The sequence below is a fragment of the Lewinella sp. IMCC34191 genome, from assembly GCF_003390935.1.
In the GTDB taxonomy this organism is placed as follows: domain Bacteria; phylum Bacteroidota; class Bacteroidia; order Chitinophagales; family Saprospiraceae; genus Neolewinella.
In genome coordinates this window covers 749,727-1,142,102 of sequence record NZ_QNQZ01000001.1, presented here as the reverse complement: position 1 = coordinate 1,142,102, position 392,376 = coordinate 749,727, and the positions used below count along the sequence as shown (strand labels likewise).

The window sequence follows — 392,376 nt, the reverse complement described above, 5'->3', positions numbered from 1 at the left end:
CTCACGGCCGGACGAGGTTACTATGCCATGAAGATACGCGTTGGACGACCTAGCTGTCGAACGTGCGAAAACTAACGGCCAGCATGACATCCAAGGGCCAGCCGGTAGGCTTAACTTAATGGCGTTGGCGCGTTGTTCGCTGCATTTTATTTGAATTTATCGAGTAACCTTAAGAATCTTCGCATGTGATATGAAGAAATAGAATTTCCGGGTGCCGATTGAACTATTTTTTCAAATTCTATACGCAAGGACTTTAAAAATTCGAAAGCCTGCGGTTGTTCATCTAGTAAAATTCTTGGTTGAAAGCTATAAACCCTCGATAAATGCTCTATAAACTCATGCTTAAATAAATTTGAGGTATCAACAAATGAATTAGCAAATTCCTCTGCATTCCAATGGTTTAGGTAAAGAGGAAATGATTCTGAGGTGATTTTCATTTTAACCTCATCGATTTTGTTGGCTTTTATTTCGATTAGAGTCTGATTTGAAAGCTCCTTTAGGAGAATATCTCTTTTATATTGAAATGCGTTTATAACAGATTCGTATATAGATTTCACTGCTTCATGCGATGCGGACTGCGATGCTGCACTTAAATCAAACAATATCTGTCTGTCGTAATCTATGCTTTCGGCCAGTTTAATTTGTAACCCAATATGAAAGGATTGATCAACATCAACTTCATCACTTTTACTAACTCCAATTTCCTCAAAGTAAAGATAAAGCTGTCGCAAACTTGGATATCTTTGAATTTCATATTCTCCTTTAACTACAGCACCCAGGACATTTCTATATGCAGTATCAAAGTCATTATCTGACGTAGTTCTAAAGTTAATTAAATTGTTATAGTGCTTCTCTGCGTTGGATAGCAGCTCATTGCCTAAGCGGTTTCTCATCTTTGAATGATCATCTTCCAAGAGCTGCTCAGAAACCACCCCATTTATAATTAGGTAATAAACGTACTTTAAAAACACGTAGTCTTTTCTATCATCTAGCTCGTATTTTTTGTAATATTTGTGAACAAAACTATGTTGATTTGCTCCTTCTGTCACAGAAGTCTCTTCATTCACCGATTCAATTGGAGGAAGTCTTTGAAAAAATATGACTGTTTCGTTATCCAAGCCCCCATAGTTAACAAAATCTTCGGGCAATTCACCTCGTTTGTATTCTATACTTAAAGAAATTGTGTTATTTACGATACACCGTTTGTAGGAATCAAATTCATTTTGAAAATGAATTTTGAACGCTCTAAGTGCGACTGAAAGAAGGTGCAATGAAAATTTAATAGTACGTAAATTATCTTCCTTTGCTAGACCGATTATTTCAATAATCAAGTCATTTAAATCACTAGAGAATATCTCATCGGATTCAATGATACTTGCGATAACTTTTCCTTTTATAGAATTATCTAACGATTCTAACTTAAAAGTCTGATATATTATTTTTTCCTTTATGATTCCATAGTCTGAAGTATCATATTGGCCTTTATTCTTACCTATACGAGATTCGTCACAAACAATGAGGCACTTTACATAATTGTGTTCGACAAATTCTGAATTAATGTATCCTAAAACATCGGCTACCAAGACCGATGAAGATACTCGTTCCAAATCATCAAATACGATGAATGCGTTAGAAAACTCCATCAGGCTTGATAGATCAATTTTTTCCAAATTGACATTAAAAAGTCCGCTAGCAGCATTTAAAATTCCACCTATGGCCTTGAAGCCTCTACTGTGTTGAAGTTGGTAGAACGATAGTGCCAATCGCGTACTTATTTCATTAATTGATCTCACCCCGTGGAGGGAAACGTATATGACTTTATATTTTAAATCACTTTGTCCAGGTAGCGAAGTTGACTCAATAAGTTGCTTCAGGCCATTCTTTACAAAATATGTTTTTCCATTCCCCCACTCTCCATTGAGCATCAAAGCATAATCCGTATCACGTGTATTTAGAAACTCTTTAAGTAATTCCATGAATGTTTGTTAGTAGTTATGATTGCAGCGAACATACAGCTAAACGCATGTCGCATACCAACACCATAGGTACGACTATATGAACGTGTACAGAGCCACAGGTGCTGAATATACGACGCCAGCAAGTGTCGGGATACATACATAGACGTGTAGTCGGCATTGTACGTGTATACAACAACATGTGCATGTAAAGCGAATTCCATAACAAGGTTACCGAGAGCCGAACGCACCATATAACGGCTTCGCCCCCCATCCGTCGAAACAAAAGGGTAGGGGGCCTGGCGATCTGAACGCAGGGCGAACCCACCCGCCTAAAATAGCATACCGCAGGGAATATTGAGGCCACCTACTTCTTAAACATGAAGTACACGGCCAGCACCAGGCACCCGAAGGAGATCAGGTGGTTGAGCCGGAAGGTTTCCGTCTTGAAGACCAGCAAGGTGAAGATGGCAAACACCACCAGCGTAATCACCTCCTGCAATACCTTTAACTGGATCAGGGAAAAGGGACCGCCGTTGCCGCTGAACCCGATTTTATTGGCCGGTACCTGGAAGGCATATTCGAAGAGGGCAATGCCCCAGCTGAGCAGGACTACCGAGACCAGGCCCAGTTTACTGAACCACTTCCACTCGGCGAATTTCAGATGACCGTACCAGGCCACTACCATAAAGACGTTGCTGATCAGCAGCAAACCGATGGTCAAAAGGGATTTCATGAAGGCCTAAACAACATGATTTGCATTTTACCTGCGCTCCGCCGCGAAAAATTTGTGTACCTTTGCGGCTTCTTAAATCACGCGGGTGGTTGGGAGTCTACGCCGGGTGCTTGAAATCAGCAATATGTAGTAGGCCGTTTCGCCCGTTCAAATACCGGTGAAATGGAAAATTTCAATGAGACCTCGCTCAGCGCAGAGGTCAAACAGGCCGTAGCACAACTCGGCTTCACTACCCCCACTCCCGTTCAGGCGCAGACCATCCCCGCCATTCTCGATTCCGATCGCGACCTCATCGCCCTGGCGCGCACGGGTACGGGCAAGACCGCCGGCTTCGGCCTACCGGTCGTTCACGGGATCGATGAGGACCTGGATGCCGTGCAGGCTTTAATTCTTTGTCCTACCCGCGAGCTCTGTCTGCAGATCTCCCGCGACCTCACCGAGTTTGCCCGCTTCCGCAAGGGAGTGGACGTCGTCGCGGTGTACGGTGGCGCGAGTGCTGGCGACCAGATCCGGGCTATTCGGAATGGTGCCAAGATCGTTGTCGGCACCCCCGGTCGGACGCTGGATCTGATCAACCGCAAAAAGCTGGTTGTGGACCAACTGAAGCGCGTCGTGCTCGACGAGGCCGACGAGATGCTCAACATGGGCTTCCAGGAGGAGCTCAACGGCATCCTCGATGCTACCCCCAAGGAGAAGCAGACCTTGCTCTTCTCGGCCACCATGCCGAAGGAGGCCCGCAAGATCTCGACCGACTATATGAACGACCCGTACGAGATCAGCATCGATCACACGGACGCGGGTAACTCCAACATCAGCCACCTTTATTATAAGGTAAAGTCTTCCCACCGCTTTGGCCTGCTGAAGCTGCTCGTGGAACTACACCCCGACATGTATGCCGTCATCTTCTGCCGGACCCGCCGCGAGGTCGATGGGGTAGCCGAGGACCTTCGCTTCGCCGGACACGCCGCCGATGCCCTGCACGGGGATATGAGCCAGGCGCAACGCGACGACGTGATGAAGCGCTTCCGGAAGGGGCGCATCAAACTCCTCGTGGCCACCGATGTCGCCGCCCGCGGTCTGGACGTTTCCGACCTGACCCACGTCATCAATTATAACCTGCCCGATGCCCCCGAGGTCTACGTCCACCGCAGTGGCCGTACCGGACGCGCCGGAAAGGAAGGCATTGCTATCTCCATCGTCAGCGGCCGCGACCAGCGGAAACTGCGCGACATCGAACGCTACGGGAAGATCGAGTTCGAGGAAGCGCCCATCCCCACCCAGGAGGAAGTGTACCGCCAGCGGGCGCTCCGCTTCGTCGATTCGGTCAAGACGGCCGAGATGCAGGACAAGCAACTCTTCGCGCTCATGCCCGATATCGTGAAAGGCCTGAAGGACCTCGAACGCGACGATCTCATCCAGCAGTTTGTCGCCTTCAGCCTGGCCGACTTCAGCAAGCAGGTCGGTGCCAGCCGCAGCATTGAAGCGCCCAAAGACAATGACCGCGGGGAGAAACGCGAACGCAAGCGTCGCTCCAACGTCAGCTACACCCGCCTCTGCATGGCCGCCGGCCGCAAACAGGGCTATACCGTTCCCCAGGTCATCGGTATGATCAACCGCAACATCCCCGGTCGCAAGATCGACCTCGGCAAGATCGACCTCCAGAACAACCTCACCTTCATCGACGTCGACGAAACCGAAGCCAAGCGCGTCGTCGCCGCCATGGACGGTAAGAAGGACAAGGGCAACGACCTCCGCCTCAGCATCTACGACGGTGACGTTCCCGCAAGCGATTCCGGCCCCCGCAACAAGTACAAGGACTTCTCCAAGAGCGGCCCCGCCAACTTCAAAAAGGGCAAGAAGAAGCACCGCAAGGGACAGGGGAAATAAGGAGTCGTTGGCTTCGCCAACGGGGTAGTCGGGAGTCGATGACTGCGTCATCGGAGTAGTACGGTAGGCTGGCGCTGTATGCGTAGCTCAAGCCACCGCTGTGCAGTCGCCGAACGGCCCAAGCCACCGAAGGCAGGAGAACATCGTATCAGGAAAACCAGCTCACCCCCAAGGACCGGCCCTGGAAGGGACGCTACCCCAAGCGAGGTCTGCAGCGAGCCCGGCGAGCGAATGGCCTCGCGCAAACTTCAAAAAGGGCAAGAAGAAGCACCGCAAAGGGCAGGGGAAGTAAGGAGTCGTTGGCTTCGCCAACGGGGTAGTCGGGAGTCGGTGACCGCGTCATCGGAGTAGGACGGGAGGCTGGCGTGGGAGGCGTTGCCCAGGCTTCGGCCGTGCAAGCACCTTACGACCCAAGCCACCGAAGGCAGGAGAACATCGTATTAGGAAAAGGCAGCTCACCCCCAAAGGACCGGCCCTGGAAGGGACGCTACCCCAAGCGAGGTCTGCAGCGAGCCCGGCGAGCGAATGGCCTCGCGCCAACTTCAAAAAGGGCAAGAAGAAGCACCGCAAAGGACTGGGGAAGTAAGGAGTCGTTGGCTTCGCCAACGGGGTAGTCGGGAGTCGGTGACTGCGTCATCGGAGTTGTACGGTAGGCTGGGCTTATAGGCGTTGCCACAGCTGCGGCTGTGCAATCGCCGAACGGCACAAGCCCCCGAACGGAGGAGCAGATCGTATTAGGAAAAGGAAGCTCACCCCCAAGGCCCGGCCCTGGAAGGGACGCTACTCCCAGCGAGGTCTGCAGTTCGCCCGCGAACGGAGGGCCTCGCGCAAACCCAATCCAGCCAACAACCTATCCCTTCACCAAATCTCCCAAAACCAGATCCCCATCCAGCTTAACCGCCAGCCGCCGCAGCAACTTCAGCCACAGCACCGCCGTAATGTAGCAGTCCCCAAGTGCCGTATGCCGGTCGGATAAGGGGATACTGTAGCGTTTGGCCAGGGCGTCCAGACTGTAATCGTGGGGCGGCGTCCAGTAGCCGGCGGGGCGCAGGCGACGGGCCAGGTCGGCGGTGTCGATGACGGTGTTCCAGAGCGGTTCGGCGTCGTGGCGCTGCAGGCTCCGGTTGATCATCTCTACGTCGAAGTTGATGTGGTGACCGACGATCACATTACTGCCTACGTACTGGAGAAAGGACGCGAGCAGCGTGGGCTCGTCCATGTGGTGGTACCGGGTGGAGTTGGGGATGATACCGTGGATGCTGACCGAACCCGACGCATCGAAACCGGCGGGAACGGGTAAGTAGGCCTCGAATTTATCCGCCAGGGAGATGCTGTTGCCGGTTACCCGCAGCGCACCCAGACTGAGGATGCGGTCGCGGCGAACGTCCAGGCCGGTGGTTTCCGCATCGAGTACCACGATCGAGATTTCGTCCAGCGGCGTCGCCGGAGGGGGTAGGGGAGCGTAGCCTTCCCGGTAGGTCCGGTACCAGTCCGGCCAGGTATCCCGGGGAGCCGGGGACTTGCCGCCCGTAAGCTTTTGCCGGACGCGTGCTAACCAACCGTCTTCCATCAGCGGATATAATTGAGCTGGAACCGGATTTCCAAGAGTTGCTGGATCTCCTTGACGGGCGTAAAGCTGTTGCGTAGCAGCAGGCGGTGGATCTGGGAGAGCTCCGAGGGTTTGACAAAGCGGCCGTTGTCACCCCGCTTCAGGCCCAGTTCGGCCCGCAGCCGGGTGAGCACTTCGTGGGCCTTGGCGGCCTCGCGGTACAGTTCCGCGTTCTGCGGTTCCAGCTTGGCCAGGGCTTCGTAGCGCCGCAGTGTATTGTTGATGTTGCCCTGCTTGGCCTGGAGAATGAGCACCCGGGCCGCGTCGGTGAGGGGGCGCATGGCGCGGGACTTGAGATCGAAGAAGTCTTTATGCTCGCCGGAGCGTTCGACCACGAAGTTGCGGAAGAAGGTGAGCGGACTTGGATTCTGCAGTGCCGCACTGGCCAGGCTAGCCAGGAAGCGGGTATTCTTGAATTCCATCTCTCCGAAGATGTGCTGGGATAGCTTATCGGGCAGACTGCCGTCGCCCCAGACTCCGCGGTAATCGAAGAAAATGGAGGTATTGAGCATGTTTTCCGGAGTGGTTTCTATCATCCAGGTGGTGAACTGCTCTTTCCATTTGCTTACGCTGAGGCACCACTTGGGGTTACTGGCCATCATGTCGCCGTCGCAGTAGTCGAATCCGACCTCGTTGAGGTATTCGGTGACGTAATCCGACAGCTTAAGAAAATACCCCTTGACCGTATTATAGCGGTTGGCGGCTACATCCTCGAAGATGAGGGCGTTGTCCTGATCCGTGCGCAGTAGTTGCTCGCCACGCCCCTGGCTTCCGAGCGCCAGCCAGTCGAAGAGCGCCGGCGGATTACCGTGGCCCTCCGCCTGCATACTGGCCAGACCGAGTTTGATGCACTTGCGGATGATCTCGTCGTTGATCTGCGTCATCACGGCCGTGATGTACCCGATGGCCACCTCCTTTTCGATGTAGCTGGCGAGGAGCCGCTCGGCGCGATCCCGCAGTTCCCGTAGGTAGCCCGTCGTCCGAGCCCGGCTGATCTCCTGGATGATCACGGCCGGGCTGTTGCCCTGCAGCAGGAGCAGGTCGTGCTCGCTGACTACGCCGGTCACCGCGCTTTTATCGCTGCCATCTTCCGTCTGCACCAGGTGGTGGTAGCCGGAGCGGATCATTTCGATCTGTATTTCCGTGACCGTAGCCTTTCGCTCGATGCAGAGCACCGGACTGGACATGATAGTGAAAACCGGCGCTTTCCGGCTTACCATGCCCGTGGCCACGCTGCGCCGCAAGTCGCGGTCTGTTACGATGCCGATGGGCCAGCGCTCATCATTGACCACCACCACCGAACCGACATTCATTTCCGTCATCTGCTTAGCGGCGTCGATGATCGTCTCGTTGGCCCGGCAAACGACCGGCTCACGGGACTGATGGATCGACTGCAGCGCCGGCAGGTCGGGCGGCTCTTCCGGGGGTATGCGCTCCTGTCGGTGGGCCGCTCGGTACTCCAGCGCGTACCGGCTGCTTCCGGCCATACTGGTCGCCAGGTACTCCAGCACCCGAGGATACTCCTTAATCAGTTCCCGAAAGCCCTCGCTGTTGACCGCATAAAGCAAACTCTCTTCGGCCGCACGCGCCAGAAATATGTAGTTGTCATTGGCGAGCAGCGGACGGATACCGAAGATGTCCCGTTCCCCGCAGCGTTCGACCAGCAACTCGTTCCCCTCGGCGTCCTCGCTGAACAGTTCGATAGCCCCCTCCTTGACCACGAAAAAGCGATCCCGCGGTGGCTCTCCCGGCCGGAAAACTACCGTCCCCGGCGGCTGGTACCGTACTTCTACCCGTCCGGCAACCTGCAGCAGGGCCTCCTGCTCCAAATAACTGAAGGGCGCAATCTCCTTCAGGAAATCATACACGCGATAGCTCACCTGATTCGGCATGGCCGGAAGATAAGCGGTTTTACCGCTCTTACATCTTCCCCTTGGTCTAACCAACAAGCGACTGTTACCCCGTCTCATGGATAGGCTACCGGCCCTAATCCCCCCTCTCCCCCGGAGAGGGGTCGGGGGAGAGGCCGGAAACGCATCCCCTCCGATAAAAAGAACACCGCTCTCAGAACGACTATCGCCTAAGCGTTCCCGCCGCCAAAAAACATAGACAGATCCTATAAGTCACACCTAGCGTAATCCCCCCTCTCCCCCGGAGAGGGGTCGGGGGAGAGGGCGGAGAAGCATCACCTCCGATAAAAAGCCCCCCCTCTCAGAACGACTACCGCATAAGCGTTCCCGCCGCCAAAAAACAACGGCAGATCCTAAAAGCCACACCTAGTGTAATCCCCCCTCTCCCCCGGAGAGGAGTCGGGGGAGAGGCCGGAAACGCATCCCCTCCGATAAAAAGAACACCGCTCTCAGAACGACTATCGCATAAGCGTTCCCGCCGCCAAAAAACAACGGCAGATCCTAAAAGCCATACCGAGTTTAATCCCCCCTCTCCCCCGGAGAGGGGTCGGGGGAGAGGGCAACCCCCTTACTCATACCGCAGCGACTCGATCGGATCCAACGCCGCCGCCCGGAGCGCCGGATAAAGGCCCGAAAGCAGCCCTACGAATGTACAGATCACCAGGGCCAGCCCGATCCAGAGCCAGGGTACGATGAAGGCACCTCCCGCTAACAGGGCCACGACGTTGCCGGCGGCCACACCCAACAGAATGCCGAGAAAACCACCCAGCTGGCAGATCACCACCGCCTCGATCAGGAATTGAAGGAGGATATTACGCTTGGTTGCGCCCAGTGCTTTACGGACACCAATCTCGCGGGTGCGCTCCGTCACCGAAACAAGCATGATGTTCATCAAACCGATGGCGGCCCCCAGTAGCGTCATCAGGCCGATGCTCACCGCGGCCAGGCGAAGCGTAACCGTGTTCTCCTTGATGATGCTCACCAGATCGGAACTGTTTTCTACCTCAAAGTCGTTCTCCTGCCCGGCCCGTAATCCGCGTACCCGGCGTAGGGTAAGGGTGGCCTCGGCCATGGCGGCGTCGATGGCCGTTGGGTCACGAACGGCTACCAGGATATCGTAATTGGTCTGATTGGAAGCATAAAAGCGCTTGGCCGTTTGCAGGGGGATCAGGACGCGCTTGTCGTTACTCGTCATACTGGCCCCCTTACTCTTCAGCGTGCCAACCACGGTGTAGCGGGTACCGGCGGCGGTAATTTCCTGGCCGACGGCAAATGCGTCGTTCCCGTTAAAGAGATCCTCAACGAGGTCGTAGGCCAGGATAATAATGTTCCCGCCCTCGCGGGCCTCCCGGTCGGTGAAGTTGCGGCCGGCCTCGATTTCAAATCCCTTGCTGGTCAGGTAGTTAGGCGTAATTCCGTACATGCTGACGTTGGGATTGGTTTCCCGGTCCTCGAAAGTCACGGTGGTCGCGCCCCGGGCGGCGAAGCTGACGCTCACGTCGGCGGGGAAAGCGTAGCTCTCCGCGAAGTCCGTAGCCTGGGCGAAGGAAAAGGGTTCCGCGCGCTTGTCGGTCCGCCCGCCGCCGCTGGTCCGGGTGGTTTCCCGTTTGCGCTCGACTTCGAAGGTGTTGGCGCCGAGGCTCGACAGGTTGGACGAGAGAGAGTAGATCGCCGCGTCGATCGCCGTCAGAATGCCGACGAGCGCCATAATACCCACCGCGATGATGAGCGTAGTCAGCAGGGCGCGTAGCCAGTTGGCGGTAACGCTGCCCAGCGCCACGCGAATATTTTCCATAAAATCCATAGTGCCCAAATGTAACGGTCCGACCAGGAAGGGCGAATGTTTTTCGACGAACAACCAATTTGGGCTAGCTTTGTAATTAGAATATGATCGATCTACCCGTAGCACCCGCTCGTCCCGAACGTCAACGCAAGCCCGACTGGCTGCGCGTCAAGCTGCCCATCGGTCCCGATTACAAGCGGGTCCGTAAGCTGGTCGACGAATACCAACTGCACACCATCTGCCAGAGCGGCAACTGCCCCAATATGGGCGAGTGCTGGGGTGCCGGTACCGCCACCTTCATGATCCTCGGCAACGTCTGCACCCGCTCCTGCAGCTTCTGCGCCGTCAAGACCGGTCGGCCCACCGAGTACGACGAAGACGAACCCCGCCGCGTAGCCGAAGCCATCGATCTGATGCAGGTGAAGCACGCCGTGCTCACCTCCGTCAACCGCGACGAACTCAAAGACCGCGGCGCCGAAATCTGGTACCAGACCGTTCGCCAGATCAAGGAGCGCACCCCCCAGGTCACCATCGAAACCCTCATCCCCGACGTCCGCGGCAACTGGGATGCCCTCGACCGCATGATCGACGGCGGCCAGGAGGTGGTCAGCCACAATATGGAAACCGTCGAGGAACTCTACCGCAAGGTTCGCCCCCAGGGTCGCTATAAGCGCAGCCTCGAAGAACTCAAGCGCATCAAAGACGCCGGCAAGCGCACCAAAACCGGCTTTATGGTCGGTCTCGGCGAAACCGAAGACCAGGTGGAACGCATCCTGGACGACCTCGCCGAGTGCGGTGTCGACGTCGTCACCATCGGCCAGTACCTCCAGCCCACCGCCATGCACCTGGCCGTCGACAGCTTCGTAACCCCGGATACCTTCGCCCACTACAAAGCACTGGGCATGTCGAAGGGATTCGACTTTGTGGAAAGCGGTCCCCTGGTTCGCAGCAGCTACCACGCGGAGCGGCACCTGTAGCAATTAACTCTTTTTTATTTCGGGAAATCTGTAGTGATGAGCCCATTAATCGGTCCAGCACTCTCTGGCCGTAGGCCCATTCCCTAAAGGGGCTAAATCGTCCGCGTTCGCGGGCAATTAACGGCTTACGCATCAGCAGCACCAAGTACCAGCGGAGAGGTGCGCAGCTCCGCCAAAAATCCTTGTCAAATTCGTGCCCTAGCGCAGCGATCTGTGCAATCTGTGTTTCAAAAAAACCGAGCCGCCGGCGAGCCAAACCACCACCAACCGGCCGCCAGGCCATGCGTGCTAATTACTCATCCAAAATTTCCTCAATAATCCCATAGAGCCACTCCCAACCAAACCACCGTAAATTCGCCGCCCATGCGCCTACCCAGTCTCCGCAGCGACTTCACCACCCGCACCACCGTGCCCATCTACACCCTCGTGTGGCTGCGCATCGCGCTCGGTTTGCTGGGCGCCGGCGACATCCTGGGCAACGGCATCTACTACCACTGGATCCACGATAGCTTCTCCGGCTTCACCTTCCGCTACTATGGCTTCGAGTGGGTGCACCCGTTACCGGAACCGTTCCTGAGCATCTTCTTCATCGTGGGTTTCATGGCGGGCATAGCCGTGGCGGTGGGGTGGCGGTTCCGGATTACGGCCCCCTTTTTCGCTTTATGCTTTACCTATCTCTTCCTCCTCGAAAAGGCGCATTACCTGAATCATGCCTACCTCTTCACCTGGTTGGTATGGCTGCTGGTATTTACGCCGGCCTGGCGGGAATGGTCGCTGGACGTGCGGCGCGATCCGACGCAGTGGTCGCCCGTAGCGCCCCGGTGGAGCGTGTACATTTTCCCCCTGCTGATGGGGCTGGTTTACTTCTTCGGTGGCATCAATAAGATCAATTATGACTGGCTTGTCCGGGCTTCGCCGCTTCATTTGTGGTTGCAGGGCCGCAGCAATATGCCGATCCTCGGTCCGCTATTCGCCGAAAAAGCGACGGCCTACGTCATGGCCTGGGGCGGTATGCTTTTAGATCTGCTTTCTCCCTTCCTGTTGCTGCACCGACGGTGGCGTTGGGTAGCGTTGGGGCTTTTGCTCTTCTTCCACGCGACGAACCACCTGATTTTCAACATCGGCATTTTTCCGTACCTCTCCCTGGTGCTGACGAGCCTGTTCTTCGAGCCGGACTGGCCGCGCCAATTCGTCGTGTGGCTAGCTCGGCGGTCAAGTATGGTCGCCCGTTGGCGGGGGAAATGGCAGTCGCTTCTGGATCGGCCCGTCTCGCCCGATAAGCTTTATTACCCGCGCCCCGCCGCCCTCCTTTTATTGGTCGCGCTCCACGTCTTCCTGCCGCTCCGGAATTACCTCTTCCAGGGGGATGTGAACTGGACCGAAGAGGGACACCGCTACAGTTGGCGGATGATGCTGCGTTCCAAGCAGGGAACCGGGTACTACACGGTGGTCACGCCCGGCGGCGAACGGTACAACGTTACGCCAAGAGACATTCTCGATGCCCGGCAGTACCGTAAGATGGTGACCCACCCCGACATGATCCTGCAGTATGCCCACCACATCCGCGACCAGTACGCCGAGCCCGTAGCTGTGTACGGTCACTTTCGCGTGCGGCTGAACGGCCGGCAGCGTGGCCCCTTTATCGATCCGGAAGTCGATCTGTCCACCATCGAGTGGCGCTGGCTCTCCCGAAAGCCGTGGGTGCTCGACGAAGCGCTTACAGAGTAGACAGGTAGCGGTCTCCGCGGTCGCAGATGATGCACACGATGAGTCCTTCCTCCAGTTCCGCGGCGAGCTTAAGGGATGCCGCCGTTGCCCCGCCGCTGCTTACCCCGGCGAAGACACCGCACTCCCTGGCCAGGCGGTGCATCATAGCTACCGATTCTTCTTCGCTGACGTCGATCTTCTGGTCTACCTGGCTGGCGTCGTAGATGGCCGGCACGAACTCGGGCGACCAGCGCCGGATACCCGGGATGCTGCTGCCGTCCGTCGGTTGCACGCCGACGATCTGGATGCTTCCCGACTGCTCGTGGAGGTATTTACCGGTTCCGGTAATGGTTCCGGTGGTGCCCATACTACTCACGAAATGAGTGACTTGTCCGTCGGTGTCTCGCCATATTTCCGGGCCGGTGGTGCGGTAGTGGGCCTTCCAGTTGTCTTTGTTAGAGAACTGATTTAGCTGCACGTACTGGCCGCTGTCTTCCATCTCCTGCGCCAATTCACGGCTGTACTCGATGGTTCGGTCGGCGGGGGTCAGGATGACTTCCGCGCCGTAGGCCTTCATGGTTTTCACCCGTTCCTCGGTGCTGTTTTCCGGCATGATGAGGGTAACGGGCACGTGCAGCGCGGCGGCGATCATGGCGATAGCGATACCGGTGTTGCCGCTGGTGGCTTCCACGATGCGCTTACCGCCTTCGAGCCGACCGGCGGCCAGCGCGCCCTGCACCATACTAAAGGCGGCTCGATCCTTCACCGAGCCCCCCGGATTTTGCCCCTCCAGCTTGCCGTAGAGCTTGATACCGGGCCGGTCCACGAGCGGACTGAGGTCGACGAGTGGGGTGTTGCCGATGAGGTCGAAAAGGTGGTTCATAATGCGAAGTTGAGGTAGGGCAACAGCTTGTCCAGCGTTTCGGTGGAGACCGCCCGCACTTTTTTCAGGTCCTCGGCCGATCGGTAGGGCCCGTGGTTCTCTCGGTAGCGGACGATAATCGTAGCCGTCCGCCGCGGCAAATAAGGATGGGCAGCCAGGGTAGAGGCATCGGCTTGGTTGATGAACAGCGGACGGGTCACCGGACTAACTTCGAGGTAGGGGAGCATCGCCCGAAACGTGCTGTCCGGTAATCCGTACGTTTCACCCACCTGTTCGGTGGCCGCAAAGCCGCCCAGTCGCTCGCGGTAAGCCACGATACTTTTGGCCCGGTAGGCACCGATGCCGGGGAGTTGCTGCCAGTCCGTGGCCGATGCCCGATTGATGTCCACGCGGGACGGACTTTCCGCAGATTCCGGGCGGCGGGGCGCAGGTAAAGCGCTTTCTTCCGGCACGGGAAGGTTGATTAAATCCATCAGCCCTTGCACCTTACTACTGTCGAGAGCGCTCACCCGACGCAGGTCTTCCGGCTTACGAAAGGTTACCGGGCGATAGCTGCGGTATTTCACCAATGCGCGGGCTTCCCGTTCCGTGAGGCCGAGCAGCAGCAGGCTATCGTAGGGTAGGGTATTCGGATCGAAGGAGAATCGCTGGCTGGTTACTTCCGGGGCTTTCGCGTAGGTCTCCGGTACGGCTCGTGGTTGGGGAGCGATACGTGCCCATGAAATCAGCTTACGCGCTTGCTCGGGTCGCAAAACGCGGAGGCGGTTCAAATCCCGGGGCTGCCGAAACTTCACCTTTTCCCGGTACCGAACGAAGGCCGTCGCCTGTTTGGCGCTCAGGCCCAGTCGTTGGAGGTCGGCCTCGGTGACCGTATTCGGGTCGAAGGGGAAAGCTTCCTCCTTGGATATGTCGCTCACTTCATCCGTCGCCATGGCGGACCGCATCTTATCCGCGGCGGCAAACAGCTCGCTGTCGTCGGATAAGTAGGCGGGACGTGGCGGCCTGCTCAACCACTTCGACAGTCCGTAAGCACCGGCTATGAAGAGTAAAAGGGTCAGTAACCCCAATCGCTGCGAGCGGGTATAATGCCATGGAGTATTTTGCCGTGAATCCAAGGACTACCCTTAAAACACTTTCAGGTACTGGCAAAGAACACCACCCATCAGCGCGAGGGTGATCGTCCAGTAGCCAACGTGGATCAGGACGTAATTCCAGCGCCGCCTTTCAAACAGCGCATTAATGGCGAGGATCGGAGAGACAAATACTAATGCCGTCAGGCCGCCATGAAGTGCACCGTGCCCGAACGTCCGGTGCTTGGTGAGCAATCCGTATTGTTGGTCGAGCTCGGCCAGTTGCTGCATCAGGGCACTGTTTCCGTCGCCCCAGCCCGGTGCCTCCGATAACAGTCCGCCAATGGCCATTTGGTGAATGACGAAGGAGGATAACAGGACCGATAGCAGCACGCTGAACAGGTAGGCCATTCCATAGATGACCAGCATATTGCCGCGTTGCAATCGTTCGGCGTCCAGGCCGGTGGCGCGCATCCATAGTCCGCCGACCACGCGCTCATTGTAGTAGATTGCCCCGACGAAAAGGGGAATAAGCCCGACTACCGGGAACAACCACCAGTTCATATGTTACGCTTAAGGTGAATGAATGCACCGTGAATTTAAGGAAAACATCATTTCGAAGGGCACTAAAAGAGTTGTAAATTTGTGCTTTTCCAACAAATACGTCTATGATCAAACGGCTGCACATCAGTAATTACGCCATCATCGAGGAGCTGACCCTTGATTTCGCGGACGGGCTGAGCATCATCACCGGTGAAACTGGTGCCGGTAAGTCCATCGTGCTGGGTGCGTTGAACCTGATCCTCGGCGGTCGAGCGGACACTAAGACCCTCTTCGACGATAGCCAGAAGTGCATCATCGAAGGCCGGTTCGACATCGCGGCCTACAGTCTGCAATCGTGGTTCGAGCAAAACGACCTGGACTACGAGTCGGAACTTATCATTCGCCGGGAGATCACCCCGTCCGGTAAAAGCCGGGCCTTCGTCAACGATACGCCCGCCAACCTGAAACTTCTCCAACAACTGGGAGCCACGCTGATCGATCTCCACCAGCAGTTTGATACGCTCTACATCAACAACAGCGACTTCCAACTGGAACTGCTCGACGCGCTGGCCTCTCAGCAGAAAGCGGTAAGCAGCTACCGCAAGGATTTCAGTACACTGCTCGATACCCGCAAGCAGCTGCGCAAACTCCGGGAAGAGCAGGCCCAGGCCACGCGCGAGCAGGAGTTTCTCGAGTTTCAGGTAAATGAACTGGAAGCCGCCGAACTGCGGGAGAACGAACAGGAAGACCTGGAAGCCGAACAGCACCGGTTGAGCAATGCCGACGAGATTAAGCAGATCACGTCGGGCGCTTTCCACTTTCTGAGCGAGGGCGATGACGCCGTGACCGATCGCCTGTTGGCCATCACCGTCAAGCTCCAACCGCTTGCCGCCGGGGATCCGCAGCTCCGGGCCATCAGCGAGCGTTTCGAAAGTCTCCGCCTTGAACTCGATGAGGTCGCCGGCGATCTGGAAGCCTTCGGAGAGGAAACCGAGGTCAATCCCGAGCGGCTCAACGAGATCGAGGAGCGACTGAATCTGTTATACCGTCTTCATACGAAACACGCCGTAAAGGATAACACGGAGCTGCTCGCGATCTACCAGGACCTCTCCGACCGGCTCGGCCATTTCTCCGACCTGGGCGGCAAGATCAGTAAGCTCGAACGGACCGAAAAAGAGTTACTAAAGTCCCTGCAGGAACAGGGCGCGCAACTCCGCAAGGGTAGGGAGAAAGTCGCTCCCCAGTTCGCCACGAATGTGCAGAAGCAACTGGCCGATCTGAGTATGCAAAACGCTCGGCTGCGCGTGGATTTCGTGCCTCTGGAGCAACCCGGGCCACATGGCCTGGACGAAGTGCAGTTCCTGTTTTCGGCTAACAAAGGCGGTAAGCTCCAGTCCATCAAGGATGCTGCATCCGGTGGGGAGATGTCACGCTTGGCGTTGGTCACGAAAAGTTTGGTGGCATCGGCCATGGAACTGCCCACGCTCATTTTCGATGAGATCGACTCCGGGGTAAGTGGCGACGTGGCGCAGAAGATGGGGCGTATCCTCACCGATCTGAGCCGCCACCATCAGGTCGTGGTCATCACCCACTCCCCGCAGGTGGCCAGCCGGGCACACCGGCACTATTTTGTGTACAAAACGGACAAACAGGACGCGGATCGCACGATTACCCGGGTGCGCGAGCTGGACGGTGACGAACGGGTGCGGGCCATTGCCACGATGCTCAGCCAGAACCCGCCGAGCGAATCCGCATTGAAGAACGCCCGCGAATTGATCGAGGCGGTGTAGTCTAGTCTACTTTCCGGCGCTCAGTACGGCGTATCGCACGGTGCCGGAGGAGTAGCCCCGACGCATGTACCGCATGGCCCACGCCCCCTTGATCGTGCCTATGCCGGCCTTGACGAGCCCGGGCCAGTTACGTGGATCGAGGCCGCTGCGGATCACTGCCCCCCAGAAGGGTTCTACTGCGGGCGACCAGTCGTCCGTCCGGACCTTCTGCAGTCCCGCGCGGTTGGCGGCCGCTTCCAGTTCCGGTATGCTCACCATGGGCGGCAGGTGGTAGAGATCGCAGATCTTTTTGAGGGTATACTGTTCGGAGGGCAGCAGATCGGGCGGCTCCGGGCGGTGACACCACGTTGCCATCAGGAGGCGTCCGCCGGGACGCAGAAGATGGTGGAAGAGACGAAAGAGCCCTTCCTTATCGGCCATGTGTTCCGCGGATTCCATGCTCCAGATCAGGTCGAACTGGCCGGCGTTTTCCGGCGTCAGTTCGTAGACGTCTTTGGCGATGATGTTCAGGCGGTCGGAAAGGCCGGCCTGCCGATTATATCCGTTACCGCGGTGGGCCTGGATAGGGCTCAGGGTGACCCCGATCCCTTCGGCACCGGCGTACTTTTCGGCCAGATAACGGCTGCTACCCCCTACTCCGCATCCGGCATCGAGAAAGCGGTCAACGCCTTTATCGGGGGCCATCCCCCATTCCAGCAGGGCCTCGATCATATCGATCTGGGCCTGTCGGTGGTCTACCTTTCGTCGACCGTCGGGACCGTAGTAGCCGTGGTGCATTTGTTCGCCCCAGGTATCCAGCCAGAGGGGGGTGGACCGGTCGTAAAAGTCCCGGATCCGATGATTCAGTATACTCATGCTTACCGTTTCCGGAATAGGGCCCGCAGTACGAAGAAGGTGGCGACGGCACCCAGGCCGTACAGCACGGCCTTCTGCTCGCGATTCAGGGGCTGATGGTGTTCCGCTTCCACCCCGCGCAGGGGGGCGGTGGCGTGGGCGAGCAGCGCCATGGGAATGAAGAGAAAGCCGGCGACCGATCCGGCCAGCAAGCGGCCGGTGAGTAAGAGATTGCGACCCAACCATCCGCCTTCCGGGTCGGCCTCGACCAGCGAGCGGCTCACGCGACCAGGGGCGCCGGGGCTACGGCCGGGACTGGGCTTCGTACCCACGATGGCGATACCGTAGCGTTCGTTGTCCTGCCAGTGCGGACGCACGTAGGTATACCGGATCTCGGTAAAGCCGGCCTGCTCGTAGTAGTGATGGTAGTCACTCTCCGGTGGGAAGAGCATCCAGGCGTTAGCGATAAACTTGCTGATGGGGTTCACCGGCTCGATGGGGCCGATCAGCAGGGCCTGGCCGCCTTCCTTGATGACGCGGTAGGATTCGTACACGCCCTGCTGCGGATCGGGCCAGTACTCGATGGAGCCGGCCGAGACATAGCGGTCGAAGGTATCGTCCGGGAAGGGGAGGTGCTCGGCATCCCCCAGGCGGAAGCGACAGTCGTTCAGGGCTGGCTTAACCATGGCCCGTTCCATTTGCTCTGGGCTCTGGTCGACGCAGATAATGTTCTTTGCCGGAACGCGGTGCGTGATGCCTTCGGTCGTAAAGCCGGTACCCGAACCTACATCGATGACTTTCAGGTTATCCGCTCCGGACCAGTCAATCATGTCGAGAGATTTTTCCCGCATGGGCTCCGTCCAGAAGAGGGGATTGACCAGCTTGTCGTAGAAGTTGGATAAATAGCGGTAGAACCAGTAGGCCTCCCGCTTGTGTTGCATCAGTCGCATACGTCCGTTTTATACTGGGATGTAAGTTAGCCCGTCCGACTTTGTTCAGACCTCCGTAAGCCGCGCTCGCTATTGCCTGTCTATTAACTAATCTTTAATATGACCCGTGTAGCAAACCCCTGCCTAACCCGCGGCGTTCCGGCCGTGTAACCCACGCTATCTTGCCCACCGAATTAGTCAAACGCGACACCTCCTGGTTAGACTTCAACGCCCGCGTCCTCCAGGAGGCCGCCGATCCGAGGGTCCCCCTTTACGAGCGGATCCGGTTCCTGGCGATTTACAGTTCCAATCTGGACGAATTCTACCGGGTTCGGGTCTCCTCGCTGCGCCAGTTTAAAAAACTTCCGAAGACGGAGCGGCGGCAGCTTTTCGACTTTCGCCCCAAGAAGGAACTGAAGGCCATTCGCCGCATTGTCTACCAACAGCAGCAGGAATTCGGGCGCATCTTTCGCGACGAAATTCTGCCCCAACTCGCAGAGGAGAACATCCACCTGATCCATTCCGACGAGATGAGTGACGATCAGCGGGAGTTTGCTGCCAAACACTTTGACGAAAAGATTCGCTCCCATCTCACGCTGCACTGGTTACCCAACGACGATGTAGACCACGGGGAACGGGAGTTGCCCTGGTTAGAGGACGGGCAATTGTGCCTCGCCGTTTGCCTGCGGGAAAAGGACGGTATTGCGAAGGAAGAAATTGCCCTGGTGCCCGTGCCGGTCGAGGAGTGCGGCCGCTTCCTGGTTTTACCGAGCCCCGAAAGCGATCCGGATGGCTACTACGTGATCTTCCTGGATAGCGTCATCCGGGCCAATCTCAGCCGCTACGTGGAACGGGACGTTGATTTCGGTTACTGCTTCAAGCTGAGCCGAGACGCCGAGTTGTACATCGATAACGAGTTCGACGGCGACCTGCTGCGGAAGATCGAGCACAGTCTGGCGAGTCGCGACGTCGGACTGCCCACGCGCTTTCTCTACGATGGGGATATGCCCAACTGGATGCGGAAGCGACTGAAGAAGGTGCTTCATTTGTCCAAGTACGACATGATTCCCGGGGCGCGCTACCACAATTTCAACGACTTTTTCACCTTTCCGCAGCCACCGGACCACGAGCATCTGGCCTACGCGCCCATGCCGCCACTCCCTCACCCGAAATTGGAGACCGCGGACAGTTTGCTGGAAACCATCCAGGCAACGGACGTTCTGCTAAGTTTCCCCTACCAGAAGTATGACTACGTGCCCGACCTGATCCGGGAAGCCGCAGACCACCCCGAGGTGGACAAGATCCGCATCACGCTGTACCGGGTGGCGAAGCAGTCCAAGGTGGTCACGAACCTGCTGTACGCCCTGGAAAAGGGAAAGGAGGTGGAGGCCTTCGTAGAGGCTAAGGCGCGCTTCGACGAGGCCAGTAACCTCTACTGGGGCAACCAAATGAAGGAGGCGGGCGCATACGTCCGCTACAGTTATCCGGCGGTAAAGGTGCACACCAAGCTCCTGCATATCCGTCGCAGATCGGCTTCCGGGGAAGAATCCCACTACAGCTACATTGGTACCGGCAACTTCAACGAGAAGACCGCCAAACTGTACACCGACCATGCTTTGCTCACGAGCCGGCCGGGCATCGGCCAGGATGTAGAGCGTGTATTCGATCTGCTGCGCGGTAAGTTAATTCTGCCGCGCTGCAACCATCTGTTGGTCGCTCCCTTCAATATGGAGGAAGAGTTCCTCAAACTGATCGACCGCGAGATCGCCATCGCCAAGTCAGGCGGGCACGCTTACATCTTTCTGAAGATGAACAGCCTGGAGGAAGAGACGATGATCCGCAAGATCAGGGAGGCCGCCCGCGCCGGCGTGGAGGTGCGCATGATCGTCCGCGGCATTTGCCGGTTACGCCCATCGCGGCGGGAAAATATTCAGATCATCAGCATCATCGACCGCTTCCTGGAGCATGCCCGCATTTTCATCTTCGGAAACAACGGATCAGAGAAGGTATACATGGGTTCCGCCGACTGGATGAACCGGAACCTGTACCGGCGCGTCGAGGTCGTCACCCCGATCTATGATAATCTCATCCGGCTGGAGCTGCGGCGCATTATGGATATGCAGTGGCGGGATAACGAACGAGCCCGTTTGGTCGGCACGGAACGGCTCAACGAATACCGCAAAACGCTACCGGGGGAGGGCCATTTCCGTGCCCAGATGGATACTTACTCCTACTTCAAACGCCAACTGGAGGAAAATTGAATTTCCTGGCCCACCTCACGCTGTCGCACTTCGACGCCGACTTGCAAGTGGGCAATTTTGTGGGAGACTTCATCCGTGGACGCGAACTGGCGGCGCTTCCCATGGGCATTCAGCGGGGCGTCCTGTTTCACCGGGCTATCGATGCACGCACGGATCGTGACCCGGACGTGCGCCTTCTCAACGCAAGGCTCAAGGTCCGCCATGGCCGCTATGCTCCGGTCGTTTCCGATATCGCCTTCGATTACTTTTTATACCAGAACTGGGATAGCCTGGGTCCCGTGCCATTTGAGGATTTGAAGGCACAAGCTTACCGCCGGCTTCTGGTAGCTCGCCCCCACGTAAATGACCGGGTGGGCGGTTATATTGAGGCGATGACCCGGGGAGACTGGCTGGAGATGTACACCAGCCAGGAAGGCATGGCGCGGGTCTTCGAGCGACTGGAGCGACGGTTGAGCCATCCACAATTATTGTCGGGGGTCAACACAACGTTGCGCGAGGAGGCCGATTCGTTCAACTACACCCTGGACCGACTGTTCCCGAGGCTACAACAACTAGCCCGCACGTACCGTGAGTAAACCCCAACCGCTGGACCTCCGTCTGGAACGATTTTCATCCCGCCTCAATCTACGGATGGAAGGCAACCGAAGAATGGTGATGGGCGAAATTCGGCGCAAGTGGTTGGTCCTGCAGCCCGAGGAATTCGTCCGTCAGTTGCTCATCCACTTCCTGATCCAGGATATGCGGTACAATCGTAACCGAATTACTGTCGAAAGGGGGGTAACTATTGGGGGGGAGCCACGTCGTACGGATATCCTGGTCTTCGACCAACACATGCGTCCTTTTCTGCTGATCGAGTGTAAAGCACCGCAGGTTCCTCTGAGTACCGATGTATTTCGTCAGGCGACTCACTATAACGGGCCGCTGCGCGTTCCTTACCTGATGGTATCCAACGGACGCGAATCCTACGTTGCCGCAATCGATTACGAAGCAGAAGCGTACAAATTCCTCCCGATGGTACCGGAGTGGTAAGACTATCCGATTTTGATCGAACTCCTTAATGTAAACGGACTCAGCGTTTCCTACGGACAACCTACGGCCGCGGTCAGCGACGTAAACCTCGCGGTGCTCCCCGGCGAATCGGTTGCGCTGGTAGGACCCTCCGGTAGTGGTAAGAGTAGTTGCGCGGCAGCCTTATTAGGGTTATTGCCAAAACGGGGTGTTCAGGTTCGCGGTGAAGCCCGCTATCAACTGAAGGATGGTCGGTTAATCGAGTTAATCAACGCTCCGGCGGTCGATTTACAACGGATACGTGGAAGGGAAATCGGCATGATTTTTCAGGAACCTGCCGCGGCCCTCAATCCCGTCCTCACCTGCGGATATCAATTGCGAGAGGCCATCGACCGCCTCAAACCCAATGGGGTAGAGTCTGAAGCTTATCTGGAAAGGTTGCTGGCCCAGGTGGAACTCGATACCATCCGCGACCGACTGATGACCGCCATGCCCGGTCAGCTGAGCGGCGGCCAGCTGCAACGGCTTATGATCGCCATGGCCCTGGCGGGTCAGCCGCGGCTATTAATTGCCGACGAACCGACCACGGCGCTGGATTCGATAACCGAACTGGAAATCGTTCGCCTGCTCGACGCGCTTCGCCGGGATCATCACATGGGTTTGTTATTTATTACCCACGATCAGCGGCTGATCCGCCGGGTGACCGACCGCTCGGTTACGCTTTCCGGTCGGAGTGCCGAAAGGCAGTCTGCGGGGGAAGGCCGTACCGAAACAAAAGACGTCCCGGAGGTCGTAGGCAAAGTGAAAACCCTGGTGGAAGTCCGCTCCCTCTCGGTAAGGTTCGCGGATGCCGTGGGGGAGGAATCGGCGGTAAACGACTGTTCCTTTACGCTCGCCGCGGGTGAATGGGTGGGCTTAATCGGACCGAGTGGTTGCGGCAAAAGCACCGTGGCGAACTGGTTGACCGGCCTACGCACGGCTACGGCTGGCGAAATCATCTTTAAGGGCAAGAGCCATCCGGCCGGCTCCCACCCGGCGAAGGTGAGGCAATTGATCGGGGGCCAACTGATCTTTCAGAATGTTTCTGCTTCGCTAAACCCCCGGATGTCGGTCCGGGATGCCGTTCGGGAAGCCGTACCGGGTCGAATCAAGGGGGTCGCGGAGGAACTGCTCTCCGGCGTAGGACTGCCTCCGGAACGATTCGCCGCCCTGCGACCCCATCAGCTAAGCGGGGGAGAGCGGCAGCGGCTGGCCATCGCCCGGGCACTGGCCGCCCAGCCCAGGGTATTGGTCTGCGATGAGGCACTCAGTGGACTGGACATACCGCTGCGAAAAGAAGTCGTGGGGGTATTGAAAAAAGTCTGCTCTGAGCGGGGAATCGGGGTGCTGTTAATAACCCACGATCTGGAGCTCGCCAGAACGGTGACCGACCGATTGCTGTTGATGGAGAACGGGCGGATCGTGGAACGTGGCCCCGTTGAAAAGATCCTGAATCATCCGGATTCCGAACTGGGGCACCGCCTGCTGGCTACCCTCAAACTGCGACAACCATAAGATCGTCTATTACGTAACCGTTATGATGCGCATGAAGCTGTCAGTCATTTTTTTGTCGTTCCTATTTCCGGCATTCGTGGTTGCCCAGTCCTACGATGCGGCCTTCGGCATTCGCGTGGGTACGGAGTGGGGGGCAACGGTTCAACTGCGCGTACCGCAAATTCACAAGAATTTCGTTCTGGAAGGCATCGTTCACCAGGCTATCGGTAAAGACGAAGGCAGCGTTACCCTGCTCGGCAAACAGCACCAACCGTTGCTGAGCCGCCGGATTAATCTCTTTTACGGGGCCGGTGTACACGCCGGCTGGAACAATGAGATCGATACGGAAACCGGTAATTCCTTTAATGGCCCGGCGGGCCTGACGGGTATCGTCGGTCTGGAGGCCACCGTCAAGCGCATAAATATCTCCTACGATTTTAAACCGGCCGTGAATGTCACCGGCGGAGAATCGGTGCTGTACACCCAAACGGCCGTCAGCGTCCGCTACGTGATCAGCAAACGCAACGACATCTGGAATAAAGACCAGGAAAGGAAAATGAATAAACGCCGCAAAGCCCGCCGCCGCGAGAAACGCCGGGAAGAGCGCCAGTCATCCGGAAAGCGGTGGTACGAAGTGTGGAAGTCGGGCGACGAAGGCTAGTCACCTTCCGCCGGGTTGAACACACTACCGGGGCAGTGGTTTGGCAGTAGACAATCGCACTGCATGCCCCAATTAGATTACGACGTCCTTATTGTTGGTTCCGGACCGGCAGGGTCAACGACCGCCCGATTTGCCGCCAACGCGGGCTTGCGGGTTCTCATGGTCGATAAACGTCAGGAACTAGGCGCGCCGATCCAGTGCTCCGGAGCCATTAGCCGCCATGCCCTAGAGGCGGCGGATATCGTTCCCGACGACGAGTTCATCCACGAGGCCATCTATGGCTTTGCCATATACGACGAGCGCGGGGAACGCACCGTCCACGATTACCGCCGGCTCAAACCCGACGAATACGGATCGGGAGGTGGAAAAAAGCCCCTGGGCTACGTTGTTGATCGGCGACGGTTTGACCGTCACCTCATGACCCAGGCCGAACGAGCCGGAGTAGACGTATGGCTGAAGACCGAAGGGTTAGGGTATACCCCCACTCCGGATGGCCGTTGTACCGTCCACCTGCGACGCTACAATCAGGAAATCGACGTGTCGGCCAGGATCGTGGTCGGGGCTGATGGCCTGCAGTCACAGGTCGGGAAGTGGGCCGGCCTACAGACACACATCAAAATCACCGAGTTGGCCGGCTGTCTCCAGTTCATTGTGGACGGCGTCGAAACGGAGGGTTTGCTCGAGATTGTCACGGGACACCGTTGGGCACCGGGAGGATACGCCTGGGTGTTTCCCAAAGGGAACGGCTATGCGGAAATCGGCCTGGGTGTGATAGCCACCATGACTAAGGAGCCGGCAAAGGACCACCTTCACCGTTTCATGTCCGATAGTTTCTTTGCCGATCGCTTTGCCAACTCCCGCATCCTCGAAGTGCAGGGTGGGGGCGTACCGCTAGCCTCGCCGCTGCGGACGCAGTACGCCGATAATATGATTCTGGTAGGTGATGCGGCCCGGCACGTGAATCCGATAACCGGGGGCGGTCTGCATACCGCTGTTGCCGGGGGGAAAATCGCCGGGACCTTTCTCTCCGGCCACCTGGCGGACAATTTACCCCTGCGCTCCGACGCCCTAAGTGCTTACCAGGACCTCTGGCTGTCCGCGGTCGGGGAGAAGATGTGGAAGTTGTACGATATCAAGACGGACATTTTCCACAATATGAACATCGCCGAAAGGGATAGCCAGCTTTACGCCACGATGTCCGATTACTTCAGCCCGACCTCCGAATTCAAAAAAATATGAGCAAGCAGCAACCCGTAATCTTCGACATAGGGTGGAACGCCTGCATTAACTGTGGGGCCTGCATTGCCATTTGCCCGCAGGAGGCCGGCTTCGTGAGTCCGTTCGACACGATTGCGGTTGACCGTCCCTGCGATATCGCTTGCTTGCTATGCGAACAGATCTGCCCGGTGGACACCATCCGTCACCGGCCGGCGGTGGCTGAAGTCACGCCAGCTGGGGCAGTTGGGCGATAACGTAGTCGATCTGCCGGTCGTCGACACCCAGGTGGGTCGTAAATCGTACGGTCTTGGGTCCGAAGGGAGTGGCCGCTATGCCGCGATCGCTCAATTGCTCGAGGTAGTCTTGGGCGGTACGATCCGCGAGGTGGAAGATGCAAATATTACTTTCCGTCTGTTCCACGCTTTCCACGTAGGGCTGTTGCACGACGGCTTCCGCTAGCCGGCGGGCGCGCTCGTTGTCCATGCGTAAGCGTTCCCGGTGGTGCTTCAGCGCGTACAGGCCGGCGGCGGCCAGGTAACCCGATTGCCGCATCCCTCCGCCGAGTACCTTGCGGTACCGACGCGCTTCCTTAATCAGGTCGGCGGGGCCCACTAGCAGACTGCCCACCGGTGCACCCAGTCCCTTGCTCAGACAAATGGAAACGGTATCGAAAAGCCGGCCCCATTCGTCGGGAGATTCACCCGTTTCGGCCAGGGCGTTGAAGAGACGGGCACCGTCCAGGTGGACCGCCAATTTGTGTTTCCGGGCTTCCTCGACCAGCGCGGTCGCTTCACTTATGGTGTAGATGCTTCCCCCGCCCTTATTACAGGTATTCTCCAAGACGACCAGGCGCGTGCGGGGCAGCCAGTCGTATTCCAGCTTGACGGCGGCGGCAATCTGACCCGGCAGGATCTTTCCGCGCTCCCCGTGCAGGGTGTTGAGACTAACGTTGGATATCAGGCTGTAGACACCTCCCTCGTACTGGTAGATGTGGCTCTTTTCCTCGCAGATTACCTCGTCGAGGGGGCGGGTATGAACCTTGATGGCCAGCTGATTGGTCATGGTCCCGGAGGGACAAAACAGCGCCGCTTCCATACCCATCAGTTCGGCACCGTATTCCTCCAGTTCATTGACTGTAGGATCCTGCCGGAAAACGTCATCGCCCACGGCGGCGGCAAACATGGCTTCCAGCATCGCGGGGGTAGGCTGCGTAGCCGTATCGGAAATGAGATTGACCTTCATCCTATGCCAAGCTACTAAGACGGGGAAAGTCCGGCGAATTCGGTCAGGTACTGAAAGTCCGGACCTAATTCGCCCGCGTCGGTTATGGTTGCCCGCCGTAGGATTTCGCTCTCCGGCTTATCGAACTCCGGCAAGATCTTCTCAATCAGCGTTTGACCGAATGCTTTACTCGCATCCCGCGGCAGTTCACTGGGCAGGTTATCGATGGACATGACATCGACTACGCCGTCGCGGTAGGGCGGGGTTTCCTCACCACTGGCAGGGTCGTAACCGAATACCGGGTCGGCGATGGTACTCGCCCGCAGGGTGGAAGGGACGCTGGCCGCCGGGGCGATATCGCAGGTCACATCGGCGATGGTGTTGATGCGGAAGTCGGCAGACCCCATGTCCTCCCGTGTAAAGAAGGCCGGAGCCTTGCCGTCCCAGAAGATGCCGTTGATGAAGATATCGGCCCGGGCAGCGTAGCGATCGAAGGTGCTTACGTACTCGTCCGCGTGCTTGTAGAAGTGCTTGCGTTTGACGGGGCGTCCGTCGGGGTGCGCGGCGTAATCTTCTACCGCTAGCTGAGTGAAAACGGGACCTTCCGTTTCGCCGAGAAAATCCTCGGGCGATACTTTTTTAAAGCCCATGTCCTTGAGGACACGTGCGGCACCGCTGCCGACCCGTCCCGTACCCGTTAGCACCACACGGATCGCGGGAAGCTTTGTGGCGCGATATACTTTTTTAGCGGCAGCATAGTCGTACACGTCCTTGAGCCGGGGTAGCTCCAGTTTGCCGCTACGTTTAGCGTACGCCCATACTCCGTTGTGTGCGCCTACCATTCCGGCCCAGTAACCGAAAGCAATGAGGCGGCGACCCCGGTCATCAGTCAGGTACTCGTAGTCAATGTGGGTAATATTGCGGTCCAGCAGCGCCCGTAACAGGGGCTGGTTGTACGGCTGGAACTTCGCTACGTGCGCGAAATTACAGTACGTCTTTCCGGGTAATAACCGGTCGATGGGAACCTCCTTGATGCCGAGCAGCAGCCGCCGGTCGGAGAGGTCTTCCTGCAGGGGAATGCCCAGTTTGGTGTACTCCTCGTCGGAAAAGCAGCGGTTGGTGGAGGGCTGAACGACGATGTCGAGGCCCTCTGCGCGTAGGCCGGCGACCTGTTTAGGGGTCAGGGGGACGCGGGCGTCGGGGGGCTGTTTATCCTCCCGGATAACGGCGATGGGAATTTGGCGAAGGCGGTCGGGCATGGTTACTCTTGGTCGGTTGGGCTATTCTTTGATTGGGGTAGGGTACGTGCGGACGTCCACCAGATACCATCGTTGAGAACGCGGTTATCGGGGGCTAGTTTCCACTGTAGGAAAAACATGACCACCGCAATGAGAAGCCCCAGAAATGCACCGGCGGTCACGTCTCGTAAAAAATGATACAGCAGGTACATCCGGCTGAATGCCACCTCGGTGGCCAGTAGAAAACACAGCACACTGACCAGGATTTTCGGGCGCCGCACGTTCAGCGAAACGAAACTGAATAAGGCGAAGGCCGAGGCCGAGTGTCCGCTGGGGAAGCTGGTGTCCCCCCAGTTGCGCATCGATTCGTCGAAGAGGTTCAGATTGTGCCAGGTGGCCTCGAAGTTGTCGAAAAACCAGCGCATCGGGCGCGCTTCGGCGAAATAGAGCTTTAGCAGTCCGGTAATGACGCCTACGGCCGCGCCCGTCAGCGCCACGAAGATGGCCGTCCGGATGCGATACATCAGAAAGCCGATAATGACCACGATGTAGGCGATCGGCTCACCCAGCATGGTGCCGGCAATGAAGAGCCGGTCCAACCGGTCGGTGCGCAGTTGATTGATGGCAATCAGTTCGTCACCCTGCTGGTTGGTCAGTACCAGGTAGAAGTTAAACAGGATCAGCAACAGCACGCCGATCAGGAAAAAGCGGTTGGCCCGCAGGAAAGTGCGGAAGCGTAGACTGGGCGGCGTAAAGTGACGTCGGATGAACGGCATACCGCGAAGGTAGAGATTTAGGACTTGGCCAGCATCCGGCGCATCGCCGTGACCTGTTTGCTATCGCGGGCGCGGCGGAAAGCATCCTTGGCCAGATCGGTATTCACCAGTTTGGCGTCATTCATGGCACTGAAGGTGATCCACAGACTCACCGGAAACAGGATGATACAGGGAAGCCAGCCGGCAAAGGCTCCGTTAACTACAAAACTCTCCGCCAGTTTCCGGCAGAAGATGGTCAGAATAATAAAGATGACGAAGAAAATGATGCTGACCAGAATGGGATACCCGAATCCTCCCTTCCGCACGATCGCGCCCATGGGAGCACCGATGAAGACGAAGATGATGCAAACCAGCGCCATGCTGTACTTCATGTGCATGTCGTAAATATGCTTGACCCGGCTTTCCTGAATTCCCGGGAGCAGGCGGATCGTGGATTGCGCCTGCCCCGTTACCGAGCGTATACTCGACCGGGCCCGGTTGTAGACCCGCCCGCGGTCGTCCAGGGGAAGGGAGTCCAAGGCACTTTGCAGGCCATTCCAGGGCGAGGCGGCCATCACCAGCGGGTGTTCTTCCGCGCTGCGGATGCGCTTCATCTGCTGCTTCGACCGGACAACGGTACCGTCGGCCGTTCGCTTGGAACGGGCCTGGTAGGGAGGCGGATTGGAAAGGTCGATGTCCGTGTCCGTGGCAGAGGAGTCTTCGACTTCGGCCTCCAAGCTATCTGTAGGGTAAACTCCTTCCATGGGGCGATCGGGAGCAACCGTACGGTACTTGATGGTATCGCGCCTAAGTTCGGGCAAGTAAGCAATCAGGTGATTGCTGAGCCCCTGTTTTCTGACCGCAATATCGATGTCGATGCTATCCACCCCTTCCTGTAACTGCCAGGTGGAGAGCATGCTGCGGTTGGTACTGAAGAGCGAGGCCGCATGTCGCTCCAGCAGAAATTCACTCAGGTCAAATACCTTGGTGTAGGTATCGAAACTGGTTCGCATGAAGGGCAGGCTCTTGCCGTTGCGTCCGCCGGGCCGCTGTTCCACGTACTGGTGGCCGTCGAAGAGTTGCATGACGAAGGCCGATCCCCCTTCAGCCGTGTACATCTCGCCGTTGGTGGCCGTGATCTGGCTGAGTTCACCAACGTTGGCCTTGGTATGATCGTAGATCAATACGTCGGAAATACCACGACCGTCATCGTCGCGATTCCCAAGCCGGATGGTGAACTGATTAAAATCTTCGTTGAAGACCCCGGGTTCCATATTGAGGGTCGGCTTCTTCTGCTGGATGTCGTACATCCGGGCACCGAATTGCAGGTTGGCGGCCGGTATGACGTAATCACTGCATAAATAGGAAACCAGGGCGCCGGCCATCCCGAAAATGATCATGATGCGGATGACCCGGAGTAAGCTGACGCCCGCGGATTTGAAACTGGATAATTCGTAGTGCTCCGCCAGGTTGCCGAGCACCATAACGGAGGAGATCAGGAGGGCGAGGGGCAGCGCGAGCGGAACCAGGCCTACGCACTTATAGGCCAGCAGCTCCATGATCAGGAAAAAACTAAGGCCCTTGCCGGCGATATCGTCCAGGTAAAGCCACAGGATTTGCATCAGCAGCACGAACAGCGCGATCGCGAAGGTGACGATGAACGGCCCGACGAAGGATTTGGCCAGCAGTTTATCCAGTTGCTTCATCGGGTAAAAGACGCCCGGCCCCCTCCGAATGTTGCTTCTAGTCCTTCTTCATGTCGTCCCGCAGATCGTGAAACTCCTCGTCACTGGGGATGTGTCCGTTTTCTTCCATGTCATCCACCGTGCGTTCGGCCTGTTCCGCGGTGAATCCTTCCGACCGGTGACCGTCGATCCCGTCCTGCTTATCGTTGTAACTGCTGTCGTTGACGACGTTTTGCCGGGGGTCGGCATTCTTGACCGTCTCGGCCCGCTGGGTGTATTGCGCGCGCCGGGTCATGTAAAATACGACGACCAGGACGATGAGCGCTCCGATGATCCACCAGAGGTCATCCATGTAGCCGTTACTTTGTAGGAATATAGACATTTAGCTTTTTCAATTGAACCTGTTTTGTACGGGTTATTGTTCATAGCTTTTCTACCTTCGGGCAATACCCCATCAAAAGACTTTACGCATGCAATTTGCCGACGGACGCTACTCCATAGCCGGCCTTGACGTACTCTCCCTCGTGGAAAAATACGGCGCCCCCGTTTACGTATACGACGCCGATCGGATGAAACGGCAGTACGACCGCATCAACCGGGCCTTCTCGGGTGTCAATCGGCTGCGTATTAACTACGCCTGCAAGGCCTTGACTAACCTTAATATCCTGCGTCTCTTCCGCCAGTGGGGCAGTGGCCTCGATACGGTATCCATGCAGGAGGTCGATCTGGGGCTGATGGCCGGTTTCGATCCACACGACATTCTCTTTACCCCGAACTGCGTCGGGCTCGACGAGGTCAACGAAGCCGTAGGAAAGGGCGTGCGGATGAACATCGATAATATTTCCATTCTGGAGCAGTTCGGCGACCAGCACCGGGGCGTACCGGTTTGTATACGCCTCAACCCCCACATCATGGCGGGCGGAAATAGCAAGATCAGCGTCGGTCATATCGACTCCAAATTCGGTATCTCGATTCACCAGGTCCCGCACGTGCTCAAAATCGTCAACGCGCTCGATCTTAAGGTGGAAGGCCTGCATATGCATACCGGCTCGGATATTCTGGACGCCCAGGTATTTCTTCAGGGCGTAGAGATTCTCTTGCGCGCCGCCACCGACTTCCCGGATCTGGACTACATTGATTTTGGTTCCGGTTTCAAAGTACCCTATAAGGAAGGGGGCATTGCTACGGACATCGAAGACCTCGGCCAGCGACTGAGTACCCGCTTCAACGAATTCTGCACGGATTACGGCCGCGAGTTGGAGTTGATGTTTGAACCCGGCAAGTTCCTCGTCAGCGAGGCGGGAACTTTCCTGGTGCGCACGAACGTCGTAAAGACCACCCCCGCCACCGTCTTCGCCGGGGTGGATAGTGGGCTCAATCACTTCATTCGGCCGATGTTCTACGATGCGTACCACCACATCACCAACATCAGTAATCCGAAAGGAAAGCCCCGGATCTATACGGTCGTAGGATACATCTGCGAGACGGACACCTTCGGCATCAACCGCCAGCTCAGTGAGGTTCGGGAAGGCGACATCCTTGCCATGGCCAACGCCGGAGCGTACTGCTACATGATGTCTTCGAATTACAACAGCCGCTATCGTCCGGCGGAGGTCATGATTCTCGATGGAGAGCATCATCTGATCCGTCGCCGGGAAACCATGGAGGACCTTCTGGGCACGCAGGTCGAACTGCCCCAATTGGTGGAGGCAAGCGTAGCCGATGCACGTTAGCGCACTCTATCGCTACCCGGTGAAGAGCCTGGGCGGCGAGCGGCTGACGGAAATAATGGCGGCGGAGCGCGGGTTTAAAGATGATCGTCGTTGGATGTTGGTTGACACCATCGGCCAATTCATTAGCCAACGGAAACATCCCCATCTGACGAAGTTGTCGGCCTCATTAGCTGGGGAACGCGGCCTGCGGATACACCACTCGGATGACCCTTCCACCGGTCTTACCTTGTCCGATGCCCGACCCGCCGGTGCGGGCGACGTGACCGTAACGGTTTGGGACGATACCTTTTCCGCTTGCTTGGTTTCTGCTCCCGGCCTGTCCGATCTCGTTGGTATTCCGGACGTACGGCTCGTCTATATGAACGATCGGGTAAGCCGGCCGGTCGATCCGCGTTACGCGGCAGGGGAGGAGGTCAGTTTTGCTGACGGATACCCGTACCTCATTACTACGACCGCAAGTTTTCGTTCCCTATCGGAGCGACTGGGACAGGAGGTGGACGTGCTGCGCTTTCGCCCGAATATCGTGATCGATACCTCCGAAGCCTTTGCGGAAGACCGGTGGTCTCGCATACGTATCGGTCAGCTAAGATTTCGATTGCCCAAGCCCTGTGCCAGATGCATTATGGTTACCGTCAACCCCGGTGAGGGGGGTAAGGATCTTACCGTGCTAAGTACCCTGGCTGCCTACCGGAAGCAGGGAAATAAAACCTACTTCGGAATGAATGCCATACTGGAGGACGGGCCTGGCTTTTTACGGGTTAATGACCCGGTAGAAGTACTACTTGCTGGCCAGCCCGAGTGATTGGCGTAATTCCGACACCTCCGGGTGCTTGCTTTCGGTAGCCGTGGCTTTAATGAAGTGTTCCTGCGCCTTAGCCGTATCGCCCATGTCGAGGTAGATATTCGCCAGCATGCGGTTCACGTCAATGTTGGCCGGGCGGGCGGCGTACTCCGATTCCATGTAGCGAAGGGCTTCGCTAGGATCTTCAAAATGGTCCAGGTAAAGGGCGGCGTATTCCATATCCATGCGGTGGCCGCTATCGACGTCGTCCTGTAGCATAGCCATAATCTCCCTTTCCGTGGCCTTCATTTCCTCATTGCGGCCCTGCAGTTTGTACAGGTCGGCTAATTGGATATAGTAGCCTACTTCAGGGATGATGGAGGTAGCCTCATCAAGTAATTGCTCCGCGCGTTCCAGGTCGCCTGCATCCATTGCCAGTTTAGCCTTGGCGGCAATGGCAAAGGGGTAGTTGGGCCGTTCCTTCAGGATTCGGTCGTAGGTTTCGAAGGCCTGTTCCGTTGTCCCGTACCGCTCGTATAGACCGGCCAGGGTAAGCTGGGCCCAGGCCGTGGACTCGTATCCCGGTGCCCCGGCTCGCACGGCCCGCTCCATCGCCTCGATCGCGCCCTCGGTGTCGCCATGGATTTCGCGCAGGTAGGAAACCCGGCTATACGACCGGAGGTCGGGACGAATCTCATTCATTTTGTCGGCGGCGGCGATGGCTTCCGCATAGTTGCCGAGTTCTACGTTGGCATCGACGATAGCACCATAAACCTGCGCAATGTAGGGGTTGATCGCGGCAGCTTCCTTCGCGGTACGCAGGGCGGCAGCAAATTCGTGCTGGGACAACAAAACGCCGGCCTTGGTGGCCATGGCATCGAACTCAAGGTTCGGATTCCGTGGCCCGGCGTGATTCAGTTCCAGGGCCTCGTTCAACATGGCAAGAGCCGCCGGGTAGTAGTGACCGTGCTCTCCGGTTACCCTGGCCTCATTAACGAAAATCTTGGCGAGGGTTATTCTCGGCTCGATGGCCTGCTCATCTTCGAGACGGAGCTCGGCTGCCATCTTGCTATAGCCGTTCTGGGTGTTTTCCCACTCCGCCGCTGACTGCAGTGCTTTGGGACGCGGTAACAATTCGGGAATATTGAGTGCGGAGGCCTTATCGTTGTTCGTACTCTCGCCACACGCGCAGAGCAGGGCCAGGGCTAGAAAAAGTAAGGGGGTATAATTAATGGACATAGTAGTGTGCTGATGACTGAAAAATCCGCGGTACCCGGCCGGAACCGGATACCGCGGCGACAAACTGGGGTTTACCGGGGTCAATTCGTTTTGACCATACGGAGGGTCTGGATGATTTCTCCCCGACCGCCGGAGATCACGGCGAAGTAGATGCCTTCGGGTAGGTTACCTACCTGAACCGGTATCTGGTGGTCCCCGCTATCGAACGTACGACGAACCAGGTTACTTAGGTTTCGTCCGTTGACATCAAAGAGGTCGATATTCACCGCGGTCCGTTCCCTTACCCGCAGCATCAGGTTTGTATTCGTTTGGAATGGGTTGGGGAAGCTTTTGCCGATCACGTTCGGCGCTTCCAATCCAAGACCATCGTTATTCCACAGATCCTGGGTTGAGGTCGTGGCGATCATTCCGCTACACTCGCTGACGCCGCTGTGGGGCAGGGCGACGAAGGGGAAGGAATCCCGGAAGGGTACGTCGTTGGCTTCTACCCCGGTGGTGTATCCCAGTACCGATGTCAGACCATCCGTAACGGGGCTTTCGTCGCTGTTGGGGTCGTAGTCGTCATACCATAGACCAATGGCGGCCAGTACGACACCGGAAACGGCCTGCAGCTCGATACGGGTAACGTCGTCTTCTAGTCGGCGACCATTCGGGAACCCGTCCATGTTGGGAATGAATTGCAGCGTGTCGCTACCGTTATAGCGTGGATCGGTGAGGCCGAGTACGGCAGCCTGTACCAGGCCCAGCGAGCTGAAATCGGCACTATTCCGATCGGTAGCCGGTACGGCCATATTCAGGCGCAGCATGTCACCCCCGTTCGGGAGGAAGTTGTTGATGAAGGGTTTGCCGGCGGCGAGGGGGTTGCCGTCTTTACCCGTAGCCAGCTGATAGGGTGGGAGGTTAGGTACACCGGTGTGAAAGATCGGCCAGAGATCGACCGAGCGGGGCATACCCGGGCCGGGCAGCAGCAGGCCACCGAATTGGTTCTCGGCCAGGGCCGTACCGTCGAGTGCTTCGTTCCCTTTCAGGCCGTACAGGCCGTCAGCGCCATTCGTGAAGTCGTACGTGCCCAGGCTTTTTTCCTGAATCCGCAGGGGAGCGAAAGCGGGAACCGCGGCAGCGAAGTTGGCAGTGTCCATGTAGAGTGCCAGTTCCGGATTGTAGAAGTACTGATCCAGAATGGTGTCCGCGATCTCTTCGTGCGGCGTCAGGGCGTTCCAGTAGTCTTTCATGCCAACGGGGATGACCGCCTCGTTGGTGAGGGGCATGCCTAGTCGGCTAACCTGTACGTAGTCGTCATCGAGTATTTCGGGGCGGCTACCGTCATCCTGCAGCACCCGCATTTTGGGCCGGGAGGTCGAGGCCCAGACACCGATGATGTAGTCCGGATCCAGAATGCTGCTCGGCATCATCTCATTCGCGCTGGGCTTGAGCAGATCCCGGATCGGGACGTGCATCACGATCGCGCTGGTGTTGAAGCAAGCCAGGCCGTCGATCGGGTCGCCGTCCTGGCGGGGCGCGTCACCCAGGTCGAAGATGCCACCGAGATCCACGAAGAAGGGATCGTCGATTGGCCCGACAAAAACCTCGAAATCGTTGTCGTAGCTATTGATCTTGCTGTCGGCGTAGCCCTGATAGCTATCCTGGCCGAGGCCAACCGCGCTCGTGATCGAACGGGGACCGATATTCGGCGCGGGTACTTCTCCTTCGGCTACGAAGAGCTTTACGTTACCCTCTCCGTCGATCATTTCCAGCCGGTAGGTCGTCTTTAGGTTCTCCTTGCCAAGGCGAACGTTGAAGAAGGTCGACGGATCCTGATTCGTACGGGTGAAAGTAAAGCGGTAGGTGATCTCGTCACCGGGCGTCCGGCTGTTATTATCTACGTGAATTTCGTACCGGATATCCTCCCCGAAGTGGTAGTAATTCGGGCCTCCGTGAGGAAGCTGCATGGGGATAAACGTGGCAACCAGCGTAATCAGGCTGGAATCCTGTGGCGACCGGAAAGCATAGACATCTACGTTGTCGGCAAGGGGATCGTCAGCGATTAAGGGCGCTTCCCGGTGACTGGAAGCGAGTACGGAGCCGCTTACCGCCAGGGCAAGCAGTAACAGGGCGCCGTATAGGGGGCGAAATGAATTCATGAATATGTATGATGAGCCATGACCGGCGGGCCACGGCGGTTTTTAATGGATACCGGCCGAGACTACTCGGTGAAGTTGGTGTGGTTGACCTCCGTACCGCGCCAGGGCATGGCTACGTAGGGGAAAGCGTCACGGAAGGGGACATCGTTTGCCTCGACCTCGGTGGTGTAACCGAGTACGCTTAGCAAGCCGTCCGTGACCGGACTGTCGTCCATGGCGGGATCGTAATCGTCGTACCACAGCCCGATGGCGGCCAGGACGACACCGGATACGGCCTGCAATTCAATGCGGGTAACATCGTCTTCTAGTCGGCGCCCGTTGGGGAAGCCATCCATGTTAGGAATAAATTCCAGATCAGCATTGCCGGCGAAAGCCGGGTCGGTAAGGCCCAGGACGGCTGCCTGGACAAGACCCAGCGAGCTGAAGCTCTCACTGTTTCGGGGCGTCGGGGGCACGGCCATATTCAGGCGCAGCATATCACCACCGTTCGGCAGGAAGTTATTGATGAAGGGCTTACCCGTGGCTAAAGGATTACCCCCTTTGCCGGTGGCAAGCTGGTAGGGGGCCAGATTGGGTACGCCGGTGTGAAAGATCGGCCACAGGTCGACCGAGCGCGGCATGCCGGCTCCGGGCAGCAGCAGTGCGCCGAACTGATTTTCGGCCAGCGCCGTACCGTCAAGCGCCTCGTTTCCTTTAAGTCCGAATAGTCCGTCGGCTCCGTTGGTAAAGTCGTAGGCACCCAGGCTGTTTTCCTGGATCCGCAGCGGGGCGAAGGCCGGAACGGCGGAGGCGAAGTTGGCCGTATCCATATACAATGCCAGCTCGGGGTTGAAGAAGTACTTATCCAGAACCGTATCGGCAAGTTCCATGTAGGGCGTGGTGGCATTCCAATAGTCCTTCATGCCAATGGGAATGACCGCTTCGTTGGTTAGCGGCATACCCAGACGGCTAACCTGGACGTAGTCACCGCTATCCACGATCGTGTCTCCAGCAACCAGCGTACGCATGGCCGGGCGGCTGGCCGAGGCCCAAACGCCGATGACGTAATCAGGATCGAGAATGGTGCTCGGAGCGGAAGCCGCGCCGGACTTCTTCAGCGTGTTGACCGGAATCTTCAGGGCCAGCGTGTGTACGTTGAACTGGGCCAGACCGTCGCGGCTCTGCATATCCTCGCCTTGGCGTGGGCTGTCTCCAAGGTCGAAGATGCCACCGAGATCGACGAAGAAAGGATCGTCTGCCGGACCGGCAAATGCTGTCTCACCCGTGGAAGTCTGGGCAATGGCGTTTTCCCATACCTCCAGGTAGGTGCTGTCCAGGCCAACTACACTCGAAATGGAGCGTGGCCCGATATTGTAGGCCGGACAGATTCCATTGCGGAGAATGGTGTCGAAGTTCATACCACCGTCCATACTCCGTTCGAGGGTATAGGTAGCTTTGATGTTTTCCGCGCCTAAGCGAATATTGAAGAAGGTAGTCGGATCCTCGTTCATCCGGTCGAAGGTGAAACGGTAGGTGATCTCGTCTCCCGGTACCGCGGCATCGTTGTCGATGTGAATCTCGTAGCGGATGTCTTCCCCAAAGGTGTAGTAGTTAGGTCCTCCCTGCGGAAGCTGCATCGGGATGTAATTGGCGATAACGGTCACCGTTGATGGGTCATCGGGGCTTACGAAGGCGTAAACGTCCGTATTATCGGCGAGCGGATCGTCCGCGATCAGGGGAGCTTCCCGGTGGGAGGAGGCCGCCAGGGGCGGCAGGCAGGCCAGTAAAAGGACGATCGTCCCCAAGCCTCTAAGTAAAAGTTGTAGCATGAGCCAGTATTGCGTTTGTGGGTAACTGAAGAGTGAACTATGTTCACAGCTACGCAGTACTGAACCGTTCTGGATTGCTGATCCGGTAATTTATTTGATAGACAGCCGGATAAGCCAAATGATACCCCATTAAAGAGAGACCGTACCCTACAATTTATAACTAAGCCCTACTGATGCTCGATTGATCGGGTACGCGGTGGGCCAATGCCATAAATTGCTTGACCAGTGAGACGCTGGTTCGGTCCCGCTCGTATTCGGGCAAACCGGGTACGCCCATATAGACGCGCTCGTTCCGGTACTCCATCGGGCTTTCAACGCGTTCGAAGGCGGTTGCGTGAAATTCGGTGGCCCCGGTTTTGCGGATCACCTCTACCAGGTTGTCGGGGGTGATGCCGCAACCAGGCATAATCGTCATTCCCGACGGTGCCTGTGCGATAAGCTCGGTGATCAGGTTGATCCCCTGGGGCACGGTAGCTTCTTGTCCGGAGGTCAGGATTCGGGACACACCCAAATCAGCGAGCCGGTGCATCGTCCGTATTGGATCGCGGCACACGTCAAAGGCGCGGTGAAAGGTGACTTCGAGCTCGCCTGCTGCTTTAATCAGTCCCTTAAGTTTTTCCTCGGGAAGCTCCCCGTTGCGATCGAGGACGCCAATGACGACTCCGTGGACGCCCAGCTCGCGGCACGCCTGAATATCCGTTTCCATAACGGCTAACTCACAGTCAGAATAATGAAAATCCCCACTCCGGGGCCGGATCATGACCATGGCATCGATGGCAAGCCTGGCCGTGGCGGCAATGGTGCCGTAACTCGGTGTGAGGCCGCCTTGGTACAGGGCGGCGCAGAGCTCGACGCGATCGGCGCCGCCCTTTAAGGCTGCTTCTACATCGTCAACTCCTTCCAGGCAAACTTCAAAGAGGGGTCTATTCATTCCGAGGCACTTTGCTGTCGGGAAGCACCATCCGGTTGCCCTCCCCGTCATAAACGGCATAATCAAAATCCGGGTGAATGCAGTATCCACCGGTGCGCCCGTCTTTGTGTAGCGCGATAAACCCGACCTGAATGTCTTTCCAATCGGGATTTTTGGCGATGACCCGCTCGACCGCAAGTTTGCACGCCTCCGTCGGGTCATGCCCCTGCCGCATCAATTCTACGACCAGGAAGCTGCCACAGGCACGAATGACCGCTTCTCCCCAACCCGTTGCGGTGGCCGCTCCAACCTCGTTGTCAGCGTAGAGTCCGGCCCCGATAATGGGCGAATCCCCCACGCGACCGTGGTATTTATAAGCCGCCCCACTCGTAGTGCAGGCCGCGGCGATATTGCCATCCTTATCCAGCGTAAGTAATCCGATGGTGTCGTGGTTCTCTACATTGATAGGGGGGCGGTAGGAGCCATCCTCTTCCAGCCACTTTTCATAATCGCGCCGGCTGGCTTCCGTGAGGAGTTCGGTGGGAGCAAAACCCTGCGCTACAGCAAACTGCCGTGCCCCGGCGCCGACTAACATGACGTGCGGCGTTTCCGTCATGACGCGGCGGGCGACTGAAATGGGATGCATGATATCTTCCAGGGCGGCTACGCTGCCACAGTCGCCACTACCGTCCATGATGGCCGCATCGAGCGTCACGATGCCATCCCGGTCGGGAAATCCTCCCAGTCCGACGGTCCGCACCTCGGGGTCACTCTCCGTGATACGCACGCCGGCCTCGGCGGCGTCCAGGGCGTTTCCGCCGTCGGCGAGAACTTTCCAGGCTTCCTCGTTTGCGGATAGTCCGTGACGCCAGGTGGAAATGACGACCGGTCCTCCCGACCTGGCGGCGGGGATGGCCGTGGAGTCCAGCTTAGCATTGAGTAGGGGAGTGGCCGCCAACAGGGGGACCTGCTGGAGAAAACGTCTTCGGGTACCTCTCGGATGATTCATAGGGGATGGGTTATGACCAGGCGGGTATCTGCATAGTGAGACAGTGTAGCGCCCCGTGTTGTTCCACGAACGGACGCGACTGCACCGCTACAACCCGGTAATCGGTCTCCTGAGTGAGTAAGCGTAGGGCAAGCTCGTCACTATCTGTCCCGTATACGGGAAGAAAGAGCGAGCCGTTACTAATGAGAAAATTGGCGTACGATACAGGCAGTCGATGACCGTCAACTTCAGAGGTTACGGCGGTTGCCCAAGGAAGTTCGACCAGGTTATAGCCCGTAGCACGAGTTTGTAGTTCTTCCCGCATAGCGACAAAATCAGCGTAGTGTGGATCATCCGGAGCCGGAGGGCCCACGTAGGCTATGGTCTGCTCATCCAGGAACCGGGCCACCGTATCGATGTGGGCATCGGTATCGTCGCCGATAAGCTCACCGTGATCGAGCCAGATGATTCGGGTCGCTCCCAACTTTTCTCGCAAGATATTCTCGGCCTCCTCCTTGGTTTGAAAGTCGTTTCGCCCTTCGGACAGCAGACAGCGGCTGGTGGTTAGAAAAGTTCCGCGACCGTCCGTTTCAATGGCGCCGCCTTCTAATACGATGTCTTCCTTGGCGTAGTCGGCTTCCGGGTACAGGGCGCGGTGAATTGCGGCTGGAAGTTGATCATCTTGTTCGGCTGAGAATTTCCCACCCCATCCATTGAAGGTGAAGTCCAGCAGGGTAGGGGTAGGCGTCATCACGGTTATGGGGCCGGAATCCCGGATCCAGCTGTCATCGGTCGGTTCATATAATACCTGGCCCGCGAAATCGCCCGCGTAGTGTTGGTAGTGATCGCGGTCACCGACCACCATAATCACCGGACACACTTGGGATACCTGCCGGGCGGCCCCCATCATGGCTTCTGATGCGGCGTTCAGTACAGTTCCCCAGTCCCCGTCCCGCCGGGGGAATGAAAATAGAACGGCCTGCTGGTTTTCCCATTCCGCGGGTAACCTTATCATACGTCTTATAACTTTAGCGGCGAATATCGCTTATTCTGAACATGTCGATCCTTAAAATTCCTTTACTGGCGCTCGTTGGTCTTCTTTTACTGCACTGCGGTGACGACACGAGCGAGTCCAGGGCGGCCGGCTCCGAGCCCGTTGCGGCCATATCCAATCAGCCTACCGCACCACGGGCAGGTATGGTGTGGATTAATCATCCGCAAGGCGGCTACTGGATGGACCAGACCGAGGTGACCACCGCACAATTCAGGGAATTTATCGAGGCTACCGGCTACCAAACGGAAGCCGACAGCTTTGGCTGGTCGGGGGTTTTTTCTATGACCCAATTAGACTGGATACCCGTCAATGGAGCCAACTGGCAATACCCGCAAGGACCGGAAGGAATTGAGGCTTCACCCGAGGAGCCCGTTACCCAGGTAAGCCTGCGCGATGCCGAGGCGTACGCTAATTGGGCGGGAAAACGTTTGCCCACGGAAGCGGAATGGATGTACGCCGCCGGCCAGGGAGATCCACAACGGGAATATCCCTGGGGTGGCGAAATTATTCCCGACGGGGAGTATCTCGGCAATTGGTGGCAGGGGCCTTTCCCGTTCAAAAATGAAGTTTTGGACGGTTTTGCGGGAGTCGCCCCGGTGAAGAGCTATCCCCCGACGGCCAACCAACTGTACGACATCAGCGGGAATGTATGGGAATGGACAGTATCGGTGCGCCCATCGACGAATGAACAAATTATAAAAGGCGGATCTTTTCTGTGCAGTACCAGTTACTGCACGGGCTTCAATCTGCAACAGCGTCAGTTTACCGCCCCCGACAGTGGGCTAAATCATTTAGGCTTTCGGTGCGTGGCCAGCTAAAAAAAGAAGCGGTTCCCTATTCGGAGAACCGCTTCATATAAAGCTTAAAGTCGATCATGCCACATTAGAGAACCGGAGGCCGGGGTAAGAACGATGGTCACTTGGTTACCGAATCGTTCCGTGTACACCCTATTTCCGGTTGACAGTACAATTATAGGGCGGGCACCCTATGCCAGACCAGTCGACTTATCGTGGCTATGTTATTGTCACTTTGACACTTAGTCCCAGGGGGGTGTGGGGGTGGTCAGAATAAAATTCAGTTTAAGGACCCAAATCAATATTTAAACCGATTGTATTAAATAATATGGTTTATTGTTCTGTAAGTCATTGAACCGTAGTGGCCGAAAATGTCACTTTCACCGCCTTCTCAAATCAATTGTCTCTACAAGAAATAGCCCAATCCGTCAAGGTTTTCAACTGGGAAGCCCAAAAGATGGAGAAATAACAACAATTGTTGTTGGATGGCATTTTAATGATGCACAAAGTTGTATTTTGTGTATTCACTCCTGCCCTATGAATGAGCGCACCGCCGAAAAGCTGTCCATACTCGCCGATGCCGCGAAGTATGATGTATCCTGCAGTAGCAGTGGAAGCAAACGCAAAAACACCGTGGACGGCCTCGGTAATGCGACGGGCATGGGGATCTGTCATACCTATACCCAGGACGGTCGCTGTGTTTCCCTGCTTAAAATCCTGCTGACCAATCACTGCATATTTGACTGCGCCTACTGTGTCAGTCGGCGGAGCAACGACGTCAAGCGGGCCGCTTTCACCGTGGAGGAGGTCGTTGACCTGACCCTGAATTTTTATCGCCGCAACTACATCGAAGGTCTTTTCCTATCGTCGGGCATCTTCAAAAGTGCCGACTACACGATGGAGCGACTCGTTCGCATCGCCAAGACGTTGCGAACCGAGCACAAATTCAATGGCTACATCCATCTAAAGGCTATTCCTGGAGCCAGTGATGAACTCATTCACGAGGCGGGACTGTACGCGGATCGGCTAAGCGTCAATCTGGAAATGCCAAGTGAGGTAAGCCTTAAGAAAGTTGCGCCGGAGAAGAATTATGCCGAGGTGTACCAACCGATGAATCACCTGAAAGAGTCGATCACCGGATACCGGGAAGAAAAGCGCTCGTTGATGAAGACGCCGAACTTCGCCCCGGCCGGTCAATCCACGCAAATGGTGATTGGTGCCAGCCCGGAGTCGGATAAGGATATCCTTACCCTGGCCGCTACGCTTTATCGCGATCAGGAACTCAAACGTGTATACTATAGCGGTTACGTACCCATCAGTAACGATGCCCGCCTCCCCACGCTGGCCGCTCCGCCGCTGAGGCGGGAAAATCGACTCTATCAGGCCGATTGGCTGATGCGCTTCTACGGCTTTCGGGCGGATGAGATTGTTGACGATCAGCAACCCAATCTCGATCCTGATCTTGATCCAAAGCTTGCCTACGCGCTGCGGAACCCGGCTATGTTTCCGGTGGACGTAAATAAAGCTCCGTACGAGATGATTCTACGCATTCCCGGGGTGGGTGTCAAGTCGGCTCGCAAAATCGTAGCCTCGCGCCGCTTCCGTCCGCTGCGCCGGGAGCACCTGCAAAAGATCGGCGTCGTCTGGAAGCGAGCGCAATACTTTGTTCTCTGCGCGGATAAGGATTTCCGCACGCTTAATTTCGATCCCCAAACGATTCGCCAACAGGTCATTTTTGGTGCCGCGAAATCGGGGCGCCACGCGGTCGATTCAGGTCAGCTCGCCCTATTTGGCTGATCAGGTATCCCTCGAATAGGAAAGGCCCCACCGAAACTCGGTGGGGCCTTTCCATTTATCGGCAATCCGTTCGGGATTTACTGTCCTTCGAAGTAGGACGTTTCGATGGTTTCGCCATTTTCCAGCCGGTCTAAGCGGGCTTTCATTTCAGAAGAAGCCTCGAAATCATCGCGACGGGCAAAAATCTCTTTAAGCGCGATCAGGGTGTTACGATTGCTCGGATCGGTTTGTTCGGCTTTCTGGAAGTAAGGGAAAGCCTGGTCAAACTCACTGTTGATCTCCGCTTCCAGCGCTTCGTACTTGGCCTGACCTTCCTTGCTGAGGTCGTTGCTCAGTTCGACCAGTTGCTCGGTCATCTTAGCGGCTCGGTTAAAGTAAAGAGCACCGAGGCTGTAGATCAGCGAAGCTTCTTCGGGGGCAACTTCCAGCCCTTTTTCGTAATTCGTCTTGGCTTTCTCGAAGTATTCCGTTGCGGATTCGGGATTGGTTTCGCGCTGCTTGTTGTAAAGCTGCTCGTACACCTGACCCAGCGTTGCGTAGAGGCTAACGTTCTCGGGCTCGGCATCGATGGCTTGCTGCAGTTTATCGGTCAGTTCGTCAAGACGACCCTCAGCAAGGTAGTAGTTGATCTCGGAGAAAAGCAGCTGGGTATTGTCCGGGTACTTTTCGCGACCTTCCTGCAGGTACTTACCGGCGGTTTCCATGTCGTCTTTACCGCTGTAGACCTTGAAAAGGCCGTCGTAGATACTCGCGTCGTCGTAGTTCGACTCGTAAAGCGAGATGAATAGCGGCTCGGCGGCAGCAAAGTCTTCGGCCAGAACGGCGGACAGGGCGGCGTAGTAGCGCTCTTCGTTCAGCTTTTCATCGTTGCCTTCCATCGCACTGTCGCCATCGTTTTCCGTAAGGAAATCGTGGACACTGACGCTGGTATTAAAGGCTTTGTAGCTGTCGGCGTACTTCTGATCCTGAATGGCGTAGATGCCCTCGTTGGAGATATTGGCCTGCAGATTTTCCAATCCCTCGAGCGCATCTTTCTGACCGCGACGCTTTTCAGAAAGGTTATAAGCCTTCATGTAAGCTTCGGCGGCTTTGGAAGCGGCACCTGCGACCATCGGTTCGACGGTTTCACCCGCGCTGATGGAGCGTTGTTTGACGTATTCGTTTACGGCAGCCGCATAGATATTACCGGCTTCGAGGTAAGCCTCGTAGTCGCTTTGTACCTGGCTGTCTTCCAGGGCCACGGAGATATTGTCGACGGCGGACTGAAGTTCCATAACGTCGTTGGAGGAACTGTACTTGCTGTATGATTTGGAGGCATTCTTTAGCGCATCCTCGCCGGACTGCGCGAAGGCAGCCGAAACGGCAAAAATGGCAACGAGTGCACTAAGCATAAAATTTCGCATAATAAGTGTTGTTGGTTTCGTAGTTGTTTGGATTGGTGTCCCAAAGGCGGAATGCGAATGCCTCAGGATAAAACTAAAACAGGGCAGGTCGGACAAGTATCGTTAATACCGTCCTAAAAAATACAACAGTTAAGAAAAAGGGGTGTTCATGCCCCTCTTTTCTGCAACGATCGACCCTATTCTTCTTCGGTGACCAGGTCATCTTCGTCAACGCTGACCACTGCCACATCCGCAATAGCATCGTCACCGTCCAATTTGATCAGGCGTACACCCTGCGTGGAGCGTCCCATGACGCGCAGATCATTCATGGAGGTACGGATCAGAATACCCGAGCGATTGGTGATCATCAGATCGTCTTCGTCGCTAACGGCCTTGATCGTAACCAGCTCACCGGTTTTCTTGGTGATCTTCATGGTGCTGACTCCCTTACCTCCTCGGTTCGTGATGCGGTATTCCGACCAGTCGGAACGTTTGCCCATGCCTTTTTCGCTGACGACCAGGATCGACTTGTCGGTGTCCGTTTCGTGGTCGATGGTGACCATACCTACCACGGCGTCGTTCTCGCCGTTCAGCGAAATACCCCGAACGCCGGCGGCATTGCGACCCATGTTCCGGACCTTTTCTTCCTCGAAGTGAATCGCCTGCCCCTTGCGCGTAGCCAGGATAATGTGACTGTTACCCGTGGTAAGGCGGGCTTCCAGAAGTTCGTCGCCGTCGTTAATGGTAATGGCATTCACGCCATTCGTACGCGGCCGGCTGTACTCCTCCAGACTGGTTTTCTTGACCTGCCCACGTTTGGTGGCGAAGATCACCGAATGGCTGTTCAGGAATTCCTCGTCCGTCAGATCGGCCACGCTGATGTAGGCGCGAACGTTATCTTCCTTCGGCATCGCCAGGATGTTTTGAATGACCCGGCCACCGCTGTTCTTTCCGGCTTCGGGTATTTCGTAGATACGCAGCCAAAAGCAGCGCCCCTGCTCGGTGAAGAGTAAGAGGTAGTTGTGGTTGCTGGCGATAAACAGGTGCTCGACGAAGTCCGCGTCACGTGTTTTGCTGCCTCGGCTACCACGCCCGCCACGCCCCTGCGCGCGATACTCGGCGACGGGGGTCCGTTTGATGTAGCCTAAGTGAGAAATGGTAACGACCACGTCCTCATCGGCGATCATATCGGTAATGGAGATGTCCGCCGTATCCAGGCTGATCTCCGAACGACGCTCATCGCCGAAGCGGGCCTTGATGTCCTGCAGCTCTTCCTTGATAATGTCCCGCTGCAGTTCCTCGCTCTCGAGAATGGCGCGCAGGCGATCGATCAATTCGCGTATCTCGGCGTACTCGTCCCGGATCTTGGTGATCTCGAGGCCGGTAAGCTTCTGGAGACGCATGTCGAGGATAGCTTTGGCCTGCTCCTCGCTCATGACGTTATTTTCCAGAACGATCAGTTCTTCGGTCTGTACTTCCTGGACCAGATCGCCGAATTTTTTCCAGAAGGCGTCTTTGTCCTCTACGAAGTCACCGGCCATCAAACCGGCTTTGGCATCTTCGGGACTGTCGCTGGCCCGGATCAGTTTGATAACTTCATCCAGGTAATCCAGGGCGATCAGCAGACCGATGAGGATGTGCGCCCGTGCCAGGGCTTTGTTTAGTTCGAATTGTGTCCTGCGCTGAATGACTTCCAGGCGGAAGGCGACGAACTCCTCGATCAGATCCTTCAGGTTAAGGGTCATCGGGCGACCGTTCACCAGGGCCACGTTGTTCACTCCGTAGCTGCTCTGCAGCGGAGTGTACTTGTATAGGTAGCTGAGGACGATGGTAGCCATCGAGTCCCGCTTCACTTCGATTACGACCCGGACACCGTCGCGGTCGGATTCATCGCGCACGGCACTGATGCCGGCAATCTTACCGTCGTTGACGAGCTCGGCGATCTTGGCCACGAGCGTCGCCTTGTTGACCTGATAGGGGATCTCGCTGATGATGATGGTCTCGCGGTCGTTGTCGTCGACCTTGATGTCCGCGCGGCCACGCACGACGACCCGGCCACGGCCGGTACGGAAAGCTTCGCGTACGCCATCCATGCCGTAAATGATGCCGCCGGTGGGAAAGTCGGGAGCCTTGACGTACTCCATGAGTTCGTCAACGGTGATCTCCGGCTTATCAACGGTAGCCATAACGCCGTCCACCACCTCATTCAGGTTGTGGGGGAGCATGTTGGTTGCCATACCTACGGCGATACCGCTGGCTCCGTTCACCAGAAGGTTGGGGATGCGGGTAGGCATCACGGTAGGCTCCTTCAGCGTATCGTCGAAGTTGAGCTGGTAATCAACGGTATCCTTGTCGAGATCGCCGAGAATGCTGTCGGAGATGCGTTGCAGGCGGGCCTCGGTGTACCGCATGGCCGCCGGGCTGTCGCCGTCCATGGAACCGAAGTTGCCCTGTCCGTCCACGAGGGGGTAGCGCAGGGACCAGTCCTGGGCCATACGAACCATGGTGTCGTATACGGAAGAGTCACCGTGCGGGTGATACTTACCGAGTACTTCACCGACAATACGCGCGCTCTTCTTGTGGGAGCCGCGGTAGCTGAGTCCGAGTTCGGACATTCCAAAGAGGACCCGCCGGTGGACGGGCTTAAGACCGTCCCGTACGTCGGGTAGGGCCCGGCTCACGATCACCGACATGGAGTAGTCGATGTAGGCCGATTTCATCTGGTCTTCAATGTTGACCGGGATGATTCTTGAATTTGGCATAAATGGCAAGGAGTTAAAAAATTCCGGCGCTTTCGCCTGCCCGCGAAGGTACAAAAATCGTGCCTGAAATCATAGCTCAACCAAAGCTTATAAGGGCGGGTTAAGTAAGCCATATGTCAAGTACCGAAAGAGTCGTCAAGCCCTACGACGAAGGGGCCTCCAAAAAGTCGGAAGTCGGACGCATGTTCGACTCCATCGCCCCCACTTATGACCTCCTCAACCGGGGCACTTCCCTGGGCGTGGATACCCTCTGGCGCAAGCGACTGATCGCCGAGCTCGACGCGAAGCATGAATTGGTTTTGGACGTGGCCACCGGTACGGCTGACGTAGCAATTCAAACTATCCTGCGCTCCGACGCAAAACACGTAACGGGCGTCGACCTCAGCGAAGGGATGCTGGCCTACGGGCGAAAAAAGGTAGCCGCGGCGGGGCTCGACGAACGGATCAAGCTGGAGCAGGGCGACAGCGAGAACCTGCCGTATGCCGACGAATCCTTCGATGCGGTAACCGTCGCTTTCGGAGTGCGTAATTTCGAGAACCTGGAGAAAGGGCTGGCGGAAATGCGCCGCGTGCTGAAGCCGGGTGGCAAATTGGTCATACTAGAATTTAGTCGGATACGTTACGCACCCGTTCGTTGGGGCTTCAATCTGTACTTTGGTAAAATTATGCCGCTCATCGGCCGTTTACAGAGTAAGGACCCGCGCGCCTACGCTTACCTCTTCGAGAGCGTACAGGCGTTTCCCAGCGGCAAAGCGTTTTTAAAGATCCTGGATCGGGTCGGCTATAACAACACGGAATGGCAAGCACTAACTTTTGGCATCGCAAGCATCTATACCGCCACCCGCTAGCGCTGACGTTTTTTCTGGTTCTCCTGTCGTGTTCTTTCGTTCGGGCTCAGTTTACGGGCGGGAACAACTACAACTTCTACGACTTCCAGGCCAAGCCGTACTACTTCGGCATCACGCTGGGATTCAATTCCAGCCGCTACACCCCCTTCCGGAGCAACGAGTTCATCTATACGGACTCGATCATCGGCGTGGAAAGCCTCAACGGTCCCGGATTTAACCTCAACCTAATTGGGAATTTGAAGCTGGGCAAGTATTTCGACTTCCGCTTTACCCCGGGATTCAGCTTTGCCGAGCGCACGCTTAATTACACCCAGAGCACCGTCAACCAGCGGGAACTGCAGGAGAAGATCGAATCGGTCTTCATCGAAATTCCGTTTTCCTTTCGCTACAAGAGTGCTCCGTACCGCGATAAGCGACTCTTTCTCATTGCCGGCATGAAGTACAGCTACGACGTAGCCACCGAAAGCCGGACCCGGCAGGCCGAAGAATTGGTTCGGATCAGCCCGCATGACTATTCCATTGAATACGGTGCCGGTATCCAGATCTTCTTCCCCTACTTTATTCTATCCCCGGAATTCAAGATCAGCCACGGTATCGGCAACAGTCTGCTGTTTAATCCGACCTTGCCGCAGAGCCGCGTCCTTTCGAAGGTGACCAGCCGGACCTTTACGCTATCCTTTCACATTGAAGGGTAGGGGACTATCCGCCGATCGCGTTGACAATCGCGGCGAAATTTTCCGCATCGAGGCTGGCTCCGCCAACCAGTCCGCCATCCACGTCGGGCTGGGAGAATAGCTCGACCGCGTTATTCGGCTTTACCGAACCACCGTAGAGGATCGTCAGGTTCTGCGCGACATCCGCGCCGAATTGGTTGGCAATCATGCGGCGGATATAGGCGTGCATGTCCTGCGCCTGCTCCTTGGAAGCGGTGCGGCCCGTACCGATCGCCCAGACCGGCTCGTAGGCGATGACGATCTTTTCGATCTGTTCGGGGTCGAGGGAATACAGCGCCTGCTCTACTTGCTTGCCGACCACGAGTTCCTGATTGCCCGCCTCACGGATGTCTAGCTTCTCGCCGCAGCAGTAGATGGGGCGTAGACCGGCCTCCAGGGCGCGCTGGATTTTCAGGTTGATCAGGTCGTCGTCCTCCCCGGCGTAATCACGGCGTTCGCTGTGCCCGAGGATAACGTATTCGATACCGACCTCACTCAGCATACCGGCACTGATCTCGCCCGTATAGGCTCCGCTGGTTTCCTGGTGCATATTCTGAGCGGCGATCGCGTAGTTGGTGTGTCCGGCCACCAATTCCTGCGCTTGCATCAGCTGCAGGGCGGGAACGCCGAATACCACGCGGGTAGCGGGTGTTCCTACTTTTTCCATTACCTCCTGAATCAGGCGGGCTCCTTCGGCGGGCGAAGTATTCATTTTCCAGTTTCCTGCGACCATCGTGCGGCTCATAGGGTGCTATTTTATGCTTGATAAATTATCTTAATACGATTGGACGGGAAGCTTGACGGACTACCGTTCTACACCGGCACCGAAGTCATTGATTCCCGACTGCCTCACTTCCGCTTCGCTTCGTTGCGTTCGATGCGGTGACCGGGGCGGCTCCACTTGATGCGCTGCTTTTCGGTCGGCCGGCCGGGGTCGTTACCCGGGGTGGGGCGCTCGCCCTTGGCATAGGCCTGAGTGGGTTTGAGCCCCAGGGCGGAAAAGAGTTCCATATCCGCGAAGGCTTCGGGATTGGGCGTGGTGAGCAGTTTGTCACCGGCAAAGATGGAGCCGGCACCTGCAAAAAAGCACAGGGCCTGACCTTCGGGGCTCATGTCCTTCCGCCCGGCGCTCAGCCGAACGGTGGTGGATGGAATAAGGATGCGCGTGACGGCGATCATCCGTACCATTTCGAAGATATCCACGGGCTTTTGCTCCTCCAGCGGTGTTCCTTCCACGGCTACCAGGGCATTGATGGGAACGGACTCGGGGACCGGATCAAGGGAGGCCAGCGTAAGCAACATCTTCAGGCGATCGACGACCGTCTCGCCCATGCCGATGATGCCGCCGGAGCAGACGGTCAGGCCGGCCCGGCGGGCGTTGCCGATGGTTTCCAGGCGGTCTTCGTAGCCCCGGGTGGAGATCACTTCTTTGTAGTATTCCTCGCTGCTGTCGAGGTTATGGTTGTAGGCGTAGAGGCCTGCGGCCGCCAGGCGCTCGGCCTGGTTGGGGGTCAGCATCCCGAGGGTGGCGCAGACTTCCATGTCCAGACCGTTGACGGTCCGTACCAGATCCAGTACCTGATCGAATTCATCGTCGTCACGCACGTTGCGCCAGGCCGCGCCCATGCAAAGGCGACTGCTGCCCAGTCCTTTAGCCCGCTCGGCGGCGGTGCGTACCTGCTCGACCGTCATCAGGGCATTCTCCTCGATGTCGGTGTGGTAGCGGGCGGCCTGGGGGCAGTAGCCGCAATCCTCGGGGCATCCGCCGGTTTTGATGCTCAACAGGCTCGATACCTGTACCTCGTTGGGGTCGTGGTACTGCCGGTGGACCGTAGCAGCACGGAACAGCAGTTCCATCAGGGGCAGATCGTGCAATTGCTGAAGCTCTTCCAGGGTCCAGCGGCTGGTGGGGTTGTGGGGGTGGGCGGTCATGGGGGGCAAATATAGTAAGGCGATGTCGGTTCGGTCCCTCCCGCGGCCAGCTTTACGGAAGGGAATAGATATACCACCATTTCTCCCGCGATAGCAGCCCGAAGGGTAAGTGGCTCACCAGCCAGTCGGGCCGGTCGCTGTACACGAGTTGGGAGCCGGCCGGTGGCCGCGGTTCATCCCGCGTCCGGATAAGGTATAAGCAGGGCGACGGAGCGCAGGTAGAAACCGAATCCCCAACCGGAACGATGCGGTGGCCCGGACGGTGGTAAAAATATCCGGTAGCGCCCTCCGCTTTGATGATGCGGGCATCCGGTCCGGTTAGCGTAGCGGGTCCCGGATAGGCCACGTAAAGAAACCGTAGCGGTGGCATCTCCGAAGCGGCTGGGCGAACCACCACCGCCGCCAGCAGTAGCGCGTTCAGCACCAGGCACAGCCATCCGAAGCCGCGGAGCGGACGTTTGCCGATGGTCTGCAACAGCCAGGAACGGGTTCCCTGCCAGGCCCCGGCCATCAGGACCGGTAGCAGCGGAATCAGCGGATACAAAAACCGAATGTCCTTCCTGCCAATTACCGAATGCACGATAAGAAAGACTCCGACCGCCCAGCTAAGCGGGTCCCGTCCATATTTATAGAGGTAATACCCGGTGGCCAAAACGTAGAGCAAACCGAGGGGCGGTATACCCCGGAGAAAAACCAGTTCTATGTATCCCCACCACGGCAAGGTGCCATAGGCCGCGGCCTTACCGGCTACCAAGTTGGCGGCGAAGTAGTTCCAGGCCGGTAGCGTCCACTCCCCATAGAGCCAGTAGGTCAGGGGGTAACAAAGGAGGAGAATGAGCCATCCGCCAGTCATTGACATCCATACGGCCGACCATTGGCGCCGGTAAAAGAGCAACCACCAGAGGTAAAAGCCCCCGACAAAGAGCGCCATCTGGTACCGGAATAGAAAGGCCAGCCCGAAGCATACGCCCGCCAAGATCGCTGAACGCCCCCCAGACGGTGTGTAGGCGTTCCGGTCGCTTACACCAAGCGGGAAAAGGAGCAGACCGGTGATGGCCGCCAGTCCCCCCCAGTTCTCACTGCTAAAGCGTACTCCGTTGTAGTATAGGCACCAGTGAAAGAGGAGGAGGAACGGCCACCACGCATAGGGATTTACCTTATGATAGCGGAAATAAAGTAGGGTAGTGACCAGCAGCGTCAGCAGTCCAGAAAGCAATCGCAGTACGAAACTTACCCCGAACGGGTCCACCGGACCGAAAACCTCGAATAGGCGGTATATCCCGTATGCCATGGCGGGCTGCAGCGCCGGTCGCATTCGCTCGTGGAATTCCCAGGTTAGGTCGTCCGCGGATGCGATTCCCAGCTTATAGGCAGCAAACTCGAGGATCTGAAAGTGCTCGTCGCCCTGATGGTGCCCCACGCTGAAGGTCGCCGCCAGGAAAAAAAGCAGTGCAGCCAATGCCCAGTATTTCTTACTCATGGGGCCGTAGTGCGTGCACCTCCGTTCTCGTCGTCAACGTATCTGCGAGCGGTGCTTCCGTTCTACCCAGCATGGACAAATCAGGCTGGCCCGCGTCGACCCAACAGCTGTACCAAACCGATCCGACACTATGGATGGCGGCGCGAAACCGATCTTCCACCATCCCGGCCATAGCCTCGGACCACGCCCGGGCGTATTCCGTACACTGCATCTGGACCTGACGACCTAACCGCTCCTCAAAGCACAATTGTTGGTCGGCGGCAAATTGCTCACTTAGTCGCCTTTCCGTACGGAGTACACTATCCACCAGGCTATGACTTTCTAACACGATCTCCCAATAATAGGTCTGGGGATCGTCGATGTACTCGGCCGGCCCCACGAAGTAATCGTACTCCTCATCGGCGAACAGTTCCGGCAAGCGGCTCTCCCAGAAGGCGTGAATGCCCGTCTGACCGGTCAACTGACCGTTATAGTTTTCGGTGGTGTGCAGCGGGACGTGAGCGTCGCCGACGTAGTGGCCCATTTCGGCCGCCAACTGTAAAATACGGTTGGCGTCTTCCCGCACGAAGGCGTTCGTAAGCTGCCGGTGGTAAGATATGAGGTGGTAGGGAAGGATACCGTGATCGCTGAAGGCTTCGTAGAATTCGAATCGGTCACCCCGCAGCGGAACCCCGAGTTGCCGTAGGGAGTCCGTCCGGTCTTCCTCGATATTTCCGTACCAGAGGCTTTGGTAGGGACGCAGTGGCAAGTCGATCGTATGGTCCGCGGAGCGAATCAGCACGATATCATCTTCCACGAGAACCGTATCCAGCACCCAAGCGATGGTGTCTCCGCCTGCCGTGATGTCTAGCACGCTGCCGTACTGCATGCGCGCGGCAGCGTAGTTACGCGGAAGATCGTCGAAGGGTGAAGCACCGTAGTGGTCCAGGTCCATGTAATGCCGGATGGCTTCGCCGTTCGCGGCGTACCGTCGCTTGTCCGGATCCACGGCGTGCTCGCTGAGGTAATCGATCTGCCCCCGGAAGAAGGGCATCATTTCCGTAGGAAGGGTAAAGGTCGCCAGGCGATTGATGCGCCGGTGACCGAAGAAACCCCATTCCGGTTGGTAAGCGGAAGCCAACACCGCGCCGGCGATCAGGAGCGCGATGGTAAAACAGATCCGGCCGCCACTAGAACGAATCATAGCCGACTAGTAAGGGTTGGGTGGTTTCTACGGCAAGTAGGGCCCAGTCCCGCCCGTCGTTGATGTATGCGTGATAGGCCATCAATTCCTGGTCCGGCGAATCCGGAAAGCGGTACTGCGGATAAATTTCCGCCACTTGCTCTTCCTTTCCAGCTTCCTTGATACGGATGGTCGCGAATGGCAGCCTCCCTTCCACGGCTTGCTTGCCGGCCACGTCCTGGTTTTGGTACCGACTGATGAAGTACCGTTCGTACCGGCTCAGGACTCCTTCCGCCAGGCCGAAGGGCACTTCCTTAACGGGCCCGGCCGAAGCAACTAGCGGACTGACCCGAAAACTTCCCTCTTCCGCCTTTTCCATCCGGAATCCCTTGCTTCCCTGCCGCGGATAATCGATGCTTAGATATTCCACTTCCCGGGGGTCAACGTCAAAAAGCACTTTGGAGCGCCACTCGTCCCCCTGCAGGTTGAACCGGTGGCGTACGTTGCCGCTCCACATCGGTAGATGCACGATGTAGGGGTTATCGCTGCCCTCTACGATCGCGGCGGTCCCGAGCTCTCCGCTGGCCCCGCCACCGATATAGTAGCCGCGCAGTTTCGTGCCTTCCCGGTCGAACAACTGCACGAGGATACCCCCACCGGCGAGGTTGCGGACCAGATTCGGTACGGCGGTAGAGGCGGGCAGGCTGCGCACCTCCAATTGTTCTACGGCCTGCAGCAGGTTCTTCATCGCGTTGGCGTTGGCCGGATAGTCGTAGTAGCGCCAGCCCGTCGGACCACCCCGGGTCAGTTCCGCCCGGTTGCCCGCTCGGTCTGCAATGAAGATGCGGGCGATGTCATCCGTGTTCGGGTAGGCGAAGGTCCGATCGTCGACCGGCTCGGTCCGGGTTGGGTCTAAGGTGGCGAAGTAGGCTACGCCTCCGAGGACGACCACGGCGATAAGCAGTAGAAGCGTTCGCTGCATGAGGATCAGTTTCGGGCGTACCGACGCCGGCGTAGATAATTAAACAGCCAACCGAAGATGCCCAGTGCGACCAGCGGGACGGCCAGGTTCAGGGCACGCCAGTAGCCGGCTTCGGCCAGCGCGCGGTTCTGATCCAGTAGCCGCAGCTTTACCTGCTTGCTCCGGCTGGTTATCACCCCATCCGGATTCAGGAGGTACTCGATGGCGTTGAGCATAAATGCCTTGTTGGCGTAGGGAATCTTCGAATAAGGATTGACCCCCAGGAACCCGATCTCTCCGCGGTTATTGACGCTGTTGGCCATCACGTCGCCGTCGCTGACTACGATCATCGAAGTGGGAACCGATTCGGAGCGATAGGTCATGCCGCTCTGCCGGAGCACGGCCTCGTTCTCGCGGCTCAGTCGATTCGCGTAGGGGCTTTCGAATTTGCCCTCCAACAGGATCGCAAGGGGAAGATTTTCTTCGTTGAAGCGGTCCAAATCGACGCTGAACTTTTGGGCGTCGAGATCGATCGGGGACGGAAGACGCTGGCGGCGGCTGTTGCTGCTGCTGGATAGTAACACGGTTTCCCGGACGCCCGGGCCGGCCTCCAGCTGCTCGATGAGGGTTGGGTAGCGCATGTCTACGCCATCGATGTTCTGAACGATCGGGTGGTCGGAATCCGGTAGGGCCAGTACGTGGTATGGGAAGGGCACCAGGGTGGGCTTCGGACCCGACTGCCCCTGAGTCGTCACGATGGGGATAGGCGTATTCACCAGGTCGAGCACCAGTTGATTACCAAGCCTGAAGCCATATTTGAAGAAAAGATCCTCCAATCCCAATTCCCGCGTTTGCGGATAGGCCTCCCCGGTCGCACGGAGACTGTCGAAATCCATGGCGACCGCATCCATCGCCCACAGGACTTTGCCGCCGTTCATGACGTATTGGTCCAGTTTGAAGGCCTGAAAGTCGGTGAACGGAATGGTCGGTTTGGCTACGATGAGCACCTGAATTTGCTGGGGGATCGTGGCGAAACTGTCGAGGTACACCGGACCGACGTCGTAATCCTTGCGAAGTTCCGATACCAGGTCCGCCGTGGCCCGCGCACCGAGTTCGCCGTTGCCGAGCGTGAATCCGACGATCGGTTTCCGGTTATTGGTCAGACTGGTGATCGCCTGCATGAATTTATACTCGATCAGGTTTTCCGCCTGATTCAACTGGTTGGCCAGCGGTACGTCGGGTCGGGTCGTCTCGAGCATGGGCACTACCCGGTAGCGATTACCGTAGTAAAACAGGGCGTAGGGATAAATAGCCTTGGTGGTGCGCTCGCCGGCCGTCTGCTGGTAATCGGTCAGCGGGACGATGCCATCCTCGAGCATGGCTTCCTGCCGCTCCCGGATATCTTCCGGATCGCCGGCAAGGGGGTCTACGAATTCATACTCGATCGCATCGGTATAGCCCGCGAAATCTTCGAGGGTTTCCGCTACGCGCGTGCGGAGTCGATCGTAGCTGGCGGGTAAGTCGCCATCCAAAAGGATGCGGACGTAGATCGGTTCCCGCAGCGAGTCCAGGCTTCGAATGGTATTGTCGGTAAGCGTGTACCGGCCGTCCTCCGTGAGGTCCAGCGCGGAATACAGGCGGGTGCCGCCGAGGCGGGCATTGGCCAATACGTTGATGACGATGAGCAGGCCCACCGCCAGCACGAACTGCAGCAGCGACTGGAAGCGATGTTTTTTCTCGAGTGACGCCATGATAACCGGGCGTGAAGATAGGAATTGGACAGGGTAACGCGGTCGATTGTAAATTCGGTGCGTCAATGAAGAATCTACTTGTCGCCCTGGGGGCTATCCTGCTGATTTATCTCGTGATCACTTTCTTCGTCAGCGGGATGGTACTCGACACACCCCACCGTAGCCTGGAGGAGTCCTATCGGATTGGCAGGGAGCGATGGCACCTCAATCTGGATAGTATCGAGGCAAGCCTTCCACCACGCGAAAGGGTCAGCTTCAGAAGCCCGGTGGATGACCTTATTCTTCGGGGATGGTGGTACCGCCGGGATACCGCAACCTGTGGCATCTTACTGGCCCACGGTTACCACGATACCCGGGTCGCGATGCTAAAGTATACACCGCTATTTGACCACTGTGGCTGTGACCTGCTCCTGTATGATCATCGCGGTTTCGGCGAAAGTGACGAGGCGTACGCAACCGGTGGGGTCAACGAAGCATCCGATCTTATTGCCGCGCACCAATACCTGAAGGAGTTGACGGGTTTATCGGACGACCGGATCGGCTGGGTGGGCGAAAGCTGGGGTGCGGCTGCGGCCCTGATAGCCGCCGGTTCGGGAAGTATACGTCCGGCATTCCTCGTGGCCGAAAGCCCGTATGCTGACTGGGAAACCGCCATCACCGAACGCGGAGTGCGGGATTTCGGCCCCGTATTGTCGCTACTCACCCCCGGAACCTTTGCCTGGGTCGGGGTGCGTAACGGAACGGACTTCGCGGCGGCCAGCCCGGTAGCGTATGCCGATCAAATCGCTTCGCCCGTACTACTCGTCCATTCGCGCCAAGATACCCTGACCGCTCCCCGGCAGTCGGATTTGATTGCCGAACGAGTCCAGGCGGACTTGCTCACCTACCGTCCCCTCGACTGGGGAGCATGGCACGCCCACAATATTGTCTGGCGACCGGGGGCGTATGCCCGAATGGTCGACTCCTTCCTACTGGTCCAAAGCGCTGAATTTTGCCGTTAAGGCAGGCAAATCGGGACATTGTCGGCGACTCGCCGCTCAAGAATTGCGAGCGATTCGTACCTTTGAAGACCCCACGAAGACGTGCTGTCAGATACGTTGCCTTAAATCAGCACTTACTATGAAGCGAATAAGTCGATTACTCTGTTTCTTTCTGTTGCTCGGTGTACTCTCCGCCTGTGAGGAAGACATCAACCCGGATTACGCCCGCGAGGTCGCCGATCCGGAGTTGTATCACCGTTCGGTTAAGCAGTTGACGGACGTCATCGTTCACGATATATTCTCGCCGCCGGTAGCCAGCCGCATCTACTCCTATTCCAGCATTGCCGGATACGAGGCCATGGCCGCTGGTGACCCCAATCTGGTCAGCCTGTCCGGTCAGATCGCCCACCTCGAACCGGTACCGGCTCCCCCCGCCAACGTGGAAATTGCCTATCCGGTCGCCGCCATGGTTGCCCAGTGGAAGGTCGGCAAGAGCCTGATTTTTAGCGAGGACAAAATGGACGCCTACCGGGAGCAGTTGTTCGCCGAGCTGCAACAGATCCGTATGCCCATTGAGGTCTTCGATGCCTCCGTCACTTACGGAGAAGCCGTAGCCGATCACGTGATCGCGTGGTACGACGGCGATATGTACAAGCAAACCCGCACTTTCCCCAAGTACTCTATCACCAACGATGAATCGAAGTGGCAGCCCACGCCGCCGGATTATATGGATGGGATCGAGCCGAGCTGGATGAAGATCCGCCCCTTCACGCTCGATAGCGCCAACCAGTTTATCCCGCCGCCGCCCACCGAGTACAGCCTCGACCCCGATAGTAAGTGGATGGCCGAGGTCAACGAAGTGTACTCCGTATTCACCGGCGTTGATGAGCAAGAGTCCGTTCAGCGGCAGGCCATCGCGCAGTTCTGGGACTGCAATCCTTACGTCAGTCATACGGTCGGTCACCTGATGTTCGCCACGAAGAAGATCACCCCGGGGGGGCACTGGATCAACATCGCGTCCATCGCGGCCCGTCAGGCCGATGCCGATTTTGCCCGTACGGTAGAAACCTACGCGGCAACCAGTATCGCGATGTTCGACGCCTTTATCAGCTGTTGGGATGAGAAGTACCGCAGCAAGCTGGTACGGCCCGAAACCTTCATCAATCGTCATATCGATCAGGAGTGGCGGCCCCTGCTGCAGACGCCTCCCTTCCCCGAGCACACCAGCGGTCACTCGGTGGTTAGTCGGGCGTGTGCCATCGTCCTGACGGACATTTACGGCGACAACTTTGCCTTCGACGACGATAGCGAGGAAGAATACGACCTGCCTACGCGTAGCTTTCCCAGCTTTCTGGCCGCCAGCGAGGAAGCGGCCGTTAGCCGGCTATACGGGGGCATCCATTACCGGCCCGCTATCGACTACGGAATCGCCCAGGGGGAATCCGTGGGGAAGCACGTACTGGAAACCCTCCGTACCCGCGTAATGATCACCGAGGATCGCCCGCGGTGAACCTGCTCCTCGCGGTAATCGGCCAACTTATCATTTATCTGCTGCTATTTGTTGCCGATCCTTATTTCGGTACCCTCATCTCGGCGGTGCTCGGAACCATTGCCCTGGCGATCTGGCTGCTGAGCTTCCTGGTGGAGATGATCGAGCCCAGTCGGGTCAGCAGCCGATACTACCAATTCGTGTTTACGGCCTGGGTATCCCCCCTGGCAGCACTCGTCGGATACATTGTACTGAACGGGGAAATAGGCTGGCTATAGGCCCGAACATGTGGCCTAAACCGCTGCTTGAATAAACCATGAAGCGTTTAATCATCTATTCGCGGGGTCGACTTTCCGCATTCGGCTATGCCTTCCAGGGGGCGTACGACCTGCTTCGGAATCACGCTCCATCCAAGATCCACATGCTCGCTTTCGCGGGGATCATGATCGTCTCCTGGTGGCTGGAATTTCCCCTGTGGAAATGGGTGGCCGTACTCCTCTGTTCCGGCATGGTGCTCGCCGCAGAAGCTTTGAATACAGCGGTTGAGTACGTCGTCGATCTCGTAAGCCCGGATTATCACGTCCTGGCCGGCAAAGCAAAGGACGTAGCCGCGGCGGCCGTACTCTTTACCGCCGTTTTCTCCGGAATCGTGGCCCTCTTGCTGATCGCCGATGCGATCTGGTGGCACGAACCGTACCTGCGGCCTCAGTAGGTTTTAGTCATGTTTTCCGGAACGAGCAGGATAAAGTCTGCCGTGCCCTCCGATTCGGGTCGCAGCCTGCGCATATCTTTCTGTTCGAGCGTACTGATCGTAACCACTTTAAGCTGTGGACGGTACTGCCGGAGGTACCATACGATCCCTTCGTAATGGTCGCTGTGGTAGCTGCCGTTGATGTGCAGGAAGGGTCGGCCAGGGCGCGCGTGGTTCACGATCTGCCAGGCCATGGTGGCATCCTTGATAGCCTGCGCCTTCGGGAAATTTTCTCCGCCGTGCGGGCTGGACTGATTAGGCATTTGCATTGCCTTATAACTGGAAAGCTCGGGGTCGAAGGGTGGGGGAATGGGCGGCAATTGCTGAAGCTCCGAACCCTTTAGCGTTTTGAGGTAGATGAACCCCCGCTGAAAAACCATTTGCGCGTATTGGCGCGGGATGTTGGTGGCTATGACGGCTACGCTGTCTTGCCGGGCCCGATTGAGGATAGGCAGGTAGTCGGTGTGAAAGTTCGGCCAGACGCCTCCGGTATAGTGATCCAGTTCTTCAACGGTGAGGCTGTCGGCCATAAATTTGGACAGGGCATCCTGCTCGTCGGTTTCAAACATCTCCATGCCGAGATCGTAAGTTCCCAGCGCCTTGATGATCTCCAGCTGCATCCAGTGAGAGATGGGATTGTCGTGATATTCACCGAACAGGATGACATCCGCTTCCCGCAGGTTGCGGGCCATATAGGAGAAGGGAACTTCGCGTCCTCTCTTATCATATAGTGCAAAAGCACGTGGATTAGTCTGTGCCTGGAGCATGACACTCACGAGCAACAAACTAATCCACGTTAACAGTAATCTCATAGCCTCAGACGTTTATCGTCCAGCCAAAGATACTAACTATGCTTTATGCCTTAGTACGGCATCTCTCCGCCGGTCGCGCCCATTACCTCACCGGTAATGTAGCTGGCTTCCTGGGAGGCGAGCAGTACGTATACCGGAGCAAGCTCCACGGGCTGGCCGGGACGCTTCAGCAAGGTTGAACTGCCGAACTTCTCGATCTTGTCCTGGGGCTGTCCACCCGAAGACTGGAGCGGTGTCCAGAACGGTCCGGGAGCCACGGCGTTTACCCGGATCCCTTTCTCGGCAACCTGGGCGGCGAGCGCCTTCGTGAAGGCCACGTTCGACGCCTTGGTCTGGGCGTAATCGATCAGGCTGGCTGATGGGTCGAAGGACTGTACGGAGGCGGTATTAATGATGGATGCACCGGCTGACATATGCTTAAGAGCGGCCTTGGTGATCCAGAACGGCGCATATACATTGACCTTAAACGTATTGTCGAACTGTTCGGTGGTCAGGTCATCGATGTGGGCCTGCGCGGTCTGGCGACCGGCGTTATTGACCAAAATATCCAGTCCGCCGAGTTCGCTCACGGCCTTTTCCACCAGTTCCTGGCAGAACTTTTCAGAGACGATGTCACCGGGGATCGCAACGGCTTTGCGGCCTTCTGCTTTGATCAGGCTGACAACCTCCTGCGCATTCGACTCTTCGCTTGGCAGGTAGCAAATGGCCACGTCGGCACCCTCACGGGCAAACGCGATCGCCGCGGCGCGGCCTATACCGGAGTCACCACCGGTGATCAGCGCCTTGCGGTCTTCCAGTCGGCCAAATCCTACGTAGCTTTCTTCCCCGTGATCGGGTTCGGGGTCCATTTTATTCACGGAACCCGGACGATCCTGTGGCTGGCGGGGAAAGGGCGGCGCCGGATATTGCTTCAGGGGATCTTGCTTTCGGTAGCGGTCGGTTAATTTATTAGTAGAAATCATAATTGAATAGTTTAATTAATTCAGTTACCCGGGAAACGGGTCGTCCAATGAGATGTTTGGCTAATCATTCCCTCATCAATTCCTAACAATTTGTTTACGACTTCAACCGCCTATTTTCCCCCTACCGCCTGGTTTCTGGCAGCCATGGAGGAGGAAATATGGCAATGGGAGGCCCACGAAAATTACCAGAAAGGGGGCTGGCGAAATCGCTGCCGCATCGCTACGGCCAACGGACCGCTGCTGCTGAGTGTCCCGCTGCAGGGAGGGAAACACAGTCAGACCCCGGTACGGGAGGTCACCATCAGCGACACCACCGACTGGGCCCGACAGCACGAGCAGGCCATCCGCAGCGCTTACGGCCGCGCGCCGTATTTCGAGTTTTATGCGGATCAGTTGTTTGCCGTGACCCGATCTTCACCGGAGAACCTATGGGCATACAATTGGAGGATCACGACTACGATCCTCGAAATGCTTCAGCTACCCATTGACTTGGAGCACACAACCGAATTTTGCGGCGGAGGCGCAGGTAAAGTGCCGGTCGCTACCGGAGTGCCTCCGTATCCGCAGCCTTTTTCCGATCGGCACGGCTTTATCGACGACCTCAGCATTCTGGATGCGCTCTTTTGTTTGGGTCCGGAACTTAGCACGCTGCTTCACCAACGGTAAATCATCCGCACATCAAATGGTATACTGAAGGCCGTTTCCCGGGCCGGTTGGTTGAAATCAATGAAATCCTCGGCGTATCCCTCGTAGTCGTAGCGGTCTCCCGGACGAATACGGTCCAGGTGATTGACCCGCCGCCAGCGAATACCGAGTCCGATAAGCAGGTCGGCGGAGATCCGACCGTTCCGGCTATCCATGCCCGCTACTACATTAAGGGTAGTGATGCGGCTCTCTACCCGGACCGAATCCAGGTAGGTGGCCTCGACCACCTGCGCATTATTCCGGCCGTCAATGGGTACGACCGCGCGGTGATTTCGGCGTAGGTGATCCAGGCGAAGGCCTACGTAGGGGGAAAGTCGTTCCGCCTGGCGCACGAGATATTTTCTGATGCCAAGGTGCAGGCGGTCGCCCAGGAGGTCGCTGATCGGTTCGCGCTGTTCCGGGGTGGAGATAAGGTAAAGGTGTCCGATCTCCGCTCCGAAACCGGATGGCCAGATTTTGCCCGCCCCGTAGAGGATGCCGGGATTGGACCCATCGAGCACTTTTAGCGGGGAAAGGAAGATGTAATTGCCTGCCAGGTTCGATGGCGTGGAGTCCCGAACTACCTGACCGTAAACTACCTCCAGTGGGAAACAGAAAAGGAGGAGCCAAAGGACCGTAAAAAGCATTTTCGGCATGGGTTTGTATTAGGCTTTGTCAAAACGTTCCGGGACTAAGCCTTGCTGCTTTACCTTCGTCACCATGTCCAATTTAATTGACGCCGGCCTCCAGGCCGACCGCGCGCGCCTGGAAGAAATCATCAAGCGACTCCACGAGCTGACCATACGCATCGGGCACGAGGATATGGCCAACACCGTGAGTGATTTGCGGAATCGCATCTTCGAACCCTTTATGTTCGTGATCGTCGGAGAGGTGAAGGCCGGCAAATCCAGCTTCGTGAACGCGCTGCTGGATACCGGTCAGGAAATCGCCAAGGCCGCCCCGCAGCCGATGACGGATACGATCCAGCAGATCATCTACGGGGAAGAACACCGGGAGGTAACCGTCAATCCCTACCTCAAAAAGATATTTCTTCCCGTTGAAATTCTGCGGGAAATCGCCATCGTCGATACGCCCGGCACGAATACCATTGTGGAGCACCACCAGGAGATCACCGAGCAGTTCATTCCCGCCAGCGACCTTATCGTATTCGTCTTCGAGGCAAAGAATCCCTACCGGCAGTCCGCCTGGGACTTCTTTAAATACATCCACGGCGACTGGCGCAAGAAGACCGTCTTCGTCCTGCAACAGAAGGACCTGGCTACCGCGAACGAGCTGGAGGTCAACACCGCCGGGGTCGCCGAAAAGGCCCGTAAGGAAGGCATCGAAGAACCGAATGTTTTCGTGGTGTCCGCCCGCGAGGAGCAATTGGGTGTCGCAAACAGCGGATTCGATGCGTTGCGGGAATACATCGCCGCCAATATCACCGGCGGGCGGGCCCCGCGCCTGAAGTTGAACAACAGCATCCTTACCGCGCAGACCATCAACGGCCGGATCGCCGAGGGACTGGAGGTGCGGCGATTACAATTCGAGGCGGACAATCGCTTCCGGGCCGACATCGGAGAAACGCTCGACACCGAGGTGGCCCAGAGCAACAAGCAGGTCGATCTCATGGTCGAGAATTTGCTGCTGACCTACGATAACATCACCCGCGAAAAGGAGGAAGAATTACGCAAGGGACTCAGTATGTTCGGCCTGATCAAGCGCAGCGTAGTCTCCAAATTCGGCAGCACCCCGAACGCTAAAGTCTGGCTCGAGGGCATCGCTAAGGATTTGGAAGCCGACCTGAATAACAAACTACGCGGTCGGCTTAACGAACAGGTTGTAGACCTGGCCGAACGTATCCAGAACATGGTCAAGACCATCGACCTGAAGATCCGTAACAGTGAAACCATCCTGCGCAACGACCACGAACTCTTCAGCAGCATCGCCGAGCGACGGGAAAATATCCTGCGCGATCTGCAGGATGCCTTCAACCGCTTCGTCGGCAAAACGGAAAACTTCACCGACGAAAGCCTGCTGGGCGACCGCCAGAACCTGGCTCCTAACCTGGCTGCCGGGGGCGGGGTTGCCGCGCTGGGGGTAATCCTGATGGCGTTGAGCAGTTTGCCGCTGCTCGACGTGACGGGTGGTATCCTGACGACCCTCGGTGTCGTCTTCACCGGCTTCAGCACGCGCGGGATGCGGCGGCGTGTCATTGAAACCTTCGAAAAGGAGGTCGCTTCCGGCCGGGAACAGCTGGCCCAGGATCTGGAAGACCGGCTAAAGTCTTACATCCGTACGCTGCGCACGCGAATCGAGGCGAACTTCAGCCGCTTCGACGAAATGCTCGAACGGGAAGAAAAGAATTTGCTCATTCTGGAGGGCACCCACCGGGAGGTCGACGAGCAGCTCGGCGAGCTTTCGCAGAAACAGCAACTTTAGTCGGGCGTGGCGTACCGATACTACCTGTTGAATAAGCCGTACGGGGTGCTCAGTCAGTTTACCCGGGAGGTGCCGACGCACCGTACGCTCGCGGATCTGCACGATTTTCCGAAGGATGTATACTCGGTCGGCCGACTGGACTGTGACAGTGAAGGGCTCCTGATCCTGACCAATGACCGGCGGCTGACCGATCGGCTGCTGCACCCCCGCCACGGTCATCAGCGAACGTACTGGGTGCAGGTGGAAGGTGACCCGGTGTCAGCAGACCTCGAACGATTGGCTGCCGGACCCGAGATTCGAATTAAGGGAAAGGTACATCAGAGTCTTCCTGTCTCCGTGGAAAGGATCTTACCTGCGGTCCCACGCAGAGATCCACCAATTCGCGTGCGGCAGCAGATACCGGACACCTGGTTGAGCCTGACGATGACGGAGGGCAAAAACCGTCAGGTGCGGAGAATGTGTGCGGCGGTGGGCTTTCCGGTACTGCGATTGATGCGGTATGCTATCGCGGGGGTGACCCTGGACGCGGTCGGCGAGGCGGCGGTAAAGGAGGTCGCCGGTGGTTGGCTCTACGACACGCTTGAACTTCCGCGCGGATAATCTGCTTGAATGGAGTAAATTGGTGTACAATTTCTCCGTCTATGGAAGAATTTCGTCGGAAACTAGAGCACTCGGCCTTTGGCGTTTGCGCCTGGCTGGGTGATAAGATGGGCATCCAGCGCAGCCGAGTTCGTATCTACTTTATCTACTTATCCTGCCTGTCCCTGGGCTCCTCGCTGCTTTTTTACTTCTTCATCGCCTTTTGGCTGAACATCCGGGAGTACCTGCGGGAAGGGCGACGACAGATTGGCCTGTAGCACGGGCCGCCCGCTTAAGCGCGTAAGAATTATTGCCCGTAGCCGTTTTATAGCTACCTGTTTTTCCGGTCTTTACCAGATCGCCGTGTAGCCTACTTAATCACTCCCCGTTTTGAAGACACTATTCCTAGCCGCTCTCGTCTGCTGTTCCCTCACCCTTATCGCTCAGAATACGTATCACGAACCCCTGGAGATCAAGGCGGGCTTTATCCGACTGCCGGCTATGGGTGAAGTCGCAGTCGGGGATGCTCTGTTCGTATATCAGTACGGTGGAGCCACTACGGAGAATAGCGGGTCGCAAGCCGGCCGGATACTGGACATGAACGGAGCGGGGCACTACGATCTTACCCGCGTAAGCCGGATTGCGGGCGACACGGTGTTTATCTCCCCCGGTCTGCTACATGCATACGATATCGCCTTCACCCAGGTGGTGGCGGATGCCGGCCTGGCCGAGCGTACGGTGGGCAATCTCTCGGCATCCGCCTACGACGGAAGCGTGGGCGGCGTCCTTTTTGTTTCCGCAACGGGTCAATTGACGCTGAACGGTACGCTCGATGCCTCGGGAAGCGGCTTTCGCGGAGGGGCGGGCATTCAGAAGCCCGGCGACTGTAATTTCCTTTCTCCATCCGATGGCTATACTTATGCCGAAGGAAGCTTCGAAGGTACCCGGCGCGGGGAAGGGGTTACGAGCATTCCTAGCGGGCGGGAACTCGGCCGTGCCCCTTCGGCGAACGGAGGTGGTGGAGGAAACGACCACAACTCAGGTGGCGGGGGCGGTGCCAATGCGGCCCTTGGTGGTCCGGGTGGCGAAAACATAACCAATTCACCCTTTCGTTGCTCCGGCCAGTATCCCGGGCTTGGCGGTTACGCTCTGCCCGATGATACCGAACGCCTCTATTTCGGCGGGGGTGGGGGAGCGGGGCACGCCAACAACACCAGCAACGCCGGGGGTGGCAACGGAGGTGGGATTGTCGTGCTTTGGGCGCCGACCATCAAGGTAGGAGCGAATGCCCGGATCCTGGCGGCCGGCAGCGCCGGTCGTTCCGTGGATGGCGACGGCGCGGGAGGGGGCGGTGCGGCCGGCTCCGTCCTGCTCATAGCCGATCAGCTTAACGGTTCCCCTATAATCGACCTTCGCGGCGGATCCGGAGGCGATACCAATAATCAATCCGACCGGTGCTTCGGACCGGGCGGCGGTGGAGCAGGCGGTAGACTGCTGGTACCTGCTGGACTCAACCTGGATGTATCTGCAATCGATGCTTCGGGTGGCCCGGCCGGAGTGCGCACCGGGAGTGCCATCTGCGATGCCACCGACGGGCCGGCCGGGGCCGGCATGGACGGCGGGATGCAAGAACGCAAATTGAAGCGGCCGGTAGGTGGATTCGCACTGGATAAGCAGACGGTCTGCCCGGGACAGACGCTTGTGGTGACAGACCAGAGCAACGGGGCCGACAGGGTAGCATGGACGATTATGCCGGATGTGACCGGACTGGGCCTGACCGAAACCACGAACGGGCTAAGTATTGCGGTAAACGGCGCCGCTCCCGGAGCGTATACCCTGACCCAGCTGCTCTACCTCGATGGGGAAGAGTACGTTGGGCAAACCGGATCTTTCACCATCGCTGCTGCGGCGATGGCTGATTCCGTTTCGCTTGTAATGGTCGGCGACTCGGTTGGTGTAACCCTTGTCAATCCACGGGCCTATGACGCTATCCGCTACGATTTCGGGGATGGAACTATTCTGACGACCGACGAGGCCAAAGCCGGGCATCGCTACGCAACCGTCGATGACTACACCGTCGAGGTTACGTTGGTTAATGGCGCCTGCGGAGATGTGGTGATACCGGCCGGTGTTGTCCGGCCCGGAGAGACAACCCGCGCCTTCATCCTCGAAAAAGATCCGACGGGATGCCCGCCCCTGGTCATTACGCCCTTTGATCTCAGTCAGGGAAGCTACAGTGCCCGGCGCTGGGATTTTCCCGGCGGCACGCCCGAATCTTCCACCGAGGAAAAACCTGTTGTTACCTACGACCGGCCGGGCGTATACACGGCGACCCTCACGTTGCTGGGGAATACGGTAGGAGACGACACGTCCACCACCATTCAGGTAGTCGTATTCGATGCGCCGGTGGCGGCCTTCGACTATTCCATCGCGGATGGTAGGCTCACCCTGACCAACCAAAGTGTGGACGCGATCTCCAGCTACTGGACATTTGGCGATGGCAACAGCAGCACGGAAAGCGATCCGGTCCACCGGTACGCCAAGGATAGTAACTACACGGTCATGCTTGTTGCGACGGGGCCATCGTGCACGGACACCCTCCGTCAGGAAATCAATATGACGGGAACTACCTCCGTCGGGGAACTGGCAGCAATTGGGGTAACGGTCTACCCTAATCCAACTACCGGATGGGTGACCGTAAGCGGGCCGGCTACCATTGCGGCCGTGTATGACGGTCGCGGCCGCCGGGTATTCGATAGTACCGACCATGTCGACCTGTCCCCGTTCCCAGCTGGCGTATATTTTCTTCAGCTGCTGACCGAAAAAGGTCCGAAACGATTGCGCATTTTGAAACAGTAAGGCACGCTTGGGATGGCTGGCTGACCGAGGGAGGAAAATATCTTTTTGGCTTATTTTCCTGTTGTTATTAGGCTCCATTGATGACTTGCCGACCATAACAATTAACACGCGTCGGCGCGGCCGATCGGTGGTCTGGTTTTTGTGAACCAAGATGACCAAGCGGCTATTAGGTGCCTGCAAATCACATATCATGTCCATCGGCGTAGCGCCGGCGGTAAATACCATTACACTTTGACAAAAAATCAAACCACTCCGTCTCCCGAACGCCTCGGAATCGCCATCGTCGGACTAGGCGGTGCGGTCGCTACGACGGCCGTAGCCGGTACGGAGCTCATCCGCATGGGCGATCAGGATACTACCGGTCTGCCGCTTGCTGAGTTCGATCATCTCGACCTCGTGGATTACGAACAGATTTACTTCCGTGGTTGGGACCTTTTCGAGGACGACCTGTACGCCGCGGCCGCGAACCACCGGGTGCTTCGGGCGGACCAATTGGAATCCATCAAACCCGCGCTGACGGGTATGCGCCCCTGGAAAGCCATCAGTAACCGGAACTATTGCGAGGGGGTGGTCTGCGAGGAGGACAGCAAAGGCACCCACCGCGAACTGATTCAAACAATTGTCGATCAAATTCACGAATTCGCCGGCGAGATCGGCGGCCGGGTAGTGGTCATCAACCTGGCGAGCACGGAGCACGCCATCGATATATCGGACGACATCTACCAATCCGTAACCGCCTTTGAGCGCGCCCTGGACGAAAACAACACCGGAATTAGCCCGGCCATGCTATATGCCTACGCCTGTATTCAGGAAGGCATTCCCTATGGGAATTTCACCCCCAGCCGGGCGGCGGACATTCCGGCCCTGCGCAAGCTGGCCGCCGAAAAGAATGTGCCCGTAGCCGGTAAGGACGGTAAGACCGGGCAAACCTATATCAAAACCGTACTGGCACCAGCCCTGCGTGCCCGCGCGCTAAAGGTTCGGGGATGGTTCAGTACGAATATCCTCGGCAACCGGGACGGTGAAGCCCTGCGGAAGCCTGGATCCCTGCAGAATAAGATCGGGACGAAGGGAGACGTGCTGGCCAACTGCCTGGGCTATCCCGTAGAGGACCACGTGGTTAAAATAAACTACTACCGCCCCCGGGGCGACGACAAAGAGGCATGGGACAATATCGACGTGGACGGCTTCCTCGGACAACCCATGCAGATCAAAGTCAATTTCCTGTGTAAGGACAGCATTCTGGCTGCCCCGCTGGCCATCGAAATCGCCCGCTGCCTGGACCTGGCCGGACGGACCGGCCGCGGCGGTGTCGTGGAAGAACTCGGCGTGTTTTTCAAAGCGCCCATGACCTCCGACGGACGCGAACCCAATCACAATTTCACCGAGCAGCATATCGCCCTGATGCAGTGGCTGGAAGACGATCGGCAGGCTGCCCCGGCTACCGCCGGACCCCAGGCCTCGCAATCCGTAGCCTAGTTCATTATGGTTGTTGCTAAGCCCACCCTCCAGCGGACGGCCACCCTATTCGCTGAACTGCAGGACTTGAAGCGGTTACAGCCGGCCCACTACCCATTCTCCATCAGTACCCACCTTTTCCGGCTTTCCTGGCACCGGTGGATAAACGGAGAGGATGTAGTCGTTATCGCGCGCGACGTTCTGCTTAAAGCTTTACTGTCGGTACGCTTTCCTGGGCTGGATGGTCGCTTCTATGCCGTTGCCCGACTGACCGGGGAACGGACCGAAGAAATCCTGCGCGAGGCGTTACGGATGACGGTCGAGGATGCCATCTCGGAAGAGCTGTACACCGAACTGTCGGAACACCTCAGCGGCATGCTTCCTGCGCTTACCGCTCCACGTTACCCGAGCGAGGGGGAATTACCCGCGCCGCTGGAAGCCCTGTGTCGGCAGCCGCGGGCGGGCGCTACCCATCCCGACCGGCCACGGTTGGTCCTGTTGCCGCCCGAGATGCACTCCGATCACTGTCTGCTTACGGCCGTATACGCCGCGATTATGGCCGATCAGTACGGTGGCAACCGGGGAACGGTCTTCCTGGCCGGCCTGGCGCACCACCTGCACAATGCCTACCTGCCGGATTGTGGATTTGCCGGGGAAATTTGTCTTGGTCCGGACCTGGATGACATCGTCAATCGTTGCCGCGGAGAAGCATTACAGCACTTTGATGCCGAGCAGCGCGAAGCGATACGGCACGCTCTGACCTTCCATGAATCCATTGCTCGGCCCGAAGGAAAAGCGATCAGTGCCGGAGATGTAATGGATCGGGTCCTGGATGTCAAGTGGCGTACCCGGGCAGCCGCGGTCACTGACGCTACCGTGCTTGGCGAACTCGACCTGGTGCATCCTGGGCCTCTAAAGGACTTTCAGTCGGAACTGTTACAAGCTTCCGGCTTATGGATGGATTGAAACTGTACAGCCCGTTGAACGGGGAACGGCTGCATCCAAACGCCGATGGTCTCCTTGACGATGGAGAGCGTCTTTGGCCGGTAGTCGACGGCATTCCCTGGTTGCGGCCGAAAGAGGAACTTCGGCAGCGGGTGATTGAAGTGCTACAGCATGGCCGTCGGGACGAAGCGCTGAAGCTCTTGCTTGCCGACCAGGACGACTTCAGTCCTACACCACCACCGAATGAGGATGCGCTTACGGAACTGCTCCGCAATTCCAACTTGAATTTGCGGAAGGCCATGACGGCGCTGAATTACGGACCGGTCGGGAAATACTTCGCGTACCGCTGGTGCTCCCCGACTTTCCGTTCGGGCCTATACTTACTGGAGCACAGCGTGCCGAAGGGCGGCGTGGTCGTCGAAGTAGCCTGCGGAATCGGTCATTTTCTGCGGGAGCTGGAGAGTAATGGGGTGACCACGGTCGGGATGGATATCGTATTCTCGAAACTATGGCTTGCCCGGCGCTACATGGGTGTCCGCGGGCCCTTGGTGTGCGGTGATGTGTCCCAGGGTCCGCTCTCCGTTGCGAAGGGTGGGTGTACGGTATTCTGCCACGATGCCTTTTACTTTTTCCCGGAAAAAGAGCAAGCGCTTCGCCGTATGCGGACACTTGCCGGCCCGGGCGGTCGATTGGCCGTCGGTCACGTCCACACGACTGCCGAACGACATGCTGCCGGGTACCGGCTCGACACACCGTTGTACGCCACCATGGCCGCCGGTCCGGTCTACGATGATGCCTCCGTAGCAGCGGCTTGGTATGCGGGCTCCGACTTACTACCTGCCGGTGACGATTCCCCGGCGGTAAGCTGGATCGAGGGACACGCGGTGAAGGATCCGATACGCTTTTCGGCACCGGATACTTACACCCGCAGCCCGGTTCTCGCCGACTCAAACCTTCCGGCTCCCCCGGCGGAGTGGTGGGCTGAATATGAAATGGACGCTAAAGCCATTCCCGTTCCGGTGCCCGGTCGGGCAACCGTTACTTCCGCCGGTCGGATTGTCGCGGCGGGGGCGCAGGTAGAAGAGCTTAGTCGCGAACAGGATTATCGACAAGGTTATTCCATCAATCTACCGGACAAATGGTGACCCGCATCGGCATCGTGGGCTTTGGCTGGGTGGCGCGCGACTACATGCTGCCCGCCATACAGGCTTCTCCCGGAGCGGAACTGCGTGCGGTGGTGAGTGTTCGCCCGGCGGATTTTGAGGGCCTGCCATCCTACGTCGGGACCTTTGTGGACGTCGAGTCCATGCTACGGGAAACGGACCTGGACGCCGTTTACATCGCGTCGCCCAATCACCTGCACCGGCCGCACGCGGTTGCTTGTCTGGAGGCGGGACTGCACGTGCTTTGCGAAAAGCCCCTGGCACACACCTGCGCGGAAGCCATGCAAATCGTGGCCGCCGCGGAACGAAGTAAGTCCTGTTTCCTTACGGCCTTTGACCAGCGGTACCATCCGGCCCACGAACGCATCGCCCGGGAGATTGCGGCGGGTACGCTTGGTAAACTTACCCAGATCCGCATAGACTACGCTTGTTGGTTGCCAGCGGACTGGTGTGCTGACAACTGGCGCATCGATCCCGATCGCGCCGGGGGCGGAGCGGTAATTGACCTGGCGCCCCACGGCCTGGACCTGGTGGAGCACTTGAGCGGTCAGCGAATTACGGAATTGCACACCCTGTACCAGCGTGTCGCCCACGATTACGGCGTCGACGACGGGGGCATGCTGATGGCGCGTCTTAGTAGCGGAGCGTTGGCCAGTCTCAGCGTAGGTTATAACCGACCCGAAACGCTTCCCCGCCGGCGACTGGAAATTTTCGGTACCAAGGGCATGTTCCTGGCTACCAATACCATGGGGCAGGAGGCGGGGGGCGAGCTACGGTTTATATCGGCCGAGACGGGTTCCGTGGAAACCGAGGTCACCTTCGACAACACTCGGTCTCCCTTTGCCGCCCAGCTCGACTACTTTCTTACCCTGTGCAGCGACACCCGGCACGAAGGCCGCTCCCCGGCGGATGATCTACGACTGGCGGAATTGCTGGAATCCTGCCAACTAAACGAAACGCTATGGCACTGACACACTATGCCTGTGAACACTGTGGAGGCTGGATCCTCTGGTTTGACACGCGGGAACCCGTGGCCTGTCCGAACTGCACGGACGTGCGTAATGCGCTGCCTGAAGAAGACTTCACTTACCTCCGCATTCAGGATGCACCCGCCCGTTACAGCACGCAATGGCGGGAAGTGCTTCCCGGGCTGTGGGATTTCTGGACGGAGCCGCAACTCGGCCTGGGCTCGCACGGATGGCTGATCCAGCGGGAAAAAGGCAATATCGCCTTCGAGGCCGCGCCCTTTTACAGTGAAGATGCCCGCAAGCAATTGGAGCGATTGGGTGGGGTCAAGATCTTAGGTGCCAGCCACCCGCACGGGTACGGAGCACTGTGGCAGCTGCAGGAGTTCTTTGATCCCGAATTGATTATTCACCGGGAGGATCTGCAGCACACGAAGGCTTTTCGGGTCAACCACGTCATCGACGACCACTACGTAATCGATGGGGATTACGAGATGCTGCGGCTTGGGGGCCACTACGAAGGGCAGACGGCACTCTACGCCGCGAAGCACCGGATCCTCTTCCTGGGTGATGCCCTGAAGATTGACTTTGACGGGCAGGGCAACACGGTAGCCCTGAGCTGTCATAAGGGCTACCATTACTCCATACCCCTTTCCCGCGGGGAGTTGGAGCACTACCGGGAGGTTTTTCGGCGATTTGATTTTCAGCATGTGTGTACGCCCTTCGAGCTTGGCCGGGGGGTCGATCAACAGCTTGCACTGGCTTTGGTCAATTACCTGATGGAGAATGGAATACATACCCGCGCCGTACCAATGAAAGAACTACAAGCTTATGTCTGAGACGAACTATGCTTCCCTAATCGATATGTACCGGAGCTCCTTGCCGCCCGGTCGAATCACGGACTACCGTATCGACGGCCTCGACCATCTGGGTATTCCGGTGGTCAGTGTCGACCACTTTCGCGACGGAGGGGGCGCGGCCAACGGTATCGGCTACGGAGCTACTGAAAATGCCGCACGCCTGGGTGCATACGGGGAACTCTGCGAAGAACTACACCTGGACCTGTCTTTCCACGAACTGGAGCAGCGGCACGGCAGCTACCGGGAGCTGGTGACTCACTTCGGTGTGGATCGGGTGATTGATCCCCTTACACTTGTGTTGCCCGCGGGTAGCGACTACGATAACGACACCCCCCTGGTATGGGTTCCCGTAACGGCGATCGATGACGGAAGCAAGCACTGGTGCCCGGCCGAATTCGTGGCGACTAGCGATAGCCAAATCGACTACCCCCATAAGATGACTACCTGTATTCGCAATGGAAGCGGAGCGGGCGATACCCTGGAACGCGCGCTCCTGCACGGCGCGTTGGAACTCCTGCAGCGGGACGGGAATGCGGATTGTTTCCGCGCACTGGACCGCGGACGGGTGATCGAAACAGAGCATCTTCCGGAAGACATTAAGCAGTTACTGCGTACGCTCGCCGACCGTGGGCTCAACGTCATACCTAAGGTGGCCCGCACCACCTGTGGATGTGTTAGTCTGTACGCCGTTGGTGACGATACCACGGACGACCCTTTTCCGTTCAGCGTTACGGGCTGTGGAGAGGCGGCCGATCCCGATACCTCCACCGCGCTGCGAAAGGCGATTCTTGAATGCGCCAGCAGCCACAGCCGCAAGCGTTTTGACAACCTGCCGTTCCGCGATAAGCGCGATTTGCTTCCGGAAGGTGCAGAAGCCAGGTTGAGAGATATCCATTTGGGGGAAGAAGAGCAGCGCGCCCTGCGTGCCATGTATGAGTGGACCCAACTAAATTCCGGTCAACTTAGGCAGCGGCTGGCAGATTCCGTTTTTCGCCGGGAGACTTTGGTCCCTTTTGGTTCCCTGCCGACCTTCGCCGCCGCGGATGTAAAGACTCGCTGGGAATACGTGCTGAAGCAGCTACAGGACCGCGGCCTGCGTCCCTACTACTTCCGAGCCGTCACGACCCGGGGAGCCTGCGAAGTCGTCAAACTGATCGTGCCGGGTATAGAGATGGAGTTCGCCAGCTACCACCGCATCGGGAGGCGTGGCGTGCAGCGATTGCTGGCCGAAGACCCCTTCCATCTGCTCCACCGGAAGGCCGGCCGTGGTCGCAAGGAGGTCAGGTTGCCGGACAAGATAAATCACGAAATGGGTGGCCCCTTTTACCTGGATACCGACCACCTCGACGAGATCATCGATCCCCTCTACGCCCTCTACCGGGAGCCAACCGCCCATGCCGCGGTGCTGGCTGAAGAAACGGGCTATTTCAACACTTCAGTCGAGTCCTGATGAGTAAAGCCTTGCGCTACGCCTACAATACCAACGGTTGCACCAACCACCGGCTCGACGATGCCCTCGACCTGATGGCCGCGGCGGGGTACGATGGGGTAGCCCTCACGCTGGACTGGCATCACCTGGATCCATTTGCCCGCGACTGGAAAGATCGGACGGAACGATTACGCCAAAAGCTCGATGCTTACGGTATGGGATGCGTGATCGAAACGGGGGCTCGCTTTCTGCTGGACCCGATTAGCAAACACGATCCCACGCTCCTCCATCCCGAACCGGCGGGACGGGCCCGTCGTGTTGCCTTTCTGAAGCGAGCGGTTGAGATAGCCGCTATCCTCAACGCCGAAACCGTATCCTGCTGGGCGGGGATCAAACCGGCGAGCCTTACTACCGCGGATGCGCACGATTACTTGCTTGCTGGCCTGCGCGAGGTGCTTCAATTCGCACGGTCAATGAAGGTCGTACTCAGTCTGGAACCCGAACCCGGCATGCTTATTGAAACGAACGCTGACTATGACGCCGTCAGCGAGCAACTCGGCGAGTATCAACAAGAGCTAAGGCTGGCACTGGATCTCGGCCACGTCTGGGTGACCGGCGAAAGCGAGCCGGCGGAAGCCGTAGAGCGCTATGCCGATCGGCTGGGTACGGTATCGATCGAGGGGATGAACCGCGGCGTCCATTTCCACCTGCCGCTGCACGAAGGGGATATGGACATTCCGCCGCTTGTCCGGGCACTGCAACGCGTGCAGTTTGGGGGACTGGTTTGCGTGGAGTTAAGTCGGGAATCCCCACGTGCGCACCAGGCAATCCCCGAGAGCATCGTTTTTCTCCGTCAGGTCGAGCAATCGCTCGCTAAGCAAACTACTTGATCATGCGCATCTGTTTCATTTCCCGCCGCTACTTCCCTGCCGTTTCCGGCATGAGCGTCTACGCCCGCAATTTGACAAAGGCCCTCAGTGAACGAGGCCACGAGGTGGTGATGATCTCGCAATACCGGGAGGACCCGGTCGGCGTCCGGATATATGGGGGAGGCCCCCCGCCGGAAGAACCATGGATGCAGGTACGGGGTCTGCGCTCCGTTGGCGAAGAACTGGGTGCCTGCGCTCCGCCGGCAGATTTTGAATCCGACATGCGAAAAATGGTGGCTACCGCCGTATCGCTGCACCAAGAACGACCCTTTGACGCGGTTCACGCTCAGTACGCTTACCCTACCGGGCTGGCCGCCCTGGAGGTAAGCAGGTTACTCAATATTCCCAACGTCGTTTCTATCCAGGGGGGCGACGGCCATTGGGTAGGACTTTGCTGTGAGACCCATAATCGGGCCATGCAGGCGGTGCTGAAGCATAGTATGGGACTGGTAATCGGGTGTGAAAGTTTCCGGGCCGAAGTGGTGGAGAACCATGGGGTAAGTCCTAACCGGTTCACCATCATTCCCGGGGCAACGAATACGGACCTCTTCACTCCCCGCGGCGGCGAATTAGGCCGACTGCGGTCGCCAGCACGGCTCTTGTACCACGGACGAGTGGATAGCCGGAAGGGAAGTCTGGACTTTATTCGCGCGGGGAAGGCGCTGATCGATGAAGGATTCGATCTGCGGTTGATCGTCTCGGGGATCGGACCGGACTTCGAGGCTACACGGCAGTTAGGAGAGGATTTGGGATTGGATAACAGGATGGAATTTCCGGGGGAAGCCGACTACGTGAATGCCCCCGCTCGCTACCACGCCGGGGATATATTCCTGAGTCCTACCTACGCCGAAGGCTTTTCGAATACCATACTGGAAGCTATGGCAAGCGGCCTGCCGGTTGTGTCCACCCGAACCGTAGGGGTGGTGGATTGCGTGCGTTCCGGCGAGAACGGATTGCTGGTCGGGGCGGGCGATGTCGAAGCACTTGTCGATGCCACCCGCTCCCTGCTCACGAATGACGATTTACGTTACCGGCTGGCCGCAACGGCCCTGCGTGAGGTAGAGCAAAAGTATAGCTGGCCGGTGGTCGCAGCTAGTATGGAGCAGCTTTACCGCCAATTGATCGGCCAGGAGGTGGATCGTGACTGGCAGTCGATCATCACGATGGATGAGGGGGTAGAGTCGCAGGATCTGACCTGTCGTTTCCGAACCGAACCCCATCTACTGTGATCCTGGTGCTAAGTCCTCATCTGGACGATGCCGCATTCAGCTGCGGCGGATGGATAGCTAGCCAGCGGGCGGGTTCTGTGACGGTCGTCACCTGCTTTACGCGTTCGGTGGCGGAACCGGAGGGTTTTGCTTTAGCCTGCCAGTTGGACAAAGGGCTGTCTCCGGCAGTAGACTACATGGCCATCCGCCGGCAGGAGGATGCCGAAGCGATGGATCTGCTTGGCGCGAAGCACGAATGGTGGGATCTGCCCGAGGCTCCGCACCGGGGTTACGAATCAGCCGCCGATCTGTTTGCCGGTATTCATGAAACGGACCTTGGGGTGAAAGATGATCTGATTGCCAGGTTGATAGAAGTATTGCAAACGGCAAAACCGGAAACCATTGTGTATCCCTACGGTGCCGGGAACCATGCGGATCATGTACAGGTCGTACTGGCGGTAGCAGCGATACGCGATCAATTTCCGGCTACTCAATACCTCCAGTACTACGACCAACCTTACACGCGCCGGCATCTGGGGCAGTATGCGTCAAAGTTAAAAGACGCATATTGCTTTTATCCGGGTTGGGCGTCCATTACGGCCAAGTTTGCTGCCTGTCGGGCGTACCGGACGCAAGTTGGTTTTCAATTTGGTGATGACAAGACTATGGAGGAATTATTGGGCGATACGGAATACTTTGCGAAACCTCCGGTCTCCTAACCATTTCAACGGTCAGGCGTATAAATTGCCGTGAATGACTATCCCTCCTCTTCCCTGCCGCCGTGGGCAGCTGAGTTAAACCGGATCGGTCAGGCCGGTCAGGCCTGCTTCTTTCTGCTTGACTTCGAGCTTCAGAAGCCGCTCCTCTTTCAGGGTAATGCCGCGGAGCAGCACGGTATTCGGTTCAATTTTCCGGAGCGTTCGGATGGTACACGATCACCCGTCATTTTGCGGCCGGAGATGAAGGTGCGGCGTGTGTCCAAGACAATCTTTAAACAGTCCTTCGAGATCATTCAGTCGGGGCTACAGCGAGGGGATAGCTATCTGGCCAACCTGACCTTCGCCACCCCGGTGGATTTGGGAGACTCGACCCTGGAGGATGTCTACAATGCTACGCAGGCGAAGTATCGGATTCTGGTCCCCGATAATTTTGTCTGTTTTAGTCCGGAAACATTTATCACAGTAGATGAATATAATTACCTGGAAACCAGGCCGATGAAGGGCACGGCCGTGAATACGCCGGAAGGTATATCGGCGCTCTTGAATGATCCCAAGGAAATTGCCGAGCACGCCACCATCGTTGATCTTATGCGTAACGATATTAGTCGCGTGGCGAGGAATGTACGGGTCACCAATTATCGGTACCTGAGGCCGCTGGAGCGCCAGGGTGGGGGACTGGTGCAGACGAGCACCAAAATCGGGGGTAACCTTTCTTCGAACTGGCGCGACCGCCTGGGTAGTATCCTGTATGACTTGCTGCCGGCGGGCTCCGTCAGCGGAGCACCGAAGCCCGCGACCCTCGAGCTGATCCGACGGGCGGAAGCCAGGGACCGTGGATATTACTGCGGGATCGGCGGTTACTTCGACGGAAGTCGACTCGACACCTGCGTGCTGATTCGGTATCTCGAAAAAGATGGAGATGACTATTGGTTTCGGTCCGGGGGAGGAATCACGGCCCTGAGCCGGATGGAAGATGAATACGCGGAGATGCAAGCGAAAATACGCTTCCCCCCGGCCAACTAGCCTTTGGATTTTATCTTCGTCCGCTTATGCCTAACCCGACTTCACCTTTGTTGCTGGAAACCATCCGTCTGGTGGACGGTCAGGCTCCGCTGCTGCACCGGCATCAGACCCGGGTGGATCGCTCGCGGCAGCGTTATTACGGTAAGTCACCGGCCTTCAAGCTGTCGCAAGTGTTAGCCGAGATGGATCTACCCACCCACGGGGTGCACAAACTTCGTCTGCTCTACCGGGTAGGACTGGAAAGCTACGAGGTGCAGCCCTACAGCATCCGACCGGTAGGATCCTTGCGGGTGGTCGAGGCGAATGATCTCCAGTACTCCCGCAAATACGCCGATCGAAGTTCCATCGAGGCCGCCTTCGCACGCCGGAAAGACTGCGACGATATCATTATGGTGCAGCATCAACACGTAACCGACAGCAGCTACGCCAATCTTGCCCTCTACGACGGTGACCGGTGGTATACGCCCGCCTGGCCGCTGCTGCGGGGAACGCGCCGGGAAGAACTCATTACATCCGGCATTCTGCATCCGACCGTCATACGCCTAAAAGATTTACCGCATTTCGAGCACATCCGACTGGTCAATTCGATGATGGAATGGGAGGAAGGTCCGACGGTGCGCATCACGGCCGTTCTCGGCTTATAGCGTCCTACTCTTTATTTGGCAGCTTCCAGGCGGCGGCGGAGATTCGCTACGGTTTCTGCCGGTCCGCCCGTCAGAATCTCGCGGCGTAGCCAACCGGGAAGTCCGGAACCGGCGTCGGTGCGTACGGTGCACTGCAACCGGATCGTGCCGTTTTTCAAGGGTGTAACGACCCACTCACCGAAGTAGGTGGTCAGGCGATCTCGATTGGAGGCCGGAATGGCTTCCGGTGTAGCCGTGATGGTACGGGTTAGTACGCCGGCCTCATCGACCCACTGATTGATACGGGCGACGACCTCCTTGTCGCGGAAGGGGAAGGGCATATCGATACCGGATACGTAGATGTAATTGTCGGGTAAGCCACCTTCCACCACGTAAGCCCCATCACAGCGGTGGACCCACTCATCGTAGCTTTCCGCATCGTCCAGGGTTGCCTTCACCCGGGCTACGTTAGTGGTGGCGATGGTGACGACCCGAACGGACATATCGTCATTGGCCTCTTCGCGGACAAAAACCTGTACGTCGTCTTCCTCGGTTTGCATGTGAAATCCGTCTGTCGTCTGGGCGTTGGTGACCGTCGAGAGGAGAAAAGCAAGCAGGATAGGAAGGTAGGCGGTCATTCAAAAAAATTTAGAGGGCAAGTAAACGGATAACCCGCTTGAATTGGAAGGAAAGGTATGCGTCCGCCCCGGGGTTCAACGAGTTTAAGTTCACTTGAAACCTGAAAAGCCGTACATTCCCGGGCACATCGATCATACACAAGCTTTATATATGCGCTTAAAGTCGTTTTTTAGTTTGGCCATCATGGCCATATTCTCGCCCCTGGTGGCCCAAGATGGATTCACATCGCTGACCAACGGAAGCGATCTCAGCAACTGGGAAAGTTACGGGGGCGAGGCTCCATACGAACTAATCGGGGACACCATCAAGGGTGTTGCTATAACGAATACCCCGAATACCTTTCTGTGTACGGACAAACCTTATGACGACTTCATCCTGGAGTTGGAATTCTTCGATGAGGCACCGCTCAACAGCGGGGTCATGGTCCGCGGGCAGTGGCGACAGCAGGATGACATCCGACGCGTGTACGGCTACCAGGTGGAGATCGATCCAAGCCCGCGCGGATATACCGCGGGCATATACGATGAGGCCCGGCGGGGTTGGATCTATCCGGTCCACTACAACGACCCGGCCCGTACGGCCTACCGCCACGGGGAGTGGAACAAATTACGGGTCGAATTTATCGGCGATGAATTGCGGACCTTCCTAAACGATCAATCGGTGGCTAATCTGATCGACAGTGTCGATGCCTCCGGAATGATCTGCCTGCAGGTTCATTCCGTGTACATGCCGGACATGGCCGGTAAGACCGTCATGTGGCGCAACATCCGCATCAAGGACAAGGCCACCGAGGCCGACCGCATGCAGGCCGTGCTTGCCCCGGAGGAGAACTTACTGGTCAATCAGTTAACCGATCGGGAAAAGCGACAGGGATGGCGCTTGCTCTTTGACGGGAAGTCGACCGACGGATGGCGCGGTGCCAAGCTGGATGCCTTTCCGCAGTCGGGCTGGGAAGTCGTAGACGGCGAGCTCCGGGTGCTGGCTGGAAACGGTGGGGAGTCGAACAACGGGGGAGATATCGTGACCACCGATCAGTTCAGTGACTTCGAACTCGTCTTCGAGTTCAAGCCTAGCGAGGGCGCCAACTCCGGCGTGAAGTATTTCGTGGACCCGGACTTGAATAAGGGACAGGGATCCGCAATCGGGTTAGAGTATCAGATCCTGGATGACGAGCGTCATCCCGACGCCAAGGCCGGCGTGATGGGCAACCGCACGATGGCATCCCTGTACGATCTTATACCGGCTAATCCGGTAGATGTCGAGCGCCGCAAGGATTATTCCATTGGCGACTGGAACCGCGGGCGCATCAAAGTGAAGGACGGAAAGGTGGAGCACTGGCTCAACGGATACAAAGTCGTCGAATACGATCGCTTCAGCCAGATGTTCAAAGCACTCGTCAATTACAGTAAGTACCAAGACTGGGAGAACTTCGGTCGCTGGCCGCAGGGCCCCATCCTGCTACAGGATCATGGCAATGCCGTGGCCTTCCGTACGATTAAAATCCGTGAACTTTAAAGCAAGCCGATCATGACAAACCGCAGATCCTTTATTAAAAAATCCGCGCTGGCGGGCGCAGGTCTAACCATGGGTATGCCGGCTTTCGGCAACGTGCTCGGGGCGAACGACCAGGTTAACGTCGCGGTATTCGGTACCAATAGCCGAGGCAATTACCTGGCACACACCTTTGCCGGGGCAAAAAATTGCAAGGTTGTCGGAATCGGCGACACCGATACCCGGGCCATGGAGAAAGGCCAGAAGTCCGTAATGGACGTCACGGGTGAGAAGCCGACCGGTGGGCAAGACTTCCGCCGGTTCCTTGACGACCCCGACATTCAAGCCGTAGTGATCGCCACACCGGATCACTGGCACGCCCCCATGGCCATTATGGCGCTCGAAGCGGGCAAGCACGTCTACGTGGAAAAGCCCTGCAGCCAGAACCCCGCCGAGGGAGAAATGCTGCTGGCCAAACAGGCCAAGACCGGATTAAAAGTGCAAATGGGTAACCAGACCCGGAGCAGCGTCTCCTTAAACCGGATCATCAATGAGATCCACGACGGCCTGATCGGCAAGGCATACGCCGCCAAGGCCTGGTATGCGAACCAGCGGGGACCGATCGGGGAACACGAGTTCACCGCCGTGCCCGAATGGCTGGACTGGGAATTGTGGCAGGGGCCGGCTCCCCGCCAGGAATTCGATAACCTGCTCGTGCACTACAACTGGCATTGGTTCTGGAAGTACGGCACCGGCGAACTGCTGAACAACGGCACTCACGAAGTTGATATGTGCCGCTGGGCGCTGCAGGTGGAATACCCCAGCCAGGTGACCAGCAGCGGCGGTCGGTACCACTTCGACGATGCATGGGAGGCCTACGATACCCAACTCGCGAGTTTTGAGTTTGCCGATAACAAGCAGATTCACTGGGACGGTCGCAGCTGCAATGGCATGCCTCTATACGACCGTGGCCGCGGGGCCATCGTATACGGTACGGAGGGATCGGTAATCATGGATCGCGGCGGTTACGTGGTTTATGACATCAGGGGGAATGAGATCCGCCACGAACAGGAAACCGGGGATACCATCAGCATGGATACGCGGGGTGGAGGTAATCTGGACGTGATGCATATCGCCAACTTTATCCGTGGGGTGAACAGCGGCGAAGAGCTGAATTCCGATATCACCAACGCCCGGCCGAGCGTGCTGATGTGCCACCTGGGCAACATGGCGCAGCGCACCGGGGAGGTTTTGCATATCGATCAGGAAACGGGCAAGCCGCAGGACAGTCAGGCCGCCATGGAGCTTTGGGAACGCGAATACGCTGACGGCTGGAAGCCCCAGGTATAAGTTCTTAATGCCGGTCGTGCTACCTTTGGGGCAATGGAAGTCCATTACCACCTTGCCGACCTGCCCCGATTCCGTAGAGCCGTCATCACCATCGGAAGTTTCGATGGCGTACACCGTGGTCACCAGCAGCTTCTGAAGCGTATTCGTCGCATGGCGGAACGCCGGCAGGGGGAAAGTGTCGTGATTACCTTTTATCCGCACCCGCGTACCGTGTTGCGGCCCGAAGATGACAGCCTGCGTTTACTGTCGACCACGGAGGAAAAAGAACGATTCTGCGCCGAGCAGGGAATCGATCACCTGGTTGTGGTACCGTTCGATCGGGAATTCAGTCAGCAATCGCCTTCGGAATACATCGAAAACTTCCTGGTCCGCTATTTCCGTCCGGAGCGAATCGTAATCGGTTATGATCACCAGTTCGGAAAGGACCGGTCGGGAGATGTGGAATATTTGCGGTACTTCGGCAACCAGTACGGGTACGAGGTCGTGGAGATCGCCGCCCAGGAAGTAAACGCGATTACGGTAAGCTCGACCAAGATCCGCGAGTCGCTGTTGGAAGGGCGGGTCGGCGACGCCGCGGAACTGATGGGCCGCCCCTACGAGATTACGGGTACGGTAATCCACGGCAATCAGTTGGGAAGGACGATTGACTATCCCACCGCGAATCTGCAACCCGACGAAGCCCTCAAGCTTATTCCCGCGCATGGTATATACGCCGTGACGGCGCGGGTCGGGGGAAGCATGCGACGGGGGATGTTGTACATAGGCGACCGCCCGGTAGTTGAAGACGGCCGGGGCACGATCATCGAACTTCATCTGTTCGACTTTGATGGGGACCTTTACGATCAGTCGATCACCGTTTATTTCCATGAATTCCTGCGGGGCGATCGTAAACTGGAGGATCTACGTTCGCTGCAGGAACAATTACGGAAGGACGAAGAGACGGCCCGGCAGGTCCTGGATACGCATGCCGATGTCGGGTCAACCGGAGATAACTACCACCCGAAAACGGCGGTCGTCATCCTGAATTATAACGGAGTGGATTACCTCCGGAAATACCTCGGTCGCGTAGAGGAGTGTCTGGCACCGAACGCGCACGTCGTCGTTGCCGACAATAAAAGTTCGGATGATTCCGTCACCTACCTGCGGCAGCACCATCCGGACGTCGAAGTCATCGAGTTGGCCGAGAATTACGGCTACGCCGATGGCTATAACCGTGCCCTACAGCGAGTCAAGGCGGAAGTGTACGTGCTCCTGAACTCCGACGTTCGCGTCACCCCGCAATGGATGGAAAGCATCCTGGCCCACTTTGAGGATCCCCTGGTGGGTGCCGTTCAGCCGAAGGTACTGTCCGAACACCAACCCGAGTGTTTCGAATACGCGGGGGCCAGCGGGGGCTATCTCGATTTTTTGGGATACCCCTTCTGTAGAGGACGCGTTTTCGCCCATACGGAGCGTGACGAGGGGCAGTACGATTGCTGCAAGGAAATTTTCTGGGCGACCGGAGCTGCCTTCTTCGTCCGGGCCAGTACCTTTCATACGATGGAGGGTTTTGAGCCGGAGTATTTCGCGCACGCGGAGGAAATTGACCTTTGCTGGCGGATGAAACGGGCAGGGTATAAGATACTTGCCGAGCCGGAGTCGACCGTCTACCACGTCGGCGGAGGCACGCTGGCCTATGATACTCCCCGGAAGGCCTTTCTCAATTTTCGCAATACCCTGATTACCAGCTTCAAGAACGAGGAAGCTACCCGCCTGATCTGGTGGTTACCCGTTCGGCTGCTACTGGATGGCGCTGCGGCGCTGCTGTTCCTGGTGCAGGGGAAGCTGGGACACATCCTTTCCATTTTACGGGCCCACTGGTCTTTCTATTTACAGTTGCCATTGTGGGTATACCGCCGGGAGCGAAGAAATAAAGAGATTGAGTTCGGGAGGGTGGGGCCACCGCGTACCGACGCCGGAAGGGTATCTGATAGCATAGCCCTACAGTACTACCTGCTAGGGAATAAGCGATTCTCGGACGTGGTCATCCGGCAGGTTTGCGTAGAGGCGAAGCCGGAGACTGCCACTACTTAAAGCATTGGGGGCTTCCCGATTAGCCGTCGTAAAAGATGGGTAGTTTAATTGAGCCCTTCCCCGTGGCTTTTGTTTCTTTGCCCGAACACAAATATCCAGTTTATGGCAATGCTGAACTTTGGCGGCACGGAAGAAAAGGTCGTCACCCGAGAAGAATTTCCCCTAGAAAAAGCCCGTGAGGTACTGAAAGACGAAACCATCGCCGTGATCGGCTACGGTGTTCAGGGCCCCGGCCAGAGTCTGAACCTACGCGATAATGGTTTTAATGTTATCGTCGGTCAGCGCAAGGGAGGTGCTTCCTGGGACAAAGCCGTCAAGGACGGTTGGGTACCCGGCGAGACCCTGTTTCCGATCGAGGAGGCAGCCGAGCGCGGCACCATCATTCAGTATCTGCTGTCGGATGCCGCCCAGATTGAAGTCTGGCCCCGGATCAAGCCGTACTTAACCGAGGGAAAGGCATTGTACTTCAGCCACGGTTTCGGCATCACCTACAATGACCGGACCAAGATCATCGCGCCGGAAGGTATTGACGTGATCCTGGTAGCCCCGAAGGGATCGGGGACCAGCCTGCGTCGGCTATTCCTGGAAGGCCGTGGCCTGAATTCCAGCTTCGCCATCGACCAGGATGCCACCGGTCGCGCCTTCGAACGGGTCGTCGCCCTGGGTATTGGCGTGGGTAGCGGATACCTCTTCGAAACCGATTTCAAGCGGGAAGTATACAGTGACCTCACCGGTGAGCGGGGTACCCTGATGGGGGCCATTCAGGGTATCTTCGAAGCTCAGTACGACGTGCTGCGCGCTAACGGCCACAGCCCCTCGGAAGCCTTCAACGAAACAGTTGAAGAACTGACCCAGAGTTTGATGCCCCTAGTTGCCGAGAACGGTATGGACTGGATGTACGCGAACTGCTCCACTACGGCCCAGCGCGGTGCCCTCGACTGGAAAGACAAATTCCGCGATGCGGTCAAGCCCGTCTTCGAAGATCTCTACCAGAGCGTTGCCAGTGGCGAGGAAGCCCAGCGCAGTATTGACTCGAACAGTCAGTCCGACTACCGCGAAAAGCTGGAAGTCGAGCTCAAGGAGCTAAGCGAAAGTGAGATGTGGCAGGCCGGCCGTACCGTGCGGAAGCTGCGCCCTGAAAATGCCTGAGGGTAACCTATCCCGCCTACCTGCGTTGTAAGTTGCATTATACCTGCGCTCCGGCGCCATCAACTCTTACGCATGCAGGCAAGTCAGGACAGAATAAATAGGATTCAGCGGCTCGATAATGAGCCGTTCGACCTGGTCGTCATCGGCGGCGGTATTACGGGAGCCGGAGTGGCCCTGGATGCCGCCAGCCGGGGCCTCAAAGTGGCGCTCATCGAGCGAAACGATTTCGCCAGCGGTACGAGTAGTAAGTCAACCAAGCTAATCCACGGTGGCTTGCGCTACCTGAAGAACCTGGAAATCGGACTGGTACGGGAAGTCGGGCAGGAACGCGCGGTCGTCCACAAGATCGCGCCGCATTTGGTCCGGCCGGAGAAGATGCTTTTACCACTGGTCGAAGGTGGATCCCTCGGTAAACTGTCGACAAGTATGGCCCTCTGGGTCTACGACTTCCTGGCCGACGTGGAGGGTGACGATAAACGCGTCATGCTCTCTAAAGAGGAGACGCTGGAAATCGAACCACTGCTGCGGGATGACATTTTGAAGGGCGGTGGCTTCTACGCTGAATACCGTACCGACGATGCCCGGCTTACCGTGGAAAATATCAAGACGGCGGTAGCGAAGGGCGCCCTGGCGCTTAATTACGTCGAGGCTACCGGCTTTCAGTACGGGGAAGATGGCCAAATCGAGGGGGTCCAGTGCCGCGATCGCTACGAAGGACGTGATTTTGAGATTACGTGTGAGCACGTGATCAGCAGTGCCGGGCCCTGGGTCGATGACCTGCGCAAGATCGATAAGAGCATGAATAATAAGCGCCTCTTTCTGAGTAAAGGGGTGCACATCGTGGTTTCGCGCGAACGGCTACCGCTTGCCCACGCGTGTTACTTCGACGTGGCGGACGGTAGGATGCTCTTCGCTATTCCCAGGCTACGCTGTACCTATATCGGTACGACCGATACACCCTATAAAGGTGACCCGAATGCTATCCCCGTCTACCGGGAAGATGTCGACTACCTCCTGGAAGCGACGAATGCGCTATTCCCCACGGTCAAGTTGACCGTCGAGGACGTGGAGAGCAGTTGGGCCGGGGTACGACCTTTGATTTTCGAGGAGGGGAAGTCGGCCGGAGAAATGTCGCGCAAGGACGAAATATTCGAAAGCGAATCCGGACTGCTGAGTATCGCGGGGGGCAAGCTAACCGGCTACCGGAAGATGGCCGAGCGCGTAGTCGACCGACTTGGTAAACAGCTGCACGAGGAAGGAGAAGAGATCGGAGACAATACGACGCGCAAGATCGTGCTGAGCGGAGGACCGTTCAAGAGCTTTGAGGAAGTGCTCCGCTACGAAGAAGATATCGCGAAGCAACTTGCGGAGGCCAGCCTGGCTCCCGACCGGGCGGCCTACCTCGTATCGAACTACGGGAGGCAAAGCCCACAAATCATCGAATTGGCCCGGGCGAGAAGCGAAAACACCGACGTAGCCCGTCTGGCCGCCGCCGAGGCCTACTGGTGCATCCGGAATGAAATGGCACTCTATCCCATCGACTGGGTCGAGCGGCGGTCGGGTAGATTGTACTTTGACATGCCCAGTATCGAGCCGGTACTGGAAGACGTGTTGCAGGTCTTTGCCGAAGCATTTTCCTATTCGGAAGAGGATATCGACCGGGAGCGCGAGCGCGTTCGGGAAGCTATTCGATGGGTAAGCACCTTCGAGCCGGAAAAGACCGAAGACGGCGTCCAGGTTAGCTGAGCGGTAACAATTAATCCCGGGGGCTGTTAGGCGATAAACTACCGCACTATGGCGTCAGAGTTGTCCATCTTCGAAAAACGAATCGATCCCGTCCTCCAGGCGGGCGTCATTCTGGTCATGGTCCTGGTGATCGACCTTTTCGGTTTGATCATCTCCGGCACCAATACCGTAGGCGTTAGCAACCGGTTTCCGTGGTTGTGCGCGGCCAGCTTTATGCTCTTCTTCGCGCTGTTCAACGCGGTTCTCAGCGCCTCGGCGGACAATACGGCCAAGTACTGGGGTCGAAGTATTTACAGCTTTGTGGGTTTGGCACTCGGTGCCGGTCTGCTGGCCTGGGCGTTCAGCGGGCTTACCATCGGTGAAGCGGGGTCTTACCGCTGGATCTATCTGGTGGTGACCGTGGGTTATCTCGTGTTCCTGGGAATGATCGCGGTCATAAAAAACGTCGTGACATTTGCGCAGCGGGAAGAATGGAATCGCCCCAGAACGAAAAATCGGGAGCGGGATAAATAGGGACCAACCATCCGACGGGGCAGCCGTTAGTCTGTTTTACCCTTCGTGACGATTTATGCAGCTACTACCCGCTGATACGCTAGAAAAGCTTGAATTCGACAAAGTCCTCGCCCTCCTGGAGCGCCACTGCAACGGCGACCTCGGCCGGGAGGCGGCCCTCGGTCTGCAGCCCTCCGTCAAGGTGCGCGAGATCAATACCTGGCTGGATGAGGTAACGGAATTTCGCCAGGGCACGGAGGAGAAGAATATGTTTGCCATCACCGCCTACGATGACATCAGTGAAGAACTGAAGGCGCTGCGGGTGGAAGGATACGCGCTGGTCGAATCGGGGCTGGCGAAGATCAACGTCCTGTTGCTGCAGGCCAAGCAACTGTTCACGTTCTTTCAATCCACTGCGCGGCAAAATGCTTTTCCGACCCTGTTCCAGGTAGTCAGCCAGGTGGACTACGTTGCCGAACTGAGCGCTGCTATCGAGGCCGTGATCGACGCGGAGGGAAACATCCGCACCGATGCCTCGGATGAGCTGAGCCGCATCCGCCGGTTGCTGGGTAGTAAGCAACGGGAAGTCGAGAAGGCCTTTCGCGCGGTCATCGAGAAGTACCGGCGCGCAGGCTACCTGAGCGATACGGTGGAAAGCTTTCGGAATGGCCGGCGGGTGTTGGCCGTTCCCAGCGAACACAAACGACAGATTCGGGGGATTATCCACGACGAGTCCGCCACGGGTAAAACGGCCTACATCGAGCCGGACGAAGTAATTAGCATCAACAACGATATCTTCGATCTACAGCAGGAAGAACGGCGGGAGATTTACCGCATTCTGCGCGAGCTGTCCTCGACGCTGCGACCGTACGTCGACCATATGGTCAGTTACCGGGATCTCATCGTCTACATGGACCTGGTACAGGCCAAAGCCCGACTGGCCTCCCAGATGAAGGCGGAACGTCCCAAGGTCGACCACCGCCCTACGCTAAACATTAAGGAGGGTAGGCACCCGCTTCTTTACCTGAAGAACCGTCCGTACGGGAAAAAGACCGTGCCGCTGGATCTCGTACTGAAGGGTAAGAACCGTATCCTGATGCTCTCGGGACCTAATGCCGGTGGAAAATCCATTACCATGAAATCCGTCGGCCTGCTCCAGCTGATGGTGCAGAGCGGTCTGCTCGTTCCCGTCGATAAAGAGTCGGAGATGGGCATTTTCCAGCGCATCTTTACGGATATCGGCGACCAGCAAAGCATCGAGGATGACCTGTCCACCTACAGTAGCCGGCTGAAGAACGCGCGGGAGTTTACCGAGCAGGCGGACGATCGGACGCTGGTGCTGATTGACGAATTCGGATCCGGAACCGACCCGATGCTGGGTGGGGCGATTGCGGAGGCGGTCCTCGAGCGGCTAAACAAAGCAAAGGTTTACGGCGTGATCACCACGCACTACAGCAACCTGAAGATTTATGCCTACAAAACGCCCGGTATCGTAAACGGCGGCATGAACTTCGACAAGGATAACCTCAATCCGACCTATGAGCTCAAGGTGGGCCGACCTGGATCCAGTTATGCCTTCGAGATCGCGCAAAAGAGTGGCTTACCCGATGACGTATTGGCCCACGCCCGCAAACGCGCTGGAAAAAACGAGCGTGCCGTAGACCAATTGCTGGTCGATCTGCAAAGGGAGAAACAGGAGGTGGAGGAGCAGCTTGCTAAGATGGAGCAAAAGCAAAAGACGCTCGATGCCCTGACCCGCACCTACGAAGAACTGCACCGGGATATCGAAGTGCGCCGGAAGCGACTCAAACTCGAAGCCAAGGAACAATCCCTCGCCGAAACCGCCAAGTACAACAAGGAGATGGAAAACCTGATCCGGACGCTGCGGGAAGAGAAGAAGATCGACGAGGCCAAAGAGAAAGCCAAGGAACTGCGCGACGAACGCGAGAAAATCAGCGGTCAAGTCACCGATTTGCGTGAATCCATTTACTATCAGCCGAAATCCGGGAAAAATGGTAAACGGCAGTTCAATGAAGGCGACTACGTGAAGCTTCGTACGGGCGGTGCCTCCGGAACCATCGAAAGCATCGACAAAAAGCGGGCTATCGTCATCGTTGGCGATCTACGGCTCACCGCTAACCTCCGTGACCTCGAGCACGCGGAAAGTCCCATGACGCTCCGCCGGGAACGAAGTGTGTCGAGCGACATACGCGGCGTGGCCACCTTTAGCAATAAGCTGGACGTTCGGGGCATGCGCTTTGAGGAGGTCCTCAATACCACGCAGGCTTTCGTTGACCAGGCGCTCATGGCCAATGCCTCCCAGCTGCGTATCGTGCACGGCAAAGGAAGCGGCGCCCTTAAACGAGCCGTCAGACAAAAGCTCAGCGAGTACAATCATCCCTTCAACCTCAGCACCCCGCCCCGCGAACAGGGTGGGGATGGCGTCACGATAGTCGACCTATAGACCCCGAACCCCGACCACACCCAACAAATGGAAATTAGCAAAATAGCAGAAGCGCTAGCCACCGTTACCGATCCGAAGACCGGACAGGACATTATTACCGCGAACATGGTGCTCCACCTCAAAGTGGAAGAGCCGAACGTATCCTTTACGCTGCAGCTACCAAAACTGGAGGACAATTACAAGCAGCAGCTCAATTTTGCCTGCCAGGAAGCCATTCTCAATGTCTATCCACAGGCGCAGGTGCACGTCCACATGCAGCAGCCCGGAATTGATCCGGCCGCCGGGCAGGGTGGGGGACCGCAGAAGAGCAATCCCCTTCCGCAGGTCAAGAATATTATCGCCGTAGCCAGCGGGAAAGGAGGTGTGGGAAAGAGCACGGTAGCCGTGAATCTCGCGCTCGGTCTACAGGAACTGGGCGGGGCGGTCGGATTACTGGACGCGGATGTTTACGGACCCTCCGCTCCCACCATGCTGGGACTGGCCGGAGAGAAGCCGCAGGTAGAAAAGATCTACGGGAAGCCCAAAATTAAACCCCTCTACGCCTACGGCTTACCGGTGATGAGTACCGGGTTCGTCGTCGACCCCGAGCAGGCGGTCGTACTCCGCGGGCCCCGGCTGGCGGGTATCGTACGCCAGTTTATCGAAGAGACGATCTGGCCGCCCCTGGATTACCTCATTGTCGATTTGCCCCCGGGGACCGGTGATGTACAGCTCTCGCTCGTTCAGTCGGTGAGCGTCACGGGTGCCGTGATGGTGACTACCCCGCAGAATGTAGCCCTGGCGGATGCGATCAAGGCCATGAATATGTTCTTTCTGCCGGACGTACAGGTTCCCGTCCTGGGCGTGGTGGAGAATATGGCCTACTTCACGCCGGCCGAATTGCCGGATAACAAATACTACATCTTTGGTGAGGGCGGCGGTAAGACCCTGGCTAAAAAGAGCAACAGTATGCTGTTAGGGCAAATCCCCCTTGTACAATCCATCCGGGAAGGTGGGGACAGTGGAAAACCCGCCGTACTGAACCGCGAGGATGAGATCACCCGGGAAGCTTGGCTCAAGGTGGCCCGTAACGTGGCTCGCCAGACGGCGCTTCGCAACGAAATGATGGGACCAACGCGAAAGGTGGAAGTGAACAGCTAGGCCTGTGCGGTAAAGGCAGTCAGGAGGTTTTCCAAAGCCTCGTTTAGAGTCTTGATCGCCAAACCGATGTTCCAGCTTTCCCGATCGCGCTCCGTAACGTAATTACTGATGGATCGCAGCTGCAGGCAGGGTACACCAGACGATTGGGCGGCGTAAAAGAAGGCGGCCCCCTCCATGGTTTCGATCTGAACCTCCGGAAAGCGCTCCCGGATCCGATCGATCGTTACCGTACTCCCCGAAGCCCGGGCGGTCGTGCCTCCGCGGACGCTTCGGTAGGGCAAATACTGGGCGGCCGTATCCACCGGGCGCAAACTTCCGTCGGCTTGGTAAGGCGACGCGTATGCAAAACCCATATCCGGGAGGCTCAACCAGCGCTGATCTTTATCCTCCGCGCCAAAATCCACGAGCGTGTCCTGCTGGACCCGCACGACTTCGCCTATCTCCAGCGTCGTATCCAGGGCACCCGCTATTCCCGCTTGGATGGCCAGATCGACGGATTGCCGAGCGAAGTAAGACCCCAGCGCGTAAGCAGTGGCCATCGGGCCCATGCCGGTAAACAGCAGGTGTACATCCAGGCTTCCGAACCGCAGTACGTTCCGTTCGGAGGACATGGCCCGGTCGCGAAGCCAGTGCAGCACCGGCCCGAGTTCGGGTGGGGTAGCGGCGCTTAACAGGATCTTCAAAGGTGAACTTCCATTAGCTGCCCGAGGGCGGGCATATGTAGGTAGGCCCGACTGATTGGGCTATTGTGTTCACCGAGTATATCGGCTTGCAGACGCAGTTCTGCCATGCGGGCACCGATCTGCGTCGGCAACTGTTTGGCGGACTGACAGACGTCCATAATCAGCACGCTCTCGCCCCGTTCCGTCACGGTAAGCCAGTCAAGCTGCCTTTGGTAGCCCCGGCCGGCGCAATGACCGCGCAGGGGGAGCTGACGGTGAAGTCGACCGCCCGGAAGAAGCCGCCCTACCGTAGCGTAAAATGCAGAGGAAAGATCGAGGAAGAGTTGCGCATCAATTTCCCCACCGGGCATCCACTCCTCCAAAAGATCTTCCACCAGCTCGGTGCGGTAGGCCAGCGATTCCTTGTCACCCGGATCGCCGGCCATGAAGAGACTCAGGCAGCGCGCGATCGTGCGTACGTCGGTTGCCGGATCGTACTCCGGGACGGTAAAGTAAGGCTCGGTTTTACCGGGCCGGCTATCCGGATAGCGATCGACTAAAAACATATCGTCGACGATGCGTGGTTCATAAGGTGCTCGGCCTGGCCGTTCCTGGGCGATGAATTGCATCGGATCGTATGACATCTCCGCGGCCGGTTGTGCGGATGGCTCGGTCCATTGCTGAAAGGTCTTATCCACGTCGGTGTCATTCCACGTGAACGGGGTTTCCGTGGTATCCGGGGAAAGCACCGGTGTCGGCTTCCCACCGCGGGCATATACGCGGTCTATCCACGGAGCCCCGTTCTTGTGGCTGGTCGGTAAGATCAGGTAATCGCGGGCACGCGTCATACCTACGTAGAGCAGGCGGGCCTCTTCGGCGAGCGCGGCTTCGTTTGCGTTGTCCTGGTGGCGGCTCGCCTGCAGTGCTTCCACCCACTCGATGCCCGAGCTGAGGCGACCGTACGGATTGACCCAATACCGCAGCCAGCGGTCGGCCAGCGGTCGGCGCAGGTCGACCGGTGCTTCGGGGGCAGTTGGTAGAACGGCCCGCCCCCACACGTCCGCGCGTAAGGACTGATCGAGGTCGAAGCAGATGACCGCGGGCCACTCCAGGCCTTTACTGCGGTGGTACGTTAGCACGTTTACGGCATCCGGCCGCTCGCTGGCGCCTTGCATATCCGCATCCTCCCGAATCAATTGATTGAGGTAGAGCAAGTAGCCGCCCAGGGAGGCCGCGCGGTGTTGCTGGTGGCAATTATCCTCGTAAGCGACGGCCAGCCGTCGCATCTCATCGATATTGGCCAGTCGCTGTTCCCCGTCCCCCCAGGCGGCCGCTATCCGCCGCAGATCGATTCGTTCCAGCACCAGGTTGATCATCTCGCTCGTCGAGTGCTCCGCGGTAGCCCCGCGCAGGCCCTCCAATCGGTGCAGGATGGCTTCTTCCTTTCCCCAGGGTGTTTGGGTTCCCTGCTCCAGGTACTCCAACCGGTGCGTGATGATGTCGGGAAGTTCGCGCCGGCTACCGAAGAGCATGATCTCCGCGATAGAAAGACTGTCCGTTCCGTCCAGCATGTACTTCAGACACGCCAGCAGCAGGGTGGCTTCGGCGGTTTGCAGCAAACCTTTGCGGGCAATGGCGGCGGATAGTCCCTGCTTAGACAATTCGGCGGCGACGTCCGCACACCGGTAATTGGAACGGCAGAGGATCGCCACGTCACCCGCACGGAGGGGGCGTTCTTCGCTAGCCCCTTTCGGTAGCACGAGCGGTGGGTTGTCCAGCATCTCCCGGATTGCCTTTACCAGGGTGGCGATCATGAAGGGATTGCTGTGTCGGGTTCTGCCCTCCGGTGTAAAGTGCCAGTGGATCAGTCCGCTCTTCGCTGACAGCGAATCGCTTTCCGGCGGGCTAAAGCGGCTTCCCGCCCGTTTTCTCACCGGCTCGAGCGCGACCTCTTCGGGCGAAAACTCCGGAAAGGCCGATACGAACAGGCTGTTACAGGTATACACCACATCCTCCCGGCTCCGCCAGCTGTTGCGCTGAATATTGGCCGGGTCGATGGGCCCGTTGGCGTGCATGACCGCCGCCATCAGCCTCGGCTCGGCACCCCGGAAGCCGTAGATACTTTGCTTGGGGTCCCCCACCCAAACGCTTTGTTTAGCGAGCTGGCTGAGGCGTAGGAAAATGGCGAGCTGGATGGGGGAGGTGTCCTGAAATTCATCCACCATCAACAGGTCCAGTTCCCGCGAAAGGGTTTCGCGGACCTGCTTGTTATCGAGGAGGTGCAGCACCAGGACCTCCATATCAGTATAGTCGATCCGGCCGCGGCTCTTCTTATAGTTGTCGTACTCCGCGATGGAAGCTTGCGCGCAATCGAACAGTAAATCCTGGTAGCGTTTCAGGTCGTCCTGGAAGGCGGCGAGGCCGGCGTGTTGCTCTCCCAGCGATACTAGATCTTCCACCAGATCCTTGCTCTTCGCGCCGACTTCCCGGTCATACCGACCCAATTTGGCATAATTGGCCCAGGGCAGGTAGCCGCGTTGTTTCAGGTCGCGGAGCATGGACCGCAGGCTATTGGCCGCCGTAGTGGTTTTCTTGGTCCCGTCCGCCTCGTTTGCGAGCAGGTTTTCGAAAGTATCCTTTAGTACCCGCTCCATACGCGTCCGGTATTGACTGATGGATACATCCCTATTGACGGGGGGCAGAAATTCTTGCAGGCTCTGCCAGCTGTTCCGTTTACTGATCTCGACATCCGCTTCGGTGAAGGCGTTCCCGCGAATGACCTCAACCAGACTGAGCACGTCCTGGCGCCAGTTGTATTTGTCTCCGAAGTTACTCAGACTCAGCCGGTCGACCAGCCCCTCGATCTCCCGGATCTGCTCCAGGCTGATGACGGCCGCCATGCTTAAGTTAAACAGGCGTTGGTGGTCGCCGTCGGCTATGATGTCGACTTGCGGACTCACCCCGGCCTCGAAGGCGAAGCGGCGCAGCAATTTTACCCCCAGACCGTGGACGGTTCCGATGAGCGCGTTGCTCAGTTCCGAGGCCTCGCGCGTCATCCCTTCCCGGAGTAACTTGACACGTACGCGCTCCTTCAATTCGGCGGCGGCACGTTTAGTAAAGGTAGTGGCAATAATGCCTTCCGGGCGGACTTCGCCTTCGGTAAGCAGGGCAGCCATTTCCTGGGTGAGGCGGTAGGTCTTACCGCTCCCGGCACCGGCCGAGATCAGCTTGAGATTGTTCAGCAATCCGGGCATCTTCGTCATGCCGGTAAAGTAAACAAAATGTTAGTCAATCCTCAACGGACACGGCCGTCCGCTCCAGGATCTTTTCCAACTGCGCACGCAGCCAGGCATCCAGGTTCCGGTACCAGTCCAGGTGCGGACTATATTCGTGGCACGAGATACACTGCGTGTCCTTGAATTGCTTTTTACAATTCGGGCAAATGGCAGTCGTTATAAAGGTGTCGAAGGTCGTGAAGCAATGATCACACATCCAGTAGGGGCGGCCATCGGGTTCCCAATCACACTTGGGGCAGGCTATTTTTATATCCATGGCTTCAGATCAGCATTTCAAAAAGGATGGGCTGGTCGTTCAGGTGTTCGTACCGCAGTTTACGGGCTTCCATCCGGTCCAGTAGCTCGTCAAAGTCGCTGCGCTTCCCCAATTGAATACCTACCAGCGCCGGACCCATCGCCCGGTTGTGCTTCTTGGTGTATTCGAAGTGAGTGATATCGTCTTCGGGGCCCAGTACGTCGAGAAAGTCCCGCAGGGCTCCCGAACGCTGGGGAAACTCCACGATGAAGTAATGTTTCAGGCCCGCGTACATCAGGGCCCGTTCCTGTATTTCGGGGGTGCGCGTGATGTCGTTGTTGCCGCCGCTGACGACACAGACAATGTGCTTACCCCGCAGGTCGCCCAGTTGATCCAAAACGGCGATCGAGAGGGCGCCCGCGGGTTCTACCACCAGGCCGTCTTCATTGTAGAGGTCCAGCATCACCCCGCACACTTTGCCTTCGTCAACCAGTTCGATGTGATCGATGGTGTCGCGCACGATGGGAAAATTATTTTTTCCCACCCGCCGTACGGCTGCTCCGTCGACGAAACTATCGATCGTGTCGAGGGTAAGGACCTCTCCCGCCTTCAGGCTATTGTACATTGCCGGTGCACCCGACGGTTCCACCCCGATCAGCTTCGTCTGCGGGCTCAATTGACTGAAAACGCTTCCTATCCCCGCGCTTAACCCACCACCGCCGACGGCCATGATCAGCATATCGATCGGCTTGGTGGCCGCATCCAGAATCTCCAGACCGACCGTGCCCTGACCGGCAATCGTCTTGGGGTCGTCGAAGGGGTGCACGTACGTTAAACCCCGCTCTTCGGCTACCCGCATACTCTCACTGTAGGCATCGTCGTAGGTGTCCCCGATCAGCACCACCTCCACGTATTCGCCGCCGAACATGCGCACTTTGCGGACCTTTTGGGCGGGCGTCACCACCGGCATGAAGATCACCCCCGTAACTTTCATCGCATTACAGGCGTAAGCCAGGCCCTGCGCGTGATTGCCGGCACTGGCACACACCACCCCCCGGTCTCTTTCCTCCTGGCTCAGGGAAGCCATTTTATTGTAACTGCCGCGGATCTTATAGCTCCGGACTTCCTGCAGATCTTCGCGCTTTAGATATATATCGGCATCGTACATCCGGCTGAGCCGGGTACTGCGCATCAAGGGGGTTTCCAGGGCGATACCGCGCAGCCGGTGCCGCGCTTTGATTACTTCTTCTACTGAAATTGGGCTGACCGTTTGCTGTGTCATTTCGTAAAGGTAGCGCGTCATAATTTGTGCGGCGCAGCGCAGGTAAAGCAAATTTTGGGTGACCGGTGTAACTTGTTCCCATGTCCCATCCCGAAATCATCTGTACCGGTGAGCTGCTTATTGAACTGATTACTCTTGAGTACGCCGACACCTTTCGCGCGGCCGATACGTACCGTCGCTACCCCGGTGGCAGCCCGGCTAACTTGGCTGCCAACCTGGCCCTTCTCGGTCAACGGGTCGGCTTGGTTGCCACGGTCGGGGAGGATGACACCGGTACCTATCTGCTGAATGAGCTGCGTGATCGGGGGGTACACACGCAGTTCTGTCGCCGCGTTCCGCTTCCCACCACGGCCGTTTTGGTGACTAAGTCTACCGAAGTCAGCAGTTTCGAGGTGTACCGGTCGGCGGATGCCGCAATCGGTAACGAGCAAATTCCGGCCGAGTACCTGAGCGACTGTCAGGTCTTTCATACCACGGCGTTTGCGCTGAGCCGCGAACCTGCCCGGTCGACCATTCTGGAATGCGCTGCCAGAGTCGTTGCGACGGGCGGCCGTTTAAGTATCGATGCCAATTACGCGACTAAAGTCTGGCCAGACCGGCGGGAAGCCCTCCGGGTGATCGATAGTTACCTGGCATTGGGGGTCACCGGCAAGCACGGCACACTGGCCAAATTCAGCGACGTCGACTACCAGTGCTTATTTCAGGAAGCCATTCAAAAACCAGAGGCGGCAGTTGCCAAGCTTTTGGACCGGGGCGCCGGTGTGGTTTGCCTAACGCTTGGAGAGCGGGGTTGCTACGTGAGTAGCGGAGGACCGCCTTTCCATGTGCCTGCCCGCTCCGTAGCCGTGCAAGACAAAACGGGAGCGGGTGATGCCTTTTGGTCCGGATTTCTGGCAGGTTACGTCGCCGGTAAGGATTGGGAATACTGCGCGCTCGCCGGTCGGGCTGTCGCAGAGCGCAAGTTAGTGACGGTCGGACCCATGCGGGAAGCCCTGAGTTTAGAAGACTTGGTCTAGTTTGTAGAAGGCACGACCATCCTTCCAATATCTTTGCACCATGGAACTTGTAGAGATCGGACGCACCGGCCGGCCCCACGGTATTCGCGGTGACTTGGCCCTCCACGTGGTGGAAGCCTACGAAGAGGACTTGCTTAAATCCAACGCAATTTTGATTGGCAATCCGCCGATACCCTATTTCGTGCGGAGCTTCCGTAGCGGGGGGAAACTGACGGTAAGCCTCGAGACATTTAACACGCGCGAAGCTGTCGCCCTACTGACTGCCAAACCATTGTTCCTTCCGGCCGATCAAGTCAGTGTGGATGCGGAAGAAGAGGGCACCCCATGGGATTATATCATTGGATACACCATCATGGCGGAGGGTTACCCGCCTCTGGGTCCCATAGAAGACGTGATGGACCTTCCGGAGCATTACCTGGCGGAACTGACCTATAAAGAAAAGACCGTATTCGTTCCCCTGCACGAAGATCTGGTGTTGAAGGTGCGCGAAACGGATACGGTCTTGGAAATGCAATTGCCCGAAGGCTTACTTGAGCTGGGCGCTTAGTGGACCATCAGTTTACCCGACTGCCTACCTACGGGGCCATCGATATGGTAGAGGTATAGTCCGGCTGACAGGCTACTCGTCTCCCAATCAAATTCCTGCTGACCGGGGCCGGTATGCAGGACCGAATGGCGTACACTACGTCCGTTCAAATCCGTCAACGTACCGGCGTAGCGCCCGGTCTGGTTAGCCTGAAAGCGGATCGTTACCATGTCTTGAGCCGGGTTCGGTGAAATACTGGCTTTGTAATTGGCGACTGGTTGATATGACCCTGATGTCACGTCCGTATTGACCGCGGCGGCCAGTGCTATTTCGACGTTCAGCGGCCCATCTGGTGTGTTCCAAACATTAGCAATAGAATCGAAAGCTATCCCACCGGTGTTGGTCCTGAAGAACTCTAGCGAGTTATTACCACTTCCGCAACCATCCAGGGTATGAAAGATACCTAAATAGCCGTCTTCCTCCGCCGTATAGGTGCCATCCAGGTTTACGGCCACCAGGAATGTATCTTGATTGAGAATGGCCGTTTGCGAAAACTTGAAAGAGGAGAACTGAACGTTCGTAGCGGTCGGTAGGGCGAGGTCACCGACGCGGACCGAGTCACTATTGGCAATAAAATTGCCGAAGCTGCCGTCCGCATTAGTGTTTTCGAAAATAGACACGCTGACGTAAGTGTCTGCGATGGTCTCGTCAAAAGCGGCAAACGCCACGAATACCTCGGTTACCATATATGGTTCATCACTTTCGTAGACGAGCCGCTGCAACTTCGCCAAATCGCCAAAACCATTTGAACCGATGACGTACCCGGGTACTTCATCACTTATTTGGGCACTTCCCAGCTGTAGTGAGCACTCATCCCCAAAGATGGCCGGGAATACCGTGTCGACTACCATTTTAGATGGGGAGGCGAGTGGTTTGGTCAGCTTGATTATGCTGGTAGTTTCCATGCTGGTTTTGTGCTGCGCGAACGCCAGGACGGGCATGCAGCATAGAAAAGCGAAGAGTAAAGTTTTCATCATCGAGTCGGGGTTTGCGATTTTTGGTACTAGTTAATGAATGTTGCACCATTCTTCACCATTTAGCGGGAAAGAAATGTACCTGGAAATTACACAAGGGTTAGCTCGGTCGGGCAGAGGACCGAACCCTTCCAACCAATGGAACTAGCGATTATTTAAAGAATCTATCTCCCCCAAAGCATTTCGCCCACGTGTGGCTCGCCACTCCTTAGTTGTCCTTGATCAGTGTAGGGAGATGATGCCGAGAACCTTAAGCCTACTAAACCCGCATACGACCTACAGCATCTCCATCAATGGACCATCAGTTTGCCAGTTTGCCGGCCATCAGGCCCATCGATGTGGTAAAAATACAGGCCATCGGGAAGATCGCCGACCTGCCATTCGATCTGGTTTCTTCCGGAGATACGCTGGGGGACGGTTCGTCGAACGACGCTACCATTGGTGTTACTTAGCGTTCCGATATAGTTGCCCCCTCCATCGGACATAAAGGATACTTGAACAATTTGTCCGGCCGGGTTGGGAGCTACTACAGCGCCATAATCAGCTTTAATCCCGCGCGTTGCGGTAATCTCCGTATCGACTACCGCAGCTATATACAGCTCAATAGGTGTATTCCAATACTCATTGAACAGGTCGTAACCGAATTGGGTACCGTCGGTAAATTTCTCGTACACATTGTTGACGTTTCCGCAGTTGAGAAAGGTCGACGCCACGCCGATGTAGCCGGTCGTATCCGCGCTTTCTTCGTAGACCCCCGAGAAATTGATGCCCACCAAAAACGAGTCATTTGTAGCTACGACTGGAGTTGAGAAAGGGAATTCTATTATATTGGAGAAGTCGATATCATCTACGAATAGCGTATCGCTTACGCCGATCGGATCGCCGAATTCGCCGGGTGCTTCCGGCTCTTCATAAACCACCGCGTACAGGAAGCCGTCATTGATGGTTTCCGGTTGCTCGACGAGTAAATAGGTGAGAACGCTGTTTATTTGAAAAGTAGATCCGCCCGTATAAACCAGGCGCTGAATTTTTTCCTGGTCGGACAAGGTGTTGGACCCGGTGATGAATCCTTCAAACAGTTCATAGTCATCGTAGTATGCCGTCAGACCTTGCTCCCGGTTAGTAAAGCAAGTATCATTAACAAAGTTGGGCTCTACGATTTCCGGAACCGATTTCGGGAGGACAAGCTTTGTCTGTGGTCCCGTCCTTGGCGTGAGCGATAGCTCGGGCAAAGGACGCTGGGCGAATATTACGGCGGGTAATGCCAGAAGTATAAAGATTCGTATTGCTGTGTTCATCATGGTGTGGTTTTGGGATTTGGTCCGGATCAGGCAGTAGCGGTACATTTTTAATTACGTCGATGTCCTCCGCTATGTTTCACTTGCTACGACCCGCTGCCGGTATGCGGCCATGTGGCGGGCGATGTACTTTCCGAGAATGTCGAACTCGAGATTTACTTTATCCCCGGGGCGTAGATGCTTGAAGTTGGTATGTTCGTAGGTGTAGGGTATAATAGCCACCCGGAAACTGGTGTCGTCGGGATCGACCACGGTGAGACTCACGCCATTTATGCAAACGCTGCCTTTATCCACCAGTAAGTCATCACTCGTGTAACCAATGGTATAGTACCAGCTGCCCCCGGCTTCCGTAACCTCCAGACAGGTTCCTACGGTGTCGACGTGGCCCTGTACGATATGACCGTCCAGCCTGCCGCCTGCCTGCATGGCCCGTTCGAGGTTTACCCGGGTCCCCTCCTGCCACTCGCCCAAACGCGTCCGATTCAGGGTTTCCCGGATGGCGGTCACCGTATGGGTGTCCTCGTCTTGGGCCACTACCGTTAGGCAAACACCATCGTGGGACAGACTTTGGTCGATCTTCAACGCTGTGCTAATGGGGCTACGGACGGTGACGTGTACGTTGTCGCCCTCGCGCTCTATTCGGGTGACCTCGCCGGCCGCCTCAATGATTCCGGTAAACATGTAAATCCATTTTGTTTGCGCCGACGGCGCTATGCGATGACTACCTTCTGGAAGTCAAAGGGTACAACAACGGAAGCACTACGCCGGTCGAATTTCAGGGAATGGGGAAGTAGTTCGCCGTTTACTTCTACCCGGCCGGGCGCGTGGGTAAGTCCGATCAACCGGATCTCCGCGTGCCGGAAACTGGTGTTGTACTGTCCTTCAATGCGCTGTTCCAGGGTAATCCGGTGGCCTTCCTGGTGCAGGATATACTGACGGTTCGTAAATTGATCGACTTGATATCCATAGCCTTCACCCGCGTCCCAGTAGAACGTTCCCTCGCCTCGATCGGCAAGGTACACCGTCAGGTCAGCCGATGCTACGCTACTCAGATCACGCGTACTCTGCACTACTTCGACCGTAGGGACGATGGATCCGGCGCGAGCGAAAATCGGGAGGCGGTCCGGTTTGAGCCCTATGCGGACTTTCTGTTTTCCGGCGTATTTCTTACCCGTCACAAAATCGTACCATTCTCCTTTAGGAAGATAGACTTGCATCGTTTTCTTTTCCGGCTCGACCACCGGACATACCAGCAGGTCGTTCCCCGCCAGAAACTGGTCGCCAAACTCCCGACACAACGCATCCGTCTGGTCGTAAAAGAAAAGGTTCCGTAGAACGGGGATGCCCGTCTGGACGTGCCGTTGGAAGGCAGTATACAGGTAGGGTAGGAGCCGGTAACGGAGTTCAATCGCCTGCCGGTTGTACTCCGTGTGTTTCCCACCGTGTACCCAAGGTTCTTGGTCCTGACGGTGGTTCGCTTCGGCCTCCTTAATGTCCTCGGCCTCCACCTCCGCCGCGCCGTCGGTATTGTTACCCATACTGTGTACACGCATCAGGGGGTGGAATACGGCCAGTTGTAACCAACGAGTAAGCAACTCCGGCGAAGGATCATCTACGAAGCCGCCGATGTCCGTCCCGCAGAAGCTATATCCACTGATAGCCAAGCGCAGGCACTGGCGGTTGGCAAGAGCAAGATGCTCCCAACTGGCGATATTGTCGCCCGTCCAGAGCGAAGCGAAACGCTGGCCCCCGCTGAAGCTGGCGCGCCCTAACAGGAAGGGCCGTTTTGCCGGTAGCAGCGATTTCAACCCTTCGAAGGTCGCCCGGGTCATTTGCATGCCGTAGATATTGTGGGCCTTCTTATGATCGCCCGTATATCCGTCGTAGTCGTGTCTTACATCCAGGGGGAAAGTCAGCGCGGTAACCTTGAACATGGCTGGCTCATTCATGTCATTCCAGAATCCGCTGACTCCTTGCTCTACGTACAATTCCCGGTATAATTTGCCCCACCATTCCCGCACTTGGGGATTGGTGTAATCCGGCCAGACGCATTCCTGAGGCCACACCGGACCGATCATCATTTCGCCCGTACTGCGCCTGCAAAATGCATCTCTTTTGACACCTTCTTGGTACACGTCGTAGTCCGGATCGACCCGAATTCCCGGATCGATCATGACCACCGTATGGAAGCCGTCCTTACGCAAATCGGCAATCATACGCTTCGGATCGGGGAAATATTCGGCGTTCCAGGTGAAACACCGGTAGCCATCCATATAATCGATGTCCAGATAGATGGCGTCACAGGGTATTTCCTTCTCCCGAAAGGTGGCGGCCAGTTCCTTTACTCTTTTTTCCGGGTAGTAGCTCCAGCGGCACTGGTGGTAGCCGAGCGCCCATAATGGAGGCATTTCCGGTGTCCCGGTCAATAGGGCATACCGCATGGCCACCTCATCCAGCCCCGGTCCGTTGATGAAATAGTAGTCAAACTCTCCCCCGTCGGTCCAGACCGTAGTCAGACCGTCGCCATGGCTGTTGAAATCAAAGCAGCTCCGGTAGCTATTGTCCAGAAAGATGCCGTAAGCCTGTTCCTGGCGCAAACCATAGAAGAAGGGAATGGTCCGGTAGAGCGCGTCCCGCTCCTTACCGTAGGCAAAGGAGTCGCTGTTCCAATTTTCAAACCAGCGCCCCTGGAGATCCGTATTCCATGCCTTATCGCCGAGCCCGTAAAAGCTTTCGTGGGTATCCGTGGTAAACTGTAGGCGCATCTGATCCAGGCCATGCATCAGCGTAAAGCGGGTGTAGAAGGGAGCGGCATAGTCGTGTAATACGAGCCCGGTTGCACAGTCGGTGATCCGTATGCTGGCGTCCGCCTTGGCTATGCTGACCTTCAGCTTAGCCGTAGTAAACTGATAACCCTCCCCGGATTCGAGGACGTCAATTTCGGTGGACGCTGGTTTAGCATTCGGAGACCTGGCGTAGCTAAAATCATTAGCTTCCCGGCCGTAGGAATAAAAGAAACGTACGATGTCGTCACTCCAAATTTGGATTCCCAGATAAACTTCCCCGTCGCTCTGCAACAGATAGGTCTGCGGACTGGGGCTTTCCAGTGACAACAGTTTGCCTACATGATGATCGTAAAACACATCGTCGTAGCGTAGGGTGCTGACGGTGTCTTTCTCATTAATGGTATCCGGGGTGGTTTCGAAGGGGCGTCGAGCGGTCTTCTGAATCTTGGCCATGGCCGCAAGGTACTACGATCAATCGTTGAGGGACCAGTCGTAGTCTAGAAAGTATAGCTGTTTAGCGGGGGGGATGTCAGTACGTAGGTAACGGTTTAGAAAGGCTGTTACATCGTCGAAGTCTTCTCCGTACCAATCGAACAGGGGGCTTACCCGGACTACCTCCTCCTGCGTAACGTTAAATTCTTCGTTGTTGATGAAGTTTCGGGTCTGGCGGTCCAGCATGCTGTCGAGATTTTCCGCGGTGTAAGCGGTAGTCGCCAACGGTGGGCAACTAGCGGCGGCACAGACTAAAGCAAAGTGAATGCGGGGTTCGGCAAAGTTGGGGCGAATGATCTCGTGCTCGATTTGGTTGAGGCTATAGGAAGCACCATCCAGGACGATAAATTTTGTATCCCAGGGTTCATCGATTTCCCGTATGCTCTTGACGGGCCAGTTATCGATGATGAGTTTTATGGTAAAGGCGTTGTAGGTATTGATCCAGTAAGCAAGGGCCTCTTCACTGCTCCACGTCGCGTCTGGAACATCGTCGGCCAGCGTCTCCAGGTAGTTATTCAGCTTCTCTATGTTTTCGCGAATTTTACCATAGTCTACTTCTCCACTTTTACTTACACTCGAGGCCAGCAGTTCGGACCAGGCGGCGTGACTGGGTCCTTTGTTCTGATAACTATCGTCTGTTTCGTCACTGGACCGGATGGGCGCGGGGGCGGGGTTGGTTGGCGGCGGCGGAGCTACGGCGGCGGCGGTTTTTGCTGGAACGATAACGGATTCCGGCGCATCCTCGACGGGAGCGGATGGGGTCTGTTCCTGCGTGTATTCAATTTGATCCTGCACCACGGTATCCTCTATAACCAGCTCACTTACGGAGGAAGCTTTCGAAGTGTCGGCAGGTGGACCGTCAGCACAAGCAAAACAAAGAAACAGCGAAAGAATTGGCACGCACACCCTGGACATGAATTTCAATTGTGTATTTCATAAGGTAACGCCCCGCACCCGCCAGTGGGTTCGAGCAAATCTGTTCGATCCCGCTTTAAACGGGCGAGCAATCTTTCGATGGTAGAAGCGGAGGAAATCTCTCCGTGGCGGTACCGATGAGTAAGCGGTCGCATAAGGCCGGTATGCGGTCGATTCTAATTAGAATAAATAGAAAAATTATTGCATATTAACTAAATAAATTCAATATGGTGTATATTGCGACGGTTAGTATGAAAACTAAAAAGACCCGCGCGTAAGCGCGGGCCCGAAAAAGCTTTCTAACTACCATAATAACAAAAGTCACGGCGCATAAAGCCGTTAAAAAACTGGTCTTGTTCCTGTCCGGAATTAGCCGGATAGGATGAATCTCTAAAGGGAGATCCGGGGCAGGATGAAGATTATTTAACTGTATCCTGATGTGGTTGCAGTTATAACGCTGCGGCGTATCCGAGCTCACCCCATGTACGTGGGGCTGTGGATAATTCGGGCATTATTCGTTGACATTTAATCGCGCTGGCTGGATCTTTCATTTGACAGATTTGGCCGACCTTCAGCTTACCGGGCTGGTATAAACGGAACTGGCCCCCACGCGATGCGTAGAGGCCAGTTTTAAAAGGTAAAATCTACCGTTATACAAAGCAATTTAAATGTGAAATAAAATCGCAGTAAGTTGGCCAAGCACCATGTACAATAGTAGATGATTGCTAGAGTAATAAACAGGTTTTAATGAGAGACACTATGAACATGGGAAAATATTCCCTTAAATCGTTACACCAAAAGTAGGTGCTAATTGTTCGCTATCCACCCCACATCCGTGGGGGGGGTTAATTTTCTGGATAACCTGAAAAAAAATAGGTTCGTACGTTGCACCGTACGAACCCTTAATCTTAATTTGTCTACTTAGTTAACCGTCAACAGGGCAAATGGCCCGGAAAGAAAACACTTCGAAAAAAAGGGAGAGAGCGTAGAGAATGCTTCTAATCCCGTGAGTTAATAGGTTTATGAATGAGAGAGAATTTAAGAGCGAAGAATATCTCCGTTCTTGTTGATTCAAAGATAGGGGGCCGTTAAAGAGTGCATACCCCACAATGATGGGGTCTTTCAATTTTCTCCCCCCACCCCCCGCTCCGAACATTGCGTCTAAACCCAGTAATAACTGAGCTTCCGCCCTCATCTCGCCAGGTATTCGGCCGGTGAACTTTTTTACGCGAAGGTGGGGTTAAGGAATCGTTAAGAACCTTCCTACCATGCAAATCTCCCTTAGGCAGGGCGACATCACTCGTCAGTCCGTCGACATCATCGTTAATGCAGCTAACTCCTCGCTCCTCGGCGGAGGCGGTGTAGACGGGGCGATTCACCGAGCCGGGGGGAAGGAAATTTTGGAGGCTTGCCGGGAAATCCGTAGCCGGCAGGGTAACTGCAAAACGGGTGAAGCCGTTATCACGACTGCCGGTCGATTACCGGCCAGGTGGGTTATCCACACCGTAGGGCCGGTGTGGCAGGGTGGGGCATCAGAAGAAAGCCGCCTGCTGGCGAACTGTTATCGCAATAGCCTCAAACTAGCGGAAGAAAAGGAAGCCCGTACGATCGCTTTCCCTAACATCAGTACCGGCATCTATGGCTATCCCAAAGAGCGGGCTGCCGAAGTTGCACTGGATGCTGTCCGGGCTTTTAAAAGCTCCTCCTTGGAGGAGGTGATCTTCGTTTGTTATGACGAAGATAATTTTGCGATCTACCACGAAATGCTGGCCTCTGATTGAGCTTTGGCTGACCCGCTCGCCTTACTTGCTGGCTGCTTCCAGGTACTCCTCAAAGGTGCTGCTCGTGTAGTGGCCGCCTCCGATGTACTGGATTTCTTTGAGCAAATTTTCGGCGGGCTTAAAACCCGGGCTGATCGAGATTCGCTTCTGCTCCGCATCCAGATAGACCAAACTGGGGTAGCTCATACGCCCGTCCAGAAGGGCGACGGCAAGTTGGTGTACTCCGCGGCGACCGACGGTTTCATCGTAGGCAAATTCATGTCCGTCATAATTGATGGACTCGCGCTGTTCGGCGTCGAGTTTGACCGCGTAAAAGTTTTCGTTGATGTAGCGGACGACGGCTTTGTCACGAAAGGATGTTTTATCCATCCGTTTGCACCATCCGCACCAGTCGGTATACACATCAACAATCAACCGGCGAGGCTCCGATTTACTCCGCTCGATAGCTTCTTCCCAGCTCATCCATTCGATTTGGGCCGAGGCGCTTACGGAAATCAGTAGCAAGAAAAGGGAGAGTATGAGCTTCATAAAGCGAAAGTTGACACCCTTATAAATGCGTGTCGGGTACAGATATTTCATTCTCCGCTAAAATTTAGGGCAGGGAACTGCCGCATCGTCGTCTGACAAACCAATGAATGAAGCGCTCAATTCAAATGTCGATCGATTGCGATCACCGGCTCTACCGGAGTCAAAAACACCGGCGTCATAACTAAAACCGAATAGAAAATCGCCGGCTTCCAATCCGGCAAACCCAATCACACTCGTGGCTTGATACGTTGACTGCGATTGAGCGACGCGCATCAGTGCTCCTACCTGAAAAGCGGTTTGATCGTTCTGCGCGGCCGCAAAACGAAAATGGCTCCCGACGACGGCCATGGCGTGCGGGCCCTGTGTAAGGTAGTAAACCCGGGGAAGAATTTCTACGGCCGATCCAAGGTCCCATCGCGCGCTGACGTAGGCACTGTAGCGAGCGTGTAGCGTATTCGTTACCTCGACATCTTCGCCTGCCGTTTCCTCCGCGTAAAAGGATTGCTCGGGCTGGCTAATATGGTGCATGGCAAGGCCAGCCACTATGCCCAGGCCACGTACGGGGTTGCGGCTGTAGTTCAGTCCGAAATGATAGTCTCCGTAAGAAACGCTGCTCTCCGGAAGAACTTCCCCCCCGGCGCCGCTCAGGTAAGAGGAGGTACCGTCGAATTCGTCTTCAAAGGTCAGTTCACCGTAACCCAGGCTTCGTTGCGCGATGCCAAGCTGAAAGCCAGCACTAAGCTGTTCGATCCCCCGACCGTCTAAGTTTTTGTGGTACGCCCCGCCAATGACCATTTGATTACTAGCCAGACTAACGGATGCAATCCGGTCATTGAGGAATAGTATGCCTCCACCAAATGCATCACTGGTTCGTCGCTTCTCGTCAAAACGGTACCGAAAATCAGCGGCAAAGGCCGTCGTGCTGAAGGGCGTCGGCATGACCTGACCCCACTGGCTCCGATGGCTCACCACCGCGCGGTACCGCCCGGCGAACAGGCCCGTCAGCGCCGGGTTAAGCATGGTGGGTGAAGCAAAAACCTGCGAAAAGGTTGGATCCTGGGCCGACACCTCCCGGCTACCGAGGCCGAAGAGAAGCGCGACCGCAAGAATAGCGCGCCAGTTAATCATGCGGTAAAGGTAAGCTGTCATATACGATAGCCATACCGGCTGCCTATCTTGGCCCCATGCCATCCGTTCCCGCCATCGGTCGATACACCGTTGCCCCCATTTGGGCCCGTTCGCGCCCTCAATCGGTCATGCTGAGCCAGTTGCTACTGGGTGAAGCGGTAGAGATACTCGATCGCGCTGATGGGATGGCGCGCGTATGCTTTGATCGGGGGCGCCAGGAAGGTTTCGTCAACGAGGACCAGCTCCTACCCGTCGCCGATACCGTATACCATAAACAGCTTCACGAGCCCGCTTACGCCCTGGACCTGTTCGGAATGCTCATGGGCGATTCGTTTGCCATGCCCGTGACTTTTGCTGCCCGACTACCAGCCTACGATGGGCTGCAGCTAAACCACGACGGGCAAAGATTGCTGTATTCGGGTCAGGCCGTACTTGCCGCTGATCTGGCGCAGGACGCTGCACTCATGCTTCGTTTCGGAAGGAAATGGCTCTACGTATCCGAGTTGCCAGGCGGTAGAACCCCAACCGGTGTCGGGAACGTAGAGCTGGTTCAACTCCTGCTAGACCTGCTAGGTGTAAATTTCCCGCGGTCCCTGGCTTCCATCACCACGGAGGGTGTCAATGTCGATTTTGTAGAGCAATGCCAGACCGGTGATGTTGCTTTCTTCGACGCGGGCAAAGGCGCGGTAAACCACGTCGGCCTGTTACTTCCCGGCAGTGAAGTACTTCACGTTAGTGGGCGGGTACGTATCGACGCGGTGGACCATTTAGGTATTTTCAATCGGGAAAAAGGGCGCTACACACATCGTTTGCGCGTCGTAAAGCGCTTCCTTCCGGATGCCGCTCTCACGCAGCCCATTAGTTTGGATGATCGCTTCGTGGAGCAACCGGAAAACAGCCGGCAGATACTTATTTTTTGATTACTTTTCGTCCTGCACCTACTTCACCGAACAACATTCCGGAATTAGCGTAGAAACTTCGCTACTGAACCTATGACAACCAAAATCTTGCATGTCTAGACTCGTAATTATATCGAATCGCCTGCCCATCACAGTCAACCGCTCCGACGGTGAGCTGCACTATCATCCCAGCGCCGGTGGTCTGGCCACGGGATTGAACTCTCTGGATGACTCCTACAACAAAATCTGGATAGGATGGCCGGGGCAAGACATTGCCAACGAGTGGGAGCGGGAAGCGATTCGCAGCGATCTGACGAAGCGAAATTTGGTTCCGGTCTTTTTGACGGAAAGGGAAATCGACCTGTATTACGAGGGCTACAGCAATAAGACAGTCTGGCCGCACTTCCACTATTTCACGGAGTACACCGTCTACGATGATGAAATGTGGCAGGCCTATCAGGAAGTAAACTTCAAGTTTTTCCAGGCCGTAGAGAACGTGCTGCGGGAGGACGATATGGTCTGGGTCCATGATTATCAGCTCATGCTGCTGCCCAATATGATCCGGGAGAAATTTCCCAAGATCAGCATTGGCTTCTTCCTCCATATCCCCTTCCCGAGCTACGAGGTTTTCCGCATTCTACCCTGGCGCAAAGAAATCTTGGATGGTATTCTGGGTTCCGACCAGGTGGGTTTTCACACCTTCGGTTACATGCGGCACTTCTTGTCGGCGGCCTACCGCATCACGGGTTACGAGCACGAGTTCGGTCGCCTGTCGATCGGTGAGCGCCAGGTCAACGTGGACGTCTTCCCGATGGGGATCGATTATGAAAAGTACGCCCACCCCGACGTTGATGCACAAAGCGATCAAAGCAGCGGAGAGATACGCAAACTCCACGCCAGTCGCAAGATCGTACTTAGCGTCGATCGCCTGGACTACACCAAGGGCATTCCTCACCGGATCCGTGCCTTCGGGCAATTCATTCGCAATAATCCGGAGTACATCGGTAAGGTTAACCTGATCATGATCGTCGTCCCGAGTCGGGCGAACGTGCCGCAGTACCAAAGCTTGAAGACGGAGGTTGATATTCTAGTCAGCCAGGTCAATAGCGAATACAGCACGTTCGATTGGATGCCGATTCATTACTATTACCGTTCCTTGAATTTCGCGGCACTGACAACCTTATATAAGGAAGCCGACATCGCCCTCATCACGCCCCTGCGGGACGGTATGAATCTCGTAGCCAAGGAATATGTAGCCGCTAAGGAGGAATCCAAGCGGGGCGTACTAATCCTCAGTGAGATGGCGGGTGCGGTCTACGAACTTAATGACGGTGCCCTCACGGTCAACCCCCAAAGCAGCCAGGAAATTGAAAACGCTCTCGTTCAGGCGCTCGAAATGGATATCGACGAACAACGGGTGCGCATGGAAGAGATGCAGGAAAAGCTGCGGCAGTATGACGTAAAGCATTGGGCGGCAACCTTTATCAAAGAGCAGAAAAAACTAAAAGAAAAGAATAAAATGCATCACACTACTCACCTTAGCGAAAAAGCACTGGACGTCGTTGCCGAGAGTTATGAGCAGGCCGCTCAACGCCTGTTGTTCATCGATTATGATGGAACGCTCATGGCCTTCGATCCGGACCCCCAGGCGGTTCGTCCGGACGAGGAGGTGCTCAACGTCCTCAAAACGCTGGCCGCAGATCCCAAGAACACGGTAGTGATCAACAGTGGTCGGGATAAGGCGACGCTTCAGAAGTGGCTGGGTGACCTGGATGTCGAAATGGCCGCCGAACACGGTGTCTGGATGAAGGAGCACGGCCGGTGGCAGCTCAACCCTAATGTCGTAGACGGCTGGAAACCCAAGGTTCGCGAATTACTCGAGAACCTGGTATCCCGCACACCGGGATCGTTCATTGAGGAAAAGGACTACAGCCTGGCTTGGCACTACCGTAACATCGATCGTGACCTGGGCAATAAGCGCGTCCGGGAATTTCGGGACATGCTAACCTACCTCATTCAGAACCAGGACCTACAGGTCCTGGAGGGAAACAAAGTCGTCGAAATCAAGAACGCCGGCGTTAACAAGGGTAAGGCTACCCAACACTGGGTCAATAAAGAGGAATGGGACTTCATCCTCGGTATCGGTGACGATAGCACGGATGAGGACATCTTCCGCGCTCTTCCCGACTGGGGAGTAAGCATCAAGGTCGGACCTGGTCGGACTGCCGCCCGTTACTCGCTCACCGGCGTGACCGAAGTACGGAAATTCTTCTCCAAACTCGGCCAGATTGCGGAGCAAGCTTAAACCTAAGCCCTCCGATCAGTAACCCAATATCTGCAACATGCTTTCTGCCGATTGCTTCCCCGCCAGGACGCGATCGGTCAGATTGCCTTCATTGTCGATGTCGATGATGATGTGTTGCGGGCTGGGGATCATGCAATGCTTAATGCCGCCGTACCCACTGATGCTGTCCTGGTACGCTCCCGTATGGAAGAAGCCTAGGTATAATGGCTCTTCATCGCCTTCCTTGTCAACCGGTAGGTAGACCTGGCTTTCGTGGATCTCCGAATTGTAGTAGTCTGAGTTGTCGCAGCTCAGTCCGCCTATGTTGACCCGACGATAATCTCGGTCCCACTTATTAATCGGCAGCAGGATAAAGCGCTCACCGATGCCCCAGGCATCGGGCAGGGTGGTCATGAGCGAATTATCGATCATGTACCACATCTCGCTGTCGTTCTGTTGCTTTCTCGCCAGCACGGAAAAGATCGTTGCTCCACTTTCACCCACCGTGTACTTACCGAACTCGGTGAAAATATCAGGTTCCGGCACCCCGTCTTCCTCGCATGCGTCAAGTATGTTCTTGACGATTTCCCGAACCATATATTTGTAGTCGAACTCAAAGCCCAAGCTGTTGCGGATGGGCATTCCCCCCCCGATGTTCAATGCGTGTAGGTTCTGGCTTTCCTTCTTGAGCTCCCCGTAAAGCCGGACTGCCTTCTTCAGTTCGCCCCAGTAGTACAGCGTATCCTTGATGCCCGTATCCACGAAGAAGTGAAGCATAGTAAGCTGTAACTTCTCACTGTTCTTAATGCGGTCGTTGAAGAGGGGAAGGACGTCACCGTACCGCAGGCCTAAGCGACTCGTGTAGAATTCAAAATTAGGCTCCTCTTCCGTAGCCATACGGATACCGATCTTTGCCACCCCTTCGACGTGCTCCTCGTAGTAGTCGAGTTCGTGGCTATTGTCCACCACCGCGATGACGTTTTCAAAACCGTCGTTCATGAGGCCGACGATTCCGGCCAGGTAGTTCTCGGGCTTGAAGCCGTTGCATACGATCTGAATTTTTTTGTCCAGTTTCTTCCGTGCGTAAAGCCGCCGGATCAGGTCTACATCGTATGCGGAACTGATTTCGAGCTGGACGTCATGGTCAAGCGCCTCTTCAACTACGTGTGCGAAATGGCTGCTTTTCGTGCAGTAGCAGTACTGATACTGCCCCGCGTAGCCCTGGGCGCGCATTGCCCGGCGAAACAGATTTCGGGCCTCCTTGATCTTACGTCCGATGCTGGGTAAGTAGGTGAGCTTCAGCGGCGTGCCGTATTTCCTGATCAGGTGGATGAGGGGGATGCGATTGAAGGTCAGGTACCCGTTGTCCATGTCAAAACCTTCCTGCGGAAAGTAAAAGGTTTGGTCAATCAGGTCGAAATATTTGTTGGCCACGCGAGCTGGTTTTGGGGGCGCAAAGATAGCATTTGGCGGCGGAGCGCAGGTAAGGTATTCGTCCCCGGATTTGCGGGCTCGTAACTATATATTTACCGAATGCAATACATCTCCCTCCGCAACCTCAATTTCATTCTGCATGAAGTGCTTGACCTCGCAGAGTTGAAGGCCAGCGAACGCTTCGGTGCTTTTGACGATGAAGCCATTGACTTCAGCCTCGACGCCGCCCAACAGCTCGCCGACCAGTACCTGTGGCCGGCCTACCGGGAGATGGATAAGACCAAAGCCTACTTCAAGGATGGGCAGGTACACGTACTGCCGGCGGTAAGCGAAGGGATGCAAGCCCTCGGAGAGAGTGGCTGGCTGAGCGCGACCTGGGGCTTCGAAGAAGAAGGCCAGCAGATGCCTCTGACCGTACAGAATGCCGGAAGCCTCATTTTCCAGGCGGCCAATAGCAACCTGGCTGCCTATGGTTTTCTCACGACGGGAGCGGCTAATCTTATCCGCGAGTTTGGTTCCCAGGCACTAAAGGAGACCTACCTACCTAATATGGCCGCCGGGAAGTGGCAGGGTACCATGGCCCTCACCGAACCGCAGGCGGGCAGTTCGCTGAGTGATATCACTACCTATTACGAGCAACAATCGGATGGGACCTACCTGATATACGGTCAGAAGATTTACATCAGTGGTGGTGACCATACCGGAGTCGAGAATGTGGTTCACCTCCTATTAGCCCGGCAAAAAGACGGACCCAAGGGGGGCAAGGGGGTAAGCCTCTTCGTGGTGCCGAAATATCTACCGACGGAATCCGGCCTGGAGGACAATAACGTCACCACCGCCGGCATCTACGGTAAAATGGGACAGAAGGGCTACGTGGCGGCCCACCTTATGTATGGCGAGCAGGGACCAACGCGAGGTTTCTTGGTGGGCAATGAGTTCCGGGGACTGAACAACATGTTCCTGATGATGAACGAAGCCCGGATCGGGACCGGCATGATGGCTGCCGGAGCCGCGTCCGCCGCCTACTATGCCAGTCTGAAGTACGCACGGGAACGGCCGCAGGGCCGTCACCCCGGCAATAAAGACGTCAACGCCCCTCAGGTACTCATCATCGAGCACGCCGACGTACGCCGTATGTTGCTATTCCAGAAGGCGGTGGTTGAGGGTAGTATCGCCCTTTTACTAAAGTGTAGTTTATACGAAGACACCTATCGCATTAAGCAGGACGGTCGCAGTCGTTTGCTCCTGGAACTGTTGACGCCCATTGCCAAAAGCTTTCCGAGCGAGTATGGCATTGAATCCGTAAGCATGGGCATGCAGGTGCTGGGGGGCGCTGGTTACACCGACGACTTTCCCCTGGAACAGATCTACCGAGACATCCGCGTGAATTCAATTTATGAGGGAACAACCACGATTCACGGACTCGATCTACTAGGTCGGAAAGTTATGCTGGAAGGGGGCAAAGCCATTCAATTACTGGCTGAGGAACTTCAGACGAGCCTACGCCAGGCTGGTGAATACGAGCGTCCGGCTGCGTTAGCTCGGGTATTTGGGGGAAGCCTTGGCGAACTGCAAGAAGTGCTTCAGCATCTCCTTGGTTTGGCTAAAAGCGAAGATGACCCCCGCGTCTTCCTTGCGGATGCCACCATATTTCTGGACTATTTCGGACTGCACGTCATCGGCTGGATGTGGATCGAGCAGGCCACCGCAGCCGCGCGCGCTTTCGACACGGCAAATACCGTAGGCGGAAACAGTCTGGGCACCGGCGACCTCGATTTTTACGAATCTAAACTGGTCACCGCTGAATTCTTCTTCGATTATATATTTCCCCGCACCAGAGGCTTGCTGCGTACGCTCCGTTCTAAAAATCGGGTTACCCTACAGGCCGAGGCGCGCCACCTGGTGTAGGCAGTGCTTGGAGACTTCGGTGTATATTTCCGGCTAATAAAGTCCCATGCGCTACATCTTATTATTACTTACGGTCACCACCCTGACTGCTTGCGCTCCCCGTCCGGATGCGTTTGGAACCGAGAACGGTCCGTTTCGGGCCTCCTTCGATCATTATGCAATCAATGTCACTGATCTGGCCCGAAGTGCTGATTTTTATCGGCGTGTCTTCTCGTTGGATAATGTCTACAACGGAACGGAAAACGACCGCCGGATCTGGTTCTCACTGGGGGAGGGGATGGCGCTCCACATCATTGAGACCGACGAGGTGGATGTTAAAACGCCTAAGGGTGTACACCTCTGCATCGCCATGGCAGACTTCGACACCTTTGTGGAGCACCTGCGCGAGGAAAACGTAGCTTTCGAAACCTGGACCGGTGAGGCCATGCAGAGCAACGTTCGGCCGGATGGCGTTCGTCAGGTTTACATCCAGGATCCGGATGGCTACTGGGTGGAAATCAATGATAACCGGCTCATGTGGGAGAAAAACCGGAGCAAATAATGAAAGTCGAACTAACACGCCTCGATGAGGACTTCAATTTTTCCATAGCCAACGAAGACGGGCTGACGGTAACCACCGACGGCAGCCCCGACATCGGAGGCCACAACAAAGGGGTACGGCCCATGCAGATGGTCCTGGCTGCCGTGGCCAGTTGCTCCAGTATCGACATCGTGCTGCTCCTCAGAAAACAGCGGCAGGACCTGCGAGACATCAAAGTGACCGTGGAGGCGCAACGGGTCGACACCGAACCCCGGGTCTTTACGGACATCCACCTACACTACCGTTTGTATGGTGACCTCAACGACAAAAAGGTAGAGCGTGCGTGCCGGCTTAGTATGGAAAAACTCTGTAGCGTTTCGATGATGCTGAAGGCGGGCGGTGTCAACATTACCTGGTCGTACGAAGTCATTAATTGATGCTCCCATGGAGCTCAATGGTGCGCTTCACGGCAAATCTTAATTCGCAATAGGGACAATAAGGTCGCGTTCGATTGGTGTGATCACCGATCAACGTCCGCCTATGAAGACTATATCTACCCGTTTAGTTACTTGTGCCCTCATACTGGTTTTCCTGCCGCTGTCCGTACTTCGGGCTACAGGTGGTGAACCTCCGGTTGTTGTTACTGCTCTTTACGGAGAGTATCTGGAAGGTAGCGGTATCGTGCTCTATTGGCGTACGCCCGCAGAGAACGCCGAAGGGCAGTTCGAAATTTTACGATCCACCGATGGAGATAGTTTCGACCTGATTGGACGGGTCGAAGACCCTGCGGCGGTGGCGACCGAAGCGGGCTACCGGTTTCGGGACAGCGATGTCGAACCCGGCACTTACCACTATCGCCTTCGGCAGGTAGACGACTTTGGTCGTACCAGTATTTCTCGTCCAATAACTCTTGACGTGGCTCCCACGGTAGCGACCAATATTTATGCCTACCCGGACGCGCAATCCAATATTGCCACGATCGGATTGAATTCCAGCTGGGCCGGCGAGACGGTAGCCGTGGAGGTCACCAGTAGAAACGGTCAGCCAATCAGTCTATTCGATTACGCGGTCAACGACCGAATTCGCGTGCCCCTGGAAAACTTACCTGTCGGAACCTACACCGTCCGCATCAGCGCAAAGCAGCGAACCATCACTCGCCACGTAATCATACGATAACCCAGACTAGCTCACTTCACTCACTACTAGGTTTCAAAGCTAACCAAAAGGGTTAGCGGACGGAGGGTTGCCCATGGGCGACCCTCCGTTATTTTTTGCCGGCCGGCAAATAAAAGCTCGACACCCCATGACCATGTGGTACCAATGGCTTTAACAGTTCGTTTTCCTCCCGTCGCTTTCTATCTCTCATTGAAAAATACAACCACCGCTATGTCGGACCTTTACCACGACAGGATGCTCTGTTCCTTAACCCGCTTACTTCCACTGTTTGCCTTCCTTTGCCTACCGCTAATTGTTCAGGGTCAGGTTATAGGCCCTGTCAGGATTGGCTCACAAACTGATGTCGATTTTTACGAATCGCTTATCAGTTCTAAATCTGAAACGTCAATAGATGGAGATCTAATTATCAGCCCGGATGATCCAGCTGACCGCATTACAGACTTTGAAGGGTTAGACCAAATCATTTCAATAACAGGAGATTTGGTCATCGTCAATTACTCCGCTGATGACCTGTACGATCCTCTATCACTTCTAACGAGTTTGAGTACCGTAAATAATCTAATAATTGGAGAACCTGATAGTTCTAACGTCTTTCCTGGTACATTCGAGGGAGGGGAACTTTCCTCGACTATTTCAACAATAAGTGGCGACTTAATTGTTGAAAACAATCCAAATTTAGTATCGCTTGCGTTTCTAAGTCCAGTCAGTATCATTGGGTCGGCCAGGGCAGAAAATAACTCCACATTTGGTCTGTTTGGGTCATCTCTACCCGAAAATACTATTTCCATTGGAGAAAGTCTAGAGCTCATAAATAATGGATTTCAAAACCTGACCGGTTTGGCTTACCTGCAATCGGTAGGCCAAAATATTACGCTGCGCGGCAATCCGGCCCTTGTGAGTTTGGGCGATTTTGCGTCCCCATCGGTTTTATCCGGAACCTTTACCATTGAAGACAACGATGACCTCACCGATCTCGGAGCACTTTCTGTCTTAACTCAGGCCGCCGCGCTAATTATTACCGGTAACGACGAACTGGCCACCCTCAACGACTTCACGGGCTTGAGTACATTGACCAATTCCCTGACTATTACGAATAATGTTTTACTGGCAGACTGTAGTCAACTACCCTGTCAAACCACCGTGAACGGCCAGGATTTCGACACGACCAATCCGAACGTCACGGTGAGTGGAAATACAGGCGATTGTGCCGATAAAGCTGCCATACGTGCTGCTACCAATAATGATAGTTACCCCTGTGTCCAGGCAGCAGTCCTGCCCGTAGAACTAATGACCTTCACCGGTGCCTTCCGCCGCGACCGTGTAGCCCTGAGTTGGGAGACCGCGACCGAGACTGACAACAGCCACTTCATCGTTGAGCGCTCAACTAACGGATTTACCTTCTCCGCCATCGGTGAGGTTGAGGGGCAGGGTAGCAGCTCGGTAAACGTGCTGTACAGCTATGAGGATGCAAAGTATACGCAGGGCCAGAACTACTATCGTCTGCGCCAGGTCGACTACGACGGTAGCGAATCCGTCAGCAACGTAATTACCGTACAGGTCGAAGGGGCGGCTACCGCACTAAAAATTGCACCCAACCCCGTCGCGGCGGGCCAAGCGAGCCAGATAGTCCTTCCCGATAATTTCTCGAATATGGTGGCCGTAGAAGTATTTACCGCGGACGGCCAGCGTGTTGTCAACCGTAGCTATGAAGCGACGGCAAAAGTTGAATTGCCAACGCAAGACCTGCCTACGGGTATGTACTTCGTACGGCTCAGCGATGGCGCAACCTCGGTTACGGATCGCCTGATTGTCCGGTAAACCATTCCTATCCAATTTAACAAAGGCCCCGCGGATCGTATCCACGGGGCCTTTGTAGTTTATCTTATGCTGCCAGCGGTTACGAATCGCGGCGGTTTCCGAGGACTTTATCCACGGAGGCACCCAAGCGATTGATCAGCTTTCCCTGCTGGGCGATCGTAGCCTTCAATTCCTTCATTTCGTCGTGGACGTACCGCTGGATATTCTGCGGGGAGGGGAGGAAGGGGGTGATCCGGGCACGGACGTACCAGATCTCACGCAGGTCGGATAATGGAATCCGGTAACTGTCGTAAAAGCTATTATCACTGACGACCTCCAGTTCCTTACTCTCGTCCAGAAAGTTGCGCACGCGCTTCACGACCACGTCGCTTCGGGTCACGATGACGTAAGCGTAATTGTCCTTGATGCCGCTTTCCCAGAGGGTGGGTTCCAGAAAGGCGCAGACGATCTTGTCTCCCTCGAAAAGTGTGGGTTCCATACTGTCTCCAGGAACGTCGAAACTGCGGTGAGTGCCTACTTTATATTTGTAGTCCGGCAGGCTGAAGGTAGGCAGACTCTCAACGAATGACGGGTCGCCCAGTTCGCCGGCGTAAACGGACTGCGCGGGTAGGGGAACGTGAACGATCATTTCCTCGCTCTCCGGCGTGGTAATGGTAGTGAGTACCCGAAAATTTTGGTTACTCTCTTCCGTCATAAACATGGGGCCGTCGCCCGTGAAGAGGTATACCGGATTGAGTTTGTATTTATTGATGGCCTGACGCAGCAGCTCGATGGTAACGTCTCGTCGGCCTTTTAGAATTTCACTGAGTGACTGCGGTAAATAGTCAAGCGACATGGCAAAAGCCCGGCTACTACGGATCCGTTTCTCTGCTTTGAGCTTATCATGGCATTTGATAAAGCGTTGAGAAACGACATTTTTCATAAAAGTAACGGCTTAAGACCGGCAAAGATAGCCAGGGGCGATGTAAGTTCATGGGTGATTGGGCAATGAATTATCCTTCTTTTGCTAATCATTGTCCTTTATCACGGCATCGTCCTCACTGCGTTCGCCCATCTCGATGGTCTCCCGGGCTTCTTCCAGATCGTCTCCCTCGGCTTGTTCCCCCTGATTTTCATCCTGTTGCGGTTCGTAGCTTAATTTGATAAGTACGGGGAAGTGATCGCTACCGACGTAAGGCAACCGTTCCAGATCAATAATGGCGAAATCGGAGGAGTGGAACACGTGGTCCAGCGGCCAGCGTAGCAAGCTGTATTCGGCGTGAAAAGTGGAAAAAAGCCCGCGACCTCGTCGGGGATCCAGAAGTCCGCTGATCCGTTGAAAAAGGCGGGAAGAGTGTGACCACGCAACGTCGTTCATGTCGCCGGCTACAATTGTCGACCGATTCGGTCTATCTCTTACCTCCAGACCAACCAGGGAAAGTTCTGCGTCGCGACCCGTACTGGCGTAGGCTTCGGAAGGGCTGGGCGGCATCGGGTGCACGAAATACAGGTCAACCTCGCGGCCGTTCGGTAATTTAATACGGGTATCGATCCCCGGGATGTCGTCCTTGATGCGGTACTTGATCTGCGGGTCGATCAGTTCAATTTTACTCCACAAGTGCATCCCGTACAGATTCTCCAGTGGAATATTGACCCGGTAGGGGAAGTCCTCGTCGAGCCCTTCGGCCAGTTTTTCTTCCCACCATTTGTTGGTCTCTACCGTTAGAAGGATGTCAGGATTGACGTTCTTAACCAAATCGATCACCAGATCCGTGCGGCGGTTCGTTTGCAGCACATTACTCATCATGATCGTTAGGTGACCCTCATCGTTGTCGAGGATCTCTGCTTCCCTGGCGTCTTTGCTGTGTAATTTCGTGTAGGGATAAATTCGGTAAGCCTGATACAGAGCCGCCAGCGTTAATACGACGCCAATCGTAATATTCAGCGCTCCATTCGAGGAGTTGGACAGGAACCAGCAGGTAGCCGATAAGAACAGGATGACGACAAGTTGTTGGCGCGGATAGTCAAATCCACGAATCCACCAATCGTCATACTTCAAGAAAGGAAGAACCGTGCCAATAACCCCGATGATACCGAGGACGTAAGCAACAATGCGGAGTGCGATCACGTGTACGTACAAGTTTGGTTTATAAGGGGGTAATTTGCGGTGATGTTCACCACCTACCTAACAAAGGGCCTAGACTAGCGAACGGCACCTACCCACACGCTGTATATACCATATTGCCTTATTAACCAATTACCGATGACAGCCACCCGCAGCCGGCCCTATTGGGTCGATTATCGGATTCCCATCCTCCTGTTCCTCATAAGCTTTTCACCTGCGCTCGCCGCCCAAATGGATGACGGCCGCATCGCGGAACTGATCGAACAATACAGGTCCGACCGGCGGGGCCCCTACCGGGGCATTTTCTGGTTTTGCTCCGACGGAAGTCAACGGCCCGCACGCGACCCGTGTCCGGAAGATGAGGATGCCCAGCAGCACGCCGATTATACCCCCGACATCAAACGGTTAATGCGGGAGCAGGATCTATACTTCGGTCAGATCCTCGCGGGAACGGAGTACGATGAATTCTGGAATGCCGGAGACGACCACAGTCGGCTTAAGCAGTTTCAGCTCAACAACTACCTCGTTGCCGCCGATAACGGTTGGATTTTGGAACAAGCGCGCTTCTACCGGGGAGCCTTCCAAATTGAGGATGAGGAAGAATGGGGACTTGATTTCTTCCGCTGGCTACTCGATCGACCAGATGTGCTGGAGGAGAATTATTACCTGATCGTCCAGGCAGCCCGGGATATTCCACACCGTGGCGATACCGACCTGAACCAGCGTATTCGGGCGGTTAGCAAGGAAATTGCGGACGAATACGAGGCATTCATGGAACTGCGAATAAAAATTCACGGCCGCCCCGGAGCCGGGGACGCCGAAGCGGTTCGTGAGTTCATGCAAGACAACGAAGATGAATTGAGGGAGCGGCAGTTGTATGCTGCCGCGGGTAGCTTGGCCAAAGATATAGATGCCGCCTATGGAGGCAGCGGACTGCTCAACATAGGTGGCTTAGCCGATGAGCTCCCAACTGGTGACCCCATGAAGGATCGCATTCAGACCTTTGTACGCGAACAAGAAAATGCTGACATAATCTCCCGGCTTACGGCAGCATCCGATCTGATCCTTGCCCTGCGCCAAGATTTAGTATCCTATGATCGCTTGCCCCTGGATCGCCTCCGCCTGGTCGATGTGGTGAACGAGCTTAGCGATCTGATTTTCCGGGCTTCGGCCGATTACAACACCGAAACCGCCCGCGATCAGATGGAAAAAATCTGTTATCTCGGACAGGCGGCAACCGGAACCGGATTCGTCGAACTGTGGGAATACGAATCCGCGGCCGGGTCGATCGCCGATCCGGGGTACCAGTACGTCTGGCCGGAAATGCTCGACGATTACCTCGACAACGCCCGTCGCTTTGTTGAGTGGGGAACGGCTACCAACCGCGCCACCTACGGCGAGGTGGTTGAGCGTTACGCCCGCTTCGAACCAAAAGCCCTGGGATTTTTAGATGACCAGATCCGCGGATCGGTTTTGCTGCCGCTCGGCTCGGCTGTCGGCGAATTAGGCGACTGGCTTGCCCGCAACAGCGATACCGGTAATGCATTACTCGATATTCAAACCCAGGCGCAGGCGCGGGGGCTTAACCCGGGATATGCCCGCGGCGTTCTGCATCTCATCGAGGGTGCCCCCGATGGCGTGGAGGTCAACAATCACGATATTTTCGTATTCAGTCGCCCCCCGGCGGACCTAAAGCCCGTCGGCGGTATTCTTACCGTCAGTGAAGGCAATCCGGTCAGCCACGTGCAGCTTCTGGCCCGAAATCTAGGCATCCCAAACGCCGTGATTACGGAACAGCAGTTCCAGGAGCTGCTTCCTTACGACGGCGACGAAGTCTTTCTGGCGGTATCCGCCGGCGGCAGCGTGGTTTTGAAACCGGTAGACGAGATGTCGGATCGGGAGCAAGCGCTTTTCAGCGTAGAGGAGCGTAACCAGAATAAAATCAGCGTACCAATAGACAGACTCGATTTGAGTACCCGGGACGTGCTGAACCTGGCGAACGTGAATAGTGAAGACAGTGGCGTGCGCAGCGGACCCAAGGCAGCCAACCTCGGCCAGCTGAAGCAACTGTTTCCCGATAACGTCGTGAACGGGCTGGTCATTCCCTTCGGCGTATTTCGGGAGCACCTTGACCAGCAGATGCCCGGTCAGCCGAATGGGGTTTCCTACTGGGCCTTCCTGAATGACCGCTTTGCCGAAGCCGCTCGCATGGAAGAAGCCGGAGAAACCGCATCGGATGTCGAGTCCTTCACCCTTGAACAGCTGGCCACCTTACGCACGGCCATCGACAAAATTGAATTATCCCCCAAACTCATCTCGCAGTTGGAAAACGGTTTTGCGGATAATCTTGGAGGTGGTTTCGGGGAGGTGCCTGTGTTTCTCCGCTCGGATACGAATATGGAAGATCTAGCCGAGTTTACGGGAGCCGGTCTAAACAAGACCGTCTTCAACGTGGTCAAGCGCCAAGCCATCATTGATGGTATAAAGGAAGTCTGGGCCAGTCCCTATACGGAGCGCAGCTACCGTTGGCGGCAACGCTATTTGCTGAATCCGGAGAACGTATTCCCGAGTATCCTCATCATTCCGAGTGTGGATGTAGCATATTCCGGGGTAATGATCACGAAGGGAGTCAGTAGCGGCCGAGATGAAGACATTACCGTGGCCTTTAGCAGAGGAGCCGGAGGAGCGGTTGACGGACAAGCCGCCGAGAGTTACCTGATTGACCGCTATGGAAGAACCACACTGCAGGCTCCCGCACGTGAACGCCTGCACCGCCGACTACCAGCGACCGGCGGTAGTGTTATGGTGCCCGCCGCCTTCAACGAACGCGTGCTGAGCGAGCGAAATCTCCGCGACTTGTACGACCTGGGCCAACGCGTTGAACAGATCATGCCCAAGGCCGAAGGGATGACGGCACAGGGACCATTTGACGTGGAACTGGGATTCCAGGAAGATAAGATTTGGCTCTTTCAGATCCGTCCGTTCGTGGAGAACTCCCAGGCGCAATCTTCCGACTATCTACAAAGTATCGCCCCGCCAAAGCGGGAGGGCGTGTACATCGACCTGGCCAGCCGCTTAGATGTCGGGCCGGAGAGCTAGCTAGGCCGGTTCGCCGGCTTTATATCTCCTTGAACAGGCCGTGGAGTTTTCCTCCGACCATCTCGATCACGCGACCGAGGTCCTCCTTCTTATTGACGAAGTCCACCTCGTCAACATTGATGATCAAAATATTACCGTCGTGGTAACTACGGATCCAGTCCTCGTAGCGCCGGTTTAGCTGTTTCAAGTAGTCCAGGCTCATACTCCCCTCGTAATCGCGGCCACGGTTCTCGATGTGTGCAACTAGGGTGCCGATGCCGGCCCGCAGGTAAATCAGGAGATCCGGAGCTTTAATCCGGCTGGTCATCGTGTGAAACAATTGACTGTAACTGTCGAAGTCGCGTTCCGTCATCAGCCCCATCCCGTAGAGGTTCGGTGCGAAAATGTGGGCGTCTTCGTAGATGGTTCGGTCCTGGATGACGGTATGGTTGCCTTCCTGGATGTCAATGATCTGCTTGTAGCGGTTATGCAGAAAGTAGACCTGCAGATTGAAACTCCAGCGCTTCATATCATCGTAGAAATCGCTGAGGTATGGGTTGTTCTCCGCACTTTCGTAATGAACTTCCCAGCCGAAATGCTGACCGAGTTGCCGACAGAGCGTGGTTTTACCCGCTCCAATGTTCCCCGCGATCGCGACGTGCTTGATAAGCTTATTTTCCATAGGCCCGCAAAGGTAAAGCGAAGCCCCCGGATGACCGACTACCCACTCCAACCAAAACGTGCCTCGATCTGGATGACCGCGCCACCGACGTCAGATGCCGTGACCAATTCACTGTCTACGCCACTGGCGAAACGGTAGCCACCTTCGATACCAAGACGGAACCACTGGAAGAGATTGAGCTCCGCTCCGGCCATGAGTTGGCCTACGAGCATGCGATCTCGTCCTTCCCCGGCGACGTCAATGCGTCCGGGACCGACGATCGCGGTGAAGCGGGGATGTATGACATTATCCGCACCGGGCGCTACGGCGATGATAAAACCACCGTGCTTAAATTCATAGCGCGGGGAATCTTCCACGGGGTCATTGACCGTAAAGCTTTCGCGAGACCCCCAGCCGCCGTAGCCGAGGGAAACGGTTTCGCTGAATTCCAGGACGCCAAATCCACCCCGAACCAAGGCCCAGTCGTCACCCGTAGCACTGTATTTATAGGTCGGTCCGCCCCATATTCCGGACAGGTCTAGGTCACCAAGTAGCGTTCGTTCCTTCCTGGCCGAAAAACGGCTCGTTACTTCGTCAGAAGCCTGATGGTTGGTGTATGCAGGGATAGCCGTCTGCGCGTGATAGGCCAGGATTGAAGTGCCGCTCTGGGCACTCAGCATCACCGAGATGAAGAGCAGACAAAGGGTAAAAGTCGATTTCATGGTAGTACGTTTTACTGGATTTACATTGGTTTCGAGCCCCGCCCAATGTCGGGGTGATTCATCGGTAAGGGCTGATCCCGTACCTAAAGGTTGCACCTTTGAATCTTAAAATGTGTGACTATTCTATTAAGGCCTTCCTAAAGTCGATGAGGGGTTGCTTACATTGGCGCAAAACGAAAAGCTGTGGCCAAAGGAAGCATATTGATCAAGGGGGGCACCATAATTAACCGGGGAGTGAGGAAGGAGGGGGACCTACTTATCCGCAATGGCATCATTGAACAAGTAGGTGGTACGATTGACGCCACCGTCGACCGGGAGATCAATGCTGAAGGTTGTTACGTCCTTCCCGGTATTATCGACGACCAGGTCCATTTTCGCGAACCGGGTCTCACGCACAAAGCGACCATTGGGAGTGAGGCTCGCGCGGCCGTAGCGGGCGGAACGACCAGCTTCATGGAAATGCCGAATACCAAACCGGCAACCCTGACGCAGTTGCTGCTGGAAGAGAAGTATCGCATCGGAGCCAATACGAGCGTAGCCAACTACAGTTTCTATATGGGGGCGGCCAACGACAACCTGGACGAGGCCCTCCGCACCGATCCCCGTAAGGTTTGCGGATTGAAAATATTTATGGGCAGCAGTACCGGTAATATGCTGGTGGATGACGAGCAAACCCTGGATGCGCTATTTACCCAGAGCCCCTTGTTGATTGCTACCCACTGTGAGGACGAGGCCACGATCCGCCATAATGCCGCCAAGGCCCGCGAGCGCTACGGAACGGAGATCCCCGTACAGGAACATCCGCATATCCGATCCGCGGAAGGGTGCCTGAAGAGTAGTAGCCTCGCCATCGAACTGGCAAAGCGGCACAACACCCGGCTTCATATTTTGCATATTAGTACGGCGGATGAGGTGTCCCTGTTCCGTAATGACATACCCCTGCGGGAAAAGCGAATCACGGCAGAGGTATGCGTTCACCACCTTACCTTCAATGCAAAGGATTACGACCGCCTGGGCAACGGGATAAAGTGTAATCCAGCCATTAAGTCAGAACATCACCGGTCGGCACTGCTACCGGCACTACTTGACGATCGCTTCGATGTCATCGCCACGGATCATGCCCCCCATACCGCCGAGGAAAAAAGTCAGTCGGATTACTTCAAGGCACCGGGTGGCTTGCCGCTGGTACAGCATAGCCTCGACATGATGATGCGCCTCGAGCAAGCCGGTCAGATCACGCTTGAAAAGATTGTTGAGAAGATGTGTCATGCTCCGGCGATCTGTTACCAGGTGGCCGGTCGCGGCTACCTGGACGAGGGCATGCACGCCGACGTAGTGGTGTACGATCCCCAGGAAACCTGGACGGTTGCTCCGGAAAACATCCTTTACCACGTAGGCTGGTCTCCTCTGGAGGGAATGATGTTGCGCGGCAGGGTCCGCGAAACGATTGTGAGCGGGCAGATCGCCTACGCCGCCGGAAAAGTGATCGATACGGTTCGGGGAGAGCGACTGGCTTTCGATCGGTAAGCAAACAAAGAACCCCGGTCACCGCTAGGCGCCGGGGCTCGTTCCAACTTACTGATACCAAATAAAAAAATCGGGTCCGGCGCGGGGCCGGCAGGTCTTTTGCTTCCCAACAGTCGATACACGATCTTGTTGAAGCTGGGAACTCTCAAAAATACACATCTCCCGTGGCAGGAGCAAATTCTAACCAAAGTTTTGCCACTTACGGTTGTTGGACTTGATCGAGTAGGTAACGGTAGGCAGCGGCAAAATCGGGTTTGCCGTAGCCGACGGCATCATCCGGTGCGTCAGCAAGCGATGCAGTCGAGCGGATCGCGTCCAGAATTTGCTGGTTGGTCGCTTCCGGCACGGCCTGCAGCAGGCAAGCTATAAGGCCGGTGACCAGGGGAGCACTAAGGCTCGTGCCGTTAGCTCCGGTCATCCCCTGACCGTTGGCCGCCACGGCTGCCACCATAACGCCGGGTCCGCTGACATCCGGCTTTGGCAAACCGTCCGCGGTCGATCCGAAACTGCTAAAGTAAGCGCGTTCGTCGTCCGCGTCTAGCGCGCCAATACTAAATGCCTTTGGCGCATCCGCGGGTATTCCGATGTACTTCCATTCATCGGCCCCGTTGTTCCCTGCACTGGTTACCACGATCATTCCCCGGTCGAAGGCGCGGCCGATAGCAATCGAAGCAGGAGAAGTCCGTCCGTTGAGGTCCTTAAATCCATAATCCATCGAGGTATCGGTGAAGGTGGTATAACCGAGACTGCTATTGACAAGGTCGACGCCTACGCTATCGGCCATCTCCAGGGCAATCGCGTAGTTTACTTCTTCCATGCGATGCTCGCCGCGGCTGTTTTCCGTCTTGAAAAGAATGTATTTCGCTTCGGGGGCCGTACCGATAAAGAAGAATGGATGATGAGCTGCCATGGTGCTGAGTACCGTAGCGCCGTGGGTCGAACCATCCAGTGCAGTGCTGTCTTGCTCCACGAGGTCATAATTGCCGGGCACGGCCTCCACCTGATCGTAGCCGAGAAAATCCTTGTACTGCACGCCTGGGAAGCCGCCGTCGAACACGGCGACCCATACTCCGCTGCCCCGGAAACCCAGTCGGTGTAAACTGTCCCCATTCATGCGGCTGAGATCTTTGTATCCAAAGCCGTAAAACGTCTGGCTTACCGGTACGGACTCGACATCGGGAGCGGGCTGGCTGAAATTCGTTGGCCGGGGGGCGGAGACGGTCCGTTCGTACTGCAACGGCGCCGCGTAAAAGGTGGTGTCAACGAACTCTAGGCGCCGAATCTTCTCCATCTGGGCCTTTGTTGCCGGGACGACGACCCCATTCATCCACTTACTGCGGAGCCAGATGTCTAGACCCTGCTCGGCGATTCGTTTCTCATAGTCGGGGCTAATCGGTAGATCCAGGTCCGTAATTTCCATGTCGACCTTCTTCCTGCGTTCGAGTGCCCGTTCACTCAAAAAGGCTTCTGGTTCCTCTACCCGGTAGGGGGTGCCGGCTTTGTCGGAGAAGCCCACGAAGTAGAGGCCCTGCTGTGAATTTGATTGAGCAGAAAGGGCCGTTAGCGAAATAAAGCAGAGAAGGACGAGGGACAGTTTAGTCATGGCTTACGGAGGCGTCTAAAAGTTGAAGATGGGTGCTAATCGAACGCACTACGTCCTGTCTGGGATTCGTCTGCCGAACGTGATAAGCTGCCTTTTCGTAGCAAGGTCTACGTTCGTCGAGTTTGGACTTGATAAGCCCGGCAAGTTCCGCATCACCGTGAAGCAGGGGACGCTTAGCCCGTTCGCTACGAAGTCTGCGCTCGATGATTTCCTCGTCGGGATCCAGGAAAACGGTTACCCCGTGCTGGTTCATCCAGTCCATATTAGCGTGAAAACAAGGGGTGCCTCCCCCCGTGGCCATCACGAACATCGGCAGGCGGTCGAATTTTTGCAGCAAGTCGGTTTCCAACTGGCGAAAATGGGCTTCACCATGCTTTTCAAAGATCTCGGCTATCGTAATACCGGTGCGCTGCTCCAGGTAGTCGTCCAGATCGATGAAGGGCAGGCCCCGCAGCGACGCCAAGCGCCGTCCGACAAAACTCTTCCCGGAACCCATAAAGCCTGTTAGGAATACGCGCATTACAAGCATTGATTAGCCGATGGGCGAATATAAGGGTAGTGGGCAGACCCGATGTCAGTGACCCGACCGGGAAAGCCGCAACTTTGCGGTAGGGTGGGGGATGAGCATCCGTGTTTATCTTTGCGGCGGCATAAGCCCGATCTAAATGCGTAAACGAATACTATGTCTGCTCCCACTTCTATGGTGGGCTTGTGCGGAGGACCCCAAATCCTTTCCCGATGCGCCATCCGACACCGAGGGAGCTAATGCGGCTATCATCAGAAGTCCGTTGGCCGAGCCCGTACCGGACAGTGCGGCCGCCGCGGTGATGGAATTCGCGGAGACGGAGTATCGCTTTGGCGAAGTGGAGGAGGGCGCCATCATTCGCCATACCTTCGAGTTTACGAATACGGGAAGTGCGCCACTGCTCATTACTGACGCCCGATCGACCTGTGGTTGCACGGTGCCCAGTTACCCGGACAAGCCCGTGGCGCCGGGGGAGACCGGGAGCGTGGAGGTGGTTTTTAATACCACCCACAAGTACGGCCGGCAACGGAAGCCAGTTACGCTTACCGCCAATACCTATCCATCGATGACCACCATCTACGTGGATGGCACGGTCCTTAACGACTAAATGTTTTTATATATGCTATATCTACAAGCCGGCGGCGACATCTTTACCAGCGGCTTTTTTATGCTGGCCATGCTTGCCGTCATCGTGTTTACCATGATTATTCCTCAACGTCGACGCAGCAAGCAGCAAAAGACCTTCATGGAGGACCTGTCGAAGGGACAACGGGTGGTCACGGCCAGCGGTATTTTGGGTACGATCGACAAGGTAGAGGATAAGGTAGTCTCCCTCAACGTAGGGAATAAGACCTACATTCAGGTCACCAAGAACGCGATCTCTCAGGAACTGACGCATGCCATCTACCCTCCAAAGACTGAAGGATAGTATTCCCCTGCGGAATATGGCCACTACGGACCGGCAGGTGCTGCTGGTGTGTATCGGCCTAGCCTTCGTGTTTTGGCTGATTCTTAATCTCTCGCAGACCTACGAGATCAACAAAACGGTCAATCTCGAATACAACGTGAGTCCCGATCGGGCCATTGCCGGTCAGCCTCCTCGGACCATCCCGATACAAATACGGGGCAGAGGATGGAACCTGATCGTAGAGAGCTTGCGCGGGAGAACACTCGATGTTTTACTCGACGTCAACGAAGAAGAGCGTTTTTTGCTATCCGGCAATGTCCTCGAGCAGGCTATCCGTCGTCAGCTCAGCAGCGGCGATTTGGAGGTCGATAACATGGTCTACGAGTCGCAGCAAATTTTGACGACCCCCCGTGATGGGAAGAGGGTGCGCGTGGTTAGCCAGGTTGACATCGGATTTGAAGCCGGCTATGCCGCCGTCGGGCCGGTGGTGTTCCAACCCGATAGCATAACCGTCAGCGGCGCCATCGATGCACTGGAAGACATCGAAGTCTGGCCGACGGCACCGCTCGTGTTGGACAACTTGAAGACGAACTTAGCAACCTCCGTTCCACTTGAGCGTGCACCGGAAGGACTCACCCTTAACTATAGCAGTGTAGAGCTTTCCGTGGAAGTCGAGCCCTTCATTGAGCAGCAGTTCAGAATCCCCATTGAGCTGTACAATGCCCCATCGGTAGACTCCTCCCGGGTTTTTCCGGCTTTTGCTACGATCACCGTCACGGTGCCGCAACGCGACTTTGGCCAGATCCGGCGCTCGGACTTCAGGGTAGAGGCTGACGTCAGCCGACTACAAACCACCGATGGTATGAACACCGTTCCCGTGATGCTGACGCGCGTTCCGGAGTCCATTCGGGATGTTGAATTCACGCCTAAAGCCGTGGAGTACTATATCTACACCCGACCCGATTGACCGGCAATTTGGCTAAGCCGAAACGGCTTACCGAGCACGAATGACCGAGATAGGCATCTGCTCGTCGTAGCTACCCGTTAGGGTAGGGGTTTGGATGTTGCCGGTGTATCCCCGGACTTCGCGGTGAACGTAGGCAAACAGTTCCTGGATGGACACGATACGGTCGTGATTGGCGTCAGCTTCGCCTTTCATACCCCGGATCAGGTAGTGACTGAAAACCCCGGACCGCAAGCCACCGTCCTCCATGCTAATTTCTTCTCCCTTGCTGGACATCATCAGCGCGGTAGACGAGCTAGCGTTATGCAAGGCGGAATAGTAATCGGTCAGTAGCTGCTCGTTGCTTCCTCCACTTCGGGCGGCCAGACTTCCACTGTGGCAGGCGTCAGCGATGACCAACTTGTGTCGCGACCGGCTTAGCTGTAGCGCTTCGTGTACTTCATCGTGCTTGAGGGCCTGCTCCGATCCATCGTAATCGACGGGCAGGAAAGCGCCGGGCAAACCGTGTCCGCTGAAGTAAAAAAGGATCACGTCATTCTCATCGGCCTGGGCGTAGGTATCGCGCATAGCGGCCAGGATATTGTCGTGGGTGGCATTCTCGTCGATGAGAACCTTGACCTGATCGTCGCTCAGGGCACCCCCTTCAATGCTCTTCAAAAAAGCGTAGAACTGGTAGGCGTCGTCATCCGTGTACCGCAGTGTTTTCATGTGCTGGTAATAGGCGCAGCCGACAACTACCGCCCACACTTTTACCTCATCATCGTAGGCCGTAGCCAATTCCGGGGCCGGACTTCCTTTTGCGGAGTATAGACGGCGGAAAAGCTGGCCGTTGTCCCAGATGCCGCCCTCGATTTCACCGCTGCGGTACTGCATCACGCCAAGTCCTTCCGGGCGGTGGTCGAGGAAGCTACCGTGGTAGGTGTTGCCATTGGGGAAAAGAACGGTCCCCCGGCCGTGCGGGATACCTCCCTGGATATTACCGAAGAAAGTCGTTCCATCGGCGTAGGTGTACCGTCCGGTACCGTCCGGACAGCCTTCTTCGCAGTCAGCCAGCTGAGCCGTATTGCCCAGGAAGCCTAATGCCGACCAGTCGGTCTCGAATTCCCCCTGGTTCCAGGTCCCCGTGACTTCCGTGCCGTTTTCGTAGACCAGGTGGCCCTCCCCGTGTTTGACATTCTGCAGCCAGTGCCCGGCATACATATCGCCATTGGCATATTCCATTTGGCCGTAGCCACTCATCATGTTTTCCTGCATCCTGCCCTTGTAGAAGTCACGGTTGGCAAAGGTGAAGGAGACTTCCCCGTTCAGTTTGTCGCTGTCCCAGGTGCCGATGATCTCACCGCCATCGGTGAAATTGGCGCGGCCTTCCCCGTGCCGCTGACCAGCCCGCCACATGCCCTCGTAGCTGTTTCCGTTGGCGTCGACTAACCGTCCCAGGCCGTGCTGAAGCTGGTTGCGAAAATTCCCTCGATAGACGGAACCGTCCGGATAGGTCAGGGTGCCCTGGCCGTTAAATTTACCCAGCTTGAAGTAGCCGGTATAGAGTGCGCCGTCCGCGAAGCGCAGGGCGCCGGTGCCGTCGTAGCAGTTGCCGCGCTGGCAATGCCCCTGGCCGCTGATTGCCGCTGTGCTCATAATGAGCAGCAAAGGCAAGATTAAAAATTTAAACATGTGTTTGACGTGTAAAAGAGTGTGCAGGGTATCAGTTTCTTCTCAAACGACAGGTTCAACAGAATTCTGTCGGGTCTCACCGGCTCCTCCGTATCGCGGCGGTAGCGGTCAGATCACCAAGATCTAAGGCAAGAATTTTTAGGCTTGTTTCGAGAGAGACACTGTAAACCGAATAATCGGGCGATTATCTGGGGGTATAGCTTATTTCACTAGCTTAAAATTGCACTTATATCCCGATATATTTTCGATAATGACGAAACGGTTGACTGGGGACGTTAAACGGTCCGGTTTGGCGGGGGAATCGCCATAATGTGGCAGTTTGTCGCCTTAGTCGCATCATCAGCACATGGTATCTTCGCCCGACAACTCACGCCAGCCCTGTATGAAATTTTACTCATCCATAATTTTCTTCTTTTGGGTTTTCTGCCTAAAAGCTCAAACCGATGTTTACGAACGCCTGGACTTCCCGGAGAACCTGTCAGCTTCGCAAGTGCTCAGTCCACGCCAATTTTTGGGGTACCGGTTGGGGGAGCGGTTTACCGAATACGCCAAGTCCGTAGCCTACTTCGATTATTTGGCGGACCAAAGTCCCCGGGTGCGCGTCGAGCGATACGGGACCACCTACGAGGGTAGGCCGCTCCTCTTAGTCATAGTTACGGGGGAAGAAAATATGGATCAGCTGGAGGCTATACGCACCAAGCAACTGGACTTAGTGAACAGTTGGCGGGGCGGCGGAGCGCAGGTAGAAAGCTTATTGGAGAACCACCCGGTCGTCAACAGCTTCAGCTATAACATTCACGGTAACGAAGCCAGCAGTACGGAGGCCGCCATGCAGGTGGCCTACGAGCTGGCGACTACCGAGAATCAGGAACTCGCCGACGCGCTCGAAGAAACGGTAAACGTCATGTTCGTGTGTATCAATCCGGATGGCAGGGACCGGTACGTATACTGGTACAACGGCATGGCCCGTGCCACCGGCGGGGAGGAACCCCGGGATCTCGAACACTACGCACCCTTTCCGAATGGTCGTACGAACCACTACTGGTTTGACCTTAACCGCGACTGGGTCTGGGGAGTACACCCCGAAAGCAGGGGGCACACCCGGGCCTACCAGCGTTGGATGCCCAGCGTCCATACCGATTATCACGAGCAGGGGTACGACGCGAACTACTTCACGGTACCCGGTACGACTCCCCGAAATCTACTGTTGCCCGATGCCTACGAAAGCTGGGCCGACACCTTCGGACGCGCCAATATTGCTGCCTTTGATCAGCAGGGCATCAGCTACTTTACCCGGGATCGCTTTGACTTCTTCTATCCGAGCTACGGAAGCAGCTACCCCTCCGTAATGGGCGCCATCGGTATGCTGACGGAACAGGGCGGCATCGCCGGCGGCCGGGCCGTAGAAACCGAGGATGGGTTTGTCCTGACACTCCGTCAGCGCATATGGGACCACTTTACGACCAGTCTGGCTCAGGTGCGAACGGCTTCCGACAACCGGGAAGCCCTGCAACGCTACAGTCTGGAGGCCTGGAATCCCTTAAACAGTAAGCAGGAAACGACGGCTTACCTAATTGAAAATGACGGCAGCCCCTACTTCAACGATTTTCTGCAGATGCTGCTGCTTAACGGGATCGAGGTGGAACGCACCACCGAGGAACTGACTGCCAACGGTCGGTCGTTTCGTTCGGGACCCGTTGAGGAAGAACGGACGCATCCGGCCGGAAGCCTGATCATCGGTACCGAACAGGCGCGTCACTTACTGATCAACAGCATCCTGGCGAATGATATCGCCATCGAAGACAGCGTGATGTACGATATGTCTACCTGGTCGGCCCCCCTGGCCTACAACCTGAATGCTTACACCTTCGGTTCACCCATCCAGGTGGGTACGGAGCCGGTACGGGTTATCGAGCGTTCCGGAGGCGTATACGGACCGGAGGACGGACCGGTGTACGCCTACGTGATTGATTGGTCACAACGTAACGCCCCCCAGGCATTGGCTGCGATGTGGACGAAAGGACTGCGGGTACGATCCGCTCTGGAACCATTCACTACGGATGGCGGGCAGACATTTTCCGCTGGCAGCTTGATTGTACTGCGGGGGCGCAACCTGGAACACGAAGAAGAGATCCCGGTACTCATGCAGCAGATGGCTGAAGATTTCGGCCTACGCGTAGACCGGTTCACCACCGGGCGCATGCGTGACGGTAACGATCTGGCCAGTACCCGCAACTTCCCCCTGCGGAAGCCCCAAGTGGCCATGCTGGTTGATGAACCCTTTGATACCTACACCAGCGGGCAAATCTATTACCTGTTCGACTGGGAAACCCAGCTGCCAGTTACACGGATCCGCACCTCCGTTTTACGGCAAACCGCCGTGCCGAAATTCGGTCAGCGGTACGGCTACGCCGACCTCTTTGATTACGACGTCCTGATCTTGCCGGACGCCGGCAATTTGGGTGAGGTCTTCGACGAGGAGCAACGGGAGGTGCTTACAGGCTGGATTCGGGCCGGTGGCACGCTCGTTACGGTTGGCGAATCGGCGGAATTCTTTACCGCCGAGAATGGCTTCACCGACCAAAAGGTCAACCAACCCGGACGCGATACGTCGGAGCTCGCCAGCCAACTGACTTTCGCCGAGCGAACGGATTACTACGGCAAGAAAAATATCCCGGGAAGCGCGCTACGCGCCACCCTGGATAACACCCATCCGCTGGCTTTTGGAATGGGGACGGAAGTTTATACGCTCAAATTTGGTAGCAACTCGCTCCAGGCTTCCGCCGGCTTGGAAAGTGTAGGGCGCTATGTATCCGATTCTACGCAACTGCTGGCCGCCGGGTACGCGCCTTCGGATGCTATTGACCGCCTGGCCGGCAATACCTGGGCGGGTGTACGTCAGATCGGACAGGGTCAGGTAGTATATCTCCTCGACAATCCACACTATCGGATGTTCTGGCGGGGCCCGAGCCGTCTTATGCAAAACGCGGTGATGATCGTACCGGGCATGTAGTCAGGGTCAGTACTTTACCACAGCAGGCTCCTCCCGAACGGACGGCGATATACCCAGTCGCGGTGGCGGCGGTCGGGAAGCACGGATTCACAAGTATTCCGGCTACCACAAATTCGTCCTTCGGTCTTTGGACGAAGGGCCATCTCAGCACTGCTGGTCTGGTCCGTAATCGCGAATTTATACAGTGAACGCAAGCGACCCTCCAGGGCAAAAGGACCGTCGTAAGGGCTTATGGAGAAATAAAGGTCGGTAAAAAGGCGAACCTCCGTGGTCCCTCGCCGTAATGTGGCGTGACGCGCAAACCCGGGGCAACACTAAAATGCTCTGCCACTAAGCGGTTTATCGCGCCAGTAAAAAGCACTCGATCGTCCGGTCCGGTCTTTAAAGTCTGTCGATGTTCGGCTTCCAATTCGTATCCCCACCCGGGAGTGACTTCGTGCTCGAAGGCAACCCCATTGAACAAGTGGAGCTGTGCGGACACCGAGGACTGGATGCCGTAGAGCGCACAGCATAGCATAGCCGCAGCGGGATACCTCATATATAGAAAACGTAGAAGCACCTGTATCAAAATCAACTACAACCCACATCCTCGGTTGTACCTGAAACATACGATAACAACCGATGAAGCACTTTTTCCTATACACGCTCACCTTAATGTGTTTAACCGCCTGTGGCGACGGCGCAACCACCGCTTCGGACGAGCCAGCGGAAGCAGCACTCGAAACCACTTCGGAAGAACAAAATGCAGACGTAGAGGCTCATCCCATCTACCACGGCTCCATCGTACTTACACAAGGAGAGCGCACCATTTTTGTCGACCCCCACGGCGGTGCCGAGCGCTACACGTCCTACGGGGCACCAGATTTGGTCCTCATCACCCACACCCACGGTGACCACCTCGATCCGGAAACCCTCAGCGGTATCGATCTTACCCAGGCTACCCTGGTTGCCCCACAGGCCGTCATGGACGCCCTACAGGATACTTCCTTCGCCGAGATGCACACCCTGGCGAATGGAGAAAACTGGACGTGGGACGACATCGACATCGAGGCTGTTCCTGCCTATAATCCCCCACCCAAAGAGAATTTTCACCCGGAGGGTGATTTCAACGGCTATGTGCTCGATTTCGGTTCGGAACGCTACTACATCAGCGGAGATACCGAAGGCGTGCCCGCCATGCGTAACCTCGAAGACATTAGCGTTGCCTTCGTATGCATGAACCTGCCCTACACAATGGACATCAACCAGGCCGCGGAGTCGGTTCTCGCCTTTGCCCCGGAAGTTGTCTATCCCTACCATTACCGCAACCAGGACGAAACGAAGAGCGACGTGGAAGAATTTCGCCGTCTGGTTAACGCGGAGAACGACGACATTGAAGTCAGACTTGAGGACTGGTACGGGGAATAATTTACCGATCACAATCGTAAGCCGTCTCCTCGGCAACGTTGAATAAAGCGTCGCTGCCGAGAATCTCGTCGACGGTATCCCCAGACTGCTCGTAGGCGAACTCTACCTCGGTAGGCTCTCTACCCTCCGGCAAGGGAGGGTAACTGCGGAACTCTCGGTCAAGTAAGTTGCCGGATTCGAAATAGCGACGTTCTTGCCGGACCAGTCCGGGCCCCGGAGATTCGGCTGTCTGAACTTGCGAGAAGGCGCTCGTTTCGGCTACGTATACGGCAGATCCGTCGTAGTAGTAGGTTTCAGCTGCGATAGTTCCGGGTCCGGCATCAATTTCATGCTGGACCCGGACTAGATCGCCGTCTGCCCTGCAGATAATGATTTTTCCCGCTCTGTCGGAAGACTGGCAATCGTAAGACAAAGTATCGCAATCAAGAACACCGGAGTTTTCCATTTGCAGGACGCGTTCATATCGCTTGCTTGCCCATGCCAGCCCACCCGAAGAGTTGCGCTGTCCCACCGCCTTGCTGTCGTCAGATGGCTGATTATCCGCAGAAGGGGCCGCGTCTGCTTGCGATGATGAATCCGTACAGGCGACGAGGGACATCAGTAGAAGTCCCATTACAATCCGTACTAAAATCCACAATTGCATAGCAGACTTGCTTAAATGGTCACGTCGACACGGCGGTAGGCGTCCAGTACGGCCTCTTCTCCTTCCACTCCATCCATACTCTTACCGTGCTCCATGCCGTACACCCCGGTAAAGCCCTTCGAGTGGATGTGTGATAATACCTTTTCGTAGTTGATCTCGCCGGTCGTAGGCTCCTTGCGGCCGGGATTGTCCCCGATCTGGAAATAGGCGATCTCCTCCCAGGCGGCATCTATGTTGGGGATCAGGTTGCCCTCCTGAATCTGTTGGTGGTAAATATCGAAGAGAATTTTGCAGGAAGGACTTCCCACTGCCTGACAGATGGCATAACCCTGGGCGGCCTTGGTAAGGAATAGTCCGGGGTGGTCGCGGTAATTCAGGGGTTCGAGTACCATCACTAGTCCGTGGGGCTCCAATAGCGCGGCGCCCTGTTTGAGGGTTTCTACGACGTTGGCCATTTGGTAATAGGGCTCCAACCGCATCTGGACGAATCCCGGAACGACGGTCATCCACTTCGCGTTGCAGCGCTTGGCTACCTCGATGGCGTTCTTGATGTCGGCCAGGAAGGCATCCCGGTGCTCACCGGCCCCGTTGGTGAGGGTAGGTTCCCGCCAGTTGATTTTGTTGGCGACGAATACCCCCATCTGCATATCCAGTTGGTTAAGGAGTTCGCCAATCTTGGTCTGTTCCGTCACGTCCCGGTTGGGCATCCCGTTGTCTTCCCAGGCGTGGAATCCCTGGTCCGCCGCCCAGCGGATCTGATCCAGGATGTCGTCGCCGGCCAGATTGGAGAACATGCCCCCGTGGGGAGCAAATGCCAGATTGAAGGCGGCTGCGGCCGGGGGGTGTTGCTCCTGCCGGGTAGAGGCAGAGGCAATTGGGCTTAATCCCAAGGCTGCGGTAGTTAATTTAATGGCTTGTCGGCGGTGCATGATCGAGTAGTTATGGTCGGTAAATTACAAATGCCCCCGCATAATGACCTAAAAGGCCATTATTCAATTCCCTGCTAATCGGTTACCTTGCCGCCATGCTACGATGTATCATTCTGCTAACCTTAGCGCTCACCGCGGCCTGTAACCGCGATCCGTTGGAAGTACAACAAGTCGACACCGACGAACGCTACGAGTCGTCCGGTCTGGACAAACTCCAGCCATCCGCTTCCGAGGGATGGACCGACTCTGGTGGGACCCTTACGGCTTCCGCCCCCGCCAGTCTCGAATTACTGCCGAATCACGAAGAATTGACCTTCTCTTTCAATTTCCGCCTATCCGATGGGGGCAAGGGCAAGCTTTCTCTCGGTGGACAGCACGCCCTTTATCTGCCTTCCCTGGAGCTTGATTCGGCTGCGGTAATGCGCTCGCCCGTGGACATCCGACCCAACGTGTGGCAAAACCTCGAACTGGCCTATTTACCGGCTACCGAGGCAACTCCGGCGCTTCTGGTAGCCGCTTACCTGAATGGTAATCTGGTTTATTATCAGCAACCGCTCTCCAAGGGGTCCGCTACGCCCGGCCCGCTCCAGCTGGAGGTTACCGATGGAGAAATGTCCGTAACGGGCCTCAGCAGTGCCGGACAAGCCGGAAAGGCTTCCATGCTGACCAGCGACGGAGAGGTGGACCTGAATCTACCCCTGATCCACTATGCCTACTACGATGTAGACGGAAGTCCCGAAACCTTTGATGACTACGACGAAGAAGAACCCGTTAAAGAAGGCTATATATCGCGCTTCGACCTGGGTGCCATCCGGGAACAAGGCCGCGATTACGCGATCCGATTCACGGGGGATCTCAACGTCCCGAAGGCTGGAGATTACGCCTTCTTCCTGCGGTCTTCCACGCATTCCGCGCTTTACATCGACGGTAAGGAGGTCGTGGCGTTAGGCCCGGACACGGAAGGCATTGAAAACGAAGGCACGGTGAACCTTTCGGAGGGAACCCACGAGGTGCGTCTGGATCATTACCAGGAAACCAATTGGACCCATCTTCTGCTGAAATACGCCTTCGGCGAGCAGAAAAGACGTTCCTTCAATGATATGCCGGAGGGGCAGGCGATAGCTACCCCACGCAGCGCCGAGACCACGCCGGTCGAAACTGACGATCGCCCCTACCTGCTGCGGAGTTTCCTGAATTTTCCCATGGCGCGCGTCTACGACTATACCCAAAAGCGTACCCACGTGATCAACGTGGGCGAATTGGACGGCCCACACTACAGCTACGACCTGCAGAACGGCGCGTTGCTACAGATTTGGCGCGGCCCCTTTGTCGATGTAAGCGAGATGTGGGAGGATCGGGGCGAACCTCAGGTCGTTCGCGCACTCGGACCGGCGATTTCCTTTGACGGACGGCCTCAGTGGACCACCGAGGGTCGGAATTGGCCGACGGAAGCAACCAATCTGCAGCACCGGCGCTACGAACTGGACGAAAACGGCAGACCCACCTTCTATTTTGATATGGATGAAGCCGGAGAGGTCTCCGACCGTTTTATTCCTACCGATCGGGGCCTGGAGCGTACGCTTACCAATAGCGCGGAAGGAGAAACTTTGACAACGAATATCGCAGCCGCATCGGAGATTCGCGAGACCGCACCCGGCGTCTTTGAAACGGTGAATCCGGGACTTAACATTCAGGTTCTGGAACTGGCTTCCGGAGGCTTGCGCCTGTTACAAGGCGAGGGTACGATGCGCCTCGTCGCCGAACTGCCACCCGGCGAGCATCTCACCTTTTCCTTAGACTGGTAAACGGAGAATAACTCCGCTTCTTTCCATAAAATCTCGATCATGTTGCGATCCTATATTTCATTACTAGCCCTGATCATTACCTCTTCGCTGGTAGCACAGGAAGAGCGTGATTATTACCAGATCACTAAAGTCAATATTCCCGAGGATATCAAACTCGAAGTCGGGGGGATGGATTTCATGGACGACGGCGCGCTGGCCGTCACCACCCGCCGCGGTGAAGTATGGATTATCGATAACCCCGCAGACGAAAATCCCGATTACCGTTTATTCGCTCGCGGTCTCCATGAGCCCCTCGGATTGACCATTCACGACGGCGCGATATACGTCGCCCAGCGCGGGGAGGTCACCAAACTCGGCGATCGTGACGGAGACGGTACCGCTGACGTCTACGAAACGGTTTTCGATATGCCCCTGACCGGGAATTACCACGAATACCACTACGGACCCATGTTTCTGCCGGACGGCAGCTTCGTCACCACCCGTAACGTCGGATGGGAGGGCCGCGGGGTAAGCAATTCGCCCTTCCGCGGATGGATGATGCGTTATCTGCCGGGCGAAGGCCGGCAAATTCCTTACGCCGCCGGCATGCGCAGTCCGGCCGGCTTTGGTACGAACGCCGAAGGCGACATCTTCGTAGCGGAAAACCAGGGCGACTGGATCGGATCGGGAAGAATCACCCATCTTGAGCAAGGTGACTTCGCCGGGCATCCCGCCAGTTTGGCCTGGGCAGGTGAGGAAGGCTCCACCATCGAACTGAAAGAGGATCAACTGAACGATGAGTTTCAAACCATGTACCGCGCCAAGCAGGAGTTAGGTAACGTCAAGTTGCCGGCGGTATGGTTTCCACACGGCATCCTGGGCATATCCACGGCCGCCATTATCACGGACCGCACGGGTGGAGCTTTCGGTCCCTTCACCGATCAAATGCTGGTCAGCGATCAGGGGCAGAGCAAAATCATGCGGGTGGCAATGGAGAAAGTCGAGGGAGAATACCAGGGGGTTGTATTTCCCTTCCGGAAAGGGTTCAGTTCCGGTCTGTTGCGCCTGGAATTCGGTCCAAACAACACCCTCTACGCCGGGCAGACTGCCCGCGGATGGGCGGCAACCGGTGGGGAAGAATTTGCCCTGGAACGGTTAGCGTGGACGGGAAAAACACCCTTCGAAATGTACAGCGTCCGGGCCACGGAATCGGGCTTTGACATTGAGTTCACCAAAGCCGTCGCTCCGGCGAGCGTAAGTCCGGAACGGTTTTCCTTCCAGAACTTTACGTACATCTACCACCACAACTACGGCAGCCCGGTAGTCGACATTCAGGAAAATTCGGTGGTCTCCGCTGAATTACAACCCGACGGGAAGACTGTACGCGTCACGCTGAACGAACTACGTCCGGGCTACATCTACGAGATCAAGCTCGGGGCGATCAAAGGGTTCAGCGGTGAATCGCTGCTCCATGACTTCGGTTACTACACCCTTAATGCCATCCCCGGCGGCGGGCAGGGCAGCGGAACGGCGGGTGAGATAACCGCCGAGGCAGGTTCGGAAAAACGGCCGACGGATATGCCCGACGATTGGAATGGTAAATTCGACCAGGAAATCCTGCTGGAGTCAGCACTCGGCATGAAGTACAAGCAGCAGGTCCTGAACACCACCGCGGGCGCCCGCATCAAGTTCACCTTTCAAAACCCCGATGACATGGAGCACAACTTCGTACTCACCAGCGGAAAGATGGGTGATCGGGTAGGGGAGGCCGCACTCGATCTCGGGCTGAGTGGTGCTGCCAAGGATTATATTCCGAATATCGACGAAGTGCTGGTGCATACCGAACTGGTAGCCCCCGAAACGGAAGACACCATCTATTTCACCGCACCAACCCGCCCTGGTGTATACGAGTACGTTTGTACCGTTCCTGGTCACTACAAGGTCATGCGCGGAGTGCTGATCGTTAAAGCGGAGCCCTCTCGGTAAGCTTATCCTACGTGCGAAATAACCGCGCTGAGTGCGTTCCCACCGAATCCCGTCGCATTCACCATTATTTGATTAAGCGGGGCGACACGCGAGTTTGAGGCAAGATAGGGGGGGAGCCAACACTCCCCGGCTTCCAGCATTTGCAGACCGGCGATGAGCGCCAGTGGTCCGCTGGCACCGAACGTATGGCCGGTTGCCCACTTCGTGGAGGTCAGCACCGGCTTCTGATCGCCAAAAATTGCTTGGATGGCCGCATGCTCCGCGGCGTCGCCCTTTCTGGTCCCCGGAGCGTGGGGCATAAGGAGATCCGGTATACGTGACTGACCGAGCATCGCCTGGCGCATGGCGGCCTGCAACGCTTTTCCGTCCGGCGTTATCCCGGTCGAGCTCCGCGATTGCTCACGGGCGAACCCGACTCCATCAATCCGTAGTGAAAAATTTGGGCTAATTCGTTCCAGGGCCAGAAAGCCGGCACCTTCTCCCAGCACCATGCCCGTAGGTTCGGACGTCAGCGGCCGGCAAGGATATGTGGTATGATCGGCAGGCTCGGCGTATACCCGCAAGGCCTGCATCTGGCGGATGGTGAATGGCGTAAGGGGGGCTTCCGTACCCCCCACCAATACGCGGTCGGTCAATCCCGCGGCAAGCAGGGCCATACCGTGGAGAATGGCGTGGCTGCCACTGGAGCAAGTGACACTCAGACCGGTAGTGAGTTCACCGGTTTGAAAGTAGTCGCCCAGCAAAAAGGCAAGACTCCCCAGGGTAGTACGGGGAGAGGTGCGTACCGGCGGGAAGCCGCTGTCCCGAAACTGATCGAAGGTAGCCTCCCAGGTAGTGGTCGGACCGCGACTGCAACCAACGAGGATGCTAAAATCTTCAGCCTTCCATCCGGCTGCGTCTACCGCCTGGACCGCCGCGGCGAGCGCCAGTTGACCCGCCCTGTCGGTTTCGCGCTCCTTGAAGTATTCGGTAAGTGCTTCGGGAAGGTTGTCCGTGTTGACCGGAAATACGGGCAGTCCGGTAGCGTCGTCCATTCGCCAGGTCCGTGTACCGTTTCGGTAGGTGTTTGCCGCGGAGGCTGAATCCGTTCCGGCTGCAGAAACGGCCCCGTATCCGGCTATGCTGCAGGTCATGACCATCTCTTTCGTCCTTCGGCTAGTGAGCGGATCAGGCCCGTGACTTCGGCCGGTGTATTGAAGGCGTGCAGGCAGATGCGTAGCCGTTCCGTTCCCCGCGGAACGGAAGGGGAGCGAATCGCCTTAACCAAAAAACCCTGATCGTGGAGCCACTCCTCCATTTGCATGACGGCCTGGTTGCCCGCAAAGGGGACCAACTGTATAGGTCCGGTAGTCACGTCAATCCAACCGGGTAGCAATTCCGCGGCGGTCCGGCTAAAGTGCTCGATGATGCGCAGCAGACGTCGATAGGCCTCTTCCTGCCGATGCTCAAGCAGAGAATAGGCGTGTCGGATGCCGACAATTTGACCGGGCCTGGGCCCGGTTGAAAAGATGAAGGGGCGAGAAAAATTGATAAGGTAATCGCGTAATTCCGTGCTCCCCAGTATGGCCGCGCCGTGGAAGCCGGGTGCTTTCCCGTAGGTTACTACATCAGCGAAGACCCGATCTTGAATTTGATGAGCGGCGACGAGTCCGGCGCCCCGGGGGCCGTCCAATCCGACGGAGTGGGCCTCGTCGACAATCAGCAGCGCGCCGTGTTTCGTGCAGATATCCGCCAGGGCGGATAGGGGAGCGGTATCCCCGTCCATACTAAATCTGCCCTCCGTTACGAGAAAGGTCTGTCCGTCTGACCGGGATTGACCGAGGAGGCGTTCAGCCTCCTCCACGCGATTATGTTTATACCTGCGCGCCGCCGCCCCACTGAGGCGAATGCCGTCACGCAAACTTGCGTGGATGAGCTCGTCGTAGACGATCGTGTCCGTACGGCCCGCTATACAGCTCAGCAGGCCCAGGTTAGCGGTGTAGCCGCTGCCGAAGAGTAGCGCGGCGGGGAAGCCGTGAAAGTTAGCGATCTGGTCCTCCAGCGCGATAATGCCCGGGTGATTGCCGGAAATCAGCCGGCTTCCCGGGGCAATGTGTTCGTATTTTGACTTCACCCCATGGAGGCGACTAAATCCCAGGTAATCGTTGGACCAGAAATCCACTCCGGAACGTTCGGACGGGAGTTCGCGGAACTGCCCCGCCTCGCGGAGTTCCTGGAGCCGTGCGTGTAGAAAGTCCGTATGGGCCAAAGTCTAGTCTCCCTGTTTGGTCGCCGAACGGAAGATGCGATCCCAGTTGACACCGTTAAAGAGGCTGCCTTCCTTGACCGAAAACCAGATGAATAAAGGTTTACCGAGGATGTGGGTCTCGGGGACGAAGCCCCATACGCGGCTGTCCTCCGAATTGTGGCGGTTGTCGCCCATCATCCAGTAGTAGTCCTGTTGGAAAGTATACTCGGTGATTTCCTTACCACCGAGGTAGAACTTTCCGTTGCGCATCGCGAAATCCTCATTGCCTTCGTAGACCTTGATGGGGCGCCAGTACAACTGGTAATTGCGTTCATCCAGGGTGATGGTCATGCCCCGCTGGGGAATGACGATCGGACCGTAGTCGTCCACCGTCCAGTTACCGAAGTACTTTTCGCTGTGGGGGTAGAGGCGTACGCCGTTGGGCTGGGTCTGGTCGAAAAATTCGACGGTGGCTTTCGGATAGGATCGGCGGAGTTCCGCGGCCTGCTCCTCGTTCAGGTCCAACAGGAAGCGGGTGGCGCTGACCGGTTGGATATCCATCTGTGCGATCCCCATATCCGACCACCTGGACTGGTTCGGTGGTCCGCTGAAGTTGACGTCGTAGCGGAACTGAACGTTTTTCGGTGGGGCGATCGCCTCCCCATCGATGAAGACCTGCCGGTTACGGATTTCCAGCCGGTCGCCGGGCAGGCCAACGGCACGTTTAACGTAGTGGTCCTTTTTGTCCCGGGGACGGGTTACGAGCTCGGCGCGTCCACTGCGTATAGCGGCGGCTGCATTCGGATCGATGTTCCCCATTTCGTAGTCGTTGGCCGAATACGTGCGGTACGGGAAGATATAGACGCTGTCGCCGGAGGGAACATTGAATACGACGGGGTCATAGCGGTCGATGTTCTCCAGGGCCGGCAGGCGGCGGTACGGTAGGGAAGCCCCGTCGACGTAGCTCTCCCCGCCGACCACCGGCGCCCGGTTGTGGACCAGCGGCAGCATCAGGATGGTTTCCGGTAACCGCAGGCCGTAGTTGACCTTCGATACGAATAGAAAGTCGCCCACGTTTAGGTTGCCTTCCATGGAAGGCGTAGGGATGATGTAGCTTTCGATAAGCAGCAGCCGGATCAGGGCAGCGGCGAAAATGGCGAAGATGGCCGCCTCGGCCCAGTCGCGGAGCACGGGCTTGTGAAAGACCGAATTGTTACGAAGCTTCCGTACTTCCCGATCGTCTTTCGCCTTTTCGGCCACGGCGATCTGACGTTGCCATTCCCGCTCCTCCTCCAGGATGGGGCCGCGGTAAACCGGATCCTGGGTGCCCAGCCAGCCGAAGTAGCCCCAGCTGGCCACGACGGCGAGTACGTGTTCGAAGAACCCGAAGCGGTTGAAGCTACGGGCCAGGTCGACCATCAGACCGGCAAACCAGATCATGTTGAAGTAAGGGATCAGCAGCAACAGGCTGTAGCTGCCTTTGCGCCCGACGAGTTCGGACACCACCCACATATTGTAGCCCGGAATCAGGGCATGCACGGCCGGACGACCGGCGCGGGGAAATAATCGGTATAGGGCCAGGCTAAGGCCGATGTAGCCCAGGAGGAGGACCCAGGTCAACCAAGTCATAGCATTCGTTTAATGTGGCCGCGAAGGTAAGCCTTCGCGCACGGTTCATTCCGCCGATTCGACGAAACCTTCCATCCAGAGTTTGTGGCCGCCCCGGTGGTCACGGAAAAAAACCTTCACGTATTTCCGGTAGTAGCCCGGGCTATCCGCATCGTAGGTCACCGTGATGGTGCCGATTTCGCCCGGGGGCACGGGGATATCCGAGTACTCCGACGCCGTACAGCCGCAACCGACGCGGACATTATCCACGACCAGCGGTTCGTCGGTCAGGTTCTGAAACTCGAAGGTGTAGGTCACCGGCTCGTCCTGGAAGGTATCCTCCAGGGTGACGGTGAGTGGTTGCAACCATTCTACCGGACTTTCCGGCGGCGCTAGCAGGGAGAGGGACAGGATCAGGTACAGCATTGGGTAGTAAACGTCGTGGCGGCGTGACTATTTCGTTAAGGAAAAGCTATACTTGGGCCGGCCCGCATGCGAACAGACCAACAGGCCGGTTATATCGATAAATGAATACATACATGAAAAAGCTACTTCTTGCCGCCGTGTTGATGATCACCGCCAGCACCGCGTCCTTTGCTCAGGTTGTCGTCGATGGCGTCAATATCAACAATCTTCAGGAGGTACAAATGATCCGGATGATCGCCCAGGAACGGTTCCTTTCCAGCAAGGTGACCATCTTCATTGACTACGGTCAGAGTATCGGGGGAGCTTCCCGCCAGCGCATGGAGGTGAACGATCCGGGGACGAACGACCGCATCAAGTTCAACAGCGTGATGCACGCCGTGAACTACCTCATCGCCAACGGTTGGCGCTACGTGGAGGCGATGGTGCTGCCGAGCGAAGGCAATGCCAGTACGACCGGTGGTAGTACGCAATACCTCTTTGTGCGCGAGCAATTATAGGTCCACCCGCAGCACGTGCGCCGGCCAGTAGCCAGGGTCCAGACGAACGTAATTGGCTTCGGTATTCCACCAGAACGTATCGCCGGTGAGCAGGTCCGTCACCTGGAAGTTGTTCTTCCCGATAATGTCCTGCGGAACTCCGCAATACCCGACCTGGGGATTATGCTGGTCGAAGTTGACGATGGTCCAGATGATGCTGCTGCGGTCGTCGCTGTATTTGACGTAGCTCAGCAGGTTCGGATTGCTGGAGTCGGTGAAGACGATGTTGTTCGTCTGCTGAAGAGCGGCGTGATCTTTCCGGATCTGGTTGATCCGCTTGTAGGTTTCTGTAATCCGGTTGCGGTATGACCAGTCGTAATGACGGGCCATGTACTTCTCACTGTCGTAGTACTCTTCCTTGCCGTTGGTGTTGCCGCGATTTTCCATCAGCTCGTAACTCGGGCCGTAGAGTCCGTAGCTACTCGATAAGGTGGCGGCTAGCAACAAGCGCTTGACAAACTGATTTTCGTTCGCGCCCATCATCTCGTAGGCGAGGATGTCGGGCGTATTCGGCCAGAAGTTGGGCTGCATGTAGTGGGCCAGTTCGGTGGTCGTCAGCTCTTCGACGTACTCGCGCATTTCGGCGGCACTATTCCGCCACGAGAAGTAGGTGTAACTCTGCTGGAAACCGCGTTTGGCCAATTCCGCCATGATTGCCGGGCGGGTGAATGCCTCCGCGAGGAAAATCACGTCCGGGTACAGCGCATTGGTTTCCTTAATGATGAATTCCCAGAAGCGGTAGGGCTTGGTGTGGGGGTTGTCCACCCGGAAGATCCGGATGCCGGCTTCGCACCAGTACAGGGTCACCTCCAGAAGTTCTTTCCACAGCGCCTGCCAATCGTCGCTCTCGAAGTTGATCGGAACGATATCCTGGTACTTCTTCGGTGGGTTTTCCGCGTAGGCGATGGTTCCGTCCGGACGCCAGATGAACCATTCCGGGTGCTCCTTGATGTAGGGGTGGTCCGGCGCGCACTGAAAGGCGAGGTCGAGTGCGACCTCCATGCCAAACTCCTTGGACCGGCTGATAAGATGCTTGTAATCGTCGATGTTGCCCAGCTCCGGCAGTATAGCCTTGTGACCGCCCTCGTGGGAACCGATGGCCCAGGGGCTACCGGGCTCGCCCTCCATGGCGTTGGTGGCATTGTTACGGCCCTTGCGGTTGCGGTAACCGACGGGATGCACGGGGGGCATATACAATACGTCAAAGCCGAATTCCTGAATGCGTGGCAGCAGGGCCTCGACGTCCTTGAAGGTACCCGTGCGGTTGATGTCCGGTGAGGTGGAGCGGGGAAACAGCTCGTACCAGCTGCTGAAGCGCTCCTTCTTGCGTCCTACCTTAACCTGCAGGCCCGGATCGTATACGGTGTTCAGCTGGCGGAGGGGATAATCGTGCAGGAGGGAAGCAAACTCGTCGCCGAGAACGTACTTAACGGCTTCTCCCTGATTATCACCACCCAGGCGCTGAATGGCCTCGGTGATGCGGTGCTTATCGTTACCGTCGACCTTGTCGGCTTTCTCACTTAAAAAATTTGCCCCGATCTGTAATTCCACGCCCATGTCCTGGCCGTCCGCTTCCTTTTTCTTAAAGCCTTTGTACCAGGTTTTGAGGTGATCGATCCAGGCCACGAGGCGGTAATCATAGAAGCCTTGCTCCGTCACTTCGAAACTTGCCTCCCAGAGGTCGTTGACATCTTCCTCCATCTCGACTACCTGCCAGTTATCCGTTCCTTGTTTCCGGTATTCAACCAGGGCGCGGATATAGTCGTGACTATCGCCAAAGATCTTCGCGGATACCTTCACCTTTTCGCCGACAACTTTCTTAATGGGAAATCTTCCGTTGTTTACCTGGGGGGTGACGTGGTCGATTACGGTGCGGTTCTGCATAGTCTCTTGGGAGGTTTATTGTTTTGAAGTGTTAGATGCTCGTAAAGGGATAGAAAGGATTCGCGGGGTGTACGTTCAATAGGCTTCCCCCTTTTTCTATCGTAGGGGGCTGTTGAAGGGGATAAATTCTCCAGAACCCTATCTTCGCCGCCCGAAACCACACCTGTCGGCTTCACTCCGGTGCAGCCCGGTATAAAATATAATAGCATTATGGCTTACGATCTCATCGTTGTTGGAAGCGGACCCGGCGGATACGTCGCCGCAATCAGAGCCGCCCAACTGGGCATGAAAGTAGCGGTCGTCGAGCGCGAAAGCCTGGGCGGTATCTGTCTGAACTGGGGCTGTATTCCTACCAAGGCACTCCTGAAGAGCGCTCAGGTCTTCGAGTACATCAACCACGCTTCCGATTACGGAATTGAAGTAGCGGACGCCAAAGCCGATTTCGAGAAGATGATCGGCCGTAGCCGCGGCGTTGCCGACGGCATGAGCAAGGGCATCAATTTCCTCTTCCGCAAGAATAAGATCGAGGTGCTGTCCGGAAACGGCAAACTGGTCCGGGGCAAGAAGGTCGAGGTGACCGACGAAAATGGAAAAGCCACCACTTACGATGCGGAGCACATCATCGTAGCTACCGGTGCCCGCGCCCGCGCGCTCCCGAATTTGCCCATTGACGGTGAAAAGGTCATCGGCTACCGCAAAGCCATGTCGCTGGAGAAGCAGCCCAAGCGGATGGTGGTTGTCGGTGCCGGCGCTATCGGCGTCGAGTTCGCCTATTTCTACAACAGCATCGGCACCGAAGTGACGATCGTGGAATTCATGGAGCAGGGCCTCGTCCCCCGCGAGGATCCCGAGATCTCGAAGGAACTGACTAAGATCTACAAGAAAAAAGGCATTAAAACGCTGGCTAACACGAGCGTGGAGAAGGTCGATACCAGTGGAGACACCCTCAAGGTCACCGCCAAGAACCGGAAGACGGGTAAGGAGGAAGTGATCGAATGCGACATCGTGCTGTCCGCCGCAGGCATTGCGCCCAATACCGAGAATATCGGACTGGAAGATCTCGGCATCGAAACCGAACGGGGTGTCATCCAGGTCAACGATATGTACAAAACGAACGTCCCGGGCATCTACGCCATCGGTGACGTTGTTCCCGGACCCGCTCTGGCCCACGTAGCCAGCGCGGAGGGCATCATCTGTGTCGAAAACATCGCCGGTCTCAAGCCGAAGCCGCTTGACTACGGTAACATTCCCGGCTGTACGTATTGCTCGCCGGAAATCGCGAGCGTTGGCATGACCGAGGCCGAAGCCCGGGAAGAAGGCTACGAAATCCGAGTAGGTAAATTCCCCTTCTCCGCCTCCGGAAAGGCCAGTGCCGCCGGTGCCAAGGAAGGGTTCGTCAAGGTTATCTACGACGCGAAGTACGGGGAGTGGCTAGGTGCCCACATGATCGGCTCCAATGTAACGGAAATGATCGCCGAAGTCGTTGCCGCACGCAACCTGGAGACCACGGGGCACGAGATCATCAAAAGTGTCCACCCGCACCCGACCATGAGCGAAGCCGTGATGGAAGCCACCGCCGCGGCCTACGATGAAGTGATCCATTTGTAGCCTGAACCCTCGTCCGCCCAGCGCTAGCTGGTCTGGCGACGGTCTGGGACGACATGTCTCTTCTACTTTCATGCCCCCTGGGCACACGAGCTACCGCTCGAGGAACCAGGGGGCACTACACCCGCACGCAAAAAGCCCCGTAGCACCAATCGGCACTACGGGGCTTTCTAATTTTTGAAGGACAGGCTGCCTTACTTGGTGCTGGCCTCTTCGACGGGCTTGTCTTCCTCGTCCACCTTTTTGGCGAAGCGGCTCTTACCGAATTTCTTGTTGAACTTGTCGATCCGTCCGGCGGTGTCGACGAATTGCATCTTACCGGTGAAGAACGGGTGGCTCTCGCTGGAGATCTCCAGTTTGACCAGGGGGTATTCCTTACCGTCTTCGAAGGTATCGGTGTCGCGGGTCTTGGCGCAGGATTTGCCCAGCCAGCTCACGTTAGCGTTGATATCACGGAAGATAACCTTACGGTAGGATTCGGGGTGCAGTTCCTTTTGCATCGCTTTCTAATTTTAGGAGCGCAAAGGTAAGATTTTTTTATTACATACCCTAATAACCAGCCACCTGCGGCGTAAATTCTATCTTCGCCGGGTGGCTCGCCTGCTTTTTACGCACTTTTCTCTCCTCTTCCTGCCGGTTTTACTCTCCGGGCAGGACCTGCTGATCAGTGAATTCATGGCCGACCCGACGCCCTCGCGCGGGCTCCCCCGGACCGAGTACATCGAGCTCTTCAACCCGGGCCCCATCCCCATCGCCCTGGAATCCATCGCCATCGCCAGCGGAGGTAGGGCGGCGAGCGCAGGTAAAAACGATGTTCTCCAACCGGATAGTTTCCTGGTCCTCGTACCATCAGACTCGCTAGCAGCCTGGCGCCAGCTTGGCATCCCGGTAGCCGGTATGGACCTCCCCGGCCTGACCAATTCGGGAGACGTGATCACGCTGATGGTAGAGGGCGACACGCTTGCGGAGATCCGCTACACCGAAAAATGGTATCGGGATGATAATCGGGACAATGGTGGTTATAGTCTGGAATACAATGGTTTGGACGATCCGCTTTGTCCCGGTTCCTGGACGGCTACCCGGTCCGATTCGGGCGGTACCCCGGGGAAGACCAACAGTGTTAATGGACTGGTGTTGGATGCGGATCCGCCGAAGATTGTCCGCGTGGATATTGCCGAGGATGGTTTTACACTCGTATTTGACGACGCGCTTCATGATTTCTCCCGCCTGCTGGTGGAGATTAACGGAGAATCGGTGCAGGCCGAACGATCGGCGGAGGGCTATCAGTTTGCTATACGACTGGAAGAGGGTCGGGTGTACGAGCTGGCAGTCCTTCCGGGCTATCGGGATTGTTCGGGTAATATGGCCATGGATACCTTCACGACCCAGCTATTGCGACCCGGTACACCGCGTCCACGGGATTTGCTGATCAACGAAGTGCTTTTCGACCCCGTACCGGGGGGAGGAGACTACGTGGAAATACTGAACAACTCCCTCTTGGCCATCCAACTGCAGGGTATATCGGTAGACAACACATTCGCCGTCGGTGCCCCTAAGCCAGTGGTCGCCTCCTATATTCTTCGGCCTGGACAACTCGCCGTCTTAACCGCCGACACCAACCACGTTCGGCAATTCTTCCCCCGAGCCAGTGTGTCGGCCATAATAGAAACCAATCTGCCTAGCCTTCCCAATGAACGGGGAAACATCACCCTGTTAGCGGAGGACGGGACCGTACTCGATGCCTTCGACTACACCGGCGATCTTCACGATGAGCTCCTCAATCCCACCGAAGGGGTAAGTCTGGAGCGGCTTGCCGCGGACCGGCCTACCCAGGAACGGGACAACTGGTACTCGGCGGCGTCAACCGTCGGTTATGGAACACCTACGCTGCCCAACTCGCAGCAGGTTGGGGAAGATGGAAAGGGTTCCGCGTCGTTCTACCTGGTGAGTGATTCCTTCGACCCGCGGGGCGGAATACTCCCGGATCGTCTGGAACTGGGTTACCGAGCCGGCCGGCCCGGGCTTCAGGCTACTGTGCGGGTGTTTGACGCGGCCGGCCACCTGATTCGTACGATGACCCGCGTTGCCTTGCTAGCCCGGTCCGGCAGCCTCTTCTGGGATGGCAAGGATGAGGCCGGCCGCCTGCAACCGGTAGGGGCATACGTACTTTTGATCGAAACCTTCTCGCCCGACGGTGATCGTTTCCAAAACAAACTCGTGGGCATATTGGCCGGCTGATCACCTATGGAAGCAAGCATCTTCGAATTTTTGAACCAGGATATAGCTAATCCTATTTTCGACGCCGTCCTGCCGGTTTACCGCGATAAGCTGACTTGGTTGCCCCTTTATATGTTGGTGACCTACTTACTTTGGAACCGATATGGTTACCGTAAGACACTGTACCTGTTGCTGTGCATCGGGGCCGTCATTGCCGTAGCCGATCAGCTGGCCGCTTCGGTGATCAAACCGTGGGTAGGTCGGATTCGCCCCTGCGCGACCGAGTCACTAGCGGGTGAAGTGAGGGTACTGGTGGGTTGCGGGGGAAAACTGAGCTTTCCCTCTAATCACGCTACCAATCATTTCGCGGTGGCAACCTTGCTTATGCTCACCTTTGTACGGAAATGGTACTGGCGACTAGCCTGGTTTGCCTGGGCCTTATCGATCTCCCTGGCGCAGGTGTACGTTGGAAAACATTTCCCGGGTGACATTCTGGCCGGTGCCCTGCTGGGTACGGGTATTGCTATCCTCGGGTTCCTCCTTTACCGACGTTTGGCGGGCAGGTGGGCGATAACCTAATCCGGTATTCGGACGTTTGCAGTCACTCCTGGTTTTACTACCCACCTATGGTTCTTTGGCAATATGCTCTCCTACTATTCAGCGCGCTGCTCGGCGGAGCGCTGGCAATTGTGGGAAGCGAGCGCTACCGGACGCTCTTGCCCAGTCTGCTTTCGTTCAGCGGGGCATACTTACTCGGAATCGCCGCGCTGGAACTCATCCCGGAAGTATTTGGAACGCCGGTGTCCGGCGTTGGGCTGTGGCTACTGATGGGTTTCTTCATCCAACTGTTGCTGGAAGGATTCAGCCAGGGGGTGGAGCACGGGCACGTTCACGCCCACAAAGGAGTAGGTCTGGGATTCGCGCTCCGTGTAATGATCGGCCTGGGCTTACACGCGCTGCTGGAAGGCTTACCCCTGGGGACGGGCGTGGAAGTTGCCGGCAAAGCTTACCATCACAGCGAGCATCTACTGTTCGGGATCGTCCTGCATAAGCTACCGGCGGCCTTTGCGCTGGCCCTGTTGCTACGCGGTTCCGGGTACGGGCGGCCCGTTATTTGGGTCTGCCTGGCCGTTTTCGGTCTGCTGACGCCGGCGGGCGCGGTGCTGGGGGAGTTACTCAGCATAGACCCGGTCTGGCGGGCCCGCATCCTCGCCTTGGTGGTCGGTAGTTTTCTGCACATCTCCACGACCATTCTCTTCGAGGCGGACGGCTCCCACAGCCACGGCATATCCATTCGAAAGTTTCTAATTATCGTGGCCGGTATGGGGGTGGCCTACCTGACGGCCCACTAACTCACGGGTTGTAATTCACTGCATATCACGCTTTATTCGCTTTATTCGGCGTGCGACCTTTGCAGGCATGCGTAATTCTCCCCCGCTTAGTGCCCGCACCATCGGTCTCCTGTGCTTGTTGCTGGGCGCGGTGCTATTTAGCTGCAAGGGCGTAATCATTAAGCTTGCCTACCAGTATGAGGTCAGCAGCATCAGCCTGCTCGGTTTGCGCATGATCTTTTCCCTCCCCATATTCCTCCTCATCGGCTACTTCAAAAGCGGGAAGCGGGGGGAGCGGGCGGAAATGACGGTTCGCGACTGGGTCACCATCGTCATTCTCGGCGTAGTGGGGTATTATTTGGCCAGCTACACGGACTTTCTCGGCTTGCAGTACTTATCAGCGGGCATGGAACGCGTCATTCTGTTTACGTATCCGACCCTGGTGCTTATCCTGCAGCGAGTCGTGTTCGGAACCCAAATCCGCCCGGTGCAGTGGGCGGCTACGGGCCTTTGTTATTTAGGAATCATGGTGGCGTTTAGCGGTTCGGATCTTGGGAATAATGCCAATTTCCTGCGCGGCGCCGCCCTGGTTTTCCTAAGTGGCTTTCTGTATTCAACCTACGTGATTGGCAGTGGACGTCTGGCGCCCCGGCTGGGGAACGTGCGGTTTACCAGCCTGGCGCTTACCACGTCGGCGATCGCGGTTATTTGTCACGTGTCCATCAGCAGCGAGCCGCTACTGGGGCTTCCGAATATGGTGTACGTTTACGGGGCGGTCATGGCTATCTTCTGCACGGTTATCCCGAGCTATTTGGTCACCGAAGGAATTAAACGACTCGGGGCCGGCGATGCCGCTATCGTAGGTGCCGTCGGTCCGGTGGCCACCATTGTCCTGGAGTACTACTTCCTGGGCGAAGTGATGACCTACCTACAGGCTGCGGGGGCGGGTTGCATCATAGCGGGAGTGGTGATTATCGGCCGCAGCAAGGCCTGATAAAACAAAATGTTTTATATTCGCGGACTCGATTCACAGCTATCTATAACACCTTATGGCCAAAGTCAAAGTTGCCTTCTTCTGTACAAATTGTGGAGCCGAAAGTCCGAAGTGGATGGGGCAGTGTCCGTCCTGTAAAGCCTGGAATACGCTTGTAGAAGAAAAGGTGGTCAAGACCAAAAACGACCGACTGGAGCATAAGCCCGACTGGCGCACCGTCGGCAACGGTACATCGGCCGTCAGCGCCGGCCCGATTGGTCGGGGACCGAAACCCGTACCCCTCAATGAAGTCACCGCCGGAGAAGTCGAACGGATGGTCGCCCCGGACAAGGAGCTCAACCGCGTTCTCGGGGGAGGCATCGTACCCGGCAGCATCGTTCTCTTCGGCGGACAGCCCGGTATCGGTAAGTCGACCTTGCTCCTGCAATTGGCTCTCCGGCTGGGCAAAAGGGTGCTGTATATCAGCGGAGAGGAAAGCGAGGAGCAAATCAAGATGCGGGCGGACCGGCTAGGCGGGTCAACCGAAAACTGCTACCTCCTGACCGAAACGAATACCGATAAGCTGCTTAAACACGCCGCGACGCTTAAGCCAGATCTGCTAATCGCCGATTCCATTCAGACGCTGGCAAGCCCGCACGTGGAAAGCATGGCCGGTACGGTCAGCCAGGTAAGGGAGTGCGCGGCGGAACTGCAGCGTTTCGCCAAGGAAAGCGGCATCCCCGTTTTCCTAATCGGCCACATCACCAAAGAAGGTAGCATCGCGGGACCTAAGCTCCTGGAACACATTGTAGACGCGGTGCTCCAGTTCGAGGGCGATCGCAATTACACCTACCGCATCCTGCGTACCCTGAAGAACCGCTTTGGCTCGACCGACGAGCTGGGAATTTACCAAATGGATGCCAGCGGCTTACGGGAAGTGAGCAATCCCAGCGAATTGCTCCTCAGCGAGCGCGACGAAAACCTATCCGGATCGGCGATCTGTGCGACACTGGAAGGGATGCGGCCCATGTTGATCGAGGTGCAGGCATTGGTCAGCGCGGCGGTCTACGGTAACCCGCAGCGGTCAGCGACCGGATTCGATTTACGCCGGCTTTCGATGTTACTTGCCGTACTCGAGAAACGGGCCGGCCTGTCACTGGGTAACCAGGACGTATTCCTGAATATCGCGGGCGGCCTTCGGGTCGACGATCCCGCCATCGATCTGTCCATCATCGCGGCGCTGCTTTCGTCGGCGCAGGATGTCAGTATTTCCCCGGAGCTGTGTTTTGCCGGTGAGGTAGGGTTGAGCGGGGAAATCCGGGCGGTGACCCGCATCGAGCAGCGGATCCAGGAGGCCGACCGGCTCGGTTTCCGGGGAATCTATGTCAGTAAATATAACGTGAAGGGCCTCGATCCTGACCGCTACAGCATCCGTATACATACCGTTTCCACCGTGCGGGAACTGTACGACGACCTGATTGCTTGACAATTAAAAACCCAGCAACCGTCGGATCAGGGGGCGCTTGTCGATAATTATGCTCGCTTCGCCCCGCAGAAAGGGTTCGGGAGATATCGTAAAACCGGTGCTGGTCACCAGTCCCTGCGGGAAAGAAACGAGCACGGGTACCTTACCGTCCACTGGCACTAGGCCGATCTCATCTATCCGGCCCGCTACCGTTCCGTAGGATAGGGCCGGCCACTTGGGGAATTCAATGACGACGCGCTGGCCGATTTCCAGCCGTCCGCTACCTAACACATCGACTTCCACGCGTCCGAGTGTACTTCCCGCGTTTAGTGGAAAAACGGTCGCCAGCAATTCCCCTTCCGGAACGTGGCTGTCTTCCGTGATGGCCGGATTGAGGACCACCGTTCCGGACACTGGGCTAGTGGTCGTGAAATTGCGATTCCAGGTGGCTACGGCTGCCGCGAGGTCCTCATAGGCCTGGAGGAGCTGTTTACCTGCCTCCTCGGAGCTTCCCTGTTTACCCGAACGGTATGCGTCGATTTGGTTCCGCATCATTTCGATCTCGAAACGGGCGGCCCGCAAATTCGCGTAGTGACTTTGCAAAGCTTCCTCCGCCCTTTCCGCACGGCGGCGGGCGGCGTTGATCCGCTCGGTATAGCGGGTGCCATTGGTGGCAAGTCCTTCCTCCTGCTCGAGCTGGGCACGCGCCAATTCCAGGCTGCGTTGCAGTTCTTCCCCTTCGGCTTGCATGCTCTCCACGCTGCGATCGGCCGTGGTAATTTTTTCCTGTAACTCCCGCGTCGTGTACTGCTCGAGGCGCCGACCCCGGAGGCTGCGGTACAGCTCCTGGCGGTCTAAGAAGGTGTAAACGGCATCTTGTAAACTTCCTAATGTCAAGGTAGTAGGTATCTTGAGGTCGACCAAGTTATCGGCTCTAGCGCTGTCGATGGCAATCAGCTGTTCGTCCACGTACTGCACATGTTCCCACTTCACGGATCCCTGCTTGGCGACTAATATAAATTGTCCGGCCTCTACTTCTTCGCCGTCGGCAACGAGTACCCGCTGGATTTCAATGTCTTGTCGGGCCGCGAGTTGGCGGGGTGGATCCACCGTGGTTAGAAGAAGATCACCGGACACGGTGGTGGGGTAGCTGTAGAAGGAAGCGAGCAGCGTCAGCGACAGGGTCACTGCCGCCAGTACCCAGGTGCCGTTGCGCGTCAGCCAACTTGCCGGGGTGCCGATGATTTCCTCCACCTCCTGTGACCGTTGTACACGCATGGCTAGCTACCGAGCAGGGTTTGATTCTTGACGAGGCGGAAATAGTTGTCCCGCTTTTCCATCAGTTTCTTGTGGCTGCCGTGCTCTACTATCTTACCCTCCTCGACCACGATGATGTGGTCGGCTTGCTCGAAGGTGGAATATCGGTGGGCAACGATCACGATAGTGGATCCGCTGAGGTGCTCGAAGAGATTGTCCATAATGGTTACCTCGGTGAAGGCATCCAGCCCGCTGGTCGGCTCGTCCAGGAAGACGTAACGCGGCTGATGGTAGATCGCCCGCGCCAGCAGGATGCGCTGTTGCTCTCCCTTACTCAGGCTCAGTCCACTCGAGCCTATACGGGTCTGATAACCCTCCGGCAGCCGTTCGATGATCCGCGCGATCTGCGCGACCTGTACCGCGCGAAGGAGCCGGTGCTCATCAACGGCCTCGTCACCGAGAACGATGTTACGGGCCACGGTGTCGCTAAAAATGAAGCCGTCCTGACTCACCACGCCAATGTTGCGGCGCCAGAAGGTCGCATCGATGCGTTGCAGATTGGTTTCGCCCACGAGCACCTCACCACTTTCCGGCTGGTAGAAGCCCAGCAACAGTTTGAGTAGGGTAGACTTACCGCTACCCGATGCCCCTACGATAGCCGTCACCTTGCCGGCGGGGAAGGTGGCGTTCACGCCATCAAGTACCGGTACCGCCGCCGGGGCGCTGTACCGGAAATTAAGATTGCGTACCCGTAGTGTGCCATCGTCCGGTATGACGTGCAGTCGCTTTTCGGTGCCGGCGTACTCGTCCTCTTTGCGGTAGATTTCGTTCATGCGTTCCAGACTGATGGAACTGTCCTGGTAGCCGCGGAAGAACTCGCTGAGGTCTTCAATTGGGCTATTCAGCTGTGCCAGGATGTAGTGGATGGCCACCAAGGCTCCGATGCTGAGCGTGCCGTCCACTACGGCAAGCGCGGCAATGAGGGTGATGCTCAGGTTCTTCAGGGTGTCGAATACGGTTCCGCCCGTCCGCTGCAGTTGTTCCAGTTTGGATAGCCGCAGTTGGGTGCGGTACAGGGAGGCGCGTTTGCGCTCCCAGGCCCAGCGCTTTTGGCGAGCGGCATCGTTCTGCTTGATCTCTTCGATGCCGTCGATGATCTCCATCAACTGCTCTTTGTTTCTCGCGGATTCCTCAAAAAACCGAAAGTCCAGGTCGCGGCGGTATCGCTGCAGATAGGCAACCCATCCGAAGCTCAAAAGGGTACCCAATAGAAAAACCAGGAAGATGGTCAGGTTCCAGAAGGCCAGGATCGTCGCGAAAGCCACGAAATTGAGGAGGTTGAATACCCGCAATACATTCGTACCGGTCATGAAATCACGCAGTCGCTCGTGATCCGTCAGTCGCTGAAAGATGTCCCCTCGGCTGCGGCTATCGAAGAACTCGAGCGGTAGCCGCGTCAGTTTACTAATGTAATCACTCACCAGGCTGACATCCACCCGAGCTCCCACGTGAGTGGTTGCGTACTGTCGGAAGGCGGCGAGTAATACCATCGTGAGCATCAGAACGCCTTGGGCGATTACGACCAACCAGACGAAGTTTGGGTCGTTCAACACGATGCCGAAGTCGACCATGCTCTTGAGCAGGAAGGGCATCGCCAACTGCAGTAACAAGCCCAACACCAGTCCGATCCCTACATTGGTTAGCAGCCTGCCGTAATTCAGCACGTACTGCATAATGTACCGCAGCGTACTCTCGCCGTTGCCGACCCGCTCCCGCTGCCGGAAGGCCGGGGTAGGTTCCAGGACGAGCACATTTCCCTGGTACTGCCCATCCTCCGTTAAGGCCGTCGACCAGCCTTCCACGAAGTGCATCCTATCGTATTCTACCTTTTCAACGGTTGGATCCGGATCGGCCACGTGGAAGATGCCGTCCGTAACCCGATACAGCACGACAAAGTGATCGCCATTCCAGGGAAGGATGCAGGGGAGGGGGATTTCTTCCTCCATCTGCTGCAGGCTGACCGGAAGGGCCAGGGATTGGAGACCAATGCTCTCGGCCCCTTCACTGATACCCAGCAGACTCACGCCCTGGCGACTTAGGCCGGTCCGCTCCCGCATCTGTTCCAGATCGTAATCCTCACCGTGCGCCCGGGCGATCATGCGCAGACAAGCCGCCCCGCAATCCATCTCCTCAAACTGTCGGTAATACGTAAATCCGAGCATCGCGGTAAATATAGCAACTTCGCCGCGCCGTAAACCGTTACCTTTGCTCTGATTTTGGCCGGGCCCTTGAACCCGTGCGAAAAGCGATAATTATGAGCAAATTAGGACGGGTGCTCGTCGCCATGAGCGGCGGTATCGACAGCACCGTAACGGCCATGATCCTGCACGAGCAGGGCTACGAAGTGGTCGGCATCACGATGAAAACCTGGGACTACGCCAACAGCGGCGGTAGCAAGAAGGAAACCGGCTGTTGCAGCCTGGATTCCATCAACGACGCGCGCTCGGTCGCGGTCGAGATGGGTTTCCCCCACTTCATCATCGATATCCGTGACGAGTTCGGCGATCACGTTATCGACAACTTCGTAGACGAGTACATGGCCGGTCGGACGCCCAATCCGTGCGTACTCTGCAACACCCACATCAAGTGGAGTGCCCTGCTGAAGCGTGCCGATGCCATAGACTGCGAGTTCATCGCCACGGGCCACTACGCCCAGCTGCGGCAGACCGATGCCGGCCGCTGGCACGTGCGCAAGAGTGCCGATGACAAAAAAGATCAGAGTTACGTACTCTGGGGACTCAGCCAGGAGTGCATGGCACGCAGCCGCTTCCCTCTCGGTCACATGACCAAGCCGGAAGTACGCCAGCTGGCTTATGACTTCGGTTACGAGGAACTCAGCAAAAAGTCCGAAAGCTTTGAGATCTGCTTCGTCCCGGACAACGACTACCGCGGTTTCCTCAAGCGGCGGCTACCGGAGCTGGAACGGCAGGTGGCCGGTGGACAGTTTGTCGACACTTCGGGAGAGGTGATCGGTACCCACGACGGCTATCCCTTCTATACGATCGGGCAGCGCAAGGGCCTCGGGCAGGCCTTCGGGCAACCCATGTACGTCACCAAAATCGATGCCGACACCAATACCGTCACTCTCGGACCCGTCGATGCCCTGGTCAAGAACGGCATGATGGTCGGTGGCGCCACGCTGCAGAAATACGCCGAGTTGCCCGCCGATGGTATGGAGTTGGTCACCAAGGTCCGCTACAAGGATCGCGGTACGCTCAGTCACGTATCCCAATTCGCTCCGGATCGGATGGAGGTCGAATTTTTCGCCGACGTCCGCGGAGTAGCCCCCGGTCAGAGCGCCGTCTTCTACGAAGGCGACGACGTGGTCGGCGGCGGTTTGATTCACGCGTCCCGTTAAGTCGGGACATCAGGATGAGGCGCCGGGGACCAGCTATCCGACTGATTTCCCCCCCGCAACCCTTACATAAATTTAGGCGGCGGGGCGCAGGTAAAGACCTGATCCGAAAATCGGGAAGCTGTTTAATCCTTCGATCCCCGGTAAAGCTGGTACTTCACGAAGCGGGCTTCCACCGGTCCGTTCATCACGGGTATTTTCCGGCTGCTGCGCAAGCCCACCGATTTGATGGCATCCGGGTTGGCGGAAATGATCCAGGCGGTATATCCCGGCCAGTTGGTCTTGAGGGTATCACCGATTTCCTGGTATAATCCCTCGATGTCGCCCGTTTCCATGCGCATCTCGTAGGGCGGGTTGGTCACGAGGATCTTCTCGGCCTCTGCTATGTGCTGCCCCATAGGGGGAGACAGCTGGCCGAAGGGTGACTCCCGCAACTCCACGGCCCCATCGATCTTCGCCCGCTCGACGGTGGCGCGCGCAACGGCCACGGCGACGCCGTCGATATCGGCGCCCAGGATAGGGTAGGGGGCGGGGCGGATTTGATCGAGGGCGTGCTGTCTGACTTCACTGTAGGCGGCGAGGTCGAAATTCGGCCAGCGCTGGAATCCGAACTCCCGCAATAATCCGGGGGGGCGGCGGGTGGCCAGGGTGGCGGCTTCTACCAGGAAAGTGCCGCTGCCGCACATGGGATCGACAAAAACCTGGTCACCGGTGTATCCGGCCATTTGCAGCAAGCCAGCTGCCAGTACTTCGTTGATCGGTGCCTCTCCGGTACGGCGCCGGTATCCGCGTCGGTGCAGTCCGTCTCCCGAGGTATCGACACTGAGATGGACCTGGCCGCGTCCCGAAATGCGGAGGTGGATACGCAGATCGGGGTTGTTCTTATCGACTCCGGGTCGGGTACCGTACTTGTCCCGAAACTGATCGACGATGGCGTCCTTCGTGAGTTGGGCGATGTAGTGCGTGTTGCGGAACCAGCGTCCGGGATCGACGACGTCCACGATGAGTGTCCCCTCCGGCATCAGGTACTGGCGCCAATTGTTGGCCCGCAGCCGGTCGTACAGCTCCTGTTCATTCCGCACACTAAACTCGTCCATATTAATGAGGACGCGCAGCGCGGTTCGTAATTCGAGATTGGCCCGCATTACGGTCGCCATATCACCGGTCGCCGTTACCACGCGACGTCCGGATTCTACATCCGTCGCCCCGAGTGCGCTTATTTCCCGGGCTAATACATCCTCCAGGCCCGCGAGGGTAGGAAAGGCGAGCTTCATCGAATCAGTCATAACTTCTTTTACGAGGTGGTCAGTCCGTCCCTTCGGTTGTCAGGTCTTCTCCCCAGCGGTACGTATCGTCGAGATCGAAACCCGCCAGATCGAGCACGCGGTCCACAATGGTGCGGACGATGTCTTCCGGTGTCTGCACGTTACTATAAAAGGAGGGAACGGCGGGACAGATTACACCACCGGCCTCGGTGATCGCCGTCATATTTTTCAGGTGGATGAGGCTGTAAGGGGCTTCCCGCGGCACCACGATCAGCCGTCTTCTTTCCTTTAGAATGACATCGGCGGCGCGGGTAATCAGATCATTCGATATTCCGGCTGAAATTCTGGCCATCAAGCCCATACTACAGGGGCAAACAATCATGGTGTCGTACCGCGCACTTCCGGATGCGAAGGGTGCCATGAAATCCCGCTGCCCATAGTAATCGAATGGATAATGCTGCCAATCATCGTTTCCCAGCTCAAATTTCCAATTGTACTTACCGTTTTCAGTAAGTACTACTCCAACATTTTCCCATTTTGATTCTATTTCCTTAAGCCGATCAAATAGAACCTTGGCATACAAAGATCCACTGCTTCCTCCTACGGCAACGACGATGCTTCTTCCTGACATAAAACTTAGCTTGGCTCTTGTTGGTGGCTTACCTTCAATCATATTATCGGCCCGATCAAATATCTCTATGGCCGATAACAGCTACAAAAGTAGTCTCGTGGCCGGTCGGTCGGTTACAAATAGCCCGCCTCCCGACCAATCGGGTGTATTGAATTAAACTCTTAGACCGCTAACGTCGCTTTAGGGTGGAGGTTGCGCAAGCGCTGATCCATTTACCATACTCTTTCGCATTCGTGAGACTATTAGGACTCATTTTGTGGTGTACATCCTTTCTATTCCTGCTAAGCCGGTGCACAGATTCCTCCGGTGAGATGGTAACCGCCGAACTTATCGTGGCCGAAAGATGGTCCGTCGATTCCACTTACTACGCTCTAAATGACAAGCCCACCTTACTCCTGGGCTTTGATCTGCACGGACAACCGATCGATAGCGTGGCCGTCAGGGAACTCATCAAGCAAATGGCCGCCAGCGGTGGGAATTACCTGGGGCTCCCAACCAGGGATTTATCTACCACCCGGGTCAAGGATTACCTGGCCTTAAGCAATGAGTTGGGAATCCTAGTGGATACGGTAGGGGGGAAGTACGACTTCCGTAGCATGGGGAGCATTGCTTCCTTTAACGCGGCGGTGTTAGCGGGTCAGCCGGCTGTGGGTTACCGTCAGCCGGTACAATCCGCACTGAATAGCTTCCGGGCCATCCGCACGGTAGAGCGGCACCTCAATTTTTGGGATCTCCGGACGGACGACCGTATTCTGGGCACTTCCCGTCCGGTGGGCTCGCTCGCGGCGGTAGACTCCCTGCAAAATTACCTTGTCTATGTGGCTGGTAACGGAGCGGTACAACTGAACCTGCTGGACAGTAGCCAGATCGCCCGTCGCGTCACGGTGGTTGGATACCTGGGTACGCAGCGTTCGGAAATTCTTTATCCCCCTTACGACCGAAGCTTTACGCTGCAGTCCAATGAGGAGCGTGGTGGATGGATGATAATCGAACCGCTTGCAGAGTAAGCGGAGCCGCGATTACTTGATCATCGTCAGAAAGGTGGAGAAAAACCAGTTGCTGTCCACCTTAACCAGGGCTGCCAGGGCCGAATCAGCCTTATGACTGTATAGCTTCAGGTCCTTGACCACGGTGCGGAATTCTTCCGCCTCCTCCGATTTGCCCTCGACCCCGGTGAGATCGTCGAGCAGATGGAGCATAGGTTCTAACTCCCGCTTTTTGCGGGCAATGATGATGTTTTTCACCACCTTGGACATATCCTTTTCACCGATAAAGAATTCCTTGCGTTCGCCGGGGATAAGCTTTTTGTGGGCAAGCCCCCATTCCAGCAGCATACGGGTATTCGTATTCACGTTCCCCCGGCTGATTTGGAGTTGCTCCATAATATCGTCCGTGCTAAGGGGTTCGTTGGCGACGAGCAAAAGGGCGTGTATCTGCGCCATCGTACGGGTGACCCCCCACGAACTACCAAGCGTTCCCCACGCCTCTATAAATTTCTCTTTTCCCTCTTGTAGTTCCATTGATATTCAAAGAAGTATTGCCGTGAATAGGTTTACGTTCCAGCGCTTTGGCTGTTAACGAAAAACCCCGGCGGCGCGTGCCAACCGGGGTTTTCCATAACAGTTGCGGATGGTCTACATCATACCGCCCATGCCGCCGGGCATGCCGCCTCCACCGTGGGAGTGGCCGCCCATAGCACCTTCGGGCTCGGGCATGTCGTTGATGACACACTCGGTCGTCAGGACCATTCCGGCAATCGAGCTAGCGTTCTCGAGAGCGATACGTGTCACCTTGGTGGGGTCGATCACACCGGCCGCTTTCAGGTCTTCGTACTCACCGGTGCGGGCGTTGTAGCCGTAGCTGCCGGTGTTGGTACGTACGCTCTGCAGCACTACGCTACCTTCCACGCCTGCGTTGTCGACGATGGTACGGAGGGGAGCTTCCAGCGCCTTGCGGACGATCGCGATACCGATCTTCTGGTCTTCGTTCTCGCCTTCCAGACCGTCCAGACTATCGATGGCACGGACAAGGGCGACGCCACCACCGGCCACGATGCCTTCCTCGACGGCGGCACGGGTAGCGTGAAGGGCGTCATCGACGCGGTCTTTCTTCTCCTTCATTTCCACTTCGGTAGCGGCACCGACGTAGAGTACGGCTACACCACCGGCCAACTTTGCCAGACGCTCCTGGAGCTTCTCACGATCGTAGTCGGAAGTAGTAGTTTCGATCTGCTGCTTGATCTGATTAACACGGTTGTTGATCTGATCGTCAGAACCGGCACCGTTTACGATGGTGGTGTTGTCCTTGTCGACGGTGATCTTCTCCGCGGAACCGAGCAGGTCGAGCGAGGTTTGGTCGAGCTTGTAGCCCTTCTCTTCGCTGATGACGGTACCACCGGTCAGAACGGCGATATCTTCCAACATGGCTTTGCGACGGTCACCGAAACCGGGAGCCTTAACGGCAACGACCTTTAGCTGGGCGCGGAGACGGTTGACAACCAAGACACCAAGTGCCTGGCTTTCAATGTCCTCGGCGATGATCAGCAGCGGGCGACCGCTTTGGATTACCTGCTCGAGGATGGGTACGATATCCTGCATGTTGCTGATCTTCTTGTCGTGGATCAGCACGTAGGGATTTTCATACTCGGTGGTCATGTTCTCCGTATCGGTGACGAAGTAGGGGCTCAGGTATCCGCGGTCAAACTGCATACCCATTACCTCATCGACGTAGGTATCGGTACCCTTAGCCTCTTCTACGGTAATGACACCGTCTTTGCTGACGCGCTTCATGGCGTCGGCGATCAGGCTACCGATCTCGTTGTCGTTGTTGGCCGAGATAGCAGCTACCTGCTGGATCTTGCCGAAGTCATCCCCGACAACTTCACTCTGGGTCTTCAGGTGCTCGATGACCTTCTTGGTAGCGAGGTCGATACCACGCTTGAGGTCCATCGGGTTGGCACCGGCGGTTACGTTTTTCAGTCCGGCTTGGATCATGGCCTGGGCCAGTACCGTAGCGGTGGTCGTACCGTCACCGGCGATATCGGCGGTCTTGCTGGCAACTTCTTTGACCATCTGGGCGCCCATATTGGCGACCGGGTCTTCCAGTTCGACTTCCTTAGCGACGGTTACACCGTCTTTGGTGACCTGCGGGGCACCGAATGATTTTTGAATAACGACGTTGCGTCCCTTCGGTCCGAGGGTCACTTTTACGGCGTTCGCGAGGGCGTCAACGCCACTCCGCAATTTTTCGCGGGCTACGCGATCAAAGCTAATATCCTTAGCCATAGTTGTTTAATATTTTATGGTGGTTAAATGCAATTGCTGGTGGCTACCCTAAAGGATAACCAGGATGTCGTCCTCCCGCATGATGAGCAGGTCCTGACCGTCGTGCTTGAGCTCCTGGCCGGCGTACTTGCCATAAAGGACAATGTCGCCTACGCTTACGGTCATGGCGTTACCCTCTTTTCCCGGTCCGACGGCGATAACTTCGCCGCGCTGGGGCTTCTCCTTGGCGGTATCGGGGACGATGATGCCCCCGCTGGTTTTTTCTTCTGCGGGAGCGGGCTTGACCACTACTCGATCGTTGATCGGCTTCATGTATGGTATGTTTTGATTGAAATAATTGGTTTGTTCTCTGTGGCCGTACTGACGACCACACCCAAGTCGCTACGAACTCCATGCCAGCCCGCGCCGGGCGTCAAAATGTCAGAAGGTGGACAGATACGCCGCCGGCAGGTGACAATGCGGCGAGTATACACATCGAAGCAGCCGGCTGCCAGCTTACCGATTTTGCCTACTTTTGGGCCCTTAATCAACCCCCCCGTATGGCCACCGAGAACGCAATCACCGTTGATGTCGACGTTGCAAAGAATTTAGGACTTACCGCCGAAGAGTATGACCGGATCGTGGAGATCATGGGACGTACTCCGAATTTTAATGAGTTGAGCATCTTTTCGGTGATGTGGTCCGAGCACTGCTCCTACAAAAACTCCATCATGTGGCTGAAGACGCTGCCCCGGGATGGCGAGCGGCTGTTAGTCGGTGCCGGTGAGGAAAATGCCGGGCTGGTGGATATCGGAGCCGGTTTGGCCTGCGCCTTTAAGATCGAGAGTCATAACCACCCGTCCGCCATCGAACCCTATCAGGGCGCGGCTACCGGGGTGGGGGGCATCCACCGGGATATCTTTACCATGGGTGCACGCCCGATTGCCTCCCTCAATAGTCTGCGCTTCGGTGATCCTTCCCTGGCACACACCAAGCACCTGGTCGCCGGAGTGGTCAAGGGTATCGGTGATTACGGCAATTGCTTCGGCGTCCCCGTCGTGGGCGGCGAGGTGTATTTCCACCCCAGTTACAACCAAAACATCCTCGTTAACGCCATGTCGGTCGGCGTAGTGAAAGTAGGCGAGACGGTTTCCGCGTCCGCCGACGGGCCGGGCAATCCGGTTTTTATCGTAGGGTCCGCTACCGGTAAGGACGGCATCCACGGAGCCACCTTCGCATCTGCCGACCTGACCGAAGACAGTGCCGATGACCTGCCGGCCGTCCAGGTAGGGGATCCCTTCCAGGAAAAGTTATTGCTGGAAGCCAGTCTCGAAGTCATCGCCACGGGGGCCGTGGTCGGAATGCAGGATATGGGCGCGGCGGGTATTACGTGCTCCACATCGGAGATGAGCGCCAAGTCCGGGACGGGCATGCGCATCGACCTGGATAAGGTGCCCACGCGACAGGCTGACATGAAACCCTGGGAAATCCTCCTCAGCGAGAGCCAGGAACGGATGCTGATCGTCTGTGAAAAGGGGCGGGAGTCCGAGCTACTGGCCGTATTCGACAAATGGGACCTGGAGTGCGAGCAAATCGGGGAGGTAACCGACACCGGCCGACTGGAATTCTACGCCGACGGTGAACTGGTTGCCGACGTTCCGAGCGAGCCCCTCGTCCTTGGCGGGGGCGCACCCGTTTACGAGCGGGAGACGCGCCGTCCGGCTTACCTTGACCGAGTCGAAGCATTCAACATAGATGACGTTGAAGTTCCTTCTGACCTGCGCTCCGTCGCCGAAAAATTGTTTAAAGCGCCGAGCCTGGTGAGCAAGCACTGGATCACGGATCAGTACGACGGTACGGTACGTACCAACAGCGTCACGGAGGTCAACCCCTCCGACGCCGGACTGGTGCGCCTGAAGGGGACCGACAAGGCCCTGGCCGTGACGACGGACTGCAACAGCGCTTACGTCTACGCCGACCCCTACGTGGGTACCATGATCGCGGTAGCCGAGGCTGCCCGTAATATCGTCTGCTCGGGCGGCGAGCCGGTAGCCATCACCAACTGCCTGAACTTCGGCAACCCCTACAATCCCGAGGCATTCTACCAGTTCGTAAACGCGATCAAGGGAATGGGTGAGGCCTGCCGGGCCTTTAATACGCCCGTTACCGGCGGGAATGTCAGTTTCTATAATCAGTCGCAGTACGAAGGTGGACGGATCGAGCCGGTGTACCCGACGCCGACGATCGGCATGCTCGGAATTGTCGACAACATCAAGCGGACCATGTCGCTGGACTTCAAGGAGCAGGACGACGTCATCTATCTGGTCGGCGATAGCAAAGAAGACCTGGGGTCTTCCGAATACCTGCGGGCGATACACGACATCGAGTACAGTTCGGTTCCTTATTTCGATCTGGAGCAGGAGCAGAAACTACACGCCGCCATCCTGGAGGCCATCCGCGGTCAGCACGTCAAGAGTGCCCACGACGTAAGCGACGGCGGGTTATTCCAGTCGCTAGCCGAATCCGCCATTGCCGGTGGACACGGATTCTCCATCGAAACGGACGAGCAGATCCGCAAGGATGCCTTCTTATTCGGCGAAGCGCAGGGCCGCGTGGTCGTGACCGCCGACGAATCGCAGACCGGAGAGTTGGAGGAACTGCTGCACCACCACGGTGTCGGCTTCCGCGTGCTCGGACGCGTGGAGGGCGACGACTTTACGGTAGACGGGGAGGACTGGGGGAACCTGATCGCCTGGGAGATGCGCCACAACGACACCCTGGCTACTATCCTGGAGGGATAATTCAACTAAGCCGGGCAACTACGCTTTTTCTAACAAACCCTTTGCCATGCGGTACCTTGTCTTCAGTTGTCTCCTGGTTCTGTTTTCCGCCTGCGCCTCGGAAACCGATGGCGGTCTGACGATCGACGTACACCTCGCCGACGCCGCCGGACTGTCGGCTAACCTGGACCGGATCGTTCTTGGCGGGGAGAAAGAAATGCTGAAAAGTGCCTCCATCGATCAGAATGGCGATTTCACCTTCGAATTCGCCGAGCCCCTGAGAGACGGACTGTACCAGGTGCGGGTGGGGGCGCAGAAGGCTACGCTCGCGCTGAGCAGCGATGACAACCAGGTAGAGATCGACGGCGAACTCGGCACATTTGGCAGTTATGATTTCTCCGTCACCGGATCCGAGAGCGCGGAAGAAACCGTCGAAACCGTTCGCCAAATAGCGGAGGTCCGTGGGCTGGAAGCACTGGAAGACAAAATCGACGGCATAGAGAATGACTACGTAGCCGCCTACGTGACCTTCAACAGTTTGCTACGCGCGGGGGAACAGGGCCTGCCGATACACGAGCGGGTTCTTGCCCGCCTGGCGCCGGACGACCCCAACCGAATGACCTACGCACAGTACGTCGACCAGGTCCGCCAACAGGTCAACTTTCAAAAGAGCCAGGAGCAGATTCAACCGGGTAAACCCGCTCCGGATCTGACGCTAACCGATCCGGACGGGGAAACGGTGACGCTATCCGATCTTCGCGGTCAGGTGGTGCTGCTGGACTTCTGGGCGGCCTGGTGCGGTCCGTGCCGGCGGGAGAATCCGAACGTTGTCAAAGTGTACAATCGCTACAAAGACCAGGGCTTCACGATCTTCAGTGTCAGTCTGGACGGTATCGATGACCGGCAGGCGCAACGGCTCACCCCGGAGCAACTGGAAACCGCGCGCGAGAATCAGCGGCAGAAGTGGGTAGCGGCGATCGAACAGGATGGCTTGACCTGGGATAATCACGGCAGCGAATTACGGAAATGGAGTAGCGATGCCACCGCTAAGTACGGGGTACGGGCTATCCCGGCCACCTTCCTGATTGACCGCGAGGGAAACATTGCCGAGGTCGGACTGAGGGGAGCTTCCGCCATTGAACAGGCCTTACAGAAGGTCCTTTAAATAAAGTCAGTTCCTCCGCTGAGCACGACCGGGTAGCACTCGGCCGTAATTCCGAATCTCTCGTCGTACGCTTCTTTTACGTCGCGGGTGAAATCCTGCACGCGGTCGTTGCGGATGAGGTTGATCGTACAGCCGCCGAAACCACCACCCATGATCCTCGCACCGGCAACTCCGGAATAGTCTTGGGCGAACGATTGCAGGAAGTCGACTTCCGCGCAACTCACCTCGTAGAGATCGCGTAGACCGGCGTGGGTCGCATTCAGGAGATTACCCATTTCCGTGCTGCTACCGGCCTCCAGGGCCATGACCGCCCGTCCTACGCGTCGATTCTCCTCCACCACGTAGGTAGCGCGTTTGCGCACCGTGTCGTCCAGGCGCTCGCTGACCGACTGAAGCTGGTCGGGTAGGGTAGCACTCAGGTGGGTTACCCGGGGAAATTCGGATTGGATGACCTCAAGGGCCTGCTGACATTCCGCAACCCGTTGGCCGTAAGCCCCGTCGCTCAGGTTATGGGATACCATGGAGTTCACCAGCAGGAAACCGTAACCATCCAGGGCGTTCTTAACGGGCTCCGACGACAGTGTTTGGCAGTTCAGGATGATGGGTCCGGCTGTCGAGCCGTTCAGGCTGGCGAACTGGTCCATTATACCGGAGGGAATACCCAGGTAGGTATTGCTGGATCGCTTGCAGAGCGCCGCTAGCGCGGGCCGACTGAGCTTGGTGTTCAGTAATTCATTCAGGAGGAAAGCCATGCCCCCTTCGAGCGCTGCCGAACTACTCATGCCCGAACCGCGGGGAAGATCGCCTCCAAAAACGATTTCCAGTCCGGGAAGAAATTGCCCCTGATCCTGGTATTGTACGCCGATCCCGGCGAGGTAATCGGCCCAGAGCGTCCCGGTTCGACCGCCTAGGGGCAGGGGAAGGGTAATCTGCTCGTTCAGATCTACGGCGTGCAGCCGCCATTCCGGTGCCTCGATCGTTCGGGCGAGGAAGTAAATCGCGAAATTGATGGCAGCGGGCATCACCAAGCCACCCGTATAATCAATGTGCTCGCCGATGATATTGACCCGACCCGGTGACCGCAGACAAAACCTCCATTCCGCCGGTGTGCTGTTAAATTCATTGGTGAGGTATTCGGTGAGGTGGGCGGGTAGTGGAACGGTCATTATTCGGTTTCATCCATCGTATGGAAAACGTTGGCTACGTCGTCGTCTTCCTCGAGCATGTCGATGAGTTTGATGACCGCTTCCGCTTCCGTGTCGGATAGGGTTTTAGTGTGGGTGGGTATGCGGACGAGTTCGGCATTATCTACGTTGATTTTGCGCTCCTCCAGTTCGGTTTGAAAGCTTCCGAAGTCTTCGAAGGCGGTGTAGAAGACCAGTTCGTCTTCTTCCTGCTCGATGCTTTCCAGTCCGGCATCGATCAACTCCAGTTCAATTTCCTCCAGGTCACCCTTCAGGGCATCCCGCTTCACGCGGAATTGCCCCTTGCGCTCAAACATATAGTCGACCGAACCATTGACGCCGAGGTTACCGCCGTACTTGCTGAAGACGTGGCGAATATTGGCGACGGTGCGGTTGTTATTGTCCGTGGTCGCGTCTACAAAGACGGCAACGCCGTGCGGTGCGTAGCCTTCGAAGCTGACCTCATCGTAATCCGCCGCGTCCTTGTCCGTGGCGCGCTTGATGGCGGCATCCACGTTGGCCTTGGGCATGTTGACTGCCTTGGCATTCGCGATGGCCAGGCGGAGACGGGGATTATAGTCCGGATCGGCGCCGCCCTCCTTGATGGCGATGTTAATCTCGCGGGTAACTTTCGTGAAGGCTTTGGCCATGCCGGCCCAGCGCTTCATCTTTCTGGCTTTACGGTATTCAAATGCTCTTCCCATGCCTATGCAATTTGCGACAAATATACATTGTTCGGTTATTGCCAGATAAGGACCGGATAGAATGGATTAGAAAGCGGAATACCTTATTGCCCGGAGGTTTCCAGTACTTCGCTCGGTAGACTGCCAAAGTGCCCCCGAAAATTCTTGGCAAAGTAGGACAGGTTGGTATAGCCAACGGCATAGGCAATTTCGGATACGGTTCCCGCCCGTTTCTCCAGTAGGCGAAAGGCTTCGTGTAACCGCATCTCATTGATCAGCTTGTTGGGAGTTTTGCCGGTGAGCGCCTTCAGTTTACGAGTGAGTTGCGACCGGCTATAACCCACCTGCCGGGAGAGAAAATCGACGGATAGGCTTTCCTCAGCAAGATGCTCCTTAATATACCCGACTACCTGCTGAACGAACTGATCCTCAATGGATCGCCGGTCGAAATCCGGCAGCAGGGAGAGATCGAGCTTGGTGAAGTGTTTCCAGAGCCGTTCCCGGGCATCTAGCAAATTCTTTACCCTTAATCGTAATTCTTTCGGATTGAATGGTTTAGTGAGGTAATCATCCGCGCCCAGATTAAGGCCCGCTATCGTCGAATCCTGCCCGGCCTTGGCGGTCAGCAGGATGATGGGGATATGGCTGGTTTTGGGATTTCGCTTGAGAGAATGGCACAGCGCGTAGCCATCCTTGCCGGGCATCATTATGTCGCTGACGATTAGATCCGGAAGGTGTTCCAGGGCCATCCGCTCACCGGCGTCCCCGTCGGATGCGTACAGTATCCGATGGGCATCAAAAAGGGTGCTCCCGATAAAATCGCGCAGATCCTCGCTGTCCTCGACGATGAGTACCATGGTGTCGTGACGAAGCACTTCACCCGGCGGTTGGACCTTCCGGTGAGTTGGGAGCGGGCCGGGGGTTACGGTTTTCGTAACCGGGCTCCCACTTTCGAACTCCGCGGCCATCACGGATTGCGGAAGTTTTGCCAGGGCAAACGGCAGGCGCAGTCGGAAAGTGGTGCCCTTGCCGACTTCACTTCTGACGGAGATCGTCCCTCCGTAGGCGTCTACCAGCTCCTTGGTTAGGGCAAGGCCGATACCTGACCCTTCCTCTCCCGTTCCCTCGACCCGGTAAAACCGATCGAAGATGAGTCCGAGGTCAGCGGCGGGAATGCCGGGACCGTCGTCCGTAACCTCTATGATGTAGTATTCCGCCTCGATACTCATGCGGACGGAGACCCTTCCCCGTTCGGGTGCGTATTTAATGGCATTGGCGAGCAGGTTGACGAATACGGTTTCCAGCTTATCGGCATCGTAGAAGGCATCCTGTCTTTCGTCGGGAAAGCAGGTATCGAGGCTGACGTTATTCTGTTCGGCGAGGCTGGAAAAGGACAGGGCCAGTTTGCGAACGTACCCTACCAGGCCACCGCGGCGAAGTTTCAGGAAAACCATACCGCTTTCCAACCGGCTCAGGGACAGCAATTGCTCCACTAGTTTGCGTAGGCGATCCACACCGGAATGCATGATTTCCACTTCCCTTCCCGACAGCGCCACCGGCCCGTTGCGTGGTTCCGATTCCCTGCGGTCGCAGGCCATTTCCAGCGGCCCGGAGATCAGCGTCAGCGGCGTGCGGAATTCATGACTGACATTGGCAAAGAAACGGGCTTTCACTTCTTCCAGGTCTTTCATGCGGGCCACCTCGTTACGATCGCTCAGGGCTAGAAGTTCCGCGGCTCGCTGTTCGATCCGTTGCCGGTAGCGACGGTAGGCGAGGCCCAGCGAATACACCAGAATCTGTAGAATGATGGAGAGGGCATAAGGATCGATCGGGACCCGGATCAGGCGCAAGGACCATAAGACACCAACGAGAATAGTGGCACATCCCAACACCGCGCCCGCACCAAAAATTTTTGCCAGGGGTTTTGGTTTGATGAGTAGGGCAATCGCGATTCCGATCCCGCAGACCGCGAAAAGACCAAGCGCCTCGTAATGCCAGCCGAAAATCGTCATGAAGACATTGGGCCTGGCTACCTGTAGGTAGACTATCCCGCCGACAATAACCAGGACCATCAGCAAAGGCTGGGTTAGAATTAGTTTATCAAGGTTGGGATACAAGCGTTTTGATTCCAGAAATGCCCTTCCAAAAAGCCAAAAGGTAAAAAGCATCCCATTGGGAATAATGAGCCACAAGATTAGACGTCCATCCGTTCCGTTCAACCCTAACCAAAAGGCCGGCTCTAGACCGATGGTCATTCCCTGTGTCAGCGTGCAGAATAATAACCAAAGCGAATACCAGCCGTATACGGGTTCGCCGAGGAAGGCAAACAACAGCAAGTGGTACACTAGAATGATAAAGGTTACGCCGAAAAGGAAGGTGTTAAAAAAGTTGCCTACCGGCAAATAGGGCTGATACTCCTGAAAGCCGCTTGCACGGGCTACGACGTTGAAAAATGGAAAGATGCCGTAGCTATTTCCCTCAATACGTAAATACAGCTGTATCAGGGTGTCTGCCGGTGAGTCCAGACGAACCCTATCGTACTGTCGACGGCCGGTCAGGTCCCGCTGGGATGGGGCCAAATCGGCCCCCGTTACGCGGTGCCACAGCAAACGGTTGCCTAGCATCGCCCAGACGTCGACTCGTCCGTTCCCGCGAATCCAGGCCGTATCATCGAAGAGCCTGTCCTCGAGTTGCAGTTGCCAGCCAGCCAGCGTATCGGTTACCCGCAGATAAAGCCGGGCGTAGTAGACCTGGTCATAGTCCGCCCACCCCTCGAGTTCCCGGAGCGGAAACCACGGTAGGGTAGTATCCTGAATCAGCTGGTGTGTGGTAAGATTTCCTTCCGGGCTCGGTAATATTTCCAGGTAATCATCAAGGGGATGCACCGGATACTGAGGGTCGAGGGTGTAGGTTTCCTGGGCGAACAGGGGTGAATGTAACTGGATCAGTAAAATCCATAACCACGCGGACCGGTGTGAGAATTTACCGACGCGGGCTTCCGTCTTCGAACCCGGGGAAATGGTTACGAGACGATCCTTTCGACTTGCGTGAACAGTATGCATCACTGGTGAGCGTAGGGTTAAGATAGTACATGTTCGCACACTGTCCGGGAACGCATACCTACAAGTGGCCCGGCGGTGCCAATAGGCGTACCGCCGGGCCCAAAGCATCAGCATGAAATCTTCTCGGTATAGAAGTTGACTTATCGGAGAACGAAGTCACGTAACCCAACCCGGAACGATCTATCTTCCTCTGCAAACTGGATTACGTAAGCCTCCGGAAAATAGCCGGATAACCCGTATGTCTGGGGTTGACGGATAGGCACGTACACATCGGGAAAGGTGCGTAACCAGCTTTCCGCCGCCATAGGCTCGAGGAAGTTCAGTTGTCCGTTGTACTTGCCAAAGATGAAGGTGTGGGTGAAGGGGCCCGTGCCATTGACTTCCGGACTAATCGCGTCGACTACGTGAGCACCCATGCGCGGGACGCCGCCCGGTGTTTCGATGTACATCTCGGGAAGTTGGACGGCCGGTAGTGGGCGATTGAACTCCATGGTGTCGTAGGGTCCGATCAGGTTGCGTTCGGCTTCCGATATAAAGTAGAAGTGAATGTCAAAGTGTGGAACGTCGTACACCCCGGGGGGAGCGTGACCGTGCTGGTTCTAGTCGAGAGTCGCGTGGGTGTATGGGGGCACGACAGCCCGGGCGGGCAGCGGTAGCAGGAACTCGTGCGCGTGGGGGGATCCCGTTGGCAGATTTTCCAACGCACCCTCGGTGAAGACGACCGCAACTTCCGTGGGTTCGCCGTTGGCGGACAAGGTAACTTCGGTCCAGGCAAGCCCGTCGCCGACGATGATTTCCTCCCCTGAAAGGGTGATGGGAGTGGCGGCACTGTCGTCATCATCGCCACATGATGGGAGGAGGAGTAAGCATAGGGTAAAGAGCGACGAGGCCCCGATTAAGGGACGAAGCGAAAAGCAATTCATAGCGGAGGAAGTGCAAGGGATTAGACGAAGGAGATACCGTAGCGACCGCAGATCTCGGCCACTTTCGCCAGATCGGGAGGTCCCACGGGCAATTGACCGAGTTGAGCGAACATGTTCTCGATCCCAGCGGGGTTAGCCAGCATGATACTCCGTGCCGGTCGGTCGCCTACGACGCGCCAGCTATGCGGTATGTTGCGGGGCGCAAAGGCTACATCACCGACTCCAAGGATAAGCGTCTCCTCACCCAGAACGAATTCTACCTCGCCTTCCAGTACCCGGAATACTTCATCTTCCCGGGTATGGACATGCATTGGGATGCCTACTCCTGGCTGATTGAGATCCTCGATCAGGGTAAGCAGGCCGTAGGTATCCTCACCGGTCAGCTTAACGGTCATTACGGAGCCCAGAACGTTATGTCGGGTACCGTTGCCGCTCGAGATTATCTTGGAGGGCAATGTGCCGATTCCCGTAGGGGGAATGGAAATATTGGCGGCCAGGGGGCCTACGGTAAATCCGGCGGCAGAGGCCAGACCGGCGCGCAAAAAGTCATTGCGGTTCATGTGTACGATTGTTTGGTGAATCCCGGGAGGATATTCCCCGTTGATGCCCCAAACGTAGGCCCGCACTGCTCCCCTTCGCTAGTCGAGGTCCGGCATCGTATGCCAAATTTGACGCGCGCGTATTGTCATGCTACAAAAGTAGCAAGCAGTGCATCGTATGCGTTATTGACTTTTAATGGACCGTACGGAACAAACCTGAGCGCTTCTTCTACATGGAAACGAACTCGACGATCTCCAGTCCGTAGCCTTCCAGGCCGACGCGCTGTTTGGGCGCGTTGGAGAGGACCTTGAGTTTGGAAACGCGCAGGTCACGCAGAATCTGCGCGCCGATACCGAAGTCACGCTGCTCCTCGCTGCGGGGTTCGGGCGGACGGACGGCCTTGCCGTCCTGCATGCGAGATTTGAGGAGCCGTAAGCCGGCAATAATATCGTTGGCGTCCTGGTGGGGTCGCATGAACAACAGTACCCCTTTACCAGCTTCGGTAATTTTTTCAAGGGGGCCGTGCAGTCCGGTACTGTAACCACTTAGCAAAGAGTGTAATAAGTCACGTGAGCTCGTGCTACTGTGGACGCGGGTCAGGACCGGCTCATCGATCTGCCACTCGCCGTGGGTGAGCGCCAGGTGTACGTCTTCATTCGTGGTCTGCCGATAGGCATGCAGGCGAAACGGACCGTAGCGGGTATCGAGGTCCATGCTGAATTCGCATTCTACCAGCCGTTCGGTACGCAGCCGGTAAGCCACCAGATCTTCAATGGTGATGATCTTCAGGTCGTGGCGCTCGGCAATGTCGAGTAGTTCGGGGAGCCGGGCCATATTCCCATCCGGTTTCAGAATTTCCACTACGACGCCGGCGGGGTAGAGATTGGCCATCCGGGCCAGATCGACGGCTGCTTCCGTGTGGCCGGTCCGGCGCAGGACGCCACCCTTGACCGCACGCAGGGGAAAGACATGTCCCGGGCGCGCAAAATCAGACGGTCGCGCGCTTCGCTCGGTTAACCGGCGAATGCAGGTCGCGCGATCGTAACTACTGATACCGGTGGTACAGCCGTGGCCGATCAGGTCGATGCTGATGGAAAAGGCCGTTTCGTGAATATCCGTATTGGTATTGACCATCATGGGCAGATCGAGGTCGTCCGCGCGCTGCTCCTCAATGGGCGTGCAGATCAGTCCGCGACCGTGGGTGGCCATGAAGGTGATGATCTCCGGCGTTACGCGCTCGGCGGCGCATACGAAGTCGCCTTCGTTCTCGCGATCCTCGTCGTCGACCACGATGATCACCTTACCGGCGCGTATGTCGGCAACGGCTTCTTCGATGGTATTCAGCCGCGAGCGGATCCCGCTGTCAGCCGTTGTCTTGGTTTCGGTGAGAGGGTTGCCAGACATTCGTTTTGATTCCTTTTAGATAATCGACCGTTCCGAGCAGCAGGGCCACGTTCATAGCCGCAAAGTACCGCACCGCCGGGCTGAGGGCGCAAATTGTCCCCATCAGGAGCAGAAACGCCAGTACGGTCCAATAGTTGCCCGCCAGAATCATCAACCCGGCCAGGCTGACACCGCCCACCAAGAGCAGCAAGGGGGTCAGCCACCGCAGCACCTTATGGCTAAACAAAGCATAGGACAGGCCGTCCCGACCGGGCGGCCACCACAGGCGCCGGAAGCGCACCAGGTTTTGCCAGTTGCCCGCCCCGATCCGACGCTTTCTACGGAATTCGTCGTTAAGGTAAAGACCCACGCCTTCGTAAGCCAAGGCGCGCGGGGCGGAGACGCCCCGCCAGCCGGCTTCGTAAGCGGCCATGCAGAGGTAAAAGTCGTCGACCAGATAGGTGTCCGGTACCGGTTTGAAAGCTTCGGAGCGCATGGCCCAACAGCCGCCGAAGGGACCGATCATCGCCCCCCATAAGCAGCTTTCCGCCCGCTTCAGGTTTACCTCGCGCTGGATGTAATGATCTTCCAACGACCCGATCCCCTCGTCCGGCACGCCAGTGTGTATCATCGTGGCATCCGTCAGGCCGATACCGGGATCGTCCAGCATGGGGCCCACCAATTCCGTCACGGTATCCGGCCGAAGCATGACACTCGCATCGGTGAAGACCAGTATCCCATTCGTCTCCATATCACCAACCAGGAAATTGATGGTGCCGGGTTTGCCGAGGCGTTCCCGGTTGCGGTGGACGGTGGCCGGGTGTTGCTCCGCGAAACCATGCAACAGCTCATCGCTGCCGTCATTACTGCAATCGGACCCGAAATGGAACGTCAGCGGTCCGGGATAATCAAGTCCGGCCAGGGAATCCAATTTATCCGGCAGTACCACGGCCTCGTTGTGGACGGCCATCAGCACGTGAACGTTGGGCCAGGTACGGCTTTCAGCTACCGGCCGGGAAGGTTCTTTACACCTGCGCTCCGCCGCCCTCAGAAGCAGGTACGGAAATAGGACATAGGTGTGCACGACGCCCAGGACGCAGACCAGAAGCAGGATATAAAGCAGGGCATGCACGGGGCGAAGGTAAAACGCGCCGGGGCATCGGGACTAGTCCCAATGCCCCGGCGAAGCAGGAAGCAGAGGTGGCGACTAGCTGGCCAGCACGTCTACGCAGTTGAGGTTTTCGAAGGCGGTCTTCAGGCGCTCCTTGAAGGTGACCTCGGCCGAGCGGACCCACACGCGGGGATCGTAGTTTTTCTTGTTGGGCTTATCGGCACCGTCGGGGTTGCCGATCTGCGCCTGCAGGTAGTCCCGCTTGCCGGCCTCGTATTTCCGTACGCCGTCCCAATAGGCCCACTGAAGATCGGTATCGATATTCATTTTGATGGCACCGTAGCCGATGGCCTCGCGGATTTCTTCCTCGCTGGAGCCGGAACCGCCGTGGAAGACGAAGTGGATGGGGTCTTCGTCGAGCTTCAGCTGCTCGCGAACGTATTCCTGGCTGTTTTTCAGGATGACCGGGCGAAGCTCGACGTTCCCCGGCTTGTATACGCCGTGTACGTTACCGAAGGCCGCGGCGATGGTAAAGCGCTTGCTGACCTCACTCAGCTTCTGGTAGCTCTCGAATACTTCCTCCGGCTGGGTGTAAAGGCGGCTGGAATCCACGTCGGTATTGTCGACGCCGTCCTCTTCTCCGCCGGTGACGCCGAGCTCGATCTCGATGGTCATGCCGATCTTGGCCATGCGCTTGAAGTACTTGGCGCTGATCTCCAGGTTCTCCTCGAGGGGTTCCTCGCTCAGGTCGAGCATGTGGCTGCTGTAGAGGGGGAATCCACGCTTGGCGTAGAATTTCTCACCGGCGTCGAGCAGGCCGTCGATCCAGGGCAGGAGATTCTTGGCGCAGTGGTCCGTGTGGAGGATAACCGGGACGCCGTAGGCCTCGGCCATGGTGTGTACGTGCATGGCGCCGCTCAGACCACCGGCGATGGCGGCTTTCTGGTCGGTATTATCGAGTCCCTTCCCGGCGAAGAACTGCGCGCCGCCGTTGCTGAACTGGATGATGACCGGGCTATTTACCTCCTTAGCCGTTTCCAGTACGGCGTTGACGGTGCTGCTGCTGGTGACGTTGACCGCCGGCAGGGCGAAGTTGTTCGCCTGGGCGTAATTAAAGACCTCGGTGACTTCATCGCCGTAGAGGACGCCGGAACGAAAGGATTGCTTTGCCATGTCTTGATATTTTTGGGTGAGCCCAAAGAAACGCAAATCTAGAGAATGTAGTCCTCCGCACCGGGTTGAAGCAGTCCTTTAGCTCGCCCGTCGGTCATGAAGTGGCGGACCGCCGCCCGACCGTTATCCCCGAGGTCGACCGTGTATTCGTTTACATACAGCTCGATGTGTTGCCGCATCACTTCCGGGTCCATCGCCTGGGCGTGCTCCCTGACGTAATCATTACTGGCCTCCGGATGATTGATGGCGTACTCGACGGACTCCCGGATCAGCGCCTCGATCAATTCCTGTTGCTCGCGAACCAGGGTTCGTTTAATGGCGATCCCTCCGAGCGGAATCGGCAGGCCGGTGGTTTCCTCCCAAAAGTCGCCCAGGTCACGAATCTTCTCCAGGCCGCGCTCTTCGTAAGTAAAGCGATTCTCGTGAATGAGCAGGCCGGCGTCGTACTCCCCGGAAAGTACGGCTTCCTCGATCTCGCTGAACAGCACTTCCGTTCTATCCGTAATGCCGGGGTAGGCCAGCCCCAGCAGGTAATTGGCCGTGGTATAGTGACCCGGAATGGCCACCCGGTGGGGTTCCTGCGGGGAAGCATCCGATGATTTGGCCCGTACCAGGAGAGGACCCACGCCCCGACCGAGTGCGCAACCGGAATTAAGCAGGGTATACCGCGCCGTGAGGTCGCCGAAGGCCCGCATACTAAGTTTGGTCACGTCCAGTTCGCCCACCAGCGCTTTCCGGTTGAGGTCCTCCACGTCACCGAGGTAGACATCAAATTCGAGCCCCCGCGTGTCGATGCGGCCATTGACCAGAGCATCAAAAATGAAGGTGTCATTGGGGCAGGGGCTAAAGCCGAGGGTAAATCGATCTTTGCGCAAGGCGGATAAATTTTAGATGAGGGCATTAACGTTTGCAGCCGTCGACCGTTACTTGGCCGTACCGGTAATCTAGAGACGCCCCCATGCAGTTACAAGTTTTATACGAAGACAATCACCTTATCGCGGTCAATAAACCGGCGGGCTACCTGAGCCAGGGCGACCAGACCGGCGACGTGACGGTCATGGATCTGGTGAAGGAATACATCAAGGTGCGCTACAATAAGCCCGGCGATGTATTCCTGGGTTCCATTCACCGCCTGGACCGACCCGTCTCCGGCGTTATTTTGTTTGCGCGCACCTCGAAGGCACTTTCCCGTATGACCGAGATCTTCCGCGACCGCAAAGTGACCAAGACTTACTGGGCCATCGTCGACGAACAACCCACCCCGATCGAGGGAAAATTGGAAGGTTTTATTTACAAGGACGCGAAGAAAAACATGAGCAAGATATTGCCCAAGGCCAACTCCAATCGCCACCAGGGAGCCAAGTTGGCCGTACTGAGCTACCGGATGATGGGCCGCATCGGATCGAATGTCCTGCTGGAAGTTAAGCCGGAAACCGGCCGTCCCCACCAGATCCGGGTACAGTTGGCCGAGCAACTGGATAGCCCGATTCGCGGCGATCTGAAGTACGGCTTCCCTTCACCCAATGAAGACGGGAATATTAACCTCCACAGCCGGCAGCTCGAGTTTCAGCACCCGGTGAAGAAAGAACCGGTAACCATCACGGCCGCTCCGCCCGTGGGCGATCAACTTTGGGAGCTGTTCTCCCAATTGGCCTAGTACCGTCCGTTAGGAGGCGCTCGCCTGTTCCGAACGGGCGGCCGCCAGCGGATCGTTGTTACGCAATAAGCGGAGGGCTTCCTGCACGATCTCGTCTTCGCGATTGTAGATTTCATAGAAGGCTGCGGTTCCGAATAGCTGCCGACCCAAACGGCTCTTGAAGTGCAGCATCAGCTCGTCGAGTAGGTGGGGCGGCAAGTTGACATCTAGATCGGGATAGTCAACCAGGGCTAATTCGCTCAGATCCGCCACGATGGCGTCCACATCGGGAGTGTAGCCGCGGACGAAGGATTCCACATCCTCATACTTCTCCACCTCCGGGTGCTGACGTACGTAGCCGAACATATAGGGCGCGATCTGCTGGCGCAGGCGGAGGAAGTCCTGGTCGTTCAGGCTGCTGTCCAGCGGAACGAAATAATCCGGCGTGATGCCGCCGCCGCCGAAGACGGGGTAGCCGTTGTCGGTGTAGTAAATCAGCGAACTATCCACCTGTACGGAGGTGCGTCCCGTCAGTTCGCCGCTTTCGAAGCGGCGGTGCAGGTCGCCACGGTAGTCTTCCTCTCCCTCGTAATTGCGTTGAATGCTGCGGTCGCTCGGCGTATAGTACCGGGCTACGGTAAGCCGGAGCGCGCTGCTATCCATCAGCGGATACTGCTCCTGCACCAAACCTTTTCCGAAGGTTCGACGGCCGACGATGATTCCGCGGTCGTGATCCTGCACGGCACCGGCAACGATCTCGCTGGCGCTCGCCGAACCACCGTCGACCAGAATGGCGACTTCCTGAATGTTGTAACGGGCCCGTCCGGTCGATTTATAGGGTTGGCGGGTAGAGTTTCGACCCTCGGTGTACACCAGTAAGACGCCGCGTTCGACGAAGATTTCGCTCAGCAGCTTGGTTGCCTCCTGGAGGTAGCCGCCGGGATTGCCCCGCAGGTCGAGGATCAGGTTGCGGGCATCTGGTTTTTCAAGGTGCTCTTCCAGCGCCTCCATGAACTCGCTGTAGGTGTTCTGGCTAAAGCGGTTGATCTTGACGTAGGCGGTGGTTTCGTCGATCGTGTAGGCCGCATCGACGCTGTAGACCGGTATCGGTTCGCGGGTGATGTTGAAGGTGATCAGGTCCGGGGTGCCCGGGCGGCGTACGCGGATGTTGACGTCGGTGCCTCCTTCGCCGCGCATGAGGCTGGCGGGGTCGATTTGTCGGTCTTCCACACCGGTGACCAGGCTGTCTTCGACGTAGATGATTTGGTCGCCAGACAGCAGTCCGGCCTTATCGGAGGGACCCTGGGGCAGGGCACTGACCACCGTGATGGTATCTTCTACGACGAGGTATTCGATACCGATGCCCTCGAAATTGCCCTCCATGGATTCCGTCAGGGCCTGCATCTCTTCGCGGGGGATGTAGCTGCTGTGTGGGTCGAGTTCGTCCAGCACCGCGTTAATGGCCGCTTCGTAAAGCTTATCGCGGTCCGGCTCGTCGACGTAGCGCGCATCGATGTAGCCCATAAGTTGCTCGACCCGGCCGCTTCCGACGCTGGTGTGGCTACCGCCACCGAAACTGAGGAGGGGAGCGTCGGTATTAAGCAGGTAGCCGGCCAGCAAGCCAATGCCCAGTAGGGCACAGTAGAAGAGCGGCGTCCAGATGTTGAATGAGGTCTCGTTCTGCATAACGGAAAAGGAAAGGCTAAAGGTAAATATTAGTTTGCCCGGGGGCGGAATACTTTGTCGGCTGCCGTGTCTTCAGAGTCGGGCACTACGGTGATTTTCCTATTTTGCCGCCCATCCTTTCCGCTATGTCGTTACTGGCCATTGCCTACAGTCAAGAAGATCTATCCGCCGCCCAGCGCATCGCCGCCGCGGTGGAGCCCGACATCGAGCTGGAGCACTATCCCGTAGGCCGCGCCAACGACGGCGAACTGCTTGCGGATGTCCTGCGCAAAAATCGCCTACCGCTTATTCTGCTGGTGAGTGATAGCCTGCTCACCAACCCCAATGCACTTCAGGGCTTCGTTGGCGTGCTCGAACGGACCCAAAATTTACTGCCCGTGGTCATCGACGCTCACCGGCCTTCCGAATCAGGTGGTGACGTCATCACCGTGGAAACGAGGCTGTTCGACCGTAGCGACATCATGCACTACGTCAGCCACTGGCAGGACCGCTACATCGAACTTCGGCGGGGCGGGGAAGACTACACCGACGCGGTCAGTCAACACGCTTTTAAAACGTACCTGCGCAGAATCCGGGAAACGAGCGTCGGCGTGGAAGAAGTGCTGGAAAGGTTGGTGGAAAGCGATCCCCTGGCCGACCGCGACCTCCGTGATGCGGACTATGATCCCATTTATCAGCTGGCCGGCCTGCCTCCACCCGAAAATCGGCAAGCCGTAATGCAGGACGAAACGTTAAAAGAAGATGGGGCGGCGAGCGCAGGTAGAAACCAGTCGGTAACCGAAATCATTAACCGAGCATGGCGCATGTCAGACGCCGGAAACACGGATGAGGCCCTCGAAGAACTCCACGAGGGGCTGGATGACAATCCCGACAACGGTGAATTAGCCTATCAGCACGCCCTGATGCTGGCACTAGGGGCGGGAGCCATCGAACCGGCCCGCGACGAACTTCGGACGTTACTGCAACAGCACCCTAACCACCCGGGGGCACTTTTCCTGTCGGGCGAACTGGATCAGGCCGCCGGTGAATACGCGGCAGCCCGAAAGCAGTGGGAGCGACTCGCTGACCTTCAGCCCAACTATCCCGAGCTATCGAACCGGTTAGCTTACCTGCTGACGGATCATTTCCCGGACAATTACCGCGAGGCCGCCGAATACCTCAGCCGGGCCACGAAAGCGGAACGGGTCAGCGGGGAAACCTACTACCGCTACGGTCAACTCCTTGCCGGACCGCTGGAACGGTCCTGTAAGGCCTTCAAGATGCTCCAGAAGGCCATTGAGGAGGACCCTAATCATGCACCCGCCCATTACCTCCTCGCCGTCCTGGAATTCGACCGGGGGAGGCTGCAACACGCCCGCCAAAATTTTCTGCTGGCCTGTAATCTCGAACCGGCTTACGATACCCCCGCGAACCGACGCGCCTTCAGTGCCGGTCATTACGTACAACCAAAGACAACGCCCGTGGCCACCGACGCCCTTTCCGCCCTCAAACAGAATATCGCCGACCTGGAAAAGATGCTGGTTAGCCAGCAGGAACCGGAGCCCGCACCTAAAACGAGGGCCGGAGCGGGGAAGACCGTTTTTTTGACGGGTGCGACCAGTGGTATTGGCCTGGCCACCGCCCGCCGACTGGCCGCCGATGGCTACCGGTTGATTCTGGCGGCCCGGCGGGAAGAACGCCTGAAGGACATTGCCGACAAACTGCGACAGGAGGAATCCATCGACGTGCATACGATCAGCCTCGATGTCAGTCGCCGCGATCGGGTAGGGGAGGTCGTTGCAGCCTTGCCGGAAGAGTGGCGGGAGATCGACATCCTGATCAACAACGCGGGAAAAGCGAAGGGCTTCGATCCCATCCATACCGGAGATCTGGACCACTGGGACGAGATGATCGATGTCAATCTGCGTGGACTGCTCTACGTCACCCGGGCCGTCACTCCGGGCATGGTAGCCAGGAAGCGGGGTACGATCATCAACGTGGCGAGCACGGCGGGGAAAGAGGTATACCCTAATGGAAACGTCTACTGCGCCACGAAGCACGCGGTGGATGCGCTGACCCACGCCATGCGGCTGGACCTGGTCAAGCACGGAATCCGGGTCGGTCAGATCTGCCCCGCCCACGTAGAGGAGACGGAGTTCGCGCTGGTCCGTTTCGACGGTGACAGCGAACGGGCTAAGATTTACAATGACTTTCAACCGCTGCGATCCGTCGACGTGGCCGAAACCATTCACTTCGTGGTTGCTCAGCCGCCGCACGTCAACATCCTGGACGTCGTGCTTCAGGGCACCCAGCAGGCCAGTTCTACCGTAGTAGACCGCAGTGGGCGGTCGCGTTTCGCCCCCGAAGAAGAGTAAGCATGCACCGACCGTTATTCATCGTGATCGAGGGGCTGGACGGCAGTGGTAAGTCTACCCAGATCGATCTCCTGCGCGATTACTTCCAATCTCATGGAACGGCCTGTCACGTTACCGCCGAGCCAACGGACTTGCCGACGGGCAAGCTGATACGCAGTGTCCTGCGTAAGGAGATATCCGTCGATCCGCGTACGCTGGCCGCGATGTTTGCCGCCGACCGCATCGAGCACCTTTTCCATCCGGAGGTAGGTATACTGGCCAAATTAGCCGCCGGTTATCACGTCGTGGCCAGTCGGTATTATTTCAGCAGCCTCGCTTATCAGAGCGAGTTCGTGGATCCGGGCTTCGTCGCTTCCCTGAATAGCCTCGCTAAGGTCACCCTCCCCGCCGATCTTACCATCTTCCTGGACCTGGAGCCGGAAGTCAGCATGCAACGAATCCGGAACAGACCGGGAGAGGACGAGCTTTTTGAAACCCTGGAGAAGCTGCAGCACGTCAGGGAAAGCTTCCTGAATGCCTTTACCGTCTACGGGGGCGACGAGAATATTCACCATATCAATGCCGCTGGGGAAATTAATCAGGTTGCCGAAGCCATCCAGGATCTCGTTAATAAGGTCTGATACTCATCTATAATTTTCTCATTATGATAAATACAATTGACCTTAATTTCCTGGATAAGTCAAAATCAATAGCCGCCTTCTGTATATCGGACGATGATGGGTATACGCTCGTGGAATGCGGTCCCTATTCCACCCATGAGGACTTGTTGGATGGATTGTCTGAGCTGAATATCTCTCCGAAGGAAGTGCACACCCTTCTATTAACGCATATCCACTTCGACCACGCCGGTGCCGCCTGGTGGTGGGCCCGGCAGGGGACCCAGGTGTACGTACATCCCCGTGGACTCAGGCACATGATCGATCCGGAGCGGCTCTACGGATCCGCCAAGCAGCTTTACGGAGACCGAATGGAAGAATTATGGGGAAAAATGGAGGGAATCGATCCCACACGGATCGAGGAAGTAAGTGACCGGCAGGAACTATCGATCGGCGGCCGAAAATGGGTAGCGCACCATACCCCGGGGCACGCCAGTCACCATATCGCCTGGCAATTGGGCAACACCGTCTTTACCGGTGATGTCGGCGGATGTCGAATTGGGGGAGGCCCCGTGGTACCGCCCTGTCCGCCGCCAGATATCGATGCCGAAGCCTGGCGGAATTCCATCGATCGAATAAGGTCGCTCGGGGCCAAGGAGTTTTACCTCACCCACTACGGACGCGTGACGGATACGGACGCACACCTGAAGGAATTACAAGCAAGACTGGATTGCTACGTCGCATGGATGGAGCCCTACTACCGCGATGGTTCATCCGCGGAAACCATCGAACCCCTCTTTAAGCAATACGTGACCGACGAATTGACTTCCCTAGGAGTGGATGAGGCCGACTTGGAAAGCTATATGGCGGCCAACCCGCCTTATATGAGCGTCAGCGGTCTGCTGCGTTATCTCCGTAAGCGGGATGAGCGTAAGACTCAAGTGTAAAACTATACGCCTACGCCAACGTCGTGTCCAGGTGGTTGCGTCTATCCGGCAAACCACTTGATATGCAACTAAACAAACTACTGCTTCAGTCCATCGCCATTGGATTGACCGTCGGCCTCACTCCTTCCTGCACCGCTGAAGATAAAATGGACCTAGATCCAGATGACTGCGTGGAAGGCTGCACCGAGAATTGCGTCGGAGAATGCGTTAATGCAAGTCCGGAAAGTTACCACCCCGATTATGGGTACGCATGTCCCGCATGCGGGATGGGTTAAGCCAAGGTATGGTCTACCCCTCCGTCGCCTGCAACCTGGATCGCCATCTGCTGGCCACGGTGCTGCCGCTACTCGAAGAAGGTGAGGTAGCCGGAATGGAGTGGTCATACGATGCCATCTACCGCTACGAAAGCCTACCGGACTGGTTCGGCCAATTGCTGACGGCATTTGCCCGGGAGGGTAGACTGGTCGGTCACGGCATTTTCTATTCCGTTTGCGCTGCTTCCTGGACGGAAGACCAGAAAAATTATCTCGATCAACTCAGTTCGGTTGCGAGGACCTATCCTTTCGATCATGTCACGGAACACTTTGGTTTTCTGACGGGTAAAGACTTTCACCGCGGAGCCCCTTTATCGCCCCCACTTACGGCCGCAACCCTCCGCATTGGTCGCGACCGGATACGCCGGCTGCGCGATGCGGCCAATTGCCCGGTGGGACTGGAGAATTTGGCATTCGCTTATCGGGTGGAGGATGTGTACCGGCAGTACGCCTTCTTGGACCAGCTCGTCGAGCCGGTAGATGGACTGCTCATCCTGGACTTGCATAACCTCTACTGCCAACTGCACAATTTCTCCCTGGACCTCGAAGATCTTCTACGCCACATTCCGTTAGAGCGAGTAAGAGAAATGCACGTATCGGGGGGAAGCTGGGAAAGCCACTCCTCAGCACCCACCGGCCGTGTACGACGGGATACCCACGACGAGCGCGTACCCAATGAAGTCTTCCATCTCCTGCGGGAGATCGGTCCCCGATGCCCAAGGCTGAAGTTCGTGGTGCTGGAGCAACTAGGTACCGCGCTGCACGACCTAACCGCCCAGGACGGCTTTCGGTCGGACTTCCAAAGGGTAGCGGCTATTTGTGAGACGATCCATTCCACCGTACCAGCTGACGACAGGGACAAACCTCTATCGGCTGATCCTATTCCGGAACCACCACTACAGGATCGGCAGCTAGCGGCGGAGCAGCGTGAGCTTAGCGATATCCTGGAAACTTCATCAAGCTACAGTGAGGCCCACGACAGGCTAGCGCGTTCCCTCTTGGCAAATTCGGAGTGGCACGTTGAATCGTGGGCGCCACACATGGTCGAAACGGCCTGGAAGATCAGTCGCAAATGGCGATAGAAGAGTGGAATTTAGTGCATCCGGTCACCCCGTACCTCCATCTTCGCTAGTACCTCCGCTTCGTAGGTCAAATACTCTTTCCAGCGGGCGTCCACCATTTCCCGGTCGAAGTACTTGCGTGCAAGTTCGATGAACAGTACGTAGTGTCCGGCTTCGGCAACCATGAATTTATGGTACCACTTTCGCAGTGGCTCGTCCGAAACGTACAGGCTCATCAACCGAAACCGTTCGCAGCTACGTGCTTCGATCAGGGCGAAAATGAGCAGTTTCTCGAGCAGGGCAGCGTCTCGCCCGCGACCCTTCGGCGCGAAGTCAAGCAGGGCATTGACGTACTCATCCTTCCGTTGTCTACCCAGTTTTAGCCCGCGGCGATCCAGTTCGGCCAGGACAGCGCGGAAGTGACCCCACTCTTCCGTGACTATGGGCGCCAACTCCCGCACGAGTTCCTCGCGGTCGGGGTAGCCCTGGATGAGGGAGATACAACTCGTGGCCGCCTTCTGCTCGCAGTAAGCGTGGTCGGTCAGTATCTCCCCCAAATCCATCTCCGCCAGGTTGACCCACCGGGGATCGGTGGGCAGGCGAAGGTTGAGCATTCTTACGGTTGCCGCATCCTCCATCAGACCCAGTATACAAGATTGAGATCCTGGGCGTGGGGCATCATATCGTGTACGGGACGCAAGCGGAAGCCATACTCGTACACCCCGGCCAGATGCGGATCTACCGAAAGCTTGAAGGTTACGGTTCCATCGGTGGAAGCTACCCGCTGGAAGGGTTCCGTACGGCGTAGCTCGATGGTCTGTTCGTCCATGCGCTGGTAGAAAAGGGCTTCGAGGGCCAGATGCTTGGGGTCGATACCGTTCGTGGCGATGACCACTTCGGCGCTGAAGTCTTCGCCAACCGGCAGGGCGTAGTTGACCGTATCCAGCGTATTGTTTTCTACGGTTTCCAGCCCTTCCCAGCGCCCGGCGGTGTCTTCCTTCCAGGCGGCGTAGTCCTTTCCTTTTTGGCCACCCTCCTCGTTAACGGTCCGGGCGCTTTTGCCGAGCGGGAGATAGAAACGCTCATAGTAGTCGTCCATCATCCGCTTCATGGTGAAGTAGGGGGCAACTTCGGCAATGATTTGCTTTACGTACTGCATCCAGCCCTGGCTGATACCGTTCTTGTCGCGCTCGTAGTATAACGGCAGGATCTCATCTTCCAGAATGCTGTACATGGTCTCCGCGTCCAGCTCGTTCTGTAAATGTTGGTCCTCGTAGGTGCGCTCCAGCGGCAGGGCCCATCCCGCGTCGGGGCGGTAGCCTTCGGCCCACCAACCGTCCAGTACACTAAAGTTTACCGAGCCGTTCATGGCCGCTTTCATTCCGGAGGTGCCGGAAGCTTCTAACGGACGGGTGGGTGTATTCAACCAGATGTCCACGCCTTGCGTGAGCAGTTTGGCCATTTCCATATTGTAATCTTCGAGGAAGATGATCTTACCGGCGAAGTCAGGCTCCTTGCTGATCTGCACGATCTGGCGGATGAGGTCCTGGCCACCCTGGTCGGCCGGGTGCGCTTTACCGGCGAACAGGAAGATAACGGGCTGATCCTTACGGTTGACGAGCTCTCGCAGTCGGTCCCGGTTGGTAAAGAGCAGCGTAGCGCGCTTGTAAGTGGCAAAGCGACGCGCGAAACCGAATACCAGCGCCTTGTCGTTGATTTTACTCAGGATGTCGAAGGTCGTGCGGGGACTTTCGCCACGCCGACGCATATCGACCTTCAATTTTTCCCTTACGTAGTTAAGCAGGCGCACCTTTAGTTGGTGGCGGGTATCGAAGAGCGCTTTATCGTCGATCTTGTGGATGTTGCGCCAGATGTCTTTGTTGCTTTGGTCGCGCACCCAATCCTTACCAAACTTCGTGGAAAAGAGGTCGTGAATACTGGTAGCGATCCAGGTAGGGTAGTGTACGGAGTTGGTGACGTACCCGATATGGACCTCATCGGCGGTATAGCCGGGGAAGAGCTCGGTAAACATTTCCTGACTGACCTTACCGTGCAGTTTGGATACCCCGTTCACCCGCTGGGAAAGCCGGATACTCAGCTTTGACATATTGAAGTCCTCTCCCTCGTTGTTCGGGTTGAAGCGACCCAAGGCCATGAAGTCATGCCAGTCGATACCGAGGTCATCCGCGTAATTGTACAGGTAGTCCCGCATCAGATATTCGGGAAAGTGATCGTGACCGGCGGGTACGGGCGTGTGGGTGGTATAAAGGCTGGAGGCACGAACCATTTCGCGGGCTTCCGCAAAATCGAGACCGGCATCCACGTAATTCTTTAATCTTTCCAGGCTGAGGAAGCCCGCGTGCCCCTCATTGAGGTGGTAGATGTCGGGATTCAGGCCCATCTCCTCGATGGCGCGGACGCCGCCTATACCGAGAAGGATCTCCTGCTTTAACCGGTGCTCGTTATCGCCGCCGTAGAGCTGGTGGGTAAGCGCCCGGTCCTCGGGGTTGTTGTCCTCATGATCCGTATCCAGCAGGTAAAGCTTGATCCGGCCGATGGCCAGGCTCCATACTTTAGCCTGCACCATCCGGCCCTTGATGCCGACGGAAACCTTTAACCAGTTCCCATCGTCGCGGCGCACTGGCTCGACGGGCAGCTGGGTAAACTTCTGAGCGGGATAGTGGTGGAGCTGGTCCCCGTTCATGCTCAGGCCCTGGTTGAAATAGCCGTAGCGGTAGAGGAGGCCGACGCCGAAGAGGTCGACGTTGCTGTCGCTTGCCTCCTTCAGGTAATCACCGGCCAACACCCCGAGACCACCGCTGTACAGTTTGAGGCTGATGTGCAGACCGTATTCCATACTGAAATAGGCTACCCGTGGAAGATCTTTCTTCATCGGTTCGGCCAGATAGGCATCGAAAGCCTTCTCCGCGGTGGACAGCCGCTTGAGAAAGTCTTTATCGGACGCCAGTTCATTCAGGCGCGCGGGGGGCAGGCTTTCCAGGAGCGCTACCGGATTGTAGTTCAGTTCCGTAAACTGTACGGGGTCGATGCTGGCGAAGAGTTCCGACACCTGCGGCATCCACGACCATAGGATATTATGGCTCATTCGGTTCAGGCCGGCAAGTTCTTCCGGAATCTGGGGCTGGATGAAAATGCGCTTCAGCTTCATTTCCGTACTGGTGGTAGTGATCGTCATTTCTGTAATTTTAAGGGATGTATGTAGGGTAGTCGGAAGGGAGCACGCTATCGAACGACTGCTACTATTCTTACGAAAGATCCCGGGTGGTGTTTACGTAAAGTCGGCATATCTGGGCCGGAATTGTGCGTTAAGAGGTGCCGTGACAAATTCGGGATTTTCATGGCGGTCGCAAAAATGCGACAATAATGGCGCAATAACAAGCAAGGCCCGCATTCCATGTGGAATGCGGGCCTGATCGACCTAATTAAAATTGGTCTGTGCTGATCTAGTAGAGGTATTCCAGTGCAACCCGGTCGTAGTAGCCGAATTCGCCATCTTCCCCGCTTCCGAAGCAGGATAGCATAATGGAGTTGGGGTCGTAACCGCTCGGCGTACCGGGAACAAGGACAGCCCCGGTGGAGCCCGCCGACTCGCCACCACCGGCACCGCAAGACCGACGATCGACATAATCCGTGTGCCGCATACCCATGCAGTGTCCGATCTCGTGCGTCATGACGTGCTCGTTGGTGTTCGTATCGTAATTGCTCATGCCGCTGTAGATCTGCACCCACTTGTAGGGACGGCCGCCGCTAGGGAATCCGGCGGAACCACCTGCTCCGCTGTTACTGACGCGATACACGACGATATCCGCATTTGTACTCGCGCTGAAGCTGAGACTGAAAGTCTTATTCGTGTTGAGGGCATTGTAGTTGTCGATAGCCCAGCTGAGGGCCGTCCGCATTTTGCTGGTGAGCGCGTTGCTTCCGCCGGTGTAGCCGATAACCGTGATGTAGTTGTCACTTACCAGGTTATTGGTCCGGTACTGCTTCTCAAGGGCGGCATCCATGGCCTGGAGTTCCCGCAGCTGATCCTTAGTGAGTTCGATGTCATCATCGACCAGGTACAGGGTTTCTTCGGTTCCATCCGGACGGAGGCGGGTAACTCGCTCCGCATCGGCATAGTTGGCGGTATGGCCGTCAACGTGCTTCTCGATCGGCTCCTGGAAGCCGAGGTCGGGCACGGCTACCTGGCCGTCTTCGTTTTCATCCACTAGAAAACCGGTGGATATTTCCGCTTCCTGCGGAGCAATGGGCTCCTCTTCCTTTTCACAGGAGGAGAGGGCAAAAAATAGGAGGGTGGGTAAAAGGAGTAAACGTACGCTCATGAATAGGTATGGTTAGGTCACGGCACGATCAGCCCACCCTGATCATGGATCAGGAGCAGCCCGTCACGTAGCGCAACGAATGATGATTCAAAATTTAGCTAACCAGAAAGGGGGGAGTGACGGGCCAAGGTGAAAGCAGCCGTCGGTTTTATGGGTGGTTAGGGTTTTTCTAATTGTGTTTTACCTCACAGGAGGCTGACGCAAGTTAATGCGGAAAACAGTTATTGCAAATATTTCGTCAAAAAAATGTTTGCCTGTATAAAGTTTGTCATAACAATCGAGTATGTACTGTTATGGGTTGTCGTACCGTGCTTTCGGCAAACCGAATTTTCGATACTTGTTGCCCGGCCAGAAAGGGGCGAACTAGCAGGGTAGGGGGACTTGTTAAACAGGCATGAAGAATATACTAACGGCTCTATCCTGTTTGCTTCTGTTGAATACCTGTGCTTCGCAGGTTAGCGACGATCGAAAGCAGGAATTGGCCCAGGAACCGCCGGTCACGGTCGAAACCGCGATTGGTCCGCTTGAATTACCTAGTCCGTTTACTACGGAATCCGTGGTCAAACTCAGTAAGATCGTCGACTGGCCGGAAGGACAAACACCCGTGGCGCCGGACGGCTTCAGCGTACAACGGTATGCGGATGAGTTGCAGCATCCCCGCATGACCTACATCAGCCCCGACGGCGAAGTATTCGTAGTGGAAAGTAACACCCGCAACAGCGCAAACCGCATTCAGCGGCTGATCGATGAGGACGGTGACGGCACCGTCGACCGGACCGAGCTACTGATGGAGAACCTGAACCAGCCCTTCGGCATGCTCGTACTGGACGGCTATTTCTACGTTGCAAATACCGATGCGACACTTCGGTATCCTTACCAGACCGGTCAGGCCAGCCTGGACCCCAACGCCGGCGAGCAAGTGTTGCAAACGCCTCCCCGGGGCTACAACAACCACTGGACGAGAAACCTGCTGGCCGGAACAGACGGGGCGAAAATTTACGTGTCCGTTGGCTCCGGAAGTAACGTCGGGGAAAACGGATTGGAAGCGGAAGAGCATCGCGCCACGATTCTGGAGATCAACCCCGATGGCAGCGACATGCGCGAATACGCGACCGGTCTGCGCAACCCCGTGGGCATGGATTGGAACCCGGTCACGGGCGAGCTATGGACGGCCGTAAATGAGCGCGACAAACTGGGCGACAACCTCGTACCCGATTACCTCACCAGCGTCAAGGAAGGGGCTTTTTACGGCTGGCCGTTCAGCTACTACGGTCAGATCAACGACCCACGCTGGTCGGAAGACCCACACGCTGAACTGGTGGCCGAAGCGCTGGTACCCGACGTGCCGCTCGGTCCGCACACCGCCAGTTTAGGACTGGCCTTTTATACCCAGGATGCCTTCCCGGATAAGTACCACAACGGTGCCTTCGTCGGGCAGCACGGCAGCTGGAACCGCTCTAACTTTTCGGGTTACAAAGTGGTCTTCATTCCCTTCGATGCGGAGGGTAATCCGCAGGCCCCGGAGGACTTCCTGACCGGATTCATCGCCGACGCCGACGCCGGTCAGGTATGGGGTCGCCCGGTGGGGGTGACGCTGCATCCCGACGGCAGTCTCCTAGTGTGTGACGACGACGCCGGCATTGTTTGGCGCGTTGCGGCCGAGGCCCGGTAAGCAAATGATGAAGATCGTTGTTATAGGCAGCTAAATATATCCGCTATGCCCTGTTTTTTCCTGGCCATCGGCATTTTCTTCCCGCGCCTGATCATCGTACTGCTCTGGTTCTTTGCTAGTTGGTTCGGCAATGCCTTCGGTAATATCCTGTACCTGATCCTCGGACTCATCTTCCTGCCGCTCACCACCCTCTGGTACGGCATATCCGAGTTTTACTTCAGCGATTCGATACAGACGATCGGATTGGTGATTGCCGTACTGGCGGACATCGGATTGATCGGAGGCGGAGCCCGCAGTCGTCGCGGTTAACGGACGGTCATTTTACCTGCGCTCCGCCGCCATACTACAGTGGAATGTTACCGTGCTTCTTCTTCGGAAGCACGGTGACTTTGTTTTCCAACGAGGCAAAGCCGCGAATCAACTTACGGCGGGTATCCCGGGGGTAGATCACCTCGTCGATGAAACCCCGCTGGGCGGCCCGGTAGGGATTGGCGAAGGTTTCGGCGTACTCCGCTTCCTTTTCAGCGAGCTTGGCCTGCGGATCGTCGGCGGATTTGATCTCCCGGCGGAAGATGATCTCGCTGGCACCCTTTGCTCCCATAACCGCGATCTCCGCACCTGGCCACGCGAAGTTGAAGTCCGCGCCGATGTGCTTGGAATTCATCACGTCGTAGGCGCCGCCGTATGCTTTACGGGTGATGACCGTAATGCGGGGTACGGTAGCCTCACTCAGGGCGTACAGCAGTTTCGCTCCGTTGGTGATGATGGCGTTCCACTCCTGGTCGGTGCCGGGCAGGAAGCCGGGAACGTCGACCAATACCAAGAGCGGAACATTGAAACAATCGCAGGTCCGGGTAAAGCGGGCTGCCTTCTTGCTGCTGTCGACGTCCAGGACCCCGGCCAGGCTGTAGGGTTGGTTGGCGATGATTCCGATACTGCGCCCCGCGAGTCTAGCGAAGCCGACCACGATATTCTCGGCGTAGCGTTCGTGGATTTCGAAGAACGAGTCCTCGTCGATGATGCCCTCGATGACCTCCCACATATCGTAGGGGACATTCGGGTTATCCGGGACAATAGCGCCCAGCTGCTCGCGTACCTCGGACCCCAGTTCGTAGGGCAGGGAAGCCGGTTTTTCCTCGCAGTTCTGCGGCAGATAGCTCAGTAGATCGCGAAGCTGTTGGAGGCAGGCCACGTCGTTGGGCGAGGTGAGGTGGGTAACGCCTGACTTGGTAGAGTGGGTGGAGGCGCCGCCGAGTTCCTCGCTGGTCACGGTTTCATTGGTGACGGTCTTCACGACATTGGGGCCGGTCACGAACATATAGCTCGTGTTTTCTACCATCAGCGTGAAGTCGGTCATGGCCGGTGAGTACACGGCCCCGCCCGCGCAGGGGCCCATGATGGCCGACAACTGCGGTATAAGCCCGGAAGCCTGCACGTTGCGGTAGAAAATATCGGCATAGCCTCCGAGGGAGCGGACGCCCTCCTGGATACGCGCTCCTCCGCTGTCGTTCAGTCCGATGAGCGGTGCACCCGTCTTGACCGCCATATCCATGATCTTGCAGATCTTCTCGGCGTGGGTCTCGGATAGCGATCCCCCGAAAACGGTGAAGTCCTGGGCGAAGAGATACACCAGTCGACCATGTATCGTGCCGTAACCGGTAATTACTCCGTCGCCGTAGAAGACCTGCTCCTGCATGTCGAAGTCGGTGGTCCGGTGGGTGACCAGTGCGCCGACTTCCTCGAAGCTGTCGGGGTCGAGGAGTAGATGGACTCTTTCGCGGGCGGTCAGTTTACCTTTCTCGTGCTGTTTATCGATTCGCTTCTGGCCGCCGCCCAGTTCGGCCTGGGCGAGCTTGTCGGCTAGCGTGGTGTGCTTATCCATGGTAGGGGCGGGTTTAGTGGCGGTTCTGCCAGTTACTGGAGCCGGCGTTGGGGACACGGAGGGTTTCCGATTCCCGGTGATAGACGAATGCGGCGAACAGGGCGGCCACCTCGGTGATCTCCCGGTCGGCTTCAAGGATGCCCTCGGGGGTATAGTGCTTTTTGACGAAATTGGTGTCGAAGTGTCCTGACCTAAAGGCCTCATTCTGAAAGACGAAGCGGCCAAAGGGTAAAGTCGTATCGATGCCCTCGATCCGGTACTGATCAATGGCGGTAAGCATCCGCTCAATCGCCTCGGCGCGGGTTTCCCCGTAAATGATGAGTTTGGCGATCATCGGGTCGTAGTGAATGGGTACCACCATGCCCTCCTCGAATCCGTCGTCCACGCGGGCGCCATCCGCCGGGGGCCGGTAGGTGGTCAGCGTACCGATGCTGGGGAGGAAGTTGTTCAGGGGATCCTCGGCGTATACCCGCAGTTCCAGCGCGTGGCCGTTGATCCGCAGGTCCTCCTGTTTGAATGCCAGATGTTCGCCGCGGGCGACCCGGATCTGTTGCTCGACCAGGTCGATTCCGGTGATGAGTTCCGTAACGGGGTGTTCAACCTGCAGGCGGGTATTCATCTCCAGGAAGTAGAAGGACTCATCCGCGTCCAGCAGGAATTCGACGGTGCCCGCCCCGACGTAGTCGCAAGATTTGGCCACCAGCACGGCAGCTTCCCCCATTTTGCGGCGGAGCGCAGGTGATACGACGGCGGAGGGCGCCTCTTCCACCACCTTCTGGTGCCTTCTCTGGACACTGCAGTCTCTTTCGAACAGGTGAACACAGTTGCCGTGGGTGTCCGCCAAGACCTGAATCTCGATGTGCTTCGGAGAGGCGATGTATTTCTCGATGAATACGGAACCGTCGCCGAAGGCACTCTGCGCTTCGCTGATGGCCCGGTTCATTTGCTCTTCGAGTTCCTTTTCCTGCTCGACGATGCGCATGCCTTTCCCGCCTCCACCGGCCGCGGCCTTGATGAGAATGGGAAAGCCGATCTCCTTGGCAACGGCTTTGGCACGTTCCGGGTCGCTGACCGCTTCGTCCAGCCCGGGAACCATCGGAATATCGTAGGCACTCACCGTATCCTTGGCGGCCAGTTTGTTCCCCATCACTTCGATGGCGTGCGGACGCGGACCGATAAAGGTGATCCCGGCCTCTTCGACCTTGCGGGCGAATGCGGCATTTTCACTGAGAAAGCCGTAGCCGGGATGAATGCCGTCGGCACCGGTTTGCCGGGCCGCGTCGATCACCTTCTGCATGTCGAGGTAGGACTGCGAGGAGGGTGGGGGCCCGAGGTGAACGGCTTCGTCAGCGAAGCGGACGTGGGGGGCCCGGCGGTCGGCATCGGAGTAGACGGCCACGGTGGCAATGCCCATCCGGCGGGCCGTGCGCATGATGCGCAGGGCGATCTCGCCGCGATTGGCTACGAGTATTTTCTTCATTCCATTTCGATTAACAACTGCCGCTTCTCCACGGCTTCGCCCTTCTTCACACGAATTGCCTTGACGGTCCCTTCTCCGTCGGCTTTCAGGACATTTTCCATTTTCATGGCTTCCAGTACCAGCAGCGGCGTGCCGCCCTCGACCGCTTGACCGACCTCCACGAGGACATCAAGGATCAGGCCGGGCATCGGAGCCGTTACCTCATTGGTGGCGGATTCGGGGTTGACGGAAAGTCCCAGGCGCTCCACGAGCTGATCGTACTTATCGGAGAGGCGGACGGTGAATTCCCGCTCGCCGATCGCGACGGTCAACGTCTTGGTGATGCGGTCCAGATCGATAAGCCGGCAGCGGTAGCTCTTTCCGTTGCGAATCAGGTGGTATGCGCCCCCCAGGGGACCGACGATGTCGAGTGCGGTTAGTTCCCCTCCCTCAATGGCGAACGATTCGTCGTTGACGGCAGCGGTGTAGTTTTCCATGCCGGGCAACCTACTTCTTTTCCCTGGCTTTCCCAAACAACTGTCTATTTGGCCTGCATCCGAATGCCCGCGTCCATGCGCACGACCTCGCCGTTCATGTAGTTGTTCTCGACCAGGTGCTGCGCCAGTTTGGCCACCTCCCCGGGCTTGCCCAGCCGCACCGGGTAAAGCGGCTGTCGGGAGAGTGAATCATAGACCTCCTGGGGAAAGGCATCGAACATCGGCGTGTGAATGAGACCGGGCGCGATGGCATTCACCCGGATCCCGTTGCGCGCCAGATCGCGGGCCATGGTTAGGGTCATACTGACCACGCCGCCCTTCGAGGCGCTGTAGGCGGCCTGTCCGATCTGCCCTTCGAAGGCCGCTACGGAAGCGGTATTAATGATGACACCGCGGCTGCCGTCTTCGTCCAGGGGTTCGTTCTTAGCCATCTGGAAGGCGGCCAGGCGAGAGACATTAAAGGTGCCGATGAGATTGATCTGGATAACCTTGGTGAAGAGCCCCAGGTCACCGGGTCCGTTCCGCCCGAGCGTCTTGACCGCCGGTGCGATACCGGCGTAATTGGAGCAGATGTGTACGGCGCCTAAGTGGTTCACGACGGCGTCCATAGCCCGGGTAACGGAATCCTCACTCGTGACATCGACCTCGTAGAAACGGCAGCGTTCCCCCAGTTCGTCCTGTACGGTCTGCCCCCGCTCCGTATTCAGGTCGAAGATCGCAACCTTGGCGCCCAGTGCGTGAAAGTGGCGGGCGGTGGCTTCCCCGAGACCGGAAGCTCCTCCGGTGATGATGGCGGTTTTATCGGAAATATTCATGTTCGCAACCTAGTGAAGTTTCCCGGGATAGGTCCGGGCTTTGACGTCAAGGCACCCCAATGCTAAAATTTTGGCCAAGTTGAATCCCATCCACCATTCCCTTCGTACCTGCCAGAAACCAATCTACCAGATGAAGACACCACATGCCAACTCCCGCGTCGTGGCGGATCGCTCTCCGCACAGCCGCCGAAACTTCCTGCGCAAATCCGGAATGGGCATCGCCGCCGCCAGCCTTTTCCTGGCCGGTTGTGCCGATGACGACGATCCCATCATGATGGACAATACCGTCAACCTCGGATCCGGCGACCTCGGCGTGCTCAACTACGCCTTTGCCCTAGAGCAACTGGAAGCCGCTTTCTACGCTACCGTCCTGCAGGGCGGTTACTTCAGCGGAGCTAATGCAGACGAGCAGCAGGTCATGCGCGATCTGGCGGACCACGAACGGGCTCACGTCGATTTCTTGTTTGCCGCTATCAGTTCGGTCGGATCGGCTATTCCCGCCCTGGAGGTGGACTTCAGCAGCATCGACTTCGACAGCCGCGACAGCGTCCTGGGTACCGCACAGGCCTTCGAAGATCTCGGCGTCAGTGCCTATAACGGTGCAGGCCGCCTCATCTCCGACCCGAACCACCTGGTCGTTGCCGGTAAGATCGTCAGTGTGGAGGCTCGCCACGCCGCCGCTATTCGCACACTCAACTCCGGTGGCAACCCGACCGCCTTCGCCAACAGCGAGGTTGTCGATAGCAACGGCCTCGACCTTTCCCGCACTCCAGCCCAGGTGCTGGCGATTGCCGGTAATTACGTGGTCACCCCCATCGACGCCAGCGGACTTCCCCAATAACCTCCAAAAGACAACATCATGAAGCTTACGAATATCATAGAACAAACCGACGCGATCGACCGACGCGCGGCCTTCGGCCAACTCGGCCGCACCCTGGGTAAAGCGGCTACGGTCGCCATGCCCCTGGCAGCCTTTTTCACGCCCGGACGCGCTCGCGCGCAGGCTAGCGGCGACACCATCATCGATGTCCTGAACTTCGCCCTTACCCTGGAGTACCTCGAGGCGGAGTACTACGCCATGGGACTGGACAGCAACGGACTGCTGACCGGAGACATGCGCGAGACCGTCGCGCTCATCGGTGCGCACGAGAACGCCCACGTAGAATTTCTGCGCACCGCCATTAGCGGTAGCGGTGGAACGCCCGTCGAGAAGCCGACCTTCGACTTCACCGCCGGCGGCACCTTCCCCAATATCTTCTCCGACGCACCGACCTTCATGGCCGTAGCGCAGGCCTTCGAGGACACCGGTGTACGGGCATACAAAGGACAGGCCGGAAACCTGATGGGTAACGGTGACGTACTGACGGCCGCCCTGCAGATCCACTCCGTAGAGGCCCGCCACGCTTCCATGATCCGGCGCATGCGCGATAGTAAGGGTTGGATCACCAACGCCATGAACACTACCGGTGCCGATGCGGCCAATGCGGTCTACGCCGGTGAAGACCAGGTTAGCCAATTGGGCCTTGACGTAACCACTGTTTCGCAGGTTGCCCGCGCCCAGATCACCGAGGCCTTCGATGAGCCCCTGGAAAAGCAAGCGGTACTTGATATCGCGAGCCTCTTCATCGAGGCATAGCGTGCATTAAGCGCCAAAGCAAACAGAACCTGACATTTTCCCAAATTCAACGGAACGCTGTGACCCTGGTCACGGCGTTCCTTATTTGGCAACTAGTCAATCCGTTCTTTGGGGCTACCCCAGTCCTACGTCGAGGGTCATCATAACGATGAAACCCATTACGAAACCGAGCGTGGCGATGTCCGTATTCGCCTCCATTTGCGTTTCCGGCACGACCTCCTCGATGACCACGAAGATCATCGCCCCGGCGGCAAAAGCCAGGGCGTAGGGTAAAAGCGGCGTAAAGAAAGTAACCGCTACCGCTCCGGCGACGGCCGCAATCGGTTCAACGGCGGCGGATAACTGGCCATACCACCAGCACTTAAAGGGTTTGACGCCCTGACGGCGCAGCGGCATCGATACGGCCAGCCCCTCCGGAAAGTTCTGGATACCGATACCGATGGCCAGTGCTACGGCGGCTCCGATGGACGCCCCCGGCATGCCCGCAGCCACACCCCCGAAAAGCACGCCTACGGCCAGGCCTTCGGGAATATTGTGCAATGTAATAGCCAGCACCAGCAGGGTAGTACGTCGCCACGGCGAACGTACGCCTTCGGCCTCCTCTTCATCGTGAAAGAGGTGGAGGTGGGGAAGCACCTTATCCAATCCGAAGATGAACACAGCCCCCAGGGCAAATCCTACTGCGGAGGGAATGACCCGAACAAATCCTTCGCCCGGACTCATCTCAATGCCCGGCGCGAGCAGGCTCCAGAAACTGGCCGCGACCATCACGCCTCCCGTAAAACCGAGGGCCCCGTCGAGCAGCGTACGGTTCATACCCCGGAAGAAGAAAACGAGGGCCGCCCCGGCGGCGGTCAGTCCCCAGGTGAACAGGGAGGCGTACAGCGCCGCCAGGATCGGATCGATGGATTCCAGATAGGTTACGATGGCTTCCATAGGGAGTTATTTGTAGCGAAAGCACAAATCTAATCACAAAGTTTGACAAGTCTAACTTTTGCATCGATTTGTACAATCGTGCCGTGATTAGTACCCCATGCTACCCCGACATTTAGTTGACCCCCGATGGGCTCCTCCACTTTCGGGCGGGGGCAAAAGGAACTAGATCAGCACCTGACCGCAGCCTTGCCTACCCCTAAAACCCATCATGCCCTAAGCCGTTACAGATCGCCGAGCTTCACCGGGAACTGTGTCATCACCTTACCCGTAGCGTTGAAGATGGCGTTCGCGATGGCCGGTGCCATCGAAATGGTGCCCACCTCGCCCAGACCCTTGACACCCAGATCGTTGATGATCTCGTCCTTCTCTTCTACGAAGATCACGTCCAGCTCCCCGATGTCGGCGTGAACGGGAATATGATACTCCGCCAGGTTGGTGTTCATGAACTTGCCAAGTTGGCGGTCGAGTAGGGTTTCTTCCCGCAGCGCCATACCAATTCCCCACACCATTCCGCCAAGAATCTGGCTGCGGGCGGTTTGCGGATTCATGATCCGGCCGGCGGCCACGGCAGTCACCGCCCGGGTCACGTACACGACCCCCAGCTGGGCGTCGACCTCCACCTCGACGAAGGAGGCCGCGTGGCTGTTGCGGGCGTACTTTTTGATCTTGAACGGATTGGGTACGTTCGTTTTGGATACCTCCAGCGCCTTGCCCTTATTGAAGGCAATGATGTCGGTGAAGGGAATGCGTACGGAGGGATCCGCATTCAGTACGATCTCGCCCCCGGTGAAGGTGACGTCCGGCAGCAGGGCATCGCCCAGCGGAAATCCATCCAGGATCTGCGCCAGGTGAAAGATTTTGTCCTTCAGGGCGAAGCAGGCGGCCTTTACGGCTGATCCAACCACGCCGGTGGTAAAGGAGCCGCCCTGTACGGGGGAGGCATCCAGTTTACTGTCGGCGTACTCGAAAGTGACGTCCTCGAACGGTAGCCCCAACTCATCCGCAGCGATTTGCGACATTACGGTATAGGCTCCCTGTCCGCAATCGTTCAGGGCGCACTGGATCAGCAATTTTCCTTCCGTCGTCAACCGCGCCGTAGCCTTGGCCGGTAACATGATGGCATCCCAGATTCCGGAGGCCATTCCGTGCCCTACCAGGCGGTTACCCCGCTGCGGGTGCTTGCCGGTGGGTTTACGCTGGTCCCATCCGAAGCGCTCGGCTGCCTGCTCGTAGCAGGCCCGTAGTTCCTTACTGGAATAGGGTTTGCCGGAGCTTACGTCGGTGGTCGTGTAGTTTTTCAGGCGGAACGCCAGTGGATCCATGCCGAGTTGGTCCGCGAGCTGGTCCATGACCGTCTCTACGGCCAGTACGCCGGTGAGTCCACCCGGTGCCCGCATGTCTAGCGGACTATAGCGGTCGAGCGGTACGAGTTTGTACTCCAGGTGAACGTTCTCGACGGGATACAGCATACCGGCGTGGTTGACCACCGCCTCGTGGTAATCCTCGAAGCGGGAGGTCTCGGCGAAGGCTTCGTGGCTTACGGCGGTCAGCTTACCGTCGGCGGAGGCTCCAAAGCGAAGTCGTTGCAGGGTTTCCGGGCGGTGCCCGAAGGTGTACATCTGTTCCCGGTCCAGTTGCACGCAGACGTTGCGCTGCAGGTGCAGGGCGGCCATCACGCTCATCACCAGCTGGTACTGCGGCCGGAGTCCCGAACCGAATCCGCCACCCACGAAGGGAGCAATGACCCGAACGTCGCTCATTTTCATGCCGAACACACCGCTGATGTAGATCTGCGAGTTGGTGGTCCCCTGCGTTTTATCGTAGATGGTCAGTTTGCCATCGGCCTCGTACACCGTAATCGTGGCGTGCATCTCCAGGGGGTTGTGGTGCTGCGAACGGTGGTAGACCTCGCCCTCGTAGGTTGCCGAGGCCGCGGCGTAGGCACCGTCAAAGTCACCGTAATCGTCCGGCGGCATGGGCTTCAGGATGGAATCGATGCCTTTCTTTGGCTTACGGGCCGTGTCGAGGTTTTTGTGCAGGTCGACGTCGAAGGGCGCTTTATCGTAGGTCACCTCCACCAGCGAGGCCGCGTAGCGGGCCGCCTCGAAGGTTTCCGCGACGACCAGGGCAATCGGTTGCTCGGCAAACTGGATCTCCGCATCGTAGAAGGGGCGAAAGGGAGAGCCCGGCGGCGCATCGATGTCCGAATACTGCATATCGAAGTAGCCGAGTTTCGGTCGCCGCAGGTGGTGGATGATTTCCACCACGCCCTCGATCTCCCGGGCGGCCCGTTCGTCGATCCCGGTGATGGTACCGCGGGTAATGGTCGCATTGACCACGTAGCCGTAAAGCAGATCGTCCGGCGTGTATTCCGCCGCGTAGGTAGCCTGACCGGTGACCTTCTGTACGCCGACGATACGCCGCCGCGGACGGCCGATCTCAGCCTGGGTATGGGGTAGGGTAGGTTGGCTCATTATAGCGAAGGTTTGGCGCCGGGGCGCTGGGTAGAAGGATCGTGGGCCATGGCACCCGCGCGAAGAATAGCCCGGTGGGCCAGATCGATTTTAAAGGTATTGTGCTCGAATCCGCTGGCTCCCTCCAGGATGGCCTCCGCGGCACGCGCAAACTGATCCTCGGTGGGGGACTTGCCGACCAAAAGCTCCTCCGCGGCCGGGACCCGCCAGGGCTTGTGGGCGACGCCCCCCAGGGCGATGCGGGCAACGGAGATATTACCCTCCCCGTCGAGCTCGTAGCCCATGGCGACACTCACCAGGGCGAAGGCGTAAGAATGCCGGTCCCGCAATTTCAGATAGGTATGGTGCCCGGCAAAACCACGCGCCGGCAGATCGACGGACAGGATCAGCTCGTCCTCGCGGAGGGTGTTGTCCTTCTCGGGTTGCTCGCCGGGCAGGCGGTGGAATTCGATGAAGGGAATGCAGCGCTCCCCCTCCGGTCCTTTAACCCGGACGACGGCCTCCAGCGCGGCCAGTGCCACGCACATGTCGGAGGGCATGGTCGCGATACACGCGTCGCTGTAGCCCAAAATAGCGTGCAGGCGGTTATGTCCCTCGCGGGCGGGGCAGCCCGATCCCGGTACCCGTTTGTTGCACGGGCTGGACGAATCGTAAAAGTAGTAGCAGCGGGTGCGTTGCAGCAGATTTCCCCCATTGGTGGCGGCGTTGCGGATCTGCGGCGTGGCACCGGCCAGTATGGTCCGGCTCAGCAGCGGGTAGCGCTCCTGTACGATCGGGTGGTAGGCCGTGGCGTTATTGGTGACCAGCGCTCCCAGACGTAACCCGCCGTCGGGTAGCTCGGTGATCTCCTTGAGCTCGTCGATGCCGTTGAGGTCCACCAGCTTTTCGGGGTGGGCGAGGTCGTACTTCCACAGGTCGATGAGGTTTGTCCCTCCGCCGATGTAGTTGTTCTTGGGGCCGGCAGCGGCATTGACGGCACCGTCGATGTCCGTCGCTTTGTAGTAGGCAAAATCATTCATGTGCGCCGTCCTTTACCGCCATGATGGCGTCGATGATATTCGTATTGGCCCCGCAGCGGCAGAGGTTGCCGCTCATCAGTTCCTTGACTTCTTCCCGCGTATTCGCGTGCCCTTCCTTCATCAGGGCGACGCCACTGCATATCTGTCCGGGGGTGCAGTAGCCGCACTGGTAGGCGTCGTGCTCCAGGAAGGCTTCCTGCAGGGGATGCAGATTACCGGGTTGGCCGAGGCCTTCGATGGTGGTGATCTCACTGCCGTCCTTCATCACGCCCAGCGTCAGGCAACTGAGGATCCGCTCGCCGTCGCAGATGACGGTGCAGGCACCGCACTGGCCGTGATCGCAGCCTTTCTTGGTCCCGTTGAGGTGAAGGTGATGGCGCAGGGTATCGAGTAAGGACACCCAGGGGCGGACGCTCAGGCGCTCGGCCTTGCCGTTGACCGTGAGCTTAATTTCTTGGGGGGAGGACATGCGGTGTTTTTCCGTGCTGGCCGATGGTGGCACGGGGCTGCAACGGGTAGAGGCTCCCCGTGTTTGTTTGTTCGGCAAACTAAGCGAACATCAAAATTTCTTTTTACTTGCCCCCCATAATGGGGTACATATTGTTAAGTGAGCGGGGAGCCCAAATTTCATCTTTACGCAGGGCGGCGGCGCGCAGGAAAAAAGTGGATCGGAGGGAGCGCGGCCTTCCATTTCCCGAAACTCCTTCAACCTGCGCTACGTCGCGAAAAAAAGGAAAGCCCGGAAGGAGAAAATGCCCGTCAACCTCGGGATGTGCTCGAATTTCGCTAACTTCCTGGTGTAGCCATCGAAGCAAGAAAAATATCTTCAATCCGTAACCGATGAGAACCTACCTCCTTTTCTTTGTGGGCCTGCTGCTCGTGTCTTGCCAAACCACGGAGGATACCACCGAAAAAACGGTGCCCGCGGGCGGGGCTACGGTGAGCGGCGTTCTTGCGGACGCACCGGGCGAATTTATCACGCTTTTTGCCGGTCCCTGGCTGCGGGGTAATCTGGATCCGAGCGGATACCGAACCAAGGGTTTACGAATGGGGGAGGATGGCCACTTTAGTTTTACCATAGACCGTGTGACGGACGGACAGCATTACGCGCTACGGACCGAAAACGGGTTCCTCGATATGGTGCTGTTCGCCGGCGATGACTTACGCATTGTACTGGATTCTTTGGGGCAGGAAAAAACGAACGTGGCCACTGGGCGCGGTGCGGGCAAAATCAATTTTCAGCGGCTAGAGCAAATGGACTACGATAGTGATCGCTTGTTTGCGTCCGCAAACGCAGACATTTTCGCTACCCGCGCAGACAGTATCGTCGATGCGCGGCTACGACTGCTGGAGGCAGTTTACGCGGGAGACGCCAGCGACGACCTCATCTCCCGCCAGGACAATGCGCGTACGATTGAGGAATTGATAGCCGAAAGTCCCCTCTCCGAACCCGAATACGACTATTTAGAGCAGGTGGTCCGGGCCTGGCGTTTAGAGGTAACCAAAATATGGTTGGCGGAGGCGTCCCGGAATCCGGAACTGGCTAACCAAAGGATCGACTTTGCCGGGGAAGCCTTCGCGCCTTTCCGTACAGACCGCTACGAAGCGCCGGACCAATTACAGGATTTTTCTCTGGCTAACGGACTGCAGGCTTTGCTACAAGTCCAATACTTGAAAAAGGTCGCCCAATCGGGGGAAAGGTCGATTACCTACGGCAACTGGCAGCAACGGCCGTGGGAGGGCTATGGGGATTGGCAAACCAATTTTCTGAAGGAGAACCTTCCGGGACCTATTCATTCCGAGTATTTGGGCGCTTCTGCTCGGTGGTATCTTAGCATGGGTATCCCCAACCGGGCCTATTATGACCGATTGAGTCCGGAAGAACAAGCTGCTTTTGACGCGCAGGTAGCGGAGTTTACGCGTTTACTGGAAGACGGCACCCGCCGGGAAAACGGATTTGAAGCGGATTCGCTGACCCTGGATAAGCTCGCCTTCCGGGGCTTGTTGACCCGCTACGCCGGGGAGCCGCTGCTAATCAATTTTTGGTCGGCGCAATTCGCCGGTTCCTCCATCGTCGACGATATTCCGTTGATGAAGGACTTTGAACAGCGCAATGCAGGGGAAATCAGCGTAATCAACGTCTGTATCGATAGCCTGAAGCATAAGGACCTCTGGGCCGCCCGTGTAATGCACGGAGGCTGGAAAAACTCCGAGCACTTCTTCGTGCCCATTGAAGGAAATGACGGAATGCTGGATGCCTTCTCCCCCCGCGACCTGGCTAACTTCTGCGGCGGCGGTGCTACGCAAGCTATCGTCGACGCCGACGGCTACATCTTCCGTGACATAGACGCGCCTTTTTACAAATTGGCAGGGTCGCTGGAACACCAGGAGGCTCCGTAAGCTGTCTGTAACATGGGTACTGCCTTGGCGAATACCCTTATCGAGGCGGTATCATTCCATTTACTTTGAACGACTTTCATGCCTGTGTACGGGGCAAAATCCGTCGCAAGCCGTTCACAACTACGCCAATGCCCGCGAGGAGGAACTGTGGGAGGAGTGCTCCGCTAAGATGTATACCACCGACTATCAGGGCTGGCGGTACATCCCCCAGGACCGGACTGCCGGGCTGGCCTAATGCATGGGCTATAAAATCTGTGAGGCTTGTTACGTGCAAACCGTCGACAAACGGGAGGCCGTCAAAACCCTGATTGAGAGCGAGGACTATCCGGCCATTTTGTAGGCCAGCGGCTACGCCGCTAAGTTTGGGGATGGGCGCAGGAAATAGCGGACTGCCAACGTTAGCGCTCCCCCGTCATGCCTTTTACCTCCGCCTCGAGCCACTGTACGGCATCCGTAAGCGGATCCTTGCTTACGACGTCGGGGATAAGTTCATCACCGTACGCCTGCTTATTGCGGTCGCCATACACCGAAACCGTCAATTGAAGCATGGCCCCGTCGGATAGGAAAATCGTGGAGTTCGTAGTGGAGTAGCCCGCCGTCGGGGTTCCAAAGGTGCGGGTACGCGGACGGCCCCGGAAGGACACGGCCAGGACCTCTCCCGAACTGGCGGTTCGCTCGTCGGTTAGTACGGCCACGTGGGGATCCGGATGCCGTAATTGGTAGGGGCGACCGCGCACCTGGGTTTGTCGCTGGCGACCCATTATCGAGGCCCCTTTCCGGTACTTCCAGGGCGTGGCCTGGTTACCATTCCGGTTCATGAAGTAGCCGGCGGTGCCCTGGCCCAGAACGGGGCCCACACCTGCCAGCATCGGCCAGCAGTTGCCCCCCGTATTTCCCCGTAGGTCCACTACCCAGGCTTTGGTTTCGGGACCGTCCAGACGGGCGATCAAGCGCTGCAGCGAATCGGCAAAGCGCCGCAGGGTAGGGGGGTGGCCGCTGCTTACCATCGGGATTTTTACGTAGCTGATCGTGGCACTGATCACGCGACCGGTGGCCTGGGGAATTTCCGGTGGAGGTTCGGATCCTTCGGTATCGCCCCCCGATTTCCATTTCTCCGAGTAGTCCGGGTCGGCAAGAAAGGAATGCGGATTGACCTCCCGCAGTACCTGTCGCAGGGCGGGGTAGGTTTCCGACGTGGTGGTGGCTCCCGCGGTCAGACTATCGGCCCGCGCGCGCAGCACCATCCAGTCGAACTGCTCGCGGTCCAGGATGCGTGTGCTAACGAGGTTGAAGAATTCGTCGAGATACGCAGTCACGGTATCGTGCCCTACGTCCTGCCCTTTTCCTAGTACGGAAAGGAGGATGCACAGTATGCTAAAACAGCTTCTCATTCCGGCCTTTTACGGAATATACGGCTAGTCGCTAGGTTCATTCTGCGGTTCGGTCTTATTGGACCGGCACGCCGGGGAGGCGAAAAAAAACTAGCTGGCCGCGGAAGACATAGCTTCGTGACGGTAGAATTCGCGGAAGGAGATCATGCGCTGCTTTTCCTCGTCCCAGAGTTTGTTGAACATCAGGGGGAGGCTCTTCAGGAACGTGAGTTGAGTAACGTGGGCCTGGAGAACGGGATTTTCCCGGGCGCAGCGGCGCAGATTGTAGTTCGGTATCCGACTGCTGAGGTGGTGCAGGTGGTGGTAACCGATGTTGCCGGTCAGAAAGTGCATGAAGCGGGGCAGCTTATAAAAGGTGGCTCCCTTGATGGCGGCGGTGAGGTAATCCCAGTTCTTCGTCCACTGCATATAGGTGTGGTCGTGCTGGTGCTGGACGTAAAAGAACCAGAAAGCGATAATGCTGAAGAAGAAGACGATACTACCCTGTACGATCAGGAAAGCCTTCCAGCCGACCAGGTAACCGATGCCCGCGTACGTAAGCAGGATCAGGATATTATTGATATTCTGCTTCCGGATGACCGGCGACCAGCCGGGGAAGTTGATTTTGGATATTCGTAGAACGACGCTGAAGTAAATCACGGGGACGACCAGGAACAGCACCAACGGACTGCGAAATACACGGTACTTCAGCTTGCCCCACCTGCCGAAATTTCGGAACTCCTCGGCGGTCACGAAATTGATATCACCGATGTCGCGGTGCTCCAACTGTCCGGTGTGGCCGTGGTGAAAACTGTGCACCCGGGCCCAGTAGGTATAAGGAATGGAACTAAAGAAGGAGCAGACGAAACCTACGGCGTCGTTGACCTTGCGTTTAGCGAGGAAGGAGTAGTGACCGCAGTCGTGCTGGATGATGAAGATCCGCACCAGGAAGAAGGCGTTGACCACGCCGAGCGCCAGGGTGAGCAGTACCGAATACGATACGGTAAAGTACATGAGGATCCAAAGCGCAAGGAAGGGACCGAAGCTGGTAAACAGCTGACCGACCGCCCGCCAGGTATTGGCGCGCTGGTATTCGGCAATGATGGATTTCCAGTGTTTCAGCGACTGTTGGATATCTTCAACGCCGAGTTGAATGGGTTTGGCCATAATGGTATAGAAGTGAATATGGGGGCAGAAAGTGGCCAAAGCCGGTACCAAGATTGGAAGAAGGAATCGGATCTCCTTCAGTTGTTGCCCTGCTAACTATAACGGTGCACTCCGCCAATTGTTAGATTTCGGGTGGAGGGAATCGTTAATGTTCGGGTTTGTTTCCAAAGCTGACTTGCCACGTTTCGCATTTCACGGCAGGATAAAAGGTTGCTAAGTCTGCCCGACCCGTTGCCCCGGAACCGCAGCACGTAAGGGGGGGGCACCGCCTCCGACAGCGCATCGTCGGTCATGACGTCCGGCTCGATTTTGTTGCCGTAAGCATGCTTATTCCGGTCGCCGTATACGGAGACGGTCAGATTCAGCATGGCTCCGTCGGATAAAAAAATGGTGGCGTTGGTTGTTGAATAGCCGGCCGTGGCCGCTCCGAAGCTTCGGGTATCCGGTCGTCCGCGGAAGACGACCGTTATAACTTCTCCCGAGCTGGCGGTACGTCCGTTGGTCAGTACTTCCACCTACCTTGACCTGTCGGCGTCCGAGTACCGAGGCGCCCTTCCGGTAGCCATAGGGGCTGGCCTGGCTACCATCCCGATTCATGAAGTAAACGGCCGTTCCTTCGCCGGGAATGGGTCCGATACCGGCGAGCATCGGCCAGCAATTACCCCCACCGGTTCGGCGTAATTCAATCAATCACCCGCGGGTGTGGGGACCGTCGAGTCGAGCGATCAGCGCCTACAATGAATCGGCAAAGTACCGTAGGGTAGGGCCGTGCCCACAGGCAACCGCCGGGACGGCCACATAGCTCACTTGTGGACTGATAACACGACCGGTGGCCTGCGGAATATCCCGGATGCCGTCCGGATCCGTCGATCCATCGCCCCCTGATTTCCAGTTATCCGTGCCGTCAGGGTCGACTAAAAACGAATGCCGGATCACGCGTTCCAGGACATCCCGCAGGGCAGGATAGGTTTCTTTCGGGGTGGTAGCCTGCTGCGCGATGCTGTCGGCACGCTGGCGTAGCGCTGACCAGTCATAATTCTCCCGGTCCGGCACCCCGCGCACGCACGATTGCAAAAAATTCATCCAGATAGCGGGTTGCCGCCTCACGCGGTGCGTGCTGGGCACCTACCGGTAGCGAACTGAGGCAGAGGATGAATAAGGAGCAGAAACGCAGTGATCAAGACTGGGTCAACACGGTCATAAAATAAAGGGTAATAGAAATCGGTGCAGGGCTTTGCAAAGCCGGAAGGGATCGCCGCTATTTACCGCAGCATATTCCCATTCACTCAGTTGTGGTCGGTCGGTTTGTTCCCCACAAATCCAACCCTAGTAGGGCCAACTCTTAGAATTCGAACTGCCAACAATTCGCCGCCCCCACCAGGCCCAGGCCTTCCTGCAGGGTATTGGCCACCGTCGTCGGTTCCGCAAAGGGGTTTTCGTGGTTTACTTCGAGCGTGCCGCGGGTCAGAAGGTAGTCGTACGTTGCCTGCGTGGTCTGGCAAACGTTGACCGTATTCTCGAAATCGGCACGTATGCTAAATGCTGCACTAAGGTAGGGCCCCAGCGCATCCCGACCGTGCAGGAAGTCAGCCAATTCCCGCTGTATATCGGGGCTGAGGTTTCCCCCCCTGCGATAGGTTTGGTCCGCATACAAGAGGTAGTAATCCCGTTCCCCGACCTGATTGGGCCACCGGGCCTGAACGTACCGATCCCCGTCGTCTTCCACCACTTGCTGAAGGATAATCGAGTCGAGCGGGATATTCCGTTCCGGAATCAACACTTCCCCCCGGGCCGTCAGCCCGTCCCACTCCGCTACTACTTCGTAAGTCTCCCCGGCCTTCAGACGGGCCTCCGTCTGCGGGAGGGTATATGTACGCCAGCCCCCCGATGCCGTGAACGCAAAGGGGAAGCTTCCCGCCGGGCCCACCAGGGTAACCCTTGCCTCCGTTACCAATCCCTTGGTGGGGTAGTCCGGTGGCAGATCCCCGACGGCCGGCGCGGTCACGAACACATCGGCGCGGATGAGTGAATCCTGGGGCGTAAGGATCGTAGTGAGTACGAGTTGTCGCTCGTAGGGCAACGCATCCACTTCGATCTCTCGATCGAAGAACTCGGCACATCCGGTCGCCAGCATTACGATGATTAGAAACGGGGATATAGGGGGGAGGTGACGCATGGACTAAAATTCAAAGTTGAAGCTAAGGGAGGGCACCACGGGAAACAGGGCGTGCTGCACCAGGCGATTGCTACCGCCATTTCGCCACGTACTGACGCAGAAGGGATTGGCGCGACTGTAGGCGTTGTAGACGCCCAGTTCCCAAACCACCTTACCCCAACGCGGGGATCGCATCCACCGCAGGGCTAGATCCAGTCGATGGACCGCGGCCATACGGTAATTGTTACGCTCCTCAAAGTCGGATAGGCGGGCGCTCCCGGATCCGAATCCCGGTAGGCGATTGTAGCCGTACTGGCTAATCGGTACCGTCGTAGGCACGCCGCTGCGGTAGGTCCAGTTAGCGGAGAGGAGCAGATTAGGACGAAGGTCGAAGCGAGCGGATAACGTCAGATCGTGACGGCGGTCCTGGGCGGCGGGGTAGTACTCACCATCGTTGACGCCGGACAGTTGCTCCTCGACGTGGGAGAGGGTATAGGCCAGGGAAGCCGTCAGCCGCGAACCCGTATACGTGCCGCCCATTTCCAGTCCTGCGGCACGGGCAGTTCCCGTCGTTAGGTTATCGACCACGTCGATACGGTCGGCCTGTCCGGGTGTATTGAGGGCGTCGAGGAGGAAGAAGCTGGCTCCGTTGGCGTAGCCGATGATGTCACTAAACCGTCGGTAGAATACCGCGCCCGTGAACGACCAGCTCCCGACGGGGGGGCTCCACGCGGCGCCCAGCGACAGGAGTTGGCCGGACTGGGGGCGGACTTCCTCCGAGGCCGGCACCCAGAGGCTGGTGGGCAGACTCGGACCGGAATTCGATAGTAGGTGGAGGTACTGCCGCGTGTATGCGTAGCCGGCGGTGGCCGTCCAGGCATCGTCAAGCCGGTAGGTCAAACTGAGTCGGGGTTCGGGGGCCGCGTAGCTCCGACCCGTCCGGGGAGTGAAGCGGGTGAAGCGCAATCCGTAGTTGGCCGTCAGCCGTGGGGACACGGTAAATTCATCCTCCAGGTAGACCGTCAGCTCCAGTGCGCGCACGGTGTCGGCTCCGTCGGCGCGCCCGGCCGGGACATCCAGGCGTTCCGCACTGGTGGTTAGCGTAAAGTCGTGGTCGGTGGCGGCCAATCCCGCCCGGAGGGTATGGCGGTTCGAGAGAAAGTAGTCGAGATCGGCCTGCAGGCCCAGGTCGCGAATACCGCTGCGGTACTCCACCCGGTAGAAGCGGTCGGCAGCCGATTCCTCGTTAATTACCCTAAAGTCGAAGCCCGTTCGTAAAGCCGTAAGATTTAAAAAGGCCCGTTGGCCGAGTTGCCGATTATAGCGGACGGTGAGCGTCTGGTTGCCCCAGTCGAAGCCGTCGGTTTGTTCCACACCCCCGTATTCATCTACGAAGGAGAAGCGGTCCTGGCCCAGGTAGCCGCTGACGAAAAGCTGCTGGCGGTCGTCGAGGTGGTAATTGACCTTGAAGTTACCGTCGTAGAAGTAGAGCTTGTCCCGTTCGCCGCTCAGTACATTATAAAGCAGGTCGAGGTAGGTGCGGCGGCCGGAGAGGAGGACGCTAACCTTCTCGCGCTTACCAATGGGTCCCTCCAGCGTAAGCCGGGAAGAAAGCAGTCCGATGCCGCCCCGCCCGTGCCAGTCCTTGCGGTTGCCCTCCTTCATCCGCAGGTCGACCACGGAGGACACGCGGCCACCGAAGCGGGCGGGATACTGTCCCTTGTAAAGCGTCACCCCCTGGAGGGCATCCGCGTTAAAGACCGAAAGGAAGCCGAAGAGGTGAAAGGCATTGTAGACGGGAGCCCCGTCGAGCAGGATCAGGTTTTGGCCCGGGGTGCCTCCGCGCACGAACAGGCCGCCGAAACCTTCCCGGGGATTGGCGACGCCCGGCAACAACTGTAGGGCTTTGAATACGTCTTTTTCACCCAGTAGTACCGGATTGACGGCCACGTCCCGGGGATCCAACTGGTGTACGCCGGCACTGGCGCGGGCGGCCGCGTCGCTTCGGGCACTGACCTCCACGGTGGCGAGTTGCTCGCCGGACGGTTCCAGGGCGATATCCAGTCTCCCAATTTCAGCCGTGATGGCTACCGTGTCGCTGCGGTAGCCCAGGTAGCTGAATACGATGCGGGGCGTGTCCGCACCACCCACGGGAAGCGTCAGGCTGTAGAAGCCGTAGGCATTCGTCTGAACGCCGGTGGTCGTGGCGGGGCGATATACGTTGACTCCCGCGAGTTGCTCGCCGGAGGTAGCGTCGGTGACCGTTCCGCTAAGGGTAACGGTGCTCTGGGCCGACAAGGGGATTGCGGCCAGGAATAGCAGGATAGTGCGCAGCATGGTAGTATCGCCAGCTTAGCGCTTGCTTGCATTGATGACAATGTCGTAGTCCCGGTAGCCGCCAATTGTATCTACAAACGATGTAGTCGTTACATCATCCGAGTACATGCGCAATTCATCTTCATCGAGCTCGAAAACCAGGCGGTTGTGGATGGCTCGATTCAGGTCGGTATCAATTTCCCAAGTCGTCCCGTCCATGGGGCGGAGATTAATGTAATCGGGCGTATTTCGGGCTGTCTCAATGCCATACCGGTAGTCATAGGTGGTTCCGTCGGTGTCGATGATCGTAACCGGACAGCGCTGACCATCGCGATTATCACGTAAGTCACACGCGGCAAACTGAAAGGTCGGCGAAGCGGTAAAGAGTACGCTGTCGGTGCCGGGCGCGGTGACGATGATTTCGGTCGTTTCGAAGACGCCCTCGATCCGGTTTAGGGTCTGGCGTTCTTCGGAACAGGCAAAAAAGAGTAAGGAGATTAAGAGGGGGTAAAGGTATTGAGGCATGGGTTCTGGTGGGTTTGGCCTCAAGGTAGGATGGGGATTGCGGGTAAAAGTTTTCAGGATGTTAATTTCAATAAATGGTACGTTAATCGCGCTTCAACTACGCCCGGACGAAGTGCGTACCCGATGGCCACCAAATACCCCGCGGTTGACCTCCGGGGTGAAAATATGGTAGGGAAAGGCATGGCCGGGCCGGCTGACCGCATCGAGTTTACTCCAGGCTTCCCGGGGAAGATCCACCTCCAGCGCGTCAATATTCTCCGTTAGTTGCTCGACCGATCGGGCCCCCGTGAGCGTGGCGTCCACGCCCGCGCGCTTGGCCACCCAGGCCAGCGCGATCTGCGCCATGGAGTATTCGGAGCCATCCGCGAGTTGGCGCAGGGTATCGAGCGTGGCCCAGTGCTGATCGGTGACTTCCGGGAACATGGGATTGAACTTGTCCAATCGACCACTACCATTCGCCAGCCCTCCATCGCTTGCCCGCTGATACTTACCGGTCAGGAAGCCATAGGCCAGCGGACTCCAGGGTACAATGCCCTGTCCGGCATCCCGGGCCGCGGGAAGGTGTTCGCGCTCGATACTTCGCTCCGCGAGGGAGTAGTACAGTTGCTGGGCAACCGGGGGTATGAGCTGGCCGTCCCGGGCCAGGGCACCCGCTTTGGCGGCGTACCAGGCGGGCATATCGGAAAAGCCGAAGTAGCGGATCTTTCCTTGGCGGACGAGATTGGTTAGGGTCTCCAGCACTTCTTCCACCGGGGTGACCATGTCCCAGACGTGCATCCAGTACAGGTCGATGTAATCCGTGCCGAGTCGGCCCAGCGAGCCCTCCAGTGCCCGGTGGATGTTCTTCCGACCGTTCCCACCGGCGTGGGGATTACCTGCCTCGGCGTTGAAGCCGAACTTGGTGGACAACACGATCCGATCCCGGCTTGCGGACTGCCGGAGAAAGGACCCGACAAGTTCCTCGCTGCGACCGCCGGAGTAGATATCCGCCGTGTCGACGAAGTTGCCACCCCGGTCCAGGTAAGTATGAAAGATTCGTTCCGAAACGTCATCCGGCGAACCCCAGGAAGGGTTGCCGAAGGTCATGGTGCCCAGGGCGAGCGGGCTAACGATTAGTCCGGATTTGCCCAGGGTTCTGTAATCTGATAAGGTCATGCGTGTAGATTTTACGCGCGATCATTCCCGATCGCTCAGTCTAACATATTGGTGTTCTGCCGATGGGTTGCGCCGCTCGGCTGCGTAGTAAGGCTGCACCACGTCCTAAGGTGACGTGGCGCAGTAGCCTCTACGCCTTGGTGGTGATCACGATTTTTCCGAAGCGGCCGGATTCCTTCATGGCTTGAAGTGCAGCCTTCGTCTCCGAAAGGGGATACGTCCGTTCGATTACGGGTTTTTCTCCCGATGCCTCCAGTTGTTCCTTCAGGGCGGCGTACATCCTGGCGCTTCCTACCATGATGCCGCGTACCGACTTACCGAATAGCTCGTAGCCGAGGGCGGGACCTGCCTGATCGCGCAGACCGATGACGGCCACTTCCCCGCCGTAGGCGCAGGCGGCCAGTGCCTGATTGACTGCGGAGAAGCCAATCGTATTGATGACCTTGTCAACACCACCCGTTGCCTCAGCAACAGCCTTTCCCCAATCCGCTTCGGTGGCGGAATTGATGATGGTTTTAATGCCCCGGGAGTGCAGCCGATCGTTGTGATCGTCTCGCCGCACGAGCTGAATGACCTCCGCACCCGCGCCCCGGGCGATCATAACCGCGGAGGTAGCTACTCCGCCCGTACCGATTACCAGGACCTTGTCTCCTGCACCGATAGGCTGCTTGTCCATTAGCGCATTCCAGGCGGTGACACCTGCGCAGGGAAGACACGCCGCCTCGGGGTGGGTATACCCATTTGGGGCTGCGGCGATGCGCTCGGCGGGCAGGACGATGTACTCAGCCAGGACGCCCTGCTCGTTCAGGCTGCCCAGTCCACCCCCCGCCGAAGCGGGAGGCGCACCGTCAAACCAGGCGTTGAAGTGGAGGTTGACGACGTGGTCACCGACCTGCCAATCCGCCACCCCTTCTCCCAGGGCGTCGACGGTCCCGGATACATCGGAACCGAGGACAAGATCCACTTCCGGTAATCGCATAAAGCCGTGCTCGAGGACCATTAGGTCGCGGGCATTTAGCGATACCGCTTTAACCCGGATGCGGACTTCGCCGGGGCCGGGTTTGGGCACGGGGGCCGCTTCGAGGGCGAGATCCGCAATGGAATCTACGCCGGACTTGGCAATCCACTGCTGCATGGTCTCGGGCTTCGTTTGGGGGGATGTTTGATTTAGCATAATGCTTGCGTTGTTTTGTTTAACTAACGATCACTAGGAAACTAAGTTTCGGTTTGAACCGTTTTCTAGCGATATTTACGAGCGATCATTATGAAAAAGACTTCTCCTGCCAAAAAGCGATCTCCCGGCCGCCCGCGCGGCTTCGACCGGCAGGCCGCCCTCGAGACGGCCATGAAGACCTTCTGGGCCCACGGCTACGAGACGACCTCCATTTCCGATCTGAGCCGGGCCATGGGGATAAACGCGCCGGCGATCTACTCCGCCTTCGGTGACAAAAAGCAGCTCTTCCTGGAGGCCATGCGCCTCTACCAGGGGGATCCCCAGGACCAAGCCGAGGGCATCGCGGGCGCGCCTAGTAGTCGGGACGCCGCCGCGATGGTCATGGGCAACGCCATTCGCACCTTCACCGGCAAGGACACGCCGAAGGGTTGCCTCATCGGCACCGGACTGGCCACCGGCTCGCCGGCCGCCGCCGACGTACGGGCGGAGGGTAACGCCATGCGCGATAAGCTGGAAGCATTACTGGTAAGGCGCATCGAGCGCGATAAGACCGAAGGTATACTCCCCCCGGACATCGATGCCGGGACGCTGGCAGCGCTTGTCAATTGCACCGTGCAAGGCTTTTCCACCCTGGCGCGGGACGGTGCTTCGGCAGCGAAGCTGCACGCCGTTGCCGACCTCGTGCTTGCCGGGTGGCCGGAAGAGTAGGGTAGCTCACAGTAGCGGAAGCTGCTAATGCGCCTCACCCTGGGGCTCCCGGAGAAAGTCGCGTAGGATCTTCCGCATACCCAGCGGTGGCCGGCCGATGAGGTTTGCCAGCGATGGATCTACGACGTTGAAATCTCCGCGCCGGGCGGCCAGGAAAGTACCCAGCAGCATCCGGGCATAAACGGTGGGTACGCCTCTGGCTTCCGTCGCCGCAAGCCACTCCTCGTCCGTCACCGTGACGTGCCTGATGTCCCGACCGCTCTCCTCGGAGGCGAGGCGCGCCAGATCGGCCATGGTATAAGCCTTCGTGCCGGTGAGCGGGGGACTAATCCCATCGATACGACCGGCTTGGGCCAGTATAGCCGCATCGGCGGCGGCGAGGTCGGCGCGGGCCGTCCAACTGATGGGGCCATCTTCCGGTACTCGCAGTTCCCCCTTGCGAAGTCCGGAGCCTACCATGTGCAGGGCGCTCTCGGCGTAGAAGCCATGCCGTAGCGCGGTAAAGGGTGTAGTGCCTTCTGCCAGAAATTGCTCGGTCAATGCGTGGTCGTGATCCGCGGTAAAGGGGGAGTGCAGCCGTGCGCCCTGGTGACTGGTGTAGAGGATGCGTCCGGCCCCAACCGCCCGGGCAGCGCGGATGGCGGCGTGGTGCAGATCGGTCGCGGCTTTACCAACCTTATCTACCGACACAATCAATACCTGGGCCGCGTCCCTGAAGGTCGTTTCCAGATTCTCGGGGTGGTCAAAGTCTCCTGTTCGTACCTGAATGTCGTCGCCCAGATGCCTGGTGGCTTTGGCCGTGTCCCGTACGGAAGCGACAATTTGGTCAGCGGGAAGATGTTGGCGCAGGGCGGCGATCACTTGTTGTCCGAGTTGGCCCGTAGCTCCGGTGATGATAATCATGGGTGAAAATTTTAATGTTTGCAGTTCGCCTACTTTACTTCAGCGGCGGAACTACTTGATTACGAACCAAAGGTCGGGGAGGGCCGGGGCGCAAAATTGTACGGGAGCGACATTTTGAAATTACGGACGGGACGGTCCGTAGCGGTTAGTCTTTTCTTTCTGAAATCAGCCGGTGGAGAGGGTAGTGGCCGGGAAACAGCTTTGGCGACCGTTCGGCCAGGGCGCTGAATTCCCGCGAGAAGTGCGCCTGGTCGAAGTATCCGGCATCATATCCCAGCTGAGTCAGCGAAGGGGTGGGGGAGAGGAGCAGACTGGTCTTGGCACGGGCGAAGCGGCAAATGCGTACGTAGGTGCGCAAGTTGACGCCGATCAGGGCGCTGAATCTCCGGGCGAACTGCCGGTTCCCCAGGTGAATTCGTTCGCGCAACGGGCCGAACGGTTCCGCAGGCTCCCGTCGGATCGCATCGGCAAGCTGCATGATGTTTTCATCCGTAGCATCGATACTGTGGGGATCAAGGGTCGAGACTAAAAAGTCTTCCACCAGTTGTACCCTGGTATCCATTGCGGGCGCGGCGACCACGTCCTCGTATAGGGATGGCCGCGGCACCTTCCACACCGATGCGATAGTACCGGCAGATGGCCTTAGTCGATCCACGGGCCCGGCCAGGAAGGGCCGCAGGCCGTAAGGCGCGAAGCGAACGGTAAATATTTCCAAATCATCATCCCGCCAGCGGAGACGCGATGCGGTATCGTGCATTTCGCGCACGCAACCGAAGGAGTAGGCTCGACCGTCCACCTCAAATGCCTGATTAGCAAACAGCAGGAAGGCACCCGGCCACGGCAGAATTTCTTTTTCGTGAATGACCGTGCTACTAAGCCGCAGCAGCCCGTATCCCTCTATGTAGGGCTTTAGCGATGGGTCGGTGACCGAAGCTTCCCGTAATTGTAGCATAAGCGGTGCGGCTGATGGTAGGGTAACAACCGGCGGCCGGCAACGTTTTTGGACGCGCCGATCGCCCAGCCTGAACGACCAGGCCGCACTGTTTTCAGGTTCGCAACCCTTACTGTTTCTGTGGCTGCACCGACCACTCAATACCAAATCGTGCGAGGTAAGCTTCGAGAGATCCCAGGCCGACTTCCGCGCGTCGACGGTTTACGTTTTCCGGATCGGCGATCTCGTAAACTTCCAACGCTCCGGTTTCCGGGTTACTACGCACCTGTGATCCGTACAGCTGCGGTTTATTGCTGTACATTAGTATACGATCTTCTAGCAAAGCCAAATCGCTTCCGTTGCTTTCTCCTTTCGATACGGAAGCCCGGAGTAGGGGTAGGTACTTTTCCTGCAATGCCAAATCTGCGTGCTGAATGACCAGCCATACCGTGCGATTGGCTTTCTCGCCTACTAGACTGCTTGCCGGCCAGCCGTTCGCTTCGATAATGTCGATCACGGCCAGTTCATTCAGGCTATCCTGTCGTTGGATGGTTTCCCAGAAGTACTCCATCTCTGCGGAGCGTTTGCCGAACCGCTTCTCCGCATCTTCCCAAAGCTGACGGATTACCTGGTCCTCAAGGTAGATGCGTTCGAGGCGATCTTGGAGTTCGTGATCGTAGTCCTTTTCATGCTCGGCGAGATTAGCTTCGATGGCTGCAACGATCGGTGACCAAGCCCCCGTATGTTGCAGCGTAGTAAGATTCTCGTCTCGTCTGACATGATCCGCATGCCGGTAGCCGCGGTCCGCGGCCTGCTGTAGGTAGAACAAAGCTTGGGAAGTATCCCCGGCCAGGGTCCAGGCACTGGCGGCGCTGTATAACTGGTATACGTCGCCGGTGTCGGTGGCAAATGCCGTGGTGTAAGCTTCCGCAGCCGTTTGATATGCTCCAGCCCCGAAGAGAGAATCGGCTCGCTCCAACGTTTGGGCACAGAGGGGGAGAGTCAGCAGACAAAGTGGTATCAGGAGTTGACGCATGTTCAAAAATACGGATTCGGGTATGGAATCAGCTTGTGGCACCTGACGACTAAACAAGGAACCTATGGTTAAAAACCCTCAACTTTATACACCTACAACCATGGTGATCTATTTGGCCGGACACTCCCACCACATCCGGGTTGCCCCGCCTGCAATTGCCAGGGAACTAGGGTCCACTGATGCAGGAACGCGGAATTGCGCGTAGGGAACAGTAGGGGAGGGAAGAACTGCCCGGTAAATTTTCGTACCTAACCTTATCCGTCTTTAAGCGCTATGCCGCTAATCCTTGGGTAATGTTGACCGGTTGCGGTAGACGTAGAGGTGACGTTGAAAAATGCGATCACCCGGAACGAAGGGGAAGGCGTTGAGAAACCCTACTTAACATAATATAAATTATAGGCAAAATATAAGAGATTTTGTAGCCTATCCGGAACCGTCATTTTCCCTGATCAGAAGTACTACCAATTGAATGATAACTCTCAAACAGCAACATGCAGAATCTAACTCTCGACGACGATTAGCTATGTGAAATAGCTTCGAAGCCAGCTTAGCTTTCCTGGAGCCGTAGTCACAGTGTTATCGTTTCAATGATTTCGAAACGTCAGCACCACCATCTGCTTTCAGCTAAGTCGACATCTTCAATTCATGTTTTATCAGGACGCAATTGGTGACAACGCAGGTATCAATGATCTGGGATTTTGTCGGGCGCTACGGGAAATTCTAATTGGCAAATTTGATCTCACTCCCCCACCCGTGATTTACCAATCAAATGTAAACATTACACTTTAAGAAAATTTTGGATGAGTAAAAATTATCACATGATTTGCGTCGGTGCGCAGGTATTAAGTTCTTACTAAAGAGGTTTGGTCTTGGGAAATCCGGGCTTTTGCCAGGTTGTGGCGGTTGGACGAGTAGCCGTTGGAGGAATACCCTTAGCACTGCTGGCGGTCCGACGGCTTACTACACCGGCGACCCTGGGAGATTTAACCTGGAGTTTACATACAGACCTTAAAAGTGGCTATCCGAATGCCTAATCCTGCCGGTAGTCCGCGCAGGTTTCGACGCTGTTTTCCCGGAGATAATCGATGTGCCGGGCCAGTAATTGCTGGTTATCGGTGTAATTACGGCGCTTGAAGGCGAGGTAAGCCGGCGGTAATTCGGCCTCTTCGAAGGTGAAGGTTCGATACAGGTAAACGTAGTAGCCCCCCCCATGTATGATGGCATTTCGGTCGGCGATACGCTCGTAGCCGTTCTTGAACTTTTGGTTGGTGACGTAGGCCGCGCCGTCGCCGATTAGGCCAAAATTGGAGCGATTGACGTAGTAGGCAATGTGTCCGAGTTCGTGAATGAAGCAGCCAACCTGGGCCGCGTAGGAGGAGTTCCGAAAATCAGCTGCCTTTTCCTGGACGTCATCTACGTAGATAGCGTAGGTACGGCGGGCGCCATTGAATGCGTAGCCTTTCGGTCGTGCGGCCATGGAGGTACGGAGCTTCCGGTGAATGAGCCGGATGGGCACGTCGCGGAGATCGGGATAAAAGGATAAAGCCGCCAGGATTCTATCGCGGTATTTATCGGCCGTGAGGTTGGCACCGTACAGTTTCTCCAATGCCGGGAGATGAGAAGCGATGAGGGCTGAGTCGATTGGCCGGCAACTATAGCGGTACCCGAGTAAAGGATTCCCCTTCGGCGCGTCCCGGGGCGCGAATTGACGTCCGCAGGATAAGGAGCTCAAAAGGCCCAGTAGGCAAAGGACTACTACCGCGGAAAATCTGGCTGAGCTCATGGACTTCTAACGAGTGACTGGGAGAGACGCGTATTCCTGCACTTAACCTGCTACGGGTAGCCTTTGGTTCGCGAATAACGAGCCCTACGAACTTTGACAATCGATTGTGCTACGCTCATTCGAATTACAAGGTGTCAGGGAATGAGGGGTGATAATTACCTTACCGTCAGTATTGGGCGCCTTACCTGCGCCCCGCCGCAAAAAATCAGAAACCTTCCGTATGAAATCGATCATCCCCCTTTCTTTGCTGATCATCCTGCTTGCCGCCTGTGGAAGCACCCAACCTAATCCGGAAGACACGGCCGCCGCGGAGGGGCAATGGGAATCGATCTTTAATGGAAAGGACCTCACCGGATGGGAAGCCAAAGTGGCCGGCTATCCCGCCGGGGACAACCCGCGGAATACGTTTCGGGTGGAAGACAGTATGCTGCGCATCAGCTACGCCGATTACGACAGTTTCGACAATCTCTACGGCCACCTGTACTTTACCGAACCCCTATCCTATTATAAAGTCCGCTTCGACTACCGCTTCGTCGGTGACCAGGTACCCGGCGGCACGCCCGGTAACGTCCGCAACAGCGGCATCATGTTGCATTCGCAATCCGCCGAGAGCAATGAGGAAGGTCAGTACTTTCCGGTTTCTATCGAGCTGCAGTTACTCGGCGGCCTCGGACGGGGACCACGACCCACCGGAAATGTATGCACGCCGGGCACGGCCGTCGTGATGGGCGACACCGTCAACTACCGGCACTGCATTAACTCCAGTTCCGACACCTACGAGGGGGACGACTGGATTACCGCCGAAGCCGTCGTACTGGGCGGTGAGGCCATGCATTTCCTGATAGAAGGAGATACGGTACTCAGCTTTCAAAAGCCGCAAATTGGCGGTGGCTTCATCGGTAGTAACGACTCACCGGACAGGTGGGCGTCTTTCGGCATCGACGAAGATCGGGAGGAATGGCTCGGGCGCGACGGAGAAATTCTGACCGAAGGATTCATCGCGCTGCAGGCGGAGAGCCACCCCATCGACTTTCGCAATATTGAGTTGTTACGGTTGAAAGAATAAGCAAAATCTATTTATGCCCGCTACCCTACCCCGGCGCTTTACCGCCCCCTTCCTCCTTTTATTCTACAGCCTACTGGGTTGCGCGCAGGCCGATCCGATCGCTACGCTGACCTTTCCCGACTTTCCGCTTGCGGAAGTCGAGGCGTCGCTTGCAGCACACCAACGCAATGAACTGACCACCCGCCGGTTCAAGCAGGCGGACCTGGCTCCCTTGGTTCAGCAGCTGCCTGAATCGTTCACCGTCGATACCGCCGGCACTTCCGTCGAGGGCCGCCCCCTGTGGCGGGTGGTTTGGGGCGAAGGGAATACGGATGTTCTCCTATGGTCGCAGATGCACGGCGATGAGCCGACGGCAACGGCCGCGCTGTTCGATCTATTCAGCTGGCTGGAGGGATCGGGCGACGGACTGGATAGCCTGCGAAAAATCATTCGCTCCGAATTGCGGCTGACCTTCCTGCCCATGCTGAACCCGGACGGGGCCGAAGTCTACCAACGGCGCAATGCACTCGGCATCGACCTCAACCGGGACGCGGTGCACCTGACGAGTCCGGAGGCCCAGTTCCTGAAGGGCGAGCGGGACCGGCTTGACGCCGACTGGGGTTTTAACCTACACGACCAAAGCACCTATTACTCCGTCGGCTTTCCGGCGGAAAAGGGGGCGGTACTGTCCATCCTGGCCCCCGCATTCGACTGGGAGAAAACAATGAGCACGAAACGGGAAGACGCCGCCCAGGTGATTGCCCTCATGAATGCCATCTGGCAGCAGTACGTACCGGGGCAGGTGGGGCGCTACAACGATGACTTTGAACCCCGGGCCTTCGGTGACAACCTGCAAAAGTGGGGCACCCGTACGATCCTGATCGAATCGGGCGGTTACGCCGGCGATCCGGAAAAGCAGGAGATCCGCAAATTGAACCTGCTCGGGCTGATTGCCGGACTCCAAGGCATTGCAACCGGTAGCTTCGAGCAGTATACGGTGGAAGATTATATGCGTATTCCACAAAACGAGTTCAACGGAATGCATGACGTAATTCTCCAGGACGCTAGGGTAACGCTGCCCGGAGGGGAATTCGTTATGGACATCGGCATCCGGAAAAACGAACGCACGCTTCCGCCCCAGAACCGAGAATTCACTACCTCCGGTTACGTAAGTGACCTGGGGGATCTTTCCACCTTCGGGGCTTTTGACCGGTTGTCGCTGAACGGCCAGCGCGTCGTGGCCGGAAAGGTGTACCCGGGCGAACACACGATTGCCGAGATCAGCCAACTGAATCCGCAGGATCTGTACGAGCGCGGCTATACCGCCGTTCGGTTACGGCAGCCCTTGCAAGGTCCGCCGCCAACCGAAGCGCTGCGCGTGCTCGGGCCGAAGAATTGGCTCAGTCCGGAGGTGACCTACGGGGAGGCCGTGGACCTGTTGGTTTACGGAGCGGACGATACGCTTACCCACGTCGTCGTGAACGGTAATCTGATTGCGGTTGAGTAGCACACCTACAGGCACTACCCCACCCCGCGTACCACGGCTGACGGTAGTACGCAATCTGTTGCGACTGGCGAGGCGTCCGATACCAACCTTCCAGGAATACCTGCGGCGATACGGCGACAATTTCATCCTCTCGGTAGACAGCTCCCGTACAACCCACTTCACCGTCAGCCCGGATGTCGCCCAACACGTCATGCAGCGCAACCACCGCAACTACGAAAAAAGCGAGGTACAGACGGTGGAGATGGGTCGCTATCTGGGATACGGACTGCTTACTAACAGTGGGGAGGACTGGCTTCGCCAGCGGCGGCTGATACAACCCGGTTTTCACCGGCAGCGGTTAGCGACCCTGGCCACGGAGATGCAGAGTGTTATCGCGAGCGAATGCCAGCGGGTGAGCCAGCAGCCGGAAACGGATCTGTTCGAGTTTACCCGCAATACCGCTTATCGGATCATCGTGCGCGCCATATTCACGGATGATTTTGGCGAAGCGGAGACCGGCGCGTTCAAAGAAATTCTCGACCGCCTGCAGGCGTACATCATCCATCCGATCCGCCTACCCTTCCTGCGCAAACCCCTACGGTGGCTGGGAATCGAGGAAAAGCATCTGGCGCTGGCCAGACGGAGTCGGGAAATGGTGCTGGCCCATATCCGGCGCCGACGCGAAGACCCGTCGCGGACCTACGACGATCTGCTGCAGATGCTGCTGGATACCCGGTACGAGGATACCGGAGAGCCGATGTCGGATGAGCAGCTCGTCGACGAAGTGCTCATCTTATTCGCGGCCGGATACGAAACCAGTGCCAACGCGCTCGCGTGGACGGTCTGGTTGCTGCTCAAGCACCCGGAAGAATTACAGCGGGTGCGGGATGAAATAGCCGGACACGGTGGACCGATCGGATATGATACGGTCGGTCAGCTACCCTATCTGACGCAGGTAATCCGGGAAAGTATGCGGCTCTACCCCCCGGCGTGGATCACCGACCGGATTGCAAAGCAGGACGATCAGGTAGCGGGTTACCGTATTGCGGCGGGAACGACGATCGGAATATTTATCTACGGCATTCACCGATCGGCAAAGCTGTACGAAGAGCCGGACGACTTTCACCCTTCGCGCATGCGCGAGGACCGTATGAAGGAACGGCCACCCTTTAGTTACCTACCCTTCGGCGGGGGACCGCGCCTGTGCATCGGTCATCATTTCGCTTTACTGGAGATGCAACTTTTTCTGGCCCACTTTCTGGAGCGGTACGCAGTAACACCGCTTGGTGAGTTGCCCACCTTACGGCCCGTTCCGTTCATCACCTTACATCAGGACCAGCCGGTCGTTATTCGGGTTAGTAAATTTTTTAAGAAAACTTTGGAGGAGTAATCTTGGAGTTGGTGCTTTTCCGCATAAGTGTGGAGCGCACAAATAAATTTAAGTGTTAAATTTTCTTTAATTCCCAATCATATATATATTGAGCCCGATCTGACGATAGAATCAACTGCACCTATCTAGGATCTTGTTTTAGTCGATCAACTTAGTGAGATCCGGTGACCTAGGGTCCCGGCGATCATGCAACTAGTATATTATGACGCACAGCTACTCCAGGCTGAGGGCGGGACTGATGTTCCTGTCGCTGCTATTCACTATCACCCTATCCGCCCAGCAGCGCACGATTACAGGGACACTCACAGATGAAGGAACGGGGGACCCGTTAATCGGTGCCAGTATATTGGTCAAGGGTACCTCCAGGGGTACGGTTACCGATATTGATGGCACCTACGCTATTGAAGCGGGATCCGAAGACGTCTTACTTATGTCCTACACGGGTTACGGGACCAAGGAGGTGCCGGTAGGAGACAATGAAATTATATCCATCGGCCTGACCAGCGGCGAGCTGCTCGACGAGGTGGTCGTCGTGGCCTACGGGAAACAGAAGAAGGCCACCGTAACCGGCGCCGTAGTGGCGATTGACGGCGGTGACCTGCAGGAATCGCCCTCTGTCAACCTGGGCGCCTCGCTAGCCGGACGATTACCCGGGGTCGTGGTGATTCAAAACAGCGGTGAGCCTGGATACGATAACGCGTCCATCAATATCCGCGGTCAGAATACGCTGGGCAACAGCAGTCCACTCGTGGTTATTGACGGCGTTCCGGACCGTGCCGGTGGTTTGGCGCGACTGAATCCACAGGATATCGAGTCCATTTCCGTACTGAAGGATGCCTCTGCCGCCATCTATGGTGCCCGTGCCGCGAACGGTGCTATCCTTATTACGACCAAGCGCGGAACAACCGGACGCCCCTCCGTAAGCTACGACTTCAATCAGGGATGGGCCCAACCGACGACTATCCCCGACATGTCCAACGCTATGGAGTACGGACGCATCATCAATGAATTACAAATCTACCAGTCCAACGTACCGGTAGACGAGTGGCAGGATGCCTGGCGGGCCCTGGAGGAGACCGGAACTTACGAGTCGCCAACGGATGGCGTCAATCCCATCAACGCGACCCACTCGCCCGAGGACTTAGAACTCTACGAAAACCAGACCGACCCCTGGGGACACCCGGATACCGACTGGTTCGGTGACGCTTTCGAAACCTGGGCCCCGCAGGGGCGGCACAACGTGCAGATTGACGGCGGCACGGAGAACGTCCGCTATCTGACCTCGCTCGGTCATACCACCCAGGATGCCTTCTACAAAAATTCTGCTACCAAATACAAGCAGTACGACATGCGGGCCAACCTGGATGCGACCGTCAATGACTATATATCCACCAGTTTTGGCATTCTACTTCGCCGGGAGGACCGTCAGTTTCCAACGGAGAGTGCCGGCTCCATCTTCCGCATGCTGATGCGGGGCAAACCCCACGAGCCGGAAGTTTGGCCCAACGGACTGCCCGGACCGGATATCGAGAATGGCCAAAACCCGTACGTCATCACCACCAATGCCACCGGCTACGATCGGGATATTCGCGATTTCGTCCAGACTAACGCCAGCATCACGCTTTCCGCCCCCTGGGTCGAAGGCCTGAATTTGACACTGTCCGGGGCGTTAGATCAACAAACACGAGACCGTAAGGTCTGGCAAACGCCCTGGATGCTTTACAGCTGGGACGGTCAGACCTACGAAGCGGACGGCGAGACGCCCCAACTGGAGGGCGCTATCCGGTCCACCTTTACCGACCCCCGCCTTTCGCAGTCGCAGGAACGTCAGCTGAACACCAACCTCTCGGCGCGCCTGAACTACGACGTAGAATTGCCCGGTGATCACACCCTTGGCTTGATGGCCGGTGTAACCCGGGAAACCTTCGAGGGATCCGGTTTTAACGCTTTTCGTCGCAACTATATCTCCCCGGCGGTAGATCAGCTGTTTGCCGGTGGCACACTGAATATGTCTAACGGAGGTGGAGCCTACGAACGAGCCCGTCTGGGTTATTACGGTCGTGCACAGTACGACTACAAGGATAAGTACCTGGCGGAATTCATCTGGCGGTACGACGGCTCGTACATATTTCCCGAAGATCAGCGTTTCGGATTCTTCCCCGGCATCCTGGTGGGATGGACTACGTCAAACGAAGACTTCTTCAATGTTTCCGGTATCGACTTCCTGAAGTTCCGTGCCAGCTACGGACAGATGGGCAACGACCAGGTCTTCTTCAATAACCAGCTGCAGGAGTACGCTTTCCTTTCCACCTACGGCTTCGGCAACTTCCCCATCGGTGGAGCTAACGTTACCACCCTGCGGGAGCAACTACTTGCCAACCCGAGCTTCACCTGGGAACGGGCCAACAACCTGAACTTCGGAGTGGACGCCGTACTGTTCAATAACAGCATCGACATCACCCTCGAGTACTTCCGTAACCTGCGTACCCAAATCCTGATCCAGGAGACGGGATCGACACCCGCTTCCTCCGGAATTAGCAATCTGCTCCCTCCCGTGAACGCCGGTGAAGTAGAAAACCGCGGTTTCGAGTTCAATCTGGGATACAACGGCAACGCGAATAACGCCCTACAGTACCGTGTTGGTATCAATGGCGGTTACGCGAAGAACAAGGTGATCTTCATCGACGAGATCAGCGGTGCCCCGGATTACCAATTGCAGGAAGGAAAGCCGATCGGCGCCTACCTCGTTTATGAGTCCGACGGGGTTTTCGTCGATCAGCAGGACATCAACAACTCCGAGCTGGACTACTCCGCCGTGACCGGCACCCTCCGGCCCGGTGACATGAAATTCATAGACCAGAACGGCGACGGCATCATCAACGGTGACGACCAGGTCCGCATCGACGACAACGGTACGCCGACCTTCAACTTCGGCGCCAATGCGCGCTTCAGCTACGCCGGCTTCGATCTCAATCTTCTGCTTCAGGGGGCTACGGGATCGTCTTTACGCGTACAGACGGAGTCCGGAACGATCGGAAACTTCCTGAAATACAGCTACGATAACCGGTGGAGCATCGCCAATCCCAGCAGCGAACATCCCCGGTTGGCGGAGCGGGGCAACACCTATTACACGGGTGGCAACTACGGCAACAATACCTACTGGTTATTCAGCAAAAACTACATCCGCCTGAAGACTATTGAACTGGGTTACAACCTGCCTTCCACCATTACGGATAGGATCTTCCTCAGTAACGTCCGCGCGTACGTAAACGCCTTTAACCTATTCACCGTCGACAGCCTCAACTTCTACGACCCCGAAAGCACCAATAGCAGCGGGCAGTACTACCCGCAGTCGCGAGTCATCAACGTAGGCTTCAACATCACCCTTTAATCATGCAAATCAAACCGACCATGTCCATTCTTTACAAGACCGGTTTCCGCTTGCTTACGGTGGTGGGAATCTTTACCATGTTGCTGGTTTCGGCCTGTGACGACGAATTTTTGAACACCGAGCCGCTAGGAAGTATATCCAGCCAGGCGACGTGGGGCGACGGTCCGCTCGCCGAAGCGTTTGTTTTCAACGTTTACACCTTCCTCGGTCGCGGGGGATTCGACGAGCAAATGCTCGCCAGCCTGACCGATGAAGCGCTGTTCACGCACCCCGGCCGCCGAATCGATATTTTTAACGAAGGAAACGAAGCGCCGGACAACACCGCCTGGACTAGTGGGACCTATTCCTACGGTAATATGTATTCTGCCATCCGGCAGGCCAACATCGCCCTGCAGGAGCTCCCCACGTCCACCTTCACGGACGATGAGCTTCGCGAACGCCTGATGGGCGAGTCCCACTTCCTGCGGGCCTATTACTATCACCAGCTGGCGCGCTTTTACGGTGGGGTGCCCCTGATTTCAACACCCTACGGCCTGGATGAGGATTACAGTATCGCGCGCTCTACCTGGGCGGAAACCATAGACTTTATCCTTGCCGACCTGGAAAATGCGATAACCATGCTCGAAGGCAAGCCGACCGCTTCCGGCCGTGCCTCCATGCTGTCCGCCCAGGCCCTGAAAGCCCGCGTTTTACTTTATGCAGCAAGCGACGAACACGACGCCACGAAGCTGCAAGCCGCCTCTCCGACGATGTCCCAGTATGGCAACATCGAACTGGTGGCGTACACCAGCGGAGACCAGGAACAGCGCTGGAGAGATGCGCGGGATGCTGCCCGGGTCGTGCTGGACGCCACCAATGGCTATAAGTTGGATCTAACCGCCCCCGTATCGGCCGAGGAAGGTACCATGAACCACATCTCCATCTATATGGGCGGAGGTAGTGCGGCCCCCGGAGTGGATGCCCAGGCATCAAGTGAACTCATCTTCGAACGTGCCGTAGCCAGCACGTACAATGAGATCCTTTTCGCCATGTTCAACGGGCCGAACGGATACCATAACTGGGCCGGAAATACGCCCATCGGTGCGTTGGTTGACGATTTCGAAATGATGGACGGAACGCCCTTCGACTGGGATAACGAGGACCACGCCGAAGCTCCTTACACCGATCGGGATCCCCGCTTCTACGCTAATTTTCTCTACGACGGCGCCCCCTGGAAACCCCGTCCAGCGGACGTTGCCGCCCGCGACCCCTACGATGAAGTGCAAACCGGAGCGTATGATTCCGGCAACACCAACGACAGTGGCGAAACGGTATACATCCCCGGTCTGGACACCCGCGAATCATCGGTAGAAGATTGGAACGGTTCCCGTACGCACTACTACTCCCGTAAGTTCTCCGATCCGGATCCCGCGGTCGTCGACAACACCTCCAACTTCAACACCCTTCCCTGGCCCTTCATTCGCTACACAGAAGTCGTACTGAATTACATCGAGGCGAGTCTGGAAGTAGGCGCGGAGAGTGAGGCGCTGGACTGGCTTAACCGCATTCGTTACCGGGCCGGTATGCCGGAGATTACCGAAAGCGGCGATGACCTAGTGGATCGCTACCGCAATGAGCGCCGCATCGAACTGGCCTACGAGGAGCACCGCTACCACGACGTCCGCCGGTGGCTCATTGCCGAAGAAACCCAAGGACGCCCGCTCATGGGAATCGACGTGACCGCAAACCTCAAGGAAGGCCAGTCGGCCCATGACCCGTACCACTACGACACGGACGTTTACAATTACATTTACGAACCGACCGTCGTACCGGAAGAAGACCGAATGTGGGACGATAAGATGTTCTTCCGACCCATCGACCGGAACGAAATGAACCGGAACGAGTTACTGATCCAGAATCCGGGATATTAAGTAATCCCACTTAACAGAAAGGTCCGTTTTCGTTGCCGACGAGAACGGACCTTTTTCGTTGTACCCCGCCCGCTTTATCTTTCCCTTATGCGCTTTTCCTCCTTGCTGTCCTGTTGGTTGTGCCTCTGGGCTTTGTTCTGCGGCTGTTCGTCGGATGCGGATACCCCCCCGGACCTGCCGGCACCCCGTTTCACCCTGGTCAGTCCGCAAGAGAGCGGGCTGTCGTTCAGCAACCTACTCACCGAAGGACCCAATACGAATATCCTCATGTATGAGTACTTCTACAACGGGGGAGGCGTAGCCGCGGCGGACTTCAACCTGGATGGAAATATTGATCTCTACTTTACCAGTAACCTGGCCGAGAATCAACTCTACCTGAACCGGGGCGACTGGAAATTCGAGGACGTCACCGAAGTAAGCCAGACCGCGGGTCGACCGGGCCCCTGGAAAACGGGCGTCACGGTGGTGGATATCAACGCGGATGACCGACCCGATTTATATGTCTCCTATTCCGGTATGCTTCCGGCGGCCAAGCGCCGCAATCAACTGTTCGTCAACACCGGCACGGATGAAAGTGGCGTACCCCGCTTCCGGGAGGCTGCCGCGGACTATGGTCTTGACGCCCCGGCATTCAGCAACCAGGGATACTTCGTCGACTACGATGGGGATGACGACCTGGACCTCTTGCTGCTCAACCACAACCCGAAGTCTCTGCCCATTCTCAACGCCCAAAAAACGCAACAACTGCTCCGGACGGATGACCCCGAACGGGGCCTGCGGCTCTACCGCAACGATGACGGGAAATATGCCGACGTGACCGAAGCGGCGAACATCAATGGCTCGCCCCTCAGCTACGGCCTGGGGCTCGCACTCAGTGACATCAACGGAGACGGCTTACCCGATTTTTACCTCTCCAACGATTACGAAGTACCGGACTACCTCTACATCAATAACGGCGACGGAACTTTTACCGACGAACTCAGCCAGCGAATCGGGCACACCAGCCACTTCAGCATGGGGAACGACATCGCGGACATCAACAACGACGGCCTACCCGATATTTTCACCCTGGATATGCTCCCGGCCGATAATCACCGGCGCAAGCTGCTCATGGCGGACGACAACCGCTCACGCCACGACCTGAACCGGGCGAGCGGATTTACGGAGCAAACCATGCGCAACATGCTCCATCTCAACCGCGGCGACGGCAGTTTCGCCGAAATCGGGCAGCTCGCCGGCGTGAGCGCCACCGACTGGAGCTGGTCGGCACTGCTGAGCGATTTCGACAACGACGGCTGGAAGGACCTGCATGTCACCAATGGCTACCTGCGGGACTATACCAACATGGACTTCATCAAATACATGGACGATTTCGTAGCAGCCCGGGGCAGATTACAACGAACCGACGTACTCGAGATGCTGAAGGAAATGCCGGCATCCGACCTGAGTAATGTTATTTTCCGGAATGGCCAAAAGGAAGGTTTTGACGACGTAACAGCTGAATGGGGGCTGGACCGGCCCTCTAACAGCAATGGTGCCGTTGCCGTGGACCTCGACAACGACGGTGACTTGGACCTCGCGATAAATAATATCAACCAACCGGCCTTCCTGTACCGCAACGAAACCAGCGACGGTAACTACTTGCAGGTGGCTTTGCGAGGTGATGCACCCAATACCCAAGCCATCGGAGCTAAAGTCGCTATCGAGGTAAACGGTACGGTTCAGGTGCAGGAGTATTTCCCGAACCGGGGCTATCTCTCCAGCAGCCCGCCCGTTCTACATTTCGGTTTGGGCGACGCAGCGCAGGTAGAAAGCCTGCTCATAAACTGGCCGAATGGATCGGTATCCGAATTCCGGGACATCGCGGCCAATCAGCGTCTCTCAGTTGAGCAGGACGCCGCTTCGCCTGCCGCCGCAACCGAGATGCCGATAGCGCAATCCTATTTTTCAACGGCCCCTTCCCCCGTATTTTATACCGACGACGGTCCTGGTCTTCGTGATTTCGACCGCCAGGCCCTGCTCCCCAGGAACCTGTCCTCTACCGGCCCGGTGATGGTCACCCACGATCTGAATGCCGATGGATACGAGGATCTGTTGATTGCCGGCAGCGCGAGTAAAGGCGTAGAGCTGTACCTGCAGCAGCCGAACGGCTCTATGCAAAAGCCGCTTACGATCGGTCGTACCTCCACCAACACCCACCGGATCACCGACCTGGCCGTTGCCGACCTGAATAACGATCGGCTCCCAGACATCTACGTAGCCCAGGGGGGCTACGGTATGGGATCGGACGGGGAGTTCCAGCCGGACTACTGGCTCGCCAACCAAGGGGACGGCCGGTTCTCCGTAGCGCAAACCTTTCCCGACATATCCGGTCCGGCGAGTACGGTAGCTATAGGGGGTACGGGGCCTAGCTCCGGGTACCCCTTGATCTTCCTGGGTGGTCATGCCCTACCCGGATCCTATCCCGTCGCTGAATGGAGCTACCTGCTCGTCGCGGATGCCTACGGCAACTATCAACCGCTGGAGCTGCCTGAAGGCAATGCGCTACGTGAGTTGGAGTTAGTAACCGACGCCGCCTGGCACGACCTGGACGGGGATGGCCAGGCCGAGTTGATCGTCGTCGGCGAATGGATGCCGGTCACGGTCCTATCCACCGATGGGCGCAACGTCCGGAATGTCACGGAGGATTACTTTCCGGCATCACCGAAGGGATGGTGGTACACCCTGTTACTCGACGATTTCAACGGAGACGGGCGCGTCGACATGCTAGTGGGTAACGAGGGGCGCAACAATCAGTACGGTGCGACTCCGGAAAGCCCGGTTACCCTGTACGCCGCCGACCAGGATAACAATGGCAGCATCGATCCGATCTTTAGCTACTACATCCACGGGACCCGATATCCCGACCTGACCAGGGACGAACTGCTCGCTCAGCTCAGTGGCCAGCGGGCCCGCTACACCAACTACGCCAGCTATGCCGATGTCACTACCGAGGAATTAGAATCTCGTCTCGAGAAAGAGGGCCAGCATTTAGTAGCGGACCGATTGGAAACGAGTCTTTTTTTGCAGAACGACGACGGTATTTTCGAGCTTGCGGCCCTACCCGTCGAGGCGCAATACGCGCCGGTATACGCGGCCGCCAGTTTGGATGCCGACGGCGACGGGCATACGGACCTTATCCTCGCCGGCAACGAAACCAAAGCCCGCTTACGCTACGGCAGCTCCGATGCCAACACCGGAACCCTGCTACGCGGGCGTGGCGACGGCTCTTTCGCGTACGTCCCACAGGCACGCTCCGGTCTTCAGTTCAGGGGATCGGTACGCTCGCTGGCCACCTTTCAAAATAAGCTAATGGTAGGCGTGCGGGAGGGGGAGCTAACCGCCTACGACCGCACCACGCCGACGAAATAGACCTGGGTATGACCAGAGGCTTGCAGCCGAAGCGTGTACCTTCGCCGCTCGTATGGATCCTTCCGACAAGCTGCTGCACCGCCTTCCCACCGGGACGGAGACCACTCCCCCACCCGACCGCTTTACGTTCCCTTTCTACTACCGTCCGCACCCGCTGGCGACGGCCGCGGCCCAGGACCTGCAGGCCCATTTGCAAAGTGAGAAATCGTGGAAGTTCGATTTCGGGCTGAAAGAATCCGGGACCGGCCGCCAGGGTAAGATGTTCGGTGTACTGGTGGTCCGGGATGGGGAAGGCCGACTGGGCTACCTGGCTGCCTACTCCGGAAAACTGGCAGACAGCAACCACCTACCCGGCTTCGTCCCCCCGGTCTATGACCTCCTGGACATATCCGGCTTCTACCGCGGCGGAGAGGCCGAAATAAACGAGGTCACCAAGGAACTTGAAGCGCTTCGTGCCCGCCCGGCCTACAAGGAAGCCAAGGAGACGCTACGGATCACCCACGAGCAAGCCAAGGAACAGCTTACGGCGGAACGGCAGGCCGTAAAGGCCGGTAAAAAGCGGCGACGCCGGCTCCGGGAGGAGGCAAGTCATTTACCGGCCGGAGAGATCGAAGCCCTGGAGAAAGCGCTTGCCGCCGAGAGTATCCGGGAAAGCTATGGGCTCAAAGACCTGAAGCGAGCGGTAGAACACCGCGTAAAGCTGGCCGAGGAGGATTTGGCCCGCTTGGAAGCAGAAATAGCCGCTACCGAAACCCGGCGACGGGAGATGTCCGCCTCCCTCCAGGAGCGCATCTTTACGGAGTATGCCTTTCTGAACGCGGAGGGAAAGTCGCGGGGGCTGGGCAGCATTTTTTCCGAGACGGTATTCGGCGTACCTCCCGCCGGAGCGGGGGAATGCGCCGCGCCGAAGCTCCTGCAGTACGCCTTCGCGAACGGATTTCGTCCGGTGGCGCTGGCTGAGTTCTGGTGGGGCCAGTCGCCGGGTTCCGAAATTCGCCAGCACGGACAGTACTACCCGGCCTGCAAGGGAAAATGCGAACCCATCCTCTCCCACATGCTACAGGGCCTATCGGTGGACCCGAATCCGCTACTGGTAAATCCCGCCCAAGACAAGCAGTTACGGACCGTGTACGAAGACGAATACCTGCTCGTGATTGACAAGCCCCACGAGTTCCTCTCCGTGCCCGGCCGTCACATCGAGGATTCCGTACAGCACCGACTTCGCAACCAATACCCGGAGGCGACGGGCCCCCTCGTCGTACATCGTCTGGATATGTCTACCAGCGGCCTGTTGCTGGTGTCTAAAAGCAAGGAGGTTCACAAAAAGCTGCAACGCCAGTTCTTCCGCCGCTCCGTGGAAAAGCGGTACCAGGCACTGATACGCGGCAAGCCGGAGGGAGTGGAAGGGTACATCGATCTACCCCTCCGCGGTGATTTAAATGACCGGCCGCGGCAGATCGTTTGTCAGATACACGGAAAGACCGCCCGCACCCGCTGGCGTATTGTCGACACCGATGCCGCTACCACCCGCGTTGATCTCTGGCCGGTCACCGGCCGCACCCATCAGCTACGGGTACACTGCGCCCACCCGGAGGGCCTGAACGCGCCGATCGTAGGTGACGACCTCTACGGAGAACCCGGTGACCGGCTGTGCCTGCACGCCGCCTGGTTGGCTTTCGTACATCCGATTACCAGGCAACGGATGGAAGTCGATTCACCCGTTCCCTTTTGAGCGCTTATTACCTGCGCTCCGCCGCCCGCTGAACAATCATTGAACTGTGGCCGATAAATAGTAGATAATCCCACACTATGAAGACTATTTATACCCACCTGTTTGCCCTATGCTTCCTTGCGCTGTGCAGCTGCGATAGCAACGATACCACCACGGAAACGAGCACGGCGGACCTGCCGGAAACGGAAGAAGCGATCGAGGAAGAACTCGTCCCCGCTAATATGGCGCCCGAATTCGTCGAAGTGCTCGAGGCGCACGGCGGCCTGGCCAATTGGAACAATGTGAAAGGCCTCAGCTTCCTCATCAACGGCTTCCCCACCGGTGACGGTGACCGTACCATCAGTGACTACCACAAGGTGAACCTCGGCAACCGCTACCACCAGATCGAAGGGGAAGGATACGAAATCGTGTCCCGCGGCGATACGACCTGGGTCACCCCCGACATGCAGGTGACCGGTGTACCGCCCCGGCTCTACCAGGGGGCCTCCTTCTACCTTATGGGCATGCCCTTCGTCTTTGCCGATGCGGGCCTCACCGTCACCTACGCCGGTGAAGCCGAGTTCGGGGAGGAAACCGTGGATCAGTTCAATGTTCAGGTCCCCGACGAGATGGGCGATGGCGGAAATGACTACCAGCTCTATACCGACCCAACTACCCACCAGCTGAAATACTCCACTTTCAGCGTGAACTACCCGGCCGTGGCGGATATGGACCTTCGTCAGATGGTTGAGTTCAACGAATGGCAGACCGTCGACGGCCTGATCGTACCCTCCGTTATTGTACTCTATACCGCGCAGGGCGAAATTACCGAAGGCACCCCCGGGTCGACCATCAGTTTCGAGCGGGTCGCTTTCTCCGAAAACCCCTTCGATGATTCCGTATTCGACACCCCGGAAGATGCGATGGTCGATGAAACCGCCTATACGAAGTAAGCGCTAGGTACCCAGCCCCGGACGGCCATTCGGATAAAGGATTCCTTTTTCCAACCGAAACAGGTGACTGAAGGGATCGACCTTGAAGTCCAGATGGCCATCCAGGTCGGCGTAGGCGATGTTGGGGCGGCTCAGCGCAAAGTGCAGGCCCGCGGCGATGCCGAGACCGCATTCGTCGAGACAACCCACCATCACGTCATTGGCCGCCGATTTGGCGACGGAATTGATGTGTAGCGAGGGCCAGATTCCGCCCACCTTCTGCAATTTAATATTGATCATGTCGGTGAGCTCGTGCTGCGTCAGCCGGAATGCGTCACTGAGCGTTTTCAGGCTTTCATCGGCCATAACCGCGATCGGGGAATCCCTAGTCAGCGTACCCATCACGGCCTCTTCGTTGATGCTGGTCGGCTGCTCGAGGATGTCGACGCCGAGCGGCTGAGCGGCGCTGATGAAGTGCAGCGCCTGTTCGAGCGTATAACCCTGGTTGCCATCAAAGCGAAGCGTCACCTCGGGATAGCGTTTCCGGACGGCCCGGATGCGCGCGATATCCTCCTGGTAATCCAGCCCTCCCTTGATCTTCAGAATATTGAAGCCCTGATCCACGTATTGCTGTGCACGGACCATCGTATCGTCGAGCCCGAGAATACCAATGGTCACGCTGGTCGCGATCTGCGTGCGATAGCCGCCCAAAAATTCGTACAGCGGTACGCCGGCCTTCTTAGCGACCAGGTCGTAGAGCGCGCTGTCTACCATAGACAGGGCTGAACTCTTGATCGTGGTACGCAGCTCCTCCAGGAGACGGGCGTAGTGGAAAGGATTCTGACCGATAAGCGCCGGCATGATGTGATCGAGGATGGACCGTTCCACGTCGGCCGCCGATTCATCCGTGACGGCCATATCCGGCGCCGCGCAGCCGAAACCGGTGAAGCCGTCATCGGTCGTGACCTTCAGCACGAAATTAACCGCCGCCCCGATGGTCTCGTAGGCGATGGTATAGGGCTCGATCAATTCCAGGTCGTAGCGATCGTAATCAATTCCGGTTATCCGCATCGGAGCGAAGGTAGCTGGAAATTTGCTTCACGAGCGCATCGGCCCCGTGGGCCAGGACATCATAGCAGGGAAGACCGGTCTCTTCGGTGACCGCGCGGCAGGCGGCATCGATCTCATCGGGCTGCAATCCCTCGTGGTTGAGCGTCACGGCAATGACTTCCCGACCGGAGACCGTCTTGATCGCGTTGATCTGCTCCGGCAGGCTATGGAGTTTGTACCCGGGGAAGCCATCGTATTCCTTCCGCGTGGGTGCGTGCTGGAGCACCACGTAGTCCGGTCGTCCGGCGGCCAGGATCTCGAATCCACCCGGGTAGGCCGGGTTCATCAGGGAGCCCTGTCCTTCGATGACGATTACGTCCGGCCGCTCGTTGCGGTAGGCGCTAACTACCGCGTGCTCGATTTCACCCGAAACGAAGTCATTGATACAGCTATCCATGATCATTGAATACTTGGCGCCCTGCATCCACCCGGTCTGCCCGGTACCGATCATCTGGGCGCCGTAGCCGGCGGCTTCCAGTCCGTGCACGATCAGCCAGGCCGTGGTCCGTTTGCCGATGGCGGAATCGGTACCCAACACGGCAAGCTTCAGACAGTCCACCTCCTCGATGTCCCCCGAAAAGAAATGCAGTTGATCGCGATCGGGCGTCTTGCGCACGTCGCGAATCTTCACGCCGTATTGTTCGGCTGCTTCGCGCAGGCCCGGATCGTTGCTGATAAAATCGTGCAGCCCGCTGTCCACATTCAGCCCCGCCTGGATGGCTTCGCGTACCGCCATCCGGCCCGAGCCGGGCAACCTTCCCCCGTCCGGGGCCAGGCCGATGACGAAATACGCCGGCCGCTGATCGCTCTGTTCGAGGGCATCCTGCAGGCACGAATAGACCGGAATACCGTTCGGTTTACCATCCAGCACCTCGCCGCTGTCGCGGCCGGCGTACTGCTGGTCGATGATGCCAATCACCCGGTAGCGCCGCGTGAAGCGGGCCAGGCCATGGGCCGTTTTGCCATTGGGTGTATTAAATGCGCCGTCGGCGTAAACGATGGCGTTGCCGTCAAGAGGCGTAGAACTCATATTTAATTATCGTTTGGCGGTAAGAACCGCAATCTGTACGGAATGATCGCTCTCTTCAGCGGTAAGCCCGATCAGGCCCGCGGTCGAGGCCGGAAGCACCTGCAGGGCCTCCTTCTGACTTAAGTAGCTAGACATTTTGCGCATCTGCTCGTCGGTGACGTGGCAGGCCCCTCCCCCGCTTTTCCAGACGGCGTTCAGCGCTTCCTGCCCGTCAAAGCTATGCCAGTTAATGAGCGGTTCGTTGATGTTGGTTTCCCTGATTTTATTCGGATCCAGGTCTACGCAGCGTCGGCTTCCGGCGAGAAATGAGGTGACGATGGGGTTTTTGCGGATGGACGAAGCGGCCAGCATCCGCGGTAAGCGATCCGTATGCCCGTTGTTCATCATGCGTTCGAAGCCGTAAAAGATGCCGGCGAGGAGCGTTCCATTGGATACGGGAACCGCCACCCTGTCCGGGACCTTTCCCAGCGACCGCACGATTTCGGTGGCAATATCCGCGTAGGCCCGTAGCTGCAGGTCCGTATTCTCGGCACCCGGATTGGCATCGTAGCCCCCTTCCCGTTGCGCCCATTCGCTGCTGATCCGCACCGTGTCTTCATAGGTACCTTCCGGGCGGTGAAGGTTTGCCCCCAGTTGTTCCATTTCTCCGAGACGCTTCGAGTGGTAGGAAGCGGGCAGGAAAATCTCACAGCGCAGACCGGCCAGGCTGGCAGCGAGCGCGACGGCTACCCCGTAATTGCCACAGGTAGCCAGAACCACGCGCTCGTGTCCGTTGGCGAGGGCCTCCTCGACGTGCGCAAAGGCGATCCGGTCTTTTTGCGTACCGGTGGGATTATCCCCCTCGAATTTGAGGTATAGCTGGTCATGATCGAAGTCCCGCTCCAGTCCGCGTGACCTACGTAGCCAGGTATCCCCGACTTCGCGCTCGATGATCTGGCTAAAGGCATGCAATCGATCGATCTGGCTAGCGCTTTGATTACTACTGGTTTGCGCCAGTTCTCGCGCTGATTTACTTACGGTATTATCCGCTGTTCGCACGGCATCTCTTAGGGTCATAAAGGGGTTGCTCTACCCTACTAACCGGGGGCGGGTCGAATCGTTTGCCGTCACTCATTGCGGCGGAGCGCAGGTAGAGCGTTTTCCGGCCAACCGCTTAGCGGCTACGGGTTCCGTAGGCAATGCGGTAGATGATGCCGTTCGTGTCGTCGGTGGCAAGTAAGGAACCGTCGGGCATCTCCGCCAAACCGACTAAGCGCCCCATTTGCTGCTGGTCCTTATTGCGGAGCCAGCCGGTGGCAAAGTCTTCGAAACCGGTGGGTTGACCGTTATCGTCGAAGGTGATGCGCACGATCTTGTACCCACTCGGCTCCGAGCGATTCCAGCTACCCCGTAGCGTAACGATGGCATCATTCCGGTATTCGGCCGGAAACTGGTCGCCACGGTAAAAAATGAGATCCAGGGGCGCACTGTGCGCGGTGTAGGTAAGCACCGGGCTGGTCACTTTCTTCTCAAAGGCCGCGAAACCTTCGTCGGGTTCATCGGCAGGATTGTACTCCCCGTCCTCGTAGATGTAGGGCCATCCGTAGTGCTTTCCGTCCTCCAGGAGATTTAGCTCTTCCCGCTGGGCATCGTCTCCCAACCAGTCGATCCCGTGATCGAGGCCATAAAACGCGCCGGTTTCCGGGTGCCAGTCGAACCCAATGGTATTTCGCAGTCCCTTGGCAAAGATCTTGCGCTCACTTCCGTCTGCATTCATCCGTACCATCGTGGCGTTTTCGTCATTCGTTTCCTTGCAGGCATTGCACGTACTTCCTACGGAGGCGTACAACATTCCGTCGGGACCAAAAGCGATGGTCCGGTTATTATGCTGGCCTCCTTCGGGGAATTCCTTTGCGATCGTATCGATCGGACCGAATTTACCGTCTGCCCGGAGGGAGGTTTTCATAATCTCGTTGACGGCCATCATATACAATTCATCCCCACGCAGCGCCAGACCGTGGATGTTCTTCATCTCAAAGATCTTTTCCTGGCTGTCCGCACGGCCGTCACCGTCGGCATCCTTAAGCATATAGATATCGCCTTCCCGACGGGTCACGTAAACGGTACCGTCGTCCCGTACGGCCAGCATGCGGGGCTTGCCCATATCCTCGGCGTATTTCTCGATGGTGAAACCTTCCGGCACCTGGAGTTCTGCTACCCGTGCGTCCGTTGCATCCACTCGCTCGGGTTGAAAAACAAAGCCTTCTACACGGGCGCGGTTAATGGGGTCTTCAGGGGTAGACGACAGCGGTTGTACTTCAGATGCGGTACTGCAGCCCGCTATCAAAAGCGGGAGGCAAAAAAGGGGAATGCGTTTCATAGGTTCGGTTTAATCGGAGGGGATACCAAAGCGCCAAACCGCGGTCTTAAGCCGGCTGTTTCGCCAGCACTTTGTTATGTGCGTGGCGGGAGGTAAAAGCGTACCTTTCTTCAAATTGCACACAACTATGGCCAAGATCAACAAAGAAGACCTCCACCCCGACGTATACCGCCTCTTCGACCGCTACGTACACAGCAAGCTGGAACGGCGCGAATTCATCGAACGGATCGGCGCGTACGCCGTCGGTGGGCTCACCGTGGCCGGTATCCTCGATTACCTGCAACCCAAGTACGCTACCGCCGTGCAGATCAAGCCCGACGACGCCCGTATTGAAACGGAATACGTGGTGTATAAGTCGCCCGACGGGGGCGGTGAGATCCGGGCACTGCTGGCAAGACCGGCCGGCGAGCTTACCGCCAAGCCGGGCGGCGTGCTGGTCGTCCACGAAAACCGGGGCCTGAACCCCCACATCGAAGACGTGGCACGACGGGCGGCCGTAGCGGGATTTGTCGCCCTAGCGCCGGACGCGCTCTGGCCACTGGGTGGCTACCCGGGCAACGACGATGACGGCCGGGAGCTACAGCGGCAGCGCGATCGAGATGAAATGCTGGAAGACTTTATCGCCGGCTACGCTTACCTTAAGGACCACCCCGACACGAATGGCAAGGTCGGCGTTGTGGGTTTCTGCTTCGGTGGGTCCATTGCTAATTCCATGGCCGTGCGTTTACCCGGTCTGTCCGCTTCCGTCCCCTTTTACGGTGGACAACCATCGGATGAGGAGGTTTCGAAGATTCAGGCACCCCTTCAGCTACACTACGCCGGACTTGACGAGCGCGTCAATGCCGGATGGCCGGACTATGCGGCTGCCTTGCTTCGGGAGGGCAAACAGCATTCCGCTCACGTGTACACCGACGTCCAGCACGGCTTCCACAACGATACCACGCCCCGTTACGATGAGAAAGCGGCAAAGCTAGCGTGGGATCGCACGATTGATTTTTTCACTTACTACCTGAAGGCATAGATGTCGGTCTATGGCCGGTCACGGAATATGCGCTGAGTAAAATTAAAGGTGTAGGGTGGCCGCCCGATGACCGGTACGGCCAGCTGAAAATTCACCTCCATGTCCGCCCGCGGAAAGACCAGCTTGCCTACCGCTGACTCCCCTGGACGCAGGGTCGTTTTACGGAAGCTGTAATCCAGCCAGAAATAGCGGTTATCGGGGGCGGGTATTTCCTCTTCCGTTGGGGCGTAGTTCCGCTGAAGGAGGTTTTGGTTTTGTTGCAACACCGCGAAGGTCATGGCATCGGCGACCTGGATGCCCAAATCCGCGACCAAAGTTGCGTCGGTGGGAACCTCGGCCACCGAACCACCGCTCTTTGAGATGGCATAGGCCGACGCAGCGACGAGCACGGCCGCTCCCGCCCAGGCCATAACCCGCGCGGAACGCTGGCGACTGACGGATTCCAGGTCCATCGATAACAACTGGAATTCCGGGTCCAGGGCGGGTATTTGCGCATCGGCTGCTAGCTGCAGGTAGGCCTCGACGGGATCAAACAGGATGTCTTCGGTGGATTCATTGATCACTTCCGCGTCGAAAACTAGGTAATCATCGGAGGCATCATAGTAGCTGACTTCGACAGTGACCTCATCCTGGCGCAGCGACTGTACCGGATTACCATAGCGGTATCGATCGATGTCCTGCTCCGCCGCCGGACTGATCCGAACGACCTGTAGCGGCTTTCCGCAGGCCGATAGGAGGAGAAGGATAGCAAGGGCTGGTAGGTATAGGTGTTTCATAGGGGCGATTTAGCCCTATTAAATTAGTACCTAACCGTCTTCCATGTACCCATCACCGTGAATTTAAGAGAACTTTAGCGCAGTCTACTGCGAGAGGACTTGCTTATCGAAGGGATTTAGCCCTACCCCCTGCACCTGGGCTTCCGCTTCGATGCGGAACTCGCTGTTCACTCCGCGTAAGCGTTTGGCCGCCCAGGCCAGGCCGCCGAATAAAGGGTTCCGGTTGCCAAATTCGTCCATCGGCGATGGCAGGGGGCTGAAGGCGATGCGGAAATTAAGTTCCACGGGTACCCCTTCGCCTGGGACGGGAATGGTATCCGTTATCACTTGTCGGCCCAGCTCGTATTCGTCAACGAGTTGATCTTCGTCCTTACCGCGGCTGTATTTTTCCACCATCACGATCTTGACGGCGGTGACGGTTTGGGGGTGCTTGCTGGACAAGCGGATTCTGCCGGCCAGACTACCCATCTTCGGACTAAAGTCAGGGGGAAGGAGTAATTCCAGTTTGACGCCCTCGATCCCCAACCATTGTTTTACTTTTCCTAGCATTTTCGAAATTTAGGCATCCATCGTCGGATACATCCGTTCTTATCGACAAACGCCCCCGGCACCTATAAGTTAGCCTATGCAACTAATCACCAACGATCAGGTCAGGAACCTCGGTAATCTGGAACTTCTTGCCCGGCAGGTGGTGGAGGGCTTTATCATCGGACTCCACAAAAGTCCCTTTCACGGCTTCAGCGTCGAATTCGCCGAGCACCGCATTTACAACCAGGGGGAACCCACCCGCAATATCGACTGGAAGGTGTTCGCGCGTACCGATAAGATGTACACTAAGCGCTACGAGGAAGAAACCAACCTGCGCTGCCAGATCGTGATCGACAATAGCTCCAGCATGTACTTTCCGGAGATCGGCAACCGGACGGAGGACTACGTCAATAAGATTCGATTCTCCACGCTGGCCGCTGCCAGTCTGATGAATTTACTGATGCGGCAGCGGGATGCTTTTGCCCTTTCCTTCTTTAACGAAAAACTGGGCCTGCACACCCGCCCGAAGTCCAGCACCACGCATTACCGCCTGATGCTGACCTACCTGCAGCAACTAATCGACCATCCTACCCACGATGTCAAGACGGCTACGGCGGATGCCCTGCACCAGATCGCGGACAGCATCCACCGCCGTTCACTGGTCGTCCTCTTCAGCGATATGTTCGATGCCACCGATAAGGAAGACGAACTCTTTGCCGCACTGCAGCACCTGAAGCACGCCAAGCACGAAGTCGTCCTCTTCCACACGATTGACAAATCGCGGGAGATCGACTTCGAGTTTGAGAATCGGCCGTACGAATTTATCGACATGGAATCCGGCGAACGGGTCAAGCTACAGCCGCAGCAAGTACGCGAATACTACGTGGAGCAGGTGGCCGCTTACCAGCAGCGCTTACGGCTTAAGTGCCTGCAGTACAAGATCGATTACGTGGAGGCGGATATTCACTCCGGCTTCCGGCCGATACTGCAGCAGTATCTGGTCAAGCGGGCCCGGATGCGGTAAAACGACGCTCCTTACTCTTCTACGGTTTCGAAGGCGCTTTTGGCGCGACGCAGAAAGGTTTGGGCCGTACCGGGGGTTACCTCGAGGATTTCGTAGGTGAGGCCGTCATCCATTTCCAATACGAGATCTTTTGGCTTCACGCTCCGTAACTCGTTCATGAAGGTATTGTTGTTACTGACGACGTTGAGGATGCCGTCTTTGTACCCGAAGAAGTAGTAGGTTTCGCTCGGCGACTGGATGTACAGGTAAAGCCGATCGTCGCCTCCCGTGGTCATCTTCACTTCCAGGTAGGACTCGAAGCGGCGGCTGATCGGGCGTCCGGCTACGGATGCCAGTCCGTTTAGGGTTTCCGTACTGACGAACGATTGGTAATCGGTGCTCCACTTCATCTTCATATCGGAGAAGAGGAAGGTGTGCTTGTTGATGGCCGGCGGCAGGTCGATGGCATCGGCTGAGAGACCAGCAATGGCCCGGTCGCGGTCGCCGCCTTCGGGAAAGAGCGTTTCGATGCCCGCGGTTGCAAAGGGTACGCGCTGGTTGATCAATAACTGTGGCGCACTATAGGCCCCGGAGGAAATATCGTTGACCAAAATTTCGGTCAGCGACCGCGGCAGGATAAGGTCGATAGCCGTCATGATGTCTACCTCGGTTTCCGGGTAATTCTGTTCCGTGCGGGCGCGCTCGTTGATATCCACGATGCTGATGTCCGTCGCCGGTGCTTCCTCGACTTCCTCCTCCAGCAGGAACATATTATCGGTCAGGGTTTCCGGATCGTCACCGGTAGCGGAAGTGTCTTGCGGCTCGGTGGCGGTCGGAACATCGGCTACGGCGGGTTCGGGTTCCGGCTCGCGGACAAATTGCTCGGGGAGTTCCATCGCTACGGTCCCGTAAGATCGCATGCTGATGTACTTCAGGCGCCCGCCGATGCCCAGTTCACCGTCGCCGGTCACTTGCCCGTTGGCGTGATCGAAGACCATCAGATTACCCACCCTCGCTTCGGGATCGTTTACGCGAACGCTATCACCGAGCAGGAAGGCATCGCGGCTCTCATCGTAGGTGAATACACCGCTGGCGTCGAGAATGGCATGGTCCGCGCGACGCTGCGGCGTCTGAATGATGCTGGGATAAATATTACGCTCGGGTTTGCTCAGGTAAAAACCGGTATAAAGGGGTTTGGCATCCTTACCTAAGGCGTCTTTGGTATTGAGAACCAGGTTATTCTTGTCGCCCATACTTTCAACCACGAACCATTCGGCACTCGGCAATTTCTCCGCCTCGATGCGGGCGTAGCCGTCGAAGGCCAGTTCCTTATCTCCGGCGTCCAGTTGGATGGTTCCGTAGAATCGGGTTTTATCGTCGATGTAGAACTGCGTCGTCTCTTCGATCTGGCCCTCCGCCCGGGTCGCCGTTTTCTTTTCCGACTTCAGGCCCTTCCCTACCCGCGTACCGACGATATTCTGCAATTCGAATTCCTGGACGTGGTCACCTACGTTATACTCATAGAAACCCGAAGCGGTGTACTCTTTCCGCCCGGCGATATCTACGGTGGCGCGGTTGATGACGTGATACTGGTTGAGGGTATCCGCTACGATTTGTGCGTTGGTCAACTGCTGGATCTTTCCGCCGGATTCGACGACGAGAATGCTGTCTCCCGGAATGATACGGGCATCGGCGCTGATGACGTAGGGTACGCCCCCGACTTTCAACTGGCTGGCCAGGTTATCGTAGACGGCGGTTGTACCGGTGAAGGTCAGGCTATCCTGATCGGGATTAATGCTCGAGAAGCGATCCTTTCCCTCGCTGGTTTCGAAGGTAATGTTGCCGCCGGCCATGTCCCAATCGAAGCGATCGCTGGAAGTGCGGAACTGGATGTACGGAAGTTCGGTATTGAGTTCGTTCCCGTTGGAGCCGAAGGAAGCCTCCCCGGTAGCGAAATTGAAATCGGCATTGACATTGTTGGTGGTTAGGGCGAGACTGCCCGGATCCTCCTGGCTCTTGATGCTTACACTGGCCGTATCGATTTGCACGTCCTTCGCGCCGAAGCTGAAGTCTTCGCTCGTCACGGTAGCCTGCGACCAGTCGAGTTTACCACCGCCACGGAGCGCTTCCGGAGTCAGAACGAGGGTTCCGTCGAAGGTGTGATCTCCCGTACCGAACAGATCGAAAGTCTCCCCCTCCTGGGGCACCACGGCCAATGAGTCGCCGTAGGGCATAAAGGTCACGTTCACCGTTTCTCCACGTACGTCCGGGACCTGTCGGATATCGGTAACGGACTCATTGAGTACGAAAGACTGCGCGGTCGTGGTTGCACTGTCTACTCCAAAGCGGATATTTGGGCTGGTGATTTCAGCCTCTAGGTATCTCAGGGTGCCGTCTCCTACCAGGCCACCGTTATTCAGGCTTACTTCTCCGGTGTAGGCGCCCCGGTCGCCGTACATACTTTCCGGCATGCTGTCAATCCGGGCTACGAAACCCAGGCTTCCGTCTTCCTGAATTTGCAGTTGCTGTTTCATTCGGGGAAAGATGCCTCCACTGACCAGCTCGCCCTCCAGATTGAGGTTGGTTTCGGTGAGGCTGTCCAGATTATTCAAACTGAAGGGAGCCAACTCGAAATAAAAGCTGTCACGGGAGTATAGCGAACTGGAGTCGGCCTGATCGTAATAGATGTACGACGGACCGCGCGTTTGCAGCGAAGGAAAGTAGGCGATGTCCTCGGATCCACTCTTGTTCTTCGGAGCATCGAGAAGCAGGTAACCGCTGACGTGCTCCAGTCGACTGGCCGTCGACAGTTTACGAGCCCCCGGCTCCATGTTCCCACCTTCGGGAAGGAAGAGGTCGATATAGCGTACGGAGTCAAACTGAATATAGTACGGATCGTACTTGAAGTGAAAATCATTGCCCGTGAGGATTGCGTTGCCGGCGTACACCTGCCCGCTGAAGTCCAGGTTCCGGTCACCCACTATAGCGACCTGACCGCCATAGGGCTTAATGGCCAACTGCTTCTTAGGATTGAACTGAAGCGGCTTGACGCCCTCGACGAGAATGGTACCGGCATTCAAATCGATGAAGGCATTTTCCGTTTCGATGCTGCTGATCAGTTCGAGGCGGTCATAATCTTTGGCCTCACGAGCCGAGAGTACGTAATGTTCCAGTTTCTCATTTACGATCACTTTTTGACTTTCCGGATTGTAGGTTAGAAAGCCACGCGATTGCAGGTCGAATAGAACGGATTCAATATCCCCACTGGTCAGTCCACTCTGGAAGCGCTCGGCGATGCCGTTGGCGGAAAGGGTATCCGTTGCCGCGTAGAGATCGTGCTGGTACCGGTAAATCACTTCCAACGGATTAAAGCCCGCTAGTGCCCGAATGCGGGTGTAGTCGAGCATGTTGAAGTAGTTTTCGCTTTCAAAGTGAACGTCTCCCTTTTCCTGGAAGCTAACGCTGGTCCGACCGACCACGGCACTGTCGCCCTGGAGGTAAACATTGATATTATTGGCATCGATCGCGAAGTGATTCGCGCTGTGCAGAAAGGGAGCCCTATCCGCGCTGCTGTTCGTTCGCTTAAGCTTGACCAGGCGGTCTTCGATATCCACTTCAATACTGGTACTGGGGTGGTAAAGACTATCGCCGTTGAAAAAGATGGCCATGTTGACCTGCTGGCCCGTAAGGCGGTCGCCCGGCACCACGACGAATTGCCTGGCCGAACCCCGCATCTTGAGTTCGTCACTAGAATTGCGTATTTGCAGGGTGACGGGTATATCGGAATCTTCCGAAGTGGTCGCGAATATGCGGGCGGCACGCAGTTCAAAGCGCCCGATTAGGCTCATATTCTCGCCGATATTGTCAATGGTAACAAACTTATCATTGGACGTGAATCGGGGTACCTCACCGGCTGCCCGCGGTCCACTTCCCTGAACCCGGTCTTCGTACTGACCGTAGATAATCTTGTCACCGAAGTAGGGCGGATACTGTAATTGCGCACTGTCAGAGGTGAGGATATCCCGTTTAGTATTCACGTGATAGTCGACCAAACGGACGAAAATGTCCGAGGGGAGGCCGACCCGCTGCCAATCGCTGCGTCCGCCTTTCCCGGTGACCATTTCATTGGTGAGATCCACATACAATTTCGTTTCCTGGATCAGCAAGCTGTCTCGTTGCTTCGCCCCCTTGAGCCGATAGACTTCGTCAATGAAGAGCACGGGAGATTCGTCGAATTGGAAACTGGGCTTTCCACCCGCTACGTACCAGCCCTCCGGCCCCTCGTTGTTATCCAGGCGGGAGCGGGTGAGGTAGCTTAACGAAGTGGAAAGGACATTACTGACGGAGGAAGGGGAACTGGCATAGACATCCAGCGTCTTCGCTAGCAGGTCGTGAAACTCTTCAAACAGTTGTGCTCGCTCGTCATTAGACAGAGCGATCTGGATGTCTAAGTAATTGGCCATGGGACCGTCAGCGCGAGCGTTGAAGTTCGCTAGCATAACCGAACTCTGAACGACACGCTTCTGCTGGGCTTCTGTGAATCCGCCACCCAAGAAAACGCCGATAAAATTAGCGTAGGATTCTTCCGCTCGTTTATTCTTCGTGGCGGTCATATATGCTTCCAGCTGTTCCTCGAAAGAAATCAGTTCCGCATCCGGTTCTAGGGCGGACAATTGAGCATGGGATACCAGGCCCAAAAACAGTAAAGCACATAAAAGGTAATACCGCATCGCTAACTTGTTCATTCGCGGATAAAAACGGCCGCCCGCCAATCTTCGCGCGCCACGGTCCGAAGGTGTTGAAAGCCGGTCTGGCCGTAGTGTTCGACCACCCGTTTTTCGTCCTGCAGAAGGATACCACTGAGATATACCCTGCCACCCACACGAATATTGTCTCTCAACGCCTCTGCAGATGCTAATAGTACATTGCGATTAATGTTTGCCAGCACCACGTCGTACGGTGTACCGCTAATTATTTCGTCCAGGGTTCCTACAACTAAACGTTTCAAGGCGACATCATTAGCGGCGGCATTTTCCTCCGTGTTTTCTATTGCCCACGGTTCTATATCGACGGCATCCACCTCGCTCGCTCCGAGTCGCTTCGCAAGGATGGCCAGTACCCCGGTACCACAACCGTAGTCCAGAAATCGCTGTCCCTCTTTCGGATCCTCCGCGAAGTGCTCGAACAGCAACTCGCACATCATATGGGTGGTGGCGTGGTGCCCGGTACCAAACGACATTTTTGGATCGATCACCAGGTCGTGTGCCACCCCATCTACCGGCGGATGGAAATGGGCCCGTAGCGACAGCCGATCGTCGATTCGGATCGGGGTAAAAGCGCTCTCCCATACTTCGTTCCAATTCTTTACTTCCATCTCTTCAGCTCTGTACGTGAAGGATATACGCTGCTTAAGATCATCCAACACCTCAACCCAATGCTGGTGTCGATCGGATACGGCATAGGCAATTAGGCCGGAATCGGTCTCCTGAAAGGAATCAAAGCCATCGTCGGCGAGCAATGCCAGCAAAATATCCGAGTCGTCGGTGGAGCAGTCAATATGGTAGGCGGTGAAAGTATTCGTCATGGTCTCGCGCGTATAATTGGGTAGCGGGTTGCAAGGTAGGGGCAGATAGCGGACTAGCAACATAAGAGCCCGGAAAGACTACCTTGCATTTTGAATGGTCCTACCGACCGCCTTCCCGCGGCGTTGCATGTGTCGGCGGTTCGGCCGGATACCAGTCCCAGCGCTAAACAAACCGATCCCTTGAAAGTCCAGCTATACTTTATCGGAAAGACGAAAGAGAAGTACCTGCGTACGGGCGAAGACATCTACAGCAAACGACTCAGCCACTATCTCCCCGTTTCCGTCGACACGCTCCCGGATGTACGCCAGGGAGGAAAGATGAGCTCGGATGAATTGAGGGACGCGGAGGGGAAGGTCATACTGGGAAAGCTGAATCCCGAGGACCGCCTGATCATACTGGACGAAGGCGGGGTCAACCACTCCAGCGTGGAACTCGCAAACTGGCTGGAGAAAGAATTGCAGCGTCCGGCGCGTAGACTGGTCTTCGTGGTAGGCGGAGCATTTGGTTTTTCGCAGGAAGTCTACCAGAGAGCGGATCAGCAACTTAGTCTGAGCAAGATGACCTTCAGCCACCAGATGGTGCGTCTCTTCTTGCTCGAACAGCTGTATCGGGCAATGACTATCCTGCGGAATGAGAAATATCATAACTCCTGACCATGCGATCGCTATCGGACCGCTTCCGCGATTTTGTCCGGGAGGAAAAGCTTTTTGGAACGGATGATACCTTACTACTGGCCATCAGTGGAGGCGTAGATAGTGTGGTCTTGGCTGATTTACTAAGTGAGACAGACCAACCATTCGCATTGGCTCACTGCAACTACCAACTACGCGGGGAGGAGTCCGATCAGGACGAGCGACTGGTCCAGCATCTTGCCTCAGCCTATAATGTCCCGCTGCACAGCGCCGTTGTGCCCCTACCCCGCCCCCTGCCGGAAGGGTTCAATCTGCAGATTTGGGCGAGAAACAGACGATATACCCATTTTAAGAAAATTTTGGATGAGTACAGCTATCCCTTGCTGGTAACTGCTCACCATTTGGACGATAACCTGGAGACCCTGCTGCATCACCTCGTTCGCGGCACCGGGCTCAAAGGATTAAGGGGCATTCCGCTCCATACCGAATTTCCCCTGGTGCGACCATTGTTATTTGCCAGTAAGGAAGATATTCGGGCGCATGCCCTTGATCGTGGCCTGAAGTGGAGAGAAGACAAGACCAATGCTACCCTAGCCTACCAACGCAACCGAATCCGCCATAAACTCGTCCCGGTGCTGCGGGATCTGGGGCTCATGGATTCCTCGCTCCGGGATACGTTTGACCACTTGCGATCTACGGAGGTGTTCCTTAACCGCGCCCTGGCCGATCATCCCGCTGTCACCCGCCGGCAGGGCATGGTGTCCATTAGGCTAGCCGAAACGGAGCTATCCGTCCGTGACCTTATTACGCTACTCCGTTTCCACGGCGAGGATCTTGGATTCAGCGAAGAGCAGTACCGGCAAATGGCGAAGGCTTCCGGCTACGTTTCCCTGCATTCGCCTACGCACGTAGCTCGAATTACGCCGGAGGCAATAACGATGCAAGCATTACAGGATTTCAAGCTACCTAATCTCCGCATCGATGAACTGCCCGCTTCGTTTGGTTTTGGAGATGCCGTAATGGAGCTTTCGGTTGTCGATCGGCCTTCCTCTTTTGACGGATCGGACAGGATGTTTTGCCGCCTGCCGCCATTACCACTTTACCTGCGGTCCCGCGCAAAAGGAGACCGCTTTAGTCCGTATGGTATGGGTGGACGTCAAAAGAAGGTGAAGGACTTTTTTATTGACCTGAAGTTGCCCCCCTGGGAAAAGGATCGGACGCCGGTGCTGACGGATGAGGCGGGGCAGATCGTGGCGATCATCCCGTATCGTATCGATGAGCGATTTGCCGTCGGACCGAATGATGAAAGCGTGCTTGAGATCCGCTACCATAAACAAAGCCCCGAACCACAGAGGTAGTTCGGGGCTTCGTCGCTCTAAAGAAGAGGCTTCGGATTATTCCGGAACCTGGTTCGGATCGAGCAGATCGTAGAACTGGTCGAGCTTAGGCAGCAGGATGATCCGCGTACGGCGGTTGATGGAGCGATTCTCCGCGGTAGAGTTGTCTACCAGCTGGTTGAATTCTCCGCGACCGGCGGCGATCAGGCGATTGGGATCGATGTCGAAGCGATTTTCCAGCGCCTTAACTACGGCGGTAGCGCGAAGTACGGAGAGGTCCCAGTTGTCCTTCACGCAGTTGGTGTTGATGGGCACGTTGTCCGTGTAGCCTTCAACCATGATCTCCAGGTTGGGACGGCTTTGTGCAATGGAGGCAATCTTTTGGAGCACTTCCGCGGCACGATCCGTGATCTGGTAGCTGCCGCTCTTGTACAGCATCTTATCGCTCAGGTTGATGTAGACAACCGTCTTGTCGACCTTGATGTCCACGTCTTCGTCCTCGATACCTTCACGGAGCACACTTTTGAGGTTGACCGCAAGGGCCAGGTTGATGGAGTCGGCACGGGACTTGGCATCCTGGAGAACGCGGATGTAGCGATCCTTACCTTCCAGCTGGGAAAGCGTCTGGCTGATGTTGTCACTGGCTCCCTGGCTCATCTTGGTCAGGTCTTCCAGCTGGGTGAGTTGGCGGTCGCGCTGCTGGCGCAGGTCGGCGATCTGGTCTTCGCGCATGGTCGCCCGCTCTTCGGCCGTTTCGAGGTTATTTTCGAGTTGCAGTTCCCGCCGTTCACACTCGGCAAGTTGCTGCGCGTAGCGATTGATTTCCTGGTCCCGCTGCGCGATGAGTTCGTCGCGTGAAGTGAGATCGGACTGTAGCGACTCGTATTTCTTCTTGCTGACACAGGAAGTGAGCCCTAAAAGGACGATGAGAAAAAGAAGCGAATTTTTATACATAGCAGAAAAGTTGAGAGTAAATGGTCGCCCACGAGAATGGGTTGTTCGGCAACCGAAGACGATTGATGAGGTGGCTCGTCCTAGGCGTTGGGACGCGCGAAGATTGGGAAATTCTGCACTACGCCCAAATATTTGGTGAATTAGATGGTAATATTTGGTGGTTGATCCTGAGAATAATCGAGGGATTCTATAGTGACCGCCATGAGACGAGTACATCCCGCGGGAGTCACCTTACCACTTTATAAAATTTGCGGTCGCCCGGCGTGGCCCGTCGACTATTTGTAGAAGGTAGTAACCTGCGGCCAGGTCGGATATGTTTAACTCCAGTACGACCGGATCGGTTTGCACGCGCTTGGTTTCGGCCGTACCTAGCTTCCGACCCGTCACGTCGTACATCCACACTAGCGCCTCGGCGGAAAGGGAGGTGGCGGTGGTCCGCAGGTAGAGAAATTCCATTGCGGGATTGGGAAATAGCAGATCAACCGCCAGGGGCTCGTCGTCTGACGCGCAGTTCTCCAACAGCAACACCTGGGCCGCCGCTACGTCCAGAATTCCACCCGTAGCGGTATTCGATGCAAGACTCGGGGCTGGTCGCACGCTCTCCAAAATCGCCCGGCGCATGAGGAGAGCGGCACCGGACGGATCGTCGCGGATGAGCATTCGGAGGCGATCGCAATCCGAAGATGCGTAAAGCAGGGATATAGCCCCGGTGATGTACGGTGCCGCGGCACTGGTACTACCAAAACTGCCGTAGTCGTTGTCGGGCCGGGTAGTATAACTGGCTTCCCCGGGTGCGGCCAGGTCCACGTTGATACGTCCGTAGCCGGAGGAGGTGAACAGGACGTCATCCTCGTCCACGTTCGTAACGCCGATTAAAAAATTACTCGGACAATCGATAGCCATGTCACCGGCCAGATCCGCGTCACGCCCGACGTTGGCTACGCTGGCCGCGGTGAGGATACCTTCCTCGCCCAGCCGGTCATACATACTTCCCCATACCGGGAAGTCATCGCAGGTTGCGTCCTCGATGCCGAAGCTGGCGTTGGTAGACACCACGAAGGCCCCCTGCCGTCCCCCGGATGTGCGAAAGAGGCGACGCTGATCGATGATGTACTGGTAGGCCTCGATGATATCGGCCACGTTAGAGATGGTGAATAGCATCAACTGAGCATTCCAGTTGGTACCACTTACTCCGATCCCATTATGACCGCGGGCGCCCAGCAGGCCGGCAACGGCGGTTCCGTGGATGTTAGCGGGGTGTTCCGGTGCATCGGTGACCATATTCCATCCGGTCCGGTCGTCCACGTACCCGTTGTCATCGTTATCGATCCCATCGTCGGGTATTTCCCCCGGGTTATTCCACAAATTCGGTGCGAGGTCTTCGTGACCGGTATCGAATCCGGCGTCCAGGACCGCCGTTACGATCGGCACGCCGTCGGGCGTCCGGCCGCCGGTGGTCAAGTCCCAGGCCTCCTCGAATCCGGAGCGCTGCATATTCTCCTGACGGATGTAAAGCGGGTCATCGGGTAGCCGGCGAAATTGCACCCGATAATTGTACTGTACGGCCGATACTCGAGAATCCTTTTGTAAAGAGGCCAACCGCCCCGTCGCTGAAATGGCATCCGGAAAACGCAGCAGTGTAATGTTTTCGGCAATGCTTTCGGTCTCTACCCGCGAAAGGCTTAGCACCTTGGCATAATTCGCACCTGGTTGCCACGCACAAATCAATTCCGTCGCTATCCGTTGGGCACGGGCCGAAGCCGCTACACCGAGCAATAGACACAAGACAAGGAACAGGCGCATACGGAGGGTTTAAAGGGCCTCTTGCCGGCGGAGCGTGCGTTCGGCCAGCAGCCGGGTGCGGTAGGCGACACCGGCCATCCAGCCGCCGAATAGCGTCCACCCGATGATGGTCGGATAGAATACCATGCGCATAGTATTATCCAGGTCCTCGCCGCCCATGGCCGGATTGCCCTCCGCACCGGGGTGAAGACTGGTGGTGCTCAATCGCGGAAGTATATAGATGAGCGGGATCAGGCAGGCAAAAGCGAAAATGTTGTAGACGGCCGACAAGCGCGCACGGCGCTCCGGATCGGGAAACGCGCCCCGAAGCACAAAGTACCCGCCGTAGATAAGGAGGGCAATTAGGGTAGTGAATTGTTTGATGTCCCAGTTCCAGAAGCTGCCCCAGGTGTACTTTGCCCAGACGGCCCCGGTCAATAAACCCAGTATACCGAATAACATACCTACACCGGTAAAGACCAGCGCCCAGGTATCGGCTCGTTCCAGCCGGCTGAGTTCGGTAAGTGGTACGATATCGGGAATTTCGGCTCGCTCCTGCTTGCTCTTCCGCCGCAGATACTTAATGGAGTAGACCACGGCTGCAATGAAGAGGAACATCATGGCAAACCAAAGACTGACGTGGAAATACGTATTGCGGATGGTCTCGGACAGCAGGCTACGGTAGGGAAATGACATGCCGGCGTAAGCCGTGAGGTCCCCTTTTTGCATGGTGCTCTGCTCCCACTCCCGGCGGGTGGCTGCGGGATCGGGGGGAGCGGATTGCTGCCGGATAACGACTACGTCGGGTGAAACGAAGGCGCCGCTTACCGGTCCGCTTACGATCAGCGAAAGCTTCTTGTTTTCCGGGCGGTCGTTGGGCAGATATTCCGGAACATCGAAGGTAACGGTAGCCCGTCGATCGTCGACGACTTCCATGCTAGTCGCTTCCACAGCATATCCATCCCCGTAGTTCAGCCACGCACGGGTAGCCCCCTCGTCGGCCAGGAACTCGGTATTGTAACCTAACAGCTCAAAGGATTGCGTTTGCCCAAGCGTAGCCGCGTTCGGTGCCACGGATAACAGATTGGGCTTGAGCGGGACCAGCAGGCCGGCCACCAGCGCGTAAAGCAGGATGAGCACGCTGGCCAACTTCCACCAGTTGTGACGCATCAGTTTTTCCATACGGCAAAGGTAGGAATCGAAGGAGTGCCCGGTACGTTGGTCGGCTGACCCGGGGGTGATTTTGACGACAAAATGGTGGGGACGTAGTAAAATACTCAACCAGGACCGCCCGCAAGCACTTTATGGTCAGTAAACCCCCGCGGCATGTCCGATGAAATTCGCAACGGTACCATCCTTCTAGCCGAGCCGTTTATGCTGGATCAGAACTTCAAGCGCAGTACGATCTTACTGGTGGAACACAATGAGGAGGGAAGCCTGGGCTTCATCATCAACCACAAGGTGAATATGCGGGTAGACGAATTGGTCAAGGATTTCCCTGATTTCGACGCCCCGGTATACTTCGGCGGACCGGTGGGTACCGATACGGTGCACTACTTGCATAACAAAGGAGACATTCTCGAGGGCAGTGACGAGGTTGTTAAAGGTATATTCTGGGGTGGCGATTACGAAAAGCTCAAGATCCTGATCGATCAGCAACTGATCACGCCGCAGGATATCCGGTTCTTCGTCGGCTACAGTGGGTGGTCGGAACGGCAACTGCAGGAGGAACTCGAAGGGGGAAGCTGGGTCACGGCGACAATGTACCCCAACTACCTGTTCAAGAGCCAGCCCGAGAAGCTCTGGTCGCAGGTGATGCACAATAAAGGGAACACCTTCAGTGTCATTGCCGGCATGCGGGAGGAGCCCAGCTATAATTAGTAGCCGTAATCGCCTAACTTTGCGTCATGCACTCAGCCGTGACCACATCTCTGCGTTCCCTTCTTATGGAGGAAGGCAGGGTTTGCTTGCCCGGTATCGGGACCTTACTCGTTGTTGAAAAGCCCGCCATGGTTAGCCTCATGGAGGGAAAAGCCGCGGCCCCCTGCGCGCGGGTGGCCTTCAATGCCAATTTAGTGGTTGATGACGGCCGGCTACGGCGGGAAATAGGACCCGACGATGCCGATGCTTTCGTGCGCCAGACCCGGGACAGCCTGGACGCCGGGCGCACGGTCCTCCTCGACGGCATCGGCAAGTTGTATAAGCACGAATCCGGCGACGTTCGTTTTAACGCCGGGGCAGGTAACTTCAGCAAAGCTTCCTTCGGGCTCCCGACCATCGACGTCAAACCGATCGTTCGAAAGGAAAAGAACAAGACGCCCGCCCCCATTCCGGATGCGGCTCCGCGGCAAGAAGTCGTACCGGCGGCGCAGGGCATCTGGCAGCACCGCTACGGTGGGGTACTGTGGTACGCCGCAGGCTTGGTCGGCCTTTTGCTGGTCCTGTACCTACTTTTCCGCTTAGGCGGGGCACTGGGTGAGCAGTTTAGCGGAGGGGAGGATTCGCCGCCACCGGTACGAGAAAGAGGCGTCACTCCTGCGGGGGGTGAAGAGCAAAGCCCCACCATCGACGCGAATCAGGTTCAGCCGGAAGCGCCTCCGACGCTGGGGGGCAACGACGGACAATCATCCAGCCCTAGCGATAATACGGCTACTGCCGCCGCGGAAAACACCGCAATTATTGCCATCGGACTCTACGCCCGGCAGCGCAACGTCGATAAACAGGTCCGTCGCCTGAGCGAAGCGGGGTATACCCCTTTCACGGAGACGGTAGGCCGCAATACCCGATTGGGTATTGAAGTAAGTTACCGCGATGAAGGTCGGCTGCGCCAGGTACTGCGGGAGATCCGGGCCCGGTATACGAAGGACGCCTTCGTGATGCGCGTCAACGGGGAAGACCGCCGCCCGGAATAGCTACATAAAAAAAGCCCCGACCCGGTGAGGGGTCGAGGCTAAGGTAGAACTTAGGAAGTTCTGTGCCGGAGGGGGGAGTCGAACCCCCACGCTCGCAAAAGCACACGCCTCTGAAACGTGCGTGTCTACCAGTTTCACCACTCCGGCTTGAAGGGTTACCCCGGTAAGGGGCCGCAAAGATATACGGCCAATCTTTATTTGCAACAGTCGGGCAAACTTTTTTTACCCGATTCGTACCGCCAGTGGGAATCGAACCCACACTCCCGAAGGAACTGGATTTTGAATCCAGCGCGTCTACCAATTCCGCCATAGCGGCCGATACGTCCGGTCGTTCCCGGAGCGAGGGCAAAAGTAATAGACGCTTGCTTAGCCCGCAACCAGTTCGGCGATTAAATCATATTCGGTAGCATCCTTTACCCTTGCGGTCACCATATCGCCGGTGCGGAGGTACGCCGCACTGGCGTCCAGGTGTACCTCGTTATCGACGTCCGGGCTATCGTATTCCGTGCGACCAACGTAGTGATCACCGTCCTTGCGGTCGATCAAGACCTTGACCTCCTTTCCAATCCGCTGCTGGTTGAGTTCGAGGCTGATGGTTCGCTGGATCTCCATCAGGCGTCCCGCCCGCTCCGCCTTTACTTCGGCCGGCACGTCGTCTTCGACCTCGTGGGCCCGCGTATCTTCCTCGTGGGAATACTGGAATACCCCCAGCCGTTCGAAGCGCATTTCGCGAACGAAATCGCACATCTCCTCAAATTCGGCCTCCGTTTCTCCCGGGTAGCCCACCAGAAAGGTGGTTCGGATGGCGATGTCGGGGACGACGGTACGGGCATAATTGATCAGGTCGGTCGTTTCCCGACGGGTGATCTGACGCCGCATACGCTCCAGGACCGCATCCGAACCGTGCTGCAGCGGAATATCCAGGTAGTTGCAGACCTTTGGCTGGTCGCGCATCACCTCAAATACATCGCGGGGGAACTTGGATGGATAAGCGTAATGCAGCCGGATCCATTGAATGCCTTCGACGGCGGCGAGCGCCTCGAGCAATTCGGGCAGCATGCGTTTCTTATAGAGATCGAGACCGTAGTAGGTGAGCTCCTGGGCGATGAGCATCAGTTCCTTTACGCCGTTTCGAGCGAAGTTTTTAGCCTGACGCACCAACTCTTCCATCGGGCGGCTGACGTGATCACCCCGCATCAGGGGAATGGCGCAGAAGGAACAGGTACGATTGCAGCCTTCGCTAATTTTCAGATAGGCGTAGTGCTCAGGAGTGGTGATGAAGCGCTCCCCGATCAGGTCGTGCTTGTAGTCCGCCTCAAAGCGACTGAGTAGCCCCGGCAATTCCATGGTGCCGAAAAAATCATCGACTTCGGGAATCTCATCCTCCAGGTTGTCCTTGTAGCGCTGACTCAGGCATCCGGTGACGTACAGCCGTTCGATCTCCCCGCGGGACTTCCGGTCGGCATAGTCCAGGATCGTATTAATGCTGTCCTCCTTGGCCAGATCGATAAAGCCACAGGTGTTGACGATGACGACGTTGGCCTCCTCATTGCTGTCGTGGCGGACGTCGTAGTCATTCGCCTGGAGCTGGGTGATGATGTTCTCCGAATCAACGAGATTCTTGGAGCATCCCAGCGTGATGACGTTGACTTTGTCGGGGCGTAGCGTTCTGGTTTTCATACGGTTCCGGTTAGGAGCCGCAAAGGTACGCATTCCGATTTACCGAGCCTACCTAGTAGACCCGCCCCATCATTTCGTGCTCGACGATGGCGCGTTTCAGTTCCAGGAAATCAACCTCGGCCTGGTGGCTGTAGACCACCTTTCCACCGGGTTCTACCAGGATGGTGTACGGTAGCGCTCCGTTCCAGGAGGGGTCGAGCGCTTCGACCAGACCATAGATGTTTTCGCCGGTGTAGAGGTAATTATCGACTCCGGAATGGACCTTCTCCAGGAACGCCAGGGCGCGGTCTTCTTTATCCGGCTTGTCGGCCGAAATGGAGACGAATTCGAAATCGCGGGCACCGTACATCCGCTGCAATTTGATGAACTCGGGGTACTCCATCACGCACGGTCCGCACCAGGTGGCCCAGACGTTGATGAGCCGAAGCTTGTCATTATTCTCGTTGGCCACCAGTTCGCTAACTTTCTTTTGATCCGCCTTTTCAAGGGTGACGGGCCGGGCCTGCCATTTTTCTTCTGATTGCTCGTTGTACTCCGTTTTCCAGGCCCACTTGGTCGAACAGCCGAAGGTCGGCGTCTTGGGCTCCGCTATTTCTTCGCCGGCCAGCAGGGCATCCGTAGCGGCCCGTAGATCTTCGGCGTTGGCGGTGCCGGGCCGTTCGCTTTCGTCCATGCGTCCCGTGTAGCGCAGGATCCGATCTTCGTCCAGGATGAAAACATGGGGAGTGGCTACCGGGCCGTACTTCAGGGACACCGCGTGGTCATCACCGTCGTATAGATAGGGGAAATTGAAACCGGCGTAATCGGCGCGTACCTCAAGCTTGTCGTAATCGTCGTTCAGATCAGTGTATCCCAGCTCTTCGTAGAGCAGTCCCAATGGACTGTTCGGACTGATGGCAACCACTTGAACACCCTTATCCTGATAGTCATTTTGAAAGTCGATGAGCCGCTGTTCGTAGGCCTGGGCGGTGGGGCAATGGTTGGCCGTGAAAGCCAGCACGATAACTTTGGCGTCCGCGTAATCTTCCAGGGCATGCATTTCGCCGTCGGCACCGGGAAGATGGAAGTCCGGTGCGGCACTGCCGACCTCCAAGGTAGCAACCTCCTGCTTTTCAACCGGCTGTGGATTGGCTTCGTAGCTGGGGGCGGGCATGGTTGCCTGCTCTACCGAGGTAGAGGTAGGCGACTCATCCGACGTATCGGATCCGCAGGCCAAAAAGAGCATTGCCAGGCTTAGCGTTGTAAGGGTTTTTTTCATCATCGACTGTTTCACGGTTGAAAGTACGGCTACGGGCATAAACATCGGATGTGTCAGTTCTGCCGAAACTGCAGACATCGGATGTGTCAGGCGTGGTAGTTAGGAATTGCAAGACGATTTATGCGTGATTCAGCTAACGCAATCGAAGAATTCGGCAATTGTCGTCGCTTTTTGAAAATCCTTGAACCTGACACATCCGATGTCTGCCAATTTGACGCACCTGACACATGCGATGCTTAGACCTGGATAACCGCCCCCCCAGCGGCCATCTCCGCCACCGCCGCTTCCCCGTCGCCGGCCTGTAAATCCACCGGCCGGGTACCCTCGCGCAGCAGCGTTACTTCAAAGCCCTCCCGCAGACCATCGAGTACGGTATATTTTACGCAGTAGTCAAGTGCCAGCCCCATGACGTGGAGTTTGCGCATGCCCCGGCCACGCAGCCAGTCGGCCAGGCCGGTGGATTTCCGGTGGCCGTTATCGTAGAAGCCGGAATAGCTATCGATCTCCGGGTCGGTACCCTTGCGAAATACTTCGTCGATACCATCCGTATGGAGATTGTCCACGAACTCCGAACCCCAGGTATCCTGCACGCAGTGAATGGGCCAAAGGACCTGCTGCAAGCCGTTCAGATCGATGACCTGCCCCGGCTTACGCCACATGTGATTGGCGGCGAAGGATCCGTGGTTCGCGGGGTGCCAGTCTTGGGTAGCTACGACCGTTTGGTAGTCTTCCATCAGGCGATTGGCCAGGTCGATTACTTGGTCCCCCTCCGGTACGGGCAGCATACCCGTGGGCATGAAATCGACTTGCAGGTCTACGAGAATAAGCGCGGTATCGTCCGGGGCCATGGGGTAGTTTTGATCTTTAGTTAATCCGTGAAAGGGCTAGAGGTTTAACCAAACGGCTTTCCGGCTCGTTGTTTGGCCAGTACCTGCGCTCCGCCGCCCTACCCTTCCGCTATGAAATTTACCGATTATCCCCTATCGCCGGAACTAAAGACCAACATCGGCAAGCAGGGCTGGAAGCGACCTACGGATATTCAGTACCGCGCCATCCGGCCGATCCTGGATGGGGAAGATGTCCTGGCGATCGCCCAAACCGGAACGGGAAAGACGGCAGCCTTCGCCATTCCGATCCTGCAGAAATTGCACGAACGCAAGGAGAGCCAGTGGCGGGAGACAGGCATCAGCTGCCTGGTCATGGTACCCACCCGGGAACTGGCCCTTCAACTGACGGAGGTATTCACATCCTTAGCCAAGGGAACCGGCATCAAGGTACTCGGGCTCACCGGCGGGGTGGAAATCAAGCCCCAGATCGCCCGCCTGACCAAAGAACTCGATCTGCTCATCACCACCCCGGGCCGCATGTACGATCTGCTCGGCCGACAGTTGCTGCGGCTGGAGCGTGTCGATACGTTGGTACTCGACGAGGCGGACCTGATGCTCGATCTCGGTTTTATCGAGGATATCCGAGGTGTTATCGGCCATTTGAAGCGGAAGCACCAGACACTATTCTTCTCGGCCACCATCGATGAGCGCATCAAGAAACTGGCCTATTCCCTGGTCAAAAACCCCATCCGCATCCGAATCTCTCCGAAGGATCCGGTGAGCAAGAACGTCGATCACTCCGTCGTCTTCGTGGAGATGGATGACAAGCGATTCTTCCTGGAGCGACTGGTGAAGGAAAACCCCGACGCGAAATTGCTGGTATTTGCCCGCACCAGGGTACGCTGCGAGCGCATCGCCAAGGCCATGGAACGGGTAGGTATCGCCACGATTACGCTACACGGTGATATGGAACAGGATGATCGGGAAAAAGCGCTTAATAACTTCCGGGCCGACGAGGAGCGGGTTATGATCGCTACCGACGTCAGCGCGCGCGGTATCGACATACCGGACGTCACCCACGTAGTCAATTACGACCTGCCCGAGCAGGCGGATAATTACGTGCATCGCGTTGGCCGGACGGGCCGCGGTAAACGGAGAGGGGTAGCCTACTCCTTCTGCTCCACCGACGAAAAACCGCTGTTACAGGCCATCGAAAACTATACCGGCCACGCCATCCGTGTCATACCGGTGGATAAGGGCGATTACCGGGAAACCCTGACGCTGAGTCAGGAAGATCAAATGGGCATGGCAGACCTTTTGGAAGCTGCCGAGCAAGCAACCCGGAAGCGTAAAAAAGGGCGTAAATAGCCTACAGCGCGGCGGCGGGGCGAATGGGCTCGACCTCCGTCTTTAGGTTGGCTACGATGTAGTAGATCCCTACACCACCGAAAAGTGCCGAGATGCCAACGTCAGCCAGAAACGATCGCCTCGCCATCGGGTCGCCGATCAGGTACTCCCAGGCATCCAGCATCGACATATCGTATTGGTACAATTCGATGTAGTAGGTGAAAAAGGAGGCAGCAACCAAGAGTAGGAGGTTGACTCCGATGAGCAGTGGCTTGGTCCATGTGCCCATCGTTCCGTTAAATCGCTCGTAGCCCACCACCGTCAAAAAAGCGATACCGAAGGCCAACAGCGTAGAGATCAGGTTCAGATAATAGGCGACCGACACCCAGGCCACCACCCCGATCGCGCCGAAAGCTACCGCCCCGATCAGCCCGTTGGCATAACCTCTCTCTTCCTGAAGACGCTTTCGTTCGGCGTAGGCTAGCTTGCTTTCAATCGCCTGCCGTTCCGATGCGGTCAGCAGCATCCCTTTGCCGTCGTGAACGTATGGTTGTCGGTCGTCCGTACCGTAGGCGGAATGGTGCGGTTGCACATTCGCGTCCCGGCACGCTTCAATGATCGCGCTAACCGCGGCATCCAGTTTATTGGGCGAGGTGGATCGCCAGCTTTCGGTGAAAACGATCGTAACCGCCCCTTCCTGTACAGCAACCGATTGATAGCCGAGGGCCTCCTGGCGGGTCGTCAAACGATCTTGGACGATTGTGGCGACGTTATCTGGAAGGGGTTCGGTTTCGACGTGTACGGATTTATAGCTGGGATTCTCCGTCCGGGCGCTTTGAAACACATTGACCAGGTATCCGTCCTCCAATCCAAATACGGAATTCGTTCCGAGGTACCAGCCCTTCGATTTACCGAAGGCTTTAAGCTTTTTTCCGACCATGCCAAGCGTCTTAGGGTTTCCGTGAAACGATCAATCCGCCATCGCAGCGTACGACGGCGGATTGACCGATCAAAAACTTCTAAACTTCACTCGTGCAAGCCCAGGTACGGCAACCACCGGAATTAACGCCGGTGGGGCTGCCTGAGATGGTAGAAGCTATGGCATGGTGAGATTACCCGGGCTACCAAAGTTGGTGAACGCTGGGCTTGATTCGCTCCTCGTAAATCTTATTCATTGCCTTCACCTCGCTGGGAGTCAGGGGTTCGCGATCAGCCACCGATAGATTGGATTGAAGGTGCTCCAGTTTCGAAGCACCCGGGATAACGCAGCTTACCTCCGGATAGCTCAGAATCCACTGTAATGCTACGGGGGCCAGGTTCTTCTCGCCGGGAAAGAGGGCCTTAAGTTCCTCTACGGCCTGCAAGCCCTGCTCGTAGTCGATGCCACTGAAGGTTTCCCCCTTATCAAAGGCTTCGCCGTTACGGTTGAAGTTGCGGTGATCTTCCTCCCCGAAGGTCGTGTCCTTCGAAAACTTACCGGTCAGCAGTCCGCTGGCCAGGGGCACACGGGCGATAACGCCGATATCGTGCTTCTTCACGAGGTCGAAAAAGAGTTCGGTGGGGCGCTGCCGGAAGACGTTGAAGATAATCTGGACGGTAGTCACGTTCGGGTACTCCATCGCTTTGATGGCCTCCTCGACCTTCTCCACGCTGACGCCGAGGTGCTGAATTTTTCCTTCCTCCTTCAGCCGTTCGAATAAGCCGAAGATCTCCGGCCGGTAGTAAACGTCGTTCGGTATGGAGTGTAACTGGATCAGGTCGATACGCTCGATCTTCATCCGACGCAGGCTTTCTTCCACGTATCCACGCAGCGCCTCGACGGTGTAATTTTCGTTCGTATGCGGGTTAATCTGCCGACCACACTTGGTGGCGACGTAAATGTATTCGGAGCGTTCGCGCACGACCTTACCAACGGCTTTTTCGCTTAGTCCATCGGAGTATACGTCGGCAGTGTCAATGAAATTGACGCCGCGATCGATGGCCTCGTTCAGAATACGTTCGGCTTTCGCGTCATCGAAAGGATCTCCCCATTTTCCGCCAACTTGCCAGGTACCAAGGCTGATTTCACTGACTTCGAAGTTGGTTTTGCCTAGTTTGCGGTAGTTCATTCTGGTATTTTCCTATGCAACAGGGCGGCGGAGCGCAGGTGCGAAGCTTTCTGCGGAAGGTCTAGTTTGCTATTTCAATCGAATCTAAGCAAAGTCTAATTCCAACCGACCTTCATCCCTACCCTCCAGTACGGATTCACCACCGCGCAGGAAGCTGTCGACGGAACGGGCACATTCCCGTCCCTCCGCAATGGCCCACACGACCAGGCTCTGACCCCGACGCATATCCCCGGCGGCAAAGACCTTCGGTACGGAGGTCTGGTAGTTGTGCTCCGGACTGGCGGCCACGTTCTTGCGGCCGTCGAGTCCGACGCCGAGCTTATTCAGCAGCCCTTCGTGCTGGGGATGCATGAAGCCGGCGGCGATCAGAAGCAGCTGACAGGGCAATTCCCGTTCGGTGCCGGGAATTTTGACGAAAGTGTTCCGGCCGGTTTGGTCCTTGCCCCAACGGATGTTGACGGTACGGATAGCGCGGAGGTGTCCTTCGTCGTCCTTCAGAAATTCTTCCGTAAGCACGGCCCATTCGCGTTCGCAACCCTCTTCGTGACTCGTTGAGGTACGGAGGATCATGGGCCAGTTCGGCCAGCTGTCCGGGGTCCGTTCCGAGGGCGGCATCGGCATGATCTCGATCTGGGTGACGGACCGGGCGCCGTGGCGGTTACTGGTTCCGACGCAGTCGGCACCGGTATCGCCCCCACCGATCACGATCACGTCCCGGTCGCGAGCGTGGATCTCGTAGTGGTCACTGAGATCGTCGCCGGCCACGCGCTTGTTGTTCTGCTCCAGGAATTCCATGGCAAAATGGACGCCCTGCGCTTCTCTGCCCTGGCTGGGTATATCCCGTGGGATGGTGGAGCCGCCGGCCAGGACGACCGCATCGTGCTCCCGGACCAGCTGCTTCGCGTCTACGTTTTCCCCGACGTTGGCGTTGGTGCGGAATTTGATGCCCTCGGCCTCCATCAGTTCGATCCGACGGTCGATTACCCACTTCTCCATCTTGAAATCCGGTATACCATAGCGGAGCAGCCCACCGATGCGCGAGTTCCGCTCGTAGACCGTTACCGTATGGCCTGCTTTATTGAGCTGGGCGGCGGCAGCCAGGCCGGCCGGTCCGGAACCGATGACCGCGACGGCCTTGCCTGTACGGCTGGAAGGAGGGTTCGGACGGGCGTAGCCCCGCTCGAAAGCTTCCTCGGCAATACTCTTTTCGATGTGCTCGATGGCCACCGGCGGCTGGTTGATGCCCAGTACGCAGGCGGACTCACAGGGGGCCGGACAGATGCGCCCGGTAAACTCCGGAAAATTGTTAGTGGAGCTCAGAATCTCGAAAGCTTCGCGCCAGTCTTCTTCGTAGACCGCGTCGTTGAATTCGGGGATAATATTACCCAGTGGGCATCCACTGTGACAGAAGGGTACGCCACAGTCCATGCAGCGACTGGCCTGGGTGACCGTCTTTTCTTCCGACATCGGTACGTAAAGTTCCTGCCAGTCGGTCTTACGGACTTCAACGTCACGCTTCTCGGGTAATTCGCGGGTATGTTTCAGGAATCCGGTTGGATCAGCCATGTTGTTTTCTTTTATCGGTCAATAAGTAAATAGTCCGCCTAGCTTACCGCGGCCACCTTCACGGATACGTCAGGCTGCTCTCCTTTCTTCTCGAGAACGGCTTTGTAGTCGCGCGGCATGACCTTGATGAATTTGGCTTCCTCTCCTTCCCAGTTATTGAGCATGTCGAGGGCACGCTTCGAGCTGGTATAGGCGAAGTGGTTCCGCACCATTTGCTTAAGCAGGTCGCGGTCGAAGTCGTTCAGCTCCTCGCTATCCACCATCTCGGTGTTGAGGCTCTTGTGGAACGTCTTCTCAGGATCGTAGACGTACGCCATACCTCCCGACATGCCGGCGCCGAAGTTCTTACCGGTTTTTCCCAGTACGACCACTACCCCACCGGTCATGTATTCGCAACCGTGATCACCTAATCCTTCGACCACGGCCTTGACACCCGAGTTACGGACGGCGAAGCGTTCTCCGGCCATACCCTTGATGTAGGCCTCGCCGGAGGTCGCGCCGTAGAAGGCGACGTTACCAATGATGATGTTGTCGTGGGGATCGAAAGTAGACACCCGGTCCGGCACCACGATCAGGCGGGCACCGGAAAGTCCCTTGCCGAAGTAATCGTTCGCCTCTCCTTCGAGCAGGAATTCTATGCCTTTAGCGGTAAAGACCCCGAAGCTTTGTCCCGCGGAGCCGCGGAACCGGAACTTAATCGCTCCATCGGGCAGTCCTTCTGCGTGGAAGCGACGGCTGACCTCATTGGAGAGCATGGCGCCGACGCTGCGATCGGTATTCTTGATGTCAAAGGTGCCGGCGACCGGCTCCATTTCATCCAGGGCATTCTTGGCGGCCGTGATGAGGCGACGATCCAGTACGTCATCGATACCGTGGTCCTGCTCCACGCGCTTGTACAGTCCAACCGTTTCATCGGCGACCTCCTTGTACAGGATCGGGCTCAGGTCCAGGCTACGGTATTTCCAGTGCTCGACCTCGCTGTTCATCTTCAGGTGCTCGACGCGTCCGACCATTTCATTGACGGTACGGAAGCCTAACTCGGCCATGATCGTACGCATGTCCTCGGCGAGGAAGCGGAAGAAGTTGATGACGTGCTCGGGATCACCGGTAAAGCGCTTCCGCAGTTCCGGATTCTGGGTGGCGATACCTACGGGACAGGTATTGACGTGGCACTTACGCATCATGATACAGCCCTCGACGACGAGGGCGGCGGTAGCTACGCCGTACTCTTCCGCTCCGAGCAGCGTCGCGACGACCAAATCGCGTCCGGTACGGATCTGTCCGTCGGTTTGCAGGGTCACCCGGTCGCGTAGTTTGTTCTTGACCAGCGTTTGGTGACTTTCGGCCAGACCGAGTTCCCAGGGAAGGCCGGCGTGCCGGATGGAACTGAGCGGGCTGGCGCCGGTACCTCCGTCGTGGCCGGAGATCAGGATCGCGTCGGCGTGGGCCTTGGCTACGCCGGAGGCGATAATACCTACCCCGGCTTTAGAGACCAGCTTGACGTTGATACGCGCCCGACGGTTGGCGTTCTTCAGGTCGAAGATCAGCTGGGCCAGGTCTTCAATGCTGTAGATATCGTGGTGGGGAGGTGGCGAAATTAGCCCTACCCCGGGGGTAGACTTCCGCACGCGACCGATCCAGTCGTCGACCTTGTGACCGGGCAGCTGCCCGCCCTCACCGGGTTTGGCGCCCTGGGCCATTTTGATCTGCAGCTCGTCGGCGTTGGTCAGGTAATGGCTGGTTACGCCGAAACGTCCGGAGGCTACCTGTTTGATGGCCGAACGCATATTGCGGCCTTTCTCATCCAGTTCGAAGCGAATTTCATCTTCCCCGCCCTCTCCGGAGTTTGAACGCGCGCCGATCTGATTCATGGCGATGGCCAGCGTCGTATGAGCCTCCCAGCTGATGGACCCGAAGGACATCGCTCCGGTAGCGAAACGCTTCATGATGTCCTCGGCGGGTTCGACCTCCTCGATGGGGATGGGATCGCCCTTCCGGAAGGTAAGCAGTCCGCGCAGGGTCAGCGCCTTCTCGGCCTGCTCGTTGATGGCATCACGGTACTTATAGTAGGCGTCCTGATCGTTCTTCCGTGCGGCGATCTGCAGGTAATGGATACTCTTCGGATTGAAGGTATGGGCCTCTCCCCGGCGCTTCCACTGGTAGACCCCACCTACTTCGAGCTTGGGATTGGGTACATATTCCTTTGGATAGGCCAGCCGGTGCCGAACCAGTACTTCGCTGGCCAGTCCGTCGTAGCCGATTCCTTCGATCCGACTGATCGACCCCCGGAAACATTCGTCGACGACTTTCCGGTTAAGACCCAGAATCTCAAAGATCTGAGCACCCTGGTATGATTGTAGGGTCGAAATGCCAATTTTAGACATGATCTTCAGCACTCCCTTACCGATGGCCTTGCGGTAGATCTTGATGACATCCTTGACCTCGTAGTTTTCCGCCTCGAAAACGTTGCGGGCGTGGAGATCCGCCAGGGCGGCATAAGCCATGTAGGGGTTTACGGCACTCGCACCGTAACCAATCAAAGTGGCCACGTGGTGGGTTTCCCGAATATCTCCGCTTTCCACGACCAGGCTGGTTTTCGCCCGCAGGCCCAATTCGACCAGGTGATGGTGTACCGCACCGAGGGCAAGCAGGCTGGGAACCGGTGCACTGTGACTATCCGCTTCCCGATCGCTCAACAGGAGGATATTGTAACCGCTCTGTACCATCGACTGCGCCTGCGCGCGGATGTGCTCGATAGCGGCCTGCAGGCGGCCGGCCTGACCGTCCGCGGGAAATACGGTGTTGATTACCCCGGCCCGGAATTTCCGGTGGTGCAATTCCCGTAGTTTAGCTACCTCATCGTTAGACAGAATGGGGGTATCGAGGTGGATGTAGGTGGAGTTTGCAGCTTCGGCCTTTAGGATGTTGCTCGAACTTCCTAGCATAGCGTAGAGCGACATTACACTCCGCTCCCGGATGGGATCGATAGGTGGGTTCGTCACCTGGGCGAAGAGCTGCTTGAAATAATTCGCGATGTGCTGGCTGTGCAGGGAGAGCACCGCAAGCGGGGTATCGCTACCCATGGATCCGATCGGGTCCTTTCCTTCCTTGATCATGGGTTCCAGCATCACGCTGAGGTCCTCCTTGGTATAGCCAAACAGCTGCAGCCGGCGGAACAGCGTTTTTTGGTCCATGCTTACCTCGGCCTTCCGGCTAAGGGGTAAGTTTTTGATATCCTGCTTGTGCTCATCGAGCCAGTCGCGGTACGGCAGACGCTGGCAGATGATCTCTTTCAGTTCTTCGTCACCGATTACGCGGTGCTCGTCCAGGTCCGCGACCAGGATACGCCCCGGTTGCAGGCGACCTTTCTTTACGACCTTCTTCTGATCTACTTTCAGGGCGCCGGCCTCCGACGCCACGATGAGCGTATTATCATCGAGCAGGCAGTAGCGGCTCGGGCGAAGACCGTTTCGGTCAAGTGTAGCCCCTACGAGGATGCCGTCGGTAAAGCAAATTGACGCGGGTCCATCCCAGGGCTCCATCAGGGCCTTGCTGTATTCGTAGAAGGCCTTCTTATAGTCGGGCATCTCCTCGTCGTGCTGCCACGCTTCGGGAATCATCATCATGAGGGCATGCGGAATGCTCATGCCGTTCATCGTGAGGAATTCCAGCACGTTATCGAAGTTGGCCGAATCGGACAGCATGGAACCGCACACCGGATAGATCATATCCAGCTCCTCCTCGGTGAAGCGGGAGGTTTCCCGGATAAGGCTTTCCTTCGACTTCCACCAGTTGACGTTACCCTGTACGGTGTTGATCTCCCCGTTGTGGGCAATCATGCGGAAGGGCTGAGCAAGCTTCCACTTCGGAACCGTATTGGTCGAGAAACGGCTGTGGACCAAAGCGATGGCCGACTTGTATCCCAGGTCTTGCAGATCGTGGTAGAAGCCGGAAAGCTGCCAGGTCGTCAATTGCCCCTTGTAAACGATTGTCTTATAGCTGAAAGAGCAGAGGTAGAACTGGTCGCGCGTTTCCGGATAGGTGGTATGGATCCGGTGCGTGGCAAATTTGCGCAGTACGTATAATTTGCGCTCCAGGTCGGCTGGCGCCAAATCGGTACGCGGCTTCACGAAGATCTGTTCCATGCGGGGCTGGGCACCGACGGAGGTCGGTCCTACCTCGTCAGCGTCATGAGGGTTCTTACGGTAGGTAATCACGTCGAACCCTAATTCGTCACAGTAATCCTCAAAAAGGAAGCGGCAACGCTGGCTGAGTTCTTTCTCCGCGGGAAGGAACAACTGCCCGATACCGTACTTCCCGAATTCAGGAAGCTCTTTCCCCATTTCGGAGAGTTTCCGCTTGAAGAACTCATGCGGTACCTGGGTAAGGATACCTGCTCCGTCCCCGGAGTTAGGTTCACATCCACAGGCGCCCCGGTGTTCCATGTTCGCAAGCATATAAAGGGCGTCCTTTACGATGCTGTGTTTTGCCTCCCCGTTCAGATTGGCAATGAAACCGGTACCACAGGCATCAGACTCCAGATGGGGTACGTACAAGCCGTCGTCGTGGGTAGTTTTCGCTTGGTGCTGCATAGGTCGCTGTAAGTAGTCGTACGTAATGTTTGGATGCACAATATACTTCGGAGCTTACACCTACACAATGTTCCACGGACGATTATCCAATGCTTTTTACTGACCGGAATTTCAAATTCCGGACGGCAGACTTTTAAATTCAAAAGAATTTATTCGTTAAGCACATCCAATACACAATTTTAATTCTACCGTAATCGGATTAAGTAAAATTTATTCTGATCGGTAATTGTCAAGTATACAATAAGATCGCTGCTTTTCTTCTATAATTCCAAAATTTTTATCGGACCGAAGGAAATAAGAATATATGTTCCACGGCATCAACGCATGCGTCATCAGGTCGGTGCTGCGCCAGTCCTTTGTTATATTTGCCGAAAGCCAAACAACTTGTATGAAAAGTCCCGATTCGCTTGCCTCGGTAGCCGAGTTTCACCGCACTTTCCATGTCCCGGTCCTCCCGAACCCCACTATTCCTCCACCGGATCGGTGTGCCCTGCGGGTGAATCTGCTACAGGAGGAGTTAAACGAACTACGGGAAGCCATTAACCAGGGTGACCTGGTGGAGGTTGCTGACGCGCTGGCGGACTTGCAGTACGTTCTCAGCGGCACAGTTCTTGAATTCGGATTGGGTGATAAGTTCCGTGCCTTATTTGACGAGGTGCACAGGTCCAATATGAGCAAGACCTGCAGCTCGCAGGAGGAGGCGGAGGCCACCGTTCGTTACTACCGGACGCTGGACCAGGATGGTCGCGTGGAACATAACGGGGATCATTACCTGGTATACCGAAACTCCGATAATAAAGTGCTGAAAAATATAAACTACTCTCCCGCCGACCTGGCCGCTCAACTCAAATAATATGGAAGATGCTTTTCGTCATCGGGGTCAGCGCAAACGCCTGATCGATCAATTGCGCGCACGGGAGGAATTCGATGACCGGGTACTCAACGTCATGGCGAATATTCCCAGACACGCCTTCCTGGAAAGCACCTTCTCGGAATGGGCATACCGGGACGAACCCTTCCCCATCGATTGCGATCAAACCATCAGTCAGCCAACCACGGTGGCGTGGCAGAGCACTGCACTACAGTTGCTTCCCCGTCAAAAGGTGTTGGAGATCGGTACTGGCTCGGGTTACCAGGCTGCCGTGTTGTCCCTACTGGGCGGGCGGGTCTTCACCGTGGAACGTCATAAGCCGCTGTACAAAAAAGCCCGCCTGACCCTCAAAAAGCTCCGCCTAGATCGCGGCATCCGGTTTTTTCTGAGGGATGGAAACAAAGGGGTCCCGGAGATGGCTCCCTTCGATCGCATACTGGCTACGGCCGGCGCCGCAGACGTACCTCCCGCCCTGCTGGAACAACTCAGCATCGGTGGGATCCTCGTCATACCCGTCGGACCGGAGGATGAGCACCAACAACTTCTTCGCATTACACGGACCGCGGAGAAAGACTTCGATCGCGAGGAACTGGGGTTGTGCCGCTTCGTCCCTTTCCGGGAAGGGCTGGCCTAATCAGGCTGCGTCATTTCGGTAAGTCCGAAGTGCCCGGTAGACATCGCGATGAATCTGACTACGGGTATGGTACTCCAGCAGGCGCTCGTTTGCCGGGTCGGGGTGGATGCGATTGGTGAGGAATACGAAGACCAGGTCTTCGTCGGGATCCGCCCATACGCAGGTCCCGGTGTAACCGGTGTGTCCGACCGTCCTATTGGATGCTCCCGCTGAGATGACGCTACCGTAGGAACCCGCCAGACGATCGAAGCCCAGGGCGCGATGATTATACGGACTCCGACGGGTAAAGAGATCAACTGTTTTTTCGGAGATGAGCTGCTTTCCGGCATAAACACCCCGATCATTCAGCAATTGAAATAGGCGAGCCAAATCGTGCGCGTTACCAAACAGACCGGCATGCCCGGCTACCCCGCCCAGCATGGCAGCCCCCTCATCGTGAACATAGCCGTGAAGCTCTCCGCGCCCCATCCATTTGTCGACAATGGTGGGTATAAGTTGCCGTTCCGGGTAATGATCGCGCGGTCGAAACGTCAACCGATTTAGACCCATGGGTTCGTAGAAATGCTCCGCTACAAAGCTATCGAGTGGCTTACCGCTGATCGACTCCACGATCAATTGCAGCAGCACATAGTTCACGTCGCTGTACCGGTACGTGGGTTGCCGCGTAAATTCTACATGATCGAGCGAATGCCGAAGCAGATCTGGCGTGCGGTTATCCAGCCAACGTGTGGTACTCAGCGGCAAGCCGTGAAGCGGATCCGGGGCATCCTGGATGAATTCGTCGTTGAAGTACGGATAGATCGGCAGGCTGGGTTGTATACCGGTATGGTGACTGAGCAACTGATCGATGCGGTAGTTACCCGGGACCTTATCGGCGTATTCGGGGAGGTAATCGGATACCCGTGCCTCGAGATCGATTCGCCCCTCGTCGTACAATTTCATAACCGCCAGCGTTGTAGCCGCCGCCTTTGTTACGGACGCCAGATCATAAAGGTCCGAGACCTTCACGGGTTCTTCCTTAGCATAGCGGTGAAAGCCGTAGGAGCGCTCGTATATGATTTGCCCGCCCTTCATCACTGTAAGTTGGGCTCCCGGAGTGGCATGGTACCGTATTGCCCGGTTCACGGCATGGTCGATTTTATCGAATCGGAAGCGGTCAATGCCCATCTCTTCCGGTTCGCGGTATCCTGACCGGACAGCGGGCATTGAAGTACCCCGTCCGTCAATTAGCCTACCCCGCAGCGCGCGGGCTCCAAAAATCGCCTGTACTACGGAGTTCGCCGCTTCCTTGGATTCCAGTGAGAGGTTAATCCATGTCCAGCTATCGGGTATGTCCACCAGATCGGCATCTCCGTAATGCACGAGAATCAGACTGTCTACACTGCGCAGATCATCATACCAACGCTGTCCCCTGGCGACGCCGGGAACATCCTTCACCACTACAACCGTTGGCATCTTCCGGGCATAAGGCAGCGCCACCGCGGTTTCCTTCGTAAACGATACCGGCTGCACATCGGTGAAGCGGCGGGCCATCTCGATCACGCTCCGTGGCTCCTCCCCCTCGCGGTAAACGATCCGCAACGGCTTAAGCCGGTCCAGGGGAAGCCGCTCACCGGCCTGTTGCACGAGCGTCATCGACCGGTTGACTTCCTTCCCCCGCTCGATGTCTCCTTCTACGTCCAGACTGAGAACAGGCCAACCATAAGGCGTCGCCAGGGTGTCGGACCCCTGGATTAGCGAAAGCTCCCGAATGGCGTCGGGTTCGGGCATGATAACCGGCTCCTCCGGTTCCGCTTCTCCCCAGAGCAATTCCGAAACCCAACTCACCACCCAATCCCCCCAGCCTTGGCTGGGGTTTTCCTTGGCGGAAAAAAACAAGAGACAACTTACTAATGCTAAAAGCTTCAAATTCATTGGGGCGCGAACGTTCTGGGACACGGCTTATTGCCGTCTTAATATAAATTCTCGGTGCTACCTTGCCAGCATGGAAGCTAACACCGCCCTACTCTACTTCCTACTAACCGGTCTGGGTATTATAATGGGTGCGCTTCTCGCCTGGTTGTACATCCAGTCCCGTCTGAGCCGAACACACCTGGAAAAGGAGGGCGTAAAACGCGATTATGTCGGCCGGGAGCTCTACGACCAGCTGCGCAGCGATGCAGACCTGCACTACGAGAATCTCCAGGAACACATCCAGGCGGTTGCGGAACTGAAGTCACAAAACGCCACCCTATCCGCCAAGAACGAGCATTTGGAACAGCGACTGACGCACGAAAAGTCGGAAATGGAGCGCCTCCAGAACGCTTCCATCGCGCACTTCGAAAAAACCGCGGAACGACTCTTTCAGGAGAAAAGCGATCGGTTCACCCTACAGAACGCGCGTCAACTGGACGGTATCCTGGCTCCGCTAAAGGAGAGGATTCAGGGTTTCGAAGATCAAATCCAGAAACGCTACCTCGACGAAACGAAGGAGCGCGTAACGCTGCGTACGGAAATTAAGAACTTACAGGAACTCAACCGCCAAATAAGCCTGGAGGCCAATAACTTAGCCGGTGCCCTACGGGGAAATACTAAGGTTCAGGGGGATTGGGGCGAATGGCAACTGTTGACGCTCTTGGAATCCAGTGGATTGCAGGAAGGGGTACACTTTTTCTCCCAGTCAAGCTATACGGATGAAGACGGTCGCCAAAAACGACCGGACTTCATCATCAATTTGCCGGACAACAAGCACCTTATCGTCGATAGTAAGGTTTCCCTGACCGCCTACGAACGCTACTGCAGCTGCCCGGAGGACGACCAGGCGGCGCGGCGCTTCGAAGCCGGCAACCACCTTCGCAGCCTGCGCAACCACGTTTCCGATCTGGCCAGCAAAAATTACACGCGCCTGTATCAGATCAATTCGCCCGATTATCTGCTGTTGTTCGTGCCCATCGAACCGGCACTGGGACTGGCCCTGCAGACCGACCGGCAACTATTCATCGAAGCCCTCCAGAAAAACATCGTGCTGGTGACGCCCTCTACCCTGTTGGCGACGCTGCGAACGGTAAGCTATATATGGAAGCAAGACAATCAGAAGAAAAACGTCCTGGAAATCGCGCGCCAGAGCGGCTTGCTTTACGATAGCTTCGTCAGTTTCACGGATGAGCTGCAGAAAATCGGTCACCGGCTGGATCAGGCGCAGACATCCTACCAGTCCGCCCTGACCAAACTCAGCACGGGCGGCAAGTACGGTGCCACCCTCATCGGTCGTGCGGAAAAACTTCGTAAGTTGGGCGCCAAGGCCAAACGGCGGATCGACAGCCGACTGCTGGAGGAAGAGTAAACCCAAACCAAAGATCATGCAAAAAACCGTTTCCGATGCCCGGGCGGCTATCGAAGGAATTAAGGACGGGATGACCCTGATGCTCGGTGGCTTCGGGCTGTGCGGCATCCCGGAAAAGACCATTGCGGCCCTCGCCGAAAGTGGCATTACCGACCTGACCTGTATATCGAATAATGCCGGAGTCGATGACTTCGGATTGGGTCTACTATTACAGAGCCGCCAAATCCGTAAAATGATCGCCAGCTACGTAGGCGAGAACGCCGAATTCGAGCGCCAAATGCTGAGTGGCGACCTGGAAGTCGACCTGATTCCCCAGGGCAGCCTCGCCGAACGGTGCCGGGCGGGCGGCGCCGGAATCCCGGCCTTTTTCACGCCCGCAGGCTACGGTACCGAAGTAGGTGAAGGAAAGGAAGTGCGAGAGTTTAACGGTAAGCCGCACATCCTGGAGATGGCACTGACCGCTGATTTCGCCATCGTTAAGGCGTGGAAGGGCGATCGCGACGGCAACCTGATCTACAAGGGTACCGCGCGTAATTTTAACCCCGTCATGGCGATGGCCGGCACCATCACCATCGCCGAGGTGGAGGAATTGGTCGAACCCGGGGAACTTGACCCAAATCAGATTCACACCCCCGGCGTTTTCGTCCAGCGGATATTCGAGGGCAAGAATTACGAGAAACGTATCGAACAACGCACAACCCGCTAAGCCATGCTAGATAAAACAGGAATAGCGCAACGCATTTCGCAGGAGCTACAAGACGGCTGGTACGTCAATCTGGGGATTGGCATCCCGACCCTGGTAGCCAATTTCGTCCCCGAAAATATTGAAGTGACCTTTCAGTCCGAAAACGGCATTTTAGGCATGGGCCCCTTTCCACGGGAAGAAGACGTCGACGCGGATCTGATTAACGCGGGTAAGCAGACCATTACGGCCCTTCCGGGCGCCGCCATCTTCGACAGTGCCACCAGCTTTGCCATGATCCGCGGGCAGCACATCCAACTCACCGTTCTTGGAGCGATGGAAGTTTCCGACACCGGGGATATCGCCAACTGGAAGATCCCCGGCAAGCTCGTCAAGGGAATGGGTGGCGCCATGGACCTCGTTGCCTCCGCGGAGAACATTATCGTAGCCATGATGCACACCAACCGGGCCGGCGAGTCCAAGCTACTCCCGGAGTGTACCCTACCCCTGACCGGTGTCAACTGCGTAAAGAAGATAGTGACGAATATGGCCGTGCTCGAGGTGACCGCCGACCGGGGTTTCCGCCTACTGGAAAGGGCCCCGGGAGTAAGCGTACAGCAAATCAAGGACGCCACCGCGGGTCGCCTGGTAGTGGAAGGGGACATTCCGGAAATGCAACTCGGAAGAGCGTGATCCTGGCCGTCATTCCCGCGCGTTACGCGAGTACACGCTTTCCGGGTAAGCCCTTAGTGGATTTGGGCGGTGAAACGCTGGTAAAACGCGTATACCAAGCCGTCAGCCGGGTTCCCGCCATCGACCAAGTCATGGTAGCTACCGATGACTCCCGCATCTACGACCACGTGCGCGACTTCGGCGGCGAGGTCCGCATGACCGCTCCCGACCACCCCTCCGGTACGGACCGCGTGGCCGAAGCCGCGACACACTATCCCGACGCACGCATCGTAATTAACGTCCAGGGGGACGAACCCTTTATTCGTCCGGATCAGATCGACGCCATTCTTCGCTGCTTTGAAGATAAAGACACCGATTTGGCGACGCTGGCCGCGCCGGTTCGGGACGAGCATGCGCTGCTATCGCCTAATGTAGTCAAGGTGGTGCGCGACGAACGGGGCCGGGCGCTTTACTTTAGTCGCCACGCCATCCCCTACCTACGGGATATTCCCATCGGTCGCTGGATAGAGGAAGAAAAGCACCTGCAACACATCGGCATGTATGCCTTCCGCGCGGAGATTCTGCCCGAACTCACTAACCTGGCTCCGGCCAAGTTGGAGCGGGAAGAAAGTCTGGAACAACTACGTTGGCTATCGGCGGGGTACGCCATACAGGTCGCCCTGACCGACCGGCCCAGCCTGGGCATCGATACGCCCGCCGATCTGGAGGAAGCGCTGCGTCGGTTCAGCTAATCGGTAGTCCCGGTGATAACTCCGGAAAACTGGCCCGGTAGAAAGTCTGTGTACCGAGTTTCCGGTTCTGAAAATACGCACGCAGGGTGTACGTCGAACTGGTAAAGGCAATGTCATCCCAGGGGATTTCATCCTCACGGAACAGGCGGCATTCGAGTGATTCGGGCCCTACCCCGAACTTACCATCCACCAGGTTCCCAACGAACTGCAGATATACCTGATTCACCTTCTGTAAGTTGTACAAGGTGATCAGGTAATTAACTTCTACCTCCGCGGCGGCCTCCTCGCGCACCTCCCGTCGGGCACCGGCTTCCACGCTTTCGCCGTTTTCCAGATACCCGCTGGGTACGTTCCACAGGCCGTGCCGCGGTTCGATGGCACGGCGGCAAAGTAGTACCTGGTCCTGCCACACCGGCAGGCAGCCCGTGACCACCTTCGGGTTCTGGTAGTGAATGGTCTGGCAATTGGCACAGACGATCCGCTCCTGGTTATCTTGCTCGGGTACCCGCAGCACCAGGTCTGCCGAACCGCAATGGGAACAGTAATTCATCCTGCAAGATAGTCGCTTTAGGCCTGGTTCTTTACTTGACCGAGTCTCTGTATAGTCGCAAGGAATCGTTGTTGAAAGCAACGAGGTAGGCGCGTTCCGTATCCCCGAGCTCGATGGCCTCCATGTTTCTAACCTGGCCGAAGGCGGCACCTTCCGGGTAAGCCACCTGCATTTCGCCCGCTCTGTTTATCGTAAGTACCGCCAGCCTTCCGGCATCGTACCAACCCATTTCAATGTTAGCGTTAAGGAAGTTCCCGCCCACCAGAAAACGAGTCCCATCATCCTGATCGGGAAGCTGTTGAATCGCATGGATCGATGACCACTGCAATCTCTCCGGAAGCGGCTCACTTGTAAACTCTCCGTAATTATCCTGTCGGAGAAGGACGCTCACCATCGACTGTATTTCAAGGGTCTCGGCATCCTCCCAGCTTGGCCCGAATAATTCGGCCGGATCGGCGCGGGCAAAATCGCGGGCGTAGATGTACTTTTTCTTCAAACCGGGCAATTGCTTGACCAACTCAGCATAGTTAGCGAACGGCAATTCGCGGTCGCCCACGAAGTAGGTAAGTACGGTTTCCTGACGCCCATTCCCGTCAAAATCATTGACACGGAGGCGTACCGGATGTTGAGCGTCGGGTTGCAGCTTGTTGTTGGTGCCAAAATTTCCGGCGAGTACATCCAGCTTTCCGTCCTGGTCGGCATCGACGACGCAAAGGCTCGTCCACCATCCCGTTTGCTCACTTAGGCGCTTTGGGATAAAGCGGCCATCCTCGTTCATCAGCGCCGTAACGTATCCCCACTCGATGGCCACTACCAGATCCGGATTTCCGTCATCGTTCAGGTCCGCCCATTCCGCATCGGTAATTCGTCCCATTTCGGATAAGGTAGGGGCCACCTCCGCCGTCACATCCGTGAATGTCAAATTTCCGGTGTTGCGAAAAAGATAAGATTTTGGGGTTTCCCCGTATGCGTTCGGAACCACACGCCCGGTAACGACCAGATCCACCAGACCATCCCCGTCATAGTCCTGCGGGAGCACTTTGGACGCCGTGGCGAACACGTCTTGGAGCACGTCGTGACGCTGGAAATTGCCGCTGCCATCGTTCAGGTAACTACGCTGCCTACGCGGCTCGTGCTCTCGTTCGTATTCGTTCCCGCCGGCCGAGATAATCAGGTCCAAATCCCCGTCGTTATCCAGATCCGCAAGCGCGGCATCCACGTCCTCGAAGATGCTGTCCTTCTCAATCTCTGGAACGGGCATTCGCTGAAAAACGCCCCTGGTTGTTTGTACGTAGAACACGCTACGTTCTCGTTTTGCGGAGCCGACGAAGAAATCCTCCAGGCCGTCCCCGGTTATGTCACCGACGGCTAAAGCGGGTCCTTCGGTAGATACCATATGGGGAATAAGCGGTTCGCGATTAAAGTCGACGAATTGGTTTTCTACGTGCCGGTGCCGAATGCCCAAAGGACCGGCTTCGTCGCTCAATTCTGCTCCGGCAAACGATAAGCCAATGCCCGAAAAGTCATAGAGAGGAAGATTCGGTTGATAGGTGACCGATATGCTCGAATTAAATTCGTCGGGCCGGATCCTTGTATACGTACGGTCCGGCCAAACCACCAGTATAGAGTCGACGGCACCGGAATCTCCCAACCCCAGATGCAGTGGTGCCTGTGCCGAGGATTGAAACCCTCGCGCGGGGTAATTTTCAAACCGCTGGCGTTTTTCTTTACCGTATACGATTACGCTGGCCCCTACGGCATTGCGGTTTCCTTCTGGTCCGTTGAATCGTAATTGCAAGTATGCCCCGGTAGTATCCCCCTGCTCCGCTTCCTTTAGCCGTAGATCGTTTCGGTAGATGAAAGGATTGTCCTCGATGTTATTCGTGACGATATCCAGGTCACCGTCGCTATCCAAATCGATGTACACCGCGCTGTTGGAATAGGATTCGACCGCTCCGGCCACCCCGTCCGAGAGATCCTGGAAGTGCAGCTTCCCTGAATTGCGGTAAAATTTGTTCCGCAGTTTGATCTGGGGCATCTTGGTGACGTAGTCGAGTTCGTCGTCGGGTACTTCCCCGCCCTCGGCGACCTGCTCCCGGTTGTCCTGGGTCTTGAAGTTGATCCAGTCTATATCGTTCATCCGCCTGGGGATACCATTGCTGATGAATAGGTCCGTGTGTCCGTCATCGTCCATATCGAAAAAGAGCGGGGCCCACGACCAGTCGGTAGCGTGTATCCCGGCTTGGGCGGCAATTTCGCTGTAGGTATCGTCTCCGTTATTAAGTTGGAGGGTGTTGCGCGAAAATTGAGGATTGTATCCGAAACCCAGCTTGAATCGAAATACGTCGTATCCGTCTTCTGCTAGGGATTGCTTGAGGATGATGGGATCTTCCGGTAGCATATCCAGGCTGAAGATGTCGGTATACCCATCATTATTGATATCGGCCAGATCTACGCCCATGGTAAAGCGACTCGTGTGGCGAAGCATCTCCGTCAGTGCCTCCCGGAAGGTACCGTTACCCTGATTAATGTAGAGGTAGTCGTTTTCGTGGAAGTCGTTCCCGACGTACAAATCCGGCCACCCGTCGTTATTCACGTCACCGACCGAAACCCCCAGGCCGTAGCCGAGCGCCGTACCGATGATTCCGGCCTCCGCACTGACGTCGGTGAATCCCCCGTTGCCTTTTCCGTCGGGTAATCCATCGTTGCGCAGCAGTCGGTCACCGGCCAATGGATGTCTATCCTCGTCGGCAAAGCTCGCTCGTGGTCCGAAGGTTCCGTTTTGGTGCACGGAGTGGTTGAGTTGGAAGCAGTCGAGATCGCCGTCTCCGTCATAGTCGAAGAATACGGCCTGGGTTCCGAATCCCTGCTGGTCCAGCCCATACATCTGCGCGGATTCGCTGAACAACGGTATCCCCGCTTCATCGACACCCTCATTGATGTACAACTGGTTGTGGCCGGTGAGTCCGGCGTACCCGCTTACCTGACTGACATAAATATCCAGCCGTCCATCCTGGTTGATGTCTACCACGGAGGCGCCAGTCGTCCAGCCCGGCTGACCGGCCAGGCCGGCGATGTCCGTTACTTCCCGGAAGCGAAGGTCACCTTGGTTGATGTACAGCGCGTTTCGGTCCCGGTTGGCGGTGAAGTATAGATCGGGTAATCCATCGTTATTAAAGTCGCCGGCCGCCAGTCCCCCGCCATTGTAGAAGTACATGTAGTTGAAGACGTTCAGCTCCTCCGATAACTGCGGGCTGTTCGTGAAATCCAGGCCGGTGCGGTCGGACTGCAACAAGGTGAAACCAGCCGATTCGGGTTCAGCGCCCCGTCCCTTTTCGCAGCCAAATAAGGTGAAGACCAGCCCAAGCAGCGCTATTGACAATGCAATGGGAGAAACCGGCGGTAGGTGATGAAGTACGTACACAGCGAAATTATTGCACGATGGACGGCAGGCGGTAGGTCAGCGGACCTGCGTCATTGATGGTCATCAATAATATCCGGTCGGTTCCCAGACTTAGTAACTGGAGATCCTTGATGTCGCCAATGACCCCAATGCCTGATTCGGAGGAAGTTAGCTCGTCAAAAGTGCCGTCGCCGCGGTTGAGCAGGACCTGCCCGTAGCTGGCATCTAACCGGGAATACTGGGGTAAAAAACCACTCAGGTTACCACCAAGCACTATATCCTGCGCTCCGTCGCCATTTACATCTACCGCACGGATGGCATTTACGCTGGAAAGTTGCGCACGCGATGGTAACGGCTCAAGCCGGTAGTTGCCGTCGGATTCGCGGAACGCGATGGCCGACTGGAAGTAATTTGCTTCCAACACAAACGCTCGATCAAGCACTTCCGGTGAGAAAAGCTCATCGATTGATCGCTCTGCGTAATCCGAGTGACGGAGATTTGCCTTTCGTAATCCGGCCAACTGGGCGGTAAGGTCACGCTTCATAGCCAGGGGCATGTCCCGTTTCTCCAGGTGCTGGGTCATGATTTTTTCTACGGTACCGTTCCCGTCGAAATCAGCCACGTACAGTTTAGCCGGACGCGCCGTATCGGCGGAGAAGTAGAAATTTTCGCCTCGATTACCCAGGATCAGGTCCAGGTCACCGTCACCATCCATATCAGCCTGTTCCACCGCGTACCACCAGCCCGAATAGGCATCTAGATTGGATTTGATTTCGGATACCTGGCCGTGGGCAAGGTGAAATTGACGGGGCGTTCCCCATTCACTTACCGTCGTCAAAATGTTTTCCGCACCATCCTGCCTGACTTCGAGCGTAGCATCGGTGAGCATGCCGAGGCTTGCCAACTGTGGAGCCACGGAGCGGGTAATATCCCGAAAGCGCCCGGCACCATTGTTTTCTAAGAGGAAACTCGGCACGGGCACGCCATAATTCCCGGGCATGCTGCGCGTACCGACGAATAGGTCCGAGTCACCGTCGCCGTCAAAATCCAGCGGAACGACGACCGAAGTGTTCACGCCAATTCGGGGCAGGCTTCCACTCCGGAGGGTGAAGTTGCCATTTCCATCGTTGAAGAACAGCTTATCCGCCAGCATCGGCGAATTGGCCGGGGCGGCATTGCCTGCGGAGCCGACGTACAAATCGAGGTCTCCGTCCCCGTCTGCGTCGAACAGCGCGACGCCGGAATCTTCCGTCTGGCTTACCTGGTCGAGTGCGGACTGCTCCGAGCGAACGAAGCGGCCGCCCCGCTGCAGATACAATTGCCCCGGCTGATTACGGGCACCGCCGATGTACAGGTCGTCATAGCCGTCACCGTCAACATCTCCTACGGCCGATAGGGGCCCCTCATGACCGAGCGTCCGGATAACTAAGCCTTCGTTCAATAGATCGAGGTGATCGTCTTCCACATGCGCGGTCAGGCTTAGTTGCACCGGGGTGAGTAGGGGAGGTGCTACTTCCAAGGAGGCTCTCCTATCGTTGATATAACGCGGAAGCGGTCGACGATTCGCTTGGACGTAGTCAACTTCCAATGGCTCCCGCGTATCAATGCTGTCCAAGGTGGTGACCGTACGATCAGGCCACACGATAACCACGGAATCCACGCCAGCGGAATGGCCGATCCCAATGTGCTGCGGATAGTCCACACTTGACTGAAAGCCACGGCTGGGCATCACCACACTGCTGTAGACCCGATCGTCCTGGTGCACGGCGATGGAGGCACCGATGGCGAAGCGGTTGCCGCCTTCCGGTCCGTAAAGCCGCACCGTGATTCGGTGATTGTCCGTGAGCTCCGTGGCTCGATTCTCGAGAACGAATACAGGCTGGTTCACATTATTTACTACGAGATCCAGGTCGCCGTCGCCGTCCAGGTCGCCGTAAGCCGCCCCGTTCGAAAATGAGGCTTCGCCCATACCCCAGTCCGTAGACACATCGGCGAAAGACAGGTCTCCCCGGTTCCAGTACAACTTGTTAGGCAGCGGCTCCGAGGGCATCTCGTCGATGATCTTGTCGACTTCCTCTTTTTTGCCCGTAAGGGCCATCTTGCGCACGATATCATCTGCGAAAAAATCGATAAAGTCCTGGCTGGTCAGGTTGTGGTAGATACCGTTGCTCACGAATATGTCGCGCCAGCCATCCTGATCGACATCGAACAGCAGAGCGCCCCAACTCCAGTCCGTCGCCTCTACCCCCGCGTACTGCGCGATTTCGCTGAAGGTCCCGTCCGCATTATTGAGTTGCAGCGTATTGTGCATATATTGGTGGTAGAATCCGCGTTGCTGCTTGAGCTCGTATCCCGTTAAGTTCTCGAACTGGACGGTCGTCTTCCGCCGGTAATCGGATTCCGGCAGCATTTCGGTAGCGAAGAGTTCGGGGTAGCCGTCGTTATTGATGTCGGCCATATCCGCCCCCATGCTCGCCAGGCTAAGGTGCCGCATGTACTGCTCTACCTCCTCTTTAAAGGTTCCATTGCCCTGGTTGATGTACAGGTAGTCGCGCTCGAAAAAATCGTTGGAGACGTAGATGTCAGGGTAGTAATCTCCGTTGACGTCTCCTACCGTGACCCCGAGACCGAAACCGATCAGGCTACCGTAGATGCCGGCCTCCGCGCTCACATCCGTGAACTTACCGGACTCATTACGAAGCAGGCGGTCTCCCCCACCCCGCAGGAAGGGTTTTACGTTCCAATCATCGGCGTAGCGCTCCCGCTGGCTGCTTAGATTGAGGGTATTGACGGGAATGAAACTGTTGTTGAGCAGATAGACGTCTAAATCGCCATCCAGGTCGTAGTCGAAGAATGCTGCGTGAGTTGCGTAACCGTCATCGTCCAGACCGTATTCGGCGGCTGCATCGCGGAAGGTACCGTCGTGTTGGTTGATCAACAGGCTGTTGCGTTGATTTACGCCCTTCTGGAAGCCGGCGTTGCAGACATAGATATCTAACCAACCGTCCCCATCGATGTCCACCAGGGTGACCCCCGTACTCCACTGGCCGGCGAGTTGGACGCCCGCCGTTTCGGATGCGTCCTCGAATTGCCAGTCCCCCTGATTCAGATACAGTTTGTTCGGCCCCTGGTTAGCCGTGAGATAAATATCAGCTAAGCCGTCATTATTCAGATCACCGATACCGACGCCTCCCCCGTTGTAGAAGTTACGGTAACTGAAAATATTGAATTCCTGGCTGTTTCGTACGGTATTGACAAAAGCGATTCCGGTGTGCGTGGAATCCACGCGCTGAAACATCGTAGGTGACTCCGCGACAGTCGATCCGGACGGTTCGGAAGGGCTACAATGCAGTAATGAGGCTAAAAAAAGCGGGAGAAAATATCGAAACATACCACCGGCGGGAATATGGGTGAAGATAAAAAAAGAGCGAGCAGCCGGGCTACTCGCTCTTCGTTCCATAAGGTGCTAATATGCCCTATGTCGGTTAGTATCCAGGATTCTGCTCCAGGTTGGGATTGGAGTCGAGGGCCTGCTGAGGAATGGGGAACAGCACACGAGTAGGATCGGTGACCGTCTTCTCATCCCAGGTATCGGTAAAGGTTCCGAAACGGATCTGGTCGACCCGACGGAGTCCTTCCCAGTAGAGCTCGAAACCACGCTCCATAAGCATGCCGTCGAGATCGATGGAACCGAGTTCGGGGGTACCGCGGGTAGCCCGCATGGTATTGACGGTTTCGAGCGCTCCGGCAGCGTCCCCCAGTCGAAGTTGGGCCTCGGCCTTGTTCAGCTGCGACTCGGCGTACCGGATGAGAATGTACTTTCCGGAACGGGCGGGGTGGTACTTGATAACGCGCACGCCTGCATTCGTAGGTACGCCGGCCAAACCAACGTCCTCGGTAAAGAACAGCGGTTGCTGGGTACGGGTGTCGATCAGTTCGTTGCCCTCGTCGGTAACTTGTTGTCCCTGCAGAAATCCGACACCAATACCGGAAGAAGCCGTTCCATCCGGTGTCGGTTCTCTACCGATCCGCGGATCTTCCGGATCAAATGCGTTGTAGAAATCTGCCAAAGTCGTGAAGCCGTTCCAGCCCGAAGGGTTCTGGCTGTAGTGCAGCGTCATCATCCACCGGTTTTGGGGGGTTCCCTGGTTACTCACCAGAATGGGCTCGTTGTCCGATCCGGCTTCGAAAATTTCGAAGTAGTTGGGATCAAAACTGTAGCCTTCGTCGGTAACCATGTCTGCGTAGTCAATTACCTTTTGTAGGTCATCGGCATTGTGATCGTAGGGGCCGGCAGGATTGTCCGCTTTATAAACCGCTTTGTTCAGGTACATCCGCGTTAGCATAGAGTATGCAGCGGCCTTCGTCCCCTGTATGTTCTCACCGGGCCCGGCGCTGGGCAGGTTATCGATCGAGGCTTCGACTTGACTGATAGCAAGGTCGATAGCATCGCTTCGGGAGATGACCCGGGGGAGTACATCGACGCCTTCACCAAACTCCCGGAAGGGAACAACTCCATATAAATCAAGTACGTGCCACATGAAAAATCCCTGCAGGAAGCGTCCATGGGCTTCATCCTCGGCACTCGGATTGGCTGCAAGAATCTCAGCGGTATTATAGATGCGCTGGTTCAAGGTATTCCAGGCATTGAGTACCTGCGCGTGCGTGGGATCCCAAGTATGCGCATGCAGCGTTCGCCACACACCGTTGTCACCCCAGTCTACACCTCGGGTTGGAGGAATCAGTTCGTCAGAAGGGTGCTCGAACAGACTGTAGGTGTTGGCCTGGTCCGTAAAAGTGGATAAGCCATCATATACCCCGTCTACCAGCTGCCCCGCTTCACCGGGAGCCGGAGGCCCGTCTTCGTCGATAACCACTGAATCAAATTCCTCTACGGACAAATCAGTGCACGACTGGGTAGCAAGAAGTAGGCAGAAGAAACAGAGCGGCTGAAGCAGGCTCCTCTTTGTCAAAATTTGCATATGATTTTATTAAAGTCATGCTCCCGGCGACTCGGCAGGGCAGAATAGCTATTCCGCCAGCAGGTTCGCCGGGAGAATGGGATTTATGATTAAAACGATGCGTTTAAGCCGAACGTCACCGTACGCGCCCGTGGATAGGCCGTATAGTCGATTCCGATCGAGGGAACGCCGTTGAGGGGTTTACTGATGCTCACTTCAGGATCCTGGCCGCTGTATCCCGTAATCACGAACAAGTTTTGTCCAGTCAGCGAGATACGCATATTGGAGAGGATACCCTCGCGGGTCGGAATGGTATAACCAATACTTGCGTTCTGAAGCCGAACGAAATCCCCTTTCTCTACGAAGCGAGTAGATACATCTGGGGCGTTGAGACGGCCCTCACCGTTACCAACTACATCGCTGGATACGTTGCGGCCGTTGGAAAGCGCGCCGGCGGTAAAGAAGGCGTTGGCCGTATTGTTGTAGATATAAAATCCGAATTGACCGGTGAAGAAGAGGTTGATATCGACATTACCTATCAGAAGCTGATTGGTCAATCCGCCGGTCACTTTAGGTAAAGGGCTTTGTCCGGTAAATTCCTGGACGTCGCCGTTCGGGTATATGGAGTTCCCTTCCTCATCGTATCCTCCGAATTCCCGCAGGAAGAAAGCATAGAGTGGTTGTCCTTCGGCAATCCGTTGCGCATATGCACCGGTCAGGCCTTGTCCACTTATGTCGCCCGTGTTGATGAGGCGGTCGAAATTGCGAACGACGTTATTGTTGTAGGCTACATTGAAAATGACGTCCCAGGTGAAAGAGCCCCTGTCGACGGCGACATAATTTACAGCCAATTCAACCCCTTCGTTAATTACATCAGCATCGAGGTTTTCCCAAACAAATTCCTGTACCGCGGGCTGCGCCGATCGGGTCTGGATTAACAGATCACTGGTGGACTTATAGTAGTAATCGATCGATCCACTCAATCTATTGTTGTTGATGCCCCAGTCGATACCGGCGTTAATTTGGGATGTTGATTCCCACTGAAGGTTCTCATTATCGAAAGCAATTGTTTCATACCTACCACCGTCGAGGCCGGTCGTACCTGCATTGTATCCATATCCCACGAACTGTCTGCGCAGCTGATACTGGTTGTGTGGTAGTTCCTGATTACCCGTTACCCCGTAGCCGACGCGAAGTCCTAAATCAGAAAATGACTCCGGAGCAAAGCCTTCTTCCAGCAGCCGCCACTTGAAAGCGAAGGAAGGAAACAAGCCATACTGGTTTTCATTCGCGAACCTAGTTGAACCATCGGCCCGCAATGTGGCGGTGAGCAAGTATTTATCTGCTATATCGAAGTTGATTCGACCGAAATAGGACTGCAGTTCATCCTGGGTGCGGAAAGAATTACCGAATGCTCCGGCACCATTAATTTGATCAGCCGCGCTGACGTTATTGATCATGATGTCAGGATCGGTAATTCGGCGGAAATTGCTGAATCCTGCCGTTTTGCCGGCGCGTTCGAAGCTTTGGTAGGAGTACCCTAACAATCCTTCAAAAGCTATGGCACCTCCCAGGTCGGTTCGCAAGGTGAAATAGTTCTCCCAAAGATTGTTGCTAACCCGTAGGTCGTTGAGCGTCGCCCGGCCGATACCTTCGATGCCCTGTACTCTCTGCAGAGGAGACTGCGCATCCGCCCGCGTGGAGAATGAGCGGTCTATACCGTAAACGGACTTGAAGGTCAGCGCATCCGTGATGCCCACTTCGGCGGACACATTACCCAATAGTCGAAGCGTATTCGTGTACCCTTCGTACAGGTTCAATAATGCTAGGGGATTAGGCTCGGTTTGGCTAACTTGGTTATAGGTTCCGTCAGGATTAAGGATCGTTTGTGTCGGATTGGCCTTCAGAATGTTACCCAGCAGATCACCCTCAAAGCCCGAATTCGTTGTAATGGGAACGTTATCATCGTGTATGTCGGAAACTGTGATCTGAGTCGATAAACCCAGTCGATCATCGATGAATCGTTTGTTGCCATTGAACCTGGCCGATATTCTTTGAAGACCGGATTGATCGACTATACCTTCCTGATCCATGTACGATGCCGAGAATCGATAAGCTCCGCCTTCATCTCCACCTCCGAAGGATAGATTGTGCGTATGCGTCAGGGCCGTGCGAAAGATTTCATCCTGCCAGTTTACATCCGCTCCACCGTCGAGTGTTTCGGTAGCTGCGTCGCCATTGAAACTTCTATAGGCATCGAGAAAGGCATCCCGGCCCAGAACATCATACCGCTTAGAAATTGATGCTAGGCCAACGGTGGTTTCATAGGTTAGTACACCCTGCCCGGAAGCACCGGATTTCGTTGTGATCAATACCACACCGTTGGCACCACGCGAACCATAGATAGCGGTAGCGCTAGCATCCTTAAGCACATTGATGCTCTCGATATCACTGGGATTGAGGAAATTAAGCGGGTTACGGGCGGTGGTGTTACCCAGTCCGCCAATCGAGCCGTCCGCCGCAGTACTTTCCCCACTCAGTGGCACACCGTCCACCACGAACAAGGGGTTGTTATTCGATCGCACCGAAGACGTACCCCGGATCCGGAAATTCACCCCGGCCCCCGGTTCGCCACTCGTCTGGGTAACCTGCACACCGGCGGCACGGCCCTGGATCAGTTGCTCGGGAGAGGTGATGACCCCCTTATTGAAGTCTTCTTCGGAAAGGACCGTTACGGCACCGGTGAGGTCTTGCTTCTTCACCGCACCGTAGCCGACAACAACGACCTCCTGTAACAGCTCGCCCGAAGTCAACTCAATGGTGTAAGCAGTTTGCCCTTCCGTGATGGCAATTTCCTGCGTACCGTAGCCGGTATACGAGACCGTGATCGAGTTGGCTTCCGCCGGTACGTTCAGTTCGAAATTTCCGTCAAAATCGGTGACGGTTCCGGTGGTCGATCCGGTGACTACGACGCTCGCCCCGATAAGGGGGTCGCCGGACTCAGCGTCCGTAATGGTACCGGTGATCGCCTGCTGCGCAGCCCCGACCGCGGAAAGCAGTAGGCACAGCAGGATCAATCCCGGACCACGGTAACAGTGGTATAGATTGAGCTTCATATTTAATATTGAGTTTGTGAAGTGATGTAGACGTACGCAACAGCAGGCCATACCCCAAATTGGGGTGGCCGGCAGATGGATGCTGTCAAATAATAAGGGCGCGGTTGAGCGAGCAGACTACGCAAGATGCAGTGATTACATGATCGAAAACAAATAAAGCGCTAGGGCAAAGATGCAAAATCAAAAAGGTAATTAAAGACCACAGCCAACTAAAAAATGTTACTAAATCAATTTACCTAACAATAATTTTGCTATTAGCTTCGCCTTTTGCATTTATAACGACTCAAAACCCAGAATGCTGCCTTCTGTTTAGACCTTCGACTACCCTTGTCAGCTAACCACGTCAATTTACCCGTCTGCATGCCCCTAATACGCTTTCCCTTTCTGGTGCTGAGCGTGTTGTGCCTGATGTGGACGGGCGTGGTCGGCGGTCAGCGATTAGACATGAAGGTGCTCGGTAATTACCGGCAAATCGAAATTCCTTTCGACACGGAAAATGACTTCATCGTCATCCCGATTCTGCTGAATAACCTCATCCCCCTGCGCTTCATCGTAGATACCGGTGCGGAGAATACGGTCTTACTGGACCGGACCATGACCGACTTGCTGGAGGTCAATTACATGCGTACCTTTCAGGTGCGTGGCTCAGACCTAACCGAAATGCTGACCGCTCACCTGGCCACCGGCGTCAATATGCGGCTGGCCGACCGGCTACTCGCCCGAAACCGGACCATTCTGGTGCTGGAGGAAAATTATTTCAATTTCGAGCGAATCACCGGAACGACCATCCACGGTATCCTGGGGGCAGACTTCCTGATGCGGTTTATCGTCGAGTTTGACTTTCGCCGAAAGGTGCTCATCCTACACGATCCCAGTAAATTTCGGCTCACCAGGGCGTTTATAGAGGTACCGGCGGACTTTATCCGCAATCGCCCCTATCTCTACATTGACGTGGGCGTGCTTTCGGGTCAATCTACCCGCCGGAAACTGCTCATGGACACGGGAGCCGGTCTGAGCCTCCTGATGCATACCTACCCTGACTCCAACCACATCGACCTCCCCCAACAGACGATACCCACCTACATTGCCAGCGGACTGGGGGGAACCCTGGAAGGAAGCGTGGGACGGAGCCGGCTGGTCTCGATGGCCAACCGAGAGATGAACGACGTGGTCACCTATTTCCAGGAAGTGGATAGCATCAACGCGGGTTTCGTCCAGCAGCGGGAGGGCATTCTCGGAAACCAAATATTACGCCGATTCCGGATCGTGGTGGATTACGTCAACCACAAAGTCTACCTCCGCCCGGAGGGGGGTAGGTGGAAGCGCAAATTTCGTTTTGATCGCTCGGGGCTGAATATTTTAGCGGGCGGCAACAACCTGCGTAGCTTTACGATAAGCAACGTCGTACCCGGTAGCCCGGCGGATGAGGCAGGTATCCAGGTTCGGGATCGCATCCGCGCGGTCAATGGCGTACCGGTGGCGCTACTGAGCCTGGAATCCATTATTCGTAAACTGCAGCGTCGGCCCGGTAAACGAATACGCATGCGGGTTTACCGGGCGGGCCGGCTATATGACCTGGAATTCCGACTGCGTGATCTGATCTGAAATGTCCTTTATGCTCCAACCGACAACCTTTTCATCCATTGCGTGGCTATTTGTCCTCCTGTTCTCAGCGTCCGCCAGCGGGCAGCTCGTGGGCGATCGGCAAAATGGACTCGCCAGCTATTACTCGCCGGAATACGATGGAGCGGAAACGGCCTACGGGGTGATCTACGACCGCACGGAACTGGTTGCCGCCCATAAAACCTACCCCCTCAATAGCACCGTGCGGGTAACCAACGAGTCGAACGGTAATTCGGTCGTTGTCCGCATCATCGATAAGGGCCCGTTTATCCGCGGACGTATCGTCGAACTCAGTGAACGGGCAGCGGATGAATTGGGAATGCTGGGAGAACGTACGGTTCCGGTGGAAGTACAACTCCTTTCCACCCCTGACCAACGACCGGTATCAACGAGGGACGTCGCTACCACGCGAACAAGCAATCCAGATCCGGCCCCCGTGCCACGGGCCACGCCAAATGAGGTTGAACCGGAACCCGAATCCGTATCCTTGAGTCAACCACCGCCCCAGAGGGAAGTCAAATCCCCGCAGCCTGAATCTCCCCGCACCACTCCGACGCCGGCGTCGCGCCCGAACGTACCATCCGTTAAGAAGTCCTTCGGTCCGGGGCTCTACCAGGTTTCACTTCACGAGCCCAAGGAAGGACGGTACGGCGTGCAGGTTGGTAGTTTCGAGAACCTGGAACGGGCCATGGATAAGGTAGCGGAACTACAGGGGCGGTACTTCGACGAGATTTTGCTACACAAGCAGCGTTCGGATGGAGGTTACGTATACAAGGTTCTTCTCGGCACATTCAACGATCAGGATAGTGCGCAGCACTACGCTGCCTCCCTTAAACAACGGTACGCCATTCCGGGCTTTACCACCGTCCTCCCCCGCTAAAGCTACTTGATATGATATATCGTGCGATCCCTTTTGCTTTGCTTTTCCTGCTCATGTCCGCTTGCGTCCCCAAGACGCAGTACGATTCCCTGACCCAGGAAAGAAACTATTACCGTAGCCAGGCGGAGGCCGCCGACAGCACCTCGACGATTCGCTATCAGGCCCTTACGGATAGCCTGCGCAGCAGTGGTGCCTTCCAGCAGCGGCAACTTCGGCAAATCGAAGAACTGAATGCCACCAACCGGTCGCTCAACAATCGAATCGCCGACCTGACCGAACGGTACGAGTCCATACTGGAGCAAAATCGCAGCCTGGTTGATGCCGGTGGCAACGAGCCTAACCTACAGCAGGAACTGTTGGACCGCCAGGCGGAATTGGATAAGCGCGCAGCGGTTTTGGAAAGGCGGGCCCAGCAGTTATCCGCCCGCGAGGAAAGCCTGACCAGCCTCGACCGCATGCGCAACGATCAACCGGAAACCTACGACTCCGGCACTTCGGTACGCGGTACCAGCCCGGTCGACCCGGAGGCCGCCGATAAGATACGAATGGATAAATTGCAGGAAGAGCTCCGCCAGCTGATGCTTGCCCTTACGGACACCGGCTACGTATTATACCGTCTGGACGAACGTGCCTTGGAACTGGTTCTCGGCGGAAACCTGACCTTCACGGAGAACAATGAAGTGACCCTCGAGGGCCAGCGGATCCTGCGTCGTCTCGGCGGAACCCTCAGAAACTATCCGGGACTATACTTCACGATAGTCGGACACGCCGAAAGCATAGACGGAGACCCCTTGCTCGCTTACGAGTCCAGCGCGGAGCGTGGCGTACGCGTGGCCATGCAATTAGCGCAATTTGGCATTGACCCGGGGTCCATCATCGCCGGAGGCCAAGGATTTTACGGTACTTACGACGTCCCGCAGCTAAACGGGCTGGACAATGAGCGGCGTACTCGCCTGATTATTCGTTCCCGGCGGGAGTAGTGGCCCGGCGGTACCCCTCTACCAGTCGGACCACCCGGCCGTAGTTAAGTAATCCTTCGTGAATGCCCTGTGCCTTGAGATACGCCGTGTACGTGGCGTCGCGTAGGGCAGGTGCGATATCCTGGTACTTTTCCCCGTTATCGTAGATCGCTTGCAGATCGTTGCGGATGCCCGGATCGAGTTCAGTACTCCGCCATTGCAGGTAACCCTCCGGATCGGCGTAGCGCAGCTGTCCGGCAAGATGCCGCCAGTAGGCAAGCTCCAGGGCATAGCGCAGCAGTGGGTCCCTGGTTTCGGCGGCGGCGAGATATCCCCAGAAGGAGCAGGTTCCCTCATCCCCGAATCCGTATGCGTGGGCGAGTTCATGCGCCAGCACGGCGGGTTTTTGCAGGGGGTGCAATCCGGCATCGATGTTCCCTTGTCCGGCCCACGGCCAGTAGACTCCCGCCGTGCTGAGCCGCAAAAGAATACCGCGGGGAAGCAGTTCCCAACCCCGGGGTCTTCCCGGTGCCGGATAATTATGTCGGAGCAGGGAGGCGGCTACCAGTGGACGAATATCCGCTTCCAGATCAGCCGGAAAGCGATCGTCCGGCAGGGCGAGAGTATCCCCCGTCACCTGTCCGCGCAGTTCGCTCAGTCGGGTTTCAATTTCAAACACCCGTTGGCGTAGTTCGGGCAGCGGAGGCTCATACAGGGCAAAGCTCAGGCGTGTCTCCACCGGTTCCCTTCCGTAATTAAATCCCCAAAGCCATAAAAAAGCAAGGACAAGAAGAAGCACGTAGACCCCTAAGTGCGCAAAAATGCTAAGCGTTGCCCGACGCTTACCACGGTCTCGTGAAGCGGACCGGACCCTACCCCACCGCCTCCCTTCCAGCACCAGGACACCTACTACCGTCACCCAAAACAGGTAAAATAAAGGGACCGGAAGCAGGGCAAGGGAGTTATCCCAGATGGTACGGACCGCCGGAAAAAGTCCGCGGCTATAGACGAATTCTATGGTCCTGGCCGGCAGCGCGATCCGTAGCAAGAGACTGATAAGTAGAATCCCGGTGATCCATTTAAGGGCGGCGGGGCGCAGGAAAAAAGAGCGTTGGTTCAGGTGCACGGGCTGCGGAGGTGAATCTTTGTACTTACAACTATCGGGGCCTACCTGCGTTTAAATGTCGTGTGTTTTGCACGAATAATTTAAATTATAGCATTATGGCTTTTACGCTAACCGACAGCAACTTCAAGGAAGAAGTTCTCGAAAAGAAAGGAATTACGCTCGTAGACTTTTGGGCGGAATGGTGCGGTCCCTGTAAGATGATCGGCCCCGTAGTTGAAGAACTTTCTAAAGACTACGACGGCAAAGCACTGATTGCCAAAGTCGACGTTGACGAAAATGCCGAACTGACCCAGCGCTACGGTGTCCGCAACATCCCAACGATTCTGATTCTGAAGGACGGAGAGGTAGTGGACAAGCACGTAGGCTTTGCCACCAAGGAGGCGCTTGCCCAAAAAATCGAAGCCCAGTTGGAAACGGCCTAAGCCATTCCCGACTAACCATTTAGGAAGGCCTTCCCGGACAAACGGGGAGGCCTTTTATATTGAATCAATCTAAATAAGATGGCCCTTTGACCCCTGCGGCAACCACGTTAGCGGTCTACGGATTTACTTATTAGCTTTGCTCCTCACAAAAATCGAGTCCAAAGGTATGGCGACCAAAACCGCAGATCGTTCGAATTCCCAGGTTGGCTGGTTTCAAAAAATGATCACCTCCAGCGTGGGGCAAAAGATCGTTATGTCCCTTACCGGGTTGTTCCTGATCATCTTTTTGGTGGTCCACCTGATCGGTAATCTCCAGCTAGTGATGGTTGACGATGAGGGCTACAGTTTCAATACCTACGCCTACTTCATGACCAATAACCCGGTTATCAAGACGACGTCCATCCTGCTATACGCCTTCATTCTTATCCATGCGATCCAGGGACTGGTGCTCTGGTATTACAACCGTCAGGCACGGGGCACGACCCGCTACGCCGTGAAGGTCGACCGGACGGCGGGCGCCAGCAAGTCATCCATCTACATGGGGTCCTTGGGTATGGTCATTCTGGCGTTCATCATCATTCACCTGGTCCAGTTCTGGGGTCAGATGCACTTCACCGATAACGTCAGCGCCTTCAGCGCTGAAGGTTACGACGGAGCAAAGGATTTATACGCGCTGGTCAGTGCCACCTACGAAAGCATCTGGATGGTCATCTTCTACGTGGCCGCGATGATCTTTATCGCCTTTCACCTCTGGCACGGCTTCCGTTCCGCGTTCCAGACGCTTGGCCTCAATCACAAGAAATACACCCCCTTCATCAAAGCCGTGGGATACGCTTACAGTGTGTTGGTCCCACTCGGTTTTGCCGTTATTCCCGTCATCATGTACCTCCGGCACCAGGGGGCGCTGTAAATAGCTGAAGAAAGAACCTATGCCATTTCAATCTAACGTTCCCGCCGGCGAATTATCCGAAAAGTGGAAGCAGTACCGCTCTTCCATGCCCCTGGTTGCGCCCAACAACAAGCGCCGTCTCGAGGTCATCATCGTAGGTACCGGCCTGGCCGGCGGCGCCGCCGCAGCTACCTTTGGCGAGCTGGGCTACAAGGTGAAGGTTTTCACCTTCCACGATAGCCCTCGCCGCGCTCACTCCATCGCCGCCCAGGGGGGGATCAATGCCGCCAAGAACTATCAAAATGACGGCGACAGCGTGTACCGCCTGTTCTACGATACCATCAAAGGGGGCGATTACCGCAGCCGCGAGGCGAACGTACACCGTCTGGCTGAGGTCAGCGTAAACATCATCGACCAGGCGGTTGCCCAGGGTGTTCCCTTCGCCCGTGACTATGGTGGACTACTAGCAAACCGCTCCTTCGGAGGCGTTCAGGTCAGCCGAACTTTCTACGCCCGTGGACAGACCGGCCAGCAGCTCCTGCTTGGAGCTTATCAGTCGCTGAGCCGCCAGATCAGCCTCGGTAACGTCGAGCTGTTCAACCGGCACGAGATGATCGATCTGGTCATGCAGGACGGCAAGGCCCGCGGCATCATTGCCCGCAACCTGCTTACCGGCAAAACCGAGCGCCACGCCGCCCACGCGGTCGTCTTGGGTACCGGTGGCTATGGCAACGTCTTCTACCTTTCGACCAACGCCATGAACTCCAACGGTTCGGCGGCCTGGCGGGCGGTGAAGCAAGGTGCCTACATGGCTAACCCCTGCTTCACGCAGATTCACCCAACCTGTATTCCCGTCAGCGGTGAGTATCAATCGAAGCTCACGCTGATGTCGGAGTCGCTCCGTAACGACGGCCGGGTGTGGGTGCCGAAGAACCAGGAGGACGCCGCGGCTATCCGAGAGGGACGTAAAACCGGCCTGGATATCGCGGAGGGCGATCGCGATTACTACCTCGAACGCCGCTACCCGGCCTTCGGTAACCTCGTGCCGCGGGATGTGGCCAGCCGCGCCGCCAAGACTGCCTGCGATGAAGGTCTAGGCGTTAGCCCCACCGGCCTGGCCGTTTACCTCGACTTCGATGCCGCTATCGAGCGGTACGGAAAGTCGCGCGCGCACAGCCTCAACGAATCGAATGCCGACAAGGGCCGCATCCGCCAACTCGGTGTAGCCGTTATTGAAGAGAAGTACGGTAACCTCTTCGAGATGTACGAAAAGATCACCGGGGAGGATCCGTACGTCATGCCCATGAAGATTTACCCCGCCGTTCACTACACCATGGGCGGTCTTTGGGTAGACTACAACCTACAAACCAATATTCCCGGCCTTTTCGCCATCGGGGAGGCCAACTTCAGCGACCACGGGGCCAACCGCCTCGGTGCCTCGGCGCTTATGCAAGGACTTGCCGACGGGTATTTCGTGCTGCCGTACACCATCGGTACCTTCCTGTCGCAGGAAATTCGCAATCCGATGGTGGATCCCGACGGACCCGCCTTCATGGAAGCGGAAGCCAAGTCCAAAGCGCGCATTGAGAAGATCATGTCGATCAACGGCACGAAATCTGCCGAAACCTTCCACCGCGAGCTGGGTAAGATCATGTGGGAGTACTGCGGTATGGCCCGCAATGCCGAGGGACTGCAAAAGGGACGTCGCCTGATTCGCGAGCTCCGCAAGGAGTTCTGGTCGTCCGTCTACGTACCCGGCCGCGTCGATGAGTACAACCCGGAACTGGAGAAGGCGCTTCGCGTGGCCGATTTCATGGAGCTAGGGGAACTCATGATGCTGGATGCGCTCGACCGCAACGAAAGCTGCGGCGGTCACTTCCGGGAGGAATACCAATCCGAGGACGGAGAGGCCCTGCGTCGCGACGACGAGTACGCTTACGTGAGCGCCTGGGAATGGGACGACACCGACCCCATCCTGCACAAGGAAGAACTGATATTCGAAAACGTGGAACTGAAGACCAGATCCTACAAATAATCCGCCGTGGAAAACATGACTCTTAATCTGAAGATCTGGCGTCAGGGGGGCAAGTACCCCAAAGGACAGTTCGTCAACTATACGCTGGACGGCGTAAACGACCATATGTCCTTTCTCGAGATGCTTGACGTACTCAACGAAAAGCTGATCAACGAAAAGGAGGAGCCGATTGCTTTCGAGCACGACTGCCGGGAAGGAATTTGCGGAACCTGTTCGCTGGTCATCAATGGTTATCCCCACGGCCCGATGCAGCAGACGACGGCTTGCCAGCTGCACATGCGCCACTTCCACGACGGGCAAACCATTACAATTGAGCCATGGCGTTCGCGGGCTTTCCCGATCGTGAAGGACCTGGTCGTCAATCGCGATGCTTTCGACCGCATCATCCAGGCCGGTGGTTACATCAGCGTCGACACGGGTCAGGCGCAGGACGGTAACGCTATTCCGATCGAGAAGGACCAGGCCGGTCATGCCTTCGATGCGGCCACCTGTATTGGTTGCGGAGCGTGCGTCGCGGCTTGTCCCAACGCATCGGCGATGCTGTTCGTGGGGGCAAAAGTCAGCCACCTGTCGCAAATGCCACAGGGCAAGGTCGAATCGGATACCCGAGTGCAACGCATGGTAGCCCAGCACGACGCCGAAGGATTCGGACGTTGCTCTAACATTACCGCCTGCCAGGCCGAATGCCCGAAAGCGATCTCCGTAGAACACATCGCTCGCCTGAACCGCCAGTACATCGGCGCTACCCTCGGAAGTGAAAAAGTCGCCAACTAGAGCGAATGGTAGAACCGTCGTCTCAGGAAGCACTTACGCCCGCTGAGACGACGGTTTCCAAATTTTCAGGGGACACGTATAGATGTATCATGCTATTCACCTGTGGGTTGGAATAGCTTACCACCGCTGCACCGGGCTACCCATGGTAGAAGCCGATTAGGTCCGCAGACCGCAATGCTAAAGCTGCCGGCCAGTTGAGAATACCTCGGGCCAGAACACCGATCTACCGTCCCCTACTACCAGGGGCTCTTATGGCGTCTAAAGACAAGCAGGAACCGAGCAAAGCACTCTACTGAACCTTGAAGTTGTAACTGATCCGACCGCACTGCTCGGCCGGAGCGAGTTCGTTGGCGGCAAATTTCCACTTCAGGGCATTTTTCCGGGCAGCGGCCACGAGGGTCGGATCGGCGGTGCTGCTCCCGTTTTGGGTATAGTCGGCCCGGGAGATTTCTCCGCGCGGGTTGACGCACACCTCGATGACTACGGTACCGGAAACCTGGCTGTTCTCCTGCACGGGCGGGCTGGCCAGCACGCCTCGACCGCTAAGGCCGCCACTTACCCGGCCACTTCCGGTACTGATCCCGCTCAAGCGATCGGCGTTGGGGTCGCCATTGTCGACGCCCTGGTTGCCGGCCGTTCCGGTGTTACCATTCCCCCTACCCTGCCCGAATGATCCGCCGAGCTGGCCTTTAAGCGCATCGGCTTCCGCCTGCCGGCGACGTTCGGCTTCCAGTTCCGCCTGGCGACGGCGCTCGGCTTCGGCCTGTTCGCGACGCCGGGCTTCTTCCTCGGCTTGTTGGCGACGACGTTCTGCATCCGCCTCCCGCTGGATACGGCGTTGTTCGGCCTGGCGCTCGGCCTCCTCCCGTGCTTTTTGCTTGCGCAGTTCCACTACGGCGGGGTCCTCCGTGACCACTACATCGCGTTGCTTAGGTTGTGGGTCGGGTTCGACCTGGGGGGGCGGTGGGGGCGGATCCTGGGGCTGCGGGGGCGTAGGGACGACTTCCTCCTCCGGCTCCGATGGAGCGGGTGCGTTTTCCTCCCCCTGTCCGACATCGACTAAACCTAGGTTCACCAGGATTCCGGGTTGTCCCGGTGGCGGATTCTGATAAAAGAATATTGGCCACAGTAAGAGGGCGATAATCAGTATTCCGCCAACCGCTGCTATGATCTTGCCGTTGCGGTCGCCACGTTTTTCGCTTTCGGTTAGTGTGATGTCCATAAACATTAATTTATCCTGTAGATGCAAAACAGCGCGGGATTGCATATTAGTGTACCCGTCCGTGTACTTTCACGTTACGAAAAGACTTTCTACCTGCGCTCCGCCGCCCTATATCCGCCTGGCCTCCCAAATTAGCCAGCCGATAAGGACGAACTGCAATAAAAGCCGAATGACGGCAATGAGTTTACTTCCGATCACCGGCCGGTCCCGCAGTAAGTCCACAACGTGCACCGGTAAAAACAGGACCATGAGGGCGGCCGCGCCCCACAGGCCCAGTGAACGGGTGGCGGGAACCAGCATAGCGACACCAAGCAAGATTTCCGCCGCTCCACCCGCCACGTTCGCCGCTACCCGGGGCATCCATTTCGGGATGATCGGGTAATAAAAAGACGGGTTTACGAAGTGATATATGCCGGCAACGATCAGAACGATCGCGAAGGCGTAAGCGAAGAGGGTCATGGGCGAAACTTAACGGTCTACGTTAAAGCGATGACCCAGGATTAGTTCGATGCGCGTCTCGTCAACGCGGGTATCCAACGTTTCGGTCGCGTCGTAGCTTGGTAAATAAGATGCGGTTAGCGCGACGTAGTTTCTTCGACCATTGTAGCCAAGGGCGAGGCGGCTGCGGAAGCGAATACTGAGGCGGGGAGACTCCAGCACCCGGGGTACAGCCGCCGGATCATAATCTACGAATCGAATTTCGGGTCCAACCACGGCCAGGGGTGTTACAAAAAGACTTTTGCCGAAAAGAAAAGTGTAGGCGTATCCCAGGCCGACCCCCAGTTTGATCTGGGAGTAGCGGTCGATCACCAATTGCCCGCTTTCGGTGACCGGCAAGGTCAACTGATTGGCGGTAAGGACCTGTCGGTTGGCCATTCCCGCCAGCAGAAACGAACCCGTACTTTTGAGTTGCCTGCTTCGCTGCTTAAAGGCCGAGCCCAGGCTGAAGCGCTTACTGTTCAGGATGCGAAATCCATATAGGAGTACGTCGAGGAACTTGATGTCCTTGCGAAAATAATCCGGATCGCCGGGACTGCGACGCACGAATCCGACGGTGCGCCGGGCATTGAAATTCAGGTAGAATTTGTCCCGGTACAGCTGCAGGTTAACGCCGAGGGAGGTGGCGTCACCAAGCTCGCTATCGGTACCGAGGTCACTTATTGGAATACTAAAAGTGTAGCCCAACCACTTATAGCGGCCGCCCAACCGAACGGCCAGTCCCTTATTCTTCAGGTCGAGTGATTGCTCGCCATCGACAGAAATGCTGGCCGAGTTGTCCCGGTACCGCAGCCCGCCATTGACGCGCGTACGCGTTGCAAAAGTTTCCACGTAACTGCTGTCGAATTGCCCGTATACCGGTAGAGAGAAGCAAATGACAGCCAGTAAAACCGACAGCGTACAGGTGCTATTTACCATGCTGCCCCCGAAGGTAGTCCATCGCCAGATTGGCATAGAGCTGTACACCGTACTTCAGACCCCGTTCGTCAATTACGAAGTCAGGCGTGTGGTGGCCCGGTGCCTCGCTGCTGTCCATCTCGGGTGCCATGCCACCCAGGAAGTAGAAAACGGAGGGGACTTCCAGGGCGAAGTAAGAAAAGTCTTCGGCTCCGGTGATGGCGTTGACCAAATGAACCTGGTCGTCTCCGAGTGTCGCGCGGACGGTCGACATCATGCGCTCGGTCATCTCCGGGTCGTTGTAAGTGACGGGATACCCTTTGTCGATGGTGACATCGACGGTGGCACCGGACGCTTCGGCGATGCTGGTGGCCGTCTGGCGGATACGTTGGAAGACATCCTGCTTCATGTCTTCGTCCAGCGTCCGGATCGTACCGATGAGGGTAGCTTCCTCCGGAATGATGTTGTTGCGGACACCGGCTTCCATCACGCCAACGCTGATGACGACAGCTTCCTTCGTGAGTTCGCTCTGGCGGGCAACGATCATCTGGAGACCGGTTACGATCTGCGCCGCTACGGTAATGGGATCCACCCCGGCCCAGGGAGTCGAGCCGTGTGCCTGTTTGCCGTGGACGTTGATTTCGAAGCGATTTGCCGCCGCCATGGTTCCACCTGGCTTGTAATTGAGGTGTCCGACCGGTGTCTGAGAGTTGATGTGGATGCCAAAGGCCGCTTCCACGTCGTAGTCCCGCAGGACGCCCTCTTTAATCATCAGCTCCGCTCCACCCTCTTCTCCGATGGGGGCCCCTTCTTCCGCCGGCTGGAAGAGAAAGACCACCGTGCCGGGCAACTCCGCCTTTCGTTCGCTCAGCACCTGCGCGGCACCCATGAGCATGGCAACGTGGGTATCGTGACCACAGGCATGCATGACCCCGACGGTCTCCCCGCGGTATTCGCCCGTCGCCTTACTGGCGTAGGGAAGATCGGCGCGCTCTGTTACGGGTAACGCATCGATATCGGCGCGCAGCGCTACGGTAGGGCCAGGCAAGTCACCTTTCAGGATACCTACGACTCCGGTATGCGCCACGCCGGTCTTGACTTCCATACCCAGTTCTTTCAGGTGGGCGGCAATGTACTTGGCTGTTTCGAACTCCCGGTTGCTCAGCTCGGGGTACTGGTGCACGTGGCGTCGCCATTCGATGACGCGATCGTCCACATCCTCGGCAGCCTGGGCAACGGAGGCGTAATCAGTCTGAGCGCCGAGGGAGGCACAAGCAGCCAATAAAAGGAGGGGGAGAATGCGCATATATGGTCGGGATTAGACTGGCAAGATACGCTTTCCCGAACCGGCCTAGCAAACCTTATCCGCGCAGGCGGAGGAGGCAAAAGCATCGGGCTTGGCCTTGAAAACAAAACCCATTCCCAGGATATAGCCCATGGCCTCCTTCAGGGCCACGTTGCTCTGGAAATGCGGATCGGTATTGATGTCGGCGTGGACTTCCAGTTCCACATCGTGACGGTCCAGGATGCTACATAGGGCGTAAGCGATCTCGACGGAGCGGCCGACCTCCAGAATCATGCGTTCCCGCAGACTCATCCGCGCCTCGCTTTTGTAATTAGCGATGAACATGAACCCGCCGCGCTTCTCCCGCAGGAACACGATGACGGTCGCGAATTCCACCGTCTTGCCGCGAACCTGGCTATCGGTGCCGATGCAAACTTTCAGCCGATGGCCGTCGGCAATCTCGCGCCGGACGGTTTGCTCCACCGCCTCCGTGATCGGCCCCTCGATTCGACGTCCGTCGTAACGACGCCATTTCATTTCGGTTAACGCCTTGGTATTCATGAGCTTTGCGTTTGGTGGCAACTACGGTGAAGATAACTCGCTCCTCAGTTTGGGAAGTTGCAAATCGCATTACCAAATGGTTAAAAAATTAATACTTGCCGTTAATTTGGGTTGTATCCGTAAACGCGTACTTTACCCACATGCGGGAATCAAAGACTAAATCCGCGGCCGGCAGCAACTTTAAGTTCCGTGAACTGAAAGTGTACAACTCGACGGAGTACCTGTGGGATAATGTGAAGAAGTACCGCCAGGTATTCGATCGCCAGGAAACGGCCTACGTCTACGCGGAACTCTCCCTGTACAATAAGGCTTTCGATACGGAGGACTGGTCATTGCACGTCGATCTGAAGTGTTTTCGGGTAGACGAATCAGGCCGAAGCGAGATTTGTAGCCTGTCTATCGACAAGGAGGTCAGCCGCTTCGACCCGACCATTTACGTCCGGGAAGGCTGGGGCAATCAAAAAAAGGGGACCTTCTGGAAGGCCGGCACGTACTGTTGGGAAGCGTACATCGGCGGACAACGGGTAGGTAGCAAATACTTTTACATCATCGCCATCGAGGAAGATGAGGACTTCGATGAGGAGGAGGAACGCATCGCCGACCAGTACCTGAAACTGCTTTCCGTAAAGATGTACGAAGGGCCTTACGATGATGTCTCGGCCGATGACCGGGTCTACCTGCGCGAATTCAGCAGTCAGGAAACCCGGTACATCTACCTCGAACTCGAGTTTCAGAACCTGCAACCCGGGCACGCCTGGCACCTGGAGCTATTCACGAAGTTTCACAATCAGACCAGGGAATTGAAGGGGCTGGTGTCCCGCCTGATCGAAGTGAAGCCGGAGAACGACCACGTCAAAGTGGGCGTCGGCTGGGGTGCCGCCAATCCAAACCTGTGGCGGGAAGACAGTTATACGGCGGAGATCGTTTTTTTGGACAGCCTCATCGCTACCGTTCAGTTCGACGTGACGGACGAAGTCACCGAAGGATTTCCAAAGGTCTATATACCCGGCAAGGATCAGCCCGTCGTCCTTAATCCGGATGGAGACGAGCAGGAAGATTTCGAGCATATCATTGCCGACCTGGATGCGCTAATCGGGCTGCAGGAGGTGAAGCAACAGATGCGGGAGCACGCCGTGTACATCCAGTTTCTCCAGCTGCGCCAGGATCGGGGCTTCGCCATGGACACCGGTATCGACGTGCACGCCGTATTCAGCGGTAACCCCGGAACGGGAAAAACGACGGTAGCCCGCATGATGGGCAAATTGTACAAGAAAATGGGGCTGCTCAGCAGCGGCCACACGGTGGTTGCCGACCGGGTCGACCTGGTGGGGGAATACATCGGGCAGACCGCGCCCAAGACGCGGGAGGTCATCGAAAGCGCCCGGGGGGGCGTGCTGTTTATCGACGAGGCTTACTCCCTGGCACGCAATAACGACGACGGTAAGGACTTTGGCCGGGAGGTGATCGAAATCCTGGTGAAGGAGATGTCGAACGGCGCGGGTGACCTCGCCGTCATCGTGGCCGGATACACCGATGAGATGAAAAGGTTCCTGGACAGTAATACCGGCCTGAAATCTCGTTTCAAACTCTTCTACGAGTTCCGCAATTTCTTGCCACAGGAGCTCAGTCAGATTGCCGAATACGCCGCGACCCGCCAGGGGGTGAAAATGACCTTGGCCGCGAAGGCCGTGATCGACGAAACCATCACCCGGGCCTTCCGCGAGCGGGACCGGACCTTCGGAAACGCCCGCTACGTCCACGACCTGATCGAGAAAGCCAAGGTGCAGATGGCCTTGCGCATCATGGCGCTCGATGAAAGTGGCGAATCGCTCAGCGACGAATACCTCTCCACGATCGAAGTCGGGGATGTCAATAAGATCAAGGCCATTACGACGCGCGAACGACCGGCCATCCCCGTCAATGAGGACCTGTTGGCCCAGGGCTTAGCCGAACTCGACGGGCTCGTGGGCATGGAGGGCGTAAAGGCCCAACTCCACGAACTTGTCCGGTTGGTCCGTTACTACCGACAAACCGGTCGGGACGTGCTCAATGCCTTCCATCTGCATACGGTACTGGTGGGCAATCCCGGCACGGGAAAGACCACCGTCGCCCGGATCCTGGCTACCCTATATAATGCGCTCGGAATACTGGAGCGCGGCCACATCGTGGAAACCGACCGCCAGGGCCTGGTAGCCGGCTACGTAGGACAAACCGCGGAAAAAACGGCCAAAGTTATCGAGGAAGCCATCGGCGGCGTGCTCTTCATCGACGAAGCCTACGCCCTAACCCAGACCCAGGCGGGCCAGCGAGGCGATTTCGGTGACGAATCCATCCAGACCCTTTTGAAGCGGATGGAAGACCAGCGCGGTGAGTTTTTCGTCTGCGTAGCGGGATATCCCGATAATATGGATACCTTTTTAAAGGCCAATCCCGGGCTGAGTAGCCGGTTTGACAAGGTCCTTCGATTCGAAGATTACGAACCGGACCAACTGGCGCGTATTGCGGACGATATGTTCCGCCAGCGGCGTGTTCAGTTGTCCGCGCCCGCCCGGCAGCACCTGCGCGATTATCTTGGCTTCCTGTACAAGTACCGCGATGCCTACTTCGGCAATGCCCGTACCGTTCGGCAACTGGTCGTAGATGTTCTGCGTCGGCACGATCTGCGACAGGCGGGCAGCGGCAAGGCGAAGCGTTCGCCCGGCGCCCGCATTTCGCGCGCCGACGTGGAGCATTTGAAGCTGGACACGAAGGAACTGTCTATCCAGCGGAAACGCATCGGATTCTAGAATTCGGTGAAGACCGAATCGTCCATTTCGTTGGTTACCGAGATATCGCTTAGCTGGAAGCGGCCGCCCCGGTCGCCGGAAAGCATGATACCGGCGTAATCCTGATAGCCATCAAAGGGCGTACTGATGGAGGGTTCGGCGTCTTCGGCGGTACGGAAAAACTGCCAGGTATTGATGCGGTAGTTATCCTGGTCCACGTACAGTTTGTACATATTTCCGGGCGTGTCGCCTACCTCCTTAAAGGTCAGCTTGAGAATGTCTGAGGGCCGTTGCTTTTGTGGGTCGTCGCCTTCTCCCTCGTAGGTAAGCGTTACGCCGCTGTCTTTCAACTTGAAGGGCTGTACCAGCCAGTAGCTGTCGTTGATCCACATGGAGTAGGCGTCCTGCAGGTACAGATCGATACTGTCCGGTTCGGTCATTTCCTCCCCGTTTTTACTGACGGCACCGGTGAGATCGTCGTCGCTGAAGTCCAGAAGGTAGACCATGCTATCGCGCGGGGCTTCGATACGCACCCGGTCTTCTTCCTTGTCCCAGACAAGGCTGCGGGCACCGAAGAAGTTCCAGCTCAGGTAGCGGACGTCATCGTATGCTTTTCTACCTCCATGGTACTTGACGATGCTATCGGCAATGGCAATGGCTTCCGGGTCCGATCCGGCTTCATCGAAACCTTCGGCCGCGGGGTTTTCTTCCGTTGCCGCTTCGGACGTGTCGGCGGTGTCGTCAGACGACGGACTATCCGGCTCGCTACAGGCGGTGAGTAGAAGGATGAGGGCGAAAGTGAGGTAGCAGCTGATTTTCATACGGGCCATAACAGTAAGAAGCCGAGGGAGTTCTCCCCGCCTATTCGATAATCAGTCGATTTCGGTCCGTGTGGTGGCTACCGGAGTAGTTCGGCCTCCAGATAAACCGGTTGGTGATCGCTAAACTGAAAGGCCTGGTTTATGGTCTTTACGCGCCGCAACCGGACATTAGGACTACACAGAAAGTAATCGATCACGCTTTTCTCGGATCGGTGGGCATCGTAGGCTTCATCCGACCGACGCACCGAGCCCGTCGCGGGATCGTAGGCCCAGATCCAGCCGGAGGGTAGAAAATCGAATGCTACGCCGGGTGGTAAGATCGTCTCCTCGACGGTCGGATTGAGGGAAAACCAGTTGAAACCGGGGGGAATCTGGTTCCAGTCGCCACCGACGATCACGTATTGCCCCGCCGCGTAATCCGCCGTCACCCGCTCCCGTAAATAGGCCATTTGTTGCCGACGCAAGCTCCCGTCGCTGTCGTAAGCGGATAGGTGAACGTTATAGACGACCAGATCGGGCCCGGCCGCCGTGGGGAATACCTGCCGTAGCGCGCAACGGTCGAGCTGGAACATTCGGGTGGGCCAGGGAAATTCTCCCGGCAGCTGCAGGCGCTGGGCTTCCGAAGGCTGGAAGCGGGATAGCGTCACCAGCCCGGATTGAACCGCGCCGTAGTGGTCCCAGGGCTGAAAAAGCGGAATGGGCACGTTACGGCTCTGGAAATTCGGGGCGTAGTAAACCGAATAATCGGGGCGGACGTCGCGGGCCTGCGCCAGTTGATTGGTGTAGTAGCTCCGTCGGCTGGCGGTATCGACCTCCTGGAGCAGGAAGAAGTCACTCTGTGTACTGGAAATCGTAAGCTCCTGACCCGCAACGTAGGCATCGACATTTTCGCGGGGAGATCGGGCTTTACCGAAGTCGGTCCAGAAAAAGTCGCCCCGATTATAGAAAAAGTAGTCCGCGGCGCCCAGTCCGCCGTAGCCGACGTTCCAGGTCACGAAGGTCAGTACCGAATCCTGAATCTGGGTAGAGGCAGCACGCTGACCGGCACTGGCAACGAGGTCGGTTTCCCCCTTAGGACGCCAGTCGGTCACCGTTCCGTACAGGAGTATGCCGACGAGGTAGAGTGCCAAGATGGCCAGGGGAATACGCAGCCAACGCCAGATTTTACGCATGCCTAAAGGTAAAGCACCGCCTGCGGCCGGTACGTATTTGCAAACCTTTGCCCGCCTGGGTTGTAGGATAAGCCATGAAAATAGAGCGTATACCCTTCACCGAAGTTCCCCAGTTTAGCAAGCGCGATGTCGCCTACGCCACGGGCATCGACGACCTGCGACCGTTTTATAAGTATGACGTCCGGAAGGAAGCTTTAGCCGAAGTCATGGAAGACAAGGACAAGGACGGTACGGACCGGGATCTGCTGGTCGACACCCTATTGGCCCAGTATGAAGAATTGGAGTTGACCGAAGTCCCCGATAATGTTTCTATCCTGCGCTCGCTGCAAACCTATACCGTGATCACGGCGCATCAGCCCGCCTTGTTTACGGGGCCGCTCTACTACATCCTCAAGATCTGCTCGACCATCAACCTCGCGCGGCAGCTTAAAGAAGCCTATCCGGACAAAGACTTCGTACCCGTCTTCATCAGCGGGGCGGAGGACCACGATTTCGAGGAGATCAACCACGCGCAGGTATACGGCAACCGGATCGAGTGGACCGAAAATGCCGGCGGACCTGTGGGGGCTCTATCAACGGATTCCCTCGGGGATGCCCTCGCCGAGTTAAAGGATATCCTGGGAGACCGCCCCACGGCTCAGGACATGTACGCACGTATCGAGCGCGCTTACAAGAAGCACGACACCTACGGCGCGGCGGCGGTGGCGCTGGTCCACGATCTTTTCGGAAAGGAGGGACTGGTCGTGGCCGACATGAGCAAAAAGCCCTTTAAAGCGGCCTTCGCGAAGATCATGGAACGGGAGATATTCGGTTCCGTTAGCCAGCCGCTGATCGAGAAGGCGCAATCGCAGTTGGAAAAACTGGGCTACAGCGGACAGGCGCACGCCCGGGAAATCAACCTGTTCTACCTCACCCCCAACCGCCGCGACCGGATCGTGCGCAAAGACGGAGGCTTTGGCGTAATCGATACCGATAAAACCTTCACCGAGGCCGAGCTGCGAAAAGAACTCTCGGACCACCCGGAGCGCTTCAGCCCCAACGTGGTCATGCGCCCGCTCTTTCAGGAACTGATCTTTCCGAACCTGGCCTACATCGGCGGGGGCGGCGAGCTGGCCTACTGGCTGGAACGCAAGGAGCAGTTCGACACCTTCGGGCTGAACTTTCCCATGCTGATCCGGCGGAACTCGGTACTGTGGATCGATAAGGGCAACCAGAAGAAGCTCGACAAACTCGACCTGGACTACCGCAAACTTTTCCAGCCCGCCGATCTCATCATCCGGGACTATGTCGCCGAGCAATCGGAGAACGAGTTGAGCCTGAGTGAGGAGTTGAAGGAACTGGAAGCACTATTCGAGGGCATAGCCAAGAAGGCGGAAGTGATCGACCCGACCCTGGCCAAAGCCGTGATGGGGGAGCACGCCCGCCAGGCAAAGGCCGTGGAAAATCTGGAAGGCCGGATCCGGCGCACGGAGAAACAGCGCTTCGAAACCTCCATGAATCAGATCCGGACACTGCGCGACAAACTTTTCCCCGATAACGGCATGCAGGAACGCTACGATAGTTTCCTCAACATTTACCTGCAGGAAGGCGAAGAGATGCTGCAGAGCCTGATCGAGCACCTCGACCCCCTGGAGCCCGGCCTGGTGGTGATCCAGCCGTAGTTACCTCCTGGCGCCCGAGGTAACGATCTGAATAGCCCGCTCCAGCTGGGGGTCGCGGCCGTGCAGCCGGTCGAGCATCGTATTGTCGACGCGGACGTCGGGTTCCACGCCGGTCTTCTCCAGGTTCTTGCCTTCCAGGGTGTAGCACCCCCAGCTCGGCAGGCGGTAGGAGGAGCCGTCAACCAGGCCGCCGCCGCTGGTGAAAATGATCCAGCGGTAGGTGGGCATGCCTACGGTGGTGCCCAGATTCAGTTGCTTGAAGCCCTCGGCGGTCATCTCCGCGTCGCTCAGACTCTGCTCGTTGATGAGCAGCACGATCGGCTTGGCATCGGGAGTGAAGTTCGGCTGGAGGGTTTTTTCGCCGCCCCGGTAGCCCCATTTCAGGTAGGGTTCCTGGCTCAGAAACTGCAGGACGTCATTGTGGACGTTGCCGCCGGTGTTGTACCGCAAATCCAGGATGAGTGCCTCCCGGTTATGCCCCTCCGAGACCATCTCATTCAGGAAATTGTCGAGCTCACCACCGCCCATATTCTTCATGTATACGTAGGCGACTTTCTGGTCGGTGGCCTCGTCTACCCGGTGCTGGTTTTCGTCCACCCAGGCGTCGTACTGCAAATCTCGCGCCTGACCGTAGGAAACGGGGTGCAGGCGAACGACAAAGCCATCGCTTCCCCGCTCGAATTTGGCCTCGACTTCCCCGTCTACGCTTGGGCGAGTCAGGTAGCTGAATCGGTTATCTGCCGGATCTATTGCCTGGCCGTCAAGTTCAATTAACCGGTCGCCGGATTGGAGATCAATGTCGGAGTAGTCCGCCGGCCCGTCGGCAACGATCGACTCGACCACGTAGGGCTCGTCGGCCCGGAACCTTATACCCAGATCGAAGGTCTTGGATCCGAAGGTGGTTTCCTCCTCCTCGCCGGAGGAGTAGAAGCCGAAGTGGGAGGTGTTGAGCTCGCCGAGCATGTCGTTGATCAGGCGGCGCAGATCGCCCCGGGTGCTGACGTAGGGCAGGAACTCGGAATAGTGATCGCGGACCTCCCGCCAGTCCACGCCGTGAAACTCCGAATCGTAGAAGTTTTCCTCTAGGTTGGCCCAGGTCTCGTAGTACATCTGCTCGAATTCGGGGCGCAGGGTGCGGCGGAAGGTATAGTCCAGCTCAATGGGCTCGGCCTTGTTTTTGTCGAGGTCCAGCTTAAGGATCTTGCCGCCACCGAGCAGGTAGTGTTTACCGTCGGCGGTGACCAGGTCATCCGCGCCACCGGCACCCTTCGCGTCGATGGATTCCGTCTTCGGGTCTTCGAAGGGGCTCAGTACGGTTTTGTACAGCTGGGTTTTGCCGCCCTCCTGATCGCTACCGTAAATCACGATCTGCTTCTCTCCGTCCTGTACGACCGCCAGGCTTCCCTGGTCGCCGAAGGCCGTGCCGATCTGTTCGATACGCTCCATGATGCCCTTTGGCTCAATGACGGTGACGGAATCCTTTTCGTCTTGATCATCACTAAACAGTTGATCGTAGCGGGCCGTCCGGAAGGGCTCCCTTACCCGGCGCAGCGGCAGGCGGTAGACATTCGCGTCTCCCCCACCCCGCGGGTAGCCGGGCTGATGGCGGGCGGAATGGAAGTAGAGATACTTGCTATCGGGCGACCAGTACGGTCCCCATTCCGACACCCCCGTTTCGGTCAGGTTGTAGTGGCTTTTATCGGCTACGTTGTACACCAGGATATCCATCTCGAAATCGCGGCGGGCGTTGACGGCCACGTAGGCGTCATCGAGCGACCAGCGGGGCAGCGTATTTTGGATGGCCCAGAATTCGTCGGTCAGGATCGTTTCGCTGCTGTAATCGTCCAGGTCCAGTATGCGTAGTTCGTCGCGGCCGCTGAGGTACACGGCGCGGGTGGTATCGTGACTGACGACCAGACCGCGATTGTTCCGGTCGTCGTCGGTACGCTGCACCATTTCGCCACTGCCGTCGGCGGGCAGGGTGAACCAGTTAAGGTAGCCATCGACCGTCTGGTTGAACAGCAGGGTTCGGTTATCCTTCAGCCACTTAACCTCGCGCACCCGGCCGGGCCCCGTCATTAATTGCCGGATAAATTTGCCTTCCTCGTCGGCAACGAAGAGTTCTCCGCGGGAAACGAAGGCGATCTTCTCTCCGTCGTAGGCCACGTCGAAGGCGGTGACGTTGCTGCCGGTCTTAAAGTCCTGTTGCTTGGCCAGCCCCTCGAAACCGCTAATCGTCACCGGCACTTTGGTCTCCTGGCCGGAAGCGGGGTCGAGCGTGTACAGCTGATAGTTCTTGACGTACGCCAATAGGCTGCCGTCGGCGCTGACGGCCGGCGCGAAAACGGATTCGGCACTGCTTGCCAGGCGTTCCGCTCCGCCATCGGTCAGTCGGTACAGGTTATACTCCTGGTTATCGCGGTCGGATACGAAGTAGACGGTGCCCTCCCGGTCGATCACTGGCAGCATATCCTTTCCTTCCCACTCCGTCAACTTGGTGTAGGTATCCGAAGCCGGGTCGTAGCGTTTGATGTCGGGGTTGTAGGGCCCCCGGTACCGCTTCCGGTGGACGAACAGGCTGCTCTCCCAACTTTCGTTGAAGTAGACACTCCCATCAGGATGCTCGGCGGCATTGTGCACGGTATTGAAGTAATTTTCCCCGAATTGCCGCACCGGAGTTCCGCCCGCCACGGGTACCGTATAGGTCGACATCCGGTTCTCGCGGCCCGAGGTGAAGTAGACCATGCCGCTGTCCCACGACCAGCTTTCCACTTTATCGTCGGCCTCGTGGTAGGTCAACTGCCGGATGGGTCCGCCTTCGAGGGGCATCAGGTAAACGTCCAGATTGCCGTATTGACTGCCGCTAAAGGCCAGGTACTTCCCGTCCGGACTGATCGAAGGATTCGTCTCATTGCCCTCCAGTGCGGTAATGCGGGAGGCCATACCGCCCGCGGCGGGAACGCGCCACAGGTCCTGGTTGTAGCTAAATACAATCTCCCTGCCGTCGGGCGTGAGGGTGGGTTCGTCAACGAAGTAGAGATCCTGGGCGCTAAGGGTGCCGCAGACCAAAAGAAGGATAATCAGTGGTTTCATCGGGCCAAATTGGGGGATTAAAGCCCCAAATTACAAAACGCGGCCGGGCAATTCCCTACTCCAGCACGGTTCCCTTCGCTACGTCGACGCCTCGCAGAAATTCTTCGATGTCCATGCGTTTGCGGCCGGCCAGCTGCAGCTTGTGCACGTAAAGGAACCCGTCCTGGCAGGCGACCTTGAACTGCGTCTTGCCATCGGTTACCACCGTGCCCGGGGCCACGTCGGTCCGGCCGGCTTCCACGCGGGTACGGATGAGTTTGAGCTGGTCGCCATTAAGCTGCGTCCACGCGGCGGGCCAGGGGCTGAGTCCGCGCACGAAGTTGTGTACTTCCCGGGCGGGCAGGTCGAAGTCGATGCGGGCCATGTCCCGGTTCAGCTTCGGGGCCGGGGTGGCGGCGCTGTCGTCCTGTTTCTTCAGCTCGTAGTCGCCACCCTCGATCTGGCGAACGGTGTCGACCACCAGGTTCGCCCCGTCGTGCATCATGCGGTCGTGGACGTCGCCGGCGGTGTCGTTCTCGCCGATGGGGATACGCAATTGTTGTAGGATATCGCCGGTATCGATCTCGTGGCGTATAAAGAAGGTGGTGGCCCCGGTTTCCAGTTCCCCCTTGATGACCGCCCAGTTGATGGGGGCCGCACCGCGGTACTTCGGCAGCAGCGAGCCGTGCAGGTTGAAGGTGCCGAGGGTCGGCATGTTCCATACCGCTTCGGGCAGCATACGGAAGGCGACGACGATCTGAAGATCGGAATTTAATGCGCGGAGCTCGGCCTGGAAGGCGGCGTCCTTCAGGTTCTCCGGTTGCAGTACGGGGATGTCCAGGCGCTGCGCGGCCTTTTTCACCGGCGACTCCAACAGTTGCTTGCCGCCGCGACCGCCCAGCTTATCGGTAGCCGTGATGACCCCGACGACCGGGTATCCGGCCTCCACGATTTTTTCCAGACTGGGGACGGCAAATTCGGGGGTACCCATGAAGACGATGCGGGGGGAGCTTTTCATGGGCGCAAAGGTAGGAATTGGGCGGCGCGGCGCAGGTAAAAGCCGCACACCGTAACTTGCTTGCAGATGATGAACGAGTTTCACTGGACAAACGAAGAAGGCTTACGCATTTACGCGGTCGACTGGACGGTTGAGCACCCGCGCGCGGTGGTCGGCATCATCCACGGCCTCGGCGAGCACTGCCGCCGGTACGAGCGGGTTGCTGCTTTCTTCAACGAGCAGGGCATTGCGGTCATCGGCTACGACCGCCAGGGTTTCGGCCGCAGCGAGGGACGGCGGGGCTACGCCAAATCTTACCGCAGCTACCTAGACGGCGTCGCCCAGCTCATGGTCCACTGCGAGCGGCGCTACCCGGACATTCCCGTTTTCCTCTACGGCCATAGCATGGGCGGTCAGCTGCTGCTGCACTACCTCATTCACCGCAAGCCGGCTATCCGGGGCGCCATCGTATCAGCTCCGCACATCGCCGAGGCCTTCCAACCCAACCCGGCATTGGTGGCCGTAGGTAAACTGATGCGGCGCCTCTATCCTACCTTCACGCTGGACAACCAGCTGGACATCACCTCACTGAGCCGCGACCCGGAGGTAATCGAGGCCTATAAGAACGACCCCTACGTGCACAACCGCCTGAGTAGTCAGACGGGTATCGATTTGCTGGAGCGGGCGCAATTTTTACAGCAGTACGCCGGGGGGCTGTCGGTACCGACTTTGATCATACACGGGACCGGGGACCGCATTACCGATGCCCAGGCCACGAAGAGCTTCGTGGAGCGCAACCCCGACCAGATTACGCTGCAAATTTACCAAGGGGTATATCACGAGCTACATCACGAGCCCGAATCACCCCGGATACTCGAGGGTATTTACGTTTGGATGAATCAGCGTTTATCTAATCACTAGGGAGCTGTCATTATTTAGCCAGCCAATTCCGGCCCATTGTGGTACCAAAACATAGGTATGCAATCTCGGGTCCCGGGGCTTTTATTACGCCATTGCCTGATTTACCAATGCCGTGGTCGTGTGAATTTGATTACCATACAACAATCTGTACACGGGTTGCTGCTGATTGAAAAGGGGAGCGTAACGTCGCACGCTTAAATAATTGCGCGCTCTATTGCTAAATAATTTCCCACTTTCAGCTCGCCATTGCAACCTGCATAGCCTGATGAGTGCTGCGCTTCCCTGAAATCTGAGAATTACACGGGCGGTGCCGACTTATTTTAAGCGTAATCCCAATAGAATGTATGCTTTTCGCGCCTCGGCGCGGACCGGTTTCTCCTATTTTGTTTGTATCGGGACTGCCAGGTAGCTAGTTTTTGGCACCCGACCGTTGAAACACTATGAATCAAATATCGGAGCTGGTTGGGCTCCTGGGTGACGAGTATCAGCTGTGCACCTGCAACGTTAAAAACGATACCGCCCTTAAAACCCTCTTTTCCTACTTACAGGAAGCCGATGAACCTTCCGTTGAAGCCGCCGCCAGGCAGCTCGGCCTGGAAGCCGGTGACCCCGCTTTTCGGAAGGTCAAACACCAATTGAAGCTTCATCTGCTCAATGCGCTCACCGCCATTGAGCCGGCCGAACGCCAAACCGATCGACGGCAGCGGGCACACAATTACGTATGGAAACTCATTGCGATAGCGAAACAGCTACGCACTTCGGTTGCCTCGTCGGTACTGTTGCCCTACCTCCAGGAAGCCTTTCGCATGTGTGAAGATCTGGAATTGCTGGACGGTGCCTATCAGTGCGCCGTGATGCTTCGCCGGCAGTACGCGAACCGGCAGTTTGATCCGGACAAATATCAGTTTTACGCCAAGGAAGCGGATCGCTACCGGGACATGGCCTTCTCCTATCAGGATGTAGCCGCCAGCTTAAATCACGTCAACTACCTGCGAAACAGCAGGCGACCGGATGAGGAGGTACGGCTGGCCGCCCGGGAGGCTTGCAAACAGCATTACTCCCTCATCGAACGCTACGACCGGGCCATCATATCGTATCTGGTGTATTTGCTAGAAATCAATATTCACCTGGCCGGCAAGAATTACGAAGCCGTTATTGAAACGGCAAACAAAGCCATCGCCTATTTAGAGGGTAAGCCGACCGCACAACCGACCATGTTTCAGGTCTTCGAAGCCAATCTCACCGTTGCATACACCCAACTCAACGACTACAAGCGGGGTACGGCTTTTGCCAATCGCTTGCTGGAAAAGACGTCCCCCAGCGACTTTAATTACCTGAAGGTTTATGAACTACTGCTGCTATTAGCGCTGCGAGCCGGCAAATTCCAGGAAGCCTACGATACCTTCCTGACGATTCGGCCGGAGACGCTGACTCGGAATATGCTATCCTATTATTTCGAGACCTTCCGCATCATGGAGGCTTACCTCTACCTCCTTGTGCAAATGGACCGGATCCGTACCCACCCCGATGATAAAACCTTCGAACGGTTTCGCGTCAGCCGCTTTCTCAACTCCTTCGAATACGCCAACGGAGAAAAAAACAGTCGGAACGTCCACCTGATGATTATTGAAATTGTCGACCACGTCCTGAATCGCCGGCACAATAAATCGGTGTACAGCATAGAAGCCGTGAATAAGTATGCGTCACGGCACCTGAAGGGCAAAAGCCACGAACGAGTAAGGTATTTTTTGAAGGCCCTGGCACAGCTGGCTACGCAGCAGTTTCACCGCGCGGCCGTCGAACGACATACCACGCGCTACATCACATTGATGCAGAAAAGACCCCTCTCGGAGTCCCGTCTGGACTTTTACCTGGAGCTTGTTCCCTATGAAATGCTGTGGTCCATGATCCTGGACCAGTTAGGGTATAAGCGGATTCGGTTGCGACAAACGGGAAATACCGTAGATAAGTCGAAAAATACCTGATCCTCATTCAGCAGCTCGTTGCGGCCGAAATAAAAAGAAGGCATAACGCTATGCAAACCCAGCCGGTCCGCCCTCATCGGGGTAAACCGCGAACTGCCTTACGTGGCTATGAAAGCTTACGGAAGCAATTCGGCCTAGTCAACGTACGATTGTCGGTTGCACCGCTTAAACCTCTAGGCCTATTACATGATGTCCCAATAGGAGGTATGGGTAAACCGGGTCGCCTTTGCGAATTCAGCACATCCCGTCATAGTCAGGAAGCTTAGGTATGCCACATTCGCAGCAGGTTCTATTCGTAGAGCCCGACCTAAACCCATCACAACTACTCCTTTATGCTGTACGCTATCTCGCAGGCGCTCCTCTCACCGCTCGATAAACCTTATAAACTCCACTGGCTAAACAGTCTCCTGCTGCTGTTGATACTTAGTTTTCTACCGGGCAGTTCGTACGCTCAGGACTCCGCAGTGGGCTACCGTTTCGTTCGCTTCGTAGCCGACGATGTGTTTTCCGGCAGTCAGGTTCGCGAGGTCACCTTTCTCAACGGTGACTTAACCTACCCACGGCTGCCGATGGAAAGCAACGCCGGCTCCATCGAAGCAAAGTTTTACGGGAGCGCCCCGTACAACGGATACCTCCTCTTCGATCAATCGCTGAGCAATTTGCTCTACATCGGGGATGGCTCGGACGGCCAGGTGGAATACACCTTGGAATTCATCGCCCGACCCATTTATCTCACCGGCGTTCGGATCCGCCGGCCTAGCTGGAGTCCCCTAACCTCCTTCCGCGTCGAGGCAACCAACGACCCCGAAGCTGGCTGGGAGATTCTTTATACGTCCCCGCCGAATATGGATAACAGCTACTTCGGACCGTCGGGTACCGATGGTATCTTCCTGTTCGGAACCGAAGCGGTGGCCATAGACACGGTACCGCCCGCCGCACCCGTCGTCTCCCTTGGATCGGTCACCCAAAACAGCGTAACCGTCGAATGGTCGCAAGCAGTCGATGACGCCAGCGACATTGCCGGTTACCAGATTTACGTGGATAGCGTAGCCGCCGGCTTCACCCCTACCCCGAGCTTCACGCAGATCGACCTACAGCCCAGCACCGATTACGAGGTAACGGTGGTGGCCTACGACAGCGAATTCAATGCCTCGCCACCGGCTACCCTTACGGTGACCACCGAGAATCCACCAGTTGCCGAAGGTTACACCTACCTACGGTTCACGGTGCTGAACGCCATCGGCGATCGTCGCCAACTGGTGAATATCGACTGGATGATGGGCGAAAAAGCCCTCCCCTTCGATGCACTCACCACGGCGAACGGTTCCGCAGCGGTGGAAATCAGCAGCACCACGGAGAACATTAACAACTTCGACGGGCCGTGGAAAGCCTTCGACGATGCCGACGACACCCACTGGTACGTGGGTCCGGATATGGAAGTCACCCTCCGGTTCAACGACGTCGTCGTCTACCCCACAGGCATCGCTATCGGCACCTATACCTGGCAGACCATACCGGGTTTCCGCTGCGAAGCCTCAGATGACGGCGTCAACTGGACGCTGCTGGAAGAGCGGGAAGGGCTGACGCGGAGTGATTACCAAAAGGAAGGCGCCCTCGGCGTGGCCCGCTTCGACTTCGATCTGGCCCTTCCGGAAGACTTTGACCGCACGCCTCCTACGGTTCCGCAGAACATCACGATTACCGGCAGCGATGCTACGACCGCTGACGTCCAATGGTCGCCATCCGTCGATGCCGGCGTCGGGGTTGCTTCCTACCGCCTCTACGTCAACGACTATCTCTGGAAAGTGACCAGCGATACGAGTGCCCGGCTTTTCGGATTCTCTCCGCTTAGTGCTTACGATCTCCGCGTGGAAGCGGTGGACCGTCTTGGTAATACCTCCGACCAAAGCGATAGCACTGCGATCTCCACAGACGAACGGGCAGCCGCGAGCGGTACCATGGATATCGGTTCCGGTCTTGGATCCTACACCACCGGTATCTGGAAGGAAAATGTAGACTTTGCCGCCGCATGGGCGGACTATGGCAACGCTAACCCCTTCGACTCCCTGTACCTGGCAGAACTCGGCAGCTACAAAGTGCTCCGGTTTATGGGAATGGTAACGACAAATAATAACGCGATCACGGACTGGGCCGATCGCAGGCAACCCGATGATGCGAGTCAGGCCGTTCGCCCCAACTTCGACAAGGAAAAGGACATCATTGCCGAAGGCATGGCTATCGAATGGATGATCAAACTGTGTAACCTTACCGGCGCGGACCTCTGGATGAACGTTCCCCACGCCGCGACCGACGATTATGTTACCCAACTCGCCGCCCTGATCCACCAATACCTCGATCCGGAACTTCGGGTGTACATTGAATACTCCAATGAAGTCTGGGGCGGCTTCGCCGCCGAGGAATATGCGAACGAGCGTGGTTTTGCCCTCGGGCTGGATTCTGGTGATTTCCCTCGTTACGCGTGGTTTGGCGATGACGAATACGCCCGCTTCCGCTACTACGTACACCGCTCCGTACAGATCTACGGCATCTTCCAAACGGAGTATGCCGGCGATTCCGCACGGGTACAAAAGGTGCTCGCGGGATGGAGCGGTCAACCGGACCTCACCCGCGTCCACCTCGACGCCCTGGCGGATCCGGAGATCAATGTTTCCGGCATTTATCCGGACTATTACGCCATCGCTCCCTACTTCGGGATCAACAACGGTTTAACCTCCGAGGAGCCGATCGATGACCTGCGGGATATGGTGGCCTCCACGATGGAAAACGTAAAGGCGCACTACGCGATTATCGGAGCGAGTGGACACGACATCGGTCTGGCCACTTACGAGGGCGGTCAGCACTTCACCTCCCGCGGTGAAACCATCAACCGGGACCCGACCATGTACCAGATCTACCTGGAATACCTGGATCAACTGGCCCCCTACGTCGACATCTACACGAACTTTTACTATGCCGGCGGTTTCAGCCGGGGCATGGCCTGGGGCGCGAAAGAGTACATCGGGCAGCCCGATATCATAGCTTACAAATATCGCGCGCTGGAGGACTGGATCGACATCAACGGAGACAACCCGCCCAATCTCGCCCCGACTATCCTGGAGCAACCGGAGACAATTGAAGTTGCGGAAGGCAGTGGAGCGGAAATATTCCCGACGGTGGTAGGTCGCCAACCTATCACCTACGCCTGGTACCGGGAAGGCGAATTGCTGGAAGGCGAGACCTCGGCCGTCCTTACCCTGGATCAGTTAAATCTCGATGATACGGGAACCGAGTTCGCCTTCACGGCTACGAACGCCTACGGATCGGCGGAAAGCCAGACGATCTATCTACTCGTCAACGAAGTGCCCAAGGCCCTGGTGGCGGGCACCGGTCGCCCGATCAGCGTTGACGGAGCGGTGGACCCGGCTTGGGAGCAGGCGCAGGTTTATGACCTGGACAAGGTATCGACGGGGATCGTGACGGGTGCGACAGACCTGAGCGCGTCCTACCGTACAATGTGGGACGAAACCTATCTCTATCTACTGGTTGAGGTGGTGGATGACGTCCTCGTTCCGGTCGCCAACCCGGGTCAGCCCTGGAACTTCGACGGCGTGGAAGTCTACCTCGACGTCACGAACGATAAGACCGAAGCATACAATGCCAACGATCGGCAGGTCATTTACGGGTATGGAACCCCGGCACCAATCGGCGTAAGCGGCACCCTCGCCCTCCCGAACTCCCTGGGCGCCCAGGTCGATACGGAAGGCGGGTACCGCGCGGAAATAGCATTCGCCTGGACGGATCTGGGCGTGACCCCGAGGGAGGGCCGGTACCTTGGCCTCGACGTTGCCGTAGCGGACAACGATACCCCCGGTGGTGACCGGGAGGGCAAGCTCGGATGGTGGTCGAACACAGACCTCAATTACACCCGCCCGGCGAACTTCGGCACCGCCCTGCTCACCAACGTGGCGGCTACGGAAATCACCATTTCTGCCGCCGGCCGCCAGAATACGGAAACCATGGAATTGCAAATCGGTGGCGTAACCGTAGCGACCTGGGCAAACGTAGGCGGCAACGCTGCTGCCGGAGTCTTTGAAGCCTACAGCTTCACGGCGGAAGGCTACGTCGAAGCATCGGATATCCGCGTGGCCTTCGTCAATGATCGCGGTGGTGCGCGCGATCTGCGGGTCGACGGCATGTATGTAAATGACGAGCGTTACGAATCCGAGGCCGGGACCACCCTGAGCACCGGAACGTTCCAGGCCGGTACCCGTTGTAACCCGGGATTCAAGCGCAGTGAGTGGTTGAACTGCAACGGATACTTCGCTTACGATCAGCCAAAACCTGAAAACACGGAAATGCCTGACCTGTTGCATCAGCCGGTCGGGGCGGATAAAGCACGACCGACCGCCCCTTTACTGGTCGCTCAACCGAACCCGGCAACCGGCTTGGTGCGACTGAAATTCCCAGCAGAAAGCACCGCAGGTACACTGCAAATCCTCGATGCGCTCGGCAGAGAATGGAAGATGGTCAGCATTGCCGCGGGTTCTAGCGAATACTTTATGGACCGGCCAGCCGGGCTTCCGGCTGGTGTTTATTTCCTCTTGCTTCAGCGTGGAGACGAGCGGCTTACCCAGCGGGTGGTGTTCCGGTAAGCCGATGATTGCATCCACTCGCGCTAGTTCATCGCTCCGGGTGTAGGTACTGGAAGGGGAAGAATGGCAACCATTCTTCCCCTTTTTTCGTGCTGCGGCCTGGGGTGCGTATGCGCGCTTCGTAGTATGCGGTAAATGCTATATGCATTTGTACGGTTCGCTACGCTATTTCCTACAGGCGGCCGGCAAGCACCGGCTATACCAACCTACGAGTGAAAAGTAAAACGGCCCCTGGCTTACAAGCTTAAGATGCTTGACGTCAGCGGCCGTTTTACTTTTCGGCGGCTACGCCGGCGGGGCAGCCGAAGCTTTGCGGAGGAAGAGGGATTCGAACCCCCGGTACCTTTCGGTACGTCGGTTTTCAAGACCGGTGCATTAAACCACTCTGCCATTCCTCCGGGAAGGTGATCTATTCGGGCGGCAAAGGTAAGTAGGGGGCGGCAAAACTACAAGCCGTTCGCAGCGGGGGAAACCGCGAAGGTAAGCCCGTACCGTTCAGAAACTAAAATTCGCCTGGTACAGCCATATCCGGAAGTCCGGAATCCAGTGGTACTGCCCGTTTCGCGGGGGTTGCTTCTTTCCTGCGCTCCGCCGCCCTATTTGCGTTGCGTCGTCTTATCTTTGCCCGAATTTTGAACCACGCTCTCCCCCATGCCAAAGGACACTAGTATAAAATCGGTACTCATTATCGGGTCCGGACCCATCATTATTGGTCAGGCCTGTGAATTCGATTATTCCGGAACCCAGGCCAGTCGCAGCCTGCGGGAAGAAGGTATCGAGGTCACGATCATCAACCCCAACCCGGCCACGATCATGACCGACCCGATGACGGCCGACAATGTATACCTGCTGCCGCTGGACATCGAGCACGTCGAGCAAGTGCTGAAGGAACAGCCCCAGATCGATGCCGTACTGCCCACCATGGGCGGACAGAGCGCGCTGAACCTGGCCATTGAGTGTGGAGAGGTAGGCCTGTGGGACAAATACAACATCCGCCTCATCGGCGTCGACCTGGAAGCGATCGAGTTGGCCGAAAACCGCGAGCTTTTCCGCAAGCACATGGAAGAGATCGGACTGAAATGTGCCCCGGCCATGATCGCCAACTCCTTCCTGGAAGGTATGGAAGCGGCACAGGAAATCGGATTTCCGCTGGTGATCCGGCCCAGCTACACGCTCGGTGGTTTCGGGGGCGGATTCTGCTTCAATGAAGACGAATACCCGGAGATGCTTCGGCGCGGTCTGGACGCCAGCCCTACGCACGAGGTGCTGATCGATAAAGCCGTGCTTGGGTGGAAGGAATTCGAGCTCGAGCTGCTCCGTGACTCGGCCGATAATGTGGTGATCATCTGTACGGTCGAGAACTTCGATCCGATGGGTATCCACACCGGCGACTCCATCACCGTTGCCCCGGCCATGACGCTATCCGATACCGCATACCAGGACATGCGTAATCAGGCCATCCTGGCCATGCGCTCGATGGGTAACTTCGCCGGCGGCTGTAACATCCAATTCAGTCAGAACCCGGAGACGGAGGAGCTTATCGTCATCGAGATCAACCCGCGGGTAAGCCGCTCCTCGGCGCTGGCGTCCAAGGCTACGGGTTACCCGATCGCCAAGATCGCCGCCAAGCTCGCGCTGGGCTACCGGTTGGACGAGCTAAAGAACCAGATCACGAAGACGACCTCGGCCTTCTTCGAGCCGACGCTGGACTACGTCATCGTCAAGATCCCGCGGTGGAACTTCAACAAATTCCCCGGGGCCGACCATAGGCTAGGCCTGCAGATGAAGTCCGTCGGCGAGGTCATGGGCATCGGCCGCAACTTCCTGGAAGCGCTGCAGAAGGCCTGCCAGTCGCTGGAAAACGGCCGCGGCGGACTGGGCTCCGACATGAAGGAGTGGATCAAAACCGATGATATCCTGCATCGACTGGAGAATGTCAGCGAAGACCGGCTCTTCCGTCTGAAGGATGCCCTCCGACTGGGGGTACCCCGCAAGACCATTCAGAAGCTGACCAAGATCGATCCCTGGTTCATTAACCAGATTAAGCGGCTGGTGGACTACGACGCCGAGGTCCTCAAGTATAACGTACCCGAGGACCTGCCGGAGGATCTCTTCCGCACGCTGAAGGAAGTCGGTTACTCCGATATGCAGATCGCTTACCTGCTGCGGGTAGACGAGGAAGCCGTTACCCAGCAACGCTACAAGCTAGGCATCCGCCGCACCTACAAAATGGTGGATACCTGCGCCGCGGAATTCGAATCCCACACCCCATACTTCTATTCTACTTTCGACGGGGAGAACGAGAGCGAAGTATCGGACAAAAAGAAGATCATCGTGCTCGGTTCGGGTCCAAACCGGATCGGCCAGGGCATTGAGTTCGACTACTGTTGCGTTCACGGACTTAAAGCAGTGCAGGAAGCCGGCTACGAAGCCATTATGGTGAATTGCAACCCGGAGACGGTATCCACCGATTTCGATACGGCCGACAAACTGTACTTCGAGCCGGTCTTCTGGGAGCACCTCTGGGAGATCATCGAACTCGAAAAACCCGAAGGTGTCATCGTCCAGCTTGGTGGCCAGACGGCGCTGAAATTGGCGGAGGAACTCACCAACCGGGGCGTCAACATTGTCGGTTCCAAGTACGAAGCCCTCGATCTCGCCGAAGACCGCGGCCGTTTCTCCAGCCTACTTAAGGACCTGGACATCCCCTACCCCGACTTCGGAACGGCCAAGGATGCAGACGAAGCGCTCGAGGTAGCTAACCGCGTGAAGTACCCCGTGCTCGTTCGCCCGAGTTACGTACTTGGCGGTCAGGACATGCGGATCGTCATCAATGATGCGGAACTGGAGCGACACGTACTCTCCATCTTTAAAAAGGCTCCCGACGACGAGGTACTGGTCGACCACTTCCTCGACCGCGCCAAGGAGGCCGAGATCGATGCCATCTGCGACGGAGACGAAGTCCACATCATGGGCATCATGGAACACATCGAGCCGGCGGGCATCCACTCCGGTGACTCCAGCGCGGTGCTGCCGACTTACTCCCTCAGCGTATCGGCCGTCAACCTAATGCGGGAGTACGCCGAAAAGCTGGCCTTCGCCCTGAAGATCAAAGGCTTGCTCAACGTACAGTTTGCCATACGTACCGACCGGGAAACCGGCGAGGAGAAGGTCTACGTCATCGAGGCCAACCCGCGCGCTTCGCGTACCACGCCCTTCATCGCCAAGGCTTATAAAGTACCCTACCTCAACATTGCCACCAAGGTGATGCTGGGCAGCCACAAACTGAAGGACTTCGACATTAACCCGCAGCCCAGCGGCTACGCGATCAAGGTGCCGGTCTTCAGCTTCAACAAGTTCCCGAACGTGGATAAGCAGCTCGGTCCTGAGATGAAGTCGACCGGCGAAGCCATCCGCTTCGTGGTGGACATGACCGATCCCTTCTTCCGCGATTTGGATAAGAACCGGAGCCAGTATTTGACGCGGTAGCGTTCGTGCCAAGGTCGAGGACTTCTAGCCCGAGGTAACGTGCTCCCGTGCTACCCCACCAGCCTTAGTGCGATACATGCCGAGATGGTATCACCAGCAACCAGCACCCACCACCCAGCACCCAGCAACCCATTCTAATACCCCGCCGCCTGCCCGTCCTTCCGGCTCTCCGAAGCGCCGTGGTAGACGTTGTTTTCTGGGTCCCGCAGGATCGCCTGGTAGCCACCATAGCCGTCGCGGGTGAAGCCGACGGAGTGGCCCCGATCGATAAGCCCGCGGATGGTCTCGTAGGGGATGCCCGATTCGACGCGTATCTGCCCCGGCCCGGGTGCATCGCCGGTCGGGGAAGACCCGCCGGTGTGGTCCCAGCGGGCGGCATCGCCGGCTTCCTGCAGGTTCATGCCGTAGTCGATTAGGTTCATGACGATCTGGGTATGGCCCTGGGGCTGAAAGTCGCCGCCCATCACGCCGAAGCTGACCCAGGGTTGACCATCTTTGCTGATGAAGGCCGGGATAATCGTGTGAAACGGCCGCTTGCCCGGTTCGTAGGTGTTTGCCTTGCCCTCTTCGAGCGTGAACAGTTCGCCACGGTCCTGGAGCATGAATCCGAGTCCTGGCGGCACCATCCCGGAACCCATTCCCCGGTAGTTACTCTGGATCAGCGAGACCATATTGCCGTCCTTATCGGCAGTGGTTAGGTAGATCGTCTCACCGGCGCTGATTTCGCCGGCGTCGTACACCTTGGCTTTGTCCCCGATCTGTGCCCGTCGATCTTCCGCGTAAGTCTCGCTAATTAACTCGTCAACGGGAACAATGGCGAAGTCCATATCCGCGTAATACTTCGCACGATCCTCGAAGGCCAGCTTCTTGGCTTCGGTGAACAGGTGCAAATGTTCCGCGCTGCCGAACGGGATATTTTTAAAGTCGTAGCCTTCCAGAATGGCCAGCATCTGTAGGGCGGCAATGCCCTGGCCATTCGGGGGCAGCTCCCAGACGTCGTACCCGCGGTAATTCACCGACACGGGATCCACCCATTCCGAGTGGTGATCGGCGAGATCCGCTTCGGACAGGTAACCGCCCTGCTGCTGGATGAAATTCGTGATCGTCTCCGCTATCTCGCCCTGGTAAAAGGCATCCCGTCCGCCCTGCGCGATGCGCCGGTAGGTACTGGCCAGGAAGGGATTACGATAGATATCGCCTTCGTCGGGCAGTACGCCGCCGTTCTGTCCCATATACGTGTCTTCCACGTTGGGGAAGCCCCGATCGATGTACATCGGCACCGATCGCTGCATGTACCAGGCAATGAGTTGGGTGAGGGGAAAACCTTCCTCGGCGTACTGGATGGCCGGTGCCAGCAGGTCGGCCATGGGCACCGAACCGAAGCGCTCGTGCAGGCTGAACCACCCATCGACGGCACCGGGTACGCTGACCGGGAGCGGCCCCAGTGAAGGGATTTTGTCCAAACCTTTCGCTTTCAGATCGGCCAGCGTCATATTCTTGGGGGAGCGGCCGCTGGCGTTGAGTCCGTAAACCTGCTGCGTCCCGGCATCCCAGACGATCGCGAAAAGATCGCCGCCGACCCCGCAGCCGGTAGGTTCCATAAGACCCAATGCCGCATTGGCCGCGATGGCCGCATCGATGGCGTTTCCCCCCTGCTTGAGGACATCCAGACCGATCTGCGTAGCCAGCGGATGGCTGGTAGCGACCATTCCGTTTGCCGCCAGCACTTCGGATCGGGTAGCGTCGAGGGAGCCGGTGATGCGATCCTGGGCCATAAGGGAAAGGTTGAGCGAAAGGAAAAGGAGCAGGTGAAAGGTGGCGCGCATGGGAATGTTCTTGGCGCCTAAGTTATCACTCGCCGGTGACGTAACCTTCCTTACCGGTATCGCAGGTATTCGTTACCTTTCATCGAAGTCGACAAACCTATGCAATACATATATACCCTCCTTCTTTTTGCCCTGCTCGTATGTGCTCCTTTTCGCGGCGGAGCGCAGGATAAAATAGCCTTTGGGTTCCCGGTGCAGACACAAGTAGCGAGCGGCACCCTCGAGGGCAGCTACAGTACCCGCACCGGCATCCAATCCTACCTCGGCATTCCCTTTGCCGCCCCGCCGGTAGCCGATCTGCGCTGGCAACCACCGCAGCCCGCAGCGGACTGGGACGGTGTCCGCATGGCTAAGGAATTCGGTCCACGGCCGGTGCAACGGTACGTCTACTCCGATATGCGGTTCCGTTCGCCTTCGGTGAGCGAAGACTGCCTCTATCTGAACGTGTGGACACCAACTAAAAGCGAGGAGAAAGGACTTCCCGTCCTCGTGTACTTCTACGGCGGTGGATTCCAGGCCGGTTCGGGCGACGAGCGGCGCTACGACGGCGAAAAACTAGCCGAGGAAGGCATCGTCGTCGTGACCCCGAATTACCGCCTGAACATCTTCGGCTTTCTGGCCCACCCGGAGCTTTCGGCCGAATCGGACTACGGTGGATCGGGCAATTACGGACTCATGGACCAGGCTGCAGCCATCCAGTGGGTGCACGATAACATCGAAGCCTTCGGTGGTGACCCGGACCGCATCACCATCGCCGGAGAAAGCGCCGGATCCATGTCCGTCAGCGCACAGATGATTTCACCCCTCGCGCGCGACCTGCTGGCGGGGGTAGTCGGCCAAAGTGGAAGCGTAGTGAATCCCGAACGGCCGACCGCCGCTCTGGAGGTGGGAGAAAGCTGGGGCGAGAAATGGCTGGCAGCCGCTGGAATTGCCTCCATAGCCGAACTACGCGCGGCATCCACCCGTGACATTTACGAGGCCTTCAATGATAGCCAGATGGGCGGACCACCCGTCGTGGTGGACGGCCGGTTTTTGCAAGAAGAGCCCTTAATCACCTTTCAGGAGGGTCAACAGGCACAGGTCCCCCTGATGACCGGCTGGACGAGCACGGAACGCCCCTGGGGACGCTTTCCCGAAACCGCGGATGCTTTCCGCAAGCAGGTTCGCGAGCAATTCCCAGACAACGCCGACCAATTGATGCAGTACTACGCTGCCGACCAGCCCACCCGCTCTGCCATCGAATTGGCGTCGGATACCTGGATCGTTCTCGGCACCTGGAACTGGGCGGATTTGCACCGCCAGAATAGCGATCAACCGGTTTACCGCTACCGCTTCGACCGCATCCGGCCGCAGCTCAAGGGGCAGGAAAATCCAATGGAAATGCCCGGTGCGGCGCACGCCACCGACATTGAATACTTCATGAATAGCCTGGACGTATCCGACGGATATGACTGGCAGGAAGCGGACCGGAGAACGGCTTCCACGATGATGGCCTATCTCGCCAATTTCATCAAAACCGGCGACCCGAATGGTCAGGAGCTTCCCGAATGGCCACGCCTGTCAGAGGGAAAGACGCCCGAAGTCATGATTCTCGATCAGGACAGCGAGGCCAAACCCTTCGAAGCGGAACCTCGCTATCGCTACCTGCGAGAAATGTACCAGGACGCCGGGCGTTAAACGCCCTTAATCTTCTACCCGATCGAAGCGTATCCACCGCAGCCGGTCATCAAACAGGTAGAGTATGGGTTCATCCCGTTCGCTCTCTACCCGGATGGTATATGGCTGGGTGACCCATATCCGCTCGGTGAAAGTGTCGACGGTAAGGGTGTCCTTGGCCAGGACGAGCATCAAGCCATCACCACCGGTGGATACATTGAGTTCGACCCCCGTTTCCGAGCTCATGAACGTTTGTCCGAGTAATGAATCCATGCATCCAGTTCTTCCCGCCGGTACTTCCGTCTTCAACAGGGAATACGGCGCGTGACTATGATGGTATAGCGTTATTCGTTTCCGTCCGCTGGGATCAGCGTCAAACGTCTGGTAAAAGGTGGAGTCGGTGACCTGCCGATAAATCCCTTCACCAAAGGGTTCGAGGCGGATATCCGGCCGGCCGAAGCGGTGCAGAATAAGCGTGTCGCCGGAACCTGCTTCGACCCGGATAGCATATCCCTCCGTGGCACCATATACGCCCGCGGGGCTTAGGTTAGCAACCGGCTGGAAGTTTGGCTCGGGAACGGTCTGGTAGCGGTTGCGCTTCAGGATGGGGGCCAGCAGTACATCGGCTACGTCGCGGGCAAGATCGTAGGTAAAGAATTTACCGCTGTTGTTCATGACTACTATTGCCAGATCGAGGTCCGGGAAGCGGAGGACCGTGGCCTTCCACGCGCCCGTGCTGCCGTTATGGAAATTGACCGGTTGTCCGCGGTAGTCGGCAAACTCGGTGCCGAAGCCATACGTCCCTGCATTCGGCCAGGGCAGGCCCTTACTTCGAATGACGGATCGGGCAATTGGACCACGAAGCAAATTGGGATTGGAGCGAAGTTGCTCGTAGCGAAGCTGATCTGGCAGTGTTGTCAGGAGCGCCCCGTCGCCGTGGAGGTCACTGAGCCACTCATAGCTTTGCCAGGTATCGAAGTTGAAATACGGTCGGGCCAGCTCGGATATGGCTAGCCGATGATCGGAGAGAAAGGCCGTTTGGTGCATGCCGAGATCGGCGAATAGTCGACCCGCGTAGTCAACAAACGGCGCACCGGTAATTACCTCCACCAGCTTGGTAAGTAACAGGTAATTAGAATTGCTGTAGAGGTACTGCTGTCCGGGTTCGAAGTTCAGCGCCGTTTGCCGGAGAAGTAGTCGGTAGGCATCATCGTTCGACAGCGTAGTACGCCACCAGGTGATGCCCTGCAAGGACTAGAGATTGTATACGTCCCGAATGCCGCTGGTGTGCGTTAATAGATTTTCTATAGGGAGCGCCGTGTCGATATTCGGCAGCAATTCTGGCAAATAATCCCGAATATCATCTTGTAAATCCAGTTTGCCTTCCTCGGCCAAGCGGAGCACACACAGGGCGGTAAATTGCTTGGCATTGGAGGCGATGTTGAAACGGGTAGCCGGCCCAATGGGTGCCTCCGCTTCCAGATCGGCCAGTCCGGCATAATCTTCAAAGATGACTTCGCCCCGGTGTACGATACCGAGTGCTCCGCCCGGTCCGCCTTCCGGAACATCCGCCCGCAGCAACACACGCAACGAGTCTGCCCAAGCGGGGGGAAACGGATCGGCCTGACCGAAGAGGGTCAGGGGAAAGCACAGCAACAGGAATCGGAACAAGGATCGAATTCTCATAAGCTACCAAGTACCTGAATAAGGCTCATACCTGCGCCCCGTCGCACGATTTGGCACTATGTTTTGGGCAAGGATGCCACGTATTGTCGGGGTGTTTGTCCCGTTTCCCGCTTGAAGACACGGTTGAAGGTAGTCTTAGAATTAAAGCCAGCGTCCAGGGCCACCCCCAGCAGCGTGCGGTCGACGTGTTCTTCAGCGGCAAGCGAATGGCGGACGGCTCGCACGCGATAGCTATTGACGAAGTCGTTAAAGTTTTGCCCGAATTCCCGGTTGATGAGGGCGGAGGTTTGTCGACGGCTTAAATCCATTCTGCCCGCCAGGTCGGATAACGAGAGACCAGGATCGCGAAACGCCAGTTCCCGCTCCATAAGGGCAAGCAGGTCGGGTTTCCACCGTTGCAGGTCGACCGCATCGATGTCGGGGTAAGTGCCCGAAGAGGATGGATCGGCGTCCAGGTCGTCCGCGATCATCGGGACGGCCAGGGATCGCGATACCTCCCGGCGGACGGCCTCGGTGTAGCCGGCTAGTCCGACCGCGCTACTGACCAGTCCGAAGATCAGGTAATACCAGAACATGGGGCCGAAGGCACCGAATTCGGGATAGGCGACCAGGAAAACCAGTCGCAAGCCAACCAAGAACAACAGAATAACTAAATACTGGCGGACCCACCTGTAGGTAACGGCATCGGCATAGCTGACTTCCAGAACAATGTCGCGCCGGTATAGCCGATAACGGGAAATGGATAAACCAGTGTAAACAATCAAACTCAGCAAACCGACGATCTGGTACCACGAGTCCAGATCGCGATCCCGGCCGTCCGCGTAAAAGTACGGGGTGTCTAGTACGAGGAGGTCAGCGATACACATAAGCAGGCTATAGGCCAGGTAGAGGGCAGCGGGCAAGAAATGCCACCACCGCCGGCGCGGAACACCCTGTCTTGAGTTTAATAACGTACTGACATATAGATAAATGCATGGTCCGATCAGTAGCAATTGGTGAAAGGGTGCGTAAAAGAGAAATTCACGGTACCCGTCGCGGGCGTACCATCCCAAATGACCGGCGGCCCAGGGCACCAGGTAGAGGGCGGATAAAAAGAGGGTCACAGCTAACCACCGGGGCGCACAGCGAGGAGTAAGCAGTGAACGTCGAAGTAGTAACAGCCCGAATAATCCGCAAAAGCATATTTCGGCCAGTAGTAGCGCGGATTGTAGACTTACGGATAGTTCAGCCAGGTTCACCGGGGTTTCGACTTAAGTAAAAGATGGACGCGAACAACTCCAGCTTTCGCTAGGGAAAGCTAGTGAATATAAGGACGAGACACCCTGATGGAAGATGTAATTCGACGGTGATACGGAGTGCAGAAATTATATCCGACGTAGACAGGTTACGAATAGGCTTTGGTGGAATTATCGATTTCAAACACCGCGCTATTGCGGAGGTACAAACCATTTAATTCTCATCTTATGTGTCATTTAATTTATCGCGTAGCGATCTTGGCTACCTTACTTGTGACCTTTTCGTGTACGAAGGATTCGGAAGGTCCCCAAACGGATGAAAGGGGTCTTACCAGCGAAATACGTGACCTTGTACCGGAACAGGTGCTGCAGGCGGTTGAGGATCTCGGGCAACCCATTAATGGCGGAAACAATCCTCCAGATATTACAGGTGTATTTTTCTCCAGTCCGGTTACCGTCACTGCCTCCTCTCTCGATGACGACCCGTTCATTATCGGTGACACCATTCGTACCCAGCAATTTACTTTCTCTAATCAAAGCCAAAACTTTCAAGTAGACCTGTTAACCGAATTCGGCGATGGAGGTTACATCGAAAATAAGGGTAGTTTCCTGGTGGGTAAAGGATGCAGATTTACGGTATTCACCGAAAAGGTAAACGAAGATGCCAGGGGTGGCTACTGGACTATTTTAGGCGTCATTTCAGGGTGCGTCGAAGACAGCGGTATAGAGGACCTATCTTTCTCCTACGTCATGTTAGACGACAACGGCAACCCTCACGGCACGTACTGGCAAGTTGGTCAGGTCGCAGATATACGGACGGCGACGGTCTGGCCGAGCGTCAATAGCTTAGTCCACCATCGCGTATACCAGCTTCCGAATGCAGACGTCCTGGTAGTTGATCTTCCGGCCGGTGGCCGCGGTTGCTCCCCAGTAGACTTTTGAGTTTCCCCCGAAGATGTCGTTGATGATGTCGCCCTGGTAGGTGGCTACCGTATTTCCATCTAATGAAACCTGCAGGGTCTGGGTACCGGGGTTCCAGGCAATCGTCAGCGGTCGCTTGGCTCCGTTCTCCAGGTTGGGCAGCTCGATCGGGCCTACCATGCTTCGCGCGTGGTGGGCCTGGCCGTGGGGCATGATGGCTACATGGTCGGCGGCGGGATCGCCCAGATGGTAATTCTGGTAGGTGTCAAATTCAATGCCGAGGGACGGATACAGGCCGGCGAACCCCATCCCCTCTCCCCGGTAGCCCGTTTGCATCGATGGATGGAAGACGAAGACGATACCGTCAGCTCCCAGCTCGTCGTTCTCGCCGAGCACCAGGTCCACGGTCAGTTCAAAGGGATATTCCAGGTCCATCGGGTTCTGGAACCAGGCCGAACCGCTGACGTAGGGCGTTTCCGGCGTCAGGCGTATACATTCCTCGTTCAAAATCTGGGCACTGCCCCCCAGCCGAAATTCTTTGACGCTGCTCTGGGCGCTCGTGAGTTGGGAGACCGATAAAGCGACGATCAGCGCAATAATGGGTTGGTGGCGGAAAGACATACCTTCTTAGTTTACAATGGCTTGTAGCAAAATACGCATTCGCCGCATTTGTTGCGCCGTCCGGTCCGTTGGTCCCCGTTATTCAGCGGGCGGTTCTGACAATTGGTCGTCGAAAAGCTATTCGCAGCGGGACGCTACGCATATGACCGAACATTGACCTGACCGCGCAACGGTCCACCTACCTTAGCGTTTCTTTAGGACACCTCCTCTAAGCTTCGGGCCCCATGAAGAAATCGTATCTACTTGCTATCCTGTTGGTCGTTGTCGCCGTCGTGCTGCTGTTCCAGACCGGCAATGCGACCAGCGAATATGCCAACTTCGCCAAAGCGGCGGAGAGTGGCAGCAAGGTGCAACTCGTAGGCACCTACGTGAAGGATAAGCCGACGATCTACGACCCGCTAACGGATCCGAATTACTTCAGCTTTTTCCTGGAAGACCTGGCAGGTACCGAACGGGAGGTAATCCTTCTCATGGGTAAGCCCCAGGACTTCGAAATGAGTGAGAGCATCGTACTTACCGGCCGGATGAAAGACGACAAATTCATCGCCAGTGATATTCAGATGAAGTGTCCGAGCAAGTACAAGGACCAGGAGGAAATGATCAACAGCCTCACCGAGAGCTAAGCCTACATGGAGGAAATTCAGTACATCAACGAGCACCTCGGTCCGCGGTACATCGGTCACTTCGCCATTTTGCTCGCCTTTTTCGCGGGCATCCTGAGTATGGTCAGCTATTTCCTGGCTACCCAGTATCGGGAGGAAGTCTTGCGTAGCCGATCGTGGCAGCGCCTTGGTCAGCTGTCCTTTTTAGCGCACGGCGCGGCGGTGTTTACCGTGATCGGCTGCATCTTCTTTGCGATGCTGAATCAGTACTACGAGTACCAGTACGTAACGGCGCACGTCGACGGTCAGCTGCAACAGCGATACATCTTCTCCGCCTTCTGGGAGGGGCAGGAAGGAAGCTTTTTACTTTGGACTTTCTGGCACGTTATCCTTGGCTACGTTCTGATGGTGACGGCACGCAGCTGGGAGAAACCGGTTATGGCGGTCATCTGCTCCGTGCAGGTCGTGATCGTCTCCATGCTGTTGGGTGTCCACTTCGGTTTCGGGGACTTTATACTCAAGTTTGGCTCCAACCCGATGTTGTTACTACGGGAAACGGTCAATGCGCCCATCTTTCAGCAGGCCGATTATGTTTCCCTGCTACGCGGTAACGGGCTGAATCCGAGTTTGCAGAACTACTGGATGACGATTCACCCCCCTACCCTCTTCCTCGGTTTTGCCAGCACGGTCGTTCCCTTCGCGTACGCCGTAGCGGGACTGTGGACGGGTCGCCACCGCGAGTGGTTGCGCCCGGGCCTGCAGTGGAGTTTGTTTAGCGCGGGTATTCTCGGCATCGGAATTCTCATGGGCGCCGCCTGGGCCTACGAAGCGCTTAACTTCGGGGGCTACTGGGCCTGGGACCCGGTCGAAAACACCAGCCTCGTTCCCTGGCTGATGCTGGTGGCCGGCATCCATACCAACCTGATCAGTCGCGCTACCGGGCAGGGCATCCGCGCTACCTACATGTTTTATCTCGGCACTTTCGTGCTCATCGTTTACAGCACGTTCCTGACCCGCTCCGGTGTCCTGGGTGACACCAGCGTACACGCGTTTACGGAGATGGGGCTGGAAACTCAACTGCTATTCTTCCTGGTCTTCTACGTAGTGCTCAGCATCGGACTGATGATCTGGCGATGGTCGCACATACCCGTCCCCGAGAAGGAGGAAGCAACGAGCAGCCGCGAGTTCTGGATGTTCATCGGAAGTCTGACCCTGTTCATGTCCGCCATCCTGATCACGGGCTCGACCAGTTTACCCGTGTACAACGAGATCCGGGCCTGGATAGACCCCGTATACGAAGGCCTGACCCTGACCGATCCGGAAGCCCACCACAACCGCTTCCAGATCTGGATCGGCATCTTTATCGGACTAATGAGCGGTGTGGCCCAATTCCTGCGTTGGCGGGAGCGCAACTTCAGTCAGCACTTCCGGTATTTCGCTATTCACGCCGGTATTGCCATACTGGCCTCCGCCGTGCTGACTTTCCTGACACTCCTCTGGATTCAGGCACCCAACTTCGTGTACAAAGCGATGATCTTCGCCGGCTGGTTCGCGGTCTGGTCCAATCTGGATTACGTGCTATTCTTCATCCGAAAAGATCCGAAGGTTGCCGGCAGCGTGGTGAGCCACATCGGCTTCGGCATCATGCTGATCGGGATAATGGCCAGCTCGGGCAACAAGCGGATTATCTCGAAAAACCAGTTTCTGATGGAAGGGCTGACGGAGGATGAGGAAATGGCCCGTACGACGCTGCGTCTCTACGAAAACGGTCCTCTGAGCATGGAGGACTACCTGATCACCTTCCGAGGCGATACCATCGACGGCCTTAATCGAACTTACTTCGTTGACTACCAGCGAATGGACGAGGAGGGGAAGATCGTAGAAACCTTCCAACTAGAACCCAACGTGCTCTACGACAAGGGATTCGAGAACGTCGCCATCACCAATCCCAGCACGAAGCACTATTGGGACCGGGACATATTTACCGTGATCATGGGATTACCCCCGGAAGAGCAGAGCGTTAAAGTTCGCCAGGAAACGGAAGACAGCCTGCAGTACCGGATAATGCCGCTCGTTGTTGGACAGCGGGAATCCTTTCGGGATACGGTAGCCATCCCCCAGCGCAACAGTTCCATCATCTACACCTATTCGGTCGAGCTAACGGATTTTCGCCGGCAGATAAATCATCCGGAATACACCTTCGAACCCGGAGATATCGGACTAGGAGCCGAAGTCAGGGTGAGTCGTAGTGGCGGTATAGCGAATTACGACAGTACGGCGTCCGTTGCCATCGTGTTGAGGGAAGGATTACTGTACCACTACCCCGCGCAGATAAACGATATAAATTTCCGGGTAAAGATCGACGAACGTGTTTTCGAACGGCTGCTGGTCAAGGACGCCGATCTGGACTATGACGAATTTGTGCTCGAGCCGGGCAGCAGCTTCACCGTCGACGGACAGCGCATCACCTTCCAACAATTCATATCCCAACCGAAGATTGATCACTTCCGTGCCCAGGATGGCGACATATGGGTCAGTGCTTTACTCGAAGCCGATGGTGAAACGATGCAACCCGTGTTCCTGATCCGGGGAAATCAGCCCAGCGGCGTGCGCGATGAGATCCGAAGCCTCGGTTTGTACGCCCATCTCTCGAGCCTTAATCCGGAGACGAACGAAGCTACTTTGCGGGTCGCCAAAGTTCAACCACAGGAACCGCTCGCCATACCGTTGGCCGTCGCTCCCCGCAGCTATCGCACGGACTACATTACCATCCAGGCCATCGAATTTCCCGGGATCAACCTTTTCTGGTTCGGATCGCTGAGTATGATGATTGGCCTTTTGATCAGCATGGTCATCCGCTTGCGTGACAAACGTCTTTTGGCAGCCCGGTAGCAGCTTCCCTATATCCGTCATTGAGCAATAGGAAACGATTTAATTCGACGTAACTGGATTTTCCCGGCTTACCGGACCGGTAGCGCAGGGTACCGGTAACCATCAACAGTTGTTCCTTTCGGATCCGGTCGTACAGTTGTAATCCCAGATTACCCCAAGCTACACAGCGATGCTGCGTGGTTCGGCCGGCACGGTCGGTACTGGCCACATCGAAACGGACAAGGTCCCGGGCGTCTGCCGTGCAGTAGTACCGTGGAGCGTATACTACCCGGCCAATCAAACGGACATTATTCATCACGGCCGTAAGTTGATGGCAACCCTTCGGCGACGGCGCTCAGATCTTGCTGTCGGCGTTGATCCAGCACGGCAAAACTTTCAACGTGGATCTCCGCACGGACCTGCGTCAGTCCTTTACACTCAAACCGACGGTAAAGCAGCTTACCCTGCACGAGGAGTCTATCGCCCCGCCTTACCCGGGCGTGCAATTGCCGGGCTACGGCGGACCAGGCAACCAAATGATGTACCTGTGGATGGTCGTTCCCCCCGATGGAGCGACCATTCTGGTAGAGTCGTAATAGGCTACGAGCTGTTCCGTCCGTGAGCGTGAGTAGTTCCGGATCATGACCGGCCCGGCCGATGAGTTGCGTTTGATTAGCGAATGAATGCACGGTTGGCGTATTGGTGAGCCACCAAATTTGCACCGGTAACTAATGGCTAATCGTCAACTAAACGTATATAGTCGAATAAAGACGTTTAAAAACGCTTACACACGCTTGCTAGGTCCTAGAACCGAAAATCCTTGCGCCAGATATCGATGAGGTCAAAGCTGACCTTGTAGGTCACTTCCTGTCCCGACTGGTTGTCGTCGGCCGCGATGCCATACAGTCCGACTCGCAGACGTCGGCGTGCGCCTACCTTGAAAACTCGCTCCATACCGGCAAGCAATTCCTGGTATCGGTAGCTATCGTCTTTAAGGAAAAGTGCGCCCGCACCTGCTACGGCCTGAATCCGGGTCTTTTTGAGCAGGGGAACGTTATTGATGAGCGCTCCGCTGAAATGGTGCAGGTAGTGAAATTCCAGATGGGGTCCGCTGGTTGCCAGACTGGTATTCAGCGCCTGGAAGGTGCTCAGGGGGTCCGATAAGAGTAAAGGATCGGATTGCCGGAAACGACGGATATCCACGAAACGCAGATCTTCCGTGTTCGTGAATCCTCCGGCAACAATCCGGTAGCTGGACTGCCCGAGGGCGCCGACACCGAATTGCTGGTCGACGGATAATTGCAGGTAATCGAATCGGATATCGCTGGACAATGCATCCGCCCATCCGCGTCGGTACAGCAATCCGAAAGTGGGCCAATCACTTCCCAGCACGACTTTACGGCGGGGCTCCCGCATGTAGCGTTGGGAGGGGGTGTAGCGGAGGCTGATGTCGGTGACGAAAGCCTGGTACCGCTCGAAATCTACCGGCGTGTCTTCGTCCGTTATCACCTCATCGAGTATGGAGCCGGTTTCATAAGCTGTAATAGGGCGGCGATCCGCCAGGGAGGCATGGACATTTAAATACAGGCCGTTTGCCAATTCGCGGTGTGTCCCAAAATCAATCTTATCCTTTAGGTAGTAGTTGGATGCCTTTAACTGATTGAGAAATGCGTCATTTGGGTAAAAAGCCTCAAACTCGCGGCCTAACCAAAGCGAGATGTCACCTAACTCGAATGGATCGTAGCGGTGCCAGGCAAAAACTTTACCCTGAATATCCATATTGCGAAGCCCGAGGTTGAGGCTTCCCGATAGACTAAGTTCCTTCCCGCTCGGGAAACGCTTGAACGTAGAAACATAAGGGCCAACGCGCCATCCGACAACCGGCGAGAGATCGACGAGACTCGTCACCGGTGCGACGTACCACTGTCGTTCCTTGCGGTAATTTTGAAATCCGATCCCATCCAACGCCAGCTCAAGTAGGGTGATTCGATTATACAGGCGTTCCATGCTGTCACGGTAGGCTGGCGAAGTCACTACTGCCTTCACGCTGTCGCGCAGGTGCACCATCTGCCTTTCATCTTCCGTCAGCGCCACGGTTCGGCCGGATTGCCAATAACTGCTGTCCCGCTCATAGGCTTCGGCGGTAATCGAGGCTACCTCGTTGCCAAAGAAATCGTCGGGGAAGTCGACGTCGGGTTGGAAGTTCGTGTAGCTCAGCGTGGTCGACCCCCGCAGGTCTTTCTTCTTTCCCTGTCGGGTATGGTAGTTGAAAACCTGTTCGCCGATATACCAGCGTCCGTCATCCGTCCTGTCGTAGCGTTGCCTAATGTTGAATTCATCAGCAACTAGTAACGCGCCGGCCGGCAGGTCAAATTCCAGTCGATTAATGGTGTAGTCCTCGGCATTGACGTAGAGCGTGCCACTGACCGTGCTATTGCCGACCTTCCGTGGGGTGACCTTTATCCGATAGACGACCTGGTCGCCATTGACGTCGCTGTCCAGCAACTCAAAAGCGTAGGTCAGTACGGAGGTCTGGGAAAGCGGACTGATAACGGGGGTTAGCGATACACCGGGCAGCGCTACGAGATTACGGTAAAAATTGAAGTCCGTTTCAGCGAAAACCGGTAGAAAGAGTCCGCGTGTATCCCCGTATCGTTCGTAGCCCAGCCTTGTTTCACGGTAACTGCGCGGGAAGGCATAACTGAGTTCCAGGCGCATCTCTACCATATTCAGGCGGGAGAGCAATTGCTGACTGGACTTTTCCTCCGAAATAAATGGAGGAGTGGAGGATGGATCCGATTCAACGGGAAGGTCCTTCGGTGCGTAATGATCCTCCACCTCTTCTACGGCCTTCACGTATACATCGGTACGGTACCGGCTGATCGCTCGCTGATGCGCCTCCTTGCGGGCAATCATCTCCTTAATAATCGCGTATGCGGGATCCCTGCCGGATGCCGATACCGTAATCTCATCGAGTTCAACGCCGGAAGTCTGGAGTCGCAGATCGTAGGTCTGGTCCTCCATGCCTACCACCAGCTGCACGCTGCGGGTTTCGTAGCCCAGGCTGGAAAAGGTGATTTCGTATTCGCCATCCACCCGAAAGTTAAGGGTGTACCGTCCCGCGTCGTCCGTGACGGTTCCGCTATTCGTTTGGCGGACATACACGTTGGCAAACGGTACGGGCTCGTCGTACTCATTGCGCACCACGCCCTGCACCGACTGGGCAGCCACGACGGAGGCGAGCGTGGCCAGGAGGCAAAACAGTAGAAGTCGAAGCGCGGTCATTCCCCTTACAGGCGTTTAGGTACCTGTATGAGCGAATGAAGGCGGCGTTTCGTTGTACGGCGCGCCGTGAATTAAGGATACTTTAGGAGGAAATTATACCATCCGGCTGTGCCAGCTGTCTTCTAGCGGCCGTTCGAAGATCTGGCGCAGTTCACCCAGTTCCTTCACCAGGGGATCAAAAACGATGCTGTCGTTTTTCAGCTGGCCCTGGGAATAAAGCAGCTTGAACTCCTCGCGGCCGACGGTATGGATCTTGCCGTTCTCATCGCGGTAGCTGAAGCGCATGCGATTGAAGAAATCCACCCCGATCTCGGCACCCAGCGATTTGACGAAGTTGACGCTTCCGTCGATGGAGCAGCCGCTGGCCTCCGCCTGGGTTTCGTCTACGGCCAATACCAGAAAGCGATTATGCAGCACATCGGCTCCGGCCGCCAGGTCTTTACTATGGCTTACCCACTGGGAGACGAACTCCTGAGCCCGTTCGCGCACCAGTTTGGTTTCATCCTTGGTCAGGGCACGCTCGGCGCCGTAGATCCAGACACGGCTTTCGTTGGCTAAGGAAGTAAGCGACTTTGGCATATTATCGTGGTTTCAGCGCACAAAGATAATACCGGCGGACAACCCACGCGCCTTCATCGGCAGAATGATTGTCCGCGCACGTTTACCTTTGCAAATGTGTCCGTATCCTTGAATAAATTCGTAGCCGCTACCGGCATCTGTTCGCGGCGGGAAGCCGATCGTTGGATCGAAGCCGGCAGGCTGACCATCAACGGGAACGTAGCCGTAAAGGGGAACCGCGTCGAGGAGGGGGAGCGGGTCGAACTCGACGGTCGACCGATTGGCGAAAAGCCCGAAAAAGTCTACTTGGCCTTCCATAAGCCCGCCGGGGTAACCTGTACTACGGACCCCCGCGACCCCGATAACATTATCGACTTCCTCAACTATCCGGAGCGCATTTTTCCGGTGGGTCGCCTCGACAAAGCTTCCACCGGTTTGATCCTATTGACCAACGACGGTGATGTCGTGAATGAAGTACTGCGAGCGGAGAACGAACACGAAAAAGAATACATCGTGACCGTCGACCGGCCCTTCGACGATCGCTTCGTTCAACGTATGTCAGCGGGGGTTCCAATCCTGGGAACGCGTACTAACCCCTGTGAGGTACAGCGGCTGGGTAAACGTCGTTTCCGAATCGTACTGACGCAGGGACTGAATCGACAGATTCGCCGCATGTGCGAGCACCTGGGTTACCGGGTCCACACCCTGAAGCGCATCCGCATCATGGATATCACCCTGGGAGAGCTGGGAGTTGGTGATTACCGTCCGCTCGATGGGTTCTTCTGAACCTGCGCTCCGCCGCCCAAGCTTCCGGACAACCCTACCGCCAACGGCTTGTTAACATATTAGCTTATTTTTGCCGCCCCAAAATCAAATTTTACCATGGGTCAAGACCCCCTGAAAACCGTCATCATTGGTTCCGGACCGGCCGGATATACCGCCGCTATTTATGCAGCACGAGCCAATCTTAATCCGGTAATGTATACCGGCAAAGAGCCCGGCGGGCAGCTGATGATCACCACGGATGTAGAAAATTTCCCCGGTTACCCCGACGGCGTGATGGGCCCTCAAATGATGGAGGACCTGAAAAAGCAGGCCGAGCGCTTCGGAACGGAAATCAAGTACGAGCTGGTCGACCGGGTCGAACTGGACGGCGACGTCAAAAAAATCTACACGGAAAGCGGCGAGGAGGTAGCGGCCCACTCGGTCATTATTTCCACCGGTGCCAGTGCCCGCTGGCTCGGACTCGAGAGTGAGCAACGCCTGGCCAACAATGGTGTAAGTGCCTGCGCGGTTTGCGACGGTTTCTTCTACCGGGGTAAGGAAGTCGCCATCGTCGGTGGCGGGGACTCTGCCTGTGAGGAAGCCCTGTACCTTAGCAACCTCTGTCCGAAGGTGCACATGCTGGTGCGTCGCGACGAGCTACGTGCCTCGAGCATCATGCAGGAGCGGGTCAAAAAACAGGAAAACATCCAGATTCACTGGAATACGGAAACCGAAGAGATTCTTGGTGAAAGTGAGGTGACTGGCGTTCGTATTCGGAATAACGAAACCGACACCGTATCCGAGATCGCCGTAGCCGGCTTCTTCGTGGCCATCGGCCATATCCCGAATACCAAGATATTCAAGGGGCAGCTCGACATGGAAGAAAGCGGCTACCTGATTCACCACCCGAACTCCACCCATACCAACCTGGAGGGCGTATTCGTAAGTGGAGATGCCGCGGATCATGTATACCGCCAGGCGATAACGGCGGCCGGTACCGGATGTATGGCTGCACTGGACGCCGAGCGTTACCTCGGCGAGAAGGGAATCATTTAGTCTTACTGGCCTTCAGGGTATTCATCATCAGGCTGACAATGGTCATGGGGCCGACGCCTCCGGGAACGGGGGTGATGGCACTGACCTTCTCGCTGACGGCATCGTAGTCCACGTCGCCGGCCAACCGGTACCCTCTGGACTTGCTGCTGTCATCGACGCGGTTGATACCAACGTCGATGATTACGGCCCCTTCCTTGACCATATCGGCGGTTACCATTTCGGGTATACCGATGGCCGCGACCAGGATGTCCGCCCGCCTGCAGTGATCGGCGAGGTTTTTGGTGCGACTATGACAGATGGTGACCGTTGCGTTACCGGGATCCGACTTGCGGCTAAGCAGGATGGTCATGGGTGTACCGACGATATTGGAACGTCCCAGAACGACCACCTCTTTACCGCTGGTTTCGATGCCGTAGCGCTCGAGCATAACCATTATACCATTGGGGGTTGCAGGTAGATAACAATCCAGTCCGAGGGTCATCTTACCCACGTTGACGGGCGTAAAGCCATCGACGTCCTTATGCGGGTGAATGGCCAGATTGACGGCCTCTTCGTCGAGATGCCCGGGGAGGGGCAATTGGACGATAAAACCATCGATATCCGGATCGTCATTGAGTTCGTGGACGACCTTAAGCAACTCTTCCTGGGTGATGGTAGCGGGGCGACGTACCAGGGTGCTGCGGAAGCCTACCTCCTCGCAGGACCGAACTTTATTGCGGACATACACCTGACTCGCCGGATCTTCCCCGACGAGCACTGCTGCCAGATGTGGTATCTTCCCTCCTGCCTGTCGGATGGCATCCACGTCGGCCTTTAATTCGTCCTTAATGGTTGCGGCGAGTGCCTTCCCGTCCAATACTTTCATCGTGATTTTCGTTTGCGCCAAAGATAGCTGCCTAATCCCGCACTCCCTTAGTATGAAGCAGGTTTACCCCGCTGGTTTTGTTTTTTGGCTGGTCATGTTCTGCTGCGGTCTGGCTTCCGGACAGAATGTGCTGATGGACACCGGCGGAACCGTGACCGGATGCGGTGGCCTCTTTGTGGACAGCGGCGATACGACCGGCATACACGTCCCCAGTGGGACCCGGCAGGTAATCACTTTGTGTGCCGACGAAAACAGCCAGGGCACGCACATCCAGCTCGACTTCACCGAGATCGACTTCCAGGGAACCCTGACGATCTTTAATGGAACGAGTACATCCGCCGATACGCTTCGGCAGATTGACCGGTCGAACGTAGGGGATCGCTTGTCCCTCGCCGCCACGGCGTCTAATCGCAGCGGCTGTCTGACCATTGAATTCGTCAGCACCGGGACGGGTAACGGCTGGCGGGCCGACATCAACTGCATCATCGCCTGTCAATCAATAGTAGCCGACCTCGGCTCCAGCATCCCGGCGGCCGTCCCCACCGTCGATGGCTACATCGACGTGTGCGTGGGCGAACCGATTACGCTGACGGGCAAGGCGACATTTCCAGAAAACGGCGCGATATATACTCAAAGCGAAGCAAATTCGACCTTCGAGTGGACCTTTCAGAACGGGGATGCCCTGTCTGGAAAGACGGTTACCTATGCCTACACCGAGCCCGGGGCCTACGTAGCCGAAGTATTCGTAACCGACGACCGCGGGTGTCAGAACGCCAATCGCATCAATCAGCGCATCAGAGTAGCGCCGACGCCACGTTTTGACAAGCCGGACCGGGACGTTCCTGTCATCTGCCCGGGTGAAAGCATTACCCTACTTACCGGTTCGGACAAATCCGGTCCAAACGCTTACCAGCCCAGCGCGCAGACCATAAGCTTCAGCTCCACGCAGACATTCTCCGAGCAGATCAGCATACCCGATCGCCAGGACGAGGTATATGCATCCTCCTTAGACGTCCAGCTCTTCAGTCCCGGGCAGCGGATCAGCTCCGGCAACGACATCGCCGAAATATGCGTGACCATCGAACACAGCTACTTAGCTGACCTGGATATGTGGATCGAATGCCCTGACGGAACACGGCTGACCCTGCTCAACAAGGACGACGCTCGGGGATCGACCATAAATTACCGCTTCGGCTACGGTGAGGTTGACGATACAGGCCCGGAGGAAGCGGAGACCTACTGCTGGACCGCTGCGGCGGATGAGTCCGTCTACGACTACATCAAGGGTAATTCCGGCACCGGCAATACCCGCCCGATTCTCCCCTTCGATCGAAGCTACTTACCCAGGGATAACAATTTCGATGGGCTCACGGGCTGTGAAATGAACGGGCAGTGGACACTCAATGTGGTCGATAATTTTCTGGAAGACGACGGTACGATTTACGACTGGAACATCACGTTCTCCGAGGACCTGGTTCCTTCCGACGAAAGCTTCACCGTGCCCATCACCGAAAGCCGTTGGGAGGATGACGGGCAGTTCGCATTTTACAGCCCGGACAGCGTTGTCTACAAGCCTTCAAACGGGGGATACGCAAACCACCGACTAACCGTGGTAGACGATTTCGGCTGTAGCTACGACACGCTCGTCCGGGTTGATGTAGCCTCCCCGTTTCAGACGGACTGTTATACCTGCGCTCCGCCGCAAAACCTACCTACCCGCGATACGCAAGTATGTGGCGGCCAACAACTTGCCGTCGACCTGCGGGATGCCTTCAGCTTCGATACGCTCGTCCGGTGGGAGGCAAAACCCATTATGCCGCTGATTCGATCGGATACGAGCTATCTCACGATCTCGGATCATCTTCCGGCTACATTTCCAGGGCAGCCGGGTTCCATTTTACCATCCGTATGTCTGGATATTCGCGCCGACCTGCCGCTGAGTAGTGTAGAGGTGCTACTGATGGCACCCGGGGGAAATACGATTGTCATAGCCCCCCGAGGCAGCCTGACTACCAACCGTGTAAATGATTGCTTTAGCCCCGGTGGGAGCCTGAACTGGGAGGCGCTGCAGGGAGAGGATGTCAACGGGCAGTGGGCGCTGATCGTAAACGACAATAGTGGTTTGCTGGACGGCCGATTGACTTCCTGGTCGGTGGACTTACTCTATCAGCCCCCGCTTGCCTTCGCCTGGAGTGGGGGGGGTAGCGAGTTTAGTTGTCTCGATTGTCCGAATCCCGTGATTTCCCCAACCTCCGACACGATCTACACGCTGACCGCGACCAGTGCGCTGGGATGCCAAAAAAGCCTGGATTACCGAATCGAGCTGCTTGCTGCGGATGTGGACTTTGCGCCCACGATTGTCGACGGCTGCACCGGCGAAGCAAACGGAAGCATCACGCTCGTGCCGCTAACCGCTACTCCGGTGCGCGAATATCAGTGGAGTACCGGGGCGACCACCCGGGACCTTACCGGCCTATCCGCAGGAACGTACGAACTGACCGTTTCCACCGAGAATGGATGTACTAGAATTTTCTCCTACGACCTTACCCCCCCGGAACAGTTGTCCATCAGCGTCGACACTTCAATCAGCGTCAGTTGTTTCGGCGAATCCGATGGAGGTATCAGCGTATCATCGACGGGCGGTTACGGCTCTTACCGGTACACCTGGTCAGAAGGGGTCGCCGGAACCAGCTCGAGCGTAACCGGCCTTCTCTCCGGCAATTACGCGGTCACCGTTACCGACTCTGCGGACTGTACCGCGACTGAAACCGTATTTGTCTCAAGCCCAGACGTGCTCACCCTGCAACTAAACCCGACCGATGTCAGCTGCCGAGGTGGTATCGACGGTCAGATTACACCCGTAGTGGGGGGCGGCACCCTACCCTACTCTTACCGCTGGAGCGACGGGTCCACCAATTCGACCCTTGACGAACAACCAGCCGGCACGTACTCCGTAACCGTAACCGACGCAAATGGCTGCGTGGCCAATGCGGAGGGGGCTGTCAACCAGCCGGAAATTCCCCTATCCGCCCGCGTTGTTAATGAGGTACCGGGTTGCTTCGGGACGGCAACAAATGAGGCTACGGTACTGGCTCGGGGTGGCAACGACGATTACCGCTATTCGTGGAGCAACGGAGAAACCGGGGCTACGGCCTTCGGTCTTCCAGCCGGTCAAAACAGTGTCGAAGTCACCGACCGAAGCGGCTGTGTCTACACCTTTGACTTTACGACGGAAAGCCGGCCCGATATCGAGCCCACCATCAGCCTGGCGGAGGGGGACGAGTGCCGCGACGTTCGCGAACGGACCCTGGAAGCCCGGGCTCCGGGTAGTTTCTACAGTTACGCCTGGTCAACCGGGGCAAACGGCTCTCGTATTACCGCCTTGGAACCCGAAACGGCCTACTCCGTGACCCTTACGGATGCGGAAGGGTGCAAGGGATCCGAAAGCTATACTACGGATACGCACGTTCCGTGGCTAATCGACCTGGAGACGGTACCGGTAACCTGTTTCGGGCAGCGAGATGGTTCGTTGCGGGTTTTGTCCGCTTCAAACCGCCACGGGTCTTCCTTCACCTATGAGTGGGGAGCCAACACAGGCTTTACGGAGGGTCCGGCCGTGGTGGATCGCCCCGCTGGCGATTACAATCTTTCGGTGACGGATGCCATAGGCTGCACCCTGGATACGGTGCTCACGGTGCCCGGGCCCGAGCTGTTGCGGTTGGAAGAATCGCTTTTACCCATCAGCTGTTTCGGGGCCAGCGATGCCAGTCTTGACATCACCCCAATGGGTGGTAATGGCTCGTATCTTTTCCAATGGTCCACCGGGGCAACTACGTCGGCCATCAACAACCTGGGGCCCGACACCTATTCGCTTACGGTAACCGACGCGGGCGGGTGTACGCAGGAAGCCAGCTACGAAATTGCCGCACCGGAACAGATCACGGTGGACATAAGCAGTCAGGGACCGGTCTGCGGAGGGGAGTACAATGGCCGGATCGACGTTACCGCCGCGGGCGGTCAGTCCCCCCTCGAATTCAGCCTGGACGACCAGCGGTATTCCGAGGCATCTACCTTTAACGGACTCGGTGGCGGCCAATACGTCGTCTACGTACGCGATCAGGTAGGCTGTACCATTGAACGAGACGTCGATATTGAGGACGGTCCGGCTTTCTCCGTGGATCTGGGTCCCGACCAAGAAATCGTCTTTGGAGACAGCCTGGCGCTGACTTCGCGGGTGATTGGCGGCCGCGGCGATTTGGATTATGCCTGGTCGGCAAGTTACGACAGCACCCTAAGCTGCCGGGACTGCGTTACCCCGATAGCCCGGCCGGAGTACGAGATCGATTACCGCTTGTCTATCGTGGACGGTAATGGATGCACGGCGGAAGATATGGTTCGTATCCGGGTACGTAAAATACGGGAAGTAGCGGTGCCCACCGCCTTTACTCCTAACGGTGACGGATTCAACGATCGCTTGCTCGTGCACGGTAGGCCGGGAACCACGGTACTGTCGTTCTCCGTATTTGACCGCTGGGGGGGATGGCTGTACACCGGGCAGAATTTTCCGGTCAACGCCGAAGACGTTGGGTGGGACGGGCTTGACCCCCAGGGAAATAAATTGGATGCCGGCGTGTACATTTTCAAAGTTGAAGTGGAGTACGAGGATGGCTCGCGCGAACTGCTATCCGGACAAACGACGCTAATCAGATAATATGAAAGGCCTGTCGACGCATAATCTCTTTACCGCTTTACTGCTTACGGTTTCATTCGGGTTGAGTACAATCGCGCGGGCGCAGGATGCTTTATTCAAGCAACTGGGAGCCGCACCTTTGCTTACCAATCCGGCCCTTACCGGGGTAATGGACGATCAGCTGCGACTACAACTGAATTATCAGGAATTGTACACCCGACTGACGACCGACGAGGCTTACCGCAGTGTTGCCGCGGCGGCCGATATTCGCCGGCCCGTCAACCGGGGGAATTTTGCCGGCTTCGGGATAATGATCCAGCACGATCAGGCTGGGTCAAGTGACTACGTACGTAGCCAGGGCCTGGTGAGTGCTAGTTACCAGCAACAACTGGCCGGTTATGGCAGGGGAAAACGAAATGCTCACTACCTCAGCGGCGGGGCCCAGTTAGGTGTCGGTCAACGTGGATTTGACTTAAACAAAGTTTGGTTTTCGGAACAGTACTTCGTCGATCCGGGTACCCGCCAAGCCTATTTGGACCGTAGCCTCCCCAGCCAGGAAGGTTTTTCCGGGATGAGTGGAGATGTATACCTGGATGTCAGCGCCGGCTTGGCCTGGTTTGCTTCCTTCGGCGACCGGCAAGGAGCGTACTTCGGTGGCGCCGTATACCATCTCAACAAGCCTAACGTCTCGCCCGTACCAGACAATGAAGACCTACTGTACCGCCGATACACCCTGAACGGCGGGGGGGAACTTCCGCTCGGTCACGGTTTTAGCACCTTTTTACCTTCCTTTCGCTGGTCTCTGCAGGGGCCGAGCCAGAGCCTGCTGCTGGGGGGCAGCTTCCGGTACACTCAGCGAGAATGGCGAGAGATCGCCCTCCGGATGGGCACTTACGGCCAGTTTACCGCACAAGACGGTGGCGGAGCCGGTCTGGGCTCCCTGCTTGCGCTAGTAGCGCTTGAGCTCGAAAGCGTACAGGTTGGCGTCAGTTATGACCTGCGGACGGGAAACCTTAATAAGGTGACGAACACCCGCGGAGGCTTTGAAATCAGTATAGTTTACCGCCAGGAAGCCGCATACCCGAGCCGGGTGCGATGCCCTACCTTCTAATAATTGTCTGTCGAGACATCAATTGGACTGCGCTATCCAACAATTATGTTGCAACATATGGCAAATTCCGATTTATGTTCTTTTTCTTATTTCCCGAGTGAACGCGGTTCGAACCTTTAACGTTTGGAACATGACCCTAAGCCTACGATCATGCTACAACACACTTTTGGGAAGGAAAGCGAAATAGTCGGCAAAGCCTTCTATAATCGCGAAACCGCTATCCTGTTTCTTACCTATTTAAGCGGTCCCACCACGATCGCCTACCGCAATGTACCGTCGATTCTGTACGACGAACTCTGCGCGTCCCACTATCCGGATGCCTGCATCCGGTTTAAAATTCAGGCTCGCCACCCCTTCCGGAGAGTTGGGAAAACATACGGAGCCCTCAACTACGGATTCGTGAAGTAATGCCCCTACCTTTGCCGGCCAAACAGCCGGCAATGGATCGACAGCACTTAATCCGAACGATTAGCGAAAAACAAAGCTTCCTGTGTGTGGGACTGGATCCCGATCCGGATCGGATCCCTTCTGAATTCGGGGGTGACGTACTGGCATTCAACCGCCACATTATTGACGCTACGCGACCTTACTGCGTTGCGTATAAGCCCAATACGGCCTTCTACGAGGCACTCGGTATGGGCGGTATGGAGATTCTCCGGCAGACCATAACCTACATCGGAAACGAGCACTTCATTATCGCGGATGCCAAGCGCGGAGATATCGGGAATACTTCCCGCTTTTACGCTCGCTTCGCCTTCGACACCCTGGGGGCGGATGCCATTACCGCGGCGCCCTACATGGGGGAGGATAGCGTCTCTCCGTTTTTGGAAACTCCGGGCAAATGGGCGATAGTGCTTGCCCTGACCAGCAATGCGGGTAGCCAGGACTTTCAGCACGCTACCCAAGACGGTGGGGATACCCCCCTTTATCTTAAGGTCATGGAGCGAGTAAGTAAATGGGGGTCATCAGATCAATTGATGTTTGTCTGCGGTGCCACCCAGGCGGAAAAATTCAAAGCTTTGCGGGAGACCTGCCCGCAGCACTTTTTCCTGGTTCCGGGAGTCGGAGCCCAGGGCGGGGATTTAGACGAAGTTTGCCGATACGGCATGAATTCATCCTGCGGACTGCTTGTCAATAGCAGCCGTGGCATCATTTACGCGGCAGATCCAGCACTTGCGGCCAAAAGCCTTCAGGAAAAAATGCGGGAAGCACTTGAGAAATTTTGCCCTGACCTTTCGCGGTAAGCCGGAACTTTTTACCTTTGCGTCGCTTTCTAAGGGAGCTGTATTACATGGTGGTTGTAGCTCAGTTGGTTAGAGCGCTGGATTGTGATTCCAGAGGTCGCCGGTTCGAACCCGGTCTTCCACCCTATATCGGGCTATTCGGTCATATACCGGATAGCCCGAACTTTTTTCGGCCCACTTCGATTGTAGAATTCACTGCTTTCCTGAAAAACATTGACGTGATACTGGTCGCTCTGCAACGGGCTACCTCTTTCGGAGGCTTATCAAAGCGCCACACGCCTTTTTCGCCACGCGGGATGATGTTGCACTTGAAGCCCATTCAATCATGGACATACGCACCTACCTAGCATCCAGTCCCTACTGCCGGGCCATTCAACAGAATCTTTTCGAAGTGGGCGTCAGCATTCGGGTTGCGGATGTTCGGGACGGCGTTGCGCTTATCACCATACAGCAAGTAGACCACTTGGAGTACATATATAACGAAGCCGAACTATTAGAACGGGCCACAGCCGTATGCCGGGAAGGTACCCTTTGAAACGGAAATAGAAGTCCTCCCCGCTCAACTGGACGAGGGCTAGGTCTACTGCTCCGGCGATGCCGGACGAATGCCGAGCCGCAAACTAACTACGTGGCTGTAGGTTGATCTGCCTTCATTATCGCCGAGGTCGGTATAGGCATAATCAACGTACAACTGTCCCACTTTTAGTCCGAGCCCCAGGGCCGGACGGGACTGGAGGTTTTCGGTGCCTCCAAAGTCCTGAATCCGTTGGAGTTGACTGACGCCGGCGCGCAGGTAGACAAAACCGCCATAATCCGCCTCCAGTCCAAGAGCCGGATCCAGGCTAACCGGATCGGCACTGATCAGCGTGTTCCGCCTTCCGTCGGTGGTGGCAATCAGGTTAAGCTCAGCGGTCAGGCCGATCTGCTCCGTCAGGGCAAACCGGCGGGCGGCACCTAACATCAGCGTCGGATTGGTGATCTCCACGCTCTGGGGGGTTACCTCGTTTCCGGTCAGTTCAAGTACAGCGCGATCTTCCTCGCTGAAATTGATACTCCAGGCATTGAAAGTGGTGGTGACGTCGCGCCCCAGGAAGGCGAAGGTCCAGTCATTTCGCTGGTATTGGGCTCCGAGATCCAGTCCGAACCCCCAGCTCGTGGCAAACTCTCCAATACTCCGGTGGATAACCTTTACGTTTCCGCCGACACGCAGAATACCGCGCTCTTTGTAGAAAGCCCGGGCGTAACTGCCTAGAAAGGCATAGTCCGCCGCCGAAAACTCGGTGACGTTATCGAAATTGATGGTACCGTCCGCTTCGTAGAGCGAAAGTGTATTGGGGATTTGGTCGATACCGAAACGAATCAGGCTGAAGCCGAGGCGTTGATTTCCGGTTGATAAAGGCAGCGTGATCCCGAGGAAATCGTAGTTCCCTACCCCACCGAACCACTCGGCGTGCATGGCTCCTAATTCCAAACCGCGTTCCGCCGGGATAGCGGCCAGGCCTGCCGGGTTCCAGGCCGAGGCGTAGACGTCATTCTGCGTCGCCGCCACGGCCGTACCCATGCCCTGAGCGCGTGCGCCGACGCCGATCGACAAGAATTCGTTGCTGTATTTCTGCGCGGAGAGTGCGCAGGTGAACAGGATGAGGAATGCGATGCGTAACGGGGTGGAAATAAACATGGAAAGCGAAGGTAAAGTGCCGAAGTCGAAGTACACCGCCCGGCCAGCGTCTGCTGCCGGACAAGAGGATAACGAAGGGATACTCCTGACCTTGTTTTCGTAGCCCGCTAAATACCGAGGAAGAAGAAATAACCCCCGGCTCTGCCGGCCACCGAACACTGGACACTCCATTGGGTAATACGTATGCGGATACGAACCATGTAGTTCGCGTCCAACAACCCAGCATGCATGCCGCTCGAGAACAATATGATTATTCGGAAGGTCAAGCGTAACATCTTCTTTATCCTGGTGGCCTTGACCACCTTCGCGTTTTTTTGGTTGATCGGTCCCTTCATTCTGACCGTTTTCTGGGGAGCGGTCCTGGCGGTGATTTTCTTCCCGGTGTACCGTCGCATCCGGTTGTGGGTGCGGGGCAGGGATAGTCTTGCCGGAGCGATTACCACCCTATTAGTGGTCCTTTTCGTAATCGTCCCGTTTACCTTGCTCACCATCGCGCTGGTCAATCAGGCAATGTCCCTATACCAGAACGTACAGGCCGGGGACATTAACACCACGGTGATTCTCGACTATGTCGACGAGCGCCTGCCGAGGGTATCGGAAGCCCTGAGTGATTTTGGGGTGAGTACGGGGGATTTGCGGACCCGTTTGAACACCGCGATCGGTCAGGCCAGCCAGTTCCTCGCTACCTGGGCGATCGGCTTCGGGGGAAGCATTGTCAACATTATCATTCAGTTCACCCTGGTGATCTACCTGCTTTATTTCTTTCTGGTGGACGGGTGGAACATTCAGCGTACCCTGGTAGACACCATCCCGATGGGTGATCGCCGGGAGCGTGCTCTTTTCGAACGCTTTGCTCTGGTTGCTCGCGCAACGCTGAAGGGAACGCTGATTGTGGCCTTCGTGCAGGGAGCAATCGGTGGTATCCTGTTCGCGGTGCTGGGTATACCGGCCGCCCTGCTTTGGGGAGTAGCGATGATGTTATTGGCCTTGTTGCCGGTTGGAGGTAGCGCTATCGTGTGGGTGCCGGCCGCCATCATCATGTTTATCCAGGGAAACGTTGCCTCCGGAATTATTATCGTCGTCGTCGGATCCCTGATCATCGGCTTGGTCGACAACCTGCTACGTCCCTTGTTAGTAGGCCGAGACACGCATATGCCGGATTGGGTCGTATTGATTTCTACCCTGGGCGGAATCGCTATGTTCGGGCTGACGGGCTTCGTTATCGGCCCTACCCTGGCGGCGCTATTCATCACCGTCTGGTCGATGTTAGGCCAGGATTACGGTGGAAAGGCGCCGTAATCAGGAAGATTATCTAAAGTCCCCGACGAGCGACTTCCTCATCGAGCATCTTAAGTTCTCTTCCCGCCTCACCCGTGACCGAAGTATTTTCTTCCGCCCGGCGGATAAGGTAGGGTAATACCTCATGGACGGGACCGTAGACCATATACTTGCTGACGTTGTAACCGCCTTCGGCCAGGTTGAAGGTTAGGTTGTCGCTCATACCAAGTAGCTGAGAAAAACGAACGTTCGGGTGATTGCGATCCACATTCAATTCCTGCATCCGGGAAATGTGGCGCACCACACTGGCTTCATTGTGGCTGGCCACGCAGCAGGCGATATCTTCCAGGTGGTCGAGGCAGTATTCTGCCGCGGCATTAAAATCGCGGTGCGTTTCAGCGAGGGTAGATTGGATCGGGCTTCGGAGTCCAAATGTCTGTGCTCGCTTGTTTTCCTTATTCATATAGGCACCCCGGACAATCTTCAGGGCTAGCTTGAATCCTTCCTGCTTGGAACGCCGGTGCAGCGCTTTCAGATAGGCGAGACGGTCGTGCCGGTATAGCTGGCAGGTTGTGAAAACCACGTGCTTTTCCCGGTTGTAGCGAGCCATCATATGTTCGGCAATCTGATCGATCGTCGACTGAATCCAGCTTTCCTCCGCATCGAGGTAGACTTCCGTCCCCCGCTCGTAGGCGAGTCGACAGATGCGATCAAGTCGCTGAATACCGGCCTTCAGTTCGGCGTCGGCAACGTTCTCGAAATCGATTACTTTATCGTTGTAAGATTCCAGGATAGAGAAACGTACCAGACCGCTGAGTTTGACAACCGATCCGATTGCCGCATCGGTCTGGGCGCAGAATTCAGTGGCCTGCAACACTTCCTGCATGGAGGCGTCCATGCCCTCGGCGGTATGCAGGCCCTCGGCGCCGTAATCGAGAATGCTGTCCACCCCCCTTTCCGCCAGCGCGGCGATGGATTGCTGGGCGTCTTCAAAATCGGTACCTCCGACAAACTGTTTATAGACCGTGTTACGCACGGCCCATCTGGCACCGGGTAAGGACCAGTCGACGGCACGCATCCCGAGCGTACCCATTAGCTTAGTGAGGTAACGGTTGCCCATCAGACGAAACAACCGGCGGGTACCCCGCAGCCGGGAGTCGCTCAAATGCCGGAAGGTCAGTGCCGTATTTGAAAAGTCGGGAAGTGATCGTTGTTGCTGCGTAAAGTCCTTGCGGACCTCCTCGGCCAGCGAAAAATCCCGTACGGGGCCTCCACCCTTCTTCATAATCCTACAATTGAGTCGCTATGGTTGCAGCGACAACAATGAAACCCGTTCTCGGCCTATTGGTTTTCCCCCGTGGAGTCCGACATCCGGCGAATGCCCGCCCCGAAGCCGGTACCGAGTTGGGGGTGCTGAGTACCCGCGGCGGTAAGTTCCAATTGACCACCGATCGCGTAACCGACGCCAAAAGTGATTTGCGCGGGCGCGGTGCGGAATCCGAAGTTGAGTCGGACGGCGTCCACCGGTCTATAACTGATCCCGAACCGGGTGGAAGCACCCCACGGCGAAGAGTAGCTCTCATCGAGCAGCAGCCACACGCGGCTTCCGATCGCGTACCGAACACCGATTGCCCCCCGGAGCGGGAGGTCGGCCGCGGCGGTCGGGTTAGAAACGGTCAGGCCGAATTGCAGAATTCGTCCGGGTGAAAACTGGACCCCAACGTTGGGTAGTAAAGCCAGGACCGACGGGTAGCCCGCGACGGTACGCCGTAGCAGATGCAGGCCCGCCCCGATACGCCATTTTTCAGCTACACTACGGCCATAGAGCAAGCCATAGCGCTGAAGGTTGTACGACGAAAAGCCGTGGGTGGATAGTTGAAGGCCAAAGCCCCGATACACGACACCGGCCGTAGCGGTCCTCAGTTCCCAGAGACCGTAGGGCTGACTAAAAGAAGCCGCGAAGCCCAGACGTCGGGAAGGCGCCATGCCCGCGGGATTGAGCCACAAAGCGGATAACCCCGTACCGGCCACGCCAGCACCTGCTAGCCCGAACGAGCGCGCATCGGTAGCGGTAGATAGGGCGTTTTGGGCGGTGAGCGGTAAGGAAAACAACAAGGCGGCCCAGAGAACCAAACGGAACAAGGAGCTTTTTTTTAGAAAGTTACGGAATTGCCAATTGAATCCCCTGGCTACCCGACCATTTGCCCCCTTACCTTTGTACTATGACTCCCCAACTATCCGCCTTTCAGAGACTGCTGACAATTATGGACGAGCTGCGCGAGCAGTGTCCCTGGGATCGCAAACAGACGTTTCAGTCGCTGCGCAAACTAACCATCGAAGAAACCTACGAGCTGGCGGATGAGCTATTGTCCGAAGACCTGTCGGGCATTAAGGAAGAAGTCGGAGACCTGCTACTGCACATGGTTTTCTACGCCCGTATTGCCTCGGAGAAGGGCGCCTGGGACATTGCGGATGCCCTAAATACGGTGTGCGATAAACTCATCAAGCGCCATCCCCACATCTACGGCGATACCGTAGCCGAAGACGCGGAGGCCGTCAAGCGCAATTGGGAGCAGATCAAACTGACCGAGGGAAAAGGGAAAAAAACCGTTCTCTCCGGAGTACCCACCGCCCTGCCGGCCATGGTCAAGGCTATGCGCATGCAGGAAAAAACGGCCCAATTCGGGTTTGACTGGGACAATAAAGAGCAGGTTTGGGACAAAGTGCGGGAGGAAATCGAGGAATTCCGGACGGCCGAGGGAGACACGGAACGCGAAGCGGAGTTCGGCGATCTCCTATTCAGCCTCATCAACTACGCCCGTTGGCAGGGAATCGATCCGGAAACCGCGCTGGAGCGAACCAATCGCAAGTTTCGGCAACGCTTCGAGTACGTAGAATCCAACGCGCCGGCGGCCGGCTTGAATAGCATGTCGTTGCCGGAAATGGAACGGCTCTGGGTGGCGGCCAAGGGGATAAGGAAAGATGAAGAGAAAGTTGGGTGACTGCCATAAAGCTTTAGTTATCCTGCGCTCCGGCGCCCAACAATTGTTATCTTTGCACGCCCGTAGCGAAGCGGCGCAAGCATAAACCTTGCGTGACCCTGCTTCGTTAGCAAATATCTAGAAGATTTACACTAGGCATCATGGATAAGATCGAGCTAAAAGTGATGGCGATAAGCCGCAGCGTTACCCAGTCGTTGAATTACGCGGTAGTCCTGGGCGAGCTAAATGGCCCGCGTCGGCTGCCGGTTATTATCGGCAGTACCGAGGCGCAGGCCATCGCGATTGCCATCGAAGGTATGAGCGGCCCCCGCCCGATGACGCACGATCTTTTCAAGAACACCCTGGAAACGCTACGTACCGACCTTCGGGAAATCATCATTAGCGATATCAAGGAAGGCATTTTCTACGCCCGCCTCGTACTGGATCGGGACGGTGAGATTATTGAGGTCGATAGCCGTACGAGTGACGCCCTGGCGCTGGCTACCCGCTTCGATTGCCCGATCTACACCTACGAGCTCATCCTGCAAAACGCCGGTATCGTCCTCGAAGGGGAAAAGGCGAGGAGGAAGATCTGCAGATGCAGGACGTCTCCGAAGGGCCCGGCTCCCCCCATAAGGACAATTTGTCCAGCTATACGGTAGGCGAACTGACTACGATGCTGGAAGATGTCCTGAATGAGGAAAACTACGAGCGCGCCGCGGAGATCCGCGACGAGATCAATCAGCGCAAAGCCAGCTAGGGAGCGTTATTCCTGCTGGTCTACCGTGAGGTTCCGATCGACTTTCTTGATCAGGCCGGCCAGAATCTTTCCCTTACCCCCTACTTCCACGAAGCGGTCGAAGCCATCGGCCTGTAGTTGTTGAATAGTCTGCGTCCAGCGTACGGGAGCCGTCAGTTGCTTGATGAGTTTCTCCTTGATGGTTTCCGGGGCTACGCTGGCCTGGCCGTCGACATTTTGGTAGATCTCGCAGCCGGGTGGCCGGAAGTGGGTGGCCTCAATGGCTTCCTGCAGCTTTTCGCGTGCCGGTTCCATCAAAGGACTGTGAAACGCGCCGCCAACCTTTAGCGGGAGTACCCGCCGGGCACCGAGATCCGAAAGTATTTTGCTGGCCTTTTCGACTCCCTCCACGGAACCCGAGATTACGAGCTGGCCGGGGGAATTATAGTTAGCGGGTACGACGATTTCTTCGATTTGCGCGCAGGCGTCCTCGATGATGCTATCGTCCAAACCGAGAATAGCGGCCATCGTACCTGGACGCGCGTCGGCGGCATCCTGCATGGCCTGCGCCCGTTGGCTCACGAGCCGTAAGGCATCCGGAAAACCGAGCGCGCCGGCCGCGACGAGCGCGCTGAATTCTCCCAGACTGTGCCCCGCCACCGCATCCGGCTGCGGTGTTTGCTCGGCGGCCAGGTAGGTAATGGTGGAATGTACGAAGATGGCCGGTTGGGTAATGCGGGTCTGGAGAAGGTCCTCCTCCGAGCCTTCAAACATCACTTTCGACAGGGAAAATCCGAGTACTTCGTCCGCTTGCTTGAAAAGGGTCTGGGCTAATTCATTGACGTCAAAGAGCGCTTTGCCCATTCCGGGAAATTGGGCGCCCTGTCCGGGAAATACGTAGGCGGTCATGCGGGTTCGGTTTTTTATTGGCTAACAAAGGCCGGCGAAAGTAGTGCACAAAGTGCCATAATGCAGTCAGAATGCCCGCCGGGAGACCTGCGGCAAGCGTGCAGGCGGTAATTTTGCGCCATGGATCAACGCAACATCATTCGATGGACCGCCGTGCTGGGGGCGCTCAGCGTCGGCCTCGGCGCCTTCGGAGCACACGGGCTGGAAACACTGGTTACGCCCGACCGGCTGGAGATTTTTCACACCGGTGTCCGCTACAGTTTTTACCACACGTTCGCGCTCGGTTTGGCGGCTGCCCTCTACCCCAGCCCATCGGTAGATACCCGACGGCTTGCGGCTTCGGTCTGGCTATGGCTAATTGGTACGCTGCTGTTTTCCGGGTCGCTGTATTTGCTCAGTCTGCGGGAGGTGCACGGCTTACCGGTTGGATTCCTGGGTCCGGTGACCCCCATCGGAGGCTTGCTGCTGATCGGGGGATGGATCAGCCTGTTCTTTTCGCCAACGAAAAACGCCGCTTCCGTATGATCCAATACTTATCCACCGGTCTCACCGTACTGAGTTTCTGCCTGCTTTTAGCCGGTTGCCAGCGCCCACTGGGTCCGGCGGCCATTCAGCCCCAGTTCTATGCCATTACCGCAGCGATTGAGCCCGACTCCACCGAAGGAGTAGCCACTCGCGTTGCCGGCATCATCGATCCGTACGCGGACCAGCTTTCCGAGGCCATGAACCGGGTGATCGGAGAGGTTGCCCTTCCGCTGGTGAAGGCTCAGCCCGAGAGCTCGCTGGGTAACTGGACGGCGGATTTGCTGCTTACCGCGGCGCGCGACCTCTTCCCGGACTATGACATCGCCTTTGCCGTGCAGAACTACGGGGGATTGCGTATCGCCCAGATCGGTTCCGGCCCGATGCGGGTCAACGATATATACGAGCTCATGCCCTTCGATAACGAGTTGGTGTTGGTGGAAGTCACCGGCCGGGAAATGACCGATTTTGTAAAGCACACGCTCACCGACGGCGGCTGGCCGGTCAGCGAAGGCCTGGTAGCGATCCGAAGCCGGGATGGCATGGATATTCGGGTTCAGGGAAAAGAAGTCGATGACGAAGCAACTTACTATTTGGCGGTACCGGATTACGTGGCCAACGGAGGCAACGACGCCGCCATGTTACTGGATAAAAGGCAGATCGGCAGTGGAAAAATGATCCGGGATCTTCTCATTGAATACGCCGGTAAGACTCAGGGCCCCATCTCGGTGGAAAGCGACGGCAGCCGCATAAAAATTATGGACTGATGGATCGTAGACAATTTCTCAAAGGGGCAACGATCGCCGGGGGCAGTCTGCTCGTTCCGCGGATGGCATCGGCCCATAGCGAACGACGTGCCCGGCGACTCACCATCCTGCATACGAACGACTGGCACAGCCGTATCGATCCCTTCCCCGACGACGGCGGGCGGAACGCCAATCAGGGCGGCGCCATCAGGCGAGCTTCGCTGATTAAGGAGATTCGTTCCGTGGAAGGCGATGTCCTGCTGTTGGATAGTGGAGACATTTTCCAGGGCACTCCCTACTTCAACTTCTTTCTCGGTGAGGTGGAAATGAAGCTGATGACGGAAATGGGCTACGACGCGGCGACGATTGGCAATCATGACTTTGACGGGGGCATCCAAAACCTGGCCGACCAGTTACGGCACGCCGACTTCCCGCTGCTGAGTTCCAATTATGATTTCAACGGTACCCCGCTGGATGGTCGGACGGAGCCCTACCGTATTTTCGAACGCGGCGGGGTTCGCATTGGGGTTTTCGGGCTGGGTATCGAGCTCGCGGGTCTGGTGCCCAGCGAGCTGTACGGGAGCACCCGTTATCTGGACCCAATTGAGCGGGGGAATGAGACCGCCGCCCGTCTTCGCACCGATGAAGGCTGTGACCTGGTGATCTGCTTGAGTCACCTGGGCTACCGTTACAGGGATGAGAAAGTGAGCGATGTACGCCTGGCTGCCGCGAGCCGGAATATCGATCTCATCCTCGGGGGCCACACGCATACGTTTCTCGATCAACCGGTGACGGTAATGAATCTCGAAGGCCAGCCGACCATCATCAATCAGGTAGGCTTTGGCGGACTTCGACTCGGTCGGCTCGACGTAGTTTTCCCCAAATCCGGGGAAGTGAAATGTGTCGCTTGCAGCAATTTGCGGGTATAATCGGGGTTGTTGTCATATACTGCTTATGACAAAATTGCCGCTTTTAACAAATGGTAATGCCAAAGAAGATTTTGTGAGAAAAGTCAGCTAATCTTTTGTCCAACTGCCGGGTTAAGCCTCATATTTGCTATCCGCCCGGCGACCCCGTGGCAGGCTAAACTACCGGAAAAGAGGCTAGATTTTCTTGTACTGGACCCCAGCCAATCAGGCTATGGGGCTATTCTCGGCAGCCTTTCGTTTTTAGCGCTTACTGATATGCAAATCAGATTTTGTTAACCACCCGTGCGGTAGGCTCCGCGACCGGGAAGAACTTTTACTGTGCAACTGGGAACACACATGGATCACACCGCCGTCTGGGATAATTGTCTGCAAACTATTCGTCATAGCGTTGACCCGCAGAGTTACCAGACCTGGTTCGTACCGATCAGACCCGTTGCCCTCAACAGTAATGAACTCACCATTCAGGTTCCCCACCGGCTGTTCTACGAATTTTTGGAAGAGCACTATATCGATGTCCTGAAGCTCAGCCTTCAGCACGCCCTCGGTACCGCCGGTCGCCTCCAGTACCGGATCAAGAGCACGCGCCAGGAGAACGGACAGAGCCCAACGAACAGTAAAAATCCCAGTGGCCAGCAAAGCCCGACGCCCAGCAATCCCTTTGTTATCCCCGGGATGACCCGTCCTCGCATTGAGAGCAACCTGGACGGCAAATACACCTTCGATAACTTCATCGAAGGTGACTGCAACAGCCTGGCCCGCAACGCCGCCAAGGCCGTAGCCGACAATCCAAGCAATACGGCCTTCAACCCGCTGGTCATCCACGGCCCAGTCGGCCTGGGAAAAACCCACCTCCTGAAAGCGGTGGGCAATCGCATCACCGAGAAGTTTCCCAACAAGTCGGTACTCTACGTAACCACCGACACCTTTACGAGCCAACTGGTCAGCAGTATCGGAAATAACAGCACGAACGACCTGGTCAACTGGTACCAAAACGTCGACGTCCTGCTTGTAGACGATATCCAGCAACTGATCAACCGGAAGAAAACGCAGGACGTGTTCTTCAACCTCTTCAACGTCCTGCGCCAGAACCAGAAAGCCATCGTCATGACCTGTGACCGGCCGATCATCGAACTCGACATCGAGGAGCGGTTACGCAGCCGTTTCCAGTGGGGGTTGACCGCCGACCTCAGTGCTCCGGCTCTCGAAACCCGGATGGCCATTCTCGCCAGCAAGGCCAGCGCCAACCACGTGGACATCAGCCCGAAGGTGATGGAGTTCATCTGCTACCACATCCAGAATAACATCCGCCAGTTAGAGGGCGTACTGAATAACCTGGTCCTGCACCGCGGCGTAAACAACAATAAAGAGATCGACCTGGAGCTTGCCCGTCAGGTGCTGAAGAACTTTGTTACGGAGATCAACAAGGAGATCACCCCGGAAGTGATCCAGCGGACCGTTGCCGAGTACTACAACCTGGACGTGGAAAAGCTGGCGAGTGCGACCCGTCGCCGACACGTGGTGCTGGCCCGGCAGATCAGCATGTTTCTGGTGAAGCAGTTTACGGACCAAAGCTTGAAGAGTATCGGTCGCCTCTTCGGGGGGCGTGACCACGCCACGGTCATCTATTCCATCAAAACGGTCAAGGACCTGATGGAAACCAACGACGACATCCGTAAAGACCTGGAGGACCTGGAGCGTCGCATCCGGGCCGGGCACGGCGAGGATTCCACAACCATGTTGTAAACCAGGGGTTGGTAGAGGAAAAGCCCGATGCCCCGCACCCTTATGGTTTTTGCCGTTCTTTGGTTCACCCTGTTGGCATTAGCCGCCTGCGGAAAGACCGAGCACCTGCAGGGTAAAAACCTCTACCTGGAGCACTGCGCGAATTGCCACTTCGATGAGGGCCAGGGCCTGCGGCAACTCATGCCGCCACTGGCCGGTGCCGACTATCTGCGTGATTATCCGGAGCAGGTCGTACGGGGTATTCGGCAGGGCATGAACGGCCCGATGGAAGTCAACGGCGTGGTCTACAACGCTGAAATGCCGGCCAACCAGGAGCTCACCGAATTCCAGATCGTCAACATTATGAACTACATCAACCAGGCCTGGGGCAACGACTATGGATTGGTTACCGTAGCCGAGGTGCGGAATTGGCTGGAGGAATAGCGTGCGGCTGACACAGGCCGCCGCCGCGGAGCTAACCGACGTCGGTAAAATTCGTACTTTGCCCACCCAATCATTAGCCGGCGCCGCCTTATGCTCAAAAAACCCTTGCTCGCTTTTCTGGCATTCTTTTTTCTGGCATCCTGGACCAGCGCCCAGACCCCCTGCGGCACGATTTCGATCACCAACGGGGAAGAGTTGGCCATCTGCCGGGGAGAGACAATCGAACTGGTTCAGACCAACGACCTCGACAACCCGACCTTCGCCTGGTCGCCGGCGGCTGATTTCGTCGATCCGGTCAGCGATCCGAGTCCCCGCGTCCGGCCGCGCTCCAGTGGCTTCTACCGCGTCCGGGCAACCGGTTCGGACGGTTGCTCCGTTATTGACAGCGTCTTTATCGACGTGGACACGCTGGTCGTGCCGGACCTGATTGCCAATGCTTCCTTTTGTGAAGGGTCCCCTATCAACCTGCTGCAAAGCCCGATCACCGATAACGGCAATACGATCTACACCCTGCTGGGCGGCAGCGATACGCTTGCGGTTGGCGATGATCCAAACTTCGTTGTTACCCTTACGCAAGATTCTACCTTCACCCTGGTATCGAACTCCGAAAACGGCGCCTGCGAAGAACGGCGGAGCGTAGACCTTACCGTAATTCCCGCGCGATTTGAAATTACGCAGGACACCGTATTCGCCTGTATTGGCAGCGATTCCATCCAGCTTTCGGTATCGGTATCGCCTTCCCCTTCGACCCCCATCATATGGCGACCGCTGCGCTTTACGGACAGCGTGGGGACCGGCGGTTCCATTCGCGTGCTCCCGACGGCGGACATAACTTACTACGCCGAAGCGACCATCAACGGCTGCCGGCGCATCGACAGCGTGTCGGTTCGTTTGGATAGTTTGCCGGTTGACCTTAGCCTTACGGTTGACCCCGAGAAGGACCCCTACTGTCAGGGGGATACTTTTTTTATCACCTCACCCATTTATGACGCGGGGGACTTTCCCATCATCACGCACCAGTGGTCACCGGCCCAGGGCATTCAGAGCCCGGAAGATCTTTACAATGGCGTCTTCATAGCCCAGGATACCACGGAGCTTGTCCGCGTAACCTCCAATGGCGCCTGTTCGGACACGGCCCGGGTGACCGTCAATGTAGTTCAACCGCCAACCGTGACGTTCGAGCCAGCGGATCCCGTTGTTTGTGCCGGAGAGGAGGTACAGATCACGGCAACCTTTGAAAGCGGCGAGGGGACACTAAACTGGCAGGATCCAGGCGGTACGCTCAGCTGTACCGACTGCTTGGACCCCATCGCCACCGTGCAGGAAACCACCACCTACACCATCGAGACCGAGACCGATGCTTCCGATTGCAGCTCGGAACTGAATTATACCATACAGGTAGCTCCCACTCTCGAACCCCTGCTGACGACCGCTACCCTACTGTGTCCGGGCACATCCCGACAATTGATCGAATCCGGGGTATTCGGTAACTATAGCTACCGGATAACCGGCGGCGGTATCGATACCAACGATCCGACGGTCGTAGTCTCGCCGACCGAGACCACTACCTACACCGTAGAGACGACCAATGATCTGGATTGTGCGCCCGTCAGCCAGACCATCACGTTGGTGGTGGCCGAAGATTACACGGTGGAAGCCAACGCTCCGGAAACCGTTTGCGCAGGCGAACCGCTAATCCTGAGCGCCGCCGTCACTCCGGGGGAAATCACCGGTACTTACATTTGGACCCTGCCCGACGGTGTAAATCAGGCCGGACAATCCATTTCCGTACCGAGCCCGGTCGCCGGCACGTACACGGTGACATTCGTAGACGAACTAAATTGTTCTTCCGCGACGGATCAGGTAACGGTCGAGGTCCTGGCAGCTAACGTGGAACCTGACATCATTGCTACTCTCCCCGACGGGACGATCATTCCGGACGGCGGTAGCGTGTTTGCCGGCGGAAGCGTGACCCTGACGGCTTCGGTCCCCAGCGATCTGAGCTTCGCCTATTCCTGGACCGGCAATTACGATCCGGCATCCGCCTCGGGAGAGTCCGTCACGGTCGATATTCCCCGGGGTAACGGGACACCCGATCCCCTACAGTATACCTTATCGATCACCAGTAATGACGGTGGCTGCGTATTCGAAACGACCATCTTCCTTATCGTCGAGCAATCGGAGGTAGCCGTTCCGGACTTCTTTTCACCGGATAGCGACGGGCGCAACGACCGGTTTCGGCTGTTCTACAATGGCACCATCACCGACTACACGATGATCGTTTACGACCGTTGGGGGCAGAAGGTTTTCACCAGCGACGACCCCCAGGAGGGATGGGACGGTACCAAAAACGGGACGCCGCAACCGGCCGACGTATATCTCTACCTGGCCAAATTTCGCCAGGACGGCGTAGAGCTACAGGAAGACGGCGAAGTGACGCTGGTCCGATAGTCATCCCCCCATGGAACAGGAACCCGTAAGAACGAAGCCCAAGTGGCTCCGCAAGATGGAGCGGGAAAGTTGGCAGCCGGAACTGATCATTTCCGGGGCGGCCATCCTGGGCAGTCTCCAGCTGCCCGGCTTGATCGAACAGTTCGAGTACTACTGTCTGCTCAATTTCGACCGAGATACGTTGTTCATATGCTACATCGCGGTTATCTACTGGCGGCTGGTGGCGTTGGGGCTGATCTTTACATTCATCTTTCACTTCATCGTCCGGGCTCTGTGGATCGGGCTGGTTGGCCTGAATTCCGTCTACCCCGGCGGGTTCCGGACCAATAACAAATTCAGCCGGCACTACCAGGAGCGGATGCGGGAGGAATACGGGGATATCGATGGATTCATTCAGAGCCTCGACCGGCTCGGAAGCGGTATTTTCGGTATCGCCTTCGGAATTGCGGGCGTCTTCGTGAACTTCGGATTGGTTACGGTACTATTCATTTTTATTCACTCGTGGCTCATCGGTTACGGATTGGAACAGCGGCAGATATGGGTGGCTATCGGGTGTCTGCTTCTTCCCCTCTTCCTTGCCTCGGTACTGACGATGGTCAGTCATTTGGAGCGCTTCCGGGACACTGCCTTCGTACGGAAGTATCAGTGGCCGGCGGCCATGTTTATTTCGCGCTTGACCTATCCCGTCGCGCGCCGGTACATTACGACCTCTACGAATCTCGTCACCTCCTACTACGCGGACAACAAAGGGTTTGGCTTTTACTACATCGCCGGATTAGCGCTGATCATCATTATTGGCACGTCCTCCATGTTGGCGAACGACAACATAAGCTTCTTCATCGACGCCGTATATCACCGCATGGCGGACGACCCCACGCGGGCACCCGATGCTTTCACCACGGAGAGTACCTACGAGGGGATCTATTTCCAGCCCGTTATCGGGCGCACCGAGGGGGAGCCGGATGCGCGGGGCATGACGGTGTGGGTCCCCCTTCCCGAACGGGAGATAGCCTTTCTGGAATCGACCTGTAGCGTGGCCGAAGTCGACGACGACCTACCCCGCGGGGAACGCCGGCGGTTAAACCGGGAGCGAACGCTCGCCTGCGCCCAGGAATACCTGGAAATCAGCCTCAACGATGAAAAGATGACGGTCGACCTAAAGCGGCAGTACCGTACCAATGAGGCTGGTGAACAGTTTGGGGTGCTGGCCTATCTACCCGATCCGCCGCTCCGCAAGGGGGTAAACACTTTGCTCGTGGTCGCGCAGTATCCAGAAGAGGACAGTGGCGAGCCCCGACGCAGCTACGTTCCTTTCTATCATTAAATTCGCCACCCGGATGGCTTGGTAAGTAATTGGGTTTTACTTACCTTTGCGCCCACTTTGAAACGTCCCTGAGGTACCAATGGGTACCGTATCGGTTCAAAACGATTGCCCCATGTCTACTCCATCCGCTTTTGTTCTGCCCCTGAAAGGGCTTGGGAAGGGCTTTTACGAGTACGATCTCCGGGTGGATCGGGAGTTCCTGGCCGGCTTTCCGGAGTCGCCGTTGGCGGTTGCGGACATCGATCTTCACCTGACGGTCGATAAACAAAGCCGGGAAATGGTGGTGGATATGAACTTCCGTGGCACCGTTGCCACGCAGTGCGACCGCTGTCTGGCCGATATTGACCTTCCGGTCGCGGACCGCAGTCAGCTGATCGTCAAGTTCACCATCGAAGCCGAAGAGCAGCAGGACGAAGGCGAGATCGTTTATCTCCACCCGGATACGAACGATTTTAACCTGGCTCCCTTTGTCTATGAGGCAGTGGTACTGGCCGTACCGATGATTCGAACGTACGAATGTCAGTCCGGCGAACCACCCTACCCCTGCGACGAAGACCTGCTCAATCGCATCGAAGCTTCCTACGATAACGCCGAGGAAGCGCCGATAAAATCCCAGACCGACGAGGAAACCTCCAGCCCCTGGGACGTTTTAAAAGACCTGAATAAGAATTAAGCTCTAAAATAGATATACGTTATGGCACATCCTAAGTCCCGGATCTCGAAGCAACGTAAGCGTAAGCGCCGGACCCACTATAAGGCTAACGCCCCGACGCTCACTACCTGCCAGACCACCGGTGAGTTGCACCGCCCCCACCGTGCCTACAAGGACAGTGAAGGCAATCTCTACTACAACGGAAACATTATCGTGAAGGCTCCGGAAGTAATCGTAGAGGATACCGAGGAAAATACCGAAGACGAGGACTAACCCCCGGGTTAGTAATTGTCTCGCTCAGTAGCCCGCCGGCCCCGCCGGCGGGCTACTCGTGTTTTATCAACTCCGGCTATCTTGCGGCCAAAACCAACGTTATGTCCAAACGAATTGTCTCTACCGACCAAGCTCCCGCCCCCGTCGGCGCGTACAGTCAGGCCACCGTGGCCAACGGAACGCTGTACGTCAGCGGTCAGATCGCGCTCGACCCGGCTACCGGTGACCTGGTCATGTCCGATATCGAAACCGAAACCCGGCGCGTGATGGATAATCTGAAGGCGGTAGTGGAGGCGTCCGGTAGTAGCATGGCGGACGTGCTGAAGTGCGAAGTTTTCGTGAGCGATATGGAAAACTTCGGTCGCATTAATACCGTCTATTCCGAGTACTTCGATGAAGCCACCGCGCCGGCCCGCGCGCTCGTGCAAGTGGCCAATCTACCCAAATACGTCAACGTCGAGATCAGCTGCATCGCGCTGGTTAAGTAAGCCGCAGCGATGATCACTTTCCTCCGCTTCGCCCGTGCCCATACCCTGGTGGGTACGACCCTTTCCCTGCTGGCACTCTACCTCATGGCGGCGCGCCACCTGCATACGTCTGACTGGACGATGTTCGCCCTGACGCTGTTTAGCTGCCTGTGTGCCAACGTTTTCATCACCGGGCTTAATCAGCTGACGGATGTGGAGATTGACCGTATTAACAAGCCCTACCTCCCACTTGCCAGTGGCGCTTATTCGATAACGACGGGCTATTTGATCGTCGGGCTTTGCCTGATCCTGGCGGTGGCGACTTGCTTCATTTATCCGCCCTTCCTGCCGGCTACGGTCATTGCCAGCCTGCTGATCGGGACGGCTTACAGCATTCCCCCGATCCGGCTGAAGCGCTATCACTTTTGGGCGGCTTTCTGCATCATCGTGGTTCGGGGACTGATCGTCAATATCCTCCTCTATTTACACTTCCGGTGGTGGCTCGGCGAGAACCCGGTGCTGCCGACCACCGTTTGGCTGCTCACCGCGGCCGTTTTCACCTTCGGCATCGTTATCGCCTGGTTTAAGGACCTCCCGGATACGGAAGGGGATGCCGCCTACGGGATTCGGACGCTCTCTCTGGTGAAGGACCGAAGGTGGGTATTTCGCGTCGGGGCTTGGGTGTTTCGGCTTACCCTCCTGGGGGTTGCTTTCGCGGCCTGGCGCATCGAGAATTTCGGGGTTTTGATCGGTCAGCTGTTGCTGCTGGCGGGTTTTGAGTGGCTGAGTAGCCGATTGGATCTGGACGAGCAGGCGTCGATCGCTCGTTTTTATCAGGGGGTTTGGGTGCTCTTCTTTTTGGAGTACGGGATTTTTGCGGTTTTTGGATAGGGCGGCGGGGCGCAGGTAGATAGCTTTTTTAGGGGGGGAAGAGTCCCGCGAATTCTTCGCGGGTAAAGGAGGTTGGACTGCGCTGCAGTCCGTCGGGGGGAGGGGGTGATTCGGAAAGGGGATCAACCGCTTTCGGCTTAGGGCGTTACTTTCAACCTGCGCGCCGCCGCAATAAAAACTTATGAATATGACCCCACCAAAGGCCCGGAAAATTAAGAAGGAACTGTCGTTGCACGGCGACGTGCGTAACGACGATTATTACTGGATGAACGAGCGGGAGAACCCCGAGGTCATCGCCCACCTGGAGGCGGAAAATGCCTACTTCGAGGAGAAGATGGCGCACCTGAAGCAGTTTCAGGAGGACCTGTTCCAGGAGATGAAGGGACGGGTGAAGGAAGACGACAGCAGCGTGCCCTACACCAACCGGGGCTATGTGTACCTGACTAAGTACGAGAAGGGCGATCAGTACCCCCGCTACTTTCGCCGGCCGGTGGATGAGCGCGAAGATCAGCTGATGTTTAATGTTAACGAGATGGCCGAGCCGTACGATTATTACCACATCGGGGGTATGGCCGTGAGTGACGACAACCGCTACGTGAGCTACGGGGAGGATACGATCAGCCGACGGATCTATACCATCCACATCAAGGATATGCTGACGGGGCAAAATCTCCCGGATCAGATTCCCAATACGACCGGCGGCAGCGTATGGAGTGCCGATGGGAAGTATCTCTTCTATTCGGTGAAGGATGAGGCGCTGCGGCCCTACAAGATCATGCGGCACGAAATCGGTACCGCCCCGCAGGATGACGTGGTCGTCTTCGAAGAGATCGACGAAACCTTCCGCGCCTACGTCTACCGGAGTAAGTCCCGAAAATACATCATCATCGGATCGGCGCAGACCGTGAGTACCGAGTACCGGCTGCTACGGGCCGACGACCCGCTCGGAGAAACCCGCACTTTCCAGGAGCGGGAACGGAAGCTGGAGTACGCCATCGAGCACATCGACGATCGGTTTTACGTGCTGACGAACCTGAACGCGGAGAATTTCCAGCTGATGGTGACGCCCGAGGACGCTACGGGCAAGGAGAACTGGCAGACCGTCATACCCAATCGCGACCACGTCTTGCTCGAGGGCATTGACGTTTTCCGCAACTTTCTGGTCATCAGCGAGCGCGACCGCGGCCTGACCAAGCTGCGCATCCGGCCGTTCGAGGGGCAGGAGCACTACATCGATTTTGCCGACGAGGCCTACATGGCCTACACCAGCGTGAATCCCGACATCGAAAGCGAGGTTCTTCGTTTCGGCTATCAGAGCATGACCACGCCGCCCAGCACCTTCGACTACGGTATGCGCAGCCGCGAGCAGACGCTGCTCAAGCAGCAGCCGGTACTAGGCGACTTCGACGCCGACAACTACGAAAGCCGGCGGGCCTTCGCGGAAGCTCGGGACGGTACGCAGATACCCCTCAGCATCGTGTCCCGCAAGGGGACCCAACTGGATGGTTCCGCCCCGCTCCTGCTCTACGCGTACGGCAGCTACGGACACAGCCTGGATCCAAGCTTCAGCATCACGCGGCTCAGCTTGCTGGACCGCGGTATGATCTTCGTCATCGCCCACATCCGCGGGGGCGAGGAGATGGGCCGGCGCTGGTACGAGGAGGGTAAACTATTGAAAAAGAAAAACACCTTCACGGACTTCATCGATGCCGGAAAGTGGCTCGTGGCCCAGCAGTACACCTCGGCGGATCGGCTGTACGCCATGGGGGGGAGTGCCGGTGGCCTGCTGATGGGCGCCATCGCCAATATGCAGCCCGACCTGTGGGCGGGTATCGTGGCCCAGGTGCCCTTTGTGGACGTGGTCACCACCATGCTCGACGACAGCATTCCGCTGACTACCGGCGAATACGACGAATGGGGGAACCCCAACGAAGCCGAGTACTACCACTACATCAAGAGCTACAGTCCGGTGGATCAGGTTACCGCACAGGCCTATCCGTCGATGCTGGTGACGACCGGTTTTCACGATAGCCAGGTCCAGTACTGGGAACCGGCTAAGTGGGTGGCCAAGCTGCGGGAAATGAAAACTGACGCCAATGACATCCTCTTTCACACCAATATGGAAGCCGGTCACGGGGGGGCCTCGGGTCGCTTCGAACGGATGCGGGAAGTAGCCCGCGACTACGCGTGGGTGCTCGACCGCGCGGGGCTGGTGTAAAACCAAAGGCCCCCCCTCCGGATTATCCGAAGCGAGGGCAAAGAACGGGAAATGACGACTAAGTCCGTCAGGTCATATCAGCTTGCGACTGTCAACCAGTCGCTGCTGGAGTATTGGTTTCAGTACCTCCGCCGCGTCGAGCACGAGTTCCTCGTCGGAGGGGAATTGCCGCGGCCGGTTGCCGATCCGACTGCGTGACTGGGAGCTGAGGGCCCGTTTGTCACCAATGAAGGTGCTGGCGTAGTTTTCGAAGATGGCTTCGGCGGTGAGGTCTTCCTCGTCGACCACCCTACCCTGCCGCAGGTCGATCAGCCGCATACTGCCCGAGACGATCGCCGTCTTTTGCTGCAGCACCTCGACCACCTGGGCCTTGATGATCACCTGGCGGGGCTGTTTGATATCGTTGCCCAGCGAGTCTTTGGCTACGTTACCGTTTTCGTCCAGGACGTACTCCTCGCCGTCGGTTACCTCTCTTTCGTCGGTATAGGTGCGCTCGGATACGCGTTCGGGGCTGACATCGATGTTGCGGATGAGCAGGTCGGCGCGGTAGTCGTAGTCCTTCGTATCCGAGGGGCTGAGATCGAAAACCGTCCAGCGATCGTCCATCTGGCTCGTCTGTATTCGCAACAGTTCCTGTTCGAACCCGCGGGGCAGAATGCTCTGGCTTTCGTTGGTCACGTCGACGGCCACGAACACCCGGCCCAGTACTTCGGCTTCGGCGGCCAGATTGCGGCTGTCGAGGTAGTCGGGGCGGTAGCGCTCCACGGTTTCCAGGGTACGATAGGCTTCCCGGGCGGCCGCCTTGTCTCCCTGCCGGCCGGCGCGCATCAGGTCGGATGCCTCGGCGTAAAGTTGCTCGGCGGCACGGTCCTCCGCCTCCACGACGAGTTCCTCGGCCCGGACGAAGCGGAAGTTTGCCTTGCGGCCGTTCTTATCGTAAAGGGGCAACAGGGGGCGCAGGGCATCCTGCCGCCGCTTAATGTTATCGTAGATGGCGTGGACCCGTGTCCAGTCGGTGCCGTTCTTCTGCTGGAGGAAATCGGCTCGTTCCATGTCCCGTTCGTTGGCGCGGTTGACGGCCTGTTCCAGCGCGGCTACGAATTTCGGGTTCTTTTTATCCTTTCCCGTGAGCTTGCGTTGCGCCTTGGCGATCGCCTGTTCGTAGTTGCCGGATTCGACGAGGGTATCGATGGATTTACAGCCGGGTGCGGTCAATAAAAAGCCGCCCAGCAGAAACAGCAAGAGGATAGATTGCGGGGCTTTCATGTCGTCTGGTTTACATCAAAACTAAGGCTGCGGCTCCAGAATTGTGTAATAACGCCCCGTTAAAGCCGCTTAAGGTTTGTTAAGAAACACTTCGGCCAGCATGCAACGGGCACTTCCGCCTCCGTATCGTTCTATCGTCGAAAGATCGGCGTGCACGATGCGCATCCCCTCCGGCTCCACCAGGGAGAGACGCTGCGATTCATCCAGACTTTCGAAGGCGGCGGATGACATGATCCATACCGGCCCATCCGGCGTAATCGTCTCCAGTGCATTGCCCGCGAAGCGATCGATCTGCTCGAGTGACAGGCCGATGATTCGCTTTCCGCTCAGGGCGAGGCTTTCCCGGACTTTCATGCGCTCGGCCTCGTCGCGGATCGCGTCCAGGCAGATCAGTACATCCTTCGTGCCGATCGCCATCATCACATTGGTGTGATAGATGACTTCCCCGCGGGCGTCGTGGCCGTGAAACGTGATCGGCTGGTAATCCATCTCCTCGCACCACCGGTGTAGGGCATCGGGACTGCAGCGCTGGCTCAGACAGGCATAGGCCACCCGGGCGCGACGGTCCAGCAAAACCGAACCGGTAGACTCCAGGAACAGCTCTTCGTCCTCCCAGACCGAGAAATCCTTTACCTCGCTCACCGCGAAGTTTTCCCGCAGGTAGTCGGTGATGTCCGCGCGGCGTTCCCAGCGGCGCTGTGGCCAATAGACCGGATAGGTTACTACCACGCCTTCCTCGTGGGTACTGAACCAATTATTGGGGAAGATAGCATCGGGTTTGACCGGAGCGGGTATGTCCTCAAATACGTGGGTCGTAATACCGACCCGTTGCAGTAAGCCCACGAAGTGGTCGAACTCCCCGCGGGCGCGCTCCCCGATCTCGCGGAAGGTTTCGCTGGAAACGGCTTCCTGAAAGGAGTTATCGGCCACGGTTTCGCTGGCACGGGCGAAATTAGCCGGACGAACGAGTAGAAGGTGATTGGTGGTTTGCATGATGGTTGGTTAGGACGGGTGAAATTGCAACCTATTCCGGCATTATTGAAATGCGGGAGCGTAATGATTATTTTGCAGTCGTCGTCTGCTGCCTATTCCCTACCCAATTCGCCCGGATCGCCAACGGCCCGAAGTTATGGGACCCTACCACTTACCAATAACCCCCATTCCAATGAAGTACCTACCGTTGTTGTTTTGTTTATCGATACTCGCCTGCCGGGAAGAACTGAAAGTAGACTACGAGGCCCAGAAGGCGTCCGTGTTTCCTCAGGCCGCCATCGCCGGACCCCACCCCCTCGCTACCCAGACCGGCCTGGAAGTCCTCCGTCGCGGCGGGAATGCCATCGACGCGGCCGTTGCGATGCAGCTCACGATGGCCGTGGTCTTTCCGCGGGCCGGGAACATCGGTGGGGGCGGTTTCCTGGTGTACCGGGCGGCGGATGGGGAGACCCTGTCACTAGACTACCGGGAAACGGCACCCTCGGCCGCCAAGCGGGATATGTACCTGGACACGGCGGGCAACGTGACGGAAGGGCTGAGTACCCGTGGCCACCTGGCCGTAGGGGTTCCGGGTACCGTGGCGGGTATCGTCGCCATGCACGAGCGCCTGGGTAGCCTGCCCTGGGCCGAGCTGGTGCAGCCGGCCATCGACTTCGCCGAAAATGGGTACCGCCTCAGCGAGTCGGAGATCGATCGCATCAAGCGTTACCACGCCGACTTCACGGAGTTTAACGATTTCACGCCCTTTTCCGATAGCACACTGGGCGTCGGAGCGCAGGTAAAACAGCCGGATCTGGCCGCCACCCTTTCCCGTATCCGGGACTTGGGTCACGACGGCTTCTACACCGGCGAGACCGCTGACCTGATCGTCACGGAGATGGAAAGTGGCGGCGGGCTAATTACCCACGAAGACCTGTCCGCCTACGAACCGAAATGGAAAGAACCGATTACCAAGGCCTACCGCAACTACCGCCTCATCTCCATGCCCCCGAGCAGCAGTGGCGGGCTAGCCCTCGCCCAGATGGCCAAGATGCTGGAGCCCTATCCCCTGGAGGAATACGGGTTCCAGCGCGTTCGATCGGTACAGGTGATCGCCGAAGCCATGCGCCGCGCCTACGCCGACCGGGCGGAATACCTGGGCGACGCCGATTTTTACCCCGTCCCCGTCGACTCCCTGCTGAACGATGCCTACCTCCTCGAACGGATGGCGGATTACCGGACGGACTCCGCCGGTACCAGTACCGACATCACCGCCGGGCAGGTTGCGATGAAGGAGAATTTCGAAACCACCCACATCAGCATCGTGGATAGTCTAGGCAACGCCGTATCCATCACCACGACCCTCAACGGCAACTTCGGCAGCAAGGTGATGGTAGACGGAGGCGGATTTTTCCTCAACAACGAGATGGACGACTTCAGTGCCAAGCCCGGCGTACCCAATATGTTCGGGCTCGTCGGCAAGGAAGCGAACGCTATTCAGCCCGGCAAACGGATGCTCTCCAGTATGACGCCGACCATCGTGGAGAAGGATGGCGAGTTGTTTATGGTACTGGGCGCCCCCGGAGGGTCCACGATCATCACGGCCGTTCTGCAAACCTTTCTCAACGTGGCCGAGTACGGGATGCCCCTTCCCGAGGCGGTAGCCGCGCCCCGCTTCCACCACCAGTGGCTGCCGGATGAAATCCTTTACGAGCCCGACGCCCTCGCGGACGGGGTGCTCGATAGCCTGGAGGCGCTGGGCTACCAGTTTCGGGAGGTGAACTCCATGGCCGTAATCAAGGCCGTACAGGTCCTGCCCGACGGAAGCTTGCAGGCGGCCGCCGATCCGCGGAATCCGGATGACGACGTGGAGGGGTATTAAGAACGGTACGCAGAAAAGCTAAGCTCAGCACCCTTCGACCTTGGGAGCGGCGGGTCGGCCGCCGGCCTGGTGCAGGAGCATTCTCTCCATGGCTGGCAGGTAATTACCCGTGTCGGGACCTTCCGGAGTCGGGACTTTCTTTTCAATCCATTCGTAGGTTCCATCGCCTACGGGCCGCCAGATAGTGTGGAAGTACTTCTTCGTCCATAAATCGACCTGATAGTCATGGATGCCGGCATTCTTAGCATTACCTAGCAGGCGGCTTTTGCGGTGATGCGCAAAATCTTCCGCGCTAAACTCACCGAGGGCATCATTGTCGATACGAGTTCCGTCCACCCAGATTCCGAAAACCTCGGGATCGCGCCACGCTACCAGATCCGCATCCATGGGTGGGTTGGCCCGCATGGGCTTCATATTTTCCAGGACGCTTGCCGGAGGCGGAGGTGGCGGCAAAATGGTATCGTGGTTAATCACCTCTACGGTCTTCGCAGGCGTGGGAGTCGGGAAACCTAGGGTCGTTAGATCGGCTGAAAACGCGTCCCTCGGTGCGGAAGTGCGCCCACCGAGAGAAAAGGCGGCGACGAGCGTTATTCCGGCAACGAAAGTATAGCTACTCAGGCGCCGTAGTAGTGAGGGTTTGGATTGGAGCATCATGGAGAAGCGTTTTTTAGTAAGGGAATAGTCGGCCGTACTGGCCAGGTAGAGCGCCGGGCCGGTCTGCCGCAACGCGTTGAGTAGTTGTCGCTGGTAGTCCGCAACCGGATGACCCGACCGGACCACGGCCCGGTCGGCCAGTAATTCGTGGGTTTCCGCCAGACAGCGGGCATACCGGTACAGCAAGGGATTCCACCACCAGGCTACGCAGAGGAAAGCCATCAGCAGGCGATCGAGGGAGTGCAACTGCCGTGCGTGGGCGTGTTCGTGGGCGAGAACGCCCGGTGTCGGGCGGGCCGCCTCACTAAAGAAAACCCAGCGCAGGAAAGTGTGGGGGGGAGTAGCGTAGGGCAGCACCACCTCCGTAAGCCCACCGGCCGGGTAATGCTTGCCGTGACCGAGGCGTTGGTATACGCCGAAGAGAAAGTAGATCACGCGGACCAAGGAGTACAGCACCCCGATTCCGTATAGCGTCCATAGGGAGATTGCTAACCAATTCGTACTGGAAGCCTCCTCGCTAACTGGAGTAAGCTCGATAATATCCGGACCGACTGTGACGACTGGCTGGAAAACGTCCTCGCTCGTCCGGGCCAGTATTTCGGCCGGCCATACGGGCAGATACGGAATCACAAACGACAGCGCTACCGAAGCCAGGAGGTACCCCCTTTTGAAGTGATCCAACGGAGTCCGGTCGAGGATGAGGTAAAAGGCGACCAGAAATATTCCCTGCGCGGCCGCCACTTTCGCGAGGTACATCCAGGTGATCATTTGGCCTCCTCAATTTGGTCCTGGATCATCCGCTGAAGTTCTTCCAATTCTTCCCGGGAAAGCCGCGCCTGCCCCGTAAGGAAGGAAGCGAACTCGAAAGAAGACCCGCCGAAAAACTGGTTGACCATGCCCCGGATGCGGCGGCCGAAGTACGCCTCCTTGGAAATCTTCGGGAAGTACTGCCGGCTGTTACCGTGAAGCTCGTATCCAATAAAGTCCTTATCTACCATACGGCGGATAAGCGTGGCCACGGTGGTCTTGGCGGGTTTGGGTTCCGGCAGGGATTCCAGCAGTTCCTTCATGTAGGCCCGGCGCAGTTTCCAGAGGTACTGCATGATGCCCTCTTCGGCGGGAGTAAGCTCTGGTTGTGACATTTGTAGTTGTTGTTCTACAAATGTAGTTCGTGCTGGCCATAAATGCAAGCGGGCCGGCCAGAAATCTTCGGCCGGCCCGCTGGACGCTGCAAGGCAATTAGCTCAGACGGCCAAGGGCCTCGGCGATGCGACTGACGGCCTGCTTCAGTTGCTCCTCACTGGCCGCGTAGCTGATCCGCAGACATTCGGGGGCACCGAAGGCACCACCGGTCACCGTGGCCACGTGGGCGTGGAGCAGGAGATACTCGGCCAGGTCATCGGCATCCTTGATGGTGTTCTCTCCGTCGGATTTTCCGAAGAAGGCGCTTACGTCGGGGAAAATGTAAAAAGCACCCTGGGGACGATTAACCTTCATGCCGTCAATCTTCTCCAGCCCCTCGATAATCAGTTCACGCCGGCGACCGAAGGCCTCCTTCATGGCGATGGTCGGGCCCAGGTCGCTGTTCAGCGCGTGTGCGCCGGCAGCCTGGGCGATGCTGTTCGCACCGCTGGTGTTCTGACCCTGGAGCTTGGTACAGGCATCGGCAATCTCCTGGGGGGCACCGATGTAGCCCAGGCGCCAGCCGGTCATGGCAAAGCCCTTCGAAAATCCATTGACGGTGATGGTGCGGTCCTTCACTTCCGGACAATTACCGATGCTGGCGTGTGCGCCGGTAAAATTGATGTGCTCGTAGATCTCGTCGGAAACAACGTAGACATCGGGGAAGTCGGCGAGTACTTTGGCGATCGCGCTGAGCTCGTCGGCGGTGTACACCGACCCGGTAGGATTACAGGGGCTGGAAAAGAGGATAAACTTCGTCCGGTCGGTAATGGCCTCGCGGATCATCTCGGCGGAAACTTTATAGTCGTCCTCGATACCGGCACCGACGATGACGGGCTTTCCGCCCGCCACTTCGACCATGGCGCTGTAGCTGACCCAAAAGGGGGCCAGGATGACGACTTCGTCTCCTTCGTCGAGCAGGGCGAAGCAAATGTTGGCGATGCTCTGTTTGGCGCCGTTGCTGACCACGATCTGGGAGGGCTTGTAATCCAGTCCGTTTTCGCGCTTGAATTTATCGGAGATGGCCTGGCGGAGCTTCAGCGTACCGGGCACGGGCGTATACTTCGTTTCTCCGGCATCCAGCGCTCTTTTGGCGGCTTCCTTGATGTGTTCCGGCGTATCGAAATCCGGCTCGCCGAGGCTCAGGCTGATGACGTCGTGGCCCTGGGCCATGACCTCGCGACCGAGTTGAGCCATGCGGAGGGTCGCGGATTCCTCCATGCTGGAAACGCGCTTGGATAAGGGAGAGGCGGTAGTAGTAGACATGCCGGATTGATGGTTTTGTGGGTATCGCGAAGATAAAGCGCGCGATCTCCACATCCCATGCTTTTCCCTTGCCAAATAATTCGCACTTTTGCCGGGAAGTCTTACGCCCAAATCACGGTAGAGCACGCTCTGGACTACCGCGCCCGGGATCACTACCTACGCGATCATGTCAAAAGTATCCATCGGCTCGTATAAGCCCCGTTTAGGTTTCTGGGAAATCTGGAACATGAGTTTCGGGTTCCTCGGCATCCAGTTCGGATTCGCCCTGCAGAACGCGAACGTCAGCCGCATCTTCGAAACGCTGGGGGCTTCCCCCGATGAATTGCCTATTCTGTGGCTGGCCGCTCCGGTGACCGGCCTTGTCGTCCAACCGATCATCGGGTACTACAGTGACCGGACGTGGAGCGAAAAGTGGGGACGCCGCCGGCCCTTCTTTGCCGTCGGTGCGATCCTGGCCACCGTAGCCCTTTTCCTGATGCCGAACAGCACCGCGTTGTGGATGGCCGTACTGATGCTGTGGCTGCTGGACGCCTCGATCAACATCAGCATGGAGCCTTTCCGCGCTTTCGTCGGAGACATGCTGCCCAACGAGCAACGTACCCGGGGTTTTGCCATGCAGAGCTTCTTCATCGGGACGGGCGCCGTAGTGGCCTCCGCACTTCCCTACATCTTTACCAACTGGTTCGGGATGGTCAATACCGCGCCGGAGGGAATGATCCCCGATTCCGTACGCTGGTCTTTCTACCTCGGCGGCATCGCCTATTTCTGCGCCGTCATGTGGACGGTCTTCAATACTAAAGAGTATCCACCCGACGATCTGGAGCAGCTGCGGGAGGAAAACGCGGCCCAGGGGATCTACGATGGTATCAAGGAGTCTTTCCTGGGCATCTTTCGCATGCCGAAGACCATGGTACAGTTAGCGGCCGTCCAGTTTTTCTCCTGGTTCGCCCTGTTTTCCATGTGGATCTATATGACTCCGGCCGTGACCGCCCACGTATACGGTACGACCGATACGGGTTCCACCCTGTACAACGAAGGGGCGGACTGGGTAGGCATTTGCTTCGCCGTCTACAACGGCGTGGCGGCGCTGGCGGCCTTCGTCCTTCCGGTCATCGCCCGCTACCTAAACCGACGTCTTACCCACCTTATCTCGCTTTTCTGTGGCGCGGTCGGCCTGGCCAGTATATTTATCATTGACGACCCAAATATGCTGATCGTTTCGATGATTGGCGTCGGTATCGCCTGGGCCAGCATCCTCTCCATGCCATACGCCATCATCAGTAGTATCCTGCCCCCGCATAAGATGGGCTACTACATGGGCGTCTTCAACTTCTTCATCGTTATCCCCCAAATCGTGGCCGCCGGCTTGCTCGGATTCATTCTGTCGACCTTCTTCGGGAACGTCCCCATCTACGCCATCCTTATTGGCGCGGGTTCCTTCGTCCTGGCCGGACTCCTCTGCCTGATTGTTGACGATAATGAAACCGTTGAGGACTTCGCCGTACCCAAGAACCCCGTCGAACCGATCACCTAGGACCTTACGCCTAACCACTCCGGGAAGAATACGACGATCGCCAGTAGCAGCACCTGGATGACCAGGAAGGGAATGATGCCCCGGTAGAGGTGACCGGTGGTCACTTCGGGGGGAGCCACGCCCTTCAGGTAAAAGAGCGCAAAGCCGAAGGGTGGTGACAAGAAGCTTGTTTGCAGATTGATGCCGAGCAGGATGCCCAACCAGATAAGGTCCGTACCGTAAGCAATGAAAACCGGCGTAACCACCGGTACGATGATAAATACGATCTCGATAAAATCGATGAAGAAGCCGGCCACGAAGACCACGATCATCACCAAGGCCAGAAATTGATACTCCGGCAGGTCGCTGCGTTCGATGAGCCCGACCAGAAAGCGGTCGCCGCCGAGTTCCCGGAAAACGAGCGAAAAGGTGGTCGCGCCAAGGAGGATCATGAAGACCATACTCGTCAGGTGGGTCGTATCACGGCACACGGTGGCCGTGGTTTCCCGGTCCAGTCGACCCTGCGTCCAGGTCAAGAGCATAGCGCCCGCTGCGCCCACGCCGGCCGCTTCCGTCGGGGAAGCGAGACCGATCAGTATGCTGCCCAGCACGGCTACGATGAGGAGCAGCGGCAAAAAGAGGCTCTGCACGACGCCGATCCAGAAATGGCGGTCCCAGGGCGGCCCTTCTTCCCGCGCGGGAAACCGTTTGGGTCGGAACACCCCCAGTAGCAGAATGTAAAGGATATAAGCCGCGACCAGCAGCAAGCTGGGATATAGCGCGGCGCGGAACAGGCTGCCAACGCTGACCTGCAAGACACTACCGAGTAAAACCAATACCACCGATGGCGGTATGATCTGCCCCAGCGTTCCGGAGGCCGCGATCACCCCCGTCGCCAGGGGGGCGGGGTAACCCTGCCGGAGCATGGGCGGCAGGCTGATCAGCCCCATCGTGATAACCGTAGCCCCGACAATTCCGGTAGAGGCCGCCAGCAGCGCCCCGACCACGATCACGGATACCGCCATGCCCCCCCTGACCCGGCCGAACAGTCCGGCCATACTGTTGAGCATGCGCTCCGCCAGTCCGCTCTTCTCCAGCATGATGCCCATGAAGATGAATAGCGGCACCGCCAGCAGTACGGAATTTTCCATCACCCCCATCACCCGGTTCGGCAACAGGGTCAGCACGTTCACGTCGAGGAAGCAGAAGGCGTAGATGAGGCTCAGCCCGCCCAACGTGAAGGCGACCGGATAGCCGTAGAGCACCAGCAGGAAAATGCTGACAAACAGGATGAGCGCTAGTACGGCCAGACTCATTCGCCGTCGGGTTGATGGCGCAAACGACTTGCCTTCCAGGCCTCCGCCAAGCCCTGGAGAATCAGAAGGGCGGCCGCCAGGGGCACCACGGATTTAATCGGAAAGTAACAGGGGATGCCGTTCGGGTTGGGGCTCCCCTCCCCCGACAGCCAGGATTCGTAAGCGTAGTGCGCACTGGTATAGAGCAGTACGATGGCCCACGGAATGAGAAAAAGCGCCGCCCCCACCAGATTCACCGTGCCTCTATCCCGGACGCTGAAGCCCTCATAGAAAAGATCCACCCGGACGTGGCGATCCTGCTGCAACGCATAAGGTATACCGAGTAAAAAGATAAGTGCGAAGAGGTGCCACTCCAGTTCGATCACCCAGGCCGCGGTCAGGCTCAGGAACCAGCGCAGGGTAACGTCCACTACGACCACGACGATGAGCACGATGTTGAGCCAGCCGACCGCCCGTCCGATCCAGCTCACCAGCTTATCGATGGCGTGTACGAGCGTTTTCAATCCAGCGAGCGTATTTGTTGGGCAATCGTGCGGGCATCCCGCTCCTTTGCTTCCAGTCGTACCGTTTCCGTGGCCCCCTTGCGATCCGCGTAGTGGGCGTAGGCCTTGTCGTAGTAAACCAATGCGATGCGCGCCGCCGTAGCGTAATCCCCTTCCTCCAGGGCGTCGAGCGCCCGCTGCAGGTGCTGTCCGCCCAGTCGTTTCTTGAGCCGGGTAAAGGCCGCGGCCAGATCGGCATCCGCGTAGCCGGCGTAATCTTCCACCAGATTTTGGACCCGCCACGCGTCCGGCTGTGCGATTTCGACCACCGGGGCCTCCACCAGCCGCTGGTAGAATACGTACGGCTGGCAGACCGTGCCGATCATGCGACTTTCGTCCTCCAACCAGACTTCCCGACCGGCCGGAATCGCAAACAGTTCGGCGAAGAGCAGATTCTCGAATTCCTCCGTCGTAGGCTGTTCGGCTTCACCCAGCGCGCCGAACGACGACCCCTTGTGATTAGCCAGCCCCTCCAGGTCCACCACCGAGGCGCCGGTCGCCGAAAGCGCGTGGAGAATGCGGGTCTTACCCGAGCCGGTCGGCCCACTGATGACCCGCAGGCGGTGGTGTTCCGTCGCCAGCCAATCCCGTACGAACGAGCGGTAGGCTTTGTAGCCGCCCGATAGCTGGCGCACGTCCATTCCGGCTTTCTCCAGCAGCCAGGCCACGCTGGCGCTCCGCTGCCCGCCCCTCCAGCACTGCACTACGACGTTTCCCGCCGGTGCCGCCTCGCGCGCGGTTTCCACCAGCCGGCGCATCTTTCCCCCGGCTATTTCCAGGCCCCGCAGCAGGGCGTCATCGGGACTGACCTGCTTGTACAGCGTACCGACCTCGGCGCGTTCCTCGTCGGAAAACAGCGGCAGCGAGACGGCACCCGGCGCATGACCGCTACGAAATTCTCCCGGGCTACGGACGTCTAGCAAAACCGGCCGTTCGGCAAGGGAGAAATAGTCTTCCGCGGTCAGTGTCTTCATGAACGACTCGGCTAATGCGTGTACCGGGCAAGATAGATAAAAGGCTTGTTACCTTTGCCGCCATGCGGATAGCCGTCTTTTCCCGTGGTCCCGGCCTGTACAGTACCCGCCGGATCGTTGAATCCGCCCGGACGCGCGGGCACGAGGTGACCGTAGTCGATCACTCGCTCTGCAGTCCCTACGCCGACGGCGGTAAAAGCAGCATCCTTTACAACGGACAGGCCCTGGAGGCGCCCGAAGTCGCCATCCCCCGCATAGGGGCGAACATCACCACGCGGGGGGTGGCCCTCATCCGGCAACTCGACGTGATGGGGGTACCGCACGTACTGAGCGCGGATGCCCTGCTACTTGCCCGCGACAAGATGAGCTGCCTGCAGCGACTGACGCAGGCGGGCATCGGGGTACCCCGCACCGTGCTATGCTTCAGCACCCACGAAGTACGGAAAGTAGCCAAGCGACTCGGCCCCTTCCCCGTAGTGGTCAAACTGCTGGAAAGCACCCACGGCGTGGGCGTGGCCCTCGCCCATAACCTCTACCAGCTGGAGCGATTGGCGGAGAGCTTTCTGCAGCTACAGGATCGGGTGCTTATCCAGGAGTTCATCCGCGAGAGTAAGGGCCGCGACCAGCGTGCTTTTGTAGTTGGCGGCGAGATTGTGGCCGCCATGGAACGGCGGGCTACGGCCGGCGAGTTCCGTGCTAATATTCACCGGGGGGCCACGGCTACGCGGATCGACCTCTCGGAGGAGGAACAAGCGCTCGTGTTACGGGTCGCCTCCGTGATCGGCGTGGAAGTGGCCGGCGTAGACCTCATCCCCAGTATGCGCGGCCCCCTGGTAATGGAGGTCAATGCCAGTCCGGGACTCGAAGGGATCGAAGGCGCAACGGAAGTGGACATCGCCGGAAAAATTATTCAATACGCAGAAAGCAAAGTATGAGCGACATCACGCCCCTCAAGGTTGCCGACGGCGAATTTTACCCCGGACAGTCCGGTCTGGTAGAGCTCGTGGCCGGGCAGCTACCCAGTGGCAATGAAGTTTCGATCAAGGCACACGTCTACCGGAGCTTTCGGGAGGGCCCTACCCTGCTCTTCATCGCCGGGGTGCACGGTGACGAGATTAATGGGGTGGAGATCCTACGGCGCGCCATCCGGCAGAAGGTATTCAGCAATATCATCGCGGGAACCGTGGTGGTCGTTCCCCTCCTCAACGTCTACGGCTTCAACAACTTCAGCCGCGATGTACCCGACGGTAAGGATGTAAACCGAAGCTTTCCCGGTACCGCCACGGGCTCGCTGGCCAGCCGGATCGCGGCGGGACTGAGTAAAAATCTCCTCGCGAACTGCGATCTCGCGGTCGACTTTCATACCGGCGGTCGCGGCCTGTTTAACTACCCCCAGATCCGCTACTCCCCCGGCGACCTGTCCGCCTACGAGGCCGCCAAGCAATTCAATCCGCCGGTACTGGTTGCTTCCAAGGCCCCCTCTAAATCACTTCGCCGATCGGCGCATAAATCATTGGGCCTTAGCGTACTGACCTACGAGGGCGGAGAAAATCTGCGGTACGACGGTCACGGCATCACCGAGGGGCTGGCCGGTCTGCGCCGACTGCTCTACGCCCGGGGAATGATCAAGCGGCAACCCGAAGCATCGGAACGTGAGCCGGTTTCCGTCAGCGCCAGCAGCTGGGTGCGTGCCAGCCGGGCCGGGCTTTTCCAGTGGAGCAAGCGCAGCGGTTACGCGGTTCGCCGCGGCGAACCCATCGGCATGATCTACGACCCGCACGGAATTAAACCCAATAAACGGATCCTATCCCCGCGCGACGGATTTATCATCGGCCACAATAACGCGGCCGTGGTCAGCCAGGGCGACGCGCTTTTCCACATCGGCTACTAATTTGCGGGCAGCCAACGTTCTCCGCTTTCTGGCTGTCTCTTGATCCTGCAACCCTAAATGCCTGCCATGTCCGTTACCGTCACCGACCTCACCAAGCTCTACGGCAACCAGCGTGCCGTGGATGGCATCAGCTTTCAGGCACGCTCGGGAGAGGTGCTCGGTTTCCTCGGCCCTAACGGCGCCGGCAAGACGACCACCATGAAAATTCTGACCTGCTACCTCAGCCAAAGCAGCGGCACGGCGGAGGTATGCGGTCATCCCGTGGCTACGGAAAGCCTGGCGGTGCGCCGGCTGGTAGGCTACTTGCCGGAACATAACCCTCTGTATAAGGACATGTACGTCCGCGAGTACCTCACCTTCGCCGCCCAGGCCAACGGCATCCGCGGATCACGGGCACGGATCGCTGACCTGATCGATATGACCGGTCTGGGCCGCGAAGCCCACAAGCCGATCGGAGCCCTCTCCAAGGGTTACCGGCAGCGTGTGGGATTAGCACAGGCCATGCTGCACGATCCGCAAGTGCTGATCCTGGACGAGCCCACCAGCGGACTGGACCCCAACCAGCTGGCGGAGATTCGCACGCTTATTAAGCGGATCGGCCAGGAGAAGACCGTTATTCTGAGCACCCACATCATGCAAGAGGTGCAGGCGTTATGCGACCGGGTCGTGATCATCGACCGGGGCAAGATTGTCGCCGATGATCCCATCGAGCGACTTCAGCGAAGGCTCAGCGGTGACAGTTCCGTGTTGGTTCAATTCGACCGTCCGGTTCCGGAAGCTGAATTACTGAAGATCAGCGGCGTGGCATCCGTCACCTCCGGAAAAATTCCGCATAGTTACCGCTTACTTTTGCGGGGCGAAGCGGACCCAAGGGCCGACGTATTTCGCTTTGCCGTGGCCCGGGGCCTGGTTCTGCTCGGCATGGTGAAAGAGGAGCTTTCCGTAGAGGAAGTATTCCGGGCCCTGACCGCCGCCGGTTGATGTCTTACCTTTGTCACACCATGCGCTGGACCCTTTTCCTCCTGCCCCTTTGGCTTACCGCCCAGCGGTCGGCTCCCCTGAACGCGGACTTTCGCTTTCAGGACGGGGTGTACTTTTCCGCCGAAGCGCTGCTGGCCAACGAACCGGACGTCGACTGGGGCGAGATCGCCGGGGAGATGGTCCAGTTGCCGGAAGACTTTCGGGTACAGATCGACAGCTTCGGGTATAAAACGCGACGCTACGTCAAGCCCTACGCGATCGGCCTGGACGGCTTGCCCTACCTCTTCGTTCGCCAGGACGGCGGGCGTGCATTTCACGAGTTCACGGGGCTTCGGCAAACCGGTCGCTACGCCACGATCCGCTACGATACCATCGTGCATACCCGCCAGCTAATGCGCGCCTACAATCCGGCCACGGGCAACCCCTTCCGCGAAGGTTGGGTCGAACGCGATCGTCGCCAGGAAGTAAGCCGGGTGGTTGATATGGCTACGGGCCGCCGGCATCCCCTGGAGATACTCGCGGTTAGTGAACTCGTCGATGATGAAAAGGAAATCAGCGACGCCGTCCTCCGACTTACTAACGATGACCAGCAAAAGCTCGTGCGGGCCCTGGTGCTGTACAACGAACGCCACCCCCTCCTGATACCCTTACCCCAAGCCACCGATTAAATGACCGCCATTTTCCGCAAGGAGATCAATGCGTTCTTCTCCAGCCTGATCGGCTACGTCGTCATCGGCGTCTTCCTGATCGTCATGGGGCTGTTCCTCTTCGTTTTTCCCGATACCAGTCTGATCAACTACGGCTACGCCACCCTCGGCCCCTTCTTCGAGCTGGCCCCGAACGTCCTGCTCTTTATCATACCGGCGATCTGTATGCGCGCCTTTGCCGAGGAGCGACAGACCGGATCCATCGAGCTGCTCGTCACCCGGCCACTCCGTGACATCGAGATCGTGATGGGCAAATTTCTGGCCTGTCTGACTCTCGTTGTGATCGCCCTGCTGCCCACTCTGCTTTATTATTATTCGCTTTACCAACTAGGCGAGCCGGTGGGCAACATCGACACCGGCGGCACCATCGGCAGTTACCTGGGCTTGCTGTTTCTCAGTATGGCCTTCGTAGCCATCGGCCTGCTGGCGAGCTCGCTGACCACCAACCAGATCGTCAGCTTTCTGTTGGCGCTCACCATTACCTTCTGGTGTTACTTCGGCTTTGACTACCTGGCTTCCCTGCCCGTTTTCTACGGTAACGGCGACGCCTTCATCACCAGCCTCGGTATGCAGGAACACTTTCGCAGCCTCGGTCGGGGGCTGATCGATTCCCGCGACGTCATTTACTTTCTAAGCATAACGGCTTTCTTCATTTTACTTACGGTACTGAGCCTCGAGCGCCGGAAGTGGTAAAGGGCGGCGGTGCGCAGGTAAAATGCTAATCGGAACCGGCAACCTATAGGGCCAGCCCAGGGATGACGTACGTGCCTACCCCACCGGCTCCCAGGTCGGCGACCATACTCCGCTGCCGGTTGCCGATCGTGAAGCGGGCTGGCCGGTCCCCATCATTCAGTACGATGACCACCACGTCCCCCTGCGGCGTCAGAAAGGCCACGTTCGGGAAGGTTTCGGATTCCCGGCTGCGAACGCGGTAAGACCCGGGCGGCACCTCGCGGGCGGCATGCGCGATGATGTAGTAGGCCGTATTGCGGTATATGCGGTCGCCGTCAATGGTCAGGGCGCCCAGGCAACGTGTACAACCGCCCTCGGTGTGCGGATCCTGGTTCGGGTCGGCTGCCAGGTTCCATTCCAGGACGGTTTCAGCCCAGTTGCGGCTGGCGCCGATGATCAGCTCGCGGACGTGCCAGCGTAAATCCTCGGCGAAGTTACCGGGGGCTCCGATCCACTGTTCCGTGAAGTAGAGGTGCTTGTCGGGATACGCCTCGTGCACGGCCGTGAGTTTATCGATCGTCCCGCCGTAGAGGTGGAAGGCGGTACCGTCGATGTAGGGGCGGGCAGTCTCATCCGCCAGAACGGTCAGCGGATAATCGGGCCGATCGGCGTTATGGTCGTAAATCACGATGCGCGTATCCAGGCCCGCTTCCTCGAATGCCGGTCCCAGGTGCTCCCCTACGAATTCGGCCTGGGCTTCGGGCAGCATCAGCAGGCTGGGATTGTTACCGGGGTGCAGGGGCTCGTTCTGCACGGTTACCGCGTCGAGGGGAATGCCCGCCTCGGCCATACTCTGCACGTACTTTACGAAGTAGGTGGCGTAGGCCGGATAATACTCCGGCAGCAGACTTCCCCCCTTCGAGGCCCCATTGTCCTTCATCCAGGTGGGCGGCGACCAGGGGGAGGCCATCAGTCGGATATCCGGATTGATCTCCAGAATTTCTTGCAGCACGGGTATCAGGTGTTCGCGATCGGGAGCGAGGGAGAAGGACGTGAGATCCGGATCGGTTTGTCCATTCGGCAGGTCGCTATAGCTGAAGACCGCGGAATCCAGGTCCGAAGCCCCCAGGCTCAGTCGCAGGTAGCTAATACCTGAAGTGCTGTCGCTGCGGGTAAAGATTCGTGGAGAAGTTTAGCACGCCGATCGTCTGGCAGTTGATGGATAAGCTGCGCGCTGCCGCCGGTCAGGGTGTATCCAAACCCCTGCAATTCCTGGTAGCGCACGGACGGGTCAATGAGCACGTCCGGCAGCGAATCCGCGGCGGTCAGTTGGATGGGTCCGCGGACCTCCAGAAGTTCGGAGCTGTCCGCGTTCGTCACCCATCCCCGGGCCAGCAGGTCCGACGTAGCCAGGATATCGGTTTCGTCCAGCCGGGGCCGGCAGGCGATAAGAGCGAAAGCCATCCAGAGGAAAAGTAGGGGTATATAGCGCATGGCGGAGCGGTTTGGTCTAAAATTGACGCCCCCCCTGGATTGTTTAGCGGGTGATTGGTCGGTTAGCCCGTACTGACATAGGCTACAATCCCGGAACGGCTGGCTATTTTACCGACCCGCATTTTACCTGCGCGCCGCCGCCCCTATGCCACAACCGCAAGACATACTGAAGCAGTACTGGGGATATCCCGCCTTTCGCCCGCTGCAGCGCGAGATCATCGATCACGTGCTGGCCGGTAAGGACACCCTGGCGCTGCTGCCCACCGGCGGGGGGAAGAGCGTCTGCTTCCAGGTGCCGGCCCTGGCGCTCGAGGGCGTGACGCTGGTCGTCTCGCCGCTCATCGCGCTGATGAAGGACCAGGTACGGCAGCTCCGCGATCGCGGCATCGTGGCCGAAGCCGTTTACAGTGGGATGCGGAACGCGGACATCGATCGCATCCTCGACAATGCGGTCTACGGGAATACGAAACTGCTGTACCTGAGCCCCGAGCGGCTCATCACCGACCTGGCGCGGGAACGCATCCGCCGCATGCCAGTGGCCATGGTGGCGGTGGACGAGGCGCACTGCATCAGTCAGTGGGGCTACGACTTCCGGCCGCCCTACCTGCGTATCGCGGAGCTGCGGGAGCTGCATCCCGACGTGCCGTTTATCGCCGTGACGGCTACGGCCACTCCGGAGGTAATCGAAGACATCCAGGAGAAACTGGAGTTCCGCGATGGCGGCGGGGTTTTTCGCCAGAGTTTCGCGCGGGAAAACCTGGCCTACATCGTGCGCCACCCGGCGGGGAAGGAGAACCAAATTCTGGACGTGCTGAAGGGAGTTGCCGGTACGAGTATCGTTTACGTGCGTAGCCGTGGGCTCACGAAGGAGATCGCCCACAAGATCGGCCGCCGGGGCATCAGCGCGGGGGCCTACCACGCCGGGCTGGAGCCCGAGGAAAAGGATAGGCGGCAGGCCGACTGGATCGGCGACCGGCTGCGCGTGATCGTGGCGACTAATGCTTTCGGGATGGGCATCGACAAACCGGACGTGCGGACCGTGATGCATTACGGCCCTCCCGATAGCCCGGAGGCCTACTTCCAGGAGGCGGGCCGCGGCGGGCGTGACGGGAAGCTCGCCTACGGGATCATGCTGTACCACCCCAGCGACGGCGACCGGCTGATCCGCAACTGGGAATACAGCTACCCCCCGGTAGCCGAAGTGAAGCGGATGTACCGGGCCCTCGGCAGCTTCCTGCAGCTGGCCGTGGGCGGTGGCAAGGGAGAAGCTTTCGATTTCGACCTGGCCGGATTCGCGCGCAATTTCGGCTTCGATGTCCGCCAGGCCTATAGCGGGCTCAAAGCGCTGGAAAAGAATGGTTACATCCTGCTGACCGATGATATTCGCCAGAGCGCTTTCCTGCAATTTATCGTGCGTAAAGAACAGCTGTACGATTACCAGATCAAGAATCCCCACGTGAATAAGCTGGTGAAGTCGATCCTGCGGACGACCCAGGGCGCATTCCTTAATCCGGTGCAGCTACGCGAGGGGGCCCTGGCCAACTTCCTGGGCGTATCCGGGGAGGAATTGCGCCGGCTCTTCCAGAAGATGCAGGCGGAAGGCATCATCGACTACACGCCGGAACGGGAGGGACCGCAGTTGGTGTTCCTGGAGGAGCGCATCGACCCGGACAACCTGCGCATCGACGAAAAGCAGTACAATTTCCTGAAGGAGCGTGCCCGCGAGCGCATCGACACCATGATCGCCTACTGCGAATCCGAGGACCGGTGTCGGTCGCGGCAATTACTGCTGTTTTTCGGTGAGCAGGATGCCCCGGCCTGTGGAATCTGTGACGTTTGCCGCCGGGAGAAGACGCCGGTACCCGACCGAACGGCCCTGTACGCTACGGTGCGGGAAAGACTGCAAACCGAAGGACCACTCTCCCCGGAAGAATTAATTGCCGGTTTCGGACGTACGCGGGCCGAGGACGTAGCCGGTCACATGCAGGAATTTTTGAATGAGGGCTTGCTGATCAAGGCGGGGGACAAAATTCGGCTACCGTGAAAATCATCTGTTTGGTCATCAACGACCTTAGTCACGACCAGCGAATGGATCGCATCTGCACCAGCCTGCAGGCGGCGGGACACGACGTGACCCTGGTCGGCCGGCTGCTCCCCGGTAGTCCGCCCCTTTCTGACCGACCCTACCGGCAACACCGGATCACCTGCCGGCACCACGGGGGAAAGCGCTTCTACGGCGAGTACAACTGGAAATTGTGGCGCACACTCCGCAGCTGGGAGTACGATGTCATCTGCGCCGTCGATCTCGATACGCTGGTGGCCGGCACCCTACTCCACCGGCGGGGTACGAAGCTGGTCTACGACGCCCACGAATGGTTCAGTGAAACTCCGGAGGTGGCGCCGCGGCCGCTCATCCGCGGCACGTGGAGGGGAATCGGTAAAGCACTCGTTCCCCGGACGGACGCGCGGTATACCGTGGGTACGGAATTGGCGGTGGCCCTGGAACAGGACTACGGCGTACCCTTTGGAACGGTCAGAAACGTACCGCGTCTTACGGATACGGCAATTAAGGAAAATACTGGAGGAGTAATATTATACCAAGGCATGCTGAATCCGGGCCGCGGCCTGGAAGAGGCCATTACGGCAATGACCGCCCTTCCCGACCATCACTTGTTGATCGTGGGTTCCGGTCCCGAAGAGGAACGGCTTCACCTGCTGACGCGGGAGCTGGACGTGACGGATCGCGTCACCTTCGCCGGCTTTCATCGACCCGATAAGTTGGCCGAATTCACGCAACGCGCCTGGCTGGGTCTTAACCTATTACGGGCGGATAGCCTAAGCTATTACTACAGCTTAGCTAACAAATCATTGGACTATGTGCAGGCGGGATTGCCAAGCATTCAGATGGACTACCCGGAATACCGGTCGATCAACGATCGCTACGGGTGTTACGCACTGCTGTCCGAGTTGAATGCCGACGCGCTGATAGCCCAGGTCAAACACCTGGCGGAGAACCGGGATGCCTACCGGCAGATGCACCAAA

General features: G+C 57.0%; 313 protein-coding genes, 4 tRNA genes and 1 pseudogene (1 of these 318 cut by a window edge). 156 read left to right on the top strand and 162 right to left on the bottom strand.

The window, feature by feature from the left end; genetic code table 11:
* Window positions 1-146: 146 nt before the first annotated feature.
* Both DRW39_RS04595 and DRW39_RS04590 read right to left on the bottom strand, forming a co-directional pair.
* Complete coding sequence (locus tag DRW39_RS04595) at window positions 147-1,976, bottom strand: P-loop NTPase fold protein (protein ID WP_116105781.1); 1,830 nt, start codon at window positions 1,974-1,976, stop codon at window positions 147-149.
* A 346-nt stretch (window positions 1,977-2,322) separates the two neighbouring features.
* Window positions 2,323-2,691 carry a DMT family protein gene (locus DRW39_RS04590; RefSeq protein ID WP_116105780.1) on the bottom strand — a complete coding sequence of 123 codons (369 nt, stop codon included), beginning with the start codon at window positions 2,689-2,691 and terminating at the stop codon, window positions 2,323-2,325.
* 162 nt (window positions 2,692-2,853) lie between these two features.
* On the opposite strand from DRW39_RS04590, the gene DRW39_RS04585 reads away from it, so the two are divergent.
* Window positions 2,854-4,578, top strand: coding sequence for a DEAD/DEAH box helicase (locus tag DRW39_RS04585; RefSeq protein ID WP_116105779.1), 1,725 nt, complete (start codon window positions 2,854-2,856; stop codon window positions 4,576-4,578).
* 850 nt (window positions 4,579-5,428) lie between these two features.
* Here DRW39_RS04585 and DRW39_RS04580 read toward each other — a convergent pair.
* The 3 genes from DRW39_RS04580 to DRW39_RS04570 all read right to left on the bottom strand — a co-directional run bounded on the left by DRW39_RS04580 (window position 5,429) and on the right by DRW39_RS04570 (window position 9,901).
* Window positions 5,429-6,148, bottom strand: coding sequence for a PolC-type DNA polymerase III (locus DRW39_RS04580; RefSeq protein ID WP_116105778.1), 720 nt, complete (start codon window positions 6,146-6,148; stop codon window positions 5,429-5,431).
* Window positions 6,148-8,079 (bottom strand): DUF294 nucleotidyltransferase-like domain-containing protein, encoded by a 1,932-nt coding sequence (locus DRW39_RS04575; protein WP_198664785.1) that lies wholly within the window; start codon window positions 8,077-8,079, stop codon window positions 6,148-6,150. Before DRW39_RS04575 ends, DRW39_RS04580 begins: the two co-directional genes overlap by 1 nt.
* Before the next feature lie 586 nt (window positions 8,080-8,665).
* Window positions 8,666-9,901, bottom strand: coding sequence for an ABC transporter permease (locus DRW39_RS04570; RefSeq protein WP_116105776.1), 1,236 nt, complete (start codon window positions 9,899-9,901; stop codon window positions 8,666-8,668).
* Between the two features lie 83 nt (window positions 9,902-9,984).
* Here DRW39_RS04570 and lipA point away from each other — a divergent pair, with 83 nt between their 5' ends.
* Window positions 9,985-10,857: a lipoyl synthase gene (gene lipA, locus DRW39_RS04565; protein WP_116105775.1), complete on the top strand. Its 873-nt coding sequence runs from the start codon at window positions 9,985-9,987 to the stop codon at window positions 10,855-10,857.
* A gap of 363 nt (window positions 10,858-11,220) precedes the next feature.
* On the top strand, window positions 11,221-12,585 hold the full coding sequence (locus DRW39_RS04560) for an HTTM domain-containing protein (protein WP_116105774.1): 1,365 nt from the start codon (window positions 11,221-11,223) through the stop codon (window positions 12,583-12,585).
* Here DRW39_RS04560 and cysM read toward each other — a convergent pair.
* Genes cysM through DRW39_RS04545 form a run of 3 tightly spaced genes read right to left on the bottom strand, consistent with a single transcriptional unit; the run spans window position 12,575 to window position 15,081 of the window.
* Window positions 12,575-13,447 (bottom strand): cysteine synthase CysM, encoded by an 873-nt coding sequence (cysM, locus tag DRW39_RS04555; RefSeq protein WP_116105773.1) that lies wholly within the window; start codon window positions 13,445-13,447, stop codon window positions 12,575-12,577. The two genes, DRW39_RS04560 and cysM, sit on opposite strands and share 11 nt — an antisense overlap.
* Window positions 13,444-14,514, bottom strand: a complete 1,071-nt coding sequence (locus DRW39_RS04550; RefSeq protein ID WP_116105772.1) for a ComEA family DNA-binding protein — start codon at window positions 14,512-14,514, stop codon at window positions 13,444-13,446. The genes cysM and DRW39_RS04550 overlap by 4 nt, the downstream gene beginning before the upstream one ends.
* 57 nt (window positions 14,515-14,571) lie before the next feature.
* Window positions 14,572-15,081, bottom strand: coding sequence for a DUF1761 domain-containing protein (locus DRW39_RS04545; RefSeq protein WP_116105771.1), 510 nt, complete (start codon window positions 15,079-15,081; stop codon window positions 14,572-14,574).
* Window positions 15,082-15,185: 104 nt separating this feature from the next.
* On the opposite strand from DRW39_RS04545, the gene recN reads away from it, so the two are divergent.
* Window positions 15,186-16,850 carry a DNA repair protein RecN gene (recN, locus tag DRW39_RS04540; RefSeq protein WP_116105770.1) on the top strand — a complete coding sequence of 555 codons (1,665 nt, stop codon included), beginning with the start codon at window positions 15,186-15,188 and terminating at the stop codon, window positions 16,848-16,850.
* A 6-nt stretch (window positions 16,851-16,856) separates the two neighbouring features.
* Here the strand turns inward: recN and DRW39_RS04535 are convergent, their stop codons facing one another.
* Window positions 16,857-17,705, bottom strand: a complete 849-nt coding sequence (locus DRW39_RS04535; protein WP_157975928.1) for a methyltransferase domain-containing protein — start codon at window positions 17,703-17,705, stop codon at window positions 16,857-16,859.
* A gap of 2 nt (window positions 17,706-17,707) precedes the next feature.
* Window positions 17,708-18,634 carry a methyltransferase domain-containing protein gene (locus tag DRW39_RS04530; protein ID WP_116105768.1) on the bottom strand — a complete coding sequence of 309 codons (927 nt, stop codon included), beginning with the start codon at window positions 18,632-18,634 and terminating at the stop codon, window positions 17,708-17,710.
* Window positions 18,635-18,795: 161 nt separating this feature from the next.
* On the opposite strand from DRW39_RS04530, the gene ppk1 reads away from it, so the two are divergent.
* From ppk1 to DRW39_RS22860, 7 genes are all read left to right on the top strand, one after another.
* Entirely contained in the window at window positions 18,796-20,874 is a 2,079-nt protein-coding gene (gene ppk1 / locus DRW39_RS04525) for a polyphosphate kinase 1 (RefSeq protein WP_116105767.1), read from the top strand.
* Window positions 20,871-21,449, top strand: a complete 579-nt coding sequence (locus tag DRW39_RS04520; RefSeq protein ID WP_116105766.1) for an ACP phosphodiesterase — start codon at window positions 20,871-20,873, stop codon at window positions 21,447-21,449. Before ppk1 ends, DRW39_RS04520 begins: the two co-directional genes overlap by 4 nt.
* The gene (locus DRW39_RS04515) at window positions 21,442-21,903 is read left to right on the top strand and encodes a type I restriction enzyme HsdR N-terminal domain-containing protein (protein WP_232830059.1); all 462 of its coding nucleotides are present in this window, start codon (window positions 21,442-21,444) and stop codon (window positions 21,901-21,903) included. Before DRW39_RS04520 ends, DRW39_RS04515 begins: the two co-directional genes overlap by 8 nt.
* 12 nt (window positions 21,904-21,915) lie before the next feature.
* Window positions 21,916-23,436 carry an ABC transporter ATP-binding protein gene (locus DRW39_RS04510; protein ID WP_116105764.1) on the top strand — a complete coding sequence of 507 codons (1,521 nt, stop codon included), beginning with the start codon at window positions 21,916-21,918 and terminating at the stop codon, window positions 23,434-23,436.
* A 22-nt stretch (window positions 23,437-23,458) separates the two neighbouring features.
* On the top strand, window positions 23,459-24,076 hold the full coding sequence (locus DRW39_RS04505; protein ID WP_116105763.1) for a hypothetical protein: 618 nt from the start codon (window positions 23,459-23,461) through the stop codon (window positions 24,074-24,076).
* A 63-nt stretch (window positions 24,077-24,139) separates the two neighbouring features.
* On the top strand, window positions 24,140-25,315 hold the full coding sequence (locus DRW39_RS04500; RefSeq protein ID WP_116105762.1) for an NAD(P)/FAD-dependent oxidoreductase: 1,176 nt from the start codon (window positions 24,140-24,142) through the stop codon (window positions 25,313-25,315).
* Window positions 25,312-25,548, top strand: coding sequence for a 4Fe-4S binding protein (locus DRW39_RS22860; protein ID WP_116105761.1), 237 nt, complete (start codon window positions 25,312-25,314; stop codon window positions 25,546-25,548). Before DRW39_RS04500 ends, DRW39_RS22860 begins: the two co-directional genes overlap by 4 nt.
* On the opposite strand, the gene DRW39_RS04490 is transcribed toward DRW39_RS22860, so the two are convergent.
* The 5 genes from DRW39_RS04490 to DRW39_RS04470 are packed head-to-tail and all read right to left on the bottom strand — an operon-like array spanning window position 25,520 to window position 30,575.
* Window positions 25,520-26,536, bottom strand: coding sequence for a threonine aldolase family protein (locus tag DRW39_RS04490; RefSeq protein WP_116105760.1), 1,017 nt, complete (start codon window positions 26,534-26,536; stop codon window positions 25,520-25,522). The genes DRW39_RS22860 and DRW39_RS04490 overlap by 29 nt on opposite strands.
* Window positions 26,537-26,550: 14 nt before the next feature.
* Window positions 26,551-27,774 carry an NAD(P)-dependent oxidoreductase gene (locus DRW39_RS04485; RefSeq protein WP_232830058.1) on the bottom strand — a complete coding sequence of 408 codons (1,224 nt, stop codon included), beginning with the start codon at window positions 27,772-27,774 and terminating at the stop codon, window positions 26,551-26,553.
* A 2-nt stretch (window positions 27,775-27,776) separates the two neighbouring features.
* The gene (locus tag DRW39_RS04480; RefSeq protein ID WP_116105759.1) at window positions 27,777-28,529 is read right to left on the bottom strand and encodes a phosphatase PAP2 family protein; all 753 of its coding nucleotides are present in this window, start codon (window positions 28,527-28,529) and stop codon (window positions 27,777-27,779) included.
* A gap of 17 nt (window positions 28,530-28,546) precedes the next feature.
* A complete protein-coding gene (locus tag DRW39_RS04475; protein ID WP_116105758.1) occupies window positions 28,547-30,214 on the bottom strand; it encodes an LptF/LptG family permease in 1,668 nt (555 codons plus the stop codon).
* Window positions 30,215-30,251: 37 nt separating this feature from the next.
* Complete coding sequence (locus DRW39_RS04470) at window positions 30,252-30,575, bottom strand: hypothetical protein (RefSeq protein ID WP_157975927.1); 324 nt, start codon at window positions 30,573-30,575, stop codon at window positions 30,252-30,254.
* Window positions 30,576-30,663: 88 nt separating this feature from the next.
* On the opposite strand from DRW39_RS04470, the gene lysA reads away from it, so the two are divergent.
* Window positions 30,664-31,926 (top strand): diaminopimelate decarboxylase, encoded by a 1,263-nt coding sequence (gene lysA, locus DRW39_RS04465; RefSeq protein ID WP_116105756.1) that lies wholly within the window; start codon window positions 30,664-30,666, stop codon window positions 31,924-31,926.
* Complete coding sequence (locus tag DRW39_RS04460; RefSeq protein ID WP_116105755.1) at window positions 31,916-32,728, top strand: MOSC domain-containing protein; 813 nt, start codon at window positions 31,916-31,918, stop codon at window positions 32,726-32,728. The genes lysA and DRW39_RS04460 overlap by 11 nt, the downstream gene beginning before the upstream one ends.
* On the opposite strand, the gene DRW39_RS04455 is transcribed toward DRW39_RS04460, so the two are convergent.
* From DRW39_RS04455 to DRW39_RS04430, 6 genes are all read right to left on the bottom strand, one after another.
* Entirely contained in the window at window positions 32,705-33,946 is a 1,242-nt protein-coding gene (locus DRW39_RS04455; RefSeq protein WP_157975926.1) for a tetratricopeptide repeat protein, read from the bottom strand. The two genes, DRW39_RS04460 and DRW39_RS04455, sit on opposite strands and share 24 nt — an antisense overlap.
* A gap of 80 nt (window positions 33,947-34,026) precedes the next feature.
* Window positions 34,027-36,087, bottom strand: coding sequence for a DUF4331 family protein (locus tag DRW39_RS04450; protein WP_116105753.1), 2,061 nt, complete (start codon window positions 36,085-36,087; stop codon window positions 34,027-34,029).
* Window positions 36,088-36,149: 62 nt separating this feature from the next.
* Complete coding sequence (locus DRW39_RS04445) at window positions 36,150-37,895, bottom strand: DUF4331 domain-containing protein (protein WP_116105752.1); 1,746 nt, start codon at window positions 37,893-37,895, stop codon at window positions 36,150-36,152.
* A gap of 160 nt (window positions 37,896-38,055) precedes the next feature.
* The gene (locus DRW39_RS04440; RefSeq protein ID WP_116105751.1) at window positions 38,056-38,826 is read right to left on the bottom strand and encodes a copper homeostasis protein CutC; all 771 of its coding nucleotides are present in this window, start codon (window positions 38,824-38,826) and stop codon (window positions 38,056-38,058) included.
* Window positions 38,819-39,814: a N(4)-(beta-N-acetylglucosaminyl)-L-asparaginase gene (locus DRW39_RS04435; protein WP_116105750.1), complete on the bottom strand. Its 996-nt coding sequence runs from the start codon at window positions 39,812-39,814 to the stop codon at window positions 38,819-38,821. The genes DRW39_RS04440 and DRW39_RS04435 overlap by 8 nt, the downstream gene beginning before the upstream one ends.
* Window positions 39,815-39,824: 10 nt before the next feature.
* The gene (locus DRW39_RS04430) at window positions 39,825-40,808 is read right to left on the bottom strand and encodes an agmatine deiminase family protein (RefSeq protein ID WP_116105749.1); all 984 of its coding nucleotides are present in this window, start codon (window positions 40,806-40,808) and stop codon (window positions 39,825-39,827) included.
* Window positions 40,809-40,849: 41 nt separating this feature from the next.
* On the opposite strand from DRW39_RS04430, the gene DRW39_RS04425 reads away from it, so the two are divergent.
* Entirely contained in the window at window positions 40,850-41,665 is an 816-nt protein-coding gene (locus tag DRW39_RS04425; RefSeq protein WP_116105748.1) for an SUMF1/EgtB/PvdO family nonheme iron enzyme, read from the top strand.
* 513 nt (window positions 41,666-42,178) lie between these two features.
* Window positions 42,179-43,438 (top strand): putative DNA modification/repair radical SAM protein, encoded by a 1,260-nt coding sequence (locus DRW39_RS04420; protein WP_116105747.1) that lies wholly within the window; start codon window positions 42,179-42,181, stop codon window positions 43,436-43,438.
* 77 nt (window positions 43,439-43,515) lie between these two features.
* Here DRW39_RS04420 and DRW39_RS04415 read toward each other — a convergent pair whose 3' ends face one another.
* On the bottom strand, window positions 43,516-44,841 hold the full coding sequence (locus DRW39_RS04415; RefSeq protein ID WP_157975925.1) for a tetratricopeptide repeat protein: 1,326 nt from the start codon (window positions 44,839-44,841) through the stop codon (window positions 43,516-43,518).
* 176 nt (window positions 44,842-45,017) lie between these two features.
* Window positions 45,018-47,582 (bottom strand): DNA gyrase subunit A, encoded by a 2,565-nt coding sequence (gyrA, locus tag DRW39_RS04410; RefSeq protein ID WP_116105745.1) that lies wholly within the window; start codon window positions 47,580-47,582, stop codon window positions 45,018-45,020.
* Between the two features lie 113 nt (window positions 47,583-47,695).
* On the opposite strand from gyrA, the gene ubiE reads away from it, so the two are divergent.
* Window positions 47,696-48,430, top strand: coding sequence for a bifunctional demethylmenaquinone methyltransferase/2-methoxy-6-polyprenyl-1,4-benzoquinol methylase UbiE (gene ubiE, locus DRW39_RS04405; RefSeq protein WP_116105744.1), 735 nt, complete (start codon window positions 47,696-47,698; stop codon window positions 48,428-48,430).
* Window positions 48,379-49,125 carry a porin family protein gene (locus DRW39_RS04400; protein ID WP_116105743.1) on the top strand — a complete coding sequence of 249 codons (747 nt, stop codon included), beginning with the start codon at window positions 48,379-48,381 and terminating at the stop codon, window positions 49,123-49,125. The genes ubiE and DRW39_RS04400 overlap by 52 nt, the downstream gene beginning before the upstream one ends.
* 4 nt (window positions 49,126-49,129) lie before the next feature.
* On the opposite strand, the gene tpiA is transcribed toward DRW39_RS04400, so the two are convergent.
* The 6 genes from tpiA to gldG all read right to left on the bottom strand — a co-directional run bounded on the left by tpiA (window position 49,130) and on the right by gldG (window position 56,429).
* Window positions 49,130-49,888: a triose-phosphate isomerase gene (tpiA, locus tag DRW39_RS04395; RefSeq protein WP_116105742.1), complete on the bottom strand. Its 759-nt coding sequence runs from the start codon at window positions 49,886-49,888 to the stop codon at window positions 49,130-49,132.
* Between the two features lie 104 nt (window positions 49,889-49,992).
* On the bottom strand, window positions 49,993-51,075 hold the full coding sequence (gene bioB / locus DRW39_RS04390) for a biotin synthase BioB (protein ID WP_116105741.1): 1,083 nt from the start codon (window positions 51,073-51,075) through the stop codon (window positions 49,993-49,995).
* A gap of 52 nt (window positions 51,076-51,127) precedes the next feature.
* Entirely contained in the window at window positions 51,128-52,555 is a 1,428-nt protein-coding gene (locus DRW39_RS04385; protein WP_116105740.1) for a hypothetical protein, read from the bottom strand.
* Window positions 52,548-53,738, bottom strand: a complete 1,191-nt coding sequence (locus tag DRW39_RS04380) for a zinc dependent phospholipase C family protein (protein ID WP_116105739.1) — start codon at window positions 53,736-53,738, stop codon at window positions 52,548-52,550. Before DRW39_RS04380 ends, DRW39_RS04385 begins: the two co-directional genes overlap by 8 nt.
* A complete protein-coding gene (locus tag DRW39_RS04375) occupies window positions 53,725-54,699 on the bottom strand; it encodes a hypothetical protein (protein WP_116105738.1) in 975 nt (324 codons plus the stop codon). Before DRW39_RS04375 ends, DRW39_RS04380 begins: the two co-directional genes overlap by 14 nt.
* A gap of 5 nt (window positions 54,700-54,704) precedes the next feature.
* On the bottom strand, window positions 54,705-56,429 hold the full coding sequence (gene gldG, locus DRW39_RS04370) for a gliding motility-associated ABC transporter substrate-binding protein GldG (protein ID WP_116105737.1): 1,725 nt from the start codon (window positions 56,427-56,429) through the stop codon (window positions 54,705-54,707).
* A 65-nt stretch (window positions 56,430-56,494) separates the two neighbouring features.
* On the opposite strand from gldG, the gene DRW39_RS04365 reads away from it, so the two are divergent.
* From DRW39_RS04365 to DRW39_RS04350, 4 genes are all read left to right on the top strand, one after another.
* Window positions 56,495-57,430: an alpha/beta hydrolase gene (locus tag DRW39_RS04365; protein WP_116105736.1), complete on the top strand. Its 936-nt coding sequence runs from the start codon at window positions 56,495-56,497 to the stop codon at window positions 57,428-57,430.
* 118 nt (window positions 57,431-57,548) lie between these two features.
* Complete coding sequence (locus tag DRW39_RS04360; protein ID WP_116105735.1) at window positions 57,549-58,919, top strand: vanadium-dependent haloperoxidase; 1,371 nt, start codon at window positions 57,549-57,551, stop codon at window positions 58,917-58,919.
* Entirely contained in the window at window positions 58,916-59,176 is a 261-nt protein-coding gene (locus DRW39_RS04355) for a hypothetical protein (RefSeq protein ID WP_116105734.1), read from the top strand. The genes DRW39_RS04360 and DRW39_RS04355 overlap by 4 nt, the downstream gene beginning before the upstream one ends.
* A 38-nt stretch (window positions 59,177-59,214) precedes the next feature.
* Complete coding sequence (locus tag DRW39_RS04350; RefSeq protein WP_116105733.1) at window positions 59,215-59,610, top strand: diacylglycerol kinase family protein; 396 nt, start codon at window positions 59,215-59,217, stop codon at window positions 59,608-59,610.
* On the opposite strand, the gene DRW39_RS04345 is transcribed toward DRW39_RS04350, so the two are convergent.
* Window positions 59,604-60,461, bottom strand: a complete 858-nt coding sequence (locus tag DRW39_RS04345) for a ChaN family lipoprotein (protein WP_116105732.1) — start codon at window positions 60,459-60,461, stop codon at window positions 59,604-59,606. The genes DRW39_RS04350 and DRW39_RS04345 overlap by 7 nt on opposite strands.
* 50 nt (window positions 60,462-60,511) lie before the next feature.
* Window positions 60,512-61,423: an SDR family oxidoreductase gene (locus tag DRW39_RS04340; protein ID WP_116105731.1), complete on the bottom strand. Its 912-nt coding sequence runs from the start codon at window positions 61,421-61,423 to the stop codon at window positions 60,512-60,514.
* Window positions 61,424-61,513: 90 nt separating this feature from the next.
* On the opposite strand from DRW39_RS04340, the gene DRW39_RS04335 reads away from it, so the two are divergent.
* Window positions 61,514-62,089: a WbqC family protein gene (locus DRW39_RS04335; protein ID WP_157975924.1), complete on the top strand. Its 576-nt coding sequence runs from the start codon at window positions 61,514-61,516 to the stop codon at window positions 62,087-62,089.
* Here the strand turns inward: DRW39_RS04335 and DRW39_RS04330 are convergent.
* On the bottom strand, window positions 62,077-62,763 hold the full coding sequence (locus DRW39_RS04330) for a hypothetical protein (RefSeq protein WP_116105729.1): 687 nt from the start codon (window positions 62,761-62,763) through the stop codon (window positions 62,077-62,079). The two genes, DRW39_RS04335 and DRW39_RS04330, sit on opposite strands and share 13 nt — an antisense overlap.
* A gap of 64 nt (window positions 62,764-62,827) precedes the next feature.
* Between DRW39_RS04330 and DRW39_RS04325 the strand changes: the two genes are divergently transcribed.
* From DRW39_RS04325 to DRW39_RS04255, 15 genes are all read left to right on the top strand, one after another.
* On the top strand, window positions 62,828-64,549 hold the full coding sequence (locus DRW39_RS04325; RefSeq protein WP_116105728.1) for a dynamin family protein: 1,722 nt from the start codon (window positions 62,828-62,830) through the stop codon (window positions 64,547-64,549).
* 6 nt (window positions 64,550-64,555) lie between these two features.
* Entirely contained in the window at window positions 64,556-65,149 is a 594-nt protein-coding gene (locus DRW39_RS04320; protein ID WP_116105727.1) for a pseudouridine synthase, read from the top strand.
* 41 nt (window positions 65,150-65,190) lie between these two features.
* A complete protein-coding gene (locus DRW39_RS04315) occupies window positions 65,191-65,406 on the top strand; it encodes a PspC domain-containing protein (protein ID WP_116105726.1) in 216 nt (71 codons plus the stop codon).
* 112 nt (window positions 65,407-65,518) lie between these two features.
* Window positions 65,519-67,987: a PKD domain-containing protein gene (locus DRW39_RS04310; RefSeq protein ID WP_116105725.1), complete on the top strand. Its 2,469-nt coding sequence runs from the start codon at window positions 65,519-65,521 to the stop codon at window positions 67,985-67,987.
* 231 nt (window positions 67,988-68,218) lie between these two features.
* Entirely contained in the window at window positions 68,219-69,466 is a 1,248-nt protein-coding gene (locus tag DRW39_RS04305) for an inositol-3-phosphate synthase (protein ID WP_198664784.1), read from the top strand.
* 6 nt (window positions 69,467-69,472) lie between these two features.
* A complete protein-coding gene (locus DRW39_RS04300) occupies window positions 69,473-70,411 on the top strand; it encodes a hypothetical protein (RefSeq protein WP_116105724.1) in 939 nt (312 codons plus the stop codon).
* Entirely contained in the window at window positions 70,399-71,535 is a 1,137-nt protein-coding gene (locus DRW39_RS04295; protein WP_116105723.1) for a methyltransferase domain-containing protein, read from the top strand. The genes DRW39_RS04300 and DRW39_RS04295 overlap by 13 nt, the downstream gene beginning before the upstream one ends.
* A complete protein-coding gene (locus tag DRW39_RS04290; protein WP_116105722.1) occupies window positions 71,529-72,524 on the top strand; it encodes a Gfo/Idh/MocA family protein in 996 nt (331 codons plus the stop codon). Before DRW39_RS04295 ends, DRW39_RS04290 begins: the two co-directional genes overlap by 7 nt.
* On the top strand, window positions 72,515-73,357 hold the full coding sequence (locus DRW39_RS04285) for a hypothetical protein (protein ID WP_116105721.1): 843 nt from the start codon (window positions 72,515-72,517) through the stop codon (window positions 73,355-73,357). Before DRW39_RS04290 ends, DRW39_RS04285 begins: the two co-directional genes overlap by 10 nt.
* On the top strand, window positions 73,350-74,828 hold the full coding sequence (locus DRW39_RS04280; protein ID WP_116105720.1) for a YcaO-like family protein: 1,479 nt from the start codon (window positions 73,350-73,352) through the stop codon (window positions 74,826-74,828). Before DRW39_RS04285 ends, DRW39_RS04280 begins: the two co-directional genes overlap by 8 nt.
* Complete coding sequence (locus tag DRW39_RS04275) at window positions 74,828-75,697, top strand: sugar phosphate isomerase/epimerase family protein (RefSeq protein ID WP_116105719.1); 870 nt, start codon at window positions 74,828-74,830, stop codon at window positions 75,695-75,697. Before DRW39_RS04280 ends, DRW39_RS04275 begins: the two co-directional genes overlap by 1 nt.
* 2 nt (window positions 75,698-75,699) lie before the next feature.
* Window positions 75,700-76,965 carry a glycosyltransferase family 4 protein gene (locus DRW39_RS04270; RefSeq protein WP_116105718.1) on the top strand — a complete coding sequence of 422 codons (1,266 nt, stop codon included), beginning with the start codon at window positions 75,700-75,702 and terminating at the stop codon, window positions 76,963-76,965.
* Entirely contained in the window at window positions 76,962-77,663 is a 702-nt protein-coding gene (locus DRW39_RS04265; RefSeq protein WP_116105717.1) for a PIG-L deacetylase family protein, read from the top strand. Before DRW39_RS04270 ends, DRW39_RS04265 begins: the two co-directional genes overlap by 4 nt.
* A 30-nt stretch (window positions 77,664-77,693) precedes the next feature.
* Entirely contained in the window at window positions 77,694-78,686 is a 993-nt protein-coding gene (locus DRW39_RS04260) for an aminodeoxychorismate synthase component I (RefSeq protein WP_157975923.1), read from the top strand.
* A gap of 26 nt (window positions 78,687-78,712) precedes the next feature.
* Entirely contained in the window at window positions 78,713-79,330 is a 618-nt protein-coding gene (locus DRW39_RS04255) for an aminotransferase class IV (RefSeq protein ID WP_116105715.1), read from the top strand.
* A gap of 11 nt (window positions 79,331-79,341) precedes the next feature.
* On the opposite strand, the gene DRW39_RS04250 is transcribed toward DRW39_RS04255, so the two are convergent.
* Window positions 79,342-79,947, bottom strand: coding sequence for a hypothetical protein (locus tag DRW39_RS04250; RefSeq protein ID WP_116105714.1), 606 nt, complete (start codon window positions 79,945-79,947; stop codon window positions 79,342-79,344).
* 184 nt (window positions 79,948-80,131) lie between these two features.
* Between DRW39_RS04250 and DRW39_RS04245 the strand changes: the two genes are divergently transcribed.
* The 8 genes from DRW39_RS04245 (at window position 80,132) to DRW39_RS04210 (ending at window position 91,853) form a co-directional block, all read left to right on the top strand.
* Window positions 80,132-81,463, top strand: coding sequence for a DUF1080 domain-containing protein (locus DRW39_RS04245; RefSeq protein WP_198664783.1), 1,332 nt, complete (start codon window positions 80,132-80,134; stop codon window positions 81,461-81,463).
* Between the two features lie 12 nt (window positions 81,464-81,475).
* Entirely contained in the window at window positions 81,476-82,789 is a 1,314-nt protein-coding gene (locus tag DRW39_RS04240) for a Gfo/Idh/MocA family oxidoreductase (protein ID WP_116105712.1), read from the top strand.
* A 33-nt stretch (window positions 82,790-82,822) separates the two neighbouring features.
* Entirely contained in the window at window positions 82,823-84,862 is a 2,040-nt protein-coding gene (locus DRW39_RS04235) for a bifunctional riboflavin kinase/FAD synthetase (protein ID WP_116105711.1), read from the top strand.
* 102 nt (window positions 84,863-84,964) lie between these two features.
* On the top strand, window positions 84,965-86,011 hold the full coding sequence (gene ilvC / locus DRW39_RS04230; RefSeq protein ID WP_116105710.1) for a ketol-acid reductoisomerase: 1,047 nt from the start codon (window positions 84,965-84,967) through the stop codon (window positions 86,009-86,011).
* 72 nt (window positions 86,012-86,083) lie between these two features.
* Window positions 86,084-87,757 (top strand): glycerol-3-phosphate dehydrogenase/oxidase, encoded by a 1,674-nt coding sequence (locus DRW39_RS04225; RefSeq protein WP_116105709.1) that lies wholly within the window; start codon window positions 86,084-86,086, stop codon window positions 87,755-87,757.
* Between the two features lie 48 nt (window positions 87,758-87,805).
* Entirely contained in the window at window positions 87,806-88,270 is a 465-nt protein-coding gene (locus tag DRW39_RS04220) for a hypothetical protein (protein WP_116105708.1), read from the top strand.
* A gap of 55 nt (window positions 88,271-88,325) precedes the next feature.
* On the top strand, window positions 88,326-90,713 hold the full coding sequence (locus DRW39_RS04215) for an endonuclease MutS2 (protein WP_116105707.1): 2,388 nt from the start codon (window positions 88,326-88,328) through the stop codon (window positions 90,711-90,713).
* A 27-nt stretch (window positions 90,714-90,740) separates the two neighbouring features.
* Window positions 90,741-91,853, top strand: a complete 1,113-nt coding sequence (locus DRW39_RS04210; RefSeq protein ID WP_116105706.1) for an Mrp/NBP35 family ATP-binding protein — start codon at window positions 90,741-90,743, stop codon at window positions 91,851-91,853.
* On the opposite strand, the gene mqnB is transcribed toward DRW39_RS04210, so the two are convergent.
* From mqnB to ilvA, 4 genes are read right to left on the bottom strand one after another with little or no spacing between them, the layout of a single operon-like run.
* On the bottom strand, window positions 91,850-92,536 hold the full coding sequence (gene mqnB, locus DRW39_RS04205) for a futalosine hydrolase (protein ID WP_116105705.1): 687 nt from the start codon (window positions 92,534-92,536) through the stop codon (window positions 91,850-91,852). The two genes, DRW39_RS04210 and mqnB, sit on opposite strands and share 4 nt — an antisense overlap.
* Window positions 92,533-95,778: a UvrD-helicase domain-containing protein gene (locus DRW39_RS04200; RefSeq protein ID WP_116105704.1), complete on the bottom strand. Its 3,246-nt coding sequence runs from the start codon at window positions 95,776-95,778 to the stop codon at window positions 92,533-92,535. The genes mqnB and DRW39_RS04200 overlap by 4 nt, the downstream gene beginning before the upstream one ends.
* Before the next feature lie 25 nt (window positions 95,779-95,803).
* Complete coding sequence (locus tag DRW39_RS04195) at window positions 95,804-96,067, bottom strand: hypothetical protein (RefSeq protein ID WP_116105703.1); 264 nt, start codon at window positions 96,065-96,067, stop codon at window positions 95,804-95,806.
* 4 nt (window positions 96,068-96,071) lie between these two features.
* Entirely contained in the window at window positions 96,072-97,328 is a 1,257-nt protein-coding gene (gene ilvA, locus DRW39_RS04190) for a threonine ammonia-lyase (RefSeq protein ID WP_116105839.1), read from the bottom strand.
* 80 nt (window positions 97,329-97,408) lie between these two features.
* On the opposite strand from ilvA, the gene DRW39_RS04185 reads away from it, so the two are divergent.
* On the top strand, window positions 97,409-98,344 hold the full coding sequence (locus tag DRW39_RS04185; RefSeq protein ID WP_116105702.1) for a carbohydrate kinase family protein: 936 nt from the start codon (window positions 97,409-97,411) through the stop codon (window positions 98,342-98,344).
* Window positions 98,345-98,384: 40 nt separating this feature from the next.
* The gene (gene rimM, locus DRW39_RS04180; protein ID WP_116105701.1) at window positions 98,385-98,891 is read left to right on the top strand and encodes a ribosome maturation factor RimM; all 507 of its coding nucleotides are present in this window, start codon (window positions 98,385-98,387) and stop codon (window positions 98,889-98,891) included.
* Here rimM and DRW39_RS04175 read toward each other — a convergent pair.
* The 5 genes from DRW39_RS04175 to DRW39_RS04155 form a co-directional block, all read right to left on the bottom strand.
* Entirely contained in the window at window positions 98,888-99,907 is a 1,020-nt protein-coding gene (locus tag DRW39_RS04175; RefSeq protein ID WP_116105700.1) for a T9SS type A sorting domain-containing protein, read from the bottom strand. The two genes, rimM and DRW39_RS04175, sit on opposite strands and share 4 nt — an antisense overlap.
* A 287-nt stretch (window positions 99,908-100,194) precedes the next feature.
* Complete coding sequence (locus tag DRW39_RS04170; RefSeq protein WP_116105699.1) at window positions 100,195-101,250, bottom strand: T9SS type A sorting domain-containing protein; 1,056 nt, start codon at window positions 101,248-101,250, stop codon at window positions 100,195-100,197.
* A gap of 24 nt (window positions 101,251-101,274) precedes the next feature.
* Window positions 101,275-101,883, bottom strand: a complete 609-nt coding sequence (locus DRW39_RS04165) for a riboflavin synthase (RefSeq protein ID WP_116105698.1) — start codon at window positions 101,881-101,883, stop codon at window positions 101,275-101,277.
* A 29-nt stretch (window positions 101,884-101,912) separates the two neighbouring features.
* Window positions 101,913-104,441: a TIM-barrel domain-containing protein gene (locus DRW39_RS04160; RefSeq protein ID WP_116105697.1), complete on the bottom strand. Its 2,529-nt coding sequence runs from the start codon at window positions 104,439-104,441 to the stop codon at window positions 101,913-101,915.
* Between the two features lie 18 nt (window positions 104,442-104,459).
* Complete coding sequence (locus DRW39_RS04155; RefSeq protein WP_157975922.1) at window positions 104,460-105,275, bottom strand: DUF547 domain-containing protein; 816 nt, start codon at window positions 105,273-105,275, stop codon at window positions 104,460-104,462.
* Between the two features lie 1,388 nt (window positions 105,276-106,663).
* On the opposite strand from DRW39_RS04155, the gene DRW39_RS04145 reads away from it, so the two are divergent.
* Window positions 106,664-107,176: an O-acetyl-ADP-ribose deacetylase gene (locus DRW39_RS04145; RefSeq protein WP_116105694.1), complete on the top strand. Its 513-nt coding sequence runs from the start codon at window positions 106,664-106,666 to the stop codon at window positions 107,174-107,176.
* Between the two features lie 21 nt (window positions 107,177-107,197).
* Here the strand turns inward: DRW39_RS04145 and DRW39_RS04140 are convergent, their stop codons facing one another.
* Window positions 107,198-107,704: a thioredoxin family protein gene (locus tag DRW39_RS04140; RefSeq protein ID WP_116105838.1), complete on the bottom strand. Its 507-nt coding sequence runs from the start codon at window positions 107,702-107,704 to the stop codon at window positions 107,198-107,200.
* Between the two features lie 57 nt (window positions 107,705-107,761).
* Window positions 107,762-108,832 (bottom strand): PorP/SprF family type IX secretion system membrane protein, encoded by a 1,071-nt coding sequence (locus tag DRW39_RS04135; protein ID WP_157975921.1) that lies wholly within the window; start codon window positions 108,830-108,832, stop codon window positions 107,762-107,764.
* A 56-nt stretch (window positions 108,833-108,888) separates the two neighbouring features.
* Here DRW39_RS04135 and DRW39_RS04130 point away from each other — a divergent pair, with 56 nt between their 5' ends.
* Both DRW39_RS04130 and DRW39_RS04125 read left to right on the top strand, forming a co-directional pair.
* Entirely contained in the window at window positions 108,889-109,752 is an 864-nt protein-coding gene (locus tag DRW39_RS04130; RefSeq protein ID WP_116105692.1) for an NlpC/P60 family protein, read from the top strand.
* A 91-nt stretch (window positions 109,753-109,843) separates the two neighbouring features.
* Window positions 109,844-112,036: a bifunctional alpha,alpha-trehalose-phosphate synthase (UDP-forming)/trehalose-phosphatase gene (locus DRW39_RS04125; protein ID WP_116105691.1), complete on the top strand. Its 2,193-nt coding sequence runs from the start codon at window positions 109,844-109,846 to the stop codon at window positions 112,034-112,036.
* Window positions 112,037-112,051: 15 nt separating this feature from the next.
* Here the strand turns inward: DRW39_RS04125 and DRW39_RS04120 are convergent, their stop codons facing one another.
* Window positions 112,052-113,449: an arginine decarboxylase gene (locus tag DRW39_RS04120; protein WP_198664782.1), complete on the bottom strand. Its 1,398-nt coding sequence runs from the start codon at window positions 113,447-113,449 to the stop codon at window positions 112,052-112,054.
* Between the two features lie 99 nt (window positions 113,450-113,548).
* On the opposite strand from DRW39_RS04120, the gene DRW39_RS04115 reads away from it, so the two are divergent.
* The 5 genes from DRW39_RS04115 to DRW39_RS04095 all read left to right on the top strand — a co-directional run bounded on the left by DRW39_RS04115 (window position 113,549) and on the right by DRW39_RS04095 (window position 118,871).
* Window positions 113,549-115,357 (top strand): acyl-CoA dehydrogenase, encoded by a 1,809-nt coding sequence (locus DRW39_RS04115; protein WP_116105690.1) that lies wholly within the window; start codon window positions 113,549-113,551, stop codon window positions 115,355-115,357.
* Window positions 115,358-115,403: 46 nt separating this feature from the next.
* The gene (locus tag DRW39_RS04110; RefSeq protein ID WP_116105689.1) at window positions 115,404-115,898 is read left to right on the top strand and encodes a VOC family protein; all 495 of its coding nucleotides are present in this window, start codon (window positions 115,404-115,406) and stop codon (window positions 115,896-115,898) included.
* On the top strand, window positions 115,898-116,314 hold the full coding sequence (locus DRW39_RS04105; protein WP_116105688.1) for an OsmC family protein: 417 nt from the start codon (window positions 115,898-115,900) through the stop codon (window positions 116,312-116,314). The genes DRW39_RS04110 and DRW39_RS04105 overlap by 1 nt, the downstream gene beginning before the upstream one ends.
* 103 nt (window positions 116,315-116,417) lie before the next feature.
* On the top strand, window positions 116,418-117,053 hold the full coding sequence (locus tag DRW39_RS04100) for a T9SS type A sorting domain-containing protein (protein WP_116105687.1): 636 nt from the start codon (window positions 116,418-116,420) through the stop codon (window positions 117,051-117,053).
* 210 nt (window positions 117,054-117,263) lie between these two features.
* Complete coding sequence (locus DRW39_RS04095; RefSeq protein ID WP_157975920.1) at window positions 117,264-118,871, top strand: T9SS type A sorting domain-containing protein; 1,608 nt, start codon at window positions 117,264-117,266, stop codon at window positions 118,869-118,871.
* A gap of 79 nt (window positions 118,872-118,950) precedes the next feature.
* Here the strand turns inward: DRW39_RS04095 and DRW39_RS04090 are convergent, their stop codons facing one another.
* Together DRW39_RS04090 and DRW39_RS04085 are read right to left on the bottom strand one after the other, a co-directional pair.
* The gene (locus tag DRW39_RS04090; protein WP_116105685.1) at window positions 118,951-119,793 is read right to left on the bottom strand and encodes a helix-turn-helix transcriptional regulator; all 843 of its coding nucleotides are present in this window, start codon (window positions 119,791-119,793) and stop codon (window positions 118,951-118,953) included.
* 84 nt (window positions 119,794-119,877) lie between these two features.
* Window positions 119,878-120,978 carry an endonuclease/exonuclease/phosphatase family protein gene (locus DRW39_RS04085; RefSeq protein WP_157975919.1) on the bottom strand — a complete coding sequence of 367 codons (1,101 nt, stop codon included), beginning with the start codon at window positions 120,976-120,978 and terminating at the stop codon, window positions 119,878-119,880.
* A 135-nt stretch (window positions 120,979-121,113) separates the two neighbouring features.
* Here DRW39_RS04085 and DRW39_RS04080 point away from each other — a divergent pair, with 135 nt between their 5' ends.
* A complete protein-coding gene (locus DRW39_RS04080; RefSeq protein ID WP_116105683.1) occupies window positions 121,114-124,074 on the top strand; it encodes a PEP/pyruvate-binding domain-containing protein in 2,961 nt (986 codons plus the stop codon).
* A gap of 19 nt (window positions 124,075-124,093) precedes the next feature.
* Here the strand turns inward: DRW39_RS04080 and DRW39_RS04075 are convergent, their stop codons facing one another.
* The gene (locus DRW39_RS04075; RefSeq protein WP_116105682.1) at window positions 124,094-124,735 is read right to left on the bottom strand and encodes a deoxynucleoside kinase; all 642 of its coding nucleotides are present in this window, start codon (window positions 124,733-124,735) and stop codon (window positions 124,094-124,096) included.
* A gap of 38 nt (window positions 124,736-124,773) precedes the next feature.
* Window positions 124,774-125,436, bottom strand: a complete 663-nt coding sequence (locus DRW39_RS04070) for a hypothetical protein (protein ID WP_116105681.1) — start codon at window positions 125,434-125,436, stop codon at window positions 124,774-124,776.
* Window positions 125,437-125,619: 183 nt separating this feature from the next.
* On the opposite strand from DRW39_RS04070, the gene DRW39_RS04065 reads away from it, so the two are divergent.
* On the top strand, window positions 125,620-126,963 hold the full coding sequence (locus DRW39_RS04065; protein ID WP_116105680.1) for a dihydroorotase: 1,344 nt from the start codon (window positions 125,620-125,622) through the stop codon (window positions 126,961-126,963).
* A gap of 199 nt (window positions 126,964-127,162) precedes the next feature.
* Here the strand turns inward: DRW39_RS04065 and DRW39_RS04060 are convergent, their stop codons facing one another.
* On the bottom strand, window positions 127,163-128,566 hold the full coding sequence (locus tag DRW39_RS04060) for a S8 family serine peptidase (RefSeq protein WP_116105679.1): 1,404 nt from the start codon (window positions 128,564-128,566) through the stop codon (window positions 127,163-127,165).
* Window positions 128,559-129,086, bottom strand: coding sequence for a shikimate kinase (locus DRW39_RS04055; RefSeq protein WP_157975918.1), 528 nt, complete (start codon window positions 129,084-129,086; stop codon window positions 128,559-128,561). The genes DRW39_RS04060 and DRW39_RS04055 overlap by 8 nt, the downstream gene beginning before the upstream one ends.
* A gap of 145 nt (window positions 129,087-129,231) precedes the next feature.
* On the opposite strand from DRW39_RS04055, the gene DRW39_RS04050 reads away from it, so the two are divergent.
* Genes DRW39_RS04050 through DRW39_RS04040 form a run of 3 tightly spaced genes read left to right on the top strand, consistent with a single transcriptional unit; the run spans window position 129,232 to window position 130,966 of the window.
* Window positions 129,232-129,699: a DUF1573 domain-containing protein gene (locus DRW39_RS04050; RefSeq protein WP_116105677.1), complete on the top strand. Its 468-nt coding sequence runs from the start codon at window positions 129,232-129,234 to the stop codon at window positions 129,697-129,699.
* 12 nt (window positions 129,700-129,711) lie between these two features.
* Entirely contained in the window at window positions 129,712-130,020 is a 309-nt protein-coding gene (gene yajC / locus DRW39_RS04045; protein WP_157975917.1) for a preprotein translocase subunit YajC, read from the top strand.
* The gene (locus DRW39_RS04040) at window positions 129,989-130,966 is read left to right on the top strand and encodes a hypothetical protein (RefSeq protein ID WP_157975916.1); all 978 of its coding nucleotides are present in this window, start codon (window positions 129,989-129,991) and stop codon (window positions 130,964-130,966) included. Before yajC ends, DRW39_RS04040 begins: the two co-directional genes overlap by 32 nt.
* Before the next feature lie 27 nt (window positions 130,967-130,993).
* Here the strand turns inward: DRW39_RS04040 and DRW39_RS04035 are convergent, their stop codons facing one another.
* Window positions 130,994-132,616 carry a caspase family protein gene (locus DRW39_RS04035; protein WP_232830057.1) on the bottom strand — a complete coding sequence of 541 codons (1,623 nt, stop codon included), beginning with the start codon at window positions 132,614-132,616 and terminating at the stop codon, window positions 130,994-130,996.
* 400 nt (window positions 132,617-133,016) lie between these two features.
* Between DRW39_RS04035 and DRW39_RS04030 the strand changes: the two genes are divergently transcribed.
* Both DRW39_RS04030 and DRW39_RS04020 read left to right on the top strand, forming a co-directional pair.
* Window positions 133,017-135,647 carry a M14 family metallopeptidase gene (locus tag DRW39_RS04030; RefSeq protein ID WP_116105674.1) on the top strand — a complete coding sequence of 877 codons (2,631 nt, stop codon included), beginning with the start codon at window positions 133,017-133,019 and terminating at the stop codon, window positions 135,645-135,647.
* A 621-nt stretch (window positions 135,648-136,268) separates the two neighbouring features.
* Window positions 136,269-137,054, top strand: coding sequence for an MBL fold metallo-hydrolase (locus DRW39_RS04020; protein WP_116105672.1), 786 nt, complete (start codon window positions 136,269-136,271; stop codon window positions 137,052-137,054).
* Window position 137,055: 1 nt separating this feature from the next.
* Here the strand turns inward: DRW39_RS04020 and DRW39_RS04015 are convergent, their stop codons facing one another.
* Together DRW39_RS04015 and DRW39_RS04010 are read right to left on the bottom strand one after the other, a co-directional pair.
* A complete protein-coding gene (locus DRW39_RS04015; protein WP_157975915.1) occupies window positions 137,056-137,652 on the bottom strand; it encodes a hypothetical protein in 597 nt (198 codons plus the stop codon).
* Window positions 137,653-137,708: 56 nt separating this feature from the next.
* Complete coding sequence (locus DRW39_RS04010; protein ID WP_116105670.1) at window positions 137,709-138,626, bottom strand: TIM barrel protein; 918 nt, start codon at window positions 138,624-138,626, stop codon at window positions 137,709-137,711.
* 95 nt (window positions 138,627-138,721) lie between these two features.
* Between DRW39_RS04010 and DRW39_RS04005 the strand changes: the two genes are divergently transcribed.
* Both DRW39_RS04005 and DRW39_RS04000 read left to right on the top strand, forming a co-directional pair.
* Window positions 138,722-140,431: a PA14 domain-containing protein gene (locus tag DRW39_RS04005; protein ID WP_116105669.1), complete on the top strand. Its 1,710-nt coding sequence runs from the start codon at window positions 138,722-138,724 to the stop codon at window positions 140,429-140,431.
* 39 nt (window positions 140,432-140,470) lie between these two features.
* Window positions 140,471-142,396, top strand: coding sequence for a plastocyanin/azurin family copper-binding protein (locus DRW39_RS04000; RefSeq protein ID WP_116105668.1), 1,926 nt, complete (start codon window positions 140,471-140,473; stop codon window positions 142,394-142,396).
* 2 nt (window positions 142,397-142,398) lie between these two features.
* On the opposite strand, the gene DRW39_RS03995 is transcribed toward DRW39_RS04000, so the two are convergent.
* The 4 genes from DRW39_RS03995 to DRW39_RS03980 are packed head-to-tail and all read right to left on the bottom strand — an operon-like array spanning window position 142,399 to window position 146,657.
* Window positions 142,399-143,529 (bottom strand): beta-ketoacyl synthase N-terminal-like domain-containing protein, encoded by a 1,131-nt coding sequence (locus tag DRW39_RS03995; RefSeq protein WP_198664781.1) that lies wholly within the window; start codon window positions 143,527-143,529, stop codon window positions 142,399-142,401.
* Window positions 143,526-144,644 carry an aminotransferase class I/II-fold pyridoxal phosphate-dependent enzyme gene (locus DRW39_RS03990; RefSeq protein WP_116105666.1) on the bottom strand — a complete coding sequence of 373 codons (1,119 nt, stop codon included), beginning with the start codon at window positions 144,642-144,644 and terminating at the stop codon, window positions 143,526-143,528. Before DRW39_RS03990 ends, DRW39_RS03995 begins: the two co-directional genes overlap by 4 nt.
* Before the next feature lie 3 nt (window positions 144,645-144,647).
* Window positions 144,648-146,252, bottom strand: a complete 1,605-nt coding sequence (locus DRW39_RS03985; RefSeq protein ID WP_232830055.1) for a S26 family signal peptidase — start codon at window positions 146,250-146,252, stop codon at window positions 144,648-144,650.
* 45 nt (window positions 146,253-146,297) lie between these two features.
* Window positions 146,298-146,657, bottom strand: coding sequence for a DUF1573 domain-containing protein (locus tag DRW39_RS03980; RefSeq protein ID WP_116105665.1), 360 nt, complete (start codon window positions 146,655-146,657; stop codon window positions 146,298-146,300).
* A gap of 113 nt (window positions 146,658-146,770) precedes the next feature.
* Here DRW39_RS03980 and DRW39_RS03975 point away from each other — a divergent pair, with 113 nt between their 5' ends.
* Entirely contained in the window at window positions 146,771-147,154 is a 384-nt protein-coding gene (locus tag DRW39_RS03975; protein WP_116105664.1) for a hypothetical protein, read from the top strand.
* Here DRW39_RS03975 and DRW39_RS03970 read toward each other — a convergent pair.
* Entirely contained in the window at window positions 147,149-149,077 is a 1,929-nt protein-coding gene (locus tag DRW39_RS03970; RefSeq protein ID WP_116105663.1) for an alpha-1,4-glucan--maltose-1-phosphate maltosyltransferase, read from the bottom strand. The genes DRW39_RS03975 and DRW39_RS03970 overlap by 6 nt on opposite strands.
* 210 nt (window positions 149,078-149,287) lie before the next feature.
* Between DRW39_RS03970 and lpdA the strand changes: the two genes are divergently transcribed.
* Window positions 149,288-150,685, top strand: a complete 1,398-nt coding sequence (gene lpdA, locus DRW39_RS03965; protein ID WP_116105662.1) for a dihydrolipoyl dehydrogenase — start codon at window positions 149,288-149,290, stop codon at window positions 150,683-150,685.
* A gap of 191 nt (window positions 150,686-150,876) precedes the next feature.
* On the opposite strand, the gene DRW39_RS03960 is transcribed toward lpdA, so the two are convergent.
* Window positions 150,877-151,182: a type B 50S ribosomal protein L31 gene (locus DRW39_RS03960; protein WP_116105661.1), complete on the bottom strand. Its 306-nt coding sequence runs from the start codon at window positions 151,180-151,182 to the stop codon at window positions 150,877-150,879.
* Between the two features lie 91 nt (window positions 151,183-151,273).
* Between DRW39_RS03960 and DRW39_RS03955 the strand changes: the two genes are divergently transcribed.
* The 5 genes from DRW39_RS03955 to radA all read left to right on the top strand — a co-directional run bounded on the left by DRW39_RS03955 (window position 151,274) and on the right by radA (window position 156,689).
* On the top strand, window positions 151,274-152,920 hold the full coding sequence (locus tag DRW39_RS03955) for a lamin tail domain-containing protein (RefSeq protein ID WP_116105660.1): 1,647 nt from the start codon (window positions 151,274-151,276) through the stop codon (window positions 152,918-152,920).
* A gap of 6 nt (window positions 152,921-152,926) precedes the next feature.
* Entirely contained in the window at window positions 152,927-153,478 is a 552-nt protein-coding gene (locus tag DRW39_RS03950) for a phosphatase PAP2 family protein (protein WP_116105659.1), read from the top strand.
* Window positions 153,479-153,525: 47 nt separating this feature from the next.
* Window positions 153,526-154,251 (top strand): ZIP family metal transporter, encoded by a 726-nt coding sequence (locus DRW39_RS03945; protein WP_116105658.1) that lies wholly within the window; start codon window positions 153,526-153,528, stop codon window positions 154,249-154,251.
* A 67-nt stretch (window positions 154,252-154,318) separates the two neighbouring features.
* Entirely contained in the window at window positions 154,319-155,224 is a 906-nt protein-coding gene (locus DRW39_RS03940) for a DMT family transporter (RefSeq protein ID WP_116105657.1), read from the top strand.
* A 55-nt stretch (window positions 155,225-155,279) separates the two neighbouring features.
* Window positions 155,280-156,689, top strand: coding sequence for a DNA repair protein RadA (radA, locus tag DRW39_RS03935; RefSeq protein WP_116105656.1), 1,410 nt, complete (start codon window positions 155,280-155,282; stop codon window positions 156,687-156,689).
* Window positions 156,690-156,692: 3 nt separating this feature from the next.
* Here the strand turns inward: radA and DRW39_RS03930 are convergent, their stop codons facing one another.
* Window positions 156,693-157,946 carry an HlyD family efflux transporter periplasmic adaptor subunit gene (locus tag DRW39_RS03930; RefSeq protein WP_116105655.1) on the bottom strand — a complete coding sequence of 418 codons (1,254 nt, stop codon included), beginning with the start codon at window positions 157,944-157,946 and terminating at the stop codon, window positions 156,693-156,695.
* Between the two features lie 2 nt (window positions 157,947-157,948).
* On the bottom strand, window positions 157,949-160,147 hold the full coding sequence (locus tag DRW39_RS03925; RefSeq protein ID WP_116105654.1) for a peptidase domain-containing ABC transporter: 2,199 nt from the start codon (window positions 160,145-160,147) through the stop codon (window positions 157,949-157,951).
* Between the two features lie 92 nt (window positions 160,148-160,239).
* Here DRW39_RS03925 and mnmA point away from each other — a divergent pair, with 92 nt between their 5' ends.
* Window positions 160,240-161,343 carry a tRNA 2-thiouridine(34) synthase MnmA gene (gene mnmA, locus DRW39_RS03920; protein ID WP_116105653.1) on the top strand — a complete coding sequence of 368 codons (1,104 nt, stop codon included), beginning with the start codon at window positions 160,240-160,242 and terminating at the stop codon, window positions 161,341-161,343.
* 122 nt (window positions 161,344-161,465) lie between these two features.
* Here mnmA and DRW39_RS03915 read toward each other — a convergent pair whose 3' ends face one another.
* Together DRW39_RS03915 and DRW39_RS03910 are read right to left on the bottom strand one after the other, a co-directional pair.
* On the bottom strand, window positions 161,466-162,626 hold the full coding sequence (locus DRW39_RS03915; RefSeq protein ID WP_116105652.1) for a class I SAM-dependent RNA methyltransferase: 1,161 nt from the start codon (window positions 162,624-162,626) through the stop codon (window positions 161,466-161,468).
* A 19-nt stretch (window positions 162,627-162,645) separates the two neighbouring features.
* Window positions 162,646-163,236 (bottom strand): UbiX family flavin prenyltransferase, encoded by a 591-nt coding sequence (locus tag DRW39_RS03910; RefSeq protein WP_116105651.1) that lies wholly within the window; start codon window positions 163,234-163,236, stop codon window positions 162,646-162,648.
* Between the two features lie 311 nt (window positions 163,237-163,547).
* Here DRW39_RS03910 and DRW39_RS03905 point away from each other — a divergent pair, with 311 nt between their 5' ends.
* Window positions 163,548-164,243: a hypothetical protein gene (locus DRW39_RS03905; protein ID WP_116105650.1), complete on the top strand. Its 696-nt coding sequence runs from the start codon at window positions 163,548-163,550 to the stop codon at window positions 164,241-164,243.
* A gap of 12 nt (window positions 164,244-164,255) precedes the next feature.
* Here the strand turns inward: DRW39_RS03905 and DRW39_RS03900 are convergent, their stop codons facing one another.
* The 3 genes from DRW39_RS03900 to groES form a co-directional block, all read right to left on the bottom strand.
* The gene (locus tag DRW39_RS03900; RefSeq protein ID WP_116105649.1) at window positions 164,256-164,756 is read right to left on the bottom strand and encodes a GbsR/MarR family transcriptional regulator; all 501 of its coding nucleotides are present in this window, start codon (window positions 164,754-164,756) and stop codon (window positions 164,256-164,258) included.
* A gap of 114 nt (window positions 164,757-164,870) precedes the next feature.
* Window positions 164,871-166,520 (bottom strand): chaperonin GroEL, encoded by a 1,650-nt coding sequence (gene groL, locus DRW39_RS03895; RefSeq protein ID WP_116105648.1) that lies wholly within the window; start codon window positions 166,518-166,520, stop codon window positions 164,871-164,873.
* A 48-nt stretch (window positions 166,521-166,568) separates the two neighbouring features.
* On the bottom strand, window positions 166,569-166,832 hold the full coding sequence (gene groES / locus DRW39_RS03890; protein WP_116105647.1) for a co-chaperone GroES: 264 nt from the start codon (window positions 166,830-166,832) through the stop codon (window positions 166,569-166,571).
* A gap of 227 nt (window positions 166,833-167,059) precedes the next feature.
* Here groES and purL point away from each other — a divergent pair, with 227 nt between their 5' ends.
* Window positions 167,060-169,300, top strand: a complete 2,241-nt coding sequence (gene purL / locus DRW39_RS03885) for a phosphoribosylformylglycinamidine synthase subunit PurL (RefSeq protein ID WP_116105646.1) — start codon at window positions 167,060-167,062, stop codon at window positions 169,298-169,300.
* 46 nt (window positions 169,301-169,346) lie between these two features.
* Entirely contained in the window at window positions 169,347-170,444 is a 1,098-nt protein-coding gene (locus DRW39_RS03880; RefSeq protein WP_116105645.1) for a peroxiredoxin family protein, read from the top strand.
* Here the strand turns inward: DRW39_RS03880 and galK are convergent.
* The 10 genes from galK to DRW39_RS03830 form a co-directional block, all read right to left on the bottom strand.
* Window positions 170,441-171,610, bottom strand: a complete 1,170-nt coding sequence (galK, locus tag DRW39_RS03875; protein ID WP_116105644.1) for a galactokinase — start codon at window positions 171,608-171,610, stop codon at window positions 170,441-170,443. The genes DRW39_RS03880 and galK overlap by 4 nt on opposite strands.
* Window positions 171,610-172,332 carry a YebC/PmpR family DNA-binding transcriptional regulator gene (locus tag DRW39_RS03870; RefSeq protein WP_116105643.1) on the bottom strand — a complete coding sequence of 241 codons (723 nt, stop codon included), beginning with the start codon at window positions 172,330-172,332 and terminating at the stop codon, window positions 171,610-171,612. The genes galK and DRW39_RS03870 overlap by 1 nt, the downstream gene beginning before the upstream one ends.
* 83 nt (window positions 172,333-172,415) lie before the next feature.
* Window positions 172,416-175,373 (bottom strand): ATP-binding protein, encoded by a 2,958-nt coding sequence (locus DRW39_RS03865; RefSeq protein ID WP_198664780.1) that lies wholly within the window; start codon window positions 175,371-175,373, stop codon window positions 172,416-172,418.
* A 140-nt stretch (window positions 175,374-175,513) separates the two neighbouring features.
* Complete coding sequence (locus DRW39_RS03860; RefSeq protein ID WP_116105641.1) at window positions 175,514-175,945, bottom strand: hypothetical protein; 432 nt, start codon at window positions 175,943-175,945, stop codon at window positions 175,514-175,516.
* A 27-nt stretch (window positions 175,946-175,972) separates the two neighbouring features.
* Window positions 175,973-176,296, bottom strand: coding sequence for a DUF5602 domain-containing protein (locus tag DRW39_RS03855; protein WP_116105640.1), 324 nt, complete (start codon window positions 176,294-176,296; stop codon window positions 175,973-175,975).
* 20 nt (window positions 176,297-176,316) lie between these two features.
* On the bottom strand, window positions 176,317-176,856 hold the full coding sequence (locus DRW39_RS03850) for a cupin domain-containing protein (RefSeq protein WP_116105639.1): 540 nt from the start codon (window positions 176,854-176,856) through the stop codon (window positions 176,317-176,319).
* A gap of 208 nt (window positions 176,857-177,064) precedes the next feature.
* Window positions 177,065-178,240, bottom strand: a complete 1,176-nt coding sequence (gene ribB / locus DRW39_RS03845; protein WP_116105638.1) for a 3,4-dihydroxy-2-butanone-4-phosphate synthase — start codon at window positions 178,238-178,240, stop codon at window positions 177,065-177,067.
* Window positions 178,200-179,351, bottom strand: coding sequence for a glycosyltransferase family 2 protein (locus DRW39_RS03840; protein WP_116105637.1), 1,152 nt, complete (start codon window positions 179,349-179,351; stop codon window positions 178,200-178,202). The genes ribB and DRW39_RS03840 overlap by 41 nt, the downstream gene beginning before the upstream one ends.
* A gap of 75 nt (window positions 179,352-179,426) precedes the next feature.
* Complete coding sequence (gene fbaA / locus DRW39_RS03835) at window positions 179,427-180,503, bottom strand: class II fructose-bisphosphate aldolase (RefSeq protein WP_116105834.1); 1,077 nt, start codon at window positions 180,501-180,503, stop codon at window positions 179,427-179,429.
* A gap of 38 nt (window positions 180,504-180,541) precedes the next feature.
* The gene (locus tag DRW39_RS03830) at window positions 180,542-181,378 is read right to left on the bottom strand and encodes a 1,4-dihydroxy-6-naphthoate synthase (RefSeq protein ID WP_116105636.1); all 837 of its coding nucleotides are present in this window, start codon (window positions 181,376-181,378) and stop codon (window positions 180,542-180,544) included.
* Between the two features lie 83 nt (window positions 181,379-181,461).
* Between DRW39_RS03830 and DRW39_RS03825 the strand changes: the two genes are divergently transcribed.
* A complete protein-coding gene (locus tag DRW39_RS03825) occupies window positions 181,462-182,160 on the top strand; it encodes an RluA family pseudouridine synthase (RefSeq protein WP_116105635.1) in 699 nt (232 codons plus the stop codon).
* Between the two features lie 9 nt (window positions 182,161-182,169).
* Here the strand turns inward: DRW39_RS03825 and DRW39_RS03820 are convergent, their stop codons facing one another.
* Entirely contained in the window at window positions 182,170-183,825 is a 1,656-nt protein-coding gene (locus DRW39_RS03820; RefSeq protein ID WP_116105634.1) for a S41 family peptidase, read from the bottom strand.
* Between the two features lie 125 nt (window positions 183,826-183,950).
* Here DRW39_RS03820 and DRW39_RS03815 point away from each other — a divergent pair, with 125 nt between their 5' ends.
* The 4 genes from DRW39_RS03815 (at window position 183,951) to DRW39_RS03800 (ending at window position 189,118) form a co-directional block, all read left to right on the top strand.
* Window positions 183,951-186,179, top strand: a complete 2,229-nt coding sequence (locus DRW39_RS03815) for an SDR family NAD(P)-dependent oxidoreductase (RefSeq protein WP_116105633.1) — start codon at window positions 183,951-183,953, stop codon at window positions 186,177-186,179.
* Window positions 186,180-186,181: 2 nt separating this feature from the next.
* The gene (gene tmk / locus DRW39_RS03810; protein ID WP_116105632.1) at window positions 186,182-186,799 is read left to right on the top strand and encodes a dTMP kinase; all 618 of its coding nucleotides are present in this window, start codon (window positions 186,182-186,184) and stop codon (window positions 186,797-186,799) included.
* Window positions 186,800-186,822: 23 nt separating this feature from the next.
* Window positions 186,823-187,722, top strand: a complete 900-nt coding sequence (locus tag DRW39_RS03805; protein WP_116105631.1) for an MBL fold metallo-hydrolase — start codon at window positions 186,823-186,825, stop codon at window positions 187,720-187,722.
* Between the two features lie 283 nt (window positions 187,723-188,005).
* Window positions 188,006-189,118 (top strand): DUF692 family multinuclear iron-containing protein, encoded by a 1,113-nt coding sequence (locus tag DRW39_RS03800; protein WP_116105833.1) that lies wholly within the window; start codon window positions 188,006-188,008, stop codon window positions 189,116-189,118.
* Window positions 189,119-189,129: 11 nt separating this feature from the next.
* Here the strand turns inward: DRW39_RS03800 and DRW39_RS03795 are convergent, their stop codons facing one another.
* The 3 genes from DRW39_RS03795 to DRW39_RS03785 all read right to left on the bottom strand — a co-directional run bounded on the left by DRW39_RS03795 (window position 189,130) and on the right by DRW39_RS03785 (window position 193,440).
* The gene (locus tag DRW39_RS03795; RefSeq protein ID WP_232830054.1) at window positions 189,130-189,711 is read right to left on the bottom strand and encodes a tRNA-(ms[2]io[6]A)-hydroxylase; all 582 of its coding nucleotides are present in this window, start codon (window positions 189,709-189,711) and stop codon (window positions 189,130-189,132) included.
* Between the two features lie 23 nt (window positions 189,712-189,734).
* On the bottom strand, window positions 189,735-192,293 hold the full coding sequence (gene glgP, locus DRW39_RS03790; RefSeq protein ID WP_116105629.1) for an alpha-glucan family phosphorylase: 2,559 nt from the start codon (window positions 192,291-192,293) through the stop codon (window positions 189,735-189,737).
* A gap of 268 nt (window positions 192,294-192,561) precedes the next feature.
* Window positions 192,562-193,440 carry a M57 family metalloprotease gene (locus DRW39_RS03785; RefSeq protein WP_116105628.1) on the bottom strand — a complete coding sequence of 293 codons (879 nt, stop codon included), beginning with the start codon at window positions 193,438-193,440 and terminating at the stop codon, window positions 192,562-192,564.
* A gap of 394 nt (window positions 193,441-193,834) precedes the next feature.
* On the opposite strand from DRW39_RS03785, the gene DRW39_RS03780 reads away from it, so the two are divergent.
* Both DRW39_RS03780 and DRW39_RS03775 read left to right on the top strand, forming a co-directional pair.
* Window positions 193,835-195,112, top strand: coding sequence for a PQQ-dependent sugar dehydrogenase (locus DRW39_RS03780; protein WP_116105627.1), 1,278 nt, complete (start codon window positions 193,835-193,837; stop codon window positions 195,110-195,112).
* A 45-nt stretch (window positions 195,113-195,157) separates the two neighbouring features.
* A complete protein-coding gene (locus DRW39_RS03775; RefSeq protein ID WP_116105626.1) occupies window positions 195,158-195,421 on the top strand; it encodes a hypothetical protein in 264 nt (87 codons plus the stop codon).
* Window positions 195,422-195,455: 34 nt separating this feature from the next.
* Here the strand turns inward: DRW39_RS03775 and DRW39_RS03770 are convergent, their stop codons facing one another.
* The 4 genes from DRW39_RS03770 to DRW39_RS03755 are packed head-to-tail and all read right to left on the bottom strand — an operon-like array spanning window position 195,456 to window position 199,765.
* Window positions 195,456-196,994, bottom strand: coding sequence for an acyl-CoA carboxylase subunit beta (locus DRW39_RS03770; RefSeq protein WP_116105625.1), 1,539 nt, complete (start codon window positions 196,992-196,994; stop codon window positions 195,456-195,458).
* A 13-nt stretch (window positions 196,995-197,007) separates the two neighbouring features.
* Window positions 197,008-198,474, bottom strand: coding sequence for an acetyl/propionyl/methylcrotonyl-CoA carboxylase subunit alpha (locus DRW39_RS03765; RefSeq protein WP_116105624.1), 1,467 nt, complete (start codon window positions 198,472-198,474; stop codon window positions 197,008-197,010).
* The gene (locus DRW39_RS03760) at window positions 198,471-198,950 is read right to left on the bottom strand and encodes an acetyl-CoA carboxylase biotin carboxyl carrier protein subunit (protein ID WP_116105623.1); all 480 of its coding nucleotides are present in this window, start codon (window positions 198,948-198,950) and stop codon (window positions 198,471-198,473) included. The genes DRW39_RS03765 and DRW39_RS03760 overlap by 4 nt, the downstream gene beginning before the upstream one ends.
* Before the next feature lie 44 nt (window positions 198,951-198,994).
* Window positions 198,995-199,765, bottom strand: a complete 771-nt coding sequence (locus tag DRW39_RS03755) for a 3-hydroxyacyl-CoA dehydrogenase (RefSeq protein WP_116105622.1) — start codon at window positions 199,763-199,765, stop codon at window positions 198,995-198,997.
* A gap of 130 nt (window positions 199,766-199,895) precedes the next feature.
* Here DRW39_RS03755 and DRW39_RS03750 point away from each other — a divergent pair, with 130 nt between their 5' ends.
* Window positions 199,896-200,606 carry a ferritin-like domain-containing protein gene (locus DRW39_RS03750; RefSeq protein ID WP_116105832.1) on the top strand — a complete coding sequence of 237 codons (711 nt, stop codon included), beginning with the start codon at window positions 199,896-199,898 and terminating at the stop codon, window positions 200,604-200,606.
* A gap of 18 nt (window positions 200,607-200,624) precedes the next feature.
* Window positions 200,625-201,401: a ferritin-like domain-containing protein gene (locus DRW39_RS03745; protein WP_116105621.1), complete on the top strand. Its 777-nt coding sequence runs from the start codon at window positions 200,625-200,627 to the stop codon at window positions 201,399-201,401.
* A 114-nt stretch (window positions 201,402-201,515) separates the two neighbouring features.
* Here DRW39_RS03745 and DRW39_RS03740 read toward each other — a convergent pair whose 3' ends face one another.
* The 4 genes from DRW39_RS03740 to DRW39_RS03725 form a co-directional block, all read right to left on the bottom strand.
* Window positions 201,516-202,337 (bottom strand): ZIP family metal transporter, encoded by an 822-nt coding sequence (locus tag DRW39_RS03740; protein WP_116105620.1) that lies wholly within the window; start codon window positions 202,335-202,337, stop codon window positions 201,516-201,518.
* A gap of 221 nt (window positions 202,338-202,558) precedes the next feature.
* Entirely contained in the window at window positions 202,559-204,811 is a 2,253-nt protein-coding gene (locus tag DRW39_RS03735; protein WP_116105619.1) for a xanthine dehydrogenase family protein molybdopterin-binding subunit, read from the bottom strand.
* Window positions 204,811-205,830, bottom strand: coding sequence for an FAD binding domain-containing protein (locus DRW39_RS03730; protein ID WP_116105618.1), 1,020 nt, complete (start codon window positions 205,828-205,830; stop codon window positions 204,811-204,813). Before DRW39_RS03730 ends, DRW39_RS03735 begins: the two co-directional genes overlap by 1 nt.
* A complete protein-coding gene (locus DRW39_RS03725; RefSeq protein ID WP_116105617.1) occupies window positions 205,823-206,299 on the bottom strand; it encodes a (2Fe-2S)-binding protein in 477 nt (158 codons plus the stop codon). Before DRW39_RS03725 ends, DRW39_RS03730 begins: the two co-directional genes overlap by 8 nt.
* 371 nt (window positions 206,300-206,670) lie before the next feature.
* Here DRW39_RS03725 and DRW39_RS03720 point away from each other — a divergent pair, with 371 nt between their 5' ends.
* Entirely contained in the window at window positions 206,671-208,230 is a 1,560-nt protein-coding gene (locus DRW39_RS03720) for a hypothetical protein (RefSeq protein ID WP_116105616.1), read from the top strand.
* A gap of 398 nt (window positions 208,231-208,628) precedes the next feature.
* Here the strand turns inward: DRW39_RS03720 and DRW39_RS03715 are convergent, their stop codons facing one another.
* The 9 genes from DRW39_RS03715 to DRW39_RS03675 form a co-directional block, all read right to left on the bottom strand.
* Window positions 208,629-209,621, bottom strand: a complete 993-nt coding sequence (locus DRW39_RS03715) for a S41 family peptidase (protein ID WP_116105615.1) — start codon at window positions 209,619-209,621, stop codon at window positions 208,629-208,631.
* Between the two features lie 90 nt (window positions 209,622-209,711).
* Complete coding sequence (locus DRW39_RS03710; protein WP_232830053.1) at window positions 209,712-210,806, bottom strand: fatty acid desaturase; 1,095 nt, start codon at window positions 210,804-210,806, stop codon at window positions 209,712-209,714.
* A gap of 53 nt (window positions 210,807-210,859) precedes the next feature.
* Window positions 210,860-211,282: a S41 family peptidase gene (locus DRW39_RS03705; protein WP_116105614.1), complete on the bottom strand. Its 423-nt coding sequence runs from the start codon at window positions 211,280-211,282 to the stop codon at window positions 210,860-210,862.
* A 217-nt stretch (window positions 211,283-211,499) separates the two neighbouring features.
* The gene (locus DRW39_RS03700; RefSeq protein WP_157975914.1) at window positions 211,500-211,850 is read right to left on the bottom strand and encodes a hypothetical protein; all 351 of its coding nucleotides are present in this window, start codon (window positions 211,848-211,850) and stop codon (window positions 211,500-211,502) included.
* A 259-nt stretch (window positions 211,851-212,109) separates the two neighbouring features.
* Window positions 212,110-212,943 (bottom strand): DUF4249 family protein, encoded by an 834-nt coding sequence (locus DRW39_RS03695; RefSeq protein WP_116105612.1) that lies wholly within the window; start codon window positions 212,941-212,943, stop codon window positions 212,110-212,112.
* 3 nt (window positions 212,944-212,946) lie between these two features.
* Complete coding sequence (locus DRW39_RS03690; RefSeq protein WP_116105611.1) at window positions 212,947-215,259, bottom strand: TonB-dependent receptor; 2,313 nt, start codon at window positions 215,257-215,259, stop codon at window positions 212,947-212,949.
* 15 nt (window positions 215,260-215,274) lie between these two features.
* Window positions 215,275-215,763: a hypothetical protein gene (locus DRW39_RS03685; protein ID WP_116105610.1), complete on the bottom strand. Its 489-nt coding sequence runs from the start codon at window positions 215,761-215,763 to the stop codon at window positions 215,275-215,277.
* Between the two features lie 93 nt (window positions 215,764-215,856).
* Window positions 215,857-216,918, bottom strand: a complete 1,062-nt coding sequence (locus tag DRW39_RS03680) for an aldo/keto reductase (protein ID WP_116105609.1) — start codon at window positions 216,916-216,918, stop codon at window positions 215,857-215,859.
* 130 nt (window positions 216,919-217,048) lie between these two features.
* Window positions 217,049-218,092 (bottom strand): zinc-dependent alcohol dehydrogenase family protein, encoded by a 1,044-nt coding sequence (locus tag DRW39_RS03675; RefSeq protein ID WP_116105608.1) that lies wholly within the window; start codon window positions 218,090-218,092, stop codon window positions 217,049-217,051.
* A gap of 90 nt (window positions 218,093-218,182) precedes the next feature.
* Between DRW39_RS03675 and DRW39_RS03670 the strand changes: the two genes are divergently transcribed.
* Complete coding sequence (locus DRW39_RS03670) at window positions 218,183-218,800, top strand: TetR/AcrR family transcriptional regulator (protein ID WP_116105607.1); 618 nt, start codon at window positions 218,183-218,185, stop codon at window positions 218,798-218,800.
* A gap of 24 nt (window positions 218,801-218,824) precedes the next feature.
* Here DRW39_RS03670 and DRW39_RS03665 read toward each other — a convergent pair whose 3' ends face one another.
* From DRW39_RS03665 to DRW39_RS03650, 4 genes are all read right to left on the bottom strand, one after another.
* Complete coding sequence (locus tag DRW39_RS03665; RefSeq protein ID WP_116105606.1) at window positions 218,825-219,703, bottom strand: NAD(P)H-binding protein; 879 nt, start codon at window positions 219,701-219,703, stop codon at window positions 218,825-218,827.
* Window positions 219,704-219,848: 145 nt separating this feature from the next.
* The gene (locus tag DRW39_RS03660) at window positions 219,849-220,655 is read right to left on the bottom strand and encodes a helix-turn-helix domain-containing protein (RefSeq protein WP_116105605.1); all 807 of its coding nucleotides are present in this window, start codon (window positions 220,653-220,655) and stop codon (window positions 219,849-219,851) included.
* A 109-nt stretch (window positions 220,656-220,764) separates the two neighbouring features.
* Window positions 220,765-221,670, bottom strand: a complete 906-nt coding sequence (locus tag DRW39_RS03655) for a DUF6624 domain-containing protein (protein WP_116105604.1) — start codon at window positions 221,668-221,670, stop codon at window positions 220,765-220,767.
* Window positions 221,671-222,700: 1,030 nt separating this feature from the next.
* Complete coding sequence (locus DRW39_RS03650; protein WP_116105603.1) at window positions 222,701-223,276, bottom strand: hypothetical protein; 576 nt, start codon at window positions 223,274-223,276, stop codon at window positions 222,701-222,703.
* A 397-nt stretch (window positions 223,277-223,673) separates the two neighbouring features.
* On the opposite strand from DRW39_RS03650, the gene DRW39_RS03645 reads away from it, so the two are divergent.
* The 8 genes from DRW39_RS03645 (at window position 223,674) to DRW39_RS03610 (ending at window position 238,750) form a co-directional block, all read left to right on the top strand.
* Window positions 223,674-224,519 (top strand): DUF1080 domain-containing protein, encoded by an 846-nt coding sequence (locus tag DRW39_RS03645; RefSeq protein WP_116105602.1) that lies wholly within the window; start codon window positions 223,674-223,676, stop codon window positions 224,517-224,519.
* 13 nt (window positions 224,520-224,532) lie between these two features.
* Entirely contained in the window at window positions 224,533-226,005 is a 1,473-nt protein-coding gene (locus tag DRW39_RS03640; protein WP_116105601.1) for a M14 family zinc carboxypeptidase, read from the top strand.
* Complete coding sequence (locus tag DRW39_RS03635) at window positions 225,998-227,374, top strand: cytochrome P450 (RefSeq protein ID WP_157975913.1); 1,377 nt, start codon at window positions 225,998-226,000, stop codon at window positions 227,372-227,374. The genes DRW39_RS03640 and DRW39_RS03635 overlap by 8 nt, the downstream gene beginning before the upstream one ends.
* A gap of 202 nt (window positions 227,375-227,576) precedes the next feature.
* Window positions 227,577-230,765 carry a SusC/RagA family TonB-linked outer membrane protein gene (locus tag DRW39_RS03630; protein WP_116105599.1) on the top strand — a complete coding sequence of 1,063 codons (3,189 nt, stop codon included), beginning with the start codon at window positions 227,577-227,579 and terminating at the stop codon, window positions 230,763-230,765.
* A 2-nt stretch (window positions 230,766-230,767) separates the two neighbouring features.
* Window positions 230,768-232,675: a RagB/SusD family nutrient uptake outer membrane protein gene (locus tag DRW39_RS03625; RefSeq protein ID WP_232830052.1), complete on the top strand. Its 1,908-nt coding sequence runs from the start codon at window positions 230,768-230,770 to the stop codon at window positions 232,673-232,675.
* A gap of 87 nt (window positions 232,676-232,762) precedes the next feature.
* Window positions 232,763-236,086 carry a VCBS repeat-containing protein gene (locus DRW39_RS03620; RefSeq protein ID WP_116105598.1) on the top strand — a complete coding sequence of 1,108 codons (3,324 nt, stop codon included), beginning with the start codon at window positions 232,763-232,765 and terminating at the stop codon, window positions 236,084-236,086.
* Window positions 236,087-236,138: 52 nt separating this feature from the next.
* Window positions 236,139-237,818: an RluA family pseudouridine synthase gene (locus DRW39_RS03615; RefSeq protein ID WP_116105597.1), complete on the top strand. Its 1,680-nt coding sequence runs from the start codon at window positions 236,139-236,141 to the stop codon at window positions 237,816-237,818.
* A 77-nt stretch (window positions 237,819-237,895) separates the two neighbouring features.
* Window positions 237,896-238,750 (top strand): hypothetical protein, encoded by an 855-nt coding sequence (locus tag DRW39_RS03610; RefSeq protein ID WP_116105596.1) that lies wholly within the window; start codon window positions 237,896-237,898, stop codon window positions 238,748-238,750.
* 3 nt (window positions 238,751-238,753) lie between these two features.
* Here DRW39_RS03610 and DRW39_RS03605 read toward each other — a convergent pair whose 3' ends face one another.
* The 4 genes from DRW39_RS03605 to DRW39_RS03590 form a co-directional block, all read right to left on the bottom strand.
* Window positions 238,754-239,800 carry a mandelate racemase/muconate lactonizing enzyme family protein gene (locus DRW39_RS03605; protein ID WP_116105595.1) on the bottom strand — a complete coding sequence of 349 codons (1,047 nt, stop codon included), beginning with the start codon at window positions 239,798-239,800 and terminating at the stop codon, window positions 238,754-238,756.
* Window positions 239,781-240,869, bottom strand: coding sequence for a DUF1611 domain-containing protein (locus DRW39_RS03600; RefSeq protein ID WP_116105594.1), 1,089 nt, complete (start codon window positions 240,867-240,869; stop codon window positions 239,781-239,783). The genes DRW39_RS03605 and DRW39_RS03600 overlap by 20 nt, the downstream gene beginning before the upstream one ends.
* Before the next feature lie 6 nt (window positions 240,870-240,875).
* The gene (locus DRW39_RS03595) at window positions 240,876-241,925 is read right to left on the bottom strand and encodes a pyridoxal-phosphate dependent enzyme (RefSeq protein WP_116105593.1); all 1,050 of its coding nucleotides are present in this window, start codon (window positions 241,923-241,925) and stop codon (window positions 240,876-240,878) included.
* 97 nt (window positions 241,926-242,022) lie between these two features.
* Window positions 242,023-243,228, bottom strand: a complete 1,206-nt coding sequence (locus DRW39_RS03590; RefSeq protein ID WP_116105592.1) for a PQQ-dependent sugar dehydrogenase — start codon at window positions 243,226-243,228, stop codon at window positions 242,023-242,025.
* Window positions 243,229-243,355: 127 nt separating this feature from the next.
* Between DRW39_RS03590 and DRW39_RS03585 the strand changes: the two genes are divergently transcribed.
* A complete protein-coding gene (locus DRW39_RS03585) occupies window positions 243,356-244,249 on the top strand; it encodes a dienelactone hydrolase family protein (protein ID WP_116105591.1) in 894 nt (297 codons plus the stop codon).
* A gap of 8 nt (window positions 244,250-244,257) precedes the next feature.
* On the opposite strand, the gene DRW39_RS03580 is transcribed toward DRW39_RS03585, so the two are convergent.
* Complete coding sequence (locus DRW39_RS03580; protein WP_116105590.1) at window positions 244,258-245,025, bottom strand: hypothetical protein; 768 nt, start codon at window positions 245,023-245,025, stop codon at window positions 244,258-244,260.
* Window positions 245,026-245,109: 84 nt separating this feature from the next.
* A complete protein-coding gene (locus DRW39_RS03575; RefSeq protein WP_116105589.1) occupies window positions 245,110-245,574 on the bottom strand; it encodes a hypothetical protein in 465 nt (154 codons plus the stop codon).
* 76 nt (window positions 245,575-245,650) lie between these two features.
* On the opposite strand from DRW39_RS03575, the gene DRW39_RS03570 reads away from it, so the two are divergent.
* Window positions 245,651-246,577 carry a DUF58 domain-containing protein gene (locus DRW39_RS03570; protein WP_116105588.1) on the top strand — a complete coding sequence of 309 codons (927 nt, stop codon included), beginning with the start codon at window positions 245,651-245,653 and terminating at the stop codon, window positions 246,575-246,577.
* Window positions 246,578-246,588: 11 nt separating this feature from the next.
* On the opposite strand, the gene DRW39_RS03565 is transcribed toward DRW39_RS03570, so the two are convergent.
* A complete protein-coding gene (locus tag DRW39_RS03565) occupies window positions 246,589-251,229 on the bottom strand; it encodes a hypothetical protein (RefSeq protein ID WP_157975912.1) in 4,641 nt (1,546 codons plus the stop codon).
* 68 nt (window positions 251,230-251,297) lie between these two features.
* A complete protein-coding gene (gene prmA, locus DRW39_RS03560) occupies window positions 251,298-252,140 on the bottom strand; it encodes a 50S ribosomal protein L11 methyltransferase (RefSeq protein ID WP_157975911.1) in 843 nt (280 codons plus the stop codon).
* Between the two features lie 180 nt (window positions 252,141-252,320).
* Here prmA and DRW39_RS03555 point away from each other — a divergent pair, with 180 nt between their 5' ends.
* Both DRW39_RS03555 and tilS read left to right on the top strand, forming a co-directional pair.
* The gene (locus DRW39_RS03555) at window positions 252,321-252,794 is read left to right on the top strand and encodes a 23S rRNA (pseudouridine(1915)-N(3))-methyltransferase RlmH (RefSeq protein WP_116105829.1); all 474 of its coding nucleotides are present in this window, start codon (window positions 252,321-252,323) and stop codon (window positions 252,792-252,794) included.
* Window positions 252,795-252,796: 2 nt separating this feature from the next.
* Complete coding sequence (tilS, locus tag DRW39_RS03550; RefSeq protein WP_116105585.1) at window positions 252,797-254,131, top strand: tRNA lysidine(34) synthetase TilS; 1,335 nt, start codon at window positions 252,797-252,799, stop codon at window positions 254,129-254,131.
* Between the two features lie 36 nt (window positions 254,132-254,167).
* Here the strand turns inward: tilS and DRW39_RS03545 are convergent, their stop codons facing one another.
* From DRW39_RS03545 to DRW39_RS03530, 3 genes are all read right to left on the bottom strand, one after another.
* The gene (locus DRW39_RS03545) at window positions 254,168-255,064 is read right to left on the bottom strand and encodes a flagellar motor protein MotB (protein ID WP_116105584.1); all 897 of its coding nucleotides are present in this window, start codon (window positions 255,062-255,064) and stop codon (window positions 254,168-254,170) included.
* Window positions 255,065-255,295: 231 nt separating this feature from the next.
* Entirely contained in the window at window positions 255,296-256,867 is a 1,572-nt protein-coding gene (locus DRW39_RS03535; protein WP_116105582.1) for a S8 family peptidase, read from the bottom strand.
* A gap of 9 nt (window positions 256,868-256,876) precedes the next feature.
* On the bottom strand, window positions 256,877-258,028 hold the full coding sequence (locus tag DRW39_RS03530; RefSeq protein ID WP_116105581.1) for a cytochrome c biogenesis protein: 1,152 nt from the start codon (window positions 258,026-258,028) through the stop codon (window positions 256,877-256,879).
* Between the two features lie 144 nt (window positions 258,029-258,172).
* Between DRW39_RS03530 and DRW39_RS03525 the strand changes: the two genes are divergently transcribed.
* Both DRW39_RS03525 and DRW39_RS03520 read left to right on the top strand, forming a co-directional pair.
* Complete coding sequence (locus tag DRW39_RS03525) at window positions 258,173-258,727, top strand: YqgE/AlgH family protein (RefSeq protein WP_116105580.1); 555 nt, start codon at window positions 258,173-258,175, stop codon at window positions 258,725-258,727.
* Between the two features lie 26 nt (window positions 258,728-258,753).
* A complete protein-coding gene (locus DRW39_RS03520) occupies window positions 258,754-259,758 on the top strand; it encodes an SPOR domain-containing protein (RefSeq protein ID WP_157975910.1) in 1,005 nt (334 codons plus the stop codon).
* 63 nt (window positions 259,759-259,821) lie between these two features.
* On the opposite strand, the gene DRW39_RS03515 is transcribed toward DRW39_RS03520, so the two are convergent.
* The 5 genes from DRW39_RS03515 to pncA all read right to left on the bottom strand — a co-directional run bounded on the left by DRW39_RS03515 (window position 259,822) and on the right by pncA (window position 263,544).
* Window positions 259,822-259,905 (bottom strand) — tRNA-Leu (locus DRW39_RS03515).
* A gap of 87 nt (window positions 259,906-259,992) precedes the next feature.
* Window positions 259,993-260,074 (bottom strand) — tRNA-Leu (locus DRW39_RS03510).
* 50 nt (window positions 260,075-260,124) lie between these two features.
* Window positions 260,125-261,438 (bottom strand): 30S ribosomal protein S12 methylthiotransferase RimO, encoded by a 1,314-nt coding sequence (rimO, locus tag DRW39_RS03505; RefSeq protein ID WP_116105578.1) that lies wholly within the window; start codon window positions 261,436-261,438, stop codon window positions 260,125-260,127.
* A 52-nt stretch (window positions 261,439-261,490) separates the two neighbouring features.
* On the bottom strand, window positions 261,491-262,735 hold the full coding sequence (locus DRW39_RS03500) for a redoxin domain-containing protein (RefSeq protein ID WP_198664779.1): 1,245 nt from the start codon (window positions 262,733-262,735) through the stop codon (window positions 261,491-261,493).
* A gap of 197 nt (window positions 262,736-262,932) precedes the next feature.
* Complete coding sequence (gene pncA, locus DRW39_RS03495; RefSeq protein ID WP_116105577.1) at window positions 262,933-263,544, bottom strand: bifunctional nicotinamidase/pyrazinamidase; 612 nt, start codon at window positions 263,542-263,544, stop codon at window positions 262,933-262,935.
* Window positions 263,545-263,655: 111 nt separating this feature from the next.
* Here pncA and DRW39_RS03490 point away from each other — a divergent pair, with 111 nt between their 5' ends.
* Window positions 263,656-264,891 (top strand): DEAD/DEAH box helicase, encoded by a 1,236-nt coding sequence (locus DRW39_RS03490; RefSeq protein ID WP_116105576.1) that lies wholly within the window; start codon window positions 263,656-263,658, stop codon window positions 264,889-264,891.
* A gap of 1 nt (window position 264,892) precedes the next feature.
* On the opposite strand, the gene DRW39_RS03485 is transcribed toward DRW39_RS03490, so the two are convergent.
* From DRW39_RS03485 to gltB, 4 genes are all read right to left on the bottom strand, one after another.
* Entirely contained in the window at window positions 264,893-265,810 is a 918-nt protein-coding gene (locus tag DRW39_RS03485) for a hypothetical protein (protein ID WP_116105575.1), read from the bottom strand.
* A gap of 181 nt (window positions 265,811-265,991) precedes the next feature.
* The gene (locus DRW39_RS03480) at window positions 265,992-266,978 is read right to left on the bottom strand and encodes an aldo/keto reductase (RefSeq protein WP_116105574.1); all 987 of its coding nucleotides are present in this window, start codon (window positions 266,976-266,978) and stop codon (window positions 265,992-265,994) included.
* A gap of 84 nt (window positions 266,979-267,062) precedes the next feature.
* Window positions 267,063-268,544: a glutamate synthase subunit beta gene (locus DRW39_RS03475; RefSeq protein ID WP_116105573.1), complete on the bottom strand. Its 1,482-nt coding sequence runs from the start codon at window positions 268,542-268,544 to the stop codon at window positions 267,063-267,065.
* Window positions 268,545-268,582: 38 nt separating this feature from the next.
* Window positions 268,583-273,136 (bottom strand): glutamate synthase large subunit, encoded by a 4,554-nt coding sequence (gene gltB / locus DRW39_RS03470; protein WP_116105572.1) that lies wholly within the window; start codon window positions 273,134-273,136, stop codon window positions 268,583-268,585.
* Window positions 273,137-273,524: 388 nt separating this feature from the next.
* On the opposite strand from gltB, the gene DRW39_RS03465 reads away from it, so the two are divergent.
* Window positions 273,525-273,989, top strand: coding sequence for a nucleoside triphosphate pyrophosphohydrolase family protein (locus DRW39_RS03465; RefSeq protein WP_116105571.1), 465 nt, complete (start codon window positions 273,525-273,527; stop codon window positions 273,987-273,989).
* A gap of 1 nt (window position 273,990) precedes the next feature.
* Window positions 273,991-274,641, top strand: coding sequence for a protein-L-isoaspartate(D-aspartate) O-methyltransferase (locus tag DRW39_RS03460; protein ID WP_116105570.1), 651 nt, complete (start codon window positions 273,991-273,993; stop codon window positions 274,639-274,641).
* On the opposite strand, the gene DRW39_RS03455 is transcribed toward DRW39_RS03460, so the two are convergent.
* Window positions 274,642-276,519 (bottom strand): serine hydrolase domain-containing protein, encoded by a 1,878-nt coding sequence (locus tag DRW39_RS03455; protein WP_157975909.1) that lies wholly within the window; start codon window positions 276,517-276,519, stop codon window positions 274,642-274,644.
* Between the two features lie 106 nt (window positions 276,520-276,625).
* Between DRW39_RS03455 and DRW39_RS03450 the strand changes: the two genes are divergently transcribed.
* The 4 genes from DRW39_RS03450 to kdsB are packed head-to-tail and all read left to right on the top strand — an operon-like array spanning window position 276,626 to window position 280,069.
* The gene (locus DRW39_RS03450) at window positions 276,626-277,963 is read left to right on the top strand and encodes a DNA recombination protein RmuC (protein WP_116105568.1); all 1,338 of its coding nucleotides are present in this window, start codon (window positions 276,626-276,628) and stop codon (window positions 277,961-277,963) included.
* A gap of 16 nt (window positions 277,964-277,979) precedes the next feature.
* A complete protein-coding gene (locus tag DRW39_RS03445) occupies window positions 277,980-278,669 on the top strand; it encodes a CoA transferase subunit A (protein ID WP_198664778.1) in 690 nt (229 codons plus the stop codon).
* 3 nt (window positions 278,670-278,672) lie between these two features.
* On the top strand, window positions 278,673-279,338 hold the full coding sequence (locus tag DRW39_RS03440; protein WP_116105567.1) for a 3-oxoacid CoA-transferase subunit B: 666 nt from the start codon (window positions 278,673-278,675) through the stop codon (window positions 279,336-279,338).
* Window positions 279,335-280,069 carry a 3-deoxy-manno-octulosonate cytidylyltransferase gene (gene kdsB / locus DRW39_RS03435; RefSeq protein ID WP_116105566.1) on the top strand — a complete coding sequence of 245 codons (735 nt, stop codon included), beginning with the start codon at window positions 279,335-279,337 and terminating at the stop codon, window positions 280,067-280,069. Before DRW39_RS03440 ends, kdsB begins: the two co-directional genes overlap by 4 nt.
* On the opposite strand, the gene DRW39_RS03430 is transcribed toward kdsB, so the two are convergent.
* The 5 genes from DRW39_RS03430 to DRW39_RS03410 form a co-directional block, all read right to left on the bottom strand.
* A complete protein-coding gene (locus DRW39_RS03430) occupies window positions 280,062-280,619 on the bottom strand; it encodes an NUDIX hydrolase (protein ID WP_116105565.1) in 558 nt (185 codons plus the stop codon). The genes kdsB and DRW39_RS03430 overlap by 8 nt on opposite strands.
* 31 nt (window positions 280,620-280,650) lie before the next feature.
* Window positions 280,651-284,043 carry a VCBS repeat-containing protein gene (locus tag DRW39_RS03425; RefSeq protein ID WP_157975908.1) on the bottom strand — a complete coding sequence of 1,131 codons (3,393 nt, stop codon included), beginning with the start codon at window positions 284,041-284,043 and terminating at the stop codon, window positions 280,651-280,653.
* A gap of 7 nt (window positions 284,044-284,050) precedes the next feature.
* Window positions 284,051-287,413, bottom strand: a complete 3,363-nt coding sequence (locus DRW39_RS03420) for a VCBS repeat-containing protein (protein WP_410503592.1) — start codon at window positions 287,411-287,413, stop codon at window positions 284,051-284,053.
* Between the two features lie 94 nt (window positions 287,414-287,507).
* Window positions 287,508-289,004, bottom strand: a complete 1,497-nt coding sequence (locus DRW39_RS03415; RefSeq protein WP_116105562.1) for a RagB/SusD family nutrient uptake outer membrane protein — start codon at window positions 289,002-289,004, stop codon at window positions 287,508-287,510.
* An 89-nt stretch (window positions 289,005-289,093) separates the two neighbouring features.
* Complete coding sequence (locus tag DRW39_RS03410) at window positions 289,094-292,099, bottom strand: SusC/RagA family TonB-linked outer membrane protein (protein WP_116105561.1); 3,006 nt, start codon at window positions 292,097-292,099, stop codon at window positions 289,094-289,096.
* Between the two features lie 360 nt (window positions 292,100-292,459).
* On the opposite strand from DRW39_RS03410, the gene DRW39_RS03405 reads away from it, so the two are divergent.
* The 3 genes from DRW39_RS03405 to DRW39_RS03395 are packed head-to-tail and all read left to right on the top strand — an operon-like array spanning window position 292,460 to window position 295,582.
* Window positions 292,460-293,704 carry a PDZ domain-containing protein gene (locus DRW39_RS03405; RefSeq protein WP_116105560.1) on the top strand — a complete coding sequence of 415 codons (1,245 nt, stop codon included), beginning with the start codon at window positions 292,460-292,462 and terminating at the stop codon, window positions 293,702-293,704.
* Window positions 293,705-293,714: 10 nt separating this feature from the next.
* The gene (locus tag DRW39_RS03400) at window positions 293,715-294,602 is read left to right on the top strand and encodes a septal ring lytic transglycosylase RlpA family protein (protein ID WP_198664776.1); all 888 of its coding nucleotides are present in this window, start codon (window positions 293,715-293,717) and stop codon (window positions 294,600-294,602) included.
* Between the two features lie 11 nt (window positions 294,603-294,613).
* A complete protein-coding gene (locus DRW39_RS03395; RefSeq protein ID WP_157975907.1) occupies window positions 294,614-295,582 on the top strand; it encodes a hypothetical protein in 969 nt (322 codons plus the stop codon).
* On the opposite strand, the gene DRW39_RS03390 is transcribed toward DRW39_RS03395, so the two are convergent.
* Window positions 295,560-296,687: a DUF3810 family protein gene (locus tag DRW39_RS03390; RefSeq protein ID WP_116105557.1), complete on the bottom strand. Its 1,128-nt coding sequence runs from the start codon at window positions 296,685-296,687 to the stop codon at window positions 295,560-295,562. The genes DRW39_RS03395 and DRW39_RS03390 overlap by 23 nt on opposite strands.
* Window positions 296,688-296,782: 95 nt before the next feature.
* Between DRW39_RS03390 and trxA the strand changes: the two genes are divergently transcribed.
* The 4 genes from trxA to DRW39_RS03370 all read left to right on the top strand — a co-directional run bounded on the left by trxA (window position 296,783) and on the right by DRW39_RS03370 (window position 300,807).
* Window positions 296,783-297,109 (top strand): thioredoxin, encoded by a 327-nt coding sequence (gene trxA / locus DRW39_RS03385; RefSeq protein ID WP_116105556.1) that lies wholly within the window; start codon window positions 296,783-296,785, stop codon window positions 297,107-297,109.
* Window positions 297,110-297,275: 166 nt separating this feature from the next.
* Window positions 297,276-298,019 (top strand): succinate dehydrogenase cytochrome b subunit, encoded by a 744-nt coding sequence (locus DRW39_RS03380; RefSeq protein ID WP_116105826.1) that lies wholly within the window; start codon window positions 297,276-297,278, stop codon window positions 298,017-298,019.
* Window positions 298,020-298,038: 19 nt separating this feature from the next.
* Window positions 298,039-300,033, top strand: a complete 1,995-nt coding sequence (locus DRW39_RS03375; RefSeq protein WP_116105555.1) for a fumarate reductase/succinate dehydrogenase flavoprotein subunit — start codon at window positions 298,039-298,041, stop codon at window positions 300,031-300,033.
* 15 nt (window positions 300,034-300,048) lie between these two features.
* Window positions 300,049-300,807, top strand: a complete 759-nt coding sequence (locus tag DRW39_RS03370; protein WP_116105554.1) for a succinate dehydrogenase/fumarate reductase iron-sulfur subunit — start codon at window positions 300,049-300,051, stop codon at window positions 300,805-300,807.
* Window positions 300,808-301,096: 289 nt separating this feature from the next.
* Here the strand turns inward: DRW39_RS03370 and DRW39_RS03365 are convergent, their stop codons facing one another.
* The 5 genes from DRW39_RS03365 to DRW39_RS03345 all read right to left on the bottom strand — a co-directional run bounded on the left by DRW39_RS03365 (window position 301,097) and on the right by DRW39_RS03345 (window position 305,246).
* Window positions 301,097-302,029, bottom strand: a complete 933-nt coding sequence (locus tag DRW39_RS03365) for a cell envelope integrity protein TolA (protein ID WP_116105553.1) — start codon at window positions 302,027-302,029, stop codon at window positions 301,097-301,099.
* A gap of 108 nt (window positions 302,030-302,137) precedes the next feature.
* Window positions 302,138-302,488, bottom strand: a complete 351-nt coding sequence (locus DRW39_RS03360) for a hypothetical protein (protein ID WP_116105552.1) — start codon at window positions 302,486-302,488, stop codon at window positions 302,138-302,140.
* A 9-nt stretch (window positions 302,489-302,497) separates the two neighbouring features.
* Window positions 302,498-303,445: a DUF4421 family protein gene (locus DRW39_RS03355; protein ID WP_157975906.1), complete on the bottom strand. Its 948-nt coding sequence runs from the start codon at window positions 303,443-303,445 to the stop codon at window positions 302,498-302,500.
* A complete protein-coding gene (locus DRW39_RS03350; RefSeq protein WP_116105550.1) occupies window positions 303,435-304,730 on the bottom strand; it encodes an amidohydrolase in 1,296 nt (431 codons plus the stop codon). Before DRW39_RS03350 ends, DRW39_RS03355 begins: the two co-directional genes overlap by 11 nt.
* A 45-nt stretch (window positions 304,731-304,775) precedes the next feature.
* Window positions 304,776-305,246 carry a ribonuclease H-like YkuK family protein gene (locus tag DRW39_RS03345; RefSeq protein ID WP_116105825.1) on the bottom strand — a complete coding sequence of 157 codons (471 nt, stop codon included), beginning with the start codon at window positions 305,244-305,246 and terminating at the stop codon, window positions 304,776-304,778.
* Window positions 305,247-305,410: 164 nt separating this feature from the next.
* Here DRW39_RS03345 and DRW39_RS03340 point away from each other — a divergent pair, with 164 nt between their 5' ends.
* Window positions 305,411-308,056, top strand: coding sequence for an AAA family ATPase (locus tag DRW39_RS03340; protein ID WP_116105549.1), 2,646 nt, complete (start codon window positions 305,411-305,413; stop codon window positions 308,054-308,056).
* Here the strand turns inward: DRW39_RS03340 and DRW39_RS03335 are convergent.
* Entirely contained in the window at window positions 308,053-308,856 is an 804-nt protein-coding gene (locus DRW39_RS03335; RefSeq protein ID WP_198664775.1) for a hypothetical protein, read from the bottom strand. The genes DRW39_RS03340 and DRW39_RS03335 overlap by 4 nt on opposite strands.
* Before the next feature lie 77 nt (window positions 308,857-308,933).
* Complete coding sequence (locus tag DRW39_RS03330; RefSeq protein ID WP_116105548.1) at window positions 308,934-310,028, bottom strand: endonuclease/exonuclease/phosphatase family protein; 1,095 nt, start codon at window positions 310,026-310,028, stop codon at window positions 308,934-308,936.
* Between the two features lie 74 nt (window positions 310,029-310,102).
* Between DRW39_RS03330 and bshC the strand changes: the two genes are divergently transcribed.
* Window positions 310,103-311,689, top strand: a complete 1,587-nt coding sequence (gene bshC / locus DRW39_RS03325) for a bacillithiol biosynthesis cysteine-adding enzyme BshC (protein ID WP_116105547.1) — start codon at window positions 310,103-310,105, stop codon at window positions 311,687-311,689.
* Here bshC and DRW39_RS03320 read toward each other — a convergent pair whose 3' ends face one another.
* Together DRW39_RS03320 and fmt are read right to left on the bottom strand one after the other, a co-directional pair.
* On the bottom strand, window positions 311,690-314,782 hold the full coding sequence (locus DRW39_RS03320) for a S41 family peptidase (RefSeq protein ID WP_116105546.1): 3,093 nt from the start codon (window positions 314,780-314,782) through the stop codon (window positions 311,690-311,692).
* Between the two features lie 55 nt (window positions 314,783-314,837).
* Window positions 314,838-315,779, bottom strand: coding sequence for a methionyl-tRNA formyltransferase (gene fmt, locus DRW39_RS03315; protein WP_232830050.1), 942 nt, complete (start codon window positions 315,777-315,779; stop codon window positions 314,838-314,840).
* Window positions 315,780-315,845: 66 nt separating this feature from the next.
* Between fmt and DRW39_RS03310 the strand changes: the two genes are divergently transcribed.
* The 3 genes from DRW39_RS03310 to DRW39_RS03300 all read left to right on the top strand — a co-directional run bounded on the left by DRW39_RS03310 (window position 315,846) and on the right by DRW39_RS03300 (window position 323,316).
* Complete coding sequence (locus DRW39_RS03310; protein ID WP_116105545.1) at window positions 315,846-316,679, top strand: alpha/beta hydrolase; 834 nt, start codon at window positions 315,846-315,848, stop codon at window positions 316,677-316,679.
* A gap of 440 nt (window positions 316,680-317,119) precedes the next feature.
* A complete protein-coding gene (locus tag DRW39_RS03305; protein WP_116105544.1) occupies window positions 317,120-318,664 on the top strand; it encodes a hypothetical protein in 1,545 nt (514 codons plus the stop codon).
* Window positions 318,665-318,996: 332 nt separating this feature from the next.
* On the top strand, window positions 318,997-323,316 hold the full coding sequence (locus DRW39_RS03300) for a sugar-binding protein (RefSeq protein WP_116105543.1): 4,320 nt from the start codon (window positions 318,997-318,999) through the stop codon (window positions 323,314-323,316).
* 313 nt (window positions 323,317-323,629) lie between these two features.
* Here DRW39_RS03300 and DRW39_RS03295 read toward each other — a convergent pair.
* Window positions 323,630-323,714, bottom strand: a tRNA-Ser gene (locus DRW39_RS03295).
* Between the two features lie 253 nt (window positions 323,715-323,967).
* Here DRW39_RS03295 and carB point away from each other — a divergent pair.
* Window positions 323,968-326,805: a carbamoyl-phosphate synthase large subunit gene (gene carB, locus DRW39_RS03290; RefSeq protein ID WP_116105542.1), complete on the top strand. Its 2,838-nt coding sequence runs from the start codon at window positions 323,968-323,970 to the stop codon at window positions 326,803-326,805.
* 134 nt (window positions 326,806-326,939) lie between these two features.
* Here the strand turns inward: carB and ggt (DRW39_RS03285) are convergent, their stop codons facing one another.
* Complete coding sequence (gene ggt / locus DRW39_RS03285; protein WP_116105541.1) at window positions 326,940-328,631, bottom strand: gamma-glutamyltransferase; 1,692 nt, start codon at window positions 328,629-328,631, stop codon at window positions 326,940-326,942.
* 99 nt (window positions 328,632-328,730) lie between these two features.
* Between ggt (DRW39_RS03285) and DRW39_RS03280 the strand changes: the two genes are divergently transcribed.
* Window positions 328,731-330,308: a carboxylesterase/lipase family protein gene (locus DRW39_RS03280; RefSeq protein WP_116105540.1), complete on the top strand. Its 1,578-nt coding sequence runs from the start codon at window positions 328,731-328,733 to the stop codon at window positions 330,306-330,308.
* Window positions 330,309-330,314: 6 nt separating this feature from the next.
* Here the strand turns inward: DRW39_RS03280 and DRW39_RS03275 are convergent.
* The 3 genes and pseudogenes from DRW39_RS03275 to DRW39_RS03255 all read right to left on the bottom strand — a co-directional run bounded on the left by DRW39_RS03275 (window position 330,315) and on the right by DRW39_RS03255 (window position 334,750).
* Window positions 330,315-331,973 (bottom strand): annotated as a pseudogene (locus DRW39_RS03275) (serine hydrolase domain-containing protein).
* Window positions 331,974-332,029: 56 nt separating this feature from the next.
* Window positions 332,030-333,076 carry a helix-turn-helix domain-containing protein gene (locus DRW39_RS03265; protein ID WP_157975905.1) on the bottom strand — a complete coding sequence of 349 codons (1,047 nt, stop codon included), beginning with the start codon at window positions 333,074-333,076 and terminating at the stop codon, window positions 332,030-332,032.
* A gap of 978 nt (window positions 333,077-334,054) precedes the next feature.
* Window positions 334,055-334,750: an L-type lectin-domain containing protein gene (locus DRW39_RS03255; RefSeq protein WP_116105535.1), complete on the bottom strand. Its 696-nt coding sequence runs from the start codon at window positions 334,748-334,750 to the stop codon at window positions 334,055-334,057.
* A gap of 224 nt (window positions 334,751-334,974) precedes the next feature.
* On the opposite strand from DRW39_RS03255, the gene DRW39_RS03250 reads away from it, so the two are divergent.
* A complete protein-coding gene (locus DRW39_RS03250; protein ID WP_116105534.1) occupies window positions 334,975-335,373 on the top strand; it encodes a cytochrome c maturation protein CcmE in 399 nt (132 codons plus the stop codon).
* A 6-nt stretch (window positions 335,374-335,379) separates the two neighbouring features.
* Window positions 335,380-338,244, top strand: coding sequence for a cytochrome c biogenesis protein CcsA (gene ccsA / locus DRW39_RS03245; protein WP_116105533.1), 2,865 nt, complete (start codon window positions 335,380-335,382; stop codon window positions 338,242-338,244).
* On the opposite strand, the gene DRW39_RS22855 is transcribed toward ccsA, so the two are convergent.
* The 4 genes from DRW39_RS22855 to DRW39_RS03225 form a co-directional block, all read right to left on the bottom strand.
* Window positions 338,204-338,539 carry a single-stranded DNA-binding protein gene (locus tag DRW39_RS22855; RefSeq protein ID WP_116105532.1) on the bottom strand — a complete coding sequence of 112 codons (336 nt, stop codon included), beginning with the start codon at window positions 338,537-338,539 and terminating at the stop codon, window positions 338,204-338,206. The genes ccsA and DRW39_RS22855 overlap by 41 nt on opposite strands.
* Window positions 338,532-338,912 carry a single-stranded DNA-binding protein gene (locus tag DRW39_RS03235; protein ID WP_157975903.1) on the bottom strand — a complete coding sequence of 127 codons (381 nt, stop codon included), beginning with the start codon at window positions 338,910-338,912 and terminating at the stop codon, window positions 338,532-338,534. The genes DRW39_RS22855 and DRW39_RS03235 overlap by 8 nt, the downstream gene beginning before the upstream one ends.
* A gap of 115 nt (window positions 338,913-339,027) precedes the next feature.
* A complete protein-coding gene (locus DRW39_RS03230) occupies window positions 339,028-341,508 on the bottom strand; it encodes a DUF5686 and carboxypeptidase regulatory-like domain-containing protein (protein WP_116105530.1) in 2,481 nt (826 codons plus the stop codon).
* Between the two features lie 93 nt (window positions 341,509-341,601).
* Window positions 341,602-342,087 (bottom strand): hypothetical protein, encoded by a 486-nt coding sequence (locus DRW39_RS03225; RefSeq protein ID WP_116105529.1) that lies wholly within the window; start codon window positions 342,085-342,087, stop codon window positions 341,602-341,604.
* A gap of 96 nt (window positions 342,088-342,183) precedes the next feature.
* On the opposite strand from DRW39_RS03225, the gene DRW39_RS03220 reads away from it, so the two are divergent.
* Complete coding sequence (locus DRW39_RS03220; protein ID WP_116105528.1) at window positions 342,184-342,852, top strand: pseudouridine synthase; 669 nt, start codon at window positions 342,184-342,186, stop codon at window positions 342,850-342,852.
* Between the two features lie 96 nt (window positions 342,853-342,948).
* Entirely contained in the window at window positions 342,949-343,887 is a 939-nt protein-coding gene (trxB, locus tag DRW39_RS03215) for a thioredoxin-disulfide reductase (protein ID WP_116105527.1), read from the top strand.
* Here trxB and folD read toward each other — a convergent pair.
* Window positions 343,880-344,752 (bottom strand): bifunctional methylenetetrahydrofolate dehydrogenase/methenyltetrahydrofolate cyclohydrolase FolD, encoded by an 873-nt coding sequence (gene folD, locus DRW39_RS03210; RefSeq protein WP_116105526.1) that lies wholly within the window; start codon window positions 344,750-344,752, stop codon window positions 343,880-343,882. The two genes, trxB and folD, sit on opposite strands and share 8 nt — an antisense overlap.
* A gap of 52 nt (window positions 344,753-344,804) precedes the next feature.
* Here folD and DRW39_RS03205 point away from each other — a divergent pair, with 52 nt between their 5' ends.
* The 6 genes from DRW39_RS03205 to DRW39_RS03180 all read left to right on the top strand — a co-directional run bounded on the left by DRW39_RS03205 (window position 344,805) and on the right by DRW39_RS03180 (window position 352,332).
* The gene (locus DRW39_RS03205; protein WP_198664774.1) at window positions 344,805-349,463 is read left to right on the top strand and encodes a proprotein convertase P-domain-containing protein; all 4,659 of its coding nucleotides are present in this window, start codon (window positions 344,805-344,807) and stop codon (window positions 349,461-349,463) included.
* Window position 349,464: 1 nt separating this feature from the next.
* Window positions 349,465-350,553 carry a PorP/SprF family type IX secretion system membrane protein gene (locus tag DRW39_RS03200; protein ID WP_116105524.1) on the top strand — a complete coding sequence of 363 codons (1,089 nt, stop codon included), beginning with the start codon at window positions 349,465-349,467 and terminating at the stop codon, window positions 350,551-350,553.
* 150 nt (window positions 350,554-350,703) lie between these two features.
* Complete coding sequence (locus DRW39_RS03195) at window positions 350,704-350,961, top strand: hypothetical protein (RefSeq protein ID WP_116105523.1); 258 nt, start codon at window positions 350,704-350,706, stop codon at window positions 350,959-350,961.
* A gap of 32 nt (window positions 350,962-350,993) precedes the next feature.
* Window positions 350,994-351,797 carry an orotidine-5'-phosphate decarboxylase gene (gene pyrF / locus DRW39_RS03190; protein WP_116105522.1) on the top strand — a complete coding sequence of 268 codons (804 nt, stop codon included), beginning with the start codon at window positions 350,994-350,996 and terminating at the stop codon, window positions 351,795-351,797.
* 49 nt (window positions 351,798-351,846) lie between these two features.
* Window positions 351,847-351,922 (top strand) — tRNA-His (locus tag DRW39_RS03185).
* A 200-nt stretch (window positions 351,923-352,122) separates the two neighbouring features.
* Entirely contained in the window at window positions 352,123-352,332 is a 210-nt protein-coding gene (locus DRW39_RS03180) for a hypothetical protein (protein WP_116105521.1), read from the top strand.
* 45 nt (window positions 352,333-352,377) lie between these two features.
* Here the strand turns inward: DRW39_RS03180 and DRW39_RS03175 are convergent, their stop codons facing one another.
* Window positions 352,378-353,475: a hypothetical protein gene (locus DRW39_RS03175; RefSeq protein ID WP_116105520.1), complete on the bottom strand. Its 1,098-nt coding sequence runs from the start codon at window positions 353,473-353,475 to the stop codon at window positions 352,378-352,380.
* A 228-nt stretch (window positions 353,476-353,703) separates the two neighbouring features.
* On the opposite strand from DRW39_RS03175, the gene DRW39_RS03170 reads away from it, so the two are divergent.
* Window positions 353,704-354,774 carry an AI-2E family transporter gene (locus tag DRW39_RS03170; RefSeq protein WP_116105519.1) on the top strand — a complete coding sequence of 357 codons (1,071 nt, stop codon included), beginning with the start codon at window positions 353,704-353,706 and terminating at the stop codon, window positions 354,772-354,774.
* Between the two features lie 13 nt (window positions 354,775-354,787).
* Here the strand turns inward: DRW39_RS03170 and DRW39_RS03165 are convergent, their stop codons facing one another.
* Together DRW39_RS03165 and DRW39_RS03160 are read right to left on the bottom strand one after the other, a co-directional pair.
* A complete protein-coding gene (locus DRW39_RS03165; protein WP_116105518.1) occupies window positions 354,788-356,038 on the bottom strand; it encodes a proline dehydrogenase family protein in 1,251 nt (416 codons plus the stop codon).
* Between the two features lie 56 nt (window positions 356,039-356,094).
* Window positions 356,095-356,739, bottom strand: coding sequence for a hypothetical protein (locus tag DRW39_RS03160; RefSeq protein ID WP_157975902.1), 645 nt, complete (start codon window positions 356,737-356,739; stop codon window positions 356,095-356,097).
* Window positions 356,740-356,975: 236 nt separating this feature from the next.
* On the opposite strand from DRW39_RS03160, the gene mazG reads away from it, so the two are divergent.
* From mazG to DRW39_RS22595, 3 genes are all read left to right on the top strand, one after another.
* On the top strand, window positions 356,976-357,755 hold the full coding sequence (gene mazG, locus DRW39_RS03155; protein WP_116105516.1) for a nucleoside triphosphate pyrophosphohydrolase: 780 nt from the start codon (window positions 356,976-356,978) through the stop codon (window positions 357,753-357,755).
* A gap of 140 nt (window positions 357,756-357,895) precedes the next feature.
* Window positions 357,896-358,396 (top strand): bifunctional nuclease family protein, encoded by a 501-nt coding sequence (locus DRW39_RS03150; protein ID WP_232830049.1) that lies wholly within the window; start codon window positions 357,896-357,898, stop codon window positions 358,394-358,396.
* Window positions 358,378-358,494, top strand: a complete 117-nt coding sequence (locus tag DRW39_RS22595) for a UvrB/UvrC motif-containing protein (protein WP_232830048.1) — start codon at window positions 358,378-358,380, stop codon at window positions 358,492-358,494. Before DRW39_RS03150 ends, DRW39_RS22595 begins: the two co-directional genes overlap by 19 nt.
* Window positions 358,495-358,500: 6 nt before the next feature.
* Here DRW39_RS22595 and fabD read toward each other — a convergent pair whose 3' ends face one another.
* Window positions 358,501-359,382, bottom strand: a complete 882-nt coding sequence (fabD, locus tag DRW39_RS03145; protein WP_116105515.1) for an ACP S-malonyltransferase — start codon at window positions 359,380-359,382, stop codon at window positions 358,501-358,503.
* A 120-nt stretch (window positions 359,383-359,502) separates the two neighbouring features.
* Here fabD and DRW39_RS03140 point away from each other — a divergent pair, with 120 nt between their 5' ends.
* The 12 genes from DRW39_RS03140 to DRW39_RS03085 all read left to right on the top strand — a co-directional run bounded on the left by DRW39_RS03140 (window position 359,503) and on the right by DRW39_RS03085 (window position 372,021).
* Window positions 359,503-359,907, top strand: a complete 405-nt coding sequence (locus DRW39_RS03140; protein WP_116105514.1) for a DUF423 domain-containing protein — start codon at window positions 359,503-359,505, stop codon at window positions 359,905-359,907.
* Window positions 359,904-360,671, top strand: coding sequence for a 5'-nucleotidase C-terminal domain-containing protein (locus DRW39_RS03135; protein WP_157975901.1), 768 nt, complete (start codon window positions 359,904-359,906; stop codon window positions 360,669-360,671). The genes DRW39_RS03140 and DRW39_RS03135 overlap by 4 nt, the downstream gene beginning before the upstream one ends.
* Window positions 360,671-361,579 carry a bifunctional metallophosphatase/5'-nucleotidase gene (locus tag DRW39_RS03130; RefSeq protein WP_116105512.1) on the top strand — a complete coding sequence of 303 codons (909 nt, stop codon included), beginning with the start codon at window positions 360,671-360,673 and terminating at the stop codon, window positions 361,577-361,579. Before DRW39_RS03135 ends, DRW39_RS03130 begins: the two co-directional genes overlap by 1 nt.
* Before the next feature lie 336 nt (window positions 361,580-361,915).
* Window positions 361,916-363,322: a chromosomal replication initiator protein DnaA gene (gene dnaA, locus DRW39_RS03125; RefSeq protein WP_116105511.1), complete on the top strand. Its 1,407-nt coding sequence runs from the start codon at window positions 361,916-361,918 to the stop codon at window positions 363,320-363,322.
* A 27-nt stretch (window positions 363,323-363,349) separates the two neighbouring features.
* Window positions 363,350-363,745, top strand: coding sequence for a c-type cytochrome (locus DRW39_RS03120; protein ID WP_116105510.1), 396 nt, complete (start codon window positions 363,350-363,352; stop codon window positions 363,743-363,745).
* Window positions 363,746-363,835: 90 nt separating this feature from the next.
* On the top strand, window positions 363,836-366,196 hold the full coding sequence (locus DRW39_RS03115) for a gliding motility-associated C-terminal domain-containing protein (RefSeq protein WP_116105509.1): 2,361 nt from the start codon (window positions 363,836-363,838) through the stop codon (window positions 366,194-366,196).
* A 10-nt stretch (window positions 366,197-366,206) separates the two neighbouring features.
* A complete protein-coding gene (locus tag DRW39_RS03110; protein ID WP_116105508.1) occupies window positions 366,207-367,520 on the top strand; it encodes a hypothetical protein in 1,314 nt (437 codons plus the stop codon).
* 112 nt (window positions 367,521-367,632) lie between these two features.
* Window positions 367,633-368,193: a YceD family protein gene (locus DRW39_RS03105; protein WP_157975900.1), complete on the top strand. Its 561-nt coding sequence runs from the start codon at window positions 367,633-367,635 to the stop codon at window positions 368,191-368,193.
* Window positions 368,194-368,214: 21 nt separating this feature from the next.
* Window positions 368,215-368,445, top strand: a complete 231-nt coding sequence (gene rpmF, locus DRW39_RS03100) for a 50S ribosomal protein L32 (protein ID WP_116105506.1) — start codon at window positions 368,215-368,217, stop codon at window positions 368,443-368,445.
* A gap of 101 nt (window positions 368,446-368,546) precedes the next feature.
* Window positions 368,547-368,933 (top strand): Rid family detoxifying hydrolase, encoded by a 387-nt coding sequence (locus DRW39_RS03095; protein WP_116105505.1) that lies wholly within the window; start codon window positions 368,547-368,549, stop codon window positions 368,931-368,933.
* Window positions 368,934-368,942: 9 nt separating this feature from the next.
* The gene (locus DRW39_RS03090; RefSeq protein ID WP_116105504.1) at window positions 368,943-369,803 is read left to right on the top strand and encodes a homogentisate phytyltransferase; all 861 of its coding nucleotides are present in this window, start codon (window positions 368,943-368,945) and stop codon (window positions 369,801-369,803) included.
* A gap of 187 nt (window positions 369,804-369,990) precedes the next feature.
* The gene (locus DRW39_RS03085) at window positions 369,991-372,021 is read left to right on the top strand and encodes a S9 family peptidase (RefSeq protein WP_116105823.1); all 2,031 of its coding nucleotides are present in this window, start codon (window positions 369,991-369,993) and stop codon (window positions 372,019-372,021) included.
* A 72-nt stretch (window positions 372,022-372,093) separates the two neighbouring features.
* Here DRW39_RS03085 and DRW39_RS03080 read toward each other — a convergent pair whose 3' ends face one another.
* Both DRW39_RS03080 and ctlX read right to left on the bottom strand, forming a co-directional pair.
* Window positions 372,094-373,287, bottom strand: coding sequence for a hypothetical protein (locus DRW39_RS03080; protein ID WP_116105503.1), 1,194 nt, complete (start codon window positions 373,285-373,287; stop codon window positions 372,094-372,096).
* A 69-nt stretch (window positions 373,288-373,356) separates the two neighbouring features.
* On the bottom strand, window positions 373,357-374,280 hold the full coding sequence (ctlX, locus tag DRW39_RS03075; RefSeq protein WP_116105502.1) for a citrulline utilization hydrolase CtlX: 924 nt from the start codon (window positions 374,278-374,280) through the stop codon (window positions 373,357-373,359).
* Between the two features lie 172 nt (window positions 374,281-374,452).
* On the opposite strand from ctlX, the gene ggt (DRW39_RS03070) reads away from it, so the two are divergent.
* Window positions 374,453-376,141: a gamma-glutamyltransferase gene (gene ggt, locus DRW39_RS03070; RefSeq protein ID WP_116105501.1), complete on the top strand. Its 1,689-nt coding sequence runs from the start codon at window positions 374,453-374,455 to the stop codon at window positions 376,139-376,141.
* A gap of 24 nt (window positions 376,142-376,165) precedes the next feature.
* Here the strand turns inward: ggt (DRW39_RS03070) and DRW39_RS03065 are convergent, their stop codons facing one another.
* The 3 genes from DRW39_RS03065 to DRW39_RS03055 form a co-directional block, all read right to left on the bottom strand.
* A complete protein-coding gene (locus tag DRW39_RS03065; RefSeq protein WP_116105500.1) occupies window positions 376,166-377,563 on the bottom strand; it encodes a M56 family metallopeptidase in 1,398 nt (465 codons plus the stop codon).
* Window positions 377,560-377,937 carry a BlaI/MecI/CopY family transcriptional regulator gene (locus tag DRW39_RS03060; protein ID WP_116105499.1) on the bottom strand — a complete coding sequence of 126 codons (378 nt, stop codon included), beginning with the start codon at window positions 377,935-377,937 and terminating at the stop codon, window positions 377,560-377,562. The genes DRW39_RS03065 and DRW39_RS03060 overlap by 4 nt, the downstream gene beginning before the upstream one ends.
* 97 nt (window positions 377,938-378,034) lie before the next feature.
* Complete coding sequence (locus DRW39_RS03055) at window positions 378,035-379,243, bottom strand: pyridoxal phosphate-dependent aminotransferase (RefSeq protein ID WP_116105498.1); 1,209 nt, start codon at window positions 379,241-379,243, stop codon at window positions 378,035-378,037.
* A 166-nt stretch (window positions 379,244-379,409) separates the two neighbouring features.
* Here DRW39_RS03055 and DRW39_RS03050 point away from each other — a divergent pair, with 166 nt between their 5' ends.
* A complete protein-coding gene (locus DRW39_RS03050; protein WP_198664773.1) occupies window positions 379,410-380,777 on the top strand; it encodes an MFS transporter in 1,368 nt (455 codons plus the stop codon).
* Here the strand turns inward: DRW39_RS03050 and DRW39_RS03045 are convergent.
* The 3 genes from DRW39_RS03045 to mnmH are packed head-to-tail and all read right to left on the bottom strand — an operon-like array spanning window position 380,774 to window position 383,588.
* A complete protein-coding gene (locus tag DRW39_RS03045) occupies window positions 380,774-382,072 on the bottom strand; it encodes a TRAP transporter large permease subunit (protein ID WP_116105497.1) in 1,299 nt (432 codons plus the stop codon). The two genes, DRW39_RS03050 and DRW39_RS03045, sit on opposite strands and share 4 nt — an antisense overlap.
* Window positions 382,069-382,575 (bottom strand): TRAP transporter small permease subunit, encoded by a 507-nt coding sequence (locus tag DRW39_RS03040; RefSeq protein ID WP_232830047.1) that lies wholly within the window; start codon window positions 382,573-382,575, stop codon window positions 382,069-382,071. The genes DRW39_RS03045 and DRW39_RS03040 overlap by 4 nt, the downstream gene beginning before the upstream one ends.
* Window positions 382,572-383,588 (bottom strand): tRNA 2-selenouridine(34) synthase MnmH, encoded by a 1,017-nt coding sequence (gene mnmH, locus DRW39_RS03035; RefSeq protein WP_116105496.1) that lies wholly within the window; start codon window positions 383,586-383,588, stop codon window positions 382,572-382,574. The genes DRW39_RS03040 and mnmH overlap by 4 nt, the downstream gene beginning before the upstream one ends.
* 62 nt (window positions 383,589-383,650) lie before the next feature.
* Here mnmH and DRW39_RS03030 point away from each other — a divergent pair, with 62 nt between their 5' ends.
* The 5 genes from DRW39_RS03030 to gldF all read left to right on the top strand — a co-directional run bounded on the left by DRW39_RS03030 (window position 383,651) and on the right by gldF (window position 387,860).
* Window positions 383,651-384,523: a RimK family alpha-L-glutamate ligase gene (locus DRW39_RS03030; RefSeq protein ID WP_116105495.1), complete on the top strand. Its 873-nt coding sequence runs from the start codon at window positions 383,651-383,653 to the stop codon at window positions 384,521-384,523.
* The gene (locus tag DRW39_RS03025; RefSeq protein WP_116105494.1) at window positions 384,520-385,479 is read left to right on the top strand and encodes a succinylglutamate desuccinylase/aspartoacylase family protein; all 960 of its coding nucleotides are present in this window, start codon (window positions 384,520-384,522) and stop codon (window positions 385,477-385,479) included. Before DRW39_RS03030 ends, DRW39_RS03025 begins: the two co-directional genes overlap by 4 nt.
* A gap of 66 nt (window positions 385,480-385,545) precedes the next feature.
* The gene (gene gldA / locus DRW39_RS03020) at window positions 385,546-386,460 is read left to right on the top strand and encodes a gliding motility-associated ABC transporter ATP-binding subunit GldA (protein WP_116105493.1); all 915 of its coding nucleotides are present in this window, start codon (window positions 385,546-385,548) and stop codon (window positions 386,458-386,460) included.
* A gap of 20 nt (window positions 386,461-386,480) precedes the next feature.
* Window positions 386,481-387,128 (top strand): hypothetical protein, encoded by a 648-nt coding sequence (locus tag DRW39_RS03015; protein ID WP_116105492.1) that lies wholly within the window; start codon window positions 386,481-386,483, stop codon window positions 387,126-387,128.
* Window positions 387,129-387,860, top strand: coding sequence for a gliding motility-associated ABC transporter permease subunit GldF (gene gldF, locus DRW39_RS03010; RefSeq protein WP_116105491.1), 732 nt, complete (start codon window positions 387,129-387,131; stop codon window positions 387,858-387,860).
* A gap of 43 nt (window positions 387,861-387,903) precedes the next feature.
* Here gldF and DRW39_RS03005 read toward each other — a convergent pair whose 3' ends face one another.
* The gene (locus DRW39_RS03005; protein ID WP_232830063.1) at window positions 387,904-388,953 is read right to left on the bottom strand and encodes a glycoside hydrolase family 30 protein; all 1,050 of its coding nucleotides are present in this window, start codon (window positions 388,951-388,953) and stop codon (window positions 387,904-387,906) included.
* A 17-nt stretch (window positions 388,954-388,970) separates the two neighbouring features.
* Complete coding sequence (locus tag DRW39_RS22475) at window positions 388,971-389,333, bottom strand: hypothetical protein (RefSeq protein ID WP_198664771.1); 363 nt, start codon at window positions 389,331-389,333, stop codon at window positions 388,971-388,973.
* 145 nt (window positions 389,334-389,478) lie between these two features.
* On the opposite strand from DRW39_RS22475, the gene DRW39_RS03000 reads away from it, so the two are divergent.
* Window positions 389,479-391,377, top strand: a complete 1,899-nt coding sequence (locus DRW39_RS03000; RefSeq protein WP_116105490.1) for an ATP-dependent DNA helicase RecQ — start codon at window positions 389,479-389,481, stop codon at window positions 391,375-391,377.
* Window positions 391,374-392,376, top strand: partial view of a glycosyltransferase gene (locus DRW39_RS02995; RefSeq protein ID WP_116105489.1) — the 5' portion only. It continues 77 nt past the right edge of the window; only the first 1,003 of its 1,080 coding nucleotides appear in the window; the start codon lies at window positions 391,374-391,376; the stop codon falls past the right edge of the window. Before DRW39_RS03000 ends, DRW39_RS02995 begins: the two co-directional genes overlap by 4 nt.

Excerpts from the sequence above, each read along its gene's own strand:
- DRW39_RS04595 (WP_116105781.1), bottom strand. The coding sequence starts at position 1,976 with ATGGAATTACTTAAAGAGTTTCTAAATACACGTGATACGGATTATGCT.
- DRW39_RS04590 (WP_116105780.1), bottom strand. The coding sequence starts at position 2,691 with ATGAAATCCCTTTTGACCATCGGTTTGCTGCTGATCAGCAACGTCTTT.
- DRW39_RS04585 (WP_116105779.1), top strand. The coding sequence starts at position 2,854 with ATGGAAAATTTCAATGAGACCTCGCTCAGCGCAGAGGTCAAACAGGCC.
- DRW39_RS04580 (WP_116105778.1), bottom strand. The coding sequence starts at position 6,148 with ATGGAAGACGGTTGGTTAGCACGCGTCCGGCAAAAGCTTACGGGCGGC.
- DRW39_RS04575 (WP_198664785.1), bottom strand. The coding sequence starts at position 8,079 with ATGCCGAATCAGGTGAGCTATCGCGTGTATGATTTCCTGAAGGAGATT.
- DRW39_RS04570 (WP_116105776.1), bottom strand. The coding sequence starts at position 9,901 with ATGGATTTTATGGAAAATATTCGCGTGGCGCTGGGCAGCGTTACCGCC.
- lipA (WP_116105775.1), top strand. The coding sequence starts at position 9,985 with ATGATCGATCTACCCGTAGCACCCGCTCGTCCCGAACGTCAACGCAAG.
- DRW39_RS04560 (WP_116105774.1), top strand. The coding sequence starts at position 11,221 with ATGCGCCTACCCAGTCTCCGCAGCGACTTCACCACCCGCACCACCGTG.
- cysM (WP_116105773.1), bottom strand. The coding sequence starts at position 13,447 with ATGAACCACCTTTTCGACCTCATCGGCAACACCCCACTCGTCGACCTC.
- DRW39_RS04545 (WP_116105771.1), bottom strand. The coding sequence starts at position 15,081 with ATGAACTGGTGGTTGTTCCCGGTAGTCGGGCTTATTCCCCTTTTCGTC.
- recN (WP_116105770.1), top strand. The coding sequence starts at position 15,186 with ATGATCAAACGGCTGCACATCAGTAATTACGCCATCATCGAGGAGCTG.
- DRW39_RS04535 (WP_157975928.1), bottom strand. The coding sequence starts at position 17,705 with ATGAGTATACTGAATCATCGGATCCGGGACTTTTACGACCGGTCCACC.
- DRW39_RS04530 (WP_116105768.1), bottom strand. The coding sequence starts at position 18,634 with ATGCGACTGATGCAACACAAGCGGGAGGCCTACTGGTTCTACCGCTAT.
- DRW39_RS04505 (WP_116105763.1), top strand. The coding sequence starts at position 23,459 with ATGATGCGCATGAAGCTGTCAGTCATTTTTTTGTCGTTCCTATTTCCG.
- DRW39_RS04500 (WP_116105762.1), top strand. The coding sequence starts at position 24,140 with ATGCCCCAATTAGATTACGACGTCCTTATTGTTGGTTCCGGACCGGCA.
- DRW39_RS22860 (WP_116105761.1), top strand. The coding sequence starts at position 25,312 with ATGAGCAAGCAGCAACCCGTAATCTTCGACATAGGGTGGAACGCCTGC.
- DRW39_RS04490 (WP_116105760.1), bottom strand. The coding sequence starts at position 26,536 with ATGAAGGTCAATCTCATTTCCGATACGGCTACGCAGCCTACCCCCGCG.
- DRW39_RS04485 (WP_232830058.1), bottom strand. The coding sequence starts at position 27,774 with ATGCCCGACCGCCTTCGCCAAATTCCCATCGCCGTTATCCGGGAGGAT.
- DRW39_RS04480 (WP_116105759.1), bottom strand. The coding sequence starts at position 28,529 with ATGCCGTTCATCCGACGTCACTTTACGCCGCCCAGTCTACGCTTCCGC.
- DRW39_RS04475 (WP_116105758.1), bottom strand. The coding sequence starts at position 30,214 with ATGAAGCAACTGGATAAACTGCTGGCCAAATCCTTCGTCGGGCCGTTC.
- DRW39_RS04470 (WP_157975927.1), bottom strand. The coding sequence starts at position 30,575 with ATGTCTATATTCCTACAAAGTAACGGCTACATGGATGACCTCTGGTGG.
- lysA (WP_116105756.1), top strand. The coding sequence starts at position 30,664 with ATGCAATTTGCCGACGGACGCTACTCCATAGCCGGCCTTGACGTACTC.
- DRW39_RS04460 (WP_116105755.1), top strand. The coding sequence starts at position 31,916 with ATGCACGTTAGCGCACTCTATCGCTACCCGGTGAAGAGCCTGGGCGGC.
- DRW39_RS04455 (WP_157975926.1), bottom strand. The coding sequence starts at position 33,946 with ATGTCCATTAATTATACCCCCTTACTTTTTCTAGCCCTGGCCCTGCTC.
- DRW39_RS04450 (WP_116105753.1), bottom strand. The coding sequence starts at position 36,087 with ATGAATTCATTTCGCCCCCTATACGGCGCCCTGTTACTGCTTGCCCTG.
- DRW39_RS04445 (WP_116105752.1), bottom strand. The coding sequence starts at position 37,895 with ATGCTACAACTTTTACTTAGAGGCTTGGGGACGATCGTCCTTTTACTG.
- DRW39_RS04440 (WP_116105751.1), bottom strand. The coding sequence starts at position 38,826 with ATGAATAGACCCCTCTTTGAAGTTTGCCTGGAAGGAGTTGACGATGTA.
- DRW39_RS04435 (WP_116105750.1), bottom strand. The coding sequence starts at position 39,814 with ATGAATCATCCGAGAGGTACCCGAAGACGTTTTCTCCAGCAGGTCCCC.
- DRW39_RS04430 (WP_116105749.1), bottom strand. The coding sequence starts at position 40,808 with ATGATAAGGTTACCCGCGGAATGGGAAAACCAGCAGGCCGTTCTATTT.
- DRW39_RS04425 (WP_116105748.1), top strand. The coding sequence starts at position 40,850 with ATGTCGATCCTTAAAATTCCTTTACTGGCGCTCGTTGGTCTTCTTTTA.
- DRW39_RS04420 (WP_116105747.1), top strand. The coding sequence starts at position 42,179 with ATGAATGAGCGCACCGCCGAAAAGCTGTCCATACTCGCCGATGCCGCG.
- DRW39_RS04415 (WP_157975925.1), bottom strand. The coding sequence starts at position 44,841 with ATGCGAAATTTTATGCTTAGTGCACTCGTTGCCATTTTTGCCGTTTCG.
- gyrA (WP_116105745.1), bottom strand. The coding sequence starts at position 47,582 with ATGCCAAATTCAAGAATCATCCCGGTCAACATTGAAGACCAGATGAAA.
- ubiE (WP_116105744.1), top strand. The coding sequence starts at position 47,696 with ATGTCAAGTACCGAAAGAGTCGTCAAGCCCTACGACGAAGGGGCCTCC.
- DRW39_RS04400 (WP_116105743.1), top strand. The coding sequence starts at position 48,379 with ATGGCAAGCACTAACTTTTGGCATCGCAAGCATCTATACCGCCACCCG.
- tpiA (WP_116105742.1), bottom strand. The coding sequence starts at position 49,888 with ATGAGCCGCACGATGGTCGCAGGAAACTGGAAAATGAATACTTCGCCC.
- bioB (WP_116105741.1), bottom strand. The coding sequence starts at position 51,075 with ATGACCGCCCACCCCCACAACCCCACCAGCCGCTGGACCCTGGAAGAG.
- DRW39_RS04385 (WP_116105740.1), bottom strand. The coding sequence starts at position 52,555 with ATGAGTAAGAAATACTGGGCATTGGCTGCACTGCTTTTTTTCCTGGCG.
- DRW39_RS04380 (WP_116105739.1), bottom strand. The coding sequence starts at position 53,738 with ATGATTCGTTCTAGTGGCGGCCGGATCTGTTTTACCATCGCGCTCCTG.
- DRW39_RS04375 (WP_116105738.1), bottom strand. The coding sequence starts at position 54,699 with ATGCAGCGAACGCTTCTACTGCTTATCGCCGTGGTCGTCCTCGGAGGC.
- gldG (WP_116105737.1), bottom strand. The coding sequence starts at position 56,429 with ATGGCGTCACTCGAGAAAAAACATCGCTTCCAGTCGCTGCTGCAGTTC.
- DRW39_RS04365 (WP_116105736.1), top strand. The coding sequence starts at position 56,495 with ATGAAGAATCTACTTGTCGCCCTGGGGGCTATCCTGCTGATTTATCTC.
- DRW39_RS04360 (WP_116105735.1), top strand. The coding sequence starts at position 57,549 with ATGAAGCGAATAAGTCGATTACTCTGTTTCTTTCTGTTGCTCGGTGTA.
- DRW39_RS04350 (WP_116105733.1), top strand. The coding sequence starts at position 59,215 with ATGAAGCGTTTAATCATCTATTCGCGGGGTCGACTTTCCGCATTCGGC.
- DRW39_RS04345 (WP_116105732.1), bottom strand. The coding sequence starts at position 60,461 with ATGAGATTACTGTTAACGTGGATTAGTTTGTTGCTCGTGAGTGTCATG.
- DRW39_RS04340 (WP_116105731.1), bottom strand. The coding sequence starts at position 61,423 with ATGATTTCTACTAATAAATTAACCGACCGCTACCGAAAGCAAGATCCC.
- DRW39_RS04330 (WP_116105729.1), bottom strand. The coding sequence starts at position 62,763 with ATGCCGAAAATGCTTTTTACGGTCCTTTGGCTCCTCCTTTTCTGTTTC.
- DRW39_RS04325 (WP_116105728.1), top strand. The coding sequence starts at position 62,828 with ATGTCCAATTTAATTGACGCCGGCCTCCAGGCCGACCGCGCGCGCCTG.
- DRW39_RS04315 (WP_116105726.1), top strand. The coding sequence starts at position 65,191 with ATGGAAGAATTTCGTCGGAAACTAGAGCACTCGGCCTTTGGCGTTTGC.
- DRW39_RS04300 (WP_116105724.1), top strand. The coding sequence starts at position 69,473 with ATGGTTGTTGCTAAGCCCACCCTCCAGCGGACGGCCACCCTATTCGCT.
- DRW39_RS04295 (WP_116105723.1), top strand. The coding sequence starts at position 70,399 with ATGGATGGATTGAAACTGTACAGCCCGTTGAACGGGGAACGGCTGCAT.
- DRW39_RS04290 (WP_116105722.1), top strand. The coding sequence starts at position 71,529 with ATGGTGACCCGCATCGGCATCGTGGGCTTTGGCTGGGTGGCGCGCGAC.
- DRW39_RS04285 (WP_116105721.1), top strand. The coding sequence starts at position 72,515 with ATGGCACTGACACACTATGCCTGTGAACACTGTGGAGGCTGGATCCTC.
- DRW39_RS04280 (WP_116105720.1), top strand. The coding sequence starts at position 73,350 with ATGTCTGAGACGAACTATGCTTCCCTAATCGATATGTACCGGAGCTCC.
- DRW39_RS04275 (WP_116105719.1), top strand. The coding sequence starts at position 74,828 with ATGAGTAAAGCCTTGCGCTACGCCTACAATACCAACGGTTGCACCAAC.
- DRW39_RS04270 (WP_116105718.1), top strand. The coding sequence starts at position 75,700 with ATGCGCATCTGTTTCATTTCCCGCCGCTACTTCCCTGCCGTTTCCGGC.
- DRW39_RS04255 (WP_116105715.1), top strand. The coding sequence starts at position 78,713 with ATGCCTAACCCGACTTCACCTTTGTTGCTGGAAACCATCCGTCTGGTG.
- DRW39_RS04250 (WP_116105714.1), bottom strand. The coding sequence starts at position 79,947 with ATGACCGCCTACCTTCCTATCCTGCTTGCTTTTCTCCTCTCGACGGTC.
- DRW39_RS04245 (WP_198664783.1), top strand. The coding sequence starts at position 80,132 with ATGGCCATATTCTCGCCCCTGGTGGCCCAAGATGGATTCACATCGCTG.
- DRW39_RS04240 (WP_116105712.1), top strand. The coding sequence starts at position 81,476 with ATGACAAACCGCAGATCCTTTATTAAAAAATCCGCGCTGGCGGGCGCA.
- DRW39_RS04235 (WP_116105711.1), top strand. The coding sequence starts at position 82,823 with ATGGAAGTCCATTACCACCTTGCCGACCTGCCCCGATTCCGTAGAGCC.
- ilvC (WP_116105710.1), top strand. The coding sequence starts at position 84,965 with ATGGCAATGCTGAACTTTGGCGGCACGGAAGAAAAGGTCGTCACCCGA.
- DRW39_RS04225 (WP_116105709.1), top strand. The coding sequence starts at position 86,084 with ATGCAGGCAAGTCAGGACAGAATAAATAGGATTCAGCGGCTCGATAAT.
- DRW39_RS04220 (WP_116105708.1), top strand. The coding sequence starts at position 87,806 with ATGGCGTCAGAGTTGTCCATCTTCGAAAAACGAATCGATCCCGTCCTC.
- DRW39_RS04215 (WP_116105707.1), top strand. The coding sequence starts at position 88,326 with ATGCAGCTACTACCCGCTGATACGCTAGAAAAGCTTGAATTCGACAAA.
- DRW39_RS04210 (WP_116105706.1), top strand. The coding sequence starts at position 90,741 with ATGGAAATTAGCAAAATAGCAGAAGCGCTAGCCACCGTTACCGATCCG.
- DRW39_RS04200 (WP_116105704.1), bottom strand. The coding sequence starts at position 95,778 with ATGACGAAGATGCCCGGATTGCTGAACAATCTCAAGCTGATCTCGGCC.
- DRW39_RS04195 (WP_116105703.1), bottom strand. The coding sequence starts at position 96,067 with ATGGATATAAAAATAGCCTGCCCCAAGTGTGATTGGGAACCCGATGGC.
- ilvA (WP_116105839.1), bottom strand. The coding sequence starts at position 97,328 with ATGACACAGCAAACGGTCAGCCCAATTTCAGTAGAAGAAGTAATCAAA.
- DRW39_RS04185 (WP_116105702.1), top strand. The coding sequence starts at position 97,409 with ATGTCCCATCCCGAAATCATCTGTACCGGTGAGCTGCTTATTGAACTG.
- rimM (WP_116105701.1), top strand. The coding sequence starts at position 98,385 with ATGGAACTTGTAGAGATCGGACGCACCGGCCGGCCCCACGGTATTCGC.
- DRW39_RS04175 (WP_116105700.1), bottom strand. The coding sequence starts at position 99,907 with ATGATGAAAACTTTACTCTTCGCTTTTCTATGCTGCATGCCCGTCCTG.
- DRW39_RS04170 (WP_116105699.1), bottom strand. The coding sequence starts at position 101,250 with ATGTACCGCTACTGCCTGATCCGGACCAAATCCCAAAACCACACCATG.
- DRW39_RS04165 (WP_116105698.1), bottom strand. The coding sequence starts at position 101,883 with ATGTTTACCGGAATCATTGAGGCGGCCGGCGAGGTCACCCGAATAGAG.
- DRW39_RS04160 (WP_116105697.1), bottom strand. The coding sequence starts at position 104,441 with ATGGCCAAGATTCAGAAGACCGCTCGACGCCCCTTCGAAACCACCCCG.
- DRW39_RS04145 (WP_116105694.1), top strand. The coding sequence starts at position 106,664 with ATGCAAATCTCCCTTAGGCAGGGCGACATCACTCGTCAGTCCGTCGAC.
- DRW39_RS04140 (WP_116105838.1), bottom strand. The coding sequence starts at position 107,704 with ATGAAGCTCATACTCTCCCTTTTCTTGCTACTGATTTCCGTAAGCGCC.
- DRW39_RS04135 (WP_157975921.1), bottom strand. The coding sequence starts at position 108,832 with ATGATTAACTGGCGCGCTATTCTTGCGGTCGCGCTTCTCTTCGGCCTC.
- DRW39_RS04130 (WP_116105692.1), top strand. The coding sequence starts at position 108,889 with ATGCCATCCGTTCCCGCCATCGGTCGATACACCGTTGCCCCCATTTGG.
- DRW39_RS04125 (WP_116105691.1), top strand. The coding sequence starts at position 109,844 with ATGTCTAGACTCGTAATTATATCGAATCGCCTGCCCATCACAGTCAAC.
- DRW39_RS04115 (WP_116105690.1), top strand. The coding sequence starts at position 113,549 with ATGCAATACATCTCCCTCCGCAACCTCAATTTCATTCTGCATGAAGTG.
- DRW39_RS04110 (WP_116105689.1), top strand. The coding sequence starts at position 115,404 with ATGCGCTACATCTTATTATTACTTACGGTCACCACCCTGACTGCTTGC.
- DRW39_RS04105 (WP_116105688.1), top strand. The coding sequence starts at position 115,898 with ATGAAAGTCGAACTAACACGCCTCGATGAGGACTTCAATTTTTCCATA.
- DRW39_RS04100 (WP_116105687.1), top strand. The coding sequence starts at position 116,418 with ATGAAGACTATATCTACCCGTTTAGTTACTTGTGCCCTCATACTGGTT.
- DRW39_RS04095 (WP_157975920.1), top strand. The coding sequence starts at position 117,264 with ATGTCGGACCTTTACCACGACAGGATGCTCTGTTCCTTAACCCGCTTA.
- DRW39_RS04090 (WP_116105685.1), bottom strand. The coding sequence starts at position 119,793 with ATGAAAAATGTCGTTTCTCAACGCTTTATCAAATGCCATGATAAGCTC.
- DRW39_RS04080 (WP_116105683.1), top strand. The coding sequence starts at position 121,114 with ATGACAGCCACCCGCAGCCGGCCCTATTGGGTCGATTATCGGATTCCC.
- DRW39_RS04075 (WP_116105682.1), bottom strand. The coding sequence starts at position 124,735 with ATGGAAAATAAGCTTATCAAGCACGTCGCGATCGCGGGGAACATTGGA.
- DRW39_RS04070 (WP_116105681.1), bottom strand. The coding sequence starts at position 125,436 with ATGAAATCGACTTTTACCCTTTGTCTGCTCTTCATCTCGGTGATGCTG.
- DRW39_RS04060 (WP_116105679.1), bottom strand. The coding sequence starts at position 128,566 with ATGACTAAACTGTCCCTCGTCCTTCTCTGCTTTATTTCGCTAACGGCC.
- DRW39_RS04055 (WP_157975918.1), bottom strand. The coding sequence starts at position 129,086 with ATGCGCGTATTCCTAACAGGCTTTATGGGTTCCGGGAAGAGTTTTGTC.
- DRW39_RS04050 (WP_116105677.1), top strand. The coding sequence starts at position 129,232 with ATGCGTAAACGAATACTATGTCTGCTCCCACTTCTATGGTGGGCTTGT.
- yajC (WP_157975917.1), top strand. The coding sequence starts at position 129,712 with ATGCTATATCTACAAGCCGGCGGCGACATCTTTACCAGCGGCTTTTTT.
- DRW39_RS04040 (WP_157975916.1), top strand. The coding sequence starts at position 129,989 with ATGCCATCTACCCTCCAAAGACTGAAGGATAGTATTCCCCTGCGGAAT.
- DRW39_RS04030 (WP_116105674.1), top strand. The coding sequence starts at position 133,017 with ATGAAATTTTACTCATCCATAATTTTCTTCTTTTGGGTTTTCTGCCTA.
- DRW39_RS04020 (WP_116105672.1), top strand. The coding sequence starts at position 136,269 with ATGAAGCACTTTTTCCTATACACGCTCACCTTAATGTGTTTAACCGCC.
- DRW39_RS04015 (WP_157975915.1), bottom strand. The coding sequence starts at position 137,652 with ATGTCCCTCGTCGCCTGTACGGATTCATCATCGCAAGCAGACGCGGCC.
- DRW39_RS04010 (WP_116105670.1), bottom strand. The coding sequence starts at position 138,626 with ATGCACCGCCGACAAGCCATTAAATTAACTACCGCAGCCTTGGGATTA.
- DRW39_RS04005 (WP_116105669.1), top strand. The coding sequence starts at position 138,722 with ATGCTACGATGTATCATTCTGCTAACCTTAGCGCTCACCGCGGCCTGT.
- DRW39_RS04000 (WP_116105668.1), top strand. The coding sequence starts at position 140,471 with ATGTTGCGATCCTATATTTCATTACTAGCCCTGATCATTACCTCTTCG.
- DRW39_RS03995 (WP_198664781.1), bottom strand. The coding sequence starts at position 143,529 with ATGACCTGCAGCATAGCCGGATACGGGGCCGTTTCTGCAGCCGGAACG.
- DRW39_RS03985 (WP_232830055.1), bottom strand. The coding sequence starts at position 146,252 with ATGACTTGGTTGACCTGGGTCCTCCTCCTGGGCTACATCGGCCTTAGC.
- DRW39_RS03980 (WP_116105665.1), bottom strand. The coding sequence starts at position 146,657 with ATGCTGTACCTGATCCTGTCCCTCTCCCTGCTAGCGCCGCCGGAAAGT.
- DRW39_RS03975 (WP_116105664.1), top strand. The coding sequence starts at position 146,771 with ATGAAAAAGCTACTTCTTGCCGCCGTGTTGATGATCACCGCCAGCACC.
- DRW39_RS03970 (WP_116105663.1), bottom strand. The coding sequence starts at position 149,077 with ATGCAGAACCGCACCGTAATCGACCACGTCACCCCCCAGGTAAACAAC.
- lpdA (WP_116105662.1), top strand. The coding sequence starts at position 149,288 with ATGGCTTACGATCTCATCGTTGTTGGAAGCGGACCCGGCGGATACGTC.
- DRW39_RS03960 (WP_116105661.1), bottom strand. The coding sequence starts at position 151,182 with ATGCAAAAGGAACTGCACCCCGAATCCTACCGTAAGGTTATCTTCCGT.
- DRW39_RS03950 (WP_116105659.1), top strand. The coding sequence starts at position 152,927 with ATGGAAGCAAGCATCTTCGAATTTTTGAACCAGGATATAGCTAATCCT.
- DRW39_RS03945 (WP_116105658.1), top strand. The coding sequence starts at position 153,526 with ATGGTTCTTTGGCAATATGCTCTCCTACTATTCAGCGCGCTGCTCGGC.
- DRW39_RS03940 (WP_116105657.1), top strand. The coding sequence starts at position 154,319 with ATGCGTAATTCTCCCCCGCTTAGTGCCCGCACCATCGGTCTCCTGTGC.
- radA (WP_116105656.1), top strand. The coding sequence starts at position 155,280 with ATGGCCAAAGTCAAAGTTGCCTTCTTCTGTACAAATTGTGGAGCCGAA.
- DRW39_RS03930 (WP_116105655.1), bottom strand. The coding sequence starts at position 157,946 with ATGCGTGTACAACGGTCACAGGAGGTGGAGGAAATCATCGGCACCCCG.
- DRW39_RS03925 (WP_116105654.1), bottom strand. The coding sequence starts at position 160,147 with ATGCTCGGATTTACGTATTACCGACAGTTTGAGGAGATGGATTGCGGG.
- mnmA (WP_116105653.1), top strand. The coding sequence starts at position 160,240 with ATGAGCAAATTAGGACGGGTGCTCGTCGCCATGAGCGGCGGTATCGAC.
- DRW39_RS03915 (WP_116105652.1), bottom strand. The coding sequence starts at position 162,626 with ATGACTGATTCGATGAAGCTCGCCTTTCCTACCCTCGCGGGCCTGGAG.
- DRW39_RS03910 (WP_116105651.1), bottom strand. The coding sequence starts at position 163,236 with ATGTCAGGAAGAAGCATCGTCGTTGCCGTAGGAGGAAGCAGTGGATCT.
- DRW39_RS03905 (WP_116105650.1), top strand. The coding sequence starts at position 163,548 with ATGGTAACCGCCGAACTTATCGTGGCCGAAAGATGGTCCGTCGATTCC.
- DRW39_RS03900 (WP_116105649.1), bottom strand. The coding sequence starts at position 164,756 with ATGGAACTACAAGAGGGAAAAGAGAAATTTATAGAGGCGTGGGGAACG.
- groL (WP_116105648.1), bottom strand. The coding sequence starts at position 166,520 with ATGGCTAAGGATATTAGCTTTGATCGCGTAGCCCGCGAAAAATTGCGG.
- groES (WP_116105647.1), bottom strand. The coding sequence starts at position 166,832 with ATGAAGCCGATCAACGATCGAGTAGTGGTCAAGCCCGCTCCCGCAGAA.
- purL (WP_116105646.1), top strand. The coding sequence starts at position 167,060 with ATGGCCACCGAGAACGCAATCACCGTTGATGTCGACGTTGCAAAGAAT.
- DRW39_RS03880 (WP_116105645.1), top strand. The coding sequence starts at position 169,347 with ATGCGGTACCTTGTCTTCAGTTGTCTCCTGGTTCTGTTTTCCGCCTGC.
- galK (WP_116105644.1), bottom strand. The coding sequence starts at position 171,610 with ATGACCGTTCCACTACCCGCCCACCTCACCGAATACCTCACCAATGAA.
- DRW39_RS03870 (WP_116105643.1), bottom strand. The coding sequence starts at position 172,332 with ATGGGAAGAGCATTTGAATACCGTAAAGCCAGAAAGATGAAGCGCTGG.
- DRW39_RS03865 (WP_198664780.1), bottom strand. The coding sequence starts at position 175,373 with ATGCATACTGTTCACGCAAGTCGAAAGGATCGTCTCGTAACCATTTCC.
- DRW39_RS03855 (WP_116105640.1), bottom strand. The coding sequence starts at position 176,296 with ATGAATTGCTTTTCGCTTCGTCCCTTAATCGGGGCCTCGTCGCTCTTT.
- DRW39_RS03850 (WP_116105639.1), bottom strand. The coding sequence starts at position 176,856 with ATGAACCGCAATGACTTTTTGCGCGCCGGTCTGGCCTCTGCCGCCGGA.
- ribB (WP_116105638.1), bottom strand. The coding sequence starts at position 178,240 with ATGTCTGGCAACCCTCTCACCGAAACCAAGACAACGGCTGACAGCGGG.
- fbaA (WP_116105834.1), bottom strand. The coding sequence starts at position 180,503 with ATGGCAAAGCAATCCTTTCGTTCCGGCGTCCTCTACGGCGATGAAGTC.
- DRW39_RS03825 (WP_116105635.1), top strand. The coding sequence starts at position 181,462 with ATGCAGTTACAAGTTTTATACGAAGACAATCACCTTATCGCGGTCAAT.
- DRW39_RS03820 (WP_116105634.1), bottom strand. The coding sequence starts at position 183,825 with ATGCAGAACGAGACCTCATTCAACATCTGGACGCCGCTCTTCTACTGT.
- DRW39_RS03815 (WP_116105633.1), top strand. The coding sequence starts at position 183,951 with ATGTCGTTACTGGCCATTGCCTACAGTCAAGAAGATCTATCCGCCGCC.
- tmk (WP_116105632.1), top strand. The coding sequence starts at position 186,182 with ATGCACCGACCGTTATTCATCGTGATCGAGGGGCTGGACGGCAGTGGT.
- DRW39_RS03805 (WP_116105631.1), top strand. The coding sequence starts at position 186,823 with ATGATAAATACAATTGACCTTAATTTCCTGGATAAGTCAAAATCAATA.
- DRW39_RS03800 (WP_116105833.1), top strand. The coding sequence starts at position 188,006 with ATGGTCTACCCCTCCGTCGCCTGCAACCTGGATCGCCATCTGCTGGCC.
- DRW39_RS03795 (WP_232830054.1), bottom strand. The coding sequence starts at position 189,711 with ATGCTCAACCTTCGCCTGCCCACCGATCCCCGGTGGGTCAACCTGGCG.
- glgP (WP_116105629.1), bottom strand. The coding sequence starts at position 192,293 with ATGACGATCACTACCACCAGTACGGAAATGAAGCTGAAGCGCATTTTC.
- DRW39_RS03785 (WP_116105628.1), bottom strand. The coding sequence starts at position 193,440 with ATGAGCGTACGTTTACTCCTTTTACCCACCCTCCTATTTTTTGCCCTC.
- DRW39_RS03780 (WP_116105627.1), top strand. The coding sequence starts at position 193,835 with ATGAAGAATATACTAACGGCTCTATCCTGTTTGCTTCTGTTGAATACC.
- DRW39_RS03775 (WP_116105626.1), top strand. The coding sequence starts at position 195,158 with ATGCCCTGTTTTTTCCTGGCCATCGGCATTTTCTTCCCGCGCCTGATC.
- DRW39_RS03770 (WP_116105625.1), bottom strand. The coding sequence starts at position 196,994 with ATGGATAAGCACACCACGCTAGCCGACAAGCTCGCCCAGGCCGAACTG.
- DRW39_RS03765 (WP_116105624.1), bottom strand. The coding sequence starts at position 198,474 with ATGAAGAAAATACTCGTAGCCAATCGCGGCGAGATCGCCCTGCGCATC.
- DRW39_RS03760 (WP_116105623.1), bottom strand. The coding sequence starts at position 198,950 with ATGGAAAACTACACCGCTGCCGTCAACGACGAATCGTTCGCCATTGAG.
- DRW39_RS03755 (WP_116105622.1), bottom strand. The coding sequence starts at position 199,765 with ATGAATATTTCCGATAAAACCGCCATCATCACCGGAGGAGCTTCCGGT.
- DRW39_RS03750 (WP_116105832.1), top strand. The coding sequence starts at position 199,896 with ATGAAGACACCACATGCCAACTCCCGCGTCGTGGCGGATCGCTCTCCG.
- DRW39_RS03745 (WP_116105621.1), top strand. The coding sequence starts at position 200,625 with ATGAAGCTTACGAATATCATAGAACAAACCGACGCGATCGACCGACGC.
- DRW39_RS03740 (WP_116105620.1), bottom strand. The coding sequence starts at position 202,337 with ATGGAAGCCATCGTAACCTATCTGGAATCCATCGATCCGATCCTGGCG.
- DRW39_RS03735 (WP_116105619.1), bottom strand. The coding sequence starts at position 204,811 with ATGAGCCAACCTACCCTACCCCATACCCAGGCTGAGATCGGCCGTCCG.
- DRW39_RS03730 (WP_116105618.1), bottom strand. The coding sequence starts at position 205,830 with ATGAATGATTTTGCCTACTACAAAGCGACGGACATCGACGGTGCCGTC.
- DRW39_RS03725 (WP_116105617.1), bottom strand. The coding sequence starts at position 206,299 with ATGTCCTCCCCCCAAGAAATTAAGCTCACGGTCAACGGCAAGGCCGAG.
- DRW39_RS03720 (WP_116105616.1), top strand. The coding sequence starts at position 206,671 with ATGAGAACCTACCTCCTTTTCTTTGTGGGCCTGCTGCTCGTGTCTTGC.
- DRW39_RS03715 (WP_116105615.1), bottom strand. The coding sequence starts at position 209,621 with ATGAGAAGCTGTTTTAGCATACTGTGCATCCTCCTTTCCGTACTAGGA.
- DRW39_RS03700 (WP_157975914.1), bottom strand. The coding sequence starts at position 211,850 with ATGAATTTTTTGCAATCGTGCGTGCGCGGGGTGCCGGACCGGGAGAAT.
- DRW39_RS03695 (WP_116105612.1), bottom strand. The coding sequence starts at position 212,943 with ATGCGTCACCTCCCCCCTATATCCCCGTTTCTAATCATCGTAATGCTG.
- DRW39_RS03690 (WP_116105611.1), bottom strand. The coding sequence starts at position 215,259 with ATGCTGCGCACTATCCTGCTATTCCTGGCCGCAATCCCCTTGTCGGCC.
- DRW39_RS03685 (WP_116105610.1), bottom strand. The coding sequence starts at position 215,763 with ATGCCTCAATACCTTTACCCCCTCTTAATCTCCTTACTCTTTTTTGCC.
- DRW39_RS03680 (WP_116105609.1), bottom strand. The coding sequence starts at position 216,918 with ATGACCTTATCAGATTACAGAACCCTGGGCAAATCCGGACTAATCGTT.
- DRW39_RS03675 (WP_116105608.1), bottom strand. The coding sequence starts at position 218,092 with ATGCTAAATCAAACATCCCCCCAAACGAAGCCCGAGACCATGCAGCAG.
- DRW39_RS03670 (WP_116105607.1), top strand. The coding sequence starts at position 218,183 with ATGAAAAAGACTTCTCCTGCCAAAAAGCGATCTCCCGGCCGCCCGCGC.
- DRW39_RS03665 (WP_116105606.1), bottom strand. The coding sequence starts at position 219,703 with ATGATTATCATCACCGGAGCTACGGGCCAACTCGGACAACAAGTGATC.
- DRW39_RS03660 (WP_116105605.1), bottom strand. The coding sequence starts at position 220,655 with ATGCTACAATTACGGGAAGCTTCGGTCACCGACCCATCGCTAAAGCCC.
- DRW39_RS03655 (WP_116105604.1), bottom strand. The coding sequence starts at position 221,670 with ATGCGTCAACTCCTGATACCACTTTGTCTGCTGACTCTCCCCCTCTGT.
- DRW39_RS03645 (WP_116105602.1), top strand. The coding sequence starts at position 223,674 with ATGAAATCGATCATCCCCCTTTCTTTGCTGATCATCCTGCTTGCCGCC.
- DRW39_RS03640 (WP_116105601.1), top strand. The coding sequence starts at position 224,533 with ATGCCCGCTACCCTACCCCGGCGCTTTACCGCCCCCTTCCTCCTTTTA.
- DRW39_RS03630 (WP_116105599.1), top strand. The coding sequence starts at position 227,577 with ATGACGCACAGCTACTCCAGGCTGAGGGCGGGACTGATGTTCCTGTCG.
- DRW39_RS03625 (WP_232830052.1), top strand. The coding sequence starts at position 230,768 with ATGCAAATCAAACCGACCATGTCCATTCTTTACAAGACCGGTTTCCGC.
- DRW39_RS03620 (WP_116105598.1), top strand. The coding sequence starts at position 232,763 with ATGCGCTTTTCCTCCTTGCTGTCCTGTTGGTTGTGCCTCTGGGCTTTG.
- DRW39_RS03615 (WP_116105597.1), top strand. The coding sequence starts at position 236,139 with ATGGATCCTTCCGACAAGCTGCTGCACCGCCTTCCCACCGGGACGGAG.
- DRW39_RS03610 (WP_116105596.1), top strand. The coding sequence starts at position 237,896 with ATGAAGACTATTTATACCCACCTGTTTGCCCTATGCTTCCTTGCGCTG.
- DRW39_RS03605 (WP_116105595.1), bottom strand. The coding sequence starts at position 239,800 with ATGCGGATAACCGGAATTGATTACGATCGCTACGACCTGGAATTGATC.
- DRW39_RS03600 (WP_116105594.1), bottom strand. The coding sequence starts at position 240,869 with ATGAGTTCTACGCCTCTTGACGGCAACGCCATCGTTTACGCCGACGGC.
- DRW39_RS03595 (WP_116105593.1), bottom strand. The coding sequence starts at position 241,925 with ATGACCCTAAGAGATGCCGTGCGAACAGCGGATAATACCGTAAGTAAA.
- DRW39_RS03590 (WP_116105592.1), bottom strand. The coding sequence starts at position 243,228 with ATGAAACGCATTCCCCTTTTTTGCCTCCCGCTTTTGATAGCGGGCTGC.
- DRW39_RS03585 (WP_116105591.1), top strand. The coding sequence starts at position 243,356 with ATGGCCAAGATCAACAAAGAAGACCTCCACCCCGACGTATACCGCCTC.
- DRW39_RS03580 (WP_116105590.1), bottom strand. The coding sequence starts at position 245,025 with ATGAAACACCTATACCTACCAGCCCTTGCTATCCTTCTCCTCCTATCG.
- DRW39_RS03575 (WP_116105589.1), bottom strand. The coding sequence starts at position 245,574 with ATGCTAGGAAAAGTAAAACAATGGTTGGGGATCGAGGGCGTCAAACTG.
- DRW39_RS03570 (WP_116105588.1), top strand. The coding sequence starts at position 245,651 with ATGCAACTAATCACCAACGATCAGGTCAGGAACCTCGGTAATCTGGAA.
- prmA (WP_157975911.1), bottom strand. The coding sequence starts at position 252,140 with ATGACGAATACTTTCACCGCCTACCATATTGACTGCTCCACCGACGAC.
- tilS (WP_116105585.1), top strand. The coding sequence starts at position 252,797 with ATGCGATCGCTATCGGACCGCTTCCGCGATTTTGTCCGGGAGGAAAAG.
- DRW39_RS03545 (WP_116105584.1), bottom strand. The coding sequence starts at position 255,064 with ATGTATAAAAATTCGCTTCTTTTTCTCATCGTCCTTTTAGGGCTCACT.
- DRW39_RS03535 (WP_116105582.1), bottom strand. The coding sequence starts at position 256,867 with ATGCGCCTGTTCCTTGTCTTGTGTCTATTGCTCGGTGTAGCGGCTTCG.
- DRW39_RS03530 (WP_116105581.1), bottom strand. The coding sequence starts at position 258,028 with ATGGAAAAACTGATGCGTCACAACTGGTGGAAGTTGGCCAGCGTGCTC.
- DRW39_RS03525 (WP_116105580.1), top strand. The coding sequence starts at position 258,173 with ATGTCCGATGAAATTCGCAACGGTACCATCCTTCTAGCCGAGCCGTTT.
- DRW39_RS03520 (WP_157975910.1), top strand. The coding sequence starts at position 258,754 with ATGCACTCAGCCGTGACCACATCTCTGCGTTCCCTTCTTATGGAGGAA.
- rimO (WP_116105578.1), bottom strand. The coding sequence starts at position 261,438 with ATGAAAACCAGAACGCTACGCCCCGACAAAGTCAACGTCATCACGCTG.
- DRW39_RS03500 (WP_198664779.1), bottom strand. The coding sequence starts at position 262,735 with ATGCCCGTAGCCGTACTTTCAACCGTGAAACAGTCGATGATGAAAAAA.
- pncA (WP_116105577.1), bottom strand. The coding sequence starts at position 263,544 with ATGGCCCCGGACGATACCGCGCTTATTCTCGTAGACCTGCAAGTCGAT.
- DRW39_RS03490 (WP_116105576.1), top strand. The coding sequence starts at position 263,656 with ATGAAATTTACCGATTATCCCCTATCGCCGGAACTAAAGACCAACATC.
- DRW39_RS03485 (WP_116105575.1), bottom strand. The coding sequence starts at position 265,810 with ATGGTCGGAAAAAAGCTTAAAGCCTTCGGTAAATCGAAGGGCTGGTAC.
- DRW39_RS03480 (WP_116105574.1), bottom strand. The coding sequence starts at position 266,978 with ATGAACTACCGCAAACTAGGCAAAACCAACTTCGAAGTCAGTGAAATC.
- DRW39_RS03475 (WP_116105573.1), bottom strand. The coding sequence starts at position 268,544 with ATGGCTGATCCAACCGGATTCCTGAAACATACCCGCGAATTACCCGAG.
- gltB (WP_116105572.1), bottom strand. The coding sequence starts at position 273,136 with ATGCAGCACCAAGCGAAAACTACCCACGACGACGGCTTGTACGTACCC.
- DRW39_RS03465 (WP_116105571.1), top strand. The coding sequence starts at position 273,525 with ATGAAAAGTCCCGATTCGCTTGCCTCGGTAGCCGAGTTTCACCGCACT.
- DRW39_RS03460 (WP_116105570.1), top strand. The coding sequence starts at position 273,991 with ATGGAAGATGCTTTTCGTCATCGGGGTCAGCGCAAACGCCTGATCGAT.
- DRW39_RS03450 (WP_116105568.1), top strand. The coding sequence starts at position 276,626 with ATGGAAGCTAACACCGCCCTACTCTACTTCCTACTAACCGGTCTGGGT.
- DRW39_RS03445 (WP_198664778.1), top strand. The coding sequence starts at position 277,980 with ATGCAAAAAACCGTTTCCGATGCCCGGGCGGCTATCGAAGGAATTAAG.
- DRW39_RS03440 (WP_116105567.1), top strand. The coding sequence starts at position 278,673 with ATGCTAGATAAAACAGGAATAGCGCAACGCATTTCGCAGGAGCTACAA.
- DRW39_RS03430 (WP_116105565.1), bottom strand. The coding sequence starts at position 280,619 with ATGAATTACTGTTCCCATTGCGGTTCGGCAGACCTGGTGCTGCGGGTA.
- DRW39_RS03420 (WP_410503592.1), bottom strand. The coding sequence starts at position 287,413 with ATGTTTCGATATTTTCTCCCGCTTTTTTTAGCCTCATTACTGCATTGT.
- DRW39_RS03415 (WP_116105562.1), bottom strand. The coding sequence starts at position 289,004 with ATGCAAATTTTGACAAAGAGGAGCCTGCTTCAGCCGCTCTGTTTCTTC.
- DRW39_RS03410 (WP_116105561.1), bottom strand. The coding sequence starts at position 292,099 with ATGAAGCTCAATCTATACCACTGTTACCGTGGTCCGGGATTGATCCTG.
- DRW39_RS03405 (WP_116105560.1), top strand. The coding sequence starts at position 292,460 with ATGCCCCTAATACGCTTTCCCTTTCTGGTGCTGAGCGTGTTGTGCCTG.
- DRW39_RS03400 (WP_198664776.1), top strand. The coding sequence starts at position 293,715 with ATGCTCCAACCGACAACCTTTTCATCCATTGCGTGGCTATTTGTCCTC.
- DRW39_RS03395 (WP_157975907.1), top strand. The coding sequence starts at position 294,614 with ATGATATATCGTGCGATCCCTTTTGCTTTGCTTTTCCTGCTCATGTCC.
- trxA (WP_116105556.1), top strand. The coding sequence starts at position 296,783 with ATGGCTTTTACGCTAACCGACAGCAACTTCAAGGAAGAAGTTCTCGAA.
- DRW39_RS03380 (WP_116105826.1), top strand. The coding sequence starts at position 297,276 with ATGGCGACCAAAACCGCAGATCGTTCGAATTCCCAGGTTGGCTGGTTT.
- DRW39_RS03375 (WP_116105555.1), top strand. The coding sequence starts at position 298,039 with ATGCCATTTCAATCTAACGTTCCCGCCGGCGAATTATCCGAAAAGTGG.
- DRW39_RS03370 (WP_116105554.1), top strand. The coding sequence starts at position 300,049 with ATGACTCTTAATCTGAAGATCTGGCGTCAGGGGGGCAAGTACCCCAAA.
- DRW39_RS03365 (WP_116105553.1), bottom strand. The coding sequence starts at position 302,029 with ATGGACATCACACTAACCGAAAGCGAAAAACGTGGCGACCGCAACGGC.
- DRW39_RS03360 (WP_116105552.1), bottom strand. The coding sequence starts at position 302,488 with ATGACCCTCTTCGCTTACGCCTTCGCGATCGTTCTGATCGTTGCCGGC.
- DRW39_RS03355 (WP_157975906.1), bottom strand. The coding sequence starts at position 303,445 with ATGGTAAATAGCACCTGTACGCTGTCGGTTTTACTGGCTGTCATTTGC.
- DRW39_RS03350 (WP_116105550.1), bottom strand. The coding sequence starts at position 304,730 with ATGCGCATTCTCCCCCTCCTTTTATTGGCTGCTTGTGCCTCCCTCGGC.
- DRW39_RS03345 (WP_116105825.1), bottom strand. The coding sequence starts at position 305,246 with ATGAAATGGCGTCGTTACGACGGACGTCGAATCGAGGGGCCGATCACG.
- DRW39_RS03340 (WP_116105549.1), top strand. The coding sequence starts at position 305,411 with ATGCGGGAATCAAAGACTAAATCCGCGGCCGGCAGCAACTTTAAGTTC.
- DRW39_RS03335 (WP_198664775.1), bottom strand. The coding sequence starts at position 308,856 with ATGAAAATCAGCTGCTACCTCACTTTCGCCCTCATCCTTCTACTCACC.
- DRW39_RS03330 (WP_116105548.1), bottom strand. The coding sequence starts at position 310,028 with ATGCGTAAAATCTGGCGTTGGCTGCGTATTCCCCTGGCCATCTTGGCA.
- bshC (WP_116105547.1), top strand. The coding sequence starts at position 310,103 with ATGAAAATAGAGCGTATACCCTTCACCGAAGTTCCCCAGTTTAGCAAG.
- DRW39_RS03320 (WP_116105546.1), bottom strand. The coding sequence starts at position 314,782 with ATGAAACCACTGATTATCCTTCTTTTGGTCTGCGGCACCCTTAGCGCC.
- fmt (WP_232830050.1), bottom strand. The coding sequence starts at position 315,779 with ATGAAAAGCTCCCCCCGCATCGTCTTCATGGGTACCCCCGAATTTGCC.
- DRW39_RS03310 (WP_116105545.1), top strand. The coding sequence starts at position 315,846 with ATGATGAACGAGTTTCACTGGACAAACGAAGAAGGCTTACGCATTTAC.
- DRW39_RS03305 (WP_116105544.1), top strand. The coding sequence starts at position 317,120 with ATGAATCAAATATCGGAGCTGGTTGGGCTCCTGGGTGACGAGTATCAG.
- DRW39_RS03300 (WP_116105543.1), top strand. The coding sequence starts at position 318,997 with ATGCTGTACGCTATCTCGCAGGCGCTCCTCTCACCGCTCGATAAACCT.
- carB (WP_116105542.1), top strand. The coding sequence starts at position 323,968 with ATGCCAAAGGACACTAGTATAAAATCGGTACTCATTATCGGGTCCGGA.
- ggt (WP_116105541.1), bottom strand. The coding sequence starts at position 328,631 with ATGCGCGCCACCTTTCACCTGCTCCTTTTCCTTTCGCTCAACCTTTCC.
- DRW39_RS03280 (WP_116105540.1), top strand. The coding sequence starts at position 328,731 with ATGCAATACATATATACCCTCCTTCTTTTTGCCCTGCTCGTATGTGCT.
- DRW39_RS03255 (WP_116105535.1), bottom strand. The coding sequence starts at position 334,750 with ATGTCTTTCCGCCACCAACCCATTATTGCGCTGATCGTCGCTTTATCG.
- DRW39_RS03250 (WP_116105534.1), top strand. The coding sequence starts at position 334,975 with ATGAAGAAATCGTATCTACTTGCTATCCTGTTGGTCGTTGTCGCCGTC.
- ccsA (WP_116105533.1), top strand. The coding sequence starts at position 335,380 with ATGGAGGAAATTCAGTACATCAACGAGCACCTCGGTCCGCGGTACATC.
- DRW39_RS22855 (WP_116105532.1), bottom strand. The coding sequence starts at position 338,539 with ATGAATAATGTCCGTTTGATTGGCCGGGTAGTATACGCTCCACGGTAC.
- DRW39_RS03230 (WP_116105530.1), bottom strand. The coding sequence starts at position 341,508 with ATGACCGCGCTTCGACTTCTACTGTTTTGCCTCCTGGCCACGCTCGCC.
- DRW39_RS03225 (WP_116105529.1), bottom strand. The coding sequence starts at position 342,087 with ATGCCAAAGTCGCTTACTTCCTTAGCCAACGAAAGCCGTGTCTGGATC.
- trxB (WP_116105527.1), top strand. The coding sequence starts at position 342,949 with ATGGGTCAAGACCCCCTGAAAACCGTCATCATTGGTTCCGGACCGGCC.
- folD (WP_116105526.1), bottom strand. The coding sequence starts at position 344,752 with ATGAAAGTATTGGACGGGAAGGCACTCGCCGCAACCATTAAGGACGAA.
- DRW39_RS03205 (WP_198664774.1), top strand. The coding sequence starts at position 344,805 with ATGAAGCAGGTTTACCCCGCTGGTTTTGTTTTTTGGCTGGTCATGTTC.
- DRW39_RS03200 (WP_116105524.1), top strand. The coding sequence starts at position 349,465 with ATGAAAGGCCTGTCGACGCATAATCTCTTTACCGCTTTACTGCTTACG.
- DRW39_RS03195 (WP_116105523.1), top strand. The coding sequence starts at position 350,704 with ATGCTACAACACACTTTTGGGAAGGAAAGCGAAATAGTCGGCAAAGCC.
- pyrF (WP_116105522.1), top strand. The coding sequence starts at position 350,994 with ATGGATCGACAGCACTTAATCCGAACGATTAGCGAAAAACAAAGCTTC.
- DRW39_RS03180 (WP_116105521.1), top strand. The coding sequence starts at position 352,123 with ATGGACATACGCACCTACCTAGCATCCAGTCCCTACTGCCGGGCCATT.
- DRW39_RS03175 (WP_116105520.1), bottom strand. The coding sequence starts at position 353,475 with ATGTTTATTTCCACCCCGTTACGCATCGCATTCCTCATCCTGTTCACC.
- DRW39_RS03170 (WP_116105519.1), top strand. The coding sequence starts at position 353,704 with ATGCCGCTCGAGAACAATATGATTATTCGGAAGGTCAAGCGTAACATC.
- DRW39_RS03165 (WP_116105518.1), bottom strand. The coding sequence starts at position 356,038 with ATGAAGAAGGGTGGAGGCCCCGTACGGGATTTTTCGCTGGCCGAGGAG.
- DRW39_RS03160 (WP_157975902.1), bottom strand. The coding sequence starts at position 356,739 with ATGGCGCCTTCCCGACGTCTGGGCTTCGCGGCTTCTTTTAGTCAGCCC.
- mazG (WP_116105516.1), top strand. The coding sequence starts at position 356,976 with ATGACTCCCCAACTATCCGCCTTTCAGAGACTGCTGACAATTATGGAC.
- DRW39_RS03150 (WP_232830049.1), top strand. The coding sequence starts at position 357,896 with ATGGATAAGATCGAGCTAAAAGTGATGGCGATAAGCCGCAGCGTTACC.
- fabD (WP_116105515.1), bottom strand. The coding sequence starts at position 359,382 with ATGACCGCCTACGTATTTCCCGGACAGGGCGCCCAATTTCCCGGAATG.
- DRW39_RS03140 (WP_116105514.1), top strand. The coding sequence starts at position 359,503 with ATGGATCAACGCAACATCATTCGATGGACCGCCGTGCTGGGGGCGCTC.
- DRW39_RS03135 (WP_157975901.1), top strand. The coding sequence starts at position 359,904 with ATGATCCAATACTTATCCACCGGTCTCACCGTACTGAGTTTCTGCCTG.
- DRW39_RS03130 (WP_116105512.1), top strand. The coding sequence starts at position 360,671 with ATGGATCGTAGACAATTTCTCAAAGGGGCAACGATCGCCGGGGGCAGT.
- dnaA (WP_116105511.1), top strand. The coding sequence starts at position 361,916 with ATGGATCACACCGCCGTCTGGGATAATTGTCTGCAAACTATTCGTCAT.
- DRW39_RS03120 (WP_116105510.1), top strand. The coding sequence starts at position 363,350 with ATGCCCCGCACCCTTATGGTTTTTGCCGTTCTTTGGTTCACCCTGTTG.
- DRW39_RS03115 (WP_116105509.1), top strand. The coding sequence starts at position 363,836 with ATGCTCAAAAAACCCTTGCTCGCTTTTCTGGCATTCTTTTTTCTGGCA.
- DRW39_RS03110 (WP_116105508.1), top strand. The coding sequence starts at position 366,207 with ATGGAACAGGAACCCGTAAGAACGAAGCCCAAGTGGCTCCGCAAGATG.
- DRW39_RS03105 (WP_157975900.1), top strand. The coding sequence starts at position 367,633 with ATGTCTACTCCATCCGCTTTTGTTCTGCCCCTGAAAGGGCTTGGGAAG.
- rpmF (WP_116105506.1), top strand. The coding sequence starts at position 368,215 with ATGGCACATCCTAAGTCCCGGATCTCGAAGCAACGTAAGCGTAAGCGC.
- DRW39_RS03095 (WP_116105505.1), top strand. The coding sequence starts at position 368,547 with ATGTCCAAACGAATTGTCTCTACCGACCAAGCTCCCGCCCCCGTCGGC.
- DRW39_RS03090 (WP_116105504.1), top strand. The coding sequence starts at position 368,943 with ATGATCACTTTCCTCCGCTTCGCCCGTGCCCATACCCTGGTGGGTACG.
- DRW39_RS03085 (WP_116105823.1), top strand. The coding sequence starts at position 369,991 with ATGACCCCACCAAAGGCCCGGAAAATTAAGAAGGAACTGTCGTTGCAC.
- DRW39_RS03080 (WP_116105503.1), bottom strand. The coding sequence starts at position 373,287 with ATGAAAGCCCCGCAATCTATCCTCTTGCTGTTTCTGCTGGGCGGCTTT.
- ctlX (WP_116105502.1), bottom strand. The coding sequence starts at position 374,280 with ATGCAAACCACCAATCACCTTCTACTCGTTCGTCCGGCTAATTTCGCC.
- ggt (WP_116105501.1), top strand. The coding sequence starts at position 374,453 with ATGAAGTACCTACCGTTGTTGTTTTGTTTATCGATACTCGCCTGCCGG.
- DRW39_RS03065 (WP_116105500.1), bottom strand. The coding sequence starts at position 377,563 with ATGATCACCTGGATGTACCTCGCGAAAGTGGCGGCCGCGCAGGGAATA.
- DRW39_RS03060 (WP_116105499.1), bottom strand. The coding sequence starts at position 377,937 with ATGTCACAACCAGAGCTTACTCCCGCCGAAGAGGGCATCATGCAGTAC.
- DRW39_RS03055 (WP_116105498.1), bottom strand. The coding sequence starts at position 379,243 with ATGTCTACTACTACCGCCTCTCCCTTATCCAAGCGCGTTTCCAGCATG.
- DRW39_RS03050 (WP_198664773.1), top strand. The coding sequence starts at position 379,410 with ATGTCAAAAGTATCCATCGGCTCGTATAAGCCCCGTTTAGGTTTCTGG.
- DRW39_RS03045 (WP_116105497.1), bottom strand. The coding sequence starts at position 382,072 with ATGAGTCTGGCCGTACTAGCGCTCATCCTGTTTGTCAGCATTTTCCTG.
- mnmH (WP_116105496.1), bottom strand. The coding sequence starts at position 383,588 with ATGAAGACACTGACCGCGGAAGACTATTTCTCCCTTGCCGAACGGCCG.
- DRW39_RS03030 (WP_116105495.1), top strand. The coding sequence starts at position 383,651 with ATGCGGATAGCCGTCTTTTCCCGTGGTCCCGGCCTGTACAGTACCCGC.
- DRW39_RS03025 (WP_116105494.1), top strand. The coding sequence starts at position 384,520 with ATGAGCGACATCACGCCCCTCAAGGTTGCCGACGGCGAATTTTACCCC.
- gldA (WP_116105493.1), top strand. The coding sequence starts at position 385,546 with ATGTCCGTTACCGTCACCGACCTCACCAAGCTCTACGGCAACCAGCGT.
- DRW39_RS03015 (WP_116105492.1), top strand. The coding sequence starts at position 386,481 with ATGCGCTGGACCCTTTTCCTCCTGCCCCTTTGGCTTACCGCCCAGCGG.
- gldF (WP_116105491.1), top strand. The coding sequence starts at position 387,129 with ATGACCGCCATTTTCCGCAAGGAGATCAATGCGTTCTTCTCCAGCCTG.
- DRW39_RS22475 (WP_198664771.1), bottom strand. The coding sequence starts at position 389,333 with ATGCGCTATATACCCCTACTTTTCCTCTGGATGGCTTTCGCTCTTATC.
- DRW39_RS03000 (WP_116105490.1), top strand. The coding sequence starts at position 389,479 with ATGCCACAACCGCAAGACATACTGAAGCAGTACTGGGGATATCCCGCC.